Genomic DNA, 461,373 nt, shown 5'->3' with positions numbered 1-461,373 from the left:
CAATGGCTGTCAGCCATTCGAAGGCCCCGGTCGCGGACGAGGTCATCGCGGAACAGCGGCAAAAGCTGGCTGAAACAACCAAGGGCGCCGGCTTCGGCCCGCAATCCCCGCGCGACATCAGCTCGATCGCAGGAACCAACGGACGCGCCTTCGAGGCAGCCCCGGCCTATAGCGAAATGAACCTCTGCAACATTCATTTCCATGAGGGCGCCGAGCACAGGGGCGGCCAGTTCACGAAGTACGCCGGCAACGGTGACGGCAAGGGCTACGGCACCGGCTTCGAGTATTCCGGCGAATTGAGCGAGGCGGAACTGGCGCCGGTCGCCATGAAAGTGGGCGCGGGCGAGCACGGCGGGCTGGTCCCCGGCGACACCATCGAAGTTCACTACGTCCATTCCACCGCCCAGGTCACGCCGGGCCCCACCCTGGGATCCTGCCTGAGCGAGTCCATCATGAACCCGCAGCTGCGCGTCGAAGCACAGGTTTTCGTTCTGGTAAATGACGAGAACGCGGCGGACTTTATGGAACTGACCGAGGTCGGCATGGTCGATGGGTTGCACCAGGCCCTCAACATTCCCGACAATACCGGAACGCCCGTCCACTACGCCGGCTCAACGACGGGTCCAAGCTACAACGAGAAGGGATCGCCGCTCCAGGTCACATGGAATGTCCGCCCGGAAGTGCTCAAAGTGAATATCCAGACCGTCGCCACCTGGCTGGAAGATAATATCTTTGACGAGGGTTACGCCCACGGCGTCAGAAACCTCATCTACAACAAAGACCTTCTCTCGGAAATTTCTCAGTAAGGCGCTTTGAAACGCAACGCCTCACAGGCCGATCGCGTGAGGTCAGTCAGTCTTGCCTGCCGGCGGTTTTATAATCCGAACGGCAGGCTTATGACGCGGTTACGGCATCCTGCGCCGGATTTGGCGCGGGATGCCGCTGCCCTCAGACCGCTTCAGGCAGCGGCCTGAACGTCGACTTCGCGGATCAGGCCGGCAGGTGAGAACGCCAGGGTCTCGACACCCTGACGCAAAACGGCGTCACCAGTTGAAGCTTCTGTCGCGGTCAGGGCAAAAGCGAAGATCACATTGGTATCTTCTCCATCCCGGTATTCAGCGACCTCCCACCGGACGTCGGGAAACTTCGCGAAGAAACCCCGCATCATCTCCAGGATGGCCGGCCGGCCCTCGAAAACGCCGACCGAAGACGAGCGATAGATGGCGTCGGGTTCAAAGAGTTCCGCGATCGCCTCCAGATCATGCCGGTTCGAGAGTTCCACATACTGCCGTGCCAGCGCCGGGAGATCCTTTGCTTCGGCCATGATCACCGCTCCTTTTTTCACGCGCTTTGCGATCGGCAGAAAGCGAAACCTCCAGCGCCACGTCAAACCTGCGCAGCGGTCGCCGGCCGTTCAGGACGCGACCGCCTCACCCTCGATCTCGACCAGGAAGTCCGGCGCCGCCAGACCGGCCACCACGACATAAGTCGCGGCGGGGGCATGCCCGTCGAGCATCCGGTCCCGGATTTCCCGATAGAGGCCCGTCGCATCAGCCTGCGTGACGTAGACCGTGATCTTGATCAGGTCTTCCTTGGTCATGCCTTCTGATTCGAGAATGGCGAAAATATTCTGCCAGCAACGCTCCATCTGCGCGGCCATGTCGCCGGGTATGCCACCGGCGAGCGTTCCGTCCGGATCCAGGCCGACCTGACCGGCGATCACGAGCCGCCGCGGCGATCCGGTGACGACAGCCCCGTGACTGTAGTTCGACGCCGGCGGCGCGATACCCTCCGGCGTAATGAATTTCGTGGACGCTGTGCTCATCCTGGCTCCCCAATTCGTTTGCTGTGACAAAAGTAAGACATTTCGAAAAGCCGAAGCCTGAAAAAGAGCGCTTTATCCCCTAAAAAGGGCACTAAGCGATGGCGCGGGCGATGACATCCGGCGCGTCGGTGATCAGGCAATCGATGCCCCAATCGATCAACTCGCGGGCCTGGTCCGGATCGTTTACGGTGTAGACCGCAAGGCCGTAGCCCGCCGCCTTGGTTTCGGCGACCTGGGCCGCGGTGACGGCCTTTGCATAGTGGTGGATCGTGGCGCAGCCCAGTCTCTCGGCAACCGCCTGCCAGTCCTCCGGCAGTTCCTCAATCAGGTAGCCGCGCGGCAGGTTGGGGGACTGTTCCTGCAGTGTTTTCAAACTCTCCAGCGAAAAACTGCTCATCAGCGGCGCAGGCGTCGACGTGGACGCCGAGCCGGGCCAAACCTGCTCGAGGACCGCGATGGTCCGGGTGACCGTCTCGGCATCTTCACCGGGAGAGGGCTTGATTTCAATGTTCGCCGCCATGCCGAGCTCCAGCAACAGCACGAGGGTTTCCTTGAGCGTGGGGACGGTTTCGCCCGCGAAATCAGCGGCAAACCAGCTGCCGGCATCCAGGCGCTTCATTTCCGCGAGGCTGACATCGGCCGCCGGGCGACCGTCGCCTGTCGTGCGCTGAAGCGAGTCGTCATGCATCAGAACCGGGATGCGGTCGGCGGTCAGCTTCACATCGAACTCCACCCAGGACGCCCCGAATGCCGCGGCTTTGCGGATGCCCGCCAAGGTGTTTTCCGGCGCCGAGGCCGCGGCACCGCGATGTCCCATGATCCGCGGAAGAGACAGAGTCCCTGACACAGTTTTCTCCCTAATGCCTTGCAGCAGAACACTTTTTTCGACTGCCGTCGGCAAGCTGACTGACGTCCGGTCGAAGCTTTGGCGTTGGGGCAGTTTCACAAGCCCGGCAAATCGCCGTGCGCGATTCTATCTGAACTTGAGCTGCTCCACGCGATCGGACACGAGCCATTGGTTTTAATGAATCGCCCGCCGGGGGCATAGATAAAAGTCATAAAAATAAAGGGCGGATGCCATCGCACCCGCCCTTTTTCAATCTTCCTTGCCTCTGGCTGTTCAGCCTTCGGCAGCTTCCAGATCAGCGCCGGTTTCCTGATCGACACGTTTCATGGAGAGCTTGACCTTGCCGCGCTCCAGGCCGATGCACTTGACCTTGACCTGGTCGCCCTCCTTGACCACGTCGCCGACCGCACCGACCCGTTCTTTGGCCAGTTCGCTGATGTGAACCAGACCGTCGCGCGGACCCATGAAGTTCACGAACGCGCCGAAGTCCATAATCTTGACGACCTTGCCGTCGTAGATCACGCCGACCTCAGGTTCAGCCGTGATGGACTTGATCCAGTTGATCGCGGCGTCGCCCTGCTCCTGGTCGACAGCGGCAACCTTGATCGTCCCGTCGTCTTCGATGTCGACCTTTGCGCCGGTGGTTTCGCAGATCTCGCGGATGACCTTACCGCCGGTGCCGATCACTTCACGGATCTTATCCTTCGGGATCTGGAAGGTGGTGATGCGCGGCGCATGATCCGACACGCCGTCACGGGCATCGGTCAGGGCCTTGGCCATCTCGCCCAGAATATGCAGGCGGCCTTCGCGCGCCTGGCCCAGAGCGATCTCCATGATCTCCTTGGTGATCGAGGTGATCTTGATGTCCATCTGCAGGGCGGTGATACCGTTGTCGGTACCCGCGACCTTGAAGTCCATGTCGCCCAGATGGTCTTCATCGCCGAGGATGTCGGAGATAACCGCGAAGTCATCGCCTTCCTTGATCAGGCCCATGGCAATACCGGCAACCGGGCTCTTGAGCGGTACGCCGGCATCCATCATGGACAGCGATGCGCCGCAGACCGACGCCATCGAGGAGGAGCCGTTGGACTCTGTGATCTCGGAGACCACACGGATGGTGTAGGGGAAGTCCTCCTTGGTCGGCAGCAGCGGACGGGACGCACGCCAGGCGAGCTTGCCATGGCCGATCTCGCGGCGGCCCGGAGACTTCAGGAAGCTGGCTTCACCGACCGAATAGGGCGGGAAGTTGTAGTGCAGCATGTAATGCTCACGATAGCTGCCCTCGAGCTGATCGATGATCTGCTCGTCCTGGCCGGTGCCCAGAGTCGTCGTGACCAGTGCCTGCGTCTCACCACGTGTGAAGAGCGCCGAACCGTGGGTCAGCGGCAACACGCCGACCTGGCAGTCGATCGCGCGCACATCCTTGGTGGTGCGGCCGTCGATGCGGGGCTCACCCTTCAGGATGTTGCCGCGCACCACTTCGCTCTCCAGGGACTTGAAGAGACCGCCGGTCATCGGCAGTTCTTCCTCGCTGAGTTCGGCAACCGCATCGGCCTTGACCGCAGCGATCTTGTCCTGGCGCAGCATCTTATCCGCTTCACCATAAGCCTCGGTCAACTTGGCGATAATACCGCCGGACAGCAGCTTCTCGCGCAGAGCTTCGACCTCGGGCGGCGGCGGCGGCACGTCGCGCGGCTCGCGCGCACAACGCTCAGCCAGCTCGATAATGGCCTTCATGACCGGCTTCATGGCTTCATGACCGAAGTTCACGGCGCCGAGCATCACCTCTTCCGACAGCTCGTTCGCCTGGGATTCGACCATGAGAACACCCTCGCTGGTGCCTGCTACGACCAGGTCCAACTCAGACTCTTCCATCTCATCCATGCGCGGATTGAGGATGTACTCACCATCCTTATAGCCGACACGCGCGCCACCGATGGGGCCCAGGAAGGGCAGGCCGGAAATGGTCAGGGCAGCCGAGGCGCCAACCATGGAAACGATGTCTGGATCGTTCTCGAGATCATGACTGATCACGGTGCAGATCACCTGGGTCTCGTTCTTGTAACCCTTGGCAAAAAGCGGGCGCAGCGGACGGTCGATGAGACGGGAAGTGAGAGTTTCCTTCTCACTGGGACGGCCTTCACGCTTGAAGAAGCCACCGGGAATCTTGCCCGCGGCAAAGGTCTTTTCCTGGTAGTTCACCGTCAGCGGGAAGAAGTCGATGCCCGGCTTGGGCGACTTCTGACCGACAGCCGTGCAGAGGACGACCGTATCCCCGTAGGTTGCCATGACGGCGCCATCGGCCTGACGCGCAACGCGGCCCGTCTCCAGTTTGAGGGTGCGTCCGCCCCACTCGATTTCTTTTGTGTAGATATCAAACATCTTATCTTAGATCCTTAGATTCACGTCGGAATCAAAAAAAACGCCGGACCCACGTAAAGGACGAAGGGAAGGGCATGACACACCCATTCCCGCAACGTCCTTTGCGTTGGCCCGGCACATATCGCATATCGCGCCGACGTACCCGCAATACCGTTTTCATTGAAGATACCGCCATTGGCCCGCCCCGATCCCAGCCCGGTTGCCGGCCAAAGCCATAAGCGGGAGAGAAGGGTATCGAAGGCGGAGCCTCATGGCGATCGCCCTGCGCCTAGCGGCGGAGGCCTAAGCGCTGGATCAGGGCTTCATAGCGGCTCTGTTCCTTGCGCTTCAGATAATCCAGCAGGCGACGGCGCTGACCAACCATGATCAGAAGTCCGCGGCGCGAGTGGAAATCCTTCTTATGCGTCTTGAGATGCTCAGTCAGGTTGATGATCCGTTCCGTCAGGATCGCAACCTGCACTTCCGGTGACCCGGTATCGCCCTCATGTGTGGCGAATTCTTTAACCAGTTCGTTCTTTCGCTCAGCCGTAATCGACATCGCAGTATCCTCATTTCAAGAGAGGCCGTGACCGTCATTCTTCAAAATGACCGCTCAAACAGCCTCTTGTTCGTCAGGTTAGAGAACGACCGGCTTCATGATGATGTCATCAGAAAGGGACGCACTCTAGAGGTTGAGTACTCGGACCGGGTGGATTTCGCCCGCTTCATAACGTGCCAAGGCCACCGGTGTATCGCTGGTCCTGGCAAAAACAATTGATCCGCTATTCAGCGCGCGAACCTGATCGCTAAGGCTGCGGGCCATCATGGACACCGACTGACCGGATCGCAATCTCGCCGCCTCGGTCTCGGATAAGGCCAGCGCCGGGATGTCGTCCAGCGCGGTCTCGACCGGGAGCAAAAGCTCCAAGGCGGCGGGACTATGCCCTAAGGCCTCAAGAGATTCCAGCGAAATCGCGTCCTCTTCATGGAAAGGTCCGACCGAGAGCCGCCTCAAGGCGCTGACATGGCCAAAAGTACCCAGATTCCGGGCCAAATCACGTGCCAGGGACCTGACATAAGTGCCCTTCCCGCAGTCGATCTCGAACCAGGAATGGTCTTTGTCGTCCGATTCCCCCTCCGGAGCACAATGCTCAAAGCGGTAAATCTCCACAGAACGGGCCGCCAGCTCGAAGTCCTGATTGTCCCGCGCCAGGTCATAGGCACGTTCGCCCTGAAGCTTGATCGCCGAAAAGCGGGGCGGAATCTGCTGTATCGTGCCGAGGAACGCGGGGAGCGCCGCTTCGATCTCAGCCTGTCCCGGCCTGAGATCGGAACTTTCGATGACCTCGCCCTCACCATCGTCGGTCGAGGTCGCCTGGCCCCAACGCACCTGGAAACGGTAGGTTTTCCGGCCATCCATCGCATAAGACACGGTCTTGGTCGCCTCGCCCAGCGCCAGCGGCAAAACTCCGGTCGCCAGAGGATCCAACGTGCCGCCGTGACCGATTTTTTGCGCATCAAGCGCCCGGCGAACCCGGCCGACAACCTGGGTCGAGGTCACCTCGAGCGGCTTATCGATAATCAGCCAGCCATGGATAGGGCGGCCCTTACGCTTACGCGCCATGATCCTCTTTGCCCGGCTCCTGCTCCAGATCGGGGTCGTCCTGTTCGAGAACGCTTGCCAGGTCGCGCTGAACCCCCGCATTGCGCAAAAGCGTATCGATCTTGTTCGCCTCGTCGAAAGAGTGATCCGCGGCGAAGGACAGGCGCGGGGAGTTGCGCAGGTCGATAGCGCGCGCGACCTGACCACGAAAATAGCTCAACGCGCGATTAAGAGCCTCGACCTTATTCTCCAACTCGGCACCGCCAAGAGGAATCACAAAAACGGTCGCATTGCGCAGATCCGGACTGAGGCGGACTTCAGTGACCGTCAGGTTTGCATCCGCGAGGGCAGGGTCGGAAAGTCCGCCGCGGGAAATAATCTCCGACAAGACATGCCGCAGCTCTTCGCCCACGCGAAGTTGCCGCTGGCTCGGAGCCCGGCTCCGGCTTCTTTTCATGATCGTTCCTTAATTTCTCGATCAGGAGGGTCTGATTAACGGTAGACCTTCCAGTCCCAGGAGTTGCCTGACACAAGCACATCGGTCCGGGCGTTCCCGGACCGATGGCTCTGCCGCGGGCTAAAGCTCGCGAGCGATCTCCTCGACCTCATAACACTCGATTTGGTCTTTAACCTGAATGTCGGTGTAGTTCTCGAATGCCATACCGCATTCGTAACCTTCCCTGACTTCCTTGACCTCGTCTTTGAAGCGCCGGAGGGTTTTCAGGGTGCCGTCGTGAATCACCACAGAGTCGCGCAGCAGACGCACCTTGGCACCGCGCTTGACGATACCTTCGGTGATCATGCAGCCCGCAACCTTGCCGACCTTGGAGTTGCTGAAGACCTCACGGATTTCAGCGTAACCCAGGAAGTTCTCGCGCTGTGTCGGCGAGAGCATGCCGCTCATGGCCGCTTTGATATCGTCGACCACGTTGTAGATGATCGAATAGTAACGGATATCGACAGCGTCACGGCGCGCCATGTCACGCGCCTGCGGATTGGCACGCACGTTAAAGGCAATGATCATCGCGCCGGTCGAGCGGGCCAGGGTGGTATCGGACTCGTTGACACCACCGACACCCGCGTGAAGGATCCGGGTCTTGACCTCGTCCGTACCCAGTTTTTCCAGGCTGGATACGATCGCCTCGAGAGACCCCTGAACATCCGACTTGATCACGACCGGCAGCTCGGACGCTTCGCCTTCCTTGATCTTGTCGAGCATTTGTTCAAGCGTACCGCGACCGGAAGCCGCCATCTCTTTTTCGCGCTTGGTCTGCCCGCGGAACTCGGCAATCTCGCGTGCCCGGGCCTCATGCTCGACCACGATGAAATCATCGCCCGCCAGAGGTGCGCCGTTCAGGCCCAGGACCTCGACAGGGAGCGCCGGACCGGCTTCTTCAATAGACTTACCGTGCTCGTTGATCATGGCTCGAACGCGGCCCCATTCCGAACCCGAGACAAAGATGTCACCGATTTTCAGGGTACCACGCTGCACCAGAACCGTTGCAACCGGGCCGCGGCCTCGCTCCAGCTTGGCTTCGATGACAACGCCCTGCGCGGCGCGGTCGGGGTTGGCGCCAAGCTCCAGAAGTTCAGACTGCAGCAGGATTGCCTCGATCAATTTATCGAGATTGGTGCGCTCCTTCGCCGAAACTTCAATGGCCAGAATGTCACCGCCCATGTCCTCAACGACCAGCTCATGCTGCAGGAGTTCGGTCTTGACCCGGTTCGGATCGGAATCCGGCCGGTCGATCTTGTTGATCGCGACAATGATCGGAACCTCGGCGGCCTTGGCGTGATTAATAGCCTCAACCGTCTGCTCCATAATGCCGTCGTCAGCGGCCACGACCAGAATGACGATGTCAGTGACATTGGCGCCGCGCGAACGCATCTCGGTAAAGGCCGCGTGGCCCGGCGTATCGATAAAGGTGACTTTGTCACCGGATTCGACCGTTACCTGATAGGCGCCGATGTGCTGCGTGATACCACCGGCCTCGCGTCCGGCAACGTCGGTCGAGCGCAAAGCATCCAGCAGGGAGGTCTTGCCGTGATCGACGTGGCCCATGATGGTGACGACGGGCGGACGTGGCTTCAGGCTGCCTTCCTCGTCGTCTTCGCCGCGCATACCGATTTCGACGTCGGCAGCCGTCACCCGCTTGATCTTGTGGCCGAATTCCTCAATCACAAGCTCCGCGGTATCTGCATCGATGGTCTGATTGATGGTCGCCATGACGCCCAGCTTCATGAGGGTCTTGACCACCTCGACGCCACGTTCGGCCATCCGGTTCGCCAATTCCTGGACTGTGATGGTTTCGGGAACGACCACGTCGCGAATCACCTTGTGGGGCGCCTGCTGACTGCCGCCGCGCTCGAGCGCCTTCATCTTTTCGCGCTGACGCTTGACCGAAGCCAGAGACCGCTGGCGGCCTTCGCGGCCTTCCAGGGCCTGACTGATGGTCAGCTTGCCATGACGGCGGCGCTGATCGGTTTCCCTGCGGCTCGGCGTCTTGGGTGCGGGTGCGGCGGATTTGCGCTTGATCCGGCCGCCAAGGTCCTCTTCCAGATTGATACCGCCCTTGCGTGCGGGCGCATCGTCCGTTTTCGCGGGTGCGGGAGGCGCTGCTTTTTCCGCAGGAGCCGTTTTAGCCGCAGGCTGTTCCTTGACGGCAGGAGCTTCCGGTTCCGCGAGCGTTGCCTCGGCGGCACGCTTGGCGTCCTCTTCAGCCTGCCGCTTGGCTTCTTCCTCAGCGAGCTTGCGGGCAGCTTCTTCCTCGGCAGCGCGACGCTTGTCTTCCTCTGCCTGGAGGCGCTGTTCTTCTGCCTCTTGCAGCTTACGCTGTTCGTCTTCCAGCTTCGCAGCTTCGAGCACCTTGATGCGCTTCGCCCGCTCGTCCTGTGTCAGGTGCGAGAGATCCTTCGCCGGGGAAGCGGCCTGCTCTTCGGGAGCTTCAGCAGCGGCGGGCGTTTCGCTACTGGGAACAAAAGCACGCTCAGCGACCTCACGGCCCTGCGTCACTTCGGTCATTCTGCCGCCCTTACCAGGGGCAAAAGTCCGGCTGCGCTTGACCTCGACTGTAACGGCCTTGGAGCGCCCATGACTGAAGCTCTGTCTGACCTGACCCGTCTCGATCGTCTTCTTGAGCTCGAGAGTGCCTGGCCGGCTCAGCTTCAGCGGCTTTTTGGTTTCTTTTTCGTTGCTCGTCGTCATTTGTTCCCGGCACTCACTTTCCAGGTCGTCGTCCGTTCGGGACTGTCCCGCCCGGAGCTTCTAATTCGCCATGCCGAACACCCGCTAATTTTGCCGCTTCCGCGGCAATACGATCAGCGAAACCGCCCGGCGCGACGGCGATATGCACCGACGCCGGACGACCGAGTGTACGCCCCAGTTGCTCAGCATCAAACAGTTCCAGCACCGGCAAACCGGGCGTTACCGCCCGTCCCAGCGCACGCAGCTTCCCGCGTCCGTCTTCGGCCGCATCCGCAGCCTGGATCAAAAGACCCGCCTTACCCGCCGCCAACCACGACTTGACCTTATCGTGTCCGGCAACCAACTGTCCGGCACGCTTCGCTAGACTGATAAGCTCAAGACACCGAACGCCGAGCAACCGCTCGACCAACACACCCAAATCTTCAGGTACATGCACAGCCGATTTCGCCGCGCGGGCGAAAAGATTGCGGGTACGAGCCTTGTCTATCATATCTCGGCGCGGAGACAACCACAATCCGCGTCCTGGCAACTTGCAGGCCAGATCCGGAACCAGCGTTCCATCCGGTCCAACGACAAACCGCAGGAGCTCGGCGGGTGGGTGTCGCTCACCGCTGACGATGCAGCGGCGCAGAGTTTCCTTGGCAGAACGGCGTGAGTCCGCTGCTTCAGGCTTTCTCAAGCCTGGATCAGCCGACTGTGCGCTTTCTGCCTCCGTCATCATGTGCAACCCGTACCACCGCCCGGACTCAGGCTTCTGCCTGAGGCTCGGACTGAGCTTCAGAGGCGGCATCGGCGGCCGCCGGAGCGGCGCCAGCAGCTGCGGGCGCCTCTTCATCATCGAACCAATGGGCTCGTGCGGCCATGATGATTTCGTTGGCTTCGTCCAGGCCCGGTGCCAGGTCACCCAGCAACTCGACGAGCTCATCACCGGCGAGATCAGCAAGATCATCGAGAGTCTTGACCTCGGATTCACCGAGCTTAATCAGCATCGCGGGCGTCACGCCGGCGATCGCCGCAATGGCATCGTCGACACCAAGCTCGCGGCGGCCTTCCTCGAACTGACGGTTCTGCTCCTCCAGGAAGCCCCTGGCCCGGGCCCGCAGCTCTTCCGCCACGTCTTCGTCAAAACCTTCAATCGACGCCATCTCGTCAATAGGCACGAATCCGACCTGCTCAATGGAGGTGAAGCCCTCGGCAACGAGCAGGTGGGCAATCACGTCGTCGACATCAAGGGAATCCATGAACATCTGGGAGCGCTGCTTGATCTCTTCCTGACGGCGCCGGGATTCTTCCTCCTCGGTCATGATGTCGATGTCCCAACCGCTCAGGATCGAGGCCAGGCGGACATTCTGTCCGCGCCGGCCGATCGCCAGGGAGAGCTGCTCGTCGGGAACGACAACCTCGATCCGGCCGGCTTCTTCATCCAGAACCACCTTGGAAACCTCGGCAGGCGCCAAGGCGTTAACCACGAAGGTCGCCGTATCCGGCGACCAGGGAATGATGTCGATCTTTTCGCCCTGAAGTTCGCTGACCACCGCCTGAACGCGGCTGCCGCGCATACCCACACAGGCGCCGACCGGATCGATCGAGGAATCGTTTGAAATGACGGCGATCTTGGCGCGGCTTCCGGGATCGCGGGCCACCGCCTTGATCTCGATAATACCGTCATAGATCTCAGGCACTTCCTGAGAAAAGAGCTTGGCCATGAACTGGGGATGACTGCGCGAAACGAAAATCTGCGGACCGCGCTGCTCTTCACGCACATCGTAGATATAGGCGCGGACCCGATCGCCGGTGCGGAAGGATTCACGCGGCAGGGTCTCGTCACGCCGCATCATGGCTTCGGCGCGTCCCAGATCGACGGTCACATTGCCGAATTCGTTCCGCTTCACGATGCCGTTGATCACTTCGCCAACGCGGTCCTGGTATTCCTTGAACTGCCTGGAACGCTCTGCTTCACGGACCTTCTGAACGATCACCTGCTTGGCGGTCTGAGCGGCAATGCGGCCCAGATCAATCGGCGGGAGATCCTCGATGATGTGCTGGCCCAGCTCGATGCCCGGCTGACGCATTTGCGCGTCTTTCAGGATCATCTGAGTCTGCTCGTTCTCGATTTCCTCGACCGCTTCGACGTAACGTCGCAGATGCACTTCACCGGATTTACGGTCGATCTCGGCGCGGATATCGTGCTCGTGACCATACTTCGCACGCCCCGCTTTGGAGATCGCCTGCTCCATCGCGTCGAGAACTTCGTCCCGCTCAATCGACTTTTCCCGGGCAACCGCGTCAGCAACTTGCAAAAGCTCGGTTTTGTAAAGAACACTCGTTTCCATGATCACTCGTTTCCTGATTCCGTCATTGCCGCTCATCACTTCGCAACAGCCGGATTGGACCCCGGCCTTCTGCCGGGTCGCCGATCCCGAGCCGCATGAGCGGCTCTGCACCTCATATAGTCAAACCACGCCTATACTCTAGTGCTGTGCGTCCTGATGCGCCGCAATCAATTCGTCGGTCAACACCAATTTTGCCTTGGCAATATCCTCAAACGGCAGGCTGACCGCCTGGCCATCCACCGTCAGCGTCACATTTTCACCCTCGACCCCCAGCAGGCGGCCGGAAAACCGGCGCCGGCCATCCATCGGCATCGAAGTTTCCACCTTCGCCTCAAATCCCGCGAAACGCTCGAAATCCGTGAGGCGGGTCAGGGGCCGGTCGAGCCCCGGGGAACTGACCTCCAGCTCGTAAGCCTGCGAGATCGGATCCTCAACATCGAGGATCGCCGCAACCGCCCGGCTGATGTCGGCACAATCCTCAACGGTCATCGCCGCCTCGTCCCGGCGTTCGGCCATGATCTGAAGAACGGTACGCCGGTCGCCGCCCAAACGGACGCGGACGATATCGTAATCCATATCCTCAATGGTCGGCGCGATCAGCTCCTCAACCCGTGCGGCAAGACCCTCACTGGTCTTGGCACGCTTCGTCACTGCCTTTTCAGGGGCGTCGTTCAAGCACCGAACTCCAATTCGAGAACACCTAACAAAAAAGTGGGCCGGAGGCCCACCTGCTTGGTAGCCCAATGCAGTCAAACCAACCAGACCGCATCAAACCCGTATAGCGGTCGCAATCTAACGCTGGAACCAGCAGCACCGCAAGGCTTTTCTCAAGGAAAGGCGCGGCCTACCGCGGCGCGCGGCAGGCGGCGGAATTTCAGGTAGGCCGGTTTCCGCCCGGCTTCGATCGCCTTACGCTCGTAACGGGTCTCCGGCCAGTCCTCCGGGCGCCGGCGCCAATCCTGTGCCTGATCCGCCGTCCAGACGAAATCGCGCCGCCGCATCAGATGTTCTAGCATCCAGCACAGATAATCCGGATCGTCAGTTGCCAGGCGCAACTCGGCGTTATCGGCCAAAACCCGCGCCAGTTCGTCGAGCGTATCATCTTGAACCAACCGGCGCTTATTGTGACGCGACTTCGGCCAGGGGTCGGGAAAAAGAATGAAGACCCTGGTCAGTGACGCCGCAGGGAGCCGGGGCAGAAGGTCACGGACATCGCCATCGTAAATCCGGAGGTTCTCGAGCCGCCGGTCGTCGATATGACGCAGCAGGCTGGCGATACCGTTGAAGAAGTATTCCGCGCCCAGGAAACCGACCTCCGGGCGATGCGCCGCCTGCCAGGCCAGGTGTTCGCCACCGCCGAAACCGATCTCCAGCCAGAATTCCGATTTCGGGGCGGCCACATGATCCGGGCTGGGGGCCTGCCCCTCCAGAAAGAGGGCCGGAAGATCAGCCACGCGGTCTGCTTCGGCGGGCAGATCGATCCGCAGACGTGGCAGCAGAGTCTCGACCAGCGCCTGCAGCTTTGCCCGCAGAGGACGGCCATGCCGGCGGCCATAGAACTGACGCTCCGGAATATGGGACGGTTTCGACATGCTCCGGGTCCCGGCCTCTAACAACTCGAACCGATCACAAGCTTATCCCATGTTCCGCCGGAGCGCACAGAGGCTCCGGCCATGAACAAAACGGCCTTATGCGCCGAAAGCAGCCTTCAAGCTGGGAACCAGGTCCGTCCGCTCCCAAGAGAAACCGCCATCGGGATCGGGTGCACGGCCGAAGTGGCCGTAAGCCGCCGTCCGCGCATAGATCGGCTTATTCAGGCCGAGGTGCTCGCGAATGCCGCGGGGCGAAAGGTCCATGTTCTGACCCAGCAACGCCGGGAGGCGGGTGAAGTCGACCTTTTCGGTCCCGTGGGTATTCACATAGACCGAGAGAGGCTTGGCGACACCGATCGCGTAGGAAAGCTGGATCGTGCAGCGGTCCGCCAGTTCGGCCGCGACCACGTTCTTGGCCAGGTAGCGCGCTGCATAGGCTGCTGAACGGTCGACCTTGGTGGGATCCTTGCCGGAGAAGGCACCGCCACCGTGCGGCGCCGCACCACCATAGGTATCCACGATGATCTTACGCCCGGTCAGGCCGGCATCGCCATCGGGGCCGCCGATGACAAAGCGTCCGGTCGGGTTCACGTAGAACTCATGTTCATCACACATCCAGCCTTCCGGCAGGACGTTTACGACGTGCGGACGAACGATCTCTCGGATGGCATCCTGGTCGAGATCTTCCGCATGCTGCGTCGAAACCACGACCGAGGTGGCACGCACCGGCATTTCATCACGGTACTCCAGCGTGACCTGGCTCTTGGCATCGGGACCAAGGCCCGGTTCAGCCCCGGAATGCCGGGCTTCCGCAAGAGATTTCAAAATGTTATGTGCCAGAAAGATTGGTGCGGGCATCAGAACTTCGGTCTCGCGGCAGGCATAGCCGAACATGATCCCCTGATCCCCAGCGCCTTCATCCTTGTTGCCGGCGGCATCGACACCGACCGCGATATCCACCGACTGCTCATGGATGTAATTGCTGACGTCCATCGTGTTCCAATGAAAGCCGTCCTGTTCGTAGCCGATGTCCTTCACCGCGCTCCGGGCCACCTGCTCGATCAGGTCGGGGGTCACCTCCGCCGGTCCGCGCACTTCTCCCGCGAGAACAATGCGGTTTGTCGTCGAGAGTGTTTCAACCGCGACGCGCGCTTCCGGATCGTGCGTTAAGAAGGTATCTACCACCGCATCTGAAACCCGGTCACAAACCTTGTCCGGGTGACCTTCAGAGACAGATTCACTGGTAAACAGAAAGCTCTCTTCGTGCACTATTAGGTCCCCCATCAGCACAGATTAGAATTCGATACGACGCGATCGAATTGTGTAAAAAAGAATTCAGGCGCCAATCGGAAACGCGTTTCCGAAAACGACTGGCGCCTCTAGAACCAAAATGCACGCGAAAGGTCAAGAACAAACGCGATCAACCGGGGAGGCTGATCGCGTTATGCACCTAAAATCCTCGGCTGCGTCCAAAAAAAACACAACCGTCCGCGAGCGCCTCGCACTCACCCAAGGATCGACAGAGAGGTCGTCGAACGCAGACCTTCCGCAAACCCGGAGAGTGACCGCTACTATTCGCCGTCGGAAGCGGCGCCCAGAGCTTTCGTCATTTCGAACAAACGCTTGCGCACCTGCGGATCAGAAATCTTGTAGTACGCCCGAACCAGTTCGAGGGTCTCACGCTTCGCCATCGGATCTGGTTCGTGGGTGTACATCTCCTCGTCGGTCACACCCATGTCACGGATCTGCACAGGGGACTGCGCAGCAACAGTGTCAGGCATTTCCGCGAAGAAATAACCAATTGAAACGTCGAGAACCCGAGACAAATCGTAAAGACGACTCGCACCGACACGGTTTGCTCCACGCTCGTACTTTTGAACTTGCTGGAACGTCAGGCCAATGGCCTCGCCCAACTTTTCCTGGCTCATACCGAGGAGGGTACGGCGAAGCCTGATGCGACTACCAACATGGACGTCGATAGGGTTTGGCTTTCCTTTTCCGCGCACCGGCTGCATTTCCTGAACGCCACTCATCGTCGAATTATCCTTAAGCTTATCCACTATTACTATTCTCTGTTATAAGCATACTACTGTATGCGGTCAACGGTTTTTCGCGACTTTACGTCAGGTAAATACCCAAGCTATTCAAGTTTTAGCTGAAATTTCTTAGACCGAATCCAAGCGCGATGAAAAGGAACAACTGTGTGATAAGTTTCCAACCACTTGATATTGAATAAATTTCTTGATTAACAACCGGCTTGGGAAGCGCAACATCGAGGACGCCCGACTTTCCAAGCTCAATTCGGCTCAAAACGCGGCCGTAACCATCAATGACACCAGAGATTCCGGTATTTGCCACCCGAATTACGGGAATCCCCTCTTCGACTGCACGGAGCTGTGCGGACACGAAATGCTGCCTTGGTCCGGAAGAGTCGCCGAACCAGGCATCGTTGGTCACGTTGATGATCCAGCCGGGCCGCTCGCCCGGATCAACCACCTGTCCCGGGAAGATGATTTCGTAACAGATCAACGGGCTTGCCGGCGGAAGGCCGGGCAGGGACAGGGTGGTCGGGCCCGGGCCCGAGGAGAAATCGCCCCGCCCGGCCGTCAGTTTCGAAAAGGAGAGAAGCCCGCGAAAGGGCACATATTCACCGAAGGGAACCAGATGGAACTTGTCGTAATTCGCCGCAAGCGAGCCGGTCACATCAAAGACCTGGAAACTGTTCCAAGTCAGAGGCCGGCCGGCAGTCGGCCGTTCAAGCGCGCCGTTTTGTCCCGCCCCCATGCGCGGCACGCCCGTCAGCAGTAAGCCGCCCGCGGGCGCCGCAGAGGCGATCAAGCGGCGCAGCTGGGCATCCCTCTCATCATTGGACAAAAGGAAGGGAATGGCGGTTTCCGGCCATATGACATGCGTGACTTTCTCAAAACCCGGCGCGCGGCTCAGCCGGATGATGTCATTGACATGTCCAAGCCGCAGATCCTGGCGCCATTTCTCCGATTGCTCGACATTGGGCTGAACCAGCCGAAGCATGACATCTTCGACGACATGGGCATCGGGATCGGGCGCCGAGGCAAGCCGGGCCATGCCCGCGCCCCAGACGACAGCCGGCAGAATCAGGAAGACCAGAACCGCGGCGCGGTTTGCACCGCCCGGCCGATTTGGCTGGCCATCACGACAGACAAGTGCCGCTGGCGCGGCAGCGGCCAAAAGCGTCATGAATGACAAGCCCCAGATGCCCGCCAAGGCTGCCAGTTGCAGCATGGCCGGGGAGAAGCTCCAGACGCTGCCCATGAGGTTCCAGGGAAACCCGGTGAAAATCCAGGACCGCAGCCATTCGGCCAGCACCCAGAAAACCGCCAGGCCAACGACGCGCGCGGCACCGTTCCAGGCAAGTAACGCAACGGCATAGAGCGCGAGAGCCTGAAACACGGCCAGCAGCCCAGCGAGACCCAGGACCGCAAAGGGCATGAGAAACCCATACTGCGCAGCGTCGACCAGAAAGGCATGGCCGACCCAGTAGACTCCGACCACCCCATGACCGAGGCCGAAACTCCAGCCAAGGAGGGCTGCCTGACGCGGCCGGTCGAGACCGTCGAGCAGCCAGAGCAGGCCGCAAAATGCGGGAATCAGGAATGGAAAGAGATGGACCGGCGGCAGGGCCAAGGCCGCTAATGCCCCCAAAAGCGCCGCCGTCGCATAACGCCGCCAGCCTTTGAGTGCCGCAAAAAATACGGCGCAGCGTCCAGGAAAAGCTTCAATCATCCGTGTCTTCGGACTCTGGACGCTGTGGAAGTTCCCGAATGCGCAATCGCTTCACCCGCCTCGGATCCGCCTCGAGAATTTCGAAACAGATCCCGCTCGCAGGATGAACAATCAACTCGCCGCGCGCCGGAACGCGGCCGGCCAGGAAAAACACCAGTCCACCCAGAGTGTCGATGTCTTCGTCGCGTTCCTGGTCGGAGAGAACCGGTCCAACCAGCTCCTCGAATTCCTCCACCGTTGCGCGGGCATCCGCAACAAGCAGTCCGTCTGAACGCTCGACCAGCTTGGGACCTTCATCAACATCGTGTTCGTCCTCGATCTCGCCAACGATCTCTTCCAGCAGGTCCTCGGTCGTCAGCAAGCCGTCGATACCGCCGAATTCGTCGACAACCAGCGCCAGGTGGACCCGGGAGAGGCGCATCTCCAGCAAGAGATCGAGAACCCGCATGGAGGGCGCGATGATCAGAACCTTGCGAACGATATCCGCGAGCTTGAAGGGCTTCTGCTGTTTCGTATGTTCCAGCAGATCCTTGATATGCACGATCCCGACAACGTCATCCAGGGTCCCGCGAAACACCGGCAAACGGGAATGCCCGGCGCGGCTCATCACCTCGATCAGCTCTTCTATGGGTGTGTTGATATCCACCGCAACGATATCGGCCCGCGGAACCATAACGTCATAGGTCGTCAGATGCCGGAGCTTGAGGATATTGCCGAGCATCATTCGCTCGTCTGTGCTGATCGGCGTCGCCGCCTCGCTCTCGTCCTCGTTCTCCTGGATTTCGACGATGATCTCTTCAATGGTCTCGCGCAGTTGCGAGTCACCGTTGCGCGACTTGAACAGCCCTGACAGCCAGGTTTTCAGCCCGCCGAGCGCGGATGACTCACCCGATCTGGCCGGTTTGTCGTTGCCTGCCGCTTCGCTCATTGTGAACCCGCCATTGTTTCCTGACCGGATTGAGTTGGTTCGTCCCGGACATTGCGGTAGGGATTGGCAATACCAAGGCCCGCAAGAATCTCGACTTCACGCCCCTCCATCTCCTCCGCGTCCTCATCCGTCTCGTGATCGAAGCCCAGAAGATGAAGCACGCCATGAACGACCAGATGACTGATATGGCTGTTCAGGCTCTTGTTCTGCTCGGCCGCCTCGCGGGCGACCGTTTCTCTGGCCAGGATGACGTCCCCCAGCAAAAGGGGACCCTCCGCGTGCGCGCTCATCGGCAGAGTGTCCTCATCATCCAGAGCCGCAAAGGACAAGACGTTGGTCGGCTTGTCGAAGCCCCGGTAGTCGTTGTTCAGGGTCTGTATATGTGCATCGTCGACCAGCACCAGGCTCAGCTCGACGGGGCCTTCGCGCAACGACGCCGGAGCCGCACCGGCAAAAGCCGCGGCGGCGGCGCGCTGAATCACGTCGTCACGCGCCCCGGTCCCGTGGTCCAACCCGCAACCAGGATCGACAGACACGTCATCCGATGGAGATAAATCGGGGAGAATCTCATGCCAGAGCGAATCGAGAACCGCGATTTCCATATTTAAGCTGGTACTATCAGGGTCGTCGTTCATCTTCTCAAGCGAACTGCCGCCGTATCGACGCAATGTTTACACATGCACACCTGGACCAAGGTCTTTCCTGATTGAACGGTTGTGCCCCCGTCCCGCAACATCGAAACTCCTACCGCGACTTGAAACCGGCCGAAACCCAAGTGCAGCTCGCGCATCGCGCATCCCGATCTTGTCAAGAGCCCGAGGGTTTGTCACGCGCTTCATAGGCCTTCACGATCTTGGTCACAAGATCATGCCGCACGATATCGGCGTTGGTGAACTCCACAAAGGAAAGCTCTTTCATGCCGCGCAGGGTATCGACGGCGTCCTGGAGTCCGGAGAGCTGGCCCTTGGGCAGGTCAACCTGAGAGAGATCGCCCGTAATCGCCATCCGGCCATTCTCCCCCAAACGGGTCAGAAACATCTTCATCTGCACCGGCGTCGTATTCTGGGCCTCGTCCAGGATCACGAAGGCGTTGCTCAAGGTCCGGCCCCGCATGAAGGCGAGCGGCGCAATCTCGATTTCGCCGCTTTCCAGCCGTCCCGCAATCTGTTCCGCAGGCAGCATATCGTGCAGCGCGTCATAAAGGGGGCGGAGATAAGGGTCCACCTTGTCGCGCATATCACCCGGTAGAAAACCCAGACGCTCACCGGCTTCGACGGCGGGACGCGAGAGAATAATGCGTTCAACGCGGCCGGTGATCAGCATCGATGTCGCCACTGCGACCGCGAGATAGGTTTTACCGGTTCCCGCAGGCCCCAGGCCAAAGACCAGTTCATGATCCAACAGCGCGGATATGTAACGTGCCTGTCCCGGCGAGCGCGGTGTGAGCTTCCGGCGCCGGGTGACAATGGTCAGGTCGTCGCCATGCATGGATTCAACCGAGGCCTTCTTATCCGGCTCCCGCAGGTCGGTCTGGACCATCCGTGCGGCAGCATCAACTTCGCCTTCGCCAACATCCATTCCTTTGCGCAGTCTCTCGTAGAGGGCATTGACCGCGTCGCTTGCCGCCTGCACCTGTTCGGGCGGGCCAGAGATCGAAAGCCGGTTTCCGCGGGACGCCACACGAACGCCAAGCCGCTGTTCCAACCGTGCCAGATTTTGATCGTGTTCGCCGTAAAGCAGAGGAAGAAGTCCGTTATCGTCAAATTCTATGACTGCCGGGCCCTCAGAGCCCTTTCCAGAAGACCGGTTCAAGATGCGGCCTCCATCGCCGGGCCACCGACCGGCCCGGTCGCCTGGCTGGAAGAGGGCGCCTGGCTGGAAGAGGGCGCCTGGCTGGAAGATGTTGCCCCTGCTGCAGCTATGCCGTTGTAGCTTCCGGTCACGACCGAGCCCTCCAGGCTGCGGGCGTGTGCCTTGTCGATCCGCACTTCGACGACTTCCCCCAGAAGACGCCGATTGGCTTCGACAAACACCGACTGCATAAACGGGCTACGCCCCGAGAGCTGGTGCTCCCGGCGCCCGGTCTTTTCCATCAGAACCGGCATGGTGTGTCCGACAGACGCCTGGTTGAAAGCCACTTGCTGTGCCGACAACAGGTTCTGCAGGGTTTCCAGACGCTCGCTTTTCACCGTCTCGTCGATCTGCTGTTCGATCGCTTCGGCAGGCGTGCCAGGCCGCGGACTGTACTTAAAAGAATAAGCCTGGGCGTAGCCGACATCGGTAATCAGCCGCAGTGTATCGGCAAAATCCTCATCACGTTCGCCAGGAAAGCCAACGATAAAGTCCGAGGAGAGAGCAAGCTGCGGGCAAGACTCGCGCAAGCGCTCGACGACCCGCCGGTAGTCATCCGCCGTATGGCGCCGGTTCATCGCCTCGAGTATCCGGTCCGAGCCGGATTGGACCGGCAAGTGAAGATAAGGCATGACCTTAGGCTCGTCGCCGTGAACCGCAATCAACTCATCATCCATATCCCGGGGGTGAGACGTGGTGTAGCGCAAGCGCTCCAGGCCATCAATTTCCGCCAGATAACGAAGCAGGCGGCCAAGCCCCCATGTCCCCGGGGTTACAGATGCGCCGCTCTGGGCCGCAAAGACACTTGAAGGCGCACTGCCGTGATAGGCGTTCACATTCTGACCCAGCAGCGTGATTTCCCGAGCACCCGCTGCCACGAGACGCTGCGCCTCGGCAAAGATGTCCGAAGCGGGACGCGAGAATTCCGCACCGCGGGTGTAGGGCACGACACAGAAGGTGCAGAACTTATCACAGCCTTCCTGAATGGAGAGAAACGCCGCCGAACCCTCGACGACCGACTCTTCCGGCAAGGCATCAAATTTCGACTCAAGCGGAAAATCGATATCCAGAACACCGCCCGCGTTTTCCTCACGTAGAGTGCGCGTCACCAGTTCCGGGAGACGGTGGTAGGTCTGAGGACCGAACACCAGATCCACCTGAGGCGCCCGCCGCAGAATCTCATCACCTTCCGCCTGCGCGACACAGCCGGCCACGGCCAGAATCATGCGCCCGCCATCAGCACTCTTTTCCTGCTTCACCTGCTTCAGGCGGCCAAGCTCGGAAAACACCTTCTCGGAGGCTTTCTCCCGAATGTGGCAGGTGTTGAGAATAATCATGTCCGCGCCGTCCGGCTGATCGGTCGGCAAATACCCCAGAGGCGCCAAAACGTCCGACATGCGCGTCGAATCGTAGACGTTCATCTGGCAGCCATAGGTCTTTATAAAAAGCTTCTTTGACACTTTTTGCTATACCCGCATGCTCGGATCGGCCAGTCGATGCGGTCTTAAACAGCAACCGCAGACGGGCTCAAACGAGACGTTTCGTTCATTCCTTCGCCGGACTCACAACTGGCGCCGAACTCACAACTGGCGGGGACGCCGAAGCCGGCGTTTCCGGCTCTTGGACATCTTCAGCTCGACTTATCCGCCGATCCGCTTTTCGCCGCTCTTCCAGCGGACGCTCATCGGTCAGTCGAGCCAATTCGCGTGCTGCAACAAGTTGTTCGACCCGCTTGCGCGGACGGCCCGATAAAGCGGCGGCGACACCGATCGACACCTGACGATAACAGTGATCGCTCATCGCTTTGCGCGAGTTAAACTCGTCGAGCGTGACGGGCGGATGGAAATCGACCACCACCGTGACCCACCCCAAACCAACGGCGCGCCATATATGACCCGCCAGTTCCATATCGCCATACCAGGCGAAGAAGGGCCTTAGATAGCGTCCCATGGGCACGCCGTCGAGTCTTGTGTAAGCAACCGATACCGGCTGCACCGTTATCGGTTGTCCGTCGAACTCGGTCTTGGCGGCCGCAAAGAGCGCAGACTTAAAGGGTAGGACCGAATTGCCGTCGTTGGATGTTCCCTCGGGAAACAGGAGAAGATCGTCGCCCGCCTGCAGGCGCAACGTCATCTCATCCCGGCCTTCGCCCGATTTGTGCCGCCGCCTTTCGACAAAAACCGATCGCTGTAGTTTTGCCAGCCAGCCGAAAAACGGCCAGCTCGCCACCTCGGACTTGGCGATGAAAGACGCCTGAAGCAGCGACCCCAGCACCATGATGTCAATGTAGGAGCTGTGGTTTGCGACATAGAGTGTCGGATGCGTGCGGGATTGCCGGCCGCGTCGTTCAACCCGAAACCCCAGGATCCTGCAGCACTGCCGGTGATACCAGCGCGGCAAACTGCGCTGCAGATTGGAGCCTCTGAGCACAGCAACATATTGGATGGGTATCAGAACGATCGTAAAGGCAGCGTAGACAAGAATACGGCAGAGTGACCGCAGGAACGATCCGGGATTGGGATCCGTCGACTCCCGCGACGGATCCATAACATCGACAGCGTCCATTCTAGCCGTCGTCCTGCCCGTCGGTCGCCGGCTGATCGCCGGACGTCGGCAAGGTCTCTACTGGAGCCTCGCCGGCCCGTTTCACCTCGTCGCCGATATAGTGGCGTCGATACTTTCCGGTCACGGAAGCCATCTGAACAACGACGCAGACGTCGGTTGTTCCGAACTCGTGGTCGACCACTGCGCCATCGCCGACATAGCCGCCGAGCCGCAAATAACCCTTGATCAGCGGCGGCATCTCGCGGAGCGCCTGCCTGGGCAGAATGTCTTCTTCCTGCGCCAAATCCATAGCCTGATAGCGGCTTGCGACGGCGCGGGGCCTGAGATCCTCGGGTGCCAAATGGTGCCGGTACAGATAAGAAAGAGGCAAGGCCAAAGCCTGCGGATCCGTTCCGGGGAGACTCGCGCAGCCGAACATCAGCTCGACATCGTAGGTCATGACGTAGGCGACGATGCCTTTCCAAAGGAGTTGCATCGCCCAGCCCTTGCGGTAGTCCGGGTCGATACAGGAGCGGCCGAGTTCGAGAATCTCACCGGGATGATCGAGCAGCTTGGAAATGTCGTACTCATCGGCGGAATAGAACCGGCCGCAACGTGCCGCAGCTTCGCGGCGCATGAGCCGATAGGTTCCGATCACGGACTCCGGGCCGCCGCCAAGCGATTGATCCAGCATGAGCAGATGATCGCAATAGTCATCGAACTCGTCGAAATCGCGCTCAAGCGCGGCCACCTCTGCGGAGGGTTTTGCAGCCATGTCGCGATAAAAAATCCTATAGCGCAAAGCCTGCGCCGCCCGGACCTCCGCTGCCGATTCCGCCAGTCGAAGCACGATGTTGTTCGATCGTTCCTCGATCGGGCGACCCTCTGTCGTATCCAGCAGTACCATCAAGGCTTCCCCTTCACGATCGCGTCACCGGCTTCACTTGATGAAAGTTCCTGTAACAAATGCTTCGCCCGATCGAAAGAATGTAAAGATCTGAGCGCTGCGGACACGGCGGGCACCACCTAATGCCACTCCTTATCCTTAATGGGAATCTTCGTTCTGGCGAACCGCGTAGAGTTCCAGGCGATGGCCTACCAGTTTGTATCCGAGAGACTCGGCGATCTGTTGCTGAAGTTTCTCAATGGTTTCGTTACTGAATTCAATAACGTCACCGTTGTTTACGTCAATAAGATGATCATGATGCTCCGTCGGCACCTCTTCGTAGCGGGCCCGCCCGTCGCCAAAATCGTGACGCTCGAGAATATTCGCTTCCTCGAAGAGCTTTACTGTGCGGTAGACCGTAGCAATTGAGATTCTCTGGTCATGTTTGGAGGCGCGCTGATAAACCTGCTCAACGTCCGGGTGATCTGTTGACTCGGAGAGGACCTGGGCAATGACCCGGCGCTGCTCGGTCATCTTCAATCCCTTGTCTACACATAACTGTTCGAGGCGTGACGTCATGATTCTGCCGTAAAATGAAACCTATCGCGGAGGACTATAACGTAAAAAGCGCCACCCGGCCAATGCAGAGCAGCGCTTTTTAAATGCTTTGGCACAAGAGTCACTTCAAGACCCTTTGCAAGCGCAGGAAACCACGTTGGCAGACTGCTGACCGCTAACGTTTCGAACGGCGGGATTTGGTTCCCAAGCCGATTTGTTTCGCAAGCCGGCTACGCTGCTTCGCGTAATTTGGCGCAACCATAGGATAGTCCTGAGGCAAGTTCCAACGCTCACGGTAGTCTTCAGGCGACATGTCGTAAGCGGTTTTCAAATGCCGCTTGAGCATCTTCAGTTTCTTGCCGTCTTCAAGACATACGATGTAATCAGGCGTAACGGATTTTTTGACGGGAACAACAGGATTCGGGCGTTCCGCCATGCGACCGTCGGCAGCGCCGACGCTCGCCATTGTTTGATAAATTTCCCGAATTAGTTGTGGAAGATCATTTACAGGGATGGAGTTGTTTGAAACATGCGCGGCAACTACCTGGGCCGTGAGTTCCAAAAGCTCGTCCGATTGGGCTTCTTCAGACATTATTTTTTCTTACTCGTTTGTGGACACTAGATTTTTTTGATCTTGGCTTCATATAAATCAACCGCGTTTGTTTTGTCCACCTGTATTATTTTTCAAAAGGATGCGCCTTTTAGTTAGGATCCATTTAGCTAAATATGCATCGAAGACTGGCGTTATGTTGCCCGGTGACCGACGTACCCGAAACGGCGACTCTCGTAACACGAGTTAGGTTTTCGCTTCCGGCCCGGCTTCCAAAGTCAGCGCCATGACCGCCGCATCAACCCGTTGTTGTGGGTTTTTCCGGCGATAGTAAGCAGGCCGGACGGCTGTCTGCGCGAAGCCGGCGCGCCGATAGAGACTTATCGCCGCAGCGTTATCGACGGCAACTTCAAGGAAGACATTCCGCACACCTATCGCCGCCGCATGATTCAAGCCGTGAGAGAGCAGCAGCGAACCGACGCTCCGCCGGCGCGCGGCCTCTAAAACCGTGATGGTCAGGATCTCGCATTCATCCGCAGCCGCCCGGCAGAGCAGGAACCCAAGAGGCGCAGCCGCCTCAAATGCCAGGAAACCAAAAGTTCCAGGTGTGGCGAGGAGTTCGGAAAAGGCCGACACAGGCCAGGGGTCCTGCCCAAAACCATCCGCATGCAATGCGGCAGCCAGAGCCGCGTCGGCCGGACGAAGATCGCGAATCTCGATGGCGCGATCTGAATGCATGCGACTGACTCTCTCTACGGGTTCAGAAACAAGATCTATCGGAATATGCTTTAACTGGAGCGAACGGCGCCGGGCCGTGCGCCAAATGGACGTCCGCCGGGCAAAGTTACGTCAGGCGCACGAAGATAGAGGGGGCCCGGCGCGGGCATATTTCCGTCTGGCAGCGGACGTGACGCCGCGAGCGCGGCCACGCGGGCGGCGTCCGCGAAGCCGCTTCCCCGCGAAACCTCGACCGAACGGCCCGCAGCGCGAAGCGCATCGGCAGCAACATCCGCAGCATCCCCGATCAAAAGCAGGGGTCCGCCGGGCAAAGCGGCGGTCAGAGCCTCCGGCAGCAGGGCCGCAGGCTCAGTCAAAGACTCAAGCCGGCCCATAGCTCCAGAATTGAGGTTTGCAGTCTCAAGGTCTGTAGTCTCAAGATCTGCGGGATCGCGCAGTACGAAAGCCTGAACGTAAAGATCCGCGCGCTTGGCGTCGAGAACCACGGCAAGACTGCGCCCCGCACATTCCTGCGGCAAGGCAGCTGCAGCGACTGCCTCGAAATTGCTGACCCCGATCACGGGTATACCAAGGGCGAGGGCAAAGGCGCGTGCCGTGGCAAGGCCGATCCGCACGCCAGTGAAACCGCCTGGTCCCAGGGTCACGGCAATGGCATCGAGTTGCCCGTAGTCGAGCCCGGTCTGTGCCATCACCTGATCGGCCATGGGCACCAGCCGCTCGGACTGGCCGCGCGACATGGTCTCGAAGCAATGCGCGGCCACCCCGCCGTTGCACCAGACCGCCGCAGAGCAGGCGGCTCCTGCGGCATCGAGAGCCAATATCTTGTCAGGTTGCTTCATCTATCCCACGGATGACGGACACACAGCTATTACCGCCGGAGCATTCCTCAGGCAATCCACCTCTAAAACCCCCGATGAAGGCTCGGGCCCTCATAAATGACACTGGCTGCCGTCACGCAAGGAGAATTCCACCAGAAGTCCCGTGCCCTTGGAAAACCGCATCGTCTTAGAGGATCTGACAGGCCTCGTCGAAATCAAGCCGGGGAGAGCGCGGTCGCAGTTTTGACGCGTCGCCATAGCCAAGATTGCATAGAAAATTGGACTTGAGGCGGCCATCCGGGAAAAACTCGGCATCCACTTTTTCATTATCAAAACCGGACATGGGTCCGCAATCCAGACCCACCGCGCGGGCGGCGATGATAAAGTATGCACCCTGAAGCGAGCTGTTCCGGAAGCCGGTGGTTTCGCAATGCTCCGCTTTGCCCTCGAAATTGGCGCGGACATCACTGTGCGGAAAGAGCTTGGGCAGGAGCTCATAAAACTGCGTGTCCCAGGCAAGAATCGCGGTGACCGGCGCCACCATGGTTTTGTCCGCATTTCCTCTCGAGAGCATTGGACGCAGCCGTTCGCGCGATTCGCGCGTCGTCAGATACAGAATTCGGAGCGGATTACAGTTGAAACTGGTTGGGCCCATCTTGACCAGATCGTAAATCGCCTCGAGCAGGATCGGACTCACGTCCTTATCCAGCCATTCCGAATGCGTTCGGGCATCCCGAAACAGAATCCCCAGATCGGTGTCGCTTAAGATATTGCTCAAGATTCGTTCCCCTTTCAGAGCGGGTGCTCGCACGGCCCGGCGGACGGGGCTGCGATCTGCGCTCTAACACTGTGTTCTTCAACCTCATTCACCGGATCCAGTCTGAAAACGGCGAACACCCCAACGCCAGGCCATCATCACCACGGCCAGTAAACCGGCATCCTTTAGAATTTCGGAAAAGAATAGACCGGTCTGATCCTGAGCGAAAGAGACGCAAAATGCCAACGTTTAGAATGCGATAACAATTGATGTGTTATCAAATTCGCAGGGATTCCATCCGATCGCCACGGGTTATGCGGGCAATTGGAAAGAATTTGTTTAAAATCAAAAGGATGGGTTGGCGTGACATCCCCTGTAAAAACCTCTTCTCCGGTCAGAAAAATCTGTTGGAGCCTTGCGCTCGCGTTGATCCTTGGCGCGAGTCCGGTGGTTTTTGCACCCGTCCCCCCTGCACAAGCCACAACGGCACCGGCCCATAGCACCCCGGACCCGGCTCAACCGCCGGCAAGAACCGAAGCCGATCCGGAAGCCAGACCGGCGGCGGATAATGGTGCCGTTGCCGTCATGTACCAGAGGTTCGGGGAAAGCGGCTTTCCGGCCACCAATATCACACTCGCACAGTTTGAAGCCCATATCGCGGAATTGCAGTCCGGCAACTACAATGTCCTGCCCCTGACCGAGGTGGTGCGCGCCCTGCGCGAAGGACGCACACTGCCGGACCGCAGTGTGGTTCTGACCATCGACGACGCCTACGCCTCGGTGTTCCGCGAAGCCTGGCCCCGGCTGCGGGCGGCCAATCTGCCCTTTACGCTTTTCGTCTCCAGCGATGCCGTAGACCGGAATTATCCGGACTTCATGACCTGGGATCAGCTCCGTGAACTGTCAAAACAGCCGATCGTCACGATTGGGCTGCATGGCTCGAAACACGGCCACATGATCGAGGCGGATTCGGCCTCAAATCTCGCGAGAATCAAAGAAGCCGGGCGACGGCTTCAGGAAGAACTGGGTGCGGCCGCCACGATTTTCGCCTATCCCTACGGCGAATACGGAACCGAACTGGTCGAAGTGGCGCGCGAGGCCGGCTTCGAGGCTGCGGTTGGCCAACAGTCAGGTGCGATCGGCCGCACAGAGGACCTCTTTACCCTGCCGCGTTTTCCCTTAAGCGAGACCTATGGTGGACTCGACCGCTTCCGTCTGACCGTGAACTCCCTGCCACTGCCCGTGACCGACGTCACACCCGGTGACCTTCTGCTGAGTGAGGAGACCAATCCGCCGGCCTATGGCTTTACCGTTACGGCCGAAGTTCAGTCACTCAACGGTCTGCAGTGTTACACGGGCAACCATGAAGTGGTTGTCGAGCAGCTCGGCCTGGACCGGGTGGAAGTGCGCATCGATAGCGCACTCAAACCGGGACGGCGGCGCATCAACTGCACACTGCCCGGGCCGGACCGCCGCTGGCGTTGGCTGGGCAAGCAGTTCTATATCCCGCGTTCGTGACAAGCGATAAGGTTCGGAGCGCCTGTACAGGGAGAGGGCCGTGAGCCGGCGCTCTACAAATCCGCCGGACCGCGAGAAGCCACGAGATCATGGTTGGGGCGCAGGCGCGCCCTGTTGAGGGCGCTCAGATCATTGTCGCGGATCAGACCCCTCAGCGCCTTCACGTAACCGGCGCTTTCCTCTGAATATCGGGTCAAGCTCGATGCGAGTTGACGTCCCGGCGCGTTGGCCGGCTGTTTCCTCAGCTTGGCCCGTTGCGCCCGCAGGTCCTTGTAGGCGTCATGGGTGTTCAGGTTGCGCATGTAGGAACGGACGGCGGCCATCAGGTCCGGAAAGCTTTTCACCCGGTAGGTTTGCCCCTCTGACCGCAAATCAGGCACAAGACCCTCTTCGTCCGGGTTCCAGGTCCGCTGCCCGAAGAGGGCGTTTCCGTCCCGGGCAAAGCGCGACGTCCCCCAGCCGCTCTCCTGAATGGCTTGTGCCATGATCAGGCTGACCGGGATCTCGTCGAGACGCAGCAGCAGGGCGTGCCAATCCCCGGCTTCGGTCTCGTAACGATCATGAACAGCTTCGAGCCAACGGCGATCGACATCGGTGAGTTGAGCGAGGCCGGTCTCTCTCGTTACGGCCGGATAGCGGTCCCTCAGCGCTTCGACATGAGCGCGTTCGGCCCGGAGTTCTTCATTGGCCATCAGGATCAGGGGCAGCATGGCGCCGAAGAAAAGCTTTTTCCTGCGCAGGGTGTCGTCGACTTCCACCAGATCGACTGGAAGGCGACGGACGTAAATCCTGGGAACGGCAGCCGTCTCGGCTCGGACCGCTTGGAGATCGAAATCCGCCTGCTTCAACAAGGCTTCAAAGTGATCGGAAGTGACGGGGCGAATGACCTGGGAACCCGCCAGGGCCCCGGGCGCCGGATGCCAGATGTCTTGCGCGTGATTGCTGTCTTCGATGAGAGACTGACGCACGGGCAACCCCGACAGAAGCGCCGAATATGCCAGGCCGACGATCGCGATGGCGCAAAGCGCAAGCCTGCCGGACAGCGCTCGGCGGGACTGAGATGCGCCGAGAAGGCGGGCGGCGGTGGTCCGTACTGTCATATGCAATCCCAGACAGGTTTAAAGTGTCAGCGGACTTCGTATGTCATCGAGAGAAATGGCGGTCGCCTGCCGGCTCCAATCCTACAGTTACGCGATCGCCCGGACTTCCTGAACCTCGGGGATGTAGTGCCGCAGCATGTTCTCGATCCCCATCTTCAGGGTCGCGGTTGAACTGGGGCAACCGGCACAGGCGCCCTGCATATGCAAATACACGACGCCGCCGTCGAATCCGTGGAACACGATATCGCCGCCGTCCTGGGCAACCGCAGGCCTGACCCGTGTGTCGAGCAGCTCTTTGATCTGAGCGACCACTTCATCGGGCTCCTCGTCTTCCGCTGCTGCAAGGTCAGGCGCTTCATCGGGCAGAAGGACGGGCCGCCCGGCCGTAAAGTGCTCCATAATGACGCCGAGAATAGCCGGTTTGAGCAGATACCATTCGCGATCTTCGCCCTTGGTGATCGTGATGAAGTCGCTGCCGAAAAACACACCGGTGATTCCCTCGACATCGAAAAGGCGCTGCGCAAGTGGTGAGCGCGATGCCGACGAGGCCTCCGGAAAATTCGCCGTCCCGGACTCCACGACCGCCCGGCCGGGAAGGAACTTCAAAGTTGCTGGATTTGGCGTTTGTTCAGTCTGGATAAACACGGCATTTGGCTCCAAGCGGCAGAGCGCCGTAGCGGAGGCCACGGCGGAGATACCCCCTGAATGTGGTCGATCCACGCCTAAAATTCAAGCTGTGAACGCTTAGAAGCAGGTGGGAAGCAGCCATGCGGCTCTGGTGGGCTCGACGAACCCGAGTCATCTAACCGGGGTCACCTGTAAGGTCAGCTGATGCTGTCTATTGTCTCGTCGTCCAGATTATCCGGCACAAGCGTGATCGGCACACGCAACTTGCCCAGAAACTTGCCGGTCAGTGCCACGACAAGCGGACCAGGTCCGCCAGATCCGGTTTTCGCGCCCAGCACCAGGATCGAGACCTGCGGTTCTTCATCCAGCAGTTTGAAGAGCTCATCCCGGCAATCGCCTTCACGCACGTAGAGAACCGGCATGCTGCCGGCCATTTCATGAACCCCGGCCGCCAGCTTTTGAAGCAGCTGCTCAGCCTCGGTCCGTGCTTCTTCCCGCATCAGATCCCCAACCGCCATCCAATGCTGAAAGTCGGAAGGCTCAATCACGTGCAGCAGCGCGACCCGGCCGTCGGTGTTTTTGGCACGGCGGCAGGCAAAACGCAGCGCGTGCTGCATTTCTTCGGACTCGTCGACCACAACCAGAAAAATGCGCTTTGGCTGTGTCGCACTTACCTCTGGTTGGTCCAAACCACTGGGGTTACCGCCGTCGCTCATAGGCCGTTATCAACCTTTTCGGAACACAACATGTCCGATCCATCCTGCCACTAGTGCCACGAGAATCGCAAACAATCCGTACAACGCAGCGCGATTCTGAGCGAAATCAAAGACTTCCGCTTCCAGGCCGACTTTGCTCACCGAAAGCGGCGTGGTCTGCGCCCCGACGACGCGTCCCTCACGCAAGTGAAAAACCTCGACCCGGTAGGTTCCTGTCGGAACATTGGCGGGCAATTCGAGCCGGGTCCGGAACAACCGCTGCCCCAGGAAGTTCACACGGCCGGTCGCGTTCGGGAAGAGACCGCTGCGCTGCTGACTGCGGATCAGACCGGCTTTCCATTGTTCGGCGATATTTGCGGATGCCTTGGTCAAGGGCGGGGCGATGGGCAGGTATTCCACTCCCATTTGATGACGTCTGCGGATTGATTCGCTGGCCACATCTTCGAGAGGGCGGGAGGAAGCAACCGCATAGAAACCGGGCACGTTTTCAATCGTCATGGAGGCTGTATTGATCCAGATCCCCGCAACACGGCTCTTGCGGTGCATCAGAACAGGTTGGCTTGGGCCCCGCACGATCACGACAATGTCTCCCGGCTGTTCCGTAGCGCCGAACAGCAACACACTGGCACCGGAGAAACCTGTCGTGATGGCAATCAAATGATCCGAAAGGTCCGCCACCAAGTCCGCGCGGGCCGGAAAGGCGCGGTACAGCGAGGCTGCGCCAATCACCAGAATCAGGGACAACACCGCCGTCCCGGCCATGATTTTGCGAAACCGCGGAGAGGCAAGGGCCCAATTCATAGCGGAACCCCCAGAGAGTAAATGTCGACCGGCGGCGTGAAGAGATCCACGAAAAGCTTGGAACACACCGCAACCACCAGGATCCCCAGCAGCAGGCGCAGCCAATCGCCCTGAAGGCGGCTGCCGATCCGGGTTCCGATCTGCGCGCCGACAACACTCCCGACCAGCAGCAGCATGGCCAGAACCACATCCACGGTCTGGTTCTGGGCCGCCTGCAGAAAGGTGACATTCGCGGCCACGAAGATGATTTGAAACAGGGACGTTCCGATCACCATCGCGGTCGGCATACCGAGAAGGTAGATCATCGCGGGAACGAGAATGAAACCACCGCCAACCCCCATGATCGCCGAGAGCACCCCAACACCGAAGCCAATGGCGAGGGGCACCAGCGCCGAAATATAGAGCCGCGATTTCCGAAAGCGGGTCTTTAGCGGCAAGCCATGGATCCAGGAATGCTGATGGAGCTTCCGGGGCGCAGCCTTACGCCGCCGCCGCATCATGGCCCGTGTGCCCTCGATCATCATCAAAGCGCCGATGGTGCCCAGAAAAATCACGTAGCAGAGATTGATGACCAGATCGATCTGGCCCAGGCTGCGCAGCAGGGAAAACAGGCCGACACCAACCGTTGAGCCGGCGAAACCACCGCCCAGGAGAACCCATCCCATCTTGAAGTCGACGTTACCGCGGCGCCAATGCGCAAAAACACCTGATACGGAGGAGGCGATCACATTATTGGCCTGGGTGGCGACGGCGACCACCGGCGGAACACCAATGAAGATCAGCATCGGGGTCATCAGAAACCCGCCGCCAACCCCGAACAGACCGGACAGAAATCCGATAATGCCGCCCAGCCCCAGCAACAGAAAGGCATCAACAGAAAGCTCGGCGATCGGAAGATATACCTGCATCGCTTTACAGAACTGAGATTAGGCGTAGCGATCGCGGCATAGCGGCGCTTCAAACTGAAATGAAAGCATGATGTGTTAGTGCGACCGCGCAGCCGCTCTATATCACGTCAAACTTACTTGTTTTTCGTCAGAACGCCAATGGTTTAGGCAGTCTTTATTTGGCGCACGCGAAAAAACGCAGCCGAAATCACTCGATTCGCGGGTAAATTCCGCGTCTCTTAAAATAGATAGGCGCTGCAGGCCTCCGACTGTCCCGGATCTTCGACCTCAGGGCCTCAGGAAGCCGACAACGTCGTAGACTTCCCGCAACACCGGCTCCGCGACTTCACGTGCCCGGGCAGCGCCGTCACGCAGAACGTCATCCACGTGATCCGGCGCGTCGGTCAAACGTTTCATCTCCGAACCGATCGGTCCGAGATTTTCGACCGCGACCTCGGTCAACGCCTTTTTGAAGTCGGCGAATCCCTTCCCCTCGAAGTCACGCAGAACCTCGCCGAGTTCCACGTCGGCAAGGGCTGCATAAATCGTCAGAAGATTGAACGCCTCGGGGCGCGCCCGGCGCAGCTCCTCGTCCGGCTTGCCATCGTCACCGAGGATCTCCGGTCCGGGAATCAACTCCGAATCACTCGTCGCTTTGCGGATCTTCTTGGCGACCGCGTCCGCGTCATCGGTCATGGTGATCCGGCTGTAGTCTGAGGGATCGGATTTACTCATCTTCTTGCTGCCGTCGCGCAGGCTCATGACCCGGGTCGCAGAACCGAAGATCAGAGGCTCGGTCACGGGAAAGACCTCGCGGCCAAAATCGCCGTTGAATTTGATGGCAATGTCGCGGGTGAGCTCCAGATGCTGTTTCTGGTCTTCGCCGACCGGGACGTGGCTGGCTTTATACGCCAGGATGTCGGCCGCCATCAGGGTCGGGTAGGCGTAGAGGCCGACACTCGCGTTCTCCCGGTGCTTGCCTGCCTTTTCCTTGAACTGAGTCATGCGGTTCATCCAGCCGAGCCGCGCCACGCAGTTAAAGATCCACGCAAGCTCGGCATGGGCCGAAACCTGGCTCTGGTTAAAGATGATGCTCTTCTTAGGGTCGATGCCGGCAGCCAGGTAAGCTGCGGTCACTTCGCGCGTATTGGCCACCAGTTCCTTCGGATCCTGCCAGACCGTGATGGCATGCATGTCGACAACACAGTAGATACAATCGTAATCGGCCTGCAGGCCAACGAAGTTTCTGATGGCACCCAGGTAGTTGCCCAGATGCAGGTTACCGGTCGGCTGTACGCCCGAGAAGATGCGCTTCATAACTCTTGATCCAGATGAAAGAACGGCTGTGCTGCGGGCGGGTTATCGCCGCTGATGGGTGGCGCGGTCAAGGTCTGCTTGGCCCCCCGCTCAGCCACGGCGGGATAGGCGGCCAATCAGACCCGACAATCAAGCCGAACCTGAGTTTGCCCGGCGGCGCAGCAGACCGCGAAGGGCGTCGCGGTCCGCCGCCCCCGAAACCAGCGCCAATCCGCCGTAAAGGATCAGTCCACCGCCCACCAGGAGAGCGAGTGCCAGAATCCTGAGCTCCTGGGAAGCTTCGAACCAGGCGCTCAGCTCAGCCGCGCCGAACCAGAGCGCAATGCCCATGGTAATGGCGGTCACGGCGATGCGGGGCAAACGGCGGCGCAAAGCCCGGTCGGTTTTCAGAAACCCGAGACGGCCGAGCCGTCCGCCCAGCAGGAAAGCATGAAGCCAGGCGGATGCTGAGGTTGCCATCGCGATGCCGACGTGGCCGAAAGGCCAGAAGAGCGCGAGACTGAGCGCGATATTCAAGCCGATGGAGATCAGCGCCATCTTCAAGGGCGTGACTGTATCTTCGCGGGCATAAAAGGCCGGCTGGAAGATCTTGATAAGGACAAAGGCGGGGAGTCCGGCGGCGAAAGCCGCGAGGGCCAATGAGGTCGCCTCAGTCGCAGTCCGGTCGAACGCACCACGCTCAAAGAGCACGATCGTGATGGGTTCGGGAATGACAATCAGCGCCACCGCCGCGGGCAGTGTCAGCAGCATGGCCAGCTCCAGCCCCCGGTTGAGACTGTGCATCGCGGCCTCGTCGGCGCCGGCGCGCAGTTTCCGGCTTAAGTCAGGTAAGAGGACAACACCGAAGGCAATGCCGATCAGGCCCAGCGGCAATTGATAGACCCGATCCGCGTAGTAAAGATACGACACGGCACCGGCCTGGAGCGTAGCGATGATTGTCCCGACCAGCAGATTGATCTGAATAGCACCGGCCGACAACATACCCGGCAGCATCAGCGCGAGCAGCCGCTTGACGCCCTCGGTAAGCCGCGGCAGGCGCAGGCGCAGGCTCATGCCGGCCCGCGACGCCGCAATGATCAGCATCAGAAACTGGCCGACCCCGGCGATGGCGACGGTCCAGGCCAGAAGATGCCCCGGCATGCCTGAAAAGGGCAGAACCAGCGCAAGGGAGACAATGAAGCAGATGTTCAGCAGAACCGGTGCGGCGGCGGCGGCAGCGAAACGGTAGAGCGAATTGAGGATGCCCGACAGAAGCGCCACCAGGGACATGAAAAGGAGGTATGGGAAGGTGATTCGGCTGAGCTCGACCGTGAGCGCAAATTTCTCCGGGTCGTCCTCAAACCCCGGTGCAAGACCGTACATCAGCCAGGGCATGGCCAGCATCGACAGAACACAGACGAACGCGACGACAGTGAGCAGAACAGCCAATGTATGCTCGGCAAAGGCCTTGGCCGCAGCCTCTCCCTCCTGTTCGAGGCGTTTGGCAAAGAGCGGGACAAAGGCCGCATTGAACGCGCCCTCGGCAAAGAGCCGGCGGAACAGATTGGGCAGCTTGAAGGCGACAAAAAAAGCATCGGCCACAGGGCCGGTTCCGAGCACGGCCGCAATCAGGATGTCGCGAACGAAGCCCAGCACCCGGCTCAGACCGGTGTAGCCACCCACGGTGGCCAAGGAACGAATCAATGCCATACCCGCGCGTTTCTAGAGCAATCCGCGTTCGAGTGAAAGCTCACAACATCAAATCCCGACACGACTTCGAGCGAGACCGGAGGTCTTGCAAAACTTGCCGAAACAGAAACGGGAACGAATATCGTGCTATAAGGACGGGAACAGACAAGAACGCGCGCATTCACGCAGCCGGGAGGAGTGGGGTATGAAAAGAGGGTTTGGATCTGCAGCACTTGCTGCGCTGGCCATAGCCGCAACGGCTGCGTTTGGAGGCTCTAGCGGGGAGGCCGCGGCAGGCGCCCTGGAGCGCCTGCAAAACGGTAAGATCAAAATCGGCTACCGGGAAGATGCCGCCCCCTATTCCTATAAGAATACGATTGGAGAGGCGGCAGGTTATACCGTCGACCTCTGCCGGGCCGTGGTCGCGCAGCTAAAGGCGGAACTCGAGCTCCCTGAAATCTCGATCGCCTATGTCCCGGTGACTTCGAGCAATCGTTTCAAGGCTGTCCAGAATGGCCAGGTCGACCTGCTGTGCGGTGCCGCGACTGCGACCTTGGCCCGGCGCGACGTAGTGGACTTTTCCATTCCCGTTTTCATCGATGGTGCCGCCGTTTTGACCAAGGTCGACGGCCCAAAGAACTTCAGCAGCTTGAAGGGTCATAAGATCGGCGTCCTGGAAGCGACCACGACGGAGAGCCTGCTGCGGGATATTGTCAACAAGACCGACCTGCAGTCGGAAATTGTGACGGTCGCCAACCACCAGGATGGGCGCGAGAAGCTGGAGGGCGGAGAGATTTCAGCCTACTTCTCGGACCGCGCTCTGCTGGTTTATCTGGCAGCACAAAGCAGCCAAGCGAAGTCGTTGCATGTGGGCACCAGATACTTCTCGCATGAGCCCTACGCGCTGGCCATGAAGCGGGGAGACAGCAACTTCCGTCTCGCGGTCGACCGCGCCCTCAGCCGCATTTACCGCTCCGACAGCATCTCAGCGATCTTCGACAACGCCTTTAACGGCGCGAAACCCAGCGACATACTCAAAGCAATGTATCTGGTCAGCGCCTTGCCGGAATAGCGCGGGAGTAACGCCGGTCAGCGCGGCTTAAACAACTACTCCGCGGCCGTCTCCGGTTTGCGCCGCGTCTCGCGCGTGGGTTTCTTCGCCGCAGCCGGTTGCTTTGAAGCTGGCTGCTTCGAGACAGCCGCCGCCGCACAGTCGGTGCTCTCCAGAACTTCGAGCATCTTTTTTCGAATGCGGGTGAGCTTGGCTTTGTTGTCAATCTTGGAGCCCAAGGCGTCTTTGACATAAAAGACATCGACCGCATGCGCGCCATAGGTCGCGATCCGTGCCGTGGAGATCATCAGGTTGAGACGGGTGATGGCCGTCGTCAGATAGTAAAGCAAGGCAGGACGGTCGCGGCCGTTGACCTCAATGACCGTGTGCGTTGCGCTGGCTTTGTTGTCTATCAGCACCCGGGGCGCGACCTTGAAAACCCGATAACGGCTGGGGATTGTCGAACGCTGCCTGGCCAGTTCCTGCACGGGGCGCATTCCACCGGACAGGACCTTTTCGATGTTGGCCGACAGGCGGGCGACCCGTTCATCGCTGTCCAAGGCACCGCCTTCGGCCGCGTCTTGTACGTAGAAGCTGTCGAGCGCCATGCCGTTTGCCAGTGTGATAATGTTTGCGCCTTCGATGGATACGCCACTGACCGCCATGGCCCCTGCGATCCGGCTGAAGAGACCCGGGTGATCGGCCGTGTAGATCGTGACTTCCGTCACATCGCGATAGCCATCGACATGGGCATCGATCATGAGCGGCAGTTTCTGGCGTTCGGCCTCGCGCACCAGGTGCGCATGCCGCAGATGGGTCTCTGTATCCGCCGAGAGCCAATAAGAGGGATACCCTCGTTTGATGTGGGCCTCGACCTCCTTCTTCGGCCAATCGGCGATCGCCACGCGCAAGGCTTCCTTCGCGTGTTCGACCCGCTGAGCCCGGCCCTCAGATGAAATGCCGCCGGAGAGGACCTCCTCTGTCCGCCAGTAAAGATCGCGCAAGAGGGCGGCCTTCCAGGCGTTCCATACGTTGGGGCCGACGGCGCGGATGTCGGCGACCGTCAGCACCAGCAGCAGTCTGAGGCGCTCCGGCGACTGCACCAGAGCCGCAAAATCCTGGATCGTCTTGGGGTCGTCGATATCGCGTTTGAAGGCGGTATCGCTCATGGCCAGATGATACAGCACAAGCCAGGCGACGGTCTCGGTTTCTTCTGCGCTGAATCCCAAACGCGGGCAGATTCGGCGCGCAACCTTGGCGCCGACTTCCGAGTGATCGCCGGGCCGGCCCTTTGCGATGTCATGCAGGAAAACCGCGACATAGAGAACCCGGCGCGACAGCACTTTGTGCACCACCTCGGTGGCAATCGGCGCTTCCTCGGAAAGACGGCCCTGCTCGATATCGTGCAGAATTCCGATCGCGAAGATCGTGTGCTCGTCCACCGTGTAGTGGTGGTACATATTGTATTGCATCTGCGCCACCACCCGGCCGAAATCGGGTATAAAACGGCCAAAGACGCCAGCCTCGTTCATGCGCCGCAAAGTGGTCTCCGGATCTTCTTCGGCACAGAGAATCTGCAGGAAGATCTTGTTGGCTTCCGGATCCTCACGGAGCGGCTTTTTGATCAGCTTGAGATTCTGGGTGATCCATCGCAGGGCCTTGGGATGGATGTCCAGATCGTGTTTCTGGGCAACGGCAAAGATGCGCAGCATTTCGATCGGCGCGTTTTCGAAGACCGAGGCATCCTTTACAGACAAGCGTTCTCCCTCGAGCCGGAACCCGCTGAAGGATCTGCGGCGCGTCAGGGAAGGCAGGCGAAAGCGCGAGCGCCGATTATGTTCCGCCTCCAGGGTCGCACAGAAAATCCGGGTCAGGTCCCCGACGTCCTTTGCGATCAGGAAGTAGTGCTTCATAAAGCGTTCGACGCCCTGGGTTCCGGCATGATCCGTATAGCCCATCCAGTCGGCGAGGGACTTCTGGACGTCGAAGGTCAGGCGCTCTTCGGCCCGGCCGGTCAGATAATGCAGCGCACAGCGCAGGGTCCAGAGGAAAGCCTGTGCCTTTTCGAAGCGGCGCACCTCCTGGCGTGTAAACACCTTCTGATCGACCAGCCGCGCGATGTCGTCGACGTGGTAGAGAAATTTGGCGATCCAAAAGAGCGTATGTAGGTCGCGCAAGCCCCCTTTACTTTCCTTGATATTGGGCTCGAGAGAATAACGGGTGCCGCCGTTGCGTTTGTGGCGCAGATCCCGCTCGCTCAGCTTTGCCTCAATGAACTTGGCACCGCCCTGAGACTGCAGATCCGACTGAAAGCGCTTGCGCAGCTCGATGTAGAGACTCTGATCACCCCATAGCCAACGGGCTTCGAGCAGACTGGTGCAGATCGTAACGTCGGATTTTGCCTGCCGGATACACTCTGAAACCTTGCGGGTCGCGTGCCCGACCTTGAAGTTCAGATCCCAGAGGAAATAGAGGATCGCCTCCACGACCTGCTCGCTGCGCGGGGTCATTTTGTACGGCAGCAGAAACAGCAAATCGACATCGGATTGCGGCGCCAGCTCGCCGCGGCCATAGCCGCCGACGGCAACAAGCGACAGGACCTCTCCTGTCGAGGGGTTCGCACTTGGAAAAAGATGGGTGGTCACGTGGTCGTAGACGACTCTGATCAACTGGTCCACGAGATAGCAATTCGAACGCACGACAACCGTGCCCGAAGCGCGCTCGTCAAAACGGCGCCGCACCTCGCTCCGGCCGTTCTCCAGAGCATCTCGCAGGGCCGCGAGGATATGCGTGCGCACATCCAGGTCGGAACCGCCTTCTTTGACGATATCCTCAATCCGGCCCAACAGCGCGCGCCGGTCGATGATCGCGCGTTTGTTGCGCACCTCAGTCTCGAAGGGCTCTTCAGGCAGAAGCTCTTGCATGTCCAATTCCGCAGTTAGACAGGATTCACACCAAATCGCAAAACACCGGCTTTAGCAAGCGGGCACGCCCGTTCCGGCAACGATCGAAACTGCGAGACGGCCGCGAGCGACGATCGGAAACGAATCACCTGTCCATTAAGTACTCTGCTCTCAATCCCACGCAAGTGCGGGACACAAGTTCGGAGTCTTCTCGATGCGCGGAATACCGTTTTAGGCGGTGCGGACGTGTTTGGCGAAGTTCAGCACCTCGCCTTTGAGCTGATCGATCTGCTCGACCAGTTCCTTGGCGGCATCGACGGTCTGTTTCGATGTTTCGTCGGCCTTGTCGGCCGCGCCGCTCAGCTCAGTGATTTCATTGGTCACGAGTTGCGTGCCGTCTGCGATCCGGTTTGTATTGCTGCTGATTTCACTGACCGCGCCACTCTGCTCGTCGATAGAGGAGGAAACGCTGTTTGCAACTTCGTTGATCTCGCCGATGGTCTCGCGGATCTTCTGAATGGCTTCCACGGCGTCTTTGGTGACATGCTGCATCTGGTTAATCTGACCGGTAATCTCCTCGGTCGCCTTAGCAGTCTGGCTGGCGAGGTTCTTGACCTCGCTTGCGACCACGGCAAAACCCTTACCTGCATCACCGGCCCGGGCCGCCTCAATGGTGGCATTGAGCGCCAGAAGGTTGGTCTGCTCGGCAATATCCGAGATCAGGCTGGTAACCTCGCCGATCTTGTCGGCCGCGTTCGCGAGGCCCTGCATGGTCTCATTCGTCTGCTCCACGCGGTTCACGGCGTCGCCGGTGATGCGGCTGGAATGCGCAACCTGTTCGACAATGCCTGAAATAGACGAACTCATTTCTTCGGTCGCGGACGCAACGGTTTGCGTGTTGCCGCGCACCTCTTCCGCACGTTGCGCCGTGCTGTCGGAACGGTTGCGCGCCTCCATCGAGACCAAATTCATGGTCTCGGCATGGTCATTCATTTGCGAAGCGCGCGCACGGACCGCCTCGACCAGATTACCCACATCCTGTTCGAAGACCTCTGCCAGCTCCGACAGGGTTTTCTGCCGATCTTCATTGGCCCGGCGTTCGGTTTCGCGTTGCTGTTCAGCCAGCTCCTGCGACTCCCGTTCTGCGCTCTTCGCGCGCTCAATGGCCTCTGCGGCTTCGCTGAAGGCAGAGGTGAGCTTGGCGGTGATCCACATCAGGGTAACAGTCTCAAGAATCACGATGCCGGCATGCAGAATCACCCGCGCCAGATCGGTGCCATTGGGGAAGATCGCCAGGGGCAGAGCATAATTGAGCACCAGGTGGTGCAGCGCGACCGTGGCCGCAGCGACAAAGATCGTGCGCCAATCACAAAAGGCGGCCAACATCGCCAGGGCCGCAAAGAAATACATGTGAATGTCGACCTGCCAGGCATTGCCCATGAACTGGTAGAGGATGACCGCCACCATGCCCATCTGCGCCACGGCAATCAGGTAGCGCGTCGTTGCTTCGCCGCCCGAGAACTTCCAGCTGATCGTTGCCGCACCCGCGAGCACAGAGGCTCCCACGGTTGGCCAGAGCCAATCCTCAAAGAAAAAGCCGAGACCGGCAATGACGGGCACATGCAACCAAAGGAACGCCACAAAAAAGGGAGCAACACGTTCTCTGAGTTCAAAAATGGGGTTCATGCTGGAAATCCACCGCGTGAAGATGTACCCGAAGGTTCGCATCCGCTGAAAAAGACCGGGTCCATTGCAACCCAAGCCCCATGCCGCCAGAGCTGGGCGACGCCAACGTCCTGGTCGAAGACCGCGACAACGACGTTATTCCACCCGCCGACCCGGACGATCCGGCCGTCAAGCGCGGCAATCTTCTGCAATGCGTCGCTGTGGCCGGCAGAGGGGCCGAAAAACAGCGCAACAGGTTCGTTCGCAACAGGTGAGCGCAGGTTAAGACCCAGCAGAAACAGAGCCGTACAGAGCGCAAGGCTTATCGCCGGCACCAAACTCCGCCACGTCTCTCTCTGTCCGTTTCCGCCCATCACCGCGCACGAGAATTCTGTTACAGGTTGAATGACAGGAAGTATCCGGCATGCCTGTTAACAAATGGTTCTTTTGCGATAGACCATACGATTTCGAAGAGAAATATGTAGAAGAACCGGTTTCTAAGGTTCTTGAGAGAGCTTCTTCAAGGCGTAGAGCAATTCCAGCGCCTGGCGCGGGGTAAGATCGTCCGGATTAATCTCTGACAGGCGCCCCTCAACCGGAGACGGCGCGGCCGGCCCCTCGGCAAAGCCGGAGTCAGTGTTCTCGGGGTGACGTTCCTGGGCCAGCGCCGCGGCGAAGAGCGGCAGGTCATCCGCCAGACGGGTCAAAACACCCGCCTGTTCACCCTTTTCGAGGGTCGCGAGTACTTCTTCGGCCCGGGAAACAACGGCGCCCGGCAGTCCGGCCAGCTTGGCGACATGGATGCCGTAGGAACGGTCCGCGGCACCGGCGGCAACCTCGTGCAGGAAGACCACCTCGCCCTGCCACTCCTTCACCCGCATCGCATGGCAGGCGAGAGCCGGGAGCTTGGCGGCAAGGGTCGTGAGCTCGTGATAGTGCGTGGCGAAGAGCGCCCGGCTGCGGTTGACCTCGTGCAGATGCTCGACACAGGCCCAGGCGATCGAGAGTCCGTCGAAGGTCGCCGTTCCGCGGCCGATCTCATCCAGAATCACCAGCGACCGGGGCGTCGCCTGATTGAGAATAACGGCGGTTTCGACCATCTCGACCATGAAGGTCGAGCGGCCGCGCGCCAGGTCGTCGGCGGCACCGACCCTACTGAAAAGACGGTCGACAACCCCAATGTGCGCGGCGTCCGCCGGCACAAAAGAACCCATCTGCGCCAGGATCGCAATCAGGGCATTTTGCCGCAAAAACGTGCTCTTGCCGGCCATATTCGGGCCGGTGATCAGCCAGAGCCGCTGGTCATCCTGCAGGTTACAGGCGTTGGCAACAAAGCTGCCCTCCTGGCTTTTTGCCAGGGCCGCCTCGACCACGGGATGGCGCCCTCCAGCGATGTCGAAGGCCAGGGATTCGTCCACTTTCGGCCGGCACCAGCGCTCCTGCAGAGCGAGCTCGGCAAAGCCGGTCGCGACATCCAGCCGGGCCAGGGCCCCTGCCGCCAGGGCGACCGCATCGCTGCGGCCGCCGATTTCGCTGACCAGATCCTCGAAGAGCTCCAGTTCAATCGCCTGCGCTTTATCCGCCGCCGAAGCGATTTCCTGCTGCAGGTCCGAGAGTTCCACCGTTGAATAGCGCACGGCGCTTGCCAGGGTCTGGCGATGGATAAAAGGCGCATCGGAACCGCTGGGCATCTTAGGCGCCTGGGTCGGCGTCACCTCGATGTAATAGCCCAGAACATTATTGTGCCGGATCTTGAGATTCCCGATCCCGGTTTCCTCGGCATAGCGGCTCTGCAGAGCCGCGATCAGGCGCCGGCTTTCGTCGCGCAGAGCCCGGTATTCGTCGAGCTTTTCCGCATAGCCGGGCGCGATGAAACCGCCGTCGCGGGCCTGCAGCGGCAGATCCTCCGACAAGGCCCGTTTCAGGCGGTCGACCAGGGGGTCATGAAAACCGAGATCCTGCAGAACAGACGTCAGATCGTTGGGCAAGGCGGCCAGCTTTTGATCTCCCAGCATGTCCCGCATCGCGCCGGCCTCGCTGAGACCGTCCCGGACGGCGGCCAGATCGCGCGGGCCGCCGCGGCCCAGGGACAAGCGCGACAAGGCCCGCTCGATATCGGGACAGTGGCGCAGACGCCGCCTGAGTTCCTCACGCAGCAGATCATTCCCGATCAGGTAAGCCACGACGTCCTGGCGGGCCGTAATGGCCGCCGCATCCGTCAAGGGTACTGCCAGCCGGGAAGCAAGCAAACGCGCGCCGGCCCCGGTGACCGTGCGGTCGATGGTCGCCAGAAGACTGCCGGCGCGGCCACCGCTGAGCGCCTGATTGAGCTCCAGATTGCGCCGCGTGGCGGCATCGATTTCCATGACGCTGCCCTGGCGCAGCCGGCTCGGCGGCATAAGACGGGGCAGGCGGCCCTTCTGGGTCAGCTCCACATAGTCGAGCAAGGCACCGACCGCGGCCAGTTCGGCGCGTTCGAAATCACCGAAGGCGTCCAGGGCCTTGACCTCGAACAGCGTCTCGATCCGGCGTTTGGCATTCTCGCTGTCAAACCGGGCCGAGGGCAGGGGCGTCAGCCTGTCTTTCCACTCGGCAAAGACCTCGAAGAGTTCGGGCCGTTGGGTCAGACGGTCCGGCAGAAGCAATTCCCCCGGTGTCAGGCGCGCCAGGACCGCGCTGAGATCCCCATGATTCAGAGGCTGGACGTGGAAATCGCCGGTCGACATATCCAGCCAGGCCAGGCCAAGCCGGCCCGCAGCCGCGCCACCGGTTTCGGCGAGCGCGGCAAGATAGTTATGGTTTCGCGCATCCAGCAGTTCGTCTTCGGTCAAAGTCCCCGGTGTGACCAGACGCACCACATCCCTACGCACCACGGATTTGCTGCCGCGCTTCTTGGCTTCAGCTGGATTTTCCGTCTGTTCGCAGACCGCGACCTTGAAACCTTTGCGGATCAGGCGCGAAAGGTAGCCGTCCGCCGAATGCACCGGCACACCGCACATAGCGATGTCGGCACCTTCATGCTTGCCCCGTTTGGTCAGCGTGATGTCCAAGGCCGCCGATGCCAGAACGGCATCCTCATGGAAGAGTTCGTAGAAGTCACCCATCCGGTAGAACAACAGCGCGTCGGGGTACCCCGCCTTTATCTCCAGATATTGAGCCATCATCGGCGTCACGCTGGCCGTTTTGGGCGCCGGTTCGGAGACCGGTTTGGCGTCCGGCTCTGAAGCCACAGGCGCATCAGATGCGCTTTGGCCTTTATCATTGCTTTGGGCTGTGGTGCTGGAATCAGGCATTTACACTGAACTGAGAAAGGTTTTAACGGCTTTTCGGTCGAGGCAAAAAAGCCTCTTACAACACAATGCGAGCCGGCGGCGAGGCTCGCGCAACACGCGTCATTTTGTCCTCCGCACTTACTCTATCCGATGCCCTCTTTGCAAGCACGGGTAGGAGGAGGCAATATAGCTGGGATAATGCCGGTGGTGACCAGAAAAACCTGTTCAAGCGGAGTAATCTCTCGTCGGACAGCCAAAGACGATACCACCTGAAACCCAGGGGAAGGACACAGCCTTGCAGGATGACGGCGCAGCGGAGCAAACCGAGATCGTTGGGCGTTTCGCCGAGCGTGAGAACTTCAAGGCAGCGGTCGAGACCCTGCTCGCCGCGGGCTTTCAGCCAAGCGATCTCTCGGTGCTGGACACCCATGAATCCCTCAGCGCAAGCGAGTCCACGAGCGATGCCTGGCAAGAAGCCATGATCGGACTGGTCGGTGAAATTAAATATGTCGGGCCAATCACGGCGGCGGGTCTGATCGCGGTTGCGACAGGTCCGGTGGGCGCCGCGATTGCCGGACTTCTCGCCGCCGGCGTCACGTCGGTTGCTCTGACGGAATTGCTGACGACGTTGCGTGCGACCCCGCACACGGAGCAATTCGCGCGCGCACTGGAATCAGGCACGGTTCTTCTATGGGTTTGCACCGCAACAGAGCAGCAGGCCAAAGTGGCAAGCGAAATCCTGACCCGCCATGGCGCAGAAGACGTTCACAGTCACACGCGCCAAGGCCAGACCTGAAAAACCGCTCACCATTCACTTAGGCGAAGGCCGACCTCACCGCCGATAAGACACCCGATACCCGAGGCTGTCCCGGTGACACATCAGAGAGAAGACAGTATGTCCAACGACAGCTCCCGCACCACCGATCAAGAAGCCCTGGATTTTCATGCAAACGGCCGCCCGGGCAAGCTTGAGATCAAGGCCACCAAAGCTTTAACGACACAACGCGATCTCTCGCTCGCTTACTCGCCCGGCGTGGCCATTCCCTGCCTGAGGATCAGCGAGGATCCCGCCAAGGCTTATGATTACACCGCCAAGGGCAACACCGTCGCGGTGGTTTCGAACGGTACGGCCGTCCTGGGGCTGGGGGATCTGGGCGCACTGGCCTCAAAGCCGGTGATGGAAGGAAAAGCCGTCCTTTTCAAGCGCTTTGCCGACGTCGATGGCATCGATCTGGAGGTGGACACACGGGACGTCGACGAGTTCGTCAATTGCGTACGCTTTCTGGGCTCTACTTTCGGCGGCATAAATCTGGAAGATATCAAGGCGCCGGAGTGTTTCATCATCGAACAGCGCCTGCGGGAGCTGCTCGACATACCGGTCTTTCACGACGATCAGCACGGGACAGCGATTATCGCGGCGGCCGGACTGATCAACGCGGTCCATCTGACCGGCCGTGAACTCGCCTCCATCAAAATGGTGATCAATGGCGCAGGATCGGCAGGGATCGCCTGCGCCGAGCTGCTCAACGCCATGGGTGTGCCGAACAACAGCATCACTCTCTGCGATACCCGCGGCGTGATCTATCAGGGCCGTGAAGACGGCATGAACCAATGGAAATCGGCACATGCGGTCAAGAGCGATGCCCGCAGCCTGGAAGACGCCATGAAGGACGCCGACGTGTTCTTCGGACTCTCGGTCAAAGGCGCGCTGACAGCCGACATGGTCAAATCCATGGCGGATCAGCCGATTATCTTTGCCATGGCCAACCCGGATCCGGAGATCACGCCGGAGGAGGTCAGGGAGATCCGGGACGACGCGATCATCGCAACGGGCCGCTCGGACTATCCCAACCAGGTCAACAACGTGCTGGGTTTCCCTTACATTTTTCGTGGCGCGCTCGATGTGCGGGCCTCAACCATCAACATGGAGATGAAGGTCGCCGCCGCCGAAGCCCTGGCAAGTCTGGCCCGCGAAGATGTGCCGGATGAGGTTGATAAGGCCTACGCGGGCCGGCGACTGCGTTACGGCAGGGACTATATCATCCCGGCCCCCTTTGACCCACGTCTGATCGTAGCGGTGCCGAAAGCCGTCGCACAGGCAGCCATTACGACCGGCGTTGCCAGAAAACCGATCACGGACATCACTCTCTACGAGCAGGAGCTCTCCGCCCGCCTCGACCCGGCGGCCTCCAGTCTACAAGGAATCTTCGAAAAAGTGCGCGCGGCCCAAAGCCCGACGCGCATTGTCTTCGCCGAGGGCGAGGAAGAACCGACGATCCGCGCCGCACTGGCGTTCCACAATGCCGGTTACGGAACACCGATCCTGGTCGGGCGCGAGGACAGGGTCCGTGAAACCATGAAAACCATGGGTCTGACCGGTGATTTCCTGGAAATCCACAATGCCCGCCTGTCCGAGCACAATACGCACTACGCCGAGTTCCTCTATCAGCGGCTGCAACGCAACGGCGCACTCCTGCGCGACTGTCAGCGGATGGTCAATCAGAACCGAAACGTCTTCGCCGCCTGCATGGTCGCGAACGGCCATGCCGACGCGATGGTGTCAGGACTGACCCGCAGCTTCGGTGTCACCTATGAGGACATCACCCGGGCGATTGATCCAAAACCGGGACATCGGGTTTTCGGTATGTCCATGATGATGCTGGACGGCCGCTCGGTCTTTATCGCCGACACCTCGGTTCACGAACTGCCGACGCCGGAGCAAATGGCGGATATCGCCATCCAGAGCGCGGAACAGGCTCGTGCCATGGGCTACGAGCCCCGCGTCGCCTTCCTGAGCTTTTCGAACTTCGGCAATCCCATGCGCGCCAAAGCCCTGCGCATCCGTGAAGCCGTCAATGTCCTGGACGGCATGGACGTCGACTTCGAATACGACGGCGAAATGCAGGCCAATGTCGCCCTGGATTACGATCTGATGCGGCAGCTCTATCCCTTCTGCCGCCTCACGGGCCCCGCCAACATCCTGATCATGCCGGCTTTGCACAGCGCAAATATCGTCTCCAAGCTGATTCAGAAGGTCGGCAGCGGGACTGTGATCGGCCCGATGCTCCTGGGCTTAAGCCACCCTGCTCAAATCGTCACGCTTGGCGCGACAGTTAACGATCTGGTCGTGGCTGCGGGCCTCGCCGCACATGAAGCGATTACAAGAAAGCAGACATAGGCTTCGGCGGACACCTCGGTGAGACAGAGGCGGTTTGCCGTGCGAAAACTCAAAAAATCCCGTAAAAAGCAACGAGAGGCGCGTTAATCTGTAATACTACAATGGTACCGTAGGCGGAGTTAATTGGCGAAATCACACTACAAGGCAAGGTTCCGGTCCATGGCAGACGCCGCCGCCCCCGTCAAGCGCATGGCGCCTGCGACGGTTTTGTTCGCCCTGCCGGGAGTGGTCATGCTGGTGGCCTTGGGCTGGCTCGGGTTCGCGCCCTGGGCCTATGTCGCCGCCGGTTCCGGTATCGTTATTTTCGCCACCGCAATCCTGCTCGCCCGCCACTTCCGTCATGTTACGGTGCTGCGCCAGTATTTTGAGCAACTGCGTTCATCCGACCTGTCGGCCCCCATAGCCGCACCGCCCGAGGGCGGTGATCAGCTTTTTCCGGGTCTGAACGAAGCCATTCGAGACACTTTGCGGGACCGGCAATTGCGCCGGCAGGAGCTGGTGCGGACCATCTCCAACCATGAAGCCGTACTGACGGCGCTTCCGGATTCCCTGCTGCTGATTGACACGCATGGTCGCATTCTGCGCGGGAATCCGGCCGCCGAGAGGCTTTTCGGCAAGGATATTGCCGGACGGGATCTCATATCCGTCCTCCGCAATCCGGAACTGCTGGAAGCGACGGAAGAGGTTCTGGCGGGAGCGACCGATAAGGTTGTCGAATTCACCGTCCCCGGTCAGTTCGAACGCCATCTCTCTTGTCGGATTGCCAAACTCGCCACCGCAGCCTTCGACGGAACCGCCGCAGTTATTGCGCTTCACGATCTCACGGCTGTCCGGCGCGCCGAACAGATGCGTGCAGATTTCGTGGCAAATGCCAGCCACGAGCTGCGGACACCCCTGGCCAGCCTTCTCGGCTTTATCGAGACTTTGATCGGGCCGGCCAAGGATGATCATGAGGCGCGCGTCCGTTTCTTAGCGGTGATGCACGAACAGGCGAAGCGCATGTCCCGTTTGATCGAGGACCTGCTTTCCCTGTCACGGATTGAGCTGCATGAGTACACACCGCCCAGCAGCACCGCGGATATTGAGTTGATCTTGGAGAGCGTCGCCAATTCGCTTGAGCCACAAGCCCGCGAGAAGGAAATGACGCTGGATCTGGATTTCTGTGGCGTTGCGCAAGTGGCCGGAGAAGCCGATGAACTGACCCAAGTCTTTCAGAATCTGATCGAAAACGCGATCAAGTATGGCCGTTCAGGCACCAAGGTCCGCCTCCTGACCCGCGTTATCGAGTCAGGCAGCGGCGGCGCACGCCGCCTCGGAAAGCCGGGCATCTCGGTCGCGGTGATTGATGAGGGCGACGGCATCGCCAGGGAACATCTCCCCAGACTGACCGAGCGCTTTTATCGTGTCGATACGGCACGGTCACGGGAACTGGGCGGCACCGGCCTCGGCCTCGCGATCGTAAAGCACATCCTCAACCGGCATCGCGCGGTTCTGGACATTGACAGCACGATTGGCCAGGGCTCCTGCTTCAAGGTGTTTTTGCCCCTTGCCGGGCAGGTTTCCGCCGATATGCCTTCGTCGGAAATCGGGCCGCAAAAACCCTCGGAGCTGCCTTCAAACAGTGACGACGCGGCGGCTTAGCATGGCAGCGTCATTTTAAGTGAAAGTCTCCGCCCCCAGAGGCTGGAATGCTCTTAAGTTCGGCTAAATTTTAACGGTAAATCAAAGCTTAAGAGAACGTAACAAAAGTGTCATCGTTTTGTAGTAAATCTTGCGCGCAAGAGACATAGTTTCGGCCCTGTCGGCATCCGGTCGACATCGCATGACAAAGTTCATGCGACTGCAGATTTCTCAGCCATGATGCTGGAGACATAACGTGATCAAGCATTCTCTCGCCGTTGCCGCAATTGCCGGTTTGGCCCTTTCCGCCACAGCCGCGCATGCGCGTGACCAAATCCGCATTGTCGGATCTTCAACCGTATTCCCTTTTTCCACTGCCGTTGCCGAACAGTTCGGCAAAACGACTGATTTCAAGACACCTGTCGTTGAAAGCACCGGCTCGGGCGGTGGTATGAAGCTCTTCTGCTCGGGCGTCGGCGTCGGACATCCCGACATCACCAACGCGTCACGCCGGATCAAGGCTTCTGAGTTCGAAAATTGCAGCAAAGCCGGTATCACCATTACAGAAGTTAAAATCGGCTACGATGGTATCGTGATCGCCAACTCGAAGACGTCCAACTCGCTCTCACTGACCAAAAAGCAGCTCTTCCAGGCACTTGCCAAGAAAGTTCCGGTCAACGGTGAGCTGGTCGACAATCCCTACAAGATGTGGAATGAAATCGATCCTTCCCTGCCTGCCAAGAAAATCGAAGTTCTGGGCCCGCCGCCGACCAGCGGAACCCGCGATGCCTTCGTCGAACTGGCCATGGAAGGCGGCGCCAAGACGTTTGAGTCGCTTGCAACCCTGCGCAAGTCCGACAAGAAAGCCTTCACCGCCGTCGCTCATGGTATCCGCGAAGACGGTCACTATGTCGAAGCGGGTGAGAACGACAACCTGATCATCCAGAAGCTGGAAGCCAACCCGGACGCGGTCGGCATCTTCGGTTTCAGCTTCCTCGACCAGAACGCTGACAAGATCCAGGGCTCGACGATCGACGGTGCTGAACCCACCTTCGAAAACATCGCATCTGGTGAGTACGGCGTTTCCCGTTCGCTCTTCTTCTATGTCAAGCAAGAGCACGTGGGCGTTGTTCCCGGCATCGCAGAGTTCGTTGCCGAGTTCACCAACGAGGGCACCTGGGGCGAAGACGGTTATCTCCTCGACAAGGGCCTGATCCCGCTTCCTGCGGCAGATCGCAAGGCAATGCGCGCTTCGTCGACTGGCATGGCTCCGTTGTCCATGTAATTTCGATCCTGACACCGCTGGCGATCATTTTCCGGTCGCCAGCGGTTGTTGTTTTTTTTAGTTCTAGTTTGATTTTTCATTAAGCGCTTTTCCGCTGTTTTCCCTTACTCCCTGGTGTCCGAGATGTCGTTGCTTATCCTTGCCGCTACACTGCTTTTTCTGACACTGGCGGGTTACTACATGGGCCGGAGCCGGTCGGTCGCCGTCGCGGGTGGATCGACCCACGATCTTCACTCGCGGCCGCAGTATTACGGTGTCTACGTTGCCCTCTGGTGCGGACTGCCGAGCTTTTTATTCCTGGCGCTTTGGCTTGTCCTAGAGCCACAGATCGTCGAGATGATCCTGGTCAGCAACCTGCCTTCAAGCATTCTCGAGCTCAACGAAGACCAGAAAAATCTGATGATCAATCAGATTACCAGCCTGGCGGTTGGCGGCATCGTCGGCGGTACTGTTACGCCGGAAATCGAAGCAGCGGCGCAGGACTACGCGGGGATGCGTCAAACCGGGTTTGCCGCAATGGCAGTTGTGGTGATCTGCGTTGCGACCGCTGGTCTGGCCTTGGGACGCAGGCAAGTCTCCACGACGCTTAGAGCCCGAAACCGGGTCGAGACGATCGTCTCTGCGGTTATGATCGTTGCTTCGACCATCGCGATTGCAACGACCGTCGGCATCGTACTTTCACTGCTCTTCGAGGCCTCGCGCTTCTTTACCAAGGTCCCCGTGACGGACTTCCTGTTCGGTTTGCAGTGGAGCCCTCAGACTGCGCTGCGGGAAGGCCAGGTTGGTGGCTCCGGCGCATTCGGGATGATACCGCTCTTTGCCGGTACGCTGTTGATCACCTTCATCGCGATGTGCGTTGCAGTGCCGGTCGGGCTCTACTCGGCAATCTATATGTCCGAGTACGCGGGCCCCAGGATGCGTGCGGTAGCGAAGCCGATCCTTGAGGTCCTGGCCGGTATTCCAACCGTCGTTTACGGCTTCTTCGCCGCCCTGACCGTCGCACCTTTCTTTCGCAACACCGGCCAAGCCCTGTCGCTGGATGTTTCCTCGGAATCCGCGCTGGCAGCCGGTATGGTCATCGGGATCATGAGTATCCCCTTCGTCTCCTCACTCTCGGACGACGTGATGAACTCCGTACCGCAAACCCTGCGTGACGGCGCCTATGCGCTGGGGGCGACCAAGTCCGAGACCATCAAGCAGGTCGTCCTGCCCGCCGCCCTTCCCGGCATCGTGGGCAGCGTGTTGCTGGCTGTCAGCCGGGCGATCGGAGAAACCATGATCGTGGTCATGGCCGCCGGACTCGCCGCCAATCTGACCGCCAATCCCCTGGAGGCCGTGACGACCGTCACTGTGCAGATCGTGACCCTTTTGGTCGGCGATCAGGAATTTGACAGCGCGAAGACGCTCTCGGCCTTTGCGCTGGGACTGATGCTCTTCGTGGTGACCTTGACGCTGAATGTGATCGCCCTGCGGGTGGTTCGTAAATACAGAGAGAAGTATGACTGAGATGTCCGCACCTGCCGCGCAGATCCAGCGACCCGACCTCTCCGGTGCACGCCTCAAGCGTCGCTATGCCGCTGAAGCACGGTTTCGCCTCTACGGACTGATCGCCGTTCTTGCGGCGCTCGGAACGCTCGTGCTGTTGCTGTTCAGCATCATCTCGAACGGCTATACCGCGTTTGCCCAGCACCACATCGCGCTCGAGGTGACCTTCGATGAGGCGGAGATCGACCCGACCGGCGAGCGCGATCCGCAGGTGCTTCGGAGAGCCAACTACCAGGGCATAGCACGTTCATCTTTGCGCAACGCCTTTCCCGACGTCACGGAACGCCGGGAGAGGCGCGCGCTCACCGCTTTGATGAGCGGCAGCGCGGATCAAACCCTCCGCGAGCTTGTGATGGAAAACCCGGACGTGATCGGGACCACACAACGGGTTTGGGTTAAGGCGTCCGACGAATTGGACTCCTTCATGAAAGGCCATATTTCCCGCGACGTGCCGGAGTCCGATCGTCGAGTGAAGGACCGTGATATCGTCTGGATCGACCAACTCATCGCCGCCGGAAACATCGAATCTCAATTCAATACGACGTTCTTCACGGCCGGCGACTCACGCGAACCGGAGCAAGCTGGCATCTGGGGCGCGACAGTCGGCTCCTTCCTGATGCTGTTCGTGACTCTGGTTCTCAGCTTTCCGATCGGCGTGCTCTCCGCAATCTATCTGGAAGAATTCGCGCCGAAGAACCGTTGGACTGACCTGATCGAAGTGAACATCAACAATCTGGCGGCGGTCCCCTCTATCGTCTTTGGTCTGCTCGGCCTTGCCGTCTTCCTCAATTTCTTCGGCCTGCCGCGCTCAGCCCCACTGGTCGGCGGGATGGTCCTGGCCCTCATGACGCTTCCGACCATCATCATCGCCGCCCGCGCCGCTTTGAAGGCCGTACCGCCCTCGATCCGGGAAGCGGCCCTGGGGGTTGGCGCCTCGAAGCTTCAGGCCGTTACCCATCACGTCCTGCCGCTGGCCATGCCGGGAATTCTAACCGGTACCATCCTGGGCGCCGCGCAGGCCCTCGGAGAGACCGCGCCGCTGCTGATGATCGGCATGGTCGCCTTTATCGTCGATATTCCGGGCGGGTTCACGGATTCTGCTACAGCACTGCCGGTTCAGATCTATCTCTGGGCAGACAGCCCGGAACGTGCCTTTGTCGAAAAAACCAGTGCAGCTATCATGGTTCTTCTCGCCTTCCTGGTGGTGATGAACGCTGTGGCCGTACTCTTGCGTAAACGCTTTGAACGCCGCTGGTAGGGAGCTCAAAAAATGGCTATGGCCGCCGAAAACCTCATGATGCGAAACCCGGAAACCTCCGATCACAAGATGATCGCGCGCGACGTGTCGGTCTATTACGGCGAAGCGCAGGCGCTGAAGAATGTCGATCTGGACATCGGCCGTAACGAGGTGACCTCGCTGATCGGCCCCTCCGGTTGCGGGAAATCGACCTTTCTGCGGTGCCTCAACCGCATGAATGATGTCATCGACGGTTGCCGAGTGGTCGGCGATATCACGCTTGATGGGCATGATATCTATGACACAAAACTCGACGTCGTGCAGCTCCGCGCACGTGTCGGCATGGTGTTTCAGAAGCCCAATCCCTTTCCGAAGTCAATCTACGACAATATTGCTTACGGGCCCCGCATTCATGGTCTTGGTGAGGCAAAGTCCGATACGGATGAGATTGTCGAACGCAGCTTGACCCGCGCAGGGCTCTGGAATGAGGTTAAAGACCGCCTCGACAAGCCGGGCACGGGCCTCTCTGGCGGACAGCAGCAGCGCCTGTGCATCGCACGGGCGATCGCGGTCAATCCGGAAGTGATCCTGATGGACGAACCCTGCTCGGCGCTTGATCCGATCGCAACCGCAAAGATCGAGGAGTTGATCGACGAATTGCGGCAGAACTTTACGATTGTGATCGTCACGCACTCGATGCAGCAGGCCGCCCGCGTGTCCCAGAAGACGGCGTTTTTCCATCTCGGTGACCTTGTGGAATGTGGCGACACGCAGCAGCTTTTCACCAATCCGAACGACGAGCGGACACAGGGCTATATTACGGGCCGCTTCGGTTAAGCCGTGCTGATGACCGTAATCAGAAACACATGCACCCCACAGAAGACAGGGTGCAGCATGCAGGACCAGGACTATGCCTAGCGGATCCGAACATATCGTACGTTCCTTCGACATCGAGCTGCAGGAACTGAATCAAATCATCGTCCGTATGGGAGGTATGGCTGAAAGCATGCTCGCCACGGCGATTGATGCCCTGGTCAAGCGGGACAGCGATCTGGCCAAGAAAGTCATCGAGAGCGACAAGGAAGTCGATGTGTTGGAAAAGGCGGCCGACGAGGCAGCGGTCAATCTGATCGCCTTGCGTCAGCCAATGGCAAACGATTTGCGTGAGGTGGTCGCCGCCTTGAAGATTGCGAGCGACATCGAGCGGATCGGCGACCTGGCCAAGAACGTGGCCAAACGCACAATCGCCCTCAACCAGACGCCTCCGACGCGGCCGGCCTACGCCATTCCGCGCATGGCCAATCTGGTCCAAAGCATCATGAAAGATACCCTCGATGCCTATGTCGAACGCGACTCGGAGCGGGCCGTCGATGTTTGGCATCGGGACGAAGAGGTCGACGAAATGTACACCGGGCTCTTCCGTGAGCTGCTGACCTACATGATGGAAGATCCGCGGAACATCACGCCAAGCACGCACCTGCTTTTCATCGCGAAAAACATCGAGCGCATGGGTGACCACGCAACCAATATCGCTGAAAACATTTACTACCTTGATACCGGTGAGCAGCTGGATGGCCGTCGCCCGAAGGGCGATACCTCTTCGTTCCAGGTCGTCACACCGGACAATGAAGCGACGGACATAGCAGAGAAAGACCCCCAGGAGAATGGTGAATGAAACCCCTTGTTCTGATTGTTGAAGACGAAGCAGCCCTGGTTACGCTTCTGCGGTACAATTTGGAAGGTGAAGGCTTTCGTGTCGCCGAGGCCAACGACGGCGAGCAGGCTCTGGTCCTTGCGAAGGAGGAAACACCCGATATCGTGCTGCTGGATTGGATGCTGCCGCTTATGTCTGGGATCGAAGTGTGCCGGCAGATGCGCCGCATCCCGGCAACGCGCGACGTGCCGATCATCCTGCTGACCGCCCGCGGAGAGGAGACGGACAAGGTTCGTGGCCTGGACAGCGGCGCCGACGACTACATCACCAAGCCCTTTTCCCCGGCCGAACTCATTGCCAGGATCCGTGCGGTTTTGCGCCGCAGCCATCCCGAACTGGAAGCAGACTCCCTTGCGTTCGAGGACCTTGCCATGGATCTGGTTGCGCACCGGGTACGGCGCGGGAACCGCGAGGTGCACCTGGGCCCAACGGAATTCCGGCTGCTGCGTCACCTGCTGCAGAACCCGGGCCGGGTGTTCAGCCGAGAGCAGTTGCTTGACGCGGTGTGGGGCAGGGACGTTTACGTCGAGCCACGCACGGTTGACGTTCACATCCGCCGCCTGCGCAAAGCTCTGAACGACGCCAACGAAACGGACCTAATCCGGACCGTCCGCTCCGCTGGCTACGCGCTTGACCGCAGCATGGCAGCATAAGGTCAAATACCGCTAATCGACGGCGTCCAGGCGCTTGACCACGCGGACGATGCCGGGCTCATCGGGCAGATGCCGGACCGAAAAACCAAGCTCCTTGACCAGCTCTAGCATGCGCTTGTTGTGGTCAAGGACATCGCCCCAGATCTCACTCAGTCCGCGGCGCACGGCATAGTCGATGATGCGGTTCATCAACTCCGCGCCGAGCCCGCGGCCCTTGATGTCGGAGCGGACGAGGACGGCATACTCCGCGCGCTCATTGTCCGGGTCGGCAGAGATCCGCACGACCCCCCAGATCTCGGGTTCGCCGTCGTCACCCTCTTTCAAGGCAACAAAAGCCATCTCGCGATGATAGTCGATCTGGGTCAAGCGCGCGGCGAAGCTGTGGCTTAACTCGGTCAGGGACGCAAAGAAGCGCAAACGGATGTCCTCTGGCGAGAGCCGGTCGAACATGCTCTGAAGCATTGGCTCGTCTTCCGGCCGGATCGGGCGCAAAAAGATATCGGTGCCATCGCGAATAGCGAAATTCTGTTCCAGTTCACGCGGATAGGGCCTGATCGCAAGGCGTTCGATTGCAGAAGCGCTCTTGGGGCACAGACGAATGCGCGCATCCAGCGCGATGACACCCTGGTCATCCGCCAGAAGGGGGTTGATGTCGATCTCCGCGATTTCGGCAAAGTCGACCACCAAATCCGAGAGCCTGATCAGCGCGGCACTTAAGGCATCCAAATCCGCCGGGGGCCGGTCACGGTAACCCTCCAGCAACTTGAACACGCGGGTCCTGGTGATCAAGTCCCGCGCCAGCGTCGAGTTGAGCGGCGGCAGCCCGATCGATTTGTCACCCAAGACCTCGACCGCCGTTCCGCCGGCACCAAACAGCAAGACCGGGCCGAACTGAGCGTCCGTGGCCGCGCCGAGGATCAGTTCCTGGGCCTTGGGCCTTTGACAGAAAGACTGAACCGAGAAACCCTTCAGTGTCGCGTTGGGCGCCAAACGGCTGACCCGCGCATTCATCTCACGGGCCGCATGCAGAACTTCGTCGTTCCCGTTCAAGCCCAACTCGACCCCGCCGATATCGCTCTTGTGCGTGAGGTCCGGTGAGAGGATCTTGAGTGCCACGGGACCGTCAATCCGCTCCGCGGCGGCGGCAGCCTCCTCAGGCGTCGCAACCTGAAAGGTCTGGACGACCGGGATGCCATAGGCGGCAAGGACGGCCTTGGCCTCCGGTTCGTTCAGCCATTCGCGGTTCTCCGCCATGGCCGCGACCATGATGCTGTGCGCGGCCGACCAATCCGGCGCGGACTCATCGCTGTCCTCGCTGGCAACGATGGAGCTCGGCGTTTCCGACAACAGCTCCTGGTTCCGCCGGTAGCGGACCAGATGCATGAACCCCCGCACCGCCTGTTCCGGTGTGTCATAGGTCGGGATATGCTTCTCGGAGAAAATATGCCGCGCCTCGCGCGCAGCCGCGTCGCCGACCCAGGCCGTAAAGACCGTTTTGGCGTTTGATCTCCCGCGTGCCGCAGTGTGTTTCTCGATGCTGGAGATCACGGACTGCGCCGCCTCCGTTGAGGACGCAACGGCCGTTGGGCAGTTCATGACCAGAAGAGCGTCGGCGGCAGGCTCCTTCAACAGGGCATCAAGAGTCGCCGCATAGCGTTCGCCGGGCGCGTCGCCGATAATATCGACGGGGTTACTGTGGCTCCAGGTCGCAGGCAGCACCGCGCTCAGGTCATCGATTGTCTCGGGAGTGAGTTCCGCCAAACGGCCGCCTTCCTCGATCAGGGCATCCGTCGCCAGGACTCCGAGACCACCGCCGTTGGTCGCAATAGCCAGACGGTCGCCCCTCACCGAGCGGGCAGTCGCCAGCGTCTCCGCGGCATCAAACAGCTCTTCCAGGCTGAAGACCCGCAAGAGGCCGGCTCTCGCGAATACTGCGTCATATACCGCATCACTGCCAGCCAGGGCGCCGGTGTGGGAGGCGGCCGCTTTGGCGCCCTCGGCGTAGCGCCCGCCTTTGATGACGATCACCGGTTTGGAGCGGGCCGCAGCCCGCGCGGCCGACATAAACTTGCGGGCATGGGTAATGGATTCGACGTAGAGCAGGATCGCCCGGGTTTTGAAGTCCAGGGCCAGGTAGTCAAGCATATCGCCGAAATCGACATCGCTTTTGTCGCCGAGGGAGACCACGTGGGAGAAGCCGATGCCGCGGGGCGTCGCCCAATCAAGCATAGCGGTCACCATCGCTCCGGACTGTGTCACGAACGCGAGGTCTCCCGGTAAAGCGGCGATGTGGCTGAAACTCGCATTCAATCCGGCCCCGGGCACGATCACGCCCAGACAATTGGGGCCGACGATCCTCAGAGTATTGGTCCGGGCCGCGTCCAGCATATCCTGCAGCCGCTGTTCGCCTTCCTGATCACCGCCCTCTCCGAAACCGGCCGTGATCACCACCGCGGATCGTGTGCCACGCGCGGCCAACTGAGCGATCAATTCCGGAACTGCATCCGGCGGCGTCGCGATGACCGCCAGATCCGGCGCTTCGGGCAGATCGGCGACGCTGGGATAGGCGACCCGATCACCGATCTCCTGCGCCTTTGGATGGATCGGGTAAATCTGCCCTTCAAACCCCGCCGACATAAGGTTGGCCGCCAGCACCGCGCCCAAGGATTCGCTGCGCCGGCTGGCACCGATCAACGCGAGAGACTTCGGATTGAAAAGGCTGTCCAGGTGCCGAATACTCATTTGCCGTATCCACTGTTTAAGTTACGGAACAAAAAGTATAATTCTGATTTTGTTGCGGTGCAAAAAAATTGCGGGTCTGTGACAATTTGACTCCTGATCCGGGGTCAAAACCGGGCGGGCGAAAGACGGCCGGCCGGAATTCTGGATTGTCAGGGCTTTAGATCAGCAACAGGCTTTTGGCGCTCGTGATACATGAGGTAAAGCACCAGCAGGATCGCCGGAATGCCGAGAGCGGAGGCATAGAAAAAGAAGTTCACGTAACCGGCGGCCTCGACCATATAGCCCGAACCTCCCGCCACGATCTTACCGGGCAGGGTGAAAAGCGAAGAAAAGAGAGCGTACTGGGTTGCCGTGTAGGCCGTGTTGGTCAGGCTTGAGAGATAGGCAATGAAGACGGAGCCTGCCAGGCCGCCAGAGATATTGTCGGCGCTGATCGCCACCGTCAGCATGGTCAGATCCGGGCCCACCACCGCCAGAAGTGCAAAGACGAGGTTGGTCAGCGCGACCATCAGCGCACCGATCAGGAGGGACTTCAGGAGACCGATCCGCACCACCAGAATGCCGCCGAGAAGTGCGCCCACCAGGGTCGCAATAACGCCGTAAACCTTTGCAATATTGGCAATATCGATCTTGGAGAAGCCGATCTCGTTATAGAAAGGGTTGGCCATGACCCCCAGGGTGATGTCGGAGAGCCTGTAAAGTCCCACAAAAGCCAGGATGATCAGGGCGAATTTTCCATTGCGGGCAAAGAAGTCAACCAATGGGCTGACCACTGCACTGGAAAACCAGGCGACGATCCGGTGCAGCAGTCCGTCCCGGATCCCCAGGTTCTCGATCGGATCCAGTAAAGCGGCCTCGCGCAGAAGAGTGGCCTGATCCTGCGAAACCTCAGGCTCGCGAATGATGAGCACGGTCACCATTCCAACCCCAACGAAGACGGCCATGGTGATATACGCCGCCGGCCAGGACGCGAGCTCGGCAATGTAAAGCGCCCCTGCTCCAGCCACCAAGAGGCCGATGCGATAGCCGACCTGGTAGGTCCCGGACATCGCGCCTTGCAGCGACTGCTCGACCGCCTCGATGCGGTAGGCATCGATGGCAATGTCCTGGGTGGCCGAAGCAAAGGCGACCAGAAGCGCGAAGTAGACGATCACTTCCAATTCCAGCAGCGGGTCGCTCTGGGAAATCCCCAGCAAACCTCCGGCGATGGCAATCTGCGCCAGCAGCATCCAGCCACGCCGTTTGCCAAGCAGCGTTGTAAAGAGCGGCACTGGCAGACGATCGACCACCGGTGCCCAGAAGACCTTGATGGAAAAGGTGATCCCGACCCAGCTGAAGAGCCCGATGGTCGTAACGCTGACCCCGGCTTCGCTCATCCAGAAGGAAAGGGTGGAAAAGAGCAAAAGGAAGGGCAGACCCGCGGAAAAGCCGAGGAACAGCATGCCCAGAACGCGCGGGTGTCGATAGACCGACAGTGCCGCAACCCAGCTTAGCGAGGTCGAGGCTCTGTCAGACTTGCTGCTGGCTTCAGCCGGCATCCTTCAGTCGGCTCTGTTTCTTGCGCTCATGCGGACAAAGAAGCTGTTTGCGCAACCGGATCGACTTCGGTGTGACTTCGACCAGTTCATCGTCGGCAATGTAGGACAGGGCCTGCTCCAGGCTGCGCACGCGCGGCGGGGTCAGGCGCACGGCCTCATCCTTGCCCGAAGCCCGCATATTGGTGAGCTGCTTGGCCTTCATCGGGTTGACTTCGAGATCGTTGTTCCGCGAATGCTCACCGATGATCATGCCTTCGTAGACCGGGGAGCCGGGGTGAATGAAGATCTCGCCGCGCTCCTCCAGGTTCCAGAGTGCAAAGGGCACAGCCGTACCGTTGCCGTTGGAAATCAGCACGCCGGTCCGGCGGCCCTGGATCGGACCTTTGTAAGGACCGAAATCGTGGAAGATGCGGTTCATGATTCCGGTGCCGCGAGTGTCGGTTAGGAACTCGCCATGGTAACCGATCAGACCACGCGAAGGCGCAATGAAGGTCACACGGGTCTTGCCGCCGCCGGAGGGGCGCATATCGGTCAGCTCGGCTTTGCGTTCGCTCATCTTCTCGACCACGACGCCCGAATAGTCGTCGTCGACGTCGATCACGACCTCTTCCATCGGCTCCTGGCGCTGTCCGCTCTCAGGATCGTTTCTGAAGAGCACCCGTGGGCGGCTGATGGAGAGCTCGTAGCCCTCGCGGCGCATGGTCTCGATCAGAACGCCGAGCTGCAGTTCGCCACGTCCGGCGACTTCGAAGGCATCCTTGTCCTCGGTCTCGGTGATGCGGATCGCGACGTTGCCCTCGGCTTCGCGCAGCAGACGGTCGCGGATCATCCGGCTGGTGACCTTGTCGCCCTCGCGCCCGGCGAGGGGCGAATCATTGACCGCAAAGGTCATGGCCAGGGTTGGCGGGTCGATCGGCTGTGCCGTGATTGCCTCCGTGACCGAGGTCGCCGCGATGGTGTTGGCGACCGTTGCCTCGGTCAGGCCCGCAATGGCCACGATGTCACCAGCGCTGGCTTCATCGACCGGCACCCGTTTCAGACCCTGGAAGGACAGCAGCTTGCTGAGGCGGCCCTCCTGCAGGATTTTACCGTCACGGTCGAGAACCCGCACGGGCATGTTGACCTTGGCGATACCGCTGTGGATACGGCCCGTCAGGATCCGTCCCAAGTAGGGATCGGCTTCCAGAGTCGTCGCCAGCATGGCGAAAGGCTTCGTCGTATCGCCCGCAGGCGCCGGAACCGATTCCAGCACCAGATCGAAGAGCGCGGTCATGTTCTCGCGCGGATCTTCCAGATCTGTCACGGCCCAGCCCTGCTTTGCCGAGGCAAAGAGCGTTGGGAAATCGAGCTGTTCGTCGTTGGCACCCAGGGCGGCGAAGAGGTCGAAGACCTGATCCTGAACCCAGAAGGGCCGGGCATCGGGCTTGTCCGCCTTGTTGATGACCACAATCGGGTTCAGACCACGGGCCAGGGCTTTCTGGGTCACGAACTTGGTTTGCGGCATGGGGCCTTCGGCGGCATCGACCAGCAACACAACGCCGTCGACCATCGAGAGGATGCGCTCGACCTCGCCACCGAAGTCGGCGTGGCCCGGGGTATCGACGATATTGATGCGGGTGTCCTGCCAGTCGACCGCGGTGCACTTGGCCAGGATCGTGATCCCGCGCTCGCGCTCCAGGTCGTTGCTGTCCATGGCCCGCTCGGTGACCTGCTGGTTGTCACGGTAGACACCGGACTGTTTCAGCAGTTCATCCACCAGTGTGGTCTTGCCGTGGTCGACGTGGGCGATAATCGCCACGTTGCGCAGCTTCGTGTTGACCTGATCGTTCGCTACCTGACCGCCGCCGGCCTGGGACGTCTCACTCATCGCTTTAACCTTGAGTTTCCTTGGACAGCGGCAAAGGCCCTATCCAATCCGTTGTTTCACAAATGCCGCGAGCGGGGTCGCCGGTCTGGCACCAAAATGCGAAATGACTTCGGCTGCGGCGATCGAAGCGATCCGGCCACAGTCATAAAGGCTTTTGCCCTGTGTATAGCCATAAAGGAATCCTGCGGCATATAGGTCGCCAGCCCCGGTCGTGTCAACCAGTTGCTCGATAGATTCCGCTTCGACCTCGACGGTTTCGTCGCCCGAAACGATCACTGAGCCCCGTTCGCCGCGGGTTATCGCGGCAATTTCGCAGTGGCCACGCACCTGCTTCATCGCGTCTTCAAAGCTATCCACCTGAAATAGCGCACAGATTTCGTCATGGTTGGCAAACAGCAGATCCACATGCCCGCTGATCAGCTCCAAAAAGGAGTCCCGGTGACGCTCAACGCAAAAAGAATCGGAAAGTGTGAGCGAAACTTTGCGTCCGGCGGCGTGGGCCGCAGCGGCAGCCTCCAGGTAGGCGGCCTTGGCCGGGGGCATATCCCAGAGATAGCCCTCCATATAGGTCACCTTGGCGCGGCGGATCATCTCCAGATCCAAATCCTGCGGTCCGAGGTCGACGGCGGCACCGAGGAAGGTATTCATGGTCCGCTGGGCATCCGGCGTCACCATGATCAGGCAGCGGCCCGTCGAGGGGCCCTCAGCTGCCAGCGGATTATTGTACTCGATCCCGACAGCCCGGATATCATGCTGAAAGATCCGGCCGAGCTGATCATCACGTACTTTGCCGATATAGCCGCCCCTGCCGCCCAAGGACGCAATTCCGGCCATGGTATTACCGGCAGATCCTCCCGAAGCTTCAACGCCCGGCCCCATGGCGTCGTAGAGCGCGGCGGAACGCTCGGCATCGACCAACGTCATCGCTCCCTTCACCAGGTCGTGTTCTTTCAAAAATGCGTCGTCCGACTGAGCCAAAACGTCGACAATGGCGTTGCCGATACCGACAACGTCCAAAAGCTGATCTGCCATGCTTGCTGTTCCGATAAAATTCCGTGAAAACGGCGCGCAGAGTATAGTCGGAGCTGATTTACAGCAAGCTAACAGTCTTTACCGCTTTGGCCGCAGCTAAACACAGAACCCGTTACAGATCTGTGATCCCGAAGCAAACGGCTCTTAATCAAGTCCCTGCAAAGTCTTCTCAGCCTCAAAATGGCGTCTTGTCCCGCCTCGCAGGCCGTATTAAAAGGCTGACCATGTTCAATGCGCTCTCCAAGGCCTTCGGTCAGTCCGCAGATCCCGCGTTCCGCCGTGTTTTTGTCCTGTCCTTTCTGATATCGCTGGCGATTTTCATCCTGCTCTGGGTGATTGCCAGTTTTACGCTCTCCTGGCTGGGGGAAGGGGTCGGCGTCTGGGTCGCGGAAAACGTCTCCATAGAATGGATCCAGACCGCTGCAGACTGGCTCTTCAGCGCGGCCTCCATCGGTGCGCTTTTGTTGGTGAGCCTGTTTCTTTTCCCGTCGGTCATGCTGATCGGCATGTCCTTTCTGCTCGACCCGATCGCCGAGGCGGTAGAGCGCAAACACTACCCGGGCCTGCCCGCCGCCCGGCACCAGCCAAATGGCGAGGCGATCCGTGGCGCCCTGGTCTTTACGCTGGTGACGCTGGTGATCAATATCGTTGCCTTGCCGTTTTACATCGCCCTGCTCTTCCTTCCACCGCTTAATCTTGTGCTCTTCTACCTGATCAACGGCTACCTCTTGGGGCGCGAGTACTTCGAACTGGTCGCGGTGCGCAGGCTCGACATCAAAGGCGCGACGCGCCTGCGCAAGCATTTCCGCCTGCGCGTCATCCTGGCCGGCGCGATCATCGCATTCCTGCTGACGATTCCGATCCTGAACCTCTTTACGCCGATCATCGCCACGGCCTTCATGCTGCATCTCTTTGAAGAACTCAGGCGCCGGACAGGAGGATCTGCAACGTGATCACGATGATGGAGAGGGGGACATCCGCCCGCCGGTTTGCGGTGATCATGGCTGTGATTGTCGCTGCCGGGCTTCTGAGCGCATGCGCCCAATCCCGCAATGTCCCGTCCGCAGGTGAGGCCTCGGCCGAGACTTCTGGCCCCGAGGCGGCCGACGGGAAGGCGCCGGTCCAGGAAAGCGCAGTACCGAAAGCACCGGCTTTACCGGATGTCGACGACAATCCCGAGCAGTTGCTCACCATGACACGCGACGATCTCAATGGCCTGCTGGGGCAACCGGATCTGGTGCGGCGCGAAAATCCCGCTGAAATCTGGCAATATCGCGGCAAAAACTGTGTCCTGGACCTCTTCCTTTATAACGAAGAGGACAACCCGGACAGTCCCTTTAAAGTGGTTTACAGCGAAGCACGGGATCTCAATGCACAAAAGACCGACCAAAGGAGCTGTCTCGGTGCACTTCTGCGCGCACAGCTGACGTCTTAAGCAGCTCCATTCGCCCGGCTTCGATACTCTGATTTCTATACACCGTGAGCTCAGACAGCGCGCTTACGGGGTTTCGCGGCGGGCTTTGCGGTCTTCTTCTTGGCAGCTCTGGGCTTTGAAGCCGGTTTCGGAGCTTCCAGGGTCGTCTTGGCCTTGTAGGCGCAGAGATCCAGGACCAGACAACTCGGGCATTCCGGTTTGCGGGCTTTGCAGACATACCGCCCATGCAGAATCAGCCAGTGATGGGCATGCAGCTTCTTGTCGGCCGGAACCGCCTTATCAAGCTTCCGCTCGACCTCCAGCGGCGTCTTGCCCAGTGCCAGACCGGTCCGGTTCGAGACCCGGAACAGGTGTGTGTCCACGGCAATGGTCGGTTGGCCGAAGGCGAGATTGACGACGACGTTCGCTGTTTTACGGCCGACCCCCGGCAGCTTTTCAAGTTCATCGCGGTCATCGGGAACCAAGCTGCCGTAGTTTTCGACCAGCAGCTTCGACAGCGCCATGACGTTCTTGGCCTTGGAATTGAAGAGGCCGATGGTTTTGATATGCGACTTCAGTTTCGCCTCACCCAGAGCCAGCATTTTCTCCGGGGTGTCGGCCACCTTGAAGAGCTCTTTGGTGGCTTTGTTGACCCCGACATCCGTTGCCTGCGCCGAGAGCACGACAGCGACCAGCATGGTATAGACATTGACATAATCCAGCTCGCCCTTGGGCTCGGGCAGGGCAGCCGCCAAGCGGTCGAAGAATTCAATTCTGTCGGCTTTTTTCATGGCGCGGATCAAACTTTCAGAGAAACTATCGAAGAATTCAGGTTTTCGTATTATGCTCTCTCCATGACTGCTGTCGAGACACAAGCGCCGCACACTGTAAGAAGCGGAGAGCCGCTTCTGCTTGATGCCTGCCTGAGGCCCAACCGGAGCCTCAGTCCGCGTGGTTTCGTGATTCTGATGAGCGCTGTCTGCGCGATCAGCTTCGTCGGCGGACTGGCCTTCTTTCTGGCCGGCGCCTGGCCGGTTGTCGGCTTCATGGGACTAGACGTACTGCTGATTTATTTTGCGTTCCGCATCAACTACCGGGATGGGCGCAACTACGAGACGCTGTGCATGTCGCCGGATGATCTGGAAGTTACCAAGGTGAATTACCACGGCAAAGCAAAGCGCTGGCACTTTCAGCCGGCCTGGCTGCAGGTTCACATCGACAACCCGGTGGAACATGATTCGGCGCTGACTTTGCGCTCGCACGGAAAAAGCCTCGTGATCGGGAGCTTTCTGGCCCCCGAAGAGCGCGCGGAAGTCGCCAATGTCGTGTCGGAAGCCCTTATGAAAGCGCGACAGGCGAACATCTCACCCGCCCAGATATAGATAAAAACACCTGCGCTTAATCAGATGTTGAAAGCGGTTGCCGCGTCTGCCACGGCATCGACGGGCTGAGGAAAATGCCCGACGTGCCCAATCTGGCGGGCGAGGGGGCGATCTATATCACGAAGCAGCTCAAGGCGTTTCGGTCAGGCGAGCGAACCCACCAGCAGATGTCGATCATCGCTCAGGGTCTCAGCGACGAAGACATCGCAAATCTCGCGGCTTACTATGCCGCCATCAAGGTCACCGTGGAAATTCCCGAGTAGCGGGATGCCCTATTTGGAGAGACCCAAAACGTCTTTCATGGAATAGACACCGGCGGGACGGCCGTTCAGCCACTGCGCCGCCGTGATCGCGCCTCGCGAGAAGACCTCACGATTTGAGGCCTTATGGCTGAGGATCACCCGTTCACCATCCGCCGCAAAGATGACCGAATGCTCACCGGACACATCACCGCCGCGCAGCGTCGCAAAGCCGATGTCCCCGCGCTTACGGGCGCCGACAATGCCGTCACGCACTTTATCGGCAACGGCCTCCAGATCAACTCCACGGCCAGCCGCAGCCGCCTTGCCGAGCGCAAGAGCCGTCCCCGAGGGCGAATCGACCTTATGTCGATGGTGCATCTCCAGGACCTCGATATCGTAGTCTTCGTCCAGAGCAGCCGCGACCTGTTCGACGACTTCGAGCAGAAGATTGACCCCGAGGCTCATGTTAGCGGCGATCAGGATCGGTGCCTTGTTGCCGGCCGCCTCAATCATTGCAATTTGATCCCCAGTCAGACCGGTCGTGCCGATGAGAAGCGCGGTCCCGCTCTCAGCCGCCATATCCGCGTGGGCTACGCTTGCGGCAGGCACGGTAAAATCAATCACCACATCGGATGCTGTGAAGAGGGCAGACGCATCCTCCGCGGCCAAGATTCCAATAGGGCCGAGACCTGCCAGTTCCCCGAGATCCTTGCCGAAAGACGGGCTTCCTGCGGGTTCCGTGCCGCCGACGACAGCGCAGCCGGCGCGGTCGTGCGTCGCCGCAATCAGCATGCGGCCCATCCGGCCCGCACAGCCGAGTATTCCGATTTTACAGTCGCCCATCTGCCCCGCTCTCATTTCTTCTTTGAGGGGTTGGTCCGGATCATTCCGAAACGAAGAATCGCGTCACCAGCCCGCAGTGCGGGTTTAGCACGCCGGATAGAACTTGCCCAGATTGGGATCCCTGTCCGCCGCCCGCGAGAGCGCCGCGCCACAGGCTATTCGGTGAGATCTTCCCAGAACTCCTTCACCCGGCTAAAGAAACCGTGGGATTCAGGATTGGTTTTGTGGTTCTCGCCTTCTTCCGCGAATTCCCGCAGCAGTTCCTGCTGGCGTTTGGTCAGGCTGACCGGCGTTTCCACTGAAACCTCAACATACATGTCGCCGGTCGCGCTGGAGCGCAGCACCGTCATGCCCTTGCCCTTGAGGCGGAAACGCTGGTTTGCCTGGGTTCCGGCCGGCACGGAGACCTTGGCACGGCCGCCGTCGATGACAGGCACCTCGACGGATCCCCCCAAAGCGGCGGTCGTCATGGGGATTGGAACACGGCAGTAGATGTTCGCACCGTCCCGCTGGAAGATGCGATGCGGCATGATCGAGAGAAAGATGTAGAGATCACCGGGTGATGCGCCGCGCATGCCGGCCTCGCCCTCGCCGGCAAGACGGATTCTCGTTCCGTCCTCAACACCGGGAGGCACATTGACCTGCAGGGTCTTTTCCTTGTCCACCCGGCCAAGGCCACCGCAGGGACGGCAGGGTTTCTCGATGACCTGGCCCACACCCTGACAACTCGGGCACGCGCGCTCGATGGTGAAAAAGCCCTGCTGCGCCCGGACACGTCCGCGGCCCGCACAGGTGGAGCAGGAAACCGGCGACGATCCCTTTTCAGCCCCGCTGCCGTCGCAGACGTCGCAAGGAACCGAGGTCGGCACCTGAATTTGTGTCGTCTTGCCGCTGTAAGCGTCTTCGAGCGAGATCTCCATATTGAAGCGGAGATCAGAGCCGCGTGCCGCGTCGCCACCGCGCCGGCCGCCCATTGCGCCGAACATTTCATCGAAGATGTCGGCGAAACCACTGCCGAAATTGAAGTCGAAACCACCCGCGCCACGACCGCCGCCGCCACCGCCGTCAAAGGCAGCATGGCCATAGCGGTCATAAGCGTTTCGGCTATCCTCGTCTTTCAGGATGCCGTAAGCCTCGTTGATGGTTTTGAATTGCTGTTCCGCTTCCGCATCACCTGGATTGCGGTCCGGGTGATACTTCATTGCGAGCTTCCGGTACGCGGATTTCAGATCCGCGGCGCTGGCATCGCGCGTTACCCCCAGCGTTTCGTAATAGTCCTGCTTTGACATCGATTACCCCAGGCCTTCGGCCCTTAGATCGGATCACAGCTAGACGAATCCCCTCCAGGGTTTCGTCAAACGACATGAATCCTCACTTGCCTTCGTCTCTTCCCCAGCCGCTGAAAGGGCTGTCGCGAGCGGCCTTATGACCTTTTCACGACAGCCCCCTCTCAATCAGCAGCCTAGACTTCAGGCGGTTTTGTCCTTCTTGTCGTCGTCGACTTCCTCGAAGTCGGCATCGACAACCTGGTCATCGTCCGCAGCCTGTCCGCCGGCTTGCGCGCCATCGCCCGCATCGCCATCGGCACCACCGGCCGCAGCTTCATCATTGCTCTGGTACAGGGCTTCGCCCAGCTTCATGGAAGCTTGAGCCAGAGCTTCGGTCTTGGCCTTGATGTCATCAAGATCCTCGCCTTCGACCGCAGTCTTCAGGGCCGTCACAGCCTCGTCGATCGCGTTCTTGTCGGCATCGCCGATCTTGTCGCCAGCCTCACCGAGCGTCTTCTCCGTGGTGTGGATCAGGGATTCAGCCTGATTTTTGGCTTCGACCATCTCACGGCGCTGGCGGTCGCTCTCGGCATTAGCCTCAGCATCCTTGACCATGCGATCGATGTCGTCATCGCTCAGACCACCCGAAGCTTCGATGCGGATCTGCTGTTCCTTGCCGGTCGCCTTGTCCTTGGCGCTGACATTGACGATACCGTTCGCGTCGATGTCAAAGGTGACCTCGATCTGAGGCACGCCGCGCGGCGCGTTGGGGATACCGACCAGATCAAACTGACCAAGCACCTTGTTGTCAGCAGCCATCTCGCGTTCACCCTGGAACACGCGGATAGTGACAGCAGTCTGGTTGTCTTCAGCCGTCGAGAAGGTCTGGCTTTTCTTGGTCGGGATCGTCGTGTTGCGGTCGATCAGCTTGGTCATGACACCGCCCAGGGTTTCGATGCCCAGGGACAGAGGCGTCACGTCGAGCAGCAGAACGTCTTTGACATCACCCTGCAGCACACCGGCCTGGATGGCTGCGCCCGAAGCCACAACCTCATCCGGGTTCACACCACGGTGCGGATCCTTGCCGAAGAAGCTTTTGACGGTCTCATAGACCTTGGGCATGCGGGTCATGCCGCCGACCATGATGATATCGTCGATTTCACCCGGCGAGACACCGGCGTCCTTCAGAGCCGCCTTGACAGGGCCCATGGTCCGCTGCACCAGATCATCGACCAGGGCTTCGAGCTTCGCCCGGGTCAGCTTGATGTTCAGATGCTTGGGACCGCTCGCGTCAGCCGTGATGAAGGGCAGGTTGACTTCGGTCTGAGTCGAGGAGGAAAGCTCGATCTTGGCTTTCTCGGCGCCCTCTTTCAGACGCTGCAGCGCAAGCTTGTCGGCGCGCAGATCGATGCCCTGTTCCTTTTTGAACTCCTCGGCAAGGTACTCGATGATCTTGGCATCGAAGTCTTCACCGCCCAGGAAGGTATCGCCGTTGGTCGACTTGACCTCGAAGACCCCGTCGCCGATCTCCAGAACCGAGATATCAAAGGTACCGCCGCCAAGGTCATAGACTGCGATCGTGCCGGAGCCACGCTTCTCCAGGCCGTAGGCCAAAGCTGCCGCGGTCGGCTCGTTGATGATGCGCAGGACCTCGAGACCGGCGATTTTACCGGCGTCCTTGGTGGCCTGGCGTTGCGAATCGTTGAAATAGGCCGGCACCGTGATCACGGCCTGGGTCACTGTCTCGCCCAGGAAAGTCTCGGCGGTTTCTTTCATTTTCTGAAGGATAAAGGCGGAAACCTGCGACGGACTGTAGTTCTCGCCCTGTGCTTCAACCCAGGCGTCGCCACCGTCGGACTTAACGATCTTATAAGGAACGAGATCGATGTCCTTCTTGGTCGTCGGATCGTCAAAACGCCGTCCGATCAAACGCTTAATGGCAAAAAGAGTGTTTTCCGGGTTGGTAACAGACTGGCGTTTCGCCGGCAGTCCGACGAGCCGTTCGCCGGATTCAGCGAAGGCAACCATGGAGGGGGTTGTCCGTCCACCTTCCGAATTTTCAATGACCTTCGCGTCCTTACCGTCCATGACGGCGACACAGGAATTGGTCGTCCCGAGGTCGATTCCGATAACTTTGCTCATGTGCTCCTCACGCGTAGCAAACTCTTGGGTGGCCTTATTCAGCAAGCACCACCGCTTGGTCCCGTTAGGTGAAGTTAAATAACCGTAATGCTTAGCGGGTTATATAAGCAGAGACTCACGGCCTGCAAGGCGCGAGGCGCTTTTTCATCCCAACGATTTCTCGAGTGTCGGCGCTAATTTGGCTAGTCTTGCCGTCATGTCAAGCACAGCGGTATACCTGCGCTAACACCTCCGGGCAGAGAAAGGCTCTTTCGTGCAGGATAATTCGCAACCCGAACCACCCCGACGGGACAACTCGGCCTCGCGCCACGCGCAAGCGGAGCCCAAGGACGCCATCTTCACCAGCATCATGTGGATCATGATCGCCAATGTGCTGGTCGGAGCCGTGCTGGCGATCGCTGCCGAGACCATGCATCTGCCGCCGGCCGTGGGACAGGTCGGTCTGGGCCTAGTCCTCGTGTGCGGCGGGATCTATTTCTTCTTTCGCTGGTTTCAACGCAAGGAAGCCCGGCGCAGGCTGGAGCAAAACGGCGGCAGCGATCCGGAATAGTCTTAGAATCGATATTGCAAACCCAGCTGAACGCCGTGAACGGTCAGGTCCTCTTCGAAGTGCCCTTCGTAACGCGCTGAAATCGATAGCTGGTCATCTGCCTGGTAGGACGCACCGAAGCTTGGCGATATGCCTGCGTCAAAATCATCGTCTCCGGCAATTTCAAAGGTGCCGTCACCGGCAAAACCTGACCGTATGGCACGATCATCGGTCGGCAGATTTGCAACGAGCGCAAAGTCGGCATCCAATGTGAGTCTGCTCTCGGGAAAAACGACGTCGTGAGCGATCTTCACCCCAAGTTCACCGAAAAACTCGCCCGTCATGGCATCTTCGACGCAGAGATTTAGAGACCCTGCACCTGTCTCGCAGTAGGACTCCTGCCAGCTGCTCACATAGCCAAGTCCGCCATAGCCGGCGTAGGAATGGTCCGATAATTGCTGTCTCAACTCACCCCGCAGCTTGATGCCCAAGGACCTTACGTCCACGTCTGCATCCGCTTGGCGGTCGATGCCCGTGAATGCAATGTTGCGTTGCATCTCAAGATGGGTTGCATCTCCCCATAGGGATAGATCAAGCGCGACATCGGGCTCCGGTGTCCAGCCCACAAACATACCGCCTGCGAGGGTTTCGCCGTCGGTCGTCCCGCGATCCCGGTCGAACTCGGCTTCACTCCGGCCAAGCGCAAGAACGGCCCCGACCTCCCATTCCTGAGAGAGCCGGCGATCAACACCCGTCGCGAGGCCATAAATCTGATAGTCGTATCCCAAAAACCGGCTCTCGGTCTCCTTCTGACCGGTCTCGCCGATCAACTGGGTCCAGAATGTGTAAGGAAGGCCATCGTACTCAAACAGGGAAGCACTCTCTTCGCTTAAATGTGCAACAGCCAGCACCTCATCCTTCAAGCTCTTGGGTGGCTGCCAGTTCCAGTTTGTCTGGTCCGGCAAGGAGTCCCAACGGGAGGGCAGGGGCGCCGATCCGCTGCTCCGGTTCACGACGTCAGGCGCCGCGCGCAGGCGACGCAAACGTGCCTCCATCAAACCCGTCATCAAACGATGATAAGCCCCTTTCATTTCGGGGATTGCATCGACAGTCTGCGGCGACAAAGCGTTCAACGCATCGTTCAGTTCGCCTATGGGGAGGAGCTCAAGAGCGGAAAGAGCCTTCGCACGATCTCCTCTCGCGTCGCGACGCAAAGGTTCGATATAGTCTGCTACCGGACCACTGGGCCAGTCGTCCGCAATCTGCCCGATTGAGGCCCCGGTCAGCTCCATGAACACCTGATCTGCCGTGATTGTGACTTGGACCTGCACACCAGCCAGACGCGTGCTCTGCGCGATATCCGCCGCAGAAAAACTGCCCGTCACAGCACCGGCATCGATCACTAGATATCTGTGATTCTTGGTATAAGCTCCCACTTGAGGCAGCATGCGCAGCGTACCATCCAGTGTCGCCGTGCCGGCCACGACGATCTTATCCGCATTGCCCGCCGCATCGAACTCGATCTCAAGCACACTCCCATTTCTCAAAATCAAATTACCGTTCACCGTCATGGTCCCGATTCCGTTCCCCGGCGCCAGCTCGCCGCGATTATCGATGCGACCAAGGCTGCCTGTACCTTCCAACCTGGCATTCGGAGTGACCGTTGTGTCCGACACAATTGCCCCGTTCACGACCAAAACACCCGAAACCACCGTTGTAGGGCCGCTGTAGGTGTTCAGCCCACTCAGGGTAAGCGTACCGGTACCTCTCTTGCGCAAGGCGCCGGTGCCTGAGATGACGCCGGCAAATTCAGTGCTGCTGTTGTCGGCGCCCACCTCAAGCGCACCGTTGAGCAGGATATTGCCGTTACCGCCTCCACCACCGGCCAGGGATCCGATCCTCTCGACGCCGCCGGTTACGGTAAGATCACCGCCGGCAAGGATCACTGCCGAGGTATCACCAAGGCCCGAGCCGCTGACCGATAATGCGCCACCCTCAATCCGCACAGGTCCGCGATGGGAGTTGTTGTTTCCGGTCAGAGTCACCGTCCCGGTCCCGGTCTTTACGACCCCACCGTCGCCGCTCAGATCACCGGCATAGACGCCATCGAAATCCTGACTGATGTAAACCAGGCCCGCCGTCGTGATATCGCCGGCGAGGTTGCTTGTATTGCCCCGAAGGCTGCCTGCGGCCACAGACCAACCACCTGTCGTGAGGGCAGTCGGCGATGATACCACCAGCTCGCCTGCGCCTGTTTTCGCCAACTGGCCGCTATATCCACTCTGCAGCAGATCGGCATCTGCGCCTGAGAGCGTACGGACGTTACCGTTCGCGACGTCAAAGCCAACGGCGGCGTAGTCTCCCAACCCGGCGGAGGCATCGATCGCGTAGACCTTGGCGCCGGCGGCCCCTCCAGCCGCGCCGTCATCGCCATCTTCCGCCGTAGACCCCGAACTGCCGCCCACACCGCCAGCTACACGATTGGCCCCCGACCCGCCAAAAGTGACACCTTCACCAAGGATCAGGGTGCCGCCATTTTGTACAAAGACCGCACCGCCGGCGCCGGCACCGCCACCACCGCCGCCACCGCTTGCAAGAGCCGAGGTGTGTGCGCCCCCGTCGCCGCCCTGCCCACCGAGCAAGCCGCCTGTACCACCGTCAGAGTTGCCTGGAGAAGCGTCACCGTAGGTCAGCACCGAACCGCCACCGCCACCGCCAGCTCCAAATCCCCCCATACCACCAGCACCTCCCGAGTGGGAGCCTGGCGAATTCTCGATGTTTGTTCCACCACCACCGCCGCCGCCGCCGAACCCGCCATGTCCGCCACGATCAGCGCCTGATACCGGGGAATTGGGACCAGCGGCTCCGCTCCCCCCGCCGCCGCCGCCCAAAGCGCCGCCATCACCTCCGTGCGCACCCACGGAATTTGTATTTATAGCGCCGCTCCCGCCACCGCCGCCCATATCCGTGCCGGCACCTCCCGCGGTGCCACTGTCCTGCGCTGAACCGCTGCCGCCGTGGCCGCTATCTCCTGCACCACCGAGCCCACTGGTCCCGCCCGATTGAGCATTGTTGCCTCCGCCACCACCACCGGCGCCATGGCTGTTGACGACAGACGTCACATCGCCGCCATCTGCGCCGAACCCCCCGCCGCCGCCTTTTCCTCCATCTTTGTTTGCAGCAGAGCCAGACCCGCCGTTTCCGCCATTCAACCCACCCCCGCCGGCGCCGCCGCTGAAAAACCCTCCGGTCAACGCGGCATCACCACCTTTACCGCCCTGAGCCGAGTTGCCGCTAAGATCAACGTCTCTCAAGGTCACACTGGCACCCGCGGCGACAAAAACACCGCCGCCTGCGCCGAGTGCACCACCTCCCGCACCAGCCCCGGCACCGTCGTCGCCGCCATCACCACCCTTGGCCAAACCATTAGAAATATTGAAGTTCTGCATGGTGACATTGCCACCAACCACGGTGAAAAGCCGGGAGGTTCCGGTCCCATCGACCGTACGGGATCCGCCGCTGCCGCGGATGGTGATCGTAGCGCCATTACGGTCGATCACAGGAAGGTCCTGGTTGGAGAGAGTGATATCGCCCGTAATCTCGATGGTGTCACAGGTTCCGGCGTTGACCTGACCGATCGCCGCAGCCAGGGAGGCACCATCAATGGCCGGCGCGCAGTTTCCGGCATGGACAGCTTCAAGCGGTAAAACGGCCGCAGCCAGAAAACCGAACAAAGCAGATACACCAAAAGGAGCCTTGAACGCCGATAACGATATATGGCGACGATAAAAAGAGGTCATCGCAAACCCGAGCCGATATCACACGAGGGTTGCGTCCTTGCATTCCGGATCGAGTCCGAAAAATTGTTTTTATATATACAAGATGCTTACCCTAGGGTGTATTTCGATCGGATATCATTAATTTTTCGTATAAATATATTTGTTTTAGCCTCATTATTTTCATAATTATTAGTATTTATATTATTTATCAAATATAATACTAATATAAATAGTGCAATTTAGATTTTTTTATTTTAATTCGAAAATACCTTAGGAATGACCAGAGACCTGATGCCTCAGAAAATCAAATTTTGAAGACCAACCTGATGGATCCTGTGCAGAACGCATAAGTAACTCAAAAAGAGCCGGGCCAGCTCTCGAAGAATTTGACTGTAAGCCTAAAATGAAAAGGATCGTCTTCTCGGTGATTTAACATCCGAGGCAATCAAAAAAACGCCTCCGCAAACAAGGATACGCAATGGAGACACCCAGAGGCTTCAGGATCATACCGGAATACCTCTCGCCGGCGGCGCAGGCCGCACTGGTCGAGACGCTCCGAGGCATCGTCGCGCAAGCCCCCTTTTTTCGTCCGGTGATGCCTGGGAACGGGCGGCCTTTTTCCGTCGAAATGACCAACGCCGGGCCGTTGGGCTGGGTGTCGGACCGGGCGGGCTACCGCTACCAGCCCATGCATCCGGTGACGGGCGAGGCCTGGCCGGCTATTCCGGACAGCATTCTGGACGCCTGGGGCGATCTGACGGGATATCCATCGCCGCCCGAGTGTTGCCTGATCAACCTGTACCGGGGAGAAAAAGCCAAAATGGGGTTGCATCGTGACGCGGACGAAGAGGACTTCGATGCGCCGGTTCTCTCTTTTTCGCTCGGCGATACTGCAACATTCCGGCTCGGCGGCGCCACGCGCCGCGGGCCCACCAAAGCTGTCACCCTCCACTCCGGGACGGCGTTGATCCTGGGCGGAGACTCCCGGATGGCCTACCATGGTATCTCGAAGGTCATGCCGGGGACGAGCCGGCTGCTCACGGGCGGAGGCCGGCTTAATCTGACCCTGCGCCGTGTGACAAAGCCGGTGCCAGGAATAGAGAGCCCGCGAAAAGCCGTTCCGTAACCGGAATAACTTGCCGCGGGCAGATCACGTGATTACGCGGTCGTGTCGACGTTGTCGCCGGGCGCAGGGGCAGCCTCGCTGGCTGCCGCAGGGCCGCCGACAGCCACACCGACACGCGCAGGCCGGACCAGCCGGTCGTGCAGCCGGTAGCCGGGCTGCATAACCTGCACCACGGTGCCGGCAGGGCTAGTCGGATCGGGCACCTCGAACAGAGCCTCGTGGGAATGGGGATCCAGCTTCTCGCCCAAAGCAGCAACCTGCTTGATGTTGTGACGCTCGAAGACCGTAAGGATTTCCTTGTCGGTCATCTGCACACCGGTCAGCAGGTTCTTGAGCTGACTATCGTCTTCGATGGCTTCGGCGGGCACGGATTCGATGGCCCGTTTCAGGTTGTCGGTCACCTCTACTAGGTCCTTCACCAGTCCCATGGCAGCGTACTTGATCGTGTCCTCACGCTCGCGGCGGGTCCGCTGGCGCAGATTCTCGGTTTCCGCGAGGGCGCGTAAGAGCTGATCTTTCAGGTTCGAAACCTCAGCTTCCAGCGCCGCGATGCGCTCGGCATCGCCGGCCCCGGTCGCTGCAGCTGCCGCGTCGTTTGCTGCGGCATGCGCTTCTTCGGCGGCATGGGCGGCGGCGGCTTCGGCAAAGGCCTCCTGACTGGGAATTTCCGGCCCTTTTTCGGATACAACCGCATCAGCCTCAGCCTGCGCGGCAGCGGCGGAATTCTGTTTATCTTGATCTGACATTCTTGCCAGTCGCTCCTTTCTGAACACTCAATCAGGCCGGTGGATTTAGCCCACCAAACGGCCGATCACCTTGGCCGTGTAATCGACCATGGGAATAATGCGGGCGTAATTGATCCGGGTTGGACCAATCACACCGATGGCACCGACGATCTTATTCTGGCTGTTGCCGTAAGGGGCAATCACGACCGAGCAGCCAGCCAAACCGAAAAGATCGTTCTCGGCACCAATGAAAATCTGCACGCCCTCGGCGCTATCGGTCAGCTCAAGAAGCCGGGCCAGCGCCTCCTTGGTTTCCAGCGCGTTGAAGAGCTTTCGAATATGCTCAAGATCCTCGAGCGCGGTAATATCCTCCAGAAGCTGGGCTTGTCCACGGACAATCAACGCGCCCTCGCCACCATTCTTACCCCAAGTGGCAAGACCGGACTCGACCACATTGGCCGTGAGTTCATCCAGCATAGCCCGCTGCGCCGCCAATTCCTTGACCACATCCGCCTTCGCCTCGGCCAATGTGCGCCCCACGAGCCGCGCGGAGAGATAATTTGTCGCTTCGACCAGCGATGCGGGCGGCAGGCCAATCGGGACATCGATGACGCGATTTTCGACCTGTCCGGAGGCCGTCACCAAGACCACCAGCGCACGCCCGGGTCCAAGGGAGACGAATTCGATGTGCTTGAGAGCCTCGGTGACCTTTGGCGCGACCACCAGCCCCGCACAGCGCGACAGGCCGGAGATCATTCCGGTTGCCTCTTCCAAGAGCTCCGGAACCGAGCGGCCCACAGCGGCGCACTGACTCTCGATCGCACCACGCTCGTCTTCGTTCAGATTGCCATGTTCAAGCAAACCGTCGACAAAAAGGCGCAAGCCCATCTCGGTCGGCAAGCGACCGGCCGAGGTGTGCGGCGCATAGAGCAGGCCCAGATCCTCAAGATCAGCCATGACATTGCGAATGGTCGCGGAAGAGAGATCCAGCCCGAGTTTCCGTGAGATCGTGCGCGAGCCAATGGGTGCGCCTGTGGAAACATAGGCGTCGACGATATGACGAAAAACCTCACGCGAGCGATCGCTGAGATCAGATATCTTTGGACTTTCCGTGACTTGTCGCTGCTTCATCATTCCATCCGGCGTCGAGTCCATGCTTGCTTGCACGGCTTTACGCACTTGCAATGTAGGTATGGGCCGCAAAAGCGTCAACGCGAGCCATAGCCCGGTGCGCGCACTCCTGGTTTTTCCACGGCTGTGCAGCGCTTGAGGTGTGGACGAAAAGCCGGGCTTGAGATAGCTTCCCGCCGCAGTGGCACCTCGGTTTTTCACCGGAGTGCCGAACCCGTCTGACACACCCCACGCCCGCAGGCATTTGAACGTCAGATCCCAGAACAAGAAAAGGCAGAGCCATGAGACCTTCCGGCCGGACGCCAGATCAGCTCCGTGACGTTACCCTCGAAGTCAATGTGAATAAACATGCCGAGGGCTCCTGCCTCGTAAAGTTCGGCGACACACAGGTTCTTTGCACCGCATCTGTTGAAGACTCTATCCCGCCCTGGCTGCGCAACAGCGGGAAAGGCTGGGTGACCGCCGAATACGGTATGCTGCCGCGTTCGACCGGCTCCCGCGTTGCCCGCGAAGCGGCAAGAGGCAAACAATCCGGCCGCACCCAGGAAATTCAACGCCTTATCGGTCGCAGCCTGCGGGCCGTCGTGGACCTCAAGGGCTTTGGCGAACGGCAAATCAAGGTTGACTGCGACGTCATTCAGGCCGACGGCGGCACCCGCACAGCCTCGATCACCGGTGCCTATGTCGCCCTCCATCAGGCCTTCACACATATGAAAAGCCTCGGCGCGATCTCGGAAATCCCGTTTATCGACCAGGTTGCCGCCGTTTCCTGCGGGCTTTACAAGGAAACCCCGGTTCTGGATCTGGATTATGATGAGGATTCAGCGGCGGAAGCCGATGCCAACTTCGTGCTGACGGGCCGCGGCGGCATTGTGGAGGTTCAGGGCACCGCGGAAGCAGACCCCTTCAGCCGGGACCAGTTCAACGCTCTGCTGGATCTGGCCGAGGCCGGAATCCAGTCTCTGGCCGCAGCCCAGCGGCGCGCCCTGGGTCTTGAGCAGTAACGAGCCACGGTCGGAAGAGTAATGAAACCCAACCTCACTCAGGAGAAACTGGTCCTCGCCAGCCACAACGCCGGAAAACTGCGCGAGATCGCCGATCTCCTGCGCCCCTATGGGGTCAGGGTGACATCGGCGGGAGAACTGGGGTTGCTGGAGCCTGAAGAGACGGAGACCACCTTCACCGGCAACGCTATCCTGAAAGCCCGCGCATCGGCAGAAGCCAGCGGACTCCCCGCTTTGGCCGACGACTCCGGACTCGCCGTTGATGCGCTGGATGGTCAGCCGGGTATCTATTCCGCCCGCTGGGCAGAGACCGACGGCAGCGGCGCGGCCGGCGGTAAACGTGATTTCGGCTTCGCGATGGAGCGGGTGCAACGAGAACTGGACGGCCAAAGCGACCGCTCGGCGCGTTTCGTCTGTGCGCTTTGCCTCTATTGGCCGAACGGCGATAAGCTTGTCTATGAGGGCGAAGTGCGGGGCACCATGGTCTGGCCACCCCGCGGCACCCGGGGTTTCGGTTATGACCCGATGTTTCAGCCCGACGGCTACGAGACGACCTTCGGCGAGATGGATCCCGATGCGAAACACGCGATCAGCCATCGCGCAGATGCCTTTAGAAAACTCGTCGCCGACGTTTTCGACGAAAAGTGACCACCGGCAATAAAGGTTGAAACCGCCATGGTCGGTACGTCCATCAAAACGCCGGAAGATGCAGATATGCCCGGCGATCCAGGCTTTGGCATTTACGTCCATTGGCCCTTCTGCCTGTCGAAATGCCCCTACTGCGATTTCAACAGCCATGTCCGGGAGTCCGTCGATCACGCGCGCTGGCGCAAGGCGCTTTTGAGAGAGCTGGATCATTACGCGGCTCTGACGCCGGGCCGCGAGGTGACAAGTATCTTTTTCGGGGGTGGAACACCTTCCCTGATGGCTCCGGAAACGGTTGCCGCCGTAATAGGGCGGGTCGGCAGAAACTGGCGGCTTTCCCCAGGGGCCGAAATCACCTTGGAAGCCAACCCCACCTCTGCCGAGGCGGACAAGTTTGCCGCCTTTTCAGAAGCCGGCGTCGGACGGCTCTCTCTCGGTGTCCAGTCCCTGAACGACGAAGCCCTGCGGTTTCTTGGGCGCCAACACTCCGCGGCCGAAGCGCGAGGGGCGATCGATCTTGCACGGCGGCACTTTCCCCGCTTCTCATTTGATCTCATCTATGCACGGCCCGGACACAGCCCGGACGAATGGGAATCCGAGCTGACCCAGGCCCTGGCAGAAGGAGCTGATCATCTCTCGCTCTACCAGTTGACGATCGAGAAAAACACCGTTTTCCACGGTGCCTGGAGGCGTGGAGAGCTTACTATCCCTGAAGACGATCAGGCCGGCGCGCTTTTCGATCTGACCCAAGAGATCATGGAGGATGTAGGCCTGCCGGCCTATGAAGTCTCGAACCACGCACGACCCGGCCAAGAAAGCCGCCACAACATGACCTATTGGCGCTACGGCGACTACGTCGGGGTCGGACCGGGCGCCCACGGGCGCATCACGCTGAATGGCCGGAAGGAGTCACGGACGGGCGCAGGTGGATGCAAGCTGGCCACACGCCAGCACAGGGCGCCCGAGGCCTGGCTGGCCGCCGTGGAAAGCGGCGGTCATGCCACCCGCGGAGAGACCAAGATCGGCATCGATCAGCGGCTGGAGGAGATGGTCATGATGGGCTTGCGGCTCAAGGAAGGTATCCCAAGGGACGCTTTTCTGCGTGAGACCGGCCGGGAACCGGAACAGCTCTTCGACGCAGCGCGGTCACAAGCATTGATTGACGGCGGTTTTTTGACGCTGACAGACGGACGATTGGCCGCCACCCACCGGGGCCGCACGCGGCTGGATGCCGTTTTGGCGCATCTGCTCACATAAAGGAACGTCGGACTGAGCGTCGGCGGGGACCTTGCCGCCCGACTCGACGGTCAGTTGATGAGGTTTTCAAAGCTCGCCGGCGCGGGATCGATCACCTTCGGAGCATCGCGTTCCACGGCCAGCACCGCCAGTCCGCGGTCGCTCTCACCATTTGCATAGAAGCGGAAAATTCCGTCGATACCGGCAAATCCGCTTGCCTGGGTGAAGGTGACATCGTCAAAAACGGGGTCTACACCGGCGTTTTCCGCCTGCGCGGCAACGACGGCAGCCAGTGCCGTCGCGTCGTAGGCCAGGCTGGCCACGCGGGGCGGCGCGGTACCGTAGGTCTCGGTATAGCGGGTCTTGAAATCCTGCCAGTAGTCCGGTGCGGGTGCGGCGAACCAGCTGCCCTGCAATGAAGGTTCTGCGCCTAATTCGGCACCATCCCAGAGGGACGTGCCCAAGAACCGCACGATATTGGGGTCCACATCGTAATACGCCAGCAGGGGTGCCAGAGAGAGTGCCTGCTGTGCGGTTCCGGCCAGGAGGATCGCGTCGTATTCGAGTGAGCCGGTCGTCTCGATATTGCGCAGCCGCGCCAACGCACGGCGCGAGGCGGCGTCGCCGGCCGCTTCAAGCGCCTGTTTCCTGGCATTGAGAGCTGCCTGGCGTCCCTCGTAATTTGCCAGGGACCGCACTTCGGGCGAAAGATCCGGTGCCGTTGGATTGTAGAAAATCACGCGCGTCAGGAAGCCCTCATTCCGCTCTACCGCGTCCCGCATTGCCTGAGCGACGGCCTGCCCATAGGGCGTTTCCGGTGCCAGGATGCCAAACTGCCGCAATCCCTGGGCCGAGGCATAGGCGATGATCCTCTCGACCTGAAGATGCGGTGCGAGCCCCATGACGTAAACACCGTCGCCGCCAACCTCGCGATTGCTGGAGAACGCCAGAACCTTAACGTCAGCAGCCTGGGCGACGGGCTTTACCGCCTCGACCGAGGTCGAAAACAAAGGACCGATGATAAGGTCGGCGCCCTGGGCTATTGCGGTCTGTGCCGCGGCGGCTGCCCCCTCCGGCGTGCCAGCCGTATCCTGAACCACCAGTTTGAAGTTCTCACCCGCCAGATCGAACAGCGCAACTTGAGACGCGTTCAGCAGGGCCTGTCCAACCTGCTCATGCTGACCGCTCAAGGGCAAGAGCATGGCAACCTTCACGGAACCGTCGTCGGGGTCCGTCGCCTCGCCACGGACGACCCGGTTATCGAACTGGGAGAATCTCTCGTCCCAATCCGCAATATCCTTGCCGTCGCCGGGCGCGGGCGCCGAGGTTTCAGGCGCGGCTTGCGTATCCTGGGACCTGTTGTCTAGGTTGCTTGACGCGCAGCCTGCCAGCAAAAACAATGAGGCTGCGACAGCCAAACCCAAGCCGAGCGATTGGCGCTCGGTCCCCGGGTTGGCGCAGCGGCGCGGTGGTAATGTCAAAAACGTCACGCTCAAATCCATCTTACACGGGGCGAAACGAGCCTAGCGGCGCGGTCGCGCGAAGTACACCCCGGAATACAGCCAAAAGAGCCGGCGCCGCTTCCAAAGACACGCCCTCTACGTTTAATCCCGCCGAGGACACACACCCTCAAACGGAGACGGGGCCAAAAAGCACCACGGAGTTAAAGGCCGGTCTCTACCTTGTCGCAACGCCGATCGGCAATCTCGGCGATCTGACCTTTCGCGCCCGCGACGTGCTTGCAAAAGCGAGTGTCATCGCCTGCGAAGACTCCAGGGTGACACGCCGTCTGACCCAGGCCTACGGTATCGACGTCCCTCTGATCAGCTACCACGAACACAACGCAGACCGGGTCCGTCCGAAGATCATCGAACGGCTAAAATGTGGCGAGGCTGTGGCGTTGGTTTCCGACGCGGGCACTCCTCTGATCTCAGATCCGGGTTACAAACTTGTCACGGCTGTGATCGAGGCGGGCCTCGAGGTCACCACACTCCCCGGTGCGTCCGCCGCGCTCTGCGCACTGGTTCTCTCAGGATTGCCCAGCGACCGCTTCCTGTTTCACGGTTTCCTTCCGCCCAAATCCGCCGCGCGCCGCGCCGCCCTGGCCGAACTCGCCGATCTTCCCGTGAGTCTGATCTTTTACGAATCGCCCAGGCGTCTTGCGGATATGTTGAGCGACGTGCAGGCGGTGCTGGGTGAGCGTCCAGCAGCTGTCGCGCGCGAACTGACCAAAATGTTCGAGGAACTTCGCCGCGGCAGTCTGGGCGAATTGATCACTCACTACAGAGAAAACGGTGCTCCTAAAGGAGAGGCCGTGGTTGTCATAGGTGGCAGTGACCCCGCGGGCAAAAGCCAGGCTCTCGATCTGGATGCGCTTCTGACAGATGCGCTCCGGACGCAAACGCTCCGTGACGCAGTGGCGGACGTCGCTCAAATGACCGGGCGGCCCAAACGTCAGGTCTACAACCGGGCACTCAGTCTCTCCGCAAAACAGCCGTGACCGGTAAGAGCCGCCTGAAAGCTTATCAAAGGGGCAGATGGGCTGAGGCAGCCGCTTGTGTCTGGCTTCTGTTGCAGGGGTTCAAAATCCTTGAGAGAGGGTACCGGACAGCCGCAGGGGAGATCGACGTGATCGCCCGCAGGGGGCGACTGCTGCTATTTGTTGAAGTGAAGGCGCGACCAAGCCTGGATCTCGCCCGGGCTGCCATCGCGGATCGCCAGAAGCGTCGAATTGAGCGCGCAGCGGCGATCTTTCTTCAGCGTTATGACCGCTTATCTGCATGTGACTGCCGCTTCGACGCCATCCTGATCGCGCCAAAACGCTGGCCCAAACACATTCGTGATGCATGGCGGGAATCGAGTAACTAAGTTAATGCGACACATTTGATTGGTGGGAGATCAACCTCGGCGATGAAAAAGATGATCCTGAAGATTGAAAGCAAAGCTCAAAACAACAACAGCCAAGCCACAGAAAGAAATCACAAACACAAATCCGCAGGGAGCCGCGCGCTGATGTTTGGCGCCGCTAGCCTTGGAATCCTTGCTCTTGCTGGCTGCACACCTGCTGGCGTTGCAATTGGGGTCGGCGCGACCGCGGCGACAGCCGCATCCCAGGAGCGCGGCTTCCAAGGCGCTATGCAGGACACCGAGATCCGACTGGAGATCAATCATCTCTTCCTGCAAGAGAGCGAGACACTCTTTACCGACATCAATCTTCAGGTCCAGGAAGGCCGGGTGCTGTTGACCGGTGCGGTGGAGAAGCCGGAGACCGAGCTCGACGCCGTGCGGCTGGCCTGGCAGGCTCCAGGTGTGCGCGAGGTAATCAACGAAATCGAGGTCACGGACCAATCCTCCCTCGGCGATGTCGCCCGAGATGTCTGGATCGAGACCCAGTTAAAGGGCAAACTGCTGATCGACAGCGGCGTCACCTCGATCAACTACTCGATCGAATCCGTAAACAAGACGCTCTACCTCATGGGCGTTGCACAGGATCAGGCCGAACTGACCCGGGTGATCGGACATGCCAAGGACATCTCCTATGTCCGCAATGTCGTCAGCTATGTCCGTCTCAAAGATGATCCGGCGCGCAGATCCTGAATGAAGAGAGGTCGGTGAGGTCATGAGCTGGAGCCCTGCGAGCGGTCGGAAGGATCTTGAAGCCAGCCTGCGTCGGATCGGTGGGCAGGGCGACGATGAGATCGACCTGGCCGCCGCCGCGCTGTGGCTCGCGGCGCTGGACCGGCCTCAGGTGCCGATCGACCGCTACCGGCATCATTTGACGGTTCTCGCCCGGGACACTGCTCAGGAATTCGAAGCCTCCGGCGAAGAGGATGATCTATCGGCACGGATTGAGGCGATAAACGCCGTCCTTTTCGACCGCCACGCCTACCAGGGAGACAGCCTGAACTACGACGATCTTCAGAACGCCAATCTGATGCGTGTCATCGACCGTCAAAAGGGTCTGCCGGTCGCACTTGGAATCCTTTACATACATTGCGCGCGCGCCCAGGGTTGGGAAATTCGGGGTTTGAATTTTCCCGGCCACTTTCTGCTGCGGATGGATAGAGAGACCGACCGGCGGATTATCGATCCCTTTCACGGCGGAAATCAATTGAGCACAGCGGACCTGCGGGCAATGCTGAAAGCGATCGGGGGACCCGAAGCCGAGTTGCGGTCGGAACACTACCGTCCGGTGCCAAACCGGATGATCCTGAAACGCCTGCAAGACAACATCAAGGCCCGGCTTCTGCGCGCGCAACAGCCCAGCGAAGCGCTGGAAATCGTGGAGACCATGCTGATGTTCGCGCCGGCGGAAGCCAACCTCTGGCGAGAGGCCGGTATCCTGCACGCGGGTCTAGACAATCTCAGGGCTGCAATCCTCTCGCTTGAACAGTACCTCTTACTTTGCGATTCGCCCGATGCGCGTCATGAGGCAGCCCGCCTGTTGCAACAGATCAAGAGTCACCTCAATTAGTGCCAGGTGCGGTTCGGTGCTTGAGATCACGTTGCTGCCGGGTTATTCCGCACCATAGCCGACAGGACCCGAAAAGCGATCGGGTCTGGACCAGCAACGTGTAATCCGGATGAGAGATAGAGGCTGATTCGTGCCTTGCCGGCTGGCAGGACGAATAGACTTTTGCGGAGGAGTATAAAGATGAGCCTAACGGTCGCAATCCAGATGGATCCGGTCGAAAGCATCGATATCGACGGTGACAGCAGCTTTGTCCTGGGTCTCGAAGCGCAGCGGCGCGGCCATAGCCTCTATCACTATCAGCCGCAGGATCTCTCGCTGCGTGATGGCAAGGTTTCGGCCCGTTGCCGGCCCCTGCGCTTTGCCAGACAGCACGGAGCCCATGCGGAACTCGGCGCCAGCGAGGTGATCGACCTCTCGAAACTGGACGTCATCCTGATGCGCCAGGATCCGCCGTTCGACATGTCCTACATCACGGCGACCCATTTGCTTGAGCACATTCACCCCAAGACGCTCGTGGTGAACGATCCGATGGAGGTCCGTAACGCCCCGGAAAAGCTTTTCGTGACGCATTTTCCGGATTTGATGCCGCCGACCCTCATCACCTGCGATCGGGAAGAAATCACCGCGTTCCGGGACGAATTCAAGGACATCATCGTCAAACCCCTGTTCGGAAACGGCGGGGTCGGGGTGTTCCACATCAAACCCGGCGATGAAAACCTCAACTCCCTGCTGGAAATCTTCACTGAGCTCTACCGCGAACCGATCATCATCCAGCAATACCTGCCCGCCGTGCGGGAGGGCGACAAACGGATCATTCTGATCGATGGCCGCCCCGCAGGCGCCCTCAACCGGGTTCCGGCGGAAGGCGAAGCGCGCTCCAACATGCATGTGGGCGGCCGGCCGGATAAATCGGGCCTCACGCCGCGCGATCTCGAAATCTGCGAAGCGATCGGTCCGACCCTAAAGGAAAAAGGCATGATCTTCGTCGGCATCGACGTAATCGGCGATGTGATGACCGAGATCAATGTCACCTCGCCGACCGGACTGCAGGAGATCGACCGCTACGACGACGTCTGCCTGGAGGCGGAGATCTGGGACGCGATCGAGCAGCGGTACGCGGAAGTCCATGGCAAGTAATTGCTCAGATCCCAGAGGCTAAGATCCAAAGATCCTCCCCAGTAGCCTTTGCATATTTTTGCATCGCAGCATCTCATCAATTGATCAAAACTTTAGCAGATCTTTTACCTTTCTTAACGAGATCTGCGTATTTTGCATGGGTTTATGAATTGGGAAACTGATTAAACGGTTCCCCCGTCGTCCGAAGCCTGCTAATGTGTTTGTGCGCTGCAGCATTTTTTCTGCGGCGCATTATTTTGACCAGATCTCAGGACGTCGCCTTGTCACCAGCCCTCCAAAAGCTGCTCCCCGCATCGCCGAGAATCGAAATTCTCTCCGGTCTGACCGTTGCTCTCGCTCTCGTGCCGGAAGCCGTTGCGTTTGCCTTTGTTGCGGGCGTTCATCCCCTCTCCGGACTTTATGCGGCATTCATGGTGGGGCTGATCACAGCCGTCATAGGCGGCCGGCCGGGTATGATTTCCGGTGCGACCGGCGCTCTTGCCGTCGTCATGGTATCCCTGGTGGCGGATCACGGCGTGGAATATCTTTTCGCGACCGTTGTTCTGATGGGAATCCTGCAGATCACGGCAGGCGTCCTGAAGCTGGGCAAGTTCATCCGTATGGTGCCGCATCCGGTGATGCTGGGCTTCGTGAACGGTCTGGCGATCGTCATCTTCCTGGCGCAGCTCTCGCAGTTCAAGATCGGCGGACCGGACGGCAGCCTCCAATGGATGCAAGGTGAACCGCTCGCCGTCATGCTTGGCCTGGTGGTTCTGGCCATGGCAATCATCCACTTCCTGCCGCGCGTCACCAAGGCATTCCCGGCGCCGCTGGCGGCCATTCTTACCGTTACCGGCTTAGCGTTGTTTCTCGGCCTCGACACCCGGACTGTTGGCGATATGACCAGCATTTCGGGCAGCCTGCCGAGCTTTCACCTCCCGATGGTGCCGATAAACCTCGAGACACTTCAGATCATTTTTCCTTACGCGCTGATTCTGGCGGCGATTGGCCTGATCGAGTCCCTGCTGACCCTGACCCTGGTCGACGAGATGACCGAAACCCGGGGCCGGGCCAGCCAGGAGTGCATCGGCCAGGGCGTCGCCAATACAGTGACCGGTCTCTTTGGCGGCATGGGCGGTTGCGCCATGATCGGCCAGAGCATGATCAACATCAAATCCGGCGGCCGCAGCAGGCTCTCGGGTATTGCGGCCGCCGGTTTTCTGCTGTTTTTCATTCTCTACGGATCGTCGCTGATCGAAATGATCCCGCTGGCCGCTCTGGTCGGCGTGATGTTCATGGTCGTGATCGGAACCTTCGAGTGGACCAGTTTCCAGATTATCGGGAAGATCCCGCGCTCCGACGCCTTTGTCCTGGTGCTGGTATCCGGGGTCACTGTGGTCACCGACCTGGCCATTGCAGTGGTCGTCGGCGTTATCGTCTCGGCGTTGGTATTCTCCTGGAAAAGCGCGAAACGTATCACCGCCCACAGCTACCAAAGCGATGATTCGACAAAGGTTTATGAACTGTCGGGACCGCTGTTTTTCGGCTCCATCACAAGCTTTCGCGATCTCTTCGATCCTAAAAACGACAGCGATGACGTGGTCGTCGACTTTAAGGATTCCCGGGTCTGGGATCACTCGGGACTGCAGGCAATCGATAGCCTGGCTGAGCGCTACGCAAACTATGGCAAGCGGCTGCATCTGAAGCATCTGAGCGCGGATTGCACGCACCTTTTGCGCAAAGCCGACAGCCTGGTCGAGGTCAACGTGATCGAAGATCCGCATTACGGCATCGTGGTGGATTACGCCGATCTTTACCGGGAAGAGACCGCCGCGGCGCCGGAGACCGAAAAGAACGCCACCGGTGACAAACCGGCAGCCGCGCCTTCAAAAGCCTGACAACGGATTTAAAGCTGCGGACTTAGAGCTTCAGCACCCAGACCTCCGCCAGGCCCGGCTCCAAGTCGGGTGTCGGAGCCGGCGATGAAGTGACAAGCAATAACAGGTTCCGCTGCGGGTCGTAGTGCAGGTGATAGTTCATGCCCAGCGCAAAGGGCAGATCGGCCGTGACGATCCTGCGCCAGCGATCCTGCGCCAGATCGTATGCCCAGGTCTCAGCCCTGCCTTGCCCACGGCTCTGCCGTGATGTTCCGGCTGCGAAACGATCAACGAGTACCACGGTTTCCCGCAGTTTCGGATGAAACGCCATGGGCGTGTGCTCGTCTTTCGGTGGCCGCAGACCGGGGGTCGGCATGGCAACGAGCTGCGCGTCGTTGGTGCGATAAACCAGGATGTCGTTCCCAAGTCCGTTTCGCCCGAACATGATGAGCGCCTTGTGATCAGGGTCGTAGACACCGTTGTTGTGATACCCGATCGCCTTGCCATCCGTCCGCTTGCGCCAAGTGGCGTCGCGCTCGGTCAGCTCGAAAACACCGTGATGCCCCGTGCCGATCATGATCCCGCGGTCACTGTCGTAGGTGGCCGCATAGGCGAAAAAGGAGGTCTGCGCCTTCGGCAGGGGCAACCAGCGCGCCTCTTTCAGGTCGAAGAGCCAGGTTGGATGGCGTTCAATCGCGGGCCAGAGCTCCGCCAGAGCAGTGCTGAAACGCCCGGGCTCCATGTGAGCAGGATGACTGCTGACCAGGACGGCGTCCCAGGCGGCATGGTAATCGACCGCACCGAAGCTGTGCATGGCCCAGGGATGATCCCCGTCCGGACCGGCAACCGGCAGTCCGGCCTCATTGACCCGGTAACTTCCTGGAGGGTCGTCGTTGTGGAGACGTTGCCAAGAAAGCAAGCCGAGATCGAAGATCAGCGGGGCATTGCTCCAGTCCTCGCCGTGGGTATCGCTGCCAAAAAGAAAAATCCGGCCACGGCGCGTGTCAAAAGCGCTGCCGCTGTGCTTTTGCAAAGCGAAGGTCACTGCATCGTCAGACGCCATACGATGTAGCGGCGTCCACACCCTTGTCGGCAGGTCCGCCTCCCAATCCGAAGTCTGCGAAGCGGCGTTCGTCGAGAGGGGCGTGCTTGCCGCGATCATCAGAAGGATAGCGGAGAACTTCACAAAACGAGAGAGGGTGGCACAGGGCAAAACAAACGGCATTCGTCGATGCTACGATGGCGCCATTGGAACAGCGAGCGAAAAGACAGCCGGACCTACAAACTTGATAAGTCGTAGTTTTTCAATTTTTTAGGCACAACCTGTCGGAGATTCTTACACTGCTCAATCACACCACAGTCTTCCTATGGCGTTGTTTTGGAACGAATTATCCGTCCGGCATCTGCGATTTTGTGCATATTGCTCTCGTCCCGACACCTTTAGGCCGTCGGTAGATTTTACAATTATTGGGGGATGTTCGCTTGTATGAATGCAAGTCACTGAAAAATAAGAACCACACCTCCTGGCTTAATTCTTGCTTAATAAACCCCATCGCAGAGCGGCGCGGTAAACCGTTGAAGCGGCGGCCTTCGAGAACGTTCTGCAGAGTCTTGGGGAACTGGATCAACCAGCCTCGCATTTGGGGGATAGGCAAAATGAGTGTTATCGAAACCAGGGCGGTCTCCCGCTCCGGCGTATCAAACCTTTTTATCGGCGCTGTCGCACTCGCGGCTTCGCTGATGATTGTGACAGAATCTTCAGCGGCAGTGATCGTTGAGGACTCCATCGACGCCAGCTTCATCTCAAACGGACAGTGGTTCGAAAACGATGTGAGACCCGGCGGAGCGGCGAGTATTACTTCGCTTTCCGGCGCAGGAGGCAATCTCGAAAACAATGCGCCTCGTCCAACGGGCGCAGCGCGACTGACCACCGGCTTCGATGACGACCATAAAGCCGAGATCGGAGTCGCGGACAATTACGGCACAGCGGGAAACATCCTGAACGACAGCTTCCAGCTTGGTTATTCCTTTTACAAACGAAACGTACCCGGCGGGAATGTCTCAGCTGCACCCTCTATCAAACTGACCTTTTCCAACCCGCTGACGACACAAAATGGCGGGGATGGCTTTGTCACCCTGGTCTATGAGCCCTATCTGAACGGCAACTCTCCCGTCACGCCCGATACCTGGACCGACGTCCAGATTGGCCTCGACAACGGCCTGTTTTGGCAAACCGGCGGTTTCGGCGAGGCCTTTGACCAGACCAAACTTCTGACTCTGGGTCAGTGGCTGACAGAATTCGATGCAGATTTCCTGGCCGCCCAGATGCTTCTGCTCAGTGTCGGGGTTGGCAGCTTCAATCAGGGCCAGGACGGCTACTTCGATGACGTCAGCCTCGCATACCAAACGGTAGGTGCCGGCGAATTCGACAAGACCTACGATTTCGAAGCGGCACGTACGGCCGTCCCGGAACCAGGGACACTTGCTCTCTTTGGACTCGGCCTTCTCGCATTTGGCTTTGCACGTCGACGTGCAGCTGGAACGTCTTAGAGACAACAAAGGATGGCAGCTGGCACTGCTTAACCGCGCTGGACATGCGAGAGCCGCGAGCCGCCATCTGAACTTCCGGCAACTGCAGCAGCCCTTCATCTGGCCACGTCACATGAAGGGCTGTAATTCTCTCTTTTAAGCTGTATGTAAGCATAATAACCGACTGGTTGGTTTTTAACCTTATCCGGCCTCTTGGTTAATTCACTTTGTCTGCGGCCTCGTCTGGCTCCTTATCCCCTCAGAATGAGCTTTGCCGTTTCCAGACTCTCGAGAATCGTCTCCGGACGGTTCTCCGACTTGGCCGACACCAACGCACCGTTCATGATCGAGATGAGGGCGGACGACACCACATCGCCATCGAGTTCGCGATTGGCATAGCCGATGACCTTTGCATCACGTGCGATCAGGCTGTAGTAAGGTTTCAAGCGCTCGAACACGGAGTTGACCGCGTCCCGGATGGCTGGGGAGTCGACTGCCATCTCACTCAAAATGTTGACAAATGGACACCCGATACAGCTTTCGCCCCGGTCGCTGCGGGCCAAATGCTGTTGATAGACCCGCTGGTAAATACCGCTCAACCGATCGATGGGATTCGGTGCGGCCGCCATTGCGGCCTCGTAGTATTCAGCTTTCTGGCGTTCGAAATGATGTTCGATCGTCGCGACCGCCAAAGCCTCCTTCGATCCGTAGTGCTGGTAGAGTGTCGCTTTATTAACTTTTGCGCGCTCGCAGATCTGATTGACGTTCACAGCCTGGTAGCTTTGCAGTTCGAAGAGTTCGGCAGCCGCTTCTACGATGCGCCGGTGCGTCTGTTCTTTTCGGGATTCCATAGCCGTTAAATAACCGCCTAGTTGGTTTTTTACCAGTTCTTTTGTGATGCCGCGAAAATCGCCGTCTCTATGCAATACAATTGCAGATGCGGAAACGCACGTATTTTCGATTCAGCCGTCCAACAGGATTTCGGGCTCTTTTCGCGCAGTGCTATGCAGTGCGAGTCTGTTAACCGGACTTCGCCTTTCAAGGCGGTGCGAGAGGGTCGCCCTGCAAGTCGAGAGCGATTCCACGCCTGGCGAAACAGCTTCCGATCAATGAACTTCGCCAGCTTCACTTCTGTACGTCTGCTAAATTCATACGTACGTTTGACAAGCAGACACCGGACTGCGATACCCGGGAGACTACTTTCACGTGTGAAACGGCGTTCCATGGTCGCAAGAATAAATACCGTCGCCTTTGCGGGAGTCGACGTGGTCAAGGTCGACGTGCAAGTCCAGATGGCCTCGGGCTTACCGGCTTTCTCAGTTGTCGGACTTCCCGACAAGGCCGTCGCCGAGAGCCGCGATCGCGTGCGGGCCGCCCTGACAGCCATGGGACTGTCTTTGCCGCCTAAGCGCATTGTCGTGAATCTGGCCCCTGCGGACCTTTCCAAGGAAGGCAGTCATTTCGATTTACCAATCGCACTGGGACTTCTGGTTGCCATGAACGTATTGCCGGGCGACGAGATGCTGGAATACTCCGTCCTGGGCGAGTTGGCGCTGGACGGACGTATTATGCCCGTAAGCGGCGTTCTGGCAGCCGCGCTCGACGCGTCCGCGCGCTCACTGGGCTTGATTTGTCCGCAAGAACAGGGGGGAGAGGCGGCCTGGGCGGAAGCTATTGAAATCTTGGCGCCGCAAAGCCTTTTGAGTTTGATCAACCACTTCAAGGGCGCCCAGGTGCTGAGCGCCCCTGAACCCGCCATCAACAGCTCAGACAACCAGGACTTGGATCTGCGGGACATCAAGGGCCAAAACGCGGCGAAACGTGCATTGGAAGTCGCCGCGGCGGGCGGCCATAACCTCTTGATGGTGGGACCGCCAGGCGCCGGGAAATCGATGCTGGTACAGCGGCTGCCAGGTATCCTGCCGCCGTTGGAGCCGGCAGAAGCGCTGGAGATAAGCCTGATCCACTCGGTCGCAGGGACACTGGAAGGCGGAGAGCTGTTGCGCAGACGGCCATTCCGGGATCCGCACCACTCTGCGTCCCTACCTGCACTGGCCGGGGGCGGGTTGAAGGCCAAACCAGGTGAAATCTCTCTGGCCCATCTGGGCGTGCTGTTCCTGGACGAACTCCCGGAATTCGGTCGGGCAACGCTCGAGGCTCTGCGTCAACCTCTCGAAACCGGTCGTGTCGCCATTGCGCGTGCAAATGCCCACGTGACCTATCCTGCCCGCGTGCAGTTGGTTGCAGCGATGAACCCCTGCCGCTGCGGGTATTTCGGCGATCCTTCGGCCGCCTGCGGCCGCACACCGCGTTGCGCGGCAGACTATCAGGCGAAAATCTCAGGGCCCCTCTACGACCGCATGGACATCTATATGGATGTGCCGGCCGTGAAGATGCAGGATCTGAGCCTGCCACCGCCCAGCGAAGGATCAGAAGCAGTGGCTCAGCGTGTTGCCGGAGCGCGCCGCACTCAACGGGAGCGTTATGCCGGCCAACACGAGGAAAAAAGACCCCGAAGCAATGCCGAGGTTGACGGCAAGCTCCTGGAAGAAGTCGCCACGCCAGATTCCGAAGGGCAACAGCTTTTGCTCCAGGCAGCTGAGCGGCTAAGACTCACGGGCCGGGGGTATCATCGTGTATTACGTGTCGCGCGAACGCTTGCTGACCTTGATGGCAGCGCGGAGCTGCGGCGGCCGCATATTGCGGAAGCTCTCTCTTACCGGCGGCTCCCGCCAGGCAGGGAACTGTGATGAGAAAGGCAGGTGTTAAACGGCGCGGTACGCCTTGTAGGCATCCGAAATACCCAAGGCCTGCATATCAAAATCCTGGGGGCGACGACCGCGCACGATGTCGTTCGAAATGCGCGTCGCTGCGCCGACATTCTCAAAGAACGACATAGCGGCGAGCAAACGACTTACGACGGCGGGGAAGAGCTTTTTCATAATGTGATCTCCATGAACGCAGCGCGCTTGTGATTTGCTGCGATGCACAAAATATAGAGATCTCCTGCCGCTTCATAAATATCAGAAAATGCAACGAAGCCATGCGTCAGCTGCAGGTCATTTCATTGATTTAATTGTATTCATGTTTGGACAATCGAAGCGACAACCCTCCACCGACCGCCTGCTCGCGAGAGATGTTGCAGTGCACATTGCTATCATGAAACAATCCTCTGATGTCCGCTGACCCGGCCTCTAGACCGGATTAACGTCTTATTGTTTGATCAGCTTAACAAGCACGACATATCGCCGGCGGCAATGCCATCCAAACTTAGCGTAGGCTCGAAAGATTGGCGATCAAAGCATCGTTCTTTTGCCGGATCGCTGTCGCGATTTTATGCGCGACATCCTGGTCGGCTTCCGGCGTTTGCAGAGCGGCATCGACGGCACGGTGTTGCCCCTCAAGCAGGGCCTTGATCACAGCCCGCTCCACGATCCTCTCGACACTTTTGGTCTGATCCGGCGTCAAGGGTGTTTCAAGAAGCGCATTGATGCCTTGCGTTGCCTCTTCAGCGATCGCTTGCAGTCTGTCCATCTTGCTCTCCCCCTCAGAGTTGTTCTGTCATCCCGGCCGGCAGCAGCCAGTTTCCTGCCGGACGGACGAGCCTAAACATAAGATGTTAAAAATAATAGACCTTGCCCGGACAGGTTAACAGATCTGCCGACTGCGCCGCGGAAAAGCGGATAGAAGGCGGTGCTTACTTTTCCGAGGGTTTGATCATGCGGCCGAGATCCTTGCCGCCGAAGAGGTGCAGGTGAAAATGAGGCACCTCCTGATGCGCGTCGGCCCCGTGGTTCGCGAGAGCCCGATAGCCCGGCGCGACCAGGCCCAGATCCCGCGCAACTTTCCCGGCAGCCCGCACAAATCCAACGATTTCCTCACCGGAGGCCTGCTCAGAAAAGTCATCGAAGGATACGTAGGCGCCTTTTGGGATCACCAGCACATGAGTCGGGGTCTGCGGGTTGATGTCCCTGAACGCCAGGGCGTATTCATCTTCATAGACTTTGTCGCAGGGAATCTCGCCGCGCAGAATCTTCGCAAAGATGTTACTGTCGTCGTAGGCCATGTTTATCCCGGTTTTCTTCGCTTATCAGTGCGCCGCAGCGGCTGGGTGTGCCAGCAAGTGGCTTCAGTCTACAACATTTTAAACAAGGAGGATCAACCCTCCAAGGCAACACCGCGCGCCGCTTTTTCCGCGATGCCCGAAATCCCCTTGCGTCCTTCGAGCTGCCGCCAGATGTCGTTGGGCGTCAGTCCCCTGGACGCCCAGAGAACCAGGAGATGATAGAGAAGATCGGCAGACTCATCAGCCAATTGCTCGCGGCTGCCGGCGACCCCCTCGATTACCGTCTCCGTCGCCTCTTCACCGACTTTCTGGGCAATTTTGAGAACGCCCTTATTGAAAAGCTTCGCGGTGTGGGATGTCTCCGGATCATCGTCCCGGCGGCTCTCGATGACCTCAAAAAGGTGGTCCAAAACGCGCCCGTCCAGTTCAAGGTCAGTCATCTTTTATCTCTCATCTGCTCTCTGCAAACCGCGTCAATGTGCCCGTGCTCATCGGACGGAACGCGCACTTTCATGACCGCAAAAATGCCGCCGGATAGAAGTAACCCGGGCTAGCTAGACCGCGGCTCCGCGAATTGCAACCGTTTTCAAAATATGCGCGGCAAGGGCCGACGATACGACCTGAAGCTACAGCCCGTCGGATAAGCGTACCGGAATACCGTCCTTTTCCATATAGGCTTTGGCTTCTGCGATCGAGAATTCACCAAAGTGAAATATTGAAGCGGCCAGAACGGCACTCGCGTGACCATCCCGTACACCGGCGCTTAAATGGTCCAGTGTCCCGACACCGCCGGAGGCAATCACCGGAACCGGCACGGCGTCAGCCACAGCGCGCGTCAAGGCGATGTTGTAGCCCTGTTTGGTGCCGTCACGGTCCATGGACGTCAGAAGGATCTCGCCAGCGCCGTATTCGGCCATCCGCTGTGACCAGGCAACCGCGTCAATCCCGGTTGCTTCCCGGCCCCCATGAGTGAAAATCTCGAAACGCGCCTCGGAGACCTGCTTTGCATCAACCGCAACAACCACGCACTGGGACCCGAACTTTTCCGCAGCTTCACGCACGAAATCGGGATTGTGCACCGCCGCGGTATTGATCGAAACCTTGTCCGACCCCGCCAGCAGAAGCCGGCGGATATCCTCTATTTCCCGGACACCTCCACCAACGGTCAGCGGCATGAAACAGGCTTCAGCGGTGCGCGATACCACATCGAGCATGGTATCACGCTTCTCGTGACTGGCAGTGATGTCCAGAAAACAGAGTTCGTCGGCGCCAGCGGCATCGTATACCCGCGCCTGTTCAACCGGGTCGCCGGCATCACGCAGGCCGACGAAATTCACCCCTTTGACCACCCGGCCGTCTTTTACGTCAAGGCAGGGGATGACGCGCGCTTTCAACATAAGCTTTCCCTCAGCCCGCCGCTGTGCCGCTTGGTATGGCGCTCAAGGCCAGCGCCGCCGCCGGATTGACCCGGCCGTCATACAGCGCGCGGCCACAGATAACGCCCTCGATGCCACTCTCCTCGACCGCTTTCAGGGCCGCGATATCGTCAAGCGACGCGACCCCACCGGAGGCGATTACGGGTATGGAGATCGCTTCGGCCAGGGCCGCCGTCGCCGGAACATTGGCGCCCTGCAGCAGTCCGTCCCGGTCGATATCCGTGTAAATGATCGCGGCCACTCCGGCATCCTCGAAACCGCGGGCCAGGTCCGTAGCCTCCATCTCGCTCACCTCGGCCCAGCCCTCGACCGCAACGTGGCGTCCACGCGCATCTATGCCAACCACCACTTTGCCCGGGAAGTTCCGGCAAGCTTCCTTGACGAGCTCGGGGTCTTTCACCGCAGCTGTCCCAAGGATGACCCGCTCAATTCCAGCGGATAACCAGTTTTCGATCGTCTTCAGGTCGCGAATACCGCCCCCGAGCTGGATTTTGAGGTCAACCGAGGCGACGATCGCGGCGACAGTCTCGCGATTGACCGGATGTCCCTCAAACGCACCGTTCAAATCCACGACATGAAGCCATTCGAAGCCTGCGGCGTGAAACAGGCGTGCCTGGTCGGCAGGATCACTGTTGAAAACGGTTGCAGTATCCATTTCGCCTTGGCGCAAACGGACAGCTGCGCCGTCCTTCAAATCAATCGCCGGAAATATGATCATAGTCTCGCGCTTTTCTCTTAGATCCGTGGGGTCTCTGGGGTCCGTAGGGGTTCCAAACAGCGCGCCCTCGCATCGCTCGGCGGGCTGACTGCTTCGGTTGGAAGCTTACAGATTGCCCGTCAGGTCCTTGGTGTAAAAGTAACCGGTGACCCACTCGCCATCGACCTGCGCGTATTGGGGATGCTCGCCCCAACGGCGGAAACCAAGCTGGTCGTAAATCTGAATGGCCCGGTCCTGAGTTGCCCGCACATCAAGGTTCAGGACCTTCAGCCCGCTGTCCCGCGCCGCCGTCTCGGTCCGTTCGACCATCATGCGCGCCAAACCGTGCCCGCGTGCCCAGGGCGCAAGGAAGAAGGTCGTCAGTTGTCCCCCAAAACCCTGCGCTTCATTGTTGCGGGGCGGGCGGACAAGTTGAGCTGACCCGGCAATGGTCCCATCCAGGCGGGCGACGAAAAGCTGCCGCTCGGGAACCAGCAGAACACCGCGCCAATAGGTCTCCATGACATGACGGGGAGGCGGCGTCAGCCATCCAAAGCCACCGCCATCCAGAATTGCAGCCTCCGCCGCATCGCAGAGATCGTGCATATCGGGGCCCTCAAAGCCTTCGAGACGATCAACCACGACGCTTGGCGGGCGCCCTTTATTCGTTTGGGAATTGACACCGGACACTGACATTATGGGGTCCATTTCAAAAAGTTTCCCAGCAGCTGTAAACCGGCTGTCTGGCTTTTTTCGGGATGAAACTGGGTACCGACCAGATTGTCGCGACCAACCACAGCCGTCACGCGCCCGCCGTAGTCAACGGTCGCGAGCACCTGATCCTGCGCGTTGGGTACCAGATGGTAACTATGAACGAAGTACACATGGGGATGTTGCCCCATTCCCGCCAGCACAGGATGCTTCCGGCCGGTAAATTCAAGTTGGTTCCAGCCCATGTGAGGCACCTTGAGTGCGGTGTCTGTGGGCGTCATCGCAACGACTTCGCCCGGAATCCAGCCAAGACCTTCGCAATCTCCGTGCTCGCGCCCAACGCTCGCCATCAGCTGCATTCCGACGCAGATGCCCAGGAAAGGCCGTGCGGCGCGAATGACCCGCTCTTCCAGAGTATCCACCATCCCCGGAAGCGCCCCCAGGCCTTTGCGGCAATCGGCGAACGCCCCGACACCAGGAAGCACGATCCGGTCGGCGAGGCGCACGACTTCCGGGTCCGAGGTCACGGTGATTCGGGCGGAAAGACCAGCCTCGAAGGCCGCGCGCTCCAAGGCCTTTGCCGCAGAGTGCAAATTGCCCGAGCCGTAATCGATGAGGGCAACGGTCATGATCGAATAACTCTCCCAAAGAAAAGGCTGGCTCCAATAGGCCGAAGCTTTCGGCAGACTGAACGCCCGGAAAATACGGCTGCGCGGTAAACAGACGCTTGATGCGCCAAAAGAGCCGTGATCTAGAGACTGCCCTTATTTAGAGGCTGCCCTTGGTGGACGGAACCGCATCGGCCTTGCGTGGGTCGATTGCAATCGCCTCGCGAAGCGCACGGGCCAGGGCTTTGTAACTCGATTCGACGATATGGTGGTTGTTCGTGCCGTAGAGATTCTCCACGTGCAGCGTCAGACCTGCATTTTGCGCAAAAGCCTGAAACCACTCTTTAAAGAGCTCCGTATCCATTTCACCCAGCTTGTCGCGGCTGAAATCGACCTTCCAGATCAGATAAGGGCGGTTCGAGGCATCGAGCGCGACCCGGGTCAGGGTTTCATCCATCGGAATCAGCGCCGATCCATAACGCCAGATACCTTTTCGGTCGCCCAGAGCCTTTGAAAAGGCCTGTCCAAGTGCGATTCCGGTGTCTTCGGTCGTGTGATGGAAGTCGATGTGCAGGTCGCCCTTCGCCCGCAGCGTGATGTCGATCAGGCTATGGCGCGAGAGCTGTTCAAGCATATGATCAAGAAACCCGATGCCGGTCTCGATATCGTATACGCCACTGCCATCAAGATTGATTGTGGCGGAAATCTGGGTTTCCTGCGTGTTTCGCTCGACGCTCGCTTGGCGCATCGGCTTGTCCTTCCATCGGGTGCTTTGTTGCGTATCTGGCATACGCCTTCCTGGCTTCCTGGTCAGGTTGCGGCCGAACGGGCGCACAATCAGGCCGGAAGCCGGGCTCTTTTATCAGGAAGCCGCCCTCGCCGCCAATAAAGAACAGCGGAAATCCAAGACAAAAAGCCAGACATTTGCCACAGGGCAGGCAGCAAAAGGCCCTGGCGCCGTCGATTGCATAACCCATCGACGTGTTTTCCAGCGCCGGCATTCGCCATAGACGCGAATCTTTCAGCTTCTTCTTGAACGCGCGGCGAAGTTGGACCATTTCTGTTGCCATGTCACAGAGTCAAATTCCTCAATGGCGAGGCACCACGATTTTGTCCGTGCGCAAGGGCGACCAAGTGGTGATCGCGGGTGATGGCCAGGTCAGCCTGGGCAACACCGTCATCAAATCGAACGCCCGCAAGCTGCGGCGCCTGGGCAAAGACCAGGTCATCGCCGGATTTGCAGGCGCAACCGCCGACGCCTTTACGCTTTTTGAGCGGCTGGAGGCCAAGCTGGACAGCTATCCGGGACAACTTACCCGAGCCTGCGTCGAGTTGGCGAAGGACTGGCGGACGGACCGCTACTTGCGCCGTCTGGAGGCGATGATGGCGGTGGCGGATTCCGAGACCTCCCTTGTGCTCACGGGCACCGGTGACGTGCTGGAGCCGGAAGACGGTCTGATCGGGATCGGTTCAGGCGGAAACTACGCACTCTCCGCGGCGCGCGCGCTGATCGACGTCGAAGGCCTCGATGCCGAGGCCATCGCGCGCAAATCCATGTCGGTCGCGGCAGATATCTGCATTTATACCAACAACAACATCCTGCTCGAGAGTCTGTCCTCCAAAAGCCCGTCCTCGAAATGACGGAAACGCCGCGGCGTGGACCGAGCGGCGCGATCAACAGGACCCGATCAGTGAACCTCAGCCCCTTTAAGGCCAAGCCAAAATGAGCAGCACCAAGTCTTCCCAATCCCACGCCAGCGCTTTCTCGCCGCGAGAGATCGTCTCCGAGCTCGACCGTTATATCGTCGGTCAAAACGACGCCAAGCGGGCCGTGGCCATTGCCCTGCGCAATCGCTGGCGCCGTCAGCAGCTGTCCCCGGAACTGCGCGAGGAAGTGTTGCCCAAGAACATCCTCATGATCGGTCCGACCGGCGTTGGTAAGACGGAAATCGCCCGCCGCCTGGCGAAACTGGCCCAGGCCCCTTTCCTGAAGGTGGAAGCCACCAAATTCACCGAAGTCGGCTACGTCGGGCGCGACGTGGAGCAGATCATCCGCGATCTCGTCGAGGTCTCGATCCACACGACCCGTGAAAAGCTGCGCGCCGAGGTGAAGGCCCAGGCTGAACTCCATGCGGAAGAGCGGGTTTTGAACGCCCTGGTCGGCGAAAATGCGAGCGCGGACACCCGGGCGAAGTTCCGCAAAATGCTGCGGGAGGGCGATCTCGACGAAAAAGAGATCGAAATCGACGTCGCGGATACCGGCGGGATGCAGCTGCCGACCATGGATATTCCCGGGATGCCGGGCGCGAGCATGGGCATGCTCAATCTCAATGACATCTTCGGCAAGGCCATGGGCGGCCGCACCAAGAAGCGCCGGATGAAAGTGTCGGAGAGCTATGACATTCTGATCGCCGAAGAGAGCGACAAGCTGCTGGATGAAGAATCCGTCGTTTCAGACGCAGTCGACAACGTCGAACAGCACGGCATCGTCTTCCTGGACGAGATCGATAAGATTACGGCCCGCTCGGAGCGGGCCGGCGCCGACGTCAGCCGGGAAGGCGTTCAGCGCGATCTATTGCCTTTGATCGAAGGGACAACCGTCGCCACCAAGCACGGCGCGGTGAAAACCGACCACATTCTTTTTGTGGCCTCCGGCGCATTCCACCTCTCCAAACCCTCGGACATGCTGCCCGAACTTCAGGGCCGTCTGCCGATCCGCGTGGAGCTGAATCCGCTGACCCGCGATGACTTCAAGCTGATCCTGACAGAGCCCGAAAACAGCCTGATCATCCAGTATAAAGCCTTGATCGGGACGGAAGATGTAACCCTGGAGTTCGAAGACCCCGCGATCGACGAACTGGCGGATCTGGCCGCGGAAATCAACAGCACGGTCGAGAATATCGGCGCACGGCGTCTGCATACGGTGCTGGAAAAACTGCTCGATGAGATTTCTTTCACCGCGACCGACCGGGGCGGGGAAACCATCACCATCACCGCTGACTATGTCCGGGAGAAAGTCTCGGAACTGGCCAAGAACACCGATCTCTCGAAGTTCATTCTATAGAGATTTCTTAAGTCGAAGCGGCATCGTCCATCACGGCGAGTAAGCGTTCGATCGTTTCGTTATCGTAACGGCTAATCTCATCGGACAGACGGTTTGCTAAAACAGTTGCCTGTGGCGAGAGCCCGGCCGTGTCGACCGTGACCCGCGGATGGGAGAGGTTGGCCAGGCTCTGGAGCTCCTCGGCATCGTCCCAGATGATATTGAGATACTGGCACACCCTGTGGACGAAGCGGCGGTTCGGGCGGCTGCGGTGGCCATGCTCGACAGCCGAGAGATACGCGGACGAAACGCCGAGGCCCTCCGCCATTTGCTTGAGGCTCAAGTTACGCTCGGCCCGCAAAGCCCGGAGTTTTTCGCCAAAAGGGGTCACAGGAAGCCTCTCGGTCCATTAACTCGATCCCGGTTTATAGTGAGATTTACTCTTTAAAATCAAGACCCATTGAAGGCGGCCAGCAGGGACTCACTTCCGCTTTCCGTCCCGCCGGCGTTTCAGCAGTACGTAAAGCGCCCCGGTCCCGCCGTGACTTTGCTGGGCATAGTTGAAGGCGATGATCCGTTCACGATTGCCCGGCTCGTTCAGCCAGTTCGGCACCTGATTTCGCAGCACGCCGCCGGATTCCTTGGCGATCCCCTTGCCCGTGATGACCAGAACGCAACGCAGTCCTGCGGCTTCCGAGCGCTGAATAAAGCGGTTGAGGGCGCCATGGGCCTGAGCCTGGGACATGCCGTGGAGATCAAGGGTCGCCTCGATGGCCATCTTGCCGCGCTTGAGGCGTTCGGCATTTCGCCGGTCCAGACCCGCCGTTGAACCATGGGCCAGAAGCTCCGCGCGCCCGTGGGGCGGGGCGGGGGTGTTTTGTGCGCGCAGGGGGAGTTGCGGGGATGATTCCGATTTGCGGGGCTTGGGTTTTTCACTTGGCTTCCGGGACAGAGCTTCCTCGTCACCACGCATCATCTCGGCAAAAGCGCCGGCCCCGAAGTCACGTCCCTTGAGAGGTACGGTGTCGCGATTGACGTGGCGCCAGAGGTCCCGGTCCTCTGCAGACAGGCCGCTGGGCCGCTTCGCTTTAGGTTTGCGCCGATCGTTCATCTTGCTTGAGGCGAGCCTTGCGTAGGGTTTTGGGCCGCGTCGACGCGGCGTACCCTCCAATAGCCGCTTCAGCCAGCGCTGTCACCACTCTCTGCGTTGCCATCCTCGACGATGATCACATGCAAACGCCGCGGTCCATGCGCGCCCAGTTCGATCTTCTGCTCGATATCGCCGGTCCTCGACGGACCGGAGATCATGTTGAGCGTACGGGGCATGGTGCCATTGCCGAAAGCCTTGCGCAGTCTGGCCCAACCCTCTTCGTAGGCGCCGACCACCTGAGAAGACCGCAGCACAACAATATGGTTTTCCGGAAGAAAATTCAGGGTCGTGGGGCCCTCGGGTCCGGAATGGAGCATCAGGGTTCCGGTTTCTGCAACAGCGGCAAAAGCGCCGGTTACCGAAACCTGATCCGGCTCGCGCGCCGGGCCGGTGGAAACTTTCAGCAGGCTCTGGTCATCCCATCCCAGGGCCAGCAGTTCCTTCGACGGGGCCAGCCGGACCTCCTGAGGAAGATTTCGCGTTTTGAGGTAATCGATCACTTCGCCTGGCACTTCGTCCAGGGAACCAACGCGCTTTACCGTTGCGGAAAGCTCGATCAGCATGGATTCCATCAGATCGACCTGAGCGGGGTGGGGCAGACGCGAGCGCTCGGGAATCAAATTGGCTTTGGGGTCCGACAGGCGCTGCGCCAGCTCGTCAGGACGATCGCCGGACGGATTGTTTTTCTTCAGGGACTGCTTCACCGCCCCCAGAATCTGCTCGCGGGCCGTCGTCATTCTGCGGCCCTCCCGTTTTTTTGTTTCTCGGCCCAAAGCTGCTGAAAGGTCTTCCCCTGAGGCGCGGGCAGGTCACGATACTTGGTCCAGCCACCCGCAAGCGGCAGCGACGTGAAGCGCCCCCGGCGGCGGCCCAGCGCTGCGAGCGCCCTGATGCCAAGCCCGGCCAGACGGTGATAGAGAGCAGGGCGGCGGGCCATAAAGGCCCAGACACCGAGGCCGCTGCGGACGGATTTCGGGGTCAGATGCCGCTCGAACTCCCGTTCACGCCAGTGCCGCATCATCTTGGGCAGGGGAATACGCACCGGACAGACGCTTTCGCAGCGTCCGCAGAAGGTCGAGGCATTGGGCAGGTGCCCGGCTTCCTCAACCCCGATCAGGTTCGGTGTCAGAACAGCGCCCATAGGACCCGGATAGACCCACCCATAGGAGTGGCCGCCAACCGCGTGGTAGACCGGGCAGTGGTTCATGCAGGCGCCGCAGCGGATACAGCGCAGCATATCCTGAAACTCGCTGCCGAGCATGGAAGAGCGGCCATTGTCGAGCAGGATAACGTGATATTCCTCCGGACCGTCGGGATCCTCGGCGCGGCGCGGACCGGTGGAGAGGGTGGTGTAGGCGGAGAACTCCTGCCCGGTCGCCGACCGGGCCAGAACGCGCAGGATCGTCGAGGCATCCTCCAGGTTCGGAACGACCTTCTCGATGCTGGCGATCACGATGTGAATCTTGGGCAAAGACTGGGTCAGATCGCCGTTACCCTCATTAGTGACGATGATTGAGGTTCCGGTTTCGGCAATCAGGAAGTTTGCACCCGTGATTCCGACATCCGCATCCAGATAGCGCTGGCGCAGGATCTGCCGAGCCTCGTTCACCAGGTCGGTCGGCTCGCTCAGGGAACGCTCCGCCGGGAGATGCTGATGCTGCGCCCGGAAGTCCGCTTCAACCTGTTCCTTGCTGACATGAACAGCCGGCGCGATGATATGGCTGGGCGGTTCCTTACGGAGCTGGATGATATACTCGCCCAGGTCGGTCTCGACCACGGTCATGCCGGCTTCTTCGAGGTGGTCGTTGAGGGCAATTTCCTCGGAAATCATGGACTTGCCCTTCGTCACCGTCTTCGCACCGGCACGCTCGCAGATGTCCAGGATCGCCTTGCGGGCGTCTTCCGCGGTCGGTGCCCAATGCACCTGGCCGCCTGTCTCGAGCACCTTGGCTTCGTAGCGTTCGAGATAGAAATCCAGGTTGGCGAGGCTGTGGTTCTTGATGTCGCGCGCCGCATCGCGCAGGGCTTCGAATTCCGGCAGCCGGGCGGCGGCGGCGAGACGTTTCCCGGTAAAGCCCACCTTCATCTTCGCCATGGCGGCCTGAATGTTGGGATCGGCGATCGCCTCGCGGGCGTTTTCCTTGAAGCTATGGGACCTCGATTGCATCGCCTTCAGTTCCCTCCATTCCGGTTATCACCTTCCGCCGCACCAATCGCCGGCGTATCGGTCATATCAGCCAAAACCTCGGCCACATGCCGGACCTGGACGTCCGATCCGCTGCGCTGCAGCTTGCCGGCCATGTTCATCAGACAGCCCAGGTCGCCCGCAAGCAGAGTCTGCGCGCCGGTGGCCTCGATACTCCCTGTCTTGCTGGTGACCATGGTGTTGGAAATATCGGGGTACTTGACGCAAAAGGTGCCACCGAAGCCACAGCAGATGTCCGCATCCGACAACTCAACAAGAGATAGAGCGTTAACGCTCGAGAGCAACTTCCGGGGCTGGTCCCGGACCCCGAGTTCGCGCAGGCCGGAACAGGAATCATGATAGGTGACCGTCTGTGGGAATGCCGCCTCAACGTCGGAGAGTTCCATCACGTCGGTCAAAAAGGAGATCAGCTCAAAGGTCCGCGCGGAGAGTTCCTCTGCCTTTGCCAGCTGCTCAGGTTCCTTTTCGAAAAGCTCCGGGTAGTGCTTTTTGATCATGGCGGCGCAGGAGCCGGAGGGAGCAACCACGTAATCAAAGCCCTGAAAAGCCTCGATAACCTGAAGCGCGATCGCGCGGGTATCGGCTTTATCACCGGAGTTGTAAGCCGGCTGTCCGCAACAGGTCTGCAGTTCGGGAACCTCGATCCGGCAACCCGCCGCTTCGAGAAGCTTGACCGCGGCAAATCCGACGCTTGGCCGGAAAAGGTCTACCAGACAGGTCACGAATAAACCGACGCGCGGTTCGGGCTTCGACATGCTGTTCAAATCCTCCCTGACAAGCTGACAATCGTCGGCAAAGGCCGGCCTGCTTGCGCTCCAGCGCTTGCGCGATCCTCTTATTCTGTGACGTAAGGCTTTTCACGCTTTGCAGTGTTTCAAGGTAGAGCGATCAGACCCCCGCAGCAACGCTCCCTTTTTGTTGGAGCGCGCAGGACGCCATCGCTCGCTGCAAAATTGGTAATACCACTTTTGCAGACGCGTCGTCACGGTGTTTTAGGATCTTCGTTTTTAGGCCCTGAGCGAGCGGTCAGCTCCCGGTGGCACGCCGTGCGGCGACCGACTTGGGCAGCAAGAGATAATAGCTGCCGCGCTGTTTCATCCGTCCTGCCTCCGCCAGTGCCGGATCCCCGGCACCCCAGAAGAAATCGCCCCGCACGGCCCCCTTGATGGCACTGCCGGTGTCTTGCGCCACCATCAGGCGCCGGAGCGGCCGGGGGTTCGAAGCCGAACTTCCGGGCCAGGTGGTATCCAGAAAAACCGGGGCGCCGAGCGGCATGAAGGAGGGGTCGATCGCAAGGCTGCGCCGGGGTGTGAGGGCGACACCCTGGGCGCCAATCGGACCCTCACCCTCAATCTTTCGGAAGAAGATGTAACGCGGGTTGCGCTGCATCAGCTCGGTCGCCTGATCCGGATTGTTGCGCAGCCACTCGCGGATCGACTGCATGGAGGCATTCGCCCGGGATACGTACCCTTCGTCGATCAGCAGGCGCCCGATCGCGACAAAGGGCAAACCGTTGGAACCGTCAAATCCGACCCGCATCGTCGAGCCATCCGGCAAAAGGACTTTTCCCGAGCCCTGGATGTGCAGGAAAAAGACATCGATCGGATCCGCAGCCCAGAGAAGCTCGAGATTGGCGCCGTCGATCACGCCGTTGTCGATTTCGTCCCGGGCGTGATAAGGAACCAGGCGGCCGTCCTGAACCCGTCCGGCGACTCTCTTGCCGCTCAGATCCTTGTCGAAATGCCGCAGATCCACCGTCACAAGGTCATTGGGGCGCTTGTAGAGAGGCGTGTCGTAGCCGCTACCCGGAAAGAGAGCTCCCCGCAACTCCGCTTCGTAATAGCCTGTGAAGAGGCCGGTGTCTTTGTCTCCGTACATAACCTTGAAAGGCACAAAGAGCTGTTCGACAAGGTTGCGGAAGGCGTCGTCACCCGAATCAGAACCGGCCCCGGAGAAGTCAGCAATCGCAGCACAGGGCGCCCGCCAATCCATCACCGTTCCGCCAACGGCCCCACGCCCCACCTCGCGATCATCCGGAGCGCGCAACAGCCGGTCGCAGGAGCGAATGAGAGCTGGAAGCGCCTCGGCGACCTTGTCTTCACGCCAACCCGGTAACTGATCGTAGGTCGAGGTTTCCAAAAGAAACTGAGGAGGTTCCGGCATGGCCTTCGGCGGCTCTTCCGGTGCGCGTGGCTCACACGCCGCCAAGGCCAGCACCAGAAGGCCCGCCATAGTCCCGCGAATCCCAAAACAGGAGGGTTTCATGGATAGAATGCCGGATTTTCGTGATGTAAGGGAGGGAATGGATCTTCTATCGGCGCCCTGGGCGCGCAGTTCGGACAACGCCTTCATTGCTCCACCAAGCCCGCGCCCCCGCTAAAAATCAATTGGGGCTTCGGGTCGCAACCAATGCCCAGTTCGGATCACGACTGCTGGTGTTCCGGGCAAAGGTCCAAATGTCCGTGATCTTAGTCACGTGATTGGGGTCGCCCTCGACTGTTTCGCCGTTGGCATCGCGGGTCACATTGACCTGGTCCGAGACAAACTTGAGCGTGACGAAAGCCGTCCGGCCCTGGAGCTCGGCCTCGATAATCTCGGATTTTTCAATGCCGATCAGTGTCGTCTCGAGCGTATGGTTTTGCTTTTCGCGGTTTTCGATCGCGCCGGCGAAGTCATTGTAGACATCGTTGGCCAGGAGCGGCCGGAGCGCATCCGTATCGCCCTGCGCGAAGGCCCCCACGATCATCTCGAAAGCAGAAGAAGCGCCGCCCGCAAAGGACTTTTCGTCGAAACTCGGATCGGCTCGTTTAATTGCGCGGATACCCGGTGCGGTCGACCCCGCTTCATCCCCAGGAGTATCGTCGGCCTGATCCCAAGCTTCGATATCGGGCACGACGTCTTCGATATCGGGTGTCGCCCCGGATGATCTGTCATCGCGCGAACGGTTGGGAAGCTGAACAACCTTGTCGTCGCCCTGATCCTGATTGAAAGGGTCGTATTTAGGCGGCTCTTCATGTCCTGTGCGTTTGCCCAGCGCATTGCGTAAGCGCACCACGCAGAAAATCGCGAGCGCCGCGAGCAGAATGATGTCTAGACCGAATCCGTTGCCCATATATCCAACCAAAAGTTCCGCGGCGCGCTTTTAAGCGTGACGAACCGCGTCGGAACAAATCAAACTGGAAACCACCCTGAGAAAAAACAATCCCGTTCAGCAGTTGTCCGTGTCGCGTGGCGAGCTCCAGCTCTTGAAAGTCTGAGATTCTTCAGCAAGTCCAAAACAGGCGGTCGACGACGAACTCCAATGCATTGTAAATAGGGAATAGTTAAGGAAAGAGCAAGTATGGCTATCCTATTACTCGCCGCATTTATCGGCGTGCCGCTGCTGGAAATCGCCGTTTTCATCGAAGTGGGCGACAGGCTCGGTTTGTGGAACACGCTCGCGGTCGTCATTCTCACGGCCATTATCGGGACATGGTTGCTTAGAATTCAAGGGCTTGCGGCACTGGAACGTGTGCGCAGTCAGATCAACCAGGGTGTCCTGCCCACCAAGGAACTCTTCGATGGTCTCTGTCTGCTGTTTGCCGGCGCGCTTCTCCTGACGCCCGGATTTGTCACAGATACAATCGGCTTTGCCCTCTTCGTGCCGCAGGTTCGCAATGTCCTGCGGCACTGGATTGGCCGTAGACTTGAACTCTCCATGACCGCGAGCACGATGGGAAGGCACCCGGGAGGCGGCATGGGTGAACAGCCGGGAAAGCCCGGTCCGCATGGCAGCAGGCACAGCTCCGACCGCACCCGCGGCGGGGACATCATTGAAGGGGAATTCGAGGACATGACGGAAAAGGGCAATTCCGAGCCAAAAACTCCGGACGACCAGGACCCTACACCGCCAATGGGGCGATTGAACTGATGATCCTCGTTCGCCACGGTCAATCCGAATTCAACGTTATCTTCGGGGCAACCCGGAAAGATCCGGGCATCATCGATCCCAAGCTGACCGATGAGGGGCGGCGCCAGGCGGAGTCCGCAGGTCACGACCTCACCGGTAAAGGCCTGAAGCGCATCATTGTCAGCCCCTACACACGCACACTCCAGACCGCGGATATCATTGCCGGTATCCTCAATCTGCCCATTACCATCGACAGTCTGATCCGCGAGCATGCGTTCTTCTCCTGTGACATCGGGACGCCCCGCTCGGTGCTGTCACAAGACTGGCCGCATCTGGATTTCGCTGCTCTCTCGGAATCCTGGTGGCCTTCCGACCCGGAAACCGAGGACGACGTCCGGGCCAGGTGCCGCAGCTTTCACAAGAGAATGGCCGGCACCCATGACTGGCCGGAGGTTCTGGTCGTCAGCCACTGGGGCTTCATCCGGGGTTTGACCGGACACGAGGCCAAAAATGGCGAAGTGCTCTCGTTCGACCCAACAGCGGCATCCTGATCGCAGACAGGCGTCTTTTCTGATCCGCAGCCTAGGGGTCCTCAACCTACCTTATCAAGCCTTTGCGAGCGGCTTGTCTGCGTCCTCGATACATGATAGCGAAGCGCCCTGATTAAGGAGTACACGGCATGGCCGAACAGGAAAACGAACAACCACCTCTCGTCATCAACATGCAATACACGAAGGACATGTCCTTCGAGAACCCGAACGCACCCATGGTGTACGGGGAAATTGCCAAGGGTTCACCGGATCTAAGCATCGATATCGATGTGCGGCCGGCCAAACTGCAGGAGCGAACCTTTGAAGTGGTGTTGAATCTTCAGGCGAAGGCCATGAATGGCGACAAGGCCGCTTTTCTTGTCGAGCTGGATTACGCCGGTGTGATTACGATCGGCGAACAGGTGACAAAGCCGGAAGACGTTCAGTATCTGATCATGGTGGACGCGCCGCGTCATCTTTTCCCCTTTGCCCGCCAAATCCTGGCGGAAGCAACGCGGAACGGCGGTTTTCCGCCGCTGGTCATCAACCCGGTGGATTTCCTCAGCCTTTACCAGCAGCGCATGGCGGCCTTTGCGGAGGCGGCTGAAAAAGAAGCGTCGGCAAAGTCCGAGGGCGCTCAGGAGGCTGAAGACTCTTCGAAACCCGAGTCCGCCGAAGCCTAATCCAGGGCCGTTTCAGACATCGAACCGGCATCGCCGGGAGCGGCGGTGCCTCTCTCCCCTCTAAGTCACCAAGTTAGGGGGGATTGCATGTTTTTTCCAACACCTCGAATGGGGTCCGTCCAGGTCGAGAATTCACAGACACTGGATTCTTGACCGAAACATGATCCGGGCTAGTGCCGCCAAATCGGTTCTTTCAGCTTCTCAAGCATCGCGGTGTGAGCCTCGATCTCTTCTGTCGTCGGGCTGTGGGAGCGGGCGGGGCGCAGGATCCGCTTCGCGGTGCTTTGCGTCACCTGCTGCCGAGTAGAAGCGGCTGCATTGAGATCGAAACCCGGTTGGCGTCCGCCGCTCAATTCCAGATACACATCCGCCAACAACTCGCAATCAAGCAAGGCCCCGTGGAAGGTCCGCGATGAGTTGTCGATCTCGAACCTGCGGCAAAGCGCATCGAGATTGACCTGCGCGCCCGGAAAGCGCTGACGGGCGATCGCAACCGTGTCGACGGCCCGCGATACGTCAATTTTGGGCAGTCCACAGGTCTCCAGTTCCGCGTTCAGAAACTTCAGGTCGAACTGCGCATTGTGAATGACCAGGGGGTCGTCACCGATAAAGTCCAGAAACTCCTGAGCTACCTCGGCGAAAACCGGGTGCCCGGCCAGGAACTCCTCGGAGAGACCGTGGATACGCTCCGCCTCTTCAGGCATATCACGCTCGGGATTGATATAGCGCCTGAAGGTCTCACCGGTCGGAACATGGCTGTAGACCTCGAGGCAGGCAATTTCGACGATGCGATGACCTGCATAGGGATCAAGGCCCGTGGTTTCAGTATCGAGAACGATTTCGCGCATAGGGGTTCCTAGTGTCTCAGGCTTGTTGTCGCAAGTTGGCCAGCATGGATCTCAGCTGGCGCAGAGTATCGGCTTTTCCAAGTCCGGTGCGGATCACAAAGTCGGCGCGGCGGCATTTCTCCCGGTCCGGCATCTGCTGGGCCCGGATTTCAGCGAGGCGTTCCGCAGTCATACCAGGACGCGCCATAACGCGTGCAGTTTGAATGAAACGCGGTGCGGACACCACCGCAACCCTGTCGCACATATCCTGACCGCCGGTCTCGAACAATAAAGGGATGTCCAGGACGACGATCGGGCTGCGGCGGCGCGCCTGGCATTGCAGAAACTGCAGGCTCGATCTCCGGACCAACGGATGAAGGATGCTTTCCAGATGCCGTAAGGCCGGAGGATCGCCAAAAACCCGCGCCCCCAATTTGCGCCGATCGACAGCCCCATCGACGACCACGCCGGGAAAGGCGGCTTCTATCGCAGCAACCGCGCGGCCTCTCACGCCCATCAGGCGATGCACGGCGGCATCCGAATCATGAAGAGGAAGGCCAAGGCGGCGCAGCATTTTGCCAGCCGTGGTCTTGCCCATGCCAACCGAGCCGGTCAGTCCGAGGATGGTCATATTCGGGAGCCGCTTGACCCGGATTTGTCCTCTCAGAGGTTTCGTATTACGCAAGTAATTCAAGGTTCCAACATTCGGCTACGCAGGCTTTTCGTGACCTCCGGATTGACCCCGAACCATGCGTGAAAACCGGGCCGGGCCTGGTGCAACAACATACCCAGACCATCCACGGTTTGATTGCCGCGGGCACGGGCGCGGGCCAACAGAGTTGTCTCCAAGGGTGTATAGACGATGTCGTTCACCAGCGCGTCCGGCGAAAGCCTGTCAAGATTGAGCTCCAGATCCGGCTGGCCCGACATGCCCAGACTGCTGCTGTTCACCAGCAAAGCGAGATCGGCGAGAGCGTCGGCCCTCTGATGCCAAGGCACCACTTCGATTTTACCCTCGAAACGCCCAGCTAACTCATCCGCGGCCTGTTCCGCGCGGCTTTGAGTCCGATTGGTGATACGGACCTCGGCAGCTCCGTCGTTCAGCAATGCCGCAACAATGCCCCGGCCCGCACCTCCGGCGCCGATGACCATGGCCGGGCCGGCATCCGACCGGTAGCCCGCCCCAGCACTGCGCAGATTTTCCAGGAATCCAAAAGCGTCCGTGTTGGAGCCGGAGATCCCGTCCTCTGCGAAAACCAGCGTGTTCACCGCACCGATTTTGGTGGCAAAGGGATCAACACGGTCACAGACCCGCAAGGCGGCCTCTTTGTGAGGCACCGTGACATTCGCGCCGCGGAACCCCGCGGCGGCAAGGCCTTTGACTGCCATATCGAAGTTTTCGGGACGGACGGGGAGGGGAAGATAGGCCCCGTCAATCCCGTAGTGATCAAGCCAATGGCCGTGCAGTCTTGGGGAACGGCTGTGGCTGATCGGCCACCCGATCACGCCCGCAGTCAGGGTTTTGCCGCTGTGACTCATTTCGCGACGGCCCCGTGACCCCGAAGAAAATCCAGAAGCGGCAGCAAAGGCAGTCCCAGGATGGAGAAGTAATCGCCCTTGATCCGGGCGAAAAGCTGAATCCCGCGGCCCTCCAGCTGGTAGGCCCCGACCGATGTCAAAGCGTCTTCGCCGACCTGCACCAGATAGTCCTTGATAAAATCATCACTCAGGTTCCGCATGGTCAGAGTGGCCACCTCGTTATGGTGCCACAGGCGCACCCCGTCGCGCACAACACAGACGGAACTCAAGAGAGTGTGGTCTTTATCCCGAAGTGCCACAAGATGTGCCGCGGCATGATCGAGGTCCTCAGGCTTATCAAACCAGACGCCATTGCACTCCAGCATCTGATCGGCTCCGATCACGAGCACACCCGGATAACGGCGCGAGACGCGCTGCGCTTTAAGCTCCGCTAGGGTTTCAGCCGTTTGAGCCGCGCTTGCCCCTTCGGCTTTCAGCGCCAGCTTGATCTCGTCTTCATCGACATGCGCCGCCTCGACGCCGAATTGCAGCCCGGCGTTCGTCAAAAGGCTGCGCCGGGAGGTGCTGCCGGAGGCCAGAATGACAGGAAAGGAACCTCCCCGATTGGGGTCCTGGGTCATCTGGCCGTCTTTTTCGATTTCGTTGGTCATGTGATCCGCTGGAAACTCCGGTCCCGCTCAGCCTGCGAGTTCGCAGTGACGGGCATAGTGGCTCATGATCTGCGCCGCGGTTTCCTCGATCGAACGGCGTGTGACGTCGATAACCGGCCAGCCATGCTTGCTGCAGAGTCTGCGCGCTTCGGTCACTTCCGCGCGCACCGATTCAATATCCACATAGTCGGTCTCGTCCTCACCCTCGGCAATCATCCGTAATCGATTCCGACGAACCTGCACCAGGCTTTCCGGATCTTTGGTCAATCCGACGACGAGTGGCTTTTTGGTCGTCAAAAGCTCGCTCGGCATCGCGCAACCGGGCACGACCGGCACATTTGCCGCTTTGATGCCCCGGTTGGCAAGGTAGATACAGGTCGGTGTCTTCGAGGTGCGGGACACACCGACCAGAACAATATCGGCCCCCTCCAGATCGCTGTAGAGCTGGCCATCGTCGTGGGCGAGGGCATAGTCCATAGCCGCAATCCTATCGAAATACTCGGCATCGAGGGCATGCTGTAAGCCGGGCCGGCCGGACATCTCGACACCGAAATAGGCCGCCAGGGAATGAATAACCGGATCAAGAACAGGAATGCAGGGCACACCGATGCGGCGGGCAGCCTCGACCAGCGGCTGTCTGAGCTTTTCATTGACCATGGTGAAGAGAACCGGACCGGGATTGGCTTCAATTCCCTGGATAACCCGGTCCATCTGACCCGGCGTGCGGATCAGGCTCCAGACATGCTCGATCGGCTCCGCGACATCGAACTGCACCAGGCAGGCGCGGGCGACGGAATTGATGGTCTCGCCGGTTGCATCCGACACCAGATGTAGGTGGATGATGGTCATATAGTTTCATTCCGTTCTGAGAGCCATCTTGCGAGCTCTTCCTCGGGTCGTCTGATCTTCTCTTACATGAGCTTTGAACCCGCCGCCAGTTTTGACGCGCGCCTTCAACGACTGCCAAAGGCACCATGGACAACGGGCGGAGCGGCCCATCAGGGCAACTTCGTGGATGGATTGGCACAAAATTGTGGATAACCCGGTCATCGCAGAGAGGGTTGAAATTCAGTTATCACAGACCCGGGAATCCTCCCAATGGCTGTTCGAAGAATCTGCCATATTTCCACAGGCGGGATAAGCAGGCGATCACAAGTCCGTATAAAAAAGTTATGCACTTAATTCACGCTGTTCATGCTGCGGATCTCTTCCTATGATTCTGCCGAGTCGCCAAAGTTGTCAGTTTATTCAGTCACATTGAACCCGTCCGACCGGGCCGGATCAGGGTGACGGTGGACAGTTTTTGCATAACCAAATAATCCCCATGATTCACCCCACCAATAAACAACTACAATTTCTTATTTAAATAAGATTCTTTGTAAGTAGGGTGGGGAAATCCGAAGCCGACCTGAATGGCAAAGCGTGTGAAATCCGAAAATAAGCTTCTTCTTCGTGCCCTCAGGGGCGAGACCCTCCCGCACCCGCCGATCTGGCTCATGCGTCAGGCAGGACGCTATCTGCCAGAATACATGAAGACGAGAGGGCAGGCGAATGGCTTCCTGGATCTCTGTTATACGCCCGACCTTGCAGTAGAAGTCACTCTGCAGCCGATCCGCCGCTATGGTTTCGACGCCTCTATCCTCTTTTCGGATATCCTGGTCGTTCCGCATGCGCTCGGTCAAAAAGTCTGGTTCGAAGAGGGTGTAGGGCCAAAGCTGGAAGCCTTAACATCAGGAGCGGATCTTGAAAGCCTGGGACTTGACGGATTTCACGAACACCTCGCGCCCGTTTATGAGACGGTGGGGCGTCTGCGCGAGGAGTTGCCGGCTGAAACCGCGCTTATAGGCTTTGCAGGTGCACCTTGGACCGTTGCCAGCTATATGCTCGAAGGCGGATCAAGCAAGGACTTCGGCACGGCTAAAACCTGGGCCTACAGCCGTCCTGAAGACTTCAGGCGTGTGATCGAACTGCTGGTGGAAGCTACTTCAAGCTATCTGATCCGCCAGATCGAAGCCGGGGCAGAAGTTGTGCAACTCTTTGATTCCTGGGCAGGAGTCTGGCCCGAAAAAGATCTTCGGCGCTGGTGTCTGGAGCCCTGCCAGAAGATCATCGCCAACATCAAAGCGGTTCATCCCGACATCCCGGTTATTTTGTTTCCAAGGGGCGTTGGCCTTGCCTATCTGGACTTCGCCCGCGAGAGTGGCGCTCAGGGACTGGGACTGGATACGACCGTGCCGCTGGATTGGGCACGTGATCATCTGCAGTCACAAGTGACCCTGCAGGGGAATCTCGATCCGATAAAACTGGTGGCCGGCGGAGACGCATTGAAACGGGCCGTCGCCGATATTCGGGAGGCCCTGGCCGGCGGCCCGTTCATATTCAATCTCGGGCATGGGATCGTTCCGCAAACGCCGCCGGAACATGTCGAGCAACTGATGAAGCTTGTCCGCGCCTGAAGAAATGCTGCTGGCAACTGCTGCCAAATGCCGCGCGATAGTCTAGGGAGCGGGTATGGACAAAGTCCTGTCGAATAGCCAGCTTAGGCAGCATGACTAAAACCGCAATCGTTCTGTTCAATCTCGGAGGGCCCGATACGCCGGCGGCGGTTCAGCCCTTCTTGTTCAATCTTTTCAATGACCCTGCGATCATTCGCCTGCCTAATCCCTTTCGCTGGGGACTGGCGAAGGTGATATCGAAGCGGCGGGCGCCGATTGCGCGCGAGATTTACGAAAACCTCGGTGGTGGCTCGCCATTGCTGCCGAATACCGAAGCCCAGGCTCGTGCGCTCGAGGCCGCGCTGAAAACCGATGGATCGCAGAACGGGTCATCCGGCGATGACTTCAAGGTCTTTATCGCCATGCGCTACTGGCATCCCTTTGCCGATGAGGCGGCGCAACAGGTCAAGGAATACGGGCCCGATCAGATTCTTCTATTGCCGCTGTATCCGCAGTTCTCCACGACCACAACCGGATCGTCGGTGACGGACTGGAACCGCGCTACTTCGAAAATCGGCCTGCAGGTTCCGACCAAAACGGTTTGCTGTTATCCGGAGGATCCCGGGTTTGTCTCGGAAGTTGTGGTTCGCCTCAAAAAGGGACTCGAGGCTGCCAGCGAGACCGGTAAGCCACGCGTTCTGTTCTCCGCGCACGGTTTGCCGAAAAAAATCGTCGAGGCAGGCGATCCTTACCAGGAGCAGGTCGAACAGTCTTCAGCGGCCGTTGTCGCCGCCTTAGGTGAGCCGGATCTCGACTGGGTTATTTGCTATCAGAGCCGGGTTGGTCCGCTCGAATGGATCGGACCCTCGACAGATAGCGAGATCGAGCGGGCGGGTGCCGACAAGGTTCCGGTGGTTGTTGTGCCGATCGCCTTTGTTTCAGAGCACTCGGAGACCCTGGTGGAACTGGATATCGAGTACCGCGAATTGGCTGAAAAAGAGGGGGTTCCAGCCTATATCCGGGTGCCCACGGTCGATGATGGAGCGGCCTACATTGATGGCCTGGCGCGACGGGTGCGCGGTGCGCTCGATGGTTCAGCCTCTCTTTGTCCGGGACGTGAGGACGATCCCTGCCCAACCAGTTGGAACCGGGTTGATGAAACTGGCGTACGCTGACACCTAACATTATCTAAGCGGGGGCTATCAATGGCGGGATTTCTGGGCGACGCCTACAGCTGGGTGAAGGCCCTGCATATCATCAGCGTCATCGCCTGGATGGCCGGGATGCTCTATCTGCCCCGGCTCTATGTCTATCATTGCACGGCCGAGCCGGGCTCGAAGCAATCCGAAACCTTCAAGATCATGGAACGGCGTCTTCTGAAGGCGATCACGACGCCGGCAATGATTGCCAGCTGGGTTTTCGGCCTCCTGCTGATGGTGAACCTGGAAGCCTGGACCGAACCCTGGTTTCACGCGAAACTGACGCTCCTGATCGGGATGCAGATCGTGCACGGAGCGTTGTCACGCTGGCGGAAAGCTTTTGAGAGAGACGAAAATCGCCACAGCGAGACCTACTACCGCTACATGAACGAGGTTCCGACCCTCCTGATGATCGGAATCGTCATTTTCGTGGTCGTAAAGCCCTTCTGACTCGGCTCGAGGCTTGCCGATATGAAGGTGCAGCAGGGACAATCGGGAGAATTCGGGATGGAAAAAGCGCGTTGGGGCGTCGTCAGCACCGCCAAAATCGGCGTTGAGAAGGTGATTCCCGGCATCCAGAATTCGCACCTGGGCCGGGTTGTAGCCATAGCTTCCCGTGATCTGGAGCGGGCCCGCACCGCGGCGTCCCAGCTTGGGATAGACAAGGCTTACGGCTCGTACGAGGATCTGCTTGCCGATCCGGACATCGAATTCATCTACAACCCTCTGCCCAACGACCAACACGTGGATGTTACGCTTGCCGCTGCACGGGCAGGCAAACATGTGCTCTGCGAGAAACCGATCGGCCTGAGTGCGGCGGACGCGGCGCGCCTGTCCGAGATACCGCAAGATATCCGGGTCATGGAAGCCTTCATGGTGCGGTATCACCCCCAGTGGCTCAGGTGCCGTGAGATTCTACATTCCGGCAGGATCGGCACGCCTAGAGCCATTCAGGTTGCCTTCTCTTACTTCAACGATGATCCGCAGAACATTCGGAACAAGCCTGAAACCGGCGGCGGGGCGCTGATGGATATTGGATGCTACGCCATTGTGACGGGACGGTTTTTCTTCGATGCAGACCCAGCGCGGGTTGTCGGGCTGATCGATAGAGATCCTGCATTCGAAACCGACCGTCTGACATCAGGTTTGCTTGATTTTGGCGACGGACGTCAGTTGACCTTCACCGTATCGACACAGACCGTCCCCTATCAGCGAGTCCAGATTTTGGGCACCCGGGGTCGTCTGGAGATCGAGATCCCCTTCAACGCGCCTCAGGGCGCTGCCAGCAGGCTGTTCATTTACGATGGTGCGGCGCTGGATGGCAGCGATGCCGTGCAAGAGACGCTCCCCGCCGCAGATCAATACGCCGAGCAAGCCGATGCATTGGTAAAGGCGGTGAGGGACGGAGAAGCAGCCCCCACAGGTGTCGAGGATGCCATCACGAATATGCAGATTATCGATGCTCTTTTTCGCTCTGCTGACCGTGGAACCTGGGAAAAACCATGATGCTTTCGGGTGTCGAGCAGGTTTCACTTCGTGGTTTCTGCGTTCTGGATGGCATTTTCGGTGGATTTGAGGTTCACGCGCTTGACTTCACTGACGGCTTCCATTATCGAAGGCGGCAGTTAGGCCCTGGACATTCGTTCGGGTCGTTCCCAATTCATGAATTAGTAATCGCCCCGCATTAGGCTGACTCTGTTCACGACGACGAACTGCAGCGGCACGCAGAGACGACCAGGGGTCATGTCTCGCCGCGCATCGCGCGTATCCCTCCTCATCTACATCTCATTTCAGGCTCCAAGCCCATGAACCTCCAAGATTTGAAAGCCAAAAGTCCGGCAGACTTGTTGGCTTTTGCCGAAGAACTCGAAATTGAAAACGCGAGCAACCTGCGCAAGCAGGACATGATGTTCGCGATCCTCAAGCAGATGGCCGAGAACGACGTTCCGATCTACGGATCCGGCGTGCTGGAGGTGCTGCAGGACGGTTTCGGATTCCTGCGCGCACCGGAATCCAATTATTTGCCCGGACCCGACGATATCTATGTCAGCCCCAGCCAGGTGCGCCGTTTCGGCCTGCGCACGGGCGATACGGTTGAAGGTCAGATCCGGTCGCCCAAAGAAGGCGAACGCTATTTCGCGCTTCTCAAGGTCAATCAGATCAACTTTGATCCACCTGAGAATTCGCGCCACAGAATCAACTTCGACAATCTGACGCCGCTGTATCCGGACGAGAAGCTGACCCTTGAGCTGGCGGATCCGACCAAAAAGGATATGACGACCCGGATCATTGATCTCGTGACGCCGTTGGGCAAGGGACAGCGGGCCCTGATTGTTGCGCCGCCGCGCACTGGTAAGACGATGATTCTGCAGAACATCGCGCATGCGATTGCATCGAATCATCCCGAGGTCTATCTGATCGTGCTGCTGATCGACGAGCGGCCCGAGGAAGTCACCGATATGGCACGTTCGGTCAATGGCGAGGTCGTCAGTTCGACCTTTGATGAGCCGGCTAACCGTCACGTCCAGGTCACCGAGATGGTGATCGAGAAGGCAAAGCGCCTGGTCGAGCACAAAAAGGACGTCGTGATCCTGCTCGACTCCATTACCCGGCTGGCCCGTGCCTACAACACTGTGGTGCCCAGTTCCGGTAAGGTCCTGACAGGCGGTGTCGACGCGAATGCCTTGCAGCGACCCAAGCGCTTCTTCGGTGCCGCACGGAATATCGAGGAGGGCGGCAGCCTGACCATCATTTCCACCGCGCTGATCGATACCGGCAGCCGCATGGATGAGGTCATCTTCGAAGAGTTCAAGGGCACGGGTAACTCGGAAATCGTGCTGGACCGGAAACTGGCCGACAAGCGGACGTTCCCGGCCATCGATATCGGCAAGTCCGGAACCCGGAAGGAAGAACTTCTGGTCGACAAGGGCACCCTCTCGAAGATGTGGGTCCTGCGCCGTATCCTCATGCCGATGGGCGTGACCGACTCTATCGAATTCCTAGTCGACAAGCTGAAGCAGACCAAGTCGAATTCGGACTTCTTCGACTCAATGAATCAGTAGACGTTTGATTTTGCGGGAGATTTTTTGGTCGTTCCGGAAACGGAAAGATTGATTGAACGTGAAGCGTACGGCTGTACGTTCGATTTAAGTCCAAGACGTACTGTTAGAAAATGAGAATGGGGCGCTGCCGGTAATTGCAGCGCCCCATCTTTTTGTCCCGGTCAGTTCTGTCTTCCGTGCTATGGGAGCAGGATTGTCGAACCTGTGGTTTTTCTTGCTTCGAGATCGCGATGCGCATCTGCGGCCTCGGCGAGGGGATAGCGCTGGTTGATCGCGACCTTGACCGCGCCGGATCCCACGACGTCGAAGAGGGCTTCCGCTGACTTCACCATGTCCTCGCGTTTCGCGGTGTAAGTCATCAGGGTGGGCCGGGTCATAAAGAGCGAACCCTTTTGCGCCAGGAACCCGGGATCAATCGGTGCCAGCGGACCCGAGGCATTGCCGAAGGTCACAAAAAGACCGAGTGGACTGAGGGAGTCGATTGAGGCCTCAAAGGTGTCTTTGCCAACGGAGTCGTAAACCACCGGGACACCGGCGCCATCTGTGATTTCCCGCACCCGCGCCGCGATATCTTCCTTGTTGTACAAGATGGTGTGGTCACAGCCGTTTGCTTTGGCCAGATCTGCTTTCTCTTCGGAGCCAACGGTTCCGATCACGGTTGCGCCCAGATGCTTCAGCCACTGGCACGCCATGAGGCCGACACCGCCGGCGGCGGCATGGAACAGGACCGTATCGCCGGCTTTGACCTGGTAGGTTCGGCGGATCAGGTATTCGACGGTCATGCCCTGCAGCATGATCGCCGCGGCTTGCTCATCGGAAATCTGTTCGGGCAGCTTGATCAGCCGGTGCGCGGGCATATTGCGGGCCTGTGCATAGGCGCCCAGTGGGGGATTGGCATAAGCCACTCTGTCCCCGGGTGAAAGTTCAGTGACACCAGCACCCACCGTCTCAACCACACCGGCCGCTTCGAGACCGATGACGGCGGGCATGTCGGGGATCGGGTAGAGGCCGGTCCGGTGATAAACATCGATGAAGTTCAGGCCGATCGCGGTTTGTCGCAGCTGGACCTCGCCCTCTGCCGGAGCGGTCAGCTCGATATCGTCGTACGACAATGCTTCCGGACCCCCGGGTGCATGGATACGAATTGCCTTTGTCATGAGCCGAGGTTCTCCTCTAGGAAGTTGGTTGTCCGATCGTTGGCAAGTTTGGCGGCGGCCGCGTCATAGTGCTCGCCTTCAATGCGGGCGAAGGCGTGATCACAGTCCTCATAGACGTGAAGATCAACCAGGGGATGATTGCCTAAGCCCTCTTTGATTTTCGCTTGCGCGTCCGGCGGCACGAACTTATCGAGCGACGCCATATGCATCAGCAGAGGGTTCGAGATCGCTGCCGCTTCGCCCAAAAGCTCATCCAGGCCCACGCCATAGTAGCTGACATTGCAGTCGCTATCCGTTCGACAGGCCATGAGGTAGGCCAGTTTACCCCCCAAGCAGAAGCCGACAGATCCGACTTTTCCCGTGCAGTCTTCGTGGTCGCGCAGGTGGCTTATAACAGCGCTCAGATCCTCAATACCCTTACCCGGATCGAACAATCCGAAGAGCTCGAAGGCGCGTTTCCACTCGGCCTCGGTCTTATCGGTGATTTGGATTCCGGGCTCGATACGCCAGAAGATGTCCGGACAGCAGGCCAGATATCCCATCCCGGCCAGCCAGTCACAGACGTCGCGCATCACCTGGTTGACGCCGAAGATCTCCTGCGCCACGACAACCGCGGGGGCGGGGAGAACCTTGGGCACCGCTAAATATGCGCTGAAAGCGCCATCGGGACCATTTATATTGATTTCGGGCATGCGTTTGTCTCCCTTCGTCTTGCTGATGTTATCGTTTCTTGGATTGGCTGTACGGTTGGTTTCGCCCCTGGCCGGTCAAAATGTTTCACGTGAAATCATTCAGAATCCGAAGCCGGGGGTCAGAACGCCTTCATGCTCCAGCAACGCTCGTTTGCTGTCCGGGCCAAGTCCGCCCGAAAAGCCGCCAAGTTTTCCTCCTCCGCCCAGGACGCGATGGCAGGGAATGATAATTGGAATGGGATTGGCTCCGCAGGCGCCGCCGACCGCGCGGGCGACAGAGTCCGATTTATCGGCCAATTGGCCGTAAGTCATGGTTTCGCCATAGGGGATTTTTGCCATCTCATGCCAGACACGCCGCTGGAAGGCGGTGCCGGCGGGCGCAAGGGGCAGGGCGAAATCGCGCAGAGTTCCCTCGAAGTAGGCCTCAAGTTGTCGAGTGGCTTCAGCCAAGAGTTTGTGTGCCGGACTATTCGGGCGTTCGAGCGGCCTGGAGGCGTTGGGCGCATGCCGGAGGGCGCCGTCTTCCTCCATCAGCCAGGTTAAACGGGTGATGGCCTCGTCACTGGCCCTTAACAGTAATGCCCCAAAGGGAGAGTCGATTGTAACCTCTGCGGTGTCCATCACGGATCCCTCCGTGTCCTGTGGGGTCATACAGCGTTGCCTTTGAGCGCAAGCAGAACTGCGTTTGCGTCAGTCATGGGAAGTGAACAGCTTTGATTTTGACAAAGATAAACCGCCGGCTTGCCGTCAACCAGACCTTTACCATGCGCGGGATGCGTTTCCGGAAGACTCTCGTCGCCAGAGATCACCTGGAAAACAGCATTGGGTAAAGAAAGATCCCGAAGAACATCGATGAACACCTCTTCATCGTTGCTGTTCGGTCGCTTCACAATGACGAGCTGCTGAGAGGATTGCAGAAACTCTGCGCCGTTCAGCAGTGTCGAGAGTGGGAAGAAGTTGCGTTCGAGTTCGCCCGTGAAAGAGGTGACGAGTTGCTCCGCACGTTCTCTATAGGCGTCGTTGCCGGTCAGATGGAAAAGTTGGGTCAAGACCGCCACCATGGTCCCGTTGCCTGAGGGCACCGCGTTATCGTGCGCCGATTTGCTGCGCAGAATCAGATCCTTTGCATCGTCTGCGGTAAAGAAGTAACCGCCGTCTCGATGATCCCAATAGTGGCGGTCCGTGGTCTGGCACCAGCTTTCGGCTTGGTCCAGGTAGGTGTTCTTCCCCGTTACCTGATAAAGCGCGAGGGCGGCGTCGGTCAGATTGGCGTAGTCGTCCAGTGTGGCGGCATGTTTGAGATGACCGCGCCGCCAGCTGTGGTGCAGGCGACCCTCCGGCATCATTGTCTCTTGGACAAATGCGAGAGCTTTCTCTGCGGCCGCCACCCAGTCTGGTTCCTTGAAGGCCCGGCCGGCGCGGGCGAGGGCGGCAATCATCAGGCCATTCCAGTCGGCCAGAACCTTGTCGTCCCAGCCGGGATGTATACGGTCTTTGCGCCGGTCGAAGAGCTTATCACGCGCGGATTTCAGTTCCTTTTCTTCCGAAGCCGACAGGATCGCGGTGTCCCGGAGCCGGTTCAGGATATTCTTGCCTTCCCAATTGCCCACCGCGCTGACGTCATAAACGGCCTTAAAGGCAGGGGATGCCTCCTTCAGGACCTCGTCCACTTCTGATTCCTGCCAGACGTAAAACTTGCCTTCTTCACCCTCGCTGTCCGCATCCAGGGTCGAGGCAAAGGCATCGACCTTGCTGTCGCTGTTTTCGCTTTCTTGCGCCATCATATCGCGCAAAAGCCAGTCCACTGTCTCCCGGACCCGCTGCTCGAAGAGAGGGCTTTCAGACTCCTGCCACGCCCAGGTCAGAACATCGATCAGTTGGGCATTGTCGTAGAGCATTTTCTCGAAGTGCGGGATCAGCCAGCGTTCGTCGACGGTGTAGCGGGCAAAGCCGCCGCCGAGGTGATCATAGATCCCCCCTTGAGACATGCGGGTGAGGGCGCGCTCGACCGCTTGCCGGAAGACGGTTTGGCCGCTGCGTTTCCAGGCCCGCCAGAAAAGCTTCAGGATCGAAGGCTGCGGAAATTTCGGTGCTTGACCGATGCCGCCGTTGACCGGATCGCACTCCTTGACCAGTCGTTCCGCCATCTCGTTGATCTGCGCGAGAGAGACCGTCCCGCCTTTCAGGTTGTCGGAGAGTTTCGCCAGGGCATTCCCCAGGCCGGCGACGTTCTTCTCGACTTTCTCCGGTTCCCTGGCATAGACCTCGGCGATGCCGCTCAGGATCTGAGGAAATCCGGGGCGTCCGTAACGTGGCTCCGGCGGGAAATAGGTGCCACCCCAGAAAGGCTCGCCTTTCGGTGTCAGAAACATAGTCAAAGGCCAGCCACCGTGCTCGCCCAGAAGCGCCAGGGCGGACTGATAGATGCTGTCGAGATCCGGACGTTCTTCGCGGTCGACTTTGATGTTGACAAAATGCCGGTTCATCAAGGCTGCGATTTCCGCGTTTTCAAAGGATTCATGCGCCATGACGTGGCACCAGTGACAGGCCGCATAACCCACGGAGAGAAGGATCGGCTTGTTTTCCCGCTGCGCTGTCTCCAGCGCCGCCTCATCCCAGGGGTGCCAATGGACAGGGTTGTCCTGGTGTTGCAGGAGATAGGGGCTGGTCTCGTTTGCCAGGCGATTTGCCGTCATTTTTATGCCGATCACTTGATGGTCTCTCAGTCAGATGCGTCTGAAAGGCTCCGCTGCCGAATACGCGTGGACGCGCGACGATTGGGATGGGGATGCGCGGGCTTTCCGCGGTGCCCCGATCCTTCAGTCAAGATGGCCATCGCGGTGCGGAAATACCATAGGAGAATGCCTGTGGAGGTACGTAACGCGACGGAAGCGCCTGCATTTGGGTGTCTGTGATTCGCCGCAGCTTCAGAATATATGGGCTAGAGTCTGGCTGGTGGCATGATACAGTCCCGCAAATTGGGCGAGTGACGTAAAGTCGGAGAGGTAAAGCAGAATGAAGATCTCGGTAGATATCGATTGTACACCCGAGGAGGCGCGTGCCTTTCTCGGCCTGCCGGACGTTGCGCCTCTTCAGAAGGCCGTGATGGACGATGTTCAGAAACGGGTTATGGATAACCTTTCCGCGATGGATCCGGAAACGCTTCTGACGACCTGGATTCCTGCCGGTATGCAAGGTTTCGAGCAGATGCAAAAGATGTTCTGGTCGCAAATGACTGCCGGAACGAAGAGCAAAGACTAGGCGCGCGGCAAACGGAACCCGGCGGGCGAGATAAAAAGCTGCATCTTCTGGCGGTTGCTTGCGGGTTTACGGCGATGGCGAGACTCAAACCCACATGCAAATGCGATATCTTTGAAGCTACGGGGTCAGAGATGCCAGGCTCTCACCGGCGCTTCACCTCTCTCAGGACATCTCGGGCATGAACGATACCATCTTCGCGCTTTCCACGGCGGCGGGTGTTGCAGGCGTCGCGGTTTTCAGAATCTCCGGACCGCAGGCGGGGAACACTATCGAAGCCCTGGCGGGCGTGAGACCCGTGCCCCGGATGGCCCGGCTCTTGTCCCTGCGTGATCCCGTTGATTCTGCCGAGATCGACCGCGCACTGGTGCTTTGGTTTCCCGCGCCGCAGAGTTTTACCGGTGAAGATGTTGTCGAACTCCATGTCCATGGCGGCAGGTCGGTCGTGGCGGGAGTCGTGAAGGCCTTAAGTGCAATGAGCGGGCTGCGGGCGGCGGAGGCGGGCGAGTTCACGCGGCGTGCGTTCGATAATGGAAAGTTGGATCTCTCAGAGGTCGAGGGCCTCGCCGACCTGATCTCAGCCGAGACCGAGGCGCAGCGGCGTCAGGCCTTGCGTCAGATGGACGGCGCCTTATCAAACCTCAGCGAGAGCTGGAAGCAGCGGCTGCTTCGTATCCTGGCGCACATTGAAGCGGTCATAGATTTTCCCGACGAAGACCTCCCCGAGAGCGTCGCCGTCCGGCTCCAGCAGGATGTATCGAAAATGATTGCTGAGCTGGCGCGATATCTGGATGACGAGGGAGTCGGAGAGCGCCTCCGGGACGGGCTGGCCCTTGCCATCGTGGGCGCACCGAATGCCGGAAAATCAAGCCTTTTGAATGTGTTAGCGAAGCGTGATGCCGCCATCGTGTCGGAAATGGCGGGAACCACACGAGACGTGGTCGAGGTGCACCTGGACTTGGACGGGTACCCCATGACCCTGGCTGATACGGCGGGTCTTCGGGATCTTAGGGGAGACGGACAGGCGGCTATCGAAGCAGAGGGCATACGCCGTGCCCGTGCCCGTGCGGCGGCGGCGGATATGAAAATCGCGGTTTTCGACCTCAACGACTGGCCGCGGCTTGATCCTGCAACACTAGATCTGGTGGATGCCTCCACGATCGTCGTTTTGAACAAAAGGGATATGATCGATCTGCTCCCCGACCTGGCGCAGGTGAGGGCGGGCCCTTTGAGGGCCGCACGTGAGGTCTTGGCAATCTCCGCGCGTGACGCGTCGGGTATGACTGATCTGATTTCCGTTTTGAGATCCCGGGCGCAAGAGCTGCTGACCGGCGCAGGTGAGGCACCCGTTATTACCCGAAGCCGTCACCGCACGGCATTCGAAGACTGTCTTGCATCCTTGCGCCGGGCTCAGATGGCCAATGTCGCGGACGATCCGGAGCTTCTGGCGGAGGACTTGCGGCTCGCCATGCGGGCACTTGGCCGGATTGCGGGGAGGGTGGACGTCGAGGACCTGCTTGACGTGGTTTTTCGTGACTTTTGCATTGGCAAGTGACTTACGCCTTCGCGCTATGTTTCCAGAGCCCCGCAAAGCGGTCGCTTGCTCTCATCGGGCATTTCTTGCGCTATTCGGGGTCGCCAGGGCTAAGCAGATGAAATCGGATCTCGGTTCAATAGCATGAGCGCCGTGATTGTCTCTTGGGAATCGTCGGGTGAAGAACTCCTAAGGGATGGCAGGCTGCGTTCGGCGAGACCGTTGGGCCAAAAGACGGGTTCGGCATCTGGTTCACCCGAGCCTGGGTTCGCGGGTTCTTGCGGGTCCGGTTGGTGAGGTGTCTCCGACGCGTCTGGGAGCGCCGCGATAGTGTCGACACTCGGCTGATGGCGCGTTTCCGCTTTTAGGGTTGGTCCGTCGCCATGCAGGTTCAATATTCCCGTATCTGTCGGCAGAAGCATATCCATCATGATTTCGCTGTCATCGCCAAGAGTCGTGACGGCTTTCTCTGAAGCAGGTGCGCTGATCTCAACGATCTGCACACTGTTCGGCAAAACGCCTGGTGAAGTGCTTCCGGCTTCCGGCGCCCGGTCGCTGGAGGGGGAGTTTTTTCCTTCCGACGGAGGCACGCGGTCCAGGGCCGGCATCTCGATGGGGAGATGCGCAACTTTGGCGAGCTGTAGCTTGGGTTCAGGGTCAACCTCAAGCTCTACGAAATCAGCCAAGTGACCCTGTTCCGACGCGAGCTCGACAGCGGCGTTCGGTACGAAAGGCTTACGAACGGGTCTTACACGAGCGAGGTCAAACGACTGTGCTCTGTGGGACACGATTTTCACAACTTGGGTCGTGAGCGGCGCGTGCGCGCGTTCGGGTTGGTCCGTCACAGCGGGGGAACCAGGGTTGTAATCCACGAGCGCGCGGGCAAGGAGGGTCGCGCTGGTGCTGTTGTTGGTGTCGGCGTTCCCGACCATTGGCCCGGACGGGCTGTGTGTTCCGGTCGGATCGGGGAGGACCGGCAGCGCCTGAAAATCAACGATCTCAATAGGGGCCGGCGTCACAACGGGTTCCAGGCTCCCGAGGTCAGCCACCCTTGAGTCGCGGAAGAAGGTGAACAAGGTGTCTTCTTCAACCTGGAACAGTTCTGCCTGAGTCAGATCTCGCACCTTCAGCGTTGATCCGCTTTTCTGCTCAGGCTCGGCTTTTAGAGAGACGCTGGCTGACGCTTTGGCTGCGATGCTCGTTTGGCGCGGCGCTTCGACAGCTTGTCTCGGGACCGCCGCCGTCTGACGGGACTCCTGCTCCGGCGCGAGTCGTCCGAAAATGCTGTCTCCAATCTCAGATGGCTTGCTGAGAAGAAGTGAAACACCAAGGTTGTTTGTCAGCGCGGTGTTGTCCGGGTCGAGCGCAAGGCCCGCCTGATAGAAGCTCTGGGCCGAGGCGTGATCTCCTGACTGATCTTCAAGCACACCAAGCGCGTTAAAGATTGCGGGATCCTGCTGACCGCTTTCAAGTGCGGCTTCCAAGTGTGGCCGGGCTTCCTCAAGCCTGGAGGTCTTGAGATACAGCTTCCCAAGACCGAAGTGGGCCTTCCCGCTCTGATCATCGATGCTCAAAGCGAAGCGATAGGCCTCGGCAGCCTCGCTGCTCAGGTCCGCGTCCAGGTACGCTTCGGCCAGGATGATCACGGGTTCGGGGTTTTCGGGCGCTGCCGCCAGGGCGCGCTCACAAATCCCGATTGCGATGCGGAGATTCTTGGTCTCAGCCATCCGTCGGCAATAGCGAACAAGGCGATCAGGCCCAGGTTCGGCCTGAATACGTGCAGCCGTCTGAGATGCGGGAGAAGTATGATCTGCGAGGCTTGCGCAGCCCGATACAAAGATCAAGGGCGCTAAAATCAGCAAAAGCTTAGTCGCAGAGTTGAGTGCGTGCGAAATAATCATCGTCAAACGTCCTGTCCGCCGTTGATTGACACCGTTGAGCAGGGACTCTTGCGTCCACATAAGCTTCACGATGCGAAAAAGATTATGGATGTTAACCGCTGAACATTTAAGAAGTCATTGATTTACCGTGAAAAAATAGCGGTTGTTCGAGAGCATTTGAACTAAGTCTTCCGGAATGCCGGCGAGAATTTTCAACAAGAAATCAAACTTCGCCGAGAGTGGGAATTGGCTGTATTCCGGGACTTCCTCCTGTGTTTCACGTGAAACACTCAGGGCAATGGGAACGGTTTAGTCCCAAGGACGGTCCGTTTCCAAGTTAAGCCATGCGCCGAAACCGGGTCGCGCGCTCCCTGAGAACATGGACTGAGCGACGAATGCTGTTTGGCCGAGGTTTTTTCCGGCGATCCACTCGTCTTTCTGACATGCATCCGTTTTCGGGCGTGAAACTGGAAACCTTGCTCTTCAGGCCCGAATTCGTTATCCCCATCGCGCAGTGCACTCTGCTGTTGCTGTCAGTGGCTGCACGCGGGATCTTTCGCCGAGGATCGCGGGGGAGGTCACTTTCTCTCACTTGGTAAGCCCGATGCGTACCGGGACTTTGCGGGTTCTGCAAAATCGACAGATTTAGCGGCCCGTAGGGGTTTGAAACCTCCCGGTGTTTGTGGTTTTCTTGCCGCGGTTAGATGCCGTCGCCATGTTGACATTTCTGAGGGGCCTAACCCCTCAAAGACGCAGAATTCTTAAGGATCCGAGTTAATGGCAGACTATGATGTCATTGTGGTGGGGGGCGGCCATGCCGGCTGTGAAGCTGCGGCTGCGTCGGCGCGGATGGGCGCCCGCACTGTTCTTGTCACCCACAAGCTCGAAACCATCGGCGTTATGTCCTGCAATCCTGCCATCGGCGGCTTGGGGAAGGGACACCTCGTTCGAGAGATTGATGCGTTGGACGGGATTATGGGACGGGCGATCGATCGTTCCGGTATTCAGTTCCGTGTCTTGAACCGGAGTAAAGGGCCGGCGGTGCGGGGGCCGAGAGCTCAGGCGGACCGGCGCCTGTATCGAGAAAACATATACGCGTTGCTGGAAGAGCAGGAGAACCTTGAGCTGAGAGCGGCCGCTGTCGAGGACTTGCTTGTTAATGATGCCGGACACTGCACTGGTGTCATGACGGGAGAGGGGATTGCCATTTGCGCGCCGACGGTGATCTTGACCACCGGCACTTTCCTTAGAGGTTTGATACATCGCGGTGAGACCATTGAACCTGCGGGCCGGGTGGGCGATGCCCCGTCAATGGGACTGTCGAAGACGCTCGATCGTTTTGGGTTTGCCCTGGGGCGATTGAAGACGGGCACGCCACCACGTTTGGATGGCAGGACGATCGATTACAGCGGGTTGCAGGCGCAGCCTGGAGACAATCCGCCTGAAGCCTTCTCGACCCTGACGCGCGAGATAACGCAGCGTCAAATTGACTGCCACATCACCTACACTTCGCCATCCGGACATGATTTGATACGGGCGAACCTGAATCGTGCACCTATCTATTCGGGGCAGATCGAGTCGACGGGCCCACGCTATTGCCCGTCAATCGAGGACAAAGTCGTTCGCTTTGCCGATCGTGACCGGCACCAGATCTTTTTGGAGCCTGAAGGTCTCGACGACCCCACTGTGTACCCGAATGGCATTTCGACGTCTCTTCCCACGGAGGTGCAGCTTGCGCTCTTGAAAACCATTCCTGGTTTGGAGCAGGCCGAGATGCTGCAGGCCGGCTATGCCATCGAATATGACTATGTGGATCCGCGCGAACTCCGCAGAAGTCTGGAAACACGCAAGATCCCGGGGCTCTATTTGGCCGGCCAGATCAATGGTACGACCGGGTATGAGGAGGCGGCGGCGCAGGGACTGGTTGCCGGCTTGAACGCGGCGAAGCGAGCCGGGAAGCTGGGGTCTTCAAACTCAGATAAGAGTGAGGATGAGGGAATCCAGTTCGATCGCGCAGACGCATATATTGGGGTTCTGATTGACGACCTGGTCACCCGTGGTGTGAATGAACCCTACAGAATGTTCACTTCGCGCGCCGAATACCGCTTGCGTCTGCGAGCGGACAACGCCGATCAAAGACTTACGGCGCTTGGTATAGAAATCGGCTGTGTGGGACAAACCCGCGTCAATGCCTTCGAGGAAAAGATGGAAGGTCTAAGAGCGGCCTATAACCTGCTGACCGAGCGCAGCGCGACACCGAATCTGCTCGCGAAAGAAGGCATCAAGGTGAACATGGATGGCGTGCGCCGCTCAGCCTTTGATCTCCTGCGTTACCCTGATGTCACTTTGCCTGTGCTGACGCGCATCTGGCCGGAGCTCGAGCGTGAGGTCTCACCTGGTGTCGCGACACAGATCGAGATTGAAGCCCGCTATGCTGGCTATATCGAACGGCAGGATGCTGACATACGCGCCTTTCGCAGAGACGAAGCCCTCAAGCTTTCCGCACAACTTGATTATGCGTCTGTTCCCAGTCTCTCCAATGAAGTTGTCCAGATTCTCTCCGCGAGTAAGCCTGAAACACTGGGCGCGGCAGGCAGGTTGCCGGGTGTGACGCCTGCGGCGTTGGTTGCGCTTTTGCGGTATGTCAAACGCGATCCCGTGAAAAACGCAGCAACGGAGCCACTGGCAGAAGACCGCGTTGGTGGCAAGGCTGCCGGGTCGTCCGAAGATGCCGCCTGACTCTCTCTTTTCGGCGGAGTCCTTCGCGCAAAGCCTTGGTGATGTTTCACGTGAAACACTGGTTAAGCTGGAACTCTACGCGGAGCTTTTGATCAAGTGGAACAAGTCCATCAATCTAGTGAGCCGGGACAGTCTGACTGATCTCTGGCGTCGTCACTTTCTAGATTCCGCACAACTGCTCGAACACTTGCCCCCGACATTTGACAAGGCCGAACCGGTCATCGTTGATCTTGGCAGCGGGGCCGGCTTTCCGGGTATGGTTCTCGCTATTCTCGGGTGTCAAAAGGTGCACTTGATCGAATCTGACCAGAGAAAATGCGTTTTCCTGCGAGAAGTTGCGCGCGCAACATCGTGCCAGGTGACAGTTCACAATAAGAGAATTGAACAGGTTGAGGCGTTCCGCGCCGATCTTGTCACGGCACGGGCCTTCGCTCCTTTAGATGATTTACTCGGATTTGCCTGGCCATTTCTCTCTTGTCAGAGTGCCCCTGGCCGCCAATTGCCGGAATCCGGAGTCTTCCCCCCGGGGCGACTTCTGTTGCTCAAGGGCAAAAACGCTGAACAAGAATTGACCACAGCCGGTAAAAGGTGGAGTATGCGGGTGGAGAGGTTCTCCAGCCGCTCCAGTTCTGAAGGTCAGATTTTGCGGTTGGATACCCTACAAATAGGGGATTAGACACGTGCAGCCACAACATTTTGCCAATTCGGACAACGAAGCGACCAGAGGTCAGCTGTCCAGCGGGCCCCGGGTTCTCGCGATTGCGAACCAGAAGGGTGGTGTGGGCAAGACGACGACCGCCGTCAATCTGGCAACAGCGCTCGCGGCCTGTAAGAAGCGCGTCCTCATTATAGATATGGACCCGCAGGGTAACGCGAGCACTGGATTGGGTGTCGCTCCCGACCGCCGCGCGCGGAGTATCTATCATGTGTTGATGGACGGCACGCCGGTGAAAGACGTGGTCATTGAGACGGCTGTTCCTGGTATGGCTGTCGTTCCTTCAGGTGTCGATCTCTCCGGCGCAGAGCTCGAACTGGTCAACGCCGACCGTCGTGAGTATCGCCTGCGCGATGGTCTCGAGAGCCTGTTTGGGGACTATGATTATGTCCTGATAGACTGTCCACCGGCCCTAGGCCTCCTGACGCTGAATGCCTTTGTCGCTTCGGACGCCGTCCTGGTCCCCCTGCAGGCGGAATTCTATGCCCTGGAGGGCTTGTCTCATTTGCTTCGTACGGTGGAGCGTGTGAAGAGGGGGCTGAATCCAAAGCTGGAGATACAAGGGATTGTGTTGACCATGTTCGATCGCCGCAACAATTTGTGTGACATGGTTGCCGAGGATGTACGAAAGCACTTGGGCGATGTCGTTTATGAAACGATGATCCCACGCAACGTTCGGGTGTCCGAGGCTCCGTCGCATGGCAAACCGGTCTTGCTTTACGATATGAAGTGCGCCGGATCTCAATCCTATATCCGTTTGGCCGGCGAGATTCTGCGCCGCGAAAAAGGCTCGGCGGTCCCAGGATCGGGGATCCCGCATTCCTCCTCGATTTCAGGGGCGCGGGCGTCCCGCCCCGAAGCGCCTTCGCCGCTCGGAGCTGCAGCGGCAGTGAAGCCGATAGCGCCCAGGCCTATGGTCACTGCGACTCAGGGCGACAAAGATCCGGTGGCGACGGCCATTGCGAACAGCAAGAGGTTTGGCTCCGCGCTCGCTTCAGGAATAGGGACGGCGCCCGCGGAACTTCCGCGGCGGTAACCTTGGCTCCCGGCAAGAGGAGTGGCGGCAGTCACCGGTTTTGTGGAGAGGGGAAGACCACAAGCCGCGCATATAATGTCCCGCGATGTCATCAGGAACCGAATTCGGCGGTGTGGCGCCACAGTTTAAGTTAACCCATAGGTCGGCCTATCATGAGCAATCAAGATCCTTCTGACGTGGAAAACCCCGAAGAAAATCAGCAGGATAGCGAAAAGCGAACCAACCTCGGCCGCGGCCTTGCGGCTTTGTTTGGTGACGAGAACGAGGATTACGCATCGCTCGACAAGGTGCGCTCGACCAAGGAAGTTCCGATCGAGCATCTGCATCCGAACCGCTTTCAGCCGCGACAGTATTTCGATGACGAAGCACTGGCGTCTCTCACGGATTCCATTCGTGAAAACGGCGTCCTGCAGCCGATTATCGTTCGCCGTCACCCGGACCGGGCGAGCGAATACGAGATTATCGCCGGGGAGCGCCGCTGGCGCGCGTCACAGAAAGCTCTGTTACATGAAGTGCCCGTGGTCATTCGGGAGTTCACGGACTCTCAGGCCCTGGAAGTGGCGATCGTCGAGAATGTCCAGAGACAGGATCTATCTCCCCTGGAAGAGGCGGAGGGTTATCGTCGGCTCATGGACGAGTTTAGCCACACCCAGGAAGATCTGGGGCGCGTGGTCGGCAAAAGCAGGAGTCATATCGCCAACACCTTACGGCTGCTCACACTTCCGGATGAGGTGAAGTCATTTCTGGAGGCCGGACACCTCAGTGCAGGGCATGCGCGTGCGCTCATTGGCGCGGACAATCCCGCAACCCTCGCGAAACGTATCTTTGCCGATGGGCTGAGTGTTCGTGAGACCGAGCGTCTCATCAAGAAAGCCAAATCGGGAGAAGGTGACGGGGCGGACAGGCCTTCAGGTAAGACCTCCGCCAAGGGAGCAGGCGGTGAAGGTGCAGAGTCCCGGCCGGTCCCCTTTGAGAAAGACGCAGACACCATCGCGCTGGAGCGTGATTTATCCAACATGCTCGGACTGGAAGTCGCGATTGAGTTCTACGGTAAGGGCGGATCTCTGACGATCCGCTACGAGACGCTGGAACAACTCGATGACGTCCTGCATCGTCTGAACCAGACACCGGTCAACTAAGATTTTTGTCTCGGTCGGTCCCTTGGACCGAAATCAGGCCCTGGTGCGGCGCCGGAGAGGGCTCGCGGTGGAAATTTCGAAGAGCGTGCGCGAGCAGAGCGTCTGCGCCGGCGCGCCGGTCTTCTTGCATTCCCGTTCGGTCTCCAGAAGCTTTGCCGTCGCGCGCGTCAACTTGCTTTGGGGCCAGGCGCTCGCCTGAGATTTAAACTCGGCGGCGGTTTTCCAGAACAGGGGCGGGCGCAGCTTTTTGCTGGCTTCGTCGATGGACAGGCCCTGTCCCATCATGCCGGAGACAAATTGCAGTTTATGAAAATGGCGCGCCACGGCCCGCAATATTGTCACGGCGTGGCTGCCTTCCAGAAAACTTCGGCCCAGGGTGCGCTCGACCATCGCCAATTTGCCCGACGCAACGCTGAAAGCCAGGTCATCCAGTGTCAGATCGGCCGTATCGCCGATACAGGCCGTTGCGTCGGAGAGTTCGATCGTGCCGGGCTCCTGCCCCTTGTAGAGCGCCAGCTTGTCGAGTTCACGGCGCGTGACCTGACGGTCGCCGCCCAGATTGGCGGCCAGGAAACTGAGGGCATCAGGACTTACACTATGGCCTTGGTCACGAAGGCTTGCCTGAATAACCCCCGGGAGGGAGCGTTGGTCGTCTCTGTAGCAGGCAATTGCCGCGCCGGCTTTCTCCGCTTCGAAGAGTTTACGCAGACTTGAGCGTGCGGGAAGATCGCCGGCCTCAAAGACCATCAGGGCGTCACCGGGCAGCGCGGCGAAGAAATCCTTGCAGCTGGGAGTGATGGCGTCGGTGACGTCGCGGACGCGGACCACACGGCGCCCGCCCATCATTGAAATGGCGGCCGCTTCGTCACTCAGGCGTGCGGGATCATCTTTCAGATCGCCGGCTGTCAGATCCGCCAGCCGGAAAGGGTCTTTCAGGTCATCAACGACCGTTTTTGCGAGAGTTTCGGCGCGTTCGCGGACCATGCCGCCATCCTGACCGAAGATCAGAACCGCTCGGACGGCAGGATCGGGTCTGGCAATAAATTTCTCAGCCTGCGCGGGCGCTATCTTGACCACGTTTCTTCCAACTTACTTCTTCTGCAGCCTGCCTTCCGGCCGTTTAGGGAGACGAAAAACCCTTGGTCACAATCCTGTCGTTTCACGACTCCCTGTTTGAGCTGAAATATGCCCCCAACCGGATTCTGATATCATCCGCTAAATCGCGGAGTGTCCGGCTTCGGGCATCGGCTTCTGAAATCGTGGAGGCGAACTGCCGCTCCAGAATATTGTAGCTGCTGATGGAGCGCGAGCGACCGGTAGAGATGACTTTTTCGTTGTCGATACGCACGAGCCGGTAGTTGGCGATAATCGACAAGTCCGCACGGGTTGCTGTTTCATCGCTCTCAAACGCCAGTTCTCGGATAGACTCTGTTAGGCGCACTTCGAGCTGATACTTTGGCGCAGACGGCTGACCCGAAGGATTGAGCCGGTCCCGGAGAAGATTATGCATTTCCTGGCCGGCACGGTCAGACAGTGGCGCGATACGTATGGCCGCCAGCTCATCCATTGTTGAGGTTTGACCGGCTTGTGCACTGGTCCCGCCACCCGCCGTTGATCCGGCGTTCCGGCTGTTCAAAGGCTGAAAGCCACAACCCGCAAGGCTCAGGCAAATGATCATTGCCGCGGAGGGCAAAAAGCTTCGTTTCGTCACCGGAACAACAGAAATCCGCATAAGCTCTGCACTCCAAAAGCTGCCGGTTTGTGACTTTGCGCTATACGACAATATTCACCACCCTGTTTTTAACGACTATGAGCTTGCGGATTTCTTTGTCGCCGATCGCCCGCTGAACACCCGGTTCGGCAAGCGCGGCTGCGCGGATGGCATCCTCGGTTTCGTCCAAAGGCACGTCGATTGTCGCCCGCAGCTTGCCGTTCACCTGCACAGGAAGAGTGACTGTCTCCTCTTTTGTCAGGGAACTATCCGCGACAGGCCAAGGCTGATCAACCAGCAGCGTGTCGTGACCCAGGCGTTGCCAGAGTTCCTCCGCCAGATGGGGCATCATGGGACCAAAGAGCCGAACAAGAACCTCGAAGGCTTCGCGGCGGGCCCACAGCCTGTCCGCATCCGTCCCGCTCGAACTCGTTAAGCTGTTCGTGAGCTCGTAAAGCTTCGCCACGGCCCGGTTGAACCTGAATTGTTCGATCGCCTCAGTTACATCGGCGATAGTCTTGTGCGTCGTGCGGCGCATATCGGCCGCGCCGGCGCCCAGTGAAGCGGGAGCTGCGGAGCTTGCGGCCGGCAGGGAAGCCACATCTTCTGTGATCAGCCGCCAGAGGCGCTGTACAAAGCGCCAGGCGCCTTCCACGCCGGCCTCCGTCCACTCCATATCGCGCTCGGGCGGACTGTCGGACAGCATGAACCAACGGGCGGTATCGGCCCCATAGGTGCCGATGATCTCCGTGGGATCAATGGTGTTCTTTTTCGACTTGCTCATTTTGATGGAGCGGCCGATCGAGACCGGTTTGCCGGACGCCGTGACCGGATTTCCCGCGCCGTCCCGGCGCAGATCCGTCGGCTGAAGCCAGTTTCCGGCATCATCCTGGTAGGTTTCGTGACAGACCATGCCCTGGGTGAAGAGGCCTTCGAAGGGCTCCTCGAGGTCCAGATAGCCGCAGCGCTTCAAGGCCCTGGTGAAGAACCTGGAATAAAGCAGGTGCAAAACGGCATGCTCTACGCCGCCGATGTACTGGTCGACCGGCAGCCAGTAGTCGACGGCCTCCCGGTCCATCGCATTTTCGGAGCGCGGCGAGCAGAAACGGGCGAAATACCAGGACGACTCCGTGAAGGTGTCGAAGGTGTCGGTCTCACGCAGCGCCGCTTTCCCGCAGGACGGGCAGTCGGTGTGTTTCCAGGTCGGATGATGGTCGAGCGGATTGCCGGGCTTGTCGAAAGAGACGTCTGTGGGCAGTTCCACAGGCAAACTTGATTCCGGTACCGGAACGACACCGCAGTCATCACAGTGGATGACGGGAATGGGGCAGCCCCAGTAACGTTGGCGGGAAACGCCCCAGTCGCGCAAGCGGAACTGGACCGTTCCGGTCCCGGCTTTCAGCGACTCCAGTTCTTCAATGACCCGGCGCTTCGCTTCATCCACGCCCAGGCCGTCCAGAAAGCGCGAGTTGAAGATGCTGCCGTCGCCGACGTAGGCCTCGTTCCCGACAGTAAATTCGGCAGGGTCAGCCTGGGGGGGCAACACAACCGGTGTGACGTTCAGGTCGTACTTGCGGGCAAAATCCAGGTCCCGTTGATCGTGGGCCGGACACCCGAAAATCGCGCCTGTGCCGTATTCCATCAGCACGAAATTAGCAATGAAAACAGGGAGCTCAATCTCCGGCGCCAGGGGGTGGCGAACCTTCAATCCTGTATCGTATCCCAGCTTCTCGGCCTTCTCGATGGCTTCTTCACTGGTGCCCAGGCGGTTGCATTCGGCGACGAAGGCCGCCGCTTCTTCGTCTCGGCTGACCAGATCGGTTGCAAGCGGGTGATTGGGCGACAGCGCGCAAAACGAGGCACCGAACAGGGTGTCCGGCCGGGTGGTGAAAACCTCGATTTCGCTCTCGGTACCGGTCGCACCAGGTTCCGTGAAGGCGAAACGCACGCGCGCGCCCTCCGAACGCCCGATCCAGTTGTGCTGCATCACGCGCACTTTTTCCGGCCAGCGCTCCAGAGTCTGAAGATCATCCAGCAGGTCGTCCGCGAATTCGGTGATTTTAAAGACCCATTGCGGCAGTTTGCGCTTTTCGACCAAGGCGTTAGACCGCCAGCCCCGGCCGTCAATCACCTGTTCGTTGGCCAGGACCGTGTGATCGACCGGATCCCAGTTGACCCAGGACTCCTTGCGATAGACAAGGCCGGCTTTCAGGAAGTCCAGGAACATCTTTTGTTCGTGGCGGTAATATCCCGGATGGCAGGTCGCGATCTCACGCGACCAGTCAAGCGACAGGCCCATGGTCTTGAGCTGATCACGCATGATCGCGATGTTTTCGTAAGTCCAGTCGCCCGGCGGAACTTTCTTTTCGATTGCCGCGTTCTCCGCCGGCAGGCCGAAGGCGTCCCAGCCCATGGGATGTAGCACGTTAAAGCCGCGGGCACGCTTATAGCGGGCGATCACATCGCCGATCGTGTAGTTGCGGACATGCCCCATGTGGATGCGCCCCGAGGGATAGGGAAACATCTCAAGGACATAGTATTTGGGTTTGGATCGGTCTTCCGTGACAGCAAAGCACGCGGCCTCGTCCCAGGCGCGCTGCCATTTTAACTCGGTTTCCGTGGCGTTGTAGCGGGTCATTGATCTATCTGTCGGTTTGCGCTTTGCAACTCGCGTTTCTTCTATTGAGCGGTTGCATCAAGAGGCACAGCTTACGAGTGAGACTTGAGAGTCGCGATTTCACTGAAGACTGCAGGGGCAGGGACAACGATACGGGGCCGCTCAGTGAAGGGCCATTCGACCGGCTTGTCGGGTGAACTGCGCCGGGTTCTGCCATGGGCGGTTATTGGCCAAGCGCTGTTACTGAACGGAGGCGATGCGGAGCTGGCGCGCCCGGGTAAGGATCGCGTTCTCTAGATCCGCAGAGGTTTCCGCACGCACGTCCGCATCTACCCAGGCCCCGCTACCATTCTGAACCTGCCGGAACACCGCCGCGCGAATACCGTCGGCGCGCAGATCGCGGCCCAAGATATAGACATTCAGTTTAACACGCTCCGCCCTGGTCTCCGGTGGCGAGTACCAATCGGTTATGATGACGCCACCAAAGGGGTCCGCAGAAGACAGGGGCATGAACGAAATCGTATCCAAGGACGCACGCCACAGGAAGCTGTTCACGCCGATTCCGCTGCCGCCCGACTGGGCAGGATTCTCGTCGGAGTTTCCAAAAAGCTGCAACCCGCCTCCGCCGAAAATACTTTCCCTCGTTTCATAGGTTCCGCCACCCTTGTCGCCCCTGCTGCGAGGGTAGACCGTGTCGGGGTCGGCATATTGGCAGGCCGCCGTAGACAGCAGAAAAAGACCTGCTGCAACTGCCGCAAGTATCCGAGAGCCGGAGGGCGCCTGAGTTGCTTTGAGCATGACTTTTCCTCGAGTCCTTCTACTGAATTCGTGCTTGTCAGATTACCGAATCGTTTAAACCACGGCGATCATGGAAGGTCAAGAAAGCTCGCTTGCGAAGGCTTGCGCGAGCTGCGCCTCAGGAGCGGATAGCAAGAGCGATGGACCCGCTCGGCTGCAATGGATTCGACGATGAGTGCGAAGGACTGGCTGCCGGAAATGACGGCGCTAGTATCCCGAATCTGAAATTCACTTCATTGAATTTCAGATTCAACGGGACACTACCTCATTGAATCTAGTGTGATTCAGTCTCTAAAATCCGCCGCATATTATGCGGCGAACTTCAGAAACATCACACTAGGGTAGTGCCGGGTGTACGGCCTTCCTTCTCTTGCGTGGGGCTTCATGACCGCGGCTTAGACCTCTCAAGCGGATCTGGGGCTAACTTGCAATGACTCCCGTATAACGGATGCCGGGAGCGACAGCCTGAAGCGCAAGATCGAAGGGCGAACGCGATTCGAATTCCGCCGTCAGCAGCAGTTCGCCTTTTTTCAAATTTATGCTTGATTCCTGCGCACGATGTCACACGTAAGTGATTGACTTCACACTGAGTTGATTGATTGTCAACGAGCGTGAGGGATTAACGTGGCGGTGAGGATGGCAATCACAGATCGCGATTGCCGGAATTCCTTCTGCATGTCGTTGGCGTAGACCTATTTCTTTGGCTTGCGCGCACGGGCTTGAGCGGGAATTTCCACTTATCAGAGCACGTTACGCAATCTTGCGGTAACTCGATCTAGGGGTAGATTTATGAAAAACAGACTTCTTGGCTGTTCAGCGCTTGTCGCTGCCGGTGTGCTGGTTGCACCCGCAGTGCAGGCGGAGGAACCCATCCAGTTGGGTGTCGGTGGTTTCATGGAGCAGTACTTCGGGTACGGCTCCTCCGATATTGATGACCGCGATCACTTCGATCAAAAGTCGGATTCCGAGATCATCTTTTCCGGTTCAACCACGCTGGACAACGGCATTCAGTTCGGTGTGAATGTCCAGCTTGAGGGCAATACCAACGATGACCAGATCGATGAATCCTACGCTTTCATCGAAGGGGACTTCGGCCGGGTCCTGCTGGGTTCCGAGAACTCGGCTGGATATCTGATGTCCATGGAAGCGCCGAATGTGGGTATCGGAATTAACTCCGGCGACCAGGGTGACTGGGTGCCGGTCGAGTCCGACGCCAACCTTGCCGCCCGCGGGACACTCGGGGCGACAACCCTCGAAAACGCCGCGGTGAACGACGCCAACCGCTTGACCTACTTCACGCCGCGTTTCTCCGGTTTTCAGGGCGGTATTTCCTACACACCCGACGCCGAGGAAGACGACAACGACCAGCCGAGTGAAAACGCCGAGTTCCATGACGGCATCGATGTTGGCATAAACTTCGTAGAGAGTTTCGGTGGGTTCGATGTTGAGGCTTTCGGCCGTTACGGCATCGCCAGCAACGATGCGGCGGGCGGTGACGATCCGGAGGTGTTCGGTGCCGGGTTTGCGGTCGGGTACGCTGGTTTCACGGTCGGCGGTTCGTACGGCCAGCAGGACGAAGCCGGCGAGAATGAAGGCCAGGCCTGGGACGCGGGTGTGTCTTACGAGACCGGTCCCTGGGGTGTTTCGCTTTCTTACTTCTATGGTGAAGCAGAGGGTTCAACGGCGAGCGGCGATGAAGAACTGCAGACCATTGAAGCTGCGGCCAGTTACGCGCTTGGCCCAGGCATCAAGGTCATCGGTTCTGTCGGATACAATGACTTTGAGGACGACGAGTCCGGGGCGGACGATGACAGCAACGACGGTTACTGGGTCGTTACCGGCATCAAGCTCTCGTTCTAAGCCAAGTCAGCCTGTGCGGACCATAGACTGGGCCTGAGCAGCACGGGCCACGCGTTACGTGTGGCGCCGATCGCATTGCAGCTGATGTATTCACGTCAGCAAGCGGCGTTGGAATGAGATTGAAAAGGGGCGGCTCTTGCTGCTCCTTTTCCGGTTTTTGCGGTTCAGTGATGTTTGTGCCATCTGACGCAGTGCTTCTTTGCAACAGCGTTGTTCAACGCCCTGTCGGCGGTAGAAAAGCCATGTTCTAAGCCATATTTCGTCATTAAGTCTCTCGTTGCGGCCGGCTCAATGCAAAATTCGCCTGTGGCAATTCCGCCACAGCATTGCGAAAATGTCACGTCGGAGTGCGAGTTCGAGTTGACCAATTAACCGTTTCAACTAATCTCCGCTCGTCTTCGCCGGTTGGTGGAGGTCGTTGTTGTGGTTTTGACCCTTTGATTCATTGGCTTGGTGTTTTTTCCTCAGGTCGGGTATCGGAATAAGGATCATAACCTCAGCAAGGCAAAATTACGTTTACCAAATTGGTAACTCAAATTAGGGGTTAACTTTCTATGAAAAAGATCCTTCTTGGAAGCACTGCACTGGTTGCTGCCAGCATGATGGCAGCTCCTGCAGTGTACGCTGAAGAGCCCATTCAGCTGGGTGTCTCCGGCTTCATGGAGCAGTATTTCGGTTATGGTTCGTCTGATGGTTTCGAAGGTTTAGACAGTGACGGCGACTCTGTCTCGAATACCGATCCAGACCATTTCGACCAGAAGTCCGATTCGGAAATCATCTTTTCCGGTTCGACCACTCTCGACAACGGCATCCAGTTCGGTGTGAACGTGCAGCTTGAGGGCAACACCTCCGACGACCAGATCGACGAATCCTATCTCTTCGTCGAAGGTGATTTCGGTCGCGTGCTGATGGGTTCCGAGAACTCTGCTGGTTACATCATGAGCGTTGCTGCTCCGAACGTCGGTATCGGCATCAACTCCGGTGACCAGGGCGACTGGGTACCATTCGATTCTGAAGCTGGTCAGTTCCGGGGCGTTCTCGGCTCGACTTCGCTGGAAAATGATCGGGTAAATGACGCAAATCGTCTTACCTACTTCACGCCGCGCTTCTCCGGCCTGCAGGGTGGTATCTCCTACACCCCTGACGCGGGTGAAGACGACAACACGCAGCCAAGTGAAAATGCTTCTTACCATGACGGCATTGACCTTGGTGTCAACTTCACCGAGAGCTTCGGTGGCTTTGACATTGCTGCTTCCGGCCGCTACGGCATCGCAAGCAACGATGCAACCGGTGGCGACGATCCGTCTATCTTTGGTGCAGGCTTGAACATTGGTTTCGCTGGCTTCACGGTTGGTGGTTCTTACGCTCAGCAGGAAGAAGCCGGCGCGGACGAAGGCCAGTCCTTCGACATTGGCGCGTCTTACGGCACCGGCCCTTGGGGCGTCTCGGTAACTTACTTCAACGGTGAAGCTGACGGCGGTGGCGGAAGCGGTGACGAAGAGCTGCAGTCCGCTGAAGTGGCTGCGAGCTACGCGCTTGGCCCAGGCATCAAGATGATCGGTTCCATCGGTTGGAGCGAATTTGACGACGACACCGATGCTGACGGCGACGGCAGCAACGACGGTTACTGGGTCGTTACCGGTCTGAAACTCAACTTCTAAGAGTTTCTACCTGACAGATTTGGGGGAGCGGTTTTCCGCTCCCCTTTTTCTTTGCTCCGCTGTCGTCGTCTGACCGGCGGTTTTTTTTTTTCGTAGCTTGCTATTTTGACGCCGACAGACTGACATCTGCCGGGTATCGTGGTCTTGAGCGTTTAGCTGTGTTTATCCTGAACAATTACGTTCTACTGCAAAGCCGAACACTTTTTTTGGCTGAGGGAACGCTTCGGCAAGCCGGCGTTTGCAGCAAACGAGAGGATTTAGGGTAGAGAGCGATGGGAAACCTTGTCTGGCTGGCATCCTTCCCAAAGTCGGGTAACACCTGGCTCAGACTGTTCCTCGCAAACTATGTGATGAACGCAACAGAGCCTTTTCCGATTAATAAAGCGCATCTTTTGACCTTTGGCGACATGACCGGTGCGCCCTACGAAAAGCTCACGCGAAAACCGTTGGCTGAGCTGGATGATGCAACGATCGACAGACTCCGGCCGCGCGTTCATCGCGCATTGGCGGGGCAAAAAGCCGACATCATGCTGGTCAAGACCCATCAGGCGGTGCTCCAGCGCGGCGGAGACTGGACGGTTACGGCAGATTTGACGAAAGCGTCGATTTACGTGATCCGAAATCCACTGGATGTGGCCGTTTCTTATGCCCACCATTATAACAGGGATCCCGTTGATATTATCGATGCCCTCAACAGCCCTTGGCACAAGCTGCCTGGTGACAAGAAATCGATCGTAACTCAATACTTGGGGCGCTGGAGCGATCATGTGCTCAGTTGGGTGGACGATCCCGTCCTCGCCCCCCTGGTGATGCGCTATGAAGATATGAAACGCGATCCAAAGAGCGAGTTTGGAAGAGCGATTGAACACCTCGGGCTGGATGTCGACGAGGAGCGCCTGAAGCGAGCAATTTCCTTCAGTTCTTTCACGGAATTGTCGAAGCAGGAACAGGTTTCAGGCTTTGTTGAGCGTTCAAAAAATGCAGATCGTTTTTTCCGGGGTGGACGGATAGGGGATGGTATCGAACAATTCACCTCTGAGCAGATCTCGAGGATCGTTGATGAGCATCGTACGGTATTGGCCCGGTTCGGATACCTGAATTCTCACGGAGAGTTGGCGCTTTGATTGGAGACTTCTCGTCGATAAGCGACGGCTTGCGAAACACCGGATCTGACCATGTCTGAACCACCCGTAAAAAAGTTGGTTTGGTTAGCCTCTTTTCCCAAGTCGGGTAATACCTGGTTACGGGTGTTCCTTGCCAATTACATTATGAATAGCAAGGAACCCTTTCCGATCAATAAGATCCATATGCTGACCTTCAGTGATATGATGGGATCGCCCTATGAAAAGCTCACAGGGAAGCTATTGAGAGATCTCAGCGATATCGAGATACACAGCTTTAGGCCCAGAGTGCACAGGGCGCTTGCCAGCCAAAAGGCCGATGTCATGCTGGTCAAAACCCATCAAGCTGTCCTGAATCTCCAGGAGATTTCGACCGTCACTCTCGATGTGACCAAGGCATCCATTTACATTCTGCGCAACCCCTTTGATGTGGCCGTATCTTATGCCCATCATTGTGGGCTTCAGCCGTCTGAAACGCTTAAGCTCCTGAGTAGTAAGCGTCACAATACAAGAGGAGATGGGAAGACGACGGTGCCGCAGTATCTGGGGCGCTGGTGCGATCACGTCCGAAGTTGGGTTGATGACGAGCAACTCTCCCCCTTGGTGCTGCGCTACGAGGATATGAAGCAGCGCCCTGAAATTGAGTTTGCAAAGGCAGTTCAGCACCTCGGCATGAAAGTTGATGAAGAGCGGCTTCGCCGGGCGATCCGTTTCAGCTCTTTCGATGAGCTGGCAAGTCAGGAATCTGAAGACGGGTTTGTCGAACGGGCAAGAAACGCAGATCGTTTTTTCCGCGGAGGCCGTGTCGGAGATGGTTTGGCGTGTTTCACTGAGGCCGAAGTTGAGAGTGTTATCGAGGATCACCGGGCCGTACTACAGCGGTTTCGATATCTCGATGGTTCAGGGCAACTGACCCTGTAGGTCAAGAACCAGCCAAAGCGTTACGTCGCAAAGAGCGAAAAACTGGGACGGCTCGGCTCATCTGGCGTGCCGCCAAAGGCTACAGCGATCCGCGCCTTGTGCATTTCGGAGCGTGCCGCCGTGGGGCGCTTTTTCTTCTTATCAGTTGGCGGTAATGACTGATGTCATACCCAAAGTCTGATAACAATTGGGCTTGGTATACTGGAGACCGTTGAGCTTAGAATGCAGCCTTTGCCAGTCCTCAAATACATCAATTACAACCAAGTTGACCATCCATGAATCCGGCTATGACCAACTCTATCGCTGATACGCTTACGGACGTGGAGCAAGCAATCTCCCAGGCCGCTCAAGACTCCAGGCGACAGCCGGGGGACGTCAAACTTGTGGCGGTCAGTAAGACCTATGGTGTGGAGCAGATCCAATCGGCTCTGAATGCAGGACACCGGGTCTTTGGCGAAAACCGGGTGCAAGAAGCGCAGGCAAAGTTCCCCGGATTGAAGGATACCTGGTCGGACATCGAACTACACCTGATCGGGCCCTTGCAGACCAACAAGGCGAAGGACGCGGTTGCGCTCTTCGACGTAATTCAAACACTGGACCGCCCCAAGCTCGCGCGGGCACTGGCGCGCGAAATGGAACGCAGTGGCCGCCGACCCGACTGTTTCATCCAGGTCAACACCGGCGAAGAGGAACAGAAGGCCGGAATTGCACCTGCTGATCTTGCCGAGTTTGTTGCTTTGGCGCGCGATGAGCTTGCCCTTCCAGTCGTCGGTTTGATGTGTATCCCGCCCGTCGATGAGAATCCCGCCCTCCATTTTGCGTTTTTGAACGAGCTCGCGCGGAGGTTAGGACTTACGCAGCTTTCGATGGGTATGAGCGCGGATTACGAGCAAGCTGTTCGGCTCGGTGCAACAGTTGTGCGCGTCGGATCGGCAATTTTTGGGAAACGCAAGGCGCCCGCCTGAAAGAGGCCGACGGCGAGCCTGCGGGACGCGCTAAGTCTCGGGCGCGGTAATTACAACGGCGCTATCCCGGTCCACTTCTCGCAAGATTTTCAGCAGATCGTCCTGTTGCAGCGCCACACAACCTTCCGTCGCTTCAAAATTCTCCCGAGCAACATGAAGAAATATTGCGCTTCCACGCCCAGGAACGATCGGATCGCTGTTGTGGTTCAACACCACCAGAGCGTCATAGAGTTGGTCTTCGCGCCACAGTTTCTCGTGGCTTGCCTCAAACGGTAAGGTAACCTGCCGGTTATAGTTAGGATCTTCCGGCGCATCACACCAGCCGTCATTGGTGGTGATGGCGGAGAGCGGCAGGGCGGTTTGAACGTCCTGGATCCGGTCCGGACGGTATAGAACCCTGAGCATGCGCCAGCGCCCGACCGGCGTCGCACCGTCGCCTTCCTGTTTTCGCTCCGCTGATATCAGGTTACTTCGGCCAACAGCACAGCGGCATTCCCGGTGACCGAAGCGGGCGCGCCAACCCTCAGCGGTTTGTTCGACGAGGAGATCCATGTTGCGGTTATATCCGACGCCGTGGCGCCGGTTCAATGCCGGGTTTCCCGAACCGACACCGATCTTCACCCTGTCTTACCCAGGTTCCTTTACGGGCCTTTCCTGCGCGGGGCGTGCGGGGAGAGGGAGTCTAGATCGCGCCGGGTGTTTTTCCCTGGGCTACGTCCGGAAGAGCACTGCGTTGCTGGGTCATCGATTGATAGCGATCAAGCCCTTCGAGCATACGATCGGCAAAGCTTGATTGAATAGTGGCACGTTCACTTTCCTTGCGCCGGCTAGTATCTGCGGTCTGGCTATCCCCTGCGATTTCACGCGCGCCCGCCTGAAGCCTGTTTGCAGTCACACTTGCTGCTTCGTTGACGACGGCACTCGTGGCGGCGGCGCTGGAGGCCTGGGCGGCCGCTGAGGTCGAGGCGCGGGAGTTAATGTACCGGCTGGGATCGATCGGAATGCTCTTCCGCTCTGCCGGAGGTTCGGGCTGGCGTTGTGTCACGGGGATTGCCACCGGGTTGCTTTCCGGGACGTTTGCGCGAACTGGAGCTGATGGGACCGGCGATGCCGCACCTGCGGCTGCAGATGCCAGCTGCGCGACCTTACCACTTGATACGACATCCGCTGACTGCTGGCTGAGGCCCTTTGGTGCCGCTGCGCCCGGCGAAGGCGCGTTCGATGCCGCGGCCGAGGCGAACCCCATGTCTTTGAGAAGGGCCTGTAGGGCTGCGTTATTTGCCTGCATCTGCGAAACAGCGGCGGAGCCGGCATTTTCACGCTGCACCTGGCTGCCGCTTGTCTGTGCCGCGAGTGCCGCAGGGGCCTGTGTTTGCTGGGTTTGTGTGTCTGTCGGCCCTGCTGGGCGCGCAGCTGCCGCTGCGACGGCTGTGCCGCCGCTATCTGGGGCCGCCTCTTCATCGAAAATCATGGCCATGGCAATCTCGCCAACGTCCTTGCCCGAGGTTTCCTCGACGATTGCGTTGCCGATCGCGGAAGCAAAGCCAAGAGGGCCGCCGTAGAGCATGCCGCCGGCGATTCTCGCCGGTGCGGAAATGGTATCGCCAGTCAGATCCCGGTAGATCGATGAGACAACCGGTATGTGTTGCAGCGGATTGATGATGTCGATGAAGTCCCAGAAACCAAAGGACTCGTCGTCCTGGTCACGTTGCGACGGATCGATGGCGTGTTCATGGGCGTTTGCATGGCTGAGTGCGCCGTCGAATGCCTTGACGGAATGGTGAACCTCTTTATTGGCGCGGGTCTCTTGGTTCCTCGACGAGGCTCCTGCTGTATGTCCGGGTGTCGATGGTGCCCGGCCTTTGGACTTTGCGACAATTGCATTATCCCAGGCCGTGTAAGACGGATCGGCGCGCTCAAGGTTCATATCGGTCTCGGCAAAAAGAGTGTTTTTGGTTCGTTGGCAGAAGAGGTTTGCAAAAATGGGACCAGGAATAAGTGTCTGTTTTAATTGGCAAGAAGAATCCGGACCGCGCTTAGCGGCAGAAGCCGCCGGGTAGATTTTGCCGCTGTTCTGCGGCCATCGAGACCAAACACACGCAGCGATGATGTGCGGTTCCGCCGATTGCATGGAAAGAGATTCAATGCGGGTCAGCCGGCTCAATGCTAAAAACTGTGATCAAGTGAGCTTTTGGCTGAAGTTTGGAGCTGGCTTTGACGGCGCGGTATTCGGAAGACATCAGAGCCTGGATCATAGATCAAGGTCTGCGCGGGGCTTCACTCGACGAGATCACGGCTGGTTTTTGCCGCCGCCTGCGTGCTGCGGGACATCCCCTGTGCCGTGTGAGCGTCAGTTTGCGCACGCTTCATCCAAAGTATGGCGCGCATAGCTTGGTCTGGGACGCCGCGAGCGACAGTCTCTCCAAAATTGCCCATCTCCATCAGGAGGCGGGGGATCAGACATTCCTCGAGAGCCCGATTCATTACCTGGTGAGCGGCGCCGCGAAGCATGTGCGCTGTCAGTTGGACGGGCGTCCTTTACAGGTTACTTTCCCCATGGTTGAGGCGCTTCGGACGCAAGGCTACACCGATTACGCCGCCACAACGGTTCTCTTTGCTGCCGAGCAGGACTTTCAGACCATGGAGGGCATTTTCTTCTCCTGCGCGACTGACTGTGATGGCGGATTCAGCGATGAGGAATTGACTTGGATTAAAGGTCTCTTGCCGTCCCTTGCCCTGGCGCTGAAGTCGGCCTCTGTTCAGGAGGTAGCGGTCAATATTGTCGAGGCCTATCTCGGCAAGGATGCAGGACATCAGGTTCTGCGCGGAAAATTCAACCGTGGTTCAGTCGAGAGCATCGATGCGGTGATTTTGATCGCTGATTTGCGCGGATTCACGGCGACCACGGGCCTTTTGCCGAGAGAAACGGTCGTCCAGCGGCTAAACGCCTACTTCGACTGTATTGTGCAGCCGGTTGAGCAGCGGGGCGGACAGGTCCTGAAGTTTTTGGGTGATGGGCTCCTCGCGACCTTTACCCTCGAGGATGGCCAACCCAGAAATCAGGTCTGCGCCAGTGCGTTGCAGGCGGCACGCAGCGCGCTGACCGAGGTTGCGAAGCTCAACGCCCGGCTCGAATCTCAAGGCGAATACGCGATGCCGCTGGATATCGCTTTGCATTTGGGCGATGTCATGTATGGCAACGTAGGTGCCGCCGACCGGCTGGATTTCACGGTAATTGGCACTGCGGTGAACGAGGCCAGCAGGATCGAGGGACTCTGCGACCAACTCGGACGCAACCTTCTGATATCCGAAACTTTTTCAGAAGAGCTCGGGTCTAAGAGTGGCGATCTTGTCTTGCTCGGATCATATCCGCTGCGTGGTGTTTCCGTGCAGCGGCAGGTTTTTGGCCTCGCTGAGGAATGACCCGCGTCTGGCGCAGGCTTAAGTGGTCAGGGCTTACAGATAGTGGCCAAAGCGCGCTGCCTTGGTTTCCAGATAGAACTGGTTATGACCGTTCGAGGGAAAATGGTGCGCGACCCGTTCCTCCACGGAGATACCGCAGCGTGCCAGTGCACTGACTTTCTGGGGATTATTGGTCAAAAGCCGGACTCTTTTAAAGCCAAGCTGGCGCAGCATCTCCGCCGCGGGCAGGTAGATGCGCTCGTCAGCGTCAAAGCCCAGTTGTTCGTTGGCTTCGGCGGTATCGGCGCCCCGGTCCTGCAGTTCATAGGCGCGCAGTTTGTTGATCAGGCCAATTCCGCGGCCTTCCTGGGAGAGGTAGAGCAGGATGCCTGATCCGACCTCGCCCATGGTTCGGATCGCACCGCGCAGTTGATCGCCGCAGTCACAGCGCAGACTGCCCAGCAAATCGCCGGTAAAACACTCCGAATGCATGCGGGCCAGCACGGGTGCTGAAGGGTCGGGTTCGCCGATAATCAAGGCCAGGTGCTCGATGCCGCCGTCGTTGGGCCGAAAGGCCACAACGCGTGTGTTTTCAGCGTGGTCCAGGGGAATCTTTGCGGCAGCAACCTTGGTTAGGGCCTTTGCGGCACCCAGCCTGTAGTCAGCGATATCCTCCGTCGAGACGCTTAGAAGATCGTGCCGGCCGGCCCAGTCCCTGATCACCTTGACCGGAAGAGTCTGGCTGTTGGCTGCTGCACCCGCGCCGATTGCGACCTGGGCAATGATGGCCGCCGGAAGCAGCCGTGCGAGCTTGGTCAGATCGATTGCGCTTTCGCTCAGGGCGGCCGGGGCAGGGGTGACGCGCGGGCGGAGCACCTCCACATCATAACCGGGTTCGTCCGTCGGGTCGGCGAGCGACTGAATCGTGCTCGCTTCGATGGCATCGCTGTCAAGAGACAGGGCAAAGACCCCGCTGACCGGAATCAGACTTCGGGCTTCGTCAAAACCGACCGCGGCTGCGCGCCGCGCGGTCAAGAGCAGGCGCGGCGTGGTATCGATCGAACCGCTGGACTCCGCAGTCAGGCTGCGCAGCTGCGAGAGGGTTGCGTCGCACAGAGTCTCGGCCGATTGCACCAACGCCGCAAAGCCGTCACCTGTATAGACAAGCACGCAGGCCCCCCGGCGCAAGTCGGCAATAGCCCGGTCAACGGACTGCAGCGCGCTGGCAGCGATGGGGACATTTTCGGCAACCAATTCAGACATCTTCGTTCGCTGGGGCCTGTTTCACGGTTTTCTTCACATAAGAGGAAACAATCCGCTTTTACCGCGTCATGTCACCCTCCGCCTGTCAGGTCAAGAGACAGTTGATTTTCGCTAATCGATTGTCGCGCTTTGTCTTTGGCCATTAACATGGGGCCCGGTGGCCCTGGAGCAAGCGCTGCCGGGACCCACAATGATATGGCAAGACCTTGGTTTTGCAAGGGGTCTTGCAAGCAACGCAAAGGGTGAAGAGAAAAGGGGCGCCATGAGCGGGAAGGTCTTTTTGGAGTACGACCAGGTCCAGTTGGACCGCGAAATGAATCTGCGGGGACGCTGGCCCGAGCATCAAAGCTACTTCGATCGATGGGCGGCGGACTCTTTGCATGTCAGAAAGACGTACAATTGTCACAGCGACCTCGCGTACGGGGACACGCCGGGCCAAAAGCTGGATCTTTTTTTGCCCGGTGGCGAGGAGCGGGCGCAACGACCGGGGAAAACGCCGCTGCTCGCCTTCATCCACGGCGGTTATTGGAAATCGCTGGACAAGGGCGATTTCAGCTATCTCGCGCCGGCCTATCTGGAGCGCGGAATCGCGTTTGCCTCCTTGAACTATGATTTATCCCCCAAGGCCGATATCGGCGAGATGGTCGCTCAGGTCCATCGCGGATTGGCGTGGCTGGTCCGCCGGGCCGGGGAATACGATCTGGATCCGAGCGGCCTTTACGTCGCCGGCCATTCCGCGGGCGGGCATCTGGCGGCCATGGCGGTCAATCCGGCCTGGACGGCGGCCTACGACCTGTCACCCGAGGTGATCAAGGGCGGCTGCTCGGTTTCGGGCGTATATGACCTTGCGCCCGTGGCCCTGAGCTTTCAGCAGGAGGAGCTTCAGATCGCCCCGCGGGTCGTCGAGAGCTTCAGCCCCTTGACGAATGTGCCCGCCGCCGCCGCGCCTCTGATTTGCGCCGTGGGTTCGGATGAGACCGCCGAGTTCATTCGCCAGCAAGGCGTTTACGTGGAGGCCTGGCGCCAAAAAGGCCTGTCCTGTCAGGTCATTGACCTGCCCGGAGACAATCATTTTTCCGCGGCCGATCGGCTGGGTGAAAGGGACCACCCCTTGTATCTGGCACTCCTGGAACTGACTTCTTCGTGATGTAACTATTGAAACGGGAAAGCCGGCGGCCCTAATTACCCTGCAGCATCCAGTATGCAACAGGAGATAATCCTTGGCTTCTTGCAGTTTTGACTTCCGAACCCACTGAAATGAAGCCGCTATCCGGAATAAAGATCATTGATTTACCGCAGATACCTGAGTCGCTTGCTTGAATAGGGTCTCTTGCAGTGGTATCTCAGGGAAAAGAATACAGAGGGGCGTCATCCATGGTGGCAGCAGTCGGTAAGAAGATTCTCCTGGTGGACGACGACGATCCACTCCGTCAGTCCTTGGGCGAACAGCTGCGCCTGCACGAAGAGTTTGAGACCATCGAGGTCGATACCGGTGCGGCGGCCATCGACATTACCAAGAACGATCACTTCGACGCGATCCTGCTGGACGTGGGCCTGCCGGATATGGACGGCCGGGAGGTTTGCCGTCTGTTGCGCCGCAACGGGGTCAAATCGCCGGTCATCATGCTGACCGCCGCGGAGTCCGATGCCGATACCATCCTTGGGCTCGACGCGGGCGCAAACGATTACGTCACCAAGCCTTTCCGCCTCGGGGTGTTGCTCGCACGCTTGCGCGCGCAGCTGCGCCAGCATGAGCAGAGCGAGGACGCGGTCTTTACGATCGGCCCCTACACCTTCCGTCCGAGCGCAAAGGTCCTGATCCACGGTGAGACGCAACGCAAGGTGCGCCTGACCGAGAAGGAAACCTCGATCCTGAAGTACCTTTACCGCAACGGCAGCAAAGTGGTCGGCCGCGATGTCCTGCTCAACGAGGTCTGGGGCTACAACGCCGGGGTGACCACCCATACCCTGGAAACCCACGTCTATCGCCTGCGCCAGAAAATCGAGGCGGATCCTTCGAACGCGGAGATCCTGGTCACGGAACCGGGCGGCTACAGACTTGTGCCCTAACGAGTGACCTGATCGACACGCTCCCTCAAAATCCGGTCTTGCTGGGGCATTAATGCCGCTCCCGCCACATTTTTGCCAAATTTGTCTTGGGAAGCGTCTTTCTCTCGCCTAAATATGTTTAAGGGCTGAAAGGAAGACTGTCGATTTGGCTGAAGAATCTGATTTTTACGTCCGCTTCTGGGGGGTTCGCGGCTCGATTGCCTGTCCCGGCCCGGCCCATAAGCGTTATGGCGGCAATACCTCCTGCCTGGAGGTGCGTTGCGGCGAACATGTGCTGATCTTCGACGCCGGCACGGGCTTGCGGCCGTTCGGTGAGAGCCTTTGCAGGATGTCCGAGGTCGAGGCCGACATTTTCCTGACCCACACCCACCATGATCACATCATCGGCCTGCCGTTCTTCAAGCCCAACTTCAACAAGCGGAATCGCGTCCGCTACTGGGCCGGCCATCTGCAGCCGGAACACAGCCTGCATGACGTGCTCTGCCAGTTCATGAGTGCGCCGCTGTTTCCCGTACCGCCCAAGATCTTCGCGGCAAACGTGACCTTCCACGATTTTTATTCCGGCGACATCCTGGAGCCCCGGCCCGGGGTGCGCATTCGGACCGCGCCTTTGAACCATCCCAACGGCGCGACCGGCTACCGGGTGGAATATGGCGGAAAATCCATCTGCTACGTGACGGATACCGAACACACCGAGGGCCAGCTTGATCGCAATATCCTGGAGCTGATCGAGGGGGCCGATATCATGATCTACGACTGCAGCTATACGGACGAGGAGTTTCCCCGCTTCAAGACCTGGGGGCATTCGACCTGGCAGGAGGGTATGCGGCTTTGCAACGCGGCCGCCGTCCGGCAGCTGGTGATCTTCCACCATGATCCGGCCCATGATGACAACTTCATGGATCTGGTTGCGAAGGAGGCGGAGGAGGCCCGTCCGGGGTCCGTCGTGGCCCAGGAAGGCATGGTCCTGCATCCGTGACACCTCAGACAGCTTCGGCCCCTGGTCCCAAACCGTCACCTTCCCCGGGACCACAGAGCGCTCTTCAAGACTCAGCAAAACCAAAGCTTTCCGGCCGGATTCGCCGCCGGCGTCTTTGGTTCGGGCTGATGACGCTCTTCAACATAGCCCGGCGCGGCTTTTTCATTCCCTATCGCTATGCCGAAAGCCTGCCCGACGCGGGAGAGCGGGCGTCCTATGCCGCTATCGAGCGCCTCCTGGAGCAGTCCCGCCCGGTTTTTGCCGAGTTCCTTGCTTCAATGGCGCCCTACGCGGATGACTTTGCGCGGATCGGCGCAGATCCGCCGCCGCAGCCGCGCTGGAACCAGTCCTGGTTCCCGCGTCTGGACGCCGCGGCAGCTTACTGTCTGGTGCGCGCGCATGCGCCCAAACGCATCATTGAGGTCGGATCAGGGCACTCGACACGCTTCGTCGCCCGTGCCATCGCGGATGGCGGGCTCGACACGCAGGTCACGGCCATTGATCCGGCGCCACGGGCGGATCTGGGCAGCCTGCCGGTGAACCTGGTCCGCAAAACCCTGCATGAGGCCGGGACCGGGCTCTTCGAACAACTCGAAGCAGGCGATTTTCTGATGATCGATTCCAGCCACATCCTCATGCCCGGCAGCGATGTGGACGTGCTGTTCGGTCAGGTTCTGCCGGCGCTGCCCGCCGGGGTGCTGGTTCAGATCCACGACGTCTTTCTGCCTGACGACTATCCGGCCGCCTGGGATTGGCGGGGATACAACGAACAGCTCGGGGTGCTTCCGTTGCTGGGGTCCGGCGGCTGGGAAGCGGTTTTCGCCTGTCACTTTGCCGTCAGCCGGATGGCGGAGGAGGTGGCCGCTTCTGCCGCAGGTGGCCTGGAAATGCCCACCGAAGCGATTGAGTCGGCCTTCTGGTTGCGCAAGACCTGCGACGCTGTGGGCTGAAGCGCTTGGTGACAACCTGGCCGAAAATCCGGCGGTCACGCAAAATCACGACAAACTGACGCCCAGTGATCGGGTGCCGGAGTTATACTTCAGGATAGAGGAACGAGTCTTAAACTGCCTTCCTGGCATGTAACGACCTTGAAAGTGTTTATTTGTCATACTTCTGAGACAGTGCGACGCTCGATGCGGCATTTTTAGGCCATGAAACAGCTCTTGGCTTCGAGCCGATTGGAGCCGGGCGGAACAGGCGGATCACTTGAGAATTACCCAATGGCTGCGTAAATCCGGTGAACCGGAGCTACCCGAGAGGGTCAGTCAGGCTATTCGCGATCAGGAAGACGCGACCGAGCGCCTGATCGGCTGGGTGCAGCTCTCCGTCGTGCTGGTTTTCGGCATGCTTTACTTCCTGTCCCCCAAGGTCTTTGCCGAGGACGCGGAGTTCGCACCCGTCCCCTGGGCTCTGTCGATCTATCTTCTGCTGACCATCATTCGTATCGTCTGGGCCCACAGGGCGCGTCTGCCATCCTGGTCGCTCGCCGTCTCGGTCTTTTTCGATATGACCCTGCTGATGGTGTTGATCTGGAGCTTCCATCTGCAATATGAGCAGCCCGCGTCCTTCTATCTCAAGGCGCCGACCCTGCTCTATGTCTTCATCTTTATTGCCCTGCGTGCCCTGCGCTTCGAGGCACGCTTCGTGCTGCTGGCCGGGCTGGTGGCCGCGGCCGGCTGGGGAATCCTGATTCTTTATGTGATCGAAGTCGATCCGACCGACACCATGATCACCCGCGACTATGTGCAGTACATGACCTCGAACACCATCCTCCTGGGCGCGGAGTTCGACAAGATCATCTCCATCCTGCTGGTTTCGGTGATTCTGGCGGTGGCCCTGCGCCGGGGACGGGCGCTTCTGGTCCGCTCGGTCAGCGAGGGACTGGCGGCCAAGGAACTCTCCCGCTTTTTCGCACCCGAGATTGCCGCCAAGATCACGGCCACGGATCAAGGCGTGGCCGCAGGCACCGGCGAGATGCGTCAGGCGGCGATCGTCAATCTGGACATGCGCGGCTTCACCCGCATGGCCAGCCAGGCGGAACCTTCCGTTGTGATGGGCGTACTGGCGGAATATCAGCAGCGCATGGTGCCACTGATCCAGAAACACGGTGGCAGTATCGACAAGTTTATGGGCGATGGCATTATGGCGACTTTCGGCGCCTCCAGGCCGTCGCAGACCTTTGCCGCCGATGCCATGCGGGCGTTGGACGATGTGGGGGCCGCCGCCCAACGCTGGCACGCGGAACGGGGCGCCGCGGGCGAGTACTGCCCCGAGATTAACGGTTCGGTCGCCACGGGCCAGATCCTCTTCGGAGCGGTCGGCGACGAAACCCGGCTCGAGTACACCGTGATCGGCGATGCCGTGAACCTCTCCGCCAAGCTGGAGAAATACAACAAGCAGGCCGGCACGCGCATCGTTGCCGACGCGGAAACCTACCGTCTGGCCCTGGAACAGGGCTATGTGCCGGCCCTTGAAAAGCGAACCCTGCCCGAAGTTGAGGTCGACGGCATCAGCCGGCCGCTCGATCTGGTGGTTGTGTCCGACTGACCGGGTGTTTTCCCGCTCCAGAGCAGGTCCGGTTTAGATGGAATCGCCCTCGGCGATCCGTCGTACCGGTGAATCTGCTCTTATTGTAAGATGTAGAGCGGGTTCACATGTTTTAGCGAAAACACAGAGTGTTTCCGTTAAAACATGACGCGCTCTAAGCTGTGGTCAGACGAACTGCGCCCCTTCACGGCCATGAAAAAAACCGTTGGACAGGGCGGTGTGGCCCGCCAGTTGCCTGAGAGCCACGCTTGCTTCTTCCCGGTCGATCCGCCCATCCAGCCGGTCCCTGAAGAGCCGGGCGACTTCGATCATGCCGATTGTCTGGGGTGAAAGGCGGAAACGACGGACGCCGCAGGCTTTTAAGAGATCGAGCTCGTTGAGAAGGCAGCCGTAGGAGGCGGATTGGGTTTGCACGCCGTTGACCACCAGAAAAGGCTCGTCGTCCAGGGTTTCGACCGGCAGACCGTCAGGATCCTCACCGCAGGCGTAAAGGCACCCGTCCTTGCTCCGTTCGTAGGCACGGGCATGGTAGCAGCGGGCCGAGATAGCCAGCGGCCAGCGCCCGAAGACCTGTATTTCGATCATCGGCATTCCAATCTCCGGCATTCCGATTGCCGCTGAGTCCTGTTCTGCAAGTTTGCCGATCGAGGCCGCCGGGAGTTCGGCAGGCAGGGTCACACGGACTGCGCCGTCCGCCGCCATGCGGGCGAGCGTGGATTCGTTGTAAACGTTGATGTAAGGCCCGATCACGTGGGGTTTGCCGGTGAGCAGCGGCAGAGCGGCGACATCATTGGCCTCGACCAGGCCGGCGCCCAACTCCACGGCATCCTTCACCAGTGCCAGATCGCGGTGATCGGTGATCAGCGCCGGGGTTGAGAGCACCACCTCCTTACCCGCCGCCTGAAGGCGTTCGATCACTTCCTCATAGAGGGGGAAGGTGAAGGGTGCGCGCTTGGGGCAGACCACCTCGCCCATGCAGACGCTGGCGACAGGTGCTTCGTCGGCGATACGAAAATAGAAATCGCGCCAGGCCTCCGCCGGCCAGTGATAGAGCAGGGGCCCAAGGGTCAAGAGCGTGGTCATCGCCAATCCTTTCTGTAAGCGCCACCGGTGCCCCGGCCCCCCTCACTGAGCGCGGCCAGAGAGGTGGTTTCGGGCGTCCGCCCCGCGGCGGCCTTTTCGACCGCCTCGCGCAAGGCCCCGACAACCTGGGCAATGTAGGCGCGGCCCCGTTGGCGTCCTTCGATCTTGAGGGCCTTGACCCCCGCCGCCGCCAGTTCGGGGATCAAGGGCCGGGCATCCAGGCTGACCGGATCCTCGAAGAGATAACTGGCATGGCCGCGCGCCTTGAAGCGCCCCTTGCAGAGGGTCGGATAGCCCGAGGGTTCCCCCGATTCAAAGCGGTTGATGGTGAAATCGCCGAGCCGCACCTGGACCCGCTCCCCCTCGGGGACATACCTGACATGGCTGGCGGGCGAGCAGACACCGGCGGTATTGGGAGAACGGCCCGTCGCGTAGGAGGAAAGGGCGCAGCGGCCCTCCGCCATCGGACACATACCGCCGTAGACAAAGACCTCGGTCTCGACCGGCGCCTCGGTGGCAATCTCCTTGACCTGCGGCACCGTGAGGACGCGCGGCAGCACCGCGCGGGTAATCCCGAAATTGCGGTGATAGTACGCGAGCGCCAGAGGATGCGCCGCCGAGGCCTGGACAGAGAGATGGCGCCTGAGATCCGGATGGCGCCGCGCGGTATAGTCAAGGACACCGATATCCGAGACAATGATGGCATCGACGCCAAGTCCGGCCGCATCGTCCACGGCCTGGCGCCAGGGGCCTTCGTTCCCGGCCTGCGGAAAGCTGTTGATCGCAAGATAGACCTTGCTGCCGCGCGGATGGGCATAGGCGATGGCGGCCTCCAGTTCTTTCCGGCTGAAGTTGAGGCCGGGGAAGTTCCGGGCGTTGGTGCAGTCGCGAAAGCCCAGGTAAACCGTATCGGCCCCGGCATCCACCGCGGCCTCCAGCGCCGCCGGCGTTCCCGCCGGGCAGACCAGTTCCAGTCTTGGCAGGCTCATGAGATATCCTCTCGCTGACGCTGCGTCGCCGGACGGCGTCTTTGTGTGCGCAATTCGCGGACTTCCGCACGCAGTTTCTCGATCTCGGAACTCTGGCGGTCCAGCCGCTCTTGCGTGACTGCTGTGACCGCGCGCCCCAGGAGCGACACGCCCCGGTCGAGCCGCGTGTAGCCGCCGAGCGCGGCATCCAGGGCCGCGCGTGCCAAGGGGGCCGCGTGCCCGAAGCTCTCGCCGATGATCCGGCGCAGATCCACACGCGCGTCATCAAGTGCGTTGCGCAGGGCCAGCACCAGCTCCATGTCGCCGGTAATCTGCAGGTGCCGGGAGAAGAAGAGTGCATCGCCGTCGACCTCACCCTCGAGCAGTGCGGTGAGGTCCGCCAATGCGCCGCGCACAGAGGCGTCGGGGGCTTCAGGGACTTGCCGGTCTTGCCCAACGGCGGCAATGCGCGGGGTGCTGTCCGTCAAGGTCAGGATAAACGCGACCGGCAGATCACTTGGGTCAAGGAGAAGATGGCGGCCGGCGTAATCCGTAAGGCGCTCGGGAACGCCTGGATGCAAACGGCAAAAGGCATCTGCGGTCTGCTGCAGAAACCAGGCAAGGGGAGGAGTCGGGAGCAGACGCAGGGGGAGGCCCGCTACGAGAGCACCGCTGAGCGGCGGCGGCGAACGGAAATCCAACATTTCATTTATAGCTTTTTATGTGCAAGCCGGTTCGGCTTTCAGCAGTCTCACTAGATCAGATCAAGTTTAGATGGAATCGCCGAAGGCGATGCGTCGTGCTTATGAATCTGATCTAACACTAAGAGCTAGAACGGATTCACACGTTTAGACGAAAACGCTGAGCATTTCCGTCTCAACATGATCCGGTCTAGCAATGCGGCTGGCCGATGCTATTGATCCACATCAATTCCGAGGTGTGCCAGAAAGCCGCAGAGGATCAGGCCGCAGAGGATCAGGCCGCAGAGGACCGGGTCGCAGGAGGTCAGGCCTTAGGCCGGATCAGGTCTGGGCAACCTGTAAATGTCACGGTCAAAGCCGTCGGGGAAGGTTTCCCGTGCGATGACCTCGCCACCAAGGGAGAGGACCAGAGCTTTGGCGGCGAGGTTCTCGTCCAACATGTGGGTTTGGACAAGGTCCCACTTCAGCAGGTCGTAGCCGAAAGCGATGGCGGCCCGGGAGGCTTCCTTGGCGAAGCCTTGTTGCCGGGCTTCCGGCGCGATCCACCAGGTCAGTTCCGATCGTGGCCATCCGTCCGGCCAAGCCAGCCCGCAGGCGCCGATGAACGCGCCGCTATCCCGTCTTTCCAGCGCCCATATGCCATAGCCGCGCAAATGCCAGTGGCCGAGAACCGCGGCCAGTTTGTTCCAGGCGACGTGGGGTGGTTTCGGCCCTTCGTAAAACTTCGAGGCTTCAGCGTCCGCATAGAACGTTTGATAGGCGCCGGCGTCGCTGCCCTGCGGGGCACGCAGGAGCAGTCGTTCGGTTTGCAACAGGGGAATCTGGATCAAGAAGGCTGTTCCACAAAGGGTTTGGGAGAGGAGGCTTGGGACAGCTTACTGCGGTCTAATCAGGACGGCAATTGCGACGCGGAAGCGAAACTCATGCATTGAAAATTCACTGACATGCCTCAAATGCGGATTTGAGTCTTCTGTACATAATGCTCTTTTCGCGAGGATTCCCGTGGCTGCAACCAACAAGACCGCACTGCTTGAGATTTCAGGCAAGGAGTACGGCAAGCTCGCTTCTTTATTAGAGCAGGTCGGCGAGGATCTCGCCTTGGTCAAGGATGCCGAGGAGACGTCGATCAAGGATGTTGTGGGCCATCGCGCCCACTGGATTGCGCTGTTTCTGGGCTGGTATGCCGATGGCCAGGCGGGCAAGAAGGTGTTCTTTCCCGCCGAAGGCTACAAGTGGAACGAGCTCAAACGCTATAACGCCGCCCTGAGAGCGGAGCAGGCCGGTTTGGGATGGCAGGCGGCCTGCCGTCTGCTGGCCGGGAACCACGCCAAACTGACCGGCTTTATCGAGGGGCATTCGGACCAAGACCTCTACGGCGGCCCCATGAAGGGCGCGAACAATCTCTGGACGACCGGCCGCTGGGCCGAAGCGGCCGGGCCAAGCCACTATCGATCGGCGGCCAAGTACATTCGCCAAAGGCTGAAAGACCAACGCGATTGAGGCGGAGTCCGGCTGGCAAAATACTCTTAAAAATCCGGAGCGCAGACCATCACTTGTAAGGGTCCGCTGCATCGCGCAGGCCATCGCCCAGGAAATTGAAGGCCAGGATGACCAGGATCACCGGCTGAACCGGCAGCATCAGCCAGGGATAGAGCGCGACCACGTTGATGTTCTGGGCTTCGTTCAACAGGACGCCCCAGGACGTGATCGGCGGCCGTAGGCCGAGGCCCAGGAAGGAGAGGGCGGTTTCGCCCAGGATCATGGTCGGAATGGCCAGGGTGGCCGAGGCGATCAGGTGGCTGGCGAAACTGGGCAGCAGGTGCCGTCCGATGACCCGTGAGGGCGAGGCGCCCATGAGCTGGGCCGCGGTGCAGAAATCCTCTTCCCGCAGGCTGAGCAGCTTGGAGCGGACCGCGCGGGCCAGGCCCGGCCAGTCGAGCAGGCCCAGGATCACCGATATGCCGAAAAAGACACCGATCGGACTCCAGCTGACCGGTAAAAGCGCTGAAAGGGTCATGAAGAGCGGCAGTTCCGGGAAGGACTTGAAGATCTCGATGGCACGCTGGACCACGTTATCGACCCAGCCGCCGTAATAGCCGGCCACACCGCCGATGATGGTGCCCAGGACGAAGCTGATCGCCACGCCGATCAGTCCGATGGTGAGAGAAATCCGCGAGCCGTAGAAGATGCGGCTGAGCAGGTCGCGGCCCAGGCGGTCGGTGCCCCAGAAAAAGGCCGTGCCGCCCTCGGCGGGACAGACCAGATGGAAATCACCTTCGATCAATCCCCAGAATTTATAGCTCTCGCCGCTGCAGAAGAAGCGCAGCTTGTCGACTTTTTCCGGGTTCGGCGTGTACTCGCGCCGCAGGTTTTCCATGTTGAGCCGGTAGTCGTAGCCATAAACGAAGGGCCCGATGAACTCGCCTTCATGAAAGAGATGAATGCCCTGGGGCGGCGCGTGGATGAAGTCGATGTGGCGGCTGTGCAGATTGTAGGGAGCGAAGATCTCGCAGAAGGCGGCCACGAAGTACATCATGAGCAGCACGACCCCGGAATAGACCGCCAGCTTGTGGCGCTTGAACTTCCACCACATGATCCGCCACTGAGACGCCATGTAATAGCGTTCCTGTTCCGGGGTCAGGGCGGCTACGGACTGGGGATCGAAAGGTGCCGGATTGACGTAGTGACCGCTGTTATTCTGGGGCGCGCCTGAAGTCTGTGAACCCGGAGTTTGGGAACCCGGAGTTTGGGAGCCCGGATTTTTGGAGTTTCGGCTGTTGGGCGGCAAGGTCTGATCGCTCATTTCGTTGCCCCTCCCGCGAGCCGGATGCGGGGATCGAGCACGGCGAGCGCCAGATCCGAGATAAAGACCCCGATGACCACCAGGCTGGCTTCAAACATCAGGAAAGAGCCGGCCAGGTACATATCCTGGCTTTGGAGTGCGCGCACCAGCATGGGGCCTGTGGTCTCCAGGCTCAGCACCACGGACACCAGGACCGCGCCGGAAATCAGCTGGGGCAGCACGTTGCCGATATCCGCGATGAAGGGATTGATCGCCATGCGCAGCGGGTATTTCAGCAGGACCTTCAGAGGCGACAGGCCTTTGGCGCGGGCTGTGATGACATATTGTTTCTGCAATTCGTCCAGCAGGTTGGCGCGCAGGCGGCGGATCATGGCGGCGGTGCCTGAGGTGCCGATCACGATGACCGGGATCCAGAGGTGCTCCAGGATCGAGCTCACCTTGCTCCAGGTCCAGGGGTGATCGACGTATTTGGGATCCATCAGGCCGCCGATCGAGGTTCCGAACCAAAGGTTCGCGAAGTACAGCAGCACCAGCGCCAGCAGGAAGTTCGGGGTGGCGAGACCCAGAAAGCCTATGAAGGTCAGGACATAGTCGCCGACACTGTACTGGCGCACTGCCGAGTAAATGCCGATCGGGAAAGCGACCGCATAGGTAAAGAGAATGGTGGCCAGGGCGACCACGAAGGTCAGCCAGAGCCGGTCGCCGATCACCTCGTTGACCGGCAGCTGATGTTCGAAGGAAAAGCCCAGATCCCCCTGGACCAGACCGAAGACCCAGACCGCGTATTGCTCCAGGAAGGGTTTGTCGAGCCCGTACTCGCGGCGCAGGTACTCGATCTTTTCTGGATCGACCGCCTCGCCCTGGGCCTGCATCTCGGCGATTTCGGTCTCCAGGAAATCGCCCGGGGGCAACTGGATGATGACGAAGATGATGAAACTGATCGCCAGCAGAGTGGGGATCATGGTGAGGATGCGCCGAACGGTATAGCCTAACACTGGTCTTAGATCCCCCCGGCCGCGCTGCGGAGTTCGCCGTCCGCGGATGGCTGCGCCCGCACGAAGTGGCCATCGCCCAGATCGACCATGCCCAGTTCGTTCCGCCCGTCGATGGTGAAGGGATGGGGCCAGGTTTCCGGGTTCGAGGCCCGGCCTTCCATCAGTGCCGAGAGATCCAGCCGGTGGGCCGGATCGGGTTCCGGCACCGCGGTCAGCAGCGCCTGGGTGTAGGGATGGGTCGGAGCGCGGAACAGCAGCTCCCGGGGGGCCAGCTCGACCAGACGGCCCCGGCACATCACGGCAATCCGGTCCGCAATGTAATCGACCACGGCCAGGTTATGGCTGATGAAGATGTAGGTCAGGCCGAGCGAGGCCTGCAGATCCTTCAGGAGGTTGAGGACCTGGGCCTGGATCGAGACGTCCAGGGCGGAGACCGGCTCGTCACAAATCAGGAGGTCCGGTTTCAGGGCCAGTGCGCGCGCAATTCCGATACGCTGGCGCTGGCCGCCGGAAAAGCTGTGGGGGTAGCGTTTCAAATAACGCACGTCGAGGCCGACCACGCGCATCAGTTCCTTGACCAGTTCGGCCCGTTCCGCGGGATCGGTCATGCCGTGGATCACGAGGGGCTCGCTGATCAGCTCGAAAACGGTCATGCGCGGGTTGAGGGAAGAGAAGGGGTCCTGAAACACGAACTGGATCCGGGTGCGGAAATCCACCAGTTCCTTGCCCTGCAGGGCAAGGACGTCGGTGGCTTTGCCCCGATCGTTAAAGACGATGCTGCCTTCATCAGCCGTCGCGGCCCGCATGATGATTTTGGAGAGCGTGGTCTTGCCGCACCCGCTCTCTCCCACCAGTCCCAGGCACTCGCCGCGCTTGACCGCGAAACTCACGTCATCGACCGCCAGGACCGAGGTATCTTCACTGGGGCCGAAAAACCCGCCCTTGCGGATGTTGTAGGTCTTAGAGATGTGTTCGACCCTCAGCAGCGGCGGCTCGTCGGGATCGTCGGGCCAGGGCTTCATGCCGTCGCCCAGGTTGACGCCGCTGTCGTGCTTGATTTCGCGGATCGGCTGCAGGCGCTCGCCGGGCTTCATGTCGAAGCGGGGGACCGCGTGCAACAGCGCCTTGAGGTAAGGGTGGCGGGGATCGCCGTAAATTTCCTTCAGATCGCCGCGCTCCATGACTTCGCCGTGGTACATGACCACAACCTGATCCGCGACATTGGCGACGACGCCCAGGTCGTGGGTGATCATGAGTACCGACATCTTCAGTTCAGTCTGCAGATCCTTGATCAGTTTGAGAATCTGGGCCTGGATCGTAACGTCCAGGGCCGTGGTCGGCTCGTCGGCGATCAGAAGGGCCGGGCGGCAGACCAGGGCCATGGCAATGACGGCGCGCTGGCGCAGGCCGCCGGAAAGTTCGAAGGGGTAGGTGTCGTAGGCGCGGGCCGGGTTGGGAAAGCCGACCAGACGCAGGATGTCGATCACCATCTCGCGTCCCTGGGGGCCCGAAACCTTCTGATGCAGGTGCAGGGCTTCGCCGATCTGATTGCCCACCGTATGGACCGCCGAAAGCGAGGTCATGGGTTCCTGAAACACGATCGAGATGCGGCTGCCGCGAATATCGCGCATGGCCGCGCTGTCGGGCGCCAGGGCGGCGATGTCGACCACTGCGCCGCCGTTGGCGGGGTCGGCAAAGAGGATTTGACCGCCGTCGATCTGCGCGGATTTAGGCAGGATGCCCATGATGGCCTGGCTGACGACGGATTTTCCCGAGCCGGATTCTCCCACCAGCGCGACCGTGGATCCCCGGGCGATCGAGAAGGAGACCCCGCGCACGGCGTCCAGCTTGCCTTCGGGCAGGGAAAAAGAAATCCGCAGATCCTGGACCCGCAGGAGATCGGTATTCGAGGCCTGGTCCAGGTCACTCAACGTCACATTCCCCCAATTCGTCTCTTCCTCCCGAACCTTAGCGACGGGACTCCTATCGCTCTGCAGCGGCAGCCCGCACGCGCAGACTATCCGAAGTCGTTGCAGTCGTCACTTGGGCTGTTGTTTTTCCTGTTCTTTCCCGGGTTTTTCTCAAGGCCTGCTCACACTTCGAGGCCTTCCGGCATCCGCATTGAGGTCGATCCCAAGCGGCCGCAGGTTGCTGGCCGTGGTCGCATCGATATTGATGTCCTGCTTGCGGGCGGCTTCGGCGGCCCGGCGCACGATGGCGGGAAAACCCTCCAGCGAGGATTCGAAGGACATGGTGGTTTTCCTGTTGTTTGCGCCTGCGGGTCCGGCTGTACGCCCGGTCAGAGTGAGCTGCATGAAACCGCTGCCGCCTTCCTTTTTGTGGCTGCGGCGGCTGCCGAAGTAACGCAGTTTCATCCCGGTCAGCTCCTGCCAGGCGAGATAGCTGGGGAAGCGCCCCTTGGAGGTCTCCGGATCGCCCGGCCTGACCAGCGTCGCGATGCCCTGGTCATCGAGCGAGACTTCCAGGTACTGGCGTTTCACGGTGCGCAGGGCGAAGAGGCCGAAGAGGATGGTCAGCGCGCCGAACAGCACGGCAACAAACCAGGGCAGGGCACCGGTCAAAAGCAGCCCGAGCGCGATGATCAGGCCGGCCGCGGCGCGCAGATAATCGCCCAAGACCGATTTGAGCGGGTACCGGTATCTCGTCACGCCCCGATTTTCCTCATAGCCAGATTCTCCTCATGCCCAGATCTTTCTTACATCGGGCCTTTTCCCGCCGCGCTGTGCTTTTCGTTTTGGTTGGTCAGGGCAGAATGTGAAAAGGCCTCTGAAGGCGCAAGGAACTTTATCGCGGGTTGCCGCTTCAGCCACCCGAGAAGCCGGTCGAGAAAGACCCAGGTTGCCTCGTCGTGCACCAGATGGTGGGTCAGGATGCCGGTCGGCTCATCTGCATCTGCGCGATCCTCGCGCCGGTCCTGAAGATGGGTCTGCAGCAGGCCCAGGACCTCGGTTTCGCCCAGAAAACCGCGGTCCGGTTTCCAGCGCAGCAGATCGGCGTGGGTGTTGACCTGGAGCAGACCCGGGGCCGCCATCCGCTGCGGACGGGCTTTGTAGGTCGAGAGGCCAGAAACGCCGCGGGCGGGCAATTCGGCAATGATCTCCGGTGAGATCCGGTTCCAGGGCGGGACCAGAACGGGCAGGAATCCTTGGCCGAAGAGACCGGCGAGGCGGTCTTGGCCCGCTTTCAAGCGTTCCATTGTTTCGTTCAGCGGGGCGGCCTGGCTGAGTTCCGTCTTCTTTTCACCGGCCGGGGCGGTGTTTTCGTGGGCGATGCCGTGCTGGAGCACGGCGATCCGGGCATGGGTGCCGCGCGCCGCATCGCTCAGTCTTTCGGCCAGTGCGGCGTCGCAGCGCTCGGGGATCACGGCCAACCCCAGTCCGGCGGCATGCTTTTGGGACAGTATCAGCAGGCGCTCCAGGGCGTCTGTCGAGGCCACCGCGTCGTCGTCGCGCCACCAGACCGTCGCCACTTTTCCTGCGTCGTGCCAACATGCCAGTTCGCGGGCGAGGCTGTCCCAGCCGGTCATGGCGCAGCATCCTCTCTATCCCCCTGAGCCACATCGCTGATCAGGGCCGCGGTTCGCTCGGCACCGGTGATATCCAGCTTGTCGAAGGGGTGTGTTGGCCGGGCCGGAGCCAGTGCCTCCTCGACGGACCTGGCGAGTGTTTGGGCGTCCAGACGCTCTTCCGGCAGCAGCACCGCGGCGCCGCGCTCGGCCAGGAGCTTGGCCCGCAGGGTTTGTTCGGTTTGCTGGGTGGCCGCGAAGGGCACCAGCACTGCCGGCACCTCCGTGGCCAGGATATCCATGACGGTGTTGTAACCCGCCTGGCTGATGGAGAGTCGCGCCCGCGCCATCAGTTCGGTGAAGTCGGCGCGGGCCCGCTCCAGGACGATGCCCTCGCCGCAAAGTGCCTGTAGGGCCCGGAAGCGGTCTTCAGGCAGATTATGGCCTGCAAGCAACCGCCAGGGGACATCCCGCAGAGACGTCAGCGGGCGGGCCTCGATCGCAGCCTCGATCAGGGGCGCGGCAACGGCGCCGCCGCCCGCGGACACCAGGACCTCGCCGTCGCGGCGCGGTTCTGCCTGAGTCGGAAGATGGGCCGTTTCGACCACGTAGCCTGTGTAACGGATCTTGTCGCCGAAGGTCTCGGTCGCGGGAAAGGACTGCTCCAAGGTGACGAAAGACGGATCGCCGTGGACCAGGACCTGGTCGAAATAACGTTCCACAGCCGAAACAATCCACTCGGTTTTGCCGGGTTTCTTATGGGTGGTCAGGATATCGCGCAGGGAGCAGAAGACCTGCGGTGGATGCGCAGAGGCTTTAGCCGCGTCGAGCAGGGGCATGAGCTCGAAGCGCATCTGGCGCCGCCCGAAAGGAAACATTTCGAAGAGGATCACGCGCGGTTCGTGCTGTTCCAGCAGGCCGAGCAGCAGATCGCGGCGCGCGGTCTTGCCCGCGTCGTCCAGTTCCCGGCCCTCCGCATCGACCAGCGCGCTGAAGCTCTCATCGAGCGTGCGCAGGGGCGGCAGCTGGACAAATGCGCAGCCGCCGACATCGGTGCCCGGCACCGGCATGCCGCCTGACACGAAGACCACCCGCAGGCCGGCCCGGTCCATGGCGCGCGCCAGGACGCTGGCCCGGCGCAGATGCCCGATCCCCAGCAAATGCTGGACGTAGAAGAGAACATCGGCGCGTTTTGATGGCTTCTTGGTTGCGGACATCTTGGGGTTACCTGGCGAGCATGGAAATGTTGAGCTCTTCTAGCGCGGGCCTGCCGTCCGGAGACAGCCGAAAGGCGTGGCAGCAGTCGTTTTGTAGCTTGAGCGGCGGTTTTCCGGTCATATCCCATCCGCTGGCGAGCGCATAGAGGGCGCGGATGACGCCTTTATGGCTGACGGCTGTCACGGTTTCTTTTTTTTCGGCCAGGCTGGTGAGCAGGGGTTTCAGCCGGATCTGAACATCGCGCGGACTCTCGCCGCCCGGCGGCTGCAGGTCCAGGCCCCTGGCCTCGTTCTCGGTCATCTCCGCGCCGAGATCCCGGCGCAGATCGGCGAGGCGCTGGCCTTCCCAGGCGCCCCAGTGCATTTCCTGGAGCCGCGCCTCAATCTGCGCATCCGGGTGCCCCAGAATCGCGGCGGTGTCGCGGGCCCGGATCAGCGGACTGCTCAGCCAGCGCGCGGATCGCGCGCCCGCAGGCAGGGTCCAGGACGGGATTTCCGCGCGGGCCTCGTCGGCGAGGCCGATGTCGCTCTGGCCCTGAATGCGCCCCTCCTGGTTCCAGGGCGTCACGCCATGCCGGAGAATGTAGAGCAGGGTCATGCCCGGTCTCCCTCGTGGCGGGACAGGAGGACCTGAATGCGGATCGCTGTGTTGTCTGAACCATCGGTATCCAGGTTCAGCTTCGAGGCACCGCTGCGCGCGAACTCAGCGCCCACGGCCTGCAGCAGGCTCTCCGCGGTCAGGTTCTGTTCCTCCAGGAGGGTCAGAGCGCCGCGCTCGGCCAGAAGCCGCGCCCGCAGGGTCTGCTCGGTCTCCAGACCGCCCGAATAGGGTACGACGACTCTCGGGCAGCCGGCGCGCAGCACTTCCATCACGGTGTTGTAGCCGCCCTGGCTGATGGAGAGGCGGCAGTTGGGCAGCAGGGATGTGAAGTCCGGACGGGCCCGCTCGACTGTGACGTGAGAGGGCGCCTGCGCCTGAAAGGCTTGGAATTGCATTTCAGGCAGGCTGTGGCCAATCAGAATGCGCCAGCGCAGGCCGTGCAGCCGGGCCAGGCTGTCGGGCAGTTCCCTGCTCGCCGCCAGTGCGGCGGTGACCAGGGCTTCGCTGACCGCGCCGCCGCCGGTCGAAACCAGGATTTCATCGCGCCCGTCCTGGGGATGAGGCGGTTGATCCACCGATTCGTCAACCACATAACCTGTATAGACAACTTGATCCGCGATCTCCGTGAGGGGCGGAAAGGTCTCGTCGAAGGGAATGAGATTGGGATCGCCGTGCACCAGGGCGTGGTCGAACACCCGCTTGATCCAGTCGATCATCTCGGCGATGCGTTCCGGTTTCGGGGGCTCGACCAGGATGTCGCGCACGGAGGAGAGGATCAGGGGCCGCGGCTCGGCCTTCCGGGCGGCGTCCAGAAGGGGGCGGAGCTCGAAGCGCATCTGGCGGCGGCCGAAGGGGAACATCTCGATCAGCAGGGCGCGCGGTCGCACGGCTTCGTAAAGTGCGAGCAATTGATCGCGCCGGGCGGATTTGAAGGCCTCGTCGGCCTCCAGGCCCTGGTCGTTGACCAGACGCCGGAAGTGGATGTCTTCGGCGCGCAGGGGCGGGAGTTGAACGAAGTTCGCAGACCCCGTGTTCAGCCCAGGCACGGGCATACCGCCGGAAACGAAGGTGACCTTCAGGCCTTGGCGTTCCATGGCCCGGGCCAGGGTCGCGGCGCGCTTCTGGTGGCCGATTCCCAGCAGATGCTGAACGTAGAAGAGAACATCGGTGCGGCCGCCCCGGGTTACGGTGTTTGGGGTCATGAGGTTGGGCTCAAGAAGACAATTGGGCTCACGGGGGGCTCTCTTTGGCTTTCTGGGCGCGCCGCAGGATGGCATCGAGCCGGCGGGATACGCTGGAGAGGTCGTGTTCGCGGGCGGTCTTTTCAATGGCGGCCCTTGCCATCTCACACCGGTGCTCGGGCTGGGTGAGCAGGGCGGCGACCGCGGCGCCGATGGAAGCGGCATCTTCGGGCGGCGTGAGAAGACCGGTGACGCCGTGCTCGACGATGGCGGGCACGCCGCCGGTGCGGGCGGCGACGACCGGCAGGCCGGCGGCTTGCGCTTCCAGAAGCGCCATGCCGTAGGCTTCGTTCACCGCAGGCCAGACGAAAAGATCGCCCGCAGCGTAGATCTCAGGCAAGACCGACGGTCCGCATTCGCCCAGGAAACGCAGGCGCTCCGGGGCGATCGTCGAAAAGGCGGCCTGGACCTCCGCCCAGGCCGGTCCGTCGCCGACGAGCAGGATCTGCCAGGGGCGGTCCTGCAAGGGCGTCAGGGCGTCGGCCAGGACCCGGTAGGAGGCCAGTTTGTCGCCCCGGCGCATCATGGCGACGGCCAGCAGCCAGGGCTGATCCGGGTCCAGGCCATGCGCCTTTGCCAGCAGAGGGCGGGCCTGTTCGGGCTTGAGTGCCGCCGACTGAAACCGGCGGGTGTCCAGGAAGGGCTTGACCGTCTCCAGCGGGATGCCCGCGGGCAAGCAGGCGGCATCGTGCGGATTGACCGTCACCACGGCGGCGCATTGGGCCAAAGCGGACAGGGTCGCGCGGTGGCCCTCATCCCAGGGGCCGCTCGCACGCTTGTACGCAACGGAAGCCTCGGCGACCAGGTAGGGGATGCCTAGGCCGGCGGCCACTTTAGGCCCCACCCAGTCCGGGGCCTTGTAGTAAAGGTGGTAGGTAAACCAGGCCTGCGGCCGTTCGGCAGGGGGCCTTGCCCGGTAGCGCCGCAGCAGGCGGTCGGCGAGGCTCTCACCCAGCTGTTTCAGCCGCTTCTGGCGCTGCGGATCGCCTTTGGGGTCGCGGCTGCGCAGACGACAGGCGAGTTCGACCTGATGTCCGGCCTGCTCGAAGGCCTTCAGAAACAGCCGTGCCATGTGCCGGTCTCCGGAGGGCACCGGATGGTCGGGCGGTTTCATGGGCGCGTAGAAGGCGAGGCGCATCAGGTTGGTCCGAGCATCAGTTTTGCCCAAGCATCAGTTTTGACCGAAACGGGACACCAGCGCGTCGATGCCTTTCCCCATGGTGAAGTCACGCCTGACTCTCTGACAGCCGGCATTTGCGAGCTGCGCCCGCCGGGCAGGGTCAGTGATCAGGTCATGAAGGGCCGCCGCCAGTTCCGGGGGATTCTCGGGCGCGACGAGAAGTCCTGTCTCTCCGTCACGGATCAGCTCCGGAATCGCGGAAACCACTGTCGAAACGCAGGCGATGGCCTGACTCTGCGCTTCCATCAGGACATTGGGCAAGCCATCCCGGTCGCCGTCCTTACCGATCCGGCTGGCCAGTACGAAAAGATCAGCCTTGCGGTAGTGTTCCAGAACGACCTCCTGGGGCTGCGCGCCAAGCCATTCTATCCTATCATCGATGCCGAGCTGCTGACCCAGGGCCTTCAGCTTTTCCTTCAGTTTCCCGCCGCCGATATGCACCAGACGCCACTGCAGATCCTTGGGCAACCGGGTCAGTGCGTTCAGCAGATCATCGTAGCCTTTCTTTTCCACGGCCCGCCCGACGGAGAGCAGAACGACGGGATCCGCGGCGGCGCTGCCATCGCGGTTGGAAAGGAGTGTGTTGCAGGGACTGTCACTGCCGTTGGCCGTAAAGCGCTCAAAATCCAGGCCGTGATAGACCAAACCGACCTTATCCGGCTGGGGTGCGAGGCCGGCGAGGTGATCCCGACCCACTTCCGTGCAGGTGACCAGCCACGCCAGTTCCGCGAGCTTTTCGCGTTTTTCCCACTCCGGCGTGGTCCAGATATCCTTGGCGTGGGCGGAGGCGGACCAGGGCAGGCCGGTCATCAGCGCCGCGTAGCGCGTGACCGAGGCCGGCGTATGCAGGAAATGAGCGTAGAGCTGGGTGATTCCGCCCGGCAGTTCGGTTGCCAGAACGCAGGCCTGCCCGAAGCGCCTGATACGGTTGGGCGTCAGATCGCGGATCAGATCGCGCAGAAAGGCCGCGCGGGCCCTTTTGTAACCGGGCAGCTTCGCCGCGGCCCGCCAGGCGCGCCAGACCCGGGCGGGTTCATTGTGCAGGTACTCCGGCAGATAGGTTACCGGCGCCTTGATTTCCCGATGAACCGGATGCACCGAGGTGTCCGTCGGATGGCGGAGCGAAAAGAAATGCAAATGCAGGCCGCGCTGCTCGAGCGCATGCAGCTCCTGCGCGATGAAGGTCTCTGAAAGCCGCGGATAGCCTTTGAGAATGACGGCGATGCTGGGATGGGAATTCATAACCCTGGAGCGCAATTAAGAAGAGATTTCCGCCAAATGCGGGGGTTGGCCTGAGCGAAACCGCGCGTTAGGAGCCGCCGGGCATCATGACGTCGTCGCGGGCATCCTCGAGCGTCGCGAGGCCCCTCTGGCGGCGTGATACCCACTGATTGGTCAATTTGACCACGTTACGCCGGCCGTCCAGCAGGCCGGGCACCACGGTTTCCGAGGGCAGGCTCTGTTGCGGCAGATTTCGCAGGGCAGTCGCCATGGTGGCCGGATTGCGTTCGCCATCGTCGGTCAGCATGGTCAGCAGACCGAGATCCTGCGCCCGGGACGCCCGGATGAACTGTTCCAGCCGTGGTTCCGTACGCGGAACGATCAGCGCCCGCTTATCGAAGGAGAGGATTTCGCAGAAAGTATTGTACCCGCCCATGCCCACCACGGCCACCGCGCGCTTTACGAAGGCCTCCAACTGCGCGTCGAAAGTGATGGCTTCCACATTATCCAGCCGGTTGACCCGCTCGATGAACTCGCTCTGAAGCTCGGAGCCCATGAAGGGCCCGAGGACGATCAGAGCCGGATGCGGCAGATCATGGTCAGTTTCATAGGCGCGCAGGACCCAGTCGATAATGGCTTCGCCGTCACCGCCGCCCCCCACGGTGACCAGCAGGAAAGGGTCTTTGATCTTTTCCAGCCGGGGCTGCGGGGCATCCTCGGTCGTGCTGCGGCGCAGATAACCCGTGTAGGTGACTTTGCGGTGCACGGAGGGCGGCAGATCAATGCCTTCCAGCGGATCGCAGATTTGCGGCAGGCCGTAGATCCAGATGTCGTCGTAATAGTTGCGCAGCGCCGGCTCCACGCCCTTGCGCTCCCATTCCGGCGCCAGCAGATCCGGCTCGTCCATGACATCGCGCAGCCCAAGAACGCAGGGCGTGCCGCGCGCTGTCAGCATCTCCAGGGTTGATTTGACCTCGCCGCGCAGGCCGAGCGGTTCCTTGTCGACGATGAAAATGTCTGGATCGTAGACCTTGGCGGTATGTTCGATGATCGAGGAGCGGATCGCCAGGGTGTCGCTGATATCGATCCGCAGGCTCAAAGAGGTGTAGTCGCCGTCGCGCAGCTTGATCACGCCGGGAATCCGGACGAAATCCACGCGCGACGAGAAGCCGTAGTTGCCAATAATAGGCGAGCCCGAAAGGATCAGGACCGAGAGGTTGTCTTCGGCCTTTGCCAGGGTGTGGGCGATTTCACGGCAGCGTCTCAGGTGTCCGAGCCCAAAGCTGTCGTGGCTGTAGATCAGAACGCGCGTGTCGCGCGGGCTTTGGGTCATCAAGTCTTCTCTCGTTCCCCCGCCGACAAGGTGTACTGCCAGCTATGCGCACTCTGACGTCTCATCATGTAGGTGTCAAACCGCCAGACACAAGCGCCGAGCATTGCACAGTATTGAAGCGTCAAAAAGTCTCCATGATCGGATTTTATCGATGAGCATGCGACTGTGGCCGGATTGCCGCGTTGCGAAAATCCCAGCCTGCGTAGTGTTTACCGCCATCAGGTCATCGTTTAAGGTCCAAACACAGGGGACACCAATTTACAGCCGAAAGCCGTCGATTCCACTGCATGGAACGCAATCTTTTCAAATACATCTGGCATCACAGCCGGCGCGAGCAGGTGGGTATCCTCCTGTTGGTGGCGATATCCCTGCCGTTTTACTTTTTATCGCTCAATCTTCCCAAGCAGATTGTCAATCAGGGCATCATCGATGGTTATGACCTGATCGGCCAGGCGCCTGAGGAACAGCAACGCTCTCTTTTCTCGATCGACGCGATTTTTGGTCTGGGAGGCGAAGAAGGTCTGTTCGAGGGCTTCCTGCTCGATCCCTATGCCTATCTGCTGGCGCTCTGTGTCGTGTTCCTGAGCCTCGTCATGGTCAACGGCGGCTTCAAGTTTTTCGTCAATACCTTCAAGGGACAGCTTGGCGAGCGCATGCTGCGGCGCCTGCGGTTCGAGCTGACCGACCGGGTTCTGCGCTTTCCGATCCCCTTTATCCGGCGCATGAAGCAGGCCGAAGTGGCCACCATGATCAAGGACGAGGTCGAGCCGCTGGGCGGATTTATCGGCGACGCCTTCGTGACGCCCGCGTTTCTGGGAGGGCAGGCGCTGACCGCCATGCTCTTCATCATGGTTCAGAATCTCTGGCTCGGTCTGGTGGCCGCGGCAATCGTGTTGTTTCAGGCGATTCTGATCCCGAAACTGCGCCGGCGGATTCTCGACTTGGGACGGCAGCGCCAGCTGACGGCGCGCAAGCTCGCGGGCCGGGTCGCGGAGATTGTCGACGGGGCGATCGAAATCCAGGCGCACGATACGACAAACTACGAACGCGCCGATATGACCAAGCGCCTGGGCGAGATTTACGATATTCGTTTTGAGATTTTTCAACGCAAGTTCTTCGTTAAGTTTCTGAATAACCTGCTTTCTCAGTTCACGCCTTTCATCTTCTATTCGGCCGGTGGCGTCCTGGTGATCAGCGGCCGCCTGGATGTCGGTGCGTTGGTCGCCGTGATCGCGGCCTACAAGGACCTGCCAGGCCCGATCAAGGAGCTGATCGACTGGGATCAGCGCCGCAACGACGTCCAGATCAAATACGATCAGGTCATCGACCAGTTCCAGCCGCCCATGATTATCGCACCGGAACTGCAGGATCCGGGACAGGACAGCGGTCCCACGCTATCCGGTAAGATCGAGGTCAATTCCCTGACCCTGGAAGACGACAACAACACCAAACTGGTTGAGGGCGTCAGCTTTGATTGCGATGTCGGGGATCACGTGGCGATTGTCGGCCCCAGCGGCAGCGGCAAGGATCACTTGAGCATGATGCTGTCCGGTTTGATCCCGCCGACCTCGGGCGGCGTGAAGATCGGCGGCAGAAACCTTCACGATCTGCCCTCGGCCGTGACCGGCCGCCGGCTTTCCTACATCGGCCCTAATACCTATTTCTTCCCGGTCTCGGTCCGCGACAATCTGCTTTTCGGCCTGAAACACAGGCCACTGCGGGAGGCGGAATATGATAGCGATGGCAAAACGCAGCGGACGGCGGACGTGGCCGAGGCCCTGCGGGCCGGTAACTCGGACCTGGACTACGAGGCGGACTGGGTCGAATACGCGGCTGCCGGGGCGTCCGGGCCGGATGAAATCAATGTCCGGATGATCCAGATCCTCAAGGATGTGGGCCTCGAGGACGACATCTACCGGCTCGGGCTGAGCGGAACGATCGATGCCGATGCCCACCCCGAAGTGGCGCAGGGCATTCTGCTGGCGCGCTCCGCGCTCTCGGACCGGCTGGCGTCCGAGGATGCGGAGGATTTGGTGGTGCGGTTCGATCCCGGTGCCTATAACCGAAACGCCACCCTGGCGGAAAACCTTCTGTTCGGAACGCCCACCAACCCGATCTATGGGACAGACGCGCTCGCCCAGAATCCCCTGATGCTGCAGGTTTTGAAGGAGAAAGGCCTGACCGACGTCCTGCTGGATATGGGCTACAGCATCGCGAAGACCATGGTGGAAATCTTCGCGGATCTGCCTTCAGGCCACCCTTTCTTCGAACAGTTCAGTTTCATTGAGGCTGACGACCTGCCGGAGTTTACGGCCCTGATCGCAAGGGGCGAGAAGTCGGGCCGCGCCGCGCTGAACGAGACGGAGCAGGGCCTTCTGCTGAACCTGCCATTCAAGTATATCGAGGAGCGGCATCGTCTCGGTCTGATCGATCCGGAGGTCGAGAGGAAGCTTGTCGAGGGGCGTCAGCGCTTCTCCGAGCTCTTGTTGGATCAGGACCCGGGCGCGGTGGCTTTCTACCGGCCGGAGTCCTATAATGCGGCCGCGTCAATCCAGGACAATATCCTGTTCGGACGCCTGGTTTATGGTCAGGCACAGGCCGCTGAGACCATTGGCCGGGTCATGTCCGAACTGCTGGAGGAGCTGGGGTTGCGCCAGCGCGTGATCGAGGCGGGCCTGGACTTCAATGTCGGCATTGCCGGCTCTCGGCTTTCCATCGTTCAGCGCCAGAAGCTCGGGTTTGCGCGCTGCCTCCTGAAGCAACCGGATGTCCTGATCGTGAACGAGGCGGCGGCCGGGATGGATAGCTCAACCCAGACAAGACTTCTGGAGACCGTGCTGCATCAGCGACGGGGGAAAGGCGTCCTCTGGACGCTACAGCACCCCAGGTCCGCGGAGCTATTTGATCATGTGCTGGTCATGCGTGCCGGCCGGGTAGCGGAACAGGGCAGCTTCGCCGAGCTGACCCAGCCGGGCTCTGCCTTGAGCGCGCTGCTGGCGGCCGAATAGGGGAATGGTGCGTGAAGAGTTGCGCGCGGGAAACGCGAAGTCGTGATTGGTGGAACGCGGATACGGTAACTATCTCGTAAAGGGTGAGGCACTCGCCGAAACATAGGAACGCTAAGATGAGCATCGAGCAGGAAGTTGAAATCCTTCGGAATATTCCGCTTTTCGCCAATGTGGAGCCGGCGAAGCTGAAACTGATGGCCTTTGCCAGTGAAAGGATGATGTTCAAACCGGGACAAGTACTCTGCAGCCAGGGCGATCCGGGCGACTCAGCCTTTATCCTGATCGACGGGAAGGCGAATGTTGAAGTCGACACGCCGGAAGGTCCCTTGACGGTCGCAACCATGGAACGCAATGATATTATTGGTGAAATCGCAATTCTCTGCGATGTACCCCGGACCGCGACGGTGATTGCGGAGAGTGATCTGGTCACCCTGAAGGTAACAAAGGACCTCTTCTTCCGCATGGTGACGGATTTCCCGGAGATGGGCGTCGAGGTCATGCGTGTGCTGGCGCACCGCCTTGAGGCCACAACGGCACAGCTGATGGCTGCGCGCGCAGGGAATGCTTAGAAGCAAGCGAATATCCTCACATTGAACGAAATAGAATTGGTTCGCGGTCTTTGCCGGTTGGGCGTTGCGCGATCACCTTCGGAACAACAGGAATTCAAATGAGTCGCTTAGACAGTGTCATCCGGCGCCTGCAGGCGCAGCGCGCCTGCCTGCAGCAGGGTGTCGACCTTGTGCGTGATCTTCAGGGGCCGGTCCTGGAACTGGGCCTTGGCAACGGCCGGACCTACGATCACATCCGGGAGATCTGCTCCAACTGCGAGATCTTCGTTTTTGAGCGTAAGGTTGCGGCACATCCGGACTGCATCCCCGACGATGAACATCTCTTTCTGGGTGATCTTTCCGAGACCCTGCCCAGGGCGGTCGAGCGCTTCCGGGGACAGGTCCGGCTGATCCACTCGGATATCGGCACCGGCGACCAGGCCCGCAATGCCGAGATCGGACGTTACATCGCAGGCTTCGTGCCGGATCTTCTTTGTCCGGGCGGGATCATTATCTCGGATCAGGAAACCGCCTTTTCAGGTGCCGAAGCCCTTGCGCTTCCCGAAGGTGTAAGGCCGGGCCGCTACTACATGTACCGGGCAGGCGGGGCTGCGTGACCTACATGTAGATCTGGTAGTGAGGTCTGATATTGAGATCTGGCCGCTCGGTCAGTCGATGTCCACCATGATCGGAACGTGATCCGACGGCTTTTCCCAGGACCGGCTGTCGCGCAGGATCTGCATGGCCGAGACCGAGGGCGCGAGAGCCGGCGAGGCCAGGACGTGATCCAGGCGCCAGCCGTAATCGCGCGCGAAGGCTTCCTTGAAGCGGTATCCCCACCAGCTATACAAAGGTTCCGGAAGCGGAACGAAATGCCGCCCGACATCGACGAAATCGCCCGCCGCATGGAGCGCGAGCATATGTTCGGTCTCGACCGGCGTGTGGCCGACGGACTTCACGAGGCGTTTGTGATTCCATACATCCTGCTCGAAGGGCGCGACGTTCATGTCGCCGACCAGGACCGCTTTGCGCTGCGCGACTTTGTCACTCTTGGCCCAGGCCGCCATCTCGGTCAGAAACTGAAGCTTATGGGCAAACTTGTCATTCTGTTCCGGGTCCGGAACATTCCCGCCTGAGGGAACGTAAAAGTTGTGAATCTCCAATCCGCCGGCGACGGTGACGCTGAGGTGGCGGCAATCGTCCTTTTCGCACCAGACCCGGCGGTCCTCGGTCTCGAAGGGCAGGCGCGAGAGGATCGCGACGCCGTTGTAGCTCTTCTGACCATGAATGCTCAGGTGCTCGTAGCCCATGGATTTTATGGCTTCGACAGGAAAATCGCCATTCTGGACCTTGGTCTCCTGCAGGCAGACAACCTGTGGCGACTGTTCCTCGGTGATGCGCGCCAGATGATCCAACCGCTGGCGTAGAGAGTTGACATTCCAGGTGATCAATCGGACGGACATGCAGGCTCCCGAATTTCGATGGAGGTTGTTATTGTTTCGTTTCCGGAACAAAAATCAGTGCGGCGGGATTCTCCCGCAGATTGTCGTTTCTGTACCGGAATGGATTCAGCCGTGAGACAGCTTGAACCCGAAGCTAGAGGAAAGTCGGCAGGATTGGAACGAATTAAGCGTATGCGGCCCCGCAAGCTGTGCTTCCGTCAGAACGAGATCCGGTCCAGCGACAGGTTAAAGTGTTAAGTTCTCGCCGGGTCAGGGGTGGTGTGGGGAAGTAACCTGCCGACTCTCGAAGAATCCAACTGCGCCAAAAGCCGCAGAAGCAAGTACCGGGGGAAGTAAGCTATTGAAAAAATAAAGGAACGCCCGGTCGGGGGGAGAGCCGGGCGTTCCAGTTCTTCGCAGAGATTAGAAAGACGATAGGGGGGAGCTATCTCTTTCCATTCTGGCCGCGTGCCATACTGGCTGCGGTCTTAGATTAATAGATAGGTCACATTTCTGAACTTACAATCGTCTCTTGCTATGCGTCCTGTGCAAAACCGCCCCGCATAGGATGCAGAGCAGGCGAAATCTGCCGATTTCGAACGGAAACCAGGGCAGTTTCCGGGCACCTGCGACCGACGTGACCGGCCACCGCGGTCCCGAAAAAAATGAATTCCCATTTTTTTTCATAGACTTGGTGACGGACGCCGTTTCCGCGCGCCGAACGGATGAGAAATCCCACTTCAGGCTTAATAGAAAATATCTATCAAGCACTCTCGCCCGAGGTGTTCGCGCCGCGTTCCATCGCATTTCCGGCACGCTGCTGCTGCCCGGGGCGACCATCACTGCTTTTTCCAGTTCGGTGGCGGGCCCTCTCTCGAGAGGCCGGCGCCTGGACTGCAACGGCTCAGGCAGACAATGCCTGAAGGGACCCTGCGGCGCGGGCGAGCGCCCGGGTCCGGGCGGCTTTGCCGAAGGCCTCGAAAAGCTTCACGGACTGCGGATTTTCCATGACCTTGTATTCGGGATGCCACTGCACACCCAGCGCGAAATCCCTCGCACCGTCCACCTTAATGGCCTCCACGGTGTCGTCGTGGGCCAGAGCTTCCAGGCTGAGGCCTTCGCCCAGGCGGTCAACCGCCTGCCAATGCAGCGAGTTGATGGTGATTTCGGATTCTCCAAGCAGGCTCTCGAGCAGACCGTCTTTCACCAGATGGGCCGGGTGCCGGGGTCCGTACTGGACGTCCGGATCATCGTGCCGGGGCTGGCGGTGATCGAACTTCTCCGGCATCTCGTGGACGCGGGCGTGCAGCGTGCCGCCGAAAGCCACATTGAGTTCCTGCATGCCGCGGCAGATGGCGAAAAGCGGCAGGCCCTGGCGTACGGCCTCACGGATCAGCGGCAGGGTGGTGGCGTCGCGCGCAATGTCATGGGGCTCGGCCTCGGGTGTCGGTGCGACCCCGTAGTGATCCGGATGGACGTTGGAGGGGCTGCCGGTGACAAGCAGGCCGTCCAGGCGCGCCACGGCCTGGGGAATGTCGATCAGCTCGCCCAGCGAGGGCAACATGACCGGCAGGCCGCCGGTTGCCAGCGAAATCGCCCGGACATACTTGTCGCCGACCGTATGAAAGCTCTTGCCGTCGTATTCGCGCACGCAGGCGGGGACGCCGATCAGCGGCGCGTAGGATGAATGTGTCATAAGAGGAAGCTTAGCGTGTCGACCTATTATGGCAAGGGGTTGGCTGCTGGAATGCGCGGCAGATGATCAAACAAGCGTGAAGGCGATTTTCAACGGCTGTCCTTGCGGGAGACGGGCGAGAAGAATACCTAAAGGACATGGAAGCCCTGGAATCATCCATTCTCGAGTGGAAAGCCGCTGTCGTTCTGGCCTGGTTCGCGTTGTTTTTCCTGGCCGAACGCTGGAAACCGGCGGCGCGGGAGCGGCCTGAGCCGGCGTTGACCGCAGGTGAACGTCCCCTGGGCGCGTGGCAGCGGGTCGGGCGTAATCTCAGCCTCTGGCTGGCGAACGTCGGTTTGGCGCCCCTGATTGTCATTCCGCTGACGCTCTGGGCCTCGACCCACGCGCTGGACTGGCGTCCCGACTGGTGGTCGGGGCTGACCGGCCTGATCATCGATCTGATCATCCTGGACTGTTTGATCTACTGGTGGCACCGGGCCAACCACGAAGTCCAGTTCCTCTGGCGCTTTCACGAAGTGCACCACCTTGACCGCTTTCTCGACACCTCGACCGCCCTGCGCTTCCATTTCGGCGAGGTGCTTCTCTCCGCCGCGGCCCGGGCCGGGGTCATCCTTTTGCTCGGAATTCCCTTCTTTTCGGTCATCGTCTTCGAGATTCTGGTGCTTCTCTGCGCGCTCTTTCAGCATTCAAACCTGAAACTCGGCGCAAAGACCGAACACTTGCTCTCACGCGTGATCATCACCCCCTCGATCCATTGGGTGCACCATCACGCGATCCGGCGCGATACGGATTCCAACTACGGCACGATCTTCAGCTTCTGGGACCGGATTTTCGGATCGAGCTCCAAGACCGAGCGCTGGCCGGATATGCCGATCGGCGTCGAACGGACGGAAGAGCGCAGGTTCTTACATCTGCTGATGCGTCCCTTCAGGGGACGACGCGGATCTCCAGCAGCGGAAAACCGGATTTCCTCGTAAGCATTCCCGTCAGCGGTTATTTCCCAATCCCGGGGTATCGATTTCCAGATCGTCGTATTCGAAGACCGATTTCTCGATCGGAACGTCGTATTCGGCGTTGAACAGGGACACCTGTGTGGCGATCCCCTGGGCATCCACCACCTCCCACTTATGCAGGCGCAGCGGCTTGTCGCTGAAGGTCAGGGTGATGCGGCCCACGTCGCCATTGGAGGAGTCCTCCAGAATCATGGAAAGCACACCGGCGTCCTGGACGACGTCGACAATCTCGATGTCGTCGGTCAGCTCCACCTTTTCCCGGATCAGGAACCAGAGCGGAGTCTCCCACAGGGGCAGGAAGGTGGCCTGCTTCAGTTCACGGTCGTAATACAGCAGGGTCAGGCCGTTGGCGATCAGGAGCGCCGGGTGCGGGTCGTCGTACTGAAAGCGCATCTTTCCCGGCCGCTGGATGTGAACCTCACCCTCGGCGAAGGAACCGTTGGTCGAAACCTGGATGAAGCGCGCATGCACCGAGGTCAGGGTGTTCAGATAGCGCTCGACCCGTGCCACGGCGGCGCTGTCGTCGGGTGAGAGCGCGGTGGTCTGAAGGGGGGGCTCGCCGTTGCTGAGCTTACGTGGGCCGGTCCAGTTGATCGCTGGTTCCAACCCAGGCGGGCGCGCGAGCTCGTTGGCCGCCTCCGGTGCTTCTTCAGCAGCGTTTTGGGCCACTGCCGGTAATCCGATAGCGGTGGCCGACGCGGTCAGGCCGGAGACCACCGCAGCTTTGAGCCAAGTCTTCATTCTTTAATCGTCGTGTCCGCCGGGGGCGAGAACTTCGCGTTTTCCAACGTGATTGGCCGGGCTGACGACGCCTTCCGCTTCCATCTTTTCAATAATCCGCGCCGCCCGGTTGTAGCCGATCTGCAGTTGGCGCTGGATAAAGCTCGTTGAGGCCTTGCGATGCTGGGCGACAATGGCGATGGCCTGATCATAAAGCTCATCGCCGCTGTTGCCGCCACCGGGGCTATCCATACCGTCAAACGAGGGCTCTTCATCCTCGGTCACAGACTCGATGTAGGAAGGCTGCCCCTGCCGTTTCAAGCAGGCAACGACATCTTCGACTTCCTGATCGGTCACAAGCGGGCCGTGAACACGCGCAATTCTGCCGCCCTGTCCCATGTAGAGCATGTCGCCCTGGCCCAGTAACTGTTCCGCGCCCTGTTCGCCCAGAATGGTCCGGCTGTCGATTTTCGAAGTCACATGGAAGCTGATCCGGGTCGGAAAGTTCGCCTTGATGGTGCCCGTGATGACGTCCACGGAGGGCCGCTGAGTCGCCATGATCAGGTGGATGCCTGCCGCGCGTGCCATCTGGGCCAGGCGCTGTACCGCGCCCTCGATGTCCTTGCCCGCGACCAGCATCAGATCGGCCATCTCGTCGACAACCACCACGATGAAGGGCAGGGGCTCGGTCTCGAAAGGCTGTTCCTCGTGGATCGGCTGCCCGGTGTCCGGGTCGAAGCCGGTCTGGACCTTGCGGGTCAGGATCTCGCCCTTTTTCTTCGCTTCCTCCATCCGGCTGTTGTAGCCGTCGATGTTCCGCACGCCGAGGCGCGACATGTTCCGGTAGCGCTCCTCCATCTCCCGTACGGTCCATTTGAGCGCCACCACAGCCTTTTTCGGCTCGGTGACCACGGGGGCCAGCAGATGCGGAATGTCGTCGTAGACCGAGAGCTCCAGCATCTTGGGGTCGATCATGATGAACTTGCACTGGTCCGGTGTGAAGCGGAACAGCAGCGAGAGAATCATGGAGTTCACGGCCACGGACTTACCGGAACCGGTGGTGCCTGCCATGAGCAGATGCGGCATGCGCCCGAGGTCGGCAATGGTCGGGTGTCCACCGATATCCTTGCCCAAAATCATCGGCAGCTTTCCGCCGGCGCGGTCGAAGACGTCCGAGCCCAGCAACTCGCGCAGATAAACGGTCTCGCGCAGGGCATTGGGTAGCTCGATGCCGATCACGCTGGAGCCGGGCACCACCGCGACACGCACGGAAATAGCGCTCATGGAGCGGGCGATGTCGTCGGCCAGGCCCACGACCCGGCTGGTTTTGGTGCCCGGTGCCGGCTCAAGCTCGTAGCGGGTCACCACGGGACCGGGCCGGACTTTGACGATTTCGCCGCGCACGCCGAAGTCCTGTAGCACCGTCTCGAGCATCGCGGCGTTCTTTTTCAGAGCGTCGCGGGTCTGGATCGCGTCCTGGGCCGAGGCCGGGGGCAGCGCCAGGAGGGTGAGGGGCGGGAGCTCGTACTCTCCGTGGCTGCCGAAAAGCTTGGGTTGCTGCGCTTCCTGCGCGCGTTTGCCCGGTTTGGGGCGTGCTTTACGCGGGGCGACGAAGTTGAGGTCGTCTTCCGTCTCCACGACCGCCTTGGACAGGGGCCTGCTCTCTTCGCCAAGGCTCGGCTCGATCCGCTCCTTGCTGCGTTGGGCTTTGCGCCGGGGCGCTTTCGGGCGGCTGACGGCGGTTTCCAGGGAATCGTGCGGTTCGTCAGCGCCGTCGCGCCGGCCGAAGTTATCCGCAAAGCCCGACAGGCTGTGACGCAGTGCCACCCATTCCTGACGTTTCAGACCCATGGCGTAGACCAATGCCGTGCCGCCCAGCAGGAAAGCCGGGATTGCGATAATCCAGGACGTCAGACCAATCATTTGGGAGAGACTGTTGAGGATGATGCCGCCCAGGATACCTCCCAGGCCGGCATTCTCGACCAGCCAGCCCTCGGGCTGGGGCAGCGCGGCGAGTCCGGCGGCGAATATGATGATTCCGGCCACCATCGCGCCGAGGCGAAGCCACCAATGGGGCAGCGTGTGATCCCGGAACAGGCGCCAGGACCAGCCCCCTAGGACCGGGGTGAGCATAAAACAACTCAGTCCCAGCAGCGGCAGCAGGAAACCTACGATGCCGGCGCCAGGGCGGCCCAGCAGGTTCGTGACAGGCCCGTCGGTCGCGTGATTGGGCGAGGGATCCATGGGGTTGAAGGTCAGCAGGGCGGCCAGTGCTGCGAGGGCAAACGCGAGCACCAGCAGGCCGAGCGCTTCCACAAGACGCCGGCGCATGAAGTCTCCACTGCCTTCCGGCAGAAACCGGGGCCGTTCGTCCCGGCCTGATCGGCTGATTGCGCTGTCTCTTGCCGCCATCGTTGGATCAGTCCCTTTCTCGAATCTTTGCGGTTTCAGTCCAGAGTCGAACTCTAAGTTCTTGAGTCTTGGTTAGAAACTGCCGAATTCAGGCCATTAAAGCCAGCTAAAAGCGGTTTTCATGAAAAGCTTCCGTCGTTGCAGAGGGTCTACAAGATCTCAGCAATGCGGCCAAGGGCAGCTTTTGTGACCTCGGCATCGAATACAAGGGCGATTCTAATGTATTTCGCCCCTGGATTATAACCCTCGTTGTCGGCGACTGACATGTAAGCGCCCGGCAGCACGCGAATACCTGCTTCCTGCCAGAGCCTTTTCGCCGCGGCTTCGCCGTCACCCACGTCCAGCCAGAGGAAAAAGCCGCCGTCGGGTATGCTGAAACCGAAGCGGTTGCCCAGAACCTGCTGGGCGATCTCGAAGTTGGCTTGGTAAAACGCGCGGATCGCTTCGACATGTGTGTCGTCGCGCCAGAGGCGGGTGCCCGCCGCCATCACCGGCAGCGGTACGCCCGCGCCGCCGACCAGCATGATCGCGTTGAGGGCGTTGATCAGCTTTTCGTTGCCCGCGGCGAACCCGCAGCGCAGCCCTGCCGCGTTGGAGCGTTTAGAAAGCGAATGAAAAACCAATAGATTATCCAACGAACCACCCAGTTGGTCTACGACATCCAGCGCACCCGCTGGAGGTGTACGCGTATAAATCTCCGCGTAGCATTCATCGAAGGCGACGACAAAGTCATGCTTGCGGGCCAGAGTCAGCAGATCCGCAAGCTGCCGGCGGTTGGCGGCGGCGCCTTGGGGATTGGAGGGCGAGCAGAGGATGCAGAGCGCCGTACGTTTCAGAATCTCCTCCGGTACTGCCTGATAATCCGGCAGGAAGCCGGTTTCACTGGAGGTCGGCAGAAAGACCGGCTCAGCCCCTGCGGCCACCGCGGCCCCGGCGTAGACGTGGTAGAAGGGATTGGGGATCAGAACCACAGGCGGCGGCGCGTCCGGGGTTTCCGCTGTTTGCGGGACCGTTGCCATGGTGGCGAAAAACAGGCCTTCGCGGGTGCCGGGCAAGGCCAGGACATGGCGCTGTGGGTCGATGATGCCCGCCGGGATCTCATAACGCCGCTGGAGCCAGGCAGTGCAGGCCTCAAGATACACCGTGCTGCCCCGGCCCGGCGGATAGCGCGACCACTCGCCAGCATTGGCTGCGATTTCCTCGGCGACGAAGGCGGGCGGCTGACCCTTGGGCTCTCCTATCGAGAGCGCCAGCGGGGCAGAAGCTCCTCGTGGCGCGGGTCCCGCCGGAATATTGTCCAGGAGACTGCGTAATCGCGTGAAGGGGTGAAAAGCCTGCAGGTTTTGACGATCGATCACGTTATGAAGTTCCAATCAGATTTACTTTACTGCCTACGTGGAGGAAGCATCACGTTCTTAAAAGAATCGGATGATACTTGATTTTTTCGGTCAAGAACGATCAGGCCACAGTTTATAGCGCAATAACGGGACTTCAGTTCAACCACACTAGCGTCACGTGAATCCGGCTGGCAAGAGTGGGTAACTCATTTCCACAACCAGAAGGCTGAAAACAGATCCCTTCCGGTTGGAATCTCGGACAAAACGACCGAGTTTTGGGGTTGCCACTTCGAACCATACATGCGAAGAAATTTTTCGCGTCCAACGCACGCCTCAGGCGCTCGCAGGCGGGAGTCTTTAGCGTGTGCGCATTGGTTTCATGCTTTCTTTTGAGTTCCTTGACTGATGCAGTCACAGTTAAAACCATAGTGAATTCCGAGTGTTATTTATGAAAACTGGCGGTATTAATTGTGGTGTTGTAAATCATTTTTTTGTTGATCAAAATTTTCGTTTAAAACTGTCACGCGAAACTGATAAGTATATAATTTTCTTCGTTATTTTCGCACTGTTTTTTGTTTTTTACGCAATTTTTTCCCATCCAATTCGTACTGGTGGAAACGCCACAGAGCGCTGGCTGTTGATAGTGTACAGCGATGAAGCCGGGAATTTTTTGCGTACGCTTTCCGGCGAAATGCCCTCACATCATGGACTGCGATGGGGAATTAATTACCCGGCCTATATTTTGGTTCAGTTATTTGGAACATCACCTTTTGTTTATTATATCGTCCCATTGTTTTTTTCTTCGTTATGTGTTGCTTTGCTCTGGCTTATTTCTTACGAATTAGGTGGCCTTGTAACTGCGTTTGTTGCTGTATTTATATTTGTCTTAAATTACAAAGTACACCTTTCATCACTGCAACTGATGCCAAATGCTTTCAGTATATTTTATTTTGTTGTATCGCTATTTTTTGCATTTAAGTATATAAATACAAATAAAGTCACCTATGTGGTGATTTTTTCTTTATGTATATTTTTGATGTATGGTGGGAAAGAAACGAACTTGTTCTTTTTCCCAGGGATATATCTATTTTTTCTGATTACGAGAGATTGGCGGGCGATTTCAATAGTATCTCTCGTTCTTGTATGCCTCTTCTCAATTGAGACCTTGCTTGTGAACGCGGGCTCTGATGCCAACCTTATTTTTGGCCGGCTTGAAGCATTGTTGACTGGCGGTCATATCAATAACATGCTGACACGCCCAAATCATATTAATTACAGTTATGATGATATAATAAATAGGTGGACAATAATTTCTATCGTCCCGAAAATTATCTATTATTCATTTTTTTCTTTGTGTATTTATGGAATCATTCGGTTTAAACATTTAGATAAGAGAGAAATGCTCCTGCTTTTATTGGGCGGGTCGTTTGCATTTTTCACAACTTTTTTTATTATCTCGATAGATCCATTTAGGCTTGGTCAGCCGCTGAGAGAACGGTACCTGCTGGTGCTGACGCCCGTGGCGGCAATATCCCTTGCTTGGGCGGCTCAGCGAGCATTCGGCTTTGTTGCCGGTTTCGCACGGGATCTGGGTGTTCGCTTTCCGCTAGATAACATCTTAAAAGCAGCGGCATTGATGGTCGCTGTTTTTACGGTTTTCGGTGTTGTTGATCGCGGATTGGAAAACGATGATCGTAAGTCTCCATATCAAAGATACGATATGTTTTCGGCCAATTCTTACTTTAACAAAGCTGCCGAGATTTTGCGGGATGGGTGCCCTGTTTACTACCTTCGCTGGAGTGGCGCAGAGACTACTTTAAGGGTGCTTACGGCCCGCGATGTCAATGACGATTGGCGCTCGGACTACGCTTACGAGGCCGTTTCTCCCGAAGTTCTACCTCAGATTTTTGATGATGATTTCAAACGCCTGTTCCGTGATTGGCCCACGTCTCCTCAAGTGCATGTTCTTCAAGCCAAGGATCGTCAGTTGGGGTCAAACTGTGGAACAGTTTTTGCGGCGAATGGCGCTATTTTGGTGGATATCGAGTCTCGAAAGAGCCTGTGGAATGTAGAATAAGAGTGGATTGTATCGCCGGCCGGATTTTTTTGGAGACGGTTTTTACGCGGTAGGAGGGGGGATAGCGAAGGCCATCTGCTGGCGAAAAAGCAGATCGCCTGGTCCTTTTAGAGCGGACCCAACCCAGATGGAGCTTCCGTAGGCGATCCGTCGTCCCGGCAAATCTGTTCTTTTATTCGGATCGATCAGGATCACATATTGAGGCGTAACTGCAAGGTGGTTCCGGCCAGACAGGTCCCAGGGTGCAAAAAAAGCCCGGCGGGGGAAGCCGCCGGGCCAGATAGTTTAGCTGGATGTCGTTACAGGCGCCGATTCAAACCAACGGGCGACTCAAACGCTCAAGTTCGGTCTTTAGAAGGCCTGGGAGCCTTGACCGAATTCCGGATAGGCCTCCAGGCCCAGTTCCGCCTTGTCGAGGCCCATTTCCTCTTCTTCCTCGGAAACCCGGATCCCGACCGCAGTTTTCAGGGCGAACCAGATCACCAGGCTGGTACCGAAGGTGAAGGCGCCGATGGCTGCGATACCCACGATCTGGGTGCCGATGCTTGCACCGCCGAAGATGCCGACGCAGAGCGTGCCCCAGATGCCGGCGCAAAGGTGGACCGGGATCGCACCGACCACGTCATCGATTTTCAGCTTGTCGAGCAGCGGCACGGCAAAGACCACGATGACGCCGCCGACGGCACCGATGATCAACGCAAGGCCATGGTGCTGCACATCAGGTCCAGCGGTGATGGAGACCAGACCGGCCAAAGCGCCGTTCAGGGTCATGGTCAGGTCCATCTTCTTGTAAAGGATCTGGGTCAGCACCATCGCGGCAACCACACCCGCGGCGGCAGCCAGGGTCGTGTTGACGTAGATGATTGCGATGGCTGCGACATCCAGGGCCGAGCCCATCGCCAGCTGCGATGCGCCGTTAAAGCCAAACCAGCCCATCCAAAGGATGAAGGTGCCCAGAGTTGCCAGCGGCAGGTTGGCGCCCGGCAGGGGATTGACCCGGCCGTCGGGACCGTATTTGCCTTTGCGCGCGCCCAGAACCAGAGCGCCCGCGAGAGCCGCCCAACCGCCCACGGAGTGGACAATGGTCGATCCGGCAAAGTCGGAGAAGCCCATGGTCGTGAGCCAGCCCTGGCCCCAGGTCCAGGAAGCCTGGATCGGGTAGATGAAGGCGGCCAGGACCAGGATGAAGATCATGAAGGGCCAGACCTTGATGCGCTCTGCCAGAGCACCCGAAACGATGGAGGCCGTGGTTGCCACGAAGACCATCTGGAAGAACCAGTCGGACATGACCGAGTAGCCGTTGCTGGTGACAGCGGCGATCAGTTCGTCGGTCGCTTCATCGGCGCCGATTAGGGCAAGTTCGGCTTCGCTTGTGTTGTAGAAGATGCTGAAGGAGCCGATGAAGCCGTCCGGCGCCACGTCGACATACATCAGGTTGTAGCCGATCAGGTAGTAGGCGATACCCGCGATCGAATAGAGCGCGATGTTCTTCAGGCAGATCGCGGCGGTATTCTTGGTGCGGACCAGGCCGGACTCCAGCATCGCGAAACCGGCTGCCATCCACATGACTAGTACGCCATGGATAAGAAAGGAAAAGGTATTGAAAATGAACGCAGTTTCTTCGCTGACCGCAGCCTCTGCCGCGTTACTGAGAACCAGCGTGGTCGAGGCGGCAAGGCCGGTCAGAACCAGAATCTTGCGCCCCGGAGTCGGGAGTGAAAAGAGTTTCATCGAAAAGGCCTCCTAAAGCGCCTCAGCATTGGTTTCGCCGGTTCTGATCCGGACTGTCTGGAGAACATCGAGGACGAAGATCTTGCCGTCGCCGATCCGTCCCGTGTTTGCGGATTGCTGAACGGTCTCGACGACCTGTTCGACCAATTCATCCTTGACCGCGATGTCGATCTTGACCTTGGGCAGAAAGTTGATTGCGTATTCCGCGCCCCGGTAGATCTCGGTCTGACCCTTTTGCCGGCCGTAACCTTTCACTTCGCTGACTGTCAAACCCTCGACACCGATTGCGGTCAGGGCCTGGCGAACATCGTCAAGCTTGAAGGGTTTGATGATGGCGGTGACCATCTTCATATCATTTGTCTCCCCGTCGTTTTGACTGTATCTCGCGTAAATTCCGGCGCTGCGCGGGATCGTCAGACTGATCCAGGACTGAGCCCGGTCCCCGTAAAAAACGCTCAAATTCCCGTACAGCGCATGGCCTCTCCTTCTCAAGAAGCGTGCCAAACCGGGTGCAGTGCACAAAAAGCTTAAGAATCCACATACTTCCGACAGGCTTGTTCAGCCGGAGGGCTGCAAAATTACTAATCAGACAAGATTAAAAATTAGGCATAAATTTATTTTTGCCTAAAAAATAAACATAAAACCGGAGATGCCTCCCGGAAACACCGCAAAATCAGGTGCGTGATGGCGCGCGCAGGCGCGCACCTGCGGCCTTTGGTCTGTCGCGGCCGATCAGCGGCCTTGATAGATTGCTGCAATGTGATCAGAGTTCCGGGATAGCGGAGAAGGATGTGGCAAGAGTGAAAGCGGGAGCTTCCAAAACAACGGTGCAGCAGTTTGAGGTCCTGGTCGTCGGCGGCGGACTGGCCGGGCTTTCGATGGCCTCTGCGCTGGCCAGCGCGGGCGTATCCGTGGCCGTGATCGATCGGGAAGATCCGGCCAGGCTGGTCGCCGCGCCTTATGACGGGCGCTCTTCCGCCCTGGCGCGCGGATCACAGCAGATGCTCAACGCCATAGGTGTCTGGCCGAAGATGGCTGACGCCGCGCAGCCGATCCTGGATATCCGGGTGTCCGACGGCAAGATCGGCCGCCCGACCTCGCGGCTGTTCCTGCACTACGACCACAACGACGTTGCCGGCGAGCCCATGGGCTACATTGTCGAGAACCGGGAAACCCGTGTGGCCTTTCAGGCGCATCTGCCCACACTGCCGACCTTAACGGCTTTCGCGCCGAATTCGCTGGCAAAACTGGACCGCGGCGCGGCCAGCGGGCGGGGATCAGGCGGACCGGGGTCGAGCGGGCCGGGGTCGAGCCGGGTCCGGGCGGTTCTGGAGGATGGCCAGGTGCTCACGGCGGAACTGGTGATCGCCGCTGACGGCCGGAATTCCATGTTGCGGCGGGAGGCCGGGATCCGCTCGACCAACTGGGATTATGCGCAATGCGGCATCGTGGGCACGGTGCACCATGAGCGGCCGCATGACGGCGTGGCACATGAGCACTTCCTGCCCGCGGGTCCCTTTGCTCTTCTGCCCATGGTCGACGGGGAAAACGGCGAATACCGGTCATCGCTGGTCTGGACCGAGTCGCGCGAAGTGACGCCGCACATGCTGGCGCTCAATGACGAGGACTTCTCGGATCAGCTGCAGCGCCGTTTCGGAGACTCGCTGGGCGCTTTACGGGTGCCCGGCAAGCGCTGGTCCTATCCGCTGTCCATGATGCATGCGGAACGCTACAGCGATCATCGTTTGGTTCTCATCGGCGATGCGGCCCACGCCATTCATCCGATTTCGGGTCAGGGCTTCAATCTGGGGCTCAAGGACGTGGCGGCGTTGTCCGAATGTATCGTCGATGCCCGGCGCCTGGGGCTCGATATCGGCTCGCCCCAGGTATTGGAGCGCTACGAACGCTGGCGGCGCTTCGACAATATCGCGCTGATTGCGACCACCGACGGCTTGAACCGGCTGTTTTCCAACGACCTGCCGCCGGTGCGCCTGGCGCGCGATGTCGGTCTGGCGGCGGTCAACCGCATGCCCGGCCTCAAACGCTTTTTCATGAAGCATGCCATGGGCCTGGTCGGGGATTTGCCGCGTCTGGTGCAGGGGCGGCCTCTGTGAGCGTTCAGGTAACGTGACTCCGGGGGAGAGATCATGATTGGCGGGATCGGCGAGATGGGAGGCAGTCTGGCGCGCTTGGCGGCGGTGCCGGTATTGCTGTTTCTGCTGTTCGGCGCTGGCGCAACGGCGGCCCAGGAGCAAGGGGATTCGGTGGTTCTGCAGGGCGGCGGCGGCGAGGTCTATATCGGCGGCTTGCCACCAGGCTGGACAGCCGCGGCCCGGGTCGAGGGCATGCCGGTCGATTTCGCGGCCTGGACCCCGCGCGGCCAGACCAGCAATGACTGGCGGGAGATGATCGCCGCGCAGCTCTTCTCCGACCTGGGGGGCCGGGATCCGGCCGCTTTTCTCGACCGGGTGACGGCGGGCTACGATCAGGCCTGTGATTCGATCTCGACCACTTCGATTAAACCGGAGTCAATCAATGGCCTGCCTTCCGCGTTCCGGGCCGTGGCCTGCAGCCGCAACAGCGGCAGCGGTTTTGGCGAGGTCGTCTTGTTCCGCGTGATTGCCGGACAGAAGGCCCTCTATATGATGGAGCGCATCTACCGGACCGAACCCTTTGCGCCCGGCACCATCCCTTTCGACAACGATTTCCTGGCCTTGGGTAAAGAGAGCCTGGAGTTGGGCCTTGCCTGTCAGCGTAAGGCGCCAGAGAGCGGAGCGGCGGGCGGCACCTCGCCCTGTCCGGAAGGCTGGACGCCGGCCCTGGACAGCCTCGTTGCCGGTCAGGCGGTGACGGTCTTTCCAGCAGGGCAATGATCACCAGGATTTAGCTGAAAGTCTTACGATCAGATTTGTATCGACCTACGTGAATGTCTCGGCAACTGGGAGACGGGGTTCCTGTGTCGGTTTTCGAATGAATGGTCGATCGCGTTGCACGAGCGCAGTGTTTCATAAACAAGCTGGCAGACCTTTCGCCTGCCCTCTTTATGGAACAAAAAACGAACACTTATGTTGATTCATTATGATGTTCAACTGTAGACTGAAGTTAGAAATGACTGAATGAGAATTTGATCTCGGCGTTTCCATTTGGATAAGGAAAGACCTTGCAATGCCACTTGGTCATGTGTCGGCTAGCGCATGACCACTAGGTGCTCGGTGCGTGCGTGACACGTATGTCGAACGACTAGACTGACATCGCGTGTAAACTCAACTATGCGTTAAGTCATTTTTCTGTATGGATAAATGGAACATCCAACGGCCAGATAAAAAGACTTTGCGCTACCACTGATCTGTTACCCGCGCGTTTTTAGTTGGAGCAGATTAAAGACTTTAGCTTTTGGGGAAAGCAAACATGAATTGGCAACACTCACCTTTTGCACGAAAAGCTTTGAGGTTCCGGATGGCACGGTTCAGCCTCTGTTTTGCTGCCCTGACGGGACTTGTAGGATGTAATACTACGGGTAGTATGGTTGTCACTCCAATTGAGCCGCCTGAGGCTGTTACGATTTCACAGCCAGCACATGCACAAGCCAGCTTCGCTCTGACAAAGGTGATTGCCAATTTACGGCGTGGAACGGTTATCTCGCATTTTCCCGCAAACGGGAAAGGCGTGGGCGGGATCCAATGCAACTATTCCCACCGAAGCGATTCTTTTCTCGAATGGGGATCAGGGACATCATACTTGGGTAACTGGAGTACCGAACTGGGGGAGTTGTTCTTCGATACTCTGTCGAACAGGGGATACAACATTACCGGCGATCCAAAAGATCTTTTTGGCCAGCGGCAGTCTGTTTCCTCTGCTGAATATCTAATCGGAGCCCGCATAACCGATATCCGTGGGAATCTTTGTCAATGGCACGACTGGTGGACCGGGCGACCGTTGGATCGTTTTAGTGGCGAGATGTCTGTCTCGGTTGAGTGGAGCGTCTTCTCGACTTTATCCCAGCAAACGATACTTAAGGTCGAAAAAGCCGGTTATCATAAGTCGAAAAATCACGTCAGGGATGGCATCGCAATTCTATTCAATCAGGCCTTTGCCAGCTCGGCTGAGAGCTTTGCAAGTGATCAAGACTTTGTGGATCTTGCTTTGCGCAGGGCTGAAAATAGACCCCAAGCACTAGAAGATGAGCCTCCGATCTATTTCAAGCCAACGCTCTCAACGGACCGGGCGTTGAGCCGAGACCTGAGTGACATCCTTCCATCGGTTGTTACTATCCGAGTGGGTCAGGGGCATGGTTCGGGCTTTGCAATCAGTACAGAAGGATTGATTCTCACCAACTCTCACGTCGTTGGCAACGCTTCGCGGGTCAGCGTGATATTCAACAACGGCGTGGAGGTTGTGGGTCAGGTCATCCGGCTCAACAAGAAACGAGATGTTGCCGTTATTGAGGTGCCGCTTCGCCTTGCTTCAGCATTGCAGGTCAGGCAGGAGTTGCCTCAGCCTCTGGATCGGGTTTTTGCTATTGGCAGTCCGCTGAAGGTCTCTCTCGAATCGACGATCACAACGGGTATCGTCAGCGCGTTGCGCAGCACGACTTCGAACGGACTCGACTTTATCCAGTCAGATGCTGCTATCTCTCCTGGCAACAGTGGAGGTCCTTTGGTTGATGAAAGCGGGAGAGTTGTGGGGATTTCCGTAGCGAAGTTTACGGGAACAGGGACCGAAGGGCTGAACCTTTTCATCCCTATCCACTCTGCCTTGGAGAGTCTCAATGTTGTGCCTGATCCTGCAAACAGTCAGGACACTAAGACTGTTCCAGAGGGGAGCTAAGAAACTTTCTGCGTTTGCTGGCAGAAGCCTTTTAGATCCGGCAAAGAGTGCATGTCATATCTCCCGGTTCAGCAGTTTTTCCTCGAAGGGGAAGCTTGAGATCTCCTCGATGCCGGTCTCCGTGATCAGGACCTGTTGTTCCAGCTTCACGCCGATGCTGCCGCCTTCCTCGCCCATGTAGCTCTCCACGCAGACAGTCATGCCGGCTTCGAAATGGCCGTCGTATCCGCCGGTCTCGAAGTCTTCCAGGTAGACGCAGCTCGGGTATTCGTCGCAGAGGCCGACGCCGTGTACCACCACTGAGTAGCGGTTGGGCAGGCAGGAGGCGGGCATTTTCCAGGCGATCTCAGCCAGTTCCCGGAACGATAACCCAGGGCGCAACAGTTCCATGTTGGTCTTGATCTGCTCCAGCGCCAGGCGGTAGAGACGGCGTTGTTCATCGTTGGCCGGGCCGCAGATGAAGCTGCGCGAAATGTCGGAACAGTAGCCGAAGGGACCGACAAGGTCGGTATCGAAGGAGACCAGGTCACCCGACTGGATCACCGCGTCGCTGCTCTCCTGGAACCAGGGATTACAGCGTGTACCGCTGGCCAGCAGGCGGGTCTCGATCCATTCGCCGTCCATGGAGGCGTTGACTTCGTTCATGATGGCCCAGAGCTGATTTTCGGTCATCCCCGGTTTGAGCTCTTCGTACATTCGGGCCATGGCGGCTTCGGCGGTCGTAACCGAGGCCCGCATGCAGGCCAGTTCCTCCGCCGATTTGATACTGCGCGCCTGCTCCAGGACGCCCTGGGCGTCGAAAACCTCGATCCCGAGATCGGCGAGGGCCCGGTAGCCTTCCGGATTGCAGCTGTCGATCGCAAGCCGGCTGTTGCCGCCGCCGTGTGCCGTGACCAGATCCGCGATCTCGGCGGCCCAGGTCTTTGCGCGCTCCTGCTTTCTCGGACCCGCCGCGAAGTAGGACCAGGCGGTGGCCGGGCGGGTCTCGTCGATCAGGTCCAGGTGATCGGAGAGATGTTCGCAGTTATGAAAGTCGAAGAGGACCACCGGCCCTTCGGTCGCGATATAGGCGTAGCGCACCGCGTTGTGCAGGGTCCAGACCGCCATGTTGCGGCTATCGGTGGCGTAGCGGATGTTCAGGGGATCGAAGAGGACACAGCCGCTGTAATCGAGCCGGCGCAGTTGCGCGCGGACCCGCTCCAGGCGGTAGTGGCGGAGCTTGCCGAAATCCAGGGATGCGCGGGTGTGGTCGATGATCCGCCGGGCCTTCGCCTGCGTGTCGATCCAGGATGTCCGGGACGTCAGCAACCGCACCTCCAATTTCGCGACCAAGACCGGAGAGATCTCGGGTGAGAGCACCGGAGTTTGTCGCTTGTTTCAGAAGAGCAGTTTGCCGCAGACCGGATGCAGGGCTGTCCCGCCATCGTCCGGGGTTTGCCCAGGAGCGTCACTGGGGAGCTTCATGGGGGGAGCGTCACGGGGGGAGCAGCAGGGCGCCGATGTTTTTACCGATCAGGGATCGCGCGACAGGCCCTTCGTCTCAAGGGCATTGAGATACTCGGCCCAGATCTCTTCCTGGTTCTCACCCAGTTTGTAGAGATACTGCCAGGAGAAGATGCCGGTATCGTGCAGGTCGTCGAACTTGATCTTGACCGCGTAGTTGCCGACCGGCTCGATCCCCATGATGCCAACATGGCGGCGGCCCGGCAGAGTCTGCTTCTGCCCCGGACCGTGCCCCTGCACCTCTGCCGAGGGACTCTCGACACGCAGCAGCTCCGCCGAGTAGGAGAAGGCGGTTCCGTTGTCGAAGTCGATCTCCAGGCGTTTTTCCTCGGAGATATAGCGGATCTCGCTGGGCCAGTGCTTGGTTTCGAGCTCCTGAGCGGGCTGTTCTTCGATCATGAGACGGCGGGGCTTTCGCTGGTAAAAGAGAGAATTGAAGGTGTCTTAATCGTCGAGCGGGCGGGCCTCGTCGGCCAGCATGATGGGAATGCCGTCGCGAATGGGGTAGGCCAGCTGCGCCTGACGGCTGATCAGTTCCTGAGCATCGGCGTCGTATTCCAGCGGGCTCTTGGTTACCGGGCAAACCAGGATCTCCAGAAGCTTTCTATCCAGCTTGGCGGCGGACTCGGTCATTCTCTTCGCCTTATGTGATGGTGCGCGGAACTCTAAGTGACTTAACTGGCAATAGAAGATCCAGTTTCAAGTTCGGACTTTACGCGACAAAGCCCCGCGCCGCCAAGGCGGGAAAGTGGAAATTGGCGCAGGCTCAGACCCGTTCACTGTCCGACGAACCCAGGCGGCGGACACCCACGCCGATCGGACGCCGTTGATTGCCAGGATGCTCCTTGTCCGGGCCCCAGATCGCTTCGTAGGTATCGACGGCCATGCCGCGGCGCTGGAACGCGATAAAGGCGCTCAGCAAAAGGCCCCACCAGAGCAGAAGCGTGAGCCACATCCAGTTGGGCCCGTTGGCCTGATAGAGCCCTGTCAGGATCGCGGCGATAGAGAGCAGCACCGCGGCGTAGCCCGCGAATTTGTGGATGTATTCGAAGATCAGCCGGTGCCGGGTCATGTCATAGTGATCACCTGGCAGAATCTCGCCGCTTCCCGCCTCGTCGGGCCCGCCCTTGGAGCCGCGCAGGACACCGCTGCTGATTTGGACCAGGGCGAGGGAGAGGACGATCCAGCCGAACCAGGCGTGGGGTCCCGGCAGGATGACCTGGGGCGACAGTGTTGGTGGCGGCGCGGTCAGGATCAGCACCAGGGCGATGACCATCAGAACGCCGCCGCCATACTGGCAGATGCGGTGGATGTGCCACCAGGTGCGGTTATCCAGTTGCCGGGGCCAGCTCTGTCCTGGCCAGATCTTGAAAAAGCGGGCCGCCAGGATGCCGATCGGGACGCAACCGCCCCAGGCAAAGACCATCAGACGTGCGTGCCAGGAGAGCTGGGTGCCGACCTCATGGACCCGATCCGGATCGATCGGTGCGGCCAGCCACTCCCACATCAGCCTTTGACCGCCCCGGCGGTCATGCCCGTGATGATCTGGCGCGAAGCCACGAAGGTGAAGATGATCGGCGGGATCGCCAGCAGCATGCCCGTGGCCATGATGACGCCCCAGTCGATGTCGTATTCGGTCAGGGAGTTCACGATGGTGACCGGCACCGTGCGCGAGTTACGGTCCGCCAGCGCGTTGGCCAGCAGGAATTCGTTCCAGGCAATGCGGAAGGTGAAGATCGAAGCCGCGGCGAGACCCGGTTTGATGACGGGCAGCACCACCAGGAAGAAGACCTGGAACGGACCGGCGCCGTCGATCCGCGCGGCTTCCTCCAGCTGGATCGGCACCTGGACGATAAAGCTCTGCAGGATCCAGATCACGAAGGGCAGGTTCATGGCCACGTAGATCAGAATGATGCCCAGGCGGGTGCCGTCGATCTCGAACTGGAAAGTCCAGATGCCGAAGACCGGCACCAGCAGCACCGCCGGCGGCACCATGCGCATCATCAGGGTGGTCAGGGACACGGTATCACGTCCCATGAAACGGAAGCGCACCAGGGCGTAGGCCGCCATGCAGCCGATCACCAGGGTCAGCGCGGTCGAGACCAGGGCGATGATCAGGGAATTGATCAGCGCACGTCCGAAGGTCGGGTCGCAGTAGTCGACGCTCTCCGGCTCGTACCAGAGCATGTCGCAGAGCGCGGCTTCGTAGTTGTTCAGCGTCGGCACAAAGATCAGGCCGACCGTGTCCGACATGATGTCGACGTTCAGCTTGAAGGAGGTGATCAGCATCATCAGAATCGGCCCGATCGACATCACGATCAGCGCGACCAGCAGGGCGTAGAAGGCCGGGTTTTGCTTTTGGTAGGTCTTTGTGCTCATGACGCGGCTCCCTCGGCGGGGAATCTATCGGTGGGGGATCTCTCGGCTTGGGCGCGCAGGCGAAGGGCGCGGGTCTCGGCGACTTTGTTGTAGAGGAACATGCCGAGGGTCAGCACCAGCAACATGATGAGCAGGTAGTTCGACATGGCTGCTGCCACGCCGAGCTCTCGGAACTCCGAGGCGGTACGCGAAATCCTCAGACTGAGGATCTCCGTCGAAAGTCCGGGTCCACCGTTGGTCAGGACCAGAATGACTTCCAGCACCTTGAAGGCGTCGATCAGGCGCAGCAGGCAGGTGACGATCAGGACCGGCATCATGAGGGGCAGCTTGATGTACCAGATCTGCTGCCAGCCGGTGGCGCCGTCGATGCGCGCGGCCTCCAAGGCCGACTGGGGCAGGGACTGCAGGGCGGCGAGCGAAAGAATGAAGATGAAGGGGGTCCACTGCCAGACATCGGCGATGATCACCGAGGCAAAGGCCCAGTCCCCGTCCGAAAGCCAGGGCACCGGCTCGAGCCCCAGGTTCTTCAGGGTCCGGTTAAAGATGCCGACGGTCGGGTGATACATGTAACGCCACATGAGGCCGACCACGATGGGCGCGATCATCATGGGCAGGATGAAGAGGGTGCGCAGCAGGCTCATGCCGCGGATGTTGCGGTCCAGCAGCAGGGCCAGACCGACCCCGACGAACATCTCCAGCGAGACCACGATGGCGGCGAACTTCAGGGTGACGGCAAAGCTCTCGCGGAAGCTCTCGTCGCCCAGCAGGTTGATGTAGTTCCGCAGACCCACGAACTCGGCTTCGCCAATGCGCTGGCTGGGGTTCCAGTCCAGGAAGCTGGCGTAGATCATGTAGCCGATGGGGTAGAGCAGGGCGATCGCCAGGACAGCGGCCGCCGGCGCCAGAAAGAGATAGGGCGTCAGCCTGTTTACATTCGCGGTTTGCATGACGCGGTGTCCTGAGTGGGCGGAAAGTCGGCTTCGAGCTTCTGTTTCAAGGTAGCCGGGCCAGAGCAAAAGCCCTGGCCCGGCCTTAGCTTGGAAAGATCAGTTCCAGGTGTAGTAGCCGGCCTCGTCCATGATGGCGCGAGCGCGGTCCGCGACACCGTCAAGTGCCTCCTGCGGGTCCAGACCCTCGGTCAGGACCTTGGACATGGTCGTGCCGATGTCGGCGTTGATCTTGCCCCAGGTCGGGATGATCGGGCGCCAGTCCGGATCGGCATACTTCAGCGCTTCGCCGAAGGTGGCCGAGTAGGGGTACTTGGCGTTGAGTTCGGCATTCTGATAGGTGGAGAAGCGCGAGGGATTGCCGCCGGCCATGGCCACTTTCAGATCGCCCTCTTTCGAGGTCAGCCACTGCATCAGCAGGAAAGCGGCTTCCTTGTTCTGGGCGTTGCGGGGGATCGCAATGCCGAAGCCGCCGGTCTGCGAGCCACGGCGCACGCCTTCGGGATGCAGGGCGTAGCCGACCTTGCCGGCGACCTTACTCTTGGAAGGGTCTTCGAAGCCGGCGGCAAAGGCGATGGAATCCATGAACATGGCCGACTTGCCCTGGCTGAAGGAGGCCGCCGCTTCGGCGGGACCGAAGGTCTGCGACCCCTCAGGTCCACAGTCGACAATCGTTTTCAAGGCATTGGCCGCCGCGACACCGGCGTCATTGTTGATGATCGGGTTCCACTCGTCATCGAAGACGCGTCCGCCCAGGGGCGCCAGATGCAGCAGGAAGGCGTGGCTGGCCTGATGACCGGAGGCCGCGCGTGAGGCCATGCCGCCCATGCCGTCTTCAAGCTTGGGGATCCGGCAGGTGACCTCGAGCAGTTCGTCGTAGGTCTCCGGCGTCTTCAGGCCATGCTTTTCGAAGATGTCCTTGCGATAGGCCAGGACCGACGTTTCGGAGCCGAAAGGAATCCCGAAGAGGGATCCGGTTTTCCCCGGCAGATAACCCTTGGTGCCGCCGGCCACGCCGATGTTCTGCACGTAGCCGTCGATCAGGTCTTCCGCGTCGTAGCGGGGGTTGGCCAGTTTCGGGTTCATGAAGAAACGCGCGAGGTTCTCCAACTGGTCCGCGAAGACATAGTCGGCCTTGGAAAAGACCACGTAGGCGATGAGGTCGTAGTCGCCCTTGTTCTTGGTCAGCTCCAGGGTCTGGCGCTCGCGCATTTTCAGGTACTGCAGCTGGTCGACCTCGACCCGGATGCCGGTTTCCTTGGTGAATTCCGGCAGAACCTTCATCACCGCGTTGTAATGCGGGTGCGCGGGGAAGTTCACCACCAGCGTGGTGCCCGCGTAGTCTTCATAAGGATTGGCCCATGCCAGGCTGGCCGAAACGGCCAAGGCGGCAGCGGCGCCGGTTAACGGATTAAAGAGTGCTCGCATCGTCTTTACCTCCCTCGTTTTTCCTGTTTTTTGGTTTTTTTATCGCGTCAGACCCGAAGGCCCGACGCCTTATCGAAAATCATCATTTCTTTTGTGATCACGCCGAAAGTCTGGGCGGTGCCGGCCTTGATCGGACCGTCGCTCGGGGTTTCCACCAGCAGCTCCTGCGCCCCGCAGTGCGTGACCAGCACCGACTGCGCCCCCAGGTATTCCGAGACCACCACTTTCAATTCGATCGGCGCGCCTGCGGCCGGATCAACCAGAAGCGACGAGGGCCGGATGCCGAGCGTGACGTCCCGGGCTGCCGTGCCGGGCAGGCGCGCCGAGGTCTCGGCGTCGAGCGGCAGCTTGTAACCGTCGCCCTGTACCCAGACCTGGTCGGATTCCTGCAGCAGTTTGCCTTCGACAAAGTTCATGGTCGGGCTGCCGATAAAACCTGCGACGAACTGATTGACCGGGGTCTTGAAAAGCTCTTCAGGCGATCCCTGCTGCTGGATGATGCCCTCGTTCATCACCACGATCCGGTCGCCCAGGGTCATGGCCTCGACCTGATCGTGGGTCACGTAGACCATGTTCTTGTCGATAACGTCGCGCATCTCGGCCAGCTCCGTGCGCATCTTCGCCCGCAGCTTGGCATCCAGGTTCGAGAGCGGTTCGTCGAAAAGGAAAGTGCCGGCGTCGCGCACCAGCGCCCGGCCCATGGCGACGCGCTGGCGTTGGCCGCCCGAGAGTTCCGCCGGTTTGCGCTCCAGCAGATGTCCGATATTGAGCATATCGGCGACCCGCTGCACCTTTTCGGTGATCTCCGCCTTGGGGACCCGCGCCAGACGCAGGGCAAAGGACATGTTCTTGGCGATGTTCATATGCGGATAGAGCGCGTAGTCCTGGAACACCATCGCGATATCGCGTTCCTTGGGTTCCAGCCTGCTGATCGGCTTGTCGTCGAAAAAGATTTCGCCGCCGGACAGGGTCTCCAGCCCGGCGAGAATGCGCAGGGTTGTGGACTTGCCGCAGCCCGAGGGCCCGACCAGTACGGTGAACTCACCGTCTTCCAGGGTCAGATTGATCGGCGGCAGCACATTGACCGGTCCAAAGCTCTTTTCGACCTTATCGAATACGATCTTCGGCAAATTTTCCTCCCGTGGCGGCTCATTTAAGGCTGAGTCCACCTTTTTATGCGCTTCAGAGTGCACGTGAGCGCTGGTTTTAAGAAGACTCTGTTCATGTTAATAACGTTAGCGTTAACGTAATCTCCAATCCAAACCTTTGTTAAAAGGCGCAAAAACAAGATGCGGCGCAGCAGCGTTGGAATTCGGGAAGTGGCGGAAGCGGCGAAGGTCAGCATGATGACGGTCTCGCGCGCGATCCGGGGTGTGGAGGGGGTGTCCGAAAAAAAGCGGGCGGAGATCCTGCGCATCGCGAAAAAGCTGAACTACGTTCCCAACAGCAACGCCCGTTCGCTGGCTGTGGAGAACTCAAATCTCGTGGGCATTTCCCTCCCGACCTTTGCCAACGATGTTTTCGCCGAAATCCTGGCGGGCATGCGCGGCACCTTCGAAGGGGCGGGCTATGCCAGTGTCATCGACACGACCGAATACAGTCCTGAGAGCGAGCAGCGCTGGGTCGAGAGACTCCTCACCTGGCGCCCGGCGGCGGTCATCCTGACCGGGATCGATCACCTGCCGGACGTCGGCCAGAAACTAAGATCCGCAGGCATTCCCACGCTCGAGATCTGGGATGTCACTGCTGATCCCATCGACATCTGCGTCGGGATCGATCACGAGGCGGCCGGTTACGAACTCGGCCGATATGCGGTCACTCTAGGATACCAAAGCCCGGCCTATGTCGGGGCACCGATTGGCCGTGACCGGCGAGCCGATGCGCGCCTGCGCGGGATCAAGCGGGCCTTTGATGAGGGGCCGTGCTCACATCCCATCCGTGTTGCCGGGCGGCCGGAACGGCACGCCTTTGGGGCCGGAGCGGCCGGCATTGACGAGCTGCTGCAGGAGTCACGCCCGGACGTGGTGTTTTTTCTGAACGACCATATGGCCTTCGGCGGCATGATGGCTTGCGGCCGCCATGGCCTGCGCATTCCCCAGGACATCGGTGTCGTGGGCTTTAACGCACTGGATCTGACAACGGTGTTGCCGGTGCCCATCACCACTGCCAAAACACCCCGGCGCCAAATGGGTGTGGTCGGCGCCCGAAACCTGCTGGCCCGGATCCATGGGGTGGCTACGGAACGCACCACCACGCTGCCCATTACGCTGATCGCGGGCGAGACGACGCGGGGCGAATAGCGCGCCCGGGCGCTTCGCAAATGCGAAGTTCAGTGGGTCGAGAAACCGCTGCTGGATTTGTCGGCGCCCGGCTGGTGGATTGCCATCTCCATGATCTTGGTCATGGTTTCTGCGCGTTCCTGCAGGGTGCCGGCTTCCAGCAGCAACTGCTTTTCCGAGGCCGCGAAGGGGCAGATCATCGCCAGGGACGTTACCAGATGCTCGTCTTCGGTCTGGCCGATGGCTTCCCAGTCGCCCCGGATACCCTGAGATGAGAAGTAGCCGCGCACGGTCTCGAGCAGGTGGTCGCGGTCGATGTTCGCCGCGCCGGACGACAGATCGTTCCGGAACCGGGAGTAATCAGCCGTGACCCGCCGGAAACCCTTTTCCAGATCCAGTTCAGACGTGATCTCGAAGCGGATGACTCCTGCGAGCGTGAGCAGATAACGGCCGTCGTCGGTCTCGCTGAAGGCGTTGATGCGACCGGCGCACCCCACACCATAGAGTGTCGGCCGATCCGGCGGCGGGCATTGCAACGGAGTGTTGGAGCTGTCTTCCGCGCAGGGCTGAACCATCCCGATGATGCGATTGCTTTTCAGCGCCGAGTCGATCATCGCGAGATAGCGGGGCTCAAAGATATTCAATGGCAAATGCCCGCCGGGCAGCAAAAGGACCCCGGAGAGCGGGAAGACCGGGATCTCTGCGGGCAGATCGTCGAATATGGGATCGAAGGGAGAGCGGGTCATTCCGCCACCTTTGCGGCACGGCGTTCGCCCTCTTGTTCGAGACAGCCTGCAGCGCCACTTGGTTTAGCCCAGTGGACGGCGGCCGAACGCAGAAACTCTGACATCTTGTCGTTCATAGTGCGCCCTGAAGTCCTCTTCACATTCCTGCTTTTGAAAAGCCTTTGCCCCAAGCCCAAGCGTTTTTACGGAAACGTCCCGCGTTACGAAAAGAGGATCGAGGAGAGGCGGCTTCGCACATCCTGGGTCAGCGGGTCTGTCTGGCCCCAGGCGTCGAAAAGTTTAACCAGCTGCTTGCGCGCGGCCTGCTCGTCCCATTCCCGGTCACGGCGGACGATCTCCAGCAGCGCGTCGGCGGCGGCTTCGGATTTTCCGGCACCCTGAAGCGCCAGGGCCAGATCGAAGCGGCTCTGATGGTCGTTTTCGTTCTGCTCGACCTTGCGTGTCAGTTCGGTGATTTCGCCAGCGTCCATCGACTGCTCCGCGAGCTCGACGGCGGCGGCGGCCGATGCGATCTCCGGTGCTTTCGCGGTCTCAGGCGTGAGGGCATCGAGCAACTCGCGCGCGCCCTCGACATCATCTGCACCCAGACGGCAGCGGATCGAGCCGGCCAGCGCCCTGACATTGTCCGCTTCATGCTGCAGGATTTGGCCGAAGATGGCGGATGCGGGGCCGTGCTGACCTTCTTCCAGAGCGGCCTCAGCCTGCGCCAGAGCCTGTTCAATGGGGTTGTCACCCTGATTGCCGCCGGCTTCCTGCGCCAGACGCTCAACGAAGGCCTTGATCTGGCTTTCGGGCTGCGCGCCGACAAAACCGTCGACCGGCTGGCCCTGGAAAAAAGCATAGACCGCAGGGATGGACTGAACCCGCAGCTGCTGTGCGATCGCCTGGTTCTCGTCAACGTTGATTTTAACCATACGTACAGCACCGCGCGACGCACGTACGGCTTGCTCGAGCATGGGCCCTAACTGTTTGCAGGGACCGCACCAGGGTGCCCAGAAATCAACGATAACCGGAGTCTTCATCGAGGCTTCGATGACGTCCTTCGCGAAGGTTTCCTGTGATCCGTCCTTGATGGCATCGGCATCGGCTGTGCCGCCGTTCAGGCCGTCGGTCCCAATGATGGTTTCCATAGATTGCAATCCTGTTCTCGTTCAAGGTTCCCGGTGTTTCCTGTGCCCGGGAGCTGTTGTCCGCAGCCGATATAGAGTCCGATTACGATTCCGGAGCTATGTCGTTTCTTGAGAGAAGCAATAACCCCCTCAGTCTAGCGACCGCGCTCCACTGGAACCGAATATCACAGTCTCTGACTGCCATATTTCTGTGCAATCGCAATTTACATGGCGGCTACTGCGATGGAAAGCAAGCCGTTACAGCAAGCAATTCTGCGGCATCCGGCGAAGGCGCCGGGTCTTCTGCGACCATTGGCTGAGTTAGCTCTCCTGCGCCGCCGATTCGAGTGCATCGAGGTCGAGGAACGCAGGGGCGTGGTTCTGCGCTTCGAGGAACTTAATGAGATCCTGCGGCGCAATTGCGGTGGTCATGCGGTTGACCAGGGGATGGAAGTTAAGCGGGTCCGCCTCCAGCATTCCCTGGTCCAGAACGAAGGTCACGTTGCTGTCGCGGTCGTTGATGACCGCAAAGGGCGTGACGGCGCCGGGTTCTACCCCGAGATGCGTGCGCAGGCGGTCCGGTGAACCGAAGGAGACTCTTCCGGCGCCCAGGGCCGCGCCAAGCGCCTTGAGATCGATCTTGCGGTCTTCGAAGCAGGTCACGAGCCACATCTGGCCCTTTTTGTTACGCAGAAAAAGGTTTTTGCTGTGGCCTCCGGGCAGATCGTCCCGAACCGATTTCGCTTCTTCGACCGTAAAGACCGGGGCATGCTCGATCGTGCGGGTCTCGATACCCAGTTCCCTGAAGCAATCAAAGAGCTGCTCGGGTTTGGTGGGCAGTGCTGTTTCCTGTTCGCTTTCGGACATGGCGATCTTTCCGGTAAATCTTAGCAGACTTAGCCTGATAACGTCCGGAACGGCCCTCCCGCAAGCCTGAAGTGCAGGCTAAGTGCGGCGCACGACGCGGTGCCACTGAAGCCGCGCTCTGTGAGGGTTAAAGAAAAATCAAAAAATCAGAGAGGAGGGGCTTGCATTGCCCGCGGAAAGGCGGTATCTCCGCCGCCGAACATGAAGATGCGGGCGTAGCTCAGGGGTAGAGCATAACCTTGCCAAGGTTAGGGTCGTGAGTTCGAATCTCATCGCCCGCTCCATGTTTCCTTCTTTTCCCTCTAAAAGACAACGGCCACTGGCCGAAGACGGCGTCGTTCGGTTGCATTCCAGTGCCGGAGGCCCGCAGTGAGCCGTTTTACCGCGGACTTTCCATGACCAGCAAAAGCACAGCGTGATCCGAGAGCGACTGATAGCTGTGACTGATATCGGCGGGATAGCGAAAGTAATCGCCGGGCCCGAGGTCTTCGGTCGCGTCCAGCGGACCCAGTCTGACGCGGCCGCTGGAAACCAGAGCATGCTCGAGCGTTCCCTGCGGATGGGGCTCTGATTGCCGGACAGATCCTTTGCGCAGGTGCACACGATAGAGATCTCTCCGGCTGGCAGGCGGGCAATTGGCCAGAAGGGTCGCTGAGAATTCCGAAAGCTCTGATGAAAGGCTCAGGCCTTCTTGCGCCCGGATGAGGGTCAACTCGGGCTCAGCCGTCTCGAATAAAAAGCTGAAGGGAATGTCCAGGGCTGACGCGATCGACCAAAGCGTCTCGACACTGGGGTTTCCCTGGCCGGCCTCCAGTTGAGACAGAGTGGATTTCGCGAGGCCGGCCCTGGAAGCCAGAGCCGACAGGCTCAGGTCCGCCCGTTGACGTTCTTTCTGGATTGCTCTGGCGATCAAGGCACCCGGTGTCATGTCCACATCCTGTTGAGAGAGTTTGTTCTTTAAAACAAACATCGTTCGGTTTGACGAACGAACCTTCATGTGTTCATTATAAAGAACGTTGTTCGTTTGGATAGAGATTCATGTCTGTGGTCAATCGTTCGGCCGATATTCGCGATGGTGTAAAGGACGCTGCGCCGGTCCTGCTGGCCGTGGCCCCCTTCTCGGCAGTGTTCGGCGCGGTCGCAATCGAGCAGGGACTAAGCTTTCATGAGATGCTGCTGGCCTGTCTGACGATCTATGCGGTCGCCAGCCAATACGTCATGGTCGAACTCCTGGGTCAGAATGTTCCGGCCTGGTCTGTCGTGCTCTCGGTCTTCGCCATCAACTTCCGGCATGTCTTGTACTCGGCGGCCATTGGCCGGAGCATGGCGCGCTTTTCCGGCCCGCAGAGGGCGGCGGCCTTTTTCCTTCTGGTCGATCCGCAGTATGCGGCTTCGGAAGCGCGCGCTGCGCGCAGCGGGTTGCGCCCGGCCTACTACTTCGCCTATGCGGCCTGCGTCTATGTCACCTGGATTGCCACTGCCAGCCTCGGCGGCCTTTTTGGGTCGCTGATTGAGAATGTGGAACGCTACGGCGTTGATTTCATTCTGCCGATTTACTTCACCGGTCTCGTGGTCGGCTTTCATAAGCGTCCCAGCTTTCTGCCGGTCCTCGTGGTCAGCGCCGGCGTCTCCTTGATCGCATACTTCACCCTCGGAACACCCTGGCACATCACGCTGGGCGGACTTGCCGGTCTGCTGGTCGCTGCGGTTTTGGCGCGGCCGGAAAAAGAGGACCTGCCGGAGGGGGAGAAGCTCAATGCATGAGACAGTGCTGATCATCCTTGCCTGCGCCGCCGTCACTTATCTTACCCGTATCGGCGGTCATCTGGTCTTATCGAGGTTTGGTGAGATTCATTACCGGGCAAAGGCCGCCCTGGCATCCGTGCCGACCGCGGTTCTGACGGCGCTGGTCGCCCCTTACGTTTTCACCAACGGCAGTTCCGAGGCATTGGCTATCCTGGTGGCGGGCCTGATGGCGCTCAGGGCGTCTCTGATGATGAGTGTGGCTGCGGGTATGCTCGTTCTCGTGGCGCTGCGGGCTCTGCTGATTTAGCGGGTCATCGTGGTTTCAAACAGCCGCCCGCGCCCGGGAGGGCTGTCGGCGATACCGGCCAGCCGTAGCATGTGCCAGGCGAGGGCCAGATTGCTCGAGATTACGGCTTTGCCCAACTCGGCCTCGGCCTCCGCGATGACCGGCAGGACGCGCAGGTTCGTGCAGGAAACAAACACGGCATCGCAGTCTTCTCCGCGCCCGACCGAGAGAATGGCGTCGCGGATTGAAGCGGGCGTGATGCGGGCGACGACCTCCTCCTCGCTCTGATTAAAGGAGGCCATCTGCATAATGACGATGCCCTGCTGTTCGAGGTGGCGGCGCATGGCGTCCGTTACGTCCGGCAAATAGGGTGTGATAAAGCCGATCCTGACAGCCTCAAGGGCACGCAAGGCGGCTTTGACGGCGGTGAGGGGATTGGTGACCGCCGTGCCGCCGGCTCTTTTGCCGCCGTTTGCTTCGAGGCCCGCGCGGACCGCTTGCGCGACTTTTTCTTCGCCGATGATGGTCGTGCCCGACGTACAGCCGTAGCCCACCACGTCGAGTGCCGCAGCAGCAGGTAAAAGCCGGGAGGCGGCAGGCAGATTCGCTTCCATGCGCGCCAGGGTTTCAGGTGTCACCTCGCGATCGCTCGGGATGCGGCTGTGATAGAGGGCCACGCCCTCCAGGCCAAGCAAGTCGCGCAGTTCCGGCTCAATGGTCTGGTCGGTTTCCAGGACAATCAGGCCCAGTTTGGCGCGGTACCCGATCCCGGCATCGGTTTCGAACGTCAGCGGCAAGTCCGGCGCCGCTGCGGCTTCCAATGCTGTCATCTCCCGAAACTTTCCGCATATTAAAGGGCCGACTGGTGATGCGCGCAGGGTATCACGTCCTGACGTGATCACGCGCCTGCTATATCTCGGGCAATTCCGCCGGCGCGCGCCGGGTCAGCCACTCGGCGCCACCATCACGGATAACGATGTTTTCCTCATGGACCATCTGCTTGCCGGGCGCGAAGGTCATGCCGGGCTCGAGGGTCAGCACCATGTTGGGGACCAGCAGGGTGCCGTCGGTCGCCGTATTGGAGGGCCATTCGGTCAACTGCATGCCCAGGCCGTGTCCCAGCCGCCCGACGTCGTTACCGAGGGCGCCGCCGTCCTCCAGGGCGCGCCACATGGCTTGGAAAAGGTCACTGGTGGTCGCGCCTGGCCTGGCCGCGCGAAAGCCTGCCTGGGTTGCCGCATAGACCGTGTCATAGGCGCGCCGGACCTGATCGGAGGCTTTGCCAAACCAGAAATTCCGGTCGAAATCACAAAAGTAGCCATCAAACACCGCACCGGTGTCGAGCATCAGCAGATCGCCCTGTTGAAGGCGGCGGTTCGTGGGTGGCGAGATGATATCCTCGTATCCGCCCTGACCGGCCCCGCCGACAAGATAGGGCACGTCATCGCCGCCCCGGCGCAGAATCTCGGTCTTGAAGGTCCGAAAGGCCTCGATCTCGGTTTGATCATCGGACAGGAGTTCGGGCAGGGCCTCGAAGGCGCTGGAGACCACCCCACAGATGTGTTGGATTTTCTCGACCTCAATGTCCGACTTGACCATGCGCAGGCTGCGCAGAATGCCTGTTGCATCGACAAAGTCATTTCCATGCAGGGTCTTCCGGATCTTGTCGAAATCGCCGAGTGGCATGCGCAGATGCGTCTCCGGACCCATCGGCACGCCGATCCGTCCGGTCGCACCGGCAGAGTCGCGCAGCGCCGTGGTCAACAGCGTGATGCCGTCGTCCTCCGGCCGGGGGGAGGACCAGGTACGGATATCCTCGACCCAGGTCCGTGCCATCACGTCCGCGCCAATGGCCGGGACAACAGCGATGGGTTTGCCCTTAGCGGGGATCACCAGAAACCATGGCCGGGTCGGACTTTGCCAGAACTGCGTGAGAAAGCCGGAGAAATAACGGACTTCTGGTTCGGTAGAAAGCAGAAGCGCGCTCATGCGTTGCACGGACATCAGTCTCTGAGCGGCTTGCAGTCTCGCCTCGAATTCCGACTCCGGGAACCCCCGTTCCGGGGCCGGCCGCAACTCATACAAAACGTTCGATCCGCTCATCAGCCCCCGACCCTTGTATTCTGGCACACGCTCCGGCGTTATTTGTCGGGCAATTGCTCTTTAATTGCAACCTGTTAGTCGAGAAGAGAGCGGAAATTCCGCTACATCAGCTGCGATCGGTTTCACTCCGCCGCGCGCGCTACAATTTGAAGGGAATATAGAGCACCAGATCCGGGAAAAGATAACAGAGCAAAACCGTCAGAAGCATGAGCAGCAGGAACGGCCAGACGCCGCTGGCGACCTCGCCGATCTTGGCCTTTCCGACGGCCTGGATCACGTAGAGGTTGAGACCGACGGGCGGTGTGATCAGGGCCACCTCGATCAGGATGACGAAAAAGATTCCGAACCAGATGGGATCAATGCCGAGTGCCATGAGCGAGGGCGCGAGAACCGGAACCATGATCAGCATCATGGAGAGGGCTTCCAGGAAGAAGCCCATGATGACCAGCAGGATCGAAACCGCCAGAATGAAAAGCCAGGCTTCGTTGAAGTTGCCGGCGATAAAAAGGGAGATGTCCTGCGGTATCCGGTAGAGCGTGATCGCCTTCCCGAAGATTTTTGCCCCCGCGACGATCATCAGGATCGTGACGCTGGTCACCATGCTGTCGATCACGGCGGCCTTGAAGCCTTCCCAACTCAACGAGCGCAAGACAAAAGCGGTGATAATCAGGGCGAAGGCGAAACCGACGGCCGCTGCTTCGGTCGGCGTGAAGATCCCCCAGTAGATTCCCCAGACGATCAGCGTCGCGAGCGCCACGGAGGGCAGGGCGCGCTTGCTCGCGGCCATGCGGGTCGCCCAGGAAGCTTTTTCCGACTTCTGATAGTCAGCGGAAAAGACCGCATAGGCCATGGAGAAGAGGATAAAAAGGCCGACCAGGATCAGGCCTGGACCGATGCCCGCCAGGAAGAGCTTGATGACGGATTCTTCGGTGATGAAGCCGAAGACGATCAGGGGAATCGAAGGCGGAATCAGAATGCCCAGCGTGCCACCCGCCGCCAGCAGGCCCAGCACGAACTTTCTGGGATAGCCCCGGGACTCCATCTCCGGGATTGCGACGGTCGCGATGGTGGCCGCCGTTGCCACCGAACTCCCCGAAATCGCCGCGAAGAGTCCGCAGGAAATGACCGTGGCCACGGCCAATCCACCCGGCCAGTGGCCGACCCAGGCTTGCACGGCGGCAAAGAGATCCCGCCCGACCCCGCCTTTCAGCAGGACGTTCGACATCAGCAAAAACAATGGCACGGAAAGCAGGATGAAATTATCCAGCCCGCCCAGCAGGGACTGGGGCACCATCAGGGGCGAGAAACCGCCGATTGCCAGTAGAATAAAACCCAGCCCGCCCAGCACAAAGGCGACGGGCACACCTGCGAGCAGGAGAGAGAAGAGGGCGACCAGGATCAGGATTGTGGTCACGCGCCGTCCTCGCCGATATGGCCTTCATGACCGCCCGGTTTGCGCCAGCCCGACCCGGTCCAGACCCGCAGCAGTTCCGCAAGACACTGCAGAAAGAGCAGCCCGAGGCCGAGCGGCACCAGAGCCTCGCTCCACCAGTTGGGGATGTTGAGCATGGTGCCGCTCGAGCGTCCTTTCAGGTAGGAGTCGAGCGCGATACCGAAACCCCAGTAACAGACGGCCGCGGCGAAGACGCCGATGAACAGCAGGCTAACCGTATCGGCCAGCTTTTTGCCGAAGGGACTGAAGCGGGAATAGAGCGCCTCGATCATGATGTGCTGACGCCTGTGCAGGGTCACGCCCAGGGCCATGAAGACGCCCGCTATCATCAGGATCTGCGAGATCTCCGCGGCCCAGATCGTGGGCGCGTTCAGGGCGTAACGGGCTACGACTTCGTAGGTCAGCATCAAGCCGGTCGCGACGAAAAACCAGGCTGCGACAGTTCCCAGGAAGATGCTGATCGAATCAATCGCGCGCAAGAACGCCCCCTCTGGCGAATATGTTTTGAAAAATCCTGCCACGCCGTGTCACGGCGTCATGCTGTGGGTAGTGTTGAGCTGTGATTTGCGGTTTTGGCGCAGTATTCCGGGCTGGTATGGTTCCGGGCAGGCCCGATAAGGGACCGCCCGGAACGTTACCTCTCTCGACGATGTTTTACTGCTGCAGCTTCTTCGCCGCATCCATGACGAGTTTGCCCAGTTCGCCGGCGTCGTTGGCGTACTGGTCGTAGACCGGCTGGGAACATGCGCGCCAGGCATTGATCTGCTCGGCGGTCGGTTCGACGATCTTCATGCCGTTCTTGACCGACTCCGCGAAGGCCGCCTCTTCGATCTCGGAGATCTTGTCGCGGACCGCGGCGTCGGCCATGGCGGCGGCGTCGCTGATGATTTTCCGGTGAGCCTCGGGCAGTCCGGACCAGAACTCATCGTTCACCACGACGATAAACTCGATGTCGGCATGCTGGGTCTTGGTGATGGTGTCCATCACGTCCCAGAGCTTGCGCGACTTTACGCCCGACACACCGGTCATGCCGACGTCGACGGTGCCGCGCTGGTAAGCCAGATACTGCTCCGACCCAGAGATCAGCGTTGGGGCGCCGCCGCAGGATTTGACGAATTCGCCAAGAGTTTTGCCGAAGACGCGGACTTTCTTGTCTTTCACGGCCTCCGGTGTCGCGACGTCGCCGCCGTTGGAGAGCATGACCGCGCTGCCATAGGCCTGCCACCAGAGCACCCGTGCGCCGGTCTGCTCCAGGATGGCATCATCCAGCGGACCCCGGACCGGGCTGCCTTTCGCCGTTGCCTTGCGGATCAGCTCATCGGTGTTGAACATGAAGGGCTGGTAGAAGATGTCGACAGCCGGAATATCGCCGACAAAGCGGGTAAGGGACGCAACACCCATCTCGATCGAGCCGGAACCAACGGCCTGCGGCACCTGCTTGTCTTTAAAAAGCTGTGCGGAATCGTAGATCTGGACCTCGATGTCCCCGCCGGACTTCTTCTCAACCTCTTCCTTAAAGAGCACAAGGTTCTGCCCGAGATGGCTCGTGAGCGGAAGCTGGAGTGTAATGCGCAAGGTGGTCTCTGCGGCCTGCGCCATGGAAAGACCGCCACTGAGAACCGCGGCGGCCGCGGCCATTGTAAGGAACTTCTTCATCTCTTTCTCCCCTGGAGCCCGCTCGTTCTTCACCGGAACGGTAAAAGGCGGCGTTTCAGCTCACATTTATTTTCTTGCCGGACGATCCACCGCGCGTGTCGTCACGCGCCGCGAAAAGTCAGTTTCACTGACCTTAGCTTGCCAAGCCTATGCAGGGCTGTCAAAAAAAGAGAACGATTCGATAAGGCAAAGGCCGCGTCGGTAGAATTTTGTTTTACGAAACAACCGGTTTTCGTATCGGCACTTCATCAGAATCACGACAGACTCAGCTAAGGACTCCGACATGCAGATATCCCCGGCCGCCCGCCTGAGAGAGCTACTGGCCAAACCACAGCTCCAGGTCATGCCCTGCTGTTTTGACGCGCTCAGTGCCCGCCTGATTGAAGAGGCGGGTTTCCCGCTGAGTTTCATGTCTGGTTTCGCGGTCTCGGCGGCAAAGATCGGTGCGCCGGATACCGGTCTGATTTCCTATGGCGAGATGGTCGGCCAGGGCCGGGATATTTGCAGCGCCGTATCGATCCCCGTCATCGGCGACGGCGATACGGGTTACGGCAATGCATTGAACGTGAAGCGAACGGTTCAGGGCTATGCACAGGCGGGTTTCGCGGCCGTGATGATCGAGGACCAGGTCGCGCCCAAGCGCTGCGGCCATACCAAGGGCAAGATGGTGGTCGACCGGGAAACCGCCTACAGCCGGATCGAGGCGGCGGTCGATGCACGCAATGAAGGCGCGGATATCATGATCCTGGCGCGCACCGATGCCCGCCACACTGAAGGCCTGGACGAAGCGCTGACCCGGGCTCAGCAGTTCGGACAGATCGGGGCCGATATCCTCTTCGTCGAGGCGCCGCGCAACGAAGAGGAAATGCGCCGGGTTTGCGGCGAGGTGCCCGGCATTCACATGGCCAATCTGGTCGAGGGCGGCGCGACGCCGATACTGCCGCCCGAGGTTCTCCAGGATATCGGCTACCGCATCGCGGCTTATCCGCTCACCTTGATGTCCGCCGCCATGAAGGCCATGAACGATGCTCTGGCGCAGATGAAAGCCGGCCGGCACCCCGCGTCCCAGGTGTTGGAGTTCGGTGAATTGCGCAGGCTCGTGGGCTTCGATGCCTACTACGAAGCGGAGTCCCGCTACGCCGGTGCGCGTCAGGATAAGCCTGAGCCCTCTTAAACACCGAACTGGGTTCGGAGTGCGAGGGAGAGTCTAGGTTTTCTGCGAGGGGTCAGCCCTTTCACAGGCTTCTCCGCTTTCCCGACAGCAGTTTTCCAACAGGTAGTTGATCAGCTCTTGCATGCCGCTGTCGTGGACCGCGTAGATGATTTCCCGCTCGTGGCGCCAGCTCTGGAGCAGGCCGGTTCTCTCCAGCTGTCCCAAGTGCCTCGAGAGAGTCGAGATGTTTACTGAAAGCCGTTTCGATATTTCGGAAACGCGCAAGCCCTTCGATCCTTGCATCAGCAGCAGCCGATAGGCGTTCAGTCTGGTTTCCTGTCCCAGCGCCAGAAGGGCGGCGATTGCGTCGTTAGAATGCATAATTGCATATTAACGCAAATGTGCAATTATGCAAATTAATGTCCAGAAACCCGGATCTGCATCTGTGTCCGATTTCTCTATGATGTTCCGCCGGGCAGGCTGGCTGCTTGTAGCGGCTCCTTTCTTCGGCCTGTCGACCGGTGCTCTGTTTCCGCTTGTTGCCTTGGAGCTGGATCGCCTGGGTTTCGGGGAAACATTCGTAGGTTCGGCGACATCGCTGTACTACGCCGGATCTGTAACCGGTGCGCTTACCTATGGCTGGATCCTGAATCGCATCGGCTACAAGCCTGCCTTCTTTATCACGGCAGCCCTAGCGGGGGCAGCGACTTTCGCGCTCGCCCAATCTGACAACCCTTATGTCTGGCTCGGTCTTCGTTACCTGGGCGGTTACGCACTTGGCGGCTACTACATCGTGGTCGACAGCTGGGTATCAGCGCTCGGCACCCGTCAGACTCGCGGGCGGCTTTTCGCGAGTTTCGAAACCCTGCGTTTGCTGGCAACGGCGATCGGACCCTCGCTCATTGTCGTGGGATCGGCAACCGAGAACATAACGCTCATCGCCTTCGCCTATGCGCTCTCCTTTGCACCTGCTCTTCTCAACGTAACGCCAACTCTGCAGGCCAGGGGCCGCAAGCTCTCGGGTGACGTCGCTGGGCTGGTTAGGTGTTTTCCTTTCGCACTTGCAGTCGCATTCTGCGGCGGAATTGCAAATGCAAGCTTCTACGGACTGAGCGCCGTCTATGCCAAGGCGATCGGTTTTGACACCGCGCAAATTGCTTTGTTTGTCGGTGCCGTCCTTGTCGCCCCTGCGATTATCTCCATTCCCGTGGGCGCTATTGGAGATCGCTTCGGGCGGATGCGGACCGTAATGCTCATCGCGGGGTGTTCCGCATTGGCCTGCGGGTTTACGTCGATTGCGCAGCCCGCAACATTTTGGATTACCCTGGTCATGAGCGTCGTTTCCGGCGGCTGTTTGGTTCCCCTCTATGCGATCAGCTTAAGCAGAGTTGTCGATGCCGTTGGCGAGAGGGACGCAATCCCGGCAACCACTGCTGGGTTGCTGGTATACAATATGGGCGCTTTTTGCGGACCGGCCCTGGCCGGATTGGCAATGGAGTGGAACGGTCCGGCGGGATTTTATATTTTCCTCGGCGCTGTCGCCCTGTTTGCGATCTTGCTGGCAAATGCGGATATGCGTCTGGCACACTGCTGCCCGGAAGCTCCCGAGCCAATGCCGGGGCGTTAAATGCTGTCGGAGCTTTCCTGAGCGATTGATTGAAACCAGGATTGGCGCAATGGAGTTTCCCGCACCCGCCGCACCTGACGAGACGAGTTTGCGCCTGGGACGTCTTGCGCGTTTGCGGGCGAGCATGAAAGACTTCGACCTGCCGGCCGTGGTTCTGCACGATCCCCATAACGTCCGCTATGCGACGGGCGCGCGGAACATGATCCCGTTCCTGCTGCGCAACCCGGCCCGCTATGTCTTCGTGCCGCAGGAAGGGCCGGTGGTTCTTTTCGAATTCGAGGGTTGCGAACATCTGGAAAAGGACAATCCGGCCATCGACGAAATCCGGAACGCCAAAACGGTTTCCTACGTCGCGCGGGGACCCTTGATGGCCGATACGGCAAAGGCCTGGGCACGGGATATCGCCGGGTTGATGCAGCTGCACTGTCCCGGTGAGCGGCGGCTCGGTCTGGAACGCATTGACGCGGGCGCGGTCGAATGCCTGCGCGACGCCGGGTTCGAAATCCACGATGCCCAGGCCCCCGTGGAGCGGGCGCGCGCGATCAAAACGCCGGAGGAAATTATCTGCTCGAAACGCTCGGTCGCCTGCGTGATGGCGGGCGAATGGAAACTGCGCGCGGCCATCCGGTCGGGGATCAGCGAGAACGAGCTCTGGTCCGTACTCCACAGCCATGTCATCGCCAACGACGCGGACTATATCGAGACCCGGCTTCTGAACTCCGGGGAACGCACGAACCCCTGGTTCCAGGAAACCGGAACCCGGGTCCTGGAGGCCGGCGACCTGATAGCGCACGATACGGATGTGGTCGGTCCGCACGGCTACTACGCCGATTTCTCGAGGAGTTTTCTCTGTGGCGACGGGCCGCCCAGCGCGACGCAAAAGACGCTGTATCGTCTGGCCTATGAACAGGTCCATCACAACATGGCTCTGATCAAAGCCGGACGCTCATTCCGTGAAATCACCGAGGCCGCCTGGGTCATCCCTGAGGCCTATTACAAGCGGCGCTACTATCTTCTCATGCACGGCACCGGCCTGACTGGAGAGTATCCTTACATCGTGCAGGGTGCCGATTACGATGGCGGGGTGAACTATGACGGGATCATCGAGCCCAACATGGTGCTCTCGGTCGAGAGCTACATCGGTCACGAAGACGGCGGCGAGGGAGTGAAGCTGGAGCAACAGGTGCTGGTGACGGAGCAGGGGATCGAGGTGATGAGCGACTTTCCGTTCGAAGCGGCCTTTCTATCCGGCGAAATCTAGAGCAGACCCGGTTTAGATGGAATCGCCTTCGGCGATCCGTCGTACCGGTGAGTCTGCTCTAACTGTTTGATGTAGAGCGGGTTCACATGTTTTAGCGAAAACACAGAGTGTTTCCGTTAAAACATGACGCGCTCTAGGGTATCTGCTGCCGGGCTGCTCAATATCCGCTCTGGGTTTTTGGTCTGGATTTCGGCTTTAGATTTCTGGGACGCCGTCTTCATCGAAAAAGATCGCAAAGCCAAGCAGGTGATCGACGAAGCTATCGCGATCGCCAAGCGGCAGCATGACCCGCTGAAACCGGGTGGCCACACCCGAAGGGCGCCAGTTGGCGCGGCCATCGCGAAACACCGGGCCGATATGTTTGCAGCATAACTCGACATCATGATGGAAATCCCTGCCCGAGTCGCTGGGGATGAATTCGCTGATTTTCTCACCGGTGACTTCGCGCCCGTAGACCTCGCGGAAGCGGGTCCCGGCAACGCGCACTATGAAGTTGTCATTGGGTGTTCGTTCAAGCAGATAGGTCGTCGGAAGCAGTCGTGGAAAATCCATTGGATCGACATCGCCGCGGGCGGGCATTGCTCGATGGCCCCGATGTTCATCCCAATAGCGGACAGCCCATTTCAGATGCTCTTCCGCCTGTTCCGGGAGGGTATCCGAAACCTGATTTTCCGCCGTATCACTTGTGACAGTGACGGAATACATCGCTTATTTCCTTACTTTTTCTACTTTCGACCTTCCCAGATCACGCGGTCCGATCTGATCAACCGTGCCGGATTGCCGGAAAAGTCTCCTTGCGATTTCAATCCGCCGATACGGGCTTGGCAAACTACACACCACCAGAGTTGATCGATGGCTAAGTGTCAGTTGTAAAAAAGAGATTTGACCTTTCCAAAAAATATACACTTCAATTAGATTAAATCCATGGCGGTCTCAAAGCTAGGCCGAAATGGTGAATGATATCCTAAAAATTCAATTTTCTCGGCAAGATAGTGCTGGAATATGCGCGTAGAAATTGTCTTCGGCAGTGTCCTGATGAAACCTCTCTGCGTCGAGCGTCACTATCACCTGAGGGTTGAATAGATACCCGAGACCGATCCTTGAATGGACCTTACTTTGATCCAATGCACGGGCGGCCTCACGCCTCGAAATGCATGACGCCCGCAATGGATTCGACGTCTGTCCCGTTGCCTGACAAGGGAAGTATCAGCCGCTGATAAAGCTTCATATCTTCACTGTCGATGGTGTAGATGGTATTGCGGGTGAAGACCGGTGCGATATGGCCGACACAGCAAAAATGCTCATCCAGGGTTTCGGCCAGGATCTTTCCCTCAAGCAGCTCGGTCAGGCTTTGTCCCTTGATTTGTCCGCCGTAACGCGCGTTGACGGCTTCCCCCACGAGCCGGAAGCGGAAATCCTGATTTTCAACATCAAGTAGCAGTATGTAGGGAAGTAGTTCAGGGATCGAAAGAGGGTCGATGGCGTTTCGGGTCGGAAAGTCGCCCGGGTTGGCGAGAGACCGCCAATAGCTCAGCATTCGCGTCAGCTTGATGTCCGCGGATTCGGGTAACGGCTCACCGCAGCCAATAACCTGCAGGGTTCTTTTCTGGCTGAGACGGCGACCGGAAAAGCGCAGGCCTCTTCGATCCTGTCGCGTGTTTTTCACTTCGCTAGACTAACTCAATTAATAGAACGGTTATGAATTTATCACCTGTAGCAGGTATCTGAATAGTCCGTTGCAAGGTTCCACGGCGTCTCGCCGGCTGATTAATGAGGCGCCGAAACCAGAAGGTAGAGAAGGCCCAAGCCAACGGCCACCGTCCCGGTTGCAATGGTCACGATTGACGTCACAATTGCACGCCAGGAGCGCTTGTATCCGCCCCCCGAACTGCCTGCCGCGGCGAACTCAAAGTCCGCCTCAGGTTCACTGTTGCTCATATCAGTTCCGACCGCTTACCGTCTGATCTCGCATGGCTCATTTGGGCGGCCCTTGATTCCCTGGTGGTCTGCCTGGGCCGCCGTAATCTGGAAAAGCTTTTGAATTTCAGCAGGTTCCCGGCCGGCTGAGTGCGTTTTCCAAACCAGCCGGCAGTAAGCCACAATAGGTTTAATATCTGGTTTAACCCGAGACAGAGAGTTGAGCGGGCCCCAGGGATCGCGCTTTGGCCTTTGCGGCAAGGGCCGCCGGCCTACGAAAACCTGACTCGGTTTTCCTGTAAAAACTCAATTCCTTCTGATAGCTACTCCCCATTAACCAAAGAATGCTATAGCCTCAATTGAGGTGACACGAACAACGGGCAGCACGCACATCAAGCGGCCCGCATTCCGGGGGGAGCGCGAAAATGGCAACTCATGCCGAAGAGCATAAGTCGGAAATCATCGAGACCCTTTGCAAGCGGGCGGCAAAACGTCTTGAAAAAAAGCGCGCGGATCATGCCGTTCGCTTTATCAAACAGCTTTATGCCAACGTTGCTCCGGATGATCTTGTCGATGAATCCCTAGACAATCTTTACGGTGCCGCACTGTCGCTCTGGGGACAGGCGCAGCAACGCGGCAAGGGGGAGGCCAAGGTCCGGGTCTACAACCCCCGGCCCGAAGAGTTCGGCTGGAAGTCTTCGCACACCATCGTCGAAATCATCAACGACGACATGCCGTTCCTGGTCGACTCCGTGACCGCGGCCATCGGACAGCTCGAAGCCGAGGTCTTCCTGGTCATCCATCCGATGATCAGGGTGGAGCGCGACGCAAAAGGCAAACTGAAAACGCTCTTTGACGACATCAAAGGCGATGGCCGTGAGTCGGTCATGCAGCTTCAAATCAGCGAGCAGCCCGCCGAGCAGCAGGCCGAGTTCCGGGACCGTCTGGAAAAGGTGCTGCAGGATGTGCGCGTTGCCGTGGATGACTGGCAATCCATGCGCAGCCAGATGACCGGGATCATCTCGGACCTAGAGAAAAGTCCGCCCTCCATTCCCGAAGCCGAGATCAAAGAAGGCGTCGCGTTCCTGAAATGGCTCAATGACGATCACTTCACCTATCTCGGCTACCGCGAATACCGCTTCGAAGGCAAGGGGCAGAAGGCCGTCTCCAAAGTCCTGGACGACGTTGGTCTCGGCGTTCTGCGCGATACTGCGTTTCAGGTTTTCGACGGCTTGCGCAATCTTGGCAGCTTGCCTGCCGACATTCAGGACTTCGTCAAAAAATCCGATCTGCTGCGGGTCACAAAGGCAAACAGCCGCTCCAGTGTGCATCGCGCCGTGCATATGGATACCGTCGCGATCAAGCGGTACGACACCAAAGGCAACGTTGTCGGTGAGCGCCTCTTCATCGGTCTTTTCACGTCTGCCGCTTATTCCCGTTCGCCCCGCGATATTCCGTTGCTGCAAAAGAAGGTCGATAATCTGATCGGACGCTCGGGCTTCGCTCCGGGCAGTCATGACGGCAAGGCCTTGAGTCACATTCTGGAGAGCTATCCGCGCGACGAGCTCTTTCAGTCGACTGAGGACGAGCTTTTCGACACTGCGATGGGCGTCCTCCACCTTCAGGAGCGTCAGCGGATCGCGCTCTTTCTGCGCCGCGATCCCTTCGAACGTTTCGTATCCTGCCTGCTCTATGTGCCGCGCGACCGTTACGACAGTACGCTGCGCCTGCGTATGCAGACGATTATTGCGGAAGCCTTCAAGGGCTCGATCACGGCCTTTTACACGCACCTCACGGACGAGGCCCTGGCGCGTCTGCATATCATCGTGAAAACCACCCGGGGCGAAATCCCCGATGTGGATCATGCGTCCCTTGAACACAAGCTGGCGGAGGCCGGCCGCTCATGGGTCGACAGGCTGGAAGAAGCCTTGATCGAAGACCGGGGCGAAGAACGCGGTATCAGCAGTCTGCGCCGCTTCTCCAAGGCCTTCCCGGCCAGCTACCAGGATCACTTCAATGAACACGACGCAGCGTTCGACGTTACGCGGATCGACGAGGCGCATGAAAGCGGCGGCCTCTCCATGAACCTCTACCGCCCGCTGGAGGCCGAAGCCCACCGCCTGCATTTCAAGCTCTATATCGCCGATCAGCCGGTTCCGCTCTCCGATGTTCTGCCCATGCTGGAAAACATGGGCCTGAAGGTCATCAGCGAGAATCCCTACAGTATACATCCCCTGAAAGCCGACAATCCGGTCTGGATGCATGATTTCCAGATGGTGACTCAGGATGGCGACGAAATCGACATCCCCTCGATCAAGCGGGCTTTCCATGAAGCCTTCGCCAGGGTCTGGCGCAGAGAGATGGAAAACGACGGCTTCAACAGACTGGTTCTGAAAGCGGGCCTGACGGCACGGGAGATCACGATCCTGCGTGCCTATTGCAAGTATCTGCGTCAGGCTCAGATTCCCTTCAGCCAGGCTTACATGGAAGAGACCCTGGCCGGGAACCCGAAAATCACGCATCTGCTGGTCGAGCTTTTTCAGTGCCGGTTCGCGCAGGCCATCGGAGACGACCGCAGTGATGAAGAGAGGGATGCCCATGCCGAGAAGATCGTCGAGGAAATCCGCGCTCTCCTGGACCAGGTCAGCAATCTGGACGAAGATCGCATTATCCGCCGTTTCCTGAACTGCATCGAGTGCACGCTGCGGACCAACTTTGCCCAGATTGCCGATGACGGCGGTTCGAAAAGCTACCTTTCGTTCAAACTGGATTCACGTAACATCGACGAGCTTCCTTTACCGCGCCCGTTCCGTGAGATCTTCGTCTACAGCCCGCGGATCGAAGGCGTGCATCTGCGGTTCGGCATGGTCGCGCGCGGCGGACTCCGCTGGTCGGACCGGCGCGAGGATTTCCGGACCGAGATCCTGGGGCTGGTGAAGGCGCAGCAGGTTAAAAACGCGGTGATCGTGCCGGTTGGCTCAAAGGGCGGTTTCGTCGTCAAGCAGCCACCGCCAGCCGAAGAGGGCCGTGAGGCGCTCCTGGCCGAGGGCATCGAATGCTATAAGACCTTCATTCGCGGTCTTCTGGATATCACCGACAACCTGCAGGTCGGTGAACTGACACCGCCGGATTTCGTGGTCCGGCGCGATGCGGACGACCCCTATCTGGTCGTGGCCGCGGACAAGGGAACGGCGACCTTCTCCGATATTGCGAACGGTGTCTCCAAGGACTATGGCTTCTGGCTCGACGATGCCTTCGCGTCGGGTGGTTCCGCCGGTTACGACCACAAGAAAATGGGCATCACGGCCCGTGGTGCCTGGGAGTCGGTGAAACGCCATTTCCGTGAAATGGGTAAGGATACCCAGACCGAGACCTTTACCTGTATCGGCGTCGGCGATATGTCCGGCGACGTTTTCGGCAACGGCATGCTGCTGTCCGAGCAGATCAAGATGGTCGCGGCCTTCAACCATATGCATATCTTCGTGGACCCGGATCCGGATCCGGCAAGCTCCTTCGCGGAGCGCAAGCGCCTCTTCGAACTGCCGCGCTCGGCCTGGACGGATTATGACGAGAAGCTGATCTCCAAAGGCGGCGGGATCTTCGACCGCAGCGCCAAGTCGCTCACCATCTCCAAGGAGATGAAAGCGCTGTTCGACATCAAGGAAGACAAGCTGACGCCTGTCGAGTTGCTGCGCGCAATTCTACTGTCCGAGGTCGAGCTGCTTTGGTTCGGCGGCATCGGCACCTACGTGAAATCGAGCCAGGAAACCAATGCCGACGCGGGTGACCGGGCGAACGACGCGCTGCGCGTCAATGCCAAGGAGCTGCGCTGCAAAGTGATTGGCGAGGGTGCCAATCTGGGTATGACGCAGCTTGCACGGATCGAGTATGCCCAGCACGGCGGGCGCAGCAACACAGACTCCATCGATAACTCGGCCGGCGTGGATTGTTCCGACCACGAAGTGAACATCAAGATCCTTTTGGGTGATATTGAGGAGTCCGGCGATATGACGCGCAAGCAGCGCGACAAGCTGCTGGAAAAGATGACCGACGAGGTGGCGGAGCTGGTGCTGCGGGACAACTACCTGCAGACTCAGGCGATCACGGTCACCTGGGGATTGGGTGCCCATCTGCTGGACCGCTTCGCGCGTTACATGCGCGTGCTCGAGAAACAGGGCGACTTGAATCGCGCGATCGAGTTTCTGCCTGACGACGAGACCATTACGGAGCGCCTGAAGCAGGGTGCAGGCCTGACGCGGCCGGAGCTTTCGGTGCTGCTGTCCTATGCCAAGATCACACTCTACGAAGAGCTCTTGGCGTCGGATCTGCCCGACGCTGCCTACATGGCCGGCGCTCTGACCGATTACTTCCCCAAAGTCCTGGGCAAGGACTATCCCGAGCCGATCTCCCGGCACCGCCTGCGCCGCGAAATCATCGCGACCGTGGTGACCAACGATATGGTCAACCGGGTCGGCATTACCTTCGTTCATGAGGTTAAGGAAAAGACCGGGATGCCGGCGTCCGAGATCGCACGCGCCTATAACATCGTTTGCGAGGTCTTCGGCCTGCGTGACCTCTTCGCCCAGGTTGAGGCACTCGACAATAAGGTCGGCGCCGACGTGCAGGCGGGGATGCTGGTGGATACCGGCCGCCTGATCGAGCAAGCGACGGTCTGGTTCCTTCGCAACTCCGAACATCCCCTGGGCATCGAAAAGAACCTCAAGACCTACAGCAAGCCGATTGCGGAACTGGCCGAAGACTTGAAGGCCATGCTGTCCCTGGAGACCCGGCGTCTGCTCTCGGTGCGAACCAAGGAATACCGGGCCAAGGGCGTTCCTGAAGAGCTGGCCAGCCGGGTTGCGAGCCTGCCGCTTCTCTTCGCCGCCGGGGACGTTGTGTCCGCGGCACAGCAGGCCAAACTGCCGGTCGCGCAGGCCGGAAAGATCTACTTCGCCATCGGTGACCGTTTCGGGTTCGACTGGCTGCGCCGCGCCGCGCGCCGCCTGCCCAGCGACTCAGCCTGGGACAAGCTTGCGGTCACGGCCATTGTCGACGATCTCTATGGACATCAGAGCGCTTTGACATCGCGCGTTCTCGATGCCGTAAAGGGCAAGGTCGAGGCGGAGGAGGTGATTCACAGCTGGGCGAATGAGCGCCGTACGATCGTGGCCCGAACCGAGCAGCTTCTGGCGGAACTCAATGCCGCCGGGAATCCGGATTTGGCGATGCTTGCGGTTGCCAACAGGCAGCTCAAGTCTCTGGTCGAGGGTTGACTTGTGATGCGGTCGCTCTTCGCCGAGGTCTTTGAGAGCGGTCGCGGTTGCGTGTAAGGCGTTACTCGACACGCACGGCCGTGCCGTTGGCGCTGACCATCAGCATGGAATCGCCAACGGTTTCGTAGTCGAGATCGACACCGATGACCGCGTTCGCACCGAGTTCTTCGGCTTGTGCGACCATGTCCTCCATGGCGTGCTCCTTCGCGCCGCGCAGGGCCTTTTCGTAGCCGCCCGCGCGGCCGCCCACCACGTCGCGGATCCGCGCGAAGAAGTCGCGGAACATGTTCGCGCCGACGATGGCGTCACCGCTGACGATGCCCATGTAGCCGACGATGCGTTTGCCCTCGATTGAGTCCGTGGTGACGATCTGCATGCTCGAATTCCTTCTTCAACTCTTCAAATGTGTTTCCCGGTGCCGTCGCCGGCGCGACTCCATTTGCGCGCCCGGTTGATGGCCATTTTCTCCTGGATCGACTGCTCGATGTCGTAGCCGAGGTCCTCTGCGAGACGATAGAGCAGAATCATGACATCCGCGGTTTCCATCGCCGCTTCTTTCACGTCCCGCTGCTGCACGGCCTCGGCCAGCTCGGCCAATTCCTGCTGCGCGCGAGTAACCAGATCCACCGGATTGGCGGCGGGACCGAATGTGTCTTCGCCCCATTCGGCAATGGTCTTTTGATTTACCTCTTCGGACTCGATCCGGCGCGAAACTTCTGCTTCTTTCGAGAAGGAGGACATTTTGTTCCTGACTATGATGACGGGCGATTGCAATTTAATGGTGTCCGGCAGGCTCGCGATCTGCGAACTTATCCAGGTACTACAGTGTAAAATAGCCCGCTGCCAAAACGGCGGCAATGTCGTAACACCGCCTCCTGATATCCTGTGAAGGAACCTTATGGCCGACCATAACCAACCGCAGAAACCGGAGTCCGGGGCTGAGAGCAGTGACTGGAAAGTAAGTCCGAAAGCCCTGATCGCCTGGTGTTTCTTCGATTGGGCGAACTCGGCCTTTCCGACGGTGATCGTCACCTTCGTCTTTGCCAACTACTTTGCTTCTGCACTGGCCTCCTCGCCGGAAGAGGCGACGGGGGAATGGGGGATTGCAATCAGCATCTCCGGACTCGCCATCGCGATTCTGGCGCCGATCTTCGGTGCCCTTGCGGACCAGGGCGGGCCGCGCAAACCCTGGCTTTTCGTTTTTACAGTCGTTTGCGTGGTCTGCGGATTTGCGCTCTGGACAATCGCGCCGGATCAATCCCTGGCGGCTCGGGCGCTGATTCTGGTTGGGATTGCCAATGCCGCCTTCGAATTGGGGCAGGTTTTCTACAACGCCATGCTGCCGGATCTCGCACCTGTGCAGAAACTGGGGCGTCTGTCCGGTTGGGCCTGGGGCTTGGGCTACGCAGGTGGATTGGGTTGCTTGGTGCTCTGCCTGTTCCTGCTCATCTTTCCGGAACAACCACTCTTCGGTCTGGATAAATCCGCTTCAGAGGAAGTCCGCGCGACCGGGCCGCTGGTCGCGGCCTGGTTTGCGATTTTTGCCGTCCCGCTTTTTCTCTTAACGCCCGACCGTCAAGCGAGCGGCGTGTCTTCGGGCGAAGCGATTCGGCGTGGCATGCGGCTGCTGTTCAAGACGTTGCGGGAGTTGCCGACTCACGGCCAGATCGGGCGGTTCCTGCTGGCGCGGATGATCTACATCGACGGCCTGAACACGCTTTTTGTGTTCGGGGGCATTTACGCGAAAACCAAATTCGGGATGGATACGGAAGAAATTCTGATCTTCGCGATCCTGCTGAATATCACGGCTGGGATTGGCGCAGCGGCCTTTGGCTGGATCGATGACTGGATCGGCGCCAAGCGGACCATCACCATTTCTGTGGTTTGCCTGACGGTCCTCTGTTCCTGGATTCTGATGGTTGACAGCAAATTCTCTTTTTACGCACTGGGTTGCGCGATCGGCGTCTTCATAGGGCCGACCCAGTCGGCCAGCCGCTCCATGATGGCCCGTTTGGCACCGGCGCATCTTCGCACAGAGATGTTCGGTTTGTTCGCCTTCTCGGGTAAAGCCACGGCCTTCGTCGGCCCGGCCCTGGTAAGTTGGGTTACGCTCTGGACCAACAGCCAGCAGGCGGGAATGGCGGTCATTCTGGTGTTTTTCGTTGTGGGTCTTCTTGTTCTGGCCCCCCTCAAGGAAGCGGAGAGCTAGCTTGATACCGGTTGCGTAAACGGGGTGGATGTTGGCCACCCCGTTATCATCCGATCGTCAGGACTTACGCCCGCCGCTGTAGGAGGGCGTGAAGAGCCATCTCTCAATGGCATCTCCGGCGGTGGACAGCTTTTTCATCAAACCGAGAGCCCCGCGGCTCAGAAATTTGAAGCCACTGTGGAAAGCTTCGCTTCGGGCTTTGTGGCCACGGCGCAGATAGATCGCCATGTCCTGGTGGATCCGGTCCATGGAGGGAGCCTGGGTGCCGCCTTCAGAAGGACGCAGGGCTGGCTGGTGGCTTCTTGAGGTCTGATGGATGGAATTCATGGCTCGGGTCTCCTTTATCTGCTCTGCGATCTGCCGGAAGGATTTGGCAGAGCCGCTGCGGTGTTCAGTGATGTAAAGTTAGTGGAGATCTCCGTGGTTGATAATATAGCTATTTCGAATATGATTTGTTCCTTCATGGAATAGATAGAGCTATGCCTGATGGATAATGTCAGTGAAATGCAGGTCTTTGTGCGTGTCGTTCAACTTGGCAGCTTCTCGGCCGCGGCCCGATCGCTCGACCTCACGCCTTCCGCGATCAGCAAGCAGGTCGGGCGGCTGGAAGACCGGCTCCGGACCCGGCTCTTCAACCGGACCACACGGCGCCTGAACCTGACGGAGGCGGGGACCGGCTTTTATGAGCGCTGCCGGCAAATCCTCTCCGATATCGAGGAGGCGGAACAGGCGGTTGCGGATTTACGATCGACTCCCCGAGGGACTTTGAAACTCGCCCTGCCGTCGGCTTTCGGCCGTTTGCATGTCGCGCCGGTCCTGGCGGAATACCTGCAGCGTTATCCGGAAATGCGCATTGATCTGAACCTGAATGACCGGCTGATCGACATTATGGCGGAGGGGATGGATCTGGCAGTCCGGATCGGCGATCTCTCCGATTCCAGTCTGATCGCGCGCAGACTGGCACCCAACCGGCGCGTGGTTTGCGGCGCCCCCGCGTATTTCGCCCGTAGGCCTGTGCCCGGAAAGCCCCAGGACCTGCTGGACCACAACTGTCTGGTTTACACCTATCGGGCGTCACGCAACGATTGGCACTTCAGCGGTCCCGGCGGTAAGGAGACCATCCAGGTTTCCGGTAATCTCGAAGCTAATTCCGCGGAAGCGCTGCACGCGGCCGTATTGTCGGGCCTGGGGATCGGACTGCTGCCCATGTGGCTGATCGGTACGGACCTTAAAGCCGGGCGCATGATTGAGGTCCTGGGCGACTATCACTTTCCGGACAGTGCGGTCTACGCGGTCTATCCGCCCGGCCGCCATCTCTCGCCCAAGGTCCGGAGCTTTGTCGACTATCTCGCCGAGCACTTCTCGGGCGATCTCGACTGGCTCGACGACACGTCCCTTGAAGAAGCGGGCCGTAAAGAAGCAGGTTGAACGGCGCTGTCTATCAGGAACGGCGCACCAGCCCACACCGCCTCCATTACAATTCAGTGCCGGTCAGTGCCGGAAGTGCCGCATACCGGTGAAGACCATGGCGAGACCGGCTTCGTCGGCGGCGGCGATGACCTCGTCGTCGCGCATGGAGCCGCCGGGCTGGATGACCGCTTTCGCGCCCGCATCCACGGCCGCCATCAGTCCGTCCGCGAAGGGGAAAAAGGCATCTGAAGCGACGACCGAGCCGATTGTCGCAGGCTCGGCGAGACCGGCGGCGTCCGCCGCCTCCCGCGCCTTCCAGGCGGCGATGCGTGAGGAGTCGACCCGGCTCATCTGACCGGCGCCGATACCGACCGTCGCGCCATTCCGGGCATAGACGATGGCGTTGGATTTTACGTGCTTCGCGACCCGGAAGGCGAACAGCATGTCAGCCAGTTCATCCGGATCCGGCGCGCGTTTGGTGACGACCTTCAGGTCTTCGAGCGTGATGCAGCCGTTATCCCGGCTCTGCAGCAGGAAGCCGCCGGAGAGCGCTTTGAGAGTCATCCCGGGCGCGGCAGGGTCGGGCAGGGCAGAGGTGGTGAGAACCCGGAGGTTTTTCTTCGCGGCCAGGACGTCGCGGGCGTCTTCGTCCAGATCGGGCGCGATCACCACCTCGGCGAAGAGCTCGGCGACCTGTGCCGCGGTCGTACCGTCGAGCGTGCGGTTCACGGCGATGATGCCCCCGAAAGCGCTGACCGGATCGCAACTCAGAGCCTGGGCATAGGCAGAGGCAAGGTCGTCTGCCTGGGCGACGCCGCAGGGGTTGGCGTGCTTGATGATGGCAACAGCGGGTTTGTCGAACTCCGCAACCAATTCGAACGCCGCATCGGTGTCGTTGAGGTTGTTGTAACTCAGCTCCTTGCCCTGGAGCTGGGTTGCGGTTGCGACTCCCGGACGTGGTTGGCCGTCTTTGCCGCTTCCCCCGATGTAGAGCGCGGCGGCCTGATGCGGATTCTCGCCGTAACGCAGCACCTGCGCCCGCCGGCCGCCCTGGGTGCGCTGCGCGGGAAAGTCGACGCCGCGTTCCTCGTCGAGCCAGTTGGCGATCATGGAGTCATAGGCGGCGGTGTGACCGAAGGCTTTCGCCGCCAGATCGCGCCGAAGACTGCCTGAGGTCGCGCCCTGGTTGGCGGTGATGTCGTCCATAACCTTCTGGTAGTCCTGGGGATCGGTGACGATAGTGACTGACGCGTGGTTCTTGGCCGAGGCGCGGACCATCGCCGGACCGCCGATATCGATGTTCTCGATGCAGGTATCGAAGTCGGCACCTGATGAGAGCGTCGCCTCGAAGGGGTAGAGATTCACCACCACCAGATCGATCGCCCCGATCGCTTGCTCGTCCATGGCTTTGCGATGGCTCTCCAGGTCGCGCCGGGCCAGAATTCCGCCATGAATCTTAGGGTGCAGGGTCTTGACCCGGCCATCCATGATTTCGGGAAAACCGGTGTGGCTGGAGACATCGGTAACCGCGACGCCGGCATCCCGAAGGGCACCGGCGGAACCACCGGTCGACAGAATTTCGATACCCTGTCCTTCAAGAAAACGACCCAATTCAGTAAGACCGGATTTGTCTGAAACGGAGAGAAGGGCACGGGTGATTTTTTCGGACATAGAGCGGCTCCAGCGGGCGTAATTCCGGGGTCCGGCTCGGCATCGCGCAGGGGAACTGCCATCATGGCCCGGCAGGTGCTGCTCTATCGTGAAGGCCATGCAGGCCGCGCAAAGCACGCGGGCCGGATTGCTTGGGTGGGGTTTAGGGGCCCGCCGCCGTTACGTCAAGCGAGGATGTTGCGCTGCGGAAAATGCGACTTGTGCGATCCAGAAAGGATCATAAAGTCACAGCGCCACGACGACCGCATCCTCGGATTGCGTGGCTGCCTTGCGGTACTCGGGGACGAGCCGCTGCAGCTGTTGCGCGACCGTTGCGTGATCCCGCGCGGCCGCTGAAGTATTCAGATCGTCGAGACTGCGTGACAGCAGTTCCAGGTTCGTTGTGCGCGGAGAAGCGAGATGAAGCGAGGGGTGGCTGGTCTCCACCAGGGGCTCCAGCTCGTGAAAGAGCTCCTCATAGAGTTTCTCGCCCGGCCTCAGGCCGGTATAGACGATCTTGATGTCCTTCTCCGGCCGCAGGCCGCCAAGCCGGATCATCTGCCGTGCAAGGTCCTCGATTTTAATCGGTTTGCCCATATCCAGAACATAGATCTTGCCGGCTTCCTCCGAGGGCGCGTTCGCGCCCAGCACGGACGCTTGCAGCACCAGTTCCACCGCCTCACGGATGGTCATGAAATAGCGGGTCATGTCCGGATGCGTCACGGTCAGCGGACCGCCGCTTTCCAACTGCCGGGTAAAGAGCGGGACCACGGACCCGGTGGATCCCAGAACATTGCCGAAGCGCACGGTCACATAGCGGGTGCCTGATCCCGCGCGGCCGGCGATGTCCAGCGCCTGGCAGTAACTCTCCGCAAGCCGTTTGGTCGCGCCCATGACGTTGGGCGGATTGATGGCCTTGTCGGTCGAGATCAGCACCATGGCGCCGACGCCATGTTTGCGGCAGGCGTCGGCTGTGTTGCGGGTTCCGATGACATTGGTCAGGACACCCTCGATCGGGTTGGCCTCCACCATGGGCACATGTTTCAAGGCGGCGGCATGGAACAGCAGCTCCGGCCGTTCCTCGGCCATGGTGACGTTCAGCCTGACCGCATCCCGCACGTCTCCCAGGACCGTGCGTTGCGACATCTGCGGATACTTTTCCGAGATTTCCAGGTCGATGCTGTAGAGCAGGTGCTCGGCATTATCGAAGAGGATAAGACGGCTTGGCCCAAAGGCGGCGATCTGGCGGACCAGCTCAGATCCGATCGATCCTCCTGCGCCCGTGATCATCACGCGGCGGTTCGCGATCAACTGCCGCATGGATGCGCGGTCCAGCTTTGCCTGGCTCCTGCCCAGAAGGTCTTCGATCGCGATGGGGCGGACTTCGATGCCGCCCGAGGCGGCGCCCTCCGCATTGATCCTGAAATCGGTCAGTCTCGGCATTCTGTCGATGTGCAGGTCCAACTGTTCCGCGAGTCCGAGCAACGCCTGCATCGCTTCGCGCTCCAGCGATTTGGCGAGAATGATCCGGCGCGGTCGCCGGCCATCGCGCAGGGTCAATGAGTTTACGATCTTCTCGAGGTCATTTATGTGCCCGAGCACCGGAACCTCATGAATGCTGCGGCCCACTCTGGTGCCCCGGTCATCGACGACACCCAGGACATCGTAAGCGCCATCACGGTCCCGCGCCATCTCGCGGATGAAGACCTCCGCCGCATCGCCGGTGCCGACCACCAGGACCGGCACGCGCAGGTGCCGGCTGCGCTCCAGGAGGTGGCGCAGGCCTCGGTCCTTGAAGACGCGGTACGCCATGCGGGGGGCGCCCAACAGGAAGACCAGCACGAACCAGTTGATGATCACGGATGAGCGCGGGATGTCCACGGCACGCGTTGTCAGGAAGGCGATGGGGACGTAAATCATCACCGCGATTGTCACGGCCTTCACGATGGCCGCGAGATCGTTCATGGAAGCGTAGCGCCAGATACCCCGGTACAGCCCGGTGGCCCAGAAGACCGAGCCGCAGACGGCGATAAAAAGAAACCAGGCGGGAATCAGATGGTTGGTAACGTGAGGTAAAGCCTCCGAGCCGAGCCGGAGACTCAGCGCGATCACAAACGAAAGGCCCGCCATGAATATATCATGCAGGAGTGCCGCGAGTGCGCGCGGAAGCTTGTGCGATTTCACTTTCATCCGGATGTCATCTGCTGCAGCAATCGGGCCTGCCTTGGGAATCGAGCTGCTCTCCGACATCGGGCTGTCTCAGAAAATCGAAATGAGCCGGGAGCGCGTAATGTCTTGCTAGATTAGCACGAAGGGGACTCGGGTACGCAAGGCCGGGTTGCACGCTTAGGGCGGCTATTCGGTCGCAGAGCTCGTGCCCTGTTGTGTCATGGGGTGGTTGGCAAAGCGGAACAGCAATGCGGCAACGACAAAAGTGCCGGCGGCCAAAGCGAACCAGGGAAGGAACGAGACGCTCACAAGCGCCAGAAACACCAGGGCGATATTGTGCAGCAGCAGGTTACGCGATACCCAGGCATGGCCGGCGCCGCGCAGCATGGCTTTCTGGTAAAAGTGTTCGCGGTGGCCGCGCCAGACCTTCTCCCCGCGCAGGGCGCGCCGGACGAGGGTAATGGTCGCGTCGCAGAGATAGTAGAGCGGAAGTAGCAGTGCCGCGGCCCAATGGCCCTGCGCGGCGCAGACCAGCAGCAGCCAGCCGATCAGGTAGCCCAACGTGACGCTGCCGATATCGCCCAGGAAGATTTTCGAGGGCGCCCAGTTCCAGACCAGAAAGCCCAGGGTACAGGCCGCAAGCATTATTGGATAAGCCGCGGCCCCAAACCCGTCCTGGGTGAGCATGTAAAGCAGCCCGAGGCCCAGCCCTACAGTGAGAGTTTCGATGCCCGTGATGCCGTCGGCGCCATCCATGAAATTGAAGAGGTTGATGAACCAGACCCAGGCCAGGGCCTTGAAGAGGTGATCCAGCCAATCCGGCAGCACGCCTTGAAACACAAGAAAGCCGCCGCTGTCCGATGCCGTAAAGGCAATGCCGGCGATAACCACCGCAAACTGAACGATCAGGCGTAAAACGACCGGTTGGTTTTTGACATCGTCCAGCCAGGAAATGGCGGCCAGAATCAGCGTTGCTGCCAGAACCGCCAGAAAGCCCGGCGGCGCGGCACCGTGGAACAGAGAGATCAGGCCCCATGACGGAAGCAGGATCGCTAGGACGGCCAGGCCGCCGCCACGGGGTTTGGGTTGGGCATGACTGCTGCGCTCGTTGGGCGTATCGAAGATGCCGTGGCGGACCAGAAGTTTCAGGACGAGAAATGTCATCGCCCAGGTCGCAACCGCGCCGAGACCCGCGGCAAAGATAAGTTCAGTCAGGGTCATGATGGCGTTATAGACCTATTTCGCGCTCTTGAGCCAGAGCCGCGCGTGCGCGTTGCGGGATGAAGAGACCTAACCGGTCTTTGCGGCGGTCATTCGCTTGATCGCCCATTTTATCTGGAGGTCTCTTAAGGCCGTTCCGTCTGCGTCTTCCGTGAGGCCGTCGCCTGCCGCATCGCGCGGGAACGCGTCAGAGGTGACGACGATCTGTTCGCAGCGCCGTACCTCTCCCGCACGCCCCAGATAGACACTCTGTTCCAATGAGAGGGTGCCGCCACGGGCCCGGAACTGCCAGCCGGCACCCTTGGCGGGGCGCAGCAGGACATTGTCGCCGCTGGCAGCCAGGCTGGCGGTGACATCCGGATGCAGATGAAACCGCAGAACGACCGGGTGGGCACCATCGCCCTCGAAGCGGTCTTCGCCGCGCAAGTCATCGCCGGTCGAGGAGAGAAAAAGCCGCCGGTGATGGACGACCCCGAAGGCGTCGCGATAGCCGTCGTGGCTCATATCAAGCCAGGTATTACCTTCGACTTCCTCTCGCCTGCAGGCCACGTTGCGCGGCGTTTTGAACAGGCTTGCCTGAGGCCCCAGTTGGGATGAGTTGGTGTCACCCAGGACGGCAGTGGTATGGGCCGCGGTCGAACGCTGTACCCATTGCCAATTGGGATGATTGGCCTGGGCGCCGCAGTTCACGATCAGACGTTCCCGTCCCGCGCTCAGCTCAAAGCCCAGAGTACCGGCGTGGGCGGTGCGGTCGTAGCCCGGCTGCGGCGGACGGCCGGCATCCACAATCACGACGCTCCGTCCCGCCTGGAGTCTCTGAAATCCGCTGTCGGGGGCATTGAGCAGGCTGCGCGCGGCGCCGTCAGCCCGTTGCAGGATCATATCGATCTGCCAGCCGGTGTCTTCATTGCTGCCGTTGAACAGTGAGAGACCGCCGTCGCCGTGGCGCAGCAGGCGCAGGATCGGCGCCATGTTTTCGATGGCTGTTGCCAGGCTTGGCGGAACGGGTTTGCCGGAGGCGTGTAAAAGGGCGCGGATGTCGATCAGCGCGCGCAGGACCTTCAAATGCCGTGAAGGACTTCGTTCGATGTGGCCGCCATCGGCCAGGATCTGTTTCGCGAGCTCACGCTCCAGCAAGGCGAGGCCGCGTTCCAGCCAGCTTTCGCAGCCGGGGATGCAGGCACCGACGGAGATCAAGCCCTGCAGCGCCATGATCAGGTCGCATCCGGCCAGACCACCGGGCAGAACCCGGGAGAGATGCCGCGCCTGTTGCACCATGCCCTCCAGCAAGCGATGCCTGAAGGCGACATCGGCGCTGGCGGCGAAGAACTCGTACTGGCCCAACCAGTTGGTCAGGCGCTGACCGAGAATGACCGGCTGCCAGGCCGGTGCGCTGTAGTGATCGTTTGCCGCAAGCCAGGATCCGACCAGATCCCGCGCCCGCCGACGTGCGGCGTCGCCGCCCACCGCGCGCAGATCCCGCAGCCACGAAAAGGAGTGCAGATCGGCGACCCAGCCCGCGGGCGCGCCCGGTGGCCGCCAGAGCGGTGCCGGATTTCGCAGCGTATTGCCTGCGAAGTTAAAGTTCCCGGCCAGGATCTCGGCACCTTCGTCGGCATTCCCGGGCCAGGGATCGGTAGGGCTGAGCCGCACAGCCGTCGCATTGGGCCCGAAGAGCGAGAAACGATAGGGTGCCAGCCCGAACAGCGGGCGCTTGAACGCATACCAGAACGCAGAGGCGACCTGATCGCCCGGACGGCGCAAAAAATGGCCGAATTTACCTGCGCCCTCGGCAAGAGTCCGCCGAAGGAAGTCGAACGTTGAACTGGTGCTCTCGCCGTCCGGGGAGGCCACTGCGAGACGGCCGACCTGTCCTTTGCTCATCATCCTCCTGTGCCGCGGATACGACTGATATTTGCTGCGTAGTTGCCGGGTCCTCCGGCGAAGGTCGCGGTGCCCGCGACCAGAACATCGGCGCCGGCGGCAATTGCGCTCGGGGCCGTCTCGAAATTGATGCCGCCGTCGACCTCCAGATCGATGTCGCGGCCGCTTGCCTCGATCTTGCGCCGCAGGGCTTCGATTTTGTTCAATGCGCCCGGGATGAAGGTCTGACCGCCGAATCCGGGATTCACGCTCATCACCAGAATCAGATCGAGCTGATCGAGCAGGTGATCGACCGCGTCGACGGAGGTCGCCGGATTGAGGGAGATGCCGGCTTTTTTGCCCAGTGATTTGATCAGTTGAACGGTTCGGTGGACATGGGGTCCTGCTTCCGGATGGACCGTGATGATATCTGCACCCGCTTCAGCGAAGGCGGTCACAAAAGCATCGACCGGCGAAATCATCAGATGCACGTCGAAGATCTTGCGGCTGTGAGGCCGCAGAGCTTTGACAACACCGGGTCCGATGGTCAGGTTTGGGACGAAGTGGCCGTCCATGACGTCGATGTGGATGTAATCGGCGCCGGCCTCGTCGACCGCGCGCACCTCCTCGCCTAAGTTGGCGAAGTCCGCGGAGAGGATCGAGGGTGCTATTCGGGTGCTGTGTTGCATGGCTTCTTGGTAACAGCATGACTCCGCGCCCGCAAGCGCGGGCGTGTGTAAAAGATGGCGCTTTTCGGAGCTTTACCCGCGAACGGCGCATGGTTTTGGCAAGGACGCCGACTCCCGGTGAATCCCTTACCCCCTTGCGAGAGAATCTCACGCTCAATTGTGGCGGTTCGAGGGCGATTCGCCGGGGGCGTTCGATCTGTGGCAGTCTGGCTTTACAGACGTCTGAGCCGGCAGGCGAAAAATCCGTCCATGCCGCCCAGATCCGACAGATGAGAGGGCAGGGTCCGCAGGTCGCCGTCCGCGGTGATTGCGGCTTCGAGCCCTTCTCCGAGCTCCTCGGCGGTGAGGGGAATCCGTTCCAGGTCCTTGCGCGTTTCCAGCAGGGCCGCGATGCGCTCGGGCCCTTCCTGCGGCTGCAGCGAACAGGTTGCGTAAACCAGCAGACCACCGGGTTTGACCATCTCCGCGGCGGCATTCAGAAGACTGTCCTGAAGTTCCGTGACCGAAGCGATATCCCCGGCGTTGCGCAGCCAGGCAATGTCAGGATGACGGCGCAGCGTCCCCGTGGCGCTGCAGGGCGCGTCCAGCAGAACCGCATCCGCCGGCTGCTTCGGCTGCCAGCGGGTCGCGTTCGCTGCGATCACCTCCGCCGAGAGGTTCAGCCGGTCCAGGTTCTCGGACAGGCGGCGGAGCCGGCTGGTCGAACGGTCGACGGCGGTGACCTTGGCGCCGGCGGCAGCGAGCTGCGCGGTCTTGCCTCCCGGCGCCGCGCAGAGGTCGATGACCCTTAAGTCCTCTATCTCGCCCAGCAGGCGCGCGGGCAGAGTGGCCGCGACGTCCTGGACCCACCAGTGGCCGCGATCATAGCCGGGCAGGCGGCGCACATCGCCCGCATGCCCGATGCGGACTGAGCCTCCAGGCAGTTTTTGAGCGTCCAGGCCCGCATTGGCCATGCGCGTAACCCAATCGCCGCTCTCGGTCTTGATGGTCAGGTCCAGCGGTGGTTCTTTGAGATTACTCTCGGCAATCGCGCGTACCTGCGCGTCTCCGTAGGCCTCGCTCCAGGACTGCCAGAGCCAGTCGGGGGTGTTCAGGCGTGCCGCATCCTGTGCTTCCACCAGCGCGCGGCCTTCCCGGTCGAGCCGCCGCAGAATGGCGTTGATCAGGCCTTTCTGGCCCGAGGTCCGGGGCGTGGTGGCAAGAGCCAGGGTCGTGCTCAGTGCCGCGTGGGGCGGCGTTTCCAGAAACAGGAGCTGTGCAGCGCCCATGCGGATCAGGTCCTCGGCTTCCGCAAACTTCGCCTTTAGGGGACGGTCCAGGCAATGCGCGATCAGATCGTCGATCTGCCCGAGGCGGCGCAGGACCGTGGTTGTCAGCAGCCGGACGAAGGCGCGGTCGCGGGCGTCGAGATTTGGGAGGTCCTTGTGGGCATTCAAGGCATCGTCGAGCGGTGTTTCCTGACGCAGGACAGCGTTCAGAACCGTCGCCGCGATGCGGCGTGGATTGGGGCCCTTGCCGGTCCGGGGCGCCTGGGCGCGCAACGCCTCTTGACCGGGGGAGGTCTCACCCGGCTGACGGTTGCGCTTGGATTTGCTGGTGGTTCGTTTGCTTGGCATGGCCGGGGTTTAGCATTTCGGCGGTGCAATGAAAGCGGAATTTTCGATTTTCGCAAGGAAAGGAAACCTTCAGGCGATCAATCAGGGCGTGGCGGGGTGCGATCACGAGAATTTTACGGTCAAAGCATGACAAAGCTTCCGCAACCCCCGAAACCGACCTTTTCACCAGAGATGCCGTTGCATTTATGTAACCGGTTTCAGAAACTTGTGCTGTCCTGCCACCGTGCAAAAGACCGGCTGACTCCGCGATTTTCGAGGTCTGATGCTGTCGGAAAAGAGTAATATTTATCAGTCGTATAAAAGGTTTTTTCTTGTCACCGTCTCCAGCTTGCGATGTGCCGGTAACCTGCAGTCTCCGCAGGGATGGGCTGTGCCTGCGATGGCGAATGCCTGTTGCTATTGGTAAACAACATGTAAAAGATGTGTAAGGGAATAAAACATGCCACAGCTGTGATGGCCGGAATCCAAGGCTAAACACGGCGATCATCGCGACAAAAAAACAAGGGGGGCATCAAATATGGCGCTGAAGCCAGCACTCACGGATTTACCTATCAAAACAGCCGATGCCGGCTTTTATCGGGGCTTTAGCCGGGACGTTACCATCTCGTCGAAAATCCTGATCGGCGGGCTTGTCATCTGGGCCGTTGCCTTCCCGGAGCAAGCCGGGGCCATCCTGAATAAGTTTAACACCTTCATCCTTGCGAACTTCGCGACCTGGTACATCTGGGTTGTGGCGCTGTTCGTGCTGGTCTGTATTGCCCTGGCCATCTGGCCCGCGGCCGGCCGGCTTAAATTGGGTCAGCACGACGAAAAACCGGAGTTTTCGAACTTCTCCTGGTTTTCGATGATGTTCGGCGCCGGTATCGGCGTCGGTATGCTGACCTGGGCGGTCGCGGAACCGGTCTATCACTTCAACAATAATCCCGAAGTGATCCAGGGGCTTACCAATGCTGCCAGTGCGGACAACATCCGTATGGCCTACAAGTGGTCCTTCCTGCACTGGGGGCTTGGAGCCTGGGCCTGTTATGCGATTGCCGGATTGGCACTGGCCTTCTTCAGTTATCGCCGAAGCCTGCCGCTGACCATCCGCTCGTCTCTGACGCCTTTGTTCGGCAAGTCCTTGTCCGGACCCTGGGGGCACGTCATCGACATCGTTGCCGTGGTTGCAACCATTCTTGGTGTTGCTCAGACCCTTGGTTTCGGTGTCGAGCAGTTCGTCTCCGGTTTGTCGCGTATCGGGATCGGCGGCCTCTCGACCGAGGAGGGTACGGCGAGTTCGCTCGGAATCATCGTCGCGATCCTGGTGATTATGGGCGCTTCGACGCTCTCGGCGCTGTCGGGTGTCGGTAAAGGCATCAAGTGGCTGTCGAATATCAACATGGTTCTCAGCATCGCCCTGCTCGGGTTCTTCCTGCTGTTCGGCTCAACCTTCTTTGGCCTGCAGGCTTTGGTTGTCGGGCTTTGGGACTACCTGATCGCCATGCCGGACATGATGTTCCGGGTCTGGCAGTCGGACGGTGCCGCTGACAGCGTCGCAACGAAACTTGCAAACTGGCAGGGTGCCTGGTCCGTCTTCTACTGGGCCTGGTGGGTTGCCTTCGCACCCTTCGTGGGCCTGTTCCTGGCGCGTATCTCCAAGGGCCGGACCATTCGCGAATTCGTCCTGGGGGCTATGATCGTGCCTTCGATCATGTGCTTTGTATGGTTCACCTGGGCCGGCGGCACGGCGATCGACCTGGAGCTGACCGGCGGGGCCGGCGGCGTCATCACAAGCGCTCCGGACGGCGATAAGATTTTCGCCATGACGAACTTCATGCTGGCGCCGATTTCGGAGATCCTCTCCTGGTTGATGGCGGCTATGATCGTTGTCTTGCTGATGACCTATCTGGTGACCTCTGCTGACTCCGCGGTTCTGATCGTCAACACGATCAATGCAGCGGGTGACGAAGGTCCGAAGGCGCGTCCGCACATCATCTTCTGGGGTGTGGCGCTCGGGTCCGTGGTCGCGGCGCTCTTGCTGGTTGGCGGGCTAAAAGCCATCCAAACGGCGATGGTGATCGGGGCTCTGCCCTTCTCCCTTGTGATGGTGCTGATGTGCGCTGCGCTGATAAAAGCAATCTACAACGACAGTCGGCGCGAACAGCAAGGCATGGAGACGGTCGCTTCGCCTGAGCCTGCCGAATAGACATAGCACCCATCATCGGGTTGATCCGAAGAAGGCCTCCGCTGCGCAATCAGCGGGGGCCTTTTTCTATGCTTGCAGGCGCTGCTGGTCGGCCTCGGCCGCGTTGTGCTGCTGCCTCAGCGGCCGGTTCCGCCGGCGGCCATGGCCCGCAGGCGCGCGACGCGGTTCGCGGTGCTGGGGTGGGTCGAGAAGAGGTTGTCGACCTTGTGGGCGTGCAGCGGATTGATAATGAACATATGGGCCGTCGCCGGGTTCCGCTCTGCCGCATCATTGTCAATACTCTGGGCCGAACGGTCGATCTTCTCCAGGGCCGAGGCCAGCCACTCAGGATTGCCGCAGAGCTCCGCGCCCAGGCGGTCCGCTTCGTATTCCCGCGAGCGCGAGATCGCCATCTGAACCAGTGCCGCGGCCATAGGGGCGAGGAACATCATGGCCAGTGTACCGATCAGACCCAGCGGACTGTTGCGGTTGCCGCCGAAAAACAGCGCGAAGTTCGCCAGCATGGAGATCGCGCCGGCCAGGGTCGCGGTGATGGTCATGGTCAGGGTATCGCGGTTCTGCACATGGGCCAGTTCGTGGGCCATCACACCTGCCACTTCCTGACCGTTCAGTCGCCGCAGGAGACCGGTGGTGGCAGCCACGGCGGCGTTTTCCGGATTGCGCCCCGTGGCGAAGGCGTTGGGCTGGTCGTTCTCGATCAGATAGACCTTGGGCATTGGCATCTTGGCGTTTTGCGCCAGGCTTTTCACCATGCCGTAAAAATTCGGGGAGTCCTGCGGGCCGATCTCCTTGGCGCCATACATCTTCAGGACCATCTTGTCCGAGTTCCAGTAGGCGAAGAGGTTCATCGCGACCGCGATGCCAAAGGCGATCACCATACCGGCTTCGCCGCCGAGCATGAAGCCGACGCCGAGGAAAAGGGCCGTCATCGCGGCCAAGAGCATAGCGGTTTTGGTGTAGTTCATCGCAGGGCCGGGTCCTTTCTTGCCTGTCTGTCCTCCCGACGCCTCTCAGGTAAGGACCGGAACCATGGCCTTCAAGACTTGGCGGCGCTCAGGTTCGATGCCATATAAAGGGCATGACCAAGCTTTTCACCTCCCACAAACCGGCCCCGGCGAAGACCTCGTCCGCGGGCGCACCGAAATCCCGACCCAATCAGGCGGGCGGACAAGTCACGCCCGAGAAGATGGAAAAGGCGGCGGCCCTGCGCGCCCGCTCAGGCCAGGTCAACCTGCCGAAGGAAATCGGCGGGCCGGAAGGGCCCGAACCGACCCGCTACGGGGATTGGGAGCGTAACGGCATCTGTTCGGACTTTTAGTCGCATTCCCCCGGCGGGCCTGCACGCTAATATCCTGGATTCTATGCTCAAACAGAGTCCGGAACCCATTTCATGAAGCTGTTACAAGCCCATAGGCGTCGCATCGACGAGCTTGACGATCGGATCGTGCGTCTGTTCGCCGAGCGCTACGGCATTATCGAAGAAGTCGCGGTGATCAAGGCCGAACATGGCATCCCCAGTGTTCTGGCCGATCGCGTCACCGAAGTCATCGAACGGAATGCTAAATATGCTGAGGAGCTTGGTCTGGACCCGGATCTGGTTCGTCGTATCTACACGCTGATGGTCGACGAGGCCTGCGCGATGGAAGACCGGCTGATGAAAAAGCCGGCTTAAAGCACGTCAGCGCCGCAGATTCACCAACGCGACGCCGATCATGGCGAGCGCCATCCCGGCGAGAGCTGTAATTTCCAAGGTCTCGCCGAACAAAAACCAGGCAATCACCGCCGTGCAGGGCGGCACCAGGAAAAAGAGGCTTGAGACCCGTGCGGCCTCACCGCGCCGGATCAGGATGTAGAGCAGGGTCATCGCGCCGAAGGACAGGACGAAAACCAGCCAGCCCAGCGCAATGATGAAGTCCGCATGCCAGACCACCTCACGTGTCTCCAGCGCGAAGGCCAGGCCCCCGACCAGCAGGGTGGTTGCCGCAAACTGGATGACACTGCCGGAGCGCAAATCCATTCCGCCACAGAAACGTTTTTGGTAGAGAGTCCCGGCAGACATGCCGAAGAGCGCAAAGACCGAGAGCGCCATTCCGAAGGGTGTTCCGATGCCCAGCGAGAGCTTGTTCGAGACCACGACGACCACGCCCAGCATCCCAAGAAACAAGCCGACCCATTGACGGCGCGTCACCCGTTCGCCCAGCAATGGCCCGGCGGCGACGGCCACCAGGATCGGTTGAACGCCGACGATGAGGGCCGAGACACCGGCTTCCACACCCAGATCTATGGAGGCGAAGACCGCACCCAGGTACGCCCCGTGCAGCAGGAGTCCGGCGATTGCAATGTGACCGGCCTCGGTCCAGCTTTTGGGCCAGGGCGCACGGATCAGCAGGGCAAAGGGCAGCATCAGAGCCACCACGATGCCGAAACGCAGTGCCAGAAAGGTCATGGGCTCGGCATAGGGCAGGCCGAGCTTCGCGCCGATAAATCCGGTGCTCCAGAGAAACACGAAGACCGCCGGCATAACGACGGGTAAGAGGTTTCCTGTGGTGGTGGCCGGTGCGCTGGAAGACATGATGGCATCGCTTCTAACAGGTCACGGCGCGCTTGGCCCGGCTAAAATTGTCAGGAGACAACTGCAGCTTTCCTGCGGCTTTCAGTCTTGCCCCGCTCTCTCTGGAACGCGGGCCAGCTATGCGCTTAATGGCTTTGCAGAAAAACCTTATTCTTGCTAACCAAAGAGACCATTTGCATTGGAACTGAAGATCATGGCGGATCGCCGCCTCTCGACACCGCTGCTGGCGCTGGACCTGGACCGGACTTCCAAGGTGCCGTTGCACCGGCAGCTTTATGACCAGATCCGCGAAGCGGTCCTGGCCGGACATCTGCCGCCCGGTGCCCGCCTGCCGTCCTCGCGGACCCTGGCGAGCGAACTCGGCTGCTCCCGCAATACGGCGGTAACCGCCTTCGATCAGCTGCTGTCCGAGGGTTATCTGGCCGGGCAGGTGGGGTCCGGCACCTATATCTCGCATGTCTTGCCGGAGGAGCTGTTGTCGCTCTCGGGGTCGCAGCGGCGCGGACCCGCGCCGCGCGAAGACGTGGGGCCATCCGCGCGGACACGGTCCCGCCGACGAGGACTCTCCAAGCGGGGTGAGGTCTTGGCCGCTTTCCCCCGGGGCCGCCGTATCGCCACCCGCGCCTTTGCGCCGGGTCTGCCGGAACTGGACCTCTTTCCCTTCGATGTCTGGGCCCGTTTGCTGGGCCGGGTCTGGCGCCGCCCGCCGGAGAGCCTGAAGCGGCACGGTGACCCTGCCGGCTACGAGCCCCTGCGCCGGGCCATCGCCGACTATCTGCGCTCGGCGCGCGGGCTGATCTGCGACTGGCGGCAGATTCTGATCACTTCCGGTGCGCAACAGGGATTGGACCTGGTGGCCCGCACGCTGCTCGATCCGGGCGATCCGGTCTGGTTCGAAAATCCCGGATACAGCGGTTTGCGCGGCCCGCTCTTCGCGGCGGGAGCCGAGGCCGTGCCGCTGCCCGTGGATGCCGAGGGCATTTCCGTGGCGGCCGGACGCGAACGTGCACCGGACGCGCGCATGGCCATCGTGGCGCCTTCACATCAGTATCCGCTAGGGGTGACCATGAGCCTGGCGCGCCGTCTGGAGTTGCTGGCCTGGGCACGGGAAGCGGACGCCTGGATTCTGGAGGACGATTACGACAGCGAGTACCGCTACGCGGGCCGGCCGCTGTCTGCACTGCAAAGCCTGGACGAAGCCGATAACGGTCGGGTGGTTTATCTGGGCAGTTTTTCCAAGGTCATGTTTCCCAGCCTTCGCCTGGGTTACCTGGTGGTGCCGGAAGATCTGATCGAGCCCATGGGCCGGGCCCGCGGCACCCTGGACGATCACCCCACCGCCATCACCCAACCGGCGCTGGCGGCCTTTATCGCGGAAGGGCACTTCGCCGCCCATGTCCGCCGTATGCGCGTGCTCTATGCGGCACGCCAGTCCGTGCTGCTGGAGGAAATCGGGCGGGAACTTGCGGGCCTGCTGGAAGCGCAGCCGGATGAGGCGGGGCTGCATATCGTGGCGTACTTTTCCGCCGCTTTGGCCCGGCGTATGAGCGATCAGGAAGCCACCGACCGCGCGGCGGCGGCCGGCCTCTCGGTGTCACCGCTTTCCGGATACTACGACGGCGCAGCGGAGCGGCAGGGTCTGATGCTGGGCTACGCGGCGGTGCCGGAAGACGAGATCCGCTTGGCGGTGCGAAAACTGGCGGGCGTCCTGTCGCGTTGAGAGTAAATCAAGGCGACGCGAAGAAGCCCGAATCCTGCGCGATCCGGGCTCCTTTAGAGTCTGACTAAACTTGCGCTTTATCAGCCCGCTTTGTTCATCCTGTTATCGATCAGGTCGTTGACCACGCCGGGGTCGGCGAGGGTCGAGGTATCGCCCAGGTTGGAGAAATCGTCCTCGGCGATCTTACGCAGGATGCGGCGCATGATCTTGCCCGAGCGGGTCTTGGGCAGGCCGGGGGCCCACTGAATCAGATCCGGCGAGGCGATCGGCCCGATCTCCTTGCGGACCCAGCCGACCAGTTCCTTGCGCAGCTCCTCGCTGGGGGCTTCGCCCGCGATCAGCGTGACATAGGCGTAGATACCCTGGCCCTTGATGTCGTGGGGATAGCCGACCACGGCGGATTCCGCGACCTTGGGATGGGCGACGAGCGCGGATTCCACCTCTGCCGTGCCCATGCGGTGGCCCGAGACGTTGATCACGTCATCCACCCGCCCGGTGATCCAGTAGTAACCGTCGCCGTCCCGCCGGCAGCCGTCGCCGGTGAAGTATTTGCCCGGATAGCTCGAGAAGTAGGTCTGGATAAAGCGTTCGTGATCGCCGTAGACCGTGCGCATCTGACCGGGCCAGGAATCCGCGATGCAGAGGTTGCCCTCGGTGGCCCCCTCCAGAACCGCGCCGTCCGCATCCACCAGCACCGGCTTGATGCCGAAGAAGGGCCGGGTGGCAGAGCCGGGTTTCAGGGGTGTGGCGCCGGGCAGGGGGGTGATCAGGATGCCGCCGGTTTCGGTCTGCCACCAGGTGTCGACGATCGGGCAGCGCTCATCGCCGACCACCTTGTGATACCACTCCCAGGCCTCCGGGTTGATCGGTTCGCCCACGGAGCCCAGCAGACGCAGGCTGGAACGGCTGGTCGACTTCACCGGGTCCTCGCCTTCGCGCATCAGCGCGCGGATCGCGGTCGGGGCGGTGTAGAAGATGTCCACCTTGTGCTTGTCGCAGACCTGCCAGAAGCGCGAGGCGTCCGGATAGTTCGGCACGCCCTCGAACATCAGGGTGGTCGCGCCGTTGGCCAGGGGACCGTAGACGATATAGCTGTGCCCGGTCACCCAGCCCACATCGGCGGTGCACCAGTAGACCTCGCCCGGGTGATAGTCGAAGACATAGTGGTGGGTCATGGCGGCATAGACCAGATAGCCGCCGGTGGTGTGCAGAACGCCCTTGGGCTTACCGGTCGAGCCCGAGGTGTAGAGGATGAAGAGCGGATCCTCCGCATTCATCTCCTCCGCCGGACAGTCGGCGGAAACGTCCGCGCAGGCTTCGTGGTACCAGACGTCCCGGCCGTCTTTCCAGCCGACGTCGCCGCCGGTGCGCTTGACCACCACGACCGTGTCCACATCCGAGCAGCTCTCGAGTGCCTTATCGGTGTTGGCTTTCAGCGGCACTTTACGTCCGCCGCGCAGGCCCTCGTCGGCGGTGATGACGCAGGTGCTGGCACAGTCTTGAACCCGTCCGGCGAGAGCGTCGGGGGAGAAGCCGCCGAAGACCACGGAGTGGATCGCGCCGATGCGCGCGCAGGCCAGCATGGCATAGGCGGCCTCGGGGATCATCGGCATGTAGATGGTGACGCGATCGCCTTTCTTGACCCCGCGGGCTTTCAGCGCGTTGCCCAGGCGGCAGACCTGCTCATGCAGCTCGCCATAGGTGATGTGCTTGCTGTCCGCCGGATCGTCGCCTTCCCAGATGATCGCGGTGGTGTCGCGCTTCTCGGCCAGGTGCCGGTCGATGCAGTTGTGCGCCACGTTGGTGGTGCCGTCCCCGTACCAGCGGATATGCACATCGCCCGGACCGTAGGCGACGTCCTTCACTTCGCTGTAGGGCTTGAACCATTCGATCCGTTTGCCTTGCTCGCCCCAGAAGGCCTCTGGGTTCGAAACGGACTGTTCATAGAGTGAAAAGTAACCTGATTCATCAATCCAGGCAGCGGAGGCCGTGCTCTCCGATACCTCGTAGACCGCGCCTTCAGTCATAGCCTGCGCTCCCTCCAATAGGCCGGCCTTAAGACCGGTTTGTTCTTGATGACGATGCCACCAGCCGAAGTCGATCAGCCGGTTTGCCCGTTTGAAATTATTATCGCTTTCCGGCGCCGCGACAAGCGCCGGGCCTCTCGGCCCTTGAGAAGACCCACGTCCCGATCAGGGATCCGTGTCGCCCATGGCGCAGATGATTTTCCATTCGGCCGGTTTGACCGGCAAGACGGAAAGGCGCGACTGACGGACCAGCGCCAGCTCCGACAGCTTGGGTTCCGCCTTGATATCCGCCAGGGTCACCGGCTTTACCATGGGCCGGATCGCCTTGATGTCGACCATGCCGAAACGCCCGGAGGCATCGGTCGGGTCGGGATAGTACTCCTTGACCACCTCCGCGATGCCGACGACCTGTTTTTCGTTGACCGAGTGATAGAAGAAGACCAGATCGCCGATCTTCATGGCTTTCATGTTGTTGGCGGCCTGATAGTTCCGCACGCCGTCCCATTCCGCGCTGCCCGCTTTGACATGGTCCTCCCAGGACCAGGTGCCGGGTTCGGATTTCATGAGCCAATGGGCCATCTTCGTCCTCTCGTCACGTCACAGATTTCAACTCAAGGCTACCTGCTTTGCGGTGGGTTTGGAACCACTGTAATTCATGTGTCCTCAACCCGGCTCCTCGACAACACAAGAGCGCGAGCAGCCTGGGGCCAGCTTGACCGCCCCGCCGCGGGCGTGCTCCCCTGCGGGTTCGGCTGTTTCATTTCAGGGCGGGAGTCCTTCCGGTTTTGTTTTCCTCCAAGTGGGCCTCGCTCACGTTGCTGTCCCTGTGCGAAGTGGCCGCCATGTCTCTGTGGTTTTCCGCTTCCGCCGTCGTGCCGTCCCTCAGTGCCGATTATGAACTGAGCAGCTTTACCCAGTCGCTTTTCACCAGCGCGGTCCAGGTCGGCTTCGTGGTGGGCAGCCTGATCTCGGCGATGCTGGGGCTGGCCGACCGGATCGACTCCCGGCGGTTTTTCATGGTGGCCGGTCTGATCGCGGCTATCGCAAACGCCGGTATTCTGATTGTCGAGATAGAGGGTCCCGCCGTACCTCTTCTGCGTTTCATCACCGGTCTCTGCATGGCCGGTCTCTATCCGGTCGGGATGCGCCTGGCCTCGACCTGGGCGAAGGGCGATATGGGACTGGTGGTCGGTCTTTTTGTCGGCGCATTGACCCTGGGCTCGGCCTCGCCGCATCTTTTCAACGCCCTGGGCGGTTTGGACTGGCGCGTGACCATCATCGCCTCGTCACTCGCGGCTGTGGCCGCCGCCCTGGCGGTCAACTTCGTCGCTGTCGGACCGAACAGCCGTCCTGCCCCGAAGTTTCATCCCGGCGATATCCTTTGGGCCTGGAAAGACAAACCGCTGCGTTTGGCCAACCTCGGCTATCTGGGGCACATGTGGGAGCTCTATGCCATGTGGGCCTGGGTCGGCGTGTTTCTCGCTGCCAGCTTTGCCCAGCAGATGGCACCCGAAGCCGCGGTTTCATCAGCCAAGTTCGCCACCTTCGCGACGGTCGGCATCGGGGCGCTGGGCTGTCTGGCCGGCGGCTACTTCGCGGACCGGATCGGCCGGACCAGCCTGACCATGATCGCCATGGCGGTCTCAGGCAGCTGTGCGGCGGTCGTGGGTTTTTTCTTCGGCGCCGACCCTTGGCTGGTCACCTTGATCTGTATGATCTGGGGCCTTTCCGTGATCGCGGACTCCGCTCAGTTTTCGGCGTCTGTGGCGGAACTGAGCGACCCGGGAAGGGTCGGCACCATGCTGACGCTGCAGACTTCGATCGGTTTCACGCTGACCCTGATCACCATCCACCTCATGCCCTACGCCGTCGAAGCGCTGGGCTGGCGTTACGCCTTCCTGCCGCTCGCCATCGGACCCTTTCTCGGGGTCTGGGCCATGGCACGCCTGCGTGCCCACCCCGCCTCACAGAAACTCGCGGGCGGGAACGGGTAAGGGTTTGGTTTAGTTTAGTGAATCCGGCACCAGCCCTCTCCCCCTCCCGGCCACTCATCGGAATTATCATGTGGGTGGCCGGGAGGGGGAGAGGGCCGGCACCGCGCGCAAAAAAGCTACGCCGGCAGCACTTTCTTCCAGGGCCGGATGGTGACGCTTTCGAAGAGTTCGGCCGCCTTGTAGGGATCGCCGTCGGCAAAGGCCTGCGCATCGGCCAGTGAGTCGTACTCCATAATCAGGACCGAGCCGGTCATGGCTTCGCCGTCCTCGCTGGTGGTCGGGCCCGCCATGACGATGTGATCGATGTTGGCTTTCAGGTAGTCGACGTGGGCCGGGCGGTTTTCGGCGCGCACATGGGCATGGCCGGCTTTATCGACGCAGCTGATAACGTAATACATGGCGTTTCCTTGCTCCCTGGACACTGTGGATATCTTTCATGTCTTGAAGGCTTTTATGTCCTGACCGGTGGCAGGTGAAATCACTCTGAGGTGAAAGGCCGGGCCAGCAGGCTGCCGATCACCGCGTCGATGTCGGCGCCCTGATGCAGGATCGCGTTGACCGCTTTGCTGATCGGCATCTCGATGCCCAGCGTTTTCGCAAGTGTGGTCACGGCTGCGGCGGATTCGACACCTTCGGCGACGGTCAGGCGCACGGACATCAGGTCCTCGAAATCCGCGCCTTCGCCCAGCGCCAAACCAAGCGCGTAGTTACGCGACTGCACGGCGGTGCAGGTCAGGGTCAGATCACCGAAGCCCGACAAGCCCATGAGCGTTTCAGAACGACCGCCTTTGGCCAATCCCAGGCGCACGATCTCCGCCAGACCCCGGGTGATGAGCGCGGCCCGGGCGTTGTCACCCAGCGCCCGGCCCTGCACGATGCCGCAGGCAATGGCGATCACGTTCTTGACCGCGCCGCCGACTTCGGCGCCGGTCGGATCGTTGGAGAGATAGGGCCGGAAACTCCGGTTGCCCAGAGACTCGGCCAAAGCCGCGGCCAGACCGGAATCCTCACTGGCCAGGGTGACGGCGGTGGGCAGACCGGAAGCCACCTCCGCCGCAAAGGTCGGACCGGAGAGAACCGCCAGCGGCCGCCCCGGCAGCGCCTCCGCCGCGACTTCGGTCATGAGCTTGCCGCTGTTGCGCTCGATGCCCTTGCAGCAGAGCACGAGGGGGGTGTCTTCGGGCAGAATGGCATCGAGGCCGCCGGCGATACCCCGCAGATGCTGCGCGGGAACCACCAGCAGAAGGGCATCGCTTCCGCTCAAGTCGGCGGTGTCCGATGTTGCGCGGATCGAGGGATCCAGGCGTGCGCGCGGCAGGTAGACAGAATTGCTGTGATCTTCGTTGATCTCCTGTGCAAGCTCCGCGTTGCGAGTCCAGAGCAACGCCTGCCTGCCCGCCGTGGTGACCGCAGCCGCCAAGGCCGTGCCCCAGGCGCCCGCGCCCAGAATGCCAATCCGTTCAATCATAGTCTTTGTGCCATTGGAATTTTTGTCACTGGCTCACAGTCGCAGGTTAAAGGCGATGGAGATGCGCTCCCGCTCGCCCCCGTAGGGCCGCACGCCGTGTTGCAGCCAGCTTGGGAACATGATCAGCATGCCGGCGCGCGGCGAGAGGCTCTCGGCAGCGCCCATGGAGGCGCCTGCCGCACCGCCGATACTCAGCTCCGGTGCGTACATGACCGGAGCCGCGCCGCGCGGATCCTGGATCTCGAACTCACCGCCGAGCGAGGGGTCCTGCCCGATGCCGCCGTCCTCGACATAATAACTGCCGGACCAGAAGGCGCCCGGATGGGTATGGAACTCGTTGCCCTGGCCGGAGCGGTTTACATTGGCCCAGCAGGTCACTTTCCAGTCGATGGAGACCGGCTTCCCATCGCGCCGGGTGGTGACCCGGTTGGCCAGCTTCTTGGCCGATTCCAGCATGTAGTGCAGGGCGTCGCCGCCCCACTCCGGAAAGTCCCAGGTCGATTGCCAGCCGCCGAGATTGCTGTGCTGGGTCGAAGCGCTGGTGCGTTCCTTTTCCAGGATGATCTGCTTAAGGCTGCGGTTCACTTCTTCGGCGCCGGGCAGCAGGCCGGTCAGGATCGGCGTGGGGAACAGGCCGTTCATCTCGGCCTTCATGTCGGCGGGTTTTGAAAAGGCTGAGTCGGACACTAGGCCACACCTTTCAACTGATCGAGCGGCCAGCGCGGCCGCGGCGCGAAATCGAGGGGATCGGTCAGGCCGAGCTGCAGACGCTCCATGCCCGCCCAGGCGATCATGGCTGCATTGTCGGTGCAGAGTGAGACGGGCGGTGCCAGCAACTCTGTGCCCCGCTCCGCGGTCAGTTCAGTGAGGCGGGCCCGCAAAGCCTGATTGGCGGCGACTCCGCCGGCCACGACCAGGGGGCCGGGCCGCCCGTAAGTCTGCTTGAATTGATCCATTGCGTGGGCGCAGCGATCCGCCAGAACATCACCGACCGCGCGCTGGAAACTCGCGGCCAGATCCGCCACCTGCGCGTCGCTCAGATCCTTCTGGCTGCCGAGCATCTCTTCGATGCGGTGGCGCACGGCGGTCTTGAGACCTGAGAAGGAGAAATCGCAGCCGGGCCGTCCGCGCAGGGGACGCGGCAGATCGACGGCCCGGTCGTTGCCGCTCTGCGCCGCGCGTTCCAGCGCCGGGCCGCCGGGGTAGGGCAGGCCGAGCATTTTGGCGGTTTTGTCGAAGGCCTCGCCGACCGCGTCGTCGACGGTGCCGCCGAGCCGGATGTAGTGTCCGACCCCCTCGACCGCGAGCAACTGACAGTGGCCGCCGGAGACCAGCAGCAGCAGATAGGGAAAGGCTGCCGCGTCGCCCTCGGTCAGGCGCGCCGTCAGGGCGTGGCCCTCAAGATGATTTACCGCAAGAAAGGGGATCTTATGAGCTGCCGCGATGGCCTTGGCGGTCATGACGCCGACAAAGACGCCGCCGATCAGGCCGGGTCCGCCGGTCGCCGCCACGCCGTCCAGCTCCACGAAATCCAGACCGGCCTCGGCCATGGCCTGCTCGACCAGATCGCCGATGTGATCCAGATGGCTGCGCGCCGCGATTTCAGGCACGACACCGCCGAAAGGCCGGTGCTCGTCGAGTTGCGACAACACCTTGTTCGCCAGGATTTGCCGGTCGTCCGTGACCACGGCGGCTGCGGTCTCGTCGCAGCTGGTTTCGAGTCCCAATACAATCATAGCTGTGGAGATTAAACTTTCGTCGCCGGGCGCACCACCGCCAGAGTCTGATTTCGGTGCGAACTTTTGCTTCTTGTGGAAAGGGTCGTGACTCAAATCGGCAGCAATTTCCAGCTTTGAATGAGGATTTCCCGGTTTGCCCCGGGGATTTGACGTTAGGGATTTGAGGCTGCGGCATTTAAGAATCTGGCGCCGCGCCCGCCGGAGCGTTAGGTTCGGGCCATAAGATCTAAATTCTCGTTGCAGGCACCTCATGACCCAATCCGCCATTCTCCGCCTCGGGACCCGGGGCAGCCCACTTGCGCTGGCGCAGGCGCATGAGGTCAAGCGCCGCCTCGCCGAGGCGCACGGCGATCTGGCGGCCGAAAACGCGATCGAGATCGTCATCATTAAGACCACCGGTGACAAGATCCTGGACCGCGCGCTCTCGGAAATCGGCGGCAAGGGCCTTTTCACCAAGGAGATCGAGGAAGCGCTGCTCGACGGCTCTATCGATGCGGCGGTGCACTCCATGAAAGACGTGCCGACCTGGCTGCCGGACGGCCTGGAGATCTCCACCATTCTGCCCCGTGAAGACCCCAGGGACGCCTTTTTTTCGCTCAAGGCTGACAGACTTTCCGGATTGCCGGAGGGGGCGGTGGTCGGTTCAGCCAGCCTGCGCCGTCAGGCTCAGATTCTGCTGGCCCGACCCGATCTGACGGTGGTGACCTTCCGCGGTAACGTGCAGACGCGCCTGCGCAAACTGGCCGAAGGCGAGGTCGATGCCACCTTGCTGGCGGTTGCCGGTCTGCGGCGCTTGGGGGAAGCCGGGCGGATCACTTCGATCCTGGAAACGGACGAGATGCTGCCGGCGGTGGCCCAGGGGGCTGTGGGTCTGGAAATCCGCTCGGATGATTCGACGACCCGCGGATATCTCTCGGCGATCGATGATGCGGCTTCCGCCGTGCGGGTCGCTGCGGAGCGGGCCTGCCTGGAAGTGCTCGATGGTTCCTGCCGGACGCCCATCGCAGCGCTGGCAGAGCTCGATGAGACACCGGGATTGCTGAAACTGCGGGCGCTGGTCGCCATGCCGGATGGCAGCCGGGTCTGGCGCGGTGCGCGGGAAGGTTCGGCGGGGTACGCTGCTGAACTTGGAAAGGATCTCGGGCAGGAACTGCGTGCCGAGATGGGGCCGGAAGCGCTTCAGTCTCTGACGTCGCACTGATATCAGGTTTGGCATTGAAGCTTTGAGGGCCGGGAGGGAGACAAGCTCTTGCGTGTGCTGGTGACAAGACCCCGGCCTGACGCCGAGCGCTTCGCCGAAGTCCTGGCCGAGCGTGGACATGAAGTCCTGATCGAGCCGCTGTTTGAAGTCGTCAACCTCGAAGAGGCTGCCGGTCAGATCGATCTGACCGGGATCCAGGCTCTGCTCTTTACCAGCGCCAACGGGGTCAGGGCCTTTTGCGCCGCCTTCGCCCCGCGTAAGCCCAAAGACCTGGAGCTTCGGGTTTTCGCGGTCGGCGATGCCTCGGCCCGGACGGCGGTGCAGTGCGGTTTTACGTCCGTCGAGAGTGCGGAGGGTGACGTCACGGACCTGGTTGCTCTCGTGCGCCGGCAGGTCGATCCAACCCAGGGTGGTCTGTTTCATGCTGCAGGTAGCAAAGTCGCCGGGGATCTGAAGGGCGGCCTGGAGGCTGCTGGCTTCGCTTTTCGGCGCGCGGTTCTCTATGAAACCCGCGCTTTAGAGGCTCTTTCGGAGGAAACGCAGGCCGCGTTCAAAGACGGAGAAATCGATGCCGTGACGTTTTTCTCTCCACGAACCGCCAAGAGCTTTGTTAGGCTGGCGGGTGCGGCGGGTCTGGGGGACTACCTTGAGGCAGCAATTGCGGTCTGTTTGTCCGCGGCGGTGAGGGACGAGATGGCTTCATTGCGCTGGAAAGCGGTGGCGGTCGCGGCGCGGCCGACTCAGGCCGAGGTGGTGGCGCTTCTGGAACCATGAATCCGGCCTGGGACCATGAGTTCGGCCATGAATAAGGGCGCAGAGAGTACAGTTCATCTCATCGTGTGAAGGTCAGCCTTCGGGAAAGAAAATGTCAGATAAAAACAAATCCTCGGGCGGCAGTTCACCGAGTCAGAGCGAAAGCGCAGCCAAAGGCGCGCAGCCCGTAGCCCAGATCATAGAGGCCTTCGGTGGCCTGCGCCCCATGGCGGGCAAGCTCAAGGTTGCGGTCAGCACGGTGCAAGGCTGGAAAGAGCGGGATTCGATCCCGACAGCGCGGCACGGAGAGATTCTGAGCGCGGCCAAGGCCCATAACATCGCGCTGGACCCGGCGGTTTTGTCGTCCAGCGATCACATGACGCGGAACCAAACAGCCAAAACGGCGTCACCTCAGGGGGCGGGCATTACTTCACCAGCAGGTACGGCGGCTGTTCCAGGTGCAGGCGGGCCGAAGGATCAGGACGTGAAAAAAGACGATAAAGCTCCCAAAGCGACAGGACCTGAAGCGACAGGTACCGGACCGGCCAGCCCCAAATCGGCCGACTCCAAACCGACCGGCGCCGCATCGCCTGCGTCCGCGGCGCCTCCACCCGCTGCCTTCGGCGCTCCATTCGAAGATACTCCAGCGAAGGACGCTCAAGCGAAAGACTCCGCACCCAAGACCGCAATTCCGGCGGCGGGTGGGTCGAAACCGCAAGAGGCCAAAACAACTGACGTCAAAGTGAAAGACGCGAAAGCTGCGGAGCCGAAGGGCGCGGCAGCGAGTCCATCTGATTCGAAAGTCCCCGATTCGAAAGTTGGCGATTCAAAAGTATCTGCCGAGCCGGCTGCCCCGGCAGGAAAATCCGGCGGTGGTTTCAGCGGTTTCCTCATGGGTGTCGTCGTCCTGGCGCTGATCCTGGCCGGTGCGGTTTACACGCGGGGGCATTGGCTGCCTCTGGTGGAGACTCTGCCGATGATGGCCGGTGGCGAAGCGTCGGGTTCCGGCGCTGCTGCCGAGGAGACGGCGGCGCGGATTGCGGCGCTCGAGAACAAGCTGGCGGACCTGGAAGGCCAGATGCAATCCGCACTCGACGCCGCTCCGCCCAACACCGCCTCACCAGATTTGGCCGCGGTCGACCAGGCGATTGCGGATGCCAATCAGCGGATCGATGCCCTGGACGGAACGCTTGAGCAACTCTTGGCCGGCGGGGTCGTGATCGCCGCCGACGGTCAATCAGATGGCGATACAGCCGCATCACCCGGTTCGGTGCTGGATCAGCAGGAACTGGCGGCATTGAAGGCGCAGGTCGAGCAGCTTGCCGGAGAGATCGAATCCGGCGCCGGCAGTGCCGCTGATCCCGGCGCGTCTGGTCAGACGGCGGCGCAGCCGGACGATACCCGTCTTGCCGAGCTTACGGCCCGCCTCGATGAGATCGAACAGACCGTGACCGGCCTCGAAGATCCGGCGGAACGCTTAAGCGAACTCGACAGCCGCCTCGACGCGGCGGAGCAGGGGGTTGCAGCGCTTCCGGCACTGGAGTCCCGCTTGTCGGCCGAACTGGCCGCCTTGAGCGAGACCATTCCCACCGGCCCCTCCGAAGATGCGGGCGATGCCGCCATGTTCCTGGCGCTCCTGCAGTTGCGCGAAGCTTTGAGCGGGTCCGGCGCCTTCGAGACGGAACTGGCGCTGGTCGATGGACTTGCGGCGGAGGATGCCGAGCTGAAAGCGGCGTTGGCGCCTCTGTCCGAACGTGCGGCTTCCGGGGTCGCCGCTTTGCCGGGCCTGAGAGTCTCCTTCGATCAGATGGCCGGGAGCGTCGTGGCCGCGGCCCGTGGCGGGGAAGAGGACGACTGGATCGCCAAGACCGTGCGCAAAGTCTCGGAGGCGGTGACCATCCGCCCGGTCGGTCTGGTCGAGGGGGATGATGCCGGGGCCGTGCTGGCGCGGGCCGAGGTCAAGCTTGAGGCAGGTGATTTGGCGGGTGCCGTCGCGGAACTCGATGCCCTGAGCGGATCGGCCGCCGAGGGTGCCGCCGCCTGGCGGCAGGAAGCGGAGGCGCGCCTGGAAGCGCAAAAGGCTTTGAGCCTTCTGGCGACCAGGGCGGCGACCATGATCGGGCTGGGTGGTTGATGTCATGATCAGAGCCCTTCTCCTCTTTCTCAAGATCGCCATCGTCGTTGGCATTTTTGTCTGGTTCGCCCAGAACCCCGGCCAGTTCTCCATGCAGTGGATGGGCTATCAGGTTGACTTCAACAACGCGGCCTTTTTGGTGGTTGTCGTGTTCTTGGCCATCGTCATTTCCGTGGTCGGCTACCTGATCTGGCGCTTCATTCTGAACGCGCCCGGCGGTTTCGGCGCGGCCCGGCGGGAACGCAGGCGGCGGAAGGGTTATCAGGCGCTGACCCAGGGTATGGTCGCGGTCGCCGCGGGCGAGAGCGAGCTGGCCAACAAGCTCTCCCGCAAGGCGGACGCGCTTCTGGAGGAGCCGCCCCTGACCATGCTGCTGTCGGCCCAGGCCGCCCAACTCAATGGCGACGATACCGCCGCGCGGCGCTACTTCGAGGCCATGCTGGAGAACGAGGAGACCCGCTTTTTCGGTCTGCGCGGCCTGCTGATGCAGGCGCAGCGCAGCGGCGACACCCAGGCGGCGCTGGAATACACCCGCAAGGCGCACGCCATGAAACCGAGGTCCGAGTGGGTTCTGACCAATCTCTTCGAACTGAGCGAGGAAACCGGGGATCTGGAGAGCGCGGAGCAGGCTTTGCGCCAGGCGGCGAAGCACAAGGCCATGCCCGAAGCCGAGGCGACCCGCAAACGCGCCGTGATCCAGCTGACCCGGGCGCGGGCCGCCCATCAGGCCGGTGAAATCCAAAATGCCCTGACCTGGGCCCGTGACGCCCACTCCCTGGCGCCGGATCTGGTGCCCGCGACCCTGTTGCTCGCGCGGGCCGCCATGGACGCGAACCGGCGACGCGAAGCGGTCAAAAACCTGGAGAGAGCCTGGCCCGTGTCACCCCATCCCGATCTGGCCCGGGCATATCTGGAGCTCTGGCCGGAAGACACCGAAGTCCAGCGGGTCTCGCGTCTGGAGAAATACGTGGCGGCCCGTGCCGACCACATCGAGAGCCGGCTTATCGTTGCAGAGATTTCCCTCGATGCACGCCTTTGGGGCGAGGCCCGAGCGAAGCTGAACCAGGCCATGGAGGCGGCCAGCAGCAGTTTGGAGCATCCCGAGTCCGCCGATATCAGCGCACTGCCCGGACGGCGTCTGTGCCGCCTGATGGCGCGCCTGGAGCAGGAAGAACACGGCGACGGCGATGCCGCCCGCCAGTGGCTGCAGCGCGCCAGCGAAGCTGCCCCCGACACCGCCTGGGTCTGCAACTCCTGTGGCGCGGTTGCCACCCAGTGGGACCCGCACTGCGGCGCCTGCGCCACTTTCGACAGCCTGCGCTGGCAGAACCCGCCCCATGTGGAAGCCACGTATCTTGCCCTGGAGCACGACGCGTCGGAAGCCACGGGCGGCGCCCCGGACGCGGTGCTGCCGCCTCCCGCGAACGACGGCAAAACCGCGCCGGTTATCACCAGCGCGGTGCAGCGCTAGAGCGCGTCATGTTTTAACGGAAACACTCTGTGTTTTCGCTAAAACATGTGAACCCGCTCTACATCAAACAGTTAGAGCAGACTCACCGGTACGACGGATCGCCCAAGGCGATTCCATCTAAACCGGATCTGCTCTAGGAGATCCGTGTTTCTTTCGGTGCCTGGGTAATCCAGTGGCTTGCGTGCCGCCTCTTGCACGCAACCGCAAACTTTGCTATGCCCCGCATCACAGCGCGCGTGCCCCAATAGCTCAGCTGGTAGAGCACCTCATTCGTAATGAGGGGGTCGGCAGTTCAAGTCTGTCTTGGGGCACCATTTTTTCCGCTCTCGCGCTCAAACCTCTCCAAGACGCATAGCGCGCAATCTTACCTGTATGGGTCTGTTTTGAGCCTGATCCGGCTTAGTAGTTGACCCGCAGCGGAATGCCATGTTCCCGGCGCATCTGATTCTCGCTAATAACGTCGGCGTCCTTGCATTGCCAGCTCGCGCTGGTAAATCCGACCATCTCGATGTGTTCGATGTCGACCATGGACTCGTAGTCGGTTCCAGGGACTTTTGCGGAGTAAGCCGGGGGCGCAACCTTTCCGACGACGCCCACAAGCGAAGTTCCGCGCATCATCCGGTCCGCATGGGATAGCTCGTGTGCGAGAACAATACAGGCTGGCACGTGCTCCCGTTTGCTCTTGCCGCCGACCCAGTTGAGCGTAGACGCGGCGTAGGGATTCCAAACGATCTTTGCGCCGCTTCCCTTGCCGCTTTTGTCCTCCTTAAAGGTCAGATACTCGCCCCAAGACTGCGAGCTTCCAAAGTGTGCCGGGTTGCCGGCGCCTTTCGAGTCGGCGGCTTGCGTGGTCGCACCGCCCAGTTCGTCCTGCGCGTTCGGGTCGTCCACCGCAACAGTGCCCAAGTTCAAACCCGGCGAAGTTTCGATCGTACAAACCGAGGGGTTTATCATCATGCGGTATGCAAGCCCGAAACAGGCATTGTGAGCGTAGGCTGACGGCGGTGGGGTTTTCGGGGTCAGAACCGCGTGAGTGGCACTCCCTGCGCCATCCGCAACTTCAAAGGCGTTTGCATGTGTCAACGCGTTCAGGGCGTCCACGGTGATTTTTACAAGTCCGTCCCCCTTGGCGACGCAGATCGTCATCGCGTTTGTTCTCCCTGGTTGGTTGGACCGGGTCGTGTTTGGCCTATGCCAACCATAGGTCAAGTCCGAGCGGAACGCCATCGGCGCGGGTGGTTTACAATCCGCAATCGGGCTCCTCACGCAGGCGTATTTTTGTGACCGATCAAGCTTCAGGCGGTCTGGGAGCCTTTCCTCAACTCTGCCACTTCCGCCCGCAGGGCCTTGACCTCGGCCAGGATCAGCTCGGTCTCGCTCATCATGGCGTCGCGCTCGGCGCGGGCTTCGGCCTCGTGCTCGGACTGCATGGCGTCGACGATGACGCCGATGAAAAGGTTCAGCACCGTGAAGGCGGTCGCCACGATGAAGGGCACGAAGAGGGCCCAGGCGAAGGGGTGCACCTCCATCACCGGACGCACGATGCCCATGGACCAGCTCTCGAGGGTCATGATCTGGAAGAGCGTGTAGGCGGATTCGCCGATGCTGCCGAACCAGTCGGGGAAATCCTTGGCGAAGAGCTTGGTGGAGATGACCGCGAAAACGTAGAAAATCAGTCCCAGGAGCAACACGATTGAACCGATGCCAGAGAGTGCGCTCAAAAGGCCGCTGACCACACGGCGCATGGCCTCGACCTTGGAAATCAATCGCAGAATACGCAGGATCCGGAAGGCCCGCAGAACGGAGAAGCTGCCGGCTGCCGGGAGCAACGCGATTCCAACGACAATAAAATCGAAGATCCGCCAGGGATCGCGCCAGAAGCCGCGGAAATCGACAAACAAACGCGCTGCGATCTCAAGTGTGAAGATGGCCAGGATGGTCCGGTCCACGACGAACAGAACATTCCCGAAGGCGGCCATGGCCGTGGGGCTGGTTTCCAGCCCCAGCGTGACGGCGTTGACGGCGATCAGGACCAGGATGGTGCGTTCGAACGCTGGAGCGTTCAGCACAAGCTGCAGTCTTTCTCGGAGCATTGCGGAGATTTCCATGATTTGGGGAGAAACGGCAGCTTCTATCTGGGCTTTCGCCACCTGGGCTTCAACAGCGCCGCGCGCATGTCGGTGTTACCAGGATGCTGTAGCAGATTGAAGGGCCGGCGTCATGAAGATCGGCCCTTTCCGGAGTTATTCATGCAACACTCTCTTTCAGAGAAAATGTTCATGTCAGTGCAGACTTAGGATGAATACCCGCTGGTTGCCGGTCAAAGCCGTTGTTAACCTTAGCCGGATCTTTACCCTCGTGTGCCAGTGTTTTGGGAGGTTTTGCGGTGATATGCTGAACCCCACCACACCATGTAAGCGTGTCATGAACTCACTCACTAATCCGGCCCTGACAGACGAGACACTCAGGAGTCTGACGGAACATTGGCGCTCGATGGGGCAGGGGGCTGCCGTGCCGCTGCGCCGCAACTTCGAGCCTATGGCGATCCCGTTTCTGCTTCCCGACGTCTGCATGATTGAATTGACCCAGCCCGAGCGGCGGTTCCGCTATCGCCTGATCGGCACGCGGATTGCCGAGAAGGCCGGGTTCGACGCGACCGGCTGTTTCCTCGACGAATTGGGCTGCGGGACGACGATCACCTTTGTGATCAAGCTGCTGCAGCGTTGCGTCGATCTGCGCCAACCCGTGGCATCGCTGAGCAGTTTCGGGACGGGCGGCCGGGCTTATCTGGTGGTGCGGCGGGTTTTCCTGCCTTTGACCCTCGGCCGCGGTGCAGTGGATCAAATTCTCTGTGGTCAGACCTTCGACCAGAATCCCCAACCCATGCCGTCCGGCCGGGAGATCGACCGAAGCAGCCCCATGTATATGGACCTCGCGGCTTCCAGCCCCGATGCCGAACACGAGTACTTCGATCTCTAAAGCTCACTGCCGCCGATCCTCGGCACGTGCATTCAGCCTCAGAACGTCCGGAGAATAGATCCCCAGTTTGCATAGTCGGCCTTGCGGTACTCGAAGCCGTAACAGGCAAGGGCACCGGGCTGGTCGACGGGTTTGAGGCGGTCATGCCCGATAACATTGCGCAGAATCTCGATATCGCTTGCCTGGGAGATGCGGATTTCCCAAACGGTTTTGTTCTCGCTGGAACTGCGCTGTTGGATACACCACTCGCCCTGGAGCGTGGCGCCGCAGAGCCGGACCAGCAATTCCTTGGGGCTGGGCCAGGTCTTGCCGCTGCGCCGGTTGAGCAGGTCGGTCGGATGCCAGTCGCTTTTTGCCTCCGCAAGAACGGTGACATGGGACGGGTACTTTTTCTTAAAAGCGGGATTGGAGCTGGGTTTCATATACAGAGTCTGAATCGGAGCACGGGGACCAGACTCCCGGTCCTGAAGCGCGCCGTCAAGCGCCATCGCGTGACGAGATCTCATGATCCGGGTCGGGGGTAGACAAACAGCCAGCCGCAGAAAAACGAAAGGCCCCGCCATTGCTGACGGGGCCTAACGAAGCGGTATCACGCACCCGAGATCCGGGGGAGAACCCGGGTACGGGAGTGACCCTGAACCGAAAAGATTACCAGGAGCTTAATGCCTGATTTTGCTACATTTTTGTCTAAAATGCCGGAAAAATATCCAAAAAGTTGTGTGTTTATTCAACTTTTTGTAGTGGCTTTGAAATCAGGACCTTAAGAGGCTTTTTTCACCTTGGAACTCTTTTCCCCGGAGGCTGAGTCCCCGCGAATTCTGTTCAGAAATTTTTTTGTAATTCGGCCATCGGGCGCCATATCGAGCTTCTTTTGAAAAGACTTCACGGCCTTCTCGGTTTTGGGGCCCCAGAGACCGTCCGGTTTTCCCAGCTTGTAGCCCTTGGAAATCAGAAAGGCCTGCACCTCCTTGATCACTTCAGGTGAGGCGTTAACCCTTGCCAGAAAGGTCGAGACCGAATGGTGCTCGAACTGCTCGGCCATGTAAAATGCGGTCTCTCCCGCATTGTCTTCCACATCCATATCCACGCCGGCTTTGATCAGGCGTTTGACCACTGAGAGCCAGCCGGAACTCGCCGCCGCCATCAGCGCCGTCGTGCCGTTGATGTCCTGGGCTTCCATATCCGCCCCTTGCTCCAGCAGCACTGCAACGACTGTATCGTGGCCCTGCAGGGCTGCGAGCATCATCGGTGTCCACTGATGCTCATCCCTGACATCGACCGGGACGCCTTTTTCCAGCAGTGCCGTGACCTGATCCAGGTTGCCGCTATCGGCGGCGGCAAGCAGGCGGGCCCGGTCGTTGTTAGGCCGTTTGACCGGCTGTTTCCGCTCCACCTCCTCGTCGGTGACCGGCGACCAGTTGGCGGCGCGTTCGCGGGCCTCGGCCCGGTCCGACTTCGAGAGGCTCTTGTTCAGACGTTCGACCGCCGCTTCGGCGTCCTTGTGATCCAGTTCCGCCGCCAGGATGTAATACTGCAGGGCGGTGATCGGGTTGGCCCCTACCGTCTCGCCCTTCTCGTAACGCTGCGCAACCAGGAAAAACGATTCGGACTCTTCCTGTCCGGAGAGCGAACGCCATACCTTGAATGCGGGATCGAGAGTCGGGTCGTAGCTTTCTTCGTCGCTGTTCGCTGCCGCTGCCCCGGCAAGAGGGGGTGCGGTATTTGCGATAACCAGGACTGCGGCGAGGATCAAGGTGAGTTGAAAGGCTTTCATTGCGACGCGATCCTAAATCAACCCATTGATGTTTGAAACTCTCGGGATTGGGTTTTTCGCCCGGATCGTAAATTCGCAAGCGTGATCCGAATCCGATCGATGCTGAGACCGCGAATAGCGCTTGTAGAGCCGGCTTGAGGCCTCATAAACTACGAACACGATCAATTTAACTCGTGAGCTTTAACCTAAGTTCCTTGTGCTTAAAATTGCGTGAACGTGAGTATTCGGCAGAGTTTACCGGTGGCTTCGGCCTCGCCAAATTCATTCGACATTCCCATATAGAGCTCAACTCAGAGAAAGCCCCGACTCCAATGCCAGAGATCCCAATATTAGAGGCTGGCGAAGCTTCGACCGGCCCGGTCCTCTTCGGCGGATATGACCAGACCGCCCTGGATGCGCAGTACAATAACCGGGCCGCAGTGCCGGACTTTGCCGACATCGTCGCGGGCTGGCAGCGCGATTCGGAACGCACAAGATCGGAGCTAAAGGGCCATCTCGACGTAGCCTACGGCGCGGGCGACAGGGCCAAACTGGATATCTTTCCGGCTGCAGGCGATGCGTCGGGGCAGGCGCCGGTTCTGGTCTTTATTCACGGCGGCTACTGGCAGGCCCTGGATAAGAGCGTATTCTCCTGTGTCGCGCCACATTACGTCGAGGCGGGCATTACGGTGGTGACGATCGGCTATCCGCTTTGCCCCGATGTCAGCATGGGCGGGATTGTCGCGCACTGCCGCACGGCTTTGCTTTGGCTGTCGGCCAACATTGGAGATTACGGCTGTGATCCGACGCGGATTTTCCTCTCCGGCCACTCCGCCGGCGGACACCTCTCGGCGTTGCTGGCGTCCACCGATTGGGCGGCCGAGGGAGGTGCGGCAAATCTCCTCAAGGGTGCGATCCCCCTCAGTGGCCTCTATGAACTTGAACCGATCCGCCTCAGCTACCTTAACGAAGCGCTTCACCTGACGCCGGAAGACGCGCGTCTTTATGCGCCGCGCCTTCAGACCGGGCGGATATCCTGTCCGCTTCTGCTCGCGGTCGGCGGTGACGAGACCGATGAGTTCCTGCGCCAGCAGCGCGACTTCGCCGCCCATCTCGGCACCCAGGGGCTCACTCCGCAAACACTGGAATTGGAAGGCCTCAACCACTTCACGCTGGTGGATGCGCTGCGATCATCCGGGTCGGTCTTATCCAATGCCATCGTAGATTTCATACAGCAGCCTTAGCAGCACTCAGGAACCCCGTCATGGATGCACCAGCCCCGCAAGCCATTCACCTCGACGCCTACCGTAAGCCCGACTACCGGATCGAGAGTCTGGCCCTGGCCTTTGATCTGGAACCGGAAGCGACGCGGGTGAAAAGCCGTCTTCAGATTGCTTATGACGGATCTCCCTCGGATCTTTCAGAGGCCGCGTTACCGCCGCTGTGGCTGGACGGAGACGACCTGAAACTTCTCTCGGTCTGCGTTGATGGCACCCCGCTGGATGAAACCGAATACCGGCAGGACGCGACGGGGCTTTCCCTCGATGTGACAAGCCCCGGTTTTCTTCTGGAGATCGAAACCGAAATCAATCCCAAGGCCAACACACGCCTGGAAGGTCTCTATATCTCCAGTGGCACTTTCTGTACCCAGTGTGAGGCAGAGGGCTTTCGGCGCATTACCTTCTTTCCTGACCGTCCGGATGTCATGACGGTGTACGAGGTCACTCTGCGCGCCGATAAGGCGCTTTATCCGGTCCTGCTGTCGAACGGCAATCTGGTTGAAAGCGGAGATCTGCCCGACGGTCGTCACTGGACCCGCTGGGAAGATCCCTTTCCCAAGCCCTCCTATCTCTTCGCGGTCGTGGCGGGCGATCTGGCCTGCGTGGAAGACAGCTTCACGACGGCGTCGGGGCGCGAGGTCGCTCTGCGCATTTTCGTCGAGCACGGCAATGAGGGCCGCTGCGCCTACGGCATGGACTCACTGAAACGTTCCATGCGCTGGGACGAAGAGCGCTTCGGCCTGGAATACGATCTCGATCTCTTCAACATCGTTGCGGTCAGCGACTTCAACATGGGTGCGATGGAGAACAAGAGCCTCAATGTCTTCAATTCGAAGTGCGTCCTGGCCGACCCTGATACCGCGACGGACGCGGACTATGCTTCGATCGAGGGGATCGTCGCCCACGAATATTTTCACAACTGGACCGGCAATCGGGTCACCTGCCGCGATTGGTTCCAACTCAGTCTCAAGGAAGGACTGACGGTCTTCCGGGACCAGGAGTTTTCCGCCGATATGCGTTCGGCGGCGGTCAAGCGCATCCAGGACGTGCGCAGCCTGCGCGCGCGGCAGTTTCCCGAAGACGGCGGACCGACGGCGCATCCGGTACGTCCGGCCTCCTACATCGAGATCAACAACTTCTATACCGCGACGGTTTACGACAAGGGCGCGGAAGTCATCCGCATGATGCAAGGTCTGCTGGGGCGCGAGGGCTTCCGCAAAGGTATGGATCTCTACTTCGAGCGCCATGACGGCCAGGCGGTGACCTGCGATGATTTCGCCGCGGCAATGTCCGATGCGACCGGAGTCGATCTGAACCAGTTCAAGCTCTGGTACTCCCAGGCCGGAACGCCTGGCGTGACCGTAACAGGCGAATACGACGCGGCGGCCCGCAGTTTCGAACTGACCCTGTCCCAGACGATACCCGACACGCCGGGACAAAGCGGCAAACGTCCTATGCATATACCGCTGGATTTTGCATTGCTCGATCCGGACGGCCAGCCGATGCCTTTGAAGCTGGCCTGCGAGGAGGCTGCGCCAACGAGCCGTGTGCTGGAGTTGCGCGCGGCACGGCAGACCTTCCGCTTCGAAAACCTGGATCATGAGCCCGCGGTTTCCATCAATCGCGGCTTCTCGGCGCCGGTCAATCTCTCAATCGAACACACGCCCGCGACGCGTGCGGTTCTGATGGGGCGTGATGGCGACAGCTTCAATCGATGGGAGACCGGTCAGCAGTACGCGACCGGACTGCTGCTCGAAGCCGTGGAGGCGGGTGGCGAGGGCCGGCAGACGCCCGAGGCTCTGATCGATGCCCTGCGCGAAACCCTCCTGGACGAGGCCCAGGATCCGGCCTTCCGCGCTCTGGCGCTGACCCTGCCGGGTGAGGCCTTTCTTGCCGATCAGATGAAGACCGTCGACGTCGACGCGATCCATATCGCACGCGAGAAGATGCGCGGCGACATTGCCCGTGCACTGCGGGACGAACTCCTGGAGACGTACCGCGGCATGCAGAGCAACGCGCCGTTCGAGCCAACGGCGGACGCCGCGGGTAAGCGTGCATTGAAAAATCTCGCTCTGGGGTATCTGACCGCTTCGGGGAAAGCGGAAATGTGGGATCTGGCGGTGGTGCAGAGCCGGAATTCGGACAACATGACCGACCGCATGGCTGCGCTCGCTCTGCTCACCGACAGGCAAGGGCCCGAACGCGACGATTGTCTGCAGGCTTTTTACCAGCGCTATCGGGATGAGCCGCTGGTCGTCGACAAGTGGCTGGCACTTGAGGCGATGTCGGTCCTGCCGGGCACGCTGGAGCGGGTGAAGGGGCTGTTGAAACATGAGGCCTTCACTCTGACCAACCCGAATAAGGTGAGGGCTTTGATCGGTGTTTTCGCCGCCGGCAATCCTCTGCGGTTTCACCAGGCCGACGGAAGCGGTTATCAGTTTCTGGCGGATCGGATTGTGGAGCTGGACCGGATCAATCCGCAGACCGCGGCGCGGCTGATTGCGCCGCTCGGCCGCTGGTCGCGCTTCGACGGCGCGCGGCAGGCTCTCATGCGCCAGGCCCTGGAGACTATCCTCTCCGCGGAGAACCTTTCGCCGGATGTTTATGAGCTGACGTCCAAGTCCTTGACATGAACCCGATCGGGAGTGTCATTTAGGTGCCTGGCGACGGAGTCCGAGAGTTCCGCGAGGCAAGAACGTCGTTTGCGGAGATCTCGGGTAGAAAAAAATCCCCCCTGCGCTCTATTGCAGTTGAGCGGTTTCATCGCCAGATCAGTTAAAAGCCGCGACGGTGGATGTGAAGATAAAGAATCGGCTTTCTTCTGCAGCCCGGCGTAACCGGTTGCATAGCAGGCAGTGGCACTTAGGCAGAGCGGAACGTGAAGAAGTATAATTTGATCATCGAGCCCTGGCGGGACCTGCCTGGAAGCGTGCGGCGTGGCCAGAGCGGTTTCCGCTGGCGCGTGTCCTGGGAGCTGGAAGGCCTCTACTATGCGGAAGGCTTCGCAGACTCCCACGCCGAGGCCCGGGAAGCGGCTGAGGCCTACCTGATTGACAAAGGCGTCAAGCTGGGATGGCAAAGCGCTTAATGACTCTGCCCTTAATGACTCTGCCCTTAATGACTCTGCCCTTAATGACTCTGCCCTTAATGACTCTGCCCTTAATGACTCTGCCCTTAATGACTCTGCCCTTAATGACTCTGCGCTTGATGTCCGGGTGCCGGGTCTGAGCGTGAAGTCTGAGCGCCCGAGCCCAGTGATCGGTCCGGTGTTCCTGCGTTCCGAACTTATCCGGCGTTTCGAGGCTGCCTGTCAGCTTGAGTTCACCAGTAGGCTGATGACACCTGTGCGCAGGACACAAACAGGTCTGGCGCCCCAAGAAGCAAGTCAGGAACGGATTCACAGGTTTTAGCGAAAACACGTAGTGTTTCCGTTAAAACCTGACCCGCTCTAGGGCGCGGTTTTCATAAGAGAGTGGTCTTTGCACGCGCTCCGGGCCAGAGCGCCAGGTTCATTCCGGCCTTGGTCAGGACGCCATGCGGACGACTTCGAGTCCCTGATCGGCGAAGTGGTCGATCATGTCCTCGAACTTGCGGGTATAGCGGTTACGGAACTTTGCAAAGTCCGCTGCTATCAATGCTTCCGGGTTGGCCGACTTTTCAAATTCGCTGATCCGGTAGGACATTTCCGACCGGTACAGAGCGAAAGCGCCGTTGGATACCAACTCATCGCGTTTCATCACAGTCTCCCTGACATTCAGTTCGTAAAACCCAAGTCTCACCGAGGTCGAGGCTCCAAACGGCTGTCACTATATCAAGTTCAGCTGTCATAGGAAACAAAAATGTTGCAATGCAATAAAATTGCCTCATTTCCGATAAAAAGTCCACAAAAAATCTAGGGATATTGGAGTTTAACAAATGTTTATATACGCTTAATAATGTTGCATCCGGTTGTTCAGGTTACGTTGCAATGCAATAAAAACATGCAATTTCCGGCTTTGTGCCTGCGATCTGCGCTGCTTGGCGCCCCTTGTTGATGCCCGGACCGCCCATGCACGATTCGAAGCCCCATGATCAGGCCGGACCGCCTCTGGGTTATGGGCTCATAAACTGCGAAGGACAATGGAATGACGCGCTCTACATCATAGAGTTAGAGCAGATTCACCGGTACGCCGGATCGCCGAAGGCGATTCCATCTAAACCGGAACTGCTCTAGCTGTAATGCCGTTTGACGAGTGCTTGGAGTTTTTGTTTGGTCAGGGGTTTGACGATGTAATCCTTGACGAAATCATAGGAAAAGGCCGTTTCCCTATCCTTGGCGTTCTCCGACGAGGAGAACATCATCACCTTGAAGCCGGTCCTGAGACTCTCGTCGCGCTCCAGGTGCTCTTTCATGGATTCCAGGACATCGAAGCCGGTCATGCGCGGCATGTTGATATCCAGAAGGATTAAAACCGGCGGCGGAGGCACGCCGATGTCGCGTTCGCGGGTTACAGGATCGGCGATGGCTTCCAGAAAAGCGTCCCCTGCCTCGTACTCGGCAAATCTGCTGTCCTCCACACCGGCCTGGACGATGCGGCGCGTGATGTAGCGGTCGATCTCGTCGTCATCAACAAGGACCACGGAGATTGTCATTTAGCGACCTCCAGTTTCTGAGCCGGTTGCTCAGACACGGGTGTTTTATGATCTTGCGGCAGGGATATCGTGAAGCAGGATCCCTCTCGCGAGCTGACAACTTCTATGCCGCCCCCGAGATGACTTAGGTTTTTTTCCACAAGGGCAAGGCCCAGGCCGCTGCCCGGTTCGTTAGAGTTTGCCACCCTTTTGAAAAGCTTGAAGATCTTGCCAAGGTGATCTTCAGGAATTCCGATTCCGTTGTCCTCGACCGCCAGCTTGATGGCGCCGTCCTCGTCCCAGGTTTCGATATGGATCCTATGCTCCGTCTTCTCGGGGTCGCGGTACTTGTATGCGTTGGCGAGGAGGTTTTCGAGAATGGCGCTCAGGCGTGCCGGGACACTGCGGACCGGATCGCCATGGGCGAAAGCGGTGGTCAGGCCGGGCGTCAGGCTGAATTGACCTTGAACGGCCTGCGCGGCTTCGCTTACCAGATCAGGGATCGAGACGTCCTCCATCACGTCATCCAGGTGATCCGCTCGGGCCAGGGTCAGCATGTCCTCGATCCGTCCCGAGAGACGTTGCGCCAGCATCCGGGCGCGCGAAAGATTGGTTTGCACCTCTTCCAGGTCCCCGTTCTCGAGGTCGGTCTCGCTGAGTTCCAGGATACCGCTGATCGATGAAAGCGGCGCTTTCAGATCGTGCGAAGCACTGTAGGCAAATTCCGTGAGCTCGTGATTCAGGCGTTCAAGGTCTTCGTTTTTCCGGCGAATGTTTTTTTCGTTCTCTTTGCGTTCGGTGATGTCGATGACCGTTGCCATGACCAGGCGGCCGTCAGCTCCATCAAGCGGGGTCAGGCCGATTTCAACCGGAAACTCCGTCCCGTCTTTTTTGAGACCGAAAAGATCGCGGCCCACACCCATGCTGCGCCGGTCCCGGGTGTTCTGGTAGCTTGTGCGGTAGACGGCATGTTTTCTGTGATAGCGTTCCGGCACAAGTCGTTCGATCTTGTCACCGATCAGTTCCTGGTTCTCATAGCCGAACATCCTGTTGGCCTGCTCGTTCACGAGTTCGATCTTGCCTTGCTCGTCGATCATAACCATGGCGCTGGAGGCCGCGTCGATCGCCCGGCGAATCTTGACCTCGCCCATTTTACGCTCGCGGATATCCAGGATAGAGACCATCACTAGCGTGCTTTCGTCCGACGTGACCGGGTCCAGGCCGATCTCCACCGGGATCAGCTCTCCGTCTTTTCGGACGCCGTAGAGATCGCGGCCGGTGCCCATGTTCCGGTTTGTCGGCACCTCAAAGAAAGCCTGGCGCAGCTCGGGATGGGCGTCCCGGATTTCCTGAGGGACTAAAACATCGACGCACTGGTTATGAAGTTCGCCGTCCTGATAGCCGAAGAGCTCGGCAAAACGGCGATTGCACAATACGATATTGCCGTCGCGCGAAGCCAACATCAGGGGCGTCGGGCAAACCTCCAGGGCTATCCGGTATTCTTCACGTATTTCCACGACACCCAGGTCAAATATCTGTCTGTCTTAGTATAGGCTACCATACATCCTACAATCTTTGCTAAATTGGAGTTAAATATTAGCTTTTTTCAGGTTGTGCGGTATTAAAACTCTGGATTGATTGTCGAGCGGTGACGTTATCATTTGCAATCTTTTGAGGCCGGATCAGGAAGTCGATAAGCGCGGTGTCGGATCGGACGGAGTATTCGGGAGCCCCTCGCAGCAGAATCTGGTTCAAACGCCCCGTGACGGCTTTCAGAGACAGAGATTTCGCGTCGAATCTTGAGTCCGGTTATAAGATGCCGCTATAAGCGGTTATGACCAATCACGCTATGCCTCCGGGCGCTCCTGATTTTGTCGAGACCTATTCGGATGTGATTGATGCCGCGACCTGCCGCGACATCATCACCCGTTTTGAAGCGGATGACCGCAAGCGGCCGAGCTGGTCACGGCTGAGCACTACGCCCAAAGACCGGACCGGCATGATGCTCAGTCTGCCCGATCACGAAGACTGGCAGGATGTCGTCGATAAAGTCGGCCAGGCTGTCATGCTGCGCGTCCAGGACTACGCCAAGCGCTATTCGGCCTTTGGTATGGTCCTGAAAAGCGGCAACTGCAAGCTGACTCACCCCCTGCTCGAGCGTATCGAGCCCGGACAGGGCTTTGACTGGCACATTGACGGCAGCAAACCGGGCTCGGCTCACCGTGTCCTCTCGACGATCCTCTATCTTGCGACCATTGATGAGGGCGGCGAAACCCAGTTTGCCTACCAGGGCAAGGCGGTGCGTCCGGCCGCCGGTATGCTGGTGATCTTCCCGCCTTTCTGGACTCATCTGCACCGTGGTGCCACGCCCGTCAAAGGCTCCAAATACAATCTGACCAGCTTTGTGGTGCTGCCGAGCTGACACCTCATGCGCAAGCAACACCAGGAGGCTATCCTTCGCCGGAGAGCTTGTGTCGAAAACGTATGAGATTGTCGCAGATCAGACGAAACCTGTCTTGAAAACAACGACTTTAGCGCCGTCAAAGCTTTTGAATGCGCCCGCCGCGAAAATTCAGTAGCGCGGTTTTAAAATCTGCTGCATAAGCGATTTGGAATCATTTAGAGCATGCGCTAGCTGCGGCGGAGGAGCCTGTGTTTGCGGCGATATCGACGGCCTGGCCGTTACTGCTGGGAATTGGGCTCCTGATGATCGGCAATGGGCTGCAGGGCACCCTGCTGGGTGTGCGCGCCACGCTCGAGGGATTCCCGACGGCGACGACCGGTCTCATCATGTCCTGTTACTACGCGGGTTTCCTGTCGGGGTCGCTGATCACACCCCGCGTGGTCGCCCGTGTCGGGCACGTCCGGGTCTTCGCGGCGCTGGCCTCGCTGGCTTCAGCTTCCGCCATCGTGCATGCGGTCTTTCTCGACCCCTACAGCTGGGGCGCCATGCGTCTGGTCACCGGGTTCTGTTTCGCCGGTCTCTACGTGGTCGCCGAGAGCTGGCTGAACGATATCGCGACCAACGACACCCGTGGCCAGCTGCTTTCCGTCTACATGGTGATCACCCTGGGCGGCATGGCGGGCGGGCAGTTGCTGCTGAATTTTGCCGATCCGGAGAGCTTCAAGCTCTTTGCCATGATCTCGGTCCTGATTTCCGTCGCGCTGGTCCCGACCTGTCTGACCGCGTCGCGCACCCCCAGCTTCGACGCGCCGACGCCGGTGCCGCTGATGAAGCTCTACAGGCTTTCGCCCCTGGGTGTCGTAGGCTCGCTGATCACCGGAACCGCGAACGGCGCACTCTTCGGCATGGGGGCGGTCTATGCCGGCAGCGTGGGGATGTCCTTTGCCGAGATTTCCTATTTCATGGGCGCCAGCGCCATCGGCGGCATGCTCCTCCAATGGCCGATCGGCCGTATTTCGGACCGCTACGACCGCCGGACGGTCTTGACCGTCGTGACCTTTCTGGCGGCCCTCGTCGCGGCGGCCCTTATCTGGATGCCGATGCAGGACTTTTCGATACTGCTGGTCATGATTGCGCTTTTTGGCGGTCTGAACTATCCGCTCTATTCGCTCTTCATCGCCCACACCAACGATTTCCTGGAACCGGACCAGCGGGTCGCGGCCAGCTCCGGCCTGATGCTGGTGATCGGCATCGGCGCAATCATCGGGCCTTTTGCCGCCGCCACCTCAATGAACCTTTTCGGGTCTGAGGGGTATTTCATCTGCCTCTGCGCCATTCACGTCCTAATCGGCGTCTTTGCGCTCTATCGCATGTCCATGCGTTCGGCGGTACCGGTCGACGAACAGGTCGCCTACGTCGCGATGCCACTGCGGGCGACCCCGGCGGCCGCCGCGCTCAACCCCGAGGCCGAGTGGGTCGAGGACGATGAAGAGGCCGCTGCCGGAGAAGAGGAAACCGGAGAAGAGGAAGCCGAAGCCCCTGCGAATGCGGGAAGTTGACACGGATTCCAGGGTCAGGAGCTATTCATCCGCGAAGCGCCAGTGTCCGGTTTGAGCCCGAACAGACTGATACTGCAGACCGCTTGCATGTCAGCGTGAGCGCCACGGACCGATTTCTCCCAGATCCCGTGATAGTCTGAAACTCAACATCTCTTGATCATCTGGTGACCTGCTAGTGTGATGTTTCTGAAGTTCGCCGCACAATATGCGGCGAATTTGAGAGACTGAATCACACTAGATTCAATGAGTTAGTGTCCCATTGAATCTAAAATTCAATGAAATGAATTTCAGATTCGGGATACTAGGGCGAGGTTCTGAGAGTCGTTGATGCGCCCATTAGCGTGTCGACACACTTCCGGGACCAGTCCTTCGGCTTTGGATAAGGCTTCTTTGTAAGGCATAATTGAGCGCGCACATAGGAGAGCGACTCCCACATCCCGATCAACTGTTCTGACAGTTCTTCCGCGGTCAGGGTTGACCGGATGTGGTCTGCTTCCAGGCCCTGTCTGAGCAGATCCGTCAGCCGGGCATGCGTTCGCCCGTAGGCGGCGTCGTAGAACGTTCTGGCCACTGTTGGGTGATCCCGTGCCTCCTCGTGTATGAGCTGCCCGAACTGGATGATGTCGCGCTCGTTCAGAAAGCTGAGAAGCTGGGTGCCGTATTGGATGAGAATCGTGCGAAGCGCCTCGGGGCTTTCAACGTCAGTCGGGACACCTGTTTCGAACCGGTCTCCCTCTGCCTCGACGACCAGGCGGAACAGTTCGGATTGATCCGGGAAGTACTTGTACATCGTTGTCTTTGAGACCGATGCCTCACGCGCAAGCGTGTCTGTCGAGACCTTGTCCACACCTTCACTGAAGTAGAGCCGACGGGCCGCCTTCAGGATCCTGTCAGGCGGGCTTCCTGGTTTAAATAGCTTCTCTGTCACGGCCGCTCAGTCCTCCTAAGACCCAATGATACAGCACTGCCCACTTTTTTCTCCACCCCTCCCTTGTCAAGGGGCGGTATTCGAGTATATGGACGGTACCGTACTGTTCATTTTAGGAGATGCCGGACATGAACCCCCAACACTGGGAGCGTCTGGGACGCAGCTTTGCCGAGGCGTCGATCAGATTGCGCTGGCTGGTGATTGCCCTGTCGGTCGCCTTGTCAATCGGAATAGGCTATGGGGCATCGACACTACAGTTTGCCGGCGACTACCGGGTCTTCTTCGGACCGGACAACCCCGACTTTGTCGCCAACGAGCGGGCTCAAGCCACATTCGGCAAACCCGACAACGTCGTGTTCGTCATCATCCCGGACGATGGGGAGGTGTTCACCTCAGACACGCTGCGGGCGGTGCATGCGCTCACCGAAGCGGCCTGGACCGGCATTCCTTACGTCTCCCGCGTCGACAGCCTGACGAACTTTCAGAATACTCAAGGGGATGGTGACAATCTGATTGTCGAAGACCTGGTGTTCGATCCGACGACCCTGAGTGAGACGTCGCTCGCGGAAGTGCGCCGTGCCGCGATGCAAGAGCCGCTTGTAAACGGGTTCGTCGTCTCGCCCGGCGCTGACGCGACGCTCGTAAATGCCGTCGTCCAACTTCCTTCAGAAATTCCCAACATGGCCTCGCAAGCCAATAGCGTCGCTCGGGACATTCGCGACCGGATCGAGGCGGAGTTCCCTGGGCACACCATCCACATCACAGGTGTCGCATCGCTGAGCGCTGCCTTCGAGGAAGCGGGTGTCGCTGACAGCTCGACCCTCATCCCTGCGGTCTACGGGCTCATTCTGGTCGTGATGCTGGTGGCGCTGCGCTCGCTTAGCGCCGTCCTGGCTAGTCTTCTGCTGATCCTTCTCTCGACCTTCGTCGGCATGGGAGTCGGTGGACTTGCGGGCGTGGAACTGACGCCGATCTCTCTCGCGGCACCGACAATCATCCTGACCATTGCGGTTGCCGACGCGATCCACGTCATTGCGGGGGTGAGAGGCGAGATGCGACGAAAGGCCTCCCGCCGCGACGCCATCATCCAGTCGCTGGGGCTTAACTTTCTCCCCATCGGGATCACCTCGCTCACGACAGTCATTGGCTTCCTGACACTCAACTTTTCGGACAGCCCGCCATTCCATCATCTCGGCAACATGACCGCCGCCGGGATCGCCGCCGCCTGGCTGCTGTCGATCACCTTCCTGCCGGCTCTCCTGTCGGTTCTGCCGATGTCGTTCCGGCAAGCGACCGGGTCGGACGGCCGAACCGGGACCATGACCAGAGTGGCCTCCGGCGTCATCTCCGCGCCGCGAGCGTTTCTTGGCGCGCTGGCGGTCGGGTCGGCGGCGGCGATTGCCTACACCCCAACGATCGAGATCAACGACCAGTGGTCAAAGTATTTCGACCAAAGCCTGGAGTTCCGTCAAGCGATCGACGCGAGTGATCCTTACTTCGGATCGGACACGGTCGAGTTCATCTTGGACCCTGGCGCGCCGGGCGAAGTCGTCGATCCTGAATTCCTGGCCGTGGTTGACGCGTTCGCCGCGTGGCTGCGGGAACAGCCCAGCGATGTCGCCCACGTCTTCGCGCTCTCGGACATCATGAAGCGGCTCAACCGCAATCTGAACGGTGACGATCCCGCGTTCTACCGGCTGCCGGAGGATCAGGCGCTCGCCAGCCAATATCTCTTGGTCTACGAACTCAGCCTCCCTTACGGCCTCGGCCTCAACGACCGCGTCGATATCGACCGCCAATCGACGCGCGTCACCGCGTCGATGAGAGATATCTCCACGGGCGAAACCCGGGACTTCGTCAGCAAGGCCGAGGCATGGTTCGCCGCGAACGGGCGCGGCTATGGTTTGGAAGTGACCGGGCCGAAAGTGCTCTTCGCCTTCGTCGCGGATCGCAACATCCAAGCCGCCGCGGACGGGGCAATTTATCTGATCATTGCGATCCTGGTGATTCTCACCGTCGCCTTCCGATCCCTGTCGGTAGGGCTGCTCAGCGTGATCGCCAACGTGCTCCCGATCCTGACAGCCTTTGGCATATGGGCGCTCCTGGTCGGTGTCGTCGGGTTCTCAATAGCAGCCGTTGGCGCGGTGGCTGTCGGCCTGGTTGTCGATTTCACCGTGCACTTCCTGTCGAAGTACGACCACCGGCGCCACGCAGAGGGCGGCAGCGTCGTCGACGCCGTACGCTATGCCTTCGACACGGCCGGGCAAGCCATCGTTCTGACCACGGTGATCCTCGCCTCCGGCTTTGCGATCCTCGCCACATCGACTTTCAAGCTGAACGCGGACATGGGCCTTCTGACGGCGATCAGCATCGTGCTCGCAATGCTGGTCAACCTTCTGCTTGTGCCAGCCATCCTGCTCATCGCCGGGCAGCGGATCCAATCAGTTGAGAGCCACACCACCGCTTCCTGACATCTCAATCCAAGGAGAAGACTATGATCTCTCGTGTTGTTACTGCTCTTTCCATGGCCTCTGCCCTGGCCTTGCCGCTCGGCGCCTTTGCCGAGGACCTCGCCGGTCTGCCGCCAGAAGAGCGCGGCTACCGGATCATGGAACGTTCGGATCTGAGCGATGCGGGGTTCGGGTCAAGCACCGTCGATCTGACCATGACACTGACAGATGGATCGGGCCGGTCGACGGTTCGGAACATGCAAATCGACACGCTGGAGAAGAGAGGAAACGGCAACGGGGACAAGTCGCTCACCCGCTTCTTCTCGCCGCCTGACGTCGAGGGTACGGCGCTCTTGAGCCATGCCCGCATCCTGGATCCGGACGATCAATGGCTCTATTTGCCGGGGCTGCGCCGCGTGAAGCGCATCTCCTCGTCCAACAAGTCGGGGCCCTTTGTGGGGTCCGAGTTCGCATTTGAAGACCTGACCGCCAACGAGCTTGGCAAATACGCTTACCGCTACCTGGAGACCGTGCAAGATGCAGCGACCGGGCTGGAGCTCGATGTCGTCGAATGCAAACCGCTTTATGAGCGTTCCGGATATTCAAAGCTCCACTGCTATGTAGACGCCGAGATCCACCAGTCGCGCCGCGTGGAGTTCTTCGACCGGGGCGGGCGTCTCTTCAAGACACTGGAACTCCTGGACTACCGCCAGTCGACGGACGGCTTCTGGCGCGCCCATGAGCAGGTTATGACCAATCACTTGACAGGTAAGGCGACGACGCTGCGATTTGGTGAGTTCGAGTTCGGCATCTCGCTCAACCAGCGCGACTTCGAGCCCTCGATCCTCGACCGGCTCTGACGCTTGGGGATCCACGTGCATCGGTTCGTTCACCTTACTACTGTGCTGGCGGCGGTCTTGAGCCACGGGACCGCCGCCTTAGCGGGCGGCACATTCCGGATATCCCCCGAGGTCGCCTTCGAGGGCCGTTTCTTCGGGGAAGATCCCCTCTTCGAAGGGCAGTTCGATCGTGTTCAGGGAGGCCTGATCCTTTCGGGCGACCTACGTTGGACGAACGATGATCGGAACGTCCGCGTTCTTATCGAGCCCTATCTGCGGCTCGATAGCCAAGACGACGCGCGCACCTACTTCGATCTGAGAGAGGGCAGCGTCTTCTATCGCGCGGGAGACTGGGACTTTCTGGCCGGCGTATCACAGGTCTTCTGGGGCGTGGCTGAGTCCCGCAATGTGGTCGACATCATCAACCAATTCGACACCGTCGAGGACTTCGACGAAGGCGAGAAGCTGGGCCAACCCATGCTGCGTGTCGGGCGCGCGACTGATTATGGGACCTTCGAGGCCTACTATCTTCCGTTCTTCCGGGAGCGCGAGTTCGCGGGCGTGAACGGTCGGTTGCGGACCGCCCTCCCGGTCGATGAGGACGCCGCGACCTTCGAGCGAGAGGGTGAGGTATTCGCAGGCGACTTCGCGCTGCGATACTCAAACCGCTTCGACGCCTTTGACCTCGGTCTCCACGCCTTTTACGGGACAAGCCGCAATCCGGTGCTGACCCCTGACGCGGCAGGCACCGAGCTTGCACCCTTCTACCCGAGGCTCGTACAAGGCGGCGTGGATCTTCAATACACCAGTGGCCCCTGGCTATTGAAGCTCGAGGCGGTCGGGGCCGACACTGCGAACGACACCTTTGCCTCCACCGTAGCTGGCTTCGAATACACGTTCTTCGATATCCGGCGGTCCGGCGTCGATGTCGGCCTGATCGGTGAGTATCTCCACGACAGTCGGGATCAGGCACGCGCGCCGGTCACCCTGTTCGAGAACGACATGTTTGTAGGGACACGCATCGCGCTCAATGACACGCAAGATACAGAGATCCTGGCGGGCGCTATCGTGGACACCGAGACAAGCGGCACAGTCGCATCAGTCGAGGCGCAGACAAGGCTCGGAGATCGCTTCCTGCTGGAGGCAGAGGCGCGCTTATTCATCGGCTCAGACGATCCGCTGGTCGAACCCTTCCAGGACGATGACCATCTGCTGCTCCGGTTGACGTATTTCTTCTAGAGGCAACCGTTATGCCGCCAAGAATTAATTTCGATTTCTTTCCGGCCCGATATGACGCTGTCTCGTGTCCAGACTGGCTATCCATATCTGCTCCTCCGCTGAAGAAGCGAAGTTCGACTGCGCGCGTTTGCGGACATCTGACATTCTCACTCAGATGACCGCTCGCTTTGTCCACATCCCGGCCATTCGGCCTCTTGAAAGCTTGTGGCTTCTCGATCTGAGGCAGACCGGGTTTCGACAGCTGGAAGCCGGTCGCAACCGCCTCTCACGCCCGCGACGTGATGACCTCAAGGAAGGCGCTGCCGTAGCGTTCCAGCTTCGCCTGTCCGACCCCTGAGAGTCCCGCGAACTCCGACAGGTTGGCCGGTTGCTGCAGCACCATGGCGACCAGCTGTTTGTCCTGAAAGATGACGTAAGGCGGCACGCCCTGGGCCTTGGCCAGCTCCATGCGTTTGGCGCGCAGGGCCTGGAACAGGGCGTCCTGTTCCGGATCGCCGAAGTCGACCGGACCCTTGCTTTTGCCGCTGCGTCCGGTACTGCCCGCGCCGCGCTTGGCCGCCGGATCCCGACGCAGCTCGATGCGCCGTTCGCCGCGCAGGACCTCGCGGCAGTCATTGCCCAGACGGAGCCCGCCGTAGCCCTCCATGTCGACCACCAGCAGGCCCAGGGAGACCAGTTGGCGAATGACGGAGCGCCATTCGTCCCGCGAGACCTCCTTGCCGATGCCGTAGGTGCTCAGCTCGTCATGGCGGAACTTGCGGATGCGTTCCGTGTCGCCGCCCAGCAGCACGTCGATGATGTGGGCCGCGCCGAACAACTGGCCGGTACGGTAAACGCAGGAGAGGGCTTTTTGCGCGATCTCCGTACCGTCGAAGCTGCTGACCGGTTCCAGACAGGTGTCGCAGTTGCCGCAGGCCGCCATATCGCTCTCGCCAAAATACTCCAACAGCACCTGGCGGCGGCAGCGGGTGGTTTCGCAGAAGCCCAGCAGTGCATCGAGTTTGCGGCTTTCGATTCGCTTTTGTGCTTCCGAGGCTTCGGAGGTTTCCGCCATCTGGCGCAGCTTGGCGACATCCTGCAAGCCGTAAATCATCCAAGCCTCGGAGGGCAGGCCGTCGCGGCCCGCGCGCCCCGTTTCCTGATAATAGGCTTCCATGCTTTTCGGCAAATCAAGATGAACGACGAAACGAACGTCCGGTTTGTCGATCCCCATGCCGAAGGCGATGGTCGCGACCACGACGATGCCCTCTTCCTTGATGAAGCGGTCCTGATTGGCGGCGCGCACCTGCGCGTCCAGACCGGCGTGGTAGGGCAGGGCATTGTAGCCTTCGTCCGCCAGCTTGGCCGCAGTCTCTTCCACCTTGTTGCGCGAGAGGCAATAGACGATCCCCGCCTGGCCCTTGCGGTCCGCGAGAAACCGCAGAAGCTGGTTGCGCGGGGCGGTCTTGGGCTGCACCGAATAGCGGATGTTGGGCCGGTCGAACCCGGCGACGAAGGAACGGCCTTCCCCCAGCTCCAGGCGCTCCAGGATATCGCGCCGGGTCGGTCCGTCGGCGGTCGCGGTCAGGGCGATCCGGGGTACCCAGGGGAAGCGGTTGTGCAGAATTGCGAGCTGCAGATACTCGGGCCGGAAATCGTGACCCCATTGGGACACGCAGTGCGCCTCGTCGATGGCGAAGAGGGCCAGTTCGCAGTCTTCCAGCAGCGCCAGAAAAGAATCGGTCAGCAGGCGTTCCGGCGCGACATAGACCAGATCGAGCTGGCCCGCGCGCAGTTGGCGCTCGACCGTCGTGGCTTCGCCGAAGGAGAGCGAGGAGTTGAGTGCGGCGGCCCTGACCCCGAGCTGCTTGAGGCTCTCGACCTGGTCGCGCATCAGCGCGATCAAGGGCGAGACGACGATGGCGGCGCCCGGACGCACGATGGCCGGGATCTGGTAGCAGAGGGATTTACCGCCTCCCGTGGGCATCAGCACCAGCGCGTCGCCGCCCTCGACCACATGCCGGATGATATCGCCCTGTTCGCCCCGGTAACTCTCGAAACCAAAGACGCTCCTCAGCACCTCGCGGTCAGGGCTTGCCCCTTGAGGGTCAAAGGGCGCAGGCGTCTCTGTCTGCTTTGCGGGCAGCCCGGATGACTCCGGATCAAAAGCGGGCGCGGCGGGATGATCCAGGAGATCTGACATGGAACCTGACGGTGAGAGATAAGGACTGAAATCTGCATCCAGAGTAGTCTGTCCCGCCGACCACAAGCAACCGAACCTTTCTGTGTTCGTGATTGAAAAGCACGCGCCGGCATCAACCAAAGGTGAATTACAGCTTATATTCATTAACCACTCTATGGTAATTAGAAGTGGTACGACCCGACAACCAACGGCTTTGCGTCTGATCTTAGTTGATATATCGCATTATCTACGGCCGGACTTCAGTGTCGTTGGCGACCGGGTTGAGCGGAGTTGCGGAAGGGCAGGTCTGGTCCTGCCCCGCTGGTAAGTGCGAAAAGCCGACGATGAAAACGATCGACGTTGACGCCATCCCCACGGCCGAAGAGCTGCAGGCGATGTTCATTGAGGGGGCGCAAGAGGGCATTGCCGAATTGCACCGGCAGTCAACCGCCGCGCGCGCCGGCAACGTCGCCTGGCCCGAGGCGATTTCCGTCATGCGGGGCATTGCGCACGATATCAAGGGGCAGGGCGGCAGTTTCGGCTATCCTCTCGTCACCGCGATCGGAAACTCCCTCTCCGCCCTTCTCAAGCACGAACGTCTCTTGAGCGATCCCGGCCTGGAGCTTCTCTCGGCGCACCTGGCGGCCTTAACGGCCATCATGGACAAAGCGATCCAGGGTGACGGCGGGGATCTGGGCAGCAGCTATGTCGAACGCCTGGATGCTCTGGTCACGGAGCTTTAGGTCAGATCAGGTGTTTCAAAATGTGCGCTCGAGATCAGTCATTAACTGATCGAGAGGCAGCGAATTTTGTATCTGCTTAACCGCAAATTGCTTTAGCCTCTCTCCAAATCATCTGAAGGGAGAGCGCTCAATGCGTCTTGAGAACAAGGTTGCGATCATCACCGGTGGCGGGTCCGGGTTCGGCCAGGGAATTGCGGAGCTTTTCGCCGCCGAGGGTGCGGCTGTGGTCGTGGCGGATATCAATGGCGCAGCGGCCAGGGATGTGGCCGACGGTATTGCGGCGTCCGGTGGCCGGGCCAGCGCTGTTGAGGCGGACGTAACCAAACGCGCAGGCGCCGCGGCCATGGTCGCCTCTGCGTCAGACAGCTTCGGCGGGCTCGACATTCTCGTGAACAATGCCGGCGCGGCCCATCGCAACAAGTCGATGCTCGAGGTCACGGAAGAGGAATTCGACCGCATCTACGACGTCAATGTAAAGGCGATCTATCTGGCGGCGTTGGAAGCGGTGCCTCTGTTCCGCAAACAAGGCGGCGGCTGTATCATCAACACCAGCTCCACCGCGGCCCTTCGCCCACGGCCCGGACTGACCGTCTACAACGGTTCCAAGGGCGCGGCCAATGTCATGACCAAATCCATGGCCGTGGAGTTGGCGCCGGACAAGATCCGGGTCAATGCCATCTGTCCCGTGATCGGTGAAACCGGGTTGCTGGAGACCTTCATGGGCGTGCCCGATACGCCGGAAAACCGCAAAAAGTTCGAGGCCACCATCCCGCTCGGCCGCTTCTCGACCCCCGCCGACATCGCCCAGGCCGCGCTTTACTTCGCCGCCGACGAAGCCGCCTTCATCACCGGTGTCTGCATGGAGGTCGACGGCGGGCGCTGTATCTAAGGCCTTTTTGACCGGTACTGCTTCGATGACCGCAAAAGCAAAAGGCCCGGCGTAAGCCGGGCCTTTCTCCTTTGGATCGGACGATCCGAAGTTGCTTATTCGCGGTTCCCGAAGAGCTGCAGCAGGAACAGGAACATGTTGATGAAGTCGAGATAGAGCCGCAGGGCACCCATGATCGCCTTCTTCTCCATGACTTCGCCGCCATCGGATTCCGCATACATGTTCTTGATCTGCTGGGTGTCGTAGGCCGTCAGACCTGCGAAAATCAGCACACCCACGACCGAGATCACGAACTGGATCATCGGTGAGGCCAGGAAGATGTTCACCACCATCGCGACGATGATACCGATCAGGCCCATCATCAGGAAGGAGCCCATCCCCGAGAGGCTCTTCTTCGTGGTGTAGCCGTAGAGGCTTAGACCCGCGAAGGCCGCGGCCGTCACGAAGAAGACCCGCGTGATCGAGGCGCCTGTGTAGACCATGAAGATGAAGGACAGGGACAGGCCCATCAGGCCGGCATAGACCCAGAAGAGGGTCTGGGCCGTCATGGCCTTCATTTTGTGGACGCGCGCCGACAGGAAAAACACCATTCCCAGCGGGGCCAGCATCACGACCCACTGCAGGGGGGTCCCGAAGATAGCGGCCATGAGCGTCTCGCTTTTGGAAACGCCGTAGGCCACCGCACCGGTCACTGCCATTGCAGCGGCCATGTAGTTATACACGTGGAGCATGTAGCTCCGCAGGCCGACGTCGTATTGCGACAGTTCAGCCTGATTGGTAGACATATAGCGGCGGTCTGGGCCGTTAACCATAGCTTTGATCCTCAATGATCCAGTTTGAATCTGCGCCTAATATTGGGGCTTATCAGACATGAATCAACACATTTCCACATAAAGCGTGCGACAATTCGATTTGGCGAGCCAGGGTTGTGATTCTGCACATTACTCGTTGCGCAGCAGCGGCGCCGCCTTTTGTCCCAGCGCCCGCCAGGTGCCCGCGAAGCCGAACAGCAGCGTGATGGCGGTCGCGATCAGGGCGGTCGAAACCACGGCCCAGGGCTGGAAAACGAAATCCAGGCGCATGATCTCGGTGATCACCAGGAAGGCCGCCGTTGTTCCCAGCACCGCGGCAATCGCGGCCGTCAGGGCACCCAGGAGCCCGTATTCGAGCAAAAAGGCCCGCCCGATGGTGGCGCGGGTGGCGCCGAGCACCTTGAGGATCACCGCATCATAGACCCGCCTGTGGTGTCCGGCCGCGACGGCGCCCGCCAGCACCAGCACCCCAGCCACCAGGGCGATCGAGGCGGTTGCCCGCACCGCGGTGGAAACCTGCTCGAGCAGTTCGGTGACGGCGTTCAGCGCTTCCTTGACCCGGATCGAGGAGACGTTGACGAAGCGGTCGGTGACGGCGCGCTCTATGCGGTCTTCGATTTCAGGTGCCGCCCGTACGGTCGCGATCTGGGTCTGTGGCGCTTGAGACAGCAGGCCCGGCGAAAAGACCATGACGAAGTTGAGCTGCAGCTGGGACCAGTCGATCGCGCGCAGGTTGGCGATCTCCACATCGACATCCCGGCCCAGGATGTTAATGGTCAGGCTGTCGCCGAGTTCCAGGCCCAGACCGTCCGAGATCTGCTGATCCAGGGAGACCAGGGGTTTGCCTTCGTAATCCTCGGGCCACCAGTCGCCCCGGGTCAGCTCGGAATTGGGCGGCGGCGTACGGGACCAGGTCAGGCCTCGGTCGCCCCGGAAGATCCATTTGATATCCGAGGGGACCTCGATCTCCGAGGGGGCCAGGCCGTTCACGCCGGTAATCCGGCCGCGCAGCATGGGCACGCGCCGCAGTTCCGTGATGCCGGGAATGCTCTCGACCACCTCGTCAAAGGCCTCGACCTGATCCGGCTGGATATCGATGAAGTAGAAGCCCGGGGCTTCCTCGGGAAGGTTCTGTTCGACCTGCTGGGTCAGGTTGCCCTCGATCTGCGCGATCGTGACCAGCACCGTCAGGCCCAGGCCCAGGGACAGCACCACGCTCGGGGTCGGCGCGCCCGGCCGGTAGAGATTGGCGATGGCCAGGCGCAGGCTCGGCAATTTCGAGCGCGGCGCCTTGCGGGCCAGCGCCATGACCGCGCGCGCGGTCACGTAGAAGACCAGAAAGGCGATCAAAGCGGCGGCAACGAAAAAGCCGGCGATTTTCTGGTCGACCGCCGTCAGGACCGCCAGAGCCGCCAGGATTCCGCCGGAGACCAGGATGCTCAGGCTCATCCCGGCACTCAGATGTCCTTTGGCCGGCGCGATCGCGCTGCGGAAAAGGCTGGCCGGCGCCACGTCGCGGGCCCGGCCGAGGGACCAGAGCGAGAAGGTCAGGGCGGTCAGCAGGCCGAAAACGGCCGCTGTGATCAGGGGCAGCGGATAGAGCCCGACCACCGCGCGCCAGCCCAATGCATCGCCGATCAGGTTTGCGACGACCATGGGCGCGAAGGCGCCGATCACCAGACCGATCACCGTGCCCAGCGCCGCCAGCAGGAGGATCTGGATCAGATAGACCTTGAAGATCAGCTCCCCGGGCGCGCCCAGGCACTTCAGAGTGGCGATGGTCGCGGTCTTGCCTTCCAGGTAGCTGCGGGTCGCGTTGCCGACGCCCACGCCGCCGACCAGCAGGGCGGTCAGGCCGACCAGGGTCAGAAACAGCGTCAGGCGGTCGATGAACTGGCTGACCCTCGGGGCCGCGGAGGAGGAATCGCGGATACGCCAGCCGGCTTCCGGGAAGGTCTCCTCCAGGTCGGCCCGGAATGCCAAAGCGGTCTGGGTCTCGGGCAGCGCCAGCCGGTAATCGTAGCGGGTCATGCTGCCGGGCTGAATCAAACCGGTAGCAGGCAGGGCGTCGGCGGAAATCATGAAGCTCGGCCCGACCGTGAAGGCCCGGGTCGTGTGGTCCGGCTCCTTCAGCAGGGTGGCGCGGATGACAAAGCTGCCTTCGCCCAGGTTGACCCTGTCGCCGATCTTGAGCTCCAGGCGGCGCAGGGCGCGCGGATCGATGGCCGCGCCCCAACTGCCGTCGGCAAAGGCCAGGGCGGCTTCCAGGCTTCCGGGCGCCGCATCCGAAGCGGCATCCTCATCGGGATTTCCCGTTCCGAGTCTGACCTCGCCGTAAAGCGGATAGAGATCGTCAACCGCCCGCAGTTCCACCAGCACGCGCTTTGAGTCCGCGCCGATCCCGCGGGCCATCGCGCGCATCTCGACGACCTTGGAAATGGTCGCGCGCTCGGAGAGCCAGGCGCGCTGGTCTTCTTCCGCCGGGCGATGGATCAGGTTCAAGGACATGTCGCCGCCCAACAATGCCCGGCCATCGTTGCGCAGGCCCTCGACCATGGACTGGGAGACCGATCCGACACCCGAGATGGCGGCGACCCCCAGAATCAGGCAGGCCAGAAAGATCCGGAAGCCGTGCAGCCCCGCCCGCAACTCGCGCCGGGCGAAGCCGAAGGCGATCCGGGTTGAGCCCTTGATGTCCCGGTCCCCACTGTTGTGGGAAGTCTGCCCGTTGTCGTAAGTCTGCCCAGTGTCTGAAGTCTGGCCAGGGTCTGAAGTTTGGCCAGTGTCGGGGGCCTGTCCGTTGTCGAGGCTACTCACCCGCCTGCGCCCTCGTGACCGGGGGCCGACGCGCTGTTGGCTCCTGCCAGGCCGTGGTCCACGATCAGGCCGTCGAGCAGTTTGACCGTCCGGTCGCAGCGTTCCGCCAGTTGCGGATCATGGGTGATCAGCACCAGGGTCGTGCCGTGCTGTGCCTGCAGATCGAACAGGAGCTGGATCACCGTGTCGCCGGTCGCGCCGTCCAGGTTTCCGGTCGGCTCGTCGGCCAGCAGAAGGTCCGGCTCGGGTGCGAAGGCGCGGGCCAGGGCCGTGCGTTGCTGCTCGCCGCCGGAGAGCTGACCGGGGTAGTGGGTCAGGCGGTGACCCAGGCCGACGGCTTCCAGACAGGCCGCGGCGCGGTCGAAGGCGTCGCCCCGGCCCGCCAGTTCCAGCGGAATGGCCACGTTTTCCAGGGCGGTCATGGTCGGGACCAGGTGAAAGTCCTGGAACACGATGCCCACGGCGTCCCTGCGGAAGCGGGCGAGCCCGTCTTCGTCCAGGGCGGTGAAATCGGTATCGCCGATCACGACCCGCCCCTCGCTGGCCCGTTCCAGACCGGCCATGATCATCATCATCGAGGACTTGCCCGATCCGGAAGGACCGACCACGCTGACGGTCTCGCCGCGCCGGATGTCCAGGTCCAGACCGCGCAGGATATGAACCGGCCCGGCGGTCGAAGGCAGGGTCAGTTCCACGGCATCGAGACGGATGATGGAGTCCCCTCTCGAGTCCGGCTTGGAGGCCTGATCGCCTGCCGTTGCGCGGTCCAGCGGCGCGTGCATCATGGGGGTCTCCGAATTGGTTTGTTGAATCTCAGGGCTTGATTGAAGCATCTTGTCGGCGTCGGGCAAGGTTCAATGTTCCTGGTAAAAGCCGAAAATTGTGTAAAACAAAGCCCTTCCGATATGGTCTGGAAGAATTGCTTTTCAACGCCAAGGCTCTCGGTGTGTTTTGTCGCGCGTTTTTCCGGATGTTATTCCGGGTGTTTTTCTGCCGAGTTGATCGCCTGCGGGCGGCGCCCTATATTTTTCAACGAATTGCATAGAAGCTTTGCCTGTGACCTCCATTACAACCTCTTCGCTCCGCCCATCTCCTTTACAGCGGATTTCGCGCTGTTTTTCGGGACTTTTTCGGCTTTCGCCACCGGCTGCGCTCGCCGCGGCCCTGCTTTTACCTGTATTTGCGGCTTTTCCGGCGTCTTCCGGGGCTTTCGCGCAAGAAGCGTTGCGTTTGATGGTGTTTGGCGACAGTCTAACCCATGGCTATGGATTGAGCGCCGGCGAGCCCTTCCCGGACCAACTGGAGGTAGCGCTTCGGGCGCGCGAGCAAAAGGTGACAGTGATCAACAGCGGCAATTCAGGCGATACGACGGCTTCGGGCCGCGCGCGGGTTGAATGGGCGCTGGCCGACAGGCCCGATGCGGTGATCGTCGAATTGGGCGCGAACGACGGCCTGCGCGGGCTCGACCCGGCCCAGACCTATGAAAATCTGGACGCGATCGTGAAACGCTTCAAAGCCGAGGGAATTCCTGTATTGCTGGCGGGTATGCTCGCACCGCGCAACCTGGGTCCCGAGTATGTCGAGGAATTCGACTCGGTCTTTCCGCGTCTGGCGGCGAAGCATGATGTGCCGCTTTATCCCTTTTTTCTCGAGGGCGTTGCGCTCAATCCGGATCTGAACCAGGCCGACGGCACCCATCCCAATAAAGAGGGTGTGGCCGTCATCGTCTCGAAAATACTGCCCAAGGTCGAAGAGTTGCTGGCGGCGGCCCGCGAGACGGGGGCGCGCCATGGCGGATGACGGGTTTGGCGGCAAAGCCTTCAGTGGTTCCGACGCCGACGAAAAATCGGGCTCGCTGGCATCTGATGGCTTCAGGGCGGCCTGGGCGCGGGGCGGCGAGTGGGGCCCCACGGTCAAGGCCTGCGCAAGCGAACTGACGGAGCTGCCCGAAGGCGCAAACTTCGGCTTTCTCTATGTGACCGACGCCTTTACCAAGGACATGCCCAGCGTCCTGACGTTCCTGCGCGAGACGACCGGTATTCAGAACTGGGTCGGGACCGTTGGACTGGGTGTGCTGGGAAACCGCGTCGAGTATCACGACCGGGGCGCCCTCTCGGTTCTGGTTGCGGCTCTGCCGCCGGAGAGTTTTCGGGTCTTCGATGCGATCGAGGATGAGCGGGTTGAAGAAGGCCTTGCGAAACTGCTGACCGATCAGAAGCAATGGCTCGGCGAAGAGCGGCCCGGCCTGGCGATCGTCCATGGGGACCCGCGGAACGTCCGCCTGACCGAGATCGTCGAAGAACTCGCTGAATCCACGGCGCCCTTCCTGGTCGGCGGCCTGGCCGCCAGCCGGATCGGCGAATTCCCGCAGATTGCCGACCGGGTGATCGACGGCGGCGTATCGGGCGTCCTGCTGAAATCCGAGATCGAGGTGGTGACCGGTCTGACCCAGGGCTGTTCGCCGATCGGTCCGCTGCGCGAAGTCACTCAGGGCAGCGACAACGTCATCAAGGAGATCGACGGCCGTCCGGCCTTCGAGGTTTTCAAGGAGGATATCGGCGAGCTTTTGTCACGGGATCTGCGCCGGGTCGCAGGTTACATCTTCGCTGCCTTTCCCATGCACAACAGCGACATGGGCGACTATCTGGTCCGCAACCTGATGGCGCTGGACACCGAGCGCGGCTGGGTCAGCGTCGGCGAGACTGTCGAACCGGGCCGGAAAGTCATGTTCTGCCGGCGCGATCATGCCGCCGCGGAGCAGGATATGCGCCGGATGCTCAAGGACGTGAAGGCGCGTTGTGGCGGGACGGCCCGCGCCGGGCTCTACTACAGCTGCGTCGGCCGTGGCCAGAACCTTTTTGGATCCGATTCTCAGGAGATGAAGTTGATCCAGGAAGAATTGGGCGACATCCCAGTCGCCGGCTTTTTCGCGAATGGCGAGATTTCGCGGGATCGTGTATATGGTTACACCGGCGTTCTGACGCTGTTCCGCTGACCTGCTGATTTTGGACAAACTCATTCTATGCGGGGCTGCTCTGCCTCTGGCTCTGACGGGATACTGAAAGCCGACGGGACGTAACGGTGAAGGCACCGGACGGCGCGTCGTAAAAAAAGTAAAAGGAAGACGTATGGAATACCGCCGCCTCGGGCGCAGTGACATTAAGGTCAGCTCGATCTGCCTGGGGACCATGACCTGGGGGTCTCAGAACACGGAAGAAGAAGCCTTCGCACAGATGGATTACGCGCTCGGCGAAGGCGTGAACTTCTTCGATACGGCGGAGATGTATCCCGCGCCGCCCCGCGAGGAGACCTTCAACAGGACCGAAGAGATCATCGGCAACTGGCTGGCCAGCCGCGGTTCGCGCGATAAGGTCGTCATCGCCACCAAGGTCACCGGGCCCGGCAGCCGCTTTCCTTTTCTGCGTGACGGCAAGCCCCGGCTGACGCGCGAGCATATCGTGCAGGCGGTCGACGACAGCCTGAAGCGCCTGCAGACCGACTACATTGATCTTTATCAGCTGCATTGGCCCGACCGCTCGACCAATTTTTTCGGCAAGCTGGGTTTTACCCATGACGCCGAGGAAGACATGACGCCGATCGAGGAAACCCTGGATGCACTGGCCGAGGTCGAAACGGCCGGCAAGATCCGCCAGATCGGCGTATCGAACGAAACGCCCTGGGGTGTCATGACCTTTCTGCAGATGGCCAAGCTGGGGCTCGGGCCGCGGGTGGTCTCGATCCAAAATCCCTACAGCCTGCTCAATCGCAGTTTCGAGGCAGGTCTTGCAGAGATCGCCATTCGGGAAAAGTGCGGCCTTCTGGCCTACGCGCCTCTGGGTGCGGGAACCCTGAGCGGTAAATACCTCGATGGCCAGAGCCCGGAGGGTGCCCGCTTCACGCTCTTCCCCGAGAACCGGCGCTATCGCGGCGATCACGCCGATGCGGCAGTACGGGCCTATGTGGATCTGGCGCGGGCCCATGATCTCGAACCGGCTCAAATGGCATTGGCCTATGTAAATACCCGGCCCTTTATGACCTCGACGATCATCGGCTCGACCTCGTTGGAGCAGTTGAAGCCGGATATCGCCGCCAGCGACATCACGCTCGGCGACGAGGTACTCGACGCGATCGAGAAGATTCACAAGACCTACACCTATCCCTGTCCCTGACGAAGAAGGAGGAATGACGGCGGCAAAGAGACCAGACTCCGGGGGACTGCATTTTCGGAGCAGCTATTTAAGATAACGTATTCAGATAGAATATTCAGTTAGTTAACTCACGTAGGGGCGTCATGATATGCGGCTGTTTGTTGCATTGGCATTACCGGAAAATCTAGCGGAACAGCTTGAGAGGATGTGTTCAGGTTTACCCGGCGCGAATTGGGTTCCGCCGGAGAATTTTCACCTGACCTTGCGCTTTATCGGCGCGTGCGACGGACATGAGGCAGGCGATCTCGACGCGGCGCTCTCCACGGTCAAGGCTGCCCCCTTCGACCTCTCGCTCACCGGTTTGGGGCAGTTCGGCGAGGGCCGGCGGACCCGGTCGGTCTGGGCGGGAACTCAGCCCTCCGATGAACTGTCCGCCCTGCAGAGTCGGGTCGAACGTGTGGTTCAGACAGCCGGTTTCGAACCCGAGTCCAGAAAATTTCACCCGCATGTAACCCTCGCGCGCTTCGGGTCCAGTCCGGGGGGCAAACTGCGGACCTACTTTGCCCAGCACGCGCTTTTCCGGACCCTGCCGTTTCGCGTGACCGAGTTTCATCTTTACTCGAGCGAACTGGGCAAGGGCCCGCCGATGTACCGGCGCGAGGCGACTTATCCCCTGGAGTCGCTTGAGGCCTAGAGCGCGTCATGTTTTAGCGGAAACACTCTGTGTTTTCGCTAAAACATGTGAACCCGCTCTACATCATAGTGTTAGAGCAGATTCACCGGTACGACGGATCGCCGAGGGCGATTCCATCTAGACCAGATCTGCTTGTCTTATGCTTTTGATCCGGCCCCGGAGGAGTGAGGGCGGGTTACACCGTCTGACTTCGCCGGGTTTCCCGCTGAACGATGTAGATCCCGCTGACCGCCACCACCGCCGCACCCAGCCAGACGTACTGATCCGGCAGTTCCTGCCAGAGGATCCAGCCGAAGAGCACGCCCCACAGCAACACGCTGTAGTCCAGCGGTGCGACCACGGCGGCGGGCGCGTAGCGGTATCCCTGTCCGATCATAAACATGCCGGCGCTGCCGATCAGGCCCATGACCGCCAGCAGGAAAAAGTCCGGAGCCGATGGCGCGACCCACTCGAAGGGGGCGATGGCGCCCGAGATCGCGAGGGAAATGAGCGCGGTCCAAATCATCATCGAGAGGGTCGAGTTCCGGGGTGCGAGCTTCCGGGTCAACAGCATAACCATGGCGTAGCAGAGGGCGGCCCCGATCACCAGCAGGGCCGCCGGATCGAAACTCTGCCCGGTCGGGCGCAGGATAATCATGGTGCCGAGAAAACCGATGATGACCGCCGACCAGCGATGGATGCCGACCTTTTCTCCGAGCAGGGGGACCGAGAGCGCCGTGATGAACAAGGGACTTGTGAAAGCGAGAGCAAAGGCATCCGCCAGGGGAATGCTGCGCAGAGCCGCGAAAAACATAAAACCGGCGCCGAGCGCAAAGAGTGCCCGCAGACACATCAGAAGCGGTTGCGGGCTGCGCAGGCTTCTCGGCCCGCCGGTAAAGGCCATCACCACGAGCAGGGGCAGAAGTCCGAAGAGATTGCGGAAGACCAGGATTTCACTGACCGGATAGCCGCCGCTCAGCCACTTCACGATGGTATCCATGATGGCCATCAGCAGCATGCCGGTGGCTGCATAGGCGAGTCCCAGACCGACCCGGTCGCCGGTTGCCTGTACCGGGCTCACAGCCGGCTTTGCAGGTGTTCGATCAATCCCTTCATGCCCTCCTCGATCAGATCCAGGGTGCGTTCGTAATCCTCGGCACCGCCACCGTAAGGGTCTGGCACATCCTGACCTTGAAGCGGCTGGGGCGCATGATTCAGAAAAAGCTGAATGCGTTGGGTCCGGGCGGGGGGACAGAGCTGCCGCAGGAATTCCACGTGACCCCGGTCCATGGCCGAAATCACATCGAAATTTTCGAAGTCTTCCGCGGTCACTTCCCGCGCCCGCAGTCCGGACAGGTCGTAGCCGCGTTTGGCCCCGCTGCGCTGCGCCATTTTGCTGGGCGAATCGCCCGTGTGATAGGCGTGCGTCCCAGCGGAATCGACCAGAATTTGCTCGCTCAGGCCTGCAGCCTCAAGCCCCCGGCGCAGCACGCTTTCGGCGGATGGCGAACGGCAGATATTTCCGGTACAGACAAAGAGAACCTGGAGTGCGGCCACAGGAAACCTCATACTTGATGTCGGTTGTCAGTGTGTTTTTTTGGGACGCTCGATAAGCGCCTGAGCGACATCGGCGTCTTAGCTGGAAAACGTCATGCCGATCGATTATCAGGGGCAGAAACGAAGGCCGCAACTCTGTAGGAAAACAAGACCATGAGCAAGTCAGTGGTGATTCTCACCGGCGCAGGCATTTCAAAGGAATCGGGTCTGGACACCTTTCGTGACGCGGACGGCATCTGGGCCAAGGTGCGTCTGGAGGACGTGGCGACGCCGGAAGCTTTCGAACGTGATCCCGATCGGGTTCATGCCTTCTACAATCATCGCCGCGCCGGTCTGCTGGAAGCAAGTGTTCAGCCCAACCCGGCGCACGAGGCTCTGGCACGCCTCGAGATGCGCTGGCGTGACGCTGGGCCGGAGAACCAGGTCTTGCTGGTAACTCAGAACATCGACGATCTGCACGAGCGGGCCGGGTCGTCAAACCTGCTGCATATGCACGGTGAACTCTTAAAGGCCCGCTGTCTGTCCTGCAACGCGGTCTCGGATTGGCGTTCGGATATGTCCCGGCAAAGCATCTGTCCCGCCTGCGGCGATGCGGGCGGTCTTCGGGTCGATGTGGTGTGGTTCGGGGAAATGCCCTATCACATGGAGCGGATCTATGCGGCGCTGGGAGATTGTGATTACTTCCTGTCGATCGGCACGTCCGGCAACGTCTATCCCGCCGCCGGCTTCGTCGAACAGGTCCGGCGCCATGGCCGCCCTACGGCGCAAACGATTGAACTCAACCTCGAACCCTCCGAGGGCGCCAGCCTCTTTCATCATTGTCTCCACGGCCCAGCAAGCGAGGTCGTCCCGGCCTATGTCGAAAGCCTGCTCGATGGCACATGATCCGCGCGCCACTTTCATCGATTTACCTTCCCGGACCCGACTGACTTCTCGCTAATTAAAAAACAGCGACATAATAATTATTATAGATGCCAGCATGGCACAGCAACGCGTTCGTGTTGCCGATGCTACCTATGTGCCAAGAATCTCTGTTGAGGTTGAGAAGACACTTGGCCGCCGGCCGACGGATCGGCAATAACGGGTGCAGGTAAAGTGAAGTCAGGCCGCAGGTTTTTGCTCAGCCAAGTCTGACACTGCGGGGGCCGCATGGGCTTGGCGATGAAGTAACCCTGAGCGTCGATGGAGGGCATTGCGCGCAGGTATTCCATCTGCTCGCGAGTCTCGACACCTTCCGCGACAACGGTCACGCCAAGGTTTCGGCCCAGCGCGATGACAGCTTCCACCACAGCCGCGTCCCGGTGATTGACGAGCATATCGGTAACGAAGGAGCGGTCGACCTTGATCTGGTCGATCGGCAGTTGTCGTACATGCGCGAGAGATGAGTATCCTGTCCCGAAATCATCAATGGCGATCTTCGCACCCAGAGTCACAAGTTTGCGCAGTTGCATCTCCACTTCATCAACGTCATGAATCATTACCGTTTCGGTAATTTCAAGCGTAAGCGATGCCGGCGGCAGCCCTGTCCCACTGAGGATGGTGGAGATCGTTTCAACGAGGCGTCCGCGCTTGAACTGAATAGCCGAGAGGTTGACGGCAACGGGGATACTGCGCCCGAACATCGCCGCCCACTGCACCGACTGCTTGCAGGCTTCCCGAAGAATCCATTCCGACATTGCGGCGATCTGGCCCGTGGACTCGGCGGTCGGAATGAAATCGCAGGGCGGCACTCTGCCGCGCGTCGGGTGTTGCCAGCGCACCAGTGCTTCGACGCCCGTGACCCTGCCGGTCGAAGTCTCGATTTGCGGCTGGTACTCCAGAAAGAACTGGTCTTGCAGCAGGGCGTCGCAGAGCTCTCTTTTAAGCAGTGAGAGCGTGCGGACCTGCTTGTTCAGCGCAGCATCAAAGAAGTGGTACACACCGCGGCCGGCATCCTTCGCTTTATAGAGGGCCGCATCGGCATTTTTGAGCAGGGTTTCGACCGTGTCGCTGTCTTCGTTAAGAATTGCGATACCGACGGACGCACTGGTATTAACTTCATGTCCCTCGATCTCGAACGGTGCCGCGAGTGCCTCGATAATATGCTGCGCCACGATGGCGGTGTCTTTATGACTTTGCAGGTTGGTTGCGATGACGGCAAACTCATCGCCACCCAGACGCGCGGCAGTATCGGTCTTGCGGATGCAGCCGGTCAGGCGTTTCGCCACCTGCATGAGCAAGCGGTCACCGATGGGATGGCCAAGCGAGTCGTTGATGGACTTGAAGCGGTCGAGATCCAGCAGCAACAGCGCCATGCTCTTTTCACTGCGGTGCGAATGCTCGATCATGTTCTCAAGTTGCGACATGAAGAGCACGCGATTGGGCAATTCGGTCAGAAGGTCGTATTGCGCAAGGTTGCGATACTTCTGCTCACTCTCCTCGGCGCTTTTCAGTGCCGCCCTCAGCTTTTCCTGAGTGGCGGAGAGATCACCGGCCAGCTTCGCGTGCATTTTCGACTGACGTTCGACGACGTCCTTCGCGGCTTTGACGGCGAGGGTTTCTCTCTGCAAGGCCTCCTTTTTACCGGCCATATAGAGCGCGTAGCGGATCGAGCGTTCCAGAGTGGAGGCGTTGATATCGCTTTTAACCAGGTATCCCGAAGCGCCCGCATTGGTCGCGGCGACATCGATTTGCCGGTCGTCATGTCCGGTCAGAAATATGAAGACGCTGGGTTTGTCCGAGGGATCACAGCTTTCGATCAACTCGAGGCCGGTTCTGCCGCCCAGAAAGTAATCGATCAGATAGACGTCGTAGTTCGTCTGACCAAAGGCCCTGGTCGCGGTATTCCAGTCCGGAATCCAGTCGAGCGAAATGTCGGCCCCGAAAATCTCGATCAGCATCCGGCGGGTCGCACGATAGTCGACCTCGTCGTCATCGATAATCAAAATCTTCAGAGGACGCGCTTCACGAGGTGAAGGCTCAAACGCTCCCTGTTGGGCCAAAGACATTGCCGCTTACCATTTCCGGAGAGTACGGGGATTCTCAGTTGAGAATTATCAAATAGAAAGCTGTATAAATCCTTGAGCCAACTGGTAATTGTAAAATAGATTGCCGAAAAAACAACCTATTGGCAGATTTGTAGTTGCTGCTGCTGTGTACTTGATCCCTGCCAGTATTTTGTGTGAAGAGCCAAGAGGCGGCGCATTGCGCTCTTTCTATTTTTGGCGCACCAGGGGTTCTTGCCATTCGGTACTTGGGCCGGATTTTACGAAATGAAACAGTCAGGTGCTCGAGACACGATACGCGCAGCGCCGTGCGCCCTGGAGCAGGTGTTCGACGCGTTCGAGGCGGATTTCCGGGCCCAGAGTGTCCTGGAATACCGAGAGTTCCGCGGCACAGATCCCCGTGCAGGCCTTGGCCGCCGCGCAGATCGGGCAGTGATTCTCGACAAGGAGATACTCGCCGTTTTCGTCTTTTAGCACCTCGGCCATGTAGCCTTCGTCGCTGCGGGCCTTGGCCAGGGCAGTAAGCTTTTCTTCCAGGCTGTCCGCCCCGTCGAGCGCGGCACGATAGCTGACGAGCTGGCTTTGCGAGCGGCTGGCGATCAGCCGCTCCATTGCATCCTGCCCGAAGGTCTCGCGAATCGATGCGATCAGTTCGACGGCGAGGTCCGCGTGGCGGTCCGGAAAGAGGCTGTCGGCGGCGGGGGTCAGGCGCCAGCGTTTGACCGGCCTGCCGGCACTGGCCTGCGGTTTAGGGCCGGTTTTTGGGGCCTTCGCCGTGCCGTCTTCCTCCCCCGCATCTCTCGGCCCCGCATCTTTCGGCCCCGCATCTTTCGGCCCTACATCTTTCGCCGGCCGGGCGGTATCATCCTGGGAAACCAGTTTCTGGTCATAGAGATCATAGAGATGCTGGCGCACCGCCATCGGGGTGATCGAGAAGGCTTTCGCCAGGGCCTGGGCGCTCTGAGGGCCCTCGCGCTTGAGCAAGTCCAGGATCGCCTGCCGCGTTTTGATCGTCTTGGTCGATTTCTCCGCCATAGACTTCACCTATAGAATCTCGGCGGCTATTCCAAAAGAAAATTCTTGCAAAAACTTGCCGGCAGGATCAGATTAAATTTAGAAAGAAAAAACTTTCTTAAAGAGCTGAAAGGGCGGATCCATGGCATTTGTGCGCGCAGGCAGCTACAGCGAACTTTCAAAAAAGGGATCGGATCTGGTCCGGCTGGAGGGCAAACAGATTGTCCTCTTCGACGGTCCGAAGGGCGTTTTCGCCTGCAACAACCGCTGTCCGCACGAGGGCTATCCCCTCAAGGAGGGGAGTCTGACCGATGGCTGCATCCTGACCTGTAACTGGCACAACTGGAAATTCGACCTTGAAAGCGGCGACACTCTGGTCGGCGGCGATACGCTGCGGCGTTATCCGGTCCGCATCGACGGTGACGAAATCTGGCTGGATCTGACCGAGCCGCCGCTGGAAGAAAAGGTCGCGGCGGCGGAGGCCAATCTGCGCGAGGCCGTCGACAAACACGAATACGACCGTATTGCCCGCGAGCTCTCGCGCCTCAGCCTGGCCGGGGCCGACCCGCTGGAGGCCCTGCGGAAGGTCATTGCCTGGCAGCATGATCGTTTCGAGTTCGGAACGACCCACGCCATTGCCGCCGCGCCCGACTGGCTGGCAATCCGGCAGCGGCTGCTGGACCAGGGCGTGGACGGGCGGGACGATGCTGCCGCCGCTCTGGTGCCGCTGGTCGAGAGCATTGGCCACTTTGCCTGGGATGCCCTGCGCGAACCTCATTTCCCCTTTGCCGGGGGAACGGCGCCCTACGATGCCGGGGCTTTTGTCGCGGCCATGGAGGCCGAGGATGAGGATCAGGCGGTGCGCCTCCTGCGTGGGGCGCTCGAGGCGGGTCTGACCTTTGCCGATCTGGAACCCGCCTTTGCCCGCGCGGCGCTCGCGCACTATGCCGATTTCGGCCACTCCGCGATCTATGTCCTAAAGACCGGAGAGCTGATTGACGCATTGGGACCGGAGGTGGCCGAGCCGTTGTCGCTGGCGCTGACCCGCTCGCTGATCTACGCCAGCCGCGAGGATCTGCTGCCTGAATTCCGCCACTACGCCGATGTGCTGGGCCGCTGGGCCGATGCGGGAACGCGCGGCGTCGCGCCTACGGACTTCGTCGGCCTGAGCGTCGAGCAGGCCCTCGAGCGGGCCCTGGAGTCCGGGGGCGCGGTCGAGCCGCTTTATGCGGCCCTGCTGGGCGCGAATGCCCATAACCTTGTGAGCTTCGATCTCCCGCTCCAGGGACGGACCACGGGTTCGATCTCAAACAACGTCTCCTGGCTTGATTTCACCCACGGCGTGACTTTCTCGAACGCGGTCCGGCATCTCTGTGGGCGCAGTCCGGAACTCTGGCCCCAGGGACTTTTACAGATGGCCTGCTTTGCCGGACGCAATGCGCGCTACATCGACCGCCATTTCGACATGAGCCCCTGGCGGGTGACCGATCCTGTGGCATTTGTATGTCATAACGTCGGGAATTTGCTCGATCATGGTCAGTTCGAGTACATCGTTTCCTGCCATCAGGTGAAGCTGACCATGGCCGTCGCGGATGAACTGGCCGCCGGTCCTGCAGCCGAAACCGCTCAAACGCTCGCGGCCGGTTTGAACCGCTTCCTCAATTCGCCCCTGAAACGCCGCCACAGCCTGCGCACGGCGCGCCAGGCCATGGCATTTGTTGCGATCGAGTAGTGGGGTGGGGATGGATCACTCAACGAGGCGGGGGTGTTAGGCCAGGATTTGAAGTGGCGATCACGTTCGCGCGAAGGGCACCGCATTGCGCGTGTTTAGCGGCCGTCTTGGCGTTAAACTGCCTGGAGCCTTCACTTGAGATCTGATTTTACCTGTGACCGAGACGCCCAGCGAACACGCCGGCCCGCCACCCGAACTGGCCGAAACCCTGCGGCAGGCAAGGGCCTGCCGGATCTGTGAAGAGCAGCTCCCGCTCGGCCCGAGGCCCGTCATGCGGGCGCAGGCCAGTGCACGCGTCATGATCGTGGGGCAGGCGCCCGGGACCAAAGTCCACGAAAGCGGCATTCCCTGGAACGACGCGTCCGGCAATCGTCTGCGCGAATGGCTCGACCTGGACAGTGAGACTTTTTACGATGAGAGCCGTATCGCCATAATTCCAATGGGTTTTTGCTACCCCGGCCGCAATCCGAAGGGCGGCGATAATCCGCCCCGCCCGGAGTGCGCACCCCTGTGGCATGGGCCGCTGCGGGCCGGTCTGCCCGACATCGCGCTGACCCTTCTGGTCGGACAGTACGCCCAGGCGTTCTATCTGGGCAAGCGTAAGAAAAAGACCCTGACCGAGACGGTCAGGCATTGGCGGGACTACCAGCCGGCGTTTTTACCCACACCGCATCCGAGCTGGCGTTCAACCCTGTGGTTACGGAAGAACCCCTGGTTCGAGGAAGACGTTCTGCCTGAATTGCAGGCCAGAGTTAAGGCGCTGATATAGCGCGTTTTTGGTTCGATCGAACCGACAATTTCAGACAGGATGTGAAGTGGAGTTCGCAGAGCGGCAGGGGTGCAGATAAACCAGAGACTGGAATTAAACGTCGCGCGCGCCTTATCAGGCTATTGACTTAAAATCTGATTTTGACACCCGTGACGACCCAGAAATCCTCGTTGTTCCGGTCATCGGCGCTCTTGCTTTCCTCGGCGGAACTATTGCGGTCCGCAGCGCCGAGGACACCCGTAAAGCTGATTCCCGGACCGACCGCGTAGCCCGCTGACAGGGCCAGGGACTCGATTTCCTCCAACTCGGTCTCGCCTTCGCTGCTGCCGTACATCAGCTGCAGTTCCCAGGGACCTTGCGCATATCTGGCGCCGATATCGAATCCATTCTTGTTCAGCTCGTAGCTGGTCGCGGCCGCGATCTGCGCATCTGGCGCCACATCAATCGTCCAGTTCACCCCGAGTTGCGGCGCGCTGTCCGACCCCAGATCGTCCGGGCGGTAGCCCACGCTGCCTTGCAGGCCGGCAAACCGGGGAGTGAAGAAGGCGACGCCGTTCTCACTGCCGTTGGGTGAAAGCCCGTAGGTCTGGCTCTCGGAGAGCATCTGGCGATTGACCTGAAGATCGAACGCGATTGCGTCCGCGGGACCGTCGTTTGCGGTGCTGCCGTTCCAGGCTCGGTTTTCGGCGAAAAAGCTTCCGGGGACCAACTCTTCGAGATCCATGCTCCAGGCGAGATTCGGAATCAGCGTCAAGGCGCCAACCAAACTCACGATCCCTGGAGTACCTATAGTCATCTCTCGTTCAATCCCTACAGGAGCACTTGAGTTTAAACACTATAGCAAGGAATATTTAATAAAAACTTTAGTCGCGAATCAATTAAAGACTAAATTCAACTCTTAGTTTACTCTTAACTTAACGAAAAGCCTCGTTTTGTTCAATTCTTTCCATGTCGTCGTCTGAAAGGCCAAAGTGATGGCCGATTTCATGAATGAGGACATGCCTGACTATGTGAACCAGATCTTCGCCGGTTTCACACCAATAGTCCAGGATTGGGCGCCGGTACAAAAAGATCATATCGAGATCTTCGGGGCTGTCCAACACACTCTTTTGGGTCAGGTCGATACCCTTATAAAGGCCCAGCAGGTCGAATGGAGATTCACACTCCATAAGTTCCAGGGTCTCGTCGTCCGGGAAGTCCGTCACCTGGATGACGACACTTCCGACATAATTCCGCAGTTCCGCCGGGATCGTTGCGTAGGCTTCCCGCGCCTGTGCTTCAAGATCGGACAGTTCCGGCGGCGTGGTGTAGCGCCCGATGTCGTGTAGATGTGCCATACTTTCCCTGACCCTGGCGTCTGACCGTCGTCGTTTGGCCGAAAGCTGGAGATGTCATCTGCCAGCCTCCTTAGCATATAGGAAGAGAAAGGCGCTGGGGCTTGACACTTTTCCTCGATACCAGCTTTGCCGCCGTGCAGCGATGATCATGTGTCAGGCCGACCGTTCCCGTCTCCGCCTTTTCGCCGCTTGCTTGTTGTCGCATGCGGCGCCCCCAGATACCCTATGCACCCCCACTGCTAAAGAGGAAATCTTATGGCCGAGAAGCTTAGCACGGCTGCGCGCGCCGAGGCTTTGGCCGAGTTGCCGGACTGGCAAGAGGTCGAGGGCCGCGATGCGATTCAAAAGTCGTTTAAATTCAAAGACTTTATCGAAGCCTGGGGTTTCATGAACCGGGCCGCTCTGGTTGCCGAGAAGATGAATCATCATCCGGAGTGGTTCAATGTCTACAACCGGGTCGAGGTTGTCCTGACCACGCATGATTGTGACGGACTTTCCGAACTTGACGTAAAACTGGCCAAGCGTATGGATGGTTTCGCCGGTTCATGACGTCCCGGTCTTAAGGCCGCAACGACAAAGGGACCGGCAATGCCGGTCCCTTTTTTTACTTTTGGCGCGTGATGAAATCGCGTTACTGCATGCGCATGGCGCCGTCCAGGCGAAAGGACGCGGCGTTCAGCATAACATTTTCGCAGATATGCAGGACCAGCCGGGCGAATTCGTCCGGGCGGCCGAAGCGGTGGGGAAAGGGCACCTGGCCGGCCAGATTGTCTTGCACGTCCTGCGGCATATTCAGCAACAGCGGCGTACCGATCAGGCCGGGCGCGATGGTCAGAACCCGCACGCCGTTCTTCGCAAACTCACGCGCCGCGGGAAGCATCATCCCGGTGATGCCGGCCTTGGAGGCAGCGTAGGCAACCTGGCCCAGCTGGCCTTCTTCGCCAGCGATCGAAGAGGTCGAGATGATAACGCCCCGTTCGCCGTCATCCAGCGGCTCTTCCGCAAGCATCTCGGCCGCTGCCAGGCGCATCAGGTTAAAGCTGCCGATCAGGTTGACCTTGATGACTTTTTCGAAGTCTTCCAGGGGCATGGCGCCACCGCGGCCGACAATCCGCTTGGCGGGCGCAATGCCGGCGCAGTTCACGGCAATGCGGCAGGGGCCATGCGCCTCCCGCGCTTTGGCGACCGCGGCTTCCAGCTCTTCGGCCGATCCCACGTCACAGGAAATCCCAAGTCCGCCGGTCTCCGCCGCGACCGCCTCGACGGTTTCGGGGTTCAGATCGAGCACGGTGACCTTGGCACCGGCCTTCGCGAGATAACGCGCCGTTTCGGCGCCCAGGCCCGATCCGCCGCCGGTGATGATTGCCGCTAGTCCCTTAACGTCCATTCCTCTTGCTCCTTTGTCGACAGGCCGTGAGCCTTTATTTCGTTTGTTGTTCCGTCGGTGATTAACCTCGCGCGGGTCTATAGCAGAAGCCGCAAGCGAAGGCGATAGCTTGTGGCCGAACGGGTGCTGACTTCGGCTCGAACGCCTCAGGCGGTGTTTCGCGCCCGTTACTATTGGTACGCTGAACCCGGCGCGCTGCCAGGAAGCCTTGTGCAAATCCGCGTTTGTTCGAAACCTCTCGAAGCTGCCGGCGGTCCTGTCGCTGCGGGCCGCTTGCCGATAGAAATATTGCGACTTTTGCCCGAAACTCCCATATCTAGGCCATGTCGACAGATCAGCCAAAAACCCCGGCCTCAAACTCCCCGGCCTCAAACTCCCCGGCCTCAAACTCCCCGGCTTCAAACTCCGAGGCCCCCGAACCGCAGGCCTCCGAGGACGAAGCCGCACTCTACCAGGAAGCCCTTGCCGGGCGGGCTCTTGTGCCGGTCTCTCCGGCGCGGATGAAACGCGACGAAAAGAAGGTCAAGCGCGGCTTCTGGCCGAAGGTCCGTTCCACCATCGGCAAGGTTCCCTTCATGGAAGACGCCGTGGCGGGCTACTTCTGTGCGACGGATCGCAAGACACCGGTCTGGGTGCGGGCCACATTGATGGGCGCTCTGGCATACTTTGTGGTGCCCGCCGATATGATCCCCGACTTTGTCGCCGGGCTCGGTTTTACCGACGATGCGACGGTCATTCTTGCCGCTATTCGAGCGATCTCGGGACATATGAACGAGGAGCACCGCGCGCGGGCGAAAGATACCTTGTCGGATTCCGATGAATGGGAGTCTGCCGAGCGCGAGCCCCTCTCCAGCGAATAACTCCAGACCCTAAAGGCGGGATTGCGGCGGCGTGCTGCGATCACGGCCCTGTTGCGACTCGCGCCGTACGATGTAAAGCGTCGAGGCAACAATGATGGCCGCGCCGGTCCAGGTCCAGCCGTCGGGCAGCTCATCGAACAGCAGGTAACCTATGACACCGGCCAGCAGGAGTTTCGTGTAGTCGAAGGGGGCCACGAAGGAAGCTTCCCCATTGCGGTAGGCCTGAATGATCATCGCCTGCGATCCGATACCGACCACGCCAACCCCGCAGAGCAATCCGAACTCATAGAGACTGGGTTCCCGCCAGAGGTAAAGCGCCGGCGGTGCGGTGAGGACGATGGAGGTGATGCAGAAAATCAGCAGCATGGTCACGCTGCTCTCGCCATCCGGGAAGCGTTTGACCAGGGTGACCGCCAGGGCGATACCGAAGGCCATTGCGAGTGCGGCGAAGGCGGTGGGCTCGAAGCTGTCGGCGCCGGGCCGTACAATCACCAGAACCCCCAGGAATCCGACAAGGGTCGCGGTCCAGCGCCGCCAACGCACGACCTCCGCCAGGAGCAGAAAGGCCAGCAGGGTGGTAAAAAGCGGTTGGGTGAATCCCAATGCCGTCACATCGGCGAGCGGCATCTTCGAGACCGCATAGTAACCGCAGATCATGGCAATCGCGCCGGAGAGGGCGCGCACCATATGGATGCCCCAGTGCTTGCTGATTAAGACCGTCCGCCGTTCGCGCCAGACGAAAGGCAGGATCGCCAGAAGCGCAAACAAGGCGCGGGCGAAGCTGATCTGAAAAGCGTCCATATCGAGCTGCGAGAGGCTTTTCACCAGCGCGCCGTTGAGCGTGAAACCCGCCGTCGCGCCCATCATCCATATGGCGCCACGATGGTTCGGTGAGAGCAGGCGCCAGGCCCTCTTTCGGGCTTCGCTGTGCGTCGATGCCATCAGATTTGCGCCCGCGGTGCCTCGGCAGCGGTACGTTCACGCGCAACCTTGGCCTCCCGCTGCGCAATATAGATGGCCGACGCCGCGATGATGCCGGCCCCGATCCAGGTCCATTCGTCGGGCACCTCACCGAACGCGAAGTAGGCCAAGAAGGCCACGAAGGGCAGGCGGGCGTAGTCGAAGGGGATCACAGCCGACGCGTCGGCCAGCCGATAGGATTTGGTCAGGGCCAGATGGGCGATCGTCGCCACCAGCCCGATCAGGGTCAGGTAACCCAGCACGGTCCAGCTCGGCCACTCCCAGACAAAGAGCGCCGGAATCAGGGACAAGGGCGTCATGATCAGGTTCATGATCAGCACCATCGCCACGGTGTCTTCGGTCCGCGAGAGGGTTTTGACTAAGAGCACCGATCCTGCCATGAAGCCGGCGGCGATGACCGGCATCGCCATGGCAGGGGTGATCTCGACAAAGCCGGGCCGCAGGATGACAATCACCCCGAGAAAGCCGGCCAGGGTCGCTGACCAGCGGCGCACACCCACGGCTTCCCGCAGGATGAAGTAAGCGCCTGCCGTGGCAAAGAGCGGAACGGTGAAGTTCAGGGCTACGGCCTCGGCGAGTGGCAGGATGGTAATCGAGGTAAACCAGCAGAACATGGCCGAGAGGCCGACCACGGAACGCGCCAGGTGCATTCCCGGACGTTCGGTCCGGAGTCCGGCCAGGCCGTGGCGGAACAGCCAGGGCAGCACGAAGGCCAGGGCGAAGAAGTTCCGGAAGAAGGCGATCTGGATCGGGTGAAGTTCATCCGCGGCATAGCGGATCAGGATGTTCATGATCGAAAACCCGAGCGCGGCCAGGGTCATCAAAAGAGCACCCTGCACCGGCGCGGAGATCGCATCGATGCGGTTGAAAGATAGTTTTGGCGGAGACATACCCTGCAAAGGGTACAGATTTGCAGCCCGTTCAGCTAGGAGGGCAGACGCAGCCCTGCCCTGCGCGAGGTGGGCGGCTTGTCCTTCGCCGCCCGTGCCTCAAGCAGTCTGCCCGGTTTAAACAGGGTCCGGTTGCGCCGGATCCATTGAACGCGTTGATCAGGCGAGGCCCGGTGCGACCTCGAAGCTTGCTTCCGTGCGTTCGCGAATTTCATCGACGGTAACGCCCGGCGCGATCTCGATAAGGGTGACCCCGCCGTTTTTCTTATCGATGTCGAAGACTCCGATGTCGGTGATCAGCAGGTCGACCACGTGGGTGCCGGTCAGCGGCAGGTCGCAGGCCTTCAGGAACTTCACATCACCGGCTTTGGAGTTGTGGTCCATCACCACGACGACGCGCTGCACGCCGGCCACCAGGTCCATGGCGCCGCCCATGCCCTTGACCAGCTTGCCCGGGATCATCCAGTTGGCCAGGTCTCCGTTCTCGGCAACCTGCATGGCGCCCAGGATGGCCAGGTTGATGTGTCCGCCGCGGATCATGCCGAAGCTTGCCGCGCTGTCGAAGTAAGAGCTGTGCGGCAGCTCGGTCACGGTCTGCTTACCCGCATTGATCAGGTCCGGGTCTTCTTCGCCTTCGTAGGGGAAGGGGCCGATGCCGAGCATGCCGTTTTCGCTGTGCAGGGTGACGTGCATCCCCTCGGGGATATAGTTGGCCACCAGGGTGGGGATGCCGATCCCCAGGTTTACATAGAAGCCGTCGCTGAGTTCTTTTGCGGCGCGTGCCGCCATTTCATCCCGCGTCCAAGCCATGCTGTTGTTTCCTATCTCAGTATCTGTCTGGTTGTCAGGTCATCAGGCCGCCGTTCGGCCGCGCGCGCAGATCAGCCCACGGAGATCAACTCCGGGGCCGCGTCGTGCGTTTTTCGATGACCTTGCGATAGCTTCCGCCGTCGATGATGCGCTGCACGAAAATACCGGCGCAGTGAATCTCGTCGGCCTGTAACTCGCCCGGTTCGACCAGCTCCTCGACCTCTGCCACGGTGATTTTGCCCGCGGTCGCCATGGGCGCGTTGAAGTTGCGGGCGGTCTTGCGGAAGATCAGATTGCCCTCCGTGTCGCCTTTCCAGGCCTTGACGATCGAAACGTCGGACCTCAACCAGCTTTCCATGACGTAGTCTTCGCCGTCGAAGTCTCGGATCTCCTTGCCTTCGGCAACCAGGGTACCGACACCGGTCTTGGTGAAGAAGGCGGGGATCCCGGCACCGCCCGCGCGGATGCGCTCGGCCAGGGTGCCCTGGGGGTTGAATTCGAGCTCCAGATCGCCGTCCAGGTACTGCTTTTCGAAGAGCTTGTTCTCGCCGACATAGGAGGAGACCATCTTCGCGATCTGGCGGGTTTCGAGCAGAACGCCCAGGCCGTCGCCGTCGACGCCGGCGTTATTGGAGATGATGGTCAGGTTCTTCGTGCCCGAGGCCTTGAGGGCCTCGATCAGATGCTCGGGAACCCCGCAGAGCCCGAAGCCGCCCGCCATCAGCGTCATGCCGTCGAACAGCAGGCCATCGAGGGCGCTGGCCGCGTCGGGAAATACCTTGTTCATGCTGTGTCTACCCTTGTCACAATGGTTTCGCCGTGAGCATTGAGGCCGCCCGGTCTTGTATCTTTGTCGCGATCCGCACGGCTGCGTTTGTATTATCGCCGCAGTGCAAAAAACGCGGCATCATACTCAAGCGTTTGCCCCGGCTCAAGCCGATCTCTTGAGCCGGGTTCGCGCGCCCCGTCCCCGATCACGCTTGCCAAGCTCTCCGGGCCATGGCACCTCTTTCCGGGTTAATTTTCGAGTTTTGGGGTTCAATTTCAAGGTGGTTTTCCAGATGCCTTTTCCCGCGCCGATCCAACCGCAGATTGCGGGACTCGAAAGCTCGAAGATCGTTGAACTCTGGCAGATGGGCTTCGGCGTTGAGAACCTGATCCCGCTCTGGGTCGGCGAAGGCAACGAACCCACCCCGGAGTTCATTTGCGATGCGGCCAATGACGCTTTGAAAAGCGGGATCTGCTTTTACAGCCAAAAGCGCGGCCTGCCGGAACTGCGGCAGGAACTGGCCGGCTACATGGCGCGGACCTTCGACATCCCGCTCGATCAAGAGCGCGTCACCGTCACTACGGCGGGGATGAACGGCATTATGCTGATGGCGCAGACGGTCGCGGGCCCGGGCGATAATGTGGTATGTGTGACGCCGGGCTGGCCCAACGTGATGGGTGCGATCGAAATCATGGGAGCCGAAGCGCGACAGGTCAGTCTGGATCAACGCGACGACGGCGGCTTTACCCTGGATCTGGAACGCTTGTTCGCCAACTGCGACGAACACACAAAGGCACTCTTTATCGTCTCGCCCAGCAACCCGACCGGCTGGATGATCACCGAGGAAGAGCAGCGCGAGGTCCTCGCGTTTTGCCGCAAGCGCGGCATCTGGCTGATCGCCGACGAGGTCTATCACCGTTTCGTCTACGAGCAGGAGGTGGGGAACTCTTTCCTGCAGATCGCCGATCCCGAGGATGCTTTGGTCGTCGTGAACAGCTTTTCCAAGGCCTGGGCCATGACCGGCTGGCGTATGGGATGGCTGACTCATCCCGCGAGCCTGGGGCCGGTGTTGGACAATCTGATTGAGTTCAACACCTCGGGCACCCAGGGTTTTCTGCAGCATGGCTGTATCGCGGCTTTGCGGGGCGGCGAGCCTTTCGTGAAACAGACGGTAGAGCGCTGCCGCCAGGGACGGGATCTGGTTTTTCAGCGTTTGTCGGCCGTGCCTCGGGTCCGGGCAACGAGTCCCAAGGGCGCCTTCTATTTCTTCTTCGCGGTGGAAGGCATGACCGACAGCCTGAACGCCGCCAAGAAAATCCTGCACGAAACCGGCGTCGGTCTGGCACCCGGGTCGGCGTTCGGGAAGGGTGGGGAAGGCAATTTCCGGCTCTGCTATGCCGGCACACTGGACCGGCTCTCGGAAGCTATGGACCGTCTCATCCCAATACTCGGCGAAGACTTGTAGCAGCCGGAGCCTGTCGCTTTGACACCACTAGTGGTCGCTTTGAAGACTAACGGCTAGCTATCTGAAAATCTTTAAGATTTCGTGGATTTTCGCTATGCAGAATCGGCATGGCGTGTCCGTTGATTCGGCATTGGTGCCGCGTCGCAACTGGGCTTAATTGGAGATTAGAAAGAGTTTTTAACTTTGGCTCTGAAGTATTCACCAATATTTAGGTTTCGGAGCCCTCTAGAAGGATCAGCGCAATGGCGGACTTCAATTTTGTTGTCGACAGCACGATGCCAGGTTTGTGCGCAAGCGATCTGACCCGCCGCAGCGGTCAGGCCATGGAAGCGTCTTATTCCAGCGCGGTTCCGACCGCGCGGAAGTCACGATGGTCCAAGATCACCGACCTTCGCATTCTGAAGGACCTCGGTCTGGACAGGAACGCCTGCTGAACCGGATTTTCGTCCGGCAACAGGTTCATATTTTTTGTTAAAAAACGGGGGTTGCCTGAAGGCAGCCCCTTTTTGACTGCCGGAAACATGGTTAATCGGCGAAGAATTCCCTGAGCGCTGCCGCGCAGGCTTCGGGCTGTTCTTCCGCGACGAAGTGGCCACAGTCCAGCGCCACCTCGGAGACCTCCTCCGCCCAGGCCCGCCAGATCTCCGCCGGGCTGCTCTCTTCGGTCAGGAAATAACCCCGTCCCCAAACCACCAGCAGAGGACAGGTCACGCGCTTGCCCGCCGCACGGTCCGCTCTATCGTGCGCAAGGTCCTGGCTTGCCCCGGCACGGTAATCGGCGCAGGTGGCCGCGACGACGGATGCTTTATGGAATTGACGGAGGTACTGGCTGAGCGCTTCGGGTGCCAGGCTATTGCCGTCCTGTATCCAACGGTCCAGCAGATGCCGGATGTAAAAGTCCGGATCCTGACCGACCATACGTTCAGGGAGGGGCGCCGGTTGGGCAAGAAAAGGCCAGTGGTAGCCGTCGAGGGCCTGCTGCCAGTCCATGGCCTCCCAGACCTCCAGTGTCGGGATGATGTCGAGAACCGCCAGGCGTGAAACCCGCTCCGGGTGATCGAGCGCCATGCGATAGGCCACGCGCCCGCCGCGGTCGTGCCCGGCGAGTGCAAAGCGATCGAAGCCCAGCTTCTCCATCAGCCCGACCAGCGTCCGGGCGATGGTGCGTTTGGCGTAGTTCAGGTGCGCCGGATCGGGTTCCGGTCCCAGGCTGTCGCCGTAACCCGGCAGGTCGGGAATGACCAGGGTGAAGTCCCTGGCCAGCGCCGGGGCGACCGCATGCCAGGCCACGTGGGTTTGCGGATAGCCGTGCAACAGCAGCAGCGGCGGGCCCTCACCCCCGGTCATGAGGTTGATCACCGAATCTCCGACCGGGATCTTTTGGTTTTGGAAGCCCTCGAACATCTCACCATCCAACGAGAATTTGTGGAACCAGTTATAATGGTTCCATTGCTTAGCATGGAGGAACCGGTTATACAAGTTCCATGAAGCAGCAATCTCTCCATGGCGATATCTCCTCCGCCGATATGGCCTTTCATCTCAACACCGGCCGGCTCTGCCTGAATGCGGTTGCGAGCTTCGGCGACTGGTCGGGTGATCAAATCGAGCGCTGGCCGGGTGCGGAAGACCTGGGCCGCTGGTGTGTGGACTCCGGGTTGCTTCCGGACGCCCCGCAGGTCACCGACGAAGACCTTGCCGCGGCCCGCGCGCTCAGGGCGGCGATTTACCGGCTGGTCCAGGTGGCACGCGCACAGGGAGAGTTCGCCCCTGAGGATGTGGCCCTTTTGAACGACTGGGCGGCGCGTCCGGCGCTGATCCCCAGATTGCGCGGCAGAGGCGAAGAGCTGATCTGGCAGGCCGATGCGCCCCTGGAGGCGGTTTTGGCGTCCGTGGCCCGGGATGCTGTGGAGCTACTGACCAGCGAGGTTCTGGACAAGATCCGTGAATGCGCGGCCGATGACTGCTCGGTGCTGTTCATCGACGCATCACGGCCCGGCAAGCGCCGCTGGTGCTCCATGAACCGCTGCGGCAACCGGATGAAAAAGCAGGCTTTCCGGCAGCGCCACAAAAGGGAGTGAAAGGCGTCCCTGCTCAGGGGAATGCGATCAGGCTTTCCCGCTGCCCCGCGCTATGAAGTCATCCATGCGCTCCAGAAAGCCGGGCATCCCGTTATGAATATAGTCGATGACCGAACAGCCGTATTCGGCTGAGGCGTCCAGGTTGTTCTGCCAATCGGGCACCACTTCCCAGACATCCCGCAGGGCCTCCACCGTGCCGTAGGCGACCTCGCTGAACAGCGGCAGGCGATGCTCGAAGTCCCGTTCGATAATTTCCCGGTGTTCCAGTCCCATGGCCACGGGCAGCGCGGTGTCTTCAAGCATGGCGGGGGTGAGCTGGGTCGGCTTGTGCTCCGAGATGTCGATCCCTTTACCCGCCAGGTGATCGCGGACAAAGTCCACGACGCCGTGAGGCGGTGGCCCGAGGCCGGCGGAACGGATGGTGATTTCATCGCTGGCGCGGAGGTGTGCTCTGAGGCTGAAGTCGGCGGTCATGCTGCGAAAAATGTTTCCGCTGCAGATGAAGAGGACGGTGGGACGGTCTCGCATGCGGCACTCCATGGGTGCTGACCAGGTTTATGCCCTGAGCAGTAGATGGTTGACCCCGTTCAGGACTTCGTAGGTCTGGGCAAACTGCTGGTCGAAGGTGGCGCGCTCGAGGTGGGGATCGAGTTCCGCGAGACTGGCGTAAATCTCCGCGACTGTGGTCTTGCCGTCGATCCGCTCGACCATGGCGGCGGCAAGCCGGGGCAGGTTGAAGCGCAACGGCAGGCCATCGAAGGTGACGCTCAAAACCGGGTTCTTGCGCAGAGACGCCGCAAGGACATGGTTCTCGAGACGGCAGAGGAAGGGTATTGCCGCGCCGTGGGGTTCGGGTTGTGCCTGGCAGTCATCTTTGCGGCTGACGTAAAAGACATGGGTCTTGATGTTGCCGGCCAGTTTTTCCGCGAAACCGGCGCGTCCCAGATCGCTCTTGTCCCGGAGCTGGGTGAGAAGTTTCGGATCTTTCAGATAGCTCTCCGGGCGATAGCGCGCGGGTTCGATAAAGCTCACGAGATTGAGACCTGCCGAAGCGACGAATTCGCCCACCTCCTCAACGCTGTAAGCCCGGTCCTGACTGTGCAGCAGCAGATCGACCAACTCGGCGTCGCTGCGTTTGTGATCGCCCAGGAAGGGATTGCGGCGCAGCCAGTTGGTCGGTGGTAGGGCCTCCAACAGGCGCCGCACCTGTTCAATACGTGTCTCCAGGGGCAAGTCGTTCCCCAGCGCTCTCAGCATATCCTGGGTGGGATAGAGACCCGTGCGTCCGTGAGTGGCGTAGACCATCAAGCCCATGCCCCCGTCTTGCTTGAGGACCGTTTTCAAGGCGTCCAGGCCGTCTTCCGGCTGCTTCAGGTGGTGCAGCACGCCGCAGCAGTCGATGTAGTCGAAGGCCTCCAGCCCCATCTCCGGCAGATCGAGCAACGAGCCGCTGTGGAAAGTGATGTTGCTCAGGCCGCGCTCTGCGGCCCGCGCCTCGGCAACCGCCCGTGATGCCGTTGAGAGGTCGAGGTACACGACCTCGCCTTCCGGGCAACGGTCAGCGAGCTGTTGTGCCAGCATGATCGTCGCGTCGCCGGTACCGCCGCCAGCGACCAGCGCCCTGAAAGGTTTGGCAAAGTCGCGCCGTCCGGCGAAGAGGTAATGATTCAGTTCGTCCAGATTGCTCGGCGAGCCGGTGATCAGGCGCTTGTGTTCGTCGCGCGGATCCCGGCTCGGGTAGGGATAGGCCTCATATTGATCCTGAACGGAGTCGGACATGATCGTCTTTCAGGTTGCGTCGTTCAGCTCCGGCCAGTGGTCAGAACGACCTTGCCGGTCGACTTGCGGCTGGTCAGAAGCTCCAGGGCAGTCGCCGTCTCCGCCAGGTCGTAGTGATGAGAGACCAGCGGCGAGAGCTTGCCGGTTTCGTACCAGTGCATCAGTTCGTTAAACTCTTCCCGCACCAGGGCAGGCGCGTGCTTACGGTAGGAGCCCCAGTAGAAGCCTAGGGCCGCGATGTTCTTCACCAGCAGCAGGTTGGCGGGAATCTGCGGAACCCGTCCGCCGGCGAAACCGATCACCACGATACGGCCGGACCAGGCGGTGCAGCGCAGGGTGGCATCGAAAACATCGCCGCCCACAGGGTCGAAGACCACGTCGGCACCGCGGCCTCCGGTGATCTCCTTGACCCGCTCGCGGATGTCTTCCTTTCGGTAGTCGATCAGATGATCGGCGCCGTGTTTGCGCGCCACTTCCAGCTTCTCCGCGCCACCGGCTGTCGCAATGACGGTCGCGCCCAGCGCCTTGCCGACTTCGACCGTGGCCAATCCAACGCCACCTGCGGCACCATGCACCAGCAGGGTCTCGCCTTTGCGCATACGGGCCTGCCAGGTCAGCGCGCCGTGCGCCGTGCCGTAGGTGATCGGAAACCCGGCGGCCGTGATGAAGTCCATGGAATCGGGGATGGGATGAACGTCGCTCGCCTTCACGATGGCGGTGTCCGCGAAGGCGCCGTGATCGCTCAGGCAAAGAACCCGCTGGCCCACCGCGACCCCACCGGCTTCCGGTCCGGCAACGTCCGAACCGACCGCTTCCACGACACCGGCGCCCTCGAGGCCCGGGCTGAAGGGGAAGGGGCGTTTTTCCTGATACTTGCCGACGATCATCAGCGTGTCGGCGAAATTCACGCCCGCGGCATGCAGGGCGACCCGGACTTCATCGGGGCCGAGCTCGGGCAAATCTGCCTCGCCTATCACAAGATCCTCGGCGGGGCCGTATTGATGACAGAGGACAGCACGCATGGTTTGAAGGTCTCCGGAAATCAGAATTCGGCCTGACGCCGCAGGCGCAAGTATATGTGGAACGGAATGATCAGAAAGGCAGTTCCTTCGCGGGCCGGACCTGGCCGGTTCTCGTGCCCGCACGGTTGAACAGGGGCGGTTCGATCAGATCGGCCAGGCTTTTTGCATGGGTGTCGCTGATGATGCCCAGTTTACAGAGGACCTGCCCGGTGGCCACCTCAGCGGCGCGGGAGGCCCCGTCGTCGACCTTCAACGCGAAACCCAGTCCAAGCTCAGGGATCGCACCGCAGTAAACACCCTCGGCGCCGGTCTTGACCAGCGCCCGCCCGCCGGTTGCTTCCATGATGCGGGTACAGAAACGCGTGCTGCCGGCAACCATGAAAGGTTCCGCAGCCATGGCATCCAGGATGGTCTTGCTGGCGACCTGCCTTGCTTCCGGCTGGTCGGAGGGGTCGGCCATGCGGGCCATGCCCAGGGCGATGTTCCCCAGGGGAATACCGATCACCGGAATGCCGCAGCCGTCGATCCCCCGGGGTGCGTCACCGAGATCAAGACCGCACATGCTCTCCAGAACGCCCAGGATCCGCTGTTGGACCGGATGCTCATACTTGATGTAGCCCTTGGTCTCGACACCCATATGTTTGGCGAGGGTCAGAAAACCCGAATGCTTGCCTGAACAGTTGTTGTGTGCGGCGGTCGGCTCGGCGCCACTGCGCAGCAGGGCAATCATCGAGGCTTCGTGGTAGGGCAGGTGTGCGCCGCACTCCAGGTCTGAGACGTCACAGCCGATGCGCGGCAGCCAGGCCAGAACCGTCTCCACGTGCCGCGCTTCGCCGTCGTGGCTGGCGCAGGCGATCGCAATCTCGGCGGCGCTCAAACCATGCGCTTCCGCGGCTCCTGACTCCACCAGCGGAATGGCCTGCAGGGGCTTGATTGCGGAGCGGCCGTAAACCACGCGCTCGAAAGCGCCGGAGGAGAGAACCACACGGCCCCCCGCATCCACCACGGCCAGGGAGACACGGTGCAGGCTCTCGACCATGGACCCGCGGGTCACCTCGACCGTGATGGGACTCACCACGTTCTGTGCGGCTTCTTTTTGCGCGCTGCTCAGGCTTGAGAGCGTCAATTCAGCACTTTCTGTCATAGGAATATTCTTAATTTACTCTTTGCCGCGCTTACAGTTGGGAACCCTGAACCAGGGGCGCAGTCGAAAGCTGCCGTCTCTCTCCGGTTCCGGATGAAAGCAACTTGCCTTGCAGCCGCCGGGCATGCAAGTTTTCGCATTATGCGCGGATATTTTGGAATAGGCGTCGAAGGAATCAGCAAGCCGATGAACCTCGGCAATCTGATCCGCTCGACGCATTCGTTTGGCGGAAGCTTCTTTTTCACCATCGCCCCGGTCTTCAATGCCCGGCAGGTGAAGAACGCCGACACCTCGGACGCGGCCAAGACCATGCCGCTCTACACTTATGATTCTGTTGATGAATTGATGCTGCCGCGCGGGTGTTCGCTGGTGGGTGTGGAGCTGACCGACGAGGCCATTGCTTTGCCGAGCTTCCGGCATCCGGCAGCCGCGGCTTATGTCCTGGGTCCGGAACGCGGCAGTCTGTCGCCTGAGCTTCAGGAAGCCTGCGACCACATCGTCAAGATCCCCATGAAGTTTTGCGTCAACGTCGGAACCGCCGGGGCGATCCTGATGTATGACCGCCTGATCAGCTACGGCCGTTTCCCGGCCCGCCCGGTCCATTCACGCGCGGCACCGGAACCCTTGCCGGAACATGTTCAGGGAGGGCAGGTGCTGCGCAAGAAGCGGCGCGAGGCTGCGGAACAAGCTCAGCAAGCGCAAAGCGGCGGGAGTGGGCAAGCCGAACGCAGTGACACCGAATGCAGCGACGACTGACGTCGCCGCTGCAAGGATCGCACCTGATCCGCCGGTTGAACCGGCCTCAAATCAATAGCGGATGAAAGGGTTCAGCAGGCGCCCAACCGGTCCGGTCAGCTTTATCGGCGCATCGGTCACAATCAGGCAGACGCAGGGCTCGCCGGGTTCCGCGGTCGGTTGGTGATCAACATCGCCGTCGGCCATCTGAAAATCACCGCGCGCGTAGCGGCCGGAGCTATCCCGGTAGGCACCGGTCAGGAGCAAAGTGTACTCCGAGCCGTGGTGGCTGTGCTGCGGCATGGCGGCGCCAGCGGCGACCCGGATCAGCCGGACGTTGAACTCAGGCCCGGAGACAGAGAGTTCAGCCTCCTCGAGACCGCGTATCACGGGGCGCCATACCACGTCATTGAGGTCTCCGCCAACGTAACTGCGCAGCGGCTCAGGCAGCACAAAACCCTGGTCCGAACCGGCTGCCGCAGTTTTTGCGCTTGGGTGCCGCACCACGTTGTCGGGCAGATCCTCCAAGTCGTCGAGTTTCGCCATCACGGACTCCAGGGACCCCGCGCTCAACGCTTCGGGCTCTATCTCATCGAGAAGGCTTGCGCCAACCGCTTCGAACGCGGCAATCGCGTCTCTGCAGATAGGACAAAAGGCCGAATGGGTCGCCACAATCAGCGACTCCGCTTCCGACAACGTGCCTGCCGCGTAGGCCGCGAGCAGCTCGTCGGTTACGTGATTGGCCGGCAGCGAACGCATGGCGCCGCCGTGACCATGAGGTGAGGCCGAAGTCATAGGGACTCCTCCTTGAGTTCTTTGCGAAGGTGTCCGAGCGCCAGGCGCAACCGGGATTTGACAGTCCCAAGCGGCAGGCCGGTTTCTTCAGCAATGGCGCCATGCGCCTTATCAGCAAAATATGCCATCTTGATCAACTCTGCCTGCTCCGCAGAGAGGCGGCTGATTGCGTCCTTCAGCCGTCTCGCGTGCTGCTGTTGTTCTACGATCCCGTCCGCGAGTGCTTCTGGCTGCGGAACGAGCGCCGGGTCTTCCAGATCGATCTCCGGGCGCTTCTCGCGCCGGATTGCATCGATTCGTTTATTTCGCGCAATCGTAAACACCCATGTGCTTACGGCTGCCTGCGCCGGGTCGAAACTGGCGGCTTTGCGCCAGACCATGATCATGGCCTCTTGAACCAGTTCTTCCGCCTGATGCATGTCCGAGCCAAGCCGCATCAGATAAGCCTTCACGCGGGGTGCAAAAAAGCCAAACAGCTCCTGGAACGACTCTTTGCAGCGCCGCTCTGCGATTTCATGGACCAGCGCCACCAGCTCAGGCGGTGTTAGCGGGTCCTGCCGCTTCGGTTCTCTTGCTACCGGTTCCTGCGTCATTGCGTTATCAGACGCGATAAACGCGATGGCGGCAAGAGATCTTGCCACCTCTGCGTTTACATCCTGTTGCGCGACAGCATTATCCACACAGATTTCCACTTCATTGCTGCACTACAGGAGGCTATACGGCGCGCCGGGAGGCTTGGATCAGGTTTGACGGTCCTCGCCACGGTTTTTTTTGGCATGTAATCCCAGATATGCCCTTGGGAAGCAAAAAATCCTGTTATCAGGGGGTAGCGAACGGAAAAGTGCTCTCTATAATAAGGGTATGACTTCATTTGCATTGATGCGGGCGACAATGGCCGGGGTTCTGGCGTTGCCGCTCTTTTTCACACTGGGCACTTCTGCATCGGCCCAGGGAATCGAACGCCTGGGAGATTTCGGGTCCTGGAGCGCCTACCGCTTCATGGAAGACGGTAAACCGGCATGTTACATGGCGTCCGTGCCGAGCAAGTCGGCCGGCGATTACTCGAAACGGGGCGACATCTATGCCCTCGTGACCCACCGGCCTGCCGAGTCCCGGCGTGACGAGGTCAGTTTCGTTGCAGGCTATCAATTCAAAAAAGGCAGCCCGGCGACGGTGACGATCGGGGACCGGACCGAGGAGTTCTTCACCCAGAATGACGGTGCCTGGGCACCGGACCACAATCTGGACAAGACAATGGTCCAGGCGATGATCCGTGGCTCGACCATGCTGGTCAAAGGCACGTCTTCCCGCGGAACGCTCACGACCGATACCTATTCACTCAAGGGCTTTACGGCTGCCTACCGCGCAATCTCCGCAAGCTGCGGTGTCAATTAACCATCTTCCCGGCGGGCCCCATCGCGTGAAAGGCTACCGGGATGGCTTGCGTTTGACGGTCCGCGCGCGTATCTAACGGCTATGGCTGGAACCGCGCACGCTGAGCTGTTTGCGCCGCCGAGCGATTCGGCGGAGTTCAAGAACCTTGTGGGGCTCTCCCGCGAGGCGCTTGAGGCTGAGATCACGGCCCTTGGCGAGCCGGCCTTTCGCGCCCGCCAGCTCTGGCACTGGATCTACAGCAAAGGCATCACCGACTTCGCCGAGATGAGCTCGTTGAGCAAGGCTTTCCGTGCCCGGCTTGCAGAGAGCTTTGTGGTTCGCCGGCCCGACGTGGTTCAGGACCTGACCTCCGCGGACGGGACCCGGAAATGGCTGCTGCGCTTCGCCGACGGTCAGGAAGTCGAGACGGTCTACATCCCCGAGGAAGACCGCGGCACGCTCTGCGTTTCCAGCCAGGTCGGCTGTACCCTGACCTGTAAATTCTGCCACACGGGCACGCAGCGGCTGGTCCGTAACCTCTCCCCGGCGGAAATCATCAGTCAGATCATGCTGGCGCGTGACGCCTTGGACGAGTGGCCGAGCACCCGCTTGGACCGCAAAATCACCAATGTGGTGATGATGGGCATGGGCGAGCCGCTTTATAACTACGACAATGTCGCGACCGCTCTTAAGATCGCCATGGATGGCGAGGGCGTCGCCATATCGAAGCGCAAGATCACGCTCTCGACCTCCGGTGTGGTTCCAGAGATGGAACGCTGCGGGCGGGAGCTGGGGGTCAATCTCGCGGTTTCGCTGCATGCGGTCGATGACGAGACCCGCGACAAGATCATGCCGATCAACAAGAAGTATCCGCTCAAGGAGTTGCTGCAGACCTGCCGCGATTATCCCGGCACCAACAACGCGCGGCGGATCACCTTCGAATACGTGATGCTCAAGGGCGTGAACGACTCGCCCGAGGACGCACGGGCGCTGATCAAACTGCTGAAGGACATTCCGGCAAAGGTGAATTTGATTCCCTTCAATCCCTGGCCGGGCTCCTTCTTCGAGTGTTCCTCGAACAATGCGATCCACCGCTTCGCGAAGATCCTGAACGACGGGCAGCTCTCCGCACCCGTCCGGGCGACGCGCGGCGAGGACATTCTGGCGGCCTGCGGCCAGCTCAAGTCCGAATCCGAACGCAAGCGCAAGAGCGAGCGGACTTAAGAGGCTTAGCCCGGAGAGATCCGCCGCTCGGTCGCCACTTCAACTTTAAAACACGTCGATCAGGAATGGCATCCGGAAGGTCATGAGCACGTCCGGTGCGTCCGCGGTCACGCCCAGTTCCAGATTGAAATTTGCGGCCAGGTTCTCGTCGAACTGGAAGCTGTAGCCCAGAAGAAGCGACCCGACATCCAGGGTATTGCTCGAGAGCGTCACGCCGTTGACCTCGGTATCCGTCTCCCCGATGAAGTCGTGCTTGTAGCCCAGGGTGAAGGAGGTGCGTTCGTTGATTGAATAAGCCATCCCGAAACTGACCCGGTAGGCGTCACCGGGATCGACGTTGCCGATGTTCTGATCGTTGAAGTTCTCGCCCACATCGTCCTCGACCGTGTAAAGATATCCCAGGTTTGCGAAAAACACAGCAGGATCAGAAGGATAGAGCGCTGTAATACTGGGTTCCACCGAATGAAATCCCGAGCCGGTCGGCAGTTCGGTCTCCAGGCCGTTTGCATCGCGGCTGACGTCGAAGGGTCCGGTTCCGGTGGTCGACTTGTAGCGCAGGTTGCCGATGAAGATCGGCCAGTCGTTCAGGCCGTTGTTGATCTGGTAATGAGCTGCCACCTCGATGTCGCCGAGCCCGTTGCCGTCCAGCTCCTGTGTGATGGTCGCGTTGGGGTCGACCTGCGGGATGACGAAGCTGACGCGGTCGTTCCGGATCACATAGGGGACCTTCAGTTCGAGCTCGAAACGATCGGTGATCCCCAGCCGCCCGGTCAGCGCCGGGGTGAAGAGATCCCGGTCGGTGTCCTCGGCTTCCAGAAGTCCGATCAGGAAGGTGTCCAGAATTTCGATGCCCAGAAAGGTGAAGCGGTTGACCTGCGAATGGGAATACTGGAGCGAGGGTTCGACGATAAGCTTGCCTGCCGGTGTGAGGACACCCCCCAGTTCCGGAATGGCCTGAACCTCGGGAACCTTTCGCTCGGGCGTTTCGGGCGGTTTCCCGACGGGCTGCTGCTGGTCTTGTTGAGCGGTTTGAACCGGTCGCTGCTGTTGCGGATTCGATGCCCGGGTCTTGGCGCTGAGCCAGTCTTGCTGACTGCCTTGGGCGTCGGTGGGCGGCTCGAACGCATAATCCGTCAGGCCGGTCGTTCCGTAATTGAGTCGGACGTCCGAGGCTGGTGACCGGCCGCCCCTGCTTTGGGAGAGCAATTGATTTTTAAGATAGTCGATCTCTTCGCGCTGTTGCTGTAACGCGCGTTCGAGACGGGCCAGTTTGGCCTCGAGCGATAGGTTTGCCGCCTGGGCAGTGGTGAGTGATTTATCACTTGGCTGAACGGTTGCTGATGGCAGCGTCTGAGCTGCCAGAGGGCCAGCCGGATAGGAGAGCACGGAAATCGTAATTGCAGCGGCAGATTGCCATTTCATTTGATACCCCCTCAAATTCAATTATCTGGTTTTAAAATCTCCCGCCGATGAGTTGTCGTGAATGAAACAAACGCTTTTCTGGAGTATACTCTTATAGATAGAAATTTCTACTATTCAGATTTTTCATTTACGACAGTTTGTAAATAACTCTGCCGTTGTGTCCTCATGCGTCTTCCTTCACGGAAACGACTTTCTGCCTCTGCCTTGATGCGGGTGCGTTCGGAAAAAATTATCGCAGAAAAACAGATGAGTCGAAAAATTTTACAACCTGAAACTTTTGGTTTTTATAGTCTAAGTAATTAAAAAAACACACATTAATGAGCCGATTGTCTACACATCCTGCCGAAAATGCAGCGCATGGCTGTATGAAATCTTTACAATTATGGTTAACGAAAATCAAGTCTTAAGACTAGCGCTTTGTTATGTAAATAAAATTACATTTGGCATAATAATTGCTATGATGTATACCACATATATTAAGCATTCGATTTCTACGTAAAAATTCCTAAACAACGAGTATTATAGGAAAATAAGAAAATTTACGTAGTGCCGATCGTGCAAGGGGGTCATAGCCCTATCTCTGCTCATGCAGATAGGTTTGATGTGCCTCGGCGTGCACTGATATTGCTGTTCGTTCCCACCTCACTGCGCGAAAGCGTCGGTGCTGTCTGTGCGATGAAGTGAAAATTTGTTCTGCTTCTCGTCCGGCTGTCCGGCATGCTCATTGCGTCGGTGCACCCACCTTCACGGGCGCACTGAAAGACAACTATTAGCTGAGTGCGGGTGAATTTAAGACAGACCGCACTTCAGAGCATGCAATCAAGAGCGTCCAAGGTGCCGGCCGGACCGGAGGAGAAGCCCAGATCGGATTCTGTTTTGTCGGAAGCGCCTTGTGGTTTCGCCAACATATGTGAACCCGATCCAACTCAGATAATGCGAGCAGGTTCACCTGGAGTGTGGGCCTGCTCCGGAAATGATTCGGGGCGGAACTATGCTGAACTCCCTACTGCGCGAAACATCAGATGGCACACTGGCGGCTTTGCTGTCGGCTTTTTATAAGGCTGTTGAAACACCTTCGACCTGGTCACCCGCCGTAAAGTCGGTCATGTCGACCTGCCGGGCCAGCGTCGGGCTTATCGTATCGCACGACTTCGACAGCGGAGCTGGCCGGATCGAACACGCCGAGAATCTCTCCGAACTTTTGGTGCGGCAGTATTCAGAGCCGGGTGCGCCTGCGAATGCCTGGTTCCGTGACGAGCGCTTTTTCCGGAACACCGACACCGTGGTGTCGGGTGAGGAGATCCTTCCCTTCGAGCAGTTGCGCGACAGCAGGTTCTATCGGGACTGGTTGCAGCCGGCGGGAGTCCATCATTGCGCCTGGGGTGTTTTGGCGCGCAAGGACAAGCGCCTGATCTGCGCGGGGTTCGGCCGGCCTCAGGCCGAAGGGCCATTCGAGGCCGGCGACCTGGCCCTGATTGAGCAGGTGATGCCGCACTTCCGGCGGATCATACAGGTGCACGAACTCTTGGGCACATCGAACTTCTCTCAACAGATCCTGATGGAAATGCTCGGCGCCCTCTCCGTCGGCGTGGCTTTGCTGGATGGGCATGGCCGGGTGATGGAAGCCAATGCGATGGCGGTCAGTTGGCTGTCGAAAGAACAGAACGACAGCCACCGGAAAAACGGTTCAGCCGTTACGCTGGACAGATTCAAACCAAGCCTCCAGGCTTTCCTGAAATCGGCGGGAAATGGCGCCGAGGGCCGCAAAATGTCGGTCATGAGGTCTGAGGGGCCGGAGCCGGTGACCCTGATTCTGATCCCCTTATGCAGGGAGAGCGTGATTGACGAGGAAAACGGCGCCGGGTCGATCCTGATCATCAGCGATCCCGAGTACCGCTGCCGGATCCGCGAGGACCAGCTGGTCAAATTCTACGAGTTCACGCCCACCGAAGCCAAGCTGGCCAGGCTCCTCTCCAACGGTTACCGGCTCGATGAGGCGGCGGAGAGCATGGGTATCAAATATCAGACCGTGCGCACCCATCTGAAACGGATTTTTTCGAAGACCGGTATCGACCGTCAATCGGAACTTGTTCGCCTGATCCTGACCGGACCGGCCTCGTTTCGCCTGCCTGAAGCGAGGCGTGAAGGTTGCTTCGACCTGCATTTCGACGAGCGCGGAGTGGTACGCAGCCGCCCCCATGGAGAGGCCTGATCAGAAATCCTGTGAAAGTTGTATTAAAAGGCGCTCTTCACACCAAATCTGACCCAAATGGGGCACGACAGCGGCCGATACTCCTTCCATTCTAGGGCTTCAACTCATCCGGGCGCCAGGAACCTCGGACTATGGGGACACTATGTTCAGCTCACCATCGGTCCGGCGTCTCAAGATCTTCAGGTAGTCAGCAGGCATCATCTAGACCTTAGGAGGGAGCCTTATGTTTAAAAGATTTTTGATAGGGAGTTCGGCGCTTGCTCTCGTTATGACTTTCGCGCTCGACGCGTCTGCGAACCCCAAGAATAAATTTGGTGACGGGAACACCGCAACCGCAGACGCAATGGCCAACGCCAATGCCAATGGCGGCGCGGGCGGCAACGGCGGGAACGCCAATGCAAACGGCAGTGATGAAGGTCCGGGCGGAACAGCCGGGACCGCGGGCGCCGGCGGTGCGGGCGGAGCAGGCGGAACGGCCTCGGCCTATGCCGAATCCTTCAACGAAGACGTCGAAGTGATTTCCTATCAATACATGACTGCGGCCGTCACCGGCGCACCGATCCGCATTCTTGGCGGTAACGGCGGTAACGGCGGCGATGGTGCCATTGGTGGGGACGGCTCTTACGCGGATGCCTATTCCGAAGCGAACGGCGGCAATGGCCGGCGCGGCGGCAATGGTGGCGACGGCGGTAACGGCGAATACGGCGAAGCCTATTCGAACGCGAATGCCGGCTCTGCCGCTGACGGTGGCAACGGCGGTGACGGACGTCGTGGTGGTGAAGGCGGCAACGGCGATGCGAATACCGCGGGCAACAGCGGTAACACCGATTCCGGCGGCAACGACGGCAATGGCGGCAACGCAAATGCCAACGGTGGCGATTCCGGTGCCGGTGGCGCCGGTGGTGCCGGCGGTGCGGGCAGCGCCGGCGGGAACTCGGCCACGGGAGGCTCGGCAACGGCCGGCGCAGCAACCGGAACCGGCGGTGCTGGTGGCGCCGGCGGTAGCGGTGGTGCCGGTGGCGCAGGCGGGACCGGTGGCAACGCGAACTCCGGACCTGCCACGGCATCTGGTGGTGCCGGCGGCGATGGCGCCGGTGGCGGTGCCGGTGGTAACGGCGGCACGGCAACGGCCGGTGCAGCGAACGCGACCGGCGGTAACGGCGGCAACGGCGGTAACGGTGGTGTCGGCGGCAATGGTGCCGGTGGCACGCTGTCGACAGGTGCGGTTGCGGTTAACGTCGGTGCCGGAACCTTTGGCGGTATCGCCAATATCAATGTCTCCTCGGGCTTCTACAACGCGACCCTTGGTGGCGTGTCTGTAGCAGCCCATTCGGGCGTGAACATCGGCAATGTAGCTGCTGCTGGTGGAACCCAGTAAACGAAGAGAGATGGAGGAAAGAACTATGTTAAAGAGTCTTTTGGCGGGAACGTCGGCCATCGCTCTCGTTCTGGCATTCGCAACGGGTGCCTCCGCAAACCCGAAAAACAAATTCGGCAACGACAACGAAGCTTCGGCGATTGCAAACGCAGACGCCAACGCTAACGGCGGTGCCGGCGGTGATGGCGGCAACGCCAATGCCAACAACGCGGGTCCGGGTGCTACGGCTGGAGCGGCCGGTGCCGGTGGCGCCGGTGGTGCCGGCGGAACCGCGACGGCCTATTCGGAGTCTTTTAACTCCGACCTCGATGTCATTTCCTTTCAGGACATGACCGCGACCGTGACCGGTTCGGCGATCCGTGTGATGGGTGGCAATGGCGGCAACGGCGGGAACGGCGCTGCCGGTGGCAACGGCGACTATGCCGAAGCCTATTCCGATGCCGATGGCGGGAACGCAGGCCGTGGGGCACGCGGCGGTGACGGTGGCGATGGCGCTTACGGCTATGCCGAATCCAACGCCGATGCCGAATCCGGCGCCGATGGCGGTAACGGTGGTGACGCCGCACGCGGTGGTCACGGCGGTGATGCAACCGCCAGCGCTTCCGGAAGCTCGGGCGATACCGACTCGGGTAACAACAGCGCAAACGGCGGCAACGCCAATGCCAATGGAAACGGCGAAGGCAATGGCGGTCAGGGCGGTACAGGCGGCAACGCCGATGCCGGAACCAACATTGCCAACGGCGGACCTGCGGCAGACGGCGGTGCGAACGCAACCGGCGGAGCTGGCGGGACCGGTGGGACCGGCGGTACGGGCGGTAACGGTGGTGCTGGTGGAAGCGCGACCTCTGCCGATGCATCCGGAACCGGCGGTGCCGGTGGCGCAGGCGGTGCAGGTGGTACGGGCGGCAACGGTGGCGATGCCACTTCGGATGTCGCGACGGCCATGGGTGGCGCCGGTGGTGCCGGTGGTAACGGCGGAAACGGTGGCGCAGGCCAGGGTGGCATGCTGACCACCGGTCCGGTCACGATCGATGTCGGTGCCGGAACCTTCGGCGGCATCGCCAACATCAATGTGTCGTCCGGTTTCTACAATGCGACTTTGGGCGGTGTGTCGGTTGCGGCGCACTCCGGGGTCAGTATCGGGAACTGACGAGACGCGCATATGAGACCGGGATGGCGGAGCACACTCCGCCATCCCCCTCACATTTTTTATCTGTCAAAGACGCGGAATCACCCTCCGAGCGATCAAGGTGAAGGGTGAGCTGTGGATACCGGGAGCTGTGTCATGAGACGGAAACTTATTTTATTGCTGACGGTCGGCGCATTAATCGCCGGCAGCGAGAGCCACGCAGGCGATGTGCTTGCAGATCGCCAGGGCCTGGACCCCTTTAAGTCCAACGCCATGCCTTCCATGGACGTGTCCTCTCCGGAAACCAATGCCTTCGGAGACGTCGGGGTTGTCGACGCTGCGCAGATGGGCGAATTGCGTGGCCGCGAAGGCGGTACCTCGATCACCGTCGCGACGGATCAGGATCTCAATGCGAGCGTGGTTGGTGGCGCCATCACAGCCGATACCTTCGCCACCGGCGGAGTCAGTTTCGGGGACAACGCCTTCGACAACTTCGGCGGTGTGGGCCTTGTGAATGTCGTGACCGGGAACAACAACGCAGTCGAAGCCGCGATCGGTGTGACGTTCAATCTCTTGGATTAATGGGCTCTTAGATTAACGGCCTCTTGGATTGGCGGCCTGGGGGCGATTGAAGGTGGCATCTGTTGAGCCTTTACGCAGGTGTGCAGGCCTATTCTTTTAAGGGATTTCGATCATGCAGAGGTTTCGATCCGACAGGATTCGGGCCGACAGGATTCGGCCTAATCGAGCTTGGCCCGATTCTGGCCTGAACAGTGCCGGCCTGGCAGGGCGACAGGTCAGGAAAAGCGCCGCCTGGAAACTTGCGCTCCTGCCGCTCGCGTTTTGCTTTATGACCGCCACCTCGTCGCCCGGGGACCTACAGGCGGGTGAGACCCGGGTTTGGGGTGCCGGCGGTGCTTTCTCGCTCAAGCTGACCAGCCTCAAGGAAGCGCGCTGGAAGCGCGTGATCCGCCAACAGTATGACTTCAGCTGCGGCTCGGCGGCGGTCGCGACCCTTCTCTCCCATCACTACAATGCACCGGTCAGCGAGGCCGAGGTCTTCGAAGAGATGTTTCTGACCGGGGATCAGGCCAAGATTCAGACCGACGGCTTCTCCATGCTGGACATGAAACGCTTCCTGGATAAGCGCGGTCTCAAGTCCGACGGCTTCAGGATGTCGCTCGAGAAACTGGCCCGGATCGGGGTGCCCGGGATCGTTCTGATCAACACCCGCGGGTACCGGCACTTCGTCGTGGTCAAGGGGATTGAGGAAAACCGGGTCGTGGTCGCGGATCCCGCCCTGGGAACCACGGTCTGGGACCGCGACAACTTCGAAAAGGTCTGGGGCGGGGGCATCGTCCTGGCCGCGCGCAATGAGATCGAGACGGCCCGGGCGCACTTCAACAAGGCCGTCGATTGGCGGGTCCGGCCAAAATCACCGATTGGCGAAGGTCTGGACCGCGCCGGTATCAGCTCCTTCACCCTGCATCTTCCCGGCCGCAACGAGTTGGGGAGGTGATGCCGTGACCAGAAGAATATCTCGCTCCCGGTTTTTCGCCATCCTGAAGCCCGTCCGCTGCGGAGATCGCAGCTCGTCCGCTGATGGCCGGTTTGCGTGGGGTCCGTCTACGCGGGCAGTCTTTCCACGGGGGGTGATGGCCTGGGGCAGTGGCTTGGCGCTTGCGGGTTTTCTCGTGGCGCTGGCCCTGCCCGCACCGCAGGTCGCGGCGGATGCCGCGGGGCGCGCCTCGCTCAAAGCCGCCAACTTCGGTGCCGGCCAAAGCTCAAGGGACGATTTTTACGGACTTGAGACGGTCGATCTTGCCGAACTCTCGCAGCTGCGCGGCACATTCAATGTCGGTGGCCTTGAAATGGCGATCGGGGCGAATATCCGGACCTTCGTGGATGGCGCCCTTGTGTTGGAATCCGTCGCGCAGGTAAGTCCGTCAGGACTGGTCTCCGAAATGGTCTCCTCCACGGCAAGTCCGCCGGGTGGCGGCGTAACCTTTAATTTCGGCCGGGAAACGGATGTGCCCCTTCAGACGGTCGCTCCCACCAATGTGGATCTCGGAGCCTTGGCCGGCGACAGCGGCGTGGCGATCAACGACAGCAACGGCTTCAGCGCGGCGCTGCACCGGATCACCCAAAATCAGATTCTCGGCGTGATCGTGAACACCGCCGACGGACGTTCGCTGCGCCAGGAACTGAATATCGACGTCACGGTCCAGAACTTCGGCAGTTTCCAGCAATCGATCCGCAGCGCGGTCAGGAACAGCCGCCTGATCAACGGGATCAGCCGGGCCAATTGATCCACGGCTCATGCCGCTGCCGGGCGGGGTCCGGCAACTCCTGCTTTGCCGTCGCGTGCAAGTCTTGCTCCCTGTCCGCTTTTGCCTATACTCCGCGCGGTTTCAGACCTTCTTACATATTGTAGCGGATTGCGTTTCTGGAATTACGGGATCTCAAAGTGTGTGTCCGGGATCGGCTGTGTGCCGATTGAGAGGCAATGCATTCTGGGTCCGTTTATGCGCAAATCGCTCTAGAACGACGCGTGGACCTCATGAGCGACATCAAGAAAGTCGTGCTCGCCTATTCCGGCGGTCTCGACACCTCGGTAATTCTAAAGTGGCTGCAAACGACCTATAACTGCGAGGTCGTGACCTTTACCGCCGACCTGGGGCAGGGTGAGGAGTTGGAGCCCGCACGCAAGAAGGCCGAGATGCTCGGCGTGAAGGAAATCTACATCGAGGACCTGCGCGAGACCTTCGTGCGCGATTACGTCTTCCCGATGTTCCGCGCCAACGCACTCTACGAAGGTGTCTATCTGCTCGGCACCTCGATCGCCCGCCCTCTGATCGCCAAGCGGCAGATCGAGATCGCCCGGGAAACCGGCGCCGACGCCGTCTGTCACGGCGCGACGGGCAAGGGCAACGATCAGGTGCGCTTTGAGCTCGGCTACTATGCGCTCCAGCCGGACATTCACGTGATTTCCCCCTGGCGCGAGTGGGACCTGACGTCCCGTACCCGTCTGATCGAATTCGCGGAAAGCCATCAGATCCCGATCGCAAAGGACAAGCGCGGCGAAGCGCCGTTCTCTGTCGATGCAAACCTTCTGCATATCTCCGCGGAAGGCAAGGAGATGGAGGATCCCTGGGTCTCGCCGGGCGAACATGTCTTCTCCCGCAGTGTGTCCCCGGAAGCGGCGCCGGACGAGCCCACCTTCATCGAGGTTGAGTTCAAGCAGGGCGATCCCGTTGCCATCGACGGTGAAGCCCTCAGCCCGGCGAGCCTCTTGACCCGTCTGAACGAGCTGGGCGGCGCGAACGGCATCGGCCGTCTGGATCTGGTCGAGAACCGCTTCGTTGGTATGAAAAGCCGGGGGATCTATGAGACACCGGGCGGGACGATCCTGATCGCCGCCCACCGGGCGATGGAATCCATCACCCTGGACCGCGGCGCGGCACATCTGAAAGACGAGCTTATGCCGCGCTACGCCGAGCTGCTCTACAACGGCTTCTGGTTCAGTCCGGAGCGCGAGATGCTGCAGGCGCTGATCGACAAGAGCCAGGAAAAGGTCAACGGCACGGTCCGGCTCAAGCTCTACAAAGGCAACGTGATCGTGTGTGGCCGCAAGTCACCGGACTCGCTCTACAGCATGGAGCACGTCACCTTCGAAGAGGATTCCGTCTACGATCAGCGTGATGCCGAGGGCTTCATCAAGCTCAATGCCCTGCGCCTGCGTCTGCTCAACCGCCAAAAGGGTCAGGCGTAGGCGGCACGGGCCGCTTTAACCCGGGAAGGGGCTGACACCGATCACGGCCGGGTGGAGGGCCATGGCCACCACGTGGATAACCAGTGCGACCAGAGGGCGCCACCATCCGATGCCCCGCCAATCGAGTTTTGTGCGGCCCGACGCGATGGCCGCGAAAGGCACCAGGCTGGTGGTCATGGCGTAGGGGCCCCACGCGGCGCCGAGGGCCGCCTCTCGGCGCTGGTCAATATGGTGCATCCCGCCCAGGCTGAGGACGGCGATACCCACCATCAGGATAATGGATGCGGCGTCGCCGTTGGCCAGCAGGTGGCTGAAGGCCCAGAGCGTTGTGCCCCATAAAAAAGGGTGGCGGGTAATAGTAAAGATGCCGCGTGTGGCGCTTTGGGGCGTGTCCTCCAGGAGCTTTTGGCCGCCCACCGCCGTTGCGCTGGGAGTTGTGAGGCCGGCGACCACGGCGAAGAAAGCGATCGGCATCAGCACCTGAGGGGCCCAGGCCAGGGCCGGCGCGGGAAACCATAGGTTTACAAAGGGCGCGCTGGCGTAAGCAAACAGCATCCAGACGAAAGCCGCCAGGACGCAGAGCGAATAGACTATTTGGAAGCCGTTGTTGCCGAGTTTGCGGCTCAGGGGCTTGCGTAACGACGCGCTGGAGAGCAGAAAGTGCCCGCCAGCAAAGAGAATTGTAGCTGCCAGAAGTTCGTTCACTGAAGGCACCGCATTGTTTTAGAGTTTCGGGGTTTCCCCTGATGAAGGAAAAACCCCGCAACTCTGCAAAAACCACTGGTGGCAATATGGGAACAAGATTGCCCCCTGTCTAGACCGGATCATCTTGAGCCGGGACCCCGTCACGGAGCGATTGGACAGGCGAGTTCGATCTGAAGTGACAGAGCCACAGAATTTGAAAGCCGAAAAGAGATGACAGAAGAGACAAGCGAGACACCGGATGCACAAAAGGATGATCCCATCGCCAGGATGATCCTGCAGATGCTTGAAGAAGGTGGAGCCGCCCGGAACCTCGACCCCAACGCTGTGGCCCGCAGTTTCGCGGCGGGACGCGCCAAGCGGAACGATCCACCCGATCTCTGGCGCAAGTACCTGCCCGCTGTCCGCCAGCAGGCACTGCATCTGGCGCGGCAAGGGCGTTTGACCATCCTGCGGAAAGGGAAAGTCGCGGACCCGCATGCCCCGATCAAGGGCCTGATCCGCCTCGCGCTGCCCGGAGCGGCGGAGGACGGCGCCTCCTAAAACATCTGACCGGCACTACTCTGCGTGTTCGGTGCAGGTCAGATGTCTCGTTCCGCCACACTGGATGTGAGGTGCGTTGGAAGTCCAGTGCTCTAAAAATCCGGCGCTCTAAAAATCCGGCGCGTCGATACCGGCCTGACGGCAGGTTGCCGTGACCGTGTTGGCCAGAAGGCAAGCGATGGTCATGGGGCCGATGCCGCCGGGAACCGGGGTGATGGCGCCCGCGACCTCCCTGGCCTCGGCTGTCGCCACGTCACCGACCAGACGGGTCTTGCCGCCTTCCACGTCGATACGGTTGATGCCCACATCGATCACGGTCGCGCCCGGCTTGATCCAGTCACCCTTGACCATCTCGGGCCGTCCCACGGCAGCGACCAGAATATCCGCTTCACGGCAGACTGACGGCAGGTCTTTGGTCCGGCTGTGGGCGATAGTGACGGTGCAGCTTTCCTGAAGCAGGAGCTGTCCCATGGGCTTGCCCACGATATTGGAGCGGCCGACGACAACGGCGGTCAGGCCGGACATATCGCCGAGATGATCCCGCAGCAGGAGCAGACACCCCAGGGGCGTGCAGGGCACCATCGGTGCCGCGGCACCCTTGCCGCCGGTCATGAGGCGGCCTGCGTTGATGGCGTGAAATCCATCGACATCCTTGGCCGGGTCGATGGCATCGATGACGGCGAGGTCGTCCATGTGCTTGGGCAGAGGCAGCTGAACCAGGATACCGTGGACGGCCGGATCGGCATTCAGCTCCGCGACCTTGGCCAGCAGCTCCTCCTGGCTGACGCTGGCGTCCATCTTGTGCTCAAAGGAATTCATCCCGCATTCGACAGTCTGTTTTCCTTTGCTGCGGACGTAGACCTGGCTCGCGGGATCTTCACCGACCAGCACCACGGCGAGCCCGGGGGTCAGGCCGTGTTCCGATTTCAGGCTTGCGACTTCCGCCGAGACCCGCTCGCGCAAGCCGGCTGCAAAGGCCTTCCCGTCAAGTGTTACCGCGCCTGCCATTCGAAGGTCTCCCCGCTGTTGTTTCCGCTGTGCCGTCACGTTTGAGCTTTTTAACAATCTGACGTTCTTGGCCATGCCTGAAAACGGCAGGTTCATGACCGACGCCGACTCGCCGGCTTCTGATGGCCTCAGTCTCGGCGCGCCGCCGGCTGTAGACGCGCCGCCACAGATACGCCCTTGTCCCTGCGTTTGAAGGGGCTGTAATCAGAAAGCTCCGACACGGAGTGAAACGCGAATGTTCGTGATGACCTGCTGGAGGAAGAAGATGGCGAGCAGAAGCACTACGGGAGAAATATCGATCCCGCCCAGGTTTGGCACGAAGCGCCGGATCGGACGCAAAGCCGGTTCGGTCGCCCGCCAGGTAAACTCGCCAATCATGCTGACAAACTGATTGCTCGTGTTGACGACGTTGAATTGGACCAGCCAGGAGAGGACCACGGAGATAATCACCACGAACCAGTACAGGTTGAGGGCGACACTTATAACGGCAAGCACGGGATCCAGAACAATCATCAGACTCTTCATTATTTCGTTAGCGGGGTGGCCGATATTCCTGCTCAGCCGATCAGGAACGACCGCCACACTATGTCATCACGGCTTATTTCAGCAAGCCGCTAGCTGAATGGCAGCGAAATGTCCTGTGAAGTGGAACCCAGTGCTCTCCCAATTCCGTTGTCTGCTGTCCGGTATTTTCCTTGTTTTCTGAGGAAAAGCGGTGCCTTGACAGCCTTTGCCCGAATTCTCATTATCTCTACGTACCGTTCCTCATGGTCGCGGGAGCGAAACCGCCGTCGCGGTTGTTGTGGGGCCGTAGCTCAGCTGGGAGAGCGTCGCGTTCGCAATGCGAAGGTCGGGAGTTCGATCCTCCTCGGCTCCACCATTTTCCCGTAAAACCTGCCCGTAAAACCTAACGGTATCTCCGATACCTGAGTGTGAGCGCTGTCCTTTAGGCTTCTCCGGCTGCCTGACATCCGTGCAATTGCACGCATCATTGCCCCGTCATCGGTTGTCCGAATCAAGAGGCCCGTCTTCTGTAGATGCCTGCTGATACGAAAATAATTGGCGCACAAGCATAATTCCGGGTTGTAGCGCTCCTCCCTGCGAATTTGCTCTTATTAATCGATGGTTAGGATAAATCACCTAATGTTCCGGGCAGTCACAAGAACTTCGATTAACTCATAGGTGGTGTCATGAATTTTAAAGCATCTTTGGCGGCGGCCACGGGCCTCGTCGGAATGTTAGCTGCTTCTGCTGCAATGGCGACCGACGCACATGTTGCGCCCATGCAGGATTTTGCGAACTCGACCGTGAAGACCTGGGTTGCAGATGCGGACCTGGTTGCTGCAATCAAGGCTCAGAACGAAAAGCACGCAGGCCTTTCCCAGGCCGACATCGATGCGATGGACCAGAAATGGCGCGCAGAAACCAGTGCGTCCAGCCAGCCGATGATCAACGAGGTCCTGGGCCACGCTGTTTCCCAGTACCTCAAGAAGAAGAAGGACGAGTCCGGCGGGCTGGTCACGGAAGTCTTCGTCATGGACTCCAAGGGCCTGAACGTCGCGCAGAGCGACGTGACCTCCGACTACTGGCAGGGTGACGAAGGAAAGTGGCAGAAAACTTTCCTTGCCGGTCCCGATGCCATGTTTATCGACGAGGTCGAGGAAGACGAGTCGACCCAGACCTTCCAGTCGCAGATGAGCATGTCCATTGTCGACCCCGCCAGCGGCGAAGTGATCGGCGCGATCACGGTTGGCATGAACGTCGAGGCCTTCCTGTAAGAGCCGACACGCGAAACGCTATATGTGAAACGGGAGGATCGGTCTCGGCATAAAACGTCGAGAGCATAATCCGCCCTTTCAAATATGCGCTAGAGAGTCTGACCGTCTGTCTTTGACTCAAAGGCAGACGGTCAGTTTCAAAAGCACGGTCGCTTGCGGTTCCGGCAATCAAGAGTGTGCACCGTTCTTAAGTCAAACGAAGAGAGACCCGTATCTCATTCTCGCAAAGGCGGGAGGGGAACGTACTCGAGACGTGTTTCAATTGGGGAAATCTATGTCTGAGCAACAGTTCGGTCTACCTGCAAGTTCAGGTCAGCAGCCTTCACAGAGCGCGCTGACGGTTGCGCGAAAGGTCTCCCTTGTCGCTGCGCTGTCGATCGCGTTAGGGCTGGTGGTCATGGTGACGACCAACGTGATCAATGAACGCGCGGCTCTGGTCTCTCAGGGTGAGCGCTCGTTCACCACTATCACAAGCCTGTTGGCGACCACGGTAGCCGGTGGTTTGCAGTGGAATAAGGCGAAGTCCATTACTGATGGTTACGACGCTTTTGTCACCGCCGAGGACTCAGCCATCTCAAATATCGTGACTTACAATCGTGATGGCCAGGAGGTGACTCGTTTCAAGTCCGACAAGCTGCCATCCCATGAACTTCCCAACGTCGATGATTGGGCGAAGGCCGCTGTTGAAAACGGCGGGGTCTATTTTGAATCGACGGGCGACCACGTCATTATCGCGGTGCAGCCTTTGAACATCAAAAAGGATCCGGTGGGCATTCTGGCGGTGGCCTGGAGCCTGGAGGGTCTAAACGCCGTGGTGGCTGATGCCTTGAAGACCCAAGTCATTGGTGCCATCGTGGCCGTTGTCCTGCTTGCCGGTCTGCTGGCCTTTGTGACCACCCGCATGGTTGGACGCCCACTGGCCCAGATGACCGCGGCGATGCGCGACCTGGCCGACGGCCAGCTCGAAACCGATGTTCCGGCGCGCGACAAGCGCGACGATATCGGCGCGATGGCGCAGGCGGTCGAGGTCTTCAAACAAAATGCGATTGAGATGCGCCGCCTCGAAGACGAGCAGGCGGCGAGCAAGGCGAAAGCCGAAGCCGACAAACAGGCTGCGATGAATGCCATGGCTGATGCCTTCGAGGCCTCCGTAATGGCTGTCGTCGATCAGGTCGCCGACGGCGCGACCTCCATGCAGACCGCAGCCCAGGAGATGTCCTCGGCCGCGCAGTCGACCACGGAACAGGCCAACAGCGTCTCCGCGGCCTCCGAAGTCACGACCGCAAATGTCCAGGCCGTGGCCTCAGCGTCGGAGGAGCTCTCCAGCTCGATTACCGAAATCAGCCGCCGTGTCTCGGAATCCTCTCAGATCGCCAGCGAGGCCGTCACGCAGGTTGGACAGACCAACGAAGATGTCGAGGGGCTTTCCGCCGCCGCCCGCAAGATCGGCGATGTCATCAGTCTGATCTCAGATATCGCCGAGCAGACCAATCTTCTGGCGCTGAATGCGACAATCGAGGCCGCCCGCGCGGGTGAAGCTGGTAAAGGCTTTGCTGTGGTTGCCGGTGAGGTCAAGAACCTGGCGTCTCAGACGGCCAAGGCGACGGACGAGATCAGCGCGCAGATCGCCGCCATGCAGACCGCGACGACCGGCGCCGTGGACGCCATCAAGAACATCGGCGGAACCATCGCGAAGGTCGACGAGGTGGCGGGATCGATCGCCGCTGCCGTAGAGCAACAGGGTGCTGCGACGCAGGAAATCTCGCGCAACGTCCAGGAGGCCGCGACCGGAACCAGCGAAGTTTCAGTGACGATTGCCGAAGTCACAAAGTCTGCCGATGCGACCGGCACTTCCTCGAGCGGTGTTTTGTCGGCGGCCGGTGACCTGGCAAATCATTCGGAAACACTGCGTCGCGAGGTGGACGACTTCCTGCGCAAAGTGCGCGCGGCCTGATCGCCTCTAAACCGGATCGTGTTTCGGTTGAGAATTCATTCATAACTATGGATTCTCATCCGAAACCCGTGAATCCGTTCTAAGTCTGCGTGTTAGATCAGACTCACAAGCACGATGCATCGCCTTCGGCGATTCCATCCAAACCTGATCTGATCTAGACGCCTTCCCTTTTCTCGCCCAGCCGCATGCCGAGCCGCGGATCCTGCGGTTTAAGGACCCGTTCGGCAGGAAACTTGACGGTCACGTTCGTGCCGCTGTCCGGGGCGCTCTCGATCTCCAGTTGTCCGCCATGCAGCTTGATGAAGGAGTTTGAGAGCGGCAGGCCAAGGCCCGTCCCCTCGTAGCGGCGGCTGAGGGAGCTGTCGACCTGACCAAAGGGTGTCAGGGCCGCCTGGAGATCCGCGTTGCTCATGCCGATCCCGTTGTCCGAGATCGTAATCTCGTGTCCAGCATGATCACCCATGCGGGTTGTCACGGTGACCTTGCCGCCGTTACCAGTGAATTTGCGGGCGTTGGAGCCGATGTTCAGCAGAATTTGACGCACAAGGCGTTCGTCGGCCCATAGGTTGGGAAGATCATCGGAGAGCTGTAGATCGAGCTCGATCCGCTTTTCTTCCTGCTTTGCGACAACAAGCTGAAAGCAGTAGCTGATGACCTCGGCCAGATTGATTTCTTCTTCGTAGAGCGTCAGCTTTCCGGCTTCGATCTTCGAGAGATCGAGGATGGAATTGATGATCCCCAGCAGGTGCAGCCCGCTGTTTTTCATATAGCCCACGTATTCCCGGTAACGGCGGTCGCCCAACTCTCCAAAAAGTTCGTGTTCCATCACTTCGGAAAAGCCGATCACCGCGTTCAGGGGCGTGCGGAGTTCGTGGCTCATGTTTGCCAAAAACTCGGACTTGCCGCGATTGGCGCGTTCCGCCTCTTCCTTCGCGGCAATGAATTCTTCCTGGGCCCGGACTTCCTTGGTGATATCCGTGCCGATACCGCGATAGCCGGCGAAGTTTCCCGCGCTGTCGAACAGGGGTTTGCCGCTGATGACATAGCTGTGCAACTGCCCGTCCGCGTGCACCCACTGGGTTCGCAGATTGCTGAAGGCCTGCCGGTTCATCAGCAGTTCCCAATGCTGATCCCATTCGAACTTCAGCATGGGCGAGGGGGGCGGCAGGCGCTCCCAGAGTTCCTTGCGGGTCTTGCCCAGCGATTTTTCCGGGTGAATGCCCGTGACCGCTTCGTAACGCTCGGAAAAATAACTGAAGCGCAGATCCGCATCCATCTCCCAGAACCAGTCAGAGGCGATCTCCGCAATGTCCTGGAACCGCTGCTGGCTTTGCCATAGCGCTTCTTCCGCCTCCAGGCCGTCCCTGGTCTTTTCCTGAAACTTGCGCAGGCGTTCTTCCAGCCGCTCGACTTCCTGAAGCAGCTCGTCTTGACTCAATCCAGAATACTTTGTCCGGACGTCGGACATAAAGTCTCCCTCATGCACGCCGAAGTGTTCGAGAAAGTCTATAACAATAGTGCAAAGTTAACGAATCTTACGAGGATTAAAGCGTCTCAGACCTTCTGTCCAGTGCATCTCGCCCGGTTCGAAATCAACCTGAGGTGTTTTACGACTTCGCCTGATTAGCGAGAAACGCCGGGGGTTAATTCGTTTCGCGCGGCTTGAGATGCGCGTGCCAGCGTTTTTCGAGCTGACGGAAGCCCCAGACGATCAGGAAGGTCAGCGCCATGTAAAAGGCGGCGGCGGTGAGGAAAGCTTCGTAGGGGCTGTAGTAACGCGAATTGATGATCCGGGCCGCGCCGGTGATATCGACGAGCGTGATCAGGCTGGCCAGGGCGCTGCCGTGAAGCATGAAAATCACTTCGTTCGAATAGGCCGGCAGGGCGCGCCGAAAGGCGCTGGGCAGCACCACACGGCGCAGGACCAGCGAACGCGACATTCCGCAGGCCCGGGCCGCTTCAATTTCGCCGTAAGGGGTTGCTACGATGGCGCCACGGATGATTTCGGTGGTGTAAGCCGCTGTGTTCAGCGTAAAGGCGAGCAGGGCGTACCAGTAGGCGTCCTGCATGAAGGTCCAGCTTTGGCTCAGTTCCTTCACGAATTCCAGCTGGCCGAGGCCATAGTAAAAAAGGAACATCTGCACCAGCAGAGGCGTCCCCCGAAAGCAGTAGGTGAAGAGCCAGACCGGCCCGGAGATAAAAATCCGGTTGGTGGAGCGCATGACCGCGAAGGGCACGGAGAGAACCAGGCCGATAACGAGCGACAGGCTGACCAGTTGGACCGTCAGCCACAGGCCGTTGATGTACTCGGAGATATTTTCGGTGATGATCGAGAAATCCATGACCAATATCTCCCCTATACTTGCCGCACGCCGGCGCTGTAATGCTTCTCCGCCCAGCGCAGCGCCAGAACCGACACCGTCGTGAAGGCCAGAAACAGGACGCCCACCGCGAAATAGAACGGGAAGGGCTCACGGGTGGCGCCGGCCGCGAGACCGGCTTTGCGGACCATATCCTCCAGTCCGATGACCGAAACCAGGGCCGTGGTTTTCATCAGCACCAGCCAGTTATTGCCGAAGCCGGGCAGGGCATGGCGCATCATCTGCGGGATCAGAATGCGGATCAGGACCTGGCCGCGGGACATGCCATAGGCCGCGCCGGCTTCCAGCAGACCGACGGGCACCGCCAGGATCGCGCCCCGGAAGGTCTCCCCCATATAGGCACCGAAGATGAAACCGATCGTGAGACAGCCGGCGATGAAGGGATTGATGTCGACGTATTCATCGTAACCGACCATCGGCGCGAGGTCGTTGACCAGGACCTGTCCGCCGAAAAAGATCAGCAGCATCAGAACCAGGTCGGGGACGCCGCGAATGATCGTCGTGTAGACCGTCGCGGCAATAACGGCGGCGCGCATGCCCGACAGCTTGGCCAGCGCCGTGACCAACCCAAGAACCATGGCAATGGCCAGCGAGACCAGGGCGACCGCGACGGTCAGACGTGCGCCGTCTAGTATGGAGGGGCCGTATCCCTGAAGGTCGAACATGGATCTTCGCCGTGATCAGCGTTAAGGGCAGTCTCGATCCGCGGCCTGTCGGTCGCCAGACGAGACGGAGTGTTTTGAGTCCGCACCGCTACAATCTCCTGTGGGCTGTAGCGGTGCGCGCATCCTCAAAACATCCGGGCGGTTTTATTCGCCGTAGATGTTGAAGTCGAAGTACTTGTCCTGAATGGACTTGTAGGTGCCGTTGGCGCGGATCGCGACAATGGCATCGTTCAACTTGGCCTGCAGGTCTTCGTCGGACTTGCGGATGGCGATCCCGGCGCCGTCGCCGAAGTACTTCGGATCCGAGAAATCCGGGCCGACAAATTCATAGCCCTTGCCGGCGTCGGTCTTCAGAAAACCGTCGTTCAAGGCAACGGAGTCGGCGAGCAGCAAGTCGATACGGCCGGCCGTCATGTCCAGATAGGCTTCGTCCTGGGTGCCGTAGCGCTTGATCTCCAGGATGTCGCCGAACTCTTCGGTCAGGAAGTTGTCGTGAATGGTCGCCCGCTGCACACCGACGCTCTTGCCCTCCAGCGAGTCCTTGTTGATCTCAATGCCGGATCCTTCCTTGCGGACGAACTTCGCCGGTGTCTGATAGTACTTGTTTGTGAAGGCGACTTTCTTCTTCCGCTCTTCGGTAATCGACATGGACGCCACTATAGCATCGTATTTCTTGGCCATCAGGGCGGGAATGATGCCGTCCCAATCCTGGGCGACGAGGGTGCATTCCGCCTTGATTTCGGCGCAAAGGGCGTTGGCGATATCGATGTCGAAGCCCTTCAACTCACCACTGGGTGTGGTTTCGCTGAAAGGCGGGTAAGCGCCTTCAACACCGATTCGGATTTTCGTCCAATCCTTCGCCTCCACATCGGATGCAATGAAGGGGGCAGCGCCCAGCGTAAAGGCAGCGGCCACGGCGGCCACAAAGAGTTTTTTCATGTTGGTTCTCCCATAGTCAGTTTTCTGTCTTCAAAGTGTTACTTCAGGGTTCCGGGTCTTACTTCAGGGTTCCGGCAAGGAATTGCTGAAACCGCTCGGATTTTGGATGCTCGAAAACCTCCTGCGGCGGGCCTGCCTCTTCGACGCGGCCTTCGTGCAGGAAAACGGTTTGCGTGGAGACTTCCCGGGCAAATCCCATCTCGTGGGTGACCACGATCATGGTCCGGCCTTCTTCCGCCAGGTCCTTGATGACCTTCAGAACTTCATTGACCAGTTCAGGGTCCAAGGCGGAAGTGGGTTCGTCGAACAGCATGACATCCGGATCCATGGCCAGGGCCCGGGCAATGGCGACGCGCTGTTGCTGGCCGCCGGAGAGATGGGCCGGATAGTCGTTTTTGCGGGCCCGGATACCGACCTTTTCGAGCAGGGCCTCGGCCTGCTCAATGGCCTCGCGCTTCGGTTTTTTCAGCACATGGACCGGAGCTTCGATCACGTTTTGCAGGACCGTCATGTGCGACCAGAGGTTAAAGCTTTGGAAAACCATGGCGAGGCGCGTGCGCAGCCGTTCGACCTGCCTGCGGTCGGCGGCCTGCGGTTCGCCCCGCTTATCGTTGGCCATGCGGATCAGTTCGCCACCGACGAAAACCTGACCGGAATTCGGTGTTTCCAGGAGGTTGATACAGCGCAGGAAGGTGCTTTTGCCCGAGCCACTTGAGCCCAGCATGGCGATCACGTCGCCCTTGTGCGCGGAGAGAGAAACGCCTTTTAAAACCTCAAGAGTTCCGAAACTCTTATGGATATCCTCGCAAACCAATGCGTGGTGCTCGGCTGCGTGGTGCTCGGCGGCCCGTCCCGAAGCCGTCTCGTGCATAATATGATCCCTGCAATCAATCGCCATTTTTCGGCGTTGCTTGAACGTTAGTGGGCTTTCTCCACGAGTCAAAGGAAAACTGCGACCGTATCACCCCACCAACCCCGAAAAGACCCCGGAAATCAGCGGTTTTCTGGCGTTCAATCCTTGGGTTTCAGGCTTCACGTGCTTGAAGTCAGGGGCACGATTCCGGCAAGGCTTCCGCCGGAGCTGAGGTATACGGTCTAAGTCTCGTCGTTAGATCAGATTCACAAGGTCGTGTGGTCGCCTTCGGCGATTCCATCTAAACTTGATCTGATCTAGAGGCCGAGCTCTGACCTGGTCCGGGCGATCGCGGCCTCCGCCTGGGCTTCCTGGGGTTGTCCGGCAAAGCTTTGCGAAGCCCGTTCCAGGGCTGCGCGGGCGCTTTCGGGCTCCTGCAGCACAGTGTAGGCGCGCGCCAGGCGGAGCCAGCCTTCGAGATCCCCGGGTTCACCGTCCAAACGCTCCGCAAGCTGGTCGACCATGGCACGGATGAAGGCCATGCGGTCTTCCGTGGACATCTGCCGGGCGGCTTCAATCTCCTCGGGGCTCGGCTGAGGCATTGCCGAGCCGCCCACCGGATTGCCGGTGGAGCCACCTGACCCGGTGCCGCCTTCAACGGAGGCGCGGGGACCTGGAAGGCGTGGTCCGGGAAGACGCGCTTCGCCTTGGTCCTGATTGTCGGCCAGGGCCGCCTCAAGCTGCGCGATGCGCTGGGCGAGCAGGGGGCGCCAGGGCGAGGCCGGGGTCGAGCGTTCCGAGAGGCCTTTCCAGATGCGCAGGGCATCGGCCAGACGGCCATCCTGCGCCAGGGCCAGACCGCTGTAGTAAAGGGATTTCATATTGTTGCCATCGAGGGTGATGGCTTCGGCGAAGGCGCGCCGGGCTTCGGCGCCAACTTCGCCGCCGCTGGCGGCCACAAGAGCCTCGCCGAGAGAGGCATAGAGCTGAGGCTCTTTCGCGCCCAGATCGATGGCCCGCCGGTAGGCATTCGCGGAATCGAGGAACCGGTCGAGCTGGCCGTAGGCGCCGGCCAGCAGCAACCAGGCGTGTGCATCGAAACCCTTGGCTTCGACGCGGGCCTCCAGTGCCGTGATTTCCGTTGCCAGGTCGCTGTTTAACGCCCTCTGGAACTCGGCTTCCAGGGCGCGCCGCTCGGCAAAGGGAATGCCCGGCATTCCGGGGGATCCGAGATTGAGATAAAGACCGAGGGCAAGACCGGGCAGGGCCGCGGCCAGGAACCACGCCATCCAGCGGTTGCTCTTTCCGGCCTCGGCGGGTCCTTCAGTCGTCTCGGTCGCCTCTGCTGACGCCGTCACGTTCAACATGCGCCGCTCGATTTCAAGGCGCGCGGACCGCGCCTGGTCTTCATTCAGCAGGCCGCGGTCCATGTCGCGTCCGACTTCGGTGAGCTGGTCTTTGTAGACCGTCAGATCGAAGGCGGAGCGCGGACCTTCATCGGCGCGCGCTTTGAGTAGGCTGTTCATCAGGACCGCGACGCAGATGGCGGTCAGAACTGCGGCGATAATCCACAGGATCATGTCTTCGGACTTTCGGAGGGACCACCTGCGAGCTTTTGCGGGCCCGGGTTTCCCGGTTGTTGTTGCGGCGATTCTTGTTCTGGCGGATCTTCGAGCAGTGCCGCCAGCCGCTGCTTTTCTTCCACGGACAAGGGCACCGGCGTATCGTTGTCGGCTCGCCGCTTCTGGTTGACGAAATAGGCACCGACCCCGAGCGTCCCAAGAAGCAGGAGAACCACCGGCCCGAACCAGAGGAAATAGGTTTCCGGCTTCATGGGCGGGCGCAGCAGCACGAAGTCGCCGTAACGGGCAACCAGGTAGTCCAGTATCTCCTTGTCGCTGTCGCCATCCACCAGACGCTCGCGCACGATGATCCGCAGATCCCTGGCCAGCGGCGCGTTCGAGGAGTCGATTGATTCATTCTGGCAGACGAGACAACGGATCTCTGCGGAGAGATCCCTGGCGCGGGATTCGAGGGCCGGGTCGTCCAGAACTTCGTCGGGCTCAACCGCAAAGACCGGGGCAGTGAAGACCGGGGCAGTGAAGACCGGGGCGGCGAGACAAAGGCAGAAAAGGAGGGCCGCTGCCTGGCGGCCGGTGGTTCCGAGGGCCGTCAGAATTTTTCGACGGGCGCCGGCTGCAGTGGTTCTTTCCGGTCGGGTCATTGTTTCAGCTCGTTGATGAGCGGGAGGATAATTTCATCCGTGGCCGCCTGATCGAGCGGCCCGATGTGGCGATAGCGAATGCGGCCCTCGCCATCGACGATGTAGGTCTCGGGTACGCCGTAAACGCCCCAGTCGATCGAGACGCGGCCGCTACGGTCCGCACCGATCCGGGCGTAAGGGTTGCCGTGTTCGCGCAGCCAGCGGGCCGCGTCCTCCGGCTTATCCTTGTAGTTGATGCCATAGAGACGGATCCCGTTGCGCTTGGCCAGCTCGGTCAGGATCGGGTGCTCGGCGAGACAGGGCAGACACCAGGATGCGAAGGCGTTGACCAGGGTTACCGTGCCCTGTTTCAGGTCTTCGTTGTCGAAGCCGATCACCCCCGATCCGTCCAGGCGCGCAAGATCGAACACCGGCACTTCCTTATCGATCATCACCGAGGGAATGTCCGCCGGGTTGCGGTCCGGATCGAGACCCCAGAAGAAGTATCCGCCGAGAACCAGGAACACCAGGATTGGCAGGAAGAAGATCAGCTTGCGGCCCATCTAGGCTTGTGCTCCCGCTTGGCCGCTGCCGGACTTCGCCTGCCAGCGCTTGCTGCGCACCGGCGCGCCGACTCTCAGACGACGGTCGCTGAGCGAGAAAGTCCCGCCGATCACCATGATGATACAGCCGGCCCAGATCCAGGGCACCAGGGGCTCGTGGTAGATACGGACCGTCCAGCCGCCCCGACCGTCGGAATCGCCGACCGCCATGTAAAGATCCCGCATGCCATTGGTGTGGATTGCAGCCTCCGTGGTCGGCATGTTCTGCACCATGTAGACGCGCTTTTCCGGAGTCAGTCTCGCGACGAATTCTCCGTCCCGGGTGACGATGAAATTGCCTTGCTCAGCCTGGTAATTGGGGCCTTGCACCGGCTTCATGCTCTCGAAGAAGTAGTTGTAGCCCGCCACTTCGATGTTGTCTCCGGGACGGGCGATGCGTATGTCCTCGACCTGCCAGGCCGCGGACCCCGTCATGCCGACGATGGCCACCGCCATGCCCGCATGCGCAAGGGTCATGCCATGGGCCGCCCGCGGCAGCTTGGTCATCCGCTTGAAGGAATCACCGAGAGGTACCCGGAAGAGTTTGATCCGCTCGCTCCATTCGATCAGCGCGCCGACGAACAGCCATGCGGCAAAGCCGATCGCGGCGACGGCGAGGACGGGGCCGCCCTCCACCAGATAGGCCGTCGCCAGCATGGCAATGATGGTCATGAGGCCGGCAAATTTGAGGCGCGACAAGACGGCGCCCAGTTCCGCGCGCTTCCAGGGCAGGAGCGGCCCGACCGCCATGACCGCGACAAGCGGAACCATTAGCGGCAGGAAGACGGCGTTGTAATAGGGTGTGCCTACGGAGATCTTGGTGCCTGCGGCTTCGAGCAGCAGCGGCCCGAGGGTGCCGACGAAAACCACCGAGGTGGCCACGGTCAGAAGAAGGTTGTTGAGCACCAGCCCGCCCTCGCGGCTGATCGGGCTGAAGAGACCACCGGCCGTTAGGGTCGGCGCCCGGACCGCGAAGAGCAGCAGAGACCCGCCGATGGCGATGGCCAGCAGAAACAGGATAAAGAGCCCGCGCTCCGGGTCGACCGCAAAGGCATGCACCGAAGTGAGCAGTCCCGAGCGCACGACAAAGGTGCCGATCAGCGAGAGCGAGAAGGTCAGGATCGCCAGCAGAATGGTCCAGACCTTCAGGGAGTCGCGCTTCTCGACCACAATGGCGGAATGCAGCAGCGCAGTGCCCATCAGCCAGGGCATGAAGGAGACGTTTTCGACCGGGTCCCAGAACCACCAGCCGCCCCAGCCGAGTTCGTAATAGGCCCACCAGCTCCCCAGGGCGATGCCCGCGGTCAGGGTGATCCAGGCCGCCAGGGTCCAGGGCCGGACCCAACGGGCCCAGGCGGCGTCGACCTTGCCCTCGATCAGGGCGGCGACGGCGAAGGAAAAGGCGATGGAGAAGCCCACATAGCCCGCATAGAGCATGGGGGGATGGAACGCGAGACCCGGGTCCTGCAGCAGCGGGTTCAGATCGCGGCCGTCGAGCGGCGCGGGGAAGATCCGGTCAAAGGGATTCGAGGTGAAGATAAGGAATGCCAGAAAGCCCAGGGTGATCATGGCCTGCACAGACAGCACCCGCGCGCGGAGCGTGGGCGGCAGGTTCTGGCCGAAAGCGGCGACGGCGGCGCCGAAGCCGGTCAGAATGACGATCCACAGCAGCATGGAGCCTTCGTGGTTGCCCCAAACGCCGGTGACTTTGTAGAGCATCGGCTTGGCCGAATGCGAGTTCTGATAGACCACCGAAAGCGAGAAATCCGAGACTATGAAGGCCTGGGTCAACGCGCCGAAGGCCAGGATGGTGAGGCCGAAGAGCAACAGCGCGCTGGGCTGGGCGAGGGCGATCCAGGCGCGATTGCCGCGGGCAGCGCCAATCATCGGGACGGCTGATTGCACCGCAGAGAGCAGAAGCGCCAGAATCAGCGCGAATTGTCCGAGTTCCGCGCTCATGTGCCTGTCTCCAGCAACATTTGCATCGATGACTCTGGCATCAATGACTCTGGAACCAGGGGCTCAGGTGCTGTCGTTGCGGTCATCTCGGCCTCTCCGGGTTTGCAGGGCCTCTGGACAACAAGATTGCTGTCGAGGCGGGTCTCATCGTTCCGCAGGCCTTAGTAGGCGTCGGCGTCTTTGGTTTGTGCGTCTTCATGCCAGTTGCCCGTAGCCTTGAGAGCGTCGGAAACTTCCTTCGGCATGTAGTTCTCGTCGTGCTTGGCCAGCACTTCGCGGGCGACAAACACGCCCTGGGCGTTGATCGTACCCTCGGTCACCACGCCCTGCCCCTCGCGGAAGAGATCCGGCAGGATCCCTTTGTAGGTCACGGGAATACTGTTGCTCAGATCGGTCACGCGGAAACTCACCGTCACGCCGTCCGCGCCGCGGTCCAGGGATTCTTCCTCGACCAGACCGCCCAGGCGGATGTCCGCCTTGGCACAGGTCGCCTTGTTCTGGATATCGGTCGGGCTGCAGAACAAAACGATGTTGTCGCTGAAGGCCGTGAGGATCAGAGCGGTCGCCGCACCGAGAGTCAGCATCCCGGAGAAGACGATGTACATGCGTCTGCGTTTTCGGGTCATGAGCTTGCCGCGTCCTTAGGGGTATCGATTGCGCCGCCACGGTTTCTGCGGGCCGGGAATTCTCCCTGACGCCGCGCGAGTTCCTGTTCGCGGGCCCGCAGGCGGCGCAGCGTGGACATGACCAGCCAGGCCATGATCACGACTGTCAGTCCATAAGACGGCCAGACATAATCGCCGTAGCTACCCATATCTATAAAGGTCCGGAAAGCGTCCATTGGTTATTTTTGCCACCTCAACAAAAAGCGTCTTTCCCCAAGAGGTTGCACCCTTCTGTGGCGGTGTCCTCCCGATCTCTGGAATGTAGGCATTCCCGGCCTGGAAGTCAGGCTGCAATCCTACCCGTTTACCTCCTGTTTACGCGGCATCTTGACGCAAGCTGTCCAGGGTGCGCAAGCGCGCCCCGATCAAGTCGCTCTTGATGCGCAACAACAGTAAGGTGATGTAAAACAACGTATATCCCAATCCCATCGCAATCAGCGGCCAGAGCATATCCGGATGGATCGTCGGCCCGCCGGCCCGGAAAACGCTGGCCGGCTGATGCAGGGTATTCCACCAGTCGACCGAGAATTTGATGATCGGCACGTTCACGAAGCCGACCAGAGCCAGCACGGCGGCCGCTTTCGCGCCCCGGGCCGGGTTATCGAAGGCGTGGGTCAGCGCCATATGGCCGAGATAAAGGAAGAAGAGGATCAGGACCGAGGTCAGCCGGGCATCCCAGACCCACCAGGTGCCCCACATGGGCTTGCCCCAGAGCGATCCGGTCACCAGCGCCAGGAAGGTGAAGGCCGCGCCGATCGGCGCCGAAGCGCTGGCCGCGAGGTCCGCCAGCGGATGGCGCCAGATCAGGGAGAGGATGCTGGCAATGGCAATGTTGGTATAGACGAACATGGCCATCCAGGCCGCGGGCACATGCACATACATAATGCGCACGCTTTCGCCCTGCTGATAATCCGCCGGCGCGACAAAGAGTCCGAGATAGAGGCCGGATGCCAGGAGGATGACCGTTGCGCCCACACACCAGGGCAATACGGCGTTGGCGAGCCGTAAAAACCTTGCCGGATTGGCGAAATAATCGAATGCCATGGCCTAACAGCCCCCTTACAGCGTCAGCCGCGAACCAACTGCCGCCCTGACTTAACGTGTGACGAACCTAGGCTGAGGACCCCCACACTACGATGATCTTGATCAATTCCGGTCTTGTTTTTTAGGGCAATGCCCCTGGGGGCCAATTTCACGCCCTGCGCCGGATTAAATCCATGATTTTCAACGACACGAGCCTCGTGACGTAATCACTAACCTAATCACTCGTTCGCCTGCCGCAAGGCCGCGGCCCCCGCCAAGGGCGACACAACCAGCGAAATCAGTAAAATTCCCGCGAGCAGCAGCAGGTGCGGGCGGACCGGGAAGCCAAGTAAAGCCGCATCGACCGCCGAAACACCGAAAATCAGGGTGGGAATGTAGAGCGGCAGCACCAGGAGCGGCACCAGCACACCGCCGCGCCGCGCGCCGAGCGTCAGGGCCGCGCCGATCGCGCCGATCAGACTGAGCGTCGGCGTGCCCAGCAGCATGGCGAATGCGAGGGTCGGCAGGGCACTCGCGGGCATGTTGAACAGGACCGCGATCAGCGGGGCCGACGCGATCAGGGGCAGGCCCGTGGTCAGCCAGTGCGCGAAGACCTTGGCCAGAACCGTGAATTCCAGCGGCACCGGGGAGAGGGCCATCAGTTCCAGGCTGCCGTCCTCGTAATCGGCGAGAAACAGACGCTCCAGCGACAGCAGGACCGCGAGCAGGGCGGTGACCCAGATGACTCCCGGAGCGATGGCGGCCAGCTGGTTCGCTTCCGGCCCGACGCCAAAGGGAAAGAGTGCCGCGGTCAGGACGAAGAAGAGCACGATCATGACGGCGTCGGAGCGCTGCCGGAGGGCGAGCTTCAGATCCCGCGCGATGATTCCGCCTGCGCCCGTCACCAGCTGTTCTCCAAAAGCTCCGGATCGATCGCCGGCGGGGCAAAATCCTGCAGCAGCAGCAGATCGGCATCGGCAATGTCCAACGGGGTATGGGTGGCGGCGATAACCATTCCGCCCCCGGCACGATGTTCGGCAATCGCCGCCTCCAGGCGCTTGAGCGAGACATCGTCCAGGCCCACGGAGGGTTCGTCCAGCAACCAGATGCGGGCCGGACTGGTGATCAGCCGCGACAGCGAGAGGCGTCTCGACTGGCCGGAGGAAAGCTGTCGCCCCGGCACGTCACGCAGGGCCGTCAGCGAGAAGGTCTCGAGCGCCTGATCCAGGAGGCCGTCATATCCCTCGGCGGATTTGGGCGGATAAAGCTTCGACCAGAACGCCAGATTCTCGTGAACCGTCAGGACCGGCTTGATCGCGTTGCCGTGGCCGACATAACAGATGTTGTCCTGAAAGGCTTCCGGGTCGTCATTGACGGCCTTACCGTCCCAGTGCAGCTCGCCGCCCACGGGGGCCAGCAGGCCGGCCAGGACACGTAGCAGGCTCGATTTACCGCTGCCGTTGGCCCCGCGCAGGATCAGGGCGCCTCCCGCGGGCAGGGTAAAATCCAGCGCAGCAAAAATGCGCCTTCCTGCACGGCTGCAGGCCAGGTTTCGTGCTTCGAAGGCAGACATATCGGCGGTGTGATTCCGGCTGAATTCAATCGATCTAACTGAGACTTCGGGACCGATATAACAGATCGCCCCACAGCCGCCAATGATTGCCGCGCCAGGGCGAGATCAGATCAAGTTTAGATGGAATCGCCAAGGGCGATCACTCGTGCTTGTGAATCTGATCTAATTGTAAGAGCTAGAACGGATTCACGTGTTTAGACGCGTCAAGCAATTGAGCTGCGGCACTTTGCGCCGGAGACACGAACCGGAGACACGAACCGGATACAGGGAAGGGAGGGTCGGTGTGTGGAACTGACCCCGGAAAGGATGAACGGCCGCCGGGGTCGGGGACCGGCAGCCGTTCTAATCCAGCGTTAAGGGTAACTCACGAGACAAGCTGGCTGTCTCAGTCAGAGAGGGGAAGTTCTCCGTGACTGTTAAGCTAAGTTTCGAATACGTTCGGACTGAGTCGCAATTGTGGCGAAAACAAGATTTCTGGGACGCCTGGATTCCCGTTTGTTTTTTCTCCGCGACAGGCGTTACCCGGCGCCCTCAAAATCGCGCTGGTCGTCGATCACCTTGCCGTCGTTGGGCAGTTCCCCCGGCGCCTGCAGGACGATCTTGCCGCGCAGCTTGCAGAAGGACTGAACCGAGTCGGCGATCGCTCCGGCGAGATTTTCGTCGCGGGTCTCGCTCTCGCAGAGCACGCTCATGACGTCGCTCTCGTCCTCGCGGGTCACCACGATGCGCGCGCGCAGGAGTTCCGGGTGGGCCTTGACCACGCGGTCCAGCTGTTCCGGATGGACGAACATGCCCTTGATCTTGGCGGTCTGGTCCGCCCGTCCCATCCAGCCCTTGATCCGCCCGTTGGTCCGGCCGCAGGGGCTGGCACCGGGCAGGATCGCCGAGAGGTCGCCGGTCGCGAAACGCACCAGGGGATAGTCGGGATTGAAGGTGGTCACCACGACTTCGCCGACCTCGCCTTCGGGAACCGGATCGCCGGTTCCGGGCCGGACGATCTCCAGCAAGACGCTCTCGCTGACCAGCATACCCTCGACCAGAGCACCGTCGTCCGTGCGGCTCTCGTAGGAAATCAGGCCGAGATCCGCGGTGGCGTAGCACTGCTGCACGGCGACGCCGCGCTCGGCATATTCCTGCCGCAGGGAGGGGAAGAGCGCTCCGCCGGACACCAGGGCCCGGGTGATGGAGCTGCAGTCCGCGCCCATCTCCTGTGCCTTATCCAGGATAACCTTCAGGTAGTCCGGGGTGCCGCCGAAGCCGCTCGGGCGCAGATGGGCAATGGTCTCGGCCTGCATCTCCGTGTTGCCGATCCCGGCGGGGATGACCGCGCAGCCCAGGGCCCGTGCGCCGCCGTCGAAGATCCAGCCGCCGGGCGTCAGGTGATAGGCGAAGGAATTGTGAACGACATCACCGGGCCGGAACCCGGCCGCGTGAAAGGCGCGGGCCATTCCCCAGAAGTCGTGCCGCGCGGTCTCGAATTCGTAGATCGGGCCGGGCGATGCGAAGATATGCGCCATGGCGCCGGGACCGACGGCCGGGAAGCCGCCGAAGGGCGGTTTGTCTTTCTGCAGTTCGATCAGCGCGCTTTTTCGGGTGACCGGCAGATGGCTCAATGCTTCCATATCGACGACATCCTGCGCCGCAACATCCGACAGCAGTTCTGCGTAAGCCGCCGACTTTTCCCTCGCCAACCCGATCTGTGCGGGCAGGGTGTTAGAGAGGGCAGCCTGCCGCGCGTCGGCGCTGCGGGTTTCCAGTTCGTCGAAAAAGCTGCCTGACGCGGTCATGCGCTTATCCTTGTTTTGAAAATCTGTTTTTGTTGCTCACCGCCGCCGCGGCGTACGTGAAACGTTCCGTCGAAACCTCGTCAGGCCAGCCAGCGCTTGCGCCGCTTATAGTGCTTCACGTCCCGGAAGGACTTGCGCCCGGCGCTGGAGACGCCGAGATAGAATTCCTTCACGTCTTCGTTGTCGCGCAGGGTGGCGGCTTCGCCGTCCAGAACGACGCGCCCGTTTTCCAGAATATAGCCGTAGTCCGCATAGCGTAGAGCGACGTTGGTATTCTGCTCGGCGAGCAGGAAGGATACACCCTCGGTCTCGTTCAGTTTCTTGACGATTTCGAAGATTTCCTCGACCAGCTGCGGCGCGAGACCCATGGAGGGTTCGTCGAGCAGGATCATCTTGGGCCGGCTCATCAGGGCCCGCCCGATGGCGCACATCTGCTGCTCGCCGCCGGAGGTGTAGCCGGCCAGGCTCAGGCGGCGCTCACGCAGGCGCGGGAAATAGTCGTAGACCATGTCGAGGTCCTGCTGGACCGCGGTGCGCCCGTCCTTGCGGGTGTAGGCACCGGTCAGGAGATTGTCCTCGATGGTCAGATGTTCGAAGCAGTGGCGGCCTTCCATGACCTGGACGACGCCCTGTTTGACCAGATCGTTGGGGGTCAGGCGGTCGACCTGATTGCCCTCGAAGTGGATCGAGCCCTTTGTGACTTCGCCGCGTTCCGCCCGCAGAAGATTGGAGATCGACTTCAAGGTTGTCGATTTGCCCGCGCCGTTCGCGCCGAGCAGGGCCACGATGCCGCCTTCGGGCACCTCAAGCGACACACCCTTGAGCACCAGGATCACATGGTCGTAGATCACTTCGATGTTGTTCACCGTCAGGATCGTTTTGCTGGGTGCTGAGTTCGTTGCGGCGGCGGCTTGGGTCATGGGCTTAAAGCTTCCGGATACTATCGCTCGATTTAGAGGTGGGTGAGGGCGGCCGGTTCAGGCCGCCCCCGTTTCACATTCAGACCATTAACCGGTCATTCCGTGGATTGCTCAGCTGCAGCTGCGCGGGGTGATGCCCTTTTCAGCTGCGTACTGCGCGGCGGCCTCTTCGATCATCGGACGCAGCAGACCCGCGCGGTTGGGCTCGACCCAATCCGAAACAGGTTTCCATTCCGTGCCGTCCCACTGCTGGACAAAGGCGCGGCCCGTGCCCTCATGGTCGGCACAGGTGATCTGAATCGGCTCCATGAACCCGGCCAGGCCCATGTCCTCGAGGCGTGCGTTGTCGATATTCAAGGCTTCGAAACCGTCGCGGACCTGTTCACCCATGAGCGGCTTTTTGCCATGGATTTCCTGGGCCGTGCGGATGGCCTCGACGATGATGGCCGCGTTCATGATGCCGCGGTTGTACAGCACCGTGCCGACTTCTTCTCGCGGGCCAGTGCCGTTCCCGGCGTCATGAACCTTGGTCAGAACGTCCTGGATCGCGGGATAGTCGACGCCGGTGCCATGGAAATTCAGCGACTTGTAGTTATTGGCCTGTGCGCCTGCGGGGGTCACGTCCTGCTCCGAGCCGGACCACCAGATGCCGACGAAACGGTCCATGGGATAGCCGACCGCGGCTGCTTCCTTGATGGCGGTCGAGTTCATGACGCCCCAACCCCACATCATCGTCCAGTCAGGCCGGACCTGACGTCCGATCTGCAGCCAGGTTGCTTTCTGTTCCAGACCAGGGTGGGCGACCGGGAAGAGGCTCAGATCGAAGCCGTGCTTTTTCGACAGGGCTTCCAGGGTGCCGATCGGCTCTTTGCCGTAGGCGGAGTCATGATAGACCAGAGCGATCTTCTTGCCGTTCAGGGCCTCGTAACCGCCTTCTTTTTCGGCGATGTAGTTCACGATGATGTCCGCGCCCGACCAGTAGGTTGCCGGCAGGGTGAAGACATAGGGGAACACGGTTCCGTCGGATCCGGCTGTCCGGCCATAGCCCATGGAAAGCAGCGGAATCTTATCCGCCGTCGCACGCTCGATCAGCGCATAGGTAATGCCGGTCGACAGGGGCGCGATCGCGGCGGCATCAGGGCGTTTCAGGCGCTCGTAACACTCGACGCCGCGGTCGTTGTTGTAGGCGGTGTCGCATTCCTCGTACTCGATCATGACCCCGTTGATGCCACCGGTGGCATTGATCATCTTGTAGTAGTCCTGGAACCCGTTTGCGAAAGGCACGCCGTTGGGGGCGTAGGGTCCGGACCGGTACATGAGACCCGGAATGTACTGTGTGTCCGCTGCGCTGACCGGAACGGCCGTCGCGATTGCGGCGGCCCCCAAGGCCGCCAGTCCTAAAGCTCTAAGATTCATCTTTTTCGTCCTCCCTAGTTTTTATCTTGCCGTACAAGTGTTGTTGGCCCGGGCGGAGACTAAATCCCTGTCATGCCGCCGCGCCGGGCCCGTTACCCCTCTCCGCTCAATGAGGAAATGGCCAGAGCCGGAGTTTTTCTTTCCCGATTTGCCAAAGCCGGGCGAGTCCATGCGGTTCAACGATCAGAAACAGCACGATCAGTGCGCCGAAAATCATGAACTCGATGTGTGATACCAGCGCCGTCGAGATGGTCGGATCGATTGCCAGCATCCCGTTGTTCAGGAGGATGGGCAGCAGCACGATAAAGGCGGCGCCCAGGAACGAACCCAGGATCGAACCGAGGCCGCCGATGATGACCATGAAAAGAACCTGAAAGGATCTGTCGATCTGGAAGGCGAGCGCTTCGACCGAGCCGGTATAGACGAAGGCCCAGAGTGCGCCGGCCACCCCGATGTAGAAGGAACTTACGGCGAAGGCCGAGAGCTTCGCCCACAACGGCCGGATGCCGATGATCTCAGCCGCGATGTCCATATCCCGGATCGCCATCCAGGAGCGTCCGAAACGTCCGCGCACGAGGTTTTTGGCGATCAGCGCCATGAGCGCGACGAAACAGACGAGAAACAGATATTTGGTGACCGCCGACGCGTCGTTGCCGGTCAGGAAGAAACCCGGCACGACTTCGCGCGGGGGCGCGGAAATCACGCCGGACGCACTGTAGTTGGTCCACCAGTCGAATTTGTTGAACATCCAGACCAGGAAGAACTGCGCCGCCAGCGTCGCGACCGCCAGATAGAAGCCCTTGATCCGCAAACTCGGCAATCCGAAGGCCGCGCCGACCAGCGCGGTGCCCAATCCGGACAGCAGGAAAATGATGACCAGGTGCAGTTCCGGAAAGGCGGTGGCAAGCTTGTAGGCGAAGAACGCGCCACAGGCCATGAAGCCGCCGGTCCCCAGCGAGAGCTGACCGCAGTAGCCGGTCAGGATGTTCAACCCGATGGCCGCGAGCGCGAAAATCAGGAAGGGAACGAAGATGGTTTCCAGGAAATACTCGCTGGCGAGGGCCGGTACTCCGAGCACCGCAATGGCGATCAGGATCGCCATCAGGATGCGATCCTGACGGATCGGGAAGATCGCCTGGTCCTTGGCGTAACTGGTCTTGAACTGTCCTGCTTCGCGGTAAAGCATCGATTATATCCGTTCTATGATTTTCTCGCCGAACAGGCCCTGTGGCCGAAACAGCAGGAAGACAAGCGCAAGCATGTAGGCGAACCAGTCCTGGATCGCACCGCCGATAAGGGGACCGAGGAAGACCTCCGCCAGCTGTTCGCTGGAGCCGATAATCAGTCCGCCGACGATGGCGCCCGGGATCGAGGTGAACCCGCCCAGGATCAGGACCGGCAGGGCTTTCAGGGCGATCAGTGCGAGCGAAAACTGCACGCCGGCCTTTGATCCCCACATGATGCCGGCGACCAGGGCCACGACACCTGCGGCGGTCCAGACCACGACCCAGATCGTCTTCAGGGGGATGCCGATGGACATCGCGGCCTGATGATCGTCCGCCACCGCGCGCAGGGCGCGGCCGATCCGCGTGTAGTGGAAGAAGACCGCCAGCGCGATCACCAGGGCGGCCCCGACGAAGGCCGCGACCAGATCGAAGGAATTGATCAGAAGGCCGCCTTCGAACATCCCTTTGCCGACGAACATCGGTGTCTTGGGAATGCCGATGTCGAGCACCTTGATGTCCGACCCCCAGAGGGTCTGGCCGAAGCCGTCCAGAAAGTAAAAGATGCCGATGGTCGACATGAAAAGGATGATGTGGGGCTGATTGACCAGCGGCCGCAAGACGAGACGCTCGATGCCGACGGCGACCAGCGCCATCACGAAGCCGGTGATCACGAAGGCCAGGGTCCAGTGCAGGCCCATCTCGATGAAGCCGACCATGGTCAGCGCGGCGAACAGCACCATCGAGCCCTGGGCGAAATTGAAGATCCCGGAGGCTTTGAAAATCAGGACAAAGCCCAGCGCCACCAGCGAGTACATCACGCCTTGCAGCAGGCCCGCGATCAGGACCTCGGTGAAGTAGGGCCAGGCGAAGAAGAACGAGCTGTTGACGCTCGCCAGTCCCTGAAATGCGAATCCCACGAGCGCGATGACCAGCGGAACCCCGATGGCCCACCCGCCGATATTCTTGATTGCGCTTGCGTTCATGATCTGCCGTTCCCCTCAAAAACACTCGAACCCGTAATCATCCCCTCAGTCTTGCCCCTAGTCATGACTGACCCCCAGATAGGCATCGATGACCTGCTGGTTCGCGCGCACTTCGTCGGGCGTGCCGTCGGCCAGCAGGCGTCCGTAGTCCAGAACCACGACCCGGTCCGAGATATCCATCACCACGCCCATGTCATGCTCGATCAGCGCAATGGTCGTCCCGAACTCGTCGTTGACGTCCAGAATGAAGCGGCACATGTCTTCTTTTTCCTCGACGTTCATGCCCGCCATAGGTTCGTCGAGCAGCAGAAGGTCCGGCTCCATCGCCAGCGCCCGGCCCAGCTCGACCCGCTTCTGCAGACCGTAGGGCAGGCGCCCGACCGGCGTTTTACGGATCGCCTGGATTTCCAGGAAATCGATGATCGCCTCGACCTTCTCGCGGTGTTCCAGCTCTTCTTTCAGGGCTGGGCCCCAATAGAGCGCCTGCCAGAGGAAGTTCCTGCGCATCTTGAGCAGGCGGCCCGTCATGATGTTGTCCAGAGTCGACATGCCCTTGAAGAGCGCGATGTTCTGGAAGGTCCGGGCGATGCCGGTTTTCGCCGCTTCGTGGGGACGCATCTGACTGCGCGTCTGCCCCTTGTAGGTGATGCAGCCGACCTGCGGATGATAGAAGCCGTTGATCACGTTGAGCATTGAGCTCTTGCCGGCGCCGTTGGGGCCGATGATCGCGCGGATCTCGTGCTTACGGATATCGAAGGAGATATTGGTCAGCGCTTTGACGCCGCCGAAGGAGAGGCTGATGTCCTCGACCTTCAGAAGCTCTTCGCTGAAATTACGGCGCGGGGTGGGCGCCGGAGCGTCACTGGCGTCGCTCTGCGCGGGCGGCGCGGGGCGTTCGAGAGTTGCAGCTGTCATCTGGTCAGAAATTCCTCAGCTAGCCTGCTTCAAGAGTTCGGGAGCGTCGAAGGTCTGCGCGTCGAAGACTTGCAGGTTCGCTTTGATCACGCCTTTGCGTCCGTCTTCGAAGGTGACCTCCGTTTCGATCCTGGCGGTCTTGGAGCCGTCGTAGAGCGCATCGACCAGCGGCTTGTAACGCTCGGCGATGAAGCTGCGGCGGACCTTCTGCGTCCGGGTCAGTTCGCCGTCATCGGCATCCAGTTCCTTGTGCAGGATCAGGAAGCGCCTGATCTGCGCGCCGGAGAGGTTCGGATCTTCCGAGAGATCGCGGTTGACCTGTTCCACATGGGCCGTGATGGTCTTGCTCACCTCCGGGTTGGCGGCGAGTTCCTGATAGCTGCCGTAAGCGATGTTGTTGCGCTCCGCCCAGTTGCCGACCGCCGTCAGGTCGATGTTGATAAAGGCGGTGCAGAAATCGCGCTCGTGCCCGTAGGCGACGACTTCCTTGATGTCCGGGAAGAACTTGAGCTTGTTCTCGATGTACTTGGGTGCGAAGAGATCACCGCTGTTCAAGCGGCCGACATCCTTGGCCCGGTCGATGATCTTCAGGTGGCCGTCGTCGTTGAAGAAGCCTGCATCGCCGGTGTGCACCCAGCCGTCGGGTGTCTTGGTCTCCGCCGTCGCCTCTGCGTTCTTGTAATATTCGACGAAGACACCCGGTCCGCGGAACATGACCTCGCCCGAATCTTCGATCTTGATCTCGACGCCGGGGGCCGGTTTGCCGACGGTGTCCGCCTTGATCTCCCCATCCGGCTGGATAGTGATGAAGACCGAAGCCTCGGTGCTGCCGTAAAGCTGTTTCAGGTTGATCCCGAGCGCACGGTAGAAATCGAAAATGTCCGGTCCGATCGCTTCACCGGCGGTATAGGCCAGGCGGATCCGGCTGAAGCCCAACACGTTTTTCAGCGGGCCGTAGATCAGGACGTTGCCCAGGGCGTACAGCAGGCGGTCGCCAAACGAGACCTGCTCGCCGTTGAGGATTGCGATTCCGCAGCGCTTCGCCACAGCCATGAAGTAGTGGAACATCTTGCGCTTCAGGCTGCTGGCGTCCTCCATGCGGATCAGCACGCTGGTCAGAATATTCTCGAAGATCCGCGGCGGCGCGAAAAAGTAACTTGGGCCTAGTTCGCGCAGATCATGCATCACCGTGTCGCCGGACTCGGGGCAGCTCACACAAAAACCCGCTGCGTAGCTCTGTCCGAAGGAGAAGATGTTATCGCCGACCCAGGCCATCGGCAGGTAGGCCAGAACCTCCTCGTCGGCGGTCAGCCCTTCCAGCTCGGCAGAGTTTTTGGCGGTCTGCAGCACGTTATCAAAACTCAGCACCACGCCTTTCGGGCGGCCGGTGGTGCCGGAGGTGTAGAGCATGATGGCGGTGTCGCTTCCGGCGCTTCCGGCGATTTCACCATCGTAGAAATCCGGGTGGGCTGCGGCATAGGCGCGCCCCTGCTCTTGAACCTCTTCGAAGCTGCTGAGGAAGTCCTGAGTGTAGTCCCGCAGGCCGCGCTTGTCGTCGTAGATGATGCGTTCCAGGCGCGGACAGTTCTCCCGGATCTCGATCAGCTTATCGACCTGCTCCTGGTCCTCGACCATGGCGAAGCGGACTTCGGCGTGTTCGATGACGTAGGACATCTCCTCGGCGACGGAATCCTGATAGACCGGCACCGGAACCGCGCCGATCGCCTGCGCCGCGGTCATGGTCCAGTAGAGGCGTGGCCGGTTGTCGCCGACAATGGCGATCTTGTCGCCGCGCTTCAGGCCCATGGCCGCGAATCCGCAGGCCAGCGCCTTGATTTCTTCGGCGACTTCGGCCCAGGTCCAGGCCTGCCAGATGCCGAATTGCTTTTCCCGGATCGAGGGCCGGTCGCCGCGGACGCGGGCGTGCTCCAGCAAAAGTTTCGGAAAAGTGTCCAGAGTCGTGGCGTTAGCGTTCATCGAAGCAGCGTTCATCCAAGCCATCCTGTCAGGAGACCGGACGCGGAAGCCATTGCCGCACGCCGGATGAGTTCGAGGCCCACTTCCTCGTATCGGCGCAGTGTCGTCCCCGCTACGCCGGTCTCCCTAAGTTCGTTTGTAGTCACATGTTTGGTTTGCGACTTTGTCTTATTGCGTAACAGGTAAGTTGATTTGCAGGCGGAGGTCAAGAGCTAGTCGTGCGTGCGCAATTTCTTTGTCCGACTGTATTGCTTTTCACCCTCGGTGGTGTCTTTGGCGGTCACGCAAAAATCCAGCAAACTTAACGCCATAGCGCGTTAGTATTATGATATATAGCGGTAAATATAGTTTCATATGTAACGGCTTGATCGCCGCGCCGTTTCGCAGATTCCGAATCGGACCGGCTTGCGGCACAACCTATCCGACCTTTTATCCGGCCGCCGGATTCGCCGGGACGGGTGCCTTGGATGGCGGGCGATGGCATCGCCGGATTGCGAAAAAAGCGTTTTTCCCTATGCAATCCGCCCGTGATGCGGGCAGTTTGCTCCAGACCTCAATCATTTCGGGAGCCGGCCATGGCCGCGCCGGCATTTCGGGCCGTGGCCGGCCGATAACGGATGCCGATAACGGATGCTGCGGTGCACTTGACCTTCATGGCGCAACTGGCCGTCCTCTCCTGAGCCGATTCAACCAGGAACAGCCTTAAGTCGGCCGATACATATCGCGGACAGGGGGATATCCATATCTTTCCGGTATTTCTTGCGCTGCGGTATTGGTTTCTCCTTCCGGTGCGACTATGTTGAGCGCGGATTTCGGTGGCGGACCGATGCGGGTGCCGAGGTGGCATGTCCCCGCGCAGCATTCCGCCGTTTCGAGTAAGATTAAACCAGCGAACTGAAATGGAGGCTGTTCATGGCCATTGGCAATGACACCCTGAATACGCGCCGTACCCTCACAGCCGGTGGCAAATCATATGATTACTTCAGCCTTGAGGCCGCGTCCGAGGCGATCGGGGATATCTCCAGGCTGCCGTTTTCGCTGAAGGTGCTGCTGGAGAACCTGCTGCGTTTCGAAGACGGTGGCACGGTCTCGGTCGAGGATATCAAGGCGCTGCCGGCCTGGCTGGCCGCGAAACGCTCCGACCGCGAGATCGCTTACCGCCCGGCCCGGGTTCTGATGCAGGACTTCACCGGCGTGCCCGCGGTCGTCGATCTGGCAGCCATGCGCGCCGCGATGACCAAGCTGGGCGGGGATCCGAAGAAAATCAATCCGCTTTCGCCGGTCGATCTGGTGATCGATCACTCGGTCATGGTGGACTCTTTCGGCGGTCCTGACTCCTTCCAGAAAAACGTGGATCTGGAATTCGAGCGCAATGGCGAGCGCTACTCCTTCCTGCGCTGGGGACAGACGGCCTTCGACAACTTCCGCGTCGTGCCGCCGGGAACCGGTATCTGCCACCAGGTGAACCTGGAAAACCTCGCGCAGGTCGTCTGGACCAAGGAAGAGGAAGGCAAGACCATCGCCTATCCCGATACCCTGGTCGGCACGGACAGTCACACCACCATGGTCAACGGCCTGTCGGTTCTGGGTTGGGGCGTGGGCGGTATCGAGGCCGAAGCCGCCATGCTCGGCCAGCCGGTCTCCATGCTGATCCCCGAGGTGGTCGGCATGAAGCTGACCGGCCAGCTCAAGGAAGGCACCACGGCCACCGATCTGGTGCTGACCGTCACGCAGATGCTGCGCGCCAAGGGCGTGGTCGGTAAGTTCGTCGAGTTTTACGGTGCCGGCCTGGATCACCTGACCCTGGCCGATCAGGCCACCATCAGCAACATGGCGCCGGAATACGGCGCGACCTGCGGCTTCTTCCCGATCGACGAGGAAACCATCCGCTATCTGAAGTTCACCGGCCGCGACGAAGGCCGGATTGCCCTGGTGGAAGCCTACGCCAAGGCGCAGGGCATGTGGCGCGACAGCAATACGCCGGATCCGGTCTTCACCGATACGCTGGAACTGGATCTCAGCACGGTCGAGCCGAGCCTCGCCGGACCGAAGCGTCCGCAGGACAGGGTCGCGCTCAGCGCGCTGGGCGCCGAAGCCACTAAGATCGTCAAGTCCGCCGTGGGCGATGACATCTCCAAGGGCACGCCGGTCGCGGGCAAGGACTACAGCCTGAACCACGGCGACGTCATGATCGCCGCGATCACCAGCTGCACCAACACCTCCAACCCCAGCGTTCTCATCGCCGCCGGTTTGGTTGCGAAAAAGGCCCGCGAAAAGGGTCTTTCAGTAAAACCCTGGGTCAAGACTTCGCTGGCACCGGGATCCCAGGTGGTCACCGACTATCTGGAGGCCGCGGGTCTGCAGAGCGAGCTCGATGCACTGGGCTTCGATCTGGTCGGTTACGGCTGCACCACCTGTATCGGGAACTCCGGTCCTCTGGCCGATGAGCATGTGACGGCGATCGAAGAGGGCGACCTTCATGTCGCGGCGGTGCTTTCCGGCAACCGGAACTTCGAGGGCCGGGTCAGCCCGCAAACGCGTCTGAATTACCTGGCCTCGCCGCCGCTGGTGGTGGCCTACGCCCTGGCCGGGAACGTGACCCTGGATCTGCTGAACGATCCGCTGAGCACCGACAGTAACGGTGAACCGGTCTTCCTGAAGGACGTCTGGCCGAGCAACCACGAGGTCGAAGCCCTGATGACATCATCCCTGACGCCGGAGATGTTCCGGGCGCGCTACGACAACGTCTTCGAGGGTCCGGAAGAGTGGAAATCCATCGAGACCGCCGCCGGCATGACCTACGCCTGGGATTCGGGCAGCACCTATGTTCAGTATCCGCCCTTCTTCGAGGACATGGGGCCCGAGCCCGGCGAACTCACTGACTTCGTCGGTGCCCGCCAGCTGGCGATGCTCGCGGATTCGGTGACCACCGATCACATCTCGCCCGCGGGAGCGATCAAGAAGGAGAGCCCGGCGGGGTCCTATCTGCTTGAGCATCAGGTCCGGCCGATCGACTTCAACTCTTACGGCTCGCGCCGCGGCAACCACGAGATCATGATGCGCGGCACCTTCGCCAACATCCGCATCAAGAACGAGCTGGCGCCGGGCACGGAAGGTGGCGTGACCACCCACCAGCCGAGCGGCGAAGTCATGCCGATCTACGATGCCTCCATGAAGTATCAGGCCGAGGGCGTGCCGCTGATCGTGATCGGCGGCAAGGAGTATGGCACCGGTTCCTCCCGTGACTGGGCGGCCAAGGGCACGCGTCTGTTGGGCGTGAAGGCTGTCATCGTGGAGAGCTTCGAGCGGATCCACCGTTCCAACCTGGTCGGCATGGGCGTCCTGCCGCTGCAGTTCAAGGACGGCATGACCCGCGAGACGCTCAAGCTGAACGGCACCGAGACCTTCGACATCGTCGGGGTCGCCGGTGGCATCACGCCGCGCATGGACGTCACCTGCCGGATCCACCGGGCCGACGGCAGCAGCGAAGAAGTCCAGCTGCTCTGCCGCATCGATACGGCGGACGAGGTCGAGTACTACCGCAACGGCGGGATTCTTCACTACGTTCTGCGCAACCTGATGAAGGCGGCGTAGGTCTTCCTTCAGTGTTTGGAAAAAAGGGGCGCCCTTCGGCGCCCCTTTTTTGCTGTTCTGGGCAGGCGAAGCCTTTTCAACTAGAGCGCGTCATATAGTTAGAGCAGATTCACCGGTACGACGGATCGCCGAAGGCGATTCCATCTAAACCGGATCTGCTCTAGACTGCGGCAGCGCCGGGTACGATAGCCCCTGAAACCCACCACCTCTGGATCAAGCTCCAATGCTTAAGCTCACCGTGAAGCACAGCACGGTCTACCGCTACCGGCAGCCGGTCAGCTTTGGCGAACACCGCCTTATGTTCCGTCCGCGCGGCAGCCACGACCTGCGGGTCATCGATACTGCGCTGTCCATCAATCCGGCGGCGCAGATCACCTGGATGCACGATGTCTTCTCCAATTCGATCGCGGTCGTGCAGTTTGCCGAGCAGGCCGAGGAACTGCGTTTCGAGAGCCGGATCGAGATCGAGCATTTCGGCCTCAATTCGCCCGTGTTTCATGTGGACGAGTACGCGCAGACCTTTCCCTTCTGCTACGACGCCGACGAAGCGGCGGACCTTGGCCGCTGTGACGAGCGTCACTACCCTGACCCGCAGCGCCGGATCGATGCCTGGGCCCGGTCATTTCTGGAGCAGGGGCTGAACAGCAACACACAGGATGTGCTGTTTCAGATCAATCTGGCGATCAATCGCCAGTTCACCTATCAGCGCCGCTACAGTGTCGGGGTTCAGTCTCCGCTGGAGACCCTCAATCTGGGCAGCGGGACCTGCCGGGATCTTGCGGTCTTCATGATGGAGGCCGTGCGTTCCCTGGGCTTCGCCGCGCGTTTCGTCTCGGGTTATCTCTACGACCCTCTGCTCGACAGCAATGCGCCGGTCACCGGTCAAGGCGCAATGACGGTAGAAGGAGCGGATCGGGTGAAGGTTGCGGTTCGGGGTTCGGGTGACACGCATGCCTGGGTTCAGGTCTACATTCCTGGCGCCGGCTGGGTCGAGTACGACCCTACCAACGGACTTGTCGGCGGTGCCAACCTCATCAAGGTCGCGGTGGCGAGAGATCCCTCTCAAGCTATTCCTCTCCAGGGAAGCTATATCGGATCGAGCGATGCTTTCGAGGAAATGCAGGTCGATGTCGAGGTTTCGACCGGTGACAGCTCTTCATAAAGACTTAACCATCGCAGAGGTGCCGCCCCCTGCTCCTGAGATTTTTCATTCCGCGTGCGAAGAACCGGATTATCTTTAAATTCATAGAGATAGAGGGTAGTTTCAGGCCGACAGTCACCCTAACGTGATTCGCCAGTGATCTGAGCCGCCCCCTACTCTCCAGCCATGAAAATACTCCCTTCGTTTCTTCTTGCCGGGACTGTTGCCGCCGTTGTGGTGGGCGTGAGCTGGCATGCCTCCAAGATTCCGTCCGGGTCTTCGCCGGCCTGGGCCGGATCCGAAGCCGCCACGGTTCCGCTTCAACTCGCCTCCGACACCTCTGGTGAGACACGTCCGGTCGTGGTTGAGCTCTTCACGTCGCAGGGCTGCAGTTCCTGTCCGCCCGCCGATGCGCTTTTGGGCGAACTGGCGGATCAGCCCGGCATCATCGCCCTGGCCCATCACGTGGACTATTGGGATTATATCGGCTGGAAGGATCCCTTCGCCCGGCCCGAGGCCACCAAGCGTCAGCGCCGCTACGCCGAAGAGTTGGGTGCGCGTTTTATCTACACGCCGCAGATGGTGATCGACGGTCAGATCGACGTGGTCGGCTCCCGCCGGGCGCAGGTGATCAGCTCCGTGGTGACGGCACAGACGACCGGCGAGAGCCTGGATATTCAAATCGAGGAACGCGCCACCCTTGCCACGGTCAGGATTCCCGCTGGCGCGAAACCGGCCAGGCCGGCGACAGTCTGGATGGCGGTCTTTGATGACGAACACCGCACCGATGTCCGGCGCGGCGAGAACTCAGGCCGTGAACTGGTCGACGCCAATGTGGTGCGGGAGTTCGTCTCGATCGGAACCTGGGACGGGGAAGCGCTTGAACTCTCGGTCGACCTTGCCGACGCCATCGCCGAAGGACGCGGCGGCTGCGCGATCTTCGTTCAGGAAGGCGGCGTGGGCCGCATTCTCGGTGCCGCCCTGATGCCGCTGGATAGCGGCGGCACTTGAGGAGAGTCCGGAGTCGGTCCTGTTCGGTTGCTGCTTACAAAGCGCCCGGTTCGCCGACGCTGATGACCCTGCGGATTTCGTCCGTTCTGAAACCAAGAGCCATGGGTCGGGTTGCGCCGGGTAGAGTGACAACATCGTAGAGTTCTTCGACGACTCCTTCGATCCGCAGCCAATGCACGATGTCACCGCTTTTTAGATCGATGACCATCAGTCCGCAGCGCGCGTCGCTACCCGCCTTTGACAGATTTTCGTCCAAGGCCAGGCCGCCGAAGGTCTGGTTTCCTCGTGGCCTGGAGAGTCCCACCACGGCAAAGTCGCCACTAAAGGTCAATCCGCGCAGATAACCCGGGCAGAAAGCAACGCGCTCGAAACGGCCGTCTTGCGGATCGACGAAGCCGAAGTAACCCGTGCCGGAGTCCAGGAGCCACAGACGCCTGTTATGGAGACGGGGAGAGTGGGGCATCGAGAGGCCGGTTGTCACGACTTCGCCACTCGGCACATCGATAACGCAGCCGCCATCCGCGCGCTTGTCGCGCCAACCGTCGGCCACGTCCGACTGACTGACCGCCGTTACGAAACGGGGCCGGCCGTCTTCCATGGCGAGGCCGTTCAGGTGACAGCGGTCCTCGGCGGCGAGTTTGCTCAAGAATGGCGGTTGCCAAAGCGGAATGAAACTCCGCTCCGGACTGACGGTCGCCAGACAGCCGAACAGCGTGTTGACGAAAATCACCCGCCCATTGCCGTCCACCGCAACATCATGGATATCGAGATCACCTGTCGTGTAGGCGACCTGCGGCAGGTAGAGGCGGTCGTAACCTTGCGCTGATTGACCGGGCTCCGTGACATTCTGAAAGCGCCAGAGCTGGTAAAGCGTACTCATCCAGAGGCCGTTCTCGTCGCTGCAGAGGCCCATGCAGCGATTGAAACTGCGTTCGAAAATCGACAGTCGGCCGTCCGGCTGCAGTCCGATCAGGAAGAGCTTTCCGGCTTGATAAGTGGTGAAGGAGAGGCTGCATCGCTGCTCCGCCAGCCAGTTGGGAAACTGGCGTGACGGTGTCAAGGCGACCTTGGCAACCGGGTCAGCGCCGCTTGGGCTGCGGCCAATCTGGTTTTGACCGGTCTGGTTTTGACCGGTTGTGGGTTCGGCAGTCAGGGTGTTGGGGGCCGTTGCCGGGTCTTCTGTCTCGATAGCATCCATCTCGTTGCGTGCCCTCAGACCGTATCCAGAATGATTGTGACATCGCTCTCGGCCAGCAGCCGCGCCTCGGTGCTGTCGGAGGCATAGACATCGTAGCTCGTGCCGTCGACCACTTCACTGCCGACCGCCAAGAAGTCACCGCTCAATGTGACCGCGTCGCCGCTGTCGCCAAAGACCAGCAGGTCGCTGGTTTCGTCGGAAAGTTGCAGCAGATCCTGGATACCAAGCGCCGTGCTGTTGTCGCCGCTACCGGTTAAGTCGATAGCCTCGATACCGGTGACTCTGGAGGAACTGTCGATCAGGGTGAAGTCCAGATCGATATTGGCGCCATCCATGACCAGCGTGTCCAATCCGTTCCCGCCGTCGATCCGCCCGAAGCCGGTATCGCTGATGGTCAGCAGATCGTCGCCGGCCCCGGCGCGGATCACATCCGCGCCACCGCCGCCGGTCAGGCTGTCATCGCCCAGTCCGCCGATCAGGATGTCCGCACCTGCCGTGCCTGTGGTGTTGACCGAAGTTCCATCGCCACCGAAGGCCCCGCCGAAGATCACATAGGCTTCACCGGCGGAAGGCCCGCCATCGTCGCCACGCGGCGCTCCAAGGATCAGATCGTCGTAACCGTCGCCGTTGACATCGCCCGCTGTCGAGACGCTGGTGCCCGCCCGGTCCCCGGCCTCATCGCCCTGAATGATGAAACCATCGGCTGGTGCAAGGTTGGAGAGGTCGATGGTCCCGAACCCCGAGGACTTGCCGAAAACCACGTAGGCCTCCCCGGCACCGTCGCCGCCATCGTCGCCGTAGGCCGCGCCGATGATCAGATCGTCAAAGCCATCGCCGTTAATGTCGCCTGCCGTCGCCACGCTGCCGCCGGCGCCGTCCCAGGGCATGTCGCCTTGGATGGAGAACCCGTCCGCCGGGGCCAGGTTGGTAAGATCAACGTTCTCAAGACCGGACGCCTTGCCGAAAACCACGGAGGCCCCGCCCGCGGTGGTCGTTCCATCAGAGAGAATCAGATCGTCGAAACCATCCCCGTTGACATCTCCGGCAGTCGAGACAGTTCTGCCCGCTGCACTGCTCTGAAACAGAAAGCCGTCCGCGGGGGCAAGATTCGCGAGATCGATGTTGCCGAACCCGGAGGCTTTACCATAGATCACTGCGGCTTCGGTCGAAGCCGTGGCGCCGACGATCATATCATCGAAACCATCGCCATTCAGGTCTCCGGCCTTTGAGATGCTGATGCTGAAGTTATCATCGGGAGCTGCGCCCTGAATGATAAAGCCGTCTGCAGGGGCGAAGTTGGAGAGGTCAACAGTCCCGAAGCCCGATCCCTTGCCGAAGAGGACATAGGCCTCACCGGCATTATATCCGCCGTCATCGCCGCGGCGCGCGCCGACGATGATATCGTCGAAGCCATCGCCATTAATATCACCGGCGTCTGAAACGCTTGTGCCGAGGAAGTCGCCGATGGCATCGCCCTGGATCGTGAAACCATCCGACCCTAAGGGGCTCGCCAGGTCGATGGTGCCGAAACCGGAGGCCTTGCCGAAGATCACATGGGCGTTGCCGGGGAAATCGCCTTTGTTGGCACCGCCCGCGGCGCCGATGATGATGTCATCGAAGCCGTCACCATTCATATCGCCTGCCGAGGAAACCGCCTGTCCGGCCCCGTCGCCCCGGTCCGCGCCCTGGATGATGAAGCCGTCCGATGGGGCCAGATTTGAGAGATCGACGGTGCCGAAACCTGACGCTTTACCGAAGACCACGTAACCCTCGCCGGCGCCGACGCCTCCGTCATTGCCAAGGAATGCGCCCACAATGACGTCGTCAAAGCCGTCACCATTCACATCGCCGGCATTTGAGACACTGCGGCCCGCCGCGTCGCTGTTCGCATCGCCCTGGATGATGAAGCCCTGCTCCGCAGGCAGGCCGGTCAGGTCGATCAGTGAGGGGAAGTCGACCGTTACGCCCTGTTCGACCCGCACCTCGGCATTGCCAAGTACGTAACGATCGAAGGTATCAGCACCCTCGGTGATGCTGCCCGCATTGACCCAGCCGATCTCATCGAAAGATACACTGTCGCCCGCGTTACCCGTCACCCGCAGGACCGCGGTGCCGCCGCTGCGCTCCTCGGTGATGTCGAAAACGTTGAGCTGATTGAGGCTCAGGCTGTTGTCGCCGCTGCCGGTCAGGTCGATGGTCTCGATGCTGTTAATTTCGGCGGGCAGGATCTGAGTCAGATCAAGATCCAGGTTCGCGCCGTCGAGCACCAGGCTGTCGAAACCCGTGCCGCCGTCGATCCGTCCGAAACCGGTGTCGCTGACGGTCAGCAGATCGTCGCCGGCCCCGGCGCGGATCACATCCGCACCACCACCGCCGGTCAGGCTGTCATCGCCCAGTCCGCCGATCAGGATATCCGCACCTGCCGTCCCCGTGGTGTTGACCGAAGTTCCATCGCCGCCGAAGGCCCCGCCGAAAATCACATAGGCTTCACCAGCGGAAGGCCCGCCATCGTCGCCACGCGGCGCGCCGACAATGAGATCGTCGTAACCGTCGCCGTTGATATCGCCCGCTGTCGAGACACTGCTGCCCGCCCGGTCTCCGGCCTCATCGCCCTGAATGATGAAACCATCCGCGGGCGCCAGGTTGGAGAGGTCGATGGTCCCGAAGCCCGAGGCCTTGCCGAAGATCACGTAGGCCTCGCCGGCATTGATCCCGCCATCGTCACCGTAAGGTGCGCCGATAATCAGATCGTCGAAACCATCTCCGTTGATGTCCCCGGCCGTGGCCAGCTTTCGTCCGGCACTATCCCCATCCGTGTCTCCTTGGATGAAAAAACCATCCGCAGAGGTCAGATTGTTCGCATCAAGACTTCCGAGACCGGAGGCCTTACCAAAAACCACGTAGGCGCTTCCTGCGTTAACGCCTCCATCGTCGTTCCTTGGATCGGCCAGAATGAGATCGTCGAAACCGTCGCCGTTAACGTCCCCCGCCGTCGAGACAATGTCACCCGTCAGACTGCTTTGGAAAGCAAAGCCGTCCGCCGGAGCGACGTTTGCCAGGTCGATGGTGCCGAAACCGGAAGCCTTGCCGAAGATGACGGTAGCGCCGGTTGAGGCTGTGGCACCGATGATCATGTCGTCGAAGCCATCGCCATTAATGTCGCCGGCCTTGGAGAGGCTGTAGCTGGCGTTATCATTGGGAGATGCGCCTTGAATGATAAAGCCGTCTGCGGGGGCGAGATTGGAAAGATCGACGGTGCCGAAGCCGGATCCCTTGCCAAAGAGCACGTAGGCCTCGCCGGCGTTGTAGCCGCCGTCATCGCCCCTGCGCGCGCCAACGATGATATCGTCGAAGCCGTCGCCGTTAATGTCTCCGGCATCCGAAACTCTCGTGCCAAGAAAATCGCCGATGGCATCGCCCTGGATCGTGAAACCGTCCGCCCCCAAGGGGTTCGCCAGGTCGATGGTTCCAAAGCCTGATGCTTTGCCGAAGATCACATGGGCGTTGCCCGGGAAGTCGCCTTTATCAGCGCCGCCTGCGGCGCCGATGATCACATCGTTGAAACCGTCGCCGTTCACATCGCCGGCCGAGGACACACTCTGTCCGGCCCAGTCTCCCCGGTCCGCGCCCTGGATAATGAAGCCATCTGTCGAGGTAAGGTTCGAGAGGTCGATTGTTCCGAAACCCGAGGCCTTGCCGAAGACCACGTAACCTTCCCCGGCACTGACATCGCCGTCGTCGCCGAGCAGCGCGCCGACGATAACATCATCGAAGCCGTCGCCGTTGATGTCACCTGCAGATGAGACGTCGAAGCCGGCAAAATCGCCAACTGCATCACCCTGAATGATAAAGCCCTGGTCCGCAGGCAGGCCGGTCAGATCGATGAGCGCAGGGAAGTCCACCGTTACGCCCTGTTCGATCCGGACCTCCGCGTTGCCCAGGACATAGCGGTCGAAGGTGTCGGCGCCTTCGGTGATGCTGCCCGCGTTGACCCAGCCGATTTCGTCGAAGGACACGCTGTCGCCTGTGTTGCCCGTCACCCGCAGGACCGCGGTGCCGCTGCTGCGCTCCTCGGTGATGTCGAAAACGTTGAGCTGATTAAGGCTCAGGCTGTTGTCGCCGCTGCCGGTCAGGTCGATGGTCTCGATGCTGTCGATTTCGGCGGGCAGGATCTGAGTCAGATCGAGATTCAGGTTCGCGCCGTCGAGCACCAGGCTGTCGAAACCCGTGCCGCCGTCGATCCGCCCGAAGCCGGTATCGCTGATGGTCAGCAGATCGTCGCCGGCCCCGGCGCGGATCACATCCGCGCCACCGCCGCCGGTCAGGCTGTCATCGCCCAGTCCGCCGATCAGGATATCCGCACCTGCCGTGCCTGTGGTGTTGACCGAAGTTCCATCGCCGCCGAAGGCCCCGCCGAAGATCACGTAGCCGGCACCGGCGGAAGGCCCGCCGCTCCCGCTCCCGGGAGCGCCGACAAACAGGTCTTCGTAACCGTCGCCGTTGACATCACCTGCGGCCGACACGCTTTGACCCGCCCGGCCGAAGACTTCGTCGCCCTGAATGCTGAAACCATCCGCGGGCGCCAGATTCGTGAGGTCGATGGTCCCGAAGCCACTGGCCTTGCCGAAGATCACGTAGGCTTCGCCGGCATTGTAATCGCCATCATCACCGTAGGCCGCCCCGACGATGAGATCATCGTAGCCATCGCCATTCACGTCGCCTGCGCCGGAAACACTCTGTCCGGCGCTATCGCCGGCGGCGTCACCCTGGATGATGAAGCCGTCCGCCGGGACGAGGCTCGAGAGATCGACGCTCCCGAAACCGGATGCCTTGCCGAAGACCACATAGGCTTCGCCTGCGCCCAGCCCGCCGTCGTCTCCGCTGTAGGCACCAACGATCAGATCGTCGAAGCCATCGCCATTGACGTCGCCTGCGGCAGAAACGCTCTGGCCGACCAGGTCACCCGCAACATCGCCCTGGATAACGAAACCATCCGCCGGCGCGAGACCGGTCAGATCGATGGTGCCGAAACCCGAGGCCTTGCCGAAAACCACATAGGCTTCGCCCGCATTGTAGCCGCCGTCATCGCCGGACACCGCGCCAACGATCAGATCGTCGAAACCGTCGCCGTTCACGTCGCCGGCGCTCGAGACACTTCTGCCGGCGGCGTCACCTGCGGCGTCGCCCTGGATGATAAAGCCATCTTCGGGGGCCAGACTTGAAAGATCGATGTCTCCAACGCCATCCGCCGTGCCGAAGATCACGTAGGCTTCACCGGCATCGGCCCCACCATCATCACCACCCTGCGCACCGATGATGATATCGTCGAAGCCGTCGCCGTTCACGTCTCCCGCCGAGGAGACGGCGGAGCCGAGCCGATCGCCGATAGCGTCACCGCTGATCGTAAAGCCGTCCGTCGCCGACAGGTTGGCCAGGTCGATCGTGCCGAACCCGGAGGCCTTGCCGAAAATGACATGGGCGTTGCCCGGGAAGTCGCCTTTGTTGGCGCCTCCGGCGGCGCCGATGATGACGTCATCGAAACCGTCGCCGTTGACATCGCCCGCGGAGGATACGCTCTGTCCGGCCCAGTCGCCTGTCTCGGCGCCCTGAATGACAAAACCATCGGCCGGCGCCAGGTTGCTCAGATCGATGGTGCCGAACCCTGATGCCTTGCCGAAGACCACGTAGCCCTCGCCCGCGCCGTTCCCGCCGTCGTCACCCAGCAGCGCACCGATGAAAACATCATCGAAGCCGTCACCGTTGATGTCGCCCGCGGAAGAAACGCTTGTGCCGGCCAGGTCGGCTGCGCTGTCGCCTTGGATCATAAAACCCTCAGTAGCACTTAGGCCACTGAGATCGATGACAGTGGAGGAAGTCACAGCAAAACTCCGAGTAGAACCAGGGAATAACGAGGGCCGTGCACCGTCTTTGCGATGTTAACCACTTAAGGTAGTTGTTTTTATTGGTTTAACCGAGTTAGCTGAAGACTGTCAATCCAGATATATCGTATTGCGAGTTATAAATTTTTTACAACAACCATTAATAATTGTTGTTTCGCTGCGCGAATCCGAGGGTGGCCGCGGTATTTCGGAGGACAAAGAAGAGGCCGTCAACTCCAGGTTACGTCCTCTCCTGCAGATTCCGTGCCCGTAGCGATCATCGTAAATACAACCCCTGCGCAACCGAAATCCCTGCGTCACGCAGAGTTTGGTGTGGGAAAACTCAGCGGCGCGAATCGGGAGCGCAAGCCCAGCGGGCCAATGGATCTGGAAGCATCAGCAGGCTTCGCTGTTCCGGGATCCGCCGATGGCACTCTCCATCAGGCTTGCATCGGGCATGAGGGCGCTGATAACGGTCAGGCGCGTTGCCGCCTGCGTTATTCGAACTCAACGCGCGCGCTGTTTCCCCTCGAAAGGGTCTGGCCGAAATGGATCTGGCCGGAATGGATCTGGATCGACCCGGTCCCTCGGGGCCAAAACCGTCTCGACTTATGCCAGGCCTTTTTCGACCAGTCCGGAGAGACGGCGCGCGAAGGCGACCGGATCGGGCAGGGTCTCGCCTTCCAGGATGCGGGCCTGGTCCAGCAGCAGACCGGCGGCGTCCTGCAGTTCGTCCCCGGCGCCCTCCTGTCCGATCCGCTTGGCCAGCGCCTTGACCAGGCTGTGCTTCGGGTTGATTTCGAGCACCCGCTGCGCGCTGCTGTCCAGCTGGTTGTGCTGTTTCAGGATCCGCTCGAGATTGATGTCGATGTCACCTTCGTCGGCCACCAGGCAGACCGCGCTTTCGGTCAGGCGTTCGGACGCGCGCACATCCTTGACCTGTTCCTTGAGGGTCAGTTTCACGAAGGCGATCAGAGAATCGACGTTGGTATCGCCGCTGCCGGTCTCTTCCTCGCCCTCTTTTTCGTCTTTCTCTGCGCCGCCGATCTTGCCCAGATCGGCCCCGCCGCGGGTGACCGACTTGAAAGCCTTGCCTTCGAAGTCCGGGATCGAGGTGATCCAGAATTCGTCGACCGGGTCGCTGAAGAGCAGAACCTCCACGCCCTTGGCGGCAAAGCCTTCGAGCTGCGGGCTGCGCTTGATGTTCTCGCCGTCCGCACCGCTGATGTAGTAGATCGCGTCCTGGCCTTCCTTCATCCGGCTGACATAGTCGGCGAGGGTGGTCATGCCTTCTGCGGTGGTCGAGCGGAAGCGTGCCAGCTTGAGCAACGCTGCCCGCTGGCCGTCGTCCTCGTAGATGCCTTCCTTCAGGACCGCGCCGAAGTCGTTCCAGAACTTTTCGAAAGCCTCCGGGTCTTTCTCCGCCTTCTTGGTCAGCTCCGAGACCACGCGCTTGGCGACGCCGTTGCGGATCTTGGTCAGCAGCGGGTTGTGCTGCAGCATCTCGCGGCTGATGTTCAGCGGCAGGTCTTCGGTGTCGATCACGCCGCGCAGGAAGCGCAGATAGGGCGGGATCAGCTCCGCGCAGTCGTCGGTGATGAAGACCCGTCGCACGTAAAGCTTCACGCCGTGTTTTCGGTCCGGGTGGAAGAGGTCGAAGGGCTTGCTGGCCGGAATGAACAGCAGGCCGGTGTACTCGATCATGCCTTCCGCCTTGAAGTGCATGCGCTCCCAGGGTTCGTCGAAGGCGTGGGCGACGTGGTGGTAGAACTCGGTGTACTGCGCGTCGGTGATCTCGGACTTCGGGCGCGTCCAGATCGCCGAGGCCGTGTTCAGGCTCTCGGGCTCCTTGTCGCCTTCGCGCAGGGAGATGGGGATCGGGATATGGTCGGAATAGGTTTTCACGATCGTCCGCAGACGCATGGGGTCTGCGAACTCCGCCTGATCCTCGCGCAGGTGCAGGGTGATGCGGGTGCCGCGTTTCGGAGCGTCCTCGGCTTCGCCGATCGTAAACTCACCGCGGCCGTCCGAGACCCAGGACCAGGCCTGGTCTTCGCCGGCTCTCCGGCTGATAACCGAGACTTTGTCGGCGACCATGTAGGAGGAGTAGAAGCCGACGCCGAACTGGCCGATCAGATTGGTGCCGTCCTGTTTGCTGTCGAGTTGGTCCATGAAGGCGGCGGTTCCCGAACGTGCGATGGTGCCCAGGTTCTCGACCAGGTCTTCCCGGTTCATCCCGATGCCGTTGTCGGCGATGGTCAGGGTCTTCGCGTCCGTGTCGAGGGTCAGGTCGATTTTGAAGTCCGGATCGTCGGCGGTCAGCTCGGGCTGCGTCAGCGCGGCGTAGCGCAGGCGGTCGCAAGCGTCCGAGGCATTCGAGATCAGCTCCCTGAGAAAGATCTCCTTATTCGAGTAAAGGGAGTGCGCGACGATGTCCAAAAGCCGCGAGACTTCGGCCTGAAAGCTTAGCTTCTCTTCCGACATAAACTCTATTCCACTGGTGTTGTACGGTCTGTCTTCGTTTTGCTTCTTAGCGACCGGCTGTTGTGCCCGGTGCGATTCAATTGTTTAGTGTCCGAGTTCTGAAATTCAATGCCGAGAAACTCAGAACCTGGACCTATTGACTTCATATGTCGCAATGGCGCTGTCGTTGCAAGGGCTGCGAAGTGCCCCGTTCCGCCCCGGTCCCGCAAGAGAAGGAGAGCTCAGGCGTGCAAGAGTCCCGCGAAGACCGGATTGAGGAACGCCGCGCCATGTTGCGGGAAGTTGCGGCAGATGTGAGCGCGACCGCCGGTCATTTGGGGCGTGCGGCGCTCTCACCGGAGGTGGTCGCGGCTTTGGAAAAGGTGCCGCGCCATTGCTTCCTGCCGCCGGAGAGCCAGCATCTGGCTTACGAAAACCGTCCCCAGCGCATCGGGCACGGCCAGACTATATCCCAACCTTTCATTGTCGCGATCATGAGCGATCTCGCCGCCGTGAAGCCGGGAGACAAGGTCCTGGAGATCGGCACCGGTTGCGGCTATCAGTCGGCGGTACTGGCTGAACTGGGTGCCGAGGTTTATTCGCTCGAGCGGATTGCCCGGCTGGCGGAAACCGCCCGGGAGCGTCTGAACGGACTGGGTTACGGCGAGGCGGTTCATATTCGGGCAGGTGACGGCGCCCTGGGCTGGCCCGAGCATGCGCCTTACGACAGCATCGTCGTCACGGCCACCACCAACGCCCATGTCGTGGCCGAGCTCCTGAAACAGCTGGCCCCGGGCGGCCGCATGGTCGTGCCTCAGGTGATCGGCGAGGACGCTGGTGGCGGTGTTGACGCAGAAAAGGCCAAAGAGAAGACCGGAGAAAAGACCACAGACAAGGCGCCCAGCCTCGCCGGGATCCTTCCCTTCCGCCGCCGTCTCTTCGTGGAGCCTGACACGGATCTTTGTCTGATCACCAAAGACAGCGACGGGGCCTGCAGCACGGAGCGTCTGCTGCCCGTGGCTTTTGTTCCACTTGTCGAAGGCAAACCGGAAGACTGAATCCGGCTGAATCCGAGTAAGTCTCCGCTTAAATCTCCGCTTAAATCTCCTGGGCTCCATATATCGCCCTTGCATCCCACCTCGGCGCGAACGATCTTCTGACCATGTTTGACCCTTCCGACAGCCGGGTCGTCGCCGTTCTCGGTCCGACCAACACCGGCAAGACCTATCTCGCCATCGAACGCATGCTTGGGCATCACTCCGGGATGATCGGCTTTCCCCTGCGCCTGCTCGCGCGCGAAAACTACGACCGTGTCGTCAAGATCAAGGGCGCCTCCCGGGTCGCGCTGGTGACCGGCGAGGAAAAGATCGTCCCGCCGGGGGCCACCTACTTCATGTGCACGGTGGAATCCATGCCGGTCGACCGGGACGTCGACTTCCTGGCCATCGACGAGATCCAGCTCTGCGCCGATGCCGAGCGCGGACACATCTTCACCGACCGCCTGCTGCACGCCCGCGGCCGCAACGAGACCATGTTTCTGGGCGCGGAGACCATGCGCCCGCTGATGAAAAAGCTGGTGCCGGATGCCGTCTTTGAGCAACGGCCTCGTTTTTCCAAGCTCAGCTATGCGGGCGAGAAGAAGATCACCCGTCTGCCGCCGCGCTCGGCAGTGGTGACCTTCTCGGCGACCGACGTCTATGCCATGGCCGAGCTGCTGCGCCGCCAGCGCGGGGGAACCGCAGTGGTCTTGGGCGCTCTGAGTCCGCGGACCCGCAATGCCCAGGTAGGTATGTTCGAGGCAGGCGAGGTCGACTATCTGGTGGCGACCGATGCGATCGGCATGGGTCTCAATCTGAACCTGGATCATGTCGCCTTCGCCCGGCTGCGCAAGTTCGACGGGCGTATTCCGCGGCAGTTGACCGCCGCGGAGATCGGACAGATTGCCGGGCGCGCCGGACGGCATATGAACGACGGCACCTTCGGCACGACCGCGGACGCCGGGCCCCTGCCGTCCGAATTGATCGAGGTGGTCGAGACCCACGATTTCGAAATGCTGCGCCATGTGGTCTGGCGCAACCGCGAACTGGACATGAGCAGTCCGAAGGCGCTGCAGAAAAGCCTGCAGCAGCGCCCGCCCTTGCCTGAAATGCTGCGGGTCCGGGACTCAGAGGATCTGGCCGCTCTGATCTCGCTCAGTCAGGATAAGGAAGTGCTCGAGCTCGCGACCAACCCGGCGGCCATGCGCCTGCTGTGGGACGTGTGCCAGGTGCCCGATTTCCGCAAGATCCTCTCGGATCATCACAGCCGCCTGCTGGGCAGGATCTTCAAATATCTTGCTGCCGACGGGGCCCGTCTGCCGGACGATTGGGTCGCCGCCCAGATTGCGCGGATCGACCGGATCGACGGCGATATCGATTCCCTGGTTTCCAGAATTGCGGATATTCGAACCTGGACCTATATTTCGCACCGCGGCGACTGGCTGGAAGACGCCGCAGGCTGGCAGCAGAAGGCACGGGCGATCGAAGACCGGCTGTCCGATGCTCTGCATGAACGCCTTACACAACGTTTTGTCGACAAGCGCGCCATGGTTCTGGCACGCCGTAATGAGGGAGTAGAGCCATTGGCAACGATCGTCGCCAGCGGTGAAGTTATGATCGAGGGAGAGTCTCTCGGCCGTTTGCGCGGATTCCGGTTCGATCTGGACGCGGCGGTGTCGCCCGACCACGCGCGTGCGTCGCTCGCGGCCGTGCGCGACGTTCTGGCGGGCGAGATCCCGCAGCGGATCGTGAAGTTCGAACAGGATAATGACGGCAGCTTCCTGCTGGACCGCGAAGGCAAGCTGACCTGGCGCGGAGCCGAGGTCGGCCGTATCACGGCTGGCGAGACGGTTCTGGCCCCCTCTGTCGAAATCGCGGCGAGCGATTACCTGGACGGTCCCGGCCGCGAGCGTCTGCGGCAGCGTCTTGTCGCCTGGCTGAACCGCCATCTGCGGGCACAGCTCAAGCCGCTCTTCGGTCTGAATGCGCCTGAACTGAGCGGATCGGCCCGTGGCGTCGCCTATCAGATGATCGAAGCCCTGGGCCTTATTCCCCGCCATGCGGTTGCCCGGCAGATCTCCGCGCTTTCCAAGGCGGACCGCAAGGTGCTCGCGGAGTTGGGGGTGCGGATCGGGCGGGAGAGCATCTTCATGCCGGCGCTTCTCAATCCGAAAACGGCGGGATTGCGCTCGGTTCTCTGGGCGACCTTCGCAGGTCTTCCCGTTGCCGACCTTGCGGGGCCGGGCTACGAGGCGCCTGCGCCTCAGGCAGACGCCGCCCCCCAGGGTGATTCAGGGTCCGAACCTGAGGCCGGGACTCGGGCAAATTCAGAACCCGAAGAAGTTTCTGAACCCGAGGCAACTTCTGAAGCTCTTGCAGCATCCGAAACGCCTGCAGACTCCGCGCTCGAAGTCGCTCAAGAGTCAGCTGCGGAGATGCCGGCGGATGCCGCCGCTGACAGCAGTGCAGACCCGATTTTAGCAGACCCGGTTGAAGCGGTCCCGATTTCAGCAGACCCGGCTTCAGATGCTGCCGGAGACGACGCTGCTGCTGCCGGCGAAGCTCCGGCTTCCGGCGAAGCGATTGCAGCGGAAGCCGCTGCCGATCAAACCGCCGAGAAGGAAGCCGCGCAGCCATCCAAATCGGCGCCGGCGGTTCGCAAGGAACCTGACTTCGGCTTGCCGCACGACGGCATGCTGGCGCGCAGCGACAAACGCTCCGGCCGGTTTTTTCAGGCCATCGGCTACCGCCGCTTTGCCAATCGTTCCGGTGATGCTGTTCTGATCAAGGCTGATGCTCTGGAGCGGGTTTCCAACGAAGCGCACAAGCTGGCAAAGGAAGGTGCGTTCGCGCTGACACAGGGTTTGCGGTCGCGCGGGAAGTGCGGCGACGCCCTGCTGGAAATTCTACTGCCCGCGATCCGCTTTCAGCGCAGCCGTTCCGAGGATGGGGCTCTGGCCTTTGTCCGGAAATCGAGAAAAACCGAGACCCGCAATGCGGGCGGGCCAGACGGGAGGCCGGACGGGAGGTCGGAAGGCAAGTCTGACGCACGGCCTGACGGCAAACGTCGCGGAAGAGGGAAGCCAAGAAGCGAGTCCCCGGCCCCTGCGGGAGAAGTCGCGGCGGCGGCCATGGGCGCGGACGGGACCGGCAGCGGGGACGCAAAAGCGTCGCGTAGAAATAGAGGTGGAAGGTCAAGAACCCAAAAATTCGACAGCCAGAAATCGGGCAACCAGAACGCCGCTCACAAAAAGTCGGCTCAGTCTAACTCCGGTCAGACCAAATCCGGTCAGGCGAAGTCCGGCCACAAGACTGCGGGCAACACCCGGCGCTCGAAACCCGCAGACCGTATGGACCCAGATTCTCCCTTTGCCGTGCTGCGCAACATGTCCTTCAGCAAGTAGGCCGCGATGGCCGGGACGCAGGACGAGAAGGGCGGAACGGCGGCTGGCGAACCTGAAACCCTGCGGATCGACAAATGGCTCTGGTTCGCACGGTTTTTCAAATCACGCAGTCTGGCCAGTCAGTACTGCGGGACCGGACGGGTGCGGATCGCGGGGAACCTGGTGGGCAAAGCCAGCCACATGGTGCGGGTCGACGACGTCCTGACCTTTCCTCTGCGCGAGCATATCCGCGTGATCAAGATTGTCGCTCTGGGCACCCGGCGCGGTCCGGCGCGCGAAGCGGTCCTGCTTTATGAAGATCTGGCACCGCCCAGCGCTGCTCCGAAAAAGACCGCCGAGGCGGAGGCCGGGGTTGCTTCCCGTGACCCGGGAAGCGGCCGCCCGACGAAGCGTGAACGCCGCCTCACGGACCGGCTCAAAGACAGTTAGGTTTGTGTCTTTGCGACGTAAGCGAGCCTCAGCGCTGAAAGATCACGGTCAGATTATTGCTCGGCATCTCTATAATGTCAGCGGCTGCGAGCCCCCGTGTGCCGGCTTCCTCCGTGACAACTTCCAGATCGCGAACACCCCACTCCGGGTTCTGAGCCCGCAGGGACTGGTCGAAGGCGGCGTTTGAGGGCGCCGTATGGGTGCCGCCTCGTTTGTAGGGACCATAAAGGCAGAGTTTCCCGCCGGTCTTGAGATAGCGTGCCGCGCCGTCCAGCAGCCCGAGCGTCGCGGCCCAGGGGGCGATATGGATCATGTTGGCGCAAAAGATAGCGTCCAGTTTGCTGAGCGGCGCGTCCTCCGTCCCCCAATCCCGGCGCGTCACGTCGATGTCCAGGGGCGCCGGCAGGCTCAAGTCCGCATGGGCGATGTGGGATGCGATGGATTGCCGCAGCTCCGGATTGAGATCGCTGGTCTGCCAGGTCAGATCCGGGAAGCGGGGGGCGAACCAGACCGCATGCTCGCCGCTCCCGCTGGCGATCTCCAGGAGTCTCCCTTCTTGCGGCAGCACCTTCGCGAGTACATCCAACAGCGGTTCGCGATTGCGTTGTATTGCCGGCGAGAAACGCCGGGCGTCGGGTTCCTGATCACTTTGGGTCACGTTTGATAAGCCCTACTTTGCCAAGGGTTGCAACGACGAGGTCGCGCATGATACGCACAGCGCTCAACTAGATCACGATCCTTCTTTATTGCACCGTTTTTTGCTGTGGATCGCTTCTAACTCTATGAAAGAGAGACAGGTTTCGCGGTTTTCTGGTGAAGAGAACGCAGAGCCGATTTCTCGGCAATCTCCGCGCGGCGACGGCTCCCGTGACGCACGCGCTTGAAGATCAGAGGGCAAAAGAGCCGGTGATCGAGAAATTGAAGGCCCTGTTGCTGGGCAAGGACGAAAGCGGCCTGAAAGCCGACCAGGGTCAGGATTCGCTTCAGGTCGCGGCGGCCGCTTTGCTGGTCGAGGCCGCGATGATGGATGAGAGCTTCGACGATTCCGAGCGGGCAACCATCGAACGCCTCCTGACCGCGCGTTTCGAGCTTTCAGCCGGCGAAGTCAGCGCCCTGGTGGAGGAAGCAAAGGCGCAGGTGACCGAGTCGAGCCAGCTCTTCGGTTTCACACGGATCATTGCCGATTCATTTGACAACGAACAGCGCGTCGAACTGGTCGAGATGCTCTGGCAGGTGGCCTATGCGGATGGTGAGCTGCACGATTTCGAAGCCAGCCTGATGCGCCGGCTTGCCGGCCTGCTGCATGTTTCTGACTACGACAGCGGGCAGGCGCGCCAGGCTGCGCTGGCCCGCTTGGGGCAAGCGGACCAGTGATGTGCTGACCCGTGGCATGCCCGGCCCGTGGCACGCCGAATTGAGATGAACCCGGAGCTCTGCCGCAGGGCAGGGGGCCGGCCGTTCAGGGAACAACTTACGTGGAGAAGGAGACGGCGCCGGGATTGTGGACCCCAAAGTGCCGTTGGCGAGGAGATAGAAGATGACCTACATCGTGACCGAATCCTGCATCAGGTGCAAATACATGGACTGCGTCGAAGTCTGTCCGGTGGACTGCTTCTACGAGGGCGAAAACATGTTGGTCATTCATCCTGACGAGTGCATCGACTGCGGTGTCTGCGAGCCCGAATGCCCGCCCGAAGCCATCCTGCCCGACAGTGATACCGAAGCCGAAAAGTGGCTGGAGCTGAACCGCGAATACAGTGAAACCTGGCCGAATATTACCCGCAAGGGAGACGCGCCGGCCGACGCCGATGAATTCAAGGACCAAAGCGGTAAGTTCGAGAAGTTCTTCAGCGCCGCGCCCGGTAATACTGACGGGTGATTGTTGATCTGCTGCGGGTGATTTCCGGAGCCTGACCGTTTTTCTACAAATCAGGGAAAAACATGAATCAGTCTCTTGCCCGGCAGGTTAGAGGCGGATTCACGCTCTTATGCGTTTCAATCAAGAATGATCGTCGTCCAAAAACGTTTCGCTATTCTGGTGTGTTCGGATGCTGATCGGCAGCATCCGGCATAGCAGGAATGCAGAAATGGCCGGTCTATGTTGCGGCGCAATAGTTGTTTTGACGGCTAAAATATAGTATAAAGAATTTGCTACAGTTTGCTTTTGACCGCATCTGTAACGAACCAGCCTCGACACCCGGTGCGTTTAAGCTCCGGTTTGTGCGGGGTTGTCTTTTATATGTGAAGAACACGGCGTGAGACAGCGTCTGCCTGTCCTGCCGTTCAGCGCCGCACATCCGCACGCACGCCCGGCCATGGAATTCTGGTTGGGATGCAGTTGCCCAGGTAGTGCAAGGGCGGGAAACAGACGGAGCACGAGAACACGAAATGGCGAAATCGAGTGAATTCGGGACCGGCGATTACGTGGTTTACCCGACCCACGGTGTTGGCCGGGTTGTGGGTGTTGAAACCCAGGAAATCTCTGACGTTACCCTCGAACTGATCATCATCAAATTCGAAAAAGACCGCATGACGCTCCGCGTTCCGGTCAATAAGGCTCACGAATCGGGCCTGCGGAAGCTCTCCAGCCGTAAAATGATGGATTCCGCCCTGACCACGCTCAAGGGCCGCAGCCGTGCCAAACGCACGATGTGGAGCCGCCGGGCACAGGAATACGAAGCCAAGATCAATTCCGGCGATCCGGTCTCGATTGCCGAGGTCGTGCGCGACCTGCACCGCAGCGCCGATCAGCCCGATCAGTCCTACAGCGAGCGCCAGATGTACCAGGCCGCTCTGGACCGTCTGGCCCGCGAGCTGGCAGCAGTCGAGAAAATCGATGAAGAAGCCGCAACGCAGAAGCTGGAAGAGTTGCTCACGGCGGCCTGAGCCTGTACGAGTAACAACAGTTCGCGGGGGGATCGAATCGGGGGTGTCCCGAGGTTGACTCTCCAGGGACCTATTTGACTCGTTTATTTTGGCTCGTTGGTGCGGCTTTAACTGTGATAGGCCCGTCCTTTATCGGTTGCTTGCCCCTGAAGTGTGGTTGAGGAGGCCATCTGCCGCCATCATGCGCGATCGGCAGAAATTTGCGGTATTACGCGCGGCGCGGAGAATCTGGACGATTTCTTCGGTTCACGGCGAGGCTGATCGCCTCGACCGCCTGCATGCTCAGCTCGAGGGACGTCTGCGGCGCGGCGACCGGGTGGTTTATCTCGGCAACGTGATCGGCCGGGGCGAGAACATCCGCCAAACCCTTGATCACATCATCGAATTCCGGCGTGGTTTTCTCGCGCTGCATCAGAATTTCCCCGAAGACATCGCCTTCCTGCGCGGCGGCCAGGAGGAAATGTGGCAAAAGCTGCTGCAGCTCCAGTTCGCCAGCGATCCGCGCGGCGTGCTTTCGTGGATGTTGGACCAGGGCGTGGGCGCGACGCTCGAAGCTTACGGGTCCAGTGCCAAGGAAGGCCTGCGCGAAGCGGCGTCCGGCCCCCTGCAGCTGACCCGCTGGACCGGCCGGCTGCGCAGCGCAATCCAGGACAATCCCGGCCACTACCAGATCATGAATGAAATCCGGCGCGCGGCCTATACCTCCGACCGCCGGGTCCTCTTCGTGCACACCGGCCTGGATCCGACCCGTCCGCTCGAGACCCAGAAAGACAGTTTCTGGTGGAGTTCCGCCGCCTTTGCCCGCCTGAAGGAACCCTACGGCGACTTCCAGCGCATTGTCCGCGGGTACGACCCGGCCCATCCCGGCCTGGAAACCGGCGACTATACGGTCACGCTGGATGCCGGCTGCGGTTTCGGCGGTCCGCTGATGGCTGCCTGCCTGACTCCCGAAGGCGATGTGATCGAGACGCTCGAAGCGTAGTTCGGTTTCTTCGGCTATGCGCCCCGATCGCACCTCACCGCTTGGGTGAAAATCATAGACTACCTTAAATTGCAATGTGTTAGGCGATAGGTCCTAAGTCCCGGCGAAGCGGGCTTGCGAATCGCCGTTGGTGTTGATGGCACCGCGGGCCGTTAACACAAAAAAGTTCGCACAGAGGCGAACTCTGTGTTCTTATACTCCCATAAGTCGTTATTTGCGCTGATTTCGGTTCCAGGCCGGATCCTGTTTCGACGGGACCACGAAGCGGTTTCGTCACGACATCTGCGTCCGTCCTAATGCGTGTGAGCAGAGCAGATTCACAGGGTCGACAGGTCGCCTTCGGCGATTCACTCTAAACTTGGTCTGCTCCGGTGATCCATCGGCGTCCCACTTGCGTACAATTTCATGTGCATAGAGTGAGGCGTTCGAAAAAACGAGGGGTACAGCGGCTATGGCGAGATTCGAAAACGCGGAAACGCATCGGGCGCAGACACGTTTCATCCGAAAATCCATGTCCGAACCGCTGCTGGCCCGGGATCACGAATTTGATCTTGCGCGCGCCTGGCGCGATAACAAGGATGAAGCCGCCCTTCACGAACTCATCCGTTCCTACACCCGTCTCGTGGTCTCCACCGCCACGCGCTACCGGCACTACGGCCTGCCGATCAGCGATCTGGTCCAGGAGGGCTCTGTCGGCCTGATGCAGGCGGCGGCCCGCTTCGACCCGGATCGCGAGATCCGCTTCTCGACCTACGCCAGCTGGTGGATCCGTTCGGCGATCCAGGACTTCGTGCTGCGCAACTGGTCGATCGTGCGGACCGGTACCACAGCCGCGCAGAAGACCCTCTTTTTCAATTTCCGCCGTCTGCGGGCCCGGATCGAGGACGAGAGCGGTGCCAGTTTCGACGACAAAGGCCGCAACCAGGTGGCGACGGAGCTCTCGGTCGGCCTGCACGAAGTCGAATCCATGGAGCAACGCCTCTCCGGCATGGACCATTCGCTCAATCACGTGATCGGCGAAGACGGCGAAAGCGAGTGGCAGGATTTCCTGGTCGACGAACGCCCGAACCCGGAAGATCTGATTATCTCCTACAAAGACGGCGAGACCCGCAGCCGCTGGATCACCGAGGCCCTGTCCGAACTGCCCCTGCGTGAGCAGCGCATCGTAAAGGCCCGGCGTCTGACCGAAGAGAGCGCCACCCTTGAAGAATTGGGGCGGGAGCTCGGGGTCAGCAAGGAACGGGTCCGTCAGCTCGAAGGCCGCGCGCTCTCGAAGCTAAAGAGCGCCATGCTGCGCCGGGTCGAGACCAGCGACGATCTGATCGCCGAGGTGTAGGTTCAGTGTAAAGAAACGGCGCGGGCCGGAGCCGTATACACACAAACCTACTGCACGATGATCTTGACTTTCTGACCCGCCTTGAGCGGCTGCTTCGGGTCCAGTCCGTTCAGGGTCGCGAAGCGCGCCAGCTTGAAATCCTCGAAGGGGAAGCGCTCGGCGAGCTTCTCCGCCGTATCCCCCGCGCGCACCGTATAAATCCGCAGGCGCTTCGGCTTCAGTTGCCCCGCTTCCTCCGCGCTGAGTTTCCGGAAGCTGTAGGTTGTCCGCTTCAGGCCCAGAGCCTGGGCGCCGGTCGCCTCGGGCCGGGTGATGAAGAGGAAATTGTAGAGCGTCTTCTCGTCGTATTGAATCGTGGTCAAGCGCCAGTCGTGCTCGCCCTGCTGACCTTTGACCCGCGCCTGGGCGGTGACCGCGTCCATGCCGTTCACCTCGATCTGTTCAACGTTTTTCAGCGGAAGCTTCGCGCCAAAACCCTGGGTGAGGTATTCGCTCAAGGACACATTGGCCGGCTTCGAGCCCTGACGGAAAACGATGATCGAGCTGTCCGGATGCTGGGCGATGACCCTGTCGGGCCGGTTGATGATCCGGTATTTCAGCGGAACCTCGAAGGCGAAGCGCAGTTCCGGGTGCAGGAATTCCCGGCCCCGGGTGAAGCCCTGGTTGGGTCCGTCGCCATAGGTCATGCCGTCGATTTTCGAGAGATAGACATCCCGTCCGACGATGGGGTTCGCGACCGGCCGTTCGCCGGCCTGGGCGATGGCGCGTTGAATGCGGTCGGCGGTGCGCGGGTGGGTCTGCATGATGTTGAATTCGTCGGCGGCGTCCGGATTGCCGGCGATCCTTGCGCTCAGTCGGCTGTCGGCCTGCAGTTTGGTGAGGAAGTCGGCCATGCCCTCGGGCTCGAAACCGCCGCGCGAGAGGTAGCGGACACCCAGCAGGTCGGCCTGGAATTCCTGATCGCGGGAGTAGCTCTGCAGGGCCATAGCTCCGACCTGATTGGCCGCCGCGGCCGCTTCCTGGCTGCCCAGAAGAATGCCGACACCCGCCGCCAGGATTGACGTTCCGACCGCGCGGCCGTAACGCTGTGAGGCGTGACGCGCGGTCACGTGGCCGATCTCATGGGCCGTGACGCCGGCGATTTCCGCCTCGTCGTCGGCCAGGGCCAGCAGGCCCCGGGTCAGGTAAACATAGCCGCCGGGCAGGGCAAAGGCGTTGACCACCGGGGAATCGAGCACCGTGAAGGTGAATTTGTCGTCGGGCGTCTCAGAGGTCTTGACCAGCAGGTTCCCCAGGCTGGTGATGTATTGCGCCAGTTCCGGGTCGTCATAGCTGCCGCCGAACTGCTGCAGGATCTTCTCATGCTCCTGGGCGCCCAGAGCGGCTTCCTTGTCCTTGGTCAGGCCGCCGGTGAAGAAGGACTCCCCGGTCGCGGGTGAGGTTTCGCAGCCGCTCAGAAAGACCAGAGAGGCGAGAAGCGCCGAGGCCGTCAGAATGCGCGCAAACCCAGCGCGCGGGCGGGAGAAGATCATCAGTCGAGTACCTCAATCTGTTCCGGGTGCGTGATAGTAATCGTCACACCGTTACGAAATTCCAACCAGCCGCGCGCCCGCACGCGGCGTCCCTCAAAAAGCGCCGGATCGAGCCCCTCGGCTTCAAAACGCCGGCGCTCGGCGCGCTCGATCACCAGGGTGAAATCGCTGCGCCAGTCCTCGCCGAAGTTAAGATAAGCCCGTCCGCGGACGACCGCCACCTCCAAGACCTCCCCCTCCACCAGATGGAACTGGCCCAGGTCTTTTTCAGTATTGTCGTGGCGCCGCACGGCATAGGCGGAATGCGCCCAGAGCCCGCGCTTCGCCTCCCGGGCTTCGCGCTCCAGTGTCAGCATCTCGCCCAGAACCGCCCGGTTATCGGGAAAAGCCTGCACCCGCGCCCAGCCCCGGCGCAGCAGTTCGCCCTGCAGCCAGCGGCCCTGGCCGTCGGTCACATGGGCCAGAAGCCGCCCATGCCGGTCGCTGCGCCGTCTGTCGTAGGCCAGCCGCAGCTCCTGTCCCTGCGTCAGTGCGCCGAGCAGGTCCCTGGCCCTCGCGGCGGGCGGCCAGAGGGGCGGTTTTTTGTACCAGGGCGGGGTTGGCGGTGTCTGAATGCCTGCCAGGCGCAGAATTTTGCCGTCGTCCAGCCGCAAACTGCCGTCGTCGAGGACCTTTGCCACGGTGACGGTCCCGCCGGTCTCAAGCCCGCGCAGCCCTTCTGCGCCGCCTGGCGATCCGGCTGCCGTCGCCTCCACCGCGGCACCCGGCATTGCCTTCAGGGCAAGGCAAAGGCCGAGGACAATGGCCCAACTGCGTGGAGCTTTCAGATCGGGTGGCGACATGGCGGCAGCTTAAAGCATGAATCCGGTTACGGGGCAAAAATCCGGGGCTAAAAATCATAGGCGGCCAGCCGCTTCCTCTCTCTCCGGCTTTGACCGCGGGCGGCGACGCGATAGAGTAACGCCTCACCCCTGCAAAGGGTTTCGTGATTGAATCCGGGCGAAATTGCGCCAAAAGCCCTATATCAGATGTTTGTAACTCAAGCGCCGGGTCACCGGGATCTTGAGGAACAGGGACGGGCGCCGCTTTGCGCGCCAAACGTCACGCGACCAAACGTCATGCGAAGAGAGGCTTGAACGGGAAGATGATGTCGACAGCGGATAGTCCGGGCCGGATGAGCGGACTTTTTCCTTCCATCGCCGTGCGTGAGAGCGGCTATCTGGCGGTGGATGACCTGCACGAGCTCTACTGGGAGACCTGCGGCAATCCGAACGGCACGCCGGTGGTGTTTCTGCACGGCGGGCCGGGGGCCGGGGCAGCCCCGGATCACCGCCGTTTTTTCGATCCCGCGGATTACCGCATCGTGGTCTTCGATCAACGCGGCGCCGGGCGCTCGCGGCCCCAGGGCGAACTGAGGAACAACAGCACGCAGCATCTGATCGCCGATCTCGAGGCCCTGCGGACCGAACTGGGGATCGAGCGCTGGGTGGTTTTTGGTGGTTCCTGGGGCAGTACCCTCGCCCTGGCCTATGCGCAAGCCCACCCGCTGGCGGTCCGCGGCCTTATCCTGCGCGGCATTTTTCTCGGCCGCCGTTCAGAGATCGAGTGGTTCCTGAACGGGATGCGGATGATCTTTCCCGAGGAGTGGGCGCGCTTCTCGAACTTTCTGCCTGCCGAGGAGCGCGGCGATCTGCTGGCGAATTATCACCGGCGGCTGATCGATCCGGATCCGGCGGTCCATTTGCCTGCCGCGCGGGTCTGGAGCACCTTCGAGGGCTGCTGCTCGACCCTGCTGCCCAACCCCGGCAAGCAGACGCCCTTCGGGGAAGACGCCATGGCACTGAACCTGGCCCGGATCGAGGCCCACTATTTCGTCAATTCGATCTTCCTGCCCAAGGACGCATTGCTCGACAATCTGGACCGCATCCGGACTATTCCCGCCGTGATCGTGCAGGGACGTTACGATGTGGTCTGCCCCATCGTCACCGCCTACGAACTGCATCAGGCCTGGCCCGAGGCCGATTACATCGTGGTCCCGGATGCCGGACATTCGGCCATGGAGCCGGGCATCCGCAAAGCGCTGATCGCCGCGACCGAGCGTTTCAAGACCCTGACTTAAGTCCGCGACCGGAGAGTGCTTCCCCATGGCCATTGATCTGCAGCGCATCGTGCTTTTTGTCTCCGATATGGAGAAAGAGGCCGCCTTTTACCGCGAAAAGCTGGGGCTTCGAGTCAGCGAAGAACGCGAGGGCTGGATCGAATTCGACGCCGGGTCCTGCCGGATTGCCCTGCACCGGGGCAAGCGCAAACCCCGTCTGGATTTCGCGAGCGAGGAGGCATTGGAAGAGACCTGTGAAAGCTTGCGCGCCCGGGGGCTGCGCCTCGGCGATATCAAACCGCATCCGGTTCATGACCTTTCCGTCACCGGCGGCAAGGATCCGGAGGGCAATCCCTTCCGGATTTCGGGACCAACGGCTGCCGGATCTGATTGACGACCGACCTGCACAAATCCAGCGGGAAGCGTCAAGTCATTGCAAGTGTTTACAAATTTTCCGGAATGCGGTTATCTTAGCGTGTGATTCACCTTCCGGGCTGTAAGCTCGGTCGGGATCGCTCGGAGCAAATCCGGTGTTGCGCCGTTTGTGCTTCAATTCTATGGATTTAACCGGTCGGTTCTCCTGCCGAATCCTAACCGCGGATTCGTCGGGACAAGCCGGGGTCCGGGTCGGGTTGGAAACTGGGGGGAGTCTACTGTGTCTTTTCGGCGCCGTTTCTTTGCGGCCGTCGCGTTTTTTGCGACGGCGCTTTCAATTTCATTCACCACTGAATTTGCATCCAAAGCCTATGCCGGGGAAGACGACTCCGCGCTGATCTCGTTCGGTGTCGGCTATTTCGATGCCCTGCGTGCCGTCAAGGACGACGATGCCGACGATGCGGCGGATTTCCGGCTGGAGTACCGGCACGACGAAAAGCTCTGGATCTTCAAGCCCTGGGCCGGCGTCGAAGTCACCAGCGAGGGCGGTATCTGGGGCGGCGCCGGGATCCTGGTCGATATCTATTTCGGCAAGAACGTGGTCCTGACCCCGAACTTTGGCGTCGGCGCCTTCGAGGAGGGCAGCGGCCTGGACCTGGACAGCGTGATCGAATTCCGCTCTCAGATCGAGCTGGCTTACCGTTTCGAAGACCGCTCACGCTTGGGCTTCGCTATCAGCCACATCTCCAACGCCGGTATCGGCGACGAGAATCCCGGCACCGAGATAGCCACCATCTACTACCACCTGCCGCTCGAGAAGCTTTTCTGAGCAGTCTGGCGTCCGGGATGGGACTGCGGTTGCATTGGCGTATGTCGCACCTGAATCCCGGTAGGCAAAACCCGGCGCCCTGTGTATAACGGGCGCCGTTGGTCTTTTCAGCGCCCGTAGCTCAGTTGGATAGAGCACAGGATTCCTAATCCTGGGGTCGCAGGTTCGAATCCTGCCGGGCGCACCATTTCACCAGAAATGGTCGCCCTCTTGCTTAATCTAGTGTTCGAACGTTGTTCGAACAGCCGCACCATTTCACCAGAAATGGTCGCCCTCTTGCTTAATCTAGTGTTCGAACTCAGTTCGAACTCAGTTCGAACAGGCGTACCAACTCCCCACTACGCCGCTTCTTCCTGCCGCGCCCCCGTCAGATGCCGATCCAGCGCGTCGCGCGTTTCCTCGTCCAGATTGAAGGTGATCCCGCGCGAGGTTTCGGTGGCGCGGATGATCCGGCCTTCGACCTCGCCGAAGCCGGGAACCTTCAGCTTGACCGAGTCGCCCTGATCGGTGCCGTCCAAGGCCGAGATCTCGGCGCCGCCGGCGGAGATGTCCTGGATGGTGCAGTCCCGCCACTGGCCTTTGACCTGAGCTTGCGACGCCTGCCGGTGCTTCACCCGCTGGTGGACGCGCCGGTCGCCCGCCTTGGATTCGCGAAGGATTTCAGTGATCTGAGTCTGCAGGGCGTTGACCGCGCCGATCACCTCCTTCGCGTCTTGGCTGACCTGTGTGGCGACTTTTTCGGATTCCTGTGAAGCGGACGAGGCCTCCTGCATGTTGGTGGTCACCTCCTGGGTGCCCGACGCGGCCTCCTGGACGCTGCGGGCGATTTCCATGGTGGCCGCCGACTGCTCCTTCATGGAATCGGAGATTCCGCCGGTGATTTCGCTGATCTCGTTGACCGTGGAACCGATCTTCTCGATAGCCGTGGCGGCTTCGCCCGTCGCGCCCTGGATTGCGCCGATCTGCTGCCGGATCTGATCCGTAGCCTTTGCCGTCTGAGTGGCCAGGTTCTTGACCTCGGAAGCCACGACGGCAAAGCCCTTGCCGGCATCTCCGGCACGGGCCGCCTCGATCGTGGCATTCAGCGCGAGCAGGTTGGTCTGATCCGCGATTTCGTTGATCAGTGTCACAATGTCCTCGATCTGCTTGGCGGCTTCGGTCAGGCCCTGGACCTTTTCCGTGGTCGTGTTCGCGACTTCGACCGCCTGCGCGGTGATCGTGGTGGAGCGGCCGATCTGCCGGCTGATCTCGTTAATGTTGCCCGACATCTCTTCCGCAGCCGAGGCGACGGTCTGCACATTGCCCGTGGCGCTCTCCGCCGAGGCGGTTACGGAGGTGCTCTGTGCACTGACCTGCTGGGCAGCGTGACTCATTCGATCGATCAGGCCGTCCATGGAGTTGGCCTTTTCCCGGATAGCGCCGACCGCGGCCTGGACGTGCTGGTCCAGGGCGTCGGACATGGCCAGCATTTCCTTTTTGATCTGCGCCTTGGCCTCCATTTCCCGCTTGGCTTCCACAGCCTGCATCTCGTTCAGCCTGATCATGGCCTGGCGCAGGGCTTCGACCGAGGTGGTCAGGCGGCCGAGTTCGTCTTTGGATTCGAGGGTCAATTCCATCGTGGTATCGCCCTCGGCCAGCGCGTCGACCGCGTCGACCGAGCGCAGCAGGGGCCGCAGGATCTGTTCGACCATCAGCAGGCCGCCGACAACCAGAATCACAATGCCCAGACCCATGGCGATCCAAAGGTCGCGTTCTGCGGCCTGCTCATGTTGCTCGGCAAGCTTCGCCGACTCTTCGGTGAACTTCCCGATCTCCAACAGCAGTTCCTCGAGCTTGTGATTGAATCTGTCTTCCTCCGCCTCGACCTCGATCGCCTTGGTCCTGGCCTCTTCGAGATTGCCGGCCTTCAACAGATCGATGACTTCATCGGCATGCAGATCGTAGTTCTTGTGTTCAACCTCCAGCTCCTTGAGCACGCCCATGACCTTCTCGAACTCCCGCTTCGCCGAGCTACCGGCCAGTTGACCTGTCGAGTTTTCGACCAGCGCTTCGGCCTCGAGGATTTCGCTATCCACCAGTTCTGCAAGCTCGTGGAAGCGTTTGTTCGAATGCTCGAAGTGTTCTTTGGCATCGGGGTAGCTTGCCATCTCCTCGCCGAAGCGCAGCGTACGTTCGAACTGAATCGCCTGTTCCAACTGATGGATGGTGATCTTGGTGATCATGTTCGACAGCGGCAGGTCGTTCTCGGCGATCTCTTCCAGCTCGGTGCCCATGGCGGCGAGCTGAAAAGTCGCATAGAGGCTTACCGAGGCCAGAATGATCGCGCTGAGCGCCACCAGGAGCATCATCTTCCATCGTATGGATAGGTTCTTGTACATCTCGTCACCCGGTTTATTCGTACAGTCGGAGCGTTCTGGTAGAATATTTATCTTTGGAAAAACAATTAATGCGAGTGTTTTCCTCAAAACTTAAACGCAATGATAGATGATGGAGTCTAAAAGAGCTTTAACAGCGAAAAGTTGTTTGTAAGATTTCTCCAGCTGCTTTTTGCCCGCTCCGGTAAAAACCAGACTTGTATTTGGGGATTTCGTTTTGACTTGCTGTTTTCATCCGTTTTCCTGCGGTGTCATTGTATGGAACCGGATCACTGCGCCGGCCGTGTGTCTTCGAAGGGATGAAAATTCTCGGGGCTTCAGGTTCTCGGGGCTCCACATTCTCCGGGTCCTGAACCTTCCGGGCCTTGAACCTTCCGGGCCCTGAACCCTCTGAGAGCGGACAGCGGGAAGATCCGCTCAGACACAAACGCGAAAGCGGTTTCCGGTAAAGGCACAGCCGCTTTAACAGCATGATTCCTACGCGAATTTTTATTCCTGCTTGCCGGGAGAAATAGGCTGTCCTACGCTACCTGAGCGATTGATGAGCTCTTTGGGGGAGGCTGGGTCGTGTTGGGGAAGGCTGAGCGGTCTTTGGGCCGGGCAGGGGCGGTGACGTTCCGCTTCGGAGCTCCGTGCGCAGGGGGGCGGCCGAGGTGATGGCGCGCGACTATGGCCGTGTGACCGGATTCAATTCCTCCTTCGTCACCCTCTATCATTCTGAGTATCGCGCCGCGCCCGCGGCAGGTCTTGCGCAGTCGTTTCTGCCGCGGGACGCGCTCAATCCGCCCTATCGCATCACCCGTCCCTTCAGCCCCTTCGATGAAGCTCCGGCGGGGATCGCTTTTGACCTGGACGGCCGCGAAGTCTGGGTCGAGCGGGATCAGGTGGAGTTGGAGACGGGAAGCCTACGGGCCCGCGGCCGGGGCTTTATCGGCGGCCTGCTGCGTGCCGCCAGTCGGCGGATCTCGGCCGGGCTGACGCCCTTACCCGCGCCAACGCGCAGGGAGGAGAGAATCAGCCTCCGGGTCAAGCCCCTGCGGGTTGTCTTCGCGGCCCTCCTCGCGATCTCGGGCTATCTTCTGGCCGTTGACGCCGACCCCTGGGGGCTGGTGAGTGCGGCGGACAACTACTCCGATGTTCTCCATCATCAGGTTTTCCGCACCGGCAACTACGAGAGGCAACGCGAACTCAGGCAGCGGGAAGCGCCGCCGCCCAAAGTGGTGGTTGTCGAGTTGCTGGAAGAAGACCTGGAATTCTACGAAGAGACCTGGCCGGCCAGCTACGATTTTCATGCCTGGGTTCTGGAGGAGATTGCCGAGAAGAAACCGGCGGCGGTATTCGTCAACATCGCCTTCATCGACGACCGCAGCTATCTGGACGACGACGGCGAGCCGGAGGAAGTGACCGCCCTGCGGGATCAGTCCGAAGATCATCAACGCTTCTTCGGCGGGGCTTCCGCCTATCTCGGCGAGGTTATTGCGGATTACCGGGACACACAGAAGATCCCGTTGCTCTTCGCCGGCACGCCCTGTCTTCTACCCTTTTTCTTGCCGGACGATGTTTCGGAGGGCGCCGGCACCCGCGCCGTCGATGTGCCGGGCGCGCGCTTCCACCGGCAGGGAACGCGCTATCCCCTGTGGAATCATCAACCCAAAGGACAGCGCTGTTTCCTCGACGCGATTAACCCCGAAGCACGCCGCGTCCTTCCCGGATCAACCGAGAGCACGCCGGAAATCCCTTCACCAAGAGAGACGGACATCGACCCGGAAAGCCCGGCGACCTTCGGCGTATCGCAAGAGGTGGATAGCGACCCGGTCGCGGAGAGCGCTGCCAAAACCCGTTTTGCCAGGCGGTTGCCCAGCGCCGCCTGCGGTCTGTTCGACGCTGTCCGGCACCTGGACTCCGTCAGTCACGATGCCGCGCTCTGTTCGGACCAGGTCCTTGCCCTTCCCGACGTCGATGAACTCAGCCTGCAATGGTCGACCCGCAGTTTCGAAATGAAGCTCTCCGATGGTTCGACCGTGCAGCGGAACGGCCGCTATGCCTGCAGAGAGCTTCCCGGGCACTGGTTGGAACGCCTGCTTGCCGTGCAGATGGAAAGCGGCAAAGACCGGTTGTTCCAGTTCCGCTCACCCCTGCGGCAGATCTGTCCGCCGGTCCGAAGCCTGCACGTTGCGCAGGTCCTGGAAGAGGATGTTCCGCAAGAGGACCAGGAGCCGGATCCCCTCAAAAACCCCGAGAGAGACCTGGAAGGGGCGATTGTGATCTATGCCCAGAATCTGACCGGTCTCGAAGATCCTTTCACGCCCCCCACGCACCTGCCGTTGAACGGCGCGTACTTCCATGCCATGGCGATCGAGAACCTGCTGACCTACCGCGGAGCCGATGCGCTGCTCCCCAATGACCGGACCTGGGGACTTCCCAATCAGCTCATTCTGATGCTGGTGGGCCTGCTTTTCGTGGTTCCGGTCTGGGAATACGGCATGACCCTGCTGGCGCGGATCGAGCGCCTGGGCGGCTTTGCGCGCAGGCAGCGCGCGGCCTTTCGCTTCTATTCCATCTGGCTCGCGGGCATCTTCGCGCTGCCCGTGGCGGCCGCGGCTGTTCTGCTCCTCCTGATCCTGGCCGTAAACTGGCTTTTTCCCCTGGCCAGCCTGAACTTCATCGGGCTGCTGGGCCTGCTGGCCGCGCGTTCGACGCCGCGTCTCGGGCGGCTGGTGCCGCCGCTCTGGCCGGGCCTGGGTGCCTGGGGCCAGGGCGCCTGGAGTAGGGGCGCCTGGAGTCGGGGCGCCTCGAGCCAGGACACCTCGAATCAGGACACCAGGAGTCGGGGCAATGCAGAAACCAGGGACTGAAATCATGCAGTTTTAGAAGAGCTGTGCGACTCTATAATTGTAGGTTGTAAAACAATTTGCTACACTATCATGAATCGTAAAGATCAGGGTTGAGCACTACCGATAACAGTCATCAAAAAAGTGACCTGCTATAGAAAAGGGGATGCTATGGGAAACAGGTTCAATGGAGGCGTACAGGCGGTCTTTCTTGCAGTTTTTTTGAGTTTTGGAGCGGGTTTGCTATCCGGCGTGCCGTCGGCATATGGCCAGAGCGAACCAATGATCACCGGCTTTAGCGGATCCAAAATCAAGCTCTACAAAGACGCCAAAAGCAAAGCGGTATGGAAAAAACTCTCGGCCAAAGAGCTTCGCGCTTTGGGAGGCCAGCAAAAGATCCTTGCGGCCACCAACAGCCGTTACGCTTTCAAAATCAATAACCAGACCGTCTGGATCAAGCGCAAGAACGCCAAGACCAACGGTGTGAAGACCGGACTGCCGCCCTGTCCGAAGGTCCAGAGTCTCGCCAGTGTGCAACAGGGAAGCGCGGGAAATGCGGTCTCGCGCGGTTCGGGCGCGTCCTGTCAATGAGGACTGCGTCTTTTGGGGAACGGCGATCCGTTGCAATCCGCGCGGTGATCGCCCTCGGGGTCTTTGGGATTCTCATGGCGGGTTTGATCCCGCCCGCCCAATCCGATCTCTTCAAGTGGATCGACCGGCAGGTCGACGGCGCGCCCGGGGAAGACGGGGTGCTGATCGACGAACTGGAGCCCGGTCCCTGGCGGATGTCGATCCTGGAACGTGAAAGCAAGGCGACGCCGCAGCGCAATCTCTCCAGCACGGCCTTCGGGAAAGACGAAGACGGCTACAGCGGGGTCAAAGAGCCGAAGCAGCAAGAGAGCGGCACGGCCTACAAACCGCAGGACGTCAATCTGCTGACCGACGGCATGACCCACTTCCGCCTGGCCCGTCCGGGCGTGGTGCCGGAAGCGAGGATCGAAGCCAAGCTCAATCAGATCGCGGCCCGGGTTCTGGCCGTCCAGCCGGTGACCAACGTCCCGATCCGCTTCGTCGTGACCGGCGCGCGCGGTCTCGGCGATGCCAGCGCCATGCATGACGGTGTGATCGGCATCCCGATTGCGATCATCGCGGATGTCGGCAGCGAGGACGAGCTGGCTTTCGTGGTTGCCCATGAAATCTCGCACGTGCTCCTGAACCACCACAATGCGGAGTGGCTGGCCAGCACCAACGAGAAGCTGGCCAACGTGGCCGAGGTCGGCCTGGCTTCCGCGGTGGAACTCGGCGCCGCTTACGGCTTCCTGGACGCGAACAATCAGGCCGAGATGCAGAAGGTTCAGCTGATCACCTGGTTCGCGGCACAGGCGACTTTGTTTCTGACCGAGACGGCTCTCACGCCGAGCTGGTCGCGGGATCAGGAGATCGAGGCGGATCTGCTCGCCTTCGACCTGGTGGCGCGCGCCGGTTACGACGTCTACGAGGCGCCGGTCTTCCTGGAGCGCCTGCTGAAGTACTTCGAGGGCGTGGAGACCGATCCCTTCGCCGCGCGGCGGGCCGACCTGGATGCAAGGGCGGAGAGCACGCGCGACATCGGGCAGGCCTTCATGAACTTCGTCGAAAAGGCGCGTCTGGAGTTCGATGCCCTGACCACGGATCTCGAAGAACGCCACCCCGAGACCCAGGAGCGTCTGGATTCCCTGGTCGACTATATCGACGAGCACTACGAGGATAAGGAAGACGAGTTCGACGAGCGCGAGGCAATCCGGTCCGGTTGGGCGAAATTTCTGGCCCAGCCCTCCGTGGACGAGCTTCTGACCATTTACCGTGCCAGCTGGGAGACCCGGAACTACATCGATGTCGAGGACTACAAGGGCGCGCAGCAAAAGGCCTTTGCCGCCATCAAGGGCCGGGGCGGCAGCCTTGCCCTGCCGCGGCTGAATTTCGCGCTGCTGCGCAAGCTTCAGGGCGAGACGACAAAGCAGCGCCTCAATCTGGAATATGCGCTCAAAGGACCTGAGCCCTCCTTCGAGGTCTACCGGGATACGATCCGGCTCTACCGGGACAGCGGCAAGATCAAGGCGGCGGACGCCCTGATCGACGAAGCCTGGACCCGTTTCAAGGAGCCGCCGGGCCTCTACCCCTTCCGCATCGACGCCCTGCTGCGCAGCAACCAGCGCGAGGCGGCGCAGGAGCTGACCACCACCTGCCGGCTGGTCTTCCGCGACAAGGCGAAGTCCTGTGTCCAGGCCTCCCAGGGAAAACTCAAGGAATGGGAGGCGGAGCAGCAGGCCAGCCTGTGAGCGGCAACCCTGAGATGGGGCCGTCACGACCGGCCAGTCAAAGATTGGCCAGTTAAAGACCGGCGATTTACAGATCGGCGCGTTTCGAACCGGGCTCTCTTTCTCTGGCCTGTCTTTCTCTGGCCTGTCCGGGGTGCGCGGATCTGGACGGTCACGCGGTGCGTGCAGCGGCCCTGATTCGCCTCAGGTAAAGAATTTCGGCGCCCGCTCCCCGCAAATGCGATGGCTGTGACATTTGTATGTCATGTCGTTTTTAAATGGGGACAGAAAGGCGGCTTTTTAAAAAGCAAACGGCGGCGCGGCGCTGTGCCGGCCGCTCAATCGAATTCGGCCGGCAGGCTGCTGTCCCGCTGGTGCGCGAACATGCGCCGGATCTGACTTTCCAGAACGCGGCCCTGGGAGAGTTCGGGCAGGTTATCCTCACCGAAGAAGCCGATCTCACTGGTCTCCACACTGGTTTTTGCGTTACCGCCGGTCAGGGTACAGATGAAAAACATCTTATAGATATGAAAGAGATGAGGCGGGCTGTGCGGATGTTTCAGCCGGTCGTAAACAGCGGCCAGCTTGGTGACCCTGGCCTCGTAGCCTGACTCCTCGAAGATCTCCCGCTCGACGTTTTCCCGCGGCGAGGCATTGACGTCGGCCCAGCCGCCGGGCAGCGCCCACTTGCCGTCGGTGACCTCCCGGACCAGCAGGATCTGCTCTGCACCGCCCTCACAGCCCTGGAAGACCGCGCCCCGGACATCGACCTTCGGTGTTGCGTAACCGGTCTCGTTCCGAAAAAGCTCTGCGATTACAGCTTCTTCCGCCGCACCGGCCGCGGCCAGCATCTCCACGGCAAGCGCGCGGGCGGCATGATAGCGCTCGATGTCGTAGGGATCTGTCGCATAGGTCAGCCCGGTTTGCGCCAGAGCCTGCAGCTCCCGCGCCCAGCGCAGCCGGCGCGGTTCGCCCGCTTCCGGAGTGCGCCCGGGCGCAGGCTCTTGAGGAGGAGGTGTCATGTAAGCCTCTTGTTTCGTCGACAGATTATGTCCCCACGATGTAGTTTTATCCCATGGAACAATCGCAAGCGACCGTCACGATCCCGACCGCGGGGCAGGGTCTGACCGATATTACCGGTAAAGTCTCCGGCTGGCTCCAAGAGACGGGGGTTCGGGACGGACTCCTGACGCTTTTCTGCCGACACACCTCAGCATCCCTCACGATCCAGGAGAACGCCGACCCTGACGTCCAGCGGGATCTGGAGACTTTCTTCAGCCGACTGGTGGCCGAAGATCCCGCGCTCTACCGCCACACCGCCGAAGGGCCGGATGATATGCCCGCCCACATCCGCGCGGCCCTGACCCAGACGCAGCTCTCGATTCCGGTTCAGAGCGGGCGTTTGCTGCTGGGCACCTGGCAGGGGATTTATCTTTTTGAGCACCGGCGCGCGCCCCATCGGCGGCAGGTGGCGCTCCATCTTTTCGGGCGCTAGGTTAGGGACAGAGTCTCTTTTCTCGTGCTATAGCTTGCACCCAAAGCTGATCCCGCAACGAAGACTCGACAGGAAAACACCCATGGCACTCAAGATCGGTGTGGCGCAGATGGTCGCCGACGCGGAGAAGGAGATCGAGACGCTCTCGATCGATCAGGCCCTGGCCGCAAAGAATGATCCTGACGTTCTTTTCGTCGATCTGCGCGATGTGCGCGAACTGCGCCGTGAAGGGAGGGTGCCCGGCGCCAAACACTGTCCGCGCGGCATGCTGGAGTTCTGGGTGGATCCGGACAGCAAGTACTTCGATCCGGATTTCGGAGCCGGCAAGAAGCTGGTTTTTTTCTGCGCCATGGGCTGGCGCTCGGCGCTTGCCACACAGACGGTTCAGCGCATGGGGCTCGAGCCGGTGGCTCATATCGACGGCGGCTTTACGGCCTGGAAGGACGCCGGGGGCGCGATCGAGATGCCGGAGCCGCGCGCCTAACCACCCGGAACGCAGGTTGAAATCGCTGTTGTGCGAAGGAACGGAACAATCACTGTCAAAGCTAAAAACATCGCCCTGGTCGCCCACGATCAGACCAAAGCGGAACTGGTCGAATGGGTGGCCGTGAACGAAGCCGCATTGCAGCCGCACAAGCTCTGGGCGACGGGGACGACCGGCAGAATCATTACCGAACGCTGCCCGTCGCTGGAAATCACGCTGCTCAAGAGCGGCCCGCTCGGCGGCGACCAGCAACTCGGTGCGATGATCGCGGAAGGCAAGCTGGACGTCCTGCTTTTCTTCATGGATCCCATGACCTCGCTTCCGCATGACGTCGATGTCAAAGCGCTGACCCGGCTTTCGACGCTCTACAACGTTATCTTTGCCTGCAACCGCTCAAGCGCGGATTTCGTGATTTCGAGCCCGCATTTTAAGGGGGATTACCAACGCACGCAGCGTGACATTAGTGACTACGTGCAGCGTCCGGTCTGATATCCTGTAGTTTTCCGGCGGCGGGGGCTTTTTCCAATCTGGGTTGCGGGGGGATTCCAAAGACGCCCGCTATAGACTAGACTCGCGCAAGGCTTAGCGATCGGGTTTTGCAAAATGACGTCGAGGCTCTCAAACAAGTGCGACCGGGCCGTTACGGAAATTCTCTGCAGGTTTGTGGTCGCTGCGGCTGTCTTCGCGGTCCTGATACCGCTTTCTTCTTTCGCGCAAGAGTCCGGGCGAAATGACCCGGCTCCGCTGGAGGTCCGGATCTTTGACGGTCAGGATTTTACCGGGGCCGCGCGCAGCCTGACGTTGGAGCCGGGCATGACTTACGGTTATTTCGAACGGCTCGACACTGCTCAGATTTCTAAGGCGCGCTCACTAAAGGCCGGGGCCGCCGTGGGCGCTGTTCTCTTTCGCGGTGCATATTTCGTCTCTCGCGATCAGAGCTGTGCGCCGACTCTTGGCAGCGACGAGAATCCCGATTTGATCTGGCACGGCGCGACGGCCGATTTTCTGCCGGCCCAGTCCGGGAAGACAGGCGTTGGTAATCTGGACGATGCGGGTGGCGAGGGATACGCCTCGGCTATCGTTTTCCTGCGCGCAGCGGGCCCGCCGCCGGGCGCGCTTTTGATGAAGCGGCGCAGGTCCTACGGCAAAGGCTGCGGCAACATTCTGCGGTCTCTGAATTTCGACCGGCGTTTTGTTCCCATGGGGTTCGAGAGCTCACTCGCCAAATCCGCCGAACGCGCGCCGAAAACTCGAGGCTGCGTCAATCTGCGGGGCGCTAAAGTCGCATTGCCGGAAGGTGGTGCCTCGGCCCGTCTGTCCGATATGCTCAAGAGCGACCGGATTGCATTGCTGCAACCCTCCGACCTGGACCGCCGGTACGAAAGCCAGGAGAGGGCTTTTCGCGCCGTGCTTTTCGAGGGTGAGAATTGCCAGGGCGAATCCGTGACCCTTGATGCGCCAGATGCCTCGAGCCCAAGCGGGAGAACCCGGGTTTCCGCTTCCGCACGGCGAGATCTGTTGCTGTCCGATTATCTCTTTCGGGACCGGGTGCGGTCGCTGCGCGTCGAAGCTGCCGGCGGCACGTCTGAAGCCTCTGCCCGGGCCGTGGCTCCGGATCCGGAGAGGAATTTGAAGACCGCCAAAATCCAAACAAAAAACACTCCGACGAAAAGTGCTCCTACGACAACTGCAGGGGCGACAACTGCAGGGGCGGTGACTGCAGGGACGACCTTAGCGTCAAAGATCGAACCGATAGCGCCTGATGCAAAGGCAGAACAACCGACCCTTGATCAGATGAAGGCAACAGCGATCGCGCCCAAGGCAGAAACCGGACTCTCGACAGCGAAGCTGGAACCGATGACGGATCTCCCGCCTCAACCTGAAACCTCGGCCGTCAGTGTTCCCGATGAAGCCGCCGCAAAGAAGGCTGCGGTTCCCGCGGTCGCCGTGACGGCGTCGCCCGTGATTGCGCCGCAGCCGATCCCCTCCTCCCAGGCATCTTCACCTGATGCTGGCAAGGTGATGACACCGGACGTGAGGTTTGCGGGCGCGAAACCCGCATCCGCCCGGACATCAGCGGCCCGGACATCAGCGGCAGAGGTGCCCCGGGCTCAGCAACAGAAGAACGCGCCTCAGAAGATCCAGGCAAACCAGACCCAAACGGCCCAGACTCAGACTGCCCAGACAGGGGCAGTGCCGCAATCCGACGCGCCCGCGTCCGCAGACCCAACAAGTCCGGGAGAAGAGGTCTTCGCCTTTCCTGTCTACGACGTTTACCGGCTGAACTATTGTCTTCGCGCAGATGGCGGTTGCGGGGAAGAGGCCGCGAGCAAGTGGTGCGAGCTGAAGGGCTTCAAGCGCGCCACGGCCTGGCAGAAAGATGACAATATCGGTGGTATCTTTCCGACCTTCCTGATCGGCGAGAGCAGGATCTGCGCGCAGTACAAGTGCGACGGTTTCGCGGAAATCACCTGCGGGAATTGAGAGCGTAAAAAAGGGGCGGCCTTTGAGGCCACCCCTTCCTGTCTCACGCAGTTGGATCTGAGTTACGTGTGCTTGAACTTCCGGATTTCGCCGGAGGCAAGCTTGGCGGTGTACTGTTCGAGCTCCGCCTTCACAAAGGGCATCAGCACGTAGAGACCGATGATGTTCGGAATCGCCATGGCGAAGATCATAGAGTCCGAGAAGTCGATCACCGGACCCAGTGACATGCTTGCTCCCAAAACCACGAAGAGGCAGAAGACGAGCTTGAAGATGAGCTCCATCTTCTTGTCTTCGCCCACCAGATATGTCCAGGCCTTGAGGCCATAGTAGGACCAGGAAATCATGGTTGAGAAAGCAAAGAGAATCACGGCGACTGCCAGGACATAGGGGAACCAGGCAAAGGCGCTTTCGAAGGCGCTCGAGGTCAGGGCGACCCCGGTCAGATCGCTGCCAAGTTTTCCGGTGATGATGATCACCAGAGCAGTCATGGTGCAGATTACGACCGTATCGATGAAGGGCTCAAGCAGGGAGACAAAACCTTCGGTGATCGGCTCTTTGGTTCGCACGGCGGAGTGCGCGATGGAGGCAGAACCGATACCGGCTTCATTGGAGAAGGCCGCTCGTTTAAAGCCTTGAATCAAGGCCCCGATAACGCCGCCGGCAACACCCTCGCCGGTGAAAGCACCGGAGAAGATCTGGCCGAAAGCCCAACCGACCATGTCATAGTTCATCAGGATGATGACCAGCGCGGCCCCTACGTAGATCACGGCCATGAAGGGCACGACTTTCTCCGTGACCCGTGCGATCGACTTGATGCCGCCGATGATGACGACGCCGACGATCAGGGCCATGACGATGCCGAAGAGCCAGCCTTTGTCGGCGAAGAAGCTGGCTTCACCGCCGGTGACATTGACGAACTGCTGGAAGGACTGGTTGGCCTGGAACATATTGCCGCCGCCGACGGCGCCGCCGATGCAGCAGACCGCGAAGAAGACGCCTAGACCTTTTCCAAGGCCCGCCATGTTTTTCAGGGCGAAACCCTTTTCCAGATAGTACATCGGGCCGCCCGACACGGTGCCGTCGCCGTACTCGTTCCGGAATTTCACACCCAGGGTGCACTCGGTGAACTTGGAGGCCATGCCCAGCAGGCCGGCCAGGATCATCCAGAAGGTCGCACCGGCACCCCCGATGGAAACGGCGACCGCCACGCCGGCGATATTGCCGAGACCGACCGTGCCCGAGAGCGCGGTTGCGAGAGCTTGGAAATGGCTGACTTCGCCGGCGTCATCCGGATTGGCGTAGTCGCCTTTGACCAGCGAAATCGCGTGTCCGAAATACCTGAACTGAATAAAGCCGAAGTAGAGAGTGAAGACCGTTGCCGCAATGACCAGCCAGCCCACGATAAGCGGGAAGGCGGTATCGCCCAAGGGCACGGAATAAAAAATGACGTTGACGATTACGTTTGAAACCGGAGAGATCAGTTCATTGATTTTTTCATCGATCCCCATGGCTTCTTCCTGTGCCCGCGCGATCGAGGGCAGAAGCGTGATCAACGCCGCGATCGCGAGGCTCGGCGTCCGTAGCAGGCGCCGGAAGTCAAAAATATCCCCCATGATGTTCTCCTAAAGAAGTCTTCGTTTATTGGAAGTGTTTGGCCCGATCTTTCCTTGGTCGCTCAAGGCACAACGGTGATGGGAACCGGTGAGATCTGGATCAGCGTGCCGGGAACCGAACCGAAGACGCGTGCCGCAATGTCCGACCCCCCGTTGCGGCCGACAATGATCTGCATGGCGCCTGCTTTCTTTGCGACGTCACAGATGACTTCGGGGATCTTGCCGTAGCGAATGACGCCCTCGACCTTGATGCCGGCGCCCTCCAGTTCCTTGAGAAGCGGCGACATGATCTGGGTGGACGCAAGTTCCACTTCCTCTTTCCGCCGCGCGTGGCGTTGCTCCAACTCCTCTGGGGTCAGGAAGCTGTAGGGTGACCATTCCAATACGTAGACAATATGGACCTCGGCGTTTTGCGACTTCGCTCTTTCAAGCGCGAAGTCGAGAGCCCGCCTGCCGTCCTTTGTTCCGTCGTACCCGACGATGAACACGTTCGACATGATACCTCCTTGTTGAGTGTTTTCCCTCTTGATTGCTGTCCGGCCTGAAGCTGCATCCGCCGACCGGTTTCGCTCCTTGGTTGCTCATCAGGCCAGTTGCAGCCTTAACGGTCAACTCTACCTGGAACGAAAGATAACTAAATATCAGCGATTTCAATGTGTTAAAATATGGTTATTGATCTATTTACTAGAGAAAAACACTAATTTTTTTGTGTATTTAGTTATTTTACCGGTTTAAGCTGAGAGAAATGACAAAATCTCAACGTCAAAACAAAGAGATGGAGATTTTCACTAGAGGCGGATCGACCCCGATACAAAGGAACAAAGACGTCAATCCTCCCCTAACGCATTGAGAGAAGTGGCTTTACACCTTTCCTGCGAAATGCGGAGCGGCGTGACGAGCGGGGAAACAAGGGAGGGAAAACTCATGGATCGTTTCGACCGGCATATACTCAACATTCTTCAGAAGGAAGGGCGGATCACGAATCTGGATCTCGCCGACCGAGTCGGTTTGTCGCCGACCGCGACCGGCGAGCGGGTCAAACGCATGACCCGTGAGGGACTCATCACCGGCTTTTCCGCCAAGATCGATCCCGCCAAGGTCTCGCGCGGATTGCTGGTTTTCGTGGAGGTCGCGCTGGAGCGAACCACCGCAGACATCTTTGACAGTTTTGAGTCTGCGGTCTGCCGCGCGCCCGAGGTGATGGAGTGCCACATGATCGCCGGACGTTCCGACTATCTGCTCAAAGCACGTGTTCAGCATATGTCAGCTTACCGGCGCTTCTTGTCTGAGGTTCTCCTGTCCCTGCCGGGTATCCGCGAAACTCACACCTATGCGGTGATGCAGGAGGTAAAGTCAGACAATCTGCTGCCGATCTGACCTGCCGCCGAGCTTTCCGTCCGATCCTGCTTGACGGACCTTGGCGCGGCGGATCAGAGTTTCGCCGCCGCTCTTTCATCCCTGGAAAGTTCGTTTATGCCTGAAGACAATGCGACTGCGCTTTTGATCATCGATGTTCAAAACGCGATCGATGCGCCGGTCTGGGGACGTCGTGGCCAGATGTCAGCAGAAGCCAACATCGCGCGTTTATTGTCCCACTGGCGAGAGAGAAACCTGCCGGTCTTTCATATCCGGCATGACTCAACGAGTGCGAACTCGCCCTACCGGCCCGGTCAGGCGGGAAACGCCTTCAAGGCGGAGGTTGCGCCGCGTGCAGGCGAAACCGTCATCGCCAAACGGACCAATTCGGCCTTCATCGGAACGGACCTTGAAGAGCGGCTGCGGCAGTCTGGAATCTCACGGCTCGTGATCACGGGCGTGTTGCTGGAAAACTCAGTCGGGGCGACCGTGCGTATGGCCGGCAATCTCGGGTTCGAGGTTCTGCTGCCCGCCGAGGCTGTGGCGTCGACCGACCGAACCGATCGAAACGGTAAGACCTGGCCCGCGGAAGACGTTCATGCGCTGGCTTTGTCGATCCTCGACGGCGAATATGCCACCGTTGTCGAGACGCAGGATCTGCTCGACGGGCCCGTCTGAAAGAGGGCGTCTTGGAGCACGTGTTGGAAGAGGACGAAGTCGTGGAGATCGTGACGTACCGAGCGGAGTATTTTGATGGGGTGAAAAGCCTCTGGCGGGAGGCTTTTCCCGACGACCCGCCCTGGAATGCAGCCGAGCTTGCGATTCCGGCTAAACTCAAATCGCAGCCGGAACTCCTGGTGCTGGCCGTTGATGAAGGCGATGTCGCCGGCTCGATCATGGCCGGGTATGACGGTCACAGAGGTTGGATCTATGCGGTCGCGGTGCGCGAAAGCCATCGCGCTTCGGGCCTTGGGACGAAACTGATCCGCGAAGCGGAGGCCCGCCTGGCCGCGCTTGGCTGTGTGAAGATCAATCTGCAGGTGCGGGCGGATAACGCAGCCGTGGTCGCGTTCTACCAGGGCCTCGGTTACAGCGTTGAGGAGCGGATCAGCATGGGCAAGCGGGTGGAGGGTTAGGCAACAGTCAGCGGATTCCCCTGCCAGACTTTCTTTTACGCGTCAGCCTGCGGTTGACCCCAATAGTCTATCGCAGCGCGGAGTTCCCGCTCGAAAGCCGCGGCTGCCTCGGGACCACGCTCTGGCCCGTCATAGCGGCCCAATTCCGCGAGCAGATGGAAGAAGCCATGGCCCGGAAGGCCGGGGTTGCCGCGGCTGACTGCCAGAGCGGCGAGCAGGGGTCTGCCGGCGCTGTGGTCCTCGCGAATCAGGCTCTCCAGTTCCAGGGTTGTGTTGTGGATGCTGTGCGGCGGCGGCACCTGAGCCTGGGCGACCAGGTCGCGGTAGGTGACGGGGATCCCGGTTTGGGCGCAGGCCAGCAGAACCCGGCGGATCTGAGCTCGCGTTTTCTCTTCCATATCTTTACCGCGCGACGTCGTTCACGATGGGGATGCGTTTTCTTCGGAGGGAGTTATGCCTGAAAAGCTATGGAAAGACTTGCGAAAAAGACTGGCTCCTGTGTATCACGGGACCTGTTTTTTTGTGCATTCTCCAGGGCGCTCTCTTTGATGCAGGCCCGCAATGGAAAGCGAGACGATGGCCCGTTTTAAGACTTTGGACGATCTCGAGGTCGCCGGTAAGACAGTGCTGGTGCGTGTGGACTTCAATGTGCCTATGCAGGAGGGGCAGGTCACCGACGACACCCGCATCCGGCGTGCACTGCCCACCATCAGAGACCTTGTGGCCGCCGGCGCGAAGGTCCTGTTGCTCTCTCACTTCGGACGCCCGAAGGGCAAGGCCGTGCCTGAGATGTCCTTAGAGCCGGTGGTCGCCCCGCTCACTGCGGCCTTGGGGCAAGAGGTTGCCTTTGCCGGAGACTGCATTGGAGCGGAAGCGGAGAAGCTGGCATCCGAACTCGCGGCAGGCGAGGTCGCTCTGCTCGAAAACCTGCGCTTTCATGCCGGTGAAGAAGCCAACGATCCGGCCTTCGTTGCGGCGCTCGCCAGGCTGGGCGATGTCTATCTCGGTGATGCCTTTTCTGCGGCTCACCGGGCACATGCCTCGGTCGAGGGACTGGCGCGGGCGTTGCCTGCCGGTGCGGGACGCCTGATGCAGGAAGAACTGGTTCACCTGCAATCCGCGCTCGGCAGTCCCAAGCGGCCCGTTGCCGCGGTCGTCGGCGGTGCTAAGATTTCCAGTAAGCTTGAGCTTCTGGGCAATCTGGTGGAGAAGGTCGATCTGCTGGTCATCGGCGGCGGCATGGCGAACACCTTCTTGAACGCCCAGGGTGTCGCGGTCGGCAAATCGCTTTGTGAAACCGAGATGGCCGAGACTGCGCGCCAAATTCTCGACCGTGCCGAAGCTGAGGGTTGCGACGTCGTATTGCCGTCGGATGCCGTGGTCTCCAGAGAGTTTGCCGCCGGTGCGGCCCATGAAATTGTTCCGGTAACCGAGGTTCCGCAGGACACGATGATCCTGGATGCTGGCCCCGCAACTGCTGCCGATTTGGGGCGGCGGCTTTCAGCTTGTAAGACGCTGGTCTGGAACGGCCCGCTCGGATGTTTCGAGATGCCGCCCTTCGACGCGGCAACCAACTCTGTCGCGCAGGCCGCTGCTGCGCTGACGAAGTCAGGCTCTCTGTTGAGCGTCGCGGGCGGAGGCGACACGGTCGCGGCGCTTGCGCACGCGGGCGCCGATAAAGATTTTTCCTATATCTCGACCGCGGGCGGCGCGTTCCTGGAATGGCTCGAGGGCAAGACCCTCCCCGGCGTGCAGGCGCTGGAGGACGCGGCGTAATCAACCTCCGGCAGGCCTATCTAGAGCGCGTCATGTTTTAACGGAAACACTCTGTGTTTTCGCTAAAACATGTGAACCCGCTCTACATCTTATAGGTAGAGCAGATTCACCGGTACGACGGATCGCCCAAGGCGATTCCATCTAAACCGGATCTGCTCTAGAAGATCGTGCGGCTCCAGGTCAGGGCGACCAGAGCCGCGGTGCCGACCGATACACCAGCGAGCAGGTTGTTGCGTGTGAGGAAGTAAATGGCGAGGGCACCGACGGCGGCGCCGAGACGGTCCGCCAGGTAGGTCTCGGCTAGCGGTCCGATCGGAAAAATAATCATGCGCGCGATCAGGGCGGCCAGCAAAGCATAGGCGACGCAGGCAATCCATTCGAAAATCCGACTGTCCGTGCCGACCCGCCCGGAGAGCGCAATACCCAGCGCCCGCCAGATATAGGTGGCGGCGGCACCGGTCAGGATGACGGCGAACGGCCACCAGAATTCACCCATCATATCATTGAGGCTCCAGGTCACGATCCGGCCTTGCGGGCTGCGGATATCCCATAAGCGAGCGTCCCGGCTGCGAGGCCTGCAACGACCAGACTCCAATCAGGTGACCAGAGATAAAGCGGCGGGCCGATGACCGCGCCGAAGACCAGTGCCAGCATGCGGCTGCGCTGCCGCAGATCCGATGCGAAGACGAGCATGAAATAGATCGGGTTCAGGAACACCAATCCCAGGGTGACATATGCGGGCACAGTGTTGGCCAGCGCGAAGCCGATCGCGGTCGCGCCCAGGGTCGAGATCCAGAGCGTCCCCGAGAAGCCGGCAAAGTAGGCGAGGCGCTGCTCGGTCGGGAGTGTCGGGCAGACCCGCATGGCCGCTGCCCAACCGGTCACCGCGATCACATGTGCCGCGGCGTAATAGACCCAGCGCGGCGCATTGGCGCCGCGGATGGTCGGCATCAGGGTCATGGCCATGGGCAAGAGGCGCGCGTTGGTCAGGGCCACGGCGCTGGCAATGACCAGCAGCGGCGCACCGACCGAGTAAAGCTCGACCAAAGCGACCTGGCCGGGCAGCGCCCAGGACGTGAGGGTCGAGAATAGACCGTGCCAGATCGCCAGGCCGGACTCCTGGACCAGGGCGCCGAAGCCAAGATAACTGCCGCAAAGCACGAGCATTGGCACGCCGATGGACTCCCGCGCGCCGCCCCGTAAAGCCGCTGGGGCCGTGCCAAAGTCACGGGTTATCAAATCTTCGGCCATGGAGCTTCTGTGACTCGCTTGAGAGATGTTGTGAGGCGACCCTGCAAGGATCAGCAGGACGATCGCATGGCCCGCACAAAGGAAGCTGACTTGAGACAGATCCGCGCGGGATCTGCCGAGCGCCGGCGCATGTGGTGTTTAACCGCATTCGCTGACCCGTCCAAACGCGCTGTACGCACAACGCTGCGTCGGATAAGGCAGAGAATACATGTGTTTGATTAAATGCGACACGCGCTAGATAGGAGGGGCACCCATGCTCTTGCTGCATGCGAAGATGCATGACGAGCTGGTTCGCGAGGAATTGGCGGGCAACTTCATCGCGGGCCGCGATGAACCCTGATCAAAAGTCAGTGCCGGGAACTCAGTTCGGGATGACGCGCTTAGCCGGCAGATGCACGGTAACCTGCGTGCCCTTGCCGGATTCGCTGACCAGTTTCAGTTCGCCGTCATGCAGTTCCGTAAAGCCCTTGGCGAGGGGAAGACCCAGGCCTGTGCCCTCAAACTGCCGGCTGAGCTGGCTGTCGATCTGCGTGAAAGGCGCAAGGGCCTTGTCGATATCTTCTTTGGCGATGCCGATACCCGTGTCTGTCACGGCGAAGACAAAATCGCCGTTCTGCTCCACGTAAGCACTGATGTCGATGCGCCCGCCGCCCGGCGTGAACTTCACCGAGTTGGCCATCAGGTTGATCAGGATCTGTTTGAGCTTGCGGGCATCGGCCCAGACGTGCGGCAGATCGGGGTCTGCCTCGACCTTCAGGTGGATGCCGACCCGCTCCGCACGTTCCGACATCAGGCGTTTCACCGTGCCCAGAACCTCGTGCGGGTTGACGTCTTCCTCGGTCAGATGAAGCTTGCCGGCCTCGATCTTCGCGACATCGAGGATGTCATTGATGACCCCGAGCAGATGCTGCGCGCTGACCAGAATATCGTGCGAGTAGCCCTGGTACTGTTCGTTGCCCAGCGGACCAAGAAGTTCCGAAGACATCATCTCCGAGAAGCCGATGATTGCGTTCAGCGGCGTCCGGAGTTCGTGGCTCATGTTCGCCAGGAACTCGGATTTGACCCGGTTGGCCAGTTCCGCGGCTTCCTTGGCTTCGAACAAAGCGAGCTGACGGACGCGCGTTTCCGTGATGTCGCTGGCGCTGCCCCGGAAACCGGCGAAGTTTCCGGTCTGGTGGTCGTAGACCGGCAGGCCGTTCAGGAGGAAGTTTCGGCTGTTCCCCGCGCGGTCCTTGATCTGCACGTTCACGTCGCGGAAAGGCCGCCGATGATCCGGCGCGGTCCTGGCCTCCAGCTCTTCACTGGGCGTCACGGGGAGGGCGCTGAGCGGGTGTCCAACAAGTTCGCTGGGATGGAACCCGAGAGTCTTTTGGACCTGGGGCGAGATATAGGCAATCTGGAGATTGCGGTCGGTTTCCCAGATCCAGTCGGAGACCAGGCGCGTGGTATCGTCCAGGCGTTCATTCGCCAATGAAAGCGCCGCGTTCAGGGCCTTGACCTCGCTCAGGGACGTGAGAAGCAATGCGCTGCCGACGAAATCGCCATTGGCATTGTTCAAGGCGCGGTGTTTCGCACGGTAATACTCGACGCGGCCGTTGATGCGCACGGCATATTCGTTGATGACGCTGCCTGCCAGCGATTTGAGCGCGTTCAGCTCGTCGTTTTGCGAGCGCGGTTTATCGCTCCCGAAACTGTTGATCGGCGCGTTGGCGGAGAAGGCATCTGCAATTCGGTCGAAGGCCAGATTGGTATAGACAACCTGTCCGTGCCGGTCGTAGAGAGCGACCGGATCGCCATTCTCCAGCATTTCGCGCTGCAGAACTGCGAGATCCTGGTCTGAGTCCCCCGGTCCCTCTTGGGGGTCATGCTTTTCGCGCGGATCAGACATATCGTCGTGTCCCGACGTGTGGGCTTCGAGAAGCTTCTTCAGTGGCAGGTTCACTGGATGCTTCCTTGCTGTTGCTTGGGAGAGTTCGACGCGCTGCTGATTTGCTTGATAGCGGCGCGGTATTCCGGGTTACGCCGCCAGGTGTTGGCCACCAGACTCGCGTTTTCCCGCGACACCTTGTCAAAGATCTGAACCGCCCGCGAAAGCTCCCGCGGATCGGTGGTCTCCGAGCCCGGGCGTCCGCGCCGGCTCAGGAGAAAGATTGTTGCAAAGGCCTGCTTGGGATACCCGAGCGACCTGCAGAGGATGGCAAGCCCCTCGCCACCTTGATGATACAGCACATGCTGCAAACCGGGCGGCTTGAAGCCCGAGACTTCGCCGAACAGGGCTTCGAACAGGGGAATCTCGCCCCGGCGCAGCACTGAAATCAAAAATTCTGGGGTGACTTCTCTGCTCTCGACCAGCTCTTTCGCCAGTGTCACCGCAGAAGTGTCTTTGTCTTCGGCCTTCTTGTCCTCATCCATCATGGAGAGGACGGTCTGTTCGAGCTTGTCGTCGAGCAGGCTTGGCTGAATATCGAAACTCTTGAGGATTTGCTCGCGCAGGGCCGCCGAAACCCACCAGTACATCCGCGCCGCCAGCTGCGACGTCAGGTCTTCCCGGTTGACGAGCGGTTCATGGAACGAGTCCACGCGTTGCGACTGGTCGGTCAGATAGGACAGCGTCGCTTCGGAAATCTTGGCATTATGATTCTCGAGCAAAAGCTTGATGACATCGGTCTCGCCGGTTTCCACGAGCGCATCCGAGACGATTTCGTCGATCGAGGTTCGCATGGCGATGGCCAGCTGATGCTGATGGCCACGGTGCCGGATAATGGCGATTAGCTCCCGGTCACGCAGAACCTCGCTCTTGATGAGGATCGGCCGGGCAACTTCGATCTGATCGTTGGCGAGCGTGACCACGAGGTCATGGGGTGCGAGCGGAGAGTCGGCGAGGCGTTCGGCGAGGGATTGCCGGACGGACATCTCGATGTCGCTGACCAGCTTCCCAAGAATATCGGCGAGGATGGCGGTTTCCTGCTCGGTCAGGCACTCTTCGCGGGCTGTGAAGAGTTCGCCGATCCGTTGTGCAAGCGACTCACGCCCTTCCACGGACTTGTCGAGCGCAAGCTCTAACAGAAATTGCAGGTTCCGATCCTGGCTGTTCATCGGAAAGTGTTCCCCATCCACTTACCTTGTGAAGCCGCACGACTTCCCGAGATACAATAATATACGTCCGGCCACATCCGTCTAATCTGTAATAAATTATGACAGAAAGATAGTAAAGGTAAACCAGGAAGCGTTATATCTTGCTTCTTCAAGACTCTTTTAAGTGAGCAGAAGCGCATCAAAGAAAATCCTTCATGCATAGCATCTGCTCGAGTCCAGTTCATTCGTGGTATCGCAAGGGTTTAGGATCAGCGGCCGAGATACGGACCGATCGCACTATAGTTCGAGATATTAAATTATTATGTGAGACCCGCTAATTTTTGTTTAATTTTTATACGCCCAGAAATGAATTCGCACAGCTGTTTGTCCTGAAAAAAAATCGCTTACTTATAGGTGTATCCCTTACGTTATGCTTCCCGCGCCAGGAACCGCCGGACATGCGGCTTACCATCGCCTGGCCGTTAAGCCGGACTCAGGATCTTGTGACCTGATAAGTTAATCGAAGCTTAACCGCTTCGCGTCATAACTCAATCCATGAAGATTGCGAACGATCCCAAAAGAGTGCTGCCGGTCATTGCCGGAAAGATCCGCGGGTTGGCTGAACCTGTCGTGCGCGAGCTGGAAGGCGTTCGACCGGCGCGCGCGCCGGAAGCGCGGACCGAGCCCAAAGCGAGAAGCAAACCCGCCCAGCACAGTGCCTCTGAGGCCGCCAGTGCCAAGACGACGCTCACCGGTTGGTCCACTAAGGATCTGATGACGGCGGTTCGGCAGGCCATCAAGAGTGGCCGGGCCGTGGCAAGGGGCCGCTTTTTGAACATCCGCATCTGAGTGCAGGTCCACTCCTCCTTCCAACCAATAATCTTGGCCGTTTCTTCTTCAGGCCAGACCTGCTTGCGGCTTCGATGCGCGCGGTCGCGGCGCCGGTGACTGCGGGCTCAGATCGCTGGCCCTTGCCGACCTGCGCCGTCTGCGCCACATTGTTTCGATGGAAACACCCGGTCAACCTAAAGCGCAAAGCTTTGAGCAACGTATTCCCGAGGGCGACGACCGCTTGCGGCGGGTCTGCCAGGACTGCGGCTTCGTCGACTATGAAAACCCGAAGGTCGTCGTGGGATCGGTGGCGACCTGGGGCGACAAGATCCTGCTGTGCCGCCGCGCCATCGCCCCCCGGATCGGGTACTGGACTCTGCCAGCGGGATATCTCGAGATTCACGAGTCGGCCGTAGATGGCGCCTGCCGGGAGGCCTGGGAAGAGGCCCGGGCGGAACTGGAGATCGATCAGTTACTGGGCGTCTACTCTATTCCCCGTATCAGCCAGATACAGCTTATATACCGGGCCCGCCTGGTGACGCCGGATGTTTCAGCCGGGCCGGAAACCCAGGAATTGGATCTCTTCGATTGGGCGGATATTCCGTGGGATGATATTGCTTTTCCATCGGTTCACTGGGCGCTCAACGACTTTGACGCTGTGCGTGGGATGACCGGTTTCGCGCCCAGAGGTAACCCCGCCGGGGAGACCGGCGCGATGTAACCGCAGTTGCGGCACTCAACCTTTTCTCTTTAATTCTCCAGACCCATCAATGAGCGGGCGAAGTCGCGGGCCTTGAAAGGCCGCATGTCCTCCGCGCCTTCGCCGACGCCGATGGCGTGAACCGGCAGCTTGAATTTCTCGGCCAGGGCCAGGAGTACGCCGCCGCGGGCCGTGCCATCAAGCTTGGTCACGATCAGACCGGTCACCGAGACCAGTTCCTTAAAGGTGCCGAGCTGTGAGATGGCGTTCTGGCCGGTGGTGGCATCGAGGACCAGCAGCACGTCGTGCGGGGCCTCGGGATCGAGTTTCTTGATCACGCGCAGGATCTTTTCCAGTTCGGCCATCAGGTCGGATTTGTTGTGCAGACGTCCGGCCGTATCAATCAGGACCAGATCTTTGTTCGTGGCTCGGGCCTTCTCGATGGCTTCGAATGCCAGGCCCGCGGAGTCCGCCCCGGGGGCTTTGGCGACCACTTCGCAGCCGGTGCGCTCGCCCCAGATCTTGAGTTGATCGATAGCCGCGGCCCGGAAGGTGTCACCCGCGGCCAGCAGGACCGAGTGGCCTTTCCGGGTCAGATCGGTCGCGAGCTTGCCGATGGTCGTGGTCTTGCCGCTGCCGTTGACGCCAACGACCAGAACCACATGCGGCCTGCGCGCCGGGTCGACGGCCAGAGGCTGGGCCACCGGTTCCAGAATTGCTGCGATATCATCGGCCAGGGCTTCGCGGACCTCGATGGGGTCGACATCCTTGTTGAAGCGCGTCTTGGCCAGATTGGCGGTCAGCTTGGCGGCGGTGCTTACACCCAGATCCGAGGTGATCAGCAGATCTTCCAGCTCCTCCAGTGCCGCATCGTCCAGCTTGCGCTTGGTGAAGATGCCCGTGATGCCGTCACTGAGCTTGGAGGACGAGCGGGTGAGGCCGGCTTTGAGACGTGAAAACCAGCCACCGCGTTTTTCTTCAGTTTCACTCACGCCGCAAGCGCCCCGATCAGTTGGGACTTATCCAAGCCCTTGATGTCAATTGGAAGAATTTCGCCGATATGCCCGGCGGGAAGAATGACAGGTGCATAGTGTTCACTCCTGCCGAAGCCGTCTTTCTCGACCAAAACCTGCGCGGTGCCGCCAATTCTACTCCTCAGAAACTGCGCTTCGCGCTCAGCGCCCAAAGCTCGCAGTCTGGCGGCGCGTTCCTTGCGCAGGTTGCCGGGTACCTGCGGCATGCGGGCGGCTGGCGTGCCGGGTCGGGGCGAATAGGGAAAAACGTGCAGGTAGGTCAGACCGCAGTCGTCGACCGCACGCAGGGAGTTCTCGAACATCTCGTCGGTCTCGGTCGGGAAGCCTGCAATGATATCCGCGCCGAAGACCACGTCCGGGCGAAGGGCGCGGGCGCGCTCGCAGAACTCTACCGCATCGGCGCGCAGATGCCGCCGCTTCATGCGCTTCAGGATCATATCGTCCCCGGCCTGCAGGGAAACGTGGAGATGCGGCATGAGGCGTTCTTCTTCGGCCAGCAGGCGCAGGATGTCGTCGTCGACCTCCACCGGATCGACCGATGAGAGGCGCAGGCGCTTGAGTTCGGGCACCAGGGCGAGCAGGCGCCGCGCCATTTGGCCCAGGCTCGGCTGGCCCGGCAGGTCCTTGCCATAGTCGGTAATGTCGACGCCGGTGAAGACAACCTCCGCCACGCCGTTTTCGACCAGCACCCGCACCTGCTTGACGATTTCGCCGATGGGGACAGAGCGATTGTTGCCCCGTCCGAAGGGGATGATGCAGAAGGTGCAGCGGTGGTTACAGCCCTGCTGAACCTGGACGAAGGCGCGGGTGCGTTCTTCGTAGCCATGGATCAGGTGGGCGGCGGTTTCGGTGACCGACATGATGTCGTTGACCACCACGCGCTCGGTCTGATCCAGGCCGAAGCTCTCGGCCTTCAGCTTTTCCTCGTTGCCCAGCACCCGGTCGACTTCGGGCATGCCCGCATAGCTCTCCGGCGAGATCTGGGCGGCGCAACCGGTGACGATCACCCGGGCGTTCGGGTTTTCGCGGCGGGCACGCCGGATGGTCTGGCGGGCCTGGCGCTCCGCCTCGGCGGTCACGGCGCAGGTATTGATGATGATAGCGTCGGTCATACCGGCGGCCCTGGCGTGTCCGCGCATGACTTCGGACTCGTAGCTGTTCAGGCGGCAGCCGAAGGTGATGATCTTGGGGTCGGTCATGACAGCGATGCCCGCTCGACTTTGCCCCGAAAGCTGGTGGCCACCGGTCCGGTCATGAGGACATGACCGTCCTCGCGCCACTCCAGGGTCAGGACACCGCCGTCCATGGTGGTTTCGACCCTGCGTCCCGTGAGACCCCGCCGGGCGGCGGCGACCGCGCCCGCGCAGGCACCCGATCCGCAGGCCAAGGTGATTCCGGCGCCGCGTTCCCAGACCCGCTGGCGCAAACGGTCGGGACCGGTCACGGAGAGGACCGAGATATTGGCGCGCTGGGGCAAAAGGGGATCATGCTCCAGCCGCGGCCCCAGCGTGGCCAGATCGATGGTGTCTGCATCTTCGACGAAGAAGACCGCATGGGGATTCCCCATATTCACGCCCACCGGATCCTGCAGCGGGCCCGCTCCGATGCCCAGATGCAGAGTATCGCGTTCTTCCGCCAGCGGGATCTCCTGCCAACCCAGGTTGGCGGGACCCATGTCGACGGTCACTTCGCCTGTCGTTGCCGTCTCGGCGGGCAGATGCCCGGCAAGGGTCTGTATAACCACTTGATCACGGCCTGTCTCATTCATGACCAGCGAGGCAATGCAACGGGTGGCATTGCCGCAGGCTTCCGCTTCGCCGCCGTCCGGGTTACGGATGCGCATAAAGAGGTCGGCGCCCTCGCTGGTCGGCGGCTCCATGACGATCAGCTGGTCGCAACCGATACCAAAATGGCGGTCAGCCAGCGTCCGCGCTTCCGCAATACTCAGCGGAATCGGCGCACTGCGACCGTCGAGCACGACGAAATCGTTGCCCAACCCGTGCATTTTTATGAAGGAAAGCTGATCCATGACCCGGGTTATATGGCCAGAGACCGCTATAAGTCCATGGGGAAGCTATGCTTTGCCTGCAATCCTGCCGCTCTTTGGGTTGAAATCGCAGAGTTTTAAGCGTAGGCCATCGCAACTTCCGACGCCGCAAGCAATGCCTTGACGGGCCGGAAATCGACGCCTATGTTCCGCGCCATCACAGCTTTGGCCATCTGCCGGCTTCGAGAAGCCCCGCCAGTCCGCGAGTATCGCGCACTGGCGCGAATTGCGTTTGGCCATTGGCGCCTCTGGTGGCCGCCGTGATTTCGTGCCCCGAGGGGCGGTCTTACTGACGATCGGATTGGACCGGTATGTTTGAGAGCCTTCAGGAACGCCTCGGCGATGTCTTTGACAAGCTTCGCCGCCGCGGTGCCCTTAGCGAAGAGGACGTTTCGGCGGCCCTGCGCGAGGTCCGCATTGCGTTGCTGGAAGCCGATGTCGCCCTGCCGGTGGTCAAGGACTTCGTTGAAGGGGTCCGCGAAAAGGCCATCGGTCAGGAAGTCCTGCGTTCGGTGACACCGGGTCAGATGGTCATCAAGATCGTTAACGACCACCTGGTCGAGACCCTGGGATCCGAGCATTCCGCCCTGAACCTGACAACGACGCCGCCGACGGTGATCATGATGGTCGGCCTGCAGGGCTCCGGTAAGACCACAAGCTGCGCGAAGATCGCAATGCGGCTGACCGGAAAAGAGAAACAAAAGGTCCTGATGGCCTCTCTGGACGTGCGGCGTCCGGCGGCGCAGGAGCAGCTGCGGGTTCTGGGCGAGCAGGCCCTGGTCAAGACCCTGAACATCGTCCCCGGCGAGCAGCCGGTCGCCATTGCCAAGCGTGCGCTGCAGAGCGGTGCCCTGGAAGGCTACGACGTGGTCATGCTCGATACCGCTGGCCGCCTGGCCATCGACGAAGAGCTGATGGCCGAGGTTGCGGCGGTTCGCGATGCGACCAAGCCGCATGAGACCCTGCTGGTGGCCGACGCCATGACCGGTCAGGACGCGGTCAACGTGGCCTCCGCTTTCCAGGAAAAGCTCGGTATCACCGGCATCATGCTGACCCGTGTGGACGGCGATGCGCGCGGCGGCGCGGCCCTTTCCATGCGCGCCGTGACAGGCTGTCCGATCAAGCTGCTGGGCTCCGGCGAAAAACTGGACGCGCTGGAAGACTTCCATCCGGATCGTATCGCCTCGCGGATCCTGGGTATGGGCGACGTGGTCTCCCTGGTCGAGAAGGCCGCGGAAACCATCGATCAGGAAGACGCCGAAAAACTTGCCAAGAAGATGCAGAAGGGCAAGTTCGACCTGGACGATCTGGCCTCGCAGCTCAAGCAGATGCAGAAGATGGGCGGGCTTTCCAGCCTGATGAACATGCTTCCGGGCATGAACAAAGCCCAGATGGCCAAGATGCAGAACGCCAAGCTGGACGACAGTCTGGTTAAGCGTCAGCTGGCGATGCTCTCCTCCATGACCCCGAAAGAACGGGCCAAGCCGGAGCTCATCAAGGCGAGCCGTAAAGTCCGGATTGCGGGCGGTTCCGGCACCACGGTGCAGGAAATCAACAAGCTCCTGAAGCAGTATCAGGAAGCCAACCGCATGATGAAAAAAGTCAAGAAAATGGGAAAAAAGGGCCTGATGCGCCAGGGCATGTCGGGACTGATGCCGCCCGGCGGCGGGTTCCCCCAGTAAGTACGAGATCATTGCTTAACGTAACGATGGCCAAGGTCGAGTGACTTGATCACGAGACCGGGCCCTGAGAATAAGAGCAGAAGGAAGTTCGATGTCCGTAAAAATCCGTTTGGCCCGTGGTGGCGCCAAGAAACGTCCTTATTACCGCGTCGTGGTTGCCGATACGCGCAGCCCGCGTGACGGCCGCTTCATCGAGAAGGTCGGTGCCTACAACCCGATGGTTGCCAAGGATCATCCCGATCGTGTGAAGCTGAACGACGATCGCATCAAGCACTGGCTCTCGGTTGGCGCGCTGCCGACGGACCGTGTGGCCCGCATCCTGGCGGCCAACGATCTTTACGCAACGCCTGCGATTCCGACGCAGACCAAGAAGGACAAGCCCAAGGCGAAAGCCCAGGAGCGTCTGGCAATGGAAGCCGAGGCCAAGCGTGAGGCCGAAGAGGCTGCTGCAGCCCCCTCTGAAGAAGCTCCGGCTGAAGAAGCTCCCGCTGAAGAGGCACCCGCAGAGGAAGCTGCCGAGGCTTAAGCTGCGGTGCTGGTTGTTTGGCGGCAGGTTTGATCCATGGCTGAGTCCAACGCCCCCTTGATGCCCAAGACCGATGCCGATGATAAAGTCTGTCTCGGCGTTGTTGCGGGCGCTCACGGGGTCCGGGGGCTGGTCAAGATCAAGAGCTTTACCGCCGAACCGCTGGATATCGGGGCTTACGGACCGCTGAGCGATGCCAAGGGGCAGCGCCGGTTCGATCCGACGATCAAGGGTCAGGTCAAGGAAACGGTTCTCGCGGCTTTTGCCGGGGTCACCGACCGGGATCAGGCCCAGGCCCTCAGGGGGACCCGGCTTTATGTTGCGCGCTCGGTTTTGCCCGAGCCGGAGGATGAAGAAGAGTTCTACAACACCGATCTGATCGGTTTGCGGGTTGAGAACGGCGCGGGAGAAGTTTTGGGCAGCGTCAAGGCGATGCACAATTTCGGTGGCGGTGATTTGCTCGAGGTTTTGCCCGCCGAGGGGAAATCCTGGCTGGTGCCCTTCACCAAGCTGGCGGTGCCGGTGGTGGATCTGGAGGCGGGACGGGTCGTTATCGATCCGCCTGAGGAAGTGGAAACCGGCGAGGCCGGGTCCGGTTGAAGTGGGCGCCTCGCGTTGAGGCGCTTTGAAAGTGAGGCGGCAAGGTGACGGACACTGTGTCGCGAGAGACGGCTTGCTGGGATGCAAGGGTTCTGACCCTCTACCCGGAAATGTTTCCGGGGTCGTTGGGGCAGTCCTTGGCCGGACGGGCCTTGAGATCGGGGCTTTGGTCTCTGGAAACGGTGGACATTCGCGACTTTGCGCGCGATAAACACCGCTCCGTCGACGATACGCCCTCAGGTGGCGGCGCAGGCATGGTTATGCGCCCCGATGTGGTGGATGCCGCTCTGGCATCGGTCGAGGATCGATCGGGGCCTGTTTTGTACTTGTCGCCGCGCGGGCGGCTCCTGGACCAGGACTTTGTCCGTGGTCTTGCCGGAGAACCGGGTGTCACGCTGCTGTGCGGGCGATACGAGGGGGTGGACCAGCGGGTGCTGGAGGCCCGGAATGTCGTCGAAGTCAGTGTCGGCGATTATGTTTTATCCGGCGGCGAGCCCGCGGCTCTGGTCCTGATGGACGCCGTGGTGCGCCTGCTGCCGGGGGTTATGGGGAACGATGACTCCGGGCTGGAGGAGTCGTTCGAGCAGGGCTTGCTCGAGTACCCGCTCTACACGCGGCCGAGCGATTGGCAGGGCCGCGAGGTGCCTGAGGTCTTGACCTCGGGGCATCATGACAATATACGCCTGTGGCGCTTAGCTCAGGCGGAAGAGATTACAGAGGCACGGCGGCCCGATCTCTGGGCGCGGTACCTGAAGCGAAGAAACGAAGTGCCCGGCAAAGGCCGTGCCGACGAAGAGTAAGGAATAGAGCGATGAATACGATCCAGCAGATCGAACAAGAGCAGGTCGCCGCGCTGAGCGCCAAGGGTTCTGCAGCGGACTTCGCCCCCGGCGATACCGTTCGTGTCAATGTGAAGGTTGTCGAGGGCACCCGTGAGCGTGTCCAGGCCTTCGAAGGCGTCTGCATTGCCCGCAAGAACCGCGGTCTGCAGTCTTCCTTCACCGTCCGGAAGATTTCCTACGGTGAAGGCGTCGAGCGTGTATTCCCGCTCTACAGCCCGCGTCTGGCTTCGGTCGAGCTGGTGCGCCGCGGTGATGTTCGCCGTTCGAAGCTCTACTACCTGCGTGGCCGCCGTGGTAAGTCCGCGCGTATCGCCGAGAAGACCACGGGTGCAGCCGGTAAGGCAGCCGCCGCAGAGCGACAGGTCGCAGCGGACGCCAAGGCCGCCCAGAAGGCCGCCAACAAGGCCGCTAAAGCCGCCGAGGCCTGAGGCCCTTCTTTTTTACGACAGTTAAAACTGCCGAACCGGTCCAAGCCAGCCTTTGGTGCAGACCGGTTCAGGCAGTTGCCGACCCGCTTCTCGGTTCTGGGACGCGGGTTTTGTCGTTTGTTGAATCTCGAGAGAAACAGTGGACTTGTTGGTCTCTACTGTTTGCAGATGTCTCGAATGGCTTGCCACTCTTTGTCGGACAGGGCAGGTCGACCTGTGTCCTCCAGGCCTTTTGTCAGCTGTGCGCGCTGTTCGCTAGAGGGGTGCGTTGAGAGCATCTGAAGGGCTGCGGGCAGATCTCCATCCTCTTCAGCCAGGCGCTCGAAAAAGTTCGAGAGGCCGACAACCTTCAGATCGGCTTTCTGTAGTAGAGCGATGGCCGACCGATCGGCCTCCGCCTCTGCCTCCCGGCTGTAGGACATGCGCAGCAGGATTTCACCTGCTGCGGCAACGATACCGCCGCCCATATCTCCCAGCAGGACCGAGAAAACAAAACTGATGCCCAGGCCCTGGACAATCGCCGTCGTGCCGTGCTGAAGGGTAACATGACCCATTTCGTGCGCCACGACCGCCGCGAGCTGATCAGGGCTCTGGGCAAATTCCAGCAATCCACGGAAGATGAAGATGCGCCCGCCGGGCAAGGCGAAGGCGTTGTTCAGCCCGCCGTCGATGACCTGAACATTGAAGTCGTAGGGACTGCCGCCGGCATCCGCCAACTCGGCGATCAGCCCGTCCAGGGCTTTCAGGCCGTCCGGATTATCACAAACCCGCGGTTCGTCATTGGTCATGGACGCGAATTCTTTGACGAGTTCGTCGGCAAACTGATCGGCCAGAGCCACTTCCCACTCGATCGGCACGACTGAGGCAACCCATCGGGAAGCGAGCGGCAGGCCGAACCAGATCGAGGCACCGAGCAGCCCGGCGCCGGCAATCGACAAAACCACATTGCGCAGGCGCCTGCTGACCGGCGGGCCGAAGAGCTGTGGTGCATGGATCCGGAAGTCCGCCAGCAGGCGCTGATCGTTCAGCGTCAGCCGGGCGTCCGGCCAGGAACGGCAGCCGATCCTGAAAGGAACCTGTTTGGCGATGTCATCGATGGCTTCCAGCTCTTCGAAAGGCCAGACGACGGGCTGGGCCAGTCCGTCGCCCGAGATCGCAAGGCCGGACAGATCGATCCTGACCGACACATCGTGCCGGTTGGCGGAGCTGCCGTCGTTAAAGCTGCCGTGATAATCGCTCAAAACCAGGATACCTCTGCCTGGGAGGGCTCCGGACTCAATCGTCTTGCATAACGTTGCCTTGCGTTCTGTTGCGCCAAGCTAAATTGCCCCGACATCCAGAACATCCGCGAGGCCTTCGCCGCGACCCCCACGCTCCGCATCACTCTGCTTGATCTCGTCGAGGTCGATCGTGCCTTTGACCAACAACGTTTCGGAGATAGCGCGGACGATGGGATGGATGAGTAAAATGAACTGCAAAGCGTTCAACAGAGATACGATCACCAAGGAAACAGCGATGGTTATGGCGATCGTCACCGTCGACAGATTTGCGAAAGGTTCGGCCGCTCCCGGTTGGCCGATATTGAACAGATCTCCGACAAAAACTCCTATGACCTCGAGGAGAGAGAACCAGATAATACCAAAGACAACTGCGAAAATCAGATAGATCAAGAAGATCTTCATCGTCTCCAGCGTGCTGTGGAACGAAAGGGCGCCGAAGCGGGTTCGCGACGCGAAGTAGCGGAATTCGGTGACCTTGTACCAGAGAAAAGAGATGCCCAGCGTCGGGATGACCAGAACGAGCGCCAGTACCCATTTCCAGAAGAGTTTTGAGGCTTTGCCATCGAAGGTCAGTTGCCGGTTACCGAACCAGGTGTTGTTGGTCCGGTAGTTCTGCAGGCGCGCCTGCATGTAGGGATAGGTCAGGCCAAGCGTGATGCCGGTGAGGAACATCAGGCCCATAGCGCGGAACGCATAGCCTGTTGCGGAGCCGCTCTGGGAAAAGCGGATGCCCCGCCACTGAGTACGAAGCAGGCGATAGCGCCTGGCGCGGAACACGGCGAAAAAGATAAGAAAGTAAAATCCCAAGAGATAGAAAATCATCAGGAGGCCAAACAGAGGATATCTCGCAGACAGAAACTCCAGGCCGATAAATCCGACGGAAAGCCCTGCCATGGCCACGGCAGCAACGATGAAGCCGAGGAGCAGTTCCATCGGCGTGCCAGTGTATTCCAGGCGGTCACCCAACACAGTCAGGCGGCTCCAAAGATAACGCCGCATGTTGGTTTTACCCCAAAAACGGTAAATGCCGAGCGTGAGAAGCCCGAGTATGGCGTTGGTGACGGCAATTTTGCCGATGCCACCGCTCGTGCCGTCGTAGACTGCAAATTGATGCAGGGGTTCCTGAGGGCCGGCCGCGGCTGTTGCCGCGGTGGCCGGTCCCATGCCGGGCTGAGCGGGGTTTTCGATACCGGAATCGTTAGAAGACAATGGATTAAATCACTTTTTGCAATTGAAATTTATAAGTTTATGGCGAAGATAGCCGTTCAATCTTAGCAACTCCAGGAAGGAAGCGCGGAACAGACAAGCTTTCGCCGCCAGGAAGTGCCGTCACCTCCCCATACCGGCCTCCCTGGATAGTTAAACCCGGCACACTATGGGTTGTGATTTTGTTAAAATTTCGTTTCAGGTCAGACCAATTGAAGGCTCGATTACGGCGCAGAAATCCCAGGAAGAGTCTTCTTCAGGACCGGAAGCGGTCGGTCCGGGCCGAAGACGTTAGAGGGCGTAAAACCCGCTTCTTCCATGCCCATGTGGCGGTAAAAACCGACCGCATTCGGGTCCGCAACCAGGCTCAAACCGGTCACGCCCTCGTTACGTGCAAAGGCTTCCATATCCCGCCAGAGCACTCCACCGACACCGCTGCCGATAGCCGCCGGATCGACGAAGCAGCATTCGACCTCCGCTTCCGGGCGTGCTTTCGAGAGGGCGTAGAAGCCCAGCGGCGGCGGCTCCTTGTCAGATCCGTCGTCCGAGGCTCTTTCGGCGATAACCACGTGATGGGCGGCCAGCAGGTCGGGTGTGACAGTCAGGGCCGGCACGCAGGCTTTGATGAAGGCATCGTCGTAACCCCAGTGGGCCTTTGAGCTCAGTGCGAGCCGGCTAAGGGCGGGGCAGTCTTCGGTCTTCGCGAGGCGGAGAGTAATGTTGCGAGGCATCTCGTGTGGTGGAACTGAAGTTCGTATCATTTATGATCGCTTTTGCGGTTTTCTGAGCAGGAAGTGCCGTGCTGGCGATGCTGAAGCATCGGCGAGCGGCGGTGACGCCGTTCAGAAAGCCATAAAAGCGACCTTTCCGGCGCCTTTGCAAGTCCCGCGGATGTCGTTGCGAGGACCTTGTGATGCTCCACATCACTGCGGCCCTCGCGCCTAACCGCGTAACTTGCAAAGACGTCATAAATCACACGAACTTCAGTTCCACCACACTAGCGTCCGGTGTTTCAGGTCGGAAGTGAGGTTGCTGCGATTCCGACACTTGAACCCGGATCTATGTTGAAGACCAGTGCCGCTCCCGCACTCCAGGTGGTGCCATTTTACTCCGCAAAGAAGTTCGATAGCGCGTCCAGGGTCTCGAGGGGCCGTTCTTCGGGAATAAAATGGCCGCAGTCAATGCCCTTGGCGGTAACGTCGCTGGCGCGCTCGCGCCAGGTGGCCGGGACGTCGTAATTCTCATGCATCAGGCCGCGCAGTCCCCAGAGCACCAGCAGGGGACAGCCAATCTTCTTCTGCAGATCCGCTTCGTCGTGCTCCAGATCGATCGAGGCTGCGGCGCGGTAGTCCTCACAGGTCGCATGGATGCAGGCCGGGTCCCGGAAGGCGCGCTGATAGGCCTCGACCGCTTCCGGCGCGAAGTTCTGCTTCAGGGCGGACCAGCGTGCCAGCTTTTCCTGCAGGTAATAATCCGGATCCTGGCCGATCATGCGCTCGGGCAGGCCGTTGGGCTGGATGAGAAAGAACCAGTGGTAATAGCCGGTGGAAACCGCCTGGTTGGTTGTCGCAAAAACCTTATGGGTCGGCACGATATCCAGCACCGCCGCGCGCTCCACATGATAGGGCCAGTCCAGGCAGAGCCGGTGGGTAACCCGCCCGCCCCGGTCATGCCCGGCAACCCGGAAGCTGGTGTAGCCCAGATGCTCCATGACCCGGACCATGTCGGCCGCCATGGCGCGTTTGGAGTAGCTCGAGTGATCCGCCTCGCCCAAGGGCTTGCTGCTGTTGCCATAGCCCCGCAGATCCGCACAGACGACAGTGAAGTTCTGCGCCAGCAGGGGTGCCACGCCGTGCCACATAACATGGGTCTGCGGGTAACCGTGCAGCAGCAATAAAGGTGGTCCGCTGCCACCCCTGCGCAGGTTGATCTCAACCTCGCCGGTATCAATCCGCTCCTGGGTAAAGCTCTCGAACATGGTGCGCGCCATCTGGGTTTGGTTGTTGTTCGGGCGAGAATGTCACAGGGAAGGGTCGGGCCGCAAATGGCTGTTGTCGTGAGACGTTCCGCAGGCGCGGAGCGCTGGAGACAGCGACGCCAAAAGGATTTCGAGGCCAGATAGCCCTTGGAGACGCATCACCACGTATCATATCGTAGTACAAGGCGCGCTGAGTGCTTACACAGAGGAGAGTCTGACCCATGGTCACAAGACGGAGCTTTCTCGTTGGCAGCGGCATCACGGTCGGATTGACGGCCTTGGGTGCATCCGCCGCCATGGCGCATCATGGCTGGCGCTGGACGGAGGACGGCAACTTCGAGCTGGTCGGTCTGATCCAGGCCGCGCAGCTCGGCAACCCGCACGGCGTCCTGACCGTGGATGCCGAGGGGGAAATCTGGACGGTGGAGGTCGGCCAGCCCTGGCGCAACGAACGGGCCGGACTGAAAGACGAGATGTTCGCCGTGGGCACGGAGGTGACCGTCTCGGGGCAGCGTTCCGAGGATCCGGAGCAAAAGCTGATGAAGGCCGAGCGGGTCACCATCGACGGCCAGCTCTATGACCTCTATCCGAACCGGGACTGAAGCTGTGGACGGGCGATCCGGCTGCAGGCAGAAAACCGCTCCGGCGAAGCAGTAAGCGATGGAGGTCTGGGCGACGGCCCTCGAGGCTCTGACGGCGCTCCAGAACATGGCCCTGCCTGCGGCTTTGCGCACCTCACGCTGGGTCTATCCTATCGTCAATGCGGGACATATCCTGGGCCTCGCCATGCTGTTCGGGGCCATTCTGCCGCTCGATCTGCGGCTCCTGGGCGTTTGGTCTTCGGTCCCCATCAAAACGCTGAGCCGTGTTCTATTGCCTGTCGCGATTGGCGGGCTGACACTCTCTCTCATCACCGGTCTGCTGCTGTTTTCCGTGAGCGCCGCGAAATATGCCGCGACGCCACTGTTTCTGGCGAAGCTCCTTTTGGTCGGCGTGGGCGTCGTAAATGCGCTGTTGCTGCGTCAGTCCGCTGAATGGCAAGAGGCCAAGGTCTCCGAAGGCCCGCTGATCCGCACGCGGCTTCAGCTGGCGGGCGGTCTTTCTATTCTCTTGTGGCTGGCGATTATCCTTTGCGGACGTTTTCTTGCCTATATCTGACCGCCCGGCCTTGCCGAATGCCAGCTATGCGCCATTCCTTTACAGTAAGACTTTTCCCGGGCTGGTGAAGTGGTTATTCTCCGGCGCCTCAGTGAGAATAGTGTGAGACATGCGTGTGCCCCGACCTGAGGTGGGTCGCCCTGGAAAGGGCTATAGGGTGGCAGTCTCCCAAAGCGCGTTTTGCGCTCTAAATTGTCTAATGAGAGGCCGGTTCACGATTTTCCTGGCGTACAGAAAATCGACCGGACTCAAGGGAGTGGCCAGGGCAAAGCCCGGCCGAAGAAGGAAGAAGCACGATGTCCGCACCACGCACCCTGTTCGATAAGATCTGGGACAGCCATCTGGTCGACCGTCAGGACGACGGCACCTGTCTGATCTATATCGATCGTCATCTGGTCCATGAAGTCACCAGCCCGCAGGCCTTCGAAGGTCTGCGCATGACCGGCCGGACCGTCCGCCGCCCCGAGGCCACCCTCGCGGTGCCCGATCATAACGTCCCGACCTCGGGACGGGCGCAGGGGATCGACGACGAGGAAAGCCGGATCCAGGTCGAGCAGCTCAGCAAAAACTGCGACGAGTTCGGCGTGCCGCTCTTCGGCATGGACGACGTGCGCCAGGGTGTCGTGCACATCATCGGGCCGGAGCAGGGCTTCACCCTGCCGGGCATGACTATCGTCTGCGGTGACAGCCATACCGCCACCCACGGCGCTTTCGGTTCGCTGGCCTTCGGTATCGGAACCTCCGAGGTCGAACACGTCCTTGCCACCCAGACCCTGATCCAGAAACCCGCCAAGAACATGCGTATCACGGTCGAAGGCAAGCTGCCGGTGGGCGTGACCGCGAAGGACATGGTGCTGGCCATCATCGGCAAGATCGGGACCGCGGGCGGCACGGGCTACGTGATCGAATACGCCGGCGAGGCGATCCGAGATCTTTCCATGGAAGGCCGCATGACGGTCTGCAACATGTCGATCGAGGGCGGCGCGCGCGCCGGTCTGATCGCGCCGGACGAAAAGACCTTCGAATACATCATGGGACGGCCCATGGCACCCAAGGGCGGGGCCTGGGAGCAGGCGCTGGCCTATTGGAAGACCCTGCCGTCGGATGAAGGCGCTACCTATGACAAGGAAATCGTCCTGAAGGCCGCGGATATCGAACCTCAGGTGACCTGGGGCACAAGCCCGGAAGACGTGATCCCGGTTTCTGCCGCGATCCCTGGGCCTGACGCCGCGCCTGACGACAATAAACGCAGCGCCATCGAACGTTCGCTTGACTATATGGGCCTGACCGCCGGGACGCCGATCAGCGAAGTGCCTATCGATACGGTCTTCATCGGGTCCTGCACCAACGGCCGGATCGAGGACCTGCGCGAGGTTGCCGCCGTGGCCAAGGGCCGCAAGGTCGCCGAGAACGTACGGGCCATGATCGTACCCGGTTCCGGACTGGTGAAGAACCAGGCCGAGGAAGAAGGGCTGGATCAGATCTTCATCGAGGCCGGTTTCGATTGGCGGGAACCCGGATGTTCCATGTGTCTCGCCATGAACGCCGATAAGCTGGCCCCGGGCGAGCGCTGCGCCTCGACCTCCAACCGGAACTTCGAAGGCCGCCAGGGCCGAGGCGGACGTACGCATCTCGTCAGCCCGGGCATGGCCGCCGCCGCAGCAGTCACCGGACGCATCACTGATGTGCGCGACTTGAGCTAAGCGGGGAAAAGGATAAAGCCATGGATAAATTCGACAAGCTGACCGCCACCGCCGCCCCGCTGCCCCTGGTCAATATCGACACCGATATGATCATTCCGAAGCAGTTCCTGAAGACCATCAAGCGCACCGGCCTGAGCGAAGGCCTTTTCTTCGAGCTGCGCACGGATGAAGACGGCAACGCCAAGGACTTCGTGCTCGACGAGCCGGCTTACAAGGATGCCCAGATCCTGGTCACGGGCGACAACTTCGGCTGCGGCTCTTCCCGTGAGCACGCCCCCTGGGCGCTGCTGGACGCCGGTATTCGCTGCATCATCGCGCCGAGCTTCGCGGACATCTTCTACAACAACTGTTTCAAGAACGGCATCCTGCCGATCGCCCTGCCGCAGGAGCAGGTGGACCTGCTGATGGATGACGCCGGCCGCGGCTCCAACGCGGTGATCACGGTCGATCTGGAGAAGCAGGAAATCACCGGGCCGGACGGCGGCACGATCTCTTTCGAGATCGACGCTTTCCGCAAGCATTGCCTGATGAACGGCCTGGACGACATTGGCCTGACCATGGCGAAGGGCGAGAAGATCGACAGCTTCGAGGAGCGCCGCAAGCTCTCGCAGCCCTGGGCCTAGTCTAAACAGACATCAAAAAGCTGACGCGCGCCGCCTGAAAGATTCGGCGGCGCGCTCCTATCAAGATTGCAGTGGGGAATATCTGATTCATGGCTTCCAATAAAAAGCTTCTGGTTCTTCCAGGTGACGGCATCGGTCCCGAGGTGATGCGCGAAGTGCGCCGCGTGGTCGATTGGTTCGACAAGCGCCAGGCGGTTCGCTTCGATCTGGAGGAAGATCTGGTCGGCGGGGCCGCGATCGACGCGCACGGAGTGCCGCTGGCGGATGCCACCATGGAAAAAGCCATGAATGTGGACGCCGTCCTGCTCGGTGCGGTCGGGGGTCCCCAGTGGGATAGCCTGGATTTCAACATCAAACCGGAACGCGGCCTGCTGCGTCTGCGCAAGGAAATGGAGCTTTTTGCCAACCTGCGCCCGGCGCTCTGCTTCGACGCGCTGGTCGATGCCTCGACCCTGAAGCCGGAGATCGTGTCCGGCCTGGACATCATGATCGTCCGTGAGCTGACCGGTGGTGTCTACTTCGGCGAGCCCCGCGGCATCGAGGAGCTGCCGAGCGGCGAACGCCGGGGCATCAACACCCAGGTCTACACGACCTCGGAAATCAAACGCGTTGCGGCGGTCGCGTTCGATCTGGCGCGTAAACGCGATAACCGGGTTTGCTCGGTCGAAAAGGCCAATGTGATGGAATCCGGCGTGCTCTGGCGCGACGAGGTCACCAAGCTGCATGATGCCGAATTCAAGGATGTAGAGCTGTCACACATGTACGCCGACAACTGCTCCATGCAGCTGGTGCGCGCGCCCAAGCAGTTCGACGTGATCGTCACCGACAACCTCTTCGGCGACATGCTGTCGGATACGGCGGCCATGCTGACCGGATCGCTCGGGATGCTGCCCTCGGCCTCCCTGGGCGACATCGACGAGACCGGCCGCCGCAAGGCCATGTACGAGCCGGTCCATGGCTCCGCCCCGGATATCGCCGGGGAAGACAAGGCCAACCCGCTGGCGACCCTGCTCAGCTTCGCCATGATGCTGCGCTATTCCTTCGATCTGGGCGAGGATGCCGATCTGATCGAGACGGCGGTCAAGAACGTCCTGAACGAAGGCAAGCGCACGGGCGATATCGTTGCGCCGGGTGCGACCATGGTCTCGACCACGGGCATGGGCGATGCGGTCCTGAGTGCGCTGGACCACCTGGCTGCATAGCGGATTATGTGAAGGTCAAAGGCTGAATTGACGTCAAGAGTGATCACGCGTAGTCTTGCTGCAGTTGCGAACCAAATTGGGAGACGGATTGATGAGAAAGAGAGTTGCAGTTCCTGCGGCCGCCCTGACTCTGGCTGCGTTCCTGGTTGCGCCCGCGGCGGTCTATGCCTGCAGCGGAATGAAATCTGTTGAAAATGAAGCTCAAACCGAGACTCAGACCGCGCAAACCCTGATTCCGACCACCACTGGCTCAGCGCCCATGACTCTGAAACCGGAGACTAAGGCGAACTGACCACTGTGCTTCAGGGTATTGGTAACGGGCCGCCCATGAGGCGGCCTTTTTTTGTTTTCGGCCCGTTACACGATCAAACCGCAGATGGACTGAGAACAAAATGAGGAAGAGAGATTATGACTTAATCCAGATTGTAACGCGCCCGTTCGCGGCCCAGGCGGCCGGTCAGGAACAGCGCGAACATGCGGAAATCGCTGATGAACGACCACCAGGGATGGGTAAAGGTCGTCGGCGTGTTCCGCTCGACCATGGCATGAGCGATCCAGGCGAAAGCATAGCCCGCCACCAGGGCCAGCGGCAGCAGCCACCAGTTGCTCGTGATAATCGCAGTCAGCAGTATGACCAGGCCCAGACCCGTGCCCACCGCATGGAGCAGCTGGGTGGCAGGTTTGCTGTGTTCCGCGAGATAGCGGGGCCAGAAAGCGCGATAGTCGGGACTGCGTTCCGCCATGGTTTCTTCACTTTCCAGGGAGCTTTCGGGTCATTTGGCCGGTTTGCCGCTCTGGTTACCTTGCATATTTGCTCGATCCCGCTTAATTCAACGCCGGAAATCGAGATTGATCAAGTTGGTAGATATTAGACATGGCTTATAAAGTAGCGGTAGTGGGTGCCACGGGCGCCGTTGGACGGGAACTTCTGACGACGCTGTCGGAACGCAAGTTTCCGGCCTCCGAAGTGGTTGCGCTGGCCTCCGAGCGTTCCGCCGGATCCGAGGTCTCCTATGGCGAAGATCACGTTCTGAAGGTTCAGAACCTGGCCACCTTCGATTTCGCCGGGATCGATATCGTGCTGTCGTCGCCGGGGGCGAAGGTCTCCGCCGAGTATTCCCCGAAAGCCGCACAGGCCGGTGCCGTGGTGATCGACAACACCTCGCATTTCCGCATGGATCCTGATGTTCCGCTGATCGTGCCGGAGGTCAACCCCGAGGCGCTGGCCGGTTACACCAAGCGCAACATCATCGCCAATCCCAACTGTTCGACCATTCAGTTGGCCCTGGCCATGAAGCCGCTCCATGAGCTGGCCAAGATCAAGCGGGTCGTGGTCTCGACCTATCAGGCGGTCAGCGGTGCCGGCAAGGACGGCATGGACGAGCTCTTCAATCAGACACGCGGCATCTTCGTGAACGATCCGGTAAAGAAGGAGCAGTTCACCAAGCAGATCGCCTTCAACGCTATTCCACATATCGATAGCTTCATGGATGACGGCTACACCAAGGAAGAGTGGAAGATGATGGTCGAGACCAAAAAAATCCTCGACCCGTCGATCAAGCTGACCGCGACCTGTGTCCGTATCCCGGTCTTTATCGGCCACAGCGAAGCCGTCACCATGGAGTTCGAGAAGCCCATTTCGGTCGAGCAGGCCCGGCTCGCGCTGCGTGAGCAGGAGGGCATCACAGTCATCGATCACCGTCAGGACGAGGGCTACGTCACGCCCGCTGAATGCGCCGGTGAGGATGCCACCTTCGTCAGCCGGATCCGGGTCGATCCGACCGTCGATAATGGGCTCTCCATGTGGGTGGTCTCCGACAACCTGCGCAAGGGTGCGGCCTTGAACACGGTTCAGATCGCCGAACTTCTGGTGCGCGAGCATCTCAGCTAAGGCTGTATTGCGAGGGGATGGAATATTCCTGCAGTGGTGCCACGAGCTGTGCTATGCAGGCTGCGGTGTTAACTGATCCATCCTCTCAAGCAGTCGTGTTAGGGGTTTATGGCGAGCGAAACCGCGCAAGAAATCACACCTGATCAGTTGTTTCAGCGAGCGGCGGCGCTGCATCAGCGGGGTCGCATTGATCTTGCGATCACGGCCTACCGCAAAATTCTTCAGATGGCGCCCGGGCATGTTGGGGGCTGGGGGAATCTCGGGGTGGCTCTGCGGACAAAGGGCGATTACGAAGCCGCCGTGGTTGCGTACAAGCGTGCCCTGGAGATCGTACCGGGAGACCCCGGCATTACCGGGAACCTGGGCAATGCCCTCAAGGATATCGACCGTCTGGACGAGGCGCTGGCGGCCCACCGCAGTGCCGCGGCGGCGCTGCCCGACGATTTCAATATCCGCTATAACCATGGCATCGCCCTGCGCGAAGCCGCGCGTTACGAAGAGGCCTTGGCCGAGCTGGAAGCCGCGATCGCCTTGAAGCCCGATGCTCCGCACCCGCAATGGGACCGGGCCATCGCTTTGCTGCATCTGGGACGCTTCGAGGAGGGCTGGGCGGCCTACGAGGCGCGCTGGAAAACCGGTGATCTGCCGGAACGCCCGAAGGCCGTGCCGCGCTGGCAGGGGGAAGTCTTCGAGGGAAAACGGCTTCTGGTTTTTGCCGAGCAGGGTTTTGGCGATTCGATCCTGACCAGCCGCCTTATCCCGCTGATCAAAGAGCGGGCGGGCGAGGGGTCCAATGCAGGCCGGGTCATTCTGGAATGTAAGGCGCCCCTGCAGGACCTTTTCTCTGAGATCGCGGGCATCGATCGCATGGTCGAGCCGGGCGAGGCAGTCGGCGACTACGACCTCGAAGTGCCGATCATGTCGTTGCCTGGGGTTTTCAATGTCTCCGACGATAGGCTACCGCCGCCGGCCAAACTGCACATCCCGGACTACGCGCGGAAAAAAGCCCGGGTGCTGCTGCGCCAGGATGACCGTTTCAAGGTCGGGATCGTCTGGTCGGGCAGCGTGACCTTCAAGGGCAACCGCAAACGCGCGGTCGGCGTCGAGAATTTCCTGCCTTTCGCCGAGGTGCCAGGTGTTGATCTCTATGCCTTGCAGAAGGGTCCGCGGTCGGGAGACCTGGAAGCCGCTGGCGCGGGTGCCGTGGTCACCGCCATCGGCGAGAAACTGGACAGTTTCGCGGAGACGGCGGCTGTGATCGAAGCCCTGGATCTGGTCATCATGACCGACAGTTCGGTCGCCCATCTGGCCGGGTCCCTCGGTCGTCCGATCTGGAACCTGCTCAACAAGGCGACCTATTGGCTTTACAGGGGCGAAGGCGAGACCACGCCCTGGTATCCCTCGATGAAGCTCTTCCGTCAGAAAGATGCAGGGGCCTGGGAGCCGGTGTTCGAGCGCGTCAAGGACGAGCTGGCAGAGGCGGTTGCCGCGAAGCGTGCCGGAAACTGGCCAAGGTAGTTTCGGTCTACGTTCGCGCGAGATAGCTGTCCAGCGTTCCCAGCAGTTCTGCCTTCCGTTCCGGAGAGGCAAAGGAGGCGGTCAGCGAATTGCGGGCCAGGAGCGCGAGTTCGTCTTTCGTGAGGCTCAGGGCGCTCTGCGTTTCCTTGTAGTTCTGATTGACGTAGCCGCCGAAATAGGCGGGATCATCGGAATTCAAGGTGGCGACCAGACCCGCGTCCAGCATTTGCCGCAAGGGGTGGTCGGCGAGATCCGTGACAACGGCGAGGCTCAGATTGGAGAGTGGGCAGACGGTGAGGGGCATGGCTTCGCGGGCCAGCCGTTCCACGAGGGCGGAATCTTCCAGAGCCCGGTTGCCGTGATCGATCCGGTCGACTTTCAACAGATCCAACGCATCCCTGACATATTCGGGCGGGCCTTCCTCGCCTGCGTGAGCGACGACTTTGAAGCCATCTGCACGGACGCGCGTAAAAACCCGTTCGAATTTCGCGGGCGGATGGCCTTTTTCGGAGGAATCCAGGCCGAACCCGGCAATCCGGTCCCTGTGGGGCAGAGCCATCTCGTAGGTCGCGATGGCGTCGTCCTCGCTGAGGTGCCTCAGGAAGCAGAGGATGAGCTCGCTGGTCAGCCCGAGTTCGTGCGCGGCGTCGGACAGGGCGGTGGTGATCCCGTCCAAGACCGTCTCAAAGGCAATGCCGCGCTCCGTATGGGTTTGAGGGTCGAAGAAGATTTCCGTATGGAGAACGCGGTCAGCATGGGCGCGCTTCAGATACGCCATGGTCAGGTCATAGAAGTCCTGCCGGGTGATCAGGACCTGAGCTCCCTGGTAGTAGAGGTCCAGAAACTCCTGCAGGTTCTTGAAGCTGTAGGCGGCGCGCAGCTCTTCGACCGATCCGTAAGGCAGGGCAATCCCATTGCGCTCCGCCAGGGCAAACATCAGTTCGGGCTCCAGGGTGCCCTCGATGTGCACGTGGAGTTCCGCCTTCGGCAATTCATCGATAAAGGCATTTAGGTCCGTCATCACATTTCTTTCTCTGCGCGCGCCCACGGTGTCTTGTGTGCCAACTTGAGGCGCAGGTCAATCCGTGAGCGCCATGAACGTGAGATCATTTAAGTCCGGCGCGGAGATTTTCTCTTGTGCCGCGATGAGGCAAAGCTCGTCTGTACCGCGCCGAAGGGTTTCATCAAGGACACCGTAAAGGGACGACATGGCACCCTGAAGGGCCTGGCCCGCATCCCCCTGGTTTCTGAGGAGCCGGCCCAGGAACAGGGCTGCGATAACATCGCCAGTCCCCTTGACCAGAGGCCCGAAGTCGAGTTTGGGTGTGGTTGCCAAATGGGCGCTCTGGCGGGTCACCACCAGAATTCCGATACGTTCTCTCTCAGGATCTCGAGCCTCAGTCGCATGAACCGGCTGAACCGGAATTGAGGTCACCATCACGATCTTGAGGTTTGTGCGGTTGTCGTTCAGCAAGTGCCGTGCTGCAGCCAGGGCCGTGCCCCGGTCGTAAACTTCGCGGTCTGCGAGGATGCCCAGTTCAAACAGGTTCGGTGTGATGATGTCTGCGGACTTTAATGCGCCAAAACGCATGAAGTCCGGAATCTCCGGGTGAACGTAGACGCCAGTGTCCTCATCACCCATGACGGGATCGCAGAGAAACAGCGCGCGTGGATTGGCCTGCCGCACGGACGCCACGGTTTCGAGCACGGCGTCCCCCAGTTCAGCCGTTCCCAGGTAACCCGAGAGAACGGCCTCGCAATCAGGGAAAACACCCCGGCGTTCGATGCCTTTGAGAACCTCGGCAACCTGTTCGGTCGCAAAGACCTCGCCGCTCCAGTCGCTGTAACCCAGATGGTTCGAAAACTGGAGACAATGAACCGGCCAGACGTCAAAACCCAGGCGTTGCAGGGGAAACACCGCCGCAGCATTGCCGACATGGCCATAGCAGACATGGGATTGGATGGAGAGAATAGACATCTAAACTTCGCTTTGCGCCGCGGGCAGGGGTTTGAATACTGTTGCGGCGTCAGTTTGAACAATAGAGGCAGTATTTCAACCTCTTAAGTTCTGAGACCCAGCCTTGGTCCTTTGACTCCTGGCGGTCTCGCGTTTCTTCATCCGCTGCAATGAATCGGATTGACTCTCCTCTCAATTCGACTGTATGGTTCGTTTGTTCAGTTATTTCTGTCATGAGAGAAATCCGAGAAAACAATGAAACTGACGCCTGTTATGGAGAAATACATTTTGCACTGGGGCGAAATGGGCACGCGCTGGGGTGTGAATCGCTCCGTGTCACAGGTTCATGCACTTCTGTATCTTCATGGCAAACCGATGTCGGCGGAGGAGATCGCGGACAGCCTCAACATGGCGCGCTCGAATGTCAGCAATAGTCTCAAGGAGCTGCTGACCTGGGGCCTCGCAAGCCGTACCCATGTCATGGGTGACCGGCGCGACCAGTTCCTGGTCAAGGGCGAAACCTGGGATATGCTGATGACCATTGTCGAAGGCCGGAAAGCACGGGAGATCGACCCGACCCTCACCATGCTCAGGCAATGCGTCGAGGAGGCCGAAGACGACAAGGAAACACCGGAAGACGTCAAGGCCCGTATCGCAGGTATCCTGGAGTTCATGGAGAACCTGACCGGATGGTATGAGCAGGTCAGCCGCTTGCCGAAGCCGGTTCTGATCAAGCTTATGAAGATGGGGCGCAAGGTGGCGAAACTGGTGACCAAGAAGTAAAAAAATTTGCTCTGTAATTTCTGTATATACAGAAATTACAGACTATACAGCCTCAATAGGTAGGAGGGAGAGATGGACGCAGGTAGCCTCATTCAGCCGGCATTGGAGCGGAAGGCCCGTCCGGCTTGGGCAGCCAGGTTTGCCCGATCCCTTAGCCGCAAGCCTTCGCGGCAAAGCGGCGTGGCACCGTCAGGTTCCGTCAAACAGGACTTTGCGGCGCTGGTGGGACCAGAGGGTTGGCTGCGGCTGTCTCCCCTGATCCGGTCGCGCTTCGCCTGCAGCGCCGGGATGAAGGATATCACCTACGAAGGCACGATGAAGTCTGTGCGCTGCTCGCGGACCGGTTACCTCCTGGCGCAGCTTTGCCGTTTGTTCGGCACACCCCTGGCGCCCTTCGAGGGCCGGGATATACCGATCGAAGTGCAGGTCCATGATGACCCCGAAAAGGGCGGCGTAGCCTGGGACCGGATTTATTTTTTTCCGGGCCGTAAGCCCATCACGGTGACCTCGACCAAGGTTTTTACCGGTGACGGAAAGATGCTGTTGGAATGCGTGGGCGGTGGCTTCGGCATGCGTCTGAAGGTCTTCGAACAGGACCGCAAGCTGCACTTTAGGAGCGAGTCCTACTTCTGGCGCTTTGCCGGTCTTACGGTCCGCCTGCCCGACTGGCTGACACCCGGGGTCGCTCATGTGGTCCACAGTGATCTGGGATCGGGCTGGTTCAGGTTCGAAATGACCATGCGGCACAGGCACCTGGGCGAGAGTTTTTACCAGGACGGTACCTTTAAGGAAAAGGAGTGATGCGATGCAGACGGCTCTTATTCTCTTTGCCATACAGGGGTTGATCGGCGCCTTCGACAATCTCTGGCACCACGAAATCACGGAGAAACTCTCTTCAAAGCCTAATGCGCGCGGCGAGCTGATCCTGCACACGATCCGTGAGTTCATCTATGCGGTAATCTTCGTCGGGATTGCCTGGTTTGCCTGGAACGGGTGGTGGGCGATCCTGCTGATGACCCTGATGGCTATTGAGGTCGTGGTCACGCTCTGGGATTTCGTGATCGAGGACCAGACCCGGAAGCTGCCGGGCTTCGAGCGGATCCTTCATACCCTTCTGGCAATCAATTTCGGCGCAATTCTGGCGTTTTTCCTGCCGGTTGCCGTCACTTGGAGCGCTGCCGAAACCGCTCTGACAGTGGTGAGCTATGGGCCGTTATCCTGGATCATGACCGCTTATGGGGTGGGTGTCTTCGGCTGGGCGCTTTACGACCTTTGGGTGGTCGTTCGCCTTTCGCTGCCGGACTGGAAGAGAAATCCGGTTCTGCCTGGTCACAAGCAAGAGCCGCTGAAGGTCCTGATCACAGGCGCCACCGGATTTGTCGGGAAAGTGCTTGTTCGGGCCCTGATCGCACGCGGCGACAAGCCGCTGGTGCTCGCGCGCAATCCGGCCAAGGCTGACTATCTCTTCGGACCTCATGCGGAGGTCGTCGAGGAACTGGATAGGATCCCTCCAGACCACAAGATTGATGCGGTGGTCAATCTGGCGGGTGCGCCGCTCTTGGGTGGCCTCTGGACGAAGCGCCGCAAGGAAAAACTGATCGCAAGCCGGGTCGAGACCACTCAGGGCCTGATCGCGTTGCTCCGTCGGCTTGAGCAAAAGCCTGAGGTTCTGATCAACGGGTCTGCTGTGGGGTATTATGGCCGGCGGGACGACGAGCTGTTGCGGGAAAACGCCAAACCCCAAGACATTTTTACGTCGAGGCTCTGCAAGGAATGGGAGCAAACCGCCAAACAAGCGGAAGCACTGGGTCTGCGCGTTTGTCTTCTGCGGATCGGACTTGTGTTCGGGCGCGGTGGCGGCGCTTTCCCGCAACTGGCCCGTCCTATCAAGCTGGGATTGGGTGCGATCATGGGCCATGGGCGCCAGTGGATGTCCTGGATCCATTTACAGGATCTGGTGGGTCTGATTCTCTTTGTGATCGATCGTAAGGATGTCGCTGGTCCCATCAATGCGACCGCGCCTGTGCCGGTGACCAATGAAGACTTTACCCGCAAACTGGCCCGGCAGGCCCGGCGTCCTGTCTTCCTGCGGGTGCCCGCCTTTGTGTTGCGGACGCTGTTGGGCGAGTTATCGGATCTCTTTATCGCCGGTCAGCGGGTCGTGCCGCAGCGTGCCGAGGGATACGGCTACAGATTCCGCTGGCCGGACCTTGAGGCGGCTTTGCCGAACCTGATGGGCAGCGACGTGTCCTCCTTGGAGCAAGGCCCAGAGGAGGATATCTGCTGGGTCTACTACGATGACGCTTGTGAAATCTGCGCGGGCGAGATCGGACACTACCGGCGGGAGGCGCTGCAACAAGGCCTTGGTATCGCCTTCCATGGCCTGAGCAGCGGAGAGCGGGCGCTGGCGGGTTATGGTCTGAACGAGGCTGACGCAAAGCGCCGTCTCTACGTCTACGATGGCGATGGCAGGCTGGTGAGTGGTATCGATGCCATGGCGGCCATCTGGGCACGGATTCCCAGATATCGATGGGCGGCGCGGCTGGTTCGCCGGCCCGTCCTCCATGGCGCAGCGGAACTGCTCTACGATGCCGTCGCAGTACCCATGCTGATGCTTTGGAACGCCTGTCGCGGTCGGCGCAATTCCGGGGCCGGGAGGAAGGTGATCCATGGCTGATACCCAGGCGCAACCGGAGGGGGATGACGTCAGCGATGCGTCATCCCCTTCGATGTACAGGCAAATCATCGGCGGAGACTATGACCGCCTGCCGCCGCTCGTGCGCAATATGCATGAGGTGAAAGGCCGTCATACCGCACGGGGGCGGGGCCGGGTCGAGCGAGGATCCAACTTTGCCGGCAGGCGCCTGGCGGATTTTCTGGGCATGCCGCCGGAGGCGGCGGACATTCCGGTCGAAACGACCTTTTTCCTGGACCAGGGCGCGGAGACCATCACGCGCAACTATAACGGTGCCATACTGATCACCCGGCAGGCGATCGCCAAAAGCCGGTCCGCAGTCGGGGAGGCCCTCTTGCTGGAGAAGTTTGGTCCGGTCGCACTTTTTCTCGCTTTGGAGGGAACCGAGGAGGGCATCACCTTTCATCTCCGGCGTTGTTCTCTGCTCGGGTTGAAGTTGCCCCGGATGCTCTCGCCCCGGCTGGTCGCGCGGGAGCAGGTGAGGGGTGGGCGCTATCACTATTTCGTCCGGATAGAGCTGCCGCTGATCGGCAGCTTGATTGAATACGAAGGTCTGTTGGAGCTGGAGAAAGCAACGAATTGAAACGCTTAAACCGCGCATGTTGCAGAGCAGCAATTGCCGCTTTATGTGGCTTGGCGTTTTGAATAAGGTCTGATCTCCAGCAATCAAGACGCCACGGGAAGACCTATGACCTCAACCGCCAGGCCGCGCCGTTCGGTCCTTTATATGCCCGGGTCCAACGCCCGCGCTCTTGAGAAGGGCCGGGGACTTCCCGCCGATTCCCTGATTCTTGACCTTGAAGACGCTGTGGCGCCCGATGCGAAGGAGCTGGCGCGTGAACAGATCGCTGCCGCGGTTGCCGCAGGCGGCTACGGCGCGCGCGAGATTGTCGTGCGGGTCAACGACCTGAAAACGCCCTGGGGCAAAGAAGATGTGAAGGAGATTGCCGCCTGCGGTGCGGATGCCATTTTGCTTCCCAAAGTCGAATCTGCCGCGATGGTTCAGGAACTCGAGGCGCTGATGGTGGCCTCGGGAGCACCGGAACACATGGCAATCATGTGTATGATGGAGACCCCTCTGGGTATGTTGCGCGCCGATGAGGTCGCCGGCTCCAGCAAACGCTTGTCCTGTCTGGTGATGGGGACCTCGGATCTGGTGAAGGACTTGCAGGCTGCTCACACGCCGGACCGACTGCCGGTTCTGACTTCGCTGGGGCTTTGCATTCTCGCGGCGCGCGCGCACGGGCTGGCCATCGTTGATGGCGTCCATCTCGATCTGCAGGACGATACCGGCTTCGCCGCATCCTGCGTTCAGGGCCGCGAACTGGGTTTTGACGGAAAGACCCTCATCCACCCGAAAACCATCGCCGCCGCAAATGAGGCTTTTGCGCCCAGTGCCGAGGACATTGCCTGGTCGCGCAAAATCATCGCCGCCCACAGCGAAGCGGCGGCTGAGGGAAAGGGTGTCGTTGTGGTTGACGGCAAGCTGATCGAAAACCTCCATGTCGAGAGTGCTCAGCGCCTCGTCTCCATGGCCGGTAAGATCGAGGAACTGGCGGCCGCGAACGCTGAGTAAGCCTGCGGGCGGTCGTTAAGGTTCCCTTCTCTCACTCAAAGAAGACAGGTATGTGTGCGATGAGTAAGACTAATCCGGGCAACTATTTCGAGGACTTCGCCCTGGGGCAGAAGCTTCCGCACGCGACGCCGCGTACGGTCACCGAGGGCGATCAGGCCCTTTATACGGCGCTTTACGGGTCGCGCTTCGCTCTGCAGTCTTCGGACGAGTTTGCGCGCAGTCTGGGTCTGCCGCGTGCACCCCTCGACGACCTGCTGGCCTTTCACGTGGTGTTCGGGAAGACCGTGCCGGATGTCTCGTTGAATGCCATCGCCAATCTGGGCTACGCCAACTGTGTCTTCGGCGCACCGGTCTATCCCGGTGATACGCTCTCAACCGAGAGTGTGGTCATTGGCTTGAAAGAGAACTCCAACGGTAAGACCGGGGTCGTTTATGTCAATTCGACGGGCGTCAATCAGCGCGGCGAGACTGTTTTGGATTACGTGCGCTGGGTGATGGTCCGCAAGCGCGACGAAGCCAGTCCGGCACCGTCCGCCAGCGTGCCGGAGTTGCCCAAGGCGGTTGCGGCCTCGGATTTGCTGATACCTGAGGGTCTCGATTTCGCAAAGTTCGATACCATGCTCGCCGGGGCGCCCCATCGCTGGGGCGACTACGAGGTGGGGGAGAAGGTCGACCATGTGGATGCCATGACCATCGAAGAAGCCGAACACCAGATGGCGACACGGCTCTACCAGAACACCGCCAAGGTGCACTTCAATCAGCATGTCGAAAAAGAGGGGCGTTTCGGGCGCCGCATCGTCTATGGCGGGCACGTGATCTCCCTGGCCCGTGCGCTCACCTTCAACGGTCTGGGCAACGCCGTCAAGATCGCTGCAATTAATGGCGGCGCGCATACGGCACCGAGCTTTGCGGGGGATACGATCTACGTCTGGTCGGAAGTGCTCGACAAAGTCGAGTTGCCGGGCCGCAGTGATCTGGGCGCGCTTCGCCTGCGCAGTATTGCCACGAAGGACCGGGCCTGCGCGGATTTCCCTGATCGTGGCGAGGACGGCCGGTTCGACCCCGCCGTCGTTTTGGATTTGGATTACACGATCTTTATGCCGCGCTGAATAGCGCTGTGCCGGGATGGGATCACATCCTGGCCGCAGAAGTTCGAGCTTGGCTGTCACATAAAAATGAAGCGCCGGGTGCAGAAGGGGCGAGCCCGCTGCGTTGCATCCCGTGAGGGACGCACCCCGACGCTTCGAGAGCCTTGCGGCCCAGCATTTGGAAGAGGCTGGGTGGTTTCGTATCCGGACGCTGGATATCAGACCTGGCGAAGCCGACACCGACATTGTCCAAAAACTCGGGCCCGAGGGCCCTCCATCACCCTATCGAAGGCACCAGCTCTACTCTCCGACCAACCGGTGTCACGGTCAGCGCGCGAACCAGAGGTCCACTGCCGCATTCCAGAACTTGACCGGACCAGCGCCAACCCGAAGGCCGGCATTTCCAGAGCCCCGCCAGAACAAAACCCCGAAGGCTTTTGTTCGGTCAGTCCCGCAAGATACAAGACCCTGCGAAACCTGGACCCCTTACACCTCTCCGAAGAGAAGCCAAGTCCGTCAACGGTGTCACCTCATCGCAGAGCGACGATGTGAACCCGACCGGGAGAACGAGGCGTGAGCCTTACGTGCTTCCGACATCGAAGCATCGATCCCGAGAGACTTTTGCTTCGACCGCCGGACAAACACCCCCGAAGGAGCTTTTGTCCTCGAAACCGCTTCAGAGCCTCTTCCGACGGTAAACCGCGAGAAGGGATGGTTCTGACACTGCTTCGACGCTTCCGCGTGCAAGAAAAGGTTCGCTTTTTTAACCATGATTTACAAGAAAGCTGTCGCGCATATTTCAAAAAACTTGTGTATGGAATCCCCTTTATTTCACACTGCATCCCCATTTTATTCACAGTATTATCCACAGTGCGCGCAGTGCAACATAGGTAGAATCCGGATAACTACTATATGTGGTGGTTGAGCTTTCCTTTGTGCCGCAAGTGATTATCATTCCTACCGCAATGCAAAAAAATTGGTGGTGTTGGGATGGCCCTCAAGTTGACTATTGTAGTGCCGGGGTCTAAATCAACTCGGGCGTTGAGACTTCGGTAAAGTATTTAACTCATAACGTATGCGTATGAGCTTAGAGTCGGGAAGAGTAGTCCATGGCAACAACAAATCGGCCACTATCGCCTCATCTGCAGGTCTATCGGCCACAGCTGACGTCGGTTTTATCCATTCTGCACCGGGGCACCGGGATCGCGCTCGCCGTCGGGACGCTGTTGCTGATCTATTGGCTGGCCGCCGCAGCCGGCGGGTCTGAGAGCTTTGCGCAGGCGCAAGGGCTCATTGGGTCGTGGGTCGGACGTCTGTTGCTGTTTGGCTGGACCTTCGCGCTCTTCTATCACCTCTGCAATGGCGTCCGGCACCTCTTTTGGGACGGCGGCTACGGTCTGGAACTGCCCGATGTCTATCGCTCGGGGTGGATGGTCGTCGCCGGCTCCTTTGCATTGACGGTTCTTTCCTGGCTCTTCGGTTACTTCGGAGGAGGCCTCTAATGTCACTTCGCTCTCCAATCGGCCGGGTTCGCGGCCTGGGTTCCGCCAAAGAAGGTGTTTCGCACTGGTGGTCGCAACGGATGACGGCTGTCGCGCTGGTACCGCTGACACTTTGGTTCGTGGCAGCTGTCACGAGTCATGTGGGCGCGGATCATGCCGAAATGGTCGCCTGGGTCGGTTCGCCCGTGACAGCCGGTCTCTTTATCCTGCTCATCGCTGCGACCTTTTACCACGCCTATCTGGGTCTCCAGGTGGTGATCGAGGACTATTTCCATAGTGAAGCGGCCAAGGTTGTGATCCTGGTACTGATCAAGGGCGCCTGTTTCGTTCTGGCGCTGATCGGTGTGCTTTCGGTTTTGACATTGCTTTTTGAGGGCTAAGACATGAGTTCCGCTGGCAACAACGCATCTAATGGCGCTTCTGCTGCCCCAGCTTACGAGATTGTCGATCACACCTATGACGTTGTTGTGATCGGCGCCGGTGGCGCGGGTCTGCGCGCGACACTAGGGCTGGCGGAAGCCGGTCTGAAAACCGCATGCATCTCGAAAGTCTTTCCGACCCGCAGTCACACTGTGGCGGCACAGGGCGGTGTTTCCGCTTCGCTGGGCAATATGGGTGAAGACGACTGGCGCTGGCACATGTACGACACCGTAAAGGGATCGGACTGGCTGGGCGATCAGGATGCGATCGAGTACATGGTGCGGGAAGCGGTTCCTGCCATCATCGAACTCGAGCACTACGGGATGCCCTTCAGCCGGACGGAAGACGGCAAAATCTATCAGCGGCCGTTTGGCGGCATGACCACCCGCTTTGGCGAAGGCATTGCGCAACGCACCTGCGCGGCGGCGGACCGGACCGGCCATGCCATGCTCCATACGCTTTACCAGCAGAGCCTTCGCCGCAATGCGGAGTTCTTTATCGAATACTTCGCTATTGACCTGATCATGGAAGACGGGTCCTGCCGCGGGGTCGTCGCCTGGAACCTGGATGACGGAACAATCCACCGTTTCCGGGCGCATCAGGTCATTCTGGCGACCGGCGGCTATGGCCGCGCCTACTTCTCCTGTACCGGCGCGCACACCTGCACCGGCGATGGAAGTGGCATGGCGCTTCGCGCCGGTCTCTACTGCCAGGATATGGAATTCGTGCAATTCCATCCGACAGGGATTTACGGCGCCGGAACGCTCATCACCGAGGGTGCCCGCGGCGAAGGCGGCTATCTGACCAACTCCGAAGGCGAGCGCTTCATGGAGCGTTATGCGCCTTCGGCCAAGGATCTGGCCAGCCGTGACGTGGTCAGCCGGGCCATGACCATGGAAATTCGTGACGGCCGCGGTGTTGGTGCGGAAAAAGATCATATCCATCTGCATCTGGAACATCTGGAACCGGCTCTGCTGCATGAACGACTGCCGGGTATTTCCGAATCTGCCCGGATCTTTGCCGGTGTTGACGTCACCAAGGAGCCGATCCCGGTCCTGCCGACCTGCCATTACAACATGGGCGGGGTTCCGGCCCTCCTGACCGGCGAAGTCGTCACCGAGAAAGACGGAGATGCCAACACGGTCGTGCCGGGGCTGATGGCGATCGGCGAAGCAGCCTGTGTCTCGGTCCATGGCGCCAACCGCCTCGGGTCGAACTCCCTTCTTGATCTCGTCGTGTTCGGCCGCTCGGCGGCCAAGCGCTGCGCCGAGATCCTGACCCCGGGCGAAAGTCACCGGCCTCTGCCCGCGGATTCCGCGGACTACGCACTGTCCCGCCTTGATAAGACGCGCCATGCCAAGGGCGAACTCCCAACGGCAGCATTGCGCCTTGAGATGCAACGCGCGATGCAGGGCCACGCTGCGGTGTTCCGCACCGGCGAGGTCCTGAGCGAAGGCGTCGAGAACCTGGCAACGGTCTGGGGCAAACGCGACTCACTGGGCATCCAGGATCGCTCGATGATCTGGAACTCGGACCTGGTCGAAGCGCTGGAACTGGATAATCTGATGTATCAGGCTTCGGTCACCATGGCTTCCGCGGCCAATCGCGAGGAGAGCCGCGGTGCCCATGCGCGCGAGGACTTCCCCGACCGGAACGATACCGACTGGATGAAACACACACTCGCGTCCTGTGACGAAAACGGCAAGGTGGACTTCGCTTACCGACCCGTCACTTTGAACACCATGACCAACGAAGTGCAGACCTTCCCGCCGAAAGCACGGGTTTATTAAGAGCTTTCGTTTTTGTGAGCAAGTTAAGTAAGACGAAGGCGTAAGGAGAGATCGATGGCTGAATTTGCCCTGCCGGCTAACTCAAAGCCCAAAGGCGGACAGACGCACCCGGTCACGGGTTCCGGAAAGAATGTGAAGACTTTCAAGGTCTATCGCTGGAATCCGGATGATGAAGCCAACCCCAGTATCGATACCTACCAGGTCGATATGGACGATTGCGGTCCCATGGTTCTGGACGCGCTGATCAAAATCAAAAACGAGACGGACTCCACCCTGACGTTCCGCCGGTCCTGCCGGGAGGGTGTCTGCGGGTCCTGCGCCATGAACATCGACGGCACCAATACGCTCGCCTGCACCAAATACATCAGCGATGTCGACGACGAGGTAAAGGTCTACCCCTTGCCGCATATGCCGGTGGTCAAAGACCTGGTGCCTGATCTCACTCATGTCTACGCCCAGTACACCTCGATCGAGCCCTGGCTGAAGTCGGCCTCGACCGCGCCCGAGCGCGAACGCCTGCAGAGCCCGGAGGAGCGTGAAAAACTCGATGGTCTCTGGGAGTGTATTCTGTGCTTCTGCTGCTCGACCTCCTGCCCCAGTTACTGGTGGAACGGCGACCGCTACCTGGGCCCGGCTATTCTGCTGCAGGCCTACCGCTGGATCGCGGACAGCCGGGATGAAGATACCGGCAGCCGTCTGGATAATCTGGAGGATCCTTTCCGCCTCTATCGCTGTCACACCATCATGAACTGCACCCGCACCTGCCCCAAGAGCCTCAATCCGGCCAAGGCAATTGCGGAGATCAAGAAGCTGATGGTCGAACGCCGGGGTTAAGAGATTTCGCGCGCACTTAGATCCGACGTGACTGAGAGAGCCCCGATCCGCTTTTGAACGAGCAGGTCGGGGTTTTTCCTTTTTAGACCCGGTTCAGCAGGCGCGCGCGGATCGTTCCCGGCAGGGTTCTGATCTCGGTCAGGATTTCGAAGGCGTTATCGACCTGACCTTCGGCATCCAAAACGACATAACCGATTTCTCCATTGGTCTGATAGTGCTGGGCGACGATGTTGATATCGTGCTTGGCAAAGACATCGTTCAGGCGCCCCAGTTCGCCCGGCTCATTGCGCTGAACCTGGATAAAGCGGGTTGCCGTCCCGCCGTTGGAGAGCTGGACCTGCGGAAAGTTCACCGCGCCCACCGTTGAGCCGATGTCCGAGTATTCGACGAATTTGCGCGCGACTTCTTCGCCGATGCGCTCCTGCGCTTCTTCGGTGGATCCGCCCACGTGCGGGGTCAGGATGACATTGTCGAGACCGCGCAGCGGGCTTACGAATTCCTCGCCGTTGGACTTGGGTTCGCTCGGAAAGACGTCTACCGCGGCACCTGCAAGATGACCGTCTCCCAACGCTGCGGCCAGGGCTGCGATATCGACCAACGTACCCCGGGCATTGTTGATCAGGAAACTGCCCGGCTTCATGGCCCGGATTTCCCTCTCTCCGAAAATATTCTTGGTGTCGGGTGTTTCGGGCAGATGCAGAGAAACCACGTCCGCGCGCGCCAGCAGCGCCTTCAGGCTTTCCATCGGCGCCGTGTTACCGTGGCGCAGTTTATCGGCCTGGTCGAAGTAAATGACCGCCATGCCCATGGCCTCGGCGATAACTGCGAGCTGCGATCCTATGTTGCCGTAACCGACGATCCCAAGAGTCTTGCCACGGATTTCGCGGCTGCCGGCGGCTGATTTGGACCAGCGGCCGCCGTGGGCCGCGCTGGATTTCTGAAAGGTGCCGCGCATCAGCATAACGATCTCGGCGATCGTCAGTTCGGCGACGCTGCGGGTGTTGGAGAAGGGCGCGTTGAAAACAGGAATGCCGCGGGCCGTCGCCGCGTCCAGGTCGACCTGATTGGTTCCAACGGAAAAGCAGCCGACGGCAACCAGGGTGTCCGCGGCCTCCAGAACGTCCTTGGTCAGCTGCGAACGGGAGCGGATGCCCAGCATGTGAACGCCCTTGAGAGCTTCGGTCAGGGCATCCTTATCCAGGGCCGTGGCCAGATGCTCGATATTATCGTAACCGGCGGCTTCCAGAATGGCGGGAGCCGTGGGCGATATTCCCTCCAGCAGTAGGCAACGGATCTGGTGTTTGGGTCGGGAGAGGCCCTTGTTCATGATGTTCCTTTAACGTGACTTCGGCTGGCCGCGCGCTGGGCACCTGCGCTTCGGCGCGCGCTGCGGCAGGGATGACGAGGCTTGTGTTATAGCCATTCCCCCCATGAGATCAATGCCTCCGAGGCGGCCTGATCGTATAAAGTCAAATGATCCCGCTGATTGCCCATTCGGCGCCGAAATTCCGACTGTGCCAGCCATGAAATGCGCCGTGTCGGAGCGACGTCACCAGAGAAAGTGGTATGGTCAATTTACGGCAATTGGATCTTTTTGATATGCCACTCTTCCCGTAGCTCTCTCGTTCGCACAGACCAGTCACGTGACAACTCGAGAAAGCGCAAGCCATGTTTGTTCCCGAAAGTTTCGCTCTCACCGATCCGGAAGAGATCAGGCGGACCATCGTCGAGCATGATTTCGGTCTTCTGGTCATCGGGGGATCCCATGCCGCGCCCACAGCGGCGCATCTGCCGTTCCTGCTGGACGAAACGGCAGGCCCAAAAGGAAGGTTGCTGGGTCACATGGCGCGGCCCAACAGGCAGTGGCGCGATCTCGAAGCCATGTCCGGGGGCGGCGAGGTTCTGGTGGTTTTTCAGGGACCGCACAGTTACATCTCGCCAGCGTGGTACGGCCCCGAGGCTAAAGCGGTGCCGACCTGGAACTACACCGCCGTGCATGTCTATGGGCGCCCGCAAATCCTGCGCGCGCCGGCGGAGGTCATGGACCTGCTAGAAAAGCTGGTGGAAAAGCAGGAATCCTTGCAGGAACAGCCCTGGACCCTCGACCGCCTGGAGCGCCGCTTTGTGGAGGGAATGAGCCGCGGCATCGTCTGTTTCGAGATTCTGATAACGCGGGTCGAGGCCAAGGCGAAACTCTCCCAGAACAAAGCGCCCGAAATGCAGCGCAATGCGATTGAGGTGCTGGCTGAGCGCGACACCGACGCCCGGGCAATCGCCGGACTCATGGCGCGGAATCTGGCGGAATAAAGCGGTCTCGAGTGAATCCTGCAACCTAATGTAGATTCAACTCGCATCTGTAACTTGTGCTTGCAGGTTGATTCCGCTTAGCCTGAGCTCTGCGGAGTAAATGAGGTGAAACTATGCTGCGGCGTGCTTTTTTTGGTTTGGGGTTCCTGTTTGCATTGGCGGTTTTGGGGGCGCCTCTGCAGGCTGCAGACGATCCGGCAACGAAGATAAAAAACGGTGTTGAAAAATTTCTGATTTCGATTTTTGTGGACGACCCGGAAATCGATCTGCTTTACGCGCTCTCAGTGGAACCGGCAGGCGATTGGTATCAGGTTCTTATCCAAGATATGAAAGTTCGAGAGCAGGGCGTGGTCGAAGACTTTCCGATTGGTGACGTTACGTTTCTCGTAAAACCAGAGGGGGAAGTCGACTATCGTTTCAAGGATGTCCGAATTCCTGAGGAGTTCCGGGCAGGCTCCCTGGCCGAAGGGTCGGCACCAACGGTCTTGCGCATTGGGCTGGAACGTTTGAACGGCGTGATCTCCTCTGAAACCGAGGAGCTCTCAGAGTTGGATTTTCTAAGCCGGAACTTCCTGTTCGATATCGAAAAGCCGGTTGAGGGCGGCGCCTATAACGAGGTTCATCAGAACACGATCCGGATTGCCGAGATGTCGATCGCCCTGACGACAGAGATGACGGGCGAGAACGCCGCCTCGCAGGGAGTGGACTTCAAGATTGCGGACCTGTCCGTCTCAGCATCGGATCAGCGGAGCGACTTCGGGATTGGCGAGCTTAGCGCTGACTTTGACCTTGCAACGTCCGACTTTGCGGCCGAATCGGCTAAAATGACCAAGGTTTTCGATCTTTTTTCCGAAGCCGAGGAGGTCGATGACCAAATCCTGCTTCAGGTGCTGCGCACCTGGTTTGGCGGCGTGGACAATACGGAGTCACTCTCCGGGGAGTTCAGGCTGCAGGATATCAGCTATGACGATCCCGAAACAAAGTTCGCCATGGCGGATATGACAATCAGCATGGATGCGCCTGAAGCCGGGCAAGACCTCATAACCATCTCCCAGTTGCTGTCCGTTCGCGGATTTTCTCTTTCAAAACCGGGAGATCCGGTCGCTGAGTCCGGCTTGAAGCTTCTGCCCCGGCGCTGGACCGTTCCTTTTACGCTGAAGCGTTATCCGATGGCCGCGATCCACGCAGCCTATGGCGAGACCTTTGCTCAACTTTCTTCACTCGATCTGTTGAGCCAGGGATCGCCGGTTGTTGGTATACTCCAGGAAAGAATGACCGAGATCATGTTGGAGGCCGGCACGATCATGTCCTTTGACGGCCAATCGATCGAGTCCGATCTGGTTTCAGCGACGTTGGATGGAAACCTTCAGTTTGACGCGAACAATCCTCTCCAACTGACCGGTCTCGTAAGCGCCGAAATTCAGGGCTTGATGCAGTTGTTTGAAGCATCCCAGTCAGTTCAGGATCCCCAGGTCGCGCAACAGGTCATGCAGGGGACGATGGTTCTCCTGTCGAGCGGCGAGACGGTCCCAGGCGGTCAGGTGCCCTCTGTGACGAATTATGTCGTGGAATTCAAACCGGAGGGTGCGGTTTTTCTGAACGGCAACCAGGTGCATCCCCCGCCCGCCGCTGCACAGTAAGGCTGTGTGCCCGGCTTTGACGGGCGGGTGAAACAAGCAACGGCCTCCTTGTCGCCGCGGATCAAATTGGCGGCAGACAAGGGGGCCGTCGGCGTTTTAGCGAAGGCCGCGCGCATTCGGCGGCAGCAGCTAAATGATGATGAGACTGTGAGCTTGCCGGGTTGACAGCACCCGAGTCCGCGTCAGGAGATGTTGATTTCGCCGTCGATGTCGTGGGACAGGCCGACCGCTTCGATTTTGAGCGTGACCTTGGCCTGAACGCTGCTTTTCCCGCTGAGGCTTCCGTTTTCATGGGCGGCGCGGACGGCCTGCTCGATCTCGCGCTGAGAAGTCACGCCGACCTTTTTCAGGAATTTCCGCAGAGACATGTTGAAGGCATCTTCATCCATTTGCTTTCTCCTTATTCGCTCCGGACCGCTGTCCGGCTTGTTCGAGTGACAAAAACCATGCGGGAAAGGCTTGAGCAATGCCTTTTTAGCCGAGACACTCAGCCAGACCATTTGCCGCAGGCGGGTTGGATATCGGGAAAATGCCCCCCTACATGTCTGCTCTTGCCTGCGGCAGATCAGAGCGTAGTCTGAACTCGTAAACACCTTCGCCAGAGGACCAAGATGTCGAAAGTTGCTATCGTCACCGGCGGCGCCAGAGGAATCGGTGCCGCCATCTCAAAGCTTGCTGCCGCGCGCGGCTACGCGGTCTGCGTGAATTATCAATCGAACGCGTCGGCGGCCGAGGAGGTCGTCGGTGAGATAACGGCACAGGGTGGCCGCGCGATTGGCATCCAGGCTGATGTCTCGAAAGCTGATGACGTCAGCCGCCTCTTCACGGAGAGCGCGCGCGCGTTGGGTGAGGTTACGGCTCTGGTGAACAATGCCGGTATTACCGGCAGGATCAGCCGGTTGGATGAGACCGACCCGGAGACCATGCAGCAAACAATCGATATCAACGTTATGGGCGTCATGCTCTGTTCCCGTGAAGCCGTCTTACGAATGTCCGGTAAGCACGGTGGCGCGGGCGGCGGGATCGTCTCGATTTCCTCGGGTGCGGCGACACTCGGCAGCCCCGGCGAGTTCGTCTGGTACGCCGCGTCCAAAGGTGCGGTCGATAGCTTTACCCTGGGCCTTTCCAAAGAGGTTACAGGCGAGGGCATTCGGGTCAATGCCGTGTCGCCAGGCTTGACCGAGACCGAATTGCATGCGTCCGGCGGCGAGCCGGGCCGGGTGGCCCGCCTTGAATCTGTCGTTCCGATCGGCCGGGCTGCGACACCTGACGAGGTCGCGCAAGCGGCTCTCTGGCTCTTGTCGGAAGAGGCTTCATATGTCAGCGGCGCCATTCTGCGCTGTGCCGGTGGCCGTTAAAGCAGGAAACCATCGTTCCGGCGGGGCAAAGCAGTCCTTGTCACTTGCGGCGCGCTGTGCTTTTACCTGCAGCCTATGCGTATTCTTTTCATTACCTCGAACCGGATCGGCGACGCGGTTCAATCGACCGGTATTCTATCCGCTCTGATCGAGCGTCATCCGGGCGCGGAGATAACCGTGGCCGCCGGGGCGGTCTGCGCGCCACTCTTTGAAGCTGTGCCCGGATTGCAGCGTCTGTTGCCGATGAAGAAGCGTAAGCATGCCGGTCATTGGCGCGATCTTTGGTGGCAGTGTGTCGGCACCCGCTGGGATCTGGTTGTCGACCTGCGCGCATCCAAGTTTTCCTGGACAGTGCGCTGCAGACGCAGCCTGACCGTGACCTCGAAACTCGACGACGAGCCGCGCGTGCTCGAGCTGGCCCGTCTGATCGGCGAGGAAGCAAACCCACCCGCCCCCAAGATCTGGCTCGCGGTAGAGCACGAGCGGGCGGCTCTTGAGGCGATCCCGGATGGCGACCCCGTGCTGGCCGTTGGTCCGACGGCCAATTGGATCGGCAAAACGTGGATGTTGGAACGCTTTGTGGATCTGGCGCGCAGGTTGACGGGACCTGCGGGACCTCTGCAAGGGGCGCGGTTGGCTGTGCTCGGTGCGCCGGGCGAAGAAGCGCAGGCGGCCGCTTTGATGCATGCTTTGCCTGCGAACAGGACCATCGATCTGGTGGGTAAGGCGGGTCTTCTGACGACGGCGGCCTGTCTCAAACGCTGCGTGTTCTTTGTCGGCAACGACAGTGGACTGATGCATATGTCAGCCGCTGTCGGCGTGCCCACACTAGGCTTGTTCGGGCCGAGTTCGGAACGCCGCTATGGTCCTTGGGGTGCCCACTGCGGCTTCGTGCGGACGCCGGAAAGCCTGGATGAAATCATCAACCAGCCCGGTTATCACCACACTTTGCCGAAAAGCTGGATGACCAGTCTTCAAACCGACTCTGTCGAGGAGGCTGCCCTTGCCTTGATGCAAAGACTGAATGTGGGGTCAGCGGCGCAGGGGTAACAGCGGTTCGCAAGCATCGGTCACCTCGGTGAGTGTCAGGTCTTCGAGGGTCGGTCGCCGCAGGATCGTCACTTCAGCACCGCGCGGGCTGACTTTTGCCGGATCCGACTCGTGAGAGAAGAGGGATACCAGCGGACAGCCCGCGGGCGCGATCAGGTGCATCGGGCCTGTGTCGTTGCCGACGGTGAGCGCCGCGGACTTGGCCAGGGTCGCGATTTGAAGCAGGCTGGTCCGACCACAGAGGTTGAGGGCGCTTGGGCAGACCGCAGATATCAGTTCCAGTGATTCTTGTTCCGCGGCGGTGCCCAGAAGCACAGGCGTGTATCCACGCGTCACGATCCAGGCCGCGAGTTCGGCATAGCGCTCCATAGGCCAGCGTTTCGCCGGTCGGTGCGGCGCGCCGCCGGGGACCAACAGCACGTAACCGTCCGGCACCGCAAACCCGGTCACGTCCTCGTTGGCGAAGGTCAGATCGGCCGGGGCGATGTCTGTGATACCGGCCAGTGCGAGCTGCTGCGCTTCACGGGTCGAGATGTGCAAGACCTGATCGCCGGGCTGCAGATAGCGGTGTGAGCAACCCGCGACCTTACCAACCCATTCGGGTTTGGGCTGACCGATCAGGCGAAAGTAAAAACCCGATCTATCGCTGCGTTGCAGGTCGTATACCCGGTCGAACCGCCCTGAACGCAGTTGCGCGCGTAGGGCGACGAGCGAGGGAAGTTGCCAGATACGTGGACGGCTATCCAGCAAGATCTCATCGAAGAGGCCGCTGGCCTTCGCCAGTGGCTGGTAGGGTTTTGTCGTCAGGAGCGTGATTCTGGCATCGCGGTGGTGTTTTCGAATGGCTTGACAGGCCCCGAGAGACAATACGAAATCGCCCAGGGCGCTCAGCTTTATGATCAGGATCTGTTCGGAATTGGCCATTGCGTCCTCTTAACACCGATATCCCGCATACCGCAAATCCGGTTTTGCGAGCGCGACAGGTGACGAGACGACAAGAATACCTTACTAACGGGAAGCTAACATGGAGCTGCCCGCCGACGCCGGTGGACATTCGATGCACAGGCCGAAAAGCGATCCCAGACGGCACTTATGACTGACGGACCTCTCTTTACCTACCGAGCGAAGCGCGCCGCCGGTGAACTCAACCGCGACCCGGGTCAGGAACTGGCGGCTGAGAAGCTTCAAAGCCTGCACAACGCCCTTAAAAACTATCAGCTCTCCAGCGGGCGCGTTGGATGGAAGGAGCGTCTTGGCCTCGCCCAGCGCCGGGTTGAACCGCCGCAGGGTCTCTACATATTCGGCGGGGTCGGCACCGGCAAGTCCATGCTGATGGACGTCTTCTTTGAATCGGCCCCTTGCGAGAGCAAGCGGCGGGTGCATTTCCATGCCTTCATGCAGGAGGTTCAGGACCGCTTGCATATCTGGCGTGAAAAAACCAAAGGGGCGAAAGCGGATCCGCTTCCCGACCTCGCCGCGGAGATTGCCAAGCAGGCAACGCTGCTCTGCTTCGACGAATTCCATGTGGTCAATATTGCCGACGCGATGATCCTCGGCCGTCTGTTCGAAACACTGTTCGAGCGGGGCGTTGTCGTGGTAACGACCTCCAACTGGCCGCCGGACCGTCTCTACGAGGGCGGACTCCAGCGTGATCGCTTCCTGCCTTTTGTTGATCTTCTGAAGCAGAGGCTCGACGTGCTGGAGTTGGACTCCGGCGTTGACTACCGGCGTCACCGCATGCGGAACCTGCCTGTTTATTACGCACCGCTGGGACCGCGGGCATCGGCGTCCCTGGAAGATGCTTTCAAGCAATTGACCGATGGCGCTGTCGCCGCGCCAACTTCACTGCATTTCAAAGGCCGCAGTCTGCCGGTTTCGATGGCGGCGCGGGGGGTGGCGCGCTTTACCTTCGACGAGCTTTGCGCCAAACCGCTGGGGGCGGGCGACTACCTGGCGATTGCCGTCCAGTTTCATTCCGTCATCCTGTCCGGTGTCCCCGCCCTGGGACCTGAGAACCGGGACCAGGCGCGGCGTTTCATGACCCTGATTGATGCCCTCTACGAGCACCGGGTCAATCTCGTGATATCGGCTGAAGCGCCGCCCGAGCGGCTTTACCCGACCGGCGATGGGGCATTTGAGTTCGAGCGCACGGTCAGCCGCCTGCAGGAAATGCGCTCCAGCGAGTACATCGCACTTGAACATCTGACATGATTTTTGACTATGACGATGCTTTCTGAGCCGGAGGTGATTACGCCTGGTTGTGGCCGAAATCCACCGTTTTCACTTACCTTTTGTTATGCTTCCCGCGTTAAAACATAAAAAGCGTTCAATCTTTTGTGGCAAGTCCTGGAAACCGGCCCAGTTTGCTTGCCCTTAAAACGGATTCGCGTTAGTTAACCGTAATATATTCAGGGCGTGGAGACCGCCATGCCCGCATCGCTCCGTCCTCGTAATCCGTTCAAGGAAAATTCTATGTCTCGCAAGAAGATCGCGCTCGTAGGTGCCGGTAACATCGGTGGTACGCTGGCTTTGCTCGCCGGACTGAAAGACCTGGGAGATATCGTGCTGTTCGACGTTGTCGACGGTGTGCCCCAGGGTAAGGCACTCGACATCGCTCAGCTCTCCACCGTCGCAGGTTTTGACTCCAAGCTTGCCGGCAGCAGCAAGTACACCGCCATCAAAGGCGCCGACGTGGTCATCGTGACCGCAGGGGTCGCGCGCAAGCCGGGTATGAGCCGTGACGATCTTCTGGGCATCAACATCAAGGTCATGCAGGCCGTCGGCGAAGGCATCAAAAAGAACTGCCCGAACGCATTTGTGATCTGCATTACTAACCCGCTCGACGCCATGGTCTGGGTGCTGCAGCAGGCATCGGGCCTGCCGGCCAACAAGGTCGTGGGCATGGCCGGGGTCCTGGACTCCGCGCGTTTCCGACTGTTCCTGGCGGAAGAGTTCAACGTGTCAGTCGAGGACGTCAGCGCTTTCGTGCTGGGCGGCCACGGCGATACCATGGTTCCGATGGTGCGTTACTCGACGGTTGCCGGTATCCCGCTGCCCGATCTGATCAAGATGGGCTGGATCACCCGCAAGCGCCTGAACGAAATCGTCGATCGGACCCGCAATGGCGGAGCCGAGATCGTCGGCCTGCTGAAAACCGGGTCGGCGTTCTATGCGCCCGCCGCCTCCGCGATCAACATGGCGGAGAGCTATCTGAAAGATAAGAAGCGGGTGCTGCCCTGTGCTGTGAGCCTCAACGGACAGTATGGCGTCAGAGGCATGTATGTCGGCGTGCCGGTGGTTATCGGTGCCGGCGGTGCGGAGCGCGTCGTTGAATTGCAGTTGAACGCCAGCGAAAAGGCGATGCTGAACAAATCGGTCGGTTCTGTGAAGGGGCTGGTTGATGTCTGTAAAGGTATCATGAAGGGGACACCGGCGAAACCGGCTGCTGCCAAGGCACCTGCAAAAAAGGCGCCCGTTAAAAAAGCACCGGCAAAGAAAGCGGCCGCTAAAGCCCCAGGTAAAACCACGGTCAAGAAGGCTGTGGCGAAAGCCGCAGCAAAACCTGCGGCGGCGGTAAAGAAGGTCGCGGCAAAGGCAGCGACAACAGCAAAGGCAGCCGTGAAAAAGACTGTTGCTAAAAAGCCTGCGGTTAAAAAGCCCGCAGCGCCAAAAGCTGCTGCTAAGCCAAAGCCGGCAGCCAGAAAAGCGCCGGTTAAGAAGGCCGCCGCCAAGACGACCGCCGCCAGGAAGGCTCCGGCTAAAAAGCCTGCGGCTCCTAAGGCGGCCCCCAAGGCAGCCCCGAAGACAACACCGAAAAAGGCGTGATTTCGGATGTGGAAAATCCTTCGCAAGCTGTGCCATGAAGCCTGTGGCGCGGCAAAGGCAGCGTGGTAAGGTAAGGTTATGTCAAGGAACCTGCTTTGGAGTAACCGGTCTGCTTTACTGAAGCAGGGGCGTTTGGGCGCAACGGAGTATCCTGTTGCGTCCGGGGTCGCTGCTACGCCCGGGATCACTGCCGAGATGATTGAAGGATTTCCGCATCGCCCACTCTCTTCACAAACTATATTTGATGGCCAATGAACATTCATGAATATCAGGCCAAGAGCCTGCTCGCCAAATACGGTGTCGCGGTGCCCCGCGGCGGCGTCGCCTACACGCCCGAAGAAGCCGAGAACGCCGCGCGCGAGCTCGGTGGTCCGATTTGGGTCGTAAAATCGCAGATCCATGCCGGCGGACGCGGTGCGGGGCGGTTCTCGGACGATCCCGACGGTGACGGCGGTGTCCGGATCTGCAAATCGCTGGATGACGTCAAGGAGAACGCCCGCAAGATGCTGGGTCATGTTCTCGTGACCAAACAGACCGGTGAAGCGGGTAAGCAGGTCAAACGCCTCTATATCGAAGAAGGCTGCGACATCGCGCGTGAGCTTTACCTCGGCATGCTGATCGACCGGGCGAGCAGCCGTGTGACGGTCATGGCTTCGACGGAAGGCGGCATGGAGATCGAAGAGGTTGCCGCCGAAACACCCGAGAAGATCCTGAAGATTGCGATCGATCCCGCGCAGGGTTTCATGCCCTACCACGGACGCCAGATTGCCTTTGGCCTGGGGCTGGAGGGTAAGCAGGTCAATTCGGCCGTGAAGTTCATGATGGCGATGTACAAGTCTTTCATGGAACTCGACGCCAGCATCGTTGAGATCAATCCGCTGGTGGTGACCGGTGACGGACAGGTGATTGCCCTGGATGCCAAGATGAACTTCGACGACAACGCGCTCTTCCGTCACAAAGACGTGGCTGACATGCGCGATGAGGACGAAGAAGATCCCATGGAGCTGGAAGCCGCGCGTCACGAGCTGAACTACGTGAAGCTCGACGGCAGCATCGGCTGCATGGTCAATGGCGCCGGGCTTGCCATGGCGACCATGGATATCATCAAGCTCTACGGCAGCGAGCCGGCCAACTTCCTGGATGTTGGCGGCGGCGCGACCAAGGAGCGCGTGACGGCAGCCTTCAAAATCATTCTCTCCGATCCAAACGTTGAAGGCATATTGGTTAACATTTTCGGTGGTATCATGCGCTGCGACGTCATCGCAGAGGGTGTTGTGGCGGCTGCACGCGAAGTCGAATTGCATGTTCCGCTCGTTGTGCGCCTGGAAGGGACGAACGTGGAATTGGGGAAAAAGATTCTCGCTGAATCGGGTCTGCCGATCCTGTCGGGCGATAACTTGGCGGACGCGGCCGAAAAAGTGGTCGCCGCCGTGAAGGAGGCACATTAAATGGCAGTCCTGGTCAACAAAGACACAAAAGTCATCTGCCAAGGCTTCACCGGTGCGCAGGGTACTTTTCATTCCGAACAGGCCATTGCCTACGGCACGCAGATGGTCGGCGGTGTTACGCCGGGCAAAGGCGGCAGCAAGCATCTCGACCTGCCGGTCTTCGACACGGTTGCCGAAGCTGTCGATACCGCCGGCGCCAACGCCTCGGTGATTTATGTGCCGCCGCCCTTTGCGGGTGACGCGATCCTCGAGGCGGTCGATGCCGGCATTGAGCTGATCGTCTGCATCACCGAGGGCATTCCGGTGCTCGATATGGTCAAGGTAAAGCGCGCTCTGGAAGGTTCCAGCTCCCGCCTGATCGGCCCGAACTGCCCGGGTGTCATCACGCCGGATGAATGCAAGATCGGCATTATGCCCGGTCACATTCACCAGCGCGGCAAAATAGGCGTGGTCTCGCGTTCGGGCACCCTGACCTATGAAGCCGTTGCTCAGACCACCGCTGCGGACCTGGGTCAATCGACCTGTATCGGGATCGGTGGTGATCCGGTGAACGGAACGAACTTTATCGATTGCCTGGATCTCTTCCTGAAGGACCCCGAGACCGAGGGCATCATCATGATCGGTGAAATCGGCGGTAGCGCAGAGGAAGAGGCCGCCGAGTTCTACAAGGCGTCCGGCACCAAGAAACCTATCTGCGGCTTTATTGCCGGTGTGACGGCCCCTCCGGGACGGCGCATGGGACATGCCGGTGCCATCATCGACGGTGGCCGTGGCGGCGCCGGAGACAAGATTGAAGCCATGAAGTCTGCCGGCTTCCTGGTTGCTGACTCCCCTGCCAGCTTGGGCAGCACGATGCTGCGCGCGATGCAGGGCTAATTGGAGAGAAGAGGAGGTGGCTTGGCCGGGGCCACCCGGACCGGGCCGAGACGGAAAGATGTCACACCCGCATCCTGAAATGGACCCGTCCTACTACGGTCCCAATGCCGCGGTTATCGCGGATCTCTACTCGAAGTTTCTGGCTGATCCCTCGTCCGTGGACCAGGGCTGGAAATCTTTCTTCGGCGATCTGGAAGAGGATGCGCGCAGCCTCCTGACCGGAATGAACGGTGCGGCGGCACCCGATGCGGCGGCACCCGGTGCGGCGGCTCCGGCTGCTGCACCCTCTCCGGTGGTGGGCACCAACGGTGTGACACCGGCGGGCGGGATCACACCTGCCGATGTCCGGGCCGCGACCTTGGATTCCATCCGGGCGCTGATGCTGATCCGGGCTTACCGGGTCCGCGGGCACCTCGAAGCCAAACTGGACCCGCTCGGTCTGAAGCCGATCGAGCCGCATCCGGAACTGGATCCCAAGACCTACGGCTTCACGGACAACGACCTGGACCGGCCGATCTTCATCGACCGCGTGCTTGGTCTCGAAACCGCCACCTTGCGTCAGATCGTCGAGGCAGTGCGCAAGACCTACTGCGGCACGATCGGCGTGGAGTTCATGCATATTCAGGATCCGGCGCAGAAGGCGTGGATTCAGGAGCGCGTGGAATCGATCCACAATCAGACCGAGTTTACCTACAACGGCAAAAAGGCGATCCTAGAGCGCCTGATCGCGGCGGAAGCTTTCGAACAGTTTCTCGATAAGAAGTACACCGGCACGAAGCGTTTCGGCCTGGATGGCGGCGAGTCCATGATCCCGGCGCTCGAGCAGATCCTCAAACGCGGCAGCCAGATGGGCCTGGAGGAAGTGGTCGTCGGCATGCCGCACCGCGGCAGGCTCAATGTGCTGGCCAACTTCATGGGCAAGCCCTTCACGGCGATCTTCTCGGAGTTCCAGGGCGGTGCCGCCCACCCCGAGGACATTGGCGGTTCCGGTGACGTGAAGTATCACCTGGGAACGTCGTCCGACCGCGAGTTCGACGGCAACAAGGTTCATCTGTCCCTGACGGCGAACCCGTCGCACCTCGAGGCGGTCAATCCGGTCGTCGTCGGCAAGGTGCGCGCGAAGCAGAACCAGCGCGAGGTCCGTGACAACAAGAAGGTCATGGCCCTGCTGATGCACGGCGATGCGGCCTTTGCCGGGCAGGGGCTCGTGCCCGAGACGCTCGATCTCTCGGAACTGAAGGGATATCGCATCGGTGGCACGATCCATTTCGTGGTCAACAATCAGATCGGCTTTACTACCAATCCAATCAACTCGCGCTCTGGACCCTATTGCTCGGACGTCGCCAAGATCATTCAGGCACCGATCCTGCACGTGAATGGCGATGACCCTGAAGCTGTGGTCCACGTCGCGCGGATCGCGACCGAGTTCCGGCAGACTTTTGAAAAAGATGTCGTCATCGACATGTTCTGCTATCGCCGCTTCGGTCACAACGAAGGCGATGAGCCAGCATTCACGCAGCCGATCATGTACCGCAAGATCAAGAAGCACCCGACGACACGTCAGATCTATTCCGATCAGCTAATTGCTCAAGGAACCTTTACCCGTCAGGAAATCGATTCCATGGTTCAGGAATGGGTTCAGCGGCTGGATCAGGACTTCGAGGCATCTAAATCCTTCAAGCCGAACAAGGCGGACTGGCTGGAAGGCGCCTGGAGCGGCCTGGGCACTGCGAAGGGCTATGACGCGCGGCGTGGTAAGACGGCGGTTCCCCTGAAGACCTTGAAGGAGATTGGCGCGGCGCTCACGCGTGTTCCAGAGGATTTCAATCTGAATCGCAAGATCGCTCGTCAGCTCAAAACCAAGGAAGCCATGTTCCGAAGCGGCGAGGGCATCGATTGGGCAACCGCTGAGGCGCTCGCCTTTGGTTCCCTCGTGATCGAAGGAGCGCCGGTCCGTCTTTCAGGACAGGATTGTAATCGCGGCACCTTTTCTCAGCGGCATGCGGCCCTGATCGATCAGGAGGACGAAACCCGCTACAAGCCGCTGAAGTACATTCGCGAAGATCAGGCCCCTATCGAGATTTTCGACAGCCCGCTCAGCGAGCTGGCCGTTCTCGGTTTCGAGTACGGCTATTCTCTCGCCGAGCCGCGTGCACTGGTGTTGTGGGAAGCCCAGTTCGGCGACTTCGTCAATGGCGCCCAGATTATCATCGATCAGTTCATCGCATCCGGCGAGTCCAAATGGCTGCGGATGTCGGGTGTCGTGATGCTTCTGCCGCACGGCTACGAGGGGCAGGGGCCTGAGCATTCGTCAGGACGTGTCGAACGCTTCCTGCAGCTCTGCGCCGAAGACAACATCCAGGTCGTGAACTGCACCACGCCGGCGAACTACTTCCATGTCCTGCGCCGTCAGGTGAACCGGGACTTCCGCAAACCACTGATCATCATGACGCCGAAATCGCTGCTGCGACACAAGCGCTGCGTTTCGAAGCTCAGCGACATGGGGCCGGGCAGCTGTTTCCATCGTGTCATGTACTGCGACGACGTCCCGAGCAAGCCGAAGGATGCAAAGCAAGTCGTGATCTGTACCGGCAAGGTCTACTACGATCTGGTCGAGGAGCGTGAAAAGCGGGGGATCAAGGACGTGCACTTCCTGAGGATGGAACAGCTTTATCCTTTCCCGACAGATGCCCTCGCCATGGAGCTGGAGCCCTATCGTAACTGCGATATCGTCTGGTGCCAGGAAGAGCCGCGCAACATGGGAGCCTGGAGCTACGCTAACGAATTCATTGAAGAAGTCGCGATGGAGATGGGCTTCAAGAATCCGAGACCGCGCTACGCCGGACGTGCGTCCGCCGCATCGCCGGCGACCGGTCAGAACAAGCGCCATCTGGCGGAGCAGGCTGCCTTGATCGATGACGCGTTGACGATTGGCCGCAAGCCGATGGGACGTATCGCGGCCCGTAAGGCCGCTGCCGCTAAGCAACCTGCCGCGAAAAGCGGCAAGAAATAACTGTTGGCGGCGGAAGGGTGATCTTGAAGCCTGCCGTTCCGCCTGCCACCTGGAATATGAGACACTAGGGCGTGCATATGCGGCCCGGTAAAATGGGGTAATTGACAGACAATGCCGACGGATATTGTTGTTCCGGCTCTTGGCGAGTCGGTGAGCGAGGCCACGGTTGCGCAATGGCTCAAAAAGCCTGGCGAAGCGGTCGCGATGGATGAGGCCATTGTGGAGCTCGAGACCGACAAAGTCACTCTTGAGGTCAATGCATCTGAGGCAGGTGTGCTGGCTGAGATCGTGGCGGCAGAAGGCGACAACGTGGAGGTCGGGGCATTGCTCGGACGGATCGGTGAAGGCGGCGGTGCCGCTGCCGAGGCCCCCGCACCTGCTGCCAAATCCGAACCGGCGACACCTCCTGCCGCTGAAGCGGCGCCCGCTGCGCCTTCGGCGCCCACGGGCGGTGCCGTGAATGGTGGTGAAGCCGTCGACGTGATCGTGCCGACTCTGGGTGAGTCGGTCACTGAAGCGACAATTGCTCAGTGGATGAAGAAGGTTGGCGATCCGGTTGCCGCGGATGAGGCGCTGGTCGAACTCGAAACCGACAAGGTGACTCTCGAGGTCAATTCGCCCAGCAACGGCACGCTGACGTCAATCGTTGCCGAGGAGGGCGCCACGGTTGGTGTCGCCGCGATCCTTGGTGTCGTGACCGCCGGTGGCGCCGGAGCGTCCGCACCTGCGGCGGCATCTGCTCCTGCGACACCTGCAGCGAGCGCACCTGCGGCAGCCCCCGCAGCATCAAGCCCAGCCGTCGCGCCGGCTTCTGACCTGGATCCCGGCTCAGCGCCGCGGAGCGGTTCGAATGGCGGAATCACCAAGGCAGATGTGGTTTCGTTCCTGACGGCCAATACGCCGCCAGCAGCAATGACCCTTTCCCCCGCCGTGCGGAAGCTGATCGACGAGAACCATCTGAATCCGGGACAGATCAAAGGGACCGGCAAAGACGGCCGGATCACCAAAGACGACGTTCTAGCCTTCATGGCGAACCCGCCGGCGCCGCCCGCAGCAGTCGCTACGGCGCCCGTTTCCGCACCCGCCGCTGCAACACCCGCGGCGGGAGCCCGCGAGGAGCGGGTCAAGATGACCAAGCTGCGCAAGACCATTGCGCGGCGTTTGAAGGATGCGCAGAACACGGCTGCCATGCTGACGACCTTCAACGAAGTCGACATGAGCGCCGTGATGGCGCTGCGGGCTCAATACAAGGAAGGTTTCGAGAAAAAGCATGGCGTGAAGCTGGGCTTTTCCTCCTTCTTCACCAAGGCTGTTGTGGCAGCCTTGCAAGCCTTACCTGCAGTAAATGCACGGATCGACGGCGAGGAAATCGTCTACAATCACTTCTATGATGTAGGCATGGCGGTCTCGACGCCGAACGGCCTGATGGTTCCGGTCATGCGTGACTGCGATCAGAAGTCTTTCGCAGATATCGAGAAGAGCCTGGGCGAACTGGCCAAGAAGGGCCGCGACGGCAAACTCTCGATGGATGAGATGAGCGGCGGGACCTTTACCATCACCAACGGCGGTGTCTTCGGGTCCATGATGTCGACACCGATCCTGAATATGCCACAGTCAGCAATCCTGGGCCTGCACAAAATCCAGGAGCGCCCCATGGCGGTCAATGGCCAGGTGGAAATCCGGCCGATGATGTATCTGGCACTCAGCTACGATCATCGCATTATTGATGGCCGTGAAGCCGTGACCTTCCTGGTGAAGGTGAAGGAAGCCATCGAAGATCCGCAGCGGCTTTTGTTGGATATGTGACGCAGGTTGCGTTGTGAAAATAAAAGCTTTGCGCCCCGGAGAGTAGGTCAGCGGCGATGGATGAGAGAAAGCTGACGCGCTTTTTAGACGTCAATAGCGATGCGGAATACGAACTGGACCTGCGTGGCCTGGATCTGCCTCATAGTGTGGCCTCGATCGACCGGATGGTGGAGCGGCAGCGTTTTCGTGATGATGCCAGGTCCGTGCGGATCGGACTTGAGCCCGCCAGCGCCGGAAGCGGCGAGACTCTCTTCGGACCGATTGGACGCCATCTTGTCGAGCTGATGAAAAAAGGCCTCGTTGCAAAGACCCGTCCGATTGCCAATATCGATGGCGGTGGGTTTCGGGTCGAGTTGCCTGCTGGTAAAGCGCCCAGGGAAGAAACTGCTTCGGATCCTGAACCCGTCGGTTCAGAACCGGAAGACTGAATGAGTTGTTGAGAGGAAGCCAAGAGTCATGAGTGATCAGGAATACGATCTTGTCGTCATTGGCGGCGGTCCGGGTGGATATGTTGCGGCCATCCGTGCGGCACAACTCGGCATGAAGACGGCCTGTGTCGAAAAACGCGGTGCATTGGGCGGAACCTGCCTGAACGTCGGCTGCATTCCCTCGAAGGCTCTGCTCCAATCCTCTGAAAAGTTTGCAGATGCGAACAAGCATTTTGCCGAGCATGGCGTGAAGCTGGGTAAAATCGAACTCGATCTCAAGGCCATGATGGGACGTAAGGATAAGGTGGTTAGCAATCTGACCGGCGGTATCGAGTTCCTGTTCAAGAAAAACAAGATCACCTACATCAAAGGCGAAGGCTCCATCCCCAAGGCTGGTGAGGTGGCTGTCAAGTTGACGGACGGCGGCAACGAAACGCTGAAGGCCAAGAAGATCCTGATCGCAACCGGTTCCGAAAGCACGCCTCTGCCCGGTCTCGACATCGATGAAAAGCAGATCGTAACCTCGACCGGCGCACTGGAACTCGGCAAGGTGCCGAAATCCATGGTGGTGGTCGGTGCCGGGGTCATCGGTCTGGAACTCGGATCGGTCTGGTCGCGCCTGGGGGCCGAGGTTACCGTGGTCGAGTTCCTCGACCGGATCCTGCCGGGCATGGATGGCGATATCGCCAAGCAGACCCAACGGGTGCTCACGAAACAGGGTTTGAAGTTCAAGCTTGGTAAAAAAGTGACCGGCGCGAAGAAAACCAAGACCGCCGTGACCTTGACCGTCGAGCCCGCAAAGGGCGGCGATGCCGAGGAAATCAAAGCCGATGTGGTGCTGGTTTCCATTGGCCGCCGGCCCTACACGGATGGCCTGGGGCTGGAAGAACTGGGTGTGAACAAGGATAATCGCGGCATCATCCAGGTGAATGAATCCTTCGAAACCAATGTGCCGGGCATTTATGCGATCGGCGACTGTGTGCCCGGCCCTATGCTCGCCCACAAGGCGGAGGAAGAGGGCACGATTTGCGTGGAAATGATGGCCGGTCAAAGCGGACATATCGATTACAATCTCGTACCCGGCGTCGTTTACACTTGGCCCGAAGTCGCCTCGGTCGGCAAAACCGAGGAGCAGTTGAAAGAAGACGGCGTGGACTACCGGGTCGGAAAGTTTCCTTTTACGGCCAACAGCCGTGCCCAGGCCATCGGCGATACCGACGGACTGGTCAAGGTCCTGGCCGACAAGGTCACGGACCGGGTTCTGGGCGTTCACATCCTTGGCCCTCTTGCCGGTGATATCCTCGCCGAGGCTGTGATTGCCATGGAATTCGGCGCTTCCGCAGAAGACATCGCCCGGACCTGTCATTCACATCCCGGGATGGGCGAAGCCGTCAAGGAAGCCGCGCTTGCGGTCGATGGCAGACCGATCCACATTTGAGGCTGGCTTGTCAGTGGGCCAAGTGGCTGGCCAATCAGCGGGCCGACAGCCTGCTTGATACGAAATGAGTCCGGTTGGACTGATCGCGGTCTTCGTCGTTTCGCTCGTGCTGGTCATGCTGAGCAACGCGAGCTTTCCGGCCTTGATCCCGACCTTTCAAGCGGAATGGCGTCTCTCCAATACTGAAGCCGGGTGGATCAGCGGCATATACTACGCCGGCTACGCGGCGGCTGTGCCGTTTCTGGTCAGCCTGACCGATCGCGAAGATGCCCGTTCCATCTATCTCTATTCCACCGCGCTCAGCGCCATCTCGGCTCTGGCCTTTGCCCTTTGGGCGGAAGGCTTCTGGACGGCGATGGCTTTGCGTGCCCTGGCTGGCGTGAGCCTGGCCGGGACCTACATGGTCGGACTGAAGATCCTGACCGACCGCATTTCAGGAAGGCTTCAAAGCCGGGCCATTTCCCTCTATACGGCGCACTTTGCCATTGGAAACAGCCTGTCCGTTCTGATGGCCGGCGAGGTCACGCTCCTGGCCGGCTGGTCCTGGGCTTTCGGCGCGGCGGCGGCGGGAAGTGTCATCGCGTTTCTGCTGGTGTTTTTGACCGTGGGTCCATCCGCTCAGCCGCGCGGACAGCAGAAATTGCGCGATATTCTCGATGTCCGGCCTGTCGTGAGGAACCGGCCCGCTTTCGGTTACATCCTGGGCTACGCTGCGCACATCTGGGAACTCTTCGGTTTTCGCAACTGGATCGTGGTGTTCCTGGCTTTTTCGATCTCGCTGCAGCCGGACCAGACCTGGGGATTCAATGCCACACAGGTGGCGACCGTGGTCCTTTTGCTGGGACTGCCCGCAAGCGTTATCGGAAACGAACTGTCCTTGCGATTCGGCCGGCGCCGGGTGATCACGGTCATCATGCTCTGCTCCGCAGCGCTTGCTTGCACACTTGGGTTCACGGCGGCCCTGCCCTTCGGGTTTGTCGTTCTCTTGTGTGGGCTCTACGGCCTGACGGTCACGGGCGAATCCGCGTCGCTGACGACCGGGGTGATTCAGAACGCCGAAGGGTCGCGCAAAGGGGCAACCATGGCCCTGCAATCCCTTTTGGGCTTTGGTGTGGGCGCGATTGCGCCCCTGGCTTTTGGCGTTGTACTCGATCTTGCGGGAGGAACGGGTGAGATCCTGGCCTGGGGTCTTGCCTTTGGGCTTCTCGGATTGGGGGCCGCCCTTGGACCTCTTGTTCTGCTCCGCCTGACGCGGCAGGCTCCATCGCCTGCCTGACCCTAACTCTATTTCTTCTGTGCTCTCGGGTGGGCCTGATCATAGGTTGCCAGAAGACTCTCGACGTCGACATCGGTGTAGCGCTGGGTGGTCGAGAGCGAGGCGTGTCCCAGGAGTTCCTGGATCGCGCGCAGGTCGCCACCGCCCGCCAGAAGGTGGGTGGCAAAGCTGTGCCGCAATGCGTGTGGCGTGGCGGTGCTCGGCAGTCCGAGCAGGCCGCGCAAGGATTGAATGCGTTTCTGGATCACGCGCGCGCTCATGGGACCGCCGCGCACGCCCCGGAACAAAGAGTCATTGCCGGTGAACTCAAAGGGACAGGACCTGAGGTAATCCGCGATCGCCTCGGTCACGACGGGCAACAACGGCACCATGCGCTGTTTGTTGCCTTTGCCGGTGATGACCATGGTGTCCTGACCGCGTCCCGGCGCGTCGGCAAAAGTCAAACTCAAGGCTTCGCCGATTCGCAGTCCGCAGCCGTAGAGCAGCAGCAACAGGGCGACGTCCCGGCGGGCCACCCAAGGTTCGTCGGAGAGTTCGCCGATCGTGTTCAGCGTGTCCTGCGCCTCGCTGGCGCTCAAGGCTTTTGGAATCGATTTTGGAACCTTGGGACGGCGCAACAGGGCCGCGGCGGTATTGTCGGCCAGATCTTCTTTTTTGAGCCAGCGGAAGAAGCTGCGGATCACGGAGACGGCGCGGGCGTTCGAAGACGCTTTGATGCCTCCGCCAACGCGCTGTGCCAGCCACGCGCGGAAGTCGGCCGTGGTCAGTGCGCTCAATCTGCGCAGGTTCGGCAACTCGCCATGGTGCGCCGCCTGAAAGTTCAGGAAATGGGCGAGATCGGCGGCGTAGGCGCTGACCGTATGGGCCGAGAAACGCTTTTCTTCGCTCAAGAATCCAACCCAGGACTCATAAGCGGCCCGCAGATCGGCGGCGACGTCAAGCCGTGCGGCCTGCGCGCGCACGAGAGCATATAACTCGGATGCGTCGGGCTTTCCGGCTTTGACGCCGGTTATTCCGGCAGGCTCAGCCATGCCCTGAAGGTGTGTTCGATCACCTGAGCCAGAAAGCGCAGAAGTTCGGTTCCCTGTCCCGGGTCGAATTGATCCGATTGCCGGGATCCCAAGGCCAAGAGGGCGGGCGGCGCTTCGGAACTGATGTTGAGCCTGATCAGCGCGTCGGAACGCACCAGCCCCGCTCCCGCGCCGAAAATCGAGGGATCACCGTCGATATCGTTACGCAGCAGGATGTTTTGAGTCGGTCCGAAGATCTCGTTGACTATGCCGGATTGCAGGCTCCGCACGCCGGCCGGCGGTTGGTTCTGGCCTTCGCCCTGGGTGTGTTCGACTCCCAAGGCGACCACGTCGAGATCCAGAACGATCGCAAGGTCGGTGGTTACCGTCTCGACGAAGTGTTCGAAGCTGCGTGCCGCCAGGAGCGAGACAATGGCTTCATGCGTGCGGCTCTGGGTGGCCATATTGTTGCGGACATTGGCGACCAGTTCGTCGCGGCTCGCTTCCATCTCAGCCAATTCGCTGCGCAGACGTTCGACCATAAAGCGCTGAAGGTCGACGACTCCGTCACCCTGGTCTCTGCCGGGAACCTCGATTTTTTCCAGTAAGGCCGGATTGCGGGCGAGAAATTCTGGGTGTTGGCGCAGGTACTGCGCCACCCGGGCAGCCGTCAGCGGCGCGTTCTCGGCGGCTTTCTCAGAGGCGGTTTTCTCCTCTGTACCCTTTTTTGGGGCCGCGTCGCGTGGGTTACCGGTCATTTTGCTCCGCTTCATTCTGTTCGAGCCGAATTCTTTCTGCGCGGTGGATCTTGCGGGTTGCCTCCCAGCTTCCCGCGGAATCAACCGATCAGTTCACAGCCAGCTTATCACAAGATTGACTGACCGGTCTTGGCCCAGTCTGCCAGAAAGGCAGATAGGCCTTTATCGGTCAGCGGGTGATTGAACATGGCTTTGAGGACACCGGGCGGGATGGTGGCAACATGCGCGCCCATCTTGGCCGCTTCGATCACATGGGCTGGGCCACGTACCGAAGCAACCAGGACCTGAGTGTCAATTGTGGGATAGGCGTCGTAGATCTCGACGATATCCGAAATAAGCTCCAGTCCATCAATCCCGATGTCGTCCAGGCGGCCAACGAAAGGGGAAATGTAGGTCGCGCCGGCCTTCGCCGCGAGCAGTGCCTGAGCTGCGGAGAAACACAGCGTTACGTTGACCTCGGTCCCGGCGTCGGAGAGAACCTTGCAGGTTTTCAGGCCGTCCGGGGTCAGGGGCACCTTGACCGCCACGTTCGGCGCGATGGCGGCCAGTTTCCGGCCCTCCGTCAGCATGGTTTCGTGATCCGTCGCAGTCACTTCGGCACTGACCGGTCCCGGAACAATATCGCAGATTTCCGCCACGACCTCGAGGAAATCGCGGCCGGTCTTGGCCACCAGAGAGGGATTGGTCGTGATCCCGTCGACCAGGCCGGTAGCGGCAAGTTCGCGGATTTCCGCGACGTCTGCCGTATCGATGAAGAACTTCATGCTCCGCTGCGCACCTTTCTGTATAGATACGCGGCGAGGGAGCTTGTCATGGCTTCTTCGACGCGCAAAATTGTTGTCTCCAACCGCGTGATAGCCGCTTACGGGCGGTACGTCCAGAGTGTAGCCCATGCCCGACCGCCATGCCAGATCTGCCCGGCCGTCCCAGACCGGCGAAAATGGCGTCTTGCCGGGATTGCTCGAGGCTCCGAATCGGGTTGCGGTCCTTCTGCCGCTGCCTCTGGATCACCCTTACGACTATAAAGTCCCGCCCGGGCTGGACGTT

The 461,373-nt window shown here is 60.2% G+C and carries 411 protein-coding genes, 4 tRNA genes and 3 pseudogenes (2 of these 418 running past the window's edge); 187 read left to right on the top strand and 231 right to left on the bottom strand.

Going from position 1 to position 461,373, the window contains the following annotated elements:
• Positions 1–806, top strand: the 3' portion of a protein-coding gene (locus tag FKG95_RS14710) for a delta-class carbonic anhydrase (RefSeq protein WP_142897106.1). The gene continues 64 nt to the left of window position 1, outside the view; only the last 806 of its 870 coding nucleotides appear in the window; its start codon lies off the left edge, out of view; its stop codon occupies positions 804–806.
• Between the two features lie 152 nt (positions 807–958).
• On the opposite strand, the gene FKG95_RS14705 is transcribed toward FKG95_RS14710, so the two are convergent.
• The 26 genes from FKG95_RS14705 to FKG95_RS14580 form a co-directional block, all read right to left on the bottom strand.
• Complete coding sequence (locus FKG95_RS14705) at positions 959–1,324, bottom strand: nuclear transport factor 2 family protein (protein ID WP_142897105.1); 366 nt, start codon at positions 1,322–1,324, stop codon at positions 959–961.
• A gap of 90 nt (positions 1,325–1,414) precedes the next feature.
• Entirely contained in the window at positions 1,415–1,825 is a 411-nt protein-coding gene (locus FKG95_RS14700; protein ID WP_142897104.1) for a RidA family protein, read from the bottom strand.
• Positions 1,826–1,916: 91 nt separating this feature from the next.
• Positions 1,917–2,672, bottom strand: coding sequence for a glycerophosphodiester phosphodiesterase (ugpQ, locus tag FKG95_RS14695; protein WP_246116786.1), 756 nt, complete (start codon positions 2,670–2,672; stop codon positions 1,917–1,919).
• Positions 2,673–2,945: 273 nt separating this feature from the next.
• Positions 2,946–5,054, bottom strand: coding sequence for a polyribonucleotide nucleotidyltransferase (gene pnp / locus FKG95_RS14690; RefSeq protein ID WP_142897103.1), 2,109 nt, complete (start codon positions 5,052–5,054; stop codon positions 2,946–2,948).
• Positions 5,055–5,322: 268 nt separating this feature from the next.
• Positions 5,323–5,592, bottom strand: a complete 270-nt coding sequence (rpsO, locus tag FKG95_RS14685) for a 30S ribosomal protein S15 (RefSeq protein WP_142897102.1) — start codon at positions 5,590–5,592, stop codon at positions 5,323–5,325.
• A 126-nt stretch (positions 5,593–5,718) separates the two neighbouring features.
• Positions 5,719–6,657 carry a tRNA pseudouridine(55) synthase TruB gene (truB, locus tag FKG95_RS14680; protein ID WP_142897101.1) on the bottom strand — a complete coding sequence of 313 codons (939 nt, stop codon included), beginning with the start codon at positions 6,655–6,657 and terminating at the stop codon, positions 5,719–5,721.
• The gene (gene rbfA, locus FKG95_RS14675) at positions 6,647–7,093 is read right to left on the bottom strand and encodes a 30S ribosome-binding factor RbfA (protein WP_142897100.1); all 447 of its coding nucleotides are present in this window, start codon (positions 7,091–7,093) and stop codon (positions 6,647–6,649) included. The genes truB and rbfA overlap by 11 nt, the downstream gene beginning before the upstream one ends.
• Positions 7,094–7,213: 120 nt before the next feature.
• Positions 7,214–9,841, bottom strand: a complete 2,628-nt coding sequence (gene infB, locus FKG95_RS14670; RefSeq protein WP_142897099.1) for a translation initiation factor IF-2 — start codon at positions 9,839–9,841, stop codon at positions 7,214–7,216.
• A gap of 13 nt (positions 9,842–9,854) precedes the next feature.
• Positions 9,855–10,562, bottom strand: a complete 708-nt coding sequence (locus FKG95_RS14665; RefSeq protein ID WP_246116785.1) for an RNA-binding protein — start codon at positions 10,560–10,562, stop codon at positions 9,855–9,857.
• A gap of 25 nt (positions 10,563–10,587) precedes the next feature.
• Complete coding sequence (gene nusA, locus FKG95_RS14660; protein WP_142897098.1) at positions 10,588–12,174, bottom strand: transcription termination factor NusA; 1,587 nt, start codon at positions 12,172–12,174, stop codon at positions 10,588–10,590.
• Between the two features lie 138 nt (positions 12,175–12,312).
• Positions 12,313–12,849 (bottom strand): ribosome maturation factor RimP, encoded by a 537-nt coding sequence (gene rimP / locus FKG95_RS14655; RefSeq protein WP_425456757.1) that lies wholly within the window; start codon positions 12,847–12,849, stop codon positions 12,313–12,315.
• A gap of 152 nt (positions 12,850–13,001) precedes the next feature.
• Positions 13,002–13,748: a tRNA (guanosine(46)-N7)-methyltransferase TrmB gene (gene trmB / locus FKG95_RS14650; protein WP_425456758.1), complete on the bottom strand. Its 747-nt coding sequence runs from the start codon at positions 13,746–13,748 to the stop codon at positions 13,002–13,004.
• Positions 13,749–13,862: 114 nt separating this feature from the next.
• The gene (gene metK / locus FKG95_RS14645; RefSeq protein WP_142897096.1) at positions 13,863–15,035 is read right to left on the bottom strand and encodes a methionine adenosyltransferase; all 1,173 of its coding nucleotides are present in this window, start codon (positions 15,033–15,035) and stop codon (positions 13,863–13,865) included.
• 302 nt (positions 15,036–15,337) lie between these two features.
• Complete coding sequence (locus FKG95_RS14640) at positions 15,338–15,799, bottom strand: helix-turn-helix domain-containing protein (protein ID WP_142897168.1); 462 nt, start codon at positions 15,797–15,799, stop codon at positions 15,338–15,340.
• A 118-nt stretch (positions 15,800–15,917) separates the two neighbouring features.
• The gene (lnt, locus tag FKG95_RS14635) at positions 15,918–17,528 is read right to left on the bottom strand and encodes an apolipoprotein N-acyltransferase (RefSeq protein ID WP_142897095.1); all 1,611 of its coding nucleotides are present in this window, start codon (positions 17,526–17,528) and stop codon (positions 15,918–15,920) included.
• Positions 17,521–18,456, bottom strand: a complete 936-nt coding sequence (locus FKG95_RS14630; RefSeq protein WP_142897094.1) for a hemolysin family protein — start codon at positions 18,454–18,456, stop codon at positions 17,521–17,523. The genes lnt and FKG95_RS14630 overlap by 8 nt, the downstream gene beginning before the upstream one ends.
• Positions 18,453–19,091 carry an rRNA maturation RNase YbeY gene (gene ybeY, locus FKG95_RS14625; protein WP_142897093.1) on the bottom strand — a complete coding sequence of 213 codons (639 nt, stop codon included), beginning with the start codon at positions 19,089–19,091 and terminating at the stop codon, positions 18,453–18,455. The genes FKG95_RS14630 and ybeY overlap by 4 nt, the downstream gene beginning before the upstream one ends.
• 172 nt (positions 19,092–19,263) lie before the next feature.
• The gene (locus tag FKG95_RS14620; protein WP_179954100.1) at positions 19,264–20,268 is read right to left on the bottom strand and encodes a PhoH family protein; all 1,005 of its coding nucleotides are present in this window, start codon (positions 20,266–20,268) and stop codon (positions 19,264–19,266) included.
• The gene (miaB, locus tag FKG95_RS14615; RefSeq protein WP_142897092.1) at positions 20,265–21,767 is read right to left on the bottom strand and encodes a tRNA (N6-isopentenyl adenosine(37)-C2)-methylthiotransferase MiaB; all 1,503 of its coding nucleotides are present in this window, start codon (positions 21,765–21,767) and stop codon (positions 20,265–20,267) included. Before miaB ends, FKG95_RS14620 begins: the two co-directional genes overlap by 4 nt.
• An 85-nt stretch (positions 21,768–21,852) precedes the next feature.
• A complete protein-coding gene (locus tag FKG95_RS14610) occupies positions 21,853–22,872 on the bottom strand; it encodes a lysophospholipid acyltransferase family protein (protein WP_246116784.1) in 1,020 nt (339 codons plus the stop codon).
• A 1-nt stretch (position 22,873) separates the two neighbouring features.
• Positions 22,874–23,758 (bottom strand): GNAT family N-acetyltransferase, encoded by an 885-nt coding sequence (locus FKG95_RS14605; RefSeq protein WP_142897091.1) that lies wholly within the window; start codon positions 23,756–23,758, stop codon positions 22,874–22,876.
• Positions 23,759–23,896: 138 nt separating this feature from the next.
• Positions 23,897–24,316 carry a Fur family transcriptional regulator gene (locus FKG95_RS14600; protein ID WP_142897090.1) on the bottom strand — a complete coding sequence of 140 codons (420 nt, stop codon included), beginning with the start codon at positions 24,314–24,316 and terminating at the stop codon, positions 23,897–23,899.
• A 154-nt stretch (positions 24,317–24,470) separates the two neighbouring features.
• Positions 24,471–24,887, bottom strand: coding sequence for a Ros/MucR family transcriptional regulator (locus FKG95_RS14595; protein WP_142897089.1), 417 nt, complete (start codon positions 24,885–24,887; stop codon positions 24,471–24,473).
• A gap of 204 nt (positions 24,888–25,091) precedes the next feature.
• Complete coding sequence (locus FKG95_RS14590) at positions 25,092–25,583, bottom strand: GNAT family N-acetyltransferase (protein WP_142897088.1); 492 nt, start codon at positions 25,581–25,583, stop codon at positions 25,092–25,094.
• A 50-nt stretch (positions 25,584–25,633) separates the two neighbouring features.
• Entirely contained in the window at positions 25,634–26,422 is a 789-nt protein-coding gene (tsaB, locus tag FKG95_RS14585; protein WP_142897087.1) for a tRNA (adenosine(37)-N6)-threonylcarbamoyltransferase complex dimerization subunit type 1 TsaB, read from the bottom strand.
• Between the two features lie 166 nt (positions 26,423–26,588).
• Complete coding sequence (locus tag FKG95_RS14580; RefSeq protein ID WP_142897086.1) at positions 26,589–27,179, bottom strand: malonic semialdehyde reductase; 591 nt, start codon at positions 27,177–27,179, stop codon at positions 26,589–26,591.
• Positions 27,180–27,521: 342 nt separating this feature from the next.
• On the opposite strand from FKG95_RS14580, the gene FKG95_RS14575 reads away from it, so the two are divergent.
• On the top strand, positions 27,522–28,676 hold the full coding sequence (locus FKG95_RS14575) for a polysaccharide deacetylase family protein (RefSeq protein ID WP_142897085.1): 1,155 nt from the start codon (positions 27,522–27,524) through the stop codon (positions 28,674–28,676).
• 53 nt (positions 28,677–28,729) lie between these two features.
• On the opposite strand, the gene FKG95_RS14570 is transcribed toward FKG95_RS14575, so the two are convergent.
• From FKG95_RS14570 to murJ, 7 genes are all read right to left on the bottom strand, one after another.
• A complete protein-coding gene (locus tag FKG95_RS14570) occupies positions 28,730–29,776 on the bottom strand; it encodes a glucosaminidase domain-containing protein (RefSeq protein ID WP_142897084.1) in 1,047 nt (348 codons plus the stop codon).
• A gap of 87 nt (positions 29,777–29,863) precedes the next feature.
• Positions 29,864–30,421 (bottom strand): NifU family protein, encoded by a 558-nt coding sequence (locus FKG95_RS14565; protein WP_142897083.1) that lies wholly within the window; start codon positions 30,419–30,421, stop codon positions 29,864–29,866.
• Positions 30,422–30,600: 179 nt separating this feature from the next.
• Positions 30,601–31,119, bottom strand: coding sequence for a universal stress protein (locus FKG95_RS14560; protein ID WP_142897082.1), 519 nt, complete (start codon positions 31,117–31,119; stop codon positions 30,601–30,603).
• A gap of 9 nt (positions 31,120–31,128) precedes the next feature.
• A complete protein-coding gene (locus FKG95_RS14555; protein WP_246116783.1) occupies positions 31,129–31,920 on the bottom strand; it encodes a TIGR02186 family protein in 792 nt (263 codons plus the stop codon).
• Positions 31,917–32,828 carry a sulfite exporter TauE/SafE family protein gene (locus tag FKG95_RS14550; RefSeq protein WP_142897081.1) on the bottom strand — a complete coding sequence of 304 codons (912 nt, stop codon included), beginning with the start codon at positions 32,826–32,828 and terminating at the stop codon, positions 31,917–31,919. The genes FKG95_RS14555 and FKG95_RS14550 overlap by 4 nt, the downstream gene beginning before the upstream one ends.
• A 267-nt stretch (positions 32,829–33,095) precedes the next feature.
• Entirely contained in the window at positions 33,096–34,124 is a 1,029-nt protein-coding gene (gene trpS, locus FKG95_RS14545; RefSeq protein WP_142897080.1) for a tryptophan--tRNA ligase, read from the bottom strand.
• Positions 34,125–34,253: 129 nt separating this feature from the next.
• Positions 34,254–35,813, bottom strand: coding sequence for a murein biosynthesis integral membrane protein MurJ (gene murJ, locus FKG95_RS14540; RefSeq protein WP_142897079.1), 1,560 nt, complete (start codon positions 35,811–35,813; stop codon positions 34,254–34,256).
• 184 nt (positions 35,814–35,997) lie between these two features.
• Here murJ and FKG95_RS14535 point away from each other — a divergent pair, with 184 nt between their 5' ends.
• Positions 35,998–36,864, top strand: coding sequence for an amino acid ABC transporter substrate-binding protein (locus tag FKG95_RS14535; RefSeq protein WP_142897078.1), 867 nt, complete (start codon positions 35,998–36,000; stop codon positions 36,862–36,864).
• Positions 36,865–36,899: 35 nt separating this feature from the next.
• On the opposite strand, the gene FKG95_RS14530 is transcribed toward FKG95_RS14535, so the two are convergent.
• The 4 genes from FKG95_RS14530 to mutS all read right to left on the bottom strand — a co-directional run bounded on the left by FKG95_RS14530 (position 36,900) and on the right by mutS (position 44,575).
• On the bottom strand, positions 36,900–39,767 hold the full coding sequence (locus tag FKG95_RS14530; protein WP_142897077.1) for a [protein-PII] uridylyltransferase: 2,868 nt from the start codon (positions 39,765–39,767) through the stop codon (positions 36,900–36,902).
• A gap of 210 nt (positions 39,768–39,977) precedes the next feature.
• A complete protein-coding gene (locus tag FKG95_RS14525; protein ID WP_218940196.1) occupies positions 39,978–41,432 on the bottom strand; it encodes a methyl-accepting chemotaxis protein in 1,455 nt (484 codons plus the stop codon).
• A complete protein-coding gene (locus tag FKG95_RS14520) occupies positions 41,429–41,746 on the bottom strand; it encodes a hypothetical protein (RefSeq protein ID WP_142897075.1) in 318 nt (105 codons plus the stop codon). The genes FKG95_RS14525 and FKG95_RS14520 overlap by 4 nt, the downstream gene beginning before the upstream one ends.
• 162 nt (positions 41,747–41,908) lie before the next feature.
• Positions 41,909–44,575, bottom strand: coding sequence for a DNA mismatch repair protein MutS (mutS, locus tag FKG95_RS14515; protein ID WP_142897164.1), 2,667 nt, complete (start codon positions 44,573–44,575; stop codon positions 41,909–41,911).
• Between the two features lie 403 nt (positions 44,576–44,978).
• On the opposite strand from mutS, the gene FKG95_RS14510 reads away from it, so the two are divergent.
• The 9 genes from FKG95_RS14510 to phoB all read left to right on the top strand — a co-directional run bounded on the left by FKG95_RS14510 (position 44,979) and on the right by phoB (position 55,915).
• Positions 44,979–45,479 (top strand): hypothetical protein, encoded by a 501-nt coding sequence (locus tag FKG95_RS14510; protein WP_142897074.1) that lies wholly within the window; start codon positions 44,979–44,981, stop codon positions 45,477–45,479.
• A 99-nt stretch (positions 45,480–45,578) separates the two neighbouring features.
• Entirely contained in the window at positions 45,579–47,861 is a 2,283-nt protein-coding gene (locus FKG95_RS14505) for an NADP-dependent malic enzyme (protein WP_142897073.1), read from the top strand.
• A gap of 159 nt (positions 47,862–48,020) precedes the next feature.
• On the top strand, positions 48,021–49,502 hold the full coding sequence (locus FKG95_RS14500) for an ATP-binding protein (RefSeq protein WP_142897072.1): 1,482 nt from the start codon (positions 48,021–48,023) through the stop codon (positions 49,500–49,502).
• A 235-nt stretch (positions 49,503–49,737) separates the two neighbouring features.
• Complete coding sequence (locus FKG95_RS14495) at positions 49,738–50,766, top strand: PstS family phosphate ABC transporter substrate-binding protein (RefSeq protein WP_142897071.1); 1,029 nt, start codon at positions 49,738–49,740, stop codon at positions 50,764–50,766.
• Positions 50,767–50,889: 123 nt separating this feature from the next.
• Complete coding sequence (pstC, locus tag FKG95_RS14490) at positions 50,890–52,272, top strand: phosphate ABC transporter permease subunit PstC (protein ID WP_142897070.1); 1,383 nt, start codon at positions 50,890–50,892, stop codon at positions 52,270–52,272.
• Positions 52,265–53,569 (top strand): phosphate ABC transporter permease PstA, encoded by a 1,305-nt coding sequence (pstA, locus tag FKG95_RS14485; RefSeq protein ID WP_142897069.1) that lies wholly within the window; start codon positions 52,265–52,267, stop codon positions 53,567–53,569. The genes pstC and pstA overlap by 8 nt, the downstream gene beginning before the upstream one ends.
• 12 nt (positions 53,570–53,581) lie before the next feature.
• Positions 53,582–54,385, top strand: coding sequence for a phosphate ABC transporter ATP-binding protein PstB (gene pstB / locus FKG95_RS14480; protein ID WP_218940195.1), 804 nt, complete (start codon positions 53,582–53,584; stop codon positions 54,383–54,385).
• Positions 54,386–54,458: 73 nt separating this feature from the next.
• The gene (gene phoU / locus FKG95_RS14475) at positions 54,459–55,223 is read left to right on the top strand and encodes a phosphate signaling complex protein PhoU (RefSeq protein ID WP_142897068.1); all 765 of its coding nucleotides are present in this window, start codon (positions 54,459–54,461) and stop codon (positions 55,221–55,223) included.
• Positions 55,220–55,915 (top strand): phosphate regulon transcriptional regulator PhoB, encoded by a 696-nt coding sequence (gene phoB, locus FKG95_RS14470; RefSeq protein ID WP_142897067.1) that lies wholly within the window; start codon positions 55,220–55,222, stop codon positions 55,913–55,915. Before phoU ends, phoB begins: the two co-directional genes overlap by 4 nt.
• A 12-nt stretch (positions 55,916–55,927) precedes the next feature.
• On the opposite strand, the gene FKG95_RS14465 is transcribed toward phoB, so the two are convergent.
• From FKG95_RS14465 to FKG95_RS14450, 4 genes are all read right to left on the bottom strand, one after another.
• Positions 55,928–58,657, bottom strand: a complete 2,730-nt coding sequence (locus FKG95_RS14465) for a bifunctional acetate--CoA ligase family protein/GNAT family N-acetyltransferase (protein ID WP_142897066.1) — start codon at positions 58,655–58,657, stop codon at positions 55,928–55,930.
• Positions 58,658–58,806: 149 nt separating this feature from the next.
• A complete protein-coding gene (locus tag FKG95_RS14460) occupies positions 58,807–60,195 on the bottom strand; it encodes an AmpG family muropeptide MFS transporter (RefSeq protein WP_142897065.1) in 1,389 nt (462 codons plus the stop codon).
• Entirely contained in the window at positions 60,185–62,062 is a 1,878-nt protein-coding gene (gene typA, locus FKG95_RS14455) for a translational GTPase TypA (RefSeq protein WP_142897064.1), read from the bottom strand. The genes FKG95_RS14460 and typA overlap by 11 nt, the downstream gene beginning before the upstream one ends.
• Positions 62,063–62,101: 39 nt before the next feature.
• On the bottom strand, positions 62,102–63,094 hold the full coding sequence (locus FKG95_RS14450; RefSeq protein WP_142897063.1) for an adenosine kinase: 993 nt from the start codon (positions 63,092–63,094) through the stop codon (positions 62,102–62,104).
• Between the two features lie 188 nt (positions 63,095–63,282).
• Here FKG95_RS14450 and FKG95_RS14445 point away from each other — a divergent pair, with 188 nt between their 5' ends.
• Positions 63,283–64,047 carry an EI24 domain-containing protein gene (locus FKG95_RS14445; RefSeq protein ID WP_179954099.1) on the top strand — a complete coding sequence of 255 codons (765 nt, stop codon included), beginning with the start codon at positions 63,283–63,285 and terminating at the stop codon, positions 64,045–64,047.
• Positions 64,044–64,529 carry a hypothetical protein gene (locus FKG95_RS14440; protein ID WP_142897061.1) on the top strand — a complete coding sequence of 162 codons (486 nt, stop codon included), beginning with the start codon at positions 64,044–64,046 and terminating at the stop codon, positions 64,527–64,529. The genes FKG95_RS14445 and FKG95_RS14440 overlap by 4 nt, the downstream gene beginning before the upstream one ends.
• Positions 64,530–64,579: 50 nt before the next feature.
• Here the strand turns inward: FKG95_RS14440 and nth are convergent, their stop codons facing one another.
• The gene (gene nth, locus FKG95_RS14435) at positions 64,580–65,299 is read right to left on the bottom strand and encodes an endonuclease III (protein ID WP_142897060.1); all 720 of its coding nucleotides are present in this window, start codon (positions 65,297–65,299) and stop codon (positions 64,580–64,582) included.
• Positions 65,300–65,362: 63 nt separating this feature from the next.
• Between nth and FKG95_RS14430 the strand changes: the two genes are divergently transcribed.
• Positions 65,363–65,890: a DUF2244 domain-containing protein gene (locus FKG95_RS14430; protein ID WP_142897059.1), complete on the top strand. Its 528-nt coding sequence runs from the start codon at positions 65,363–65,365 to the stop codon at positions 65,888–65,890.
• A gap of 44 nt (positions 65,891–65,934) precedes the next feature.
• Positions 65,935–66,153 (top strand): annotated as a pseudogene (locus FKG95_RS14425) (c-type cytochrome); the annotation flags it as partial.
• A gap of 9 nt (positions 66,154–66,162) precedes the next feature.
• On the opposite strand, the gene dapB reads toward FKG95_RS14425, so the two are convergent.
• The 3 genes from dapB to dnaK form a co-directional block, all read right to left on the bottom strand.
• Positions 66,163–66,975, bottom strand: a complete 813-nt coding sequence (gene dapB / locus FKG95_RS14420) for a 4-hydroxy-tetrahydrodipicolinate reductase (protein ID WP_142897057.1) — start codon at positions 66,973–66,975, stop codon at positions 66,163–66,165.
• 155 nt (positions 66,976–67,130) lie between these two features.
• Positions 67,131–68,264 carry a molecular chaperone DnaJ gene (gene dnaJ, locus FKG95_RS14415; RefSeq protein ID WP_142897056.1) on the bottom strand — a complete coding sequence of 378 codons (1,134 nt, stop codon included), beginning with the start codon at positions 68,262–68,264 and terminating at the stop codon, positions 67,131–67,133.
• 180 nt (positions 68,265–68,444) lie between these two features.
• Entirely contained in the window at positions 68,445–70,385 is a 1,941-nt protein-coding gene (gene dnaK / locus FKG95_RS14410) for a molecular chaperone DnaK (protein ID WP_142897055.1), read from the bottom strand.
• Positions 70,386–70,638: 253 nt separating this feature from the next.
• Here dnaK and FKG95_RS14405 point away from each other — a divergent pair, with 253 nt between their 5' ends.
• Positions 70,639–70,935 carry a hypothetical protein gene (locus FKG95_RS14405; protein WP_142897054.1) on the top strand — a complete coding sequence of 99 codons (297 nt, stop codon included), beginning with the start codon at positions 70,639–70,641 and terminating at the stop codon, positions 70,933–70,935.
• Between the two features lie 2 nt (positions 70,936–70,937).
• Here the strand turns inward: FKG95_RS14405 and FKG95_RS29680 are convergent, their stop codons facing one another.
• Positions 70,938–74,648: an autotransporter outer membrane beta-barrel domain-containing protein gene (locus FKG95_RS29680; RefSeq protein ID WP_179954098.1), complete on the bottom strand. Its 3,711-nt coding sequence runs from the start codon at positions 74,646–74,648 to the stop codon at positions 70,938–70,940.
• Positions 74,649–75,171: 523 nt separating this feature from the next.
• Between FKG95_RS29680 and FKG95_RS14380 the strand changes: the two genes are divergently transcribed.
• Complete coding sequence (locus tag FKG95_RS14380) at positions 75,172–75,819, top strand: alpha-ketoglutarate-dependent dioxygenase AlkB (protein WP_142897053.1); 648 nt, start codon at positions 75,172–75,174, stop codon at positions 75,817–75,819.
• A 32-nt stretch (positions 75,820–75,851) separates the two neighbouring features.
• On the opposite strand, the gene grpE is transcribed toward FKG95_RS14380, so the two are convergent.
• Both grpE and hrcA read right to left on the bottom strand, forming a co-directional pair.
• A complete protein-coding gene (grpE, locus tag FKG95_RS14375) occupies positions 75,852–76,565 on the bottom strand; it encodes a nucleotide exchange factor GrpE (RefSeq protein WP_142897052.1) in 714 nt (237 codons plus the stop codon).
• 45 nt (positions 76,566–76,610) lie between these two features.
• On the bottom strand, positions 76,611–77,699 hold the full coding sequence (gene hrcA, locus FKG95_RS14370; RefSeq protein WP_246116781.1) for a heat-inducible transcriptional repressor HrcA: 1,089 nt from the start codon (positions 77,697–77,699) through the stop codon (positions 76,611–76,613).
• A 257-nt stretch (positions 77,700–77,956) separates the two neighbouring features.
• Between hrcA and rph the strand changes: the two genes are divergently transcribed.
• The 3 genes from rph to hemW are packed head-to-tail and all read left to right on the top strand — an operon-like array spanning position 77,957 to position 80,581.
• The gene (rph, locus tag FKG95_RS14365) at positions 77,957–78,679 is read left to right on the top strand and encodes a ribonuclease PH (RefSeq protein WP_142897051.1); all 723 of its coding nucleotides are present in this window, start codon (positions 77,957–77,959) and stop codon (positions 78,677–78,679) included.
• Between the two features lie 21 nt (positions 78,680–78,700).
• Positions 78,701–79,327 carry an RdgB/HAM1 family non-canonical purine NTP pyrophosphatase gene (gene rdgB / locus FKG95_RS14360; RefSeq protein WP_142897050.1) on the top strand — a complete coding sequence of 209 codons (627 nt, stop codon included), beginning with the start codon at positions 78,701–78,703 and terminating at the stop codon, positions 79,325–79,327.
• A 27-nt stretch (positions 79,328–79,354) separates the two neighbouring features.
• The gene (gene hemW / locus FKG95_RS14355; protein WP_425456756.1) at positions 79,355–80,581 is read left to right on the top strand and encodes a radical SAM family heme chaperone HemW; all 1,227 of its coding nucleotides are present in this window, start codon (positions 79,355–79,357) and stop codon (positions 80,579–80,581) included.
• Between the two features lie 50 nt (positions 80,582–80,631).
• Here hemW and FKG95_RS14350 read toward each other — a convergent pair whose 3' ends face one another.
• Positions 80,632–82,050, bottom strand: coding sequence for a penicillin-binding protein activator (locus FKG95_RS14350; protein WP_179954097.1), 1,419 nt, complete (start codon positions 82,048–82,050; stop codon positions 80,632–80,634).
• Between FKG95_RS14350 and rsmI the strand changes: the two genes are divergently transcribed.
• The 6 genes from rsmI (at position 82,035) to FKG95_RS14320 (ending at position 88,048) form a co-directional block, all read left to right on the top strand.
• Entirely contained in the window at positions 82,035–83,060 is a 1,026-nt protein-coding gene (gene rsmI, locus FKG95_RS14345) for a 16S rRNA (cytidine(1402)-2'-O)-methyltransferase (protein ID WP_142897048.1), read from the top strand. The two genes, FKG95_RS14350 and rsmI, sit on opposite strands and share 16 nt — an antisense overlap.
• The gene (locus FKG95_RS14340) at positions 83,057–83,428 is read left to right on the top strand and encodes a YraN family protein (RefSeq protein WP_142897047.1); all 372 of its coding nucleotides are present in this window, start codon (positions 83,057–83,059) and stop codon (positions 83,426–83,428) included. Before rsmI ends, FKG95_RS14340 begins: the two co-directional genes overlap by 4 nt.
• A 144-nt stretch (positions 83,429–83,572) precedes the next feature.
• Positions 83,573–84,157, top strand: a complete 585-nt coding sequence (locus FKG95_RS14335; protein WP_142897046.1) for a BON domain-containing protein — start codon at positions 83,573–83,575, stop codon at positions 84,155–84,157.
• Positions 84,158–84,179: 22 nt separating this feature from the next.
• Entirely contained in the window at positions 84,180–85,034 is an 855-nt protein-coding gene (locus tag FKG95_RS14330; RefSeq protein ID WP_142897045.1) for a SirB1 family protein, read from the top strand.
• A 180-nt stretch (positions 85,035–85,214) separates the two neighbouring features.
• Positions 85,215–86,171: a glutathione synthase gene (gene gshB / locus FKG95_RS14325; RefSeq protein ID WP_142897044.1), complete on the top strand. Its 957-nt coding sequence runs from the start codon at positions 85,215–85,217 to the stop codon at positions 86,169–86,171.
• 260 nt (positions 86,172–86,431) lie between these two features.
• Complete coding sequence (locus FKG95_RS14320; protein WP_246116780.1) at positions 86,432–88,048, top strand: SulP family inorganic anion transporter; 1,617 nt, start codon at positions 86,432–86,434, stop codon at positions 88,046–88,048.
• A gap of 22 nt (positions 88,049–88,070) precedes the next feature.
• Here the strand turns inward: FKG95_RS14320 and FKG95_RS14315 are convergent, their stop codons facing one another.
• Positions 88,071–89,252, bottom strand: coding sequence for a Kelch repeat-containing protein (locus FKG95_RS14315; protein ID WP_142897042.1), 1,182 nt, complete (start codon positions 89,250–89,252; stop codon positions 88,071–88,073).
• A gap of 431 nt (positions 89,253–89,683) precedes the next feature.
• On the opposite strand from FKG95_RS14315, the gene FKG95_RS29915 reads away from it, so the two are divergent.
• Entirely contained in the window at positions 89,684–90,577 is an 894-nt protein-coding gene (locus FKG95_RS29915) for a PEP-CTERM sorting domain-containing protein (protein ID WP_218940194.1), read from the top strand.
• 230 nt (positions 90,578–90,807) lie between these two features.
• Here FKG95_RS29915 and FKG95_RS14305 read toward each other — a convergent pair whose 3' ends face one another.
• Positions 90,808–91,407, bottom strand: a complete 600-nt coding sequence (locus FKG95_RS14305; RefSeq protein WP_142897041.1) for a TetR/AcrR family transcriptional regulator — start codon at positions 91,405–91,407, stop codon at positions 90,808–90,810.
• 372 nt (positions 91,408–91,779) lie between these two features.
• Between FKG95_RS14305 and FKG95_RS14300 the strand changes: the two genes are divergently transcribed.
• Positions 91,780–93,306 carry a YifB family Mg chelatase-like AAA ATPase gene (locus FKG95_RS14300; protein ID WP_142897040.1) on the top strand — a complete coding sequence of 509 codons (1,527 nt, stop codon included), beginning with the start codon at positions 91,780–91,782 and terminating at the stop codon, positions 93,304–93,306.
• 15 nt (positions 93,307–93,321) lie between these two features.
• Here FKG95_RS14300 and FKG95_RS29675 read toward each other — a convergent pair whose 3' ends face one another.
• The 10 genes from FKG95_RS29675 to FKG95_RS14255 all read right to left on the bottom strand — a co-directional run bounded on the left by FKG95_RS29675 (position 93,322) and on the right by FKG95_RS14255 (position 99,144).
• Positions 93,322–93,498: a hypothetical protein gene (locus tag FKG95_RS29675; RefSeq protein WP_179954096.1), complete on the bottom strand. Its 177-nt coding sequence runs from the start codon at positions 93,496–93,498 to the stop codon at positions 93,322–93,324.
• Positions 93,499–93,826: 328 nt separating this feature from the next.
• The gene (locus FKG95_RS14295; RefSeq protein WP_142897039.1) at positions 93,827–94,090 is read right to left on the bottom strand and encodes a hypothetical protein; all 264 of its coding nucleotides are present in this window, start codon (positions 94,088–94,090) and stop codon (positions 93,827–93,829) included.
• 163 nt (positions 94,091–94,253) lie between these two features.
• Positions 94,254–94,622: a histidine triad nucleotide-binding protein gene (locus FKG95_RS14290; RefSeq protein ID WP_142897038.1), complete on the bottom strand. Its 369-nt coding sequence runs from the start codon at positions 94,620–94,622 to the stop codon at positions 94,254–94,256.
• A gap of 92 nt (positions 94,623–94,714) precedes the next feature.
• Entirely contained in the window at positions 94,715–95,062 is a 348-nt protein-coding gene (locus tag FKG95_RS14285) for a phosphoribosyl-ATP diphosphatase (protein WP_142897037.1), read from the bottom strand.
• Between the two features lie 186 nt (positions 95,063–95,248).
• A complete protein-coding gene (hisF, locus tag FKG95_RS14280; protein ID WP_142897036.1) occupies positions 95,249–96,019 on the bottom strand; it encodes an imidazole glycerol phosphate synthase subunit HisF in 771 nt (256 codons plus the stop codon).
• Positions 96,020–96,029: 10 nt separating this feature from the next.
• Positions 96,030–96,776 (bottom strand): 1-(5-phosphoribosyl)-5-[(5-phosphoribosylamino)methylideneamino]imidazole-4-carboxamide isomerase, encoded by a 747-nt coding sequence (gene hisA / locus FKG95_RS14275; RefSeq protein ID WP_142897035.1) that lies wholly within the window; start codon positions 96,774–96,776, stop codon positions 96,030–96,032.
• Between the two features lie 105 nt (positions 96,777–96,881).
• On the bottom strand, positions 96,882–97,451 hold the full coding sequence (locus tag FKG95_RS14270) for a GNAT family N-acetyltransferase (protein WP_142897034.1): 570 nt from the start codon (positions 97,449–97,451) through the stop codon (positions 96,882–96,884).
• Complete coding sequence (gene hisH, locus FKG95_RS14265; protein WP_142897033.1) at positions 97,451–98,095, bottom strand: imidazole glycerol phosphate synthase subunit HisH; 645 nt, start codon at positions 98,093–98,095, stop codon at positions 97,451–97,453. Before hisH ends, FKG95_RS14270 begins: the two co-directional genes overlap by 1 nt.
• A 139-nt stretch (positions 98,096–98,234) precedes the next feature.
• Positions 98,235–98,822, bottom strand: a complete 588-nt coding sequence (hisB, locus tag FKG95_RS14260) for an imidazoleglycerol-phosphate dehydratase HisB (protein WP_142897032.1) — start codon at positions 98,820–98,822, stop codon at positions 98,235–98,237.
• A complete protein-coding gene (locus tag FKG95_RS14255) occupies positions 98,758–99,144 on the bottom strand; it encodes a hypothetical protein (protein WP_142897031.1) in 387 nt (128 codons plus the stop codon). The genes hisB and FKG95_RS14255 overlap by 65 nt, the downstream gene beginning before the upstream one ends.
• On the opposite strand from FKG95_RS14255, the gene hslV reads away from it, so the two are divergent.
• Both hslV and hslU read left to right on the top strand, forming a co-directional pair.
• Positions 99,143–99,715, top strand: a complete 573-nt coding sequence (hslV, locus tag FKG95_RS14250) for an ATP-dependent protease subunit HslV (RefSeq protein ID WP_142897030.1) — start codon at positions 99,143–99,145, stop codon at positions 99,713–99,715. The two genes, FKG95_RS14255 and hslV, sit on opposite strands and share 2 nt — an antisense overlap.
• A gap of 82 nt (positions 99,716–99,797) precedes the next feature.
• Positions 99,798–101,138, top strand: coding sequence for an ATP-dependent protease ATPase subunit HslU (hslU, locus tag FKG95_RS14245; RefSeq protein WP_142897029.1), 1,341 nt, complete (start codon positions 99,798–99,800; stop codon positions 101,136–101,138).
• Between the two features lie 7 nt (positions 101,139–101,145).
• On the opposite strand, the gene FKG95_RS14240 is transcribed toward hslU, so the two are convergent.
• The 7 genes from FKG95_RS14240 to FKG95_RS14210 form a co-directional block, all read right to left on the bottom strand.
• Positions 101,146–101,508 carry a helix-turn-helix domain-containing protein gene (locus FKG95_RS14240; protein ID WP_142897028.1) on the bottom strand — a complete coding sequence of 121 codons (363 nt, stop codon included), beginning with the start codon at positions 101,506–101,508 and terminating at the stop codon, positions 101,146–101,148.
• Between the two features lie 90 nt (positions 101,509–101,598).
• Positions 101,599–102,228 (bottom strand): Smr/MutS family protein, encoded by a 630-nt coding sequence (locus FKG95_RS14235; RefSeq protein ID WP_246116779.1) that lies wholly within the window; start codon positions 102,226–102,228, stop codon positions 101,599–101,601.
• A gap of 68 nt (positions 102,229–102,296) precedes the next feature.
• Positions 102,297–103,004, bottom strand: a complete 708-nt coding sequence (locus FKG95_RS14230) for a LutC/YkgG family protein (protein WP_142897027.1) — start codon at positions 103,002–103,004, stop codon at positions 102,297–102,299.
• A complete protein-coding gene (locus FKG95_RS14225; RefSeq protein WP_142897026.1) occupies positions 103,001–104,434 on the bottom strand; it encodes a LutB/LldF family L-lactate oxidation iron-sulfur protein in 1,434 nt (477 codons plus the stop codon). The genes FKG95_RS14230 and FKG95_RS14225 overlap by 4 nt, the downstream gene beginning before the upstream one ends.
• 5 nt (positions 104,435–104,439) lie before the next feature.
• Complete coding sequence (locus tag FKG95_RS14220) at positions 104,440–105,228, bottom strand: (Fe-S)-binding protein (protein ID WP_142897025.1); 789 nt, start codon at positions 105,226–105,228, stop codon at positions 104,440–104,442.
• A 271-nt stretch (positions 105,229–105,499) separates the two neighbouring features.
• The gene (mltA, locus tag FKG95_RS14215; RefSeq protein WP_246116778.1) at positions 105,500–106,705 is read right to left on the bottom strand and encodes a murein transglycosylase A; all 1,206 of its coding nucleotides are present in this window, start codon (positions 106,703–106,705) and stop codon (positions 105,500–105,502) included.
• A 151-nt stretch (positions 106,706–106,856) separates the two neighbouring features.
• Positions 106,857–107,585 carry a Tim44/TimA family putative adaptor protein gene (locus FKG95_RS14210; RefSeq protein ID WP_142897023.1) on the bottom strand — a complete coding sequence of 243 codons (729 nt, stop codon included), beginning with the start codon at positions 107,583–107,585 and terminating at the stop codon, positions 106,857–106,859.
• A 228-nt stretch (positions 107,586–107,813) separates the two neighbouring features.
• Here FKG95_RS14210 and FKG95_RS14205 point away from each other — a divergent pair, with 228 nt between their 5' ends.
• The 3 genes from FKG95_RS14205 to secB all read left to right on the top strand — a co-directional run bounded on the left by FKG95_RS14205 (position 107,814) and on the right by secB (position 109,575).
• Complete coding sequence (locus tag FKG95_RS14205; protein ID WP_142897022.1) at positions 107,814–108,383, top strand: FxsA family protein; 570 nt, start codon at positions 107,814–107,816, stop codon at positions 108,381–108,383.
• Positions 108,383–108,913: a histidine phosphatase family protein gene (locus tag FKG95_RS14200; protein WP_142897021.1), complete on the top strand. Its 531-nt coding sequence runs from the start codon at positions 108,383–108,385 to the stop codon at positions 108,911–108,913. Before FKG95_RS14205 ends, FKG95_RS14200 begins: the two co-directional genes overlap by 1 nt.
• A 128-nt stretch (positions 108,914–109,041) precedes the next feature.
• Positions 109,042–109,575, top strand: a complete 534-nt coding sequence (gene secB, locus FKG95_RS14195; protein WP_142897020.1) for a protein-export chaperone SecB — start codon at positions 109,042–109,044, stop codon at positions 109,573–109,575.
• Positions 109,576–109,745: 170 nt separating this feature from the next.
• Here the strand turns inward: secB and dnaQ are convergent, their stop codons facing one another.
• From dnaQ to FKG95_RS14170, 5 genes are read right to left on the bottom strand one after another with little or no spacing between them, the layout of a single operon-like run.
• Positions 109,746–110,423 carry a DNA polymerase III subunit epsilon gene (gene dnaQ / locus FKG95_RS14190; protein ID WP_142897019.1) on the bottom strand — a complete coding sequence of 226 codons (678 nt, stop codon included), beginning with the start codon at positions 110,421–110,423 and terminating at the stop codon, positions 109,746–109,748.
• Positions 110,424–110,439: 16 nt separating this feature from the next.
• On the bottom strand, positions 110,440–111,033 hold the full coding sequence (gene coaE / locus FKG95_RS14185) for a dephospho-CoA kinase (protein ID WP_142897018.1): 594 nt from the start codon (positions 111,031–111,033) through the stop codon (positions 110,440–110,442).
• 59 nt (positions 111,034–111,092) lie between these two features.
• Positions 111,093–111,941 carry a shikimate dehydrogenase gene (locus tag FKG95_RS14180; RefSeq protein WP_142897017.1) on the bottom strand — a complete coding sequence of 283 codons (849 nt, stop codon included), beginning with the start codon at positions 111,939–111,941 and terminating at the stop codon, positions 111,093–111,095.
• Positions 111,938–112,561, bottom strand: coding sequence for a Maf family protein (locus FKG95_RS14175; RefSeq protein WP_142897157.1), 624 nt, complete (start codon positions 112,559–112,561; stop codon positions 111,938–111,940). The genes FKG95_RS14180 and FKG95_RS14175 overlap by 4 nt, the downstream gene beginning before the upstream one ends.
• Positions 112,562–112,618: 57 nt before the next feature.
• A complete protein-coding gene (locus FKG95_RS14170; protein ID WP_142897016.1) occupies positions 112,619–113,440 on the bottom strand; it encodes a pyruvate, water dikinase regulatory protein in 822 nt (273 codons plus the stop codon).
• A gap of 563 nt (positions 113,441–114,003) precedes the next feature.
• On the opposite strand from FKG95_RS14170, the gene hemE reads away from it, so the two are divergent.
• The 5 genes from hemE (at position 114,004) to rho (ending at position 119,287) form a co-directional block, all read left to right on the top strand.
• Positions 114,004–115,047, top strand: a complete 1,044-nt coding sequence (gene hemE / locus FKG95_RS14165) for a uroporphyrinogen decarboxylase (RefSeq protein ID WP_142897015.1) — start codon at positions 114,004–114,006, stop codon at positions 115,045–115,047.
• 92 nt (positions 115,048–115,139) lie between these two features.
• Positions 115,140–116,201 carry a ferrochelatase gene (hemH, locus tag FKG95_RS14160; RefSeq protein WP_142897014.1) on the top strand — a complete coding sequence of 354 codons (1,062 nt, stop codon included), beginning with the start codon at positions 115,140–115,142 and terminating at the stop codon, positions 116,199–116,201.
• Between the two features lie 30 nt (positions 116,202–116,231).
• Entirely contained in the window at positions 116,232–116,675 is a 444-nt protein-coding gene (gene hemJ, locus FKG95_RS14155) for a protoporphyrinogen oxidase HemJ (RefSeq protein WP_142897013.1), read from the top strand.
• 57 nt (positions 116,676–116,732) lie between these two features.
• Complete coding sequence (locus FKG95_RS14150; protein ID WP_142897012.1) at positions 116,733–117,731, top strand: Gfo/Idh/MocA family protein; 999 nt, start codon at positions 116,733–116,735, stop codon at positions 117,729–117,731.
• Between the two features lie 299 nt (positions 117,732–118,030).
• On the top strand, positions 118,031–119,287 hold the full coding sequence (gene rho / locus FKG95_RS14145; RefSeq protein WP_142897011.1) for a transcription termination factor Rho: 1,257 nt from the start codon (positions 118,031–118,033) through the stop codon (positions 119,285–119,287).
• A gap of 179 nt (positions 119,288–119,466) precedes the next feature.
• Here rho and FKG95_RS14140 read toward each other — a convergent pair whose 3' ends face one another.
• The 4 genes from FKG95_RS14140 to FKG95_RS14125 form a co-directional block, all read right to left on the bottom strand.
• Positions 119,467–120,444: a quinone oxidoreductase family protein gene (locus FKG95_RS14140; RefSeq protein WP_142897010.1), complete on the bottom strand. Its 978-nt coding sequence runs from the start codon at positions 120,442–120,444 to the stop codon at positions 119,467–119,469.
• The gene (locus FKG95_RS14135) at positions 120,441–121,136 is read right to left on the bottom strand and encodes a dienelactone hydrolase family protein (RefSeq protein ID WP_142897009.1); all 696 of its coding nucleotides are present in this window, start codon (positions 121,134–121,136) and stop codon (positions 120,441–120,443) included. Before FKG95_RS14135 ends, FKG95_RS14140 begins: the two co-directional genes overlap by 4 nt.
• A 99-nt stretch (positions 121,137–121,235) precedes the next feature.
• Positions 121,236–121,757 carry a methylated-DNA--[protein]-cysteine S-methyltransferase gene (locus FKG95_RS14130; RefSeq protein ID WP_142897156.1) on the bottom strand — a complete coding sequence of 174 codons (522 nt, stop codon included), beginning with the start codon at positions 121,755–121,757 and terminating at the stop codon, positions 121,236–121,238.
• Between the two features lie 26 nt (positions 121,758–121,783).
• The gene (locus tag FKG95_RS14125) at positions 121,784–123,847 is read right to left on the bottom strand and encodes a thioredoxin domain-containing protein (RefSeq protein ID WP_342779232.1); all 2,064 of its coding nucleotides are present in this window, start codon (positions 123,845–123,847) and stop codon (positions 121,784–121,786) included.
• Positions 123,848–124,151: 304 nt separating this feature from the next.
• Here FKG95_RS14125 and FKG95_RS14120 point away from each other — a divergent pair, with 304 nt between their 5' ends.
• A complete protein-coding gene (locus FKG95_RS14120; RefSeq protein ID WP_142897008.1) occupies positions 124,152–124,397 on the top strand; it encodes a DUF6489 family protein in 246 nt (81 codons plus the stop codon).
• Positions 124,398–124,575: 178 nt separating this feature from the next.
• On the top strand, positions 124,576–125,949 hold the full coding sequence (mnmE, locus tag FKG95_RS14115; protein WP_142897007.1) for a tRNA uridine-5-carboxymethylaminomethyl(34) synthesis GTPase MnmE: 1,374 nt from the start codon (positions 124,576–124,578) through the stop codon (positions 125,947–125,949).
• Positions 125,950–126,038: 89 nt separating this feature from the next.
• On the opposite strand, the gene FKG95_RS14110 is transcribed toward mnmE, so the two are convergent.
• Positions 126,039–127,655: a tetratricopeptide repeat protein gene (locus FKG95_RS14110; RefSeq protein ID WP_179954095.1), complete on the bottom strand. Its 1,617-nt coding sequence runs from the start codon at positions 127,653–127,655 to the stop codon at positions 126,039–126,041.
• A gap of 930 nt (positions 127,656–128,585) precedes the next feature.
• On the opposite strand from FKG95_RS14110, the gene mnmG reads away from it, so the two are divergent.
• The 4 genes and pseudogenes from mnmG to FKG95_RS14090 all read left to right on the top strand — a co-directional run bounded on the left by mnmG (position 128,586) and on the right by FKG95_RS14090 (position 133,437).
• Complete coding sequence (mnmG, locus tag FKG95_RS14105; protein WP_142897005.1) at positions 128,586–130,547, top strand: tRNA uridine-5-carboxymethylaminomethyl(34) synthesis enzyme MnmG; 1,962 nt, start codon at positions 128,586–128,588, stop codon at positions 130,545–130,547.
• Entirely contained in the window at positions 130,510–131,223 is a 714-nt protein-coding gene (gene rsmG / locus FKG95_RS14100) for a 16S rRNA (guanine(527)-N(7))-methyltransferase RsmG (RefSeq protein WP_342779231.1), read from the top strand. The genes mnmG and rsmG overlap by 38 nt, the downstream gene beginning before the upstream one ends.
• Before the next feature lie 55 nt (positions 131,224–131,278).
• Positions 131,279–132,049, top strand: a pseudogene (locus FKG95_RS14095) (ParA family protein); the annotation flags it as partial.
• A gap of 401 nt (positions 132,050–132,450) precedes the next feature.
• Positions 132,451–133,437 (top strand): ParB/RepB/Spo0J family partition protein, encoded by a 987-nt coding sequence (locus tag FKG95_RS14090; RefSeq protein WP_142897004.1) that lies wholly within the window; start codon positions 132,451–132,453, stop codon positions 133,435–133,437.
• A gap of 33 nt (positions 133,438–133,470) precedes the next feature.
• Here FKG95_RS14090 and holA read toward each other — a convergent pair whose 3' ends face one another.
• The 4 genes from holA to FKG95_RS14070 all read right to left on the bottom strand — a co-directional run bounded on the left by holA (position 133,471) and on the right by FKG95_RS14070 (position 138,563).
• Positions 133,471–134,514, bottom strand: coding sequence for a DNA polymerase III subunit delta (holA, locus tag FKG95_RS14085; protein ID WP_142897003.1), 1,044 nt, complete (start codon positions 134,512–134,514; stop codon positions 133,471–133,473).
• 82 nt (positions 134,515–134,596) lie between these two features.
• Positions 134,597–135,004 carry an LPS assembly lipoprotein LptE gene (gene lptE / locus FKG95_RS14080; protein WP_179954094.1) on the bottom strand — a complete coding sequence of 136 codons (408 nt, stop codon included), beginning with the start codon at positions 135,002–135,004 and terminating at the stop codon, positions 134,597–134,599.
• Positions 135,005–135,209: 205 nt separating this feature from the next.
• Positions 135,210–137,786 carry a leucine--tRNA ligase gene (gene leuS, locus FKG95_RS14075; RefSeq protein WP_142897001.1) on the bottom strand — a complete coding sequence of 859 codons (2,577 nt, stop codon included), beginning with the start codon at positions 137,784–137,786 and terminating at the stop codon, positions 135,210–135,212.
• Between the two features lie 219 nt (positions 137,787–138,005).
• Complete coding sequence (locus FKG95_RS14070; protein WP_142897000.1) at positions 138,006–138,563, bottom strand: DUF3576 domain-containing protein; 558 nt, start codon at positions 138,561–138,563, stop codon at positions 138,006–138,008.
• Positions 138,564–139,352: 789 nt separating this feature from the next.
• Between FKG95_RS14070 and FKG95_RS14065 the strand changes: the two genes are divergently transcribed.
• The 5 genes from FKG95_RS14065 (at position 139,353) to FKG95_RS14045 (ending at position 145,091) form a co-directional block, all read left to right on the top strand.
• Positions 139,353–140,423, top strand: coding sequence for a porin (locus tag FKG95_RS14065; protein ID WP_142896999.1), 1,071 nt, complete (start codon positions 139,353–139,355; stop codon positions 140,421–140,423).
• 554 nt (positions 140,424–140,977) lie between these two features.
• A complete protein-coding gene (locus FKG95_RS14060) occupies positions 140,978–142,084 on the top strand; it encodes a porin (RefSeq protein ID WP_142896998.1) in 1,107 nt (368 codons plus the stop codon).
• A 272-nt stretch (positions 142,085–142,356) separates the two neighbouring features.
• Complete coding sequence (locus FKG95_RS14055; protein WP_142896997.1) at positions 142,357–143,208, top strand: sulfotransferase domain-containing protein; 852 nt, start codon at positions 142,357–142,359, stop codon at positions 143,206–143,208.
• Positions 143,209–143,259: 51 nt separating this feature from the next.
• Complete coding sequence (locus FKG95_RS14050; protein ID WP_142896996.1) at positions 143,260–144,126, top strand: sulfotransferase domain-containing protein; 867 nt, start codon at positions 143,260–143,262, stop codon at positions 144,124–144,126.
• Positions 144,127–144,413: 287 nt separating this feature from the next.
• On the top strand, positions 144,414–145,091 hold the full coding sequence (locus FKG95_RS14045; protein WP_246116776.1) for a YggS family pyridoxal phosphate-dependent enzyme: 678 nt from the start codon (positions 144,414–144,416) through the stop codon (positions 145,089–145,091).
• Between the two features lie 30 nt (positions 145,092–145,121).
• On the opposite strand, the gene FKG95_RS14040 is transcribed toward FKG95_RS14045, so the two are convergent.
• Complete coding sequence (locus FKG95_RS14040; RefSeq protein WP_246116775.1) at positions 145,122–145,712, bottom strand: L,D-transpeptidase family protein; 591 nt, start codon at positions 145,710–145,712, stop codon at positions 145,122–145,124.
• Between the two features lie 61 nt (positions 145,713–145,773).
• Positions 145,774–147,018 (bottom strand): hypothetical protein, encoded by a 1,245-nt coding sequence (locus tag FKG95_RS14035; protein WP_142896994.1) that lies wholly within the window; start codon positions 147,016–147,018, stop codon positions 145,774–145,776.
• A gap of 287 nt (positions 147,019–147,305) precedes the next feature.
• Here FKG95_RS14035 and FKG95_RS14030 point away from each other — a divergent pair, with 287 nt between their 5' ends.
• On the top strand, positions 147,306–148,514 hold the full coding sequence (locus tag FKG95_RS14030) for an adenylate/guanylate cyclase domain-containing protein (RefSeq protein WP_142896993.1): 1,209 nt from the start codon (positions 147,306–147,308) through the stop codon (positions 148,512–148,514).
• A gap of 33 nt (positions 148,515–148,547) precedes the next feature.
• Here the strand turns inward: FKG95_RS14030 and ribA are convergent, their stop codons facing one another.
• Entirely contained in the window at positions 148,548–149,756 is a 1,209-nt protein-coding gene (ribA, locus tag FKG95_RS14025) for a GTP cyclohydrolase II (protein WP_142896992.1), read from the bottom strand.
• Positions 149,757–150,018: 262 nt separating this feature from the next.
• On the opposite strand from ribA, the gene FKG95_RS14020 reads away from it, so the two are divergent.
• From FKG95_RS14020 to FKG95_RS14000, 5 genes are all read left to right on the top strand, one after another.
• Positions 150,019–150,903 carry an alpha/beta hydrolase gene (locus tag FKG95_RS14020; protein ID WP_179954093.1) on the top strand — a complete coding sequence of 295 codons (885 nt, stop codon included), beginning with the start codon at positions 150,019–150,021 and terminating at the stop codon, positions 150,901–150,903.
• A 227-nt stretch (positions 150,904–151,130) separates the two neighbouring features.
• Positions 151,131–151,826, top strand: coding sequence for a response regulator transcription factor (locus FKG95_RS14015; protein WP_142896990.1), 696 nt, complete (start codon positions 151,131–151,133; stop codon positions 151,824–151,826).
• A 145-nt stretch (positions 151,827–151,971) separates the two neighbouring features.
• On the top strand, positions 151,972–152,805 hold the full coding sequence (locus FKG95_RS14010) for an MBL fold metallo-hydrolase (RefSeq protein ID WP_142896989.1): 834 nt from the start codon (positions 151,972–151,974) through the stop codon (positions 152,803–152,805).
• Between the two features lie 128 nt (positions 152,806–152,933).
• On the top strand, positions 152,934–153,755 hold the full coding sequence (locus FKG95_RS14005; RefSeq protein WP_142896988.1) for a class I SAM-dependent methyltransferase: 822 nt from the start codon (positions 152,934–152,936) through the stop codon (positions 153,753–153,755).
• Positions 153,756–154,011: 256 nt separating this feature from the next.
• Positions 154,012–155,352, top strand: a complete 1,341-nt coding sequence (locus FKG95_RS14000; protein WP_218940193.1) for an adenylate/guanylate cyclase domain-containing protein — start codon at positions 154,012–154,014, stop codon at positions 155,350–155,352.
• A 165-nt stretch (positions 155,353–155,517) separates the two neighbouring features.
• On the opposite strand, the gene ubiV is transcribed toward FKG95_RS14000, so the two are convergent.
• The 4 genes from ubiV to FKG95_RS13980 form a co-directional block, all read right to left on the bottom strand.
• The gene (ubiV, locus tag FKG95_RS13995) at positions 155,518–156,435 is read right to left on the bottom strand and encodes a ubiquinone anaerobic biosynthesis protein UbiV (RefSeq protein ID WP_142896987.1); all 918 of its coding nucleotides are present in this window, start codon (positions 156,433–156,435) and stop codon (positions 155,518–155,520) included.
• On the bottom strand, positions 156,432–157,424 hold the full coding sequence (ubiU, locus tag FKG95_RS13990) for a ubiquinone anaerobic biosynthesis protein UbiU (protein ID WP_142896986.1): 993 nt from the start codon (positions 157,422–157,424) through the stop codon (positions 156,432–156,434). Before ubiU ends, ubiV begins: the two co-directional genes overlap by 4 nt.
• The gene (ubiT, locus tag FKG95_RS13985; RefSeq protein WP_142896985.1) at positions 157,421–158,107 is read right to left on the bottom strand and encodes a ubiquinone anaerobic biosynthesis accessory factor UbiT; all 687 of its coding nucleotides are present in this window, start codon (positions 158,105–158,107) and stop codon (positions 157,421–157,423) included. The genes ubiU and ubiT overlap by 4 nt, the downstream gene beginning before the upstream one ends.
• A 308-nt stretch (positions 158,108–158,415) precedes the next feature.
• Complete coding sequence (locus FKG95_RS13980; RefSeq protein ID WP_218940192.1) at positions 158,416–158,934, bottom strand: GNAT family N-acetyltransferase; 519 nt, start codon at positions 158,932–158,934, stop codon at positions 158,416–158,418.
• Positions 158,935–159,106: 172 nt separating this feature from the next.
• On the opposite strand from FKG95_RS13980, the gene FKG95_RS13975 reads away from it, so the two are divergent.
• On the top strand, positions 159,107–159,604 hold the full coding sequence (locus FKG95_RS13975; protein WP_142896984.1) for a ClbS/DfsB family four-helix bundle protein: 498 nt from the start codon (positions 159,107–159,109) through the stop codon (positions 159,602–159,604).
• 49 nt (positions 159,605–159,653) lie between these two features.
• On the opposite strand, the gene FKG95_RS13970 is transcribed toward FKG95_RS13975, so the two are convergent.
• From FKG95_RS13970 to FKG95_RS13920, 11 genes are all read right to left on the bottom strand, one after another.
• Positions 159,654–160,907 (bottom strand): ABC transporter permease, encoded by a 1,254-nt coding sequence (locus tag FKG95_RS13970; RefSeq protein ID WP_142896983.1) that lies wholly within the window; start codon positions 160,905–160,907, stop codon positions 159,654–159,656.
• Positions 160,904–161,902 (bottom strand): ABC transporter permease, encoded by a 999-nt coding sequence (locus FKG95_RS13965; RefSeq protein ID WP_142896982.1) that lies wholly within the window; start codon positions 161,900–161,902, stop codon positions 160,904–160,906. The genes FKG95_RS13970 and FKG95_RS13965 overlap by 4 nt, the downstream gene beginning before the upstream one ends.
• A gap of 5 nt (positions 161,903–161,907) precedes the next feature.
• A complete protein-coding gene (locus FKG95_RS13960) occupies positions 161,908–163,833 on the bottom strand; it encodes an ABC transporter ATP-binding protein (RefSeq protein ID WP_246116774.1) in 1,926 nt (641 codons plus the stop codon).
• A gap of 150 nt (positions 163,834–163,983) precedes the next feature.
• The gene (locus tag FKG95_RS13955; protein ID WP_142896981.1) at positions 163,984–164,571 is read right to left on the bottom strand and encodes a hypothetical protein; all 588 of its coding nucleotides are present in this window, start codon (positions 164,569–164,571) and stop codon (positions 163,984–163,986) included.
• 47 nt (positions 164,572–164,618) lie between these two features.
• Entirely contained in the window at positions 164,619–165,449 is an 831-nt protein-coding gene (locus FKG95_RS13950; RefSeq protein WP_142896980.1) for a polysaccharide deacetylase family protein, read from the bottom strand.
• Complete coding sequence (locus FKG95_RS13945; protein WP_142896979.1) at positions 165,446–166,645, bottom strand: glycosyltransferase family protein; 1,200 nt, start codon at positions 166,643–166,645, stop codon at positions 165,446–165,448. Before FKG95_RS13945 ends, FKG95_RS13950 begins: the two co-directional genes overlap by 4 nt.
• A gap of 7 nt (positions 166,646–166,652) precedes the next feature.
• Positions 166,653–167,243: a histidine phosphatase family protein gene (locus FKG95_RS13940; RefSeq protein WP_142896978.1), complete on the bottom strand. Its 591-nt coding sequence runs from the start codon at positions 167,241–167,243 to the stop codon at positions 166,653–166,655.
• Positions 167,240–168,448, bottom strand: coding sequence for a glycosyltransferase family protein (locus FKG95_RS13935; protein ID WP_179954092.1), 1,209 nt, complete (start codon positions 168,446–168,448; stop codon positions 167,240–167,242). Before FKG95_RS13935 ends, FKG95_RS13940 begins: the two co-directional genes overlap by 4 nt.
• Before the next feature lie 28 nt (positions 168,449–168,476).
• The gene (locus FKG95_RS13930; protein ID WP_142896976.1) at positions 168,477–169,655 is read right to left on the bottom strand and encodes a glycosyltransferase family 4 protein; all 1,179 of its coding nucleotides are present in this window, start codon (positions 169,653–169,655) and stop codon (positions 168,477–168,479) included.
• Between the two features lie 3 nt (positions 169,656–169,658).
• A complete protein-coding gene (locus FKG95_RS13925) occupies positions 169,659–170,909 on the bottom strand; it encodes a glycosyltransferase family 4 protein (protein ID WP_142896975.1) in 1,251 nt (416 codons plus the stop codon).
• A 67-nt stretch (positions 170,910–170,976) separates the two neighbouring features.
• The gene (locus tag FKG95_RS13920) at positions 170,977–172,221 is read right to left on the bottom strand and encodes a glycosyltransferase family protein (protein WP_142896974.1); all 1,245 of its coding nucleotides are present in this window, start codon (positions 172,219–172,221) and stop codon (positions 170,977–170,979) included.
• A 287-nt stretch (positions 172,222–172,508) separates the two neighbouring features.
• Here FKG95_RS13920 and FKG95_RS13915 point away from each other — a divergent pair, with 287 nt between their 5' ends.
• The 3 genes from FKG95_RS13915 (at position 172,509) to FKG95_RS13905 (ending at position 176,394) form a co-directional block, all read left to right on the top strand.
• Positions 172,509–175,229 (top strand): ATP-binding cassette domain-containing protein, encoded by a 2,721-nt coding sequence (locus FKG95_RS13915; RefSeq protein WP_142896973.1) that lies wholly within the window; start codon positions 172,509–172,511, stop codon positions 175,227–175,229.
• 116 nt (positions 175,230–175,345) lie between these two features.
• Positions 175,346–175,798: a cyclic nucleotide-binding domain-containing protein gene (locus tag FKG95_RS13910; RefSeq protein ID WP_142896972.1), complete on the top strand. Its 453-nt coding sequence runs from the start codon at positions 175,346–175,348 to the stop codon at positions 175,796–175,798.
• A gap of 98 nt (positions 175,799–175,896) precedes the next feature.
• On the top strand, positions 175,897–176,394 hold the full coding sequence (locus FKG95_RS13905; RefSeq protein WP_142896971.1) for a class I SAM-dependent methyltransferase: 498 nt from the start codon (positions 175,897–175,899) through the stop codon (positions 176,392–176,394).
• A 51-nt stretch (positions 176,395–176,445) separates the two neighbouring features.
• Here the strand turns inward: FKG95_RS13905 and xth are convergent, their stop codons facing one another.
• Together xth and FKG95_RS13895 are read right to left on the bottom strand one after the other, a co-directional pair.
• Positions 176,446–177,240, bottom strand: coding sequence for an exodeoxyribonuclease III (gene xth, locus FKG95_RS13900; RefSeq protein ID WP_142896970.1), 795 nt, complete (start codon positions 177,238–177,240; stop codon positions 176,446–176,448).
• 883 nt (positions 177,241–178,123) lie between these two features.
• Positions 178,124–178,915: a gamma-glutamyl-gamma-aminobutyrate hydrolase family protein gene (locus tag FKG95_RS13895; RefSeq protein WP_142896969.1), complete on the bottom strand. Its 792-nt coding sequence runs from the start codon at positions 178,913–178,915 to the stop codon at positions 178,124–178,126.
• A 137-nt stretch (positions 178,916–179,052) separates the two neighbouring features.
• Between FKG95_RS13895 and FKG95_RS13890 the strand changes: the two genes are divergently transcribed.
• Positions 179,053–179,892 (top strand): sterol desaturase family protein, encoded by an 840-nt coding sequence (locus FKG95_RS13890; RefSeq protein WP_142896968.1) that lies wholly within the window; start codon positions 179,053–179,055, stop codon positions 179,890–179,892.
• A gap of 9 nt (positions 179,893–179,901) precedes the next feature.
• Here the strand turns inward: FKG95_RS13890 and FKG95_RS13885 are convergent, their stop codons facing one another.
• The 3 genes from FKG95_RS13885 to FKG95_RS13875 all read right to left on the bottom strand — a co-directional run bounded on the left by FKG95_RS13885 (position 179,902) and on the right by FKG95_RS13875 (position 184,418).
• Positions 179,902–180,669 (bottom strand): LolA family protein, encoded by a 768-nt coding sequence (locus FKG95_RS13885; protein ID WP_142896967.1) that lies wholly within the window; start codon positions 180,667–180,669, stop codon positions 179,902–179,904.
• Between the two features lie 3 nt (positions 180,670–180,672).
• The gene (locus tag FKG95_RS13880; protein WP_142896966.1) at positions 180,673–183,060 is read right to left on the bottom strand and encodes an FtsK/SpoIIIE family DNA translocase; all 2,388 of its coding nucleotides are present in this window, start codon (positions 183,058–183,060) and stop codon (positions 180,673–180,675) included.
• Positions 183,061–183,209: 149 nt separating this feature from the next.
• On the bottom strand, positions 183,210–184,418 hold the full coding sequence (locus FKG95_RS13875; protein WP_246116773.1) for an aminotransferase class I/II-fold pyridoxal phosphate-dependent enzyme: 1,209 nt from the start codon (positions 184,416–184,418) through the stop codon (positions 183,210–183,212).
• Between the two features lie 427 nt (positions 184,419–184,845).
• Between FKG95_RS13875 and FKG95_RS13870 the strand changes: the two genes are divergently transcribed.
• The gene (locus FKG95_RS13870) at positions 184,846–186,474 is read left to right on the top strand and encodes an ArnT family glycosyltransferase (RefSeq protein WP_142896964.1); all 1,629 of its coding nucleotides are present in this window, start codon (positions 184,846–184,848) and stop codon (positions 186,472–186,474) included.
• Positions 186,475–186,825: 351 nt separating this feature from the next.
• On the opposite strand, the gene amt is transcribed toward FKG95_RS13870, so the two are convergent.
• A complete protein-coding gene (gene amt / locus FKG95_RS13865) occupies positions 186,826–188,205 on the bottom strand; it encodes an ammonium transporter (RefSeq protein WP_142896963.1) in 1,380 nt (459 codons plus the stop codon).
• A gap of 12 nt (positions 188,206–188,217) precedes the next feature.
• The gene (locus FKG95_RS13860; protein WP_142896962.1) at positions 188,218–188,556 is read right to left on the bottom strand and encodes a P-II family nitrogen regulator; all 339 of its coding nucleotides are present in this window, start codon (positions 188,554–188,556) and stop codon (positions 188,218–188,220) included.
• Between the two features lie 440 nt (positions 188,557–188,996).
• On the opposite strand from FKG95_RS13860, the gene FKG95_RS13855 reads away from it, so the two are divergent.
• The 3 genes from FKG95_RS13855 (at position 188,997) to FKG95_RS13845 (ending at position 193,032) form a co-directional block, all read left to right on the top strand.
• Positions 188,997–190,319, top strand: coding sequence for a UbiH/UbiF/VisC/COQ6 family ubiquinone biosynthesis hydroxylase (locus FKG95_RS13855; protein ID WP_246116772.1), 1,323 nt, complete (start codon positions 188,997–188,999; stop codon positions 190,317–190,319).
• Positions 190,320–190,352: 33 nt separating this feature from the next.
• Positions 190,353–191,078 (top strand): hypothetical protein, encoded by a 726-nt coding sequence (locus tag FKG95_RS13850; RefSeq protein WP_142896961.1) that lies wholly within the window; start codon positions 190,353–190,355, stop codon positions 191,076–191,078.
• A 535-nt stretch (positions 191,079–191,613) separates the two neighbouring features.
• Positions 191,614–193,032 (top strand): S1C family serine protease, encoded by a 1,419-nt coding sequence (locus tag FKG95_RS13845; RefSeq protein WP_142896960.1) that lies wholly within the window; start codon positions 191,614–191,616, stop codon positions 193,030–193,032.
• A 54-nt stretch (positions 193,033–193,086) separates the two neighbouring features.
• Here the strand turns inward: FKG95_RS13845 and FKG95_RS13840 are convergent, their stop codons facing one another.
• The 8 genes from FKG95_RS13840 to FKG95_RS30340 form a co-directional block, all read right to left on the bottom strand.
• Positions 193,087–194,364, bottom strand: coding sequence for a M24 family metallopeptidase (locus FKG95_RS13840; RefSeq protein WP_179954091.1), 1,278 nt, complete (start codon positions 194,362–194,364; stop codon positions 193,087–193,089).
• A 180-nt stretch (positions 194,365–194,544) separates the two neighbouring features.
• Entirely contained in the window at positions 194,545–194,934 is a 390-nt protein-coding gene (locus FKG95_RS13835; protein WP_142896958.1) for a gamma-butyrobetaine hydroxylase family protein, read from the bottom strand.
• Positions 194,935–194,979: 45 nt separating this feature from the next.
• Complete coding sequence (locus tag FKG95_RS13830) at positions 194,980–195,168, bottom strand: Trm112 family protein (RefSeq protein WP_142896957.1); 189 nt, start codon at positions 195,166–195,168, stop codon at positions 194,980–194,982.
• A gap of 133 nt (positions 195,169–195,301) precedes the next feature.
• Entirely contained in the window at positions 195,302–196,042 is a 741-nt protein-coding gene (locus FKG95_RS13825; protein WP_142896956.1) for a cytochrome b561 domain-containing protein, read from the bottom strand.
• A complete protein-coding gene (locus FKG95_RS13820) occupies positions 196,042–196,914 on the bottom strand; it encodes a carbohydrate ABC transporter permease (RefSeq protein WP_142896955.1) in 873 nt (290 codons plus the stop codon). The genes FKG95_RS13825 and FKG95_RS13820 overlap by 1 nt, the downstream gene beginning before the upstream one ends.
• The gene (locus FKG95_RS13815) at positions 196,911–197,861 is read right to left on the bottom strand and encodes a carbohydrate ABC transporter permease (RefSeq protein WP_142896954.1); all 951 of its coding nucleotides are present in this window, start codon (positions 197,859–197,861) and stop codon (positions 196,911–196,913) included. Before FKG95_RS13815 ends, FKG95_RS13820 begins: the two co-directional genes overlap by 4 nt.
• A 99-nt stretch (positions 197,862–197,960) precedes the next feature.
• The gene (locus FKG95_RS13810) at positions 197,961–199,289 is read right to left on the bottom strand and encodes an extracellular solute-binding protein (protein WP_142896953.1); all 1,329 of its coding nucleotides are present in this window, start codon (positions 199,287–199,289) and stop codon (positions 197,961–197,963) included.
• Between the two features lie 47 nt (positions 199,290–199,336).
• Positions 199,337–200,419: an ABC transporter ATP-binding protein gene (locus FKG95_RS30340; protein WP_142896952.1), complete on the bottom strand. Its 1,083-nt coding sequence runs from the start codon at positions 200,417–200,419 to the stop codon at positions 199,337–199,339.
• 159 nt (positions 200,420–200,578) lie between these two features.
• On the opposite strand from FKG95_RS30340, the gene FKG95_RS13800 reads away from it, so the two are divergent.
• Positions 200,579–201,589: a LacI family DNA-binding transcriptional regulator gene (locus FKG95_RS13800; RefSeq protein ID WP_142896951.1), complete on the top strand. Its 1,011-nt coding sequence runs from the start codon at positions 200,579–200,581 to the stop codon at positions 201,587–201,589.
• A 29-nt stretch (positions 201,590–201,618) separates the two neighbouring features.
• Here FKG95_RS13800 and FKG95_RS13795 read toward each other — a convergent pair whose 3' ends face one another.
• From FKG95_RS13795 to FKG95_RS13785, 3 genes are all read right to left on the bottom strand, one after another.
• Positions 201,619–202,314 (bottom strand): LON peptidase substrate-binding domain-containing protein, encoded by a 696-nt coding sequence (locus FKG95_RS13795; protein WP_142896950.1) that lies wholly within the window; start codon positions 202,312–202,314, stop codon positions 201,619–201,621.
• Between the two features lie 200 nt (positions 202,315–202,514).
• Positions 202,515–203,444, bottom strand: a complete 930-nt coding sequence (gene trxA / locus FKG95_RS13790; RefSeq protein ID WP_142896949.1) for a thioredoxin — start codon at positions 203,442–203,444, stop codon at positions 202,515–202,517.
• Between the two features lie 300 nt (positions 203,445–203,744).
• Positions 203,745–204,290 (bottom strand): prolyl-tRNA synthetase associated domain-containing protein, encoded by a 546-nt coding sequence (locus tag FKG95_RS13785; protein WP_142896948.1) that lies wholly within the window; start codon positions 204,288–204,290, stop codon positions 203,745–203,747.
• Positions 204,291–204,499: 209 nt separating this feature from the next.
• Between FKG95_RS13785 and FKG95_RS13780 the strand changes: the two genes are divergently transcribed.
• Positions 204,500–204,574: transfer RNA gene (locus tag FKG95_RS13780), tRNA-Gly, on the top strand.
• 95 nt (positions 204,575–204,669) lie between these two features.
• On the opposite strand, the gene FKG95_RS13775 is transcribed toward FKG95_RS13780, so the two are convergent.
• The gene (locus FKG95_RS13775) at positions 204,670–205,218 is read right to left on the bottom strand and encodes a helix-turn-helix domain-containing protein (RefSeq protein ID WP_142896947.1); all 549 of its coding nucleotides are present in this window, start codon (positions 205,216–205,218) and stop codon (positions 204,670–204,672) included.
• Positions 205,219–205,328: 110 nt separating this feature from the next.
• Here FKG95_RS13775 and FKG95_RS13770 point away from each other — a divergent pair, with 110 nt between their 5' ends.
• Both FKG95_RS13770 and FKG95_RS13765 read left to right on the top strand, forming a co-directional pair.
• Complete coding sequence (locus tag FKG95_RS13770; RefSeq protein WP_142896946.1) at positions 205,329–206,054, top strand: AzlC family ABC transporter permease; 726 nt, start codon at positions 205,329–205,331, stop codon at positions 206,052–206,054.
• Positions 206,047–206,343 (top strand): AzlD family protein, encoded by a 297-nt coding sequence (locus tag FKG95_RS13765; RefSeq protein ID WP_142896945.1) that lies wholly within the window; start codon positions 206,047–206,049, stop codon positions 206,341–206,343. The genes FKG95_RS13770 and FKG95_RS13765 overlap by 8 nt, the downstream gene beginning before the upstream one ends.
• On the opposite strand, the gene FKG95_RS13760 is transcribed toward FKG95_RS13765, so the two are convergent.
• The 5 genes from FKG95_RS13760 to dctP all read right to left on the bottom strand — a co-directional run bounded on the left by FKG95_RS13760 (position 206,340) and on the right by dctP (position 211,534).
• A complete protein-coding gene (locus FKG95_RS13760; RefSeq protein ID WP_142896944.1) occupies positions 206,340–207,152 on the bottom strand; it encodes a maleate cis-trans isomerase family protein in 813 nt (270 codons plus the stop codon). The genes FKG95_RS13765 and FKG95_RS13760 overlap by 4 nt on opposite strands.
• A 79-nt stretch (positions 207,153–207,231) precedes the next feature.
• Positions 207,232–208,425 (bottom strand): M24 family metallopeptidase, encoded by a 1,194-nt coding sequence (locus FKG95_RS13755; RefSeq protein ID WP_218940191.1) that lies wholly within the window; start codon positions 208,423–208,425, stop codon positions 207,232–207,234.
• A gap of 139 nt (positions 208,426–208,564) precedes the next feature.
• Positions 208,565–209,839: a TRAP transporter large permease gene (locus FKG95_RS13750; protein WP_142896943.1), complete on the bottom strand. Its 1,275-nt coding sequence runs from the start codon at positions 209,837–209,839 to the stop codon at positions 208,565–208,567.
• Entirely contained in the window at positions 209,836–210,357 is a 522-nt protein-coding gene (locus tag FKG95_RS13745) for a TRAP transporter small permease subunit (RefSeq protein ID WP_142896942.1), read from the bottom strand. Before FKG95_RS13745 ends, FKG95_RS13750 begins: the two co-directional genes overlap by 4 nt.
• A 175-nt stretch (positions 210,358–210,532) precedes the next feature.
• Positions 210,533–211,534 carry a TRAP transporter substrate-binding protein DctP gene (gene dctP, locus FKG95_RS13740; RefSeq protein ID WP_142896941.1) on the bottom strand — a complete coding sequence of 334 codons (1,002 nt, stop codon included), beginning with the start codon at positions 211,532–211,534 and terminating at the stop codon, positions 210,533–210,535.
• A 283-nt stretch (positions 211,535–211,817) separates the two neighbouring features.
• On the opposite strand from dctP, the gene FKG95_RS13735 reads away from it, so the two are divergent.
• Complete coding sequence (locus FKG95_RS13735; protein ID WP_142896940.1) at positions 211,818–212,708, top strand: isocitrate lyase/PEP mutase family protein; 891 nt, start codon at positions 211,818–211,820, stop codon at positions 212,706–212,708.
• 33 nt (positions 212,709–212,741) lie between these two features.
• Here FKG95_RS13735 and FKG95_RS13730 read toward each other — a convergent pair whose 3' ends face one another.
• Entirely contained in the window at positions 212,742–213,068 is a 327-nt protein-coding gene (locus tag FKG95_RS13730) for an ArsR/SmtB family transcription factor (RefSeq protein WP_142896939.1), read from the bottom strand.
• A 64-nt stretch (positions 213,069–213,132) separates the two neighbouring features.
• Between FKG95_RS13730 and FKG95_RS13725 the strand changes: the two genes are divergently transcribed.
• Together FKG95_RS13725 and FKG95_RS13720 are read left to right on the top strand one after the other, a co-directional pair.
• The gene (locus FKG95_RS13725; protein ID WP_179954090.1) at positions 213,133–214,314 is read left to right on the top strand and encodes an MFS transporter; all 1,182 of its coding nucleotides are present in this window, start codon (positions 213,133–213,135) and stop codon (positions 214,312–214,314) included.
• A 49-nt stretch (positions 214,315–214,363) separates the two neighbouring features.
• Positions 214,364–215,575, top strand: a complete 1,212-nt coding sequence (locus FKG95_RS13720; RefSeq protein WP_179954089.1) for a M24 family metallopeptidase — start codon at positions 214,364–214,366, stop codon at positions 215,573–215,575.
• 195 nt (positions 215,576–215,770) lie between these two features.
• Here FKG95_RS13720 and FKG95_RS13715 read toward each other — a convergent pair whose 3' ends face one another.
• The 3 genes from FKG95_RS13715 to FKG95_RS29670 form a co-directional block, all read right to left on the bottom strand.
• A complete protein-coding gene (locus FKG95_RS13715; RefSeq protein ID WP_142896936.1) occupies positions 215,771–216,280 on the bottom strand; it encodes a PAS domain-containing protein in 510 nt (169 codons plus the stop codon).
• 433 nt (positions 216,281–216,713) lie between these two features.
• A complete protein-coding gene (locus FKG95_RS13710) occupies positions 216,714–217,112 on the bottom strand; it encodes a PAS domain-containing protein (protein WP_142896935.1) in 399 nt (132 codons plus the stop codon).
• Between the two features lie 230 nt (positions 217,113–217,342).
• Positions 217,343–217,513, bottom strand: coding sequence for a hypothetical protein (locus FKG95_RS29670; RefSeq protein ID WP_179954088.1), 171 nt, complete (start codon positions 217,511–217,513; stop codon positions 217,343–217,345).
• Between the two features lie 404 nt (positions 217,514–217,917).
• Between FKG95_RS29670 and FKG95_RS13705 the strand changes: the two genes are divergently transcribed.
• A complete protein-coding gene (locus FKG95_RS13705; protein ID WP_142896934.1) occupies positions 217,918–222,765 on the top strand; it encodes an NAD-glutamate dehydrogenase in 4,848 nt (1,615 codons plus the stop codon).
• Between the two features lie 61 nt (positions 222,766–222,826).
• Here FKG95_RS13705 and FKG95_RS13700 read toward each other — a convergent pair whose 3' ends face one another.
• Together FKG95_RS13700 and FKG95_RS13695 are read right to left on the bottom strand one after the other, a co-directional pair.
• Positions 222,827–223,141 carry a YbjQ family protein gene (locus tag FKG95_RS13700; protein WP_142896933.1) on the bottom strand — a complete coding sequence of 105 codons (315 nt, stop codon included), beginning with the start codon at positions 223,139–223,141 and terminating at the stop codon, positions 222,827–222,829.
• Positions 223,142–223,164: 23 nt separating this feature from the next.
• Positions 223,165–223,506 carry a dATP/dGTP pyrophosphohydrolase domain-containing protein gene (locus FKG95_RS13695; protein WP_142896932.1) on the bottom strand — a complete coding sequence of 114 codons (342 nt, stop codon included), beginning with the start codon at positions 223,504–223,506 and terminating at the stop codon, positions 223,165–223,167.
• Between the two features lie 157 nt (positions 223,507–223,663).
• On the opposite strand from FKG95_RS13695, the gene FKG95_RS13690 reads away from it, so the two are divergent.
• Positions 223,664–224,974, top strand: a complete 1,311-nt coding sequence (locus tag FKG95_RS13690; protein WP_142896931.1) for an MFS transporter — start codon at positions 223,664–223,666, stop codon at positions 224,972–224,974.
• Positions 224,975–225,031: 57 nt separating this feature from the next.
• On the opposite strand, the gene FKG95_RS13685 is transcribed toward FKG95_RS13690, so the two are convergent.
• The gene (locus FKG95_RS13685; RefSeq protein ID WP_142896930.1) at positions 225,032–225,301 is read right to left on the bottom strand and encodes a hypothetical protein; all 270 of its coding nucleotides are present in this window, start codon (positions 225,299–225,301) and stop codon (positions 225,032–225,034) included.
• A gap of 159 nt (positions 225,302–225,460) precedes the next feature.
• Here FKG95_RS13685 and FKG95_RS13680 point away from each other — a divergent pair, with 159 nt between their 5' ends.
• Positions 225,461–226,402 (top strand): LysR family transcriptional regulator, encoded by a 942-nt coding sequence (locus FKG95_RS13680; RefSeq protein ID WP_142896929.1) that lies wholly within the window; start codon positions 225,461–225,463, stop codon positions 226,400–226,402.
• A gap of 63 nt (positions 226,403–226,465) precedes the next feature.
• Here the strand turns inward: FKG95_RS13680 and purH are convergent, their stop codons facing one another.
• The 6 genes from purH to rsmB all read right to left on the bottom strand — a co-directional run bounded on the left by purH (position 226,466) and on the right by rsmB (position 235,592).
• Positions 226,466–228,055 carry a bifunctional phosphoribosylaminoimidazolecarboxamide formyltransferase/IMP cyclohydrolase gene (gene purH, locus FKG95_RS13675; RefSeq protein ID WP_142896928.1) on the bottom strand — a complete coding sequence of 530 codons (1,590 nt, stop codon included), beginning with the start codon at positions 228,053–228,055 and terminating at the stop codon, positions 226,466–226,468.
• A gap of 225 nt (positions 228,056–228,280) precedes the next feature.
• Positions 228,281–230,284: a polysaccharide biosynthesis protein gene (locus tag FKG95_RS13670; RefSeq protein ID WP_246116771.1), complete on the bottom strand. Its 2,004-nt coding sequence runs from the start codon at positions 230,282–230,284 to the stop codon at positions 228,281–228,283.
• 105 nt (positions 230,285–230,389) lie between these two features.
• Positions 230,390–231,424: an MraY family glycosyltransferase gene (locus FKG95_RS13665; protein WP_142896927.1), complete on the bottom strand. Its 1,035-nt coding sequence runs from the start codon at positions 231,422–231,424 to the stop codon at positions 230,390–230,392.
• Between the two features lie 69 nt (positions 231,425–231,493).
• Entirely contained in the window at positions 231,494–233,311 is a 1,818-nt protein-coding gene (locus FKG95_RS13660; RefSeq protein WP_142896926.1) for a heparinase II/III family protein, read from the bottom strand.
• Entirely contained in the window at positions 233,308–233,976 is a 669-nt protein-coding gene (gene rpe, locus FKG95_RS13655; protein WP_142896925.1) for a ribulose-phosphate 3-epimerase, read from the bottom strand. The genes FKG95_RS13660 and rpe overlap by 4 nt, the downstream gene beginning before the upstream one ends.
• A gap of 212 nt (positions 233,977–234,188) precedes the next feature.
• Entirely contained in the window at positions 234,189–235,592 is a 1,404-nt protein-coding gene (gene rsmB / locus FKG95_RS13650) for a 16S rRNA (cytosine(967)-C(5))-methyltransferase RsmB (RefSeq protein WP_142896924.1), read from the bottom strand.
• Between the two features lie 517 nt (positions 235,593–236,109).
• On the opposite strand from rsmB, the gene FKG95_RS13645 reads away from it, so the two are divergent.
• Entirely contained in the window at positions 236,110–237,777 is a 1,668-nt protein-coding gene (locus FKG95_RS13645) for a BCCT family transporter (RefSeq protein ID WP_142896923.1), read from the top strand.
• A 116-nt stretch (positions 237,778–237,893) separates the two neighbouring features.
• Here the strand turns inward: FKG95_RS13645 and htpX are convergent, their stop codons facing one another.
• On the bottom strand, positions 237,894–238,742 hold the full coding sequence (htpX, locus tag FKG95_RS13640) for a zinc metalloprotease HtpX (RefSeq protein WP_142896922.1): 849 nt from the start codon (positions 238,740–238,742) through the stop codon (positions 237,894–237,896).
• Positions 238,743–238,855: 113 nt separating this feature from the next.
• Here htpX and FKG95_RS30455 point away from each other — a divergent pair, with 113 nt between their 5' ends.
• The gene (locus tag FKG95_RS30455) at positions 238,856–239,095 is read left to right on the top strand and encodes a DUF1674 domain-containing protein (protein ID WP_246116770.1); all 240 of its coding nucleotides are present in this window, start codon (positions 238,856–238,858) and stop codon (positions 239,093–239,095) included.
• 72 nt (positions 239,096–239,167) lie between these two features.
• Complete coding sequence (locus tag FKG95_RS13630) at positions 239,168–239,449, top strand: chorismate mutase (protein ID WP_142896921.1); 282 nt, start codon at positions 239,168–239,170, stop codon at positions 239,447–239,449.
• Between the two features lie 6 nt (positions 239,450–239,455).
• On the opposite strand, the gene FKG95_RS13625 is transcribed toward FKG95_RS13630, so the two are convergent.
• Positions 239,456–240,349: a DMT family transporter gene (locus tag FKG95_RS13625; RefSeq protein WP_142896920.1), complete on the bottom strand. Its 894-nt coding sequence runs from the start codon at positions 240,347–240,349 to the stop codon at positions 239,456–239,458.
• 178 nt (positions 240,350–240,527) lie between these two features.
• On the opposite strand from FKG95_RS13625, the gene pdxR reads away from it, so the two are divergent.
• Complete coding sequence (pdxR, locus tag FKG95_RS13620) at positions 240,528–242,069, top strand: MocR-like pyridoxine biosynthesis transcription factor PdxR (RefSeq protein WP_246116769.1); 1,542 nt, start codon at positions 240,528–240,530, stop codon at positions 242,067–242,069.
• 80 nt (positions 242,070–242,149) lie between these two features.
• Here the strand turns inward: pdxR and acs are convergent, their stop codons facing one another.
• Positions 242,150–244,096, bottom strand: a complete 1,947-nt coding sequence (gene acs, locus FKG95_RS13615) for an acetate--CoA ligase (protein ID WP_142896919.1) — start codon at positions 244,094–244,096, stop codon at positions 242,150–242,152.
• A gap of 165 nt (positions 244,097–244,261) precedes the next feature.
• Complete coding sequence (locus FKG95_RS13610) at positions 244,262–244,675, bottom strand: EVE domain-containing protein (protein ID WP_142896918.1); 414 nt, start codon at positions 244,673–244,675, stop codon at positions 244,262–244,264.
• A 206-nt stretch (positions 244,676–244,881) separates the two neighbouring features.
• Between FKG95_RS13610 and FKG95_RS13605 the strand changes: the two genes are divergently transcribed.
• A complete protein-coding gene (locus FKG95_RS13605) occupies positions 244,882–246,090 on the top strand; it encodes an MFS transporter (protein WP_246116768.1) in 1,209 nt (402 codons plus the stop codon).
• A gap of 116 nt (positions 246,091–246,206) precedes the next feature.
• On the opposite strand, the gene FKG95_RS13600 is transcribed toward FKG95_RS13605, so the two are convergent.
• From FKG95_RS13600 to tsaD, 4 genes are all read right to left on the bottom strand, one after another.
• Complete coding sequence (locus FKG95_RS13600) at positions 246,207–246,488, bottom strand: YciI family protein (protein ID WP_142896917.1); 282 nt, start codon at positions 246,486–246,488, stop codon at positions 246,207–246,209.
• 80 nt (positions 246,489–246,568) lie between these two features.
• Positions 246,569–247,558, bottom strand: a complete 990-nt coding sequence (locus FKG95_RS13595) for an NAD(P)H-dependent glycerol-3-phosphate dehydrogenase (protein ID WP_142896916.1) — start codon at positions 247,556–247,558, stop codon at positions 246,569–246,571.
• A 33-nt stretch (positions 247,559–247,591) separates the two neighbouring features.
• On the bottom strand, positions 247,592–248,245 hold the full coding sequence (locus FKG95_RS13590) for a TIGR02466 family protein (RefSeq protein ID WP_142896915.1): 654 nt from the start codon (positions 248,243–248,245) through the stop codon (positions 247,592–247,594).
• Positions 248,245–249,294: a tRNA (adenosine(37)-N6)-threonylcarbamoyltransferase complex transferase subunit TsaD gene (gene tsaD, locus FKG95_RS13585; protein WP_142896914.1), complete on the bottom strand. Its 1,050-nt coding sequence runs from the start codon at positions 249,292–249,294 to the stop codon at positions 248,245–248,247. The genes FKG95_RS13590 and tsaD overlap by 1 nt, the downstream gene beginning before the upstream one ends.
• 253 nt (positions 249,295–249,547) lie before the next feature.
• Between tsaD and hemC the strand changes: the two genes are divergently transcribed.
• The 5 genes from hemC (at position 249,548) to FKG95_RS13560 (ending at position 255,170) form a co-directional block, all read left to right on the top strand.
• Positions 249,548–250,498 (top strand): hydroxymethylbilane synthase, encoded by a 951-nt coding sequence (gene hemC / locus FKG95_RS13580; RefSeq protein ID WP_142896913.1) that lies wholly within the window; start codon positions 249,548–249,550, stop codon positions 250,496–250,498.
• 54 nt (positions 250,499–250,552) lie between these two features.
• Complete coding sequence (locus FKG95_RS13575) at positions 250,553–251,272, top strand: uroporphyrinogen-III synthase (protein ID WP_246116767.1); 720 nt, start codon at positions 250,553–250,555, stop codon at positions 251,270–251,272.
• Positions 251,273–251,363: 91 nt separating this feature from the next.
• Positions 251,364–253,385, top strand: coding sequence for a COG4223 family protein (locus FKG95_RS13570; RefSeq protein ID WP_142896911.1), 2,022 nt, complete (start codon positions 251,364–251,366; stop codon positions 253,383–253,385).
• Positions 253,386–253,389: 4 nt separating this feature from the next.
• A complete protein-coding gene (locus FKG95_RS13565; protein ID WP_142896910.1) occupies positions 253,390–254,856 on the top strand; it encodes a heme biosynthesis protein HemY in 1,467 nt (488 codons plus the stop codon).
• A 238-nt stretch (positions 254,857–255,094) separates the two neighbouring features.
• A tRNA-Thr gene (locus FKG95_RS13560) sits at positions 255,095–255,170 on the top strand.
• A gap of 85 nt (positions 255,171–255,255) precedes the next feature.
• Here FKG95_RS13560 and FKG95_RS13555 read toward each other — a convergent pair.
• The gene (locus FKG95_RS13555) at positions 255,256–256,002 is read right to left on the bottom strand and encodes a M91 family zinc metallopeptidase (protein ID WP_179954087.1); all 747 of its coding nucleotides are present in this window, start codon (positions 256,000–256,002) and stop codon (positions 255,256–255,258) included.
• A gap of 149 nt (positions 256,003–256,151) precedes the next feature.
• Positions 256,152–256,949, bottom strand: a complete 798-nt coding sequence (locus tag FKG95_RS13550; RefSeq protein WP_142896908.1) for an ion transporter — start codon at positions 256,947–256,949, stop codon at positions 256,152–256,154.
• A gap of 331 nt (positions 256,950–257,280) precedes the next feature.
• Here FKG95_RS13550 and FKG95_RS13545 point away from each other — a divergent pair, with 331 nt between their 5' ends.
• Entirely contained in the window at positions 257,281–257,835 is a 555-nt protein-coding gene (locus FKG95_RS13545) for a PAS domain-containing protein (protein ID WP_179954086.1), read from the top strand.
• A gap of 38 nt (positions 257,836–257,873) precedes the next feature.
• On the opposite strand, the gene FKG95_RS13540 is transcribed toward FKG95_RS13545, so the two are convergent.
• Positions 257,874–258,341: a hypothetical protein gene (locus FKG95_RS13540; protein WP_142896906.1), complete on the bottom strand. Its 468-nt coding sequence runs from the start codon at positions 258,339–258,341 to the stop codon at positions 257,874–257,876.
• A 254-nt stretch (positions 258,342–258,595) separates the two neighbouring features.
• Positions 258,596–259,609 (bottom strand): ankyrin repeat domain-containing protein, encoded by a 1,014-nt coding sequence (locus tag FKG95_RS13535; protein WP_142896905.1) that lies wholly within the window; start codon positions 259,607–259,609, stop codon positions 258,596–258,598.
• Between the two features lie 311 nt (positions 259,610–259,920).
• Here FKG95_RS13535 and FKG95_RS13530 point away from each other — a divergent pair, with 311 nt between their 5' ends.
• The 3 genes from FKG95_RS13530 (at position 259,921) to FKG95_RS13520 (ending at position 263,956) form a co-directional block, all read left to right on the top strand.
• Complete coding sequence (locus FKG95_RS13530; protein ID WP_142896904.1) at positions 259,921–260,832, top strand: alpha/beta hydrolase; 912 nt, start codon at positions 259,921–259,923, stop codon at positions 260,830–260,832.
• A gap of 20 nt (positions 260,833–260,852) precedes the next feature.
• Positions 260,853–263,501 (top strand): aminopeptidase N, encoded by a 2,649-nt coding sequence (gene pepN, locus FKG95_RS13525; RefSeq protein WP_142896903.1) that lies wholly within the window; start codon positions 260,853–260,855, stop codon positions 263,499–263,501.
• 245 nt (positions 263,502–263,746) lie between these two features.
• Positions 263,747–263,956: a hypothetical protein gene (locus FKG95_RS13520; RefSeq protein WP_142896902.1), complete on the top strand. Its 210-nt coding sequence runs from the start codon at positions 263,747–263,749 to the stop codon at positions 263,954–263,956.
• A 436-nt stretch (positions 263,957–264,392) separates the two neighbouring features.
• Here FKG95_RS13520 and FKG95_RS13515 read toward each other — a convergent pair whose 3' ends face one another.
• From FKG95_RS13515 to FKG95_RS13505, 3 genes are all read right to left on the bottom strand, one after another.
• A complete protein-coding gene (locus FKG95_RS13515; RefSeq protein ID WP_142896901.1) occupies positions 264,393–264,605 on the bottom strand; it encodes a hypothetical protein in 213 nt (70 codons plus the stop codon).
• A 472-nt stretch (positions 264,606–265,077) separates the two neighbouring features.
• A complete protein-coding gene (locus FKG95_RS13510) occupies positions 265,078–265,500 on the bottom strand; it encodes a response regulator (protein ID WP_142896900.1) in 423 nt (140 codons plus the stop codon).
• Positions 265,497–266,996: a sensor histidine kinase gene (locus FKG95_RS13505; RefSeq protein ID WP_142896899.1), complete on the bottom strand. Its 1,500-nt coding sequence runs from the start codon at positions 266,994–266,996 to the stop codon at positions 265,497–265,499. Before FKG95_RS13505 ends, FKG95_RS13510 begins: the two co-directional genes overlap by 4 nt.
• A 317-nt stretch (positions 266,997–267,313) precedes the next feature.
• Between FKG95_RS13505 and FKG95_RS13500 the strand changes: the two genes are divergently transcribed.
• Together FKG95_RS13500 and FKG95_RS13495 are read left to right on the top strand one after the other, a co-directional pair.
• Positions 267,314–267,901 carry a 2OG-Fe(II) oxygenase gene (locus FKG95_RS13500; RefSeq protein WP_142896898.1) on the top strand — a complete coding sequence of 196 codons (588 nt, stop codon included), beginning with the start codon at positions 267,314–267,316 and terminating at the stop codon, positions 267,899–267,901.
• 230 nt (positions 267,902–268,131) lie between these two features.
• Positions 268,132–269,442 (top strand): MFS transporter, encoded by a 1,311-nt coding sequence (locus FKG95_RS13495; protein WP_142896897.1) that lies wholly within the window; start codon positions 268,132–268,134, stop codon positions 269,440–269,442.
• 301 nt (positions 269,443–269,743) lie between these two features.
• Here the strand turns inward: FKG95_RS13495 and FKG95_RS13490 are convergent, their stop codons facing one another.
• Positions 269,744–270,370, bottom strand: coding sequence for a TetR/AcrR family transcriptional regulator (locus FKG95_RS13490; RefSeq protein ID WP_142896896.1), 627 nt, complete (start codon positions 270,368–270,370; stop codon positions 269,744–269,746).
• Positions 270,371–270,498: 128 nt separating this feature from the next.
• Here FKG95_RS13490 and FKG95_RS13485 point away from each other — a divergent pair, with 128 nt between their 5' ends.
• Genes FKG95_RS13485 through FKG95_RS13475 form a run of 3 tightly spaced genes read left to right on the top strand, consistent with a single transcriptional unit; the run spans position 270,499 to position 274,898 of the window.
• Positions 270,499–272,841, top strand: coding sequence for an efflux RND transporter permease subunit (locus FKG95_RS13485; protein ID WP_179954085.1), 2,343 nt, complete (start codon positions 270,499–270,501; stop codon positions 272,839–272,841).
• Between the two features lie 23 nt (positions 272,842–272,864).
• Positions 272,865–273,680 carry an outer membrane lipoprotein-sorting protein gene (locus tag FKG95_RS13480; protein WP_218940190.1) on the top strand — a complete coding sequence of 272 codons (816 nt, stop codon included), beginning with the start codon at positions 272,865–272,867 and terminating at the stop codon, positions 273,678–273,680.
• Between the two features lie 15 nt (positions 273,681–273,695).
• A complete protein-coding gene (locus FKG95_RS13475) occupies positions 273,696–274,898 on the top strand; it encodes a hypothetical protein (RefSeq protein WP_142896894.1) in 1,203 nt (400 codons plus the stop codon).
• Between the two features lie 265 nt (positions 274,899–275,163).
• Here FKG95_RS13475 and recQ read toward each other — a convergent pair whose 3' ends face one another.
• Positions 275,164–277,080, bottom strand: coding sequence for a DNA helicase RecQ (gene recQ, locus FKG95_RS13470; RefSeq protein ID WP_142896893.1), 1,917 nt, complete (start codon positions 277,078–277,080; stop codon positions 275,164–275,166).
• A gap of 323 nt (positions 277,081–277,403) precedes the next feature.
• Here recQ and FKG95_RS13465 point away from each other — a divergent pair, with 323 nt between their 5' ends.
• Positions 277,404–277,802 carry an Hpt domain-containing protein gene (locus tag FKG95_RS13465; RefSeq protein WP_142896892.1) on the top strand — a complete coding sequence of 133 codons (399 nt, stop codon included), beginning with the start codon at positions 277,404–277,406 and terminating at the stop codon, positions 277,800–277,802.
• Positions 277,803–277,932: 130 nt separating this feature from the next.
• Positions 277,933–278,691: a glucose 1-dehydrogenase gene (locus FKG95_RS13460; protein WP_142896891.1), complete on the top strand. Its 759-nt coding sequence runs from the start codon at positions 277,933–277,935 to the stop codon at positions 278,689–278,691.
• A 95-nt stretch (positions 278,692–278,786) separates the two neighbouring features.
• Here the strand turns inward: FKG95_RS13460 and FKG95_RS13455 are convergent, their stop codons facing one another.
• From FKG95_RS13455 to FKG95_RS13445, 3 genes are all read right to left on the bottom strand, one after another.
• Entirely contained in the window at positions 278,787–279,503 is a 717-nt protein-coding gene (locus FKG95_RS13455; protein ID WP_142896890.1) for a Bax inhibitor-1/YccA family protein, read from the bottom strand.
• A gap of 129 nt (positions 279,504–279,632) precedes the next feature.
• Positions 279,633–282,320: an ABC transporter permease gene (locus tag FKG95_RS13450; protein WP_246116766.1), complete on the bottom strand. Its 2,688-nt coding sequence runs from the start codon at positions 282,318–282,320 to the stop codon at positions 279,633–279,635.
• Positions 282,317–283,105 carry an ABC transporter ATP-binding protein gene (locus FKG95_RS13445; protein ID WP_246116765.1) on the bottom strand — a complete coding sequence of 263 codons (789 nt, stop codon included), beginning with the start codon at positions 283,103–283,105 and terminating at the stop codon, positions 282,317–282,319. The genes FKG95_RS13450 and FKG95_RS13445 overlap by 4 nt, the downstream gene beginning before the upstream one ends.
• Positions 283,106–283,553: 448 nt before the next feature.
• Here FKG95_RS13445 and FKG95_RS13440 point away from each other — a divergent pair, with 448 nt between their 5' ends.
• The 4 genes from FKG95_RS13440 to thpR all read left to right on the top strand — a co-directional run bounded on the left by FKG95_RS13440 (position 283,554) and on the right by thpR (position 287,162).
• Positions 283,554–284,120, top strand: a complete 567-nt coding sequence (locus tag FKG95_RS13440; RefSeq protein WP_142896889.1) for an arylesterase — start codon at positions 283,554–283,556, stop codon at positions 284,118–284,120.
• Entirely contained in the window at positions 284,110–285,315 is a 1,206-nt protein-coding gene (locus FKG95_RS13435) for an FIST signal transduction protein (RefSeq protein WP_142896888.1), read from the top strand. Before FKG95_RS13440 ends, FKG95_RS13435 begins: the two co-directional genes overlap by 11 nt.
• 133 nt (positions 285,316–285,448) lie before the next feature.
• Positions 285,449–286,489, top strand: a complete 1,041-nt coding sequence (locus tag FKG95_RS13430) for an NADP(H)-dependent aldo-keto reductase (RefSeq protein WP_142896887.1) — start codon at positions 285,449–285,451, stop codon at positions 286,487–286,489.
• Positions 286,490–286,616: 127 nt separating this feature from the next.
• Entirely contained in the window at positions 286,617–287,162 is a 546-nt protein-coding gene (gene thpR, locus FKG95_RS13425; protein ID WP_142896886.1) for an RNA 2',3'-cyclic phosphodiesterase, read from the top strand.
• 175 nt (positions 287,163–287,337) lie between these two features.
• Here the strand turns inward: thpR and FKG95_RS13420 are convergent, their stop codons facing one another.
• Positions 287,338–288,222 carry a DMT family transporter gene (locus FKG95_RS13420; protein ID WP_142896885.1) on the bottom strand — a complete coding sequence of 295 codons (885 nt, stop codon included), beginning with the start codon at positions 288,220–288,222 and terminating at the stop codon, positions 287,338–287,340.
• The gene (locus FKG95_RS13415) at positions 288,219–288,698 is read right to left on the bottom strand and encodes a low molecular weight protein-tyrosine-phosphatase (protein ID WP_246116764.1); all 480 of its coding nucleotides are present in this window, start codon (positions 288,696–288,698) and stop codon (positions 288,219–288,221) included. Before FKG95_RS13415 ends, FKG95_RS13420 begins: the two co-directional genes overlap by 4 nt.
• A 153-nt stretch (positions 288,699–288,851) precedes the next feature.
• On the opposite strand from FKG95_RS13415, the gene FKG95_RS13410 reads away from it, so the two are divergent.
• Entirely contained in the window at positions 288,852–289,583 is a 732-nt protein-coding gene (locus tag FKG95_RS13410; RefSeq protein ID WP_142896883.1) for an NAD-dependent deacylase, read from the top strand.
• Positions 289,584–289,708: 125 nt separating this feature from the next.
• Here FKG95_RS13410 and FKG95_RS13405 read toward each other — a convergent pair whose 3' ends face one another.
• A complete protein-coding gene (locus FKG95_RS13405; RefSeq protein WP_142896882.1) occupies positions 289,709–291,685 on the bottom strand; it encodes a two-component system response regulator in 1,977 nt (658 codons plus the stop codon).
• A gap of 273 nt (positions 291,686–291,958) precedes the next feature.
• The gene (locus tag FKG95_RS13400; protein ID WP_142896881.1) at positions 291,959–292,717 is read right to left on the bottom strand and encodes a helix-turn-helix transcriptional regulator; all 759 of its coding nucleotides are present in this window, start codon (positions 292,715–292,717) and stop codon (positions 291,959–291,961) included.
• Positions 292,718–292,838: 121 nt separating this feature from the next.
• Here FKG95_RS13400 and FKG95_RS13395 point away from each other — a divergent pair, with 121 nt between their 5' ends.
• Both FKG95_RS13395 and FKG95_RS13390 read left to right on the top strand, forming a co-directional pair.
• Positions 292,839–294,428: a Rieske (2Fe-2S) protein gene (locus FKG95_RS13395; protein WP_142896880.1), complete on the top strand. Its 1,590-nt coding sequence runs from the start codon at positions 292,839–292,841 to the stop codon at positions 294,426–294,428.
• Between the two features lie 154 nt (positions 294,429–294,582).
• The gene (locus FKG95_RS13390) at positions 294,583–295,197 is read left to right on the top strand and encodes a uracil-DNA glycosylase family protein (protein WP_246116763.1); all 615 of its coding nucleotides are present in this window, start codon (positions 294,583–294,585) and stop codon (positions 295,195–295,197) included.
• A gap of 127 nt (positions 295,198–295,324) precedes the next feature.
• Here FKG95_RS13390 and FKG95_RS13385 read toward each other — a convergent pair whose 3' ends face one another.
• The gene (locus FKG95_RS13385) at positions 295,325–295,993 is read right to left on the bottom strand and encodes a porin (RefSeq protein ID WP_142896879.1); all 669 of its coding nucleotides are present in this window, start codon (positions 295,991–295,993) and stop codon (positions 295,325–295,327) included.
• Positions 295,994–296,111: 118 nt separating this feature from the next.
• Complete coding sequence (locus FKG95_RS13380; RefSeq protein ID WP_142896878.1) at positions 296,112–296,534, bottom strand: metallopeptidase family protein; 423 nt, start codon at positions 296,532–296,534, stop codon at positions 296,112–296,114.
• Positions 296,535–296,789: 255 nt separating this feature from the next.
• Here FKG95_RS13380 and FKG95_RS13375 point away from each other — a divergent pair, with 255 nt between their 5' ends.
• On the top strand, positions 296,790–297,083 hold the full coding sequence (locus FKG95_RS13375; RefSeq protein WP_142896877.1) for a 4a-hydroxytetrahydrobiopterin dehydratase: 294 nt from the start codon (positions 296,790–296,792) through the stop codon (positions 297,081–297,083).
• An 82-nt stretch (positions 297,084–297,165) separates the two neighbouring features.
• Here FKG95_RS13375 and FKG95_RS13370 read toward each other — a convergent pair whose 3' ends face one another.
• The gene (locus tag FKG95_RS13370; protein ID WP_142896876.1) at positions 297,166–297,921 is read right to left on the bottom strand and encodes an SDR family NAD(P)-dependent oxidoreductase; all 756 of its coding nucleotides are present in this window, start codon (positions 297,919–297,921) and stop codon (positions 297,166–297,168) included.
• Positions 297,922–298,244: 323 nt separating this feature from the next.
• Here FKG95_RS13370 and FKG95_RS13365 point away from each other — a divergent pair, with 323 nt between their 5' ends.
• A complete protein-coding gene (locus tag FKG95_RS13365) occupies positions 298,245–298,781 on the top strand; it encodes a YkvA family protein (RefSeq protein WP_218940189.1) in 537 nt (178 codons plus the stop codon).
• A gap of 9 nt (positions 298,782–298,790) precedes the next feature.
• Here the strand turns inward: FKG95_RS13365 and FKG95_RS13360 are convergent, their stop codons facing one another.
• The 4 genes from FKG95_RS13360 to FKG95_RS13345 all read right to left on the bottom strand — a co-directional run bounded on the left by FKG95_RS13360 (position 298,791) and on the right by FKG95_RS13345 (position 302,249).
• Positions 298,791–299,723 (bottom strand): DMT family transporter, encoded by a 933-nt coding sequence (locus FKG95_RS13360; RefSeq protein WP_142896875.1) that lies wholly within the window; start codon positions 299,721–299,723, stop codon positions 298,791–298,793.
• Complete coding sequence (locus FKG95_RS13355; RefSeq protein WP_142896874.1) at positions 299,723–300,652, bottom strand: DMT family transporter; 930 nt, start codon at positions 300,650–300,652, stop codon at positions 299,723–299,725. The genes FKG95_RS13360 and FKG95_RS13355 overlap by 1 nt, the downstream gene beginning before the upstream one ends.
• Positions 300,653–300,811: 159 nt before the next feature.
• Positions 300,812–301,462, bottom strand: coding sequence for a 3-oxoacid CoA-transferase subunit B (locus tag FKG95_RS13350; RefSeq protein ID WP_142896873.1), 651 nt, complete (start codon positions 301,460–301,462; stop codon positions 300,812–300,814).
• 85 nt (positions 301,463–301,547) lie between these two features.
• Positions 301,548–302,249, bottom strand: coding sequence for a CoA transferase subunit A (locus tag FKG95_RS13345; RefSeq protein WP_142896872.1), 702 nt, complete (start codon positions 302,247–302,249; stop codon positions 301,548–301,550).
• A 274-nt stretch (positions 302,250–302,523) separates the two neighbouring features.
• Here FKG95_RS13345 and FKG95_RS13340 point away from each other — a divergent pair, with 274 nt between their 5' ends.
• Both FKG95_RS13340 and FKG95_RS13335 read left to right on the top strand, forming a co-directional pair.
• Positions 302,524–303,696: a pyridoxal phosphate-dependent aminotransferase gene (locus FKG95_RS13340; RefSeq protein ID WP_142896871.1), complete on the top strand. Its 1,173-nt coding sequence runs from the start codon at positions 302,524–302,526 to the stop codon at positions 303,694–303,696.
• 242 nt (positions 303,697–303,938) lie between these two features.
• On the top strand, positions 303,939–304,130 hold the full coding sequence (locus FKG95_RS13335) for a hypothetical protein (protein WP_142896870.1): 192 nt from the start codon (positions 303,939–303,941) through the stop codon (positions 304,128–304,130).
• A gap of 91 nt (positions 304,131–304,221) precedes the next feature.
• On the opposite strand, the gene FKG95_RS13330 is transcribed toward FKG95_RS13335, so the two are convergent.
• The gene (locus tag FKG95_RS13330; protein ID WP_142896869.1) at positions 304,222–305,100 is read right to left on the bottom strand and encodes an alpha/beta fold hydrolase; all 879 of its coding nucleotides are present in this window, start codon (positions 305,098–305,100) and stop codon (positions 304,222–304,224) included.
• An 80-nt stretch (positions 305,101–305,180) separates the two neighbouring features.
• Here FKG95_RS13330 and FKG95_RS13325 point away from each other — a divergent pair, with 80 nt between their 5' ends.
• Positions 305,181–305,774, top strand: a complete 594-nt coding sequence (locus FKG95_RS13325) for a CGNR zinc finger domain-containing protein (RefSeq protein WP_142896868.1) — start codon at positions 305,181–305,183, stop codon at positions 305,772–305,774.
• Between the two features lie 27 nt (positions 305,775–305,801).
• On the opposite strand, the gene FKG95_RS13320 is transcribed toward FKG95_RS13325, so the two are convergent.
• The 4 genes from FKG95_RS13320 to FKG95_RS13305 all read right to left on the bottom strand — a co-directional run bounded on the left by FKG95_RS13320 (position 305,802) and on the right by FKG95_RS13305 (position 309,719).
• Positions 305,802–306,302, bottom strand: a complete 501-nt coding sequence (locus tag FKG95_RS13320; RefSeq protein WP_179954084.1) for an arsenate-mycothiol transferase ArsC — start codon at positions 306,300–306,302, stop codon at positions 305,802–305,804.
• A 27-nt stretch (positions 306,303–306,329) separates the two neighbouring features.
• On the bottom strand, positions 306,330–307,553 hold the full coding sequence (locus FKG95_RS13315) for a class I SAM-dependent methyltransferase (protein WP_142896866.1): 1,224 nt from the start codon (positions 307,551–307,553) through the stop codon (positions 306,330–306,332).
• A 23-nt stretch (positions 307,554–307,576) separates the two neighbouring features.
• Complete coding sequence (locus tag FKG95_RS13310) at positions 307,577–308,575, bottom strand: NADPH:quinone oxidoreductase family protein (RefSeq protein ID WP_142896865.1); 999 nt, start codon at positions 308,573–308,575, stop codon at positions 307,577–307,579.
• Between the two features lie 70 nt (positions 308,576–308,645).
• Entirely contained in the window at positions 308,646–309,719 is a 1,074-nt protein-coding gene (locus tag FKG95_RS13305) for an asparaginase (protein WP_142896864.1), read from the bottom strand.
• 186 nt (positions 309,720–309,905) lie between these two features.
• Here FKG95_RS13305 and FKG95_RS13300 point away from each other — a divergent pair, with 186 nt between their 5' ends.
• Complete coding sequence (locus tag FKG95_RS13300) at positions 309,906–310,475, top strand: TrmH family RNA methyltransferase (RefSeq protein WP_425456755.1); 570 nt, start codon at positions 309,906–309,908, stop codon at positions 310,473–310,475.
• Between the two features lie 51 nt (positions 310,476–310,526).
• Here FKG95_RS13300 and FKG95_RS13295 read toward each other — a convergent pair whose 3' ends face one another.
• Together FKG95_RS13295 and FKG95_RS13290 are read right to left on the bottom strand one after the other, a co-directional pair.
• Entirely contained in the window at positions 310,527–311,249 is a 723-nt protein-coding gene (locus FKG95_RS13295; RefSeq protein ID WP_246116762.1) for a ChrR family anti-sigma-E factor, read from the bottom strand.
• Positions 311,246–311,929, bottom strand: a complete 684-nt coding sequence (locus FKG95_RS13290; RefSeq protein WP_246116761.1) for a sigma-70 family RNA polymerase sigma factor — start codon at positions 311,927–311,929, stop codon at positions 311,246–311,248. The genes FKG95_RS13295 and FKG95_RS13290 overlap by 4 nt, the downstream gene beginning before the upstream one ends.
• A gap of 181 nt (positions 311,930–312,110) precedes the next feature.
• On the opposite strand from FKG95_RS13290, the gene FKG95_RS13285 reads away from it, so the two are divergent.
• Both FKG95_RS13285 and rlmN read left to right on the top strand, forming a co-directional pair.
• Positions 312,111–312,644, top strand: a complete 534-nt coding sequence (locus FKG95_RS13285; RefSeq protein WP_142896862.1) for an invasion associated locus B family protein — start codon at positions 312,111–312,113, stop codon at positions 312,642–312,644.
• Positions 312,645–312,725: 81 nt separating this feature from the next.
• Positions 312,726–313,847 (top strand): dual-specificity RNA methyltransferase RlmN, encoded by a 1,122-nt coding sequence (rlmN, locus tag FKG95_RS13280; RefSeq protein WP_142896861.1) that lies wholly within the window; start codon positions 312,726–312,728, stop codon positions 313,845–313,847.
• A 45-nt stretch (positions 313,848–313,892) separates the two neighbouring features.
• Here the strand turns inward: rlmN and FKG95_RS13275 are convergent, their stop codons facing one another.
• Positions 313,893–315,269: a transporter gene (locus FKG95_RS13275; RefSeq protein WP_142896860.1), complete on the bottom strand. Its 1,377-nt coding sequence runs from the start codon at positions 315,267–315,269 to the stop codon at positions 313,893–313,895.
• 991 nt (positions 315,270–316,260) lie between these two features.
• On the opposite strand from FKG95_RS13275, the gene FKG95_RS13270 reads away from it, so the two are divergent.
• The 7 genes from FKG95_RS13270 (at position 316,261) to FKG95_RS13240 (ending at position 323,760) form a co-directional block, all read left to right on the top strand.
• Positions 316,261–317,481: a helix-turn-helix transcriptional regulator gene (locus tag FKG95_RS13270; RefSeq protein WP_179954083.1), complete on the top strand. Its 1,221-nt coding sequence runs from the start codon at positions 316,261–316,263 to the stop codon at positions 317,479–317,481.
• 223 nt (positions 317,482–317,704) lie between these two features.
• Positions 317,705–318,859, top strand: coding sequence for a hypothetical protein (locus FKG95_RS29660; RefSeq protein ID WP_179954082.1), 1,155 nt, complete (start codon positions 317,705–317,707; stop codon positions 318,857–318,859).
• Positions 318,860–318,884: 25 nt separating this feature from the next.
• Positions 318,885–320,009: a hypothetical protein gene (locus tag FKG95_RS30330; protein ID WP_142896858.1), complete on the top strand. Its 1,125-nt coding sequence runs from the start codon at positions 318,885–318,887 to the stop codon at positions 320,007–320,009.
• Between the two features lie 135 nt (positions 320,010–320,144).
• Positions 320,145–320,570, top strand: a complete 426-nt coding sequence (locus tag FKG95_RS13255) for a hypothetical protein (protein ID WP_142896857.1) — start codon at positions 320,145–320,147, stop codon at positions 320,568–320,570.
• Between the two features lie 268 nt (positions 320,571–320,838).
• A complete protein-coding gene (locus tag FKG95_RS13250) occupies positions 320,839–321,507 on the top strand; it encodes a C39 family peptidase (protein WP_142896856.1) in 669 nt (222 codons plus the stop codon).
• Between the two features lie 136 nt (positions 321,508–321,643).
• Positions 321,644–322,297: a hypothetical protein gene (locus FKG95_RS13245; RefSeq protein ID WP_142896855.1), complete on the top strand. Its 654-nt coding sequence runs from the start codon at positions 321,644–321,646 to the stop codon at positions 322,295–322,297.
• Between the two features lie 251 nt (positions 322,298–322,548).
• A complete protein-coding gene (locus tag FKG95_RS13240) occupies positions 322,549–323,760 on the top strand; it encodes an argininosuccinate synthase (protein ID WP_142896854.1) in 1,212 nt (403 codons plus the stop codon).
• A gap of 15 nt (positions 323,761–323,775) precedes the next feature.
• Here FKG95_RS13240 and FKG95_RS13235 read toward each other — a convergent pair whose 3' ends face one another.
• On the bottom strand, positions 323,776–324,465 hold the full coding sequence (locus tag FKG95_RS13235; RefSeq protein ID WP_179954081.1) for an NnrU family protein: 690 nt from the start codon (positions 324,463–324,465) through the stop codon (positions 323,776–323,778).
• Positions 324,466–324,675: 210 nt separating this feature from the next.
• Here FKG95_RS13235 and FKG95_RS13230 point away from each other — a divergent pair, with 210 nt between their 5' ends.
• Positions 324,676–325,005 carry a DUF3253 domain-containing protein gene (locus FKG95_RS13230; protein WP_218940188.1) on the top strand — a complete coding sequence of 110 codons (330 nt, stop codon included), beginning with the start codon at positions 324,676–324,678 and terminating at the stop codon, positions 325,003–325,005.
• A 108-nt stretch (positions 325,006–325,113) separates the two neighbouring features.
• On the opposite strand, the gene folD is transcribed toward FKG95_RS13230, so the two are convergent.
• Positions 325,114–326,013 carry a bifunctional methylenetetrahydrofolate dehydrogenase/methenyltetrahydrofolate cyclohydrolase FolD gene (gene folD / locus FKG95_RS13225; RefSeq protein ID WP_142896852.1) on the bottom strand — a complete coding sequence of 300 codons (900 nt, stop codon included), beginning with the start codon at positions 326,011–326,013 and terminating at the stop codon, positions 325,114–325,116.
• Between the two features lie 204 nt (positions 326,014–326,217).
• Positions 326,218–326,526 (bottom strand): YggT family protein, encoded by a 309-nt coding sequence (locus FKG95_RS13220; RefSeq protein ID WP_142896851.1) that lies wholly within the window; start codon positions 326,524–326,526, stop codon positions 326,218–326,220.
• Positions 326,527–326,817: 291 nt separating this feature from the next.
• Here FKG95_RS13220 and FKG95_RS13215 point away from each other — a divergent pair.
• The 3 genes from FKG95_RS13215 (at position 326,818) to FKG95_RS13205 (ending at position 329,745) form a co-directional block, all read left to right on the top strand.
• Positions 326,818–326,893, top strand: a tRNA-Ala gene (locus tag FKG95_RS13215).
• Between the two features lie 310 nt (positions 326,894–327,203).
• A complete protein-coding gene (locus FKG95_RS13210; protein WP_218940186.1) occupies positions 327,204–327,791 on the top strand; it encodes a hypothetical protein in 588 nt (195 codons plus the stop codon).
• A 274-nt stretch (positions 327,792–328,065) separates the two neighbouring features.
• The gene (locus FKG95_RS13205) at positions 328,066–329,745 is read left to right on the top strand and encodes a methyl-accepting chemotaxis protein (protein WP_142896850.1); all 1,680 of its coding nucleotides are present in this window, start codon (positions 328,066–328,068) and stop codon (positions 329,743–329,745) included.
• A gap of 154 nt (positions 329,746–329,899) precedes the next feature.
• Here FKG95_RS13205 and FKG95_RS13200 read toward each other — a convergent pair whose 3' ends face one another.
• The 21 genes from FKG95_RS13200 to FKG95_RS13100 form a co-directional block, all read right to left on the bottom strand.
• Positions 329,900–331,213: a PAS domain-containing sensor histidine kinase gene (locus FKG95_RS13200; protein ID WP_142896849.1), complete on the bottom strand. Its 1,314-nt coding sequence runs from the start codon at positions 331,211–331,213 to the stop codon at positions 329,900–329,902.
• Between the two features lie 175 nt (positions 331,214–331,388).
• The gene (locus FKG95_RS13195; protein WP_142896848.1) at positions 331,389–332,087 is read right to left on the bottom strand and encodes an ABC transporter permease; all 699 of its coding nucleotides are present in this window, start codon (positions 332,085–332,087) and stop codon (positions 331,389–331,391) included.
• Positions 332,088–332,101: 14 nt separating this feature from the next.
• Positions 332,102–332,791, bottom strand: coding sequence for an ABC transporter permease (locus tag FKG95_RS13190; RefSeq protein ID WP_142896847.1), 690 nt, complete (start codon positions 332,789–332,791; stop codon positions 332,102–332,104).
• Positions 332,792–332,935: 144 nt separating this feature from the next.
• Entirely contained in the window at positions 332,936–333,730 is a 795-nt protein-coding gene (locus FKG95_RS13185; RefSeq protein WP_142896846.1) for an ABC transporter substrate-binding protein, read from the bottom strand.
• Positions 333,731–333,788: 58 nt separating this feature from the next.
• Positions 333,789–334,601, bottom strand: coding sequence for an ABC transporter ATP-binding protein (locus FKG95_RS13180; RefSeq protein WP_142896845.1), 813 nt, complete (start codon positions 334,599–334,601; stop codon positions 333,789–333,791).
• A 299-nt stretch (positions 334,602–334,900) separates the two neighbouring features.
• Positions 334,901–336,163 carry a c-type cytochrome biogenesis protein CcmI gene (gene ccmI, locus FKG95_RS13175; RefSeq protein WP_142896844.1) on the bottom strand — a complete coding sequence of 421 codons (1,263 nt, stop codon included), beginning with the start codon at positions 336,161–336,163 and terminating at the stop codon, positions 334,901–334,903.
• Complete coding sequence (locus tag FKG95_RS13170) at positions 336,160–336,807, bottom strand: cytochrome c-type biogenesis protein (protein ID WP_142896843.1); 648 nt, start codon at positions 336,805–336,807, stop codon at positions 336,160–336,162. Before FKG95_RS13170 ends, ccmI begins: the two co-directional genes overlap by 4 nt.
• Positions 336,804–337,349: a DsbE family thiol:disulfide interchange protein gene (locus tag FKG95_RS13165; protein ID WP_142896842.1), complete on the bottom strand. Its 546-nt coding sequence runs from the start codon at positions 337,347–337,349 to the stop codon at positions 336,804–336,806. The genes FKG95_RS13170 and FKG95_RS13165 overlap by 4 nt, the downstream gene beginning before the upstream one ends.
• Complete coding sequence (locus tag FKG95_RS13160; protein WP_142896841.1) at positions 337,350–339,347, bottom strand: heme lyase CcmF/NrfE family subunit; 1,998 nt, start codon at positions 339,345–339,347, stop codon at positions 337,350–337,352.
• 161 nt (positions 339,348–339,508) lie between these two features.
• A complete protein-coding gene (ccmE, locus tag FKG95_RS13155; protein ID WP_142896840.1) occupies positions 339,509–339,973 on the bottom strand; it encodes a cytochrome c maturation protein CcmE in 465 nt (154 codons plus the stop codon).
• On the bottom strand, positions 339,970–340,188 hold the full coding sequence (gene ccmD, locus FKG95_RS13150; protein WP_142896839.1) for a heme exporter protein CcmD: 219 nt from the start codon (positions 340,186–340,188) through the stop codon (positions 339,970–339,972). The genes ccmE and ccmD overlap by 4 nt, the downstream gene beginning before the upstream one ends.
• Positions 340,189–340,327: 139 nt before the next feature.
• Positions 340,328–341,056: a heme ABC transporter permease gene (locus tag FKG95_RS13145; RefSeq protein ID WP_142896838.1), complete on the bottom strand. Its 729-nt coding sequence runs from the start codon at positions 341,054–341,056 to the stop codon at positions 340,328–340,330.
• 218 nt (positions 341,057–341,274) lie between these two features.
• The gene (gene ccmB, locus FKG95_RS13140) at positions 341,275–341,940 is read right to left on the bottom strand and encodes a heme exporter protein CcmB (RefSeq protein WP_142896837.1); all 666 of its coding nucleotides are present in this window, start codon (positions 341,938–341,940) and stop codon (positions 341,275–341,277) included.
• A complete protein-coding gene (gene ccmA, locus FKG95_RS13135; RefSeq protein ID WP_142896836.1) occupies positions 341,937–342,608 on the bottom strand; it encodes a heme ABC exporter ATP-binding protein CcmA in 672 nt (223 codons plus the stop codon). Before ccmA ends, ccmB begins: the two co-directional genes overlap by 4 nt.
• Before the next feature lie 518 nt (positions 342,609–343,126).
• Positions 343,127–344,395 (bottom strand): phenylacetate--CoA ligase family protein, encoded by a 1,269-nt coding sequence (locus tag FKG95_RS13130; RefSeq protein ID WP_142896835.1) that lies wholly within the window; start codon positions 344,393–344,395, stop codon positions 343,127–343,129.
• Between the two features lie 80 nt (positions 344,396–344,475).
• Positions 344,476–345,315 carry an ABC transporter ATP-binding protein gene (locus tag FKG95_RS13125; protein ID WP_142896834.1) on the bottom strand — a complete coding sequence of 280 codons (840 nt, stop codon included), beginning with the start codon at positions 345,313–345,315 and terminating at the stop codon, positions 344,476–344,478.
• A gap of 111 nt (positions 345,316–345,426) precedes the next feature.
• Entirely contained in the window at positions 345,427–346,731 is a 1,305-nt protein-coding gene (locus tag FKG95_RS13120) for an ABC transporter substrate-binding protein (RefSeq protein ID WP_142896833.1), read from the bottom strand.
• A gap of 106 nt (positions 346,732–346,837) precedes the next feature.
• A complete protein-coding gene (locus FKG95_RS13115) occupies positions 346,838–347,917 on the bottom strand; it encodes a branched-chain amino acid ABC transporter permease (RefSeq protein ID WP_142896832.1) in 1,080 nt (359 codons plus the stop codon).
• 3 nt (positions 347,918–347,920) lie between these two features.
• Complete coding sequence (locus tag FKG95_RS13110) at positions 347,921–348,940, bottom strand: branched-chain amino acid ABC transporter permease (RefSeq protein WP_142896831.1); 1,020 nt, start codon at positions 348,938–348,940, stop codon at positions 347,921–347,923.
• A 57-nt stretch (positions 348,941–348,997) separates the two neighbouring features.
• Positions 348,998–349,855: an ABC transporter ATP-binding protein gene (locus tag FKG95_RS13105; protein WP_142896830.1), complete on the bottom strand. Its 858-nt coding sequence runs from the start codon at positions 349,853–349,855 to the stop codon at positions 348,998–349,000.
• 15 nt (positions 349,856–349,870) lie between these two features.
• A complete protein-coding gene (locus tag FKG95_RS13100) occupies positions 349,871–351,847 on the bottom strand; it encodes an AMP-binding protein (protein WP_246116760.1) in 1,977 nt (658 codons plus the stop codon).
• Between the two features lie 897 nt (positions 351,848–352,744).
• Between FKG95_RS13100 and acnA the strand changes: the two genes are divergently transcribed.
• From acnA to FKG95_RS13085, 3 genes are all read left to right on the top strand, one after another.
• Positions 352,745–355,426, top strand: a complete 2,682-nt coding sequence (acnA, locus tag FKG95_RS13095; RefSeq protein WP_142896829.1) for an aconitate hydratase AcnA — start codon at positions 352,745–352,747, stop codon at positions 355,424–355,426.
• Positions 355,427–355,649: 223 nt separating this feature from the next.
• The gene (locus FKG95_RS13090) at positions 355,650–356,588 is read left to right on the top strand and encodes a transglutaminase family protein (protein WP_142896828.1); all 939 of its coding nucleotides are present in this window, start codon (positions 355,650–355,652) and stop codon (positions 356,586–356,588) included.
• Positions 356,589–356,753: 165 nt separating this feature from the next.
• Complete coding sequence (locus tag FKG95_RS13085) at positions 356,754–357,578, top strand: DUF1223 domain-containing protein (RefSeq protein WP_142896827.1); 825 nt, start codon at positions 356,754–356,756, stop codon at positions 357,576–357,578.
• Positions 357,579–357,612: 34 nt separating this feature from the next.
• Here FKG95_RS13085 and FKG95_RS13080 read toward each other — a convergent pair whose 3' ends face one another.
• From FKG95_RS13080 to htpG, 3 genes are all read right to left on the bottom strand, one after another.
• Positions 357,613–358,776, bottom strand: coding sequence for a TIGR03032 family protein (locus FKG95_RS13080; protein WP_142896826.1), 1,164 nt, complete (start codon positions 358,774–358,776; stop codon positions 357,613–357,615).
• A 14-nt stretch (positions 358,777–358,790) separates the two neighbouring features.
• Entirely contained in the window at positions 358,791–364,655 is a 5,865-nt protein-coding gene (locus tag FKG95_RS13075; RefSeq protein ID WP_142896825.1) for an integrin alpha, read from the bottom strand.
• A gap of 609 nt (positions 364,656–365,264) precedes the next feature.
• On the bottom strand, positions 365,265–367,139 hold the full coding sequence (htpG, locus tag FKG95_RS13070) for a molecular chaperone HtpG (RefSeq protein WP_142896824.1): 1,875 nt from the start codon (positions 367,137–367,139) through the stop codon (positions 365,265–365,267).
• Between the two features lie 227 nt (positions 367,140–367,366).
• Between htpG and FKG95_RS13065 the strand changes: the two genes are divergently transcribed.
• The 3 genes from FKG95_RS13065 (at position 367,367) to FKG95_RS13055 (ending at position 371,988) form a co-directional block, all read left to right on the top strand.
• Positions 367,367–368,176 (top strand): protein-L-isoaspartate(D-aspartate) O-methyltransferase, encoded by an 810-nt coding sequence (locus tag FKG95_RS13065; RefSeq protein ID WP_218940185.1) that lies wholly within the window; start codon positions 367,367–367,369, stop codon positions 368,174–368,176.
• Positions 368,177–368,280: 104 nt separating this feature from the next.
• Complete coding sequence (locus FKG95_RS13060; protein WP_142896823.1) at positions 368,281–371,559, top strand: helicase-related protein; 3,279 nt, start codon at positions 368,281–368,283, stop codon at positions 371,557–371,559.
• Between the two features lie 6 nt (positions 371,560–371,565).
• Positions 371,566–371,988 (top strand): RNA-binding S4 domain-containing protein, encoded by a 423-nt coding sequence (locus tag FKG95_RS13055; protein ID WP_142896822.1) that lies wholly within the window; start codon positions 371,566–371,568, stop codon positions 371,986–371,988.
• Positions 371,989–372,016: 28 nt separating this feature from the next.
• Here FKG95_RS13055 and FKG95_RS13050 read toward each other — a convergent pair whose 3' ends face one another.
• Entirely contained in the window at positions 372,017–372,646 is a 630-nt protein-coding gene (locus FKG95_RS13050; protein ID WP_142896821.1) for a DUF938 domain-containing protein, read from the bottom strand.
• Between the two features lie 209 nt (positions 372,647–372,855).
• Here FKG95_RS13050 and FKG95_RS13045 point away from each other — a divergent pair, with 209 nt between their 5' ends.
• The 5 genes from FKG95_RS13045 (at position 372,856) to FKG95_RS13025 (ending at position 377,192) form a co-directional block, all read left to right on the top strand.
• A complete protein-coding gene (locus FKG95_RS13045; RefSeq protein WP_246116759.1) occupies positions 372,856–373,362 on the top strand; it encodes a tellurite resistance TerB family protein in 507 nt (168 codons plus the stop codon).
• 163 nt (positions 373,363–373,525) lie between these two features.
• Positions 373,526–373,867, top strand: a complete 342-nt coding sequence (fdxA, locus tag FKG95_RS13040; RefSeq protein WP_142896820.1) for a ferredoxin FdxA — start codon at positions 373,526–373,528, stop codon at positions 373,865–373,867.
• 509 nt (positions 373,868–374,376) lie between these two features.
• Positions 374,377–374,874 (top strand): CarD family transcriptional regulator, encoded by a 498-nt coding sequence (locus FKG95_RS13035; RefSeq protein WP_142896819.1) that lies wholly within the window; start codon positions 374,377–374,379, stop codon positions 374,872–374,874.
• A 181-nt stretch (positions 374,875–375,055) separates the two neighbouring features.
• The gene (locus tag FKG95_RS13030) at positions 375,056–375,856 is read left to right on the top strand and encodes a metallophosphoesterase family protein (protein ID WP_142896818.1); all 801 of its coding nucleotides are present in this window, start codon (positions 375,056–375,058) and stop codon (positions 375,854–375,856) included.
• Positions 375,857–376,307: 451 nt separating this feature from the next.
• Positions 376,308–377,192, top strand: a complete 885-nt coding sequence (locus FKG95_RS13025; RefSeq protein WP_142896817.1) for an RNA polymerase factor sigma-32 — start codon at positions 376,308–376,310, stop codon at positions 377,190–377,192.
• Positions 377,193–377,239: 47 nt separating this feature from the next.
• On the opposite strand, the gene FKG95_RS13020 is transcribed toward FKG95_RS13025, so the two are convergent.
• Entirely contained in the window at positions 377,240–378,724 is a 1,485-nt protein-coding gene (locus tag FKG95_RS13020; RefSeq protein ID WP_142896816.1) for a M48 family metalloprotease, read from the bottom strand.
• Entirely contained in the window at positions 378,724–379,566 is an 843-nt protein-coding gene (locus tag FKG95_RS13015) for a thermonuclease family protein (RefSeq protein WP_142896815.1), read from the bottom strand. The genes FKG95_RS13020 and FKG95_RS13015 overlap by 1 nt, the downstream gene beginning before the upstream one ends.
• Positions 379,567–379,898: 332 nt before the next feature.
• Here FKG95_RS13015 and pip point away from each other — a divergent pair, with 332 nt between their 5' ends.
• The 4 genes from pip to FKG95_RS12995 all read left to right on the top strand — a co-directional run bounded on the left by pip (position 379,899) and on the right by FKG95_RS12995 (position 382,213).
• The gene (pip, locus tag FKG95_RS13010) at positions 379,899–380,843 is read left to right on the top strand and encodes a prolyl aminopeptidase (protein WP_142896814.1); all 945 of its coding nucleotides are present in this window, start codon (positions 379,899–379,901) and stop codon (positions 380,841–380,843) included.
• A 25-nt stretch (positions 380,844–380,868) separates the two neighbouring features.
• The gene (locus tag FKG95_RS13005) at positions 380,869–381,216 is read left to right on the top strand and encodes a VOC family protein (RefSeq protein ID WP_142896813.1); all 348 of its coding nucleotides are present in this window, start codon (positions 380,869–380,871) and stop codon (positions 381,214–381,216) included.
• 261 nt (positions 381,217–381,477) lie between these two features.
• Positions 381,478–382,026: an acyloxyacyl hydrolase gene (locus FKG95_RS13000; protein ID WP_218940184.1), complete on the top strand. Its 549-nt coding sequence runs from the start codon at positions 381,478–381,480 to the stop codon at positions 382,024–382,026.
• A gap of 110 nt (positions 382,027–382,136) precedes the next feature.
• Positions 382,137–382,213, top strand: a tRNA-Arg gene (locus FKG95_RS12995).
• Between the two features lie 151 nt (positions 382,214–382,364).
• Here FKG95_RS12995 and FKG95_RS12990 read toward each other — a convergent pair.
• Positions 382,365–384,404, bottom strand: coding sequence for a methyl-accepting chemotaxis protein (locus FKG95_RS12990; RefSeq protein WP_142896812.1), 2,040 nt, complete (start codon positions 384,402–384,404; stop codon positions 382,365–382,367).
• A 629-nt stretch (positions 384,405–385,033) separates the two neighbouring features.
• On the opposite strand from FKG95_RS12990, the gene FKG95_RS12985 reads away from it, so the two are divergent.
• The 3 genes from FKG95_RS12985 (at position 385,034) to FKG95_RS12975 (ending at position 389,550) form a co-directional block, all read left to right on the top strand.
• A complete protein-coding gene (locus tag FKG95_RS12985) occupies positions 385,034–387,256 on the top strand; it encodes a CHASE2 domain-containing protein (protein WP_142896811.1) in 2,223 nt (740 codons plus the stop codon).
• Between the two features lie 258 nt (positions 387,257–387,514).
• A complete protein-coding gene (locus tag FKG95_RS12980) occupies positions 387,515–387,823 on the top strand; it encodes a hypothetical protein (RefSeq protein ID WP_142896810.1) in 309 nt (102 codons plus the stop codon).
• Positions 387,820–389,550: a M48 family metalloprotease gene (locus tag FKG95_RS12975; protein ID WP_142896809.1), complete on the top strand. Its 1,731-nt coding sequence runs from the start codon at positions 387,820–387,822 to the stop codon at positions 389,548–389,550. Before FKG95_RS12980 ends, FKG95_RS12975 begins: the two co-directional genes overlap by 4 nt.
• 317 nt (positions 389,551–389,867) lie before the next feature.
• Here FKG95_RS12975 and FKG95_RS12970 read toward each other — a convergent pair whose 3' ends face one another.
• Entirely contained in the window at positions 389,868–390,551 is a 684-nt protein-coding gene (locus FKG95_RS12970; RefSeq protein WP_142896808.1) for an NUDIX hydrolase, read from the bottom strand.
• 53 nt (positions 390,552–390,604) lie between these two features.
• Between FKG95_RS12970 and FKG95_RS12965 the strand changes: the two genes are divergently transcribed.
• From FKG95_RS12965 to FKG95_RS12950, 4 genes are all read left to right on the top strand, one after another.
• Positions 390,605–391,024 (top strand): secondary thiamine-phosphate synthase enzyme YjbQ, encoded by a 420-nt coding sequence (locus FKG95_RS12965; protein ID WP_142896807.1) that lies wholly within the window; start codon positions 390,605–390,607, stop codon positions 391,022–391,024.
• An 82-nt stretch (positions 391,025–391,106) separates the two neighbouring features.
• Complete coding sequence (locus tag FKG95_RS12960; RefSeq protein WP_142896806.1) at positions 391,107–391,508, top strand: rhodanese-like domain-containing protein; 402 nt, start codon at positions 391,107–391,109, stop codon at positions 391,506–391,508.
• A gap of 30 nt (positions 391,509–391,538) precedes the next feature.
• Positions 391,539–391,997 carry a methylglyoxal synthase gene (locus FKG95_RS12955; protein ID WP_246116758.1) on the top strand — a complete coding sequence of 153 codons (459 nt, stop codon included), beginning with the start codon at positions 391,539–391,541 and terminating at the stop codon, positions 391,995–391,997.
• Positions 391,998–392,111: 114 nt separating this feature from the next.
• Entirely contained in the window at positions 392,112–393,992 is a 1,881-nt protein-coding gene (locus tag FKG95_RS12950; protein WP_142896805.1) for a beta/gamma crystallin family protein, read from the top strand.
• Positions 393,993–394,054: 62 nt separating this feature from the next.
• Here the strand turns inward: FKG95_RS12950 and FKG95_RS12945 are convergent, their stop codons facing one another.
• Positions 394,055–395,605, bottom strand: coding sequence for an alanine/glycine:cation symporter family protein (locus FKG95_RS12945; protein ID WP_179954080.1), 1,551 nt, complete (start codon positions 395,603–395,605; stop codon positions 394,055–394,057).
• 62 nt (positions 395,606–395,667) lie between these two features.
• Positions 395,668–396,102 carry a universal stress protein gene (locus FKG95_RS12940; RefSeq protein ID WP_142896804.1) on the bottom strand — a complete coding sequence of 145 codons (435 nt, stop codon included), beginning with the start codon at positions 396,100–396,102 and terminating at the stop codon, positions 395,668–395,670.
• A gap of 427 nt (positions 396,103–396,529) precedes the next feature.
• On the opposite strand from FKG95_RS12940, the gene FKG95_RS12935 reads away from it, so the two are divergent.
• The 3 genes from FKG95_RS12935 to FKG95_RS12925 all read left to right on the top strand — a co-directional run bounded on the left by FKG95_RS12935 (position 396,530) and on the right by FKG95_RS12925 (position 398,097).
• The gene (locus tag FKG95_RS12935; RefSeq protein ID WP_218940183.1) at positions 396,530–396,982 is read left to right on the top strand and encodes an Lrp/AsnC ligand binding domain-containing protein; all 453 of its coding nucleotides are present in this window, start codon (positions 396,530–396,532) and stop codon (positions 396,980–396,982) included.
• Between the two features lie 96 nt (positions 396,983–397,078).
• On the top strand, positions 397,079–397,639 hold the full coding sequence (locus tag FKG95_RS12930) for a cysteine hydrolase family protein (RefSeq protein WP_142896803.1): 561 nt from the start codon (positions 397,079–397,081) through the stop codon (positions 397,637–397,639).
• Between the two features lie 20 nt (positions 397,640–397,659).
• Positions 397,660–398,097, top strand: a complete 438-nt coding sequence (locus FKG95_RS12925; RefSeq protein WP_246116790.1) for a GNAT family acetyltransferase — start codon at positions 397,660–397,662, stop codon at positions 398,095–398,097.
• A gap of 35 nt (positions 398,098–398,132) precedes the next feature.
• Here FKG95_RS12925 and FKG95_RS12920 read toward each other — a convergent pair whose 3' ends face one another.
• A complete protein-coding gene (locus tag FKG95_RS12920; RefSeq protein ID WP_142896802.1) occupies positions 398,133–398,495 on the bottom strand; it encodes a hypothetical protein in 363 nt (120 codons plus the stop codon).
• 178 nt (positions 398,496–398,673) lie between these two features.
• Here FKG95_RS12920 and FKG95_RS12915 point away from each other — a divergent pair, with 178 nt between their 5' ends.
• Positions 398,674–399,873: a phosphoglycerate kinase gene (locus FKG95_RS12915; RefSeq protein ID WP_142896801.1), complete on the top strand. Its 1,200-nt coding sequence runs from the start codon at positions 398,674–398,676 to the stop codon at positions 399,871–399,873.
• Between the two features lie 157 nt (positions 399,874–400,030).
• Here the strand turns inward: FKG95_RS12915 and FKG95_RS12910 are convergent, their stop codons facing one another.
• The 4 genes from FKG95_RS12910 to FKG95_RS12895 all read right to left on the bottom strand — a co-directional run bounded on the left by FKG95_RS12910 (position 400,031) and on the right by FKG95_RS12895 (position 404,220).
• A complete protein-coding gene (locus FKG95_RS12910; RefSeq protein WP_142897126.1) occupies positions 400,031–400,372 on the bottom strand; it encodes an AzlD domain-containing protein in 342 nt (113 codons plus the stop codon).
• A gap of 17 nt (positions 400,373–400,389) precedes the next feature.
• Positions 400,390–401,124, bottom strand: coding sequence for an AzlC family ABC transporter permease (locus FKG95_RS12905; protein WP_142896800.1), 735 nt, complete (start codon positions 401,122–401,124; stop codon positions 400,390–400,392).
• 361 nt (positions 401,125–401,485) lie between these two features.
• Positions 401,486–403,066 carry a PAS domain-containing sensor histidine kinase gene (locus FKG95_RS12900; RefSeq protein WP_142896799.1) on the bottom strand — a complete coding sequence of 527 codons (1,581 nt, stop codon included), beginning with the start codon at positions 403,064–403,066 and terminating at the stop codon, positions 401,486–401,488.
• Positions 403,063–404,220, bottom strand: a complete 1,158-nt coding sequence (locus FKG95_RS12895) for a DUF2336 domain-containing protein (RefSeq protein ID WP_142896798.1) — start codon at positions 404,218–404,220, stop codon at positions 403,063–403,065. The genes FKG95_RS12900 and FKG95_RS12895 overlap by 4 nt, the downstream gene beginning before the upstream one ends.
• Positions 404,221–404,754: 534 nt before the next feature.
• Here FKG95_RS12895 and FKG95_RS12890 point away from each other — a divergent pair.
• Positions 404,755–405,048 carry a hypothetical protein gene (locus tag FKG95_RS12890; RefSeq protein WP_142896797.1) on the top strand — a complete coding sequence of 98 codons (294 nt, stop codon included), beginning with the start codon at positions 404,755–404,757 and terminating at the stop codon, positions 405,046–405,048.
• Between the two features lie 157 nt (positions 405,049–405,205).
• Positions 405,206–405,751 carry an NUDIX hydrolase gene (locus FKG95_RS12885; protein WP_142896796.1) on the top strand — a complete coding sequence of 182 codons (546 nt, stop codon included), beginning with the start codon at positions 405,206–405,208 and terminating at the stop codon, positions 405,749–405,751.
• 29 nt (positions 405,752–405,780) lie between these two features.
• Here the strand turns inward: FKG95_RS12885 and ftsY are convergent, their stop codons facing one another.
• The 3 genes from ftsY to dapF are packed head-to-tail and all read right to left on the bottom strand — an operon-like array spanning position 405,781 to position 408,793.
• Positions 405,781–406,722 carry a signal recognition particle-docking protein FtsY gene (gene ftsY / locus FKG95_RS12880; RefSeq protein ID WP_142896795.1) on the bottom strand — a complete coding sequence of 314 codons (942 nt, stop codon included), beginning with the start codon at positions 406,720–406,722 and terminating at the stop codon, positions 405,781–405,783.
• Positions 406,719–407,963, bottom strand: coding sequence for a tRNA (N(6)-L-threonylcarbamoyladenosine(37)-C(2))-methylthiotransferase MtaB (gene mtaB, locus FKG95_RS12875; RefSeq protein ID WP_142896794.1), 1,245 nt, complete (start codon positions 407,961–407,963; stop codon positions 406,719–406,721). The genes ftsY and mtaB overlap by 4 nt, the downstream gene beginning before the upstream one ends.
• Positions 407,960–408,793: a diaminopimelate epimerase gene (dapF, locus tag FKG95_RS12870; RefSeq protein ID WP_142896793.1), complete on the bottom strand. Its 834-nt coding sequence runs from the start codon at positions 408,791–408,793 to the stop codon at positions 407,960–407,962. The genes mtaB and dapF overlap by 4 nt, the downstream gene beginning before the upstream one ends.
• 329 nt (positions 408,794–409,122) lie before the next feature.
• Here dapF and ffh point away from each other — a divergent pair, with 329 nt between their 5' ends.
• From ffh to rplS, 5 genes are all read left to right on the top strand, one after another.
• The gene (ffh, locus tag FKG95_RS12865; protein WP_142896792.1) at positions 409,123–410,493 is read left to right on the top strand and encodes a signal recognition particle protein; all 1,371 of its coding nucleotides are present in this window, start codon (positions 409,123–409,125) and stop codon (positions 410,491–410,493) included.
• 91 nt (positions 410,494–410,584) lie between these two features.
• On the top strand, positions 410,585–411,019 hold the full coding sequence (rpsP, locus tag FKG95_RS12860; protein ID WP_142896791.1) for a 30S ribosomal protein S16: 435 nt from the start codon (positions 410,585–410,587) through the stop codon (positions 411,017–411,019).
• 36 nt (positions 411,020–411,055) lie between these two features.
• On the top strand, positions 411,056–411,619 hold the full coding sequence (gene rimM / locus FKG95_RS12855) for a ribosome maturation factor RimM (RefSeq protein WP_246116757.1): 564 nt from the start codon (positions 411,056–411,058) through the stop codon (positions 411,617–411,619).
• A 44-nt stretch (positions 411,620–411,663) separates the two neighbouring features.
• Positions 411,664–412,419 carry a tRNA (guanosine(37)-N1)-methyltransferase TrmD gene (gene trmD / locus FKG95_RS12850; RefSeq protein ID WP_281281450.1) on the top strand — a complete coding sequence of 252 codons (756 nt, stop codon included), beginning with the start codon at positions 411,664–411,666 and terminating at the stop codon, positions 412,417–412,419.
• An 11-nt stretch (positions 412,420–412,430) separates the two neighbouring features.
• Entirely contained in the window at positions 412,431–412,889 is a 459-nt protein-coding gene (gene rplS, locus FKG95_RS12845; protein WP_142896790.1) for a 50S ribosomal protein L19, read from the top strand.
• Between the two features lie 155 nt (positions 412,890–413,044).
• Here rplS and FKG95_RS12840 read toward each other — a convergent pair whose 3' ends face one another.
• The 4 genes from FKG95_RS12840 to FKG95_RS12825 all read right to left on the bottom strand — a co-directional run bounded on the left by FKG95_RS12840 (position 413,045) and on the right by FKG95_RS12825 (position 417,365).
• Positions 413,045–414,130 carry a M48 family metallopeptidase gene (locus FKG95_RS12840; protein ID WP_142896789.1) on the bottom strand — a complete coding sequence of 362 codons (1,086 nt, stop codon included), beginning with the start codon at positions 414,128–414,130 and terminating at the stop codon, positions 413,045–413,047.
• 78 nt (positions 414,131–414,208) lie between these two features.
• On the bottom strand, positions 414,209–415,333 hold the full coding sequence (locus FKG95_RS12835) for a YjgN family protein (protein WP_142896788.1): 1,125 nt from the start codon (positions 415,331–415,333) through the stop codon (positions 414,209–414,211).
• Positions 415,334–415,599: 266 nt separating this feature from the next.
• Positions 415,600–416,136, bottom strand: a complete 537-nt coding sequence (locus FKG95_RS12830; RefSeq protein ID WP_218940181.1) for a GNAT family N-acetyltransferase — start codon at positions 416,134–416,136, stop codon at positions 415,600–415,602.
• 344 nt (positions 416,137–416,480) lie between these two features.
• Positions 416,481–417,365, bottom strand: a complete 885-nt coding sequence (locus FKG95_RS12825; protein WP_246116756.1) for an alpha/beta fold hydrolase — start codon at positions 417,363–417,365, stop codon at positions 416,481–416,483.
• A 209-nt stretch (positions 417,366–417,574) separates the two neighbouring features.
• Here FKG95_RS12825 and FKG95_RS12820 point away from each other — a divergent pair, with 209 nt between their 5' ends.
• From FKG95_RS12820 to FKG95_RS12795, 6 genes are all read left to right on the top strand, one after another.
• Complete coding sequence (locus FKG95_RS12820; protein WP_142896787.1) at positions 417,575–417,955, top strand: DUF6152 family protein; 381 nt, start codon at positions 417,575–417,577, stop codon at positions 417,953–417,955.
• Positions 417,956–418,013: 58 nt separating this feature from the next.
• Positions 418,014–418,511 carry a hypothetical protein gene (locus FKG95_RS12815; RefSeq protein WP_142896786.1) on the top strand — a complete coding sequence of 166 codons (498 nt, stop codon included), beginning with the start codon at positions 418,014–418,016 and terminating at the stop codon, positions 418,509–418,511.
• Positions 418,512–418,807: 296 nt separating this feature from the next.
• Positions 418,808–420,214 (top strand): 3-isopropylmalate dehydratase large subunit, encoded by a 1,407-nt coding sequence (leuC, locus tag FKG95_RS12810; protein ID WP_142896785.1) that lies wholly within the window; start codon positions 418,808–418,810, stop codon positions 420,212–420,214.
• A 20-nt stretch (positions 420,215–420,234) separates the two neighbouring features.
• Positions 420,235–420,837, top strand: a complete 603-nt coding sequence (gene leuD, locus FKG95_RS12805; protein ID WP_142896784.1) for a 3-isopropylmalate dehydratase small subunit — start codon at positions 420,235–420,237, stop codon at positions 420,835–420,837.
• Positions 420,838–420,926: 89 nt separating this feature from the next.
• The gene (gene leuB / locus FKG95_RS12800; protein ID WP_142896783.1) at positions 420,927–422,039 is read left to right on the top strand and encodes a 3-isopropylmalate dehydrogenase; all 1,113 of its coding nucleotides are present in this window, start codon (positions 420,927–420,929) and stop codon (positions 422,037–422,039) included.
• Between the two features lie 91 nt (positions 422,040–422,130).
• The gene (locus FKG95_RS12795; RefSeq protein ID WP_142896782.1) at positions 422,131–422,331 is read left to right on the top strand and encodes a hypothetical protein; all 201 of its coding nucleotides are present in this window, start codon (positions 422,131–422,133) and stop codon (positions 422,329–422,331) included.
• Between the two features lie 121 nt (positions 422,332–422,452).
• Here the strand turns inward: FKG95_RS12795 and FKG95_RS12790 are convergent, their stop codons facing one another.
• The gene (locus FKG95_RS12790) at positions 422,453–422,782 is read right to left on the bottom strand and encodes an Mpo1-like protein (protein WP_142896781.1); all 330 of its coding nucleotides are present in this window, start codon (positions 422,780–422,782) and stop codon (positions 422,453–422,455) included.
• A 131-nt stretch (positions 422,783–422,913) separates the two neighbouring features.
• Between FKG95_RS12790 and FKG95_RS12785 the strand changes: the two genes are divergently transcribed.
• Positions 422,914–423,930 carry an aspartate-semialdehyde dehydrogenase gene (locus tag FKG95_RS12785; protein WP_142896780.1) on the top strand — a complete coding sequence of 339 codons (1,017 nt, stop codon included), beginning with the start codon at positions 422,914–422,916 and terminating at the stop codon, positions 423,928–423,930.
• Positions 423,931–424,038: 108 nt separating this feature from the next.
• Entirely contained in the window at positions 424,039–425,448 is a 1,410-nt protein-coding gene (locus FKG95_RS12780) for a tetratricopeptide repeat protein (protein ID WP_142896779.1), read from the top strand.
• Positions 425,449–425,455: 7 nt separating this feature from the next.
• On the opposite strand, the gene FKG95_RS12775 is transcribed toward FKG95_RS12780, so the two are convergent.
• On the bottom strand, positions 425,456–426,469 hold the full coding sequence (locus FKG95_RS12775; protein ID WP_142896778.1) for an adenosine deaminase: 1,014 nt from the start codon (positions 426,467–426,469) through the stop codon (positions 425,456–425,458).
• 57 nt (positions 426,470–426,526) lie between these two features.
• The gene (gene pdxY, locus FKG95_RS12770; RefSeq protein ID WP_142896777.1) at positions 426,527–427,426 is read right to left on the bottom strand and encodes a pyridoxal kinase PdxY; all 900 of its coding nucleotides are present in this window, start codon (positions 427,424–427,426) and stop codon (positions 426,527–426,529) included.
• Between the two features lie 234 nt (positions 427,427–427,660).
• Between pdxY and FKG95_RS12765 the strand changes: the two genes are divergently transcribed.
• From FKG95_RS12765 to FKG95_RS12720, 10 genes are all read left to right on the top strand, one after another.
• Complete coding sequence (locus FKG95_RS12765) at positions 427,661–428,188, top strand: GbsR/MarR family transcriptional regulator (RefSeq protein WP_142896776.1); 528 nt, start codon at positions 427,661–427,663, stop codon at positions 428,186–428,188.
• Between the two features lie 72 nt (positions 428,189–428,260).
• Positions 428,261–428,989, top strand: a complete 729-nt coding sequence (locus tag FKG95_RS12760) for a DUF4166 domain-containing protein (protein WP_142896775.1) — start codon at positions 428,261–428,263, stop codon at positions 428,987–428,989.
• 4 nt (positions 428,990–428,993) lie between these two features.
• Positions 428,994–430,865 carry a TIGR01777 family oxidoreductase gene (locus FKG95_RS12755; RefSeq protein ID WP_142896774.1) on the top strand — a complete coding sequence of 624 codons (1,872 nt, stop codon included), beginning with the start codon at positions 428,994–428,996 and terminating at the stop codon, positions 430,863–430,865.
• Positions 430,858–431,466 carry a DUF4166 domain-containing protein gene (locus FKG95_RS12750; RefSeq protein ID WP_142896773.1) on the top strand — a complete coding sequence of 203 codons (609 nt, stop codon included), beginning with the start codon at positions 430,858–430,860 and terminating at the stop codon, positions 431,464–431,466. The genes FKG95_RS12755 and FKG95_RS12750 overlap by 8 nt, the downstream gene beginning before the upstream one ends.
• A gap of 105 nt (positions 431,467–431,571) precedes the next feature.
• Positions 431,572–432,459 carry an HpcH/HpaI aldolase/citrate lyase family protein gene (locus FKG95_RS12745; RefSeq protein WP_142896772.1) on the top strand — a complete coding sequence of 296 codons (888 nt, stop codon included), beginning with the start codon at positions 431,572–431,574 and terminating at the stop codon, positions 432,457–432,459.
• A gap of 59 nt (positions 432,460–432,518) precedes the next feature.
• Positions 432,519–433,568, top strand: coding sequence for a MaoC family dehydratase (locus tag FKG95_RS12740; RefSeq protein WP_142896771.1), 1,050 nt, complete (start codon positions 432,519–432,521; stop codon positions 433,566–433,568).
• Between the two features lie 1,088 nt (positions 433,569–434,656).
• On the top strand, positions 434,657–435,049 hold the full coding sequence (sdhC, locus tag FKG95_RS12735; RefSeq protein ID WP_142896770.1) for a succinate dehydrogenase, cytochrome b556 subunit: 393 nt from the start codon (positions 434,657–434,659) through the stop codon (positions 435,047–435,049).
• On the top strand, positions 435,049–435,429 hold the full coding sequence (sdhD, locus tag FKG95_RS12730) for a succinate dehydrogenase, hydrophobic membrane anchor protein (RefSeq protein WP_142896769.1): 381 nt from the start codon (positions 435,049–435,051) through the stop codon (positions 435,427–435,429). Before sdhC ends, sdhD begins: the two co-directional genes overlap by 1 nt.
• A 3-nt stretch (positions 435,430–435,432) precedes the next feature.
• The gene (gene sdhA / locus FKG95_RS12725) at positions 435,433–437,259 is read left to right on the top strand and encodes a succinate dehydrogenase flavoprotein subunit (protein ID WP_142896768.1); all 1,827 of its coding nucleotides are present in this window, start codon (positions 435,433–435,435) and stop codon (positions 437,257–437,259) included.
• 54 nt (positions 437,260–437,313) lie between these two features.
• A complete protein-coding gene (locus tag FKG95_RS12720; RefSeq protein ID WP_142896767.1) occupies positions 437,314–438,093 on the top strand; it encodes a succinate dehydrogenase iron-sulfur subunit in 780 nt (259 codons plus the stop codon).
• 82 nt (positions 438,094–438,175) lie between these two features.
• On the opposite strand, the gene serA is transcribed toward FKG95_RS12720, so the two are convergent.
• The gene (gene serA / locus FKG95_RS12715) at positions 438,176–439,420 is read right to left on the bottom strand and encodes a phosphoglycerate dehydrogenase (protein WP_142896766.1); all 1,245 of its coding nucleotides are present in this window, start codon (positions 439,418–439,420) and stop codon (positions 438,176–438,178) included.
• 341 nt (positions 439,421–439,761) lie between these two features.
• Between serA and FKG95_RS12710 the strand changes: the two genes are divergently transcribed.
• Positions 439,762–440,400 (top strand): FMN-binding negative transcriptional regulator, encoded by a 639-nt coding sequence (locus FKG95_RS12710; RefSeq protein WP_142896765.1) that lies wholly within the window; start codon positions 439,762–439,764, stop codon positions 440,398–440,400.
• A 113-nt stretch (positions 440,401–440,513) separates the two neighbouring features.
• A complete protein-coding gene (locus FKG95_RS12705) occupies positions 440,514–442,040 on the top strand; it encodes a hypothetical protein (protein WP_142896764.1) in 1,527 nt (508 codons plus the stop codon).
• Between the two features lie 182 nt (positions 442,041–442,222).
• Here the strand turns inward: FKG95_RS12705 and FKG95_RS12700 are convergent, their stop codons facing one another.
• Positions 442,223–442,429 carry a DUF6494 family protein gene (locus FKG95_RS12700; RefSeq protein WP_142896763.1) on the bottom strand — a complete coding sequence of 69 codons (207 nt, stop codon included), beginning with the start codon at positions 442,427–442,429 and terminating at the stop codon, positions 442,223–442,225.
• Between the two features lie 222 nt (positions 442,430–442,651).
• Here FKG95_RS12700 and FKG95_RS12695 point away from each other — a divergent pair, with 222 nt between their 5' ends.
• Both FKG95_RS12695 and FKG95_RS12690 read left to right on the top strand, forming a co-directional pair.
• Positions 442,652–443,398 carry an SDR family oxidoreductase gene (locus tag FKG95_RS12695; RefSeq protein WP_142896762.1) on the top strand — a complete coding sequence of 249 codons (747 nt, stop codon included), beginning with the start codon at positions 442,652–442,654 and terminating at the stop codon, positions 443,396–443,398.
• 75 nt (positions 443,399–443,473) lie between these two features.
• Positions 443,474–444,448, top strand: a complete 975-nt coding sequence (locus FKG95_RS12690) for a glycosyltransferase family 9 protein (RefSeq protein WP_142896761.1) — start codon at positions 443,474–443,476, stop codon at positions 444,446–444,448.
• On the opposite strand, the gene FKG95_RS12685 is transcribed toward FKG95_RS12690, so the two are convergent.
• Positions 444,431–445,372, bottom strand: coding sequence for a glycosyltransferase family 9 protein (locus FKG95_RS12685; protein WP_142896760.1), 942 nt, complete (start codon positions 445,370–445,372; stop codon positions 444,431–444,433). The two genes, FKG95_RS12690 and FKG95_RS12685, sit on opposite strands and share 18 nt — an antisense overlap.
• Before the next feature lie 168 nt (positions 445,373–445,540).
• On the opposite strand from FKG95_RS12685, the gene zapE reads away from it, so the two are divergent.
• The 9 genes and pseudogenes from zapE (at position 445,541) to FKG95_RS12640 (ending at position 458,558) form a co-directional block, all read left to right on the top strand.
• The gene (gene zapE / locus FKG95_RS12680; protein ID WP_142896759.1) at positions 445,541–446,659 is read left to right on the top strand and encodes a cell division protein ZapE; all 1,119 of its coding nucleotides are present in this window, start codon (positions 445,541–445,543) and stop codon (positions 446,657–446,659) included.
• Positions 446,660–446,920: 261 nt separating this feature from the next.
• A pseudogene (gene mdh, locus FKG95_RS12675) lies at positions 446,921–447,868 on the top strand (malate dehydrogenase); the annotation flags it as partial.
• A gap of 656 nt (positions 447,869–448,524) precedes the next feature.
• A complete protein-coding gene (gene sucC, locus FKG95_RS12670; protein WP_142896757.1) occupies positions 448,525–449,721 on the top strand; it encodes an ADP-forming succinate--CoA ligase subunit beta in 1,197 nt (398 codons plus the stop codon).
• The gene (gene sucD, locus FKG95_RS12665; RefSeq protein ID WP_142896756.1) at positions 449,722–450,597 is read left to right on the top strand and encodes a succinate--CoA ligase subunit alpha; all 876 of its coding nucleotides are present in this window, start codon (positions 449,722–449,724) and stop codon (positions 450,595–450,597) included.
• A 58-nt stretch (positions 450,598–450,655) separates the two neighbouring features.
• Complete coding sequence (locus FKG95_RS12660; protein WP_142896755.1) at positions 450,656–453,610, top strand: 2-oxoglutarate dehydrogenase E1 component; 2,955 nt, start codon at positions 450,656–450,658, stop codon at positions 453,608–453,610.
• A gap of 111 nt (positions 453,611–453,721) precedes the next feature.
• On the top strand, positions 453,722–455,416 hold the full coding sequence (gene odhB / locus FKG95_RS12655; protein ID WP_142896754.1) for a 2-oxoglutarate dehydrogenase complex dihydrolipoyllysine-residue succinyltransferase: 1,695 nt from the start codon (positions 453,722–453,724) through the stop codon (positions 455,414–455,416).
• Between the two features lie 56 nt (positions 455,417–455,472).
• Entirely contained in the window at positions 455,473–455,844 is a 372-nt protein-coding gene (locus tag FKG95_RS12650) for a hypothetical protein (protein ID WP_142896753.1), read from the top strand.
• A gap of 28 nt (positions 455,845–455,872) precedes the next feature.
• A complete protein-coding gene (lpdA, locus tag FKG95_RS12645; protein WP_142896752.1) occupies positions 455,873–457,282 on the top strand; it encodes a dihydrolipoyl dehydrogenase in 1,410 nt (469 codons plus the stop codon).
• A 64-nt stretch (positions 457,283–457,346) separates the two neighbouring features.
• On the top strand, positions 457,347–458,558 hold the full coding sequence (locus tag FKG95_RS12640; protein ID WP_142896751.1) for an MFS transporter: 1,212 nt from the start codon (positions 457,347–457,349) through the stop codon (positions 458,556–458,558).
• A gap of 8 nt (positions 458,559–458,566) precedes the next feature.
• On the opposite strand, the gene FKG95_RS12635 is transcribed toward FKG95_RS12640, so the two are convergent.
• From FKG95_RS12635 to fsa, 3 genes are all read right to left on the bottom strand, one after another.
• Positions 458,567–459,589 carry a tyrosine recombinase XerC gene (locus FKG95_RS12635; RefSeq protein WP_142896750.1) on the bottom strand — a complete coding sequence of 341 codons (1,023 nt, stop codon included), beginning with the start codon at positions 459,587–459,589 and terminating at the stop codon, positions 458,567–458,569.
• Complete coding sequence (locus FKG95_RS12630) at positions 459,568–460,326, bottom strand: DUF484 family protein (RefSeq protein ID WP_142896749.1); 759 nt, start codon at positions 460,324–460,326, stop codon at positions 459,568–459,570. The genes FKG95_RS12635 and FKG95_RS12630 overlap by 22 nt, the downstream gene beginning before the upstream one ends.
• A 107-nt stretch (positions 460,327–460,433) precedes the next feature.
• On the bottom strand, positions 460,434–461,090 hold the full coding sequence (fsa, locus tag FKG95_RS12625) for a fructose-6-phosphate aldolase (protein ID WP_142896748.1): 657 nt from the start codon (positions 461,088–461,090) through the stop codon (positions 460,434–460,436).
• A gap of 127 nt (positions 461,091–461,217) precedes the next feature.
• On the opposite strand from fsa, the gene FKG95_RS12620 reads away from it, so the two are divergent.
• A protein-coding gene (locus tag FKG95_RS12620) for a primosomal protein N' (RefSeq protein WP_142896747.1) crosses the window boundary here: on the top strand, positions 461,218–461,373 show its start. Its footprint extends 2,187 nt past the window's final position; only the first 156 of its 2,343 coding nucleotides appear in the window; it begins with the start codon at positions 461,218–461,220; its stop codon lies beyond the right edge, outside the window.

Source organism: Denitrobaculum tricleocarpae (assembly GCF_007004665.1).
Lineage (GTDB): Bacteria > Pseudomonadota > Alphaproteobacteria > Kiloniellales > Kiloniellaceae > Denitrobaculum > Denitrobaculum tricleocarpae.
This window is presented reverse-complemented; position numbering and strand designations above follow the sequence as displayed.

Bases quoted from the DNA above. Each gene is read 5' to 3' on its own strand.
- FKG95_RS14705 (WP_142897105.1), bottom strand. From the start codon at position 1,324: ATGGCCGAAGCAAAGGATCTCCCGGCGCTGGCACGGCAGTATGTGGAA.
- FKG95_RS14700 (WP_142897104.1), bottom strand. From the start codon at position 1,825: ATGAGCACAGCGTCCACGAAATTCATTACGCCGGAGGGTATCGCGCCG.
- pnp (WP_142897103.1), bottom strand. From the start codon at position 5,054: ATGTTTGATATCTACACAAAAGAAATCGAGTGGGGCGGACGCACCCTC.
- rpsO (WP_142897102.1), bottom strand. From the start codon at position 5,592: ATGTCGATTACGGCTGAGCGAAAGAACGAACTGGTTAAAGAATTCGCC.
- truB (WP_142897101.1), bottom strand. From the start codon at position 6,657: ATGGCGCGTAAGCGTAAGGGCCGCCCTATCCATGGCTGGCTGATTATC.
- rbfA (WP_142897100.1), bottom strand. From the start codon at position 7,093: ATGAAAAGAAGCCGGAGCCGGGCTCCGAGCCAGCGGCAACTTCGCGTG.
- infB (WP_142897099.1), bottom strand. From the start codon at position 9,841: ATGACGACGAGCAACGAAAAAGAAACCAAAAAGCCGCTGAAGCTGAGC.
- FKG95_RS14665 (WP_246116785.1), bottom strand. From the start codon at position 10,562: ATGATGACGGAGGCAGAAAGCGCACAGTCGGCTGATCCAGGCTTGAGA.
- nusA (WP_142897098.1), bottom strand. From the start codon at position 12,174: ATGGAAACGAGTGTTCTTTACAAAACCGAGCTTTTGCAAGTTGCTGAC.
- FKG95_RS14640 (WP_142897168.1), bottom strand. From the start codon at position 15,799: ATGAGTGGCGTTCAGGAAATGCAGCCGGTGCGCGGAAAAGGAAAGCCA.
- lnt (WP_142897095.1), bottom strand. From the start codon at position 17,528: ATGATTGAAGCTTTTCCTGGACGCTGCGCCGTATTTTTTGCGGCACTC.
- FKG95_RS14630 (WP_142897094.1), bottom strand. From the start codon at position 18,456: ATGAGCGAAGCGGCAGGCAACGACAAACCGGCCAGATCGGGTGAGTCA.
- ybeY (WP_142897093.1), bottom strand. From the start codon at position 19,091: ATGAACGACGACCCTGATAGTACCAGCTTAAATATGGAAATCGCGGTT.
- FKG95_RS14610 (WP_246116784.1), bottom strand. From the start codon at position 22,872: ATGGACGCTGTCGATGTTATGGATCCGTCGCGGGAGTCGACGGATCCC.
- FKG95_RS14605 (WP_142897091.1), bottom strand. From the start codon at position 23,758: ATGGTACTGCTGGATACGACAGAGGGTCGCCCGATCGAGGAACGATCG.
- FKG95_RS14600 (WP_142897090.1), bottom strand. From the start codon at position 24,316: ATGACGTCACGCCTCGAACAGTTATGTGTAGACAAGGGATTGAAGATG.
- FKG95_RS14595 (WP_142897089.1), bottom strand. From the start codon at position 24,887: ATGTCTGAAGAAGCCCAATCGGACGAGCTTTTGGAACTCACGGCCCAG.
- FKG95_RS14590 (WP_142897088.1), bottom strand. From the start codon at position 25,583: ATGCATTCAGATCGCGCCATCGAGATTCGCGATCTTCGTCCGGCCGAC.
- tsaB (WP_142897087.1), bottom strand. From the start codon at position 26,422: ATGAAGCAACCTGACAAGATATTGGCTCTCGATGCCGCAGGAGCCGCC.
- FKG95_RS14570 (WP_142897084.1), bottom strand. From the start codon at position 29,776: ATGACAGTACGGACCACCGCCGCCCGCCTTCTCGGCGCATCTCAGTCC.
- FKG95_RS14560 (WP_142897082.1), bottom strand. From the start codon at position 31,119: ATGAGCGACGGCGGTAACCCCAGTGGTTTGGACCAACCAGAGGTAAGT.
- FKG95_RS14555 (WP_246116783.1), bottom strand. From the start codon at position 31,920: ATGAATTGGGCCCTTGCCTCTCCGCGGTTTCGCAAAATCATGGCCGGG.
- FKG95_RS14550 (WP_142897081.1), bottom strand. From the start codon at position 32,828: ATGCAGGTATATCTTCCGATCGCCGAGCTTTCTGTTGATGCCTTTCTG.
- trpS (WP_142897080.1), bottom strand. From the start codon at position 34,124: ATGAAGCGCATCTTCTCGGGCGTACAGCCGACCGGTAACCTGCATCTG.
- murJ (WP_142897079.1), bottom strand. From the start codon at position 35,813: ATGGCATTGATTCGTTCCTTGGCCACCGTGGGTGGCTACACCGGTCTG.
- FKG95_RS14535 (WP_142897078.1), top strand. From the start codon at position 35,998: ATGAAAAGAGGGTTTGGATCTGCAGCACTTGCTGCGCTGGCCATAGCC.
- FKG95_RS14530 (WP_142897077.1), bottom strand. From the start codon at position 39,767: ATGCAAGAGCTTCTGCCTGAAGAGCCCTTCGAGACTGAGGTGCGCAAC.
- FKG95_RS14525 (WP_218940196.1), bottom strand. From the start codon at position 41,432: ATGAACCCCATTTTTGAACTCAGAGAACGTGTTGCTCCCTTTTTTGTG.
- mutS (WP_142897164.1), bottom strand. From the start codon at position 44,575: ATGATGGCTCAATATCTGGAGATAAAGGCGGGGTACCCCGACGCGCTG.
- FKG95_RS14505 (WP_142897073.1), top strand. From the start codon at position 45,579: ATGTCCAACGACAGCTCCCGCACCACCGATCAAGAAGCCCTGGATTTT.
- FKG95_RS14500 (WP_142897072.1), top strand. From the start codon at position 48,021: ATGGCAGACGCCGCCGCCCCCGTCAAGCGCATGGCGCCTGCGACGGTT.
- pstC (WP_142897070.1), top strand. From the start codon at position 50,890: ATGTCGTTGCTTATCCTTGCCGCTACACTGCTTTTTCTGACACTGGCG.
- pstA (WP_142897069.1), top strand. From the start codon at position 52,265: ATGACTGAGATGTCCGCACCTGCCGCGCAGATCCAGCGACCCGACCTC.
- pstB (WP_218940195.1), top strand. From the start codon at position 53,582: ATGGCTATGGCCGCCGAAAACCTCATGATGCGAAACCCGGAAACCTCC.
- phoU (WP_142897068.1), top strand. From the start codon at position 54,459: ATGCCTAGCGGATCCGAACATATCGTACGTTCCTTCGACATCGAGCTG.
- phoB (WP_142897067.1), top strand. From the start codon at position 55,220: ATGAAACCCCTTGTTCTGATTGTTGAAGACGAAGCAGCCCTGGTTACG.
- FKG95_RS14465 (WP_142897066.1), bottom strand. From the start codon at position 58,657: ATGAGTATTCGGCACCTGGACAGCCTTTTCAATCCGAAGTCTCTCGCG.
- FKG95_RS14460 (WP_142897065.1), bottom strand. From the start codon at position 60,195: ATGCCGGCTGAAGCCAGCAGCAAGTCTGACAGAGCCTCGACCTCGCTA.
- typA (WP_142897064.1), bottom strand. From the start codon at position 62,062: ATGAGTGAGACGTCCCAGGCCGGCGGCGGTCAGGTAGCGAACGATCAG.
- FKG95_RS14450 (WP_142897063.1), bottom strand. From the start codon at position 63,094: ATGGCAGATCAGCTTTTGGACGTTGTCGGTATCGGCAACGCCATTGTC.
- nth (WP_142897060.1), bottom strand. From the start codon at position 65,299: ATGAAAAAAGCCGACAGAATTGAATTCTTCGACCGCTTGGCGGCTGCC.
- FKG95_RS14430 (WP_142897059.1), top strand. From the start codon at position 65,363: ATGACTGCTGTCGAGACACAAGCGCCGCACACTGTAAGAAGCGGAGAG.
- dapB (WP_142897057.1), bottom strand. From the start codon at position 66,975: ATGGGCGACTGTAAAATCGGAATACTCGGCTGTGCGGGCCGGATGGGC.
- dnaJ (WP_142897056.1), bottom strand. From the start codon at position 68,264: ATGTCAAAGCAGGACTATTACGAAACGCTGGGGGTAACGCGCGATGCC.
- dnaK (WP_142897055.1), bottom strand. From the start codon at position 70,385: ATGAGCAAAGTTATCGGAATCGACCTCGGGACGACCAATTCCTGTGTC.
- FKG95_RS14380 (WP_142897053.1), top strand. From the start codon at position 75,172: ATGGAGACACCCAGAGGCTTCAGGATCATACCGGAATACCTCTCGCCG.
- grpE (WP_142897052.1), bottom strand. From the start codon at position 76,565: ATGTCAGATCAAGATAAACAGAATTCCGCCGCTGCCGCGCAGGCTGAG.
- hrcA (WP_246116781.1), bottom strand. From the start codon at position 77,699: ATGGACTCGACGCCGGATGGAATGATGAAGCAGCGACAAGTCACGGAA.
- rph (WP_142897051.1), top strand. From the start codon at position 77,957: ATGAGACCTTCCGGCCGGACGCCAGATCAGCTCCGTGACGTTACCCTC.
- rdgB (WP_142897050.1), top strand. From the start codon at position 78,701: ATGAAACCCAACCTCACTCAGGAGAAACTGGTCCTCGCCAGCCACAAC.
- hemW (WP_425456756.1), top strand. From the start codon at position 79,355: ATGGTCGGTACGTCCATCAAAACGCCGGAAGATGCAGATATGCCCGGC.
- rsmI (WP_142897048.1), top strand. From the start codon at position 82,035: ATGTCAAAAACGTCACGCTCAAATCCATCTTACACGGGGCGAAACGAG.
- FKG95_RS14335 (WP_142897046.1), top strand. From the start codon at position 83,573: ATGTTTGGCGCCGCTAGCCTTGGAATCCTTGCTCTTGCTGGCTGCACA.
- FKG95_RS14330 (WP_142897045.1), top strand. From the start codon at position 84,180: ATGAGCTGGAGCCCTGCGAGCGGTCGGAAGGATCTTGAAGCCAGCCTG.
- gshB (WP_142897044.1), top strand. From the start codon at position 85,215: ATGAGCCTAACGGTCGCAATCCAGATGGATCCGGTCGAAAGCATCGAT.
- FKG95_RS14315 (WP_142897042.1), bottom strand. From the start codon at position 89,252: ATGCCGTTTGTTTTGCCCTGTGCCACCCTCTCTCGTTTTGTGAAGTTC.
- FKG95_RS29915 (WP_218940194.1), top strand. From the start codon at position 89,684: ATGAGTGTTATCGAAACCAGGGCGGTCTCCCGCTCCGGCGTATCAAAC.
- FKG95_RS14305 (WP_142897041.1), bottom strand. From the start codon at position 91,407: ATGGAATCCCGAAAAGAACAGACGCACCGGCGCATCGTAGAAGCGGCT.
- FKG95_RS14300 (WP_142897040.1), top strand. From the start codon at position 91,780: ATGGTCGCAAGAATAAATACCGTCGCCTTTGCGGGAGTCGACGTGGTC.
- FKG95_RS29675 (WP_179954096.1), bottom strand. From the start codon at position 93,498: ATGAAAAAGCTCTTCCCCGCCGTCGTAAGTCGTTTGCTCGCCGCTATG.
- FKG95_RS14295 (WP_142897039.1), bottom strand. From the start codon at position 94,090: ATGGACAGACTGCAAGCGATCGCTGAAGAGGCAACGCAAGGCATCAAT.
- FKG95_RS14290 (WP_142897038.1), bottom strand. From the start codon at position 94,622: ATGGCCTACGACGACAGTAACATCTTTGCGAAGATTCTGCGCGGCGAG.
- FKG95_RS14285 (WP_142897037.1), bottom strand. From the start codon at position 95,062: ATGACTGACCTTGAACTGGACGGGCGCGTTTTGGACCACCTTTTTGAG.
- hisF (WP_142897036.1), bottom strand. From the start codon at position 96,019: ATGTTGAAAGCGCGCGTCATCCCCTGCCTTGACGTAAAAGACGGCCGG.
- hisA (WP_142897035.1), bottom strand. From the start codon at position 96,776: ATGATCATATTTCCGGCGATTGATTTGAAGGACGGCGCAGCTGTCCGT.
- FKG95_RS14270 (WP_142897034.1), bottom strand. From the start codon at position 97,451: ATGTCAGTGTCCGGTGTCAATTCCCAAACGAATAAAGGGCGCCCGCCA.
- hisH (WP_142897033.1), bottom strand. From the start codon at position 98,095: ATGACCGTTGCCCTCATCGATTACGGCTCGGGCAATTTGCACTCTGCG.
- hisB (WP_142897032.1), bottom strand. From the start codon at position 98,822: ATGCGCCAAGCGAGCGTCGAGCGAAACACGCAGGAAACCCAGATTTCC.
- hslV (WP_142897030.1), top strand. From the start codon at position 99,143: ATGTCACAGAGTCAAATTCCTCAATGGCGAGGCACCACGATTTTGTCC.
- FKG95_RS14255 (WP_142897031.1), bottom strand. From the start codon at position 99,144: ATGGCAACAGAAATGGTCCAACTTCGCCGCGCGTTCAAGAAGAAGCTG.
- hslU (WP_142897029.1), top strand. From the start codon at position 99,798: ATGAGCAGCACCAAGTCTTCCCAATCCCACGCCAGCGCTTTCTCGCCG.
- FKG95_RS14235 (WP_246116779.1), bottom strand. From the start codon at position 102,228: ATGAACGATCGGCGCAAACCTAAAGCGAAGCGGCCCAGCGGCCTGTCT.
- FKG95_RS14230 (WP_142897027.1), bottom strand. From the start codon at position 103,004: ATGACGACGGCCCGCGAGCAGATTCTGGGGGCGGTGAAGCAGTCCCTG.
- FKG95_RS14225 (WP_142897026.1), bottom strand. From the start codon at position 104,434: ATGCAATCGAGGTCCCATAGCTTCAAGGAAAACGCCCGCGAGGCGATC.
- FKG95_RS14220 (WP_142897025.1), bottom strand. From the start codon at position 105,228: ATGTCGAAGCCCGAACCGCGCGTCGGTTTATTCGTGACCTGTCTGGTA.
- mltA (WP_246116778.1), bottom strand. From the start codon at position 106,705: ATGGCGGGCCTTCTGGTGCTGGCCTTGGCGGCGTGTGAGCCACGCGCA.
- FKG95_RS14210 (WP_142897023.1), bottom strand. From the start codon at position 107,585: ATGGGCAACGGATTCGGTCTAGACATCATTCTGCTCGCGGCGCTCGCG.
- FKG95_RS14205 (WP_142897022.1), top strand. From the start codon at position 107,814: ATGGCTATCCTATTACTCGCCGCATTTATCGGCGTGCCGCTGCTGGAA.
- FKG95_RS14200 (WP_142897021.1), top strand. From the start codon at position 108,383: ATGATCCTCGTTCGCCACGGTCAATCCGAATTCAACGTTATCTTCGGG.
- secB (WP_142897020.1), top strand. From the start codon at position 109,042: ATGGCCGAACAGGAAAACGAACAACCACCTCTCGTCATCAACATGCAA.
- dnaQ (WP_142897019.1), bottom strand. From the start codon at position 110,423: ATGCGCGAAATCGTTCTCGATACTGAAACCACGGGCCTTGATCCCTAT.
- coaE (WP_142897018.1), bottom strand. From the start codon at position 111,033: ATGACCATCCTCGGACTGACCGGCTCGGTTGGCATGGGCAAGACCACG.
- FKG95_RS14180 (WP_142897017.1), bottom strand. From the start codon at position 111,941: ATGAGTCACAGCGGCAAAACCCTGACTGCGGGCGTGATCGGGTGGCCG.
- FKG95_RS14175 (WP_142897157.1), bottom strand. From the start codon at position 112,561: ATGACCCAGGACCCCAATCGGGGAGGTTCCTTTCCTGTCATTCTGGCC.
- FKG95_RS14170 (WP_142897016.1), bottom strand. From the start codon at position 113,440: ATGACCATCATCCACCTACATCTGGTGTCGGATGCAACCGGCGAGACC.
- hemE (WP_142897015.1), top strand. From the start codon at position 114,004: ATGGCAAAGCGTGTGAAATCCGAAAATAAGCTTCTTCTTCGTGCCCTC.
- hemH (WP_142897014.1), top strand. From the start codon at position 115,140: ATGACTAAAACCGCAATCGTTCTGTTCAATCTCGGAGGGCCCGATACG.
- hemJ (WP_142897013.1), top strand. From the start codon at position 116,232: ATGGCGGGATTTCTGGGCGACGCCTACAGCTGGGTGAAGGCCCTGCAT.
- FKG95_RS14150 (WP_142897012.1), top strand. From the start codon at position 116,733: ATGGAAAAAGCGCGTTGGGGCGTCGTCAGCACCGCCAAAATCGGCGTT.
- rho (WP_142897011.1), top strand. From the start codon at position 118,031: ATGAACCTCCAAGATTTGAAAGCCAAAAGTCCGGCAGACTTGTTGGCT.
- FKG95_RS14140 (WP_142897010.1), bottom strand. From the start codon at position 120,444: ATGACAAAGGCAATTCGTATCCATGCACCCGGGGGTCCGGAAGCATTG.
- FKG95_RS14135 (WP_142897009.1), bottom strand. From the start codon at position 121,136: ATGCCCGAAATCAATATAAATGGTCCCGATGGCGCTTTCAGCGCATAT.
- FKG95_RS14130 (WP_142897156.1), bottom strand. From the start codon at position 121,757: ATGGACACCGCAGAGGTTACAATCGACTCTCCCTTTGGGGCATTACTG.
- FKG95_RS14120 (WP_142897008.1), top strand. From the start codon at position 124,152: ATGAAGATCTCGGTAGATATCGATTGTACACCCGAGGAGGCGCGTGCC.
- mnmE (WP_142897007.1), top strand. From the start codon at position 124,576: ATGAACGATACCATCTTCGCGCTTTCCACGGCGGCGGGTGTTGCAGGC.
- FKG95_RS14110 (WP_179954095.1), bottom strand. From the start codon at position 127,655: ATGGCTGAGACCAAGAATCTCCGCATCGCAATCGGGATTTGTGAGCGC.
- mnmG (WP_142897005.1), top strand. From the start codon at position 128,586: ATGGCAGACTATGATGTCATTGTGGTGGGGGGCGGCCATGCCGGCTGT.
- FKG95_RS14090 (WP_142897004.1), top strand. From the start codon at position 132,451: ATGAGCAATCAAGATCCTTCTGACGTGGAAAACCCCGAAGAAAATCAG.
- lptE (WP_179954094.1), bottom strand. From the start codon at position 135,004: ATGGATGAGCTGGCGGCCATACGTATCGCGCCACTGTCTGACCGTGCC.
- leuS (WP_142897001.1), bottom strand. From the start codon at position 137,786: ATGACCCGCTACAACGCCACGGAAACCGAGTTAAAATGGCAGCGCGCC.
- FKG95_RS14070 (WP_142897000.1), bottom strand. From the start codon at position 138,563: ATGCTCAAAGCAACTCAGGCGCCCTCCGGCTCTCGGATACTTGCGGCA.
- FKG95_RS14065 (WP_142896999.1), top strand. From the start codon at position 139,353: ATGAAAAACAGACTTCTTGGCTGTTCAGCGCTTGTCGCTGCCGGTGTG.
- FKG95_RS14060 (WP_142896998.1), top strand. From the start codon at position 140,978: ATGAAAAAGATCCTTCTTGGAAGCACTGCACTGGTTGCTGCCAGCATG.
- FKG95_RS14055 (WP_142896997.1), top strand. From the start codon at position 142,357: ATGGGAAACCTTGTCTGGCTGGCATCCTTCCCAAAGTCGGGTAACACC.
- FKG95_RS14050 (WP_142896996.1), top strand. From the start codon at position 143,260: ATGTCTGAACCACCCGTAAAAAAGTTGGTTTGGTTAGCCTCTTTTCCC.
- FKG95_RS14045 (WP_246116776.1), top strand. From the start codon at position 144,414: ATGACCAACTCTATCGCTGATACGCTTACGGACGTGGAGCAAGCAATC.
- FKG95_RS14035 (WP_142896994.1), bottom strand. From the start codon at position 147,018: ATGAACCTTGAGCGCGCCGATCCGTCTTACACGGCCTGGGATAATGCA.
- ribA (WP_142896992.1), bottom strand. From the start codon at position 149,756: ATGTCTGAATTGGTTGCCGAAAATGTCCCCATCGCTGCCAGCGCGCTG.
- FKG95_RS14020 (WP_179954093.1), top strand. From the start codon at position 150,019: ATGAGCGGGAAGGTCTTTTTGGAGTACGACCAGGTCCAGTTGGACCGC.
- FKG95_RS14015 (WP_142896990.1), top strand. From the start codon at position 151,131: ATGGTGGCAGCAGTCGGTAAGAAGATTCTCCTGGTGGACGACGACGAT.
- FKG95_RS14005 (WP_142896988.1), top strand. From the start codon at position 152,934: ATGACGCTCTTCAACATAGCCCGGCGCGGCTTTTTCATTCCCTATCGC.
- ubiV (WP_142896987.1), bottom strand. From the start codon at position 156,435: ATGACCACGCTCTTGACCCTTGGGCCCCTGCTCTATCACTGGCCGGCG.
- ubiU (WP_142896986.1), bottom strand. From the start codon at position 157,424: ATGAGCCTGCCAAGACTGGAACTGGTCTGCCCGGCGGGAACGCCGGCG.
- ubiT (WP_142896985.1), bottom strand. From the start codon at position 158,107: ATGTTGGATTTCCGTTCGCCGCCGCCGCTCAGCGGTGCTCTCGTAGCG.
- FKG95_RS13970 (WP_142896983.1), bottom strand. From the start codon at position 160,907: ATGAGCGATCAGACCTTGCCGCCCAACAGCCGAAACTCCAAAAATCCG.
- FKG95_RS13950 (WP_142896980.1), bottom strand. From the start codon at position 165,449: ATGACCGGCTGGGACAGCCTCGCCCGCGAACTGGCATGTTGGCACGAC.
- FKG95_RS13945 (WP_142896979.1), bottom strand. From the start codon at position 166,645: ATGTCCGCAACCAAGAAGCCATCAAAACGCGCCGATGTTCTCTTCTAC.
- FKG95_RS13940 (WP_142896978.1), bottom strand. From the start codon at position 167,243: ATGACCCTGCTCTACATTCTCCGGCATGGCGTGACGCCCTGGAACCAG.
- FKG95_RS13935 (WP_179954092.1), bottom strand. From the start codon at position 168,448: ATGACCCCAAACACCGTAACCCGGGGCGGCCGCACCGATGTTCTCTTC.
- FKG95_RS13925 (WP_142896975.1), bottom strand. From the start codon at position 170,909: ATGAATTCCCATCCCAGCATCGCCGTCATTCTCAAAGGCTATCCGCGG.
- FKG95_RS13920 (WP_142896974.1), bottom strand. From the start codon at position 172,221: ATGACCCAAAGCCCGCGCGACACGCGCGTTCTGATCTACAGCCACGAC.
- FKG95_RS13915 (WP_142896973.1), top strand. From the start codon at position 172,509: ATGGAACGCAATCTTTTCAAATACATCTGGCATCACAGCCGGCGCGAG.
- FKG95_RS13910 (WP_142896972.1), top strand. From the start codon at position 175,346: ATGAGCATCGAGCAGGAAGTTGAAATCCTTCGGAATATTCCGCTTTTC.
- FKG95_RS13905 (WP_142896971.1), top strand. From the start codon at position 175,897: ATGAGTCGCTTAGACAGTGTCATCCGGCGCCTGCAGGCGCAGCGCGCC.
- xth (WP_142896970.1), bottom strand. From the start codon at position 177,240: ATGTCCGTCCGATTGATCACCTGGAATGTCAACTCTCTACGCCAGCGG.
- FKG95_RS13895 (WP_142896969.1), bottom strand. From the start codon at position 178,915: ATGACACATTCATCCTACGCGCCGCTGATCGGCGTCCCCGCCTGCGTG.
- FKG95_RS13890 (WP_142896968.1), top strand. From the start codon at position 179,053: ATGGAAGCCCTGGAATCATCCATTCTCGAGTGGAAAGCCGCTGTCGTT.
- FKG95_RS13885 (WP_142896967.1), bottom strand. From the start codon at position 180,669: ATGAAGACTTGGCTCAAAGCTGCGGTGGTCTCCGGCCTGACCGCGTCG.
- FKG95_RS13880 (WP_142896966.1), bottom strand. From the start codon at position 183,060: ATGGCGGCAAGAGACAGCGCAATCAGCCGATCAGGCCGGGACGAACGG.
- FKG95_RS13870 (WP_142896964.1), top strand. From the start codon at position 184,846: ATGAAAACTGGCGGTATTAATTGTGGTGTTGTAAATCATTTTTTTGTT.
- amt (WP_142896963.1), bottom strand. From the start codon at position 188,205: ATGAAACTCTTTTCACTCCCGACTCCGGGGCGCAAGATTCTGGTTCTG.
- FKG95_RS13860 (WP_142896962.1), bottom strand. From the start codon at position 188,556: ATGAAGATGGTCACCGCCATCATCAAACCCTTCAAGCTTGACGATGTT.
- FKG95_RS13850 (WP_142896961.1), top strand. From the start codon at position 190,353: ATGATTGGCGGGATCGGCGAGATGGGAGGCAGTCTGGCGCGCTTGGCG.
- FKG95_RS13845 (WP_142896960.1), top strand. From the start codon at position 191,614: ATGAATTGGCAACACTCACCTTTTGCACGAAAAGCTTTGAGGTTCCGG.
- FKG95_RS13835 (WP_142896958.1), bottom strand. From the start codon at position 194,934: ATGATCGAAGAACAGCCCGCTCAGGAGCTCGAAACCAAGCACTGGCCC.
- FKG95_RS13830 (WP_142896957.1), bottom strand. From the start codon at position 195,168: ATGACCGAGTCCGCCGCCAAGCTGGATAGAAAGCTTCTGGAGATCCTG.
- FKG95_RS13825 (WP_142896956.1), bottom strand. From the start codon at position 196,042: ATGTGGGAGTGGCTGGCCGCACCGATCGATCCGGATCGGGTCCATGAG.
- FKG95_RS13820 (WP_142896955.1), bottom strand. From the start codon at position 196,914: ATGAGCACAAAGACCTACCAAAAGCAAAACCCGGCCTTCTACGCCCTG.
- FKG95_RS13815 (WP_142896954.1), bottom strand. From the start codon at position 197,861: ATGCAAACCGCGAATGTAAACAGGCTGACGCCCTATCTCTTTCTGGCG.
- FKG95_RS13810 (WP_142896953.1), bottom strand. From the start codon at position 199,289: ATGCGAGCACTCTTTAATCCGTTAACCGGCGCCGCTGCCGCCTTGGCC.
- FKG95_RS13800 (WP_142896951.1), top strand. From the start codon at position 200,579: ATGCGGCGCAGCAGCGTTGGAATTCGGGAAGTGGCGGAAGCGGCGAAG.
- FKG95_RS13795 (WP_142896950.1), bottom strand. From the start codon at position 202,314: ATGACCCGCTCTCCCTTCGATCCCATATTCGACGATCTGCCCGCAGAG.
- trxA (WP_142896949.1), bottom strand. From the start codon at position 203,444: ATGGAAACCATCATTGGGACCGACGGCCTGAACGGCGGCACAGCCGAT.
- FKG95_RS13785 (WP_142896948.1), bottom strand. From the start codon at position 204,290: ATGTCCGAAAGCGAACAGGAAACAGCACTGCCCACCAAACCCGAGCAG.
- FKG95_RS13775 (WP_142896947.1), bottom strand. From the start codon at position 205,218: ATGACACCGGGTGCCTTGATCGCCAGAGCAATCCAGAAAGAACGTCAA.
- FKG95_RS13770 (WP_142896946.1), top strand. From the start codon at position 205,329: ATGTCTGTGGTCAATCGTTCGGCCGATATTCGCGATGGTGTAAAGGAC.
- FKG95_RS13765 (WP_142896945.1), top strand. From the start codon at position 206,047: ATGCATGAGACAGTGCTGATCATCCTTGCCTGCGCCGCCGTCACTTAT.
- FKG95_RS13760 (WP_142896944.1), bottom strand. From the start codon at position 207,152: ATGACAGCATTGGAAGCCGCAGCGGCGCCGGACTTGCCGCTGACGTTC.
- FKG95_RS13755 (WP_218940191.1), bottom strand. From the start codon at position 208,425: ATGAGCGGATCGAACGTTTTGTATGAGTTGCGGCCGGCCCCGGAACGG.
- dctP (WP_142896941.1), bottom strand. From the start codon at position 211,534: ATGAAGAAGTTCCTTACAATGGCCGCGGCCGCCGCGGTTCTCAGTGGC.
- FKG95_RS13735 (WP_142896940.1), top strand. From the start codon at position 211,818: ATGCAGATATCCCCGGCCGCCCGCCTGAGAGAGCTACTGGCCAAACCA.
- FKG95_RS13730 (WP_142896939.1), bottom strand. From the start codon at position 213,068: ATGCATTCTAACGACGCAATCGCCGCCCTTCTGGCGCTGGGACAGGAA.
- FKG95_RS13720 (WP_179954089.1), top strand. From the start codon at position 214,364: ATGGAGTTTCCCGCACCCGCCGCACCTGACGAGACGAGTTTGCGCCTG.
- FKG95_RS13715 (WP_142896936.1), bottom strand. From the start codon at position 216,280: ATGTATTCCGTCACTGTCACAAGTGATACGGCGGAAAATCAGGTTTCG.
- FKG95_RS13710 (WP_142896935.1), bottom strand. From the start codon at position 217,112: ATGCTGAGCTATTGGCGGTCTCTCGCCAACCCGGGCGACTTTCCGACC.
- FKG95_RS29670 (WP_179954088.1), bottom strand. From the start codon at position 217,513: ATGAGCAACAGTGAACCTGAGGCGGACTTTGAGTTCGCCGCGGCAGGC.
- FKG95_RS13705 (WP_142896934.1), top strand. From the start codon at position 217,918: ATGGCAACTCATGCCGAAGAGCATAAGTCGGAAATCATCGAGACCCTT.
- FKG95_RS13700 (WP_142896933.1), bottom strand. From the start codon at position 223,141: ATGCAGATCGTCACCACGGACTCAATCGAGGGCAAACGCATCGTCGGC.
- FKG95_RS13695 (WP_142896932.1), bottom strand. From the start codon at position 223,506: ATGTCCTCCTTCTCGAAAGAAGCAGAAGTTTCGCGCCGGATCGAGTCC.
- FKG95_RS13690 (WP_142896931.1), top strand. From the start codon at position 223,664: ATGGCCGACCATAACCAACCGCAGAAACCGGAGTCCGGGGCTGAGAGC.
- FKG95_RS13685 (WP_142896930.1), bottom strand. From the start codon at position 225,301: ATGAATTCCATCCATCAGACCTCAAGAAGCCACCAGCCAGCCCTGCGT.
- FKG95_RS13680 (WP_142896929.1), top strand. From the start codon at position 225,461: ATGGATAATGTCAGTGAAATGCAGGTCTTTGTGCGTGTCGTTCAACTT.
- purH (WP_142896928.1), bottom strand. From the start codon at position 228,055: ATGTCCGAAAAAATCACCCGTGCCCTTCTCTCCGTTTCAGACAAATCC.
- FKG95_RS13670 (WP_246116771.1), bottom strand. From the start codon at position 230,284: ATGTCGGAGAGCAGCTCGATTCCCAAGGCAGGCCCGATTGCTGCAGCA.
- FKG95_RS13665 (WP_142896927.1), bottom strand. From the start codon at position 231,424: ATGACCCTGACTGAACTTATCTTTGCCGCGGGTCTCGGCGCGGTTGCG.
- FKG95_RS13660 (WP_142896926.1), bottom strand. From the start codon at position 233,311: ATGATGAGCAAAGGACAGGTCGGCCGTCTCGCAGTGGCCTCCCCGGAC.
- rpe (WP_142896925.1), bottom strand. From the start codon at position 233,976: ATGCAACACAGCACCCGAATAGCACCCTCGATCCTCTCCGCGGACTTC.
- rsmB (WP_142896924.1), bottom strand. From the start codon at position 235,592: ATGCCAAGCAAACGAACCACCAGCAAATCCAAGCGCAACCGTCAGCCG.
- FKG95_RS13645 (WP_142896923.1), top strand. From the start codon at position 236,110: ATGGCGCTGAAGCCAGCACTCACGGATTTACCTATCAAAACAGCCGAT.
- htpX (WP_142896922.1), bottom strand. From the start codon at position 238,742: ATGAACTACACCAAAACCGCTATGCTCTTGGCCGCGATGACGGCCCTT.
- FKG95_RS30455 (WP_246116770.1), top strand. From the start codon at position 238,856: ATGACCAAGCTTTTCACCTCCCACAAACCGGCCCCGGCGAAGACCTCG.
- FKG95_RS13630 (WP_142896921.1), top strand. From the start codon at position 239,168: ATGAAGCTGTTACAAGCCCATAGGCGTCGCATCGACGAGCTTGACGAT.
- FKG95_RS13625 (WP_142896920.1), bottom strand. From the start codon at position 240,349: ATGTCTTCCAGCGCACCGGCCACCACCACAGGAAACCTCTTACCCGTC.
- acs (WP_142896919.1), bottom strand. From the start codon at position 244,096: ATGACTGAAGGCGCGGTCTACGAGGTATCGGAGAGCACGGCCTCCGCT.
- FKG95_RS13610 (WP_142896918.1), bottom strand. From the start codon at position 244,675: ATGGCCCATTGGCTCATGAAATCCGAACCCGGCACCTGGTCCTGGGAG.
- FKG95_RS13600 (WP_142896917.1), bottom strand. From the start codon at position 246,488: ATGTATTACGTTATCAGCTGCGTCGATAAAGCCGGCCATGCCCATGTG.
- FKG95_RS13595 (WP_142896916.1), bottom strand. From the start codon at position 247,558: ATGATTGAACGGATTGGCATTCTGGGCGCGGGCGCCTGGGGCACGGCC.
- tsaD (WP_142896914.1), bottom strand. From the start codon at position 249,294: ATGATTGTATTGGGACTCGAAACCAGCTGCGACGAGACCGCAGCCGCC.
- hemC (WP_142896913.1), top strand. From the start codon at position 249,548: ATGACCCAATCCGCCATTCTCCGCCTCGGGACCCGGGGCAGCCCACTT.
- FKG95_RS13570 (WP_142896911.1), top strand. From the start codon at position 251,364: ATGTCAGATAAAAACAAATCCTCGGGCGGCAGTTCACCGAGTCAGAGC.
- FKG95_RS13565 (WP_142896910.1), top strand. From the start codon at position 253,390: ATGATCAGAGCCCTTCTCCTCTTTCTCAAGATCGCCATCGTCGTTGGC.
- FKG95_RS13555 (WP_179954087.1), bottom strand. From the start codon at position 256,002: ATGACGATCTGCGTCGCCAAGGGGGACGGACTTGTAAAAATCACCGTG.
- FKG95_RS13550 (WP_142896908.1), bottom strand. From the start codon at position 256,949: ATGCTCCGAGAAAGACTGCAGCTTGTGCTGAACGCTCCAGCGTTCGAA.
- FKG95_RS13545 (WP_179954086.1), top strand. From the start codon at position 257,281: ATGAACTCACTCACTAATCCGGCCCTGACAGACGAGACACTCAGGAGT.
- FKG95_RS13540 (WP_142896906.1), bottom strand. From the start codon at position 258,341: ATGAGATCTCGTCACGCGATGGCGCTTGACGGCGCGCTTCAGGACCGG.
- FKG95_RS13535 (WP_142896905.1), bottom strand. From the start codon at position 259,609: ATGAAAGCCTTTCAACTCACCTTGATCCTCGCCGCAGTCCTGGTTATC.
- FKG95_RS13530 (WP_142896904.1), top strand. From the start codon at position 259,921: ATGCCAGAGATCCCAATATTAGAGGCTGGCGAAGCTTCGACCGGCCCG.
- pepN (WP_142896903.1), top strand. From the start codon at position 260,853: ATGGATGCACCAGCCCCGCAAGCCATTCACCTCGACGCCTACCGTAAG.
- FKG95_RS13515 (WP_142896901.1), bottom strand. From the start codon at position 264,605: ATGAAACGCGATGAGTTGGTATCCAACGGCGCTTTCGCTCTGTACCGG.
- FKG95_RS13510 (WP_142896900.1), bottom strand. From the start codon at position 265,500: ATGACAATCTCCGTGGTCCTTGTTGATGACGACGAGATCGACCGCTAC.
- FKG95_RS13500 (WP_142896898.1), top strand. From the start codon at position 267,314: ATGACCAATCACGCTATGCCTCCGGGCGCTCCTGATTTTGTCGAGACC.
- FKG95_RS13485 (WP_179954085.1), top strand. From the start codon at position 270,499: ATGAACCCCCAACACTGGGAGCGTCTGGGACGCAGCTTTGCCGAGGCG.
- FKG95_RS13480 (WP_218940190.1), top strand. From the start codon at position 272,865: ATGATCTCTCGTGTTGTTACTGCTCTTTCCATGGCCTCTGCCCTGGCC.
- recQ (WP_142896893.1), bottom strand. From the start codon at position 277,080: ATGTCAGATCTCCTGGATCATCCCGCCGCGCCCGCTTTTGATCCGGAG.
- FKG95_RS13465 (WP_142896892.1), top strand. From the start codon at position 277,404: ATGAAAACGATCGACGTTGACGCCATCCCCACGGCCGAAGAGCTGCAG.
- FKG95_RS13460 (WP_142896891.1), top strand. From the start codon at position 277,933: ATGCGTCTTGAGAACAAGGTTGCGATCATCACCGGTGGCGGGTCCGGG.
- FKG95_RS13455 (WP_142896890.1), bottom strand. From the start codon at position 279,503: ATGGTTAACGGCCCAGACCGCCGCTATATGTCTACCAATCAGGCTGAA.
- FKG95_RS13445 (WP_246116765.1), bottom strand. From the start codon at position 283,105: ATGATGCACGCGCCGCTGGACCGCGCAACGGCAGGCGATCAGGCCTCC.
- FKG95_RS13440 (WP_142896889.1), top strand. From the start codon at position 283,554: ATGGTGTTTGGCGACAGTCTAACCCATGGCTATGGATTGAGCGCCGGC.
- FKG95_RS13435 (WP_142896888.1), top strand. From the start codon at position 284,110: ATGGCGGATGACGGGTTTGGCGGCAAAGCCTTCAGTGGTTCCGACGCC.
- FKG95_RS13430 (WP_142896887.1), top strand. From the start codon at position 285,449: ATGGAATACCGCCGCCTCGGGCGCAGTGACATTAAGGTCAGCTCGATC.
- thpR (WP_142896886.1), top strand. From the start codon at position 286,617: ATGCGGCTGTTTGTTGCATTGGCATTACCGGAAAATCTAGCGGAACAG.
- FKG95_RS13410 (WP_142896883.1), top strand. From the start codon at position 288,852: ATGAGCAAGTCAGTGGTGATTCTCACCGGCGCAGGCATTTCAAAGGAA.
- FKG95_RS13405 (WP_142896882.1), bottom strand. From the start codon at position 291,685: ATGTCTTTGGCCCAACAGGGAGCGTTTGAGCCTTCACCTCGTGAAGCG.
- FKG95_RS13400 (WP_142896881.1), bottom strand. From the start codon at position 292,717: ATGGCGGAGAAATCGACCAAGACGATCAAAACGCGGCAGGCGATCCTG.
- FKG95_RS13395 (WP_142896880.1), top strand. From the start codon at position 292,839: ATGGCATTTGTGCGCGCAGGCAGCTACAGCGAACTTTCAAAAAAGGGA.
- FKG95_RS13385 (WP_142896879.1), bottom strand. From the start codon at position 295,993: ATGACTATAGGTACTCCAGGGATCGTGAGTTTGGTTGGCGCCTTGACG.
- FKG95_RS13380 (WP_142896878.1), bottom strand. From the start codon at position 296,534: ATGGCACATCTACACGACATCGGGCGCTACACCACGCCGCCGGAACTG.
- FKG95_RS13375 (WP_142896877.1), top strand. From the start codon at position 296,790: ATGGCCGAGAAGCTTAGCACGGCTGCGCGCGCCGAGGCTTTGGCCGAG.
- FKG95_RS13370 (WP_142896876.1), bottom strand. From the start codon at position 297,921: ATGGACGTTAAGGGACTAGCGGCAATCATCACCGGCGGCGGATCGGGC.
- FKG95_RS13365 (WP_218940189.1), top strand. From the start codon at position 298,245: ATGTCGACAGATCAGCCAAAAACCCCGGCCTCAAACTCCCCGGCCTCA.
- FKG95_RS13360 (WP_142896875.1), bottom strand. From the start codon at position 299,723: ATGGCATCGACGCACAGCGAAGCCCGAAAGAGGGCCTGGCGCCTGCTC.
- FKG95_RS13355 (WP_142896874.1), bottom strand. From the start codon at position 300,652: ATGTCTCCGCCAAAACTATCTTTCAACCGCATCGATGCGATCTCCGCG.
- FKG95_RS13350 (WP_142896873.1), bottom strand. From the start codon at position 301,462: ATGGCTTGGACGCGGGATGAAATGGCGGCACGCGCCGCAAAAGAACTC.
- FKG95_RS13345 (WP_142896872.1), bottom strand. From the start codon at position 302,249: ATGAACAAGGTATTTCCCGACGCGGCCAGCGCCCTCGATGGCCTGCTG.
- FKG95_RS13340 (WP_142896871.1), top strand. From the start codon at position 302,524: ATGCCTTTTCCCGCGCCGATCCAACCGCAGATTGCGGGACTCGAAAGC.
- FKG95_RS13335 (WP_142896870.1), top strand. From the start codon at position 303,939: ATGGCGGACTTCAATTTTGTTGTCGACAGCACGATGCCAGGTTTGTGC.
- FKG95_RS13330 (WP_142896869.1), bottom strand. From the start codon at position 305,100: ATGTTCGAGGGCTTCCAAAACCAAAAGATCCCGGTCGGAGATTCGGTG.
- FKG95_RS13325 (WP_142896868.1), top strand. From the start codon at position 305,181: ATGAAGCAGCAATCTCTCCATGGCGATATCTCCTCCGCCGATATGGCC.
- FKG95_RS13320 (WP_179954084.1), bottom strand. From the start codon at position 306,302: ATGCGAGACCGTCCCACCGTCCTCTTCATCTGCAGCGGAAACATTTTT.
- FKG95_RS13315 (WP_142896866.1), bottom strand. From the start codon at position 307,553: ATGTCCGACTCCGTTCAGGATCAATATGAGGCCTATCCCTACCCGAGC.
- FKG95_RS13310 (WP_142896865.1), bottom strand. From the start codon at position 308,575: ATGCGTGCTGTCCTCTGTCATCAATACGGCCCCGCCGAGGATCTTGTG.
- FKG95_RS13305 (WP_142896864.1), bottom strand. From the start codon at position 309,719: ATGACAGAAAGTGCTGAATTGACGCTCTCAAGCCTGAGCAGCGCGCAA.
- FKG95_RS13300 (WP_425456755.1), top strand. From the start codon at position 309,906: ATGAACCTCGGCAATCTGATCCGCTCGACGCATTCGTTTGGCGGAAGC.
- FKG95_RS13295 (WP_246116762.1), bottom strand. From the start codon at position 311,249: ATGACTTCGGCCTCACCTCATGGTCACGGCGGCGCCATGCGTTCGCTG.
- FKG95_RS13285 (WP_142896862.1), top strand. From the start codon at position 312,111: ATGACTTCATTTGCATTGATGCGGGCGACAATGGCCGGGGTTCTGGCG.
- rlmN (WP_142896861.1), top strand. From the start codon at position 312,726: ATGGCTGGAACCGCGCACGCTGAGCTGTTTGCGCCGCCGAGCGATTCG.
- FKG95_RS13275 (WP_142896860.1), bottom strand. From the start codon at position 315,269: ATGAAATGGCAATCTGCCGCTGCAATTACGATTTCCGTGCTCTCCTAT.
- FKG95_RS13270 (WP_179954083.1), top strand. From the start codon at position 316,261: ATGCTGAACTCCCTACTGCGCGAAACATCAGATGGCACACTGGCGGCT.
- FKG95_RS29660 (WP_179954082.1), top strand. From the start codon at position 317,705: ATGTTTAAAAGATTTTTGATAGGGAGTTCGGCGCTTGCTCTCGTTATG.
- FKG95_RS30330 (WP_142896858.1), top strand. From the start codon at position 318,885: ATGTTAAAGAGTCTTTTGGCGGGAACGTCGGCCATCGCTCTCGTTCTG.
- FKG95_RS13255 (WP_142896857.1), top strand. From the start codon at position 320,145: ATGAGACGGAAACTTATTTTATTGCTGACGGTCGGCGCATTAATCGCC.
- FKG95_RS13250 (WP_142896856.1), top strand. From the start codon at position 320,839: ATGACCGCCACCTCGTCGCCCGGGGACCTACAGGCGGGTGAGACCCGG.
- FKG95_RS13245 (WP_142896855.1), top strand. From the start codon at position 321,644: ATGGCCTGGGGCAGTGGCTTGGCGCTTGCGGGTTTTCTCGTGGCGCTG.
- FKG95_RS13240 (WP_142896854.1), top strand. From the start codon at position 322,549: ATGAGCGACATCAAGAAAGTCGTGCTCGCCTATTCCGGCGGTCTCGAC.
- FKG95_RS13230 (WP_218940188.1), top strand. From the start codon at position 324,676: ATGACAGAAGAGACAAGCGAGACACCGGATGCACAAAAGGATGATCCC.
- folD (WP_142896852.1), bottom strand. From the start codon at position 326,013: ATGGCAGGCGCGGTAACACTTGACGGGAAGGCCTTTGCAGCCGGCTTG.
- FKG95_RS13220 (WP_142896851.1), bottom strand. From the start codon at position 326,526: ATGATTGTTCTGGATCCCGTGCTTGCCGTTATAAGTGTCGCCCTCAAC.
- FKG95_RS13210 (WP_218940186.1), top strand. From the start codon at position 327,204: ATGAATTTTAAAGCATCTTTGGCGGCGGCCACGGGCCTCGTCGGAATG.
- FKG95_RS13205 (WP_142896850.1), top strand. From the start codon at position 328,066: ATGTCTGAGCAACAGTTCGGTCTACCTGCAAGTTCAGGTCAGCAGCCT.
- FKG95_RS13200 (WP_142896849.1), bottom strand. From the start codon at position 331,213: ATGTCCGACGTCCGGACAAAGTATTCTGGATTGAGTCAAGACGAGCTG.
- FKG95_RS13195 (WP_142896848.1), bottom strand. From the start codon at position 332,087: ATGGATTTCTCGATCATCACCGAAAATATCTCCGAGTACATCAACGGC.
- FKG95_RS13190 (WP_142896847.1), bottom strand. From the start codon at position 332,791: ATGTTCGACCTTCAGGGATACGGCCCCTCCATACTAGACGGCGCACGT.
- FKG95_RS13185 (WP_142896846.1), bottom strand. From the start codon at position 333,730: ATGAAAAAACTCTTTGTGGCCGCCGTGGCCGCTGCCTTTACGCTGGGC.
- FKG95_RS13180 (WP_142896845.1), bottom strand. From the start codon at position 334,601: ATGCACGAGACGGCTTCGGGACGGGCCGCCGAGCACCACGCAGCCGAG.
- ccmI (WP_142896844.1), bottom strand. From the start codon at position 336,163: ATGATCCTGTGGATTATCGCCGCAGTTCTGACCGCCATCTGCGTCGCG.
- FKG95_RS13170 (WP_142896843.1), bottom strand. From the start codon at position 336,807: ATGACCCGACCGGAAAGAACCACTGCAGCCGGCGCCCGTCGAAAAATT.
- FKG95_RS13165 (WP_142896842.1), bottom strand. From the start codon at position 337,349: ATGGGCCGCAAGCTGATCTTCTTCCTGCCAATCCTGGTGTTCCTGGTT.
- FKG95_RS13160 (WP_142896841.1), bottom strand. From the start codon at position 339,347: ATGAGCGCGGAACTCGGACAATTCGCGCTGATTCTGGCGCTTCTGCTC.
- ccmE (WP_142896840.1), bottom strand. From the start codon at position 339,973: ATGACCCGAAAACGCAGACGCATGTACATCGTCTTCTCCGGGATGCTG.
- ccmD (WP_142896839.1), bottom strand. From the start codon at position 340,188: ATGGACGCTTTCCGGACCTTTATAGATATGGGTAGCTACGGCGATTAT.
- FKG95_RS13145 (WP_142896838.1), bottom strand. From the start codon at position 341,056: ATGGCATTCGATTATTTCGCCAATCCGGCAAGGTTTTTACGGCTCGCC.
- ccmA (WP_142896836.1), bottom strand. From the start codon at position 342,608: ATGTCTGCCTTCGAAGCACGAAACCTGGCCTGCAGCCGTGCAGGAAGG.
- FKG95_RS13130 (WP_142896835.1), bottom strand. From the start codon at position 344,395: ATGACCGCGTCAGGCAGCTTTTTCGACGAACTGGAAACCCGCAGCGCC.
- FKG95_RS13125 (WP_142896834.1), bottom strand. From the start codon at position 345,315: ATGACCCAAGCCGCCGCCGCAACGAACTCAGCACCCAGCAAAACGATC.
- FKG95_RS13120 (WP_142896833.1), bottom strand. From the start codon at position 346,731: ATGAATCTTAGAGCTTTAGGACTGGCGGCCTTGGGGGCCGCCGCAATC.
- FKG95_RS13115 (WP_142896832.1), bottom strand. From the start codon at position 347,917: ATGCTTTACCGCGAAGCAGGACAGTTCAAGACCAGTTACGCCAAGGAC.
- FKG95_RS13110 (WP_142896831.1), bottom strand. From the start codon at position 348,940: ATGAACGCAAGCGCAATCAAGAATATCGGCGGGTGGGCCATCGGGGTT.
- FKG95_RS13105 (WP_142896830.1), bottom strand. From the start codon at position 349,855: ATGACAGCTGCAACTCTCGAACGCCCCGCGCCGCCCGCGCAGAGCGAC.
- FKG95_RS13100 (WP_246116760.1), bottom strand. From the start codon at position 351,847: ATGAACGCTGCTTCGATGAACGCTAACGCCACGACTCTGGACACTTTT.
- acnA (WP_142896829.1), top strand. From the start codon at position 352,745: ATGGCCATTGGCAATGACACCCTGAATACGCGCCGTACCCTCACAGCC.
- FKG95_RS13090 (WP_142896828.1), top strand. From the start codon at position 355,650: ATGCTTAAGCTCACCGTGAAGCACAGCACGGTCTACCGCTACCGGCAG.
- FKG95_RS13085 (WP_142896827.1), top strand. From the start codon at position 356,754: ATGAAAATACTCCCTTCGTTTCTTCTTGCCGGGACTGTTGCCGCCGTT.
- FKG95_RS13080 (WP_142896826.1), bottom strand. From the start codon at position 358,776: ATGGATGCTATCGAGACAGAAGACCCGGCAACGGCCCCCAACACCCTG.
- htpG (WP_142896824.1), bottom strand. From the start codon at position 367,139: ATGTCGGAAGAGAAGCTAAGCTTTCAGGCCGAAGTCTCGCGGCTTTTG.
- FKG95_RS13060 (WP_142896823.1), top strand. From the start codon at position 368,281: ATGTTTGACCCTTCCGACAGCCGGGTCGTCGCCGTTCTCGGTCCGACC.
- FKG95_RS13055 (WP_142896822.1), top strand. From the start codon at position 371,566: ATGGCCGGGACGCAGGACGAGAAGGGCGGAACGGCGGCTGGCGAACCT.
- fdxA (WP_142896820.1), top strand. From the start codon at position 373,526: ATGACCTACATCGTGACCGAATCCTGCATCAGGTGCAAATACATGGAC.
- FKG95_RS13035 (WP_142896819.1), top strand. From the start codon at position 374,377: ATGGCGAAATCGAGTGAATTCGGGACCGGCGATTACGTGGTTTACCCG.
- FKG95_RS13030 (WP_142896818.1), top strand. From the start codon at position 375,056: ATGCGCGATCGGCAGAAATTTGCGGTATTACGCGCGGCGCGGAGAATC.
- FKG95_RS13025 (WP_142896817.1), top strand. From the start codon at position 376,308: ATGGCGAGATTCGAAAACGCGGAAACGCATCGGGCGCAGACACGTTTC.
- FKG95_RS13020 (WP_142896816.1), bottom strand. From the start codon at position 378,724: ATGATCTTCTCCCGCCCGCGCGCTGGGTTTGCGCGCATTCTGACGGCC.
- FKG95_RS13015 (WP_142896815.1), bottom strand. From the start codon at position 379,566: ATGTCGCCACCCGATCTGAAAGCTCCACGCAGTTGGGCCATTGTCCTC.
- pip (WP_142896814.1), top strand. From the start codon at position 379,899: ATGAGCGGACTTTTTCCTTCCATCGCCGTGCGTGAGAGCGGCTATCTG.
- FKG95_RS13005 (WP_142896813.1), top strand. From the start codon at position 380,869: ATGGCCATTGATCTGCAGCGCATCGTGCTTTTTGTCTCCGATATGGAG.
- FKG95_RS12990 (WP_142896812.1), bottom strand. From the start codon at position 384,404: ATGTACAAGAACCTATCCATACGATGGAAGATGATGCTCCTGGTGGCG.
- FKG95_RS12980 (WP_142896810.1), top strand. From the start codon at position 387,515: ATGATCACCGGCTTTAGCGGATCCAAAATCAAGCTCTACAAAGACGCC.
- FKG95_RS12975 (WP_142896809.1), top strand. From the start codon at position 387,820: ATGAGGACTGCGTCTTTTGGGGAACGGCGATCCGTTGCAATCCGCGCG.
- FKG95_RS12970 (WP_142896808.1), bottom strand. From the start codon at position 390,551: ATGACACCTCCTCCTCAAGAGCCTGCGCCCGGGCGCACTCCGGAAGCG.
- FKG95_RS12965 (WP_142896807.1), top strand. From the start codon at position 390,605: ATGGAACAATCGCAAGCGACCGTCACGATCCCGACCGCGGGGCAGGGT.
- FKG95_RS12960 (WP_142896806.1), top strand. From the start codon at position 391,107: ATGGCACTCAAGATCGGTGTGGCGCAGATGGTCGCCGACGCGGAGAAG.
- FKG95_RS12950 (WP_142896805.1), top strand. From the start codon at position 392,112: ATGACGTCGAGGCTCTCAAACAAGTGCGACCGGGCCGTTACGGAAATT.
- FKG95_RS12945 (WP_179954080.1), bottom strand. From the start codon at position 395,605: ATGGGGGATATTTTTGACTTCCGGCGCCTGCTACGGACGCCGAGCCTC.
- FKG95_RS12940 (WP_142896804.1), bottom strand. From the start codon at position 396,102: ATGTCGAACGTGTTCATCGTCGGGTACGACGGAACAAAGGACGGCAGG.
- FKG95_RS12935 (WP_218940183.1), top strand. From the start codon at position 396,530: ATGGATCGTTTCGACCGGCATATACTCAACATTCTTCAGAAGGAAGGG.
- FKG95_RS12930 (WP_142896803.1), top strand. From the start codon at position 397,079: ATGCCTGAAGACAATGCGACTGCGCTTTTGATCATCGATGTTCAAAAC.
- FKG95_RS12920 (WP_142896802.1), bottom strand. From the start codon at position 398,495: ATGGAAGAGAAAACGCGAGCTCAGATCCGCCGGGTTCTGCTGGCCTGC.
- FKG95_RS12915 (WP_142896801.1), top strand. From the start codon at position 398,674: ATGGCCCGTTTTAAGACTTTGGACGATCTCGAGGTCGCCGGTAAGACA.
- FKG95_RS12910 (WP_142897126.1), bottom strand. From the start codon at position 400,372: ATGATGGGTGAATTCTGGTGGCCGTTCGCCGTCATCCTGACCGGTGCC.
- FKG95_RS12905 (WP_142896800.1), bottom strand. From the start codon at position 401,124: ATGGCCGAAGATTTGATAACCCGTGACTTTGGCACGGCCCCAGCGGCT.
- FKG95_RS12895 (WP_142896798.1), bottom strand. From the start codon at position 404,220: ATGAACAGCCAGGATCGGAACCTGCAATTTCTGTTAGAGCTTGCGCTC.
- FKG95_RS12890 (WP_142896797.1), top strand. From the start codon at position 404,755: ATGAAGATTGCGAACGATCCCAAAAGAGTGCTGCCGGTCATTGCCGGA.
- FKG95_RS12885 (WP_142896796.1), top strand. From the start codon at position 405,206: ATGGAAACACCCGGTCAACCTAAAGCGCAAAGCTTTGAGCAACGTATT.
- mtaB (WP_142896794.1), bottom strand. From the start codon at position 407,963: ATGACCGACCCCAAGATCATCACCTTCGGCTGCCGCCTGAACAGCTAC.
- dapF (WP_142896793.1), bottom strand. From the start codon at position 408,793: ATGGATCAGCTTTCCTTCATAAAAATGCACGGGTTGGGCAACGATTTC.
- ffh (WP_142896792.1), top strand. From the start codon at position 409,123: ATGTTTGAGAGCCTTCAGGAACGCCTCGGCGATGTCTTTGACAAGCTT.
- rpsP (WP_142896791.1), top strand. From the start codon at position 410,585: ATGTCCGTAAAAATCCGTTTGGCCCGTGGTGGCGCCAAGAAACGTCCT.
- rimM (WP_246116757.1), top strand. From the start codon at position 411,056: ATGGCTGAGTCCAACGCCCCCTTGATGCCCAAGACCGATGCCGATGAT.
- rplS (WP_142896790.1), top strand. From the start codon at position 412,431: ATGAATACGATCCAGCAGATCGAACAAGAGCAGGTCGCCGCGCTGAGC.
- FKG95_RS12835 (WP_142896788.1), bottom strand. From the start codon at position 415,333: ATGGGACCGGCCACCGCGGCAACAGCCGCGGCCGGCCCTCAGGAACCC.
- FKG95_RS12830 (WP_218940181.1), bottom strand. From the start codon at position 416,136: ATGATACGAACTTCAGTTCCACCACACGAGATGCCTCGCAACATTACT.
- FKG95_RS12825 (WP_246116756.1), bottom strand. From the start codon at position 417,365: ATGGCGCGCACCATGTTCGAGAGCTTTACCCAGGAGCGGATTGATACC.
- FKG95_RS12820 (WP_142896787.1), top strand. From the start codon at position 417,575: ATGGTCACAAGACGGAGCTTTCTCGTTGGCAGCGGCATCACGGTCGGA.
- FKG95_RS12815 (WP_142896786.1), top strand. From the start codon at position 418,014: ATGGAGGTCTGGGCGACGGCCCTCGAGGCTCTGACGGCGCTCCAGAAC.
- leuC (WP_142896785.1), top strand. From the start codon at position 418,808: ATGTCCGCACCACGCACCCTGTTCGATAAGATCTGGGACAGCCATCTG.
- leuD (WP_142896784.1), top strand. From the start codon at position 420,235: ATGGATAAATTCGACAAGCTGACCGCCACCGCCGCCCCGCTGCCCCTG.
- leuB (WP_142896783.1), top strand. From the start codon at position 420,927: ATGGCTTCCAATAAAAAGCTTCTGGTTCTTCCAGGTGACGGCATCGGT.
- FKG95_RS12795 (WP_142896782.1), top strand. From the start codon at position 422,131: ATGAGAAAGAGAGTTGCAGTTCCTGCGGCCGCCCTGACTCTGGCTGCG.
- FKG95_RS12790 (WP_142896781.1), bottom strand. From the start codon at position 422,782: ATGGCGGAACGCAGTCCCGACTATCGCGCTTTCTGGCCCCGCTATCTC.
- FKG95_RS12785 (WP_142896780.1), top strand. From the start codon at position 422,914: ATGGCTTATAAAGTAGCGGTAGTGGGTGCCACGGGCGCCGTTGGACGG.
- FKG95_RS12780 (WP_142896779.1), top strand. From the start codon at position 424,039: ATGGCGAGCGAAACCGCGCAAGAAATCACACCTGATCAGTTGTTTCAG.
- FKG95_RS12775 (WP_142896778.1), bottom strand. From the start codon at position 426,469: ATGACGGACCTAAATGCCTTTATCGATGAATTGCCGAAGGCGGAACTC.
- pdxY (WP_142896777.1), bottom strand. From the start codon at position 427,426: ATGTCTATTCTCTCCATCCAATCCCATGTCTGCTATGGCCATGTCGGC.
- FKG95_RS12765 (WP_142896776.1), top strand. From the start codon at position 427,661: ATGAAACTGACGCCTGTTATGGAGAAATACATTTTGCACTGGGGCGAA.
- FKG95_RS12760 (WP_142896775.1), top strand. From the start codon at position 428,261: ATGGACGCAGGTAGCCTCATTCAGCCGGCATTGGAGCGGAAGGCCCGT.
- FKG95_RS12755 (WP_142896774.1), top strand. From the start codon at position 428,994: ATGCAGACGGCTCTTATTCTCTTTGCCATACAGGGGTTGATCGGCGCC.
- FKG95_RS12750 (WP_142896773.1), top strand. From the start codon at position 430,858: ATGGCTGATACCCAGGCGCAACCGGAGGGGGATGACGTCAGCGATGCG.
- FKG95_RS12745 (WP_142896772.1), top strand. From the start codon at position 431,572: ATGACCTCAACCGCCAGGCCGCGCCGTTCGGTCCTTTATATGCCCGGG.
- FKG95_RS12740 (WP_142896771.1), top strand. From the start codon at position 432,519: ATGAGTAAGACTAATCCGGGCAACTATTTCGAGGACTTCGCCCTGGGG.
- sdhC (WP_142896770.1), top strand. From the start codon at position 434,657: ATGGCAACAACAAATCGGCCACTATCGCCTCATCTGCAGGTCTATCGG.
- sdhD (WP_142896769.1), top strand. From the start codon at position 435,049: ATGTCACTTCGCTCTCCAATCGGCCGGGTTCGCGGCCTGGGTTCCGCC.
- sdhA (WP_142896768.1), top strand. From the start codon at position 435,433: ATGAGTTCCGCTGGCAACAACGCATCTAATGGCGCTTCTGCTGCCCCA.
- FKG95_RS12720 (WP_142896767.1), top strand. From the start codon at position 437,314: ATGGCTGAATTTGCCCTGCCGGCTAACTCAAAGCCCAAAGGCGGACAG.
- serA (WP_142896766.1), bottom strand. From the start codon at position 439,420: ATGAACAAGGGCCTCTCCCGACCCAAACACCAGATCCGTTGCCTACTG.
- FKG95_RS12710 (WP_142896765.1), top strand. From the start codon at position 439,762: ATGTTTGTTCCCGAAAGTTTCGCTCTCACCGATCCGGAAGAGATCAGG.
- FKG95_RS12705 (WP_142896764.1), top strand. From the start codon at position 440,514: ATGCTGCGGCGTGCTTTTTTTGGTTTGGGGTTCCTGTTTGCATTGGCG.
- FKG95_RS12700 (WP_142896763.1), bottom strand. From the start codon at position 442,429: ATGGATGAAGATGCCTTCAACATGTCTCTGCGGAAATTCCTGAAAAAG.
- FKG95_RS12695 (WP_142896762.1), top strand. From the start codon at position 442,652: ATGTCGAAAGTTGCTATCGTCACCGGCGGCGCCAGAGGAATCGGTGCC.
- FKG95_RS12690 (WP_142896761.1), top strand. From the start codon at position 443,474: ATGCGTATTCTTTTCATTACCTCGAACCGGATCGGCGACGCGGTTCAA.
- FKG95_RS12685 (WP_142896760.1), bottom strand. From the start codon at position 445,372: ATGGCCAATTCCGAACAGATCCTGATCATAAAGCTGAGCGCCCTGGGC.
- zapE (WP_142896759.1), top strand. From the start codon at position 445,541: ATGACTGACGGACCTCTCTTTACCTACCGAGCGAAGCGCGCCGCCGGT.
- sucC (WP_142896757.1), top strand. From the start codon at position 448,525: ATGAACATTCATGAATATCAGGCCAAGAGCCTGCTCGCCAAATACGGT.
- sucD (WP_142896756.1), top strand. From the start codon at position 449,722: ATGGCAGTCCTGGTCAACAAAGACACAAAAGTCATCTGCCAAGGCTTC.
- FKG95_RS12660 (WP_142896755.1), top strand. From the start codon at position 450,656: ATGTCACACCCGCATCCTGAAATGGACCCGTCCTACTACGGTCCCAAT.
- odhB (WP_142896754.1), top strand. From the start codon at position 453,722: ATGCCGACGGATATTGTTGTTCCGGCTCTTGGCGAGTCGGTGAGCGAG.
- FKG95_RS12650 (WP_142896753.1), top strand. From the start codon at position 455,473: ATGGATGAGAGAAAGCTGACGCGCTTTTTAGACGTCAATAGCGATGCG.
- lpdA (WP_142896752.1), top strand. From the start codon at position 455,873: ATGAGTGATCAGGAATACGATCTTGTCGTCATTGGCGGCGGTCCGGGT.
- FKG95_RS12640 (WP_142896751.1), top strand. From the start codon at position 457,347: ATGAGTCCGGTTGGACTGATCGCGGTCTTCGTCGTTTCGCTCGTGCTG.
- FKG95_RS12635 (WP_142896750.1), bottom strand. From the start codon at position 459,589: ATGGCTGAGCCTGCCGGAATAACCGGCGTCAAAGCCGGAAAGCCCGAC.
- FKG95_RS12630 (WP_142896749.1), bottom strand. From the start codon at position 460,326: ATGACCGGTAACCCACGCGACGCGGCCCCAAAAAAGGGTACAGAGGAG.
- fsa (WP_142896748.1), bottom strand. From the start codon at position 461,090: ATGAAGTTCTTCATCGATACGGCAGACGTCGCGGAAATCCGCGAACTT.